We start from the raw sequence: 378,457 nt of genomic DNA on the forward strand, positions 1-378,457 counted from the left end.
ACGTGGCGTTGAAGGTTTTTTAGGCTATTCAAACAGGGACAGTGTTTCTTCCAGCCATGTAATATAACTTTCTTCCCGATTAATGGCACGGCTCAGCACCAGATAATGCCCGAATTGATTAGAACCGGGGGCTTGAAGGTTCTCGTCCAGCCGTTGGAGGGATTTCTTACTTTCGTACAGATACTCCAGCTTCTCTTTACGTTTGGTTATCTGGTCCTCGAACAATCGCTTGTTCTCTTCTTTGGGGATAGCCGCTGAAAAATACAGCATGAGCATAAACTCATCCTTTTCCGTTTCTGGTAACTCTTTGGGACTCAGAAGCCATTCGGTCAGTTCTTGGGTTCCTTTGGGGGTAATGCAGTACAGCTTTTTTTCCAGCTTGGCTCCTGTAATGGAGGTGCGATATTCAATAAGCTCCTCTTCGGTCAGCCTTTTTAACTCGGGATAAATCTGACTGTGTTTGGCGCTCCAAAATTGTCCAATTTCCTGCTTGAATTGACTCGTAATATCGTAGCCGCTCATTTCCTCTTTATGAACCAGGCCTAAAATAGCATATTTTAATGTGCGTTTCAACGTAGCTCTCCTCGTAAAACGGTATTTGACACTAGTATACCACAGTGCTACAATTTATATGTATTTAAAAACATGTTTATATTTACATGTTATAAGTTGATTATTTATTTACTTTGTTCTCTTATTTAATTCATGAAAACTTAAAATTTAGGAAAGAAGGATGCAAGATGGACAAGTTTATCGGTAGCCACATGATCTACACCTATGAGAATGGTTGGGAGTACGAAATTTATATTAAAAATGAAGATACGATTGATTATCGCATTCATAGTGGAATGGTAGGCGGACGCTGGGTACGTGATCAGAAGGTCAATCTGGTGAAGCTGGTGGAAAATGTGTATAAAGTATCGTGGACCGAACCAACAGGCACTGACGTTTCTCTGAACTTTATGCCTGAGGAAAAACGTATGCACGGCATTATTTTCTTCCCTAAATGGGTTCATGAGCATCCGGAAATCACTGTGCGCTATCAAAACGATTTTATTCCACTGATGGAGGAATCACGTGAAAAGTATGAAACGTATCCGAAGTATGTGGTTCCTGAATTTGCAGATATTACATTCATCGAAAATGCGGGTGTGAACAACGAACAATTAATTTCCCAAGCACCTTATGAAGGAATGACAGACGATATTCGTGCAGGTAAACTGCAAGTGTAATTAACTCTGTGCTAAAAGTGTAAAAGCCTGGCCTGTGATAAACAGTCTCAGGCTTTTTTACGTGAACTGGAAAGTAGATTGCTAATGGAGTGGTGGACGATATTTAGAATGAATAGTAGACCAGGCCATGCTCGATGAGATACGAACGACTAATCCGAGGGGGGAGGAGGGTCGCTGATGGGGAGAGAATGTGCAGGTTCGCATGGGTAGTCAGATCGGATAAGGCAGATAGAGCCAGTTCTGTTTTATCAGGTCCCCAGTGATCAGCGTGGTGCTGAATATATTGCTCAGCCTCGGTTAAGGACAGACCTTTGAGCGAGGTAAATACGGAAGCCCAGCGTACGAGGTCAAAGGCGCCTTTAACTTCAGGTAACTCATATTCCGCCAGACCTTGAGCGCCGTTACACAACATAGTAAGCAAGCCACAGCAATGGTGTTGATAGGGTTTCGAGTCAGGAAATTGACGATAGTCGTATTGAATCATTTCCATGGAACCAATGCGTAATTGAGTCGCTTGGGACGTTGTGGGCTGGGCAAGCGTCATGCTCATGCTAGAATGGCCTCCTTCTCGGGTTCACTGTAAATAGGGATGGAAGAATCATACGTCACAGCGGATGTAATGTAAATCACGAATACAAGTGTAAAATGAGGATATGTAGCGGAAAACGAGCTTTAATGCCAATGGAAACGGATACTTGCATCCATATCTTTTATTATCTTGGGGAGCGTCTTTATATCACAAAAAACAACCCCGGATCTCCCCAGGGTCGCCTCTACGAGAAATATAGTTTTGCACTTCACAAAATGCTTGTTTTGCTGGTCACACGGGTGTGACGTCCTGAATCGCGTCTTCTTCTTTCCAGATCACGTTCTCGCGATAGTTTGATCCCCAATCGTACATTGCTCTCAATACCGGAATCAGGCTTTCGCCATGCTCTGTCAGTGAATATTCCACATGCGGAGGGACGACGGGATAGACTTTACGCAGAATGAGTTTATCTTCTTCCAGTTCGCGTAATTGGTTGGTCAGCATTTTTTGCGTAATATGGGGGATCAGCTTCTTCAATTCACCGAACCGCTTGGTGCCTTCCATACCGAGATGCCACAAAATAATCAACTTCCATTTTCCACCGATGACCGCGAGAGTCAATTCCTTATCACAATTAATCAGCTTCAAATCAATCCGGTCTTTTACAGTAGTGATATTCATCGACCTCCTGTCCGTAGTTATTCCAAGTATACTATTTATAGCTACTATACGCAAAAGGATATACATCCATTTTGGAAACTATGCCTACGCTTGGGTACAGATAGACCGGACAGTGAAGCATGATGATTACGCAGGACCGGAAAACAGGACTGTAACATTCCCTAATATGCATAATTCCAGAAAACTGAGGCGCTAAGAAGGAATCACGATCGTATTAAAGGACTCCGGCTCCAGCTCCAAGCGGTGTGTTGTTTCGCCGAGAGACAGATTCAGCACACGCGATTCCTTGAACGGATTGGCGATGACTACCACCCTTTGCCCGTCTGTATTTTGAAAAGCAACCGCATTTCCAGTCCATGAGCCGCGAAGTCCGATGCGTCGGGCACCCGGTAATACAAAATGAGAAAAATGCTTCATGACATAATACTCTGGATTCAGGATAGGTTTTCGATCCGCTGGATCAACGGTAATCATCGAATTTTGCTCCCAGCCCCATGTGCTCTTGCCTTTCGGTTCCAAAACCATATTCCAGTAAATATAAGCATTCACACCATTGGTGAAGTAGTGCTGGTACAGATTATATACATATTTAGCGTAGTCCCATGAGTTTTCTCCGTTACCGCATTCATTTTCGGTTTGCATGTAACGAAGTTCAGGATAGCTGGCTACGGTGCGCTGAATGGCATTTTTGCCTGCCCACTGGTAGCCTACGCCTTTAATATATTTGTAGGCCTCCGGGTCACTTAACACGGTATGGGCATACTCATCAAATCCGGTCGAAGTCTTCTTTATTAATTCCTCCCACGGATCGGGGGCATTAATGGTGCCCAGCCAGATTTCCGTATCCAGTCCGTGTTCTTCAAAAGCAGGGCCCAAATAGTCGCGAATAAATTCACGCAGCTGCTCTCCGGTCCATACACAGGAAGGGAATTTTTGATCGGCAATGACTTCATTTTGGACATGAATCTGATGAATTGTAATACCTGCCTCTCGATAAGCCTGAACAAATTTGACAAAGTAAAATGCATACGCTTTCAAAATATCCTTTTCCCAGCGCAGCGTGCCGTAATTGTAGGCTTTCGGTGATTTCATCCATGTCGGCGGACTCCAAGGTGAAGCGAACAGCTTCAAGTCCGGATTGAGTTTTAACGCTTCCCGAATAAAAGGAATGAGATACTGCTGATCACGTTCGATGGAAAAATGCTTCATCTCCACGTCACCGTCTGTTTCATTGTGGCTGTACCACTCCAGCGCGTAGTCACTCGCTCCAATAGGAAGTCGGCAAATGGAAAATTTGTGCTCGCCCTCCGGGTGAAAGAGAGAATGGAGCACCCGATCTCGTTCGTCCTTGTCCAAATGGTTCAGGGCCACATAACCTAATTCATTAAAACAGCCACCAAAGCCTTCGACAAGCTGATGTATTTCTCCCGTAAGGGTTAGGTTGGCACTCTCTTGGGTATGGGTCAAATGATGAGCTTGGGATTGCCAAGCATTAGCTTTGGAAGTGGAAAACCACTGAATGGTTTGATTACTCATGTATTACCCTCCTGTTCAATCTTTTTGTATCTCTTCTTATTATAGGGTAGGATCATAGGAGATGAGATGGTCTAAGCCAAGACAAATTTGCCCTAATCCAAGGTTGAATTTGTGGATGAAAACTCCTGCTGATAAGAAGTGTCAAGAACACATAAAGTACACATGTCTTTGATATGCTGGTGTCCTAGAATGACCGAAAGAGGGAAGTCGATTGAAGAAAAGGGTTCTTCTCGTCGAGGATGAAATACGTATTCGTGAAGTGATCGCGGATTATTTTAAACAAAATAATTGGGAAGTCTATGAAGCAGGCAATGGGAAAGATGCACTCATCTGGTTTGATTCGGTGCAGCCGGACCTGATTATACTCGATATTATGATGCCGGAGCTGGATGGTTGGGAAGTATGCCGTCAGGTACGTAGCCATTCAGGGGTGCCGATTATTTTGTTGACGGCCAAATCCGGTGATGATGATAAAATATTGGGCTTTGAGCTGGGGGCAGATGACTATGTGACTAAACCTTTCAGCCCCAAGGTACTGATAGCCCGCGCGAACGCGCTGATGAAACGGGTGGAGGGACATGTACAGCCGGAGTCGCATATTTTGCGGTTCGGCAGTGCTATGCTCAACACAATGGCTCATCGGCTTGAAGTAGATCAGGCGGAAGTCGAACTGGCGCCCAAGGAGTATGAGCTGCTGCGGCTGCTTATACATAATAAAGGCATAGTCATTTCACGGGATGCGATACTGAACCGGGTGTGGGGCATCGACTTTGAAGGAGACACACGAGTTGTCGATACGCATATCAAAAAGCTGAGAAATAAGCTGGGTCGTGAATCACGCCATATTCGCACGGTTTTTGGTACAGGCTACAGGTTCGAGGAGGAAGAATGAACAAACGGGGAGTTACCTTTAAGTTGTTCATTATGACAGTTGTGTTTTTTCTGTGTTTTTACGGTATGGTGATTTTAAGTCAATTTCTGTTTTTTGAAAATTTTTATCAGAAACAAAAGATTGGTCGTGTAGAAAGCCGCTTGCAAAGCTTCGGTCAAAGTTATGTCCAGGAGGCTTGGGGATCGGGCAGGGTTTCGCGTGAGGCAGCACGCTTTATGCTTCAGAATAAAAACCAGTTGGCGATTGTAACGCTGGACGGCAAAGTAAAGCTGGATGATGCGTTTCATATCAATCTTAGAGAAACGGATGGTAAAATCGTTAAAATATCGCTGTCTCTATTTATGAACGAGTATGGAGATGAGCTGAGAGCTGCCCGGATTCAGCCCGGTGATCAGGTCACTGTTGAGGGTGAGGTGTTGGGAACAGACGGCATCTCTTCCGCCAATTTAATTTATCCAACCGGTATACAGAAGTTTGGCTTCAAAAGTATAGGATCGACTTCGGAACAAGCAAGCACAGAGGACAGTGTAAGGTTGTCCGGTACGGTGACAGAGATTGTACTGCCGGATCTAAAAACATGGAGTCAGCGACAAGGTCTACTGTATAGTGCGCTGGAGGAATGGTTTCCTTTATCCCAGGATCATCTGGAGAAACTTAAGAATTTCGAAGTGTTGGAGGAAGAGTGGACGGAACCTTGGACAGGGGTACGTAATGCAGTCATAGTCCATCCTGTTCGTCAGAGCACAGGCGAGATCGACCTTCTGTTTACAGTGACATCATTGCAGGAAATCAGTGAGACGAATGAAGCTCTGCGTTGGTTTTATCTGTACCTGGGAATCGGGGGATTTGCACTCATTCTGATTTTGTCCCTGTTCTATTCCCGAATGGTGACGCGTCCGCTCATTGCTTTGAATAATACCGCCAAGCGGATGGCCAAGCTCGATTTTACAGCCCATACACCAATTCGGCAAAATGATGAGCTGGGCAGCCTGTCCTACAGCATGTATACCCTATCTCAGAACCTGGACACGGCTTTGCGCGAGCTTCAGGAGGCCAACCAGCAATTGGTGGAGGACATGGAACAGAAGCAGAGGATGGAGGCTGTGCAACAAGACTTTTTTGCCAACGCTTCTCATGAGCTGAAAACCCCGCTGAGTATCATCAAAGGCTTCGCAGAGGGGCTACAAGATGGAGTTAGCGCAGGGAAGCAGGATCATTATATGAAAGTCATCATAGAGGAAGCGGACAAAATGGAGCGATTGGTCAAGGACATGCTGGACCTCGCCAAATTGGAATCTGGAACCCTCAAGCTTCGCAAGGCGACTTTTATATTGAGTGAGCTGGTCGAGGAGGTTGTGGATAAACTATTCCATTTGTTGAAGGAGAAGAAACTGGAAGTGGTCATTATCCCTGCCAATGAGCTGCCGACTCATGCCGATATAGGATGGATGGAACAGGTGATTATCAACTTTGTTGTCAACGCCATACGGCATGCTGAGGAAGGAAGCTCGATCACGATTCGAATTGAAGGCACCGGAGAGATCAATACGTTTTCCATTGAAAATAAAGGTGAGACCATTCCTGACGATCAGCTGGAGCAGATATGGGATCGCTTTTACCGGGCCGAGCTGTCCCGAAGCCGTCAGACAGGTGGGACAGGGCTCGGGCTGTCGATCGTCAAACGAATTTTAGATTTGCACGAATTCCGCTATAAGGCGGAGAATACCACTGACGGCGTCCGTTTTGTTGTTATATTCGGAGGCTAAGCTACGGCAAAGGAGTTAAGAGTATGAAATGGAATTGGTTGCCCTCACTATGCACGATTGCAAACCTGGGGGCAGGGGTCTTATCCCTGTATTTCACGATTCATGAGCAATACATGACCGCCTTTATTCTCGTGGTGGTGGCTGCTTTATGGGATGTATTAGACGGTTTGCTGGCAAGGCTGATGCATTGCTCCAGTGATTTTGGCAAGCAGCTCGATTCGCTGGCGGATGTGGTCTCGTTTGGTGTTGCTCCTGCTTTCTTGATCTTGTTATACAAGCTGGGAGATACCCATTGGATAGGACCGCTTGTAGCTGTTTTGTTTGTCATATGTGGTGCGGTGAGATTGGCGAGATTCAACCTGCTGGCCTTTAGCAAAGGCTTTGTAGGCATGCCGATCACAGCTGCGGGTGTGATTTTGTCCTTTATGTTTTTATGGAGTGAGCATTTGAAGCCGGGGTTGTTGCTTACGTTAATGGTAGTGCTGTCATTCCTGATGGTTAGCCGTATTCCTTTTCCGTCCTTCAAAAAATAATCGGTCAGGAGGTGGCGCCCCTATGGAATGGGTCATCAGCATGATTACACAATACGGGTATATCGCTATTTTTGCTCTTCTTGCTCTTGGGATTATTGGCCTACCGGTTCCAGATGAAATTATTATGGTGTTTGTCGGCTATTTATCTTCTATTATGGTACTGAATTACTCGGTCTCTATATTAGTCAGCTTCATCGGTGCAATGACAGGGATGATGATCAGCTACACGCTAGGCAAAAAGCTGGGTCAGCCCTTGGTGGATAAGCACGGAAAGTGGGTTGGATTGACACCGAAGCGATTTGCAAAAGTTAAGGGGTGGTTTGCGCGCTTTGGGTTGTGGACCATTTTGTTTGGTTATTTTATCCCAGGAGTCAGACATGCGACAAGCTATTTGTCGGGCATTAGTGCGATGCCTGTCCGAAAATATATGCTGGTGGCAAGCGCAGGTTCTCTGATATGGACGCTTATTTTTATTTCCATTGGTTATATTGCAGGGGCGAATATAAACTTTCATTAAGGTGACTCCAAAAGTAATGTAGCATTTTTCACGTATACCACCGATAATATAAATAAAGATGATAGGGTACAACCAGTGAGGGGATCTGTATTGAATGCATTAATGAAGTATATTGAAAAGTTACCTGGTTTTCTGCAAATGATCTTGAATATCTCGCTATTTCTGGTCGGGCTGATTTTAAGCTTCTTACTTCTAAAAGAAACATGGTCCATTTTTTCTTATGTTTTTTTGTACACAGAGGCCGACAAAAATTACTATGAATTCACGGAAGAGTTGCTTGTATTCTTTTTGTATTTTGAATTCATAGCATTAATAGTTAAGTACTTTAAAACCAATTTTCATTTTCCATTACGTTATTTTATCTATATTGGGATCACGGCTGTCATCAGGCTCATTATTGTAGATCATGATGATGCTAAAAATACATTCTGGTGGTCTATTGCTATCCTAGTCATGGTAGGTTCTCTATTGATCGCTAACAGTAAATTGTTAAAAAGAGAAAGTTGATGCTCAGGAAGATTGCAAAGTTGACAGTCAAGTGGGAGAGAGGGAATAAAGACGAATGGTAAGAAACTGGATGAATCATGCGGGCGTCAGGCGGGTAGCCGTCCTTGCGATAATCGTTTTGCTGTTGTTTATGTTAAGAAGCATGATGAATATTATGTTGTTAACACTGCTGCTTACGATCTTGATTGGTAGTATATATAACGGAGTAAATAAGCTGGTCAAGCGGTTCGTCAATGTGCCGTCAATGATCGTGCTACTACTGGTCTACGGGTTGCTAATTCTGATTATGGTGTGGGGCGTTTACCGAATGGTGCCGCTAATCATTGTACAGGTCAAGCAGGTGTATCTCATGATACAGCAAGCGTATATGTATCCTGATCGTAATCAATGGAACGAAACGATTATCGAATTTATGGACACGCTGAATGTTCAGCGGCTATTTGAGCCTGGCCTGAGTGCAGTGATGAAGGTCAGTCAATTGGGAACACAGCTTCTGGTGTCGATTATTTTGAGCTTGTTCTTCCTGATGGAAAAATCCTATATTACACGTTTTACAGCTACGTTTGTAGATAGCAAGCTGGGTTGGTTTTTTAAGGAAGTGGGTCATTTTGGCCATATGTTTCTGGGTACGTTCGGGAAGGTATTGGAGGCTCAACTGCTGATTTCACTTATTAACTGTATATTGACCACGATTGCGCTCTGGATTATGGGCTTCCCTAATCTGCTCGGTCTTGCACTCATCATTTTCGTACTGGGATTGGTTCCGGTGGCAGGTGTGTTTATCTCACTGGCACCCCTCGGCCTGATCGCTTTTAGCGTCGGGGGAATCAATTATGTGATTTACTTGGTTATTCTGATCGTAGTTATTCATGCGATTGAAGCCTATTTCTTAAATCCGAAGCTGATGTCATCCAAAACGAATTTACCGATCTTCTTTACCTTTGTCGTACTTATTTTCTCTGAGCATCTGATTGGAATTTGGGGCTTGATTGTAGGTATTCCGTTGTTTGTTTTCTTCCTTGATCTGATTGGGATAAAACGCAAGCAAGAGAAGGATACTTGATTCAGCACTACAGATTCCACCCTAGTATAGTGACTATTGATGTATCACAAATGCCTGCGAAGCCGCAGGCATTTTTTTATTGCCCTTTTGTTCATAGGAAGAATCGCTGACGTTCATCATCATGCAGGAGGTGTCCAACGGTACACTTCGCTTTCTTGGGGATAATGAATGCCGTCAGGGTAACTAATCAGCTCGATAATCATTCCCCAGGGTGATCTTCCATATACAAACTGGTTACGTGCTCCTGCTTCAATTCCGGTTAGCGCATGTGGACGCGACAAGAGTGTTCCTCCGGCTTGTTGAAAACGTGCTGCTGCCACTTCCATGTCATCCACGTAGATAGCAAAATGCTGCAGACCATAGTCTGCTAATTGGGTAGCAGGGGCTTGCGGGGTATTTTCCAACTGAAACAGCTCAATACCCGGTCCTTCATGGATGCGAAGCAGACGAATGTGAATGATGCGTGCGTCTCGTTTGAGCCCTAATTGCTGTTCGGCTTGTTTTCCTTCTTGCGGAGGCTGCTGCTTGTTGAGGGCATCGTAGCAGATGTCGGCCCCGAAAGCGTCCTGTAAAAAGGTCGTCGCCTGTTCCACGTCAGGTACCGTGATTCCAATATGGTCGATTCCGCGTGTGGGATGTTGTTTTGGAGTCATGTGTACATCTCCTCCTTCTCGTATCTATTGTTTTTACCCATTATCTAATGAATTTTCACTTACTTTTTTATTCTCTGGTTAGCTATAGTACACTGAATATGCAAGATTAGATCAAGTTAAAAGAAATGAGATGATCGGATGGAACAGAAAATTAAGGTATTGGCTATATCGGGTAGCCTTCGTCAAAAGTCCTCCAATACAGCGCTTATGAAGGCTACTATTGAGCTGGCTTCTGAAAATATGATATTCACAGTTTATGATGGATTGGGGGATCTTCCGCATTTTAACCCTGACTTGGATGTAGATGAGGGGTCAGCTTCCGTAAGAGAGCTACGGGAACAATTGAAACAAGTGGATGGAGTGCTGATCTGTACACCGGAATATGGGAATGGGGTGCCGGGTGCTTTGAAAAATGCCTTGGATTGGCTCGTATCTTCAGGTGAATTTGTAAATAAACCTACAGCGGTCATTAGCGCGTCACCGTCTCCTATGGGCGGCCACCTGGCGCATGCCTCGCTGCTGCTCACATTGCAAATGATCAATGCAGAGATTGTGGAGAATGGAAAGGTCATTATTCCGCATATCACATTGAAGTTAAATCAGGAAGGGAAAATTACAAACGCTGAAACTAGGCAGGAGCTAGAAGCATTACTTCAAGGGCTTGAGCAGGCTTGCACAAGCACAGGAACTCTTTAGACTTTTGAAGTTTAATCAAGGAAAAGCAGCGGCAGTCTAAGATTTCATTATCACCTTCGAAGCTGCCGCTTCCTCTTTTAATTGATTTTAAAGTTTAAATGTTAGACAGTGTCCAATAAGCTCTCGTATACCTTTAATCGGGCATATACCGTTTCGAGTATGGGGTAAACAGTATTACTGGTTGAAGCCAATGCAAGCAGTGAACCATGTAGATGACTGGCTTCAATCGGAAGCTTTTTATGCATATCGCGTTGCATGGATGACATCATCTCAGGTCGTAAGGATTCCATCGTTTTCAGTGTATGAGCTTCCATCTCTGAATCAATCGGCATCCCCGCGTTGCGAGCAAGTGTGACAATCTCATGCAGCAGCTTTTCGTATATAGCTCGTGACTCTGCCGTGGCAAGTATAGTCCCAACCGAGGCATCCATCAATGTTGTAATTGCACTCAAGCTGGCAACGAATATATATTTCTGCCAAACTTCACGCTGGATATCGTGACTTCGTGCCACTGTGAAGCCTGCATGATCAAGATGATTCAGCAGCAGTTGTGTACGCTCTGATTGCACTCCGTTCCATTCACCGAAGACGATACGGTGGAACGGACTTGTCTGAACAATAGAACCATCATGATCCAACGTAGTTTCAATATAACAAAGTCCGCCCAGCACTTTTTCAGAACCGAATTGTTTGCGCAAAAAGTCAAAATGTTCGTAACCATTAAGTAACGGAAGAATCATGGTATGATCACCAACATAAGGCTCAAGATCGAATTGCAATTGGGGAAGATGATATGCTTTGACCGAAATGATAATACAGTCGAACGGATCGGCAGCTTCACCGTTTGTAATAACACGGATTGGCGTCTGGAAATCTCCATGAACACTTCTAACAATCAGACCGTCTTCTGCCAACTGAGATTTTTTTGAAGGGCGTACGAAGAAGGTCACGTCTTCTCCTTTTTGAACAAGAAGTCCCCCAAAATAACCTCCAATCGCCCCTGCACCTACAATCAGAAATCGCATTATAAGGTCCCTGCCTTTACTTTTGCATTCCCGTATAATCCTTCTACTACGTTCTCATCTGCCTTAAAAACATGCTCCTCGCCTGGAAAAGAACGATTCTTCACGTCTTCGACATATTGCCCGATGCTGTTACGAATCAAAGCACCTATATCCGAATAGGTTTTTACGAACTTTTTCTCCCGGTAAGGAGCTGAATATTGTAACATGTCATGATACACCAAAACCTGGCCATCACAGTATCTCCCCGCACCGATGCCAATGACCGGAATAGATATCTCTTGGGTGATGCTCTTCGCCACTTCCTCTGTCACCAGCTCCAGCACGATGGCAAAAGCTCCCGCTTGCTCCAGGGCCCGGGCATCATTTAGAAGGCGCTCAGCGGCCTGTGAGTTTTTACCTTGAATGAAGTATCCGCCGATTTGATGCACAGACTGTGGTGTAAGTCCGATATGCCCCAGCAGGGGAACGCCGGATTGAACAATTCGCTTCACGGTGTCGCAAATTTCCATACCCCCTTCTAGTTTCACGGCATGGGCATGTCCCTCTTGCATGAGCCTGCGCACATTAGTAAGGGCTTCTTCACTACTCCCGTGGTACGTCATAAATGGCATATCCGCGACAATAAAAGTATGTTCCGCACCGCGCACGACAGACCGTGTATGATAGACCATATCATCCATAGTGACGGGCAGTGTGGAGTTATAATTAGATAACACATTACCTACGGAATCACCGACAAGGATGATATCGATCCCGGCTTCCTCAGCCAAACGAGCAGATGGATAGTCATACGCCGTAATCATACTTATGGGTGAACCTTCTTTTTTCATTTTCTTCAATTGCAAAATATGAAGTGCTTTCGAGGTTGCCATGGTTGCATTCAAATCCTTTCCTACCTTTATTTTAGATCACAAAAAAAACCTTTCAGCACATGGCTGAAAAGGTCCGAAAGGCAAAAAAAGAGTCAATTTGCGACCGTTCTTTTGTCTCGGTCCTTGCGGATCAGAGCAAAATCCAACGAGTTCACCTCCATAGGCTCACACATCTACATATTGAATTACACTAACTAGAGTACCGTTCGAATGTATCGATACAGCCTCTCACGGAAGTATACCAAAATATAGGGCTGTTGCATAACATTCTCTACTATATGAACAAAACAAGCTCCTCCAACTTCCTATTCGGAAGTAAAAGGGCTATCAGCTTGGCAGATACACTAAATGAAATATTGCTAAATCATCAGGACGTGTATGAGGTCACGGACGGTGGATAAATTCATATAGAAAGGATTGACCCTCTCGGTAGAATTCTAATTGTAGCATGGGACTATTGTATGTGGAGAGCGTGATATAATAGGGCACAAATCGTTTCATAGATGATGACTCAAGCAGAGGAGAGAAGACAGGTGTATGAACAAATTGTAGTGTATGGTCTGAGCCAAAAAGAAGCTGTTAAGGATTATCCATTCGGAGCTGATCCCCTGGTACTAAAAGTAGGGGGCAAGATGTTTGCACTTCTAACTGAAAAGGATGACATTTGCCACGTATCCTTGAAATGTGATCCAGTCATTGCGGTAAATCTGCGTGAACAAAACAAGGCGATTAAGCCAGGCTATCATTTAAATAAAAAGCATTGGAATACGATTGAGGTTGATGCTACCTTCCCACTGGAGGATTTGTACAGCATGATCGACCATTCGTATGAGCTGGTCTTCAAGAGCTTAACCAAAGCGCAACGCGAAGCGATTACGATGAGAATACGGGCAACGGATTTGTAAAGGGCTGGTGAAGCCCTTAGTTTGTATTCAGAAATACTTACTAACATGATTATAGTTTTACTTGACAGAAATCACGAATAGATATATTCTTAATTTAAAGATAATTCATTTGAAAATAATATCAAGGAGTGGAACTTAACATGAGCGAACTGGTGAATATTATTCAAGAGAGAAGATCGGCTTCTAAATTTATTCCTGATGTTACTATAGATGCAAAAGAACTAGAAGAAATATTTCAGCTGGTGAAGTTTGCTCCATCAGCTTTTAATTTACAGCATGCGCGTTATATCGTAGTACAGGATGCTGATACCAAACAAAGACTGCATGATGAGGCAAGTAAGCAGTATAAAATATTAACGGCTTCGGCGACCATTATAGTGCTGGGGGATACAGAAGCTTATACCAAGGTAGCTGACCTCAACGAAGGATTCCTGAATTTGGGTGTCCTGAGCAAGCAGGAATATGATAGTACAGTGGAATCGGTGACTCAGTTTTATCGCGAGCGGGGACCTGTCTTTCAGAGAGAAGAAGCGATCCGTAATGCCAGCCTGTCGGCTATGCAATTGATGTTGATTGCCAAGGACAAAGGCTGGGATACTTGCCCGATGATCGGTTTTGATCCGGCGAAGGTGCAGGAAGTACTGAATATTCCAGAGCAATTTGTACCCGTGATGATGATTACCTTGGGTAAAGAGGACGAATCGGGTCAGCGGGCACGGGGATATCGCAAGCCGGTTGGACAATTTGTCAGCTACAATGGGTTTTGAAATTTGTAAATCATTTGTGTAAATAAATCAACATGTTAATGAAGGAGTGATAAAGATGTCATTGAAAACCGCTGGAATTCACCATATCACGTCCTTTGCAGGAGACCCGCAGGGCAACGTTGATTTTTACGCAGGCGTACTTGGTTTGCGATTGATTAAAAAGACGATCAACTTTGATGCTCCAGAAGTATACCATTTGTACTTTGGTAATGAAGAGGGCAGCCCGGGAACGATCATTACCTTTTTTCCAGCTCCGGGTACACGCAAGGGTAAGATTGGAGGCGGACAGGTCGGGATTACGACGTATGTCGTGCCGTCCGGTGCTTTGGAATACTGGGAAAACCGTCTGCACAGCTTGAAGGTATCTTTCACAAAGGCTACTCGTTTTGGCGAGTCATTCATCCAGTTCCGAGACAACGAGGGCTTGCATCTGGAGCTGGTGGAGCGGGAAGATGGCCCGGTAAACACGTGGACAGCAGGCGGCGTGCCTACGGATAAAGCTATCAAGGGCTTTGGCGGGGCGGTACTGTACAGTGCGGATTCCAAGCATACGCAAGAGGTGTTGGAGAACGTCTTGGGGATGACTCCCATCGGAGAAGACGCAAATGCAGGCTACATCCGCTATCAGACGACAGGTGATTTGGGCAACCTGATCGACATTCCGGTCAAAGATGTCCCGTGGGGGAATGGCGGCGCCGGTACGGTTCACCATATTGCCTGGCGCGCGCAGGACGATACGGAGCATCAAGCGTGGAACGAATGGGTTCATCAGCATGGTTTTGGGACCAGTGGTATTGTAGATCGCCAATACTTTAATGCCGTATACTTCCGCGAGCGGGGCGGTATTTTATTCGAGATCGCAACCGATCCACCCGGATTTACCGTGGATGAGGAATTGAATGAGTTGGGGCACAAGCTGATGCTGCCTGAATGGTATGAGCCTCAGCGCACCCAGATTGAGTCTAACCTGGTTCCCATTGAACCTAGAGTATTAAAACAGGATTAATCTGCTCGATCCAAACAATCATATTTAGAAGCAAAAAGGTCCAATACGGGAAGATTCCTACCGTGATTGGACCTTTTTTGCGTGTGGAGTTGGCTAGATCATGAGCAGTTCGCGAATCTCCAGCTCGGTCAGTGCCGAAAGGGTTTCTTGCCCCGGCTGGATGACCTGGTCGATCATGTTTTTCTTTTTTTGTTGCAGCTCATACATTTTATCCTCTACCGTGCCTTGGGCGACGAGACGAATAACCTGCACGACTTTTTTCTGGCCCATTCGGTGTGCGCGGTTGGTAGCCTGCTCCTCTACAGCGGGATTCCACCACAGGTCATACAGAATGACTGTATCTGCGCCGGTGAGGTTCAGGCCAGTGCCTCCTGCCTTTAGGGAAATCAGGAACAGCTCGCGTTCTCCTTCGTTGAAGCGACTGCACAGCTCGACTCGTTCCGGAGCGGGAGTCTGCCCGTCCAGGTAAAAGTAAGACACCCCTTCTCGAGCAAGCTCGCGTCCGATCATTTGAAGCATCGTGGTGAACTGTGAAAAAATGAGCATCCGTTTCCCGGAGCTGAGACATTCCGTAATGATCTCCAACAGCTGTTCAAATTTGGCGGAGCTTCCCGTATATCCTTCGATGAACAAGCCCGGATGACAGCAGAGCTGACGAAGCCGTGTTAGACCTGCGAGAATTTTGATCCGATTTTTCTGAAATCCTTCCTCGTTGAGATGCTTCAACGTTTCATGCTGGAGCTTGGCCAGATAGGCCGTATACAGCTTTTTCTGATCTGGCAGAAGCCGGGATACCTGCACAGATTCGATTTTTTCCGGCAGCTCCTTGAGGACATCACTCTTAAGACGGCGCAGCAAAAACGGACGAACCCGCTTGGCAATCACATTTCGAGGGAGGTTGTGAAACGCTCTTTTCCCGCCGGGAAATAACGCAGGAAATACAACGTCAAAGATGGACCACAGCTCTTCCAACGTATTTTCTACTGGCGTTCCTGTCAGGGCAAAACGGTAACGGGCTTTTACATCCTTAACAGCCTGTGCCGTCTGGGTGGCATGATTTTTGAAAGCCTGTGCCTCGTCCAGAATGAGCGTATGAAACGATGGCTTGCTGTACACATCTGCATCGCGTCGTAGCAGCGGGTAGGACGTAATGACGACGTCATAACTGGCGGCATCCCGTATGATCCGGCCGCGTTCTTCCGGGCTGCCATCTGCGATAGTGACGCGGACGTGTGGAGCAAATTTCTCCAGCTCATTCCGCCAGTTGTACACCAGTGATGCAGGGGACACGATCATGGCTGGAAGCTGCTGGCTGCGAATCTCCGGCAATACTGAGACGAGAAAGGCGATACTTTGCAGTGTTTTACCCAGCCCCATATCATCTGCCAAAATGCCCCCAAAACGGTAATGCGCCAATGTTTTAAGCCATTGAAAGCCGTAAACCTGATAATCTCTCAAGATTGGGGCAAGCATGTCTGGAACTGGAAAGTCGAGATGGTCTGGGTTACGTATATTTTCCAGCAGCTGGCGAAAGGTTTTACCCAAAGTCAGGTTTTTCCCATGATCGTGAGGATCAATTAAGTACAGTCCTTGCGTGACGGGAACACGAATTTGCGCTGCATCCAGATCGCTTTTGCGGATACCTGTTTCATTCATGAACCGAATCAATTCCTTGTACTCCTCTGTTTCCAGCGGCAGCAAGGCACCATTCGGCAGACGGTGATATCTCTGTTTTTCCTCTAACGATTTGAGCAGTTTGCGAATTTCCGGTTCCGGTATGCCCTCCATATCAAATTTAAATTCAAGCCAATCCGTACGTTCATCCCACTCCGCGCGTATCCTTGGGGTTGGCAGAGTATTGTTTATTTTTGCTTTGACTGCACCTGTAGCATAGACATCCAGCAGCTTTTCCAGTTGCGGAACCGTATGGTACAAAAAATCATACTCTGCATCTTCATCTTCCATAAAATATCCGCTGTCTGTTCTGGCAAAGGAGCTATGCTCCATCAGCTCCAAAATCCGCTGCTCCTGTTCCCCATCACGTATCAGAATTCGGTCGTTGCCAGGAGTTCGTGCATCTGTTTCCAGCGGGTTGATGATGATATCCCCATATTGGAACTCCAGCCCTGCCAGCAGCTTGTCTCTTACCCGGTCCAGATATAGCTTTGCCTTCAATGGCAGCTGTGTGACCCGATCTGAGACGGACCGAGTCATATGAACACGTCCGAGCTTCATTAACCCGGGTACGACCTTATCCATAAAAGATTCCATCTGCTCTGGCGCAATCTGAACTTTTCGCCTGTGGTGTACCTCTACCATCCGCTTTAGCTCGGACAAACGCCGTAAGGGGTCGGCTTTCTGTTTGACAAGCTTGCCATCGGCAATGACGACACCATAGTCTTCCATGATGGTCAAGTCATCCAATCCTTGTATGCTTAGCTGGTAGCCTTCGGTTTCGGTCCCGGCCTCATCAAATTCAAATTGCAGTGGAAGCATCAGGTTGGACTGGGGAATACCCTCGCTCATGTTTCCGTGAATTTCAAAGTAGACGCCCTGTGCTGTTGTCAGCAAGGGGAGCAGCTTTTCCCAAGCCGCAGGCGGAATGAGGAGCATTCGCTCGCCGCTCATATGACTACCGGAAGATGAATACGTACCTGAAGTTTCCCGAATCATACGCTCATGGTGGCACACCTGGGATAATTGCTGGAGAATAGCGTCATGTTCAGGTCGGAAGCGGTACAACTCAGGCTCGTACGAGAAGCTTTTCGTGAACATGTAGCTATCCCCACGGTCAATACTATCCAGAAACGGACGAATTTTCTGCACGATATATAATCGTTTGGGTCCAGCCTTCATTTCTACACCAAACATATACTTTTGGTAACCGTAGGCAAAAGGCCGGATCACGAACTGAAAATCCAAGACCGCGCGAGTATCCAGCAGGGTTGGTGTGCTGCGAAGCGGTCGCTTGCGGTCAAATAGTTTTAACATACTGTCGGTCAGCTGGAGATCCCCTTGTGTGATGTCAGAGGATCGTGCCGTTCTAGCAGTGTGATCATATGGAGCATCTGTAGATGTGTACATCCCGTCTGAATCCATGCTTCCTGCTGTATCTGGGGCATTACCGGGATGAAGCCTGGAGGCATAGGAGCGCACAGACAGACTTTTTCCACGGCGTATATCATGGGCGTTAAGGAGAACAGCTGCGATATGTTTACAATATCGTCCGGTGTTCTGAAATGTGCTACAGGTGCATTCTGCTCGGATACTTCCATTGGGGCGGATCATCGCCGCAACAGCATAAAAGCTGCTTCCTTTGACCGTAGCTTCGTATACCCCTTCATCATGATCTATTTGTGTAAAGGCCACTCTTTTGGCCCGGTAATAGGCATCCCCGTCGTCATAAGCAGCTTGACTGCATAGTTGTCTGATGGCTCGCCGGGTAAGTTCAAAACTCATGATTCGTAATCCTTTCCTGAGTTATTCCGTTTTCTTACATGATAACAGAACAGACAGGAGGATGGACACTTGGGTGCTTATCTGTGGGTTAGAGAAGTTTTTACAAGCTGCACATAGCAGGATACAATGGAAGTGTTAAAGAAAGGAGACGGATGCTTTTGCAAAATGAAGAGAAAAAGGCCGATTCCAAATCCGGCTCATCCAAATGGTACCTTGGTAGTGCAGCAGCATTGCTTCTTCTGAAAGGTAAGTCGTTACTCGCCCTTTTAAAATTCAGTAAATTTGGCGGTGCGCTGATATCTATGGCGATAACGATTGGCACATATGCGATCATTTACCCGTGGGGATTTGCGGTCGGATTCGTGTTGCTGTTGTTTGTGCATGAGCTGGGACATGTATTGGCCGCCAAGCGCAAGGGGCTTCCCGTGTCAGCACCGTTATTTATTCCTTTTCTCGGTGCGCTGATCACAATGAAACGGCAACCTTTGGATGCGCAGACAGAGGCTTATGTAGCCATGGGCGGCCCGTTACTGGGGACGGTTGGGGCTATGGCGGTATACGCAGGAGCCTATGCAACAGACAGTCCCCTGTTGTATGCGCTCTCGTATGTCGGCTTTTTTCTGAACCTGATCAACCTGCTGCCGATTCATCCGCTCGACGGAGGACGGATTTCCACGGCAGTGACGCGTTGGCTGTGGCTGGTGGGCCTATTGGGTGGAATTGTAGTCGTAGTATATTTAAAATCCTTTTTATTTTTCTTGATATGGGCGTTCTTTGCCTACGATTTGTACAAAAAATATGTTAAGCGCAATAAAGAAGAGGTTAAGATCCAATCCTTTTTGCAAAAGCCGCTGGTGAACGTACAGCATCTGTATGAGCAAGGATATCCACTGCCCGGACCGGAGCACACGCGCAGATTATCCTTTAATACCTACTCGGATTTAGAGGGGCAGCAATATGTGACGGTGTATATGGAAAGTTTGGATGTGGAGCAGACGCTTCTGCTGCCACAGCAGTGTCTTGTCCAGCATGTATGGCTGAACGGTGTGGAACATATACCGACGCCGGATGCGTACCAGCTCAGATTGCTGTGTGGGATTGATTACATTCCGTTTGAAAATGATAAATATTACGAAGTGCCCGCATCATTGCGCTGGAAATTTGGCATCAGTTACTTAGCTTTGGCCGTATTCCTGATGGGGATGATGTATGTGGTGCACCAGCATATAGGGGATATTAGGCTGTGATCTGAATAATGAGTGCTTGGTCAAGATTTTAGATCATTAAGGCAACGGTACAGCTTATAGAAAATAGAGACAAAAGAGCGCGACAACCGCGATATTCGGTGTCACGCTCTTTTTTTGGTTGAATAACACAGTGGAGCTTTTGCTATCCGTTCTTATATCTTAATTCTTTGTTCATCAGTAATCGGTTTTAACGTCTGGCGGTATTTAAGTGGGCTGGTGCCTGTCCAGCGCTTGAACTGTCTGCTGAAATGAGCCAGACTGGAGTATCCCAGCAGGGAAGCTACCTTGTTGAGTGGCAGATTGGGCTGTTGGATCAGCACCTTAGCCTCATGCAGCTTGGTCTCCGATAGATAGTGACGTGGAGAATAGCCGTATACCTTGCGGAACACTTCCTGGGCATAGCCGGGACTGATCCCGAGGGAAGCCGCCACATCTTCAAGACGGAACGTTTGCTCGCCAGATTCATCTTCACGATAAGGCTTAAACCTTGATTGAATGGCTTCCATGATAGCCTTGGCATATTGAACGGATGAAGGTGCAATTCTGGGCTCCAAACCGGTAGATATCATTTGCGAAAATATCCCGAATAGCTCAAATAAGGCAATCTGCATGCGAAAACGGTCTGCTGTCGTATATTCTCCGCTTTCCTGCACCATGCCAATCCAGCTATGGACAACCTTTTGCAGCTTGGCATTCGTTTCAGTACCCGCTGGGAAAAAGAGCTGATTGCTCTTAATCATTTCCTGACGGAACAATGGATCATCGACATTAAAATGAGAGCTAAAATAGTACATGCCGTTTGGGGAAACACACTGACTCACATGCTTAAAACCCGGCGGAATAATTAAAATATCACCTTCCCCAACCGAATATATGTTATTTTCCATGATCGTTTCCTGACGACCTTCTAAAATGAGTGCAATTTCAAAACCGATATGAGACTCCTCTGGCATGCACCAATCTGCTTTGACCCGGTGAATATGGGCGCCAAAAAATTTCACATTCCAGTCAATAATGGGCAGCCATTGGCAATCATGAAATAGAGCTGGATCAACATCAGGATTTAATATCATCAGATCACCTTCGATTAGGGCAAATTTTACACCGCTTAGACAATCTCATTGTATCTAACATTTAACTATAATAAAAGAGCGTTTACAAATGCTATAGTATAAGCTTTTATATAAAAGAAAGCGCTTGCGGTGATGCATATCTGTTTCTATTATCTCTTGCACTTCGGAGCGACTGGAATCGAATTTTGCAAAATCCTGATGAACCTAATTGGAGGACGACTTGATGAAAAAGCTACTATACGGTGTTGCTTATTATGATGAATATATGCCATATGACCGTTTAGACCAAGATATCCAAATGATGAAGGATGCGGGTATCAACGTGGTGCGGATTGCGGAATCCACTTGGAGCACGCATGAACCGCAAAATGGCGTATTTGATTTTACTTCTGTGGATCGGGTGCTGGATGCCATGCATAAGGCTGGTATTGAAGTCATTGTGGGGACGCCCACCTATGCCGTACCTACATGGCTGGTGAAGGAGCATCCTGATGTATTGGCGACAACGCCTCAAGGGCCGGGCCAATATGGTGCTCGTCAGATTATGGACATTACGAACCCGGTCTACCTGTTCCATGCCGAGCGAATCATACGCAAGCTGATTGGGCGGGTGAGACAGCATCCGGCGGTTATTGGCTTTCAGACGGATAACGAGACGAAGCATTACAACACAAGCGGGCCCAATGTGCAATTGCAATTTGTAAAGTATCTGCGGGAGCGGTTCGAATCGCTGGAGGAGCTAAACCGCAAATTTGGACTGGACTACTGGAGTAATCGCATCAATAGCTGGGAGGACTTTCCTTCGGTGGTCGGAACGATTAATGGAAGTTTGGGCGCAGCCTTTTCCCAATTCCAGCGCAAGCTGGTGACGGACTTTCTGGCATGGCAGGTCGCGCTGGTGAAGGAATATAAGCGGGAGGACCAATTTATTACGCAAAACTTTGATTTTGAATGGAGAGGTCATTCCTTTGGTGTTCAGCCAGACGTGGATCACTTTGCGGCATCGCAAGCCTTTGATGTGACTGGGGTGGATATTTACCATCCATCACAGGATGACCTGACTGGTATTGAAATTTCCTTCGGTGGCGATGTGGCACGTTCGACGAAAAATAACAACTATCTAGTGCTAGAAACGGAAGCGCAGGCTTTTACCCACTGGGTTCCCTATCCGGGGCAATTGCGTCTGCAAGCGTTCAGCCATCTGGCTTCTGGGGCCAATATGGTGGCATACTGGCACTGGCATTCCATCCATAATTCCTTCGAAACCTACTGGAAGGGTCTGCTCAGCCATGATTTTGAACCGAATCCTGTGTATGAGGAAGCACAGACCATAGGGAAGGATTTTGCAAGATTGTCTCCGCATTTGGTCAACCTGAAAAAGAAAAATAAAACGGCGATTCTGGTCAGCAACGAAGCATTGACGTCGATTGACTGGTTTAAATTTAATATGAGTAGTCCGTTAAATTACAATGACATCGTACGTCGTTTGTATGACGAGTTGTATAAACTGAATATCGGGACGGACATTGTTCATCCAGGTACAGAATCGTTTGACGACTATGATCTCTTGATCGTCCCGGTCCTCTATTCTGCCCCAGATGCACTACTGGAGAAGCTGAACCGATATGTGGAAAAAGGTGGTCATGTAGTATACACATTCCGAAGCGGATTTACCGACGAGCATGTGCAGGTGAGAACGTCCCGACAGCCGGGTGTAATTAGCGAAGCCTGCGGCATTCATTACAGCTTGTTCGTGGAGCCGAAGAAGGTGACGCTCAAAAATAATCCTTTTGAGGTGGCACCAGAGGACAACCAGGTAGATACGTGGATGGAGCTAATTACCCCGACGACCGCCGAAGTATTAGCCTATTACGATCACCCGCATTGGGGCAAATATGCCGCGATTACGCAAAACTGCTATGGTCAGGGAACAGCGACCTACATCGGCTGTATCGTTAGCCCGGCGGTTATCCGCGAATTATTCAGCTCTGTAGCCAAAAAGGCAGGAGTATGGGGACTGGATCAGGAAGCGTCTTATCCGATCATTGTTAAATCCGGCACGAATGAGCTGGGACGGACAATCCGGTACTATTTTAACTATTCCGAACAAGCAGGCTCGGTGGTATATCCGCATGGAGACGGCAAGGAGCTGATTGGGGAGCATGCGGTTACCCAAGGACAAACGCTTACATTAGAGCCTTGGGGTGTTATAATTATCGAAGAAGCGTAAATGATGAATAGTGAGCCACAACCGACTCACGAATAATATCATATAGGTATTCCCCGGGAGTATCCGGTACATGAAGCGCCCCTGCGAATTGCGGGGCGTTTTCGCATATGGCTGAATAGAGGAGTGCATCGCTATGACAACCCGAGCAGTCCGCTGGTTCCGGGCGCTGACGGCCCCGTATCGACGCAGCATTCAGCTCAAGCTGATCTTGACGATGATTGTTCTATCTGTGCTGCCGGTCATTGCTGTCACGGTGCTGGCTGCGGAAAAAAGTAGAGCTTCCATGGAAGCTGAAGTGGTGGAGACGAACATGTCCAATATGAAATGGACGGGGATCTATATCAGCGACCAGTTAGATCGTCTGAATCATCTGATTTACAGTATTCAGATCAGCCCTGATCTGAGCGATTATTTGAATGAGCGCGAGCCTGACAATCTTTCAAGCCAATTTAATGCCCAGCGAAAAATGCTGAATACGATGGCGAATGTGTATTATTCGGCCGGAAGTCATGTGATCGGCATCCAGCTTTATTTGAAGCAATCGCAAACCTTGTTTACCTTCAATAGTATGCAAAATGAAATTACGACAGTGAGCGGTATTCCCCCACAGTATGCCGAGATGTGGCAAGCGAATAAGGATTATTCGATTCGTCCAAGCTTTGCTGACCCGGAACGCTTTATTTTGACGCGCAGTATTCGGCGTTTTGAAGACCAGAAGCAGATGGGAGCTATTTCATTGGATGTATTGTGGTCGCAATTCGATCAGACGCTGGGCTTGCTGGGACGAGGGGATCAGCATCAGGTGCTTATTACAGATGCAGATGGCGGAGTAATGTATCCAGAACAGGCTCGGCAGTCGCCTCCTCCTGCAAGTGTGCTGTCAGCTCTTCGTGACGTTAAGCCGGGTCTCGGGATGATTCAAACTGCTGAACATTATGTGTTCTATAATGATCTGGATGTAGTTGGGCTGAAGCTGGTCAAAATCGTACCCACTTCCTCCATTAACCACAGCGCTTTTTCAACGATGCTGTATGGTATTATCGTCGGCGTGATTTCAATCTTGGTTTCCATCTGCATTGCCGTTTTCATCGCATGGCGGACTGCACGTCCGATTGTTCATTTGGCGCGTTCCGTACAGGAGTTGGATATGATCAAAGGACCGATTGGACAGCCAAGTACACGCCCGGATGAGATTGGGCTGCTGGAAAGAAGTCTGCATGGGATGGCAGGCCGAATTCGCGAGCATATTCAGGCGGAATACAGTATAAATTTGCAAAAAAAGACGGCTGAATTGAAAGCGCTCCAAGCGCAGATTCATCCACATTTTCTGCAAAATACGCTGCAAATGATCGGAAGTATGGTATTTTCTCAAAAGCCGGAGGACACCTATGAAGTCATTCGGTCGCTGAGTGAGATGTTCCGTTACGTGGTACGGGAACCTCAGGATTTGGCCTCTTTACGCGCAGAGCTCGACCATGTGGGACACTATATGCGCATCCAACAGCGGCGATTTCCACAAAGATTGGTGTTTCAGGTGGAGACGGAAGAACAGGCGATGGATATTCGATTACCTAAGCTATCGCTTCAGCCATTGTTGGAAAACGCGTTTCAGCACGGTCTTGACCGAAAGGCGGGGGCATGGAGAATGGGAATTCGGGTGGAGATTATGAAAGAAGATGTGTGTATTACGGTTTGCGATAATGGAAACGGCATGGCCCCGGACAAGCTGGAAAAAGTACGGGCAAAGCTGGAAAACGCGTCGGAGGAACCGATCTGGGCGCAGGGTAGTCATATCGGATTGAGCAATGTGTCTTCACGCATACGGATGAATTTTGGAGTGCGCTACGGAGTGACGATAGATAGTGAGCAGGGAGTCGGTACAAGTGTCACTATCCGCATTCCATTTACCTCAGCAGAGGAGGGAAAAGTATGATCAGAGTATTAATTGTGGACGATGAGCCGTGGAACCGCGATATTCTAAAGACATTTGGCACATGGGAAAAACTTGGAATGTTGGTAGTGGGTGAGGCTGAAGACGGAGACGAGGCGTTCAGGCTGGTCGGGGAGTTAGCTCCCCATATTGTGATTACTGATATGCACATGCCGGGTGCGGACGGAGTGGAACTGCTGCAAGCGCTAAATAACCATTGTCCTGATGTAAAAATCATTGTCGTGAGCGGATATGATGACTTTGCGTATGCCAAACATGCCATCCGTTACAAGGCCGTCGATTATTTGTTAAAGCCAGTCAATCCTGCAGAGCTGAATGCAGTGTTGCTCAAATGCAAAAACGATCTGGAGGTCAAGGCTGCTGAACAGCAGCAAGAAGCGACGGAGCTGGATTATGAGTTTTTTCACAAGCTGACCCGGTATAAGCAACTGCTGCGTCTTTATTTTAATGAGTTGAACCGTCACGGGGTGAATATAACTTGTAGGCAGGTTATGCAGGAGCTGGAGAGTTATGGAGCACCAAGTCCACATATGCTGGGCAGACTGGTGCAGGAGCTTCTTTCCCTGCTAAAAGAGCTCGCAGCGGATAACGGGCTAGATACTTCTACGGCAAAGGCAGGATTCCCACTGTCGCAGGATGCCGTATCCTCTGTAGAACATGCGCTGGAATTCGTATCGTCGTGCTATGTTCAGGAACTGGATCAGCTCATTCGGCAGCGGAAATACAAAAACAAACTGAATTTAGAAGAGGTACGGCGATATATCGACAGTCACTTTGCTGGGCCGATTACACTGGAGCAGTTGGCAAAAAACTTTTTTGTGAGTAAAGAGTATATGAGTAAGGTATTTAAGCAGGAGTATGGTCAAAATGTAACGGACTACATCGTAGAGCGAAGAATGGAAAAGGCGCGGGAATGGCTGGTCAATAAACAGATTTCAATCAAAGCAGTTGCGGAGATGGCAGGATATGAGGATGTGTCTTATTTCTATCGGGTATTTAAAAAGCATTTTGGCATGGCACCCGGTGAAATGAGGAAGGAAGTTTAAAAAAGTCCAATCCAATAAGCTAAGGGCGTCCAATGGCAGAAGTGATCTCTCATTCTATAATGAAAGCGTATACAAAACGAGCAGTACAAAGGAATTTGACCTTTATGAAGTTCGCACAGAGCTGAATAGAGGTTGAAGACCGGCGGCATAGCTGCTTTGAATAACAACTGATTTGCCGATGGGCAACGGTTATTTTCAAAATAGGGGAGGTCATTTTTCATGAAAATGTGGAAATGTGTATTGAGCACGATGCTGGTTGGCACGTTATTGGCCGGGTGTGGAGCGAATTCTTCAGGCAGTGACAGCAGCGGTTCCGGTGGAGACGGCAAAACGGTGAATCTCAAAATGTTTATTGCTCAGCCCCGTTTGAAGGAGCACTACGATAAATACATTAATGCGTTCGTAGCGAAAGAGAAGAAAGATAAAAATATCGACGTTACGGTTCAACTGGAGATGCCGCCTGCTGACAACGCCGCACAAATTTTGAAGACAAGACTCGCATCCAACGATGCGCCGGACGTATTTGCATTGCACGCGGTGAATGAAATTCCTCCGTTTTATAAAGCGGGCTATTTGGAGGATTTGTCCGGTCAGCCTTTTGTTAACAAATTGATGGATAGTGTGAAGCCTTCGGTGACAACCAAAGACGGCAAGGTCGTAGCGGTTCCTTTGGAGACGATCTCATGGGGCTATTTGTACAATAAAAAGATATTTAAGGATTTGGACTTGCAGCCGCCGGGAACGTTGACCGAAATGAAGGCTGTGGTCGAGAAGCTGAAAGCGAATAATGTGAAACCGTTCCTGTTGTCCTACAAGGAATCTTGGATTCCACAGCTGTTCGTGCCTTTGACAGCGGGTGCGATGATGAACACGCAGAATAAGGATTTTATCGACCGGATGAATCAGGATAAAGGCTCTTTTGCTGAAATGAAGAGTATGTTCGACATTATCGATTTGGTAAACAGCAACGGCACAGACAAGGCGCTGGAAATCGGCGGGGATGATGGATCGGCTGCGTTTGCTTCGGGTAAAGCGGCGATGTGGGTTCAGGGACCGTGGTTTGCGGAAACGATTTTAAAATCTGATCCGAAGATGGACTTTGGGGTAGCCCCGCTGCCGATCAATGACGATCCCAATGCGACACTGATCAATTTGTCTACTTCGACTTCGCTGGCTGTATCCTCTACAAGCAAGAATAAGGAGGTTGCGCTCGATTTTGTTAACTATGTGCTGGATGACAAGGATTCTAGCGCGTTCTATGAAGCATTGAAATTTAACCCGATCTCCAAAGTGCATACGTTTAAAAGCTATCCTTGGGTTAATGACGCTACCGAATATGTGAAAGCAGGCAAGTCGTACCAAGATCCATCTATCCCGCAAGCGGTCAAGGACGAGGCAGGCAAATCGCTACAATCCTATTATGCTGGTCAGCTCTCGCAGGATGATGTCATTAAGGCGCTGGATAAGGCATGGAAATCGTATAACAAAGTGAACAAGTAACGGTAACTTATAGAATTACACCAGGAGGGAGAGACTCCATGCCTTTTAAAATCTATAAAAAATACGTCATGCTACTGGCGTTTACAGCCCCGGCGCTGATCTTTTATGCTATCTTCCTGCTCATTCCAACGATCAGCGGCATGTACTACAGCTTTACAGACTGGAACGGATTGAATCCCAATTACAGCTTTATCGGCTTGGGGAACTTTGTGGAATCGTTGAAGGAAGACCCCGATTTTCTCAATTCCCTTTGGTTTACCCTTAAATACGTATTAGTCATGATTGTACTGCAAAATGCACTGGCACTGGCTCTGGCCGTGTTGATTGAGTCGCGTACACGCACCAAAGGATTTTTCCGGACAATATTTTTTATGCCCAATATGATCAGTACCATTATTAGCGCATTTATGTGGACATTCGTTTTTTCTTCCGTGCTGCCACAGATCGCCGAAAAGACGGCTATCGCCTTTTTGGGCCAATCGTGGCTGGGCGATCCGAAAGTATCTTTCTTCTCTATCATTATTGTGTCGCTCTGGAATGGGGTCGGCTATATGATGATCATCTATCTGGCGGCGCTTCAAGGTGTACCACAAAGCTTGAAGGAGGCTGCTATTATTGACGGGGCGAACGCATTTCAGACATTGCGAAGCGTAACGATGCCGATGATTACTCATGCGATTACGATCTGTTTCTTCCTGACGTTGAATGGTGCCTTCAAGGTGTATGAGGTCGTATACGGACTGACTGGCGGGGGACCGGGGCGCAGTACACAGGTGATTACAATGAACATTTATGAGGAGGCGTTTTCCAACAACTTCCGTTATGGGTATGCGAGCGCCAAATCCGTTATTTTGTTCGCCATTGTGCTAATCTTTACTCTGATCCAGCTACGTGTCATGAAGAAGAGGGAGGTGGAGGCATGAGGCTGAAGAAAGCCAATTCCTTGCTGATTACGCTGATTCTGTGCGTGGGCGCTGTCGTGTCCTTCTTCCCAATCTACATGGCAGTAATTAACTCGTTTAAAACACAGGGTGAGATGTTTGCATCCTTTACGGCGCTGCCGACGAAGCTTCACTTTGAAAATTACAGTCAGGCTTTTCATCAGACTCATTTGCTGAACAGTGCCCTTAATTCCACGATTATTTCTTTTATCGGCATTGGTGGCATTGTGATCTGTTCGGCACTGGCAGGCTACAAGTTGTCTCGAACACAGGGAAAACTGAGCAGTGCGATTTTCTTCCTGTTTGTCGCGTCGATGTTGGTGCCGTTTCACTCTATTATGATACCACTTACACGAATGGCAAAAGATTTGTCCGTTCAAGGCAGTACGTACGGCTTGGCCCTGATCTATATCGGTTTGGGCGTGAACATGGCGATCTTTTTGTATCATGGATTCGTCAAATCCATCCCGCGTGAGCTGGAAGAATCCGCACAAATGGACGGCTGTAATGAGTTCCAAACGTTCTTTCGCATTATATTTCCATTGCTGCTGCCGATCACTGTTACCATCGCGATTTTGGATTTTCTGTGGATTTGGAATGACTTTTTGCTTCCATTGTTGATGCTGACGGATGTGAACCATTACACCCTGATTCTCTCGACCAATATGCTGTTTGGAGAGTACAACAAGGATTGGTCGCTTATTCTGGCCGCACTCGTACTGACCTCCATCCCGGTTATCCTGATCTATGCCTTCTTCCAGAAATTCATCATGGAGGGTATCGCTGAGGGAGCGGTTAAGGGATAAGGTGGAAAGCCTTCCTATCAATAAGGAAGGCTTTTTCTCTGATTCAGCTTTTTTCGCGCCAACGTTTCAATAAAAAGATAGGAAGGGTTACAAACAAAATTGCAAAGGCTACAATGATCCACCACTGAGGGTCAATGATATACAACACGACTCCGATCAGCAGAACTGTTGTTATTATGGAAATTCTCACTTTCAACATTGTTCTCTTACTCACCCTAGCTTCTAATTTTGGCAGCGTTATGAGGGTGATTGCAGTTAACGCAGCAAAAAATATGGAGGTAAATGAATTATAGATAATATCAGCTCCTTGATCTAATTACCCACCCAGGATTGTTCGGAATTAATGTGATAAAACAGAAACCCTCCGCTGAGGAAGGCTTTTGTTTTGGAACGACGCACATCCAACGTTACTTCGAGAAAATACTTACAATAAAAAATAAAAGCGAAATGATGATCAAAGTTAGATATATACTAGAAATCCGTTTTCCGATTGTAGCTCCAAACTCTTTAGGATTTTTATATCCAATGATTAAACTGGGAATAAAAAAAATACTGAATAGAAAAATGGTGTAGTGAAACCTAGTATTATCAACACTGTTAGACCAGGCGGGCAATCCTAAAAAGGAAAGCAACTGGTCTCCCAATACGTAATTGCCAAATTCGAAAGAAACAGCCATGCCAAGAAGAGATAACAGCAGTGAAAACGATCCCCAACCTATTTTCTTTTCGTTTTTTCTCAACAATTCAAAGATAATTAGGGTAATTACAATTGCTTGTATGCTGTAAGTCAACATGATTGAAAACATGAAGTACCTCCTTGAACATCAGAATTAAATGATAAGATGTCAATTTCGGGAATGAGTATACCATTTTATGGAATGTTTTCATATGCCTTTCAATACAGCGATCGTATGATCAAATGGAACGCGAAGCGTCTCTAGCCATACAATATTTCATCTGAATGTAAAAGGAGATGATTATGTTGGCTACCTTCTCGGCCGCGCTTCAAGTGAAAAAGCGGATGGCCAAGCGAGTCTTAAAAATGTCCGGTGTCCACGGCATTGGCGTAGGATACAGGGACCCTGCCCATCCCAAAAGGGGAGCCGCTGTCATTGTGTATACGGACCGTCTAGCGTCGGCCTCTACTGGACTCCTGTCGGCCACCGCATTAGGAAAGAAAACGAACGTTCCAGTCCGAATTGTAAAGACTGGAAAGATCAGAGCCAATGCCACGGACTACAAAGTGCGCATACGCCCGGTCATCGCCGGCTACAGTGTCGGGACGATTGAAGGCTCCGGTTCAACTGGACTCATCGTTGCCCCAACTGGAGCGCCGGCGACGCGTTATCTTTTTAGCAATAACCATGTTCTCAATCCCTCCAATACAGACAATCGGGAGGCTACAATACAGCCAGGCGGAGCCGATGGGGGGACGGTTACTCAGGATCGTATAGGAAGGCTGTATCGTTACGTACGCTTGAATCCCACCGGTACAAACCTGATTGATGCGGCGCTTTCGCTTCCGACCCGTAACAACCTGCTCAATCCGCGTTATGCTACGGTAGGAGCGATTCCAGGTCATGTTACCGCATATCGCATAGGAGAAAGATTGAAGAAGGTTGGGCGTACGACCGGACGAGTCAATGGCACGGTAGAGTCCGTCTATACGGACCTGCAAATCAATTATGGCGGAGAGTTGGGCCTGCTGACCTTTGAAGATCAGACGGTTATTAGAGGTACGACTCCCGTATCACTACCTGGGGATTCTGGCTCTGTATGGCTCAGACAGTCAGATAATTATGCAGCTGCGGTTAACTATGCAGGCACGGCAGATGGTCGCTTATCCATAGCCTTTCCGGTGCAGTGGTTCATGCAGGTATTCAACACACGGGTAGCCCGCCCCAACGGGGCAGGCAGGGTGCTCAGGGTAGATACAGGATCTTCCCCTCGCTCCTATACTAGGCAGCTCACCAGTGAGGAGCTGGTTCGCTTAAGACCAAGAACGACACGCATTAGACGGAGCTAAACGCCCTACAGATGGAAAAGCTGCCGCTGATCGTCCCGGTAAAGCGGTCGCTTTAAAAGCTTTTCGAAGGACTGCTTGCTTCGGAAGCATCATCTCCCCGGATTTCCCCCCTGATTACAGACTTAACTTAAGAAATCCGGTGGTGGAGCTAATATAGCAAGAATCATTCACGATACCAATCATTTACAACGAAAATGATTCACGACGCAAATCATTCACGGTACAAATCATTCATAATCTAAAACGTTAATGGCATGAATGAATGCAATGTATTCTAATCTGCTCCTTCAGCATATGAATGGGCTCCCACATCATGGGCTGTAATGGTGCTGCTTGCCGAGGCCAAGCCCCGGATTTCCTGAGCGGTCAGGGCTCTGTTGTAAATAATCAGTTCATCCACTGCACCGTTCAGGTAGGGATCATCAAACTGGGATTTCCCAATATAGTTCCGGTCTGTCAGTCCAAGGCTGGAAGGCTTCAGCGTCATGTTCGTGTTACGCGTCCCCTCTACACCGTCCACATACATCGTTCCAGTATTGCCCGACAAAGTCACGGCGACATGCTTCCAAACCCCTGTTGCCAGCTCCGGCGCATTCAACTGTTGTTCCTCCCCGTTCCCCGAGACGGTGATAGCAAAGCGCATACCGGTTCCCTCGGCTTTGGGTGTCAAAAACATATACCGATTCGTGCCTGCTCCAAAATCAAACAGGCGTGCCCAGCCGTTATGCGTGTTCACCCGTACCCACGCGGCAATCGTAAAGTCATTTAGGCTGCTAACGATACCACCGGGCAGGCTAGCATAGGCGTCTGTACCGTTAAAGTGCAGGGCATTGCCTTTCCGTCCGGCTCCCCACGCGCCTCCATTTACACTGGCCTGCTGTCCATAACCTGACGAATCGGCTGCGGTAGATCCGGCCGTTTCGTCAAATTCATAACGGGCTACAATGTCTCCGGCGGGAGACGGGTTGTCTGTACTCGACTGGATACGGATATCATAGTTGGCTGCCGTACCGATATTCAGTCTGACCGTGGTCGTAGAGCTGTTAGCAGCCGTGACTGATCCGGTTTTTGTGCCGTCTACGAGCACGTCATACGTACCTGCCGCAAGGCCGGTCAAGCTCATAACGGTGGTATGAGTCGTGCCTGGGGTCATATTTTTCAGTGTCAGGCGGATGCTATTCTTGGACTTGGACACGATGGCCGAGCTATATTGGTCCCGATTCAGCTCCAAACTCAGCTTTTGGGTGATCAGCTGCAGTCGCTGGAATACACCGTCCTTTGGAGTGATCGCGTAGCTGTTACTGCTTTCTGTAACGTCACAGCCATAGCCAAACAAGCCGAATATGGGATCTACAGCAACATCCGAGCTTAGGATTTTAATGGCTCCAAATAGCCCTAGGTCGGCTTCCCCGGACATCCCGCGCCATCCGTTAAAGAGGGGGCCGCCGTCCAGACCGAGTGCGCCATAATTGCCCTTGCCCGCCTGATATGTCCACGATACCGCCCCGATATTGGCAGGATCAGAGCTGATCTGTCCCGAGTTAATCGCCCCGATGTTCGCCAGCTTGGCGGCATAGGACAGACGCTGATCCACTTCGGGCTTGGACGAATGCCGACGTGTCCAGTCATCCATCGCATAGCCGGCCAGTGAAGTGGTGTACTGGAAGTTCCACCAATTCTCTCCGGTGATGGTGACCGGATCGGCGTAATAGTACCAGACAGGCATATGACCGCGTGCAGCACGCGTTTTGGCGTTGATTTTGCTCATCATTGTCGTGTTGTTGTTCATTTTGGCGAGTGTATATACGGCTTCTTCACCTGTATTGTCATAGTTATACTCAGAGCCATAAGGATAGGTGGTGTTTTTGAAATTGTTGTACTTGGTAGCCATTTTGGCAATCAGGTCGTTAGCCTCGGTGGTCAAGCCTTCTTCCTGAAGCGCTTTAATAATATCAGGTGTAGTTAGCTCACCCATGAGTCCCGTGTTCCAGTTATAAGCAACAGGGCCTTCATACAACGCTTTAAAAATACGATAAGCACGTAGCAAATATGTGTTTTTGCTATTGCGATAGCTGATCAGGTTGGGATACAGCTTGGCAAGTTTATACATGCTAAAAAATGTATTATAAATGTGCGGATAGGCATAGCCCCGGTACGTTGGTGTTGTATTAGGCTGCGGCATCAGGAAATCAGGAACCAGATAATCAGTATGATGGCCTTCCATCAAATTCGTCCAGATGGCCACCTCCAAATAATCATCGACTGCCTTGATTTCAGATGCTACGGGTTTCTGAACGTTTTTCTCCGCCAGAAACTGGCCGTGAGTGAGTCCCCAATCATCACCCCAGCCCCAGTAGCCAGCAAAGCTGTTGCGTTTGGCCTTGTATTGCATCATCCAGTCATCAAAGACCTTGTCCCTCAGGTCGCCCGGCACGTTCCATTGGGTGCTGTTGACCATGAAGGTAGAGTGACGCTGAAGTGCAGCTTCGACTGGCTCGATGGCATAGAACTGGAGAACGGTTTTTTCGCCGTTACCATAGTTTACCGTAATATTGTTATGTCCCAGTCTTCCCAGTGTAAGTTCATATATTTTATGGTTTGTAGGGGCTGTTTCCAGATAGCTGATGGTCGTTTCGGACGGATATTGCGCTGTGACAGAGGTAATGGATTTACTGGTATGCAGATCGAATTTTGCCTTGAGATTGGTCGGGAAAATCATACCTGGAACCACGGTCACATCCACATGTCCCTCACTGTACAGCCTGTCCTTTACAGCCTGCTCGTCCGCTACCTTATAAAATTTAAAGGCATACGTTTTGCTTTCACCAGGAGCCAGCGACAGACTGGTGCTTCCGAGATAGCCACGGTTGGTGCTCTTGATGACATTGGAGTGGATATAGAACACATTCAGTCCTTCGGACCAGCCACCTTGCTCCATAGCCCAAGTGCTGCCGGGATGCTCCTCAGTTCTCCAATGGTCCTGATATTCGAGACCCGCACCCGTTGAGGCATCAGGGATTAGCAGTACATACGGTCCGATGCCGCTAGGTCGTCCGGCGGTAATAAAGGAGCTATTATGGCCTACAAAGGAGTGTGAGAGTACTCTGGTTTCATAAATTTGTTCATTATTGCCACCGGACCAGTACTCGTTAAACGGAAGCGGCAGTCCCCAATCTCCGATCTCCAGCGTTTGATTAGAAGTGTTCGTTACTTTCATTTGCCAATGCAAATAATCGTTAACCAACGAATAAGTTTCATGTAAAATGAAATTACGTATTCCCTGATTGTTTGATGAATTCTGATAGGTCACTTGGACACTGTTTCCAGAAGAGGTGATCTGGCGCGCATCAGCAGAATTGCTTGTCCATGCCCGAGTCCACGCTCCGTTGCCGAGACGATAGGTGAACATGAGTTCACCCAGCCACTGATGATCCGACGTATTCTGTTTAGGTGCGTTGGAGCTGTTCATAACATAGTTGGTATTAAAAGTGTCCCCTACCAGTCGCAAGGAAGAGAGATCCCCGTAATCTCCGACAGAGATGGAGAACACTTGATTAGATAGCTGTACTGCCATGTTATCAACCTCCTAACAAAGGTTCGTGAGCATGCTCACAACGTTAATATATGTGTGAGAAATACTTTTGCTACCCTATGTATGAGAATTGATAGAAAATAGATTCATATAGATGTCCTACAGGTCTCTCAATCGTGGAGGTAGAGGTATTATGAAAATTAAAATGGAGTTGCCAAAGATTCCAGCCGACTTGCCCATATTAAACGAAGAAATGTATTCCTTACGATCCAAAGGCGAATATCGTATGGGGTCTGTAGAGGATATGATTTTGGATAATGTGGAAGCGGTTAAGGTTTCATTAGAGAAGATGACTTTTAAAAATGTAACGATCATGGAATCGTCATTGCCAGAAAGTGAATGGACAGACGTCATTTTTGATAAATGCGATCTGTCTAATGTTCATTTTTCCGGTTCCTTTATCCATCGGGTAGAGTTCAGGAACTGCAAATTGCTTGGAACAGACTTTTCCAGAAGCAGGCTCCAAAACGTTCATTTTTCGGATTGCTTAGGGGATTATTCGATGTTCCGTTTTGCTAATTTTAAGCAAGTTGGTTTTGAGGATTGTTCGTTGATAAGTGCCGATCTGTATCATTTAACACTACAAAAAACCTTTTTTAACCGTTGCAATCTGGATCAAGCGATGCTATCCGGGTCCAAGCTCAAAGGGATTGATCTGAGCGATTGCGAATTTGATGGGTTGCAGGTGGATATAGAAGATTTGAATGGCTGCATCATCTCACCGCATCAGGCTTCATCATTTGTAGGGCTGTTGGGGCTAGTGATTAAATAAGGGAACTCCTCACTGATTTTTAATATGGTCCCAAGCCTGGCGCAGACGGTTAAACCCTTCAATAATTTGTTGCTCCGTTAAATGGGCAAAGATAAAGCAGGCAGATGGACGCCCCGGTGTCAGTTGGTAATCGGCGGCATCACGCCATGTGACTCCGTAAAATCGTGCTGTCTGCATCAAATGATGATACTGGTCAGACTCATGCTTCCAGATGGCATAGGCATGTAGTCCACAATCGTTCTGATGCCAGTGAAACAGTTCACTTAACTGCTGTATTTCACGCTGAAACACGTCGTAGCGTGATCTGTATATTCGAGTCATCCGACGCACATGACGAACGTAGTCGCCACGCATCATAAAACGTGCCAGTGCTCGCTGTTCTAATCGGGCAGGCGGCAGGGGATCGTATAGTCGTTTGGCAGCTTTCAGCGCTTGGGCTAATTCAACGGGCAGGATTGCAAACCCGAGTCGAAGGCTGCTGAACATGCTTTTGGAAAAGGAGCCGACATAGATGACACATTCTGTGTGATCCAGTGCTTTTAATGGTTCAATGGGTCGTCCTGCCCAGCGGAATTCACTGTCATAATCGTCCTCAATGATCCACGCTCCCTTGGATGCTGCCCATTGCAAAATGTGTTGACGGCGTGTTAATGGCAACACTGCACCGGTTGGAAACTGACGCCCCGGCGTAACAAATAGGAGCTTGGAATCCCAATCCTGTGGGACAATTCCATATTGATCCATTTCAGCAGCATGTATCTGTCCGCCTGAAGCAGTAACTGCACGGTAGATTCCGGTATAACAGGGATTCTCCAATACAATTCGATCTTGTTCATGAATAAGCAACTGACTTAATAACGTGATCACTTCCATGGAACCACTGCATAATACGACTTGATCCGGCGTGGCCGTAATTCCGCGTGTTCTGCCAACATGATGGCAAATCGCTTCACGCAGCCATTCATCACCGCTCACTGGTGCAGTCGTCGCGTCAGCCGAGGGCTTTTGCATATCTTTTCCAGCGGCAGTCATAGCGCTTTTCCATGCAATCAGTGAATTGCCCTCCAACACCACTTCTCCTGCCTGAAAAGAAATCAAAGGCTGTTGCGCACTGTCTCTATCTGTAGCAGAAGCAGGAGTCGATTGTAAGTTTCGTTCCCTTTCGATCTGCATGATTCGTTGTCCCCATGCTGACAGAGCAGGGGCTTTTTGTTTTGCAACAGGTGAATTTTGGTTCTGCTGGTTGATTAGAGATTTGTCGGGCAGCGTCGCTGTCTGTTGCATAACAAAGGTTCCTCTGCCTACTGCTGAGTCTACATATCCTTCTGCCAACAGCATATCGTATGCCTCTTTAACGCTCCCTCGCGAAATTCTATACATCACAGCCAGATCACGAGTGGAAGGCAGACGCATACCACTGGCCAGGGAACCATTGAGGATTCCCTCACGAAGAGCATGATACAATGCCAAATATTTTAAATGATATTTTTGAAGCGCACGCTGATAAGCAATCGTAATATCCATACTCTTCTCCTTTGATTGGACCACTCATTTTCGTTCATATTGGATCTTTTTATGAATCCATTTTCAACATAATCTGAAATGTATTATTGGTCAATAGATGGAAGGAGAGTTCCCTGTGAGAAGAAAAGAATTTACGGTGGCAGAACAAGAGGAAATAGAGCAGTTTCTGAGCGAGGTCAGTTTCGGATTTTTAGGCTTGAACAGCGAGGATGGTTTTCCGCGTGTGGTTCCCTTGAATTTCGCTTATGGAAACGGAGTTTTTTATATTCATGGCAGCCGTGCTGGAGAAAAGATGGAGCGGATGAAAGAGGATAATCGGGTTACTTTTTCAGCCGCTAAAGAGTATGCGCTCATTCCGTCTTATTTTACGGATGGACATATGGCATGTCCTGCGACATCATTTTTTAAAAGTATTACCGTGCGTGGTCATGCGGAGCATGTAGTGGATTTGGAAGAAAAAGCATCGGCCTTTTCCATTTTTATGAGTAAGCTGCAACCGGAAGGCGGGTATGACACGATTGATGCCAGCGACTCTCGGTATGCTTCACGCTTGAAAGGGGTCGCTCTGATCAAAATTGTACCAGAGGAATGGACTGCCAAGTTTAAATTCGGTCAAAATGTCAAAGATCAGGAACGTCAGCAGATTATCGACGGCTTGCAACAACGGGGGCTGGATGATGATCTGACAACGATTGAGATGATGCGCAAATATTGTCCTCATCACTGAGCGTAATAAATTCCTGCTCGCTCACCGTCAGATTGGTTAATTATACCTTGTAGGGAGATGCCCTTGATTTTCCAAAACTTTCAGTCCTTCTGTATTAGGACTTTTGAAGGACAGGTATATATCATCCTCAAGCCCGTTGTTCTTACTGCAAAGGAACTTTATAATACGATAGATTTGTGGCGTAAGGGGGCAAGACCGTGATGAGAGCAGGAGTCAGAAGTCGGGAAAGTCGAAGGTTGTTACTGGAAGCGGGGGCTGAAGAGTTCGCTCAGACGGGGTTTTATCAGACTAAGGTAAGTTCGATCGCGGCACGTGCAGGATTGACACAGCCGGATTTTTATATTCATTTTGAAAGCAAGGAACAAATGTATGAGGAGCTTGTGGAGAGCTTTCGTACTTTGGTGAATGAAACGGTACAAAGCATGAAGATTGGCCCAGACCTAAGCGAGGCTGAAATTTTGAGACGGGGACAATTGTTTCTGGAAGCTATTTTTCGCGTGTTGTCTAACAATCCGGCGATCACTCGTGTCGGATTTTACCAGGCGGCAGACTCGGTGCGCATTAAGGCGGAAATGGCCGAGCATATCAAAAAGCATCTGCTGGCGGCGCAACGATGGGGCTCCTGCCGTGAGGAACTGGACCCTGAACTGACAGCAGAATGCGTGATCGGCTTGATTGAACGGCTGACGTTAACTAAATTGCTACCTGGACGTGAAAGTCCGTCTGTGCTTGCCAAGCAGGCACGAAATCTCCTGTATCACGGCATGCTCGGTTCCGAAGAATAACAGGACTATACAATCCCAACCTAGATTTGGGCGGCAGGTGCGGCATTTGTCCCTATCATGAATGATGGCATAAGCATAAGATGCTCTTGTAAACCATGAAGGGAGGAATCACCATGTCTGGAGTAGGCGCTGGTTATGGAGCTTTTACATCTACAGGAGCGATTCTGGTACTTTTCATTCTGCTCGTTATTATTTCCAAAGCATTTATCATCTAATTCGTAGCTTAAGAATTTAAATTCGGGCGAATTGCTGTAATCAATAGGGAGGAGGAACTTAAGATGGGTGAAGTAGATAGAGGTTGTGGCGGTTGTAACATGTTTACCTCCACTGGTGTTATTCTGGTTCTCTTCATTTTACTGGTTATCATCACTCGTACTTGTTTCATCTAAAGCTATATTCATGGGCTTGAGCACCGATGCTTCGGGTCTATGACCGTGTAGGTCAAACCAGAAACCGTCTCTAACAGAGGCGGTTTCTTTATATATTAAAGTTAACGTTGACGTTAACGTTATATAGGCGTAGTATTTATATATAATCTTTTTCATAAGGTGGGTGTCATGGTTACGTATAAAATTGATGAGGTCGCCAAACAGAGTGGTCTGACGAAGCGAACCATTCGTTATTATGAGGAAATTGGCTTATTGCCCTCCCCGCAGCGTAGTGAAGGAAATATGCGGCTGTATACGCAGGAGGATGTAGATTTATTAAAAAAAATAGTGAGTGCCAAGGAAGTACTTGGATTCTCCTTGCAAGAGCTTCAGCGTTACATGTCCGCAGCGGAAATGCTCAAAGGTCAGCGGGAGGAATATCGCGAGCGAACAGAGCATTTGCAACCGAACGAACGACGGGCCATGTTGGAGGATATGGAAGGTACACTGAACGAACAGTTGGAATTAATGGAGGGGAAAATCAACAGTATCCGTATGATCCAGACTGAGCTGGAGGGGTTGCGGGTCAGGGTGCGTGAACGCAAGGTTCTTCTGGATGAGGAACTTGATCACGACCCATCATAACAAGAACATTTACATTCAGATGTGGAGGTAACATCATAATATGAGTTCACAACATGTATTACCTGAAGAGTTAAAAGAACGCTCAGGCTTGCTGTCTCAACCTAAAGCCGTATGGGCGGTCGCCTTTGCTTGTGTTATTTCATTTATGGGTCTGGGATTAGTCGATCCGATTCTTCCGGCCATTGCCGATCAGCTTCATGCTACGAAAAGCCAAGTGTCATTGCTGTTTACCAGCTATAATCTGGTGACAGGCGTTGCGATGCTGATTACGGGCGTCGTATCAAGTCGATTGGGTGTCAAATGGACGCTATTAACCGGGATTTTATTTATTATTGTGTTTGCCGGATTGGGCGGCACGGCCAATACAGTTGGCGGAATTGTAGGCTACCGAGCAGGCTGGGGTTTGGGGAACGCTTTGTTTATCGCAACAGCGTTATCTGCGATTGTAGGTCTGTCTACTTCTGGAACAGCTAAAGCAATTATTTTGTATGAAGCGGCCTTGGGCCTCGGGATTTCAGTGGGTCCGCTACTGGGCGGTGAGTTAGGCTCCATTTCCTGGCGTGGTCCGTTTTTCGGTGTAGCCGGACTGATGGTAGTGGGATTTTTGTTCATTACGTTTATGCTGCCTTCGATTCCAAAGCCCAAAAAACGCGGTTCCATTGCCGATCCGTTCAAAGCGCTTAGTTATCCAGCTTTACTCACGCTCGGCATTGTAGCGTTGTTATATAACTTTGGATTTTTTACGTTGATGGCGTATTCTCCATATGTAATGCATCTGGACGAGCATGGTTTAGGTTATGTATTTTTTGGCTGGGGAATTATGCTGGCCTTTACCTCGGTGTTTGTAGCACCAAAGATTCAAGCACGCTTGAGCGTGGTATCTTCCATTAGTATCATGCTGACGCTATTTGCCATTGATTTAGGTGTTATGGCGATTGGGACGGTAGCTGGCTCGCCAACGACTGTCATTGTCGCCGTCATTGTAGCTGGTATTTTTCTGGGGATTAACAATACATTGATTACAACTGCTGTTATGCAGGCTGCTCCAGTGGAGCGCTCGACAGCATCTGCGGCCTACAGCTTCATGCGTTTTTTGGGCGGGGCAATTTCGCCGTGGCTTGCAGGGAAGCTGTCAGAGTGGTACTCAGCAGAAACCCCGTTTTATTTTGGAGCATTGATGGTACTGATTGGTGTAGCTGTGCTGATCGTACGTCGTCGACATATGCAGGATATTCAAGTGGATGCACACTAAGATTGAACTTCTGAGGAGGAAAAGAGTATGAGCGAGTACAAACATATTCTGGTCGCGATTGATGGTTCGGAACACGCTATGAAGGCGCTGGAGACAGCCAAAACGTTGTCTAAACAGCTTCAGGGGAATCCGCATCTGACTGTATTGCATGTAAACCCAGCTCTATCCATGAATGAGCCCCCGATTGGGGTGGATGTGGATGAACGGATCGAAGAGGAGGGGCGTCATATCTTAGAACCTGCATCTGACTATTTAAAGGACGCGGACATCCCTTGCCGTATGCTAGCGGGTCATGGTAATCCAGCGAGTATCATTTGTGAAATTGCAGATCAGGAAAAGGTGGATCTGATCATTATGGGAACACGGGGAAAAGGACTTGTTTCCGAAATGATACTGGGCAGCGTGAGCCATCATGTGATTCAGCATGCACCTTGTCCGGTGTTGACGGTAAAATAGATGGTAAAAGGAACGTTGATATCAAGAGAAGGAGGGAAAAGCATGCAGCAGCATTTATTTATTGGTGGAGCATGGAAAACAGCTTCATCGTACGCGACGTTGAAATCACCGTATTCCGGGGAAATCATTGCTGAGGTGGCAGAGGCCACGTCAGAGGATGCCAAGGCTGCTATTCAAGCGGCCTCTAATGCACGCTCGGAGATGCGGGCCATGCCAGCGCACCAGCGGTCAACCATTTTGGAGAAGCTGGCTGACCTGCTGGAAGAGCGGCGTGAGGATGCAGCGCGCATCATTGCACGTGAAGCCTCAAAACCATGGAAAGCTGCGCTGGCGGAGGTTGACCGGACGGTGCAAACCTACAAGTTCGCAGCTGAAGAAGCCAAACGGATTCACGGGGAAACCATTCCCCTGGATGCCGCACCGGGCGGCGAGGGCCGTATGGCCTACACGCTCAAAGAACCTGTAGGGGTAGTCGGAGCTATTACACCATTTAACTTCCCGATGAACCTGGTCGCTCATAAAGTGGGTCCCGCGCTGGCAGCAGGCAATACGGTCGTATTAAAGCCTGCGGAGCAGACGCCGTTGTCGGCTTACCTGATCGCAGAGCTGCTGGAGCAGGCTGGATTGCCTGCGGGCGCTCTTAACGTGGTCAGCGGCGATGGTAAAACCATTGGCGACGTACTTGTCACTGATCCGCGCGTCAGCTATATCACTTTTACCGGTAGCCCGGCGGTCGGTACAGAAATTCGCTCCAAAGCTGGCTTGAAGCGGGTCACGCTGGAACTGGGTTCCAACGCGGCCGTTATTATCGACCGTGATACGGATGTGGACGCGGTCATCGACCGTTGTGTGAGCGGAGCCTTTGCCAATCAGGGGCAGGTATGTATCTCGGTTCAGCGTATTTACGTTGCTGATGAATTGTATGATACCTTTGTATCCCGATTTATAGAAGCAACTCAACGTTTAAAAGTTGGAGATCCGCTAGAGCCGGACACGGATGTATCCGCGCTTATTTCAGCCAAGGATGTCGAACGTGTCCGTGAGTGGCTGGAAGAAGCGGTTCAAGCAGGTGCGAGGATCGCTCTGGGTGGTCAAGCCAAGGGAGGTATTCTGGAGCCGACGGTTTTGCTTAATGTGGACCCGACTTCCAAGGTGTCCTGTCGTGAAGTGTTTGCCCCGCTTGTGCTGATTCATTCTGTTAGCTCTATAGATGAAGCCGTAAACCATGTGAATAATTCGATTTATGGCCTGCAAGCGGGAATTTACACACATGATATCACGACTGCACTGGATGCAGCGGACAAGCTTGAGGTTGGCGGCGTGGTGATCAATGACATTCCAAGCTTCCGTGTCGACCATATGCCGTATGGCGGTGTGAAGCAAAGCGGCACCGGACGCGAAGGCGTAAAGTACGCCATGGAAGAAATGCTGGAGACAAAGCTGATCGTAATTAAACGATAGTAGTTATATAAAAGCCTATCTGATGAACATAGATAGTACGTTTTGCGTATGTCTGCTCATTAGATGGGCTTTTTTTCACCTTTTGCGCGATTGTCAGATGAAAATAAAGTATTAGACTGAAAATATTTGGATAAAGCGTGATTAACTTGAGTTTTAGACCGTTGGAACTGTTCCACCGTCAATATTATATTCACTTCCTGTAATTGAAGCAGCCCGGTCGGATACTAGAAAAGCAACAAGCTCAGCGACTTCTTCTGGTAGTCCTGGACGACCAATTGGAATTCCTCCCAACGAGTCCATCAGTTGCTTTAATGCACTTTCTCGGTCACCTGTCGTCTCAGCAATCCGATCAATCAAACTTTGTGCTGCCTTCGTTTCGATAAAGCCTGGCGCAACTGTATTAATACGAATGCCTTGAGGTGAAAACTGCTTGGATAGCCCTTTGCTGTAAGTAGTTAAAGCTGCTTTGGCCGCAGCATAAGCCAACGTTGCATCATATAGCGGCAAGCGACGTTGAATGGATGAAATATGAATAATAACACCGGAACCCTTTTCCACCATAGCCGGCAGCAATCCACGGTCTAAACGGACGGCAGCAAACAGATTGGCGTTAAAAGTTTGCTGCCAATGCTCGTCTGTCAAGATAAGAGCTCCCCCGGATGGGGCTGACGAGCCTCCAACATTGTTGACAAGAATATCTACACCGCCTAGGCGCTCAAGAACACTGTTTACTACTTGATCTACACCTTCAGGCGTACTAATATCGGCTGGAATAAACAGGTCTGGATTTTCTAAATTAACTGGAGTCGTTCGAGCCGTAGTTATTACGGTAGCACCTGCAGCCGTAAGTCTCTTAGCAATAGCCTCTCCCATTCCTTTGGTACCGCCTGTGACCAAGGCTCTTTTGCCTTTAAACTCACTTAAAATGCTTTCTAATTGAAAACTCATGCGAATAATTCCTCCTAAATTTTACAATGTGGTTGAGAAATACCTCTAGGTATCTCCACTCCGAGTTCACTTGTCTTGCGAACCTTACAAACTTTCGACAATGACACCCCGGTACCGCCCTCCGCGCAGTCGATGCTTTAGGGCTTTTTGATAGGCTGGACTAAAGTACCAAGCTTGTGCTTCCTCAAAAGTGGGGAATTCCAAGATGGCCAGCCCTTCAATATCGGGTCCTTCGAGGACTTGGTATGCGCCATACATTGCTAGGGGGTTGACGGAATGTCCCGCCAAACCTGCCGGTGCCAACTCAGAATAGAGTTGGAGTTCAGTTTGATCGGTACTCTGTTCACGTATAAAAACAACATAAGCGGGCATATACGTTTTCCCTTTCTTTTTTTAAAATTTCTTTATGGAAGTGTAATAATCAGTTCTTTAATTTTATTGTTGTTTACTAGAAATTGATGTTTAAGTAGGAGTGGGTCAGGAAGATTCGATTTATCAAAGTCTCCGTCTACTTTCGCAATTACGACGATGGTATTATTAATGTCATCCATATCCACGATCTCAAAGGTGACATTCGGCTCCAATATTTCTGCTTCACACCATGATTTTATGGCTTCCATACCTTTGATTTCGCGATGGTTATCCAAGATCAACGCATCTTTATCGAAAGCGGAAGTAAATGCTTCAAGCCGGGATTTGTTCGCTGATGTAAAGTAAGTTTCTACTGCTGGTGGCATGGATCTATGTGGATTCATTGATTCTTAACCTCCTATGGTGAGTATGTTGTGAGCGATAACTTCAAATTCATCATAGCAGTAATAATATGACTACATGGTGTCATATTATAGAGGATCATTTAAATTTCTTTTCATCGTTTCTAAATGAGACAATATTCTTGTACGTACTTGTTCGGGGCTAACCTCTATAAGGAGGGGACCAAAGGATAGCAGATAACTGTCCAGCCAATTGCCTACAGGAAATTGTGCCGTGACGGTATAAGATCCGTCTTCCCTCTGAGTAATTGTTTTCTCAGCAAATTCATCGTATACGCGGTAAGCTCCTTGAGCTGAAATGTGAAGAGTTACTTCAATGGTATGAAGCAAGTCGTTCATCTTTGTATCTGTAGATGCTACGACTGTTCTTGGCTCATAACTAATTTCGGTAACTGCAATCTCTTTCATTCGGCTAATCTTAAATACACGATAACTTTCGGTATTTAAACAGTAACCTTCCACATACCAGGATTTATCTTTAAACAAGAGCTTGGCAGGTTCGACGCTACGATAACTCTGTTCCCCGGCGACGTTATAATAGCGGAACTTTATAACATGGTTTGTGATTATTGCGTTGCGTATAAGAGTGAATAGCTGTCTCTGGCTGTTTTGGCTTCCCCATGGCGAAAAATCTACCTCGATCCAGTTACCCATGTCTTTTTTAAAAAGCCTACTTAATTTGTTCAGCACTTCTTCTACCTGTGGGATGGTAGCTGTAGCCACACTCTGAAGGGCCATTAAGATATCATCTTGTTCCTGCTCGGACAGTAAAGAGGTGTTAAAGACATAACCCTCCATCAATGATATTCCGCCCCCCTTGCCTCTACTGCTGTAGATGGGAATCCCAGCTGCGCTTAAGGCATCTATGTCCCGATAAATCGTTCGTGTGGAAACCTCAAAATACTCTGCCAATTCATTAGCAGTCACTTTTTTCTTATGGAGTAACATATAAACGATTTCAAAATGTCTGCTTAACGGCATACGCTTCACCTCTCTCGGTAGCATACACCTTATAACATGACATTATAAAGTCATATTAAGTGATTATTGACATCACACCTTAATGGACAGCAACTGGGGGACTTTATTTTCTTTGGACAGCGATAATAACACTGCCTTGGATCAGATCTTTTTACAATCTTTTATATAAAGTTGAACCAAAAGCACTTGCAAAATAAAAAGGAATAAACTATACTAAGGCCAGTTAATTAGTGATTGATCAATTACTAATTGATTATCAAGCAACGAGGTAACATTCATGAGCTGAGTAAGATACTGCTTCAAGTTTACTAAACGTATCTTTATTGGAACTATGGATTGATAAAGATTCAGTTAGATGAAGAAGTATGAAGTTAAGTAATTGATCAATCACTCATTTTATTTGTAAATGGAGGAGAAAAAGATGAAACATCTTATTATTTACGCGCATCCATCTGAGGGAAGCTTTAATCATGCAATATTGACCACTGCAGTGGAGGGGCTAAAGCAAAAAGGACATGATGTGGTGGTTCGTGATCTGTATGATATCGGCTTTCAACCTGTAGTCAGCAGTAGCGAGATTATTGGAGGAATCGGAGAAGATATTGTGCGGGAACAGCAGTTTTTGCAATGGGCAGAGGTGATCACCTTTATTTATCCGATTTGGTGGACCGGGATGCCAGCCATTATGAAAGGGTATATAGACCGCGTATTCTCTTACGGATTTGCTTATAAATATGTAAATGGAGTGCAGATGGGATTACTCAAGGGAAAGAAAGCCATTATCCTCAATACACAAGGAAAATCACATGCGGAATATGCCAGCAATGGTATGGATCAAGCCCTTCGCTTGACGTCTGACAAAGGCATATTTGAATATTGTGGACTTGATATCATGTATCATCTATTTTTCGAGTCGGTACCTCAATCTGATGAAGATACGCGTAAGAAGTGGCTTCGCCAGATTGCAGACATGGCCAGCAAAGCCTAATGGAAATATGTTTTAGGGACAGAGGATTAAGCATTAGGGGAATCGAAGTAGCCAGTGGCTAACCCAAAAGGCATCGCGTGCATCTCCAGGCGATGCCTTTTGGGTTGGTCCAATATTAAATGTGTTCCAATCGACACTCGCTCATGGCAAGCATCAATTTGCCATACTAAGGGTTAGGCATTAGTTTTTCCGATTTTTCCGATTGACGCTACGAGATCCACTGGAAGGCCACTGTGACCCACCACCTTGACCACCGCTTTGACCATGAGGAGGCCACCATTGTGAGCCACCACCCTGATGACCGCCGCCTTGATTATGAGGAGGCCAATGCGATCCACCGCCTTGACCACCGCTTTGTCCTGCAATAGATGGCATGCTTGGATAAGGGCCCTGAGCCTGACTGATTTGAGTAACATCTATATAAGACTGTGTGCCATTAGGATATAGCACTAACATAGATTTGTTAGCGGGATCTACGCTTTTTACGAAAGCAACGATCTGTTGACCATTCACAGTAAATATTCCCCATAGATTAACAAAATTACTCACTTCAGTAGTTGGTCGCGAAATGTGGTTGTAACGGCCCCATCGAACGATGAGAAGAATGTTTAGACAAGGTGTGTATCTCTCCTTTAGATTGAATTTTGTGACATCATATGTGCAAACGTACTGATTGGAATGGGCAATATTGCTATAAATCGAGATAAATGCATCTTAGAGAATTTAATTAATCAATTGAAACAATTTGCCATGCGCCATATTTATCTTTTTCAAAGTAAAAGGTATATCGTATATCGGGTGAATATCCTTCTTCATTATTCAGCCGTTCCCCTACAATGGGTATCAATATCCGATTATTTTCTTTCATAGCTTCAGCAATACCAGTAAACTTCACCGGATGATCGAAGAGGTAATCGTGACCTGTTCCAACGTCTGGACCGAGCGCAGCATGGAATTGATCCAAATCTTTTGACACGAAGGCAGCTATTGCTGCTTTGAGTTTTGCTATCATGGCATCCTCAATTAGAGGGTCTTCAACATCATTCCATTTGATCTCGTCCAAGTTTTGCATGGCGACTGGTTGATCTGTTCCTTCTTTTACTACCGTACCTGAGGTTGTTGGTATTGTTCCATTGGTAGATGTATCCGTTGTTTCTTGCTTTCCACAACCAGCAAACACACTTACACTTATGGAAAGTATAAGAATAGAAATAATTTGAGCAGGTTTGTTCATATTAGATTCACCCGTCCTTATTTACAACCATATGTAAAAACAGTTTTACTTTTTTTGGTGATAAATCATAGTTGTAAAATATTTTTTACATTTTTGGGGTTAAAGTGGATTAATTGAAAAATAACATTAGAAGTGTGCGGTGGTTTACTATAGAAAAATGAATAAATAAATGAAATGACCTTCTCTAATTAAAGAAGGTCATTTTTTAATTCAGGAACCATTATTAAATGTAGCATAGCCTTCTGCTTATAGGCGTTCTCGCTTGCAAGTCATGCAGTGGTTCTTTATACCTGGTTTGGAATTTCCGCATGGACGTTTAGGCATTTTGTCGGTTAGCTATGATGCTGCGTATCACGGTTCAAAAGTAGCTGCACATGATGAAATCTCTGGTGTATATCTATGTAGGGTATCAAGCTGTAGTTAGAGCATTTTTTTGAGCTGGGATATACGGGCTTGGGAAACCTCAAGTATTTTGGCATATTCGTGCTGTGCAGCATTGGGGTGTTTTTGCATTAATTCTTTTAGACTTTCGATCATCTGTTGTGTCGATCGCCGTAGACGTTTGGACTCTTTATTAGATCGTTGTGAGTTGGATAAAGCTGATTTGGCTGGTCTTAGGATAGGGCTGAAATTTATCCCCTTCTTTAAACTTTCAATACATTCCCCGCAAATAAAGCTGTCTCTAAAATAAGTTAATTGTTCTGTTGAACCACACATTTTACACGTCACCCCAGTATATTTTCGAAAGGCGAGAATACCAGTTTCCTCATCTGCAAAAATCTCAACAGGATCACCCACATTATAATCCATGGAAATTCGCATTTCTTTGGGAATAACGATGCGGCCTAACGCATCTAGGGGACGTGTCATACCTGTACTTTTCAAATGATAACCTCCTTTTTTTATATCCTTATAATACTAAATAGTTATGATAAAAAAGAATAGGCTTAGAGAAGCAATCGCATATATTTAGTAAACTGTTGAAAAGTATACAAGTAATTGCCAAAATATGTTTTGTTATTGAAAGAAACGTGTTGAGGAGATTATAAAGAATTTCCGATATATATTCATAAAGAATATTCTAGGTGGCAATGAAATTTTTAGTAACACGGGATAAGGAGCTGTGCATTACATTATTACAGGGAACAACCTAATTTTGCACTCTTTACTATGAAAACTTATACTTATCGTTAAAGCTGACTTGAAGAGAAAATAAAAGAACGAGGAGGGGAATAACCATGTACTCCATTAAAGAGGTTCAAATGAAGAGCGGATTGCCCGCATCTACCCTTCGTTATTATGAAAAAGAAGGCATATTACCTGATGTGGGTCGGGATGAAGGTGGAAGAAGGGTATATACTGAAAAACAAATCGATTGGATTAGGTTCCTTATGGCTATGAAAGATACAGGGATGACTATTGAAGAAATTAAGGCATACCTTGAGCTAAATGTAAAAGGAGAAGCCACAATCCAAGAGAGAAGAGATTTCCTTGTAGCCCACAAAAGGAAAGTAGAAGAACATGTGGCACAAACGCAGCACAATTTGGAGAAAATTATTCAAAAGATAGCTTTTTATGATCATGTGGTTATGGGGAAAAGTCTCTCTTAGGTATCGTTTGATCTGTAAATAGTGGTAAAGTCAAATCGAATATATGGAGCCCACGGCATATTTGCAATACGCTGGAGGGCTTTTTTGCATAGATATCTAAAGATGCAGATTCTAGGTCGTAAGTATTGAAAATGGGCGGTTCACAACGCGCTTATAGGGTAAAAGTGTAGTACCAAGGTGGGCAAGTGGGGGTGTTGACTCTCACGCCACGTGAGACTGTAGACTGTCAAGCAAGGGAGGTGAAGCGGAATGGCTTATACGGTGAAGGAAGTGTCTAATCTGTCGGGAATCAGCGTACGAACTTTGCATTATTATGATGAAATCGGATTGCTGAAACCGCATCATATTGGAAATAATGGATATCGCTATTACGAACAGGAACAACTGTTGAGGCTTCAGCAAATCATGGTGTACAGGGAACTGGATTTGCCTTTATCTGAAATTGGAAATGTGCTGGAGCAAACCAAGGAACAAAAAGCCGAGGTTTTGCAAGAGCATCGAGCCAAGGTTGAGGCCAAAGTCTTCCGCTTGCATACTCTCCTACAGACCATCGACGAAACGGTGGCTCATTTGAAAGGGGAACAAGCAATGAAACCAGAGCACTTGTACCAAGGATTTAATCCGGAAAAGCAGGAAATGTATGAACGGGATTTGACAGACCGTTATGGTCAAGAGGCTCAGGAAACAATTCAGGAGAGCAAGACGGCGACGAAGAACTGGAGCAAAGAGGATTATTTGGATTCGCAGGCAGAGGCTGATCAGATTCATCGGCGGCTGGCAGAAGCCATGAATAAAGGATTGAAGCATAACAGTGAAGAAGTACAGGCGCTAATCCGCCGTCATCTTCAATGGGTAAGCCGATTCTATACCCCTACAGCAGAAATTTATAGCGGGCTGGGAGATTTGTATGTGGAGCATGAGGATTTCAATAAGATGTATGAAGGCTATCGCCCCGGACTGGCTGAGTATTTGCGAGACGGGATGAAGGTTCTAGCCGAACGGGAATTAAATTAACAAAGGGTGAACAACAAGCCAATTCCGATGGCTTGTTGTTTACCCTTTTTGTGTGTAAAGCAGCTTACATGCTGCTTTGTGCTGTTCTCATGCCTTGCTGGCTGCTGTTTCCGTAATGTTGCATGCCACTGCTTGCGAAATGCTGTCCAGTCGTTCCCATATGTTGCGGAAAGCTGTGATTCATGTGGCTTCCTGTATTAAAGGAGGTTGGTTGCATACTGCGGGAAGCAAAGCTATCGCCAAATCCGGGCTGAGTCATTTGACTGCTGGAACGGATGGAGTTTTCCAACTGACTACACAGTTGAATCACTTGCTGGTATTGCTGCATAGCCTGCTGGTGATGCTGAATTGCAGTTTGGATCATTTGAGCTGCGCTTCGTTCACGTTGCACCAGGCTTTCAAGACTGGATGCATTTTGTTGTTCTTGTTGCAGCAACTGCTGATACATGGCAGTTCCTTGCTGTGTTTGTTGTACCAATTGTTGCATGATTTGTTCACATTGATGAAGTTGTTGTTGTGGAGCCATGTTGTTGTACATGAATCATCAATCTCCTTCGCCGGATAGTTTTGGGTTTCAGACCCTCCTATATTGTGGCGAAGGAAGACGATATATATGCGCTATTTTTGGTTATAGGCTGGCTACCAGAATAGCCGTAAATTCCTCTAGGAATACGCGATCTTCGTGATCAAAGCGGCCTTTTAGTGGGCTGTCAATGTCCAGCACTCCAATCAGCTCCCCATTCTTGACAAGGGGAATAACGATTTCACTATTGGAAGCAGCGTCACAGGCAATATGTCCTGGAAACGCATGAACATCATCTATAACAAGCGTTCGTTGTTCTGCTGCTGCGGTACCGCATACGCCACGTCCCAATGGAATCCGTATACATGCAGGTAAGCCCTGGAAAGGACCAAGTACAAGCTCTGTGCCATCATAAAGATAGAAGCCGCTCCAATTAATATCTGGAAGGAAATGACCAAGTAATGCTGAAGCATTTGCCAAATTGGCAATGGTATTGGATTCATCATGAATAAGTGCCCGGAGTTGTCCGAGAACCGATTCGAATTGTTCATGACGTGTGCCTTCGTAAGGTATAGCTTGAAACATGTAGAGTTCACGCTCCTAACATTAAATTTTCACATTAAGGGTTGTATATATCGCCAAAAATAGGTAATTATGCAATTGGCTTTTACCATTGGTTAATTAATTTAAGATATAACGATTGTATATATTCAGTCAAGTGGAAAATCACTCTGTAACCTTTCGGTATTCTCCGTACACTAACCTCTGTACAGAATCATTCTAGGAAGGAGAAGGCTATACGTTTTAGCGGGGCAAACAATATAGAAAGTAATTCAGCAAGGGTTGTCCTCATCTGTTTCCAGCTTATCCTCTATGGGTAAAAACAGTGTAACATGGTTGGCCTAGGCCAGGGAGGAGTTACAATTATGCATGCAGATGTTCAGAACTTGTTTATCCGTATACAGATGCTTTCTTATGCACATCAGAACGATCTCACGATAAGAGATATTCAACCTGTGTTGGAAGAGCGCGGTTACCGTGTAGGAGAACGTGAGGTCAAGCAGGAGCTTGAAAACCTGACGCAGGAAAACTTTCTGACACCGCATGATGATATGTTCAGCATTACCGGCGCAGGGATCGATGAATTACAGGAAATTCAGTCGATGCTGGGCATACTGTACAAGGATGTTGTGAAGAAACCGACTCGCACCACGGTTTAATCTCTTATAATATAGAAGATGCCCTTCTAATTCCTAATCCTAGGTGGTCAAGACCCCATTTTATAGACACTGAAAAAAGACCCTAGGCTATAAGCTGCTTCCGATACTCTTTCGGAGGCAGCTTATTTAACTTTCGTTGTGGTCGACATTGGTTGTAAAATCGAATATATTCTTCTATTCTCCTTTGTGCCCCGTCCATATTTCGGATATCATATGGGTAGAGCCCTTCCGTTTTGAGATGCGAGAAGAAGCTCTCCATCGAGGCATTATCATAACAATTGCCTCGGCGAGACATGCTGATCCGGGCGCCAACCTTTGGCAACATGTCATGGTACGCATGGGACGTGTACTGGAATCCCTGGTCGCTGTGAACGATGAGGCCAGTCACGTCTTTTTGCTGTTTAAAGGCTTGTCGAAACGTCTGTAAAACCAGTTCGTTATCATTTCTATGGCTCATCTGGTACGCGATAATTTCGTTATTGAACAAGTCTTTAATCGCAGACAGATATAGCCAGCAATCCCCCACACGATATTGCGTGATATCTGTGACCCATTTTTGATTAGGTTTGTCCGCCTTGAAATCCTGTTTTAGCAGATTTTTCGCCACACGACCTTTCGTAGAGGAAGCATAGTTGCAGCGATGTTTCCGGCGAATTTGTGAGCGGATTCCCAAGACCTGCATGAGCCGGAGTACCTTTTTATGGTTCATCCAGACTCCATGATCGTGCTGCAAAAATAGTTGAATTTGGCGATAGCCGTAGACCCCGTTATACTGCTCATACACTTTCTTCACAAGTGCTTTCGCGTCCCGATCTCGATCTGCTCCTCTACGCTTTAAGAAGGCGTAATATCCACTTCTGGAGACTTTGAAAAGCGTACACAGTTTGCTAATAGGATAGTCTTTCGCAGCTTTCTCAATGGTTATATATTTGTGTGCTTCATCTCCTGTATCCAGATTTCCAAACACTTTTTTAGCATATCATTTTCCCGTCTCAGCTTCTGTACATACCTATCCTGATCGATATACTCCTTACGCCGTCCTCGCTGGTCCATGAGCCCGAATTCACCGAGTTGCTTGTATTTGCGCATCCATTCTTTTAATCGATGTCGATCTGCGATCCCAAACTTCTCCATGAGTCTACGATACGTCCAACCTTCTTCAATATGGAGTCGTATGGCCTCTACCTTGGTTTCAAACGTATACTCGTTAAACTTTGTTCCCTTTTTCGCCGGCATAAAAAATGCACCCCTTAGATTTCATCGGATAAACCAGGGGTTTATTCCAATGTCTATTCTAAGGGGTGCACTTCAAGGAACAGGAGGGCTATTTTTATATATAAGCTTCTCAGCTTTAAATAGGTTGTGTTTGTTGAAGGTGTATGCTTAAATGTAGCGTATATTTATTGTCATTTTAATGCTGGAAGGATGATGGAACATGTGTGCATATGCATGTAAGGGGCATATACCACCGCTGGAAAGTTCGCGTCTTCGGCTGCGAAGGATGGAAAGCGGGGATGCGGCTACGATGTTCGCTTGCTGGTCTGACCCGGAGGTTCACCGTTATATGAACCTTTCTGGTATGTCAGGGCGTGAGGACGCAGAGGATGTGATTGAGCTGTTGAATGAGCTGGCGAAGACGGAGGATGCGTTGCGCTGGGGAATAGAGTTGAAGGAGAGCGGAAAGTTAATTGGAAGCTGTGGTTTTAATTATTGGCAGACAGAGGGAGCTTATAAAGCTGAGATTGGTTATGAGATAGCCAAGCCTTATTGGCGACAGGGTTACATGACCGAGGCGCTACGCTTGGTGCTGTTATTCGGGTATAACACGATTCGGTTGAATCGGATCGAAGCGCTGGTGGACCCGCGCAATACAGGCTCGCAAGCTCTGCTGTCCTCGATGGGCTGGACACAGGAAGGACTGTTGCGGCAGGTACAGCATACATCTACAGGCTTTAAGGATATGCTGATGTATTCTTTACTGCATGAAGAATGGCTCAGACTGGAGGCACAACGAAATGCTGTTTCAGTATAACGGCGGTTCATCACCACTGCACAGGCTAGGGCCGTTAAGTAAGCTAATATGGGTGGGATGCTTTAGCCTCCTGTCGATGGCTTGGGATTCGACGCTGCGGGAAGCAGCTCTCTTGGCTGTACTGATTGCTGTGGCTGGCTTGGGCGCACGTTTGACCTTAGCACGCCAGCTTCGGGCTATGTCATTCCTGATTGGGTTAGGCATCCCGTATTTTTTACTGTCTATCCTAGCGATTCGAGAAGGACATACCGTGGCTTCATGGGGACCCATTGTCATTACAGCAGAGGGACTGGATATCGCAGGGGCGTTAACGTTGCGGATTTTTGTGTTGTTTTTGGCATCTTATATCTATCTCTCGACGACCGATCCCCGAGATTTTGTGCAGGCATTGAATCTGCGCTTGCGTGTTCCTTATCGGTTTGCGTTCGGTATTTCAGTGGCACTGACGTTTCTCCCCTTATTGGAGGAAGAAGGGCGAACAATTATGGCAGCACGGCGTGTTCGTGGACAGGAACCACCACGAGGGTGGAGCAATCGGTTATCATGGTGGAGCGGGTATGCGGCTGCCGTGTTGGTGAATGCTGTAAGGCGGGTTCAGCAGACGGCGTTGGCTATGGAGGGCAAAGGTTTCGGCGCTTATGCAGAACGGACATATCTTCGTACACTGAACAATGGGCGTGTAGGCAACTTATGTGCTATGACTGCTGTAGTAGCTACGGCTGTTTTATGGTGGAGCTTATAAAGTGAAGCCTCTTATTTTCGGCCTTATTGTCAACCTGTAAAATATAATTAGGTTGACAATAAGGCCGCAGATGAATACATTTATACAGTAGCAGCTTGTACAAGGATCAGAGCTGTAATCTTATAGATTAGATAGGGAGAGGAGTCAAGAAATACATATGAAGGAATCTCGTATGTTTGCAAAGTTAACAACGCTGGATATCGTGCTCATGGCGATGCTGGCCACGTTGAACGGCGTCATGACCGTGTATTTGTCGCTCATTAACAAAACATTAAACAGTCTGGGAGGGCCTATCGCAACTTCCGCTATTGTCGGGCTGTACATGATATACGGCTTGTTGGCTTATTATATTATTCGTAAGCCGGGTACGGCGGTTATTGCTTATGCATTTGGCGCGGTGGTGCAATCCTTTATGGGCTCTGCCTATGGAATTGCTTCTATTATCGCGGCGGCTGTCTGCTATATGATTGCGGCTGAGTTGGTATTTGCCTTGTTGCGGTATCGACGCTGGAACGCAGTTTCGCTGATGCTAGTGGGTGGGGCTATGGTTCCGCTGTGGTTTATTGTCGCAGCCAATATGTTTGGCTATATGCATTGGGGGTGGAAGGTGCTGACCATAGCACTGGTCGTTCGAATCCTGAGCGGCATTGTCCTGTGCGGTCTGCTGACGAAAGTGCTGGGCGATGCCTTAAATCGTACGGGACTGTTAAAACGTTTTGAACTGGGACGCGCTTCACGTGCATAGCCGTGGCTATACATGTGGTTATATCTTCAACAATGGGGATCGAGGATATTTCAATTATGAATGAACATAACGATGATAACTCTAGCAGTAAAATAGCTATATCCTTGAAGAATTTTGGCTATCGGTATGATGATCAGGTGGAGCCAGCTTTATATGGTCTGACACTGGACATTGCGGTGGGCGAGCATGTAGCCATTGTTGGAGCTAGTGGGAGTGGAAAGTCTACGCTTTGTCAGCTACTTCATGGCGGGTTGTCCCGTTCCGGTGAAGGCGAACGGACGGGGGAGCTGACCGTGTACGGGATGGACCCCGATACCGCTGATTTGGCTACTGTCGCCACCACTGTCGGCGTCGTGCTTCAGGACCCAGATGCCCAGCTGGTGCAGGGAATCGTCGAAGACGAGATTGCTTTTGGGCCGGAGAACCTGCGCGTGCCTCCGGCAGAAATAGCGCAGCGCATTGCCGCTGCGCTGGAGGCCGTCGGCCTAGCTCCCGAGCGCGACTCCTTCGTGCGGCGCCTCTCGGGAGGCCAGCGCCAACGTACCGCGATTGCTGCGGTACTGGCGTTGGAAGCGCCGCTGGTCGTGTTCGACGACGCAGCTGCGCAGTTGGACCCGCCGGCTGTACGCGACTTCGCCCTGTTATGTCGGCGGCTCCATGCCGAAGGCCGGACGGTGGTCACTGCGTCCGGCCGTATAGACGATGATGCGCGTGCAGCGCAGCGCATCATCGTCCTGAAGGGCGGGACCGTGCAGCTGCAGGGTCCGCCCGAAACGCTGCTGCGCGAACATGGTGCGCAGCTGGCCGCCTTGGGGCTGCTCCCCTCTCCGGCAGGGAGGGGAGACATGCTGCGTGAGCCGGGGGTGAATCCCGGCTCAGCGGCGGACCGCGCTGGACAGCCGTTGCTGGAGGTGAAGGGATTGCCCTTCACCTACCCCGGCAGCCAGCGCCCGGCGCTCAAGGGCGTGAGTCTTGCCCTTGCACCTGGCGAACGAGCCGTGCTGCTGGGTGAGAACGGCTCGGGTAAAACCACGCTCGGTAAGTTGCTCATGGGCCTACTCCCTGCACCGAAGGGGTGCATGTGGTGGGAGGGGCAGGATATGGCGAAGCTGCCCATTCACCAGCTAGCTACCGGAATCGGCTATGTGTTCCAGCAGCCAGAGCATCAGTTTGCAGCTGCAACGGTGTGGGAGGAGTGCTTGTACAGCGTTCGCGCCAAGCTTGGTTTACGGACCGGGGAGCCGGTTCCCGCCGCATATGTGGAACGGGCGCATCGCTTACTGACAGCCGCCAGGCTGGATCACCGACTGGAGGTCTCGCCGTACCTGCTAAGTGGAGGTGAAAAAAGGCTTTTGAGCGTTGCGGCACAGTTCATCCTCCCCAAAAAGCTTTACATCTTGGATGAGCCGACTGCGGGAACGGATTACGAAGGGGCAAACATCCTGCTCCATATGTGCACAGAGCAGTCTGCTGAAGGCGCGGCTTTTCTGTTCATCACCCACGATTTGCAGATAGCTGAACGCTTTGCCAGCCATGTTCTTCGTATGGAAGAGGGGTATCTCTATAAAACGGAAAATAGCTGGAATGATCATACGATTACAGTTGACAAAAATTAACGATATGTAGACAATATTATATATACATCGTACAAAACAGGCGGCCTATATAGGCCGCCTGTTTACGATTATGCAGTGAGGGTTATAATCCATTCAGGAAAGGCTTGCCGCACAGATACAACACAGTTTTTATAAGGAAAGGATTTGTGATTTGCTTGGGAGACGATAAACCTATGAAGCGCGGACTCGTGCTGACAGGTGTTCTATTGGCCACTTTTTTGGCCGCAATTGAAGGAACGGTTATCGGTCCAGCGGGACCGACGATTGTTAGTGAACTGGGCAGCGTGAATTTGCTCAGCTGGATTTTTACGGCATATTTACTGACGATGGCTGTGACCACACCTATTTTCGGAAAGCTTAGCGATTTGTTTGGCCGAAAACCCATTTTTTTAATCGGCTGTTCGTTGTTTGTACTTGGCTCTTTACTTTGTATGATAGCTGGTACTATGGAGCAGCTTATTATCTACCGGGCCATTCAGGGGATTGGTGCGGGTGGTGTCATTCCCGTTACCTTTACCATCATCGGTGATATATACAAAATGGAGGAACGTGGCAAAGTCCAAGGCATGATCAGCTCAGTATGGGGAATTTCTTCCCTGATCGGGCCACTCTTGGGCGGTTATGTGGTCACCTATTTTGGTTGGGAGTGGATTTTCGGTTTTAACGTTCCTTTTGGATTGCTGGCTATGTTCTTCATCGCCCGTTACTTGCGTGAACAGGTAAGCAAGCGTACCGCGCGTATCGACGTACCGGGAGCGGTTACCTTTACCATCGGGATGACGGCTCTCTTGCTCGTATTGGCACTGGGCGGGCAGTATATCGGTTGGGCTTCTCCTGAATTGCTGGCCTTGGCTGCGGTAGCCATTTTGTTCCTGATTCTGTTTTTGGTTATTGAAAAACGCGCTCAGGAACCGATGGTGCCACTAAAGCTATTTCGGATACGGGATATCGCCTTTTCCTGCGCTGCAGCACTGTTAGTCAGCACCCTGCTGATCGGACTGACTAGCTATCTTCCACTATGGATTCAAGGTGTACACGGTGGAGATGCCGCTTCATCGGGTCTCGCGCTGGCTCCAATGTCCGTAGGCTGGCTATTTGGCTCTATGATCGGAGGACGCATTTTGCTGACGCTGGGCTCGCGTCGAACCTCTTTGATCGGGCTGACCCTGATTGTATTGGGTGCCTTCGTCATGACCTTGATGGGCCAAACGGCTCCGATCTGGCTGCTATTCCTGTCTACATTGTTGTATGGACTGGGATTCGGCTTCTCGATAACCGTGTTTACGATTATTGCCCAGTCCTCGGTCGGATTCCAACTGCGTGGCGCGTCTACAGCACTGAATACGTTCCTGCGTACGTTGGGGCAAACGATCGGGGTTGCAGCCTTCGGTTCATTGTTGAATTATCGCATTGCTGCCCAGACAGCAGACGGACAGCTTACACAGCAAGGGGTTACGCAGGAGGATATTAACGGTCTGCTTGCACCTCATGCTTCACAGAGTCTAAGTGACAAGGTTGCCGGATTGCTTCGTTCTGTACTGGAAAACAGTCTGCATTCCCTGTTCGTGATCATGGTCGTTATTGCAGTGATTAGCTGGTTTGTCGTCCTCGGACTGCGGAACCGTCCGCCAGGTACGGAAGAAGAGGCAGATCAGCGCGTAAAGACACCCCAAAGAGAACACGCATAAAAAATAATATAAATCTTTCATGATAAAGAGACAGTCCGGTACACCAATAAGTGGCCGGGCTGTTTCTTTATATCTAAGGTCTCTCCTCCTACGGATTCAGCAAAAAGCCACCTCGTATAGGACCGATAAATTCCCCAATATACAAAAAGTAAATAAAAATCCCCTAGAGATTGCGATATATTCATATGTTATAGGTTACAAAGTGGTAAAAAAGTCTTAAAAAATTGTAACTAAAAATCTGTTTCTGCATTGAACTATAGGGTACTAAGGAACTATTTTTTTGAACCCGCTTACAAATTGGGCTTTGTATGATTTATTTTAGAACGATTTTGCATGTGAATGAAGCAACCAACCTAGTAAAATGGGACACGGAAAAAAATCAAGTAGCAAATTTTTCTGAATGTAATAGGAATGAAAAAATAGGAATTTTCAGAAAATTACTAGGAAAATATGAGGATGAAATTCATAGAGGAACCTGTTTTCTTACCACACATAATAGGGCTTTTCAGTCTATATCAATCGTTTGACATACCATATAAAATGGCCCTACCAACCAAAAAGTTGGATTTCAAATCTAGAAGCATAATTAGATTAAGGGAGATGGAGTACTTGAAGTTTAACAAATGGTTCAGTAAAGCAGCCACTGCAACAGTAGCAACTACCTTGCTGTTAGGAGGCGGCGTTCAGGCTTTTGCCGAGGAAAATGATGCATCTGATCTCAAAACAGACAATGCATTTACGCAAATTACGCGTAATGACATGCTGAATATTTTCAAACAGCAAGGCAAAGAGAAATATGAGGTTCCGTCCTTCGATGCGTCTACAATTAAAAATATTCCTTCTGCTATTGGTCGCGACAGCTCAGGCAAGCTGATTGATTTCGATGTCTGGGACTCTTGGCCGTTACAAAATGCCGATGGCACAGTAGCCAATTACAAGGGGTACAATATCGTTTTTGGACTGGCAGGCGATCCTAAAAGAGGCGAGGATACATTCATATACCTGTTCTATCAAAAAGCGGGCAATACTTCACTGAGCGGCTGGAAAAACGCTGGCAGAGTATTTAAAGACAATGATAAACTGCTTGCCAACGATCCGATTCTAAAAAATCAGTCAGAAGAATGGTCAGGTTCAGCTACCTTAACCGCTGATGGACAAGTACGTTTATTCTATACCAGCAGACAGCCCTATGATCCGAATAACAAATTATACGGCAAGCAAACCTTGAGCACGGCTCAAATTAATGTCTCTCAGCCTGATGATAAGACACTGAAAATAGATGGAGTCGAGGATTTGAAATCGATCTATGACGGTGGAGATGGGAAAACCTATCAAAATGTTCAGCAAAGCGTCGGTGTAGATATGGATAACCATACGTTTAGAGACCCTCACTATGTCGAGGATCAAGGCCACAAATATATTATATTTGAAGCGAACACAGGGACAGAAACAGGCTATCAGGGCGAAGATTCGATTCAAAACCCAGCTTATTATGGCGGCAATAAGAAATTTTTCACGGAAGAGCAACAAAACCTGCTGCAAAGCCCTAAGAAAAAGGGAGCTGAGCTGGCGAACGGCGCACTGGGTATCGTGGAATTGAATGATGATTATACGTTGAAAAATGTAATGCCTCCTTTGATTGCATCCAATCTGGTAACAGATGAAATTGAACGGGCGAATGTGTTCAAAATGAACGGTTTGTGGTATTTATTTACGAGTACAAGAGGTTCCAAGGTGACTGTAGATGCGATCGGTGACGATGATATTTACATGCTGGGTTATGTTTCTACTTCCTTGACAGGGCCTTATAAACCGCTGAATGGAACCGGTCTCGTTCTTCATCAGGATCTGGATCGTGATGATGTTACCTGGACGTATGCCCATTTTGCTATCCCGCAAGGCAAAGGCAATAACGTAGTCGTGTCGAGTTATATGACCAATCGTGGGCTTTTCCCGGATCACAAATCTACTTTCGCGCCAAGCTTCCTGCTGAATATTAAAGGCTCGAAAACGTCTGTTGTGAAAAATGGTATTTTGGAGCAAGGGCAAATCACGGTTGATCCAGCGAATGACAAAAAAGAATCCCCAAATGAGTATGGCAAGAAATAAGTAGGTATATGCAGTATGTCCGAAGACGGCGGCTTGGTAGCTTACCAATCAGTCGTTCCTCGGACGATACATAACGATGCAATGAGAGGTAAGGAGGATCGTCATAATGAGAAAAAAAGCTCCCAAGAGCATTTGGATACGATCCGTTGTAGTCATCACAGGCTTAACTATATTCATAGCTATGGGTTGGAGTATGTACCAACAGGATACAGCCGAACCCCCAAAATCTGCTGCAACTCCAAAAAATCAAGCGAATCAAAGTAAGCATACAACACCGACCTATCGGTCAGCCTATCATTTTACCGTTCCGGATAAGTGGAAGAATGACCCCCAACGGCCCATTTATTTCGATGAAAAATATCATTATTACTATTTATATAATCGTGACTATCCCAAAAAGAACGGTACAGAATGGCGACATGCCACATCAACCGACCTGGTTCATTGGAAAGATGAAGGGGTGGCGATTCCCAAATATACGAACCCGAATGGAGATCCTTGGTCCGGTTCGGTCGTGATCGATAATAATAATACCGCAGGTTTTGGAAAAGGCACGCTGGTAGCCATTGTCACACAGCCCTCAGCAGATGGCGGAAAGCAGGAACAATTTTTGTGGTACAGTAAAGACAAAGGCAAGACGTTTACTTCTTACCGTAACAAGCCTGTGATGTCCAACCCCGGTACAAAGGACTTTAGAGATCCTAAAATCATCCGAGATACTCAACGTAATCAATGGATGATGGTCATGGCAGAGGGAACGAAGATTGGCTTTTATAAGTCTAAAAATTTAAAGGATTGGCAATTTACGAGCGGCTTTCAAACGGAAAATATCGGGCTTGTGGAATGTCCTGACCTTTACCGGATGCGGGCGGATGATGGAACCTATCAATGGATTCTGGGCGCGAGCGCCAATAGCAAACCAACAGGCGGACCCAACACGTATGCCTATTGGACGGGAGATTTTAATGGAGAAGCATTTCTCCCTGATCACAGTGAACCTGAGTGGCTGGATTACGGGTTTGACTGGTATGGTGCAGTTACGTTTGAGGAAGGAAAAGACAAAGATAAATACAGTCACCGTTATGCTCTGGCCTGGATGAACAATTGGGATTATGCCAATAACACGCCTACCCTGAAGGAAGGCTTCAATGGAATGGATTCGATTGTTCGCCAAATTCGACTGAAACATACGGCAGATGGTGGATATCGTTTGGTTTCACAGCCGGTACCCAATTTGGAGCGATTCCAAACATCCAAAGAATCATTAGGAACGATTAAAGTAGAGGGTGCTCACCGGCTTCCGGTAGCAGGCGATGCCTATCAGTTAGAGGCGGATGTATCTTGGTCCACGATTAAAAATGTAGGATTGAGGCTTCGAGAGTCGACGGATGGCAAGCGTCATGTCGATGTGGGTGTCTCAGTGGACGGTCAATACTCCTACGTAAATAGAGCCAACACCGGGCAGCCGGATCAGAGTGGAAAATATGTAGAGAGCAAGGCGCCTTTTGATGCTAATAAGAAAAAGGTCCACCTGAACATTCTCGTCGATAAAACCAGCATTGAAGTGTTTGTAGATGGTGGAGAAGTAGCTTATTCCTCTTTAATATTTCCACGGTTAGAGGATCAGAAAATTACTCTTTTTTCCGATGGCGGTCCGGCTGTGTTTAACAATGTAGTGGTCAAACATTTTAGCCGATAGCAGGTACTTATGCTATTCGTAAGCTTGGGCATATTTCGCTCTATTCTGGTATATAAAAAGTCCACCCATGAATATAAGGGTGGACTTTTCTGTGTAAATCTAAATTTTCGTTTTAGCACAGCTATAAGATTGTTCGTTTATTCACAAACGATTAGTTGCTAAAATTACTATTCATTCTATTTGTGATAAGGTGACAAGTTATCAGCGCTACGGCCCAATTTTTTGAGCAAGCCGATGAGTTGATCTCTTTCGGTTTCACTGATTCCGCTAAAGGCACGTTCAATTTGACGTGTATAATCAGGATAAATTTCGTCCATGACACGTTGTCCTTCGTCCGTCAATTCTGCATATATAATCCGACGATCTTGGTCGCACGGGTGACGGTGCAAATAACCGCGGCTTTCCAGTTTGTCGATAACATAAGTGACATTTCCGCTTTGCAGAAGCAGCTTTGCTCCAATTTGTTGGATTGGCTGCGCGCCCTTGTGATATAAAACTTCCATCACGGCGAAGGCCGTTGGGTTGAAGCCCACCGTTTTGATGCCAGCAACCGCATGTTCGTTTACACTTTTGAATGACTTGGCAAACACGCTATACAAATGCATGGATTGCTGTGTCACCAATGTTCGGTAATCTATCATCTTCATTCCGCCTTTATGTATGGATTTGGGCATCCTTTGACCGCTCGGCTCGGATGACCGGGCAACCATACCCTTGTTACTAGCATAAAGGGATTTACGTAGTGAAAACATGCGATTTGTCACAGTAGCTGCTTTTTTAACTATTTAATTTCAAAGCTTTAAAGTAAATTTTTGAAAAGTAAAGGTTTTGAATGTAAAAATACTGTTCTGGTTGGTTATATTAAAAATAACATACCTAGCTTGATGAACCCCAATTAACCAAATAAGCTACTTCAGAGGAGATGAAACACATGGATACAGGTTCTTTCCGTTTTCAATTTCGTGATCCACAGCAAGCCGCCCAAGCCTGTGAAACATTAAAGGAAATTGGATACTCCGCCAGCACAAATGGTGACACAGGTCTCAGTGTTCATATTGAGAACCAGGATGTGCTGTCTGCATTGGAAATTTGCCAAGCCTATGAAGGAAGCATGATTGAGGTAGGGACTCTTTTCTCTAAACCGGATGAATATCCCGGTTTGCAAGGAAATATAGGTGTACATAATCCAGGTTATAGCCCCGAAGATTGGATTATCCCGGCACACACGATCAACGAAGACTGGAGCGAAGCTTATAAAAATGGCTCCTCTCAAACGTACACTAACACGACGGAGGAGCACAACGTCAGCTCTGATCAACAACCTGAGGACGAAGTGGATGGATTTTCTGGAAGCATCCATATTTGACCCAATTGATGACGCAATGTCGATTAGGTGGTTGTTTCTTAGTTCTAAAAATGTTTTATGAAGTAAGAAGCACCAGTAAACCTTGAGCGGGGTTTGCTGGTGCTTCTTTTTTGATAAAGAAGACTCATTCACATGAAATATATTGGAGAGGGCAATCTAAAGAATGGGGAGAGATCTGTCCCAAAATTCAGGATTAGGGTGATTTTTTAAATGGACAAACCGTCAGATATGCAAAAAGAAAAAAAACTAAAATGGTGGCAACTAAGCTTGTTAGGAGTTGCAGGTACCATCGGTACAGGATATTTCCTCGGGTCTGGCTTAGCGATCTCCATAGGTGGTCCAGCCGTACTGATTGCATACTTTTTTGCAGCAGTGGGAACATATGTAGTGTTCGATGCCCTTTCGCGCATGACGGCAGATCACCCTGAACAGGGTTCTTTCCGTTCCTATGCCCAAAAAGCATTTGGAAGTTGGGCAGGATTCGGCAGTGGATGGGTGTATTGGTTCTCAGAATTGCTTATCAATGGGAGTCAACTAACCGCGCTATCTATATTCTCACGCTTTTGGTTTCCTCAGGTACCGATGTGGATATTTGCAGCAGGCTTCGGAATTTTAGGGCTTGTGATTGTTTTTTTTGGCAATAAGGGTTTTGATCGAGTTGAAAATGTACTGGCCATCATTAAGATGGCAGCTATTGTTATGTTTCTGGTCTTGGCCGTTGCTCTTTTGGCAGGCTGGATCGGAGGAGGAAAATATAATCCAAAGTTCCCCATCAGTTACAAAGAATTTTTTCCGACTGGGGGCATAGGATTGTGGTCATCTTTCATTTTTGCCTTTTATGCATACGGAGGTATTGAAGTGCTCGGAATTATGTCCAATCGGCTTCAAAAACCGGAGGATGCACCTAAAGCAGGCAAGGTAATGCTGATTACACTGGTTGTTGTGTATGTGCTTTCGATTGGTCTGGCTGTGTCTATGGTGCCATTAAGTGCCTTTAACCCGAAAGAAAGTCCTTTTGTGCTTGCGCTTAGCAGCGATCATCTGGTTTTTGTGCCTCATTTATTTAATGGAGTGCTTATTATTGCAGGGTTCTCAACGATGACAGCATCTCTATATGCAGAGACATCTATGATGCTTACGCTTGCACAGGAAGGAGATGCGCCCACATTGTTTTCACGGAAGTGGAAGGGCAAATATCCTCTTTATGCACTTAGTTTGATCTCCGTTGGATTAATCTCAGCCATCGTAATGTCGTTGCTACTACCGGGAAAAGTATATGAATATATCACTACTGCAGCGGGTTTAATGCTGTTGTATAATTGGTGCTTTATTTTGCTGTCTTCAGGTAAGCTACTGGAATCGAGCACATCTAGCAACATTAAACGCTGGGTTGGATTATTGTTGATCGCTATGGCCGTGGTCGGAGCCTTTTTTCATAAACTTAGCCGCCCTGGAGTGTACATCAGCTTACTACTTGTCTTGTTAATTGCAATATGTGACCTCATTGTACAATGGGTTCGCCGAAAGCACGCCAAGGAATCTCGTTAACGTTGTCAGTGAGTTAAGCGTTAGCGTAAAAAAAGTAATTGAAATGCTTGTACGCCAAAATAAAAGCCAAAACCAATAAGAGATAATCCAGACATCCAAGAGATGGTTTTAAGCAAGCCGGTTTTTAGGAACCTCCGGAAAATACTTGAAGCGGCTGCCATGGTCACATCCCAGAGTAACACGCCTAATACAATCGCTCCGCTATAGATCATTAGTTGTTGTACTGGATATGTATTAGCGACGTTTGCGAGTATAGACCCGTAAATGCCAAGCCAAAAAAGGATGGAGAGAGGATTAAATAATGACATTAGAAAACCGGACATAAATGAGTTACTTAATGTATTACCATTTCCCCTGAATTCGGATTCTGAAATCACACCTGCATTTTTGATGCTTTCAATACCTGTATACACAAGTACGAAAAAACCAAATAGCCATAGAAAAGCTTTGACAAACGGAGCATTAAGAAGGTGAATCATTCCCAAATAAACAAGCAGCATATAGATAATGTCTGCGGTTATTGCACCAAGCCCAATAAACCAGGCGTGCCAAAAACCATTCTTGATACCTCGATCCAACTGTGCGGCATTAATCGGTCCAATGGGAGCGGAAAGTGACAGACCTAGAAAAATATAACTGATAAATGTATTAATGGTGTTTTCCTCCTTGATTTTTTATTGGCTGTTATGTATTTGTCTATTTAAGTTTATTCGGACAAACCCATTTGTAAGACCATATTTTTTGTGCGTATATTGTAGGAGGAGCCTCGTTATTGCCAACCACCTATCAATGAATTAAATCTAAAAAAAGGAGCTCTAATTCTGTTCACACAAGGATTAGAGCTTTTTTAATGACAGGTTATAAAAAAAGTTTATTTGATCGAATAATTGGGGTTGACACTTTTATTGAAAGCGCTTATATTTATCTCATGAACAATACGTTATATAACGTTATATAAAAAGGAGAGGTAAAAATGAATGTACAACAGACGGTTCAGACGATTTATGAACAAGCAAGTGGAGAGATTTCCGAGGTGTATTTAGTAGCCTGTGGGGGCTCATTAGTCGATATGTATCCCTCAAAATATTTTCTGGATAGTGAAGCAAAGAAGCTGGTAGCAGGGATGTATACGGCGAATGAGTTTGTGCACGCACTGCCAAAACGATTAGGTAAAAACGCTGTAGTCATCGTTTGTTCCCATGGAGGAAACACGCCGGAATCGGTTGCGGCCGCTAAATCAGCCAAAGAGAAAGGCGCTTACACCATCGGCTTAACCCACAATAGTGAAGCGACACTGCTCAATTATTCTGATTATTCATTCCTCTACGAGTGGGGAGATGAGAGCGATGTCAAAAATAACCCGATGGCTATTATTTTGGAGCTTACTGTTGAGCTGCTTCAAATCGCTGAAGGCTATGTGCATTATCAAGCTTTCCAGAACGGCTTGGGAGCAATCAATGGAATTATTAACCGGGCAAAAATACAAGTTGAACCGCGTGCCAGTGTATTCGCTGACAAATATCGCAATGAAGATCTCTTCTATATCCTGACCAGCGGAGCTTCTTATGGACATGCGTACGGATTTGCTATCTGTTCTCTGATGGAAATGCAATGGCTTCATGCGGCTTCAATCCATTCCGGTGAATTTTTCCACGGACCGTTTGAAGTAACAGATAAAGAAACTCCATTTATTCTGATGATCAACGAAGGACGCACACGGGCATTGGATGAGCGGGCACAGACTTTCCTGAATCAATATGCCGAGAAAGTGGAAGTGATCGATGCGAAGGAGCTTGGAATCGGAACCATTGCCGACGAGGTCGTCGAATTTTTTAACCCGGTTTTATTTTACAGCATTGTATGTGTTTATCGTGAAGCACTCGCAAATGTACGCAATCACCCACTGGAAACTCGTCGTTATATGGGCAAAGTAGCTTACTAAGCGCACTTACCAACAGGAGGAAAACCATCATGAAAGTTCTAGGCATTGGTGATAATGTGGTAGATAAATATGTTCATCTGCGCATGATGTATCCTGGCGGCAATGCGCTTAATTTCAGTGTGTTTGCCAAAAAAGCGGGAGTAGATGCAGCCTTTATAGGAGTATTCGGAGATGATAATGAAGCACAGCATGTAGAACACATTCTCTGTGAGCTGGAAATCGACATTTCACGGTGCAGATATCACAGCGGTGAGAACGGCTGCGCACGTGTAACCCTGGAAGACGGAGACAGAGTATTTCTGGGCAGCAATGAGGGAGGAGTTACACGTCTCTATCCGCTGGAGCTGAGTGAAGATGACAAGGCCTATGTTGGCGGATTCGACCTTATTCACACCGGCTTGTACAGTCATACAGGGCACTTGCTGCCTGAATTGGAGATGCTGGGAATCCCTCTTTCTTTTGACTTTTCGGATGATTTCGTAGATGCACAGGTGGAGAAATATATTGCGTACACCGATTTCGCTTTCTTCTCTTGCAGCCATATGACGGATGAAGAGACACAGAACTATATCCGCTCCAAGCGAAAAAAGGAGGGGCAAATCCTGGTAGCCACACGCGGCGGAGATAGATCTATTGCCTATGATGGTATTAAGTTCTATTTTCAAATGCCTGATTCCGTTGACGCTGTGGATACGATGGGGGCAGGAGACTCTTATATAACCGCCTTTTTACTGAGCTTTTTGAAAAATGGTAACATTCAGGACGCTATGGCAGAGGGATCGAGGGTTGCCGCCCAGAGCTGTCTGGTAGAAGGTTCTTTCGGATACGGCGTCCGTTACTAAAAAATTATGTTCAAATATCTTCACTTGTAAGAATATGTAACATTTGATACTCTAAGTGGGAGTAATATAACGTTATATGACAAGTGAGGGCACATTATGTTGAATTCAGACCAAGCAGAGCCATTATATATTCAGTTACAAAAAGCAGTCAAAACCGCTATTCATAATGGAACATTTACGCAGGGAAGTCGTATACCGACCGAAACTGAGCTAAGCGAGACCTACAATGTAAGTCGAATTACTGTAAGAAAAGCCATTGCCGAATTGGTTCATGAAGGTTATCTGACCAAACGTCAAGGAAAAGGTACCTTTGTCAATGTACCCAAAATTGGGCGGAAGATTGAACATGTTATCAGCTTTACGGCTGCCTGCAAATCCAACGGCCTCTCTTCACACAGTGTGGTCACAGAACGTGGAATCATAGAAGCAGATGAGGAAATTGCACATCAGTTGCAGCTGCCACAAGGAGAAAAAGTGTTATATATTCAGCGCAAAAGATACGCCGGTGATCGACCGCTAATGCTGGAGAATAATTTTTATCCTTATGACCGATTTTCTTTTCTAATGGAAGAGCAGTTGGAGGGCTCTGTATACGAACTGTTGCGTCATAAATACAGCATTGATCCTAACCAACCGGGAGAGACGATATTACAAATCTCTTTGGCGGATGAATACCAGGCAAAGCTGCTGGAGACGGCCATCGGACAGGCGTTGTTCTACATGCACACGATTATTTATGATCAGCATGGAAGCCCCGTTCATGTAGGTAAACAGTACATCATTGGAGATCGTTATCAATTCTCAATATAAATCCGTTTGCCTGTTATGTAATGTTGTTATTCAGGTACGGCGCAGCTTCTGCTTCCACTCCATGAGAGAAGCAGAAGCGACATTATAACGTTATATTACGTTATGTTATGGGGCGAATAAAAAATGAGGGGGTGAAATTGTGCAAGGGAAGAATGACACATTAGCGGACAAAGTTTTACTGTCAAATGCTATTTTTAATGGCTTAGAAAATGAAGCCTCGCCTGGGTTTATTGCACTGCGGGGAGAATGTATTGCAGCAGTGGGGCGTCCCGAGGAGGCACAAACTTGGATAGGAGCGGGAACGGTTGTCTGTGATTTGGGTGATGCTTTTATCATGCCAGGAGTTCATGACAACCATGTATTTTTTACCGGATATATGTCGATGCATCGGGGCGTGGATTTGACTCATGCAGCCTCGATTGAAGAAGCAATGGAATCCATGCTACAAGCGGCAAACAATCTTCCGCCAGGGAAAGATGTAACCGCTTACGGGTGGAGCGAGGAAAGATGGGGCAAGCTGCCTGAGCAAAGCTTGTTGGACGAGCTGTTCCCTGATCGGGCGGTAATTGCCATTAACCTAAATAAAAGCTACTGCTGGATGAACCGACTGGCTCAGGAGAAATATCAATTTTTGCCGGATCAATGCAGTGCTGAGGCACGCGCTTTGCTGCTCCAAGCTATGATGCAGGACTACAGCCTTGTCAAACAAGAATTTATGGAGTTTTGCCGCATACTAGCTGCACGAGGAGTTACTTCCATAAAGGATATTGGCTTTGACCGGCATAGCGAGCTACTGCCGATTCTAGAAGAATTGAAAGAAGCAGGAGAACTGCCACTCCGATTTCATTTTTCGCTTGAACCCGTTGTTGAATCGCTTGATATTGGCACCGGTATGAAGTATAAAGCACTTTATAATGGGGACCTTATTCGTTTTCAAGGATACAAGCTGATGCTTGACGGCGTTGTAGCCGATCATACAGGGGATATGTTGGAGCCTTACGCAGATATGCCTGAAGTCACGAATTTAAGAACGGTTGATTATGAAAAAATTGAAGCCTCAGTTCTGGAAGCGGACAGCCAAGGTATCAAATGCTGCCTAACTGCAGAAGGGGATGCTGCAATTCGCCAAGCGGTATCCATGATTGAAAAATGCCGCGAACAACAAGGTAATAATCTTATCAGACATTCTATCAGTGATCTAGAGTATCCTCATCCAGATGATTTGATCAGAATGGGCAAAAACGAAATTTTTGCCGAAGTCTACGCCCAAATCCTGCTACTGAATCCTTCCTACGAAGATGCTTATATGTCTGCTGTGGTAGGCAAAGGTAATGAAAACCGCTTTTATAATTATAAATCCATGCTGGAAGCTAACGTGCCGGTCACCATAGGTACTGATCTGCCTTTATTTATCACCAGTGTTCCCGATTCGCTATATGCAGCCTCTCACCGATTATTCCCGGATGGCTCGCCTGCAGGAGGCTGGTATCCTGACCAAGGGATGCCGCCATTCGAAGTTTTAAAGGCATGGACCATTAATGGAGCCAAACATTGTTATATGGAAGAGGTTACAGGTACGCTGGAGGCTGGAAAATATGCTGACATCGCCGTTTTTGATCGCGACCTCCTTAACGCATCCGCTGGTGACATCAGGGACGCCCAAGTGATATTGACCATTATGGGAGGGAAGGTTACGTATAACCATTCTTGGAATGAGGGATAAACATGAACATCAAGAATATGAAATGGAAATTATCCTTGCCCCATAGCTATACTTTAATATTTTTGATTATTATTACAGTCGCCGCATTGACATGGATTGTGCCCAGCGGACAATTTGAGCGTCATGAAGTAACAGTAAACGGTGTAACCAAAACGGCGATCGTTTCGGGAACCTATCACACTGTACCCAAAACTGGTGAGAACGGTGATTTAAGACAGGGAATCCCCCAAATCCTTAGCGCTCCGATTGAAGGGATTATCAATGCCGCCGATGTGGTCTCTTTTGTTCTTATCGTGGGCGGCTCCTTCGGGATTATACTGCAGACGGGAGCCATCGATCGTGCTCTGACGGCTCTTGCCAGGCGACTGAAGAATAAGGGGATTTTGCTTATTCCAATTGCCATGGTTATATTCAGTCTCGGCGGCTCTACCTTTGGGATGAGCGAAGAAATTATTCCGCTTTATGCGATTTTTATTCCATTAATGTTTGCCCTAGGATTCGATTCTATGACTGCTATTCTCATTCTATTTCTGGGAACGCAAATTGGCTATGTTGGTTCGACTGTTAATCCATTTTCAGTATTGATCGCCCAGGGGATCGCAGGAGTGGAGGGGAATCCTCAGCTCTGGCTGAGATTTATTGAATGGCTTGTATTTACTATGATTTCTATTGCCTTTACGATGTGGTATGCGCACCGGGTTAAGAGAAATCCGGAGAAATCCATTGTTTTTCAGAGTGATATTATAAATCGCGAGCAGTTTATAAAAGAAAATACAGGTGAGGACGTCGTCTTCACGTTTCGGGACAAATTAATTATAGGTGGATTTATTGTAACGCTTGGAGCAATTGTCTGGGGAATTTTGGCCAAAGGCTGGTATATGACTGAAATCGGCGCCCTTTTCTTCGCACTCGGTCTTTTTGTCGGGATAGTTACCAGGATGAGCCAGAAGGAAATAGCTGAGAATTTTGTAATAGGGTGTGGAGAATTCATCTACGCTGCAGTGATCATAGGTCTCGCCCGCGGAATTCTGATCATCGCCGAGCAGGGTATGATCATCGATACCGTATTGAATGCACTCGCAAGCATTCTGGAAGGATTGCCAAGTTACTTGTTCACTACCATTATGTTGGTTGCACATAATATTATTACTTTCCTGGTTCCATCTTCTTCAGGGGAAGCTGCACTAACAATGCCTGTACTTGCACCGCTTGGCGATCTTGTAGGTATCAATCGTGAAGCAGTAGTCACAGCGTACCAATTCGGTAACGGGTTAACCAACCTAATTTCACCGACAGGTGGAGTGCTACTGGCGGGATTGGCCATTGCCCGGATCAGCTTTGGACAGTGGCTGAGGGTAATCTTCAAGCTATTCCCCATTCTGTGGTTAGTTGCTGCTATTTTTGCTGCGATTTCGGCTGCGGTGGGTATCTAATAAATCAAGTGAGAACCCTTGTCTTTTAGAGACAAGGGTTCTTTTTGTGCATAAGTTTACGTGATTAATGAATAATATGGATAGCATTTTCCTAAGGAGGAAATAAAATTTGATGCATGCTGATAATAGATTACTCATTGCTGCTCTAGGCGGTGTTAATGAAATCGGGAAAAACATGTATTTCATCCAATACGATCAAGATATTGTCGTTATCGATTGTGGCTCCAAGTTTCCTGATGAGAACTTGCCTGGTATTGACCTTATTGTGCCCGATGTCACCTATCTGCTGGAAAATCAGGATAAAGTCAGAGCGCTCATTGTGACACATGGGCATGAGGATCACATCGGAGGTATTCCCTATTTGCTGAAGCAGATTAATATGCCTGTGTATGGGACAAAGCTCACCATCGAATTAATTAAGATTAAGTTAAGGGAGCACAACCTTTTACGTGATGCTGAGCTTCATCTTATAGATGCAGATTCAACCGTTCAAGCGGGAACGATTCAGGCATCCTTTTTCACCACGGTCCACAGTATCCCGGATTGCCTGGGTGTCTTTTTTCAGACACCGGAAGGAAATGTGGTCCATACCGGAGATTTCAAATTCGATATGTCTCCCGTCAGTGGACCTTTTCCCGATCTTCATCGAATGGCTGAAATAGGAAAGAAGGGGGTAAAAGTGCTGCTCTCCGAAAGTACAAATGCGGAAAGGCCAGGATTTACTCCTTCAGAACGTTTGGTTGGCGGACATATTTTGGATGCTTTCGCCAGAGCCAAACAGCAAGTATTTATTTCTACATTTGCATCCAATGTGAACCGTGTCCAACAAGTCATTGACGCGGCTGTGGAAACAGGTCGCAAACTGGTTTTACTCGGACGCAGTATGATAAATGTGGTTTCGGTGGCCAAGGAGCTGGGCTTCTTGCATATGCCTGAGGATTTGTTGATTGAGCCGGGGGAAACAGAGCGGTTTCCCGCAGAAGAAATTGCAGTTTTATGTACCGGTAGCCAGGGAGAGCCAATGGCCGCATTGTCACGTTTAGCCAATTCTCTGCATCCCAAAATCGAAATTTTGCCTGGTGATACGGTCATCATTGCTGCGGGAGCCATACCGGGGAATGAGCGAAACCTTTCCCAGGTCATTGACAACCTGTATGTGCTGGGTGCCCAGGTTATTTATGGATCAGGCAGCTCTACAGGGATGCACGTATCCGGTCATGGTAGCCAGGAAGAACTGAAATTAATGATGACTTTGATGAAACCACAGTATTTGATTCCTATACACGGTGAATTCAGGATGTTGTATCAGCATCGTCAGCTAGCGGAGTCTGTGGGGATTCCGATGGAGAATGTATTTATCGTCCATAACGGTGACACGATTCAAATTGAAGAGGGAAGGGCATCCCTGGGGCCCAAAGTACCAGCCGGTAATAGCTTGGTAGACGGGTTAGTAACTGGTGACGTAGGTAATATTGTACTACGAGACCGTAAAAAGCTTTCTTCAGACGGAATGCTGATTATTGTGATGACGTTGAGCAAAAACGAGAAGCAAATGCTCGCAACGCCAGAGGTCATTTCAAGAGGCTTTGTATATGTTAAGGATTCCGAAGAGCTCATGAGTCAGATCCACGACACGATTATGTCCACAGTGAACGAGTTAACAGAAATCGAAATGAGTCAGTGGGGACTGATTAAGCAGATGTTAAAAGATGATGTTGGCCGGTTTATTTACAGTCAGACGAAGAGAAGACCCATGATTTTACCTATCATTATTGAGGTTTAGGAATAGCGGCAAACGTCAAAACAAGATGGATCTTGTTCAATACGCGATTACTCAAAAAAAGACTTAAATCAGCAATACAACTGATTTAAGTCTTTTTGATTTCCTTCCTACTTTTCCTATAAGAATGCGGATGTAATGGCGGTTGCAGCGCAGCGGAGGATTTGAATCTGGAGAAGCAACAGCGATCGTAAGATCAAAGCCTACGCGCAGCGTCTTAATCGCTTACAGCCGCCTGGGTTCCTGCTGTATGCCCTGTTGTAAACGCCGCTGTAATATTATAACCACCTGTGTAACCGTGAATATCGAGAATCTCACCGCAGAAGAACAATCCAGGCATCAGCTTGGACTCCATTGTTTTCGGATTAATTTCCTTCAAATTCACACCGCCCCCGGTAACAAATGCTTCCTTCAGAGAGAGCGTACCGTTCACACGGATTGGAAACGCCTTAATGCGATGAGCAAGTTCTTGCCATTGCTGCTTGGGAATATGATCATAGGTCAAGTCCTCACGCAGTTCGGCTTGCTGGAGCAACAATGGAATCAAGCGTTCCGGTAAATAAGGTTTAAGCACATTTTTGATCGCTTTTTTAGCATCGACCGATGCCAATTCCAGCGTCTCACGGTAGATTTCATCGGCATGTTTGTGAGGCTGCAAATCGAGAGTCAACAACACCGTGTTTACCTTATCCTTTTTCATTCCCTTGACGACAAACTGACTGCACCGCAAAGCAGTTGGGCCAGATAGACCGAAATGTGTAAAAATCATATCTCCTTCATGGACGACAACTTTCTTTTGCTTCGCATTCCATACGGTCAGACTGATATCACGTAAGGATAGTCCCTGAAGCTCTTTCGTCTGGATGAACGTCTCGCCTGAGGTCAACGGCACCTCTGTTGGATACAGTTCCGTAATTGTATGCCCTGCTTGTTCTGCCCATGCATAGCCGTCACCTTCCGAGCCTGTATGCGGGACGGATTTGCCGCCAACGGCTACAATGACATTACGGCTTTGTAGGATTTCACCGGAACGCAGCCGCACCCCAGCCGTATGACCTTCATTGTAAATAACCTCTTGAACAGGACAGCTTGTCCGAATCTCGACTCCTTGAGAGCGTACCTTGTTGATCAAAGCATCGACAACTGTTTTGGCTTTGTCCGTCACTGGAAACATACGCCCATTATCTTCTTCCTTTAAGGCTATACCCAGCTGTTCAAAAAAGGCAATGATATCCCGATTGCCGAAAGCCGCCAGTGCACTGTGCAGAAAACGGCCATTGCCGGGAATGTGCCGAATGAGTTCGTCCAGCTCTTTGGCATTCGTGACATTGCAACGGCCTCCACCAGAGATCCCCAGCTTTCGCCCGAGCTTATTTCCTTTTTCCAGCAAAAGCACCTTGGCGCCCTCACCGCTGGCAGCGGCAGCAGCCATTAATCCGGCTGAGCCGCCTCCGATCACAATAACGTCGTAAGTCATAAACCTCTTCCTTTTCGTCGACAAATTTTCAAAAAATTCAGAATGGTGTAACCGATTTTTCATCATATCGTAATACCGTCGCTTTAGATAGCCTTAGAGCACAGTAAACACGTATATATTTCAATTTTCAAGAATTTATAACACGTAAAAACGTTCCTCTTATATACATCTGGTATTTAGCAGATTTTGTCGTTCTACACCGGGATTTTAACACATATATTGTAATATATTGTAGCCTGTGCTTTAATTCAACTAACGGCGTCAAGGAAAGATGATGAGGGGGAGAAGTCCTTGTTAATTGCGTTGAAGGAAAGTGTGCTCCAAGTTCTCCTTGCCGTTATATCGGCGGGTTTTTTCTCTATATTAACGGATTATGGGGATAAGAAAAAGGTTTGGGGTGGCAATCTGCTTCCTGGACCCAATCAAGGAATACTGTATCTGTGTTGCTTGCCAGCCATATTGCTATGTACACTCTTTCAATATCAGTCTCCGTATGGTCTACCTTCCAATCTCGGTATTATTCCCCTTGCTGTTGGCATCATGTACGGTAGACGTCGCACTGCCTTCGTGCTCGCCGCTTCCGCACTGATGGGTGTCCTGATTATAGCCCAGTCGACAGAAATGTCCCCGATGTATGTGGGCACGGGTTTTATCCTTTTTCCTTTTATGCTGCTGCATGTTAAGTTTTTTCAAAGAGGAACCTTGTTGGACAAAAAGCTCCTGATCTCCGCATATGTTGTGGCTGATATGCTGTTTAAGGCGATATTTCCGCTACTGTGGGGCAAACAGGATATTGCGGTATACATTCCTGACTTACTTGCAACGTTTTGGAATATTGGTGCAGGGGTGCTGGCAAGTTTTACGGTCGTGAGTCTGATGCATAATGCCTTTGAGAAGCTGGCGCTGCGGCGTGATGTGACTGAGTTTACGAGCAAATACTTGATTGAAGTGGATAAGTTGCGTCAAGTTATGGATTTGATGCCGTTATCTCTTGTTACTCTGGACAGCGAAGAACGAGTTATACATATGAACAAAACGATGCTGGAACTCTACCAGGACTTCGATCCCTACATTACACTGCCTGAGGTAGTAGGCCGTCCATTGACCTCGTTATATGGTTTTAGCGCTTTGCCTGTGGTTAATGAACGAGTTGCAAAAGCGTTGGAAGGAGAGGCGGGTGCTGATTTTATAAATGTTACTCCCAAAGTATTCTTCTCAAGTTTCCTTCCTATTCGGGATAAACATGTAAACCAAACGACAGGCGTCATTATCGCCTTGCAAGATATTACAGAGCTGGAGACGCTGCGCAGTGAGCTAGGCAATTTTGAAAGGCTCAGTCTGGTCGGACAGATGGCAGCGGGCATTACTCATGAAATACGTAATCCGATGGCGGTTGTGCGTGGTTTTTTACAGCTTATGCGTGAGAAAAGTCCAGAATCTCTCAACCATTACTACCGCATTGTGATGGAGGAACTCGATCGGGCGAACGGGATTATTAACGATTTTCTTTCACTGGCTCAGAATCGGATTGTCGAGAAGGAGCAATGTCATCTGCATGATATTATTCGCGAACTGACGCCTTTACTGTGGGCAGATGCGAATCTGAGGGGGCAGACGATTGAGCTAAAGCTGGAGGAACATGTGACGATGCTCCATTTAAACCCTAAGGAAATGAAGCAGTTGCTGCTTAATTTATCACGTAATGCGATGGAAGCTATGGGGGAAAAGGGGGTGCTGACCATTTCGACTCATGAGGAAGGGGATTTCGTGGAACTGGAAGTAAAGGATACAGGTCCGGGAATTCCACAAAAACAGCTTGAAAAGCTGTTCCAACCTTTTTACACCACCAAAACGAAAGGTACAGGTCTGGGGCTGGCCTTATGTCAAAGTATAGTGGAGCGTCATCACGGTACGATTGCCGTAGATTCGGTGGAGGGAATGGGCACGCAGTTTAAAGTCCGATTGCGCAGAACCGTCCCGACTTACCGGGATCATGCTGAGCCTCCTGTCATAAATTCGATACAGAAATAATCGTGCAAATATATAGCCGGATTTTTGCAAATTACGTGAAAAAGATTGTATAATGAACTTTAGATGTCCATGCCTTTACTACGGCAAAGGATGAAATTAGAAACGTAGTATACATGATTTTTGAAAAAGGAGTGAAAGAATATGTCTATGTCTTTCGATCAATATATGAGAGATTCAGTTCAGCCCATGCGCGATGAACTGACGAATCTTGGGATTCAGGAACTGCGTACTTCTGAAGATGTGGAGGCCAAGCTGCCTAATGCTAAAGGGACAGTGTTGGTTGTTGTGAACTCGGTATGTGGTTGTGCCGCAGGTCAATGCCGCCCGGGTGTGGCTGAAGCACTGAAGCATGATATTACGCCAGATCATCTGTATTCGGTTTTTGCCGGACAGGACAAGGAAGCAACAGCAAAGGCTCGCGAATTTTTCGCACCTTACCCACCATCATCTCCTTCTATCGCGCTGTTGAAAGACGGCGAGCTGGTTCACTTCATCGAGCGTCATCAAGTGGAGGATCGTTCGGCAGATCAGATCGCTGCTGATTTGACCAGTGCATTTGATCGTTTTTGTCGGTAAGACTGCTCAAGCTATGCCCCGCATTTTTCGCCTGCGAAACTTGCCGGGGCTTTTGCATGTTGGCTTGTGAAGGAAATTCCTAAAAAAGAGGTGCTTATCTGATGAGTTTGCAGGAACAGATTATTGCTGAATTGGGAGTACAGCCTACGATTAACGTAGAGGCGGAGGTCCGTAAGCGTGTGGATTTCCTCAAGTCGTATGTAACGAAAACGGGAAGCAAAGGGCTGTTGATCGCCATCAGTGGCGGGATTGACAGTGCCGTAGCAGCCGCTTTGTGCAAGCGGGCTACAGATGAATTGACGCAGGAACAAGGAGACGAATACAAAACGCTGGGTGTATTCCAGCCATATGGCCAACAGGAAGATATCGAGCATAGCTACGCGGTAGCCAAAGCCTTCGACCTGAAATATGCTGGGGAAACGAACATTAAGGAAGCCGTGGACAAGGTTGCCGTGGAAGTGGAGCATACGTTAAAGGATATCGGTCTGGAGCGTTCCATTACTCCGCAAGTGAGAGGGAATGTAAAGGCAAGAACACGTATGGTGGTTCAGTACGCACTCGCGAATGAGCTGAATCTGCTTGTCGTTGGCACAGATCACGCTTCAGAAGCCATCACAGGCTTTTATACCAAATGGGGCGATGGTGCAGTCGATATTACGCCACTTAGTACGCTTAACAAACGTCAGGTGCGCTTGCTGGCCAGCTATCTCGGAGTTCCGCAGGCCATTTTGGACAAAGCGCCTACAGCAGGATTGTGGGAAGGCCAGACGGATGAAAAAGAACTGGGGATCTCCTACGAAGCAAACAGCGACTACCTGGAAGGTAAGGAAATTGACCCGGCGGCACGCGAAAAGCTGGAAAGCTTCTTTACACGTACAGCGCATAAGCGGACAAGCATCCCAGGAGTGTAAGCATTAATCATTATGGAATTGTAAAATGCTCAAGTGAGGATTTTGCAAAAATCCAATAAGCGATTTTCAATAAACAATATATAGATCGAAATGGTCTAGTTCGTCTATATATTGCATTTGGAGCGACTGGAATCGAATTTTGCAAAATCCTGAAGTAAATAAATGCGGCGATCCGCCCGGCGGATCGCCGTTTGTATTGAAGGGGCAATCATTTAATTGGCGATCCACTCAATGAAGCGGCGGGTTTCGGTAATCGCTTGATCCAGTGGAAGGCTACCTCCCTGGAATGGATGAACGGTATTAAAGGTATGATTGCCGCCTTGAATTTGTACCCATTCGATGTCGGGACGAACGGATGTGAGCAGGGCAGAGCCTTCCCGTAGACGTTTGGAATCTTCGGTTCCCTGGATCAGTACAGCTGGGAGCTGGCTGTTGGCAAGTCTGTCTACAATGGCAAAACGCTGTCGATTTTGTTCCAGGTCTTCCAGAATGACAGCATCCAGCGGAAGCTGTTGTCCGGTTCTAGCGTTCTCCACATAGCTGCGCCCCTTGGCGCGCATTTCTTCTTTTTGCGGTAAAGTAAACAAATCAAGATCTGTCACGCCATTCCATGAAATGACGCCAGCAATCTCGCCGGGATGATCTAGAGCATATACAAAGCAGCTTCCCGCGCCTCGGCTATGTCCTAACAGAAACAACGGCAATTCTCTGAACTCATGACGTGCTCTCAGATTGGATAGCAATAGTTCCAAATCCTCTTGTTCGCGGCTATAGGTGTTGCGTGCGAACTTTTCCAGTTCGGTAAAATTCTCTAGATCCTCACCTATGCCATTATGTGAAAAGTTGAAGGTCACAACATGGTTATCCATACTCAATGCTTCTGCTATATAGGGGAACATGCCCCAATCCTTAAATCCTTTGTAGCCGTGAGCGATAATGAGCAGGCTTTTGGCTGTATTTTTAGCGGGAAACCAGGAAGCCCGGATCACCGCATCTGTTCCTGCTTCGGTACCTGCTTCAACAATAATGGTTTCTGACATCCTATCCTTCCTTTCTACGGGAATTTTTTTAAATGGGTATATCAGCTGAATTTCAAAACATTCACCTATAGCCTTTCTTATTTTAACATATTTTGGTGCCGCTTTTACGCCTTTGTGACTCGCCAGGGTGTGGACGCACTGTTACAATAGATCCAGTAAAGTAAAAAGGACGGGGAATACCCAAATGATCTACGGAATTGGACATGATGTGCTGGAAATAAGCCGTATAGCTCATATTTTGGCAGGTAAATATGCAGATGCGTTTTTGGATCGGGTGCTGACCCCGGCAGAACGTGAGCTTGCTGTGGAACGCAAGGGTAGACTAACGGAGTTCGTAGCAGGGCGCTTTGCCGCCAAGGAAGCGATAACGAAAGCCTTCGGTTGCGGAATTGGGCAAATCATAGGGTTCGGCGATATGGATATTTTACCGGAACCTGGGGGGAAGCCAGCAGTTTATTTGTCTTCATCCGCGTGGGATAGACTGAGATTGCCGTCTACAGGTGACTCGAATTACAGTATTCACTTGAGTATTACACATCAGCCTAACATTGCCTCTGCTTTTGTGATTGTCGAATATAAGGAGATGTGATGTGATGACTACAAATACATTGGAACAAAAGCGTTATTTCAGCTTTGAACTGTTGAATTGGTATACACGTAACAAGCGCGATTTGCCATGGCGCCGCCATCGGAATCCTTTTTATATCTGGATCTCGGAAATTATGCTTCAGCAGACGCGTGTGGATACGGTCATTCCGTATTTTAATCGCTTTATTGCACGTTTTCCTACAATTGAAGCGTTGGCGGAAGCACCCGAGGAGGATGTGCTTAAGCTGTGGGAAGGGCTGGGTTATTATTCGCGGGCCCGGAATTTGCAAACTGCGGCAAAACAAGTAGTTGAGCTTCACGGCGGGCAGGTGCCGGATGATACACAGGCTGTCGCTGCACTGAAAGGAGTAGGCCCGTATACGACGGGGGCGATTATGAGTATCGCCTTCAATCGACCAGAGCCTGCTGTGGACGGAAATGTGATGCGTGTGCTGTCGCGTTATTTTCTCATTGAAGAGGATATTATGAAGGGCAGCACGCGGGCGCATATGGAAAGTCTGGTACGGGAGCTGATTCCCGAAGGAAGGGCCTCTGATTTTAATCAGGCTCTGATGGAGCTGGGGGCGCTGGTCTGCACGCCGAAGTCGCCTCATTGTCTGACCTGCCCGGTCATGGAGCATTGCTCGGGCAGGTTGGCAGGCCGCGAGGAGACACTGCCAGTCAAGACCAAGGCGAAGCCGCCTCGGCTGGAGCCACGTTCCGTAGCCCTCATCGAGGGCAGCGGCGCGAACGCAGGCTGCCTGCTCGTACGACAGCGGCCAGCCAAGGGCCTGTTGGCCCGCATGTGGGAGCTGCCGCATGAGCTTGCCGGGCCGGAGGGCTACAACGGCCCGGTGCCGGATGAGCCCGCCATGGACCATCTGGCGGCTCATTTGCTGGCAGAGGGCGTACTTGCGCGCCCGGTGCGGTTTGTACGTGAGGCGGAGCACACGTTCAGCCACATTCACTGGAACCTGCGTGTGTTCCAGTGTGAAGAGGTCGCCGCCCCTGCCGGGGAGGCGGGAGGACATCCGCTGGCTGCCGAACAGCGGGCCAGCTATAGCACCGGAGCGAAGCCGGGTGCGTTGATTGCGCTGGCTGAGCAGGCGGAGCACACGCGCAATGCGCTGCCAGCGGGGTACCGCTGGATCAGCGAAGCGGATATGGCCACCTTGGCGTTTCCCAAGGTGTTCCTTGATCTGATCACCGAGTATTATACGAAGCAAAAAGGGAACTGATGTTAATTGAATAGCTGTCAGCCAAAAAATAAAGTATTAGACTGAGCCTAGAAAATGGAAACAGCGACAACCAAGGACGAGAAAATAAAGTCCTAGACTGTCGCTGTTTCCATTGAACTAACGTTTCCCGTTAGCTTAATGAGATTACACTTAACCCTTTTTCTTTTTCTCATGACGGATTGTAATATGAAGTGTAACACCTGCTTGAAAGAAAAAAAGAGCCCTGGCCGGATTCGTGTAAAATGAAGGTTCCTACACCAACAGGGGAAAAGTGTCCGAGTCATCACGAAGGAACGGAAGATATCTATCGACGATCTGCTGTGAACTGAAATGCGCTGATTCATTCCATTCCTATCAGGTAGGCCAAGCCCATATCCCTTGATTCTAAGACTCTAGAAGTCTTGACTAAAACACTTTAAGGATCACTCGGATAGAAATCTGGAAATTTTCTCACAGAGGCGGTCAGGTACTTCCAAAGGAGAAAAATGGCCGGTTTGAGAAATAACATGTAGTTCTGCATGAGGTATACGTGGCAATAATTCACTTGTCATACTTTCTAATCGATCCATGGGATCAGATTCTCCTGCTAGAACTAGTGTGGGTACATTGATGTTTTTCACTTCTGCAGATATGTCCTCTTGCATGGCAGTTTTTGGCCATGCTGCACGAGCTAACGGTGCACTGTTTTGCATATCTTCAAGCACCATTTCGCGAATATGTTCTTCTAAAGGCAGTAACGCAAGATTACTAAGAGCAATCTCTGCCCCCTCACGATTATCATAAAAATGCACCATTGCATTCCTTAGTTCTTGTGGCATATTTTGAGGACTTGGAGGAGATGGTGCAACTAAGATTAAGGCTTCTAAACCAGAAGGATTACGCGAGGCCAATAACTGTGCTGCTTTGCCACCCATGGAATGTCCAACAAGCACATAACGTTTCAAACCAAGCTCTTGAATAAGAGCATGTGCATTATCAGCCAGGTCTTCAATCGTATAAGATGTAGCAGACTTATCAGAGCTCCCCCATCCGCGTTGGTCATAAGCTATACAACGGTGTTCTTCTTTTAAAACGTCAATCATTTTACTCCAGGTTCGTGTTGACCCTCCGTAAAAGTGCAAAAACACAAGCGCGGTATCTCCTTGTCCTTGCTCTTCAACATGAAGATCGAGTCCATTTACATGATAGAACATCAAAATCACTCCTTAAAGTATCAGGTCATCAATTAAATGTCAATTTTCTTGTAACATTTTTAGTTTGATTTGGCTCTTGAAAATCAATACACTAAAATAAGCATGAATAAGAAAGAAGGACCGTGCAAAAATGGGAAATCGAAGCCAACAGTTCTCTGTAGCCGTTCATATCTTATGCTTTCTTGAATTCAATAAAAACGGACGAACCACATCGGAATTACTTGCGATGAGTGTGAACGCGAATTCGGCAGTTATTCGCAGAATTATGAGAAAACTAACTAAAACAGGTCTTATTACATCCACGCTTGAAACCAATGCAGCGATACGGCTTGCAAAAAATGCAAATGACATTACACTATTGGATGTATACCGTGCTACTGTTGAAGATCATCAAGAGTTTTTTATCATTCACCAAAATACAAATCCCACGTGTCCGGTGGGAAGTAAAATGCCTCATTTATTAGATGGAGTATACTCTCAAGTGCAAGCGACCATGGAAAACGAATTGTCAGGCATTACAATAGAACATCTGGTCGAGGATGGAATTATAGAAACGAGGGGAATATCGTCAATAAAGGGGTTAATTCAAGGTGATTCAGTTTGAAATTTTAAAACTGTTGATAAAGAGGTAACCCACTTTGCCCTCCACGCTAGCGACCTAATGTCAGAACGTCTAGCTTGGAGGTGACTTACTCTAAATTTCTAAGAAACAATATGGATGCAAACATGGAGGTAAGTCAACGAACCAAGTTCCGTTTGGAAATGGGGCCAACAAACAGTGACGAAACTACGCTCATATGATCCCCGTCAAAGTTTCTTTCAGTAATAACATCTTCTATTATTGACCTATAGTTCCTCGTTTATAATTGAAGTACTACACTTTATTCCTCGATAAAAATTCTCTTTACTACAGCTCAAATCGTCGTCGGAAAACATTGAACAAAAGCAGCCGATCGACGTGATCGGCTGCTTTCGTGATTTCATTGGGTTATCGTTTCCTAGTTCAATTCCATCAGTATTTGATTTGCGTAAGAATCCCACTCTACAGTGGGAATAGATGACTGTTTCGCAGTGTCACGGAATTTTTCCTGATCCTCTAAGTACTGTAAACACGCTTCCTTTACCGTGGAATGATTTTTTTAGCACATACGATTTCCACGCTTCGCTTCGACTTTCAATAAATCTGGACTCAACTACATCTGCTGACAAAGGTTAAGAGTATACATTTTCATTCAGTCTTACTAGACGTTTTTTCAGCGTGGTGTGTTTGACTATGTAATCTCTTTCCTGCGGAAAATACTGATGTTTTTCCTGCGCTAGATAACCAATCGATAATTACTCCTCGAACCATAAAGTCGCCTCCTCAAAGTATTATCGCCTGCCCGTTAGCAGAACGACGGCAACCGATTCTATGTTGGCTGCCGTCGTTTTATGATAAGTCCAATAGTAGGACCTTCCAGAGGCTTGACCTCAATATATGTGTCCTAACATTAATATTTCCCAAACCCTTTTTCGCAAGTAATATCCGACGTGAGAATGTCATACAGGTTTTGCTTGGATTCATCTAATTTTTGTTGAACGGCTTCAATCTCCGAAATTTTTTTTTGTATCAGCTTTACATGCTCATCCTTCGATATTCCGTTTTTCGAGATCATGGATTGGATATCCCTAATCGAAAAGCCAACTGCCAAACAATGTTTAACAACGTTCAAATGATGAATGATGTCTGAAGTATAAACCCGATAATTATTTTGATCCCTTAATACGTATTCATCCGTGATAATGCCTATTTGCTCATAATAACGGATCGTTGAAATCGGAAGATCAATACTTCTTGCTACTTCACTTATCTTCATAACCATCACCCCGTTTTTAGCGCTTGCTATAAAGTATACTTTATAGTTTACCATCTTGCTAGTAATGATGAGTAACATCATTTCCAAACTCAACCGAAAAAGGAGAGAAAACTGCATGAGTATCCATACAGGAAACTACCACAAAACAAACGACTTCAACAAAATTGTTTTGGAACGTCGTTCCGTTAAAGTCTACGATCCCGAAGTAAAAATCAGTCGGGAGGAAATGAGCGAAATTTTAGCGGAAGCTTCCCGTGCCCCATCTGCCATAAACATGCAACCCTGGCGTTTCCTTGTGATCGACAGCGACGAAGGAAAAGAAAAACTTGCGCCACTAGCCTCCTTCAACCAGACACAAGTTTTGACATCTTCGGCTATCATTGCGGTATTTTATGACGCTAACAATGTTGCATATATGGACGAGATTTTCTATAAAGCAGTAGAACTTGGCTACATGCCGCAGGACATCAAGGACATGCAATTGCAGCAGACCAGGTCGTATTATGCGAGCCTGACTCCATCTGCTTTGCGCGACATAAACATGCTAGACTCTGGTCTTGTTTCGATGCAGCTGATGCTTGTAGCTCGTGCCCACGGCTATGACACCAATCCAATGGCGGGTTACGACAAGGAACGAATCGCGGAGGTTTTTAACATGAACAAAGAGCGCTTCCAGCCGGTCATGCTGCTTTCGATTGGTAAAGCGAGTAAAGAAGGCCATCCATCCTACCGTTTACCAGTAGATACGATTACCAGTTGGGCTTGATCGAATTTTTGAGGGATTGGATGTAGAGCGAAAAACAATATCAGTCTAGAACTTTATTTTTCAGTCTAGAACTTTATTTTCTTTTGACAATAGCGGCAGTATGGACATGAGGTTGCTCCATACTACCGCTATTTTTTGTTTCTGGAATGAATATGCCTAATTTAGTTGCGAACGAAGCGTGTTATTCCTGGGGATTTTTTCGGTATTCGGATGGAGTCACCTTGTTGACCGTTTTGAACATTTTGGAGAATAGGAGTACATCTTTATACCCTACAGACCGCGCAATATCTCCGATTTTAAGGGAAGTATTTCTTAGTAGGGAGCACGATTTTTCAATCCTCAAATGTAATAAAAATTCCTGCGGTGACTTATTTAGTTGCTGTTTAAATAAACGATGCAAATACGAACGGTCAATTGAAATGTACTTGGCAATTTCACTTACGGTAATGAAGTGTGAATAGTTTTGCTGAATGAAGAGAAGCGCTTCTTTAATATACCGCTGCTGTCTTACTTCATGGTTGACTTCCTGATTAGGGTAATGTTCAAACATCAGATACAGAAATTCATACAGCTTGGATGCAAGCAGCAGGTCTTTGTTGGATTTCAGTGTAGAAGAAACGACGATGCTTTCCATACAGCGGGCAAGGCTGCCCTCTGCTTCAAACCAGAAAATGGGATTGTCCCTATTGATACAGGTCCGGCTTAGATATTCTTTTGCTTGCACCCCATTAAAACCAATCCAGATATATTCCCATGGGTCGACTTCATCCGCTTCGTAGTAAATTAAAACCTTCGGTTCAATAAAGAAAGCATCGTTTTTCTCCAAATGATAGATTTTATCGTTGACTTTAAAGATCCCTTTTCCTTTTAAAATAAAATGCACCATATACCCGCTTCGAATGGCTGGACCATAAGAGTGTTTGCTGGTACAGCTCTCTTTGCCACATGTGTATAGATTGAGATCCAGATTGTTATAGGAATGATTGGAAAAATGCGAACTCATTTGGTTTCACCTCTTAATTCATCTCTGCATATTATCACACTGTTTCATATAGAGTCTACATTATTCCATATAATTATTAAAACTATTCAATTATTATTAGACTGTAAACGATAAGCAAACAACATAATTTATAATTTTGGGAAATCGTACTATTAGCGCTATAAGGGGGTTGCTATGGCTATATACATCGATAAAGAGAAGCTTTTATTCCATTTACAAGGCAGCAATACAAGTTATGTCATGCAGGTTATACGAGGTGGTTATTTATCCCATCTGTATTGGGGAAAGAAAATTCAGAACTATCGGGGGAGCAATAAAATCATCTTTATGGATAGAGGATTTTCACCCAATCCCGATGGCGAGGATCGAGCCTTTTCACTGGATAACGTCCCGCAAGAATATCCGTCATTTGGGAATAGTGATTTCAGGATTCCTGCGTATCAGCTTCAATTGGAGAATGGTTCTACCGTGACTGATTTCCGGTATAAAGAACATCGGGTTTTCCAAGGCAAACCAAAATTGAAAGGGCTTCCTTCTACTTATGCGGAGAATGATGGCGAAGTAGAAACACTGGAAATCGTCCTTGAAGATCCATTAATTGATGTAAAGGTCGTACTATCCTATAGCCTATATCAAAAGCGGGATGTCATTACCCGTTCAGTCCGTTTCGAGAATGAAGGTCGGCAACAGCTAAAACTGCTTAGAGCGTTAAGTGCTAGTGTGGATTTTCGTGATGATGAATATGAACTCATTACCTTGTACGGTGCGCATAATAATGAAAAAAATATAGCAAAGCGAAAAATTTTACCTGGAATTCAAATGGTAGATAGCTGCCGTGGAGCCAGCAGCCCTCAACAGGCACCCTTTATGGCACTTGTAAGAGAAGGAACAGATGAAGAACAGGGTGAAGTGTACGCCTTTAATCTGGTGTACAGTGGGAACTTTACGGCCCAGGCTCAGGTAGATTCCTATCGGAACACAAGAGTCACGATGGGGATTAATCCTTTTGATTTTACATGGCTGCTTGAACCTGAGGAATCGTTCCAAACGCCTGAAGTGGTCATGGTATACACCGAAAACGGCTTGGGCGGCATGTCGAGAATTTATCATGAATTATACAGGAATGGATTATGTCGTGGGCCTTATCGTGACAAAGAGCGGCCGATCCTGATTAATAACTGGGAAGCCACTTACTTTAACTTCGATGCCGACAAGATTGAGCAGTTGGCGAAGGAAGCTCAAAGTGTAGGAGTGGAACTGTTTGTATTGGATGATGGGTGGTTTGGAAAACGGGATGATGACAATACTTCATTAGGCGATTGGGTGGTGGATCGTCGCAAACTTCCAGATGGATTGCTGGATCTTGCAAACCGCATACGAAATCTGGGTATGGAGTTTGGTTTGTGGTTTGAACCTGAAATGGTATCCATAGACAGCGATTTATACAGAAAGCATCCCGATTGGTGTATCCATGTCCCCGATCGTCCGTATACGTTGGGAAGAAATCAGCTGATGTTGGATTTATCAAGGAAGGAAGTGTGTGAGTACATTATTAAGTCGGTTTCCGATATTTTATCGGACGTTCCAATTACTTATGTAAAATGGGACATGAATCGTCACATGACGGATGTGGGTTCGGCAGCCTTGCCACCTGAGAGACAGAGGGAGACTGCGCATCGTTATATCCTGGGACTCTATAGTGTTATGGAAGAGCTTACATCAAGATTTCCCCATGTCTTATTTGAGAGCTGTTCTAGTGGAGGAGGCCGTTTTGATGCCGGCATGCTCTATTACATGCCTCAGACCTGGACGAGTGACAATACGGATGCCATTTGCCGACTGAAGATTCAATGGGGAACAAGTCTTGTCTACCCTCCGATTACTATGGGGGCACACGTCTCCACGGTACCCAACCATCAAGTGGGTAGAATAACTCCCTTGGAGACAAGAGGTTATGTCGCCATGGCCGGTAATTTTGGATATGAGCTGGATCTGACGACATTAACCGTTGAGGAAAAAGAAATAGTAAAAAAACAGATAGCTCTATATAAAGAAATTAGATCGCTCATTCAATTTGGGAAGTTTTACAGAATAATTAATCCGTTTGATGAAAATGAAGCCGCATGGAACTTTGTGTCGGAAGATCAAACGGAAATGGCGGCCAGCTATTTCAAGGTTTTATCCCAACCCGCAGCCGCGATTAAAACGTTAAAATTCAAAGGTTTGAATCCAGACTACGTTTATAGAAATGTAGAAACCGGTGAGCTGTTCGGCGGTGATGAATTAATGCATGTCGGCATAACGCTTGCCAGGGTAAAGCAGGACTTTTTAGGCATGTTCTGGAGATTTGTTAAAGAAGACATCTGATTCAGCTAGAGGGGGTTTTACTAGATGGAAGCAAAAGAAAAGCAGTATAAGCAAATTTCTCAAGAAATTTTAAAATATATCGGTGGTGAAGACAACATTATCGGTGTGGCCCATTGTGCCACAAGATTAAGAATTGTACTTGAGGACAATGAAAAAGCGGAATTAAAAAAGATTGAAGATATTGATCTGGTTAAAGGCGTTTTCATAGCGGGGGATCAACTACAGATCATTTTTGGAGCAGGGTTGGTCAATAATATCTATGCCGTATTTTCCAAACTGACCGGAACGGAAGATATGTCATTAAGTGATGTCAAAACGAAGTCCGCACAAAGGCAAAATCCTTTTCAAAAAGCCATTAAATCGCTGTCAGATGTCTTCATTGAGATCATGCCGGGAATTCTTGCCGCCGCATTGTTAATGGGGATAACCGGACTATTAGGTCAGAAGGGGTTATTCGGTCCTAAATCGATTGTGGAGATGTATCCAATTTTTCAAGGGATCAATCGCTTCGTTCAAATCGTTTCTACGGGTATTTTCACCATCCTGCCGCTGCTTGTTGTTTATTCTGCAACCAAGAGATATGGCGGTCGTCCGATTCTGGGGCTTGTGCTGGGTGCAATTATGCTTCATCCAGCCCTGGCGGATGCCTTTGAGGTAGCTAAAGGGAGTCAAAACCCGGAATCGATCAGTCTTTTCGGCCTTCCCGTACAGTTGGTTGGATTTCAGGGTGGTATTATTATTGCTCTAATGATGGGATATGTGGTAGCCAAGTTGGATCAGTTTTTTAACAAAAAGGTTCCGGACATGATTAAACTATTTTTGGCACCGTTGCTGACGGTCTTTGTTTCTTCCCTGCTATTGTTTACCATTATCGGCCCTCTTGGGCGAGAGTTAGCTAGTCTGGTGACTGTTTCGCTGCTTTGGATGACGCAAAACCTAGGAATATTCGGTTTTATGTTTTTTGCAGGCATTCAGCAGATCATTGTTATTACAGGCTTACATCATGTTATGGGTGCGGTAGAAGCGCAGCTGTTAACCGATACAGGCAGAAATTTTATCAACCCGTTGGCATCAGTAGCTTTGATGGCTCAAGGGGGCGCCGTTTTGGGGTATATTCTTTTGAATCGCAAAGACACCAAGGTTAAAGAAATGGGTTACTCTGCATTCGGGTCTGTACTTTTTGGAATCTCGGAACCAGCGATCTTCGGGGTCACTTTAAAGTATAAGTTCCCCTTGGTTGCTGGATGCCTTGGAGGAATGATTGCGGGAGCATATGTATATTTAAGCAAGCTGACAGCCATAGGATTCGGAACCACGGCTCTTCCCGGCTTTGCAATTGCAGCGTCAGAGAACCATGGTCATATGAATTATCTTATCGCTCATCTTATTGCCCTGTTATGTGGAGCATTATTTACATTGGCTTACGGTGCTTTCAAGAGCAAGGGGTCAACAGTCTGAACCAAGAGAATATTGATTAGGTTGAAAAAACTTAATCAGTTACAATCAAGCTTTTATGAAAACGGTTAAAAGAAGAGAATATGCGTGGAATAGACAAGAGAGCATAGATGAAAAAGTAAAAGGGCCGTCCTCAGTCGTTAAAAACGACCGAGGACAGCCTTAAATTTACATGGGTTTGCATGTACATTCGTTAAAGCTAATCGATGCCATCATCGCTTTCAATCAGCCCTTTGCCAATTACATTGGCCGAAACCGGAGGCTTGCCGAGCTCCCGAGACCATATGGACAACTGCCCAATATGGTGGATTTGGTGGGCAATGATATGGCGCATCACCTCGCCCCAGGCATCAATTACAATTCTGCCGTCCGGGAGGTGATCTTCAAACCTTTTCCGTTCCAGACCATCATGCCAGGCGAGCACGAACGGCTCGACATCGAGTCGAAACTTTGCATCCAGCTCACGGACTTTGTCGAGCGTATCATAGAGAGAGAAGTCCTCCTGAAAGTCGGGTTTGCCCTGAATCGTTTGAATCCAGCTCCACTCCACATCAACGATATGAAAGAGTGTCTTTAGAATGCCGCCGACTCCGCCGACGCGTTGTTTCAGTAATTCCTCCTGCGACACCTCTTCACACCAGCGGTACCATTGTTCCCGAATCATCCAGTTGTAACGAAAAAAAGTCTGCATCCATCAACCTCCAGAGCTGTATTTGAGAATCATCTCCACCAGTTTACCATGGAATGCCAAAAGGGCTGTCTCATTCGTAGAAGATCTACTTTTGAGACAGCCCTTTATTATAGGATAGAGATGTTGTTACTGGCTTATTTCTTTGCAGCCGCGTAACGTTTGTTTACTTCATCCCAGTTGATTACATTGTAGAATGCTGCAATGTAATCTGGGCGTTTGTTTTGATATTTCAGGTAGTAAGCATGCTCCCAAACGTCCAGTCCAAGTACCGGAGTCAGACCTTCAGACAGCGGGCTATCCTGGTTTGGAGTGCTAGTGATCGCCAGTTTGCCGTCTTTGCCGACAACCAACCAAGCCCAGCCGCTACCAAAACGTGTTGTAGCTGCTTTAGTGAAGTCTTCTTTAAATTTGTCGTAGCCACCCAGCTCGTTGCTGATTGCTTCAGCAATAGCACCTGTCGGTTGTCCGCCGCCGTTAGGACCGATAACTTCCCAGAACAGGCTGTGGTTATGGTGTCCACCGCCGTTATTGCGAACCGCAGTGCGGATGCTTTCAGGAACGCTGTCCAGATTGGAGATCAGATCCTCCAGGCTTTTGCTTTGCAGTTCAGGAGCGCTCTCCAAAGCTGCGTTTAAGTTCGTTACATATGTGTTATGGTGACGATCATGGTGAATTTCTACTGTCAGTGCATCAATATGCGGTTCCAGTGCGTCTTTTGCGTAAGGAAGTTCTGGTAATTGAAATGCCATAATAAAATCCCTCCTGGTTATATGCTTGGGTAAGTGTTCCTATGTAATAATACCCTCGATAGTTATATTAAACCGCATTCAGCCTATTTTATCAACATTTTTGTTTGTAAAATAGCAAACTGGGCAATACGGCCTGCTAGCTAGCATGTCCAAAAACCCGATTGGAATACACAATACATAGGTAATAAGAGGTAAATTGTGAACTTTAAAATGTAAACGCTTTATATATAGCGCTTACATGAGAAAAAGGGATGTATTCCATCAAAAAGTGTGGTTTAATGGTCAAGGAAGCAGAAATTTCGGCTTTTTTGTCGTCTGCTATAATCTGTCATGTCTATGACATGACGAACTTGAGGGCATACACCCTTTTCCTGTTCTTCATTTCATATATAGCAGATCGTATGCATTTTTATCATAATGCCTTGTGATTAACACCATGATAAGAAATTTAAGGATTTATGTAAAAATGACGGTGCTGTCTCAATTTTTTTATTATGCTTACGAAAAGGGAGATATTACTTATGCACGTTCGTTCCTTTCAATTAAGTGATGTGAACTCAGTAACGGAACTCATGCAAATTGCCTTGTCAGAGGAGTGCTACAAAGAGACGGTGAGTGCGTTTGCCCGTCAGCTTTCGTGGGATTCCGGTTTGATCATCGTTGCAGAAGAAGAGGGTGAGATCGTTGGTGCTTTGATCGGCACGATCGATCAGAATGATGGTTGTTACTATCGTATCGCTATTCACCCGGATCATCGTCGGATGGGAATCGGCAAATCGCTTGTGGAGTCCATGGAGCAGCGTTTTCAGCAACGTAAGGTTAGCCGTATTTGGGTAGCAGGGGACAAGCATAACAGTGCGGCCATGCCTTTGTACGAAGCGATGGGCTATGGAGCAAGCCAGATTTTACAGGCTTTTCAGAAGCTGAGTATTTTGGCGCCTCATTAATCGGGAATCGAAATAAAGAGAATTGAATAACATTAAGTATAATATTTACATTTAGAGCATATCTGAGTAACCGTTGCAATCGGGTACGGGATATGCTTTTCTATTTATAACAGGGTTGAGGAGGTTTAATTATGGACGCTTTGGCTCCTTCGTCAGGCCCGCTTCCCTCGCCGGAAACGTCCAAACAAGCAGGCCGCTCTGGTTACATACGCGATTGGTTAGTCACCCTGCTGATCGGCATGGTCGTATTGCTGCTTCTGAACCTGTTCGTATTTAATTTGTCCACGGTCAGAGGACATTCGATGCAGCCGACGCTAATGGAAAGCCAGCATTTGTTCGTTAACAAGCTGGTTTATAATTTTCATGATCCGGGCAGGGGGGACATTGTGATTTTAAAAGATCCCGATTCCAAACTGTCGAGCCCAAGATTTTTAGTGAAAAGAGTCATAGGTATTCCGGGAGATGTAATCCGAGTTGAACATAATCATTTGTATGTGAACGGTGAACTGCTAAATGAACCTTACACCAACTCGGACGTGGAGGATGGTGATTATGGTCCTTTTACGGTGGAGCCGGAGCACTTTTTTGTCATGGGAGATAATCGCCATACTGCTGCAAGCAAGGATAGCCGCTATTTTGGCAGCATTAAATCTCAAGATTTACTGGGACGTGCAGAATTTATATTTTGGCCGATATCTGAGTGGAAATGGCTATAGAGCAACTATAGTTTGAAATTAATGCGGAACACGTCCGAACCGATCAGGACCATGACGGAGCAGGCGGTTACCGATGAGGAAAGGAAGAGGATGATGAAAGAAGTGATGGTATATACCGACGGTGCTTGTTCGGGAAATCCGGGTCCTGGGGGCTGGGGGATCGTTTTGCTATATGGGGAGCATCGTAAGGAGCTGTCAGGTGCCGAGAAAATGACGACAAACAACCGTATGGAGATCAAGTCCGTGATTGAAGCACTGAAGCTGCTCAAGGAGCCTTGTCATGTGAAAGTACACAGTGACTCTGCCTATGTCGTCAATTGCTTCAAACAGGGCTGGATTAAAAATTGGCTTCGTAATGGCTGGCGTAACAGTAAAAATCAGCCAGTGGAGAACAAGGAACTATGGGAAGAACTGTGGGAACTGATGGGTAAGCATGAGGTTGAATATGTGAAGGTTAAAGGGCACAGTGACAACGAACTGAATAATCGCTGTGATTTTCTGGCAACCAGTGCTGTTAAAAATTTACGGTAGCATCTGCTGCTATTTTCTGTTGAAATTTGAGATATGAGAATTTTGCAATTCCTCATATCCGTAATGATAAAAAGTGGAAGAGAGGTGAGTATCGGATGCAACGTGGATTGACTCAGGCGGCTGCCGGAACCGCTTCGACTTGGGCTGCGCTCAAGCAGGAAATTATTGAGGCAGCTCCAGGGCTGGGTATCGATTCCATCGGGTTCGCATCCGCCGATCCCTTTCTGTCTCTGAAAGCTATATTGGAAGAGCATCGTGCGAAAGGCTATGAATCCGGCTTTGAGGAGCCAGATATTGATAAGCGGATCTACCCGGAGCTGTATGGCTCACAGCCTGCATCTCTAATTGCTATTGCGGTGGCATACCCTTCCAAAATGAAGGACCCGCCGAAGTCGGACAAGGGGAAGTACCGTGGTATTTTGGCACGTTCAGCCTGGGGGAAAGATTATCATCTGGTACTACGCGAAGCGATGGAAAAGCTTGAGGATTTTATAAGTGAGCGGGTGCCTGATGCCATATTGAAAAACATGGTGGATACCGGAGAACTGTCGGATCGAGCCGTTGCGGAACGCGCAGGGATTGGTTTTAGCGGCAAAAATACGATGATGATTTCACCGACGCTGGGATCCTGGATTTATCTAGGTGAGCTGTTGACGAACATTCCTTTCCAGCCAGATGAACCGGTAACGGATGGTTGCGGCGAGTGTACCAAATGTTTGGATGCTTGTCCTACGGGCGCGCTTGTAGGTCCTGGACAGCTGAATGCCCAGCGGTGTGTGTCCTTTTTGACGCAAACGAAGGGCTTTCTGGATGAGGAGTTTATGCGGAAGATAGGGAATCGGCTGTACGGATGTGATACCTGCCAAATGGTATGCCCCAAAAATCGGGGTCTCAACTGGGATCACCATCCCGAGCTTACACCCGATCCCGAAATTGTGAAGCCGTTGCTGCTGCCGTTACTGGATTTGAGCAATCGTGAATTCAAAGACCGATTTGGTCAAAGTGCGGCGGCTTGGCGGGGGAAGAAGCCGATTCAACGCAATGCGGTCATTGGACTCGGCAATTTCAAGGATATCAGCGCGGTGCCCAAATTAACGGAGGTTTTATTGGATGATCCGCGTCCCGAGCTGCGAGGCACGGCGGCGTGGGCTTTGAGTCGAATAGGAGGGGAAAACGCTATGACAGCGATCAAGCAAGCATCAGAGAAGGAACAACATGAGCAAGTACGCGAAATGATCGCGCAAGCGCATTCCAAACTAGGGGAACAAGAGCAGACAGAACAGCAAAAGGATTCTGAATTAATGATCAAGGACTCGCAGGGTCCAACTACGATTTATTATGATGAAATGGAGACACCTGTGGGCACTTTGACGCTGTGCGCTACAGATCGGGGGCTGTGCCGAATAGACTATGGCGTTTTTCATGCGAGGGAAGCACTGCTTCAGCAATGGGCCCGGACATGGATTGGGGAATATGTCTATGTGCAGGAACCTGACAAACTGCGCGAAGCCGCAGATCAACTGCGTGAATATTTTGCGGGAGAACGACGGGAATTTAGTATAGCCTATGATTTGAGAGGGACTCCTTTTCAAGAACAGGTATGGCGTGCACTGCAAAATATTCCGTACGGGCAAAGTGTGTCCTACAAAGATATTGCGGAATCGATCGGCCGAGCCAAGGCGGTACGTGCTGTTGGGGAAGCAAATAATAAAAATCCGTTACCCATCCTGTTTCCATGTCATCGGGTATCGGGTGAAAACGGAAGTTTGGTCGGTTATGCTGGAGGCTTGCCAGTCAAGACGAAGCTGCTGGATTTGGAGAAACAATAAGGACATATGTTTGCAAAAAGTGATTTGCTAGCTGTCCCATGTTTTGCTATGATAGGTTCGTGCAATTCAAGATGTTTCATATAAATATACAGAGGTGACGACTTCGTGGTGTGGAATATTGTCATTCCGATTATTACCCTGATTGCTGGTTTGGTTGGGGGATTTTTCATCGGTGCTTATTATCTTCGTAAACAGCTTGAAAAGATGCAAAACGACCCTGAAACGCTGCAAAAAATGGCCAAACAGATGGGTTACAACCTGAATGGGAAACAAATGCAAAAAGCCCAGCAGATGATGAAGAACCAACAGTTCTCCAAAAATCAGCCTGGTCCGCGTAAAAATCAGGGCCGTCGGAAATAATGAGCAACGTGAGCACGGATGCCGCATGAGGTTGCTGCATAGAGGAGGATTACTGTGGCTGGCGTAAAAGATTATATTAACCGCAAAGCTGCGGATAACCGGGATAAAATCGAATACCATGTGGAGCAGATTTTACAACTGATCGGTGAGGACCCCAAGCGTGAAGGGTTATTGGAAACACCGGCACGCGTAGCGCGCATGTATGAGGAAATATTTGCGGGTTATGAGGTTGATCCCCGGGATGCGTTGGGTGTGACATTTGACGAGAATCACGAGGAGCTTGTGATCGTGAAGGACATCGTTTATTACAGCCAGTGTGAGCACCATATGGCTCCTTTCTTCGGAAAAGTGCATATCGGCTATGTACCCAGCGGCAAAATTGTAGGATTGAGCAAGCTTGCACGTCTGGTAGAGGCAGTGACTCGCCGATTGCAGGTACAGGAGCGTATTACATCACAGATCGCTGATATTTTAAATGAAGCAGTCTCCGCTCACGGGGTTATGGTGGTCGTGGAAGGCGAGCACCTGTGCATGTGTGCAAGAGGTGTCAAAAAGCCTGGTAGCAAAACAGTAACGTCTGCGGTACGCGGTACGTTTCGTGATGATGCAGCGCAGCGCGCAGAATTTCTGTCGCTGCTCAAGGATTGATCGAACATCGCAAGACGTTTATGTGATGAACAAAAAAAGGGTGGTTTACGCATAGGCGTAGCCACCTTTTTTTGTTAACATCAGAAATAGAGACGACGGGATAGCCGCCTTAAAATAATTAGCCTATGGATAACAGTTATTTTTACAGATAGGGGATAACGTATGGAGAATGTACATAGATCAACAGAAAAAACAACAGCTTTGCCTGAGTTGCAGTGGTTTGAAGCGCCACTCGCGGCCACTCAGGAGGACGTTTTGTCTCCGCTGGCTTGGGAGGAGCTGGCCTGTCGGCAAGTAGGGAAAGGAGCTACACCCATTTTGCATCTATGGCGGCATCCGTCAGCGCTTGTGATCGGTCACCGGGACCGCAGGCTTCCCTACGCCCCACAGGCGATGGAGCGAGTGCGCAGCACGGGAACCTCGGTATGCGTACGCCCCTCGGGTGGAGCAGCTGTCATGCTGGACAGGGGGGTGCTGAACCTGTCCTTGATCCTGCCGAATCCACAGCGGGCCATCAGCCTGCATGAGGATTTCCGGCTCATGGCAGCGCTAATTGCCGATGCGCTGGTTCCGTGGTCTGGCGAGGCGCAGACCGGAGAAATCCCCGGGTCCTTCTGTCCCGGGGATTACGATGTCAGCGTCCGGGGCCGTAAGTTTTGCGGCATTGCACAGCGGCGCCAAGCCAAGGCGTATATCATCACAGCCTTCGTGATGATTGAGGGCAGCGGTGCAGAGCGTGCACAGGCGGTGCAGCAGTTCTATAGGGAGGCAGCCGGAGATACGTCGGCAGGCGTGCAGCAGCAGGATTACCCCCGGGTGGATCCGGCAACGATGGGTAGCCTGGCAGAGCTGGCTGGAGTGCCGTCTGTTGAGGCTTACACGGCATCTTTGCGCCGTGTCGTCGAGAGCCGGGCAGCCATTTTACCTGCCGACGGCTGGCTGGTACAACCGGAAGGATGGACCGAACAAATGGTAGCGCTCAGAGAGCGATATGATTTGCAGGTGTAAAGTTTGTCTTTAGAAGCTTAGAAGGGTTGCCATCTCAGTTTGGAGGCTTGAGCGTAGCGTGCTTCTACCTCTGGCCAGTTAACGACATGCCACCAATCTTCAATGTATTTGTTGCGCTCGTTTTGATGCTTTAAGTAATATGCATGTTCCCATACATCTATCGCCAGCAGCGGAATGGACTCCCATTGAGTCAGATTCTGGTGCTTTTCGGCCTGCAAAATTTCAAGCCGTCCCGCGCGCGGACTCCATACCAGGATCGCCCAGCCGCCACCCTCGACCTTTTCGGCTGCCGAACTGAATTGTTTTTTGAATGCATCGTAGCTGCCAAAATCTTTTTTAATCTGTTCAGCCAGCGGTCCGCTTGGGTTTCCACCACCTTGAGGACTCATGATCGTCCAAAAAAGAGTATGCAGGTAATGGCCTGCGCCGTTGAATGCCAGTTCCCGTTCCCAATGTTTTACGAGGTCAAAATCACCTGTTTTTCGGGCTTCCTCCAGCTTCTTTTCCGCTTTATTCAGGTCATTCACATAGCTTAAATGATGCTTGTCATGGTGAATACGCATCGTTTTTTCATCAATGTACGGTTCAAGTGCATTATAAGGGTAAGGAAGCGGCGGTAACCGATGTCCCCCAATAGGAACAGGCCGGCCGATTGAGGTTTTTTCCGTTGCTGAAGGTTGCGCCTGGCTGGACTTGACGCCTTTAGTCGTCCATGCGCCTTCTCCCCGTATGCCTGCCTGCCGTTCTCGAAACGCTTCCTCTGGGTAATTCTCACCCTCTGCCGCTACATGATACAACCTAGCAGCCCTTGCGATGGAGCCAGGTTCTTGAAAGGGGGTTGTCGAGATCAGGAAATATTGGCTTTCATGTGCCGCGTGTAATACAACTCCGGCGGCTTTTGGCTGCTGACGCAATGCATGACTGTGCTCGCTTAGCAGACCGAGCTGCCGTACATACTCCTGTGACTGACGGTTTGCGGTTTGCAGCAAATCGTCCAGTCGACGATTTAATTCTTGTGAGTCAGGCTGAGCGTTTAATGCTGACTCTGACAACGGCATCTTTACAGATGATGATGCGTCTAATCCCCTTGACTGTTTTGAATGTTCAGTGAATTCGTGTGTATGTGCTTGTGGAGCAGCCGACATCTGTTTCCATTCCTGATGCCACGCCTGATCTGCCGGATCGAGTGCGCTCCGTTGCTCTTCAAGCAGCTCTATGGCGGTGCGTTCCGTCTGTTCGAATACAGTCCGCCAATCATCCAGCAGCCGTACATAAGTAGGCTCCAGTCCCTCGGTAGCGGATTTAATCACTTCCACATGCCAACTTTCCTGCTGCTTCCAATGCCGAATTTCCTCCAGCACACGTAAGGGCAGGAAAGACCCATAAGTACTCAGCATCGTTTTTTACCTCCCGTATCCCGCTATGGCTATCCGGCCGATCTGGCAGATCGGCCCTGGATGCATACGTACCCAGTATATTCGCTGTCTCATCAGGAATATGTCTATGAACTCCCTTAATCCGGTCACATCTGTTACGTAAAACAATGAATACCCATGGAAAACGAAAAAGAAGCCCAGCTACGGCACGGGTTAAGTGTCCATAGACAGGCTTCTTCAAGGGAAAGAATAGAATACAGTTCTTCGAAAAATAATTTTTTACTTCGTAGTCGTTTGTTTGTGGGCATCAGCGACGGTTTTCTTATCCTCTAGCTCCTGTACACTGCTTAGAAACGTCGATACCCGTCGCAGATATTCACGAGGGTGCTCTCTGAAAATAAGCTCATGTATCCCGTTTTTAACAATCCATACACTGGAAAGCGGGTTGGTTTGATTGGCAGCGAGCTTTTCCGCAATAGGATAAGGAGCTTTTTCATCCTGTGTACCATGCACAAACATGATCGGGAACGGGTAATTTTCCTTTTTAACCTCCTGATATGGAATCTGATGCAAGCTGGTGCCGTTCAAAACTGGAAACAGCAACTCCAGAATTTCCAAAGACGGATGTCTTGGCAGATTAATTTGATTGTGAATGTTATGGTACAGCGTATCCGGTTCCAGCAGAAAGGTGCTATCCAAAATCATTGCGTCCACATCCTTGGTTTGCAAGCCCGCCTGAAGAGCGGTTCCTGCCCCCATGGAGAAGCCCCATACGATAATCTCCGACGAGCCGCGTTGCTTCGCAAGCTGAATTGCTCCGAGGAGCTGTTGGGATTCTGCTTTGCCTCCGGTTGCGACTGCTTTGCTGTTTTGTGACGCAAATCCATAATCGAACATGACTACATTAAAGTTCAAACTGTGGGCATAATGCGCCAGATCATACATGGGAATCCAGCTTTCTTCGCGGTTAGCCCCATAACCATGGCTGAAAATAATCGTTTTCCGCGATTGATCCGCCGGGATATACCAGCCTTGTACCATGCGGCTACCATCCTTGGCAGGGAAGCTGACTTCCTCATAAGGCATGCTTTTGGCCTGCATCGGATTAGAGTACAGCGGTGCAACGGTGGGATTCGTAAGTACCCAAGCGATGTAAGCATGCAAGGCAATAAAACAAAACAACAGAAAAAAGACGACCGACAGCAGCAGAGCAATCACAACGTGCTTGAACCGCAGCAGACGGGGATTAAAGAGTGGGGTGGACGGCTCCTGAACAGCGGTCTGTAGCTGAGCGTTGCGCTGGGATGTCGAAATCATGTAAGAGCCTCCTTATATAAAATTGATCTTCGTTTCATAGAATTTAGGTATAATTCCACTTGAAAATAGTAGTGTAGATCCGTATAGATACCTATTATCGTATGATGGGGATTATCCAAAGTCAACGCCTGAACCGGAAAAGTAAAAATGATGCAAAGAATTGTCGATGTTTGTTCTCGTTCTGTAATATGGTTGTCACAAAAACATCGGTTTACAGTAGCCGCGACTATTCTATATAATTTATGTAACCATGTTTCATAGTGTGAAACGAATATGGATACAAGAGGAGCGGTTCACGATGGAAGACCGTAAATTAACCGTTCGCGCTGTAGAGCGTGCACTTGATATACTGCTGTGTTTTACTGCAAATTCGGATCTTGGCCTGACGGAGATTGCCTCCAAAATTGGTCTACATAAAAGCACGGTTCATCGGCTGCTGACTACGTTGGAGGATCGGGGCTTTGTCGTTCGGAATGCCGAAACGGAAAAATATCGACTTGGCTTCCGCATTTGGGAGCTATCCACGCATTTGTCCCAAAGTGACGAGCCGGCAGTGCTGTTGCAGCCTGCAATGGAAGGACTACGTGACCGTTTGGGCGAGACGGTCAGCTTGTACTTACGGGACGGTAGCATGCGTATTCGCATACAAGCCGTGCAGAGCAATCAGGCGATCCGCAGGGTCGCGCCTGTAGGTGCGCGTATGCCGCTGGCTGTAGGGGCCTCCAGCAAGGTGCTGGCGGCCTTTATGCCGCCGCAGGAGCTGGAAGCCCTGCTAAGCGGGGATGAATGGCCGCTCTCGGTAGACCCGGAGGTCTATAAAGCCCAGCTACAGGACATTCGCGAGAAGGGCTATGCGACCAGCTATGAAGAACGGGAGCCAGGGGCTGCTGCTGTAGCAGCGCCAATTGTGAACCGGAAGGGACAGGTCACTGCGGCTTTATCTGTATCTGGCCCGGTTAGTCGACTTGCACCCGAGACGCTACATGACTTTGCTCCGATTTTGATCGAAGCGGCGAAGGAAATGGGGCTTATGCTTCCGTAACAAGAATGAACACAGTTGAAGCAAGCAGAGTGATTTGATGGGGAACGTCTCCTTGGTAAAGGGAACCTAAAAGGGTTGCCAAAGCCATAAATTTAAAGTAGTCTGGTAAGGAAGGCGGGATGTCTGTTATATCCGCCTCATGTGAATAGAAGTATCACAGTTACTGGGGGAGCCTGTAATGCCGGGCTGAGATGGAATCGTGCAAGATTCCGGACCCTTTGCACCTGATCTGGATCATACCAGCGTAGGGAAGTAATCGGCCATTGAAATGTATACGCGGCTGCTGTCTACGGTGACGCATTGGAATAGGATTATTCCATATGCGCATTGTCTGGATAGCTGCCTCGTTAGATTAGCCGGTTCCCTGGGGAACCGGCTTTTTTGCATAGATCAGCGCCACCCTGGGAATGGTTCCGGATCGGTGTGTCATTTCATCGAAACGGGAGGAATGGACAATGAAGCCGACAGAAGCAGAAGGAACAAAAGAAGTTGAGGTAGAGAAGACAAACGGGGAGCAAGCCAGTGGGGTAAAACCCTTTCCGGGAAGCCGTAAGGTATATATTCAAGGCTCGCGGCCGGACATTGCCGTGCCAGAGCGCGAAATTGCTCTTCATCCTACACATACGCCGCAGGGCACGGAGCATCATGAGCCATTGCGTGTATATGATACGAGCGGTCCCATGACCGACGAATCCTATCAGGTCGATATCCGTCAGGGCCTGCCTCCATTACGGCGAGCTTGGGCACTGGAACGGGGCGATGTGGAGGCTTACGAGGGACGCGCCGTCCAGCCGGAGGATAATGGACTGAAACCTGGCTCGAAACGGGAGACAGTGGAATTTCCCGGCGTGACCAACCGTCCGCTTCGTGCTTCGCAAGGTCGTACAGTGACACAAATGCATTATGCGCGGCAAGGGATCATTACGCCCGAAATGGAATTTGCGGCGATCCGCGAAGGGGTGGAGCCTGAGTTTGTACGGCAGGAGTTGGCGGCTGGACGAGCCATTTTGCCTTCGAATATCAATCACCCGGAAAGTGAGCCAATGGTCATTGGGCGTCATTTTCACGTGAAGATCAATGCGAACATTGGTAATTCTGCGGTTACCTCCTCCATCGAGGAGGAAGTGGAGAAAATGACTTGGGCTGTGCGTTGGGGCTCGGATACGGTTATGGACCTGTCTACAGGCCGTAATATCCATACCACACGTGAATGGATCATTCGGAATTCTCCTGTACCGATTGGGACTGTGCCGCTGTATCAAGCACTTGAAAAGGTGAACGGTGAAGCAGAAGCGCTGACGTGGGAGTTGTATCGCGATACGCTGATTGAGCAGGCGGAGCAGGGAGTGGACTATTTTACAATTCATGCGGGTGTATTGCTGCGGTATATACCGATGACGGCGAATAGAATGACGGGAATTGTGTCCCGTGGCGGGTCGATCATGGCAGCCTGGTGCCTTGCGCACCATCAGGAGAATTTTTTGTATACACATTTTGAAGAAATCTGCGAAATTATGAAAGCCTATGATGTGGCCTTTTCTCTCGGGGATGGTCTACGTCCAGGTAGTATCTATGATGCGAATGATGAAGCACAGTTTGCAGAGCTGGAAACGTTGGGCGAGCTAACGCAAATCGCATGGAATCATGATGTTCAGGTCATGATTGAAGGGCCAGGACATGTCCCTATGCATAAAATCAAAGAGAATGTGGATTTACAAATGGAGATTTGTAAGGAAGCTCCTTTCTATACCTTGGGACCGCTCACGACGGATATTGCCCCCGGATATGATCATATTACCTCAGCCATCGGGGCGGCGATGATCGGTTGGTTCGGGACGTCCATGCTGTGCTATGTTACGCCTAAGGAGCATTTGGGTCTGCCGAATAAGGATGATGTCCGTGAGGGTGTCATTACCTACAAAATTGCGGCACATGCTGCTGATCTGGCGAAAGGTCATCCACGGGCGCAGCAGCGGGATGATGCTTTGTCCAAGGCACGCTTTGAGTTCCGCTGGCGGGATCAGTTCAATCTGTCGCTTGATCCCGAGCGGGCCTTGTCCTACCATGATGAAACGCTACCGGCAGAGGGCGCCAAGGAAGCACATTTTTGCTCGATGTGTGGTCCCAAATTTTGTAGTATGCGTATCACGCAGGACATTCGCGCCTATGCAGCGGATAAGGGTCTGAACACTCAAGAAGCAGTAGCTGCCGGGATGCGTGAGAAGGCAGAGCAGTATCGGGATGGAGGTCAGTAAAACGAACGTGTGAGTTTAGGAACAAATGAATTAAAAAAAGCCGTGGTTCTCTACAGTCGGTGTAGGAAACCACGGCTTTTTAACTTATGTAAAGCGGATCATGCAAACCGGATAAACAGCGCCTTATTTTTTACCCATTTTTTCATTCAAAATGTCCTGAAAGCTGAGCTTCTTCTCCGAGCTATCTTCTTTCTTCTGCATACTCACCGCGTTGGCACGTTGGTATTGGTGGTGAAAGGGCATCAGGGTGTGGACGGTTAAGTTCATTGTATTCATGTGGTTCATTCCTCCAATTCCATATTGTCAAATTCAGATTGAGTTGCTTAGGACGTCTATATAGGACTATTCGTATGTACTTGATGTCGTAATACCGTGTAGGTTGCTTGGTAATGTTTCAATCATTATACCCACATTTTTTCAAAGTAAAACGCTTTTGACATAAAACAGGAAGATGGTCATATGTGTCCAAAATGCCGATTAGGAGGATGGTCGTTTTAGAGGAAAATGTGCCTAGGTCTAAAACAAGGGCTAGAGGCCCGTTTTCTTAGTTTAGTAGTCGGGATTGTATTTTTTTTGTCGAATAACCTTGTAAAAGGAGAATTTTGCGAAATCCAAGTCAGGATTGAGGCAGTCTGGTGGCGAATTAAAGTGTCAAAGTTGTATTGACTTTATGTTTGGTAGTAGATACCATGAACTGGTTGTCAGCGTATTTTGACAACAAGAGTCAGCCAATCCATCTGGCGATTCATCCTTTGAAATGTTAGAGAAAGGATTAGAGTATATATGAAAAAAAGTATTGCAGATATCGCATTTATTATTCTGGGTGCGTTTTTTTTCGCGCTAGCTGTTAATCTGTTTGTGATTCCGAATGAGTTTGGCGAGGGGGGTGTTACAGGGGTCACGATTATCCTGTACTACCTGTTTCAGTGGTCTCCCTCGATCGTCAATCTGGTGATTAATGGCTTGCTGCTAATTGTCGGATATAAATTTTTGGACAAGAGAACGACCCTGTACACTATAATTGCGGTCGCTTTTAACTCGCTGTTTTTACATTTAACGGTCAACTGGCGGATCGATTCGCATGAGCCGACGATTAATGCTGTATTTGCCGGAGTTTTGGTGGGGGTCGGCATTGGCTTAATCGTACGGGTAGGTGGCACTACGGCGGGAACGGTTATTTTAGCCCGGATCGCCAACAAGTATCTGGATTGGAATATCAGCTATGGCCTGCTGTTTTTTGATTTGATTGTCGCGTTCTCTTCCTATTTTATTATTGGCCCTGAAAAATTGATGCTAACTATCGTTATTTTGTACGTTGGTACGAAGGTGATGGACTTCATGATCGAAGGACTGAACCCGAAAAAAGCAGTCATGATCATTTCGGAGCACCAAGATAAAATTGCCGAGATGGTTATTACGAAAATGGATCGTGGAGTTACTGTCCTGTCAGGCCACGGCTATTACACTAAAAATCCAAAAGAAGTGCTGTATATCGTCATTAGTAAACAAGAGGTGTCAGCGCTTAAAAAGATAGTGAAAGCCATCGACACAGCAGCATTTATCACCATTCATGACGTGCGGGATGTGTTCGGGGAAGGCTTTTTGGATATTTCGAAGTAGCTGGTGGTGCGAAGGTCAGGTTATAAGAGAACATAGTTGGAAGTCGGTCCTGAGGGATCGACTTTTTGTTTTTGTGATGTTTTTTCCATTTTTGGTATTGGAAAATATGCATAATAAAGAGGAGTCACTCAATTTCTGTTATATGGAGGGTTTGGCGGGATGGAGAATAAGGGTAATTATGATGTAAAAGAAGAATTCAAGAAGCCGTGGACGCATGTGTCTATTTTTTTTATCATGTTGCATGTTATGAATTTTGCTTTATTTTCCTCCTCACTTCATTCCACTAAGGATCGTATAGCATTGTTATATTTTCCATTAGTTACTATGATTATTACATTAGCAATCGTAGTATTGAATCCAAGGTATTCTAAGCATAGAGAATCCTTTTCTGAGCATATGTTGGCTTCCTATCGTAAGATTTGTGCAAGTGTATTTATTGTACTTGATTTGATTTTCCTTGCACTCATGTTCAAATATTCGGGCGAATTTCTGTTCAGCACGCTAAAATTAGCTTTATTTTTATCGGCAATTTTGCATTTAGCGGTGGGAATATCTTTTGCTACAATAACACCTAACCGTCTAATTGGTTTGAAGTTCCCTTGGCTACTTTCGAATGAAATGGCATGGAAGAAGACGCATCGTATCTCTGCTTATATTTGGATAGCCTTTGGCTTATTCGGGATCGCTATAGGATTAGGACAAGAAGTTAATGTGTATATGGTGCTCGCTTCTTATTTACCGACGATGATTAGTTTTGTTACTTCTCTCTTTCTAAGCCATAAGTATAAAAATATAGACTGCTGATATCTGTATAATGCGAATCGATTTAGCTTATTAGGAGGATTTCCATGAGAAGTAAATTAAATTTTCCTAATGTATTGTCTTTTCTTATTTCTGTTTTGCCTTTCATTATCTACCTTTTCATGTATCCGAGAATGCCTAGGAATGTAGCAATCCACTACAATTTCAATGATGTGGCTGACCGTTTTGTTGACAAATCCTCCCCTGAGGTATGGTTGTTGTGTGGAATTAGCCTCATCTCTTTTATGATTATGCTTATGCTCCAACCCTATTTCAGTCGTCAGTTCAAGAGCGAAGAAGGCTCTGCAATCATGGAAAGCCTGCCTGGTCTCTTCACACTTCTTATAACCCTCGTATTTGCAATCCTGAGTATATGTTTTCTTTTAAAGGCTTGAAGCATGTAAAAAATCCCCTCTCAATGTGCAGTTTCCACTGCATTTGGAGGGGATTTTGTTATTTATACGCTCTTTACTCTTGAATCATTTGACGCAATACGGTTTGCAGAATACCACCGTTGTGGTAGTAGTCGATATCGACGGTGCTGTCTAGACGGGCAATTACCGGGAATTCGAACTTTGTGCCATCCTCGCGTTTAGCCACCACTGTAAGCTCTTGACCAGGCTTCACGTCATTGTCGATGCCAAGAATGTCAAACGTTTCACGACCGTTCAGACCCAGGCTGGACCAGCCATAGCCCTCCTGGAATTGCAGAGGCAGTACACCCATGCCGACCAGATTACTGCGGTGAATCCGCTCGAAGCTTTCGGCAATGACAGCCTTAACGCCCAACAAAAGCGTACCTTTGGCCGCCCAGTCACGAGAGCTGCCTGTGCCGTACTCCTTACCAGCAATAACGATCAGGTTCTGATCGGCTGCCTGATATTTCATGGATGCATCATAGATGGACATTTCCTCATCCGTTGGCAAGTATTTGGTCACGCCGCCTTCAGTACCTGGAGCCACATTGTTGCGGATACGGATGTTGGCGAATGTACCGCGCATCATGACCTCGTGGTTACCGCGACGAGAGCCGTAGGAGTTGAAGTCCTTGCGTTCCACGCCATGCTCCTTCAAGTACAGTCCTGCCGGGCTGGAAGGAGCAATGTTGCCTGCTGGTGAGATATGGTCCGTTGTGACCGAATCATTCAACAGGGCAAGCACACGGGCATTACGGATTTCCTTGATATCCTGCACGCCATCCTGAAGTTTTTCAAAGAATGGTGGATTTTGAATATAAGTTGATTTTTCATCCCATTCATATAGTTCGCCTTCAGGAACCGGAATGGAGTTCCATTTTTCGTTGGCAGTAAATACATTCTCATATTTACGACGGAACATATCCGGGCTGAGAGACAGGCTGATGGCTTCCTTGATCTCCTCGGAGGTTGGCCAGATATCTTTCAGGTAGACAGGCTGATTGTCCTGATCGTAACCAAGAGGATCATTCACCAAATCAATGTTCACTGTGCCTGCCAGCGCATAAGCGACAACCAGTGGCGGTGAGCCGAGATAATTGGCTTTGACCTGCGCATGCACACGACCTTCAAAGTTCCGGTTGCCGGAAATGACTGCTCCAACCGTCAAATCATGGTCTGTGATGGCTTGACTCACTTCGTCAGGAAGTGGCCCGGAGTTACCGATACAGGTCGCGCAGCCGTAACCTGCCACATGGAAGCCGAGGGCTTCGAGCGGTCCGATCAGTCCGGCTTTTTGCAGGTACTCCGTCACGACGAGGGAACCCGGTGTCAAGCTGGTTTTAACATAGCCCGGCTTTTTGAGCCCGCGCTGCACTGCTTTTTTGGCCAGCAAGCCCGCACCGAGCATAACGCTTGGATTTGAGGTATTCGTGCAGCTTGTGATAGCTGCAATAACGACTGCTCCTGTACCCAACTCGCTGGTGGAGCCGTCCGGATGGGTCAGCGGAATCTTCTGTGCGATTTTTTCATCGCTCAGTCCATAGCCGCCCTTGTCCACTGGGGTACGGATAATGCCTTCAAACGTTTCTTTCATGCGGCTAAGCTCAACACGGTCCTGCGGACGTTTGGGTCCGGCGAGACTCGGTACAACCGAAGCCAGATCCAGCTCAATCGTATCGCTGAACACAGGGTCCGGCGTATCGGATGTGCGGAACATGCCTTGGGCTTTGTAATATTCCTCTACGAGGCTTACTTGCTCATCAGAACGTCCGGTGCTGCGCAGGTAGGCCAGCGTTTCCGCATCGACCGGGAAGAAGCCAATCGTTGCGCCGTATTCCGGTGCCATGTTGGCAACCGTCGCCCGATCAGCCAAGCTGATGTTAGCCAGACCAGGCCCGTAAAATTCTACGAATTTGCCGACTACGCCTTTTTTACGCAGCATTTGCGTTACAGTGAGCGCGAGATCGGTGGCGGTAGAGCCTTCCGTCAGACTGCCTGTCAGCTTGAAGCCAATCACATCGGGAGTGACAAAATACAGCGGTTGCCCCAGCATACCCGCCTCTGCCTCAATCCCGCCGACACCCCAGCCAACAACACCAAGGCCGTTAATCATTGTAGTATGGGAGTCTGTTCCCACGAGGGAATCCGGGAAGACGACCGTTTCGCCGTCAATGGTTTTGGTGGCGGCCACGGAGGCGAGATACTCCAGATTGACCTGATGGACGATACCGGTGGATGGCGGAACGGCGCGGAAGTTGTTGAATGCCGTTTGCGCCCAACGCAGAAAACGGTACCGCTCCTCGTTGCGTTCAAACTCCACATTAATATTGTAATCCAGCGCATCACTGGTACCGAAAGCATCGACCATGACCGAATGGTCGATAACGAGATCGACAGGAACGAGTGGATTGATTTGTTTCGGATCACCGCCCGCTTTTTTCACCGTATCACGCATGGCAGCCAAATCGACAACCACCGGGACGCCGGTAAAATCCTGAAGCACGATGCGTGCAGGAATGAATGGAATCTCCTTGTTGGTGTCCCGATCCTCAGCCCAGCCTGTCAGCTGCTGTACATGTTCTTCAGTGATGGCGCGTCCGTCAAATTGGCGAACCGCAGCTTCCAGCAAGACTTTAATGGAGAAAGGCAGCTTGGCAATACCGCTCTTTCCTTGTTCCTCCAGTGCCTTAAGACTATAGTAGCGATAAGGCTTACCGTTAACTTCGAGACTACGGGCAATGGAGAATTGATCTTTTCCTGACATAAGTATTACCTCCTTGAAGTGGATGCTTGGGGGAAAATAGGGATGTCGTTTTTTCGACGTCTTGAACAGTTGGTTTAAATTGGTTGCGTTCTCAATTACAGCTTCAGTGGTTCATTACGTGTTAGAGGTTGCGATCAATGTAATTTGTTTCATTAGATGAAACATGATTTCAAAATGATTGCTTTTGGATTAAGTATACCGTTTTCAGGCAGTTCCGTAAAGTTTTTTTGGCCTAAAAGATGCATTGCAGATTGGAAAATAAAACGTTCCGCTCCCTCGCGTTTCGATGTTCATACCAAGCTTTAGAGATTCATACTTATAGTATAGAGAGCATATCAGACCAGAGAGGGAAGAAAGGAAGTTATACATCATTCCGGTTATCCCGGGAAAAGGATAGCGGGACGAATATGGAGGGATTGGGATGGGGGAGCGGGAATGGAAACAGGCCCTTTTTGCTTACGTGAATCAATACAATCGCAGTGAAGTGAATGGTGTACCGCATCCGGATGAGTATCTGGAGGTGGGTCAGCGGATGGAACGAGCAGTACGTGCGGCCAGATTGGAGCAGTGGTACAACGAACGGGATGCTGTTCCCCTACGCAGCGAGACACGCGCCAAGCCGCTACGAATGGTGCAGGATACCCCGGATGAGGCTGTGGTAGATGTACAACTGCATGTCCGACTCTTTTATGAGAAGGGTGGAATGACTCACCGGGAGGATCGGATTGAACGGGAGCGTCTGACGTTCACACGCGAGGGTGAAGCCTGGCAGGTAGCGAGAATTGAGCGCGATCCGGCAGAAAGGAAGCCAGCGGGGGGAGAGGTTCCTTTTGAACAGGCCTCGTTTAATCAAGGAGGAAATCTGCCGCTGTTGAATCGCGGTGTGCTGGGCTTTGGTTCATCAGCACGTCCCAGCCGATATCGCCGCGAAGAAGCAGCGGCCTATGCAGATCAGTGGTGGGATAGCTTCAATCCAGAGTTTGAAGGTTTTGATGTGGATTGCACCAATTATATCTCGCAATGCCTCTTTGCAGGGGGAGCACCGATCCACTATACTGGTAAAAGAGAATCGGGCTGGTGGTATAAAGGACGGGTCGCCGGACGTGAGCTGTGGAGCTACAGTTGGGCAGTTTCCAACAGTCTGGAGCGGTATTTGGGCTCCAGTTCATGGGGGTTGACTGCTGAGCAGGTGAGTCGCCCAGAGCAGCTCATGCTGGGGGACGTCATTTTTTACGATTGGGATGGTGACGGAACCTTTCAGCACAGCACGGTGGTAACGGCCTTTGATGCGGGTGGCATGCCGCTAGTCAATGCACATACGGTAAGCTCCAGACATCGTTATTGGGACTATAAAAATTCGTATGCGTGGACCGACAACACGGTATATCGCTTTTATCACATCGCCGACTATTTTTGAATGAGATGATGGATAACAGGTACAGTGATGCAAATCAGTCACAATGACGAAAGCAAGAAAGCGGAGGATAGGCATGGCAAATCAAAAATTGACCGTAGGGCTGGTGTACGGTGGCAAATCGGGCGAACATGAGGTTTCGCTGCAAACGGCGTATGCGGTAATGAACGCTTTTAACTATGAGAAATACGAGATTATTCCTTTTTATATTACGAAGGCTGGCGATTGGCGTAGAGGGGCGCTATTAAGCGCTCCTCTGGCTTCTGTAGAGCAATTGAAGCTGGAACGCGCAGAGGGCGGCACCAAGGCGGCATTAGATACGTTGTTCGGCAAGCTATACGGAGAGCAGACGCTGGATGTGCTGTTTCCGTTGCTGCACGGCACCTTTGGCGAGGACGGAACGATTCAGGGTCTGTTCGAAATGGCAGATATGCCTTATGTCGGTGCAGGAGTGCTTGCTTCGGCAGCGGGTATGGATAAAGGCGTCATGAAGAAGCTGTTTGAGCATGCAGGATTGCCGCAAGTGAAATACTGTTATTTTAATAGTACACAGTGGGCCCAAACCAGTCATGATCTGGTGCGTAACATGGAAACCGAGCTAGGTTACCCTTGCTTTGTCAAACCGGCCAATCTGGGATCAAGTGTCGGTATTTCCAAAGCCAGCAACCGAGAAGAGCTGGAAAAGGCTGTAGATCTGGCTTTGCAATTTGACCTGAAGGTGATTGTCGAGGAGTACGTCGATGCCCGTGAGATTGAGGTCAGCGTACTTGGCAATGACGAGCCGATTGCATCGGTACCGGGTGAAATTGTATCTTCGAGTGATTATTACGATTATGCTGCCAAATATACGGATGGCCAATCGGAAATGCTCATTCCGGCACCGTTGGATGAGGAAGTGGCAGATCGTATTCGTGAAGCCGCATTGCAAGCATTCCGCGCTCTGGAAGGCTGCGGGATTTCCCGTGCCGATTTCTTCGTCAGACGCTCGGACGGACATATCCTTATTAATGAAGTGAATACGATGCCTGGTTTTACACCGTTCAGTATGTATCCATTACTGTGGAGAGAAACAGGCGTATCCTATGCAAGTCTGCTGGACCGCATGATTGCTCTTGCACTGGAGCGTTATGAGCGCAGATCCGCACTGCACTACGAGAACTCATAAACGAAACAAAGGGGAGCTGATCACTCTCCTTTTTGTTCATATATATGGCACATACTTGAGCATTTCACTAAACCCTTAATGATGAAAGGTGGCGGCTACACATGGGATTTCAAACTGAATTTAACTCCGTGTGCAAATTCAAGAGCGAGCAAGAACTTTACGAACTCCTGGAATACGGACGTGGCAAAATGGTTAAATCCGGGCTGCGCGTGTTTCCGACAGGCCAGAAGGTCATCGCTTACAACGTGGACAACGTGGCAGTAGCCATCGTGCAAATTGTGGGCTGTATCGCCGAAATTAATTTCCAAGGCGATGAAGTGACCGAAGTTGAAATGATCCTCATTCGTAAGCTGAATGATGAGGAATCAAGAATTCAGACCGCGTTGGCGGATGAAATGTTTTTTGGAGCACAACAGCAATCCTAGCTGTTTCCTTCTTGCAATTTGTGCGATAACACCGAATCAGCAGGTGCTTTTCCGGGTATGATCAGTAGAAAAGGGTTTTAGGTCACAGAACGAAAGCGGCCTTATCCTCTACTGGACTGCTGAAAGGAAGACTCCCTATGATCGTAAGGTTTGGTTATGTAGCCATGTCGGTTACCGTGCAAAATGCATCCCCCTCTAAAACCATGACGATGGCCAGCTTTAACAAGATTGGAGACCGAGAAGCTGCGATCCGCAAGCTAGAACGGATAGCAGCCGAAAATCTCCATAATACATTGAGACTGCTGCGCCATAATCGCGCGAGTGATATCCAGGTCTATCGTTTCTCATCCAAGCTGATTCCGCTCGCGACCCATCAGGATCTGCGGGATTGGGACCCTTTTCAGGCGCTTGCTGCTGACTTTGCAGAGGTTGGGAACTATGTCAAGGCGAATAGGATGAGGGTATCGTTTCACCCCGATCATTTTACAGTGTTAAGCACTCCCCGTCCTGAGGTGTTAGAGAGCTCCATTAATGATCTGAAGTACCACAAAGCGATGCTGGAGGCCATGGGGCTCGGTGCCGAAGCCAAGAACAACATTCATATTGGTGGTGCATACGGAGATAAGGTGACCTCAGGCCAGCGTTTTGTAGAGCAGGTTAGTGCTCTGGATCTTTCGTTAAGAGAACGGTTAACGCTGGAAAATGATGATAAAACATTCAATGCGGTGGAAACGCTGGAGGCTTGCAAGTTGACGGGATTGCCGATGGTTCTCGATATTCATCATCAATGGGTGAATAATGAGGGGGAAAAGCCGTGGGAGCTATGGCCGGATATTTTGGATACCTGGAAAGGGGAATTGGCCCAAGCCGGATCTTCTGTGGATCATCCATTGCCGCCCAAAATCCATGCGTCCAGCCCCAAAAGTGAAAAAGATCCTCGGGGCCATGCTGACGGTGTTCTAGTGGAGCCGTTGCTTACCTTTTTGCGCAATATTGCCGGATATACGGATCGGATTGATGTCATGCTTGAAGCCAAACTTAAGGATGAAGCGTTATTCGGATTGATGAATGAACTGCGCCTTCAGGAAGATAATGGGGTTAAGGTGCTGGATGGGGCTTCCATAGAAATTATGCCTTAGAAAGTAGCATTTCGCGGATAAAGCTCCCATTTAGAGAAACTTTATGCAGTTTATTGTGTATACTAGAATGTGTAAACTAGCAAACTTGTACTGAAACAGAGATGGTTAAGAGACTGTGTTGTAGAGCAGCTTCGTAAACCACGTAACAATGATATAGAAAGTAGAGTGAACACGTTGAACGAACATGAAAACGAAAAGGTTCCCTATATCGTATCAGGAAAAAGCTATACTGCCGTGGCTATTAATGCGGCATCCAAAGCCGGGGAATGGATTAAGAGCAGACTGGGAACTGTTGAACATTTGAATACCAAACAGTCTCCTACGGATCTAGTGACCGAGGTAGATAAAGGTGCAGAGCAGATGATTCGCAGACTGATTCTGACCCATTTTCCCGATCATGCCATTTTGGGTGAAGAGAGTGTAGAGCCGGGAGCCGAAGCTTCGGCCCGTGCATTAGAGGCTGCCCGTGAAGAGGAATATTTATGGATCATTGACCCGGTAGATGGGACTACCAATTTTGTGCACAGTCTGCCGTATTACAGTGTGTCTATTGCCTTGGCCCATCGTGGAGAGTTGATTGTCGGGGTCATTTATGATCCGTCCCGTGATGAAATGTTTGTAGCGGAAAAAGGAAAAGGCGCATATGTACATGGCAATCGCATGCAAGCATCGAGAGAAGAAACACTGGGAGATAGTCTGGTCTGCATCGGTTTCCCACCGGACCGTACGTATGCACAACCGCTAAATATGAAAATTACGCAGGTTCTTACACCTCAAGTACGTGGCATTCGGGCGCTGGGCTCGGCAGCATTGCATCTGGCTTATGTAGCGTCAGGACGGCTGTCGGCTTATTGCGAAATTGGTTTGAATGCGTGGGATGTAGCAGCGGGCGCTTTGTTGGTACAGGAATCAGGCGGCACCATCACCGATACATTGGGTAGACCTTATGACCTGAGTGTACGGCATATTGCAGCTACGAATACAGCTATTCATTCTCAACTTATTCAAGTGCTGAAAGAAGCAGACGCAACCGGGTTATAATTCTACGTAGACCATCATCCTGAAGGAGGAAATCGCGATGAGCCAATCCGAAGAATTGGAACGCCAGCTCAGTGAACTGCTGACGGAAGGCGAAATTCGTGAGAATGAGGCCAAAAAGCGGGAACGGCTCAGCCCTAAATATGAGGTGCGGGTTCAGACTCATATCGATCCCATTGTTGAGGAGACGCGTAAATACCGGAGTATGGCACGTGAACTTGATGACCGATACGACGAATATATGAGCAAGGCGGACAAATCGAAACCAACCGATCAACGCTAAGCAAATACAAATACCTCTTGCCGAATGACCAAGGCATGGGGTATTTTGTATGTTATAAAGGAGGCGACATTCACTGATTACCTACTTTAAAAGCGCTTACAAAAATGCTGGAATCCATCATAAAATGGTACTACTGATTACGGTACTTATGCTGGTTAATTTTGCAGTAGTTGCAGTCATACTTAAGTACGTATTTCATATCTATGATAATCAAATGTACAAAAAAACATCCGAAGTACTCAATATTTCTTCAATCGGCATAGAAAATGAGCTGAAGGATGTGGAAAAAGTTACTTTCAAGGTAACAACGGACGAGCAGCTTCAACGTTATTTGCTGCAATTGGAAAAGGAAACGTCACCTTATGCCAAAATGGTGCTGCGTAAAAAAATAACGAATAGGCTTGTCGCCTTTGCTGGCTCTGAAACCTATGTCTATTCTATGATGGTCATCGACAAAGAGGGACAGGTCATGAGTGCGGGCAACCGCGAAGGTATTCCCCAAGAGCTTCGATCCACCCTGTCGGAGCTGGCAGACGAACATGACGGTTCCAATGCATGGTATGCGGCAGGTCATTCCTCCTTGCTGGCAGCTCGGCAGTTCAAATCCTTTACCGATTCCAATTTTACACTGAATGGGCTCGGAACGCTTGCGATTCGTGTGCGAATTGACCGGATTGTAGCGGATCGTGTGCAGACCTCCGGCCGTGACGGACAACTGATGATTACAGATGGAAGACGGATGATTTATCCCGAAACACCACTTTTGAGTGAGAGTGATATCCAGGCGGAGCTTGGCCGAAAACAGCCTTACGGGATTGCGACCTACTCAGGAGGAACCTTTTTCGCTGCTCAAATCAAATCCTCTTATACGGGGTGGACGTATTTGCATATGACCCCCTTCGATGATATGTTTCGCAGTATTACGATCATTAAAGAAGTTGTAAGCGCTATTTTTGTAATTATGCTTCTTATCGCATTGGCACTGGGGGCTAGGTTGTCAGGGAGCATTACGAAACCGATTGTTCAATTAATCCAGAACATGCGTAAAATAGAAAAAGGCGATCTCGACCGTTTGGAAGAAGAAGCACTTGGCGCGGTCCCCCTTTCCACACAGGATGAGGTAGGCTTGTTACATCGGACATATAAGAAAATGATTCGCCGCATTCGTGAGCTCATTAATGAGAATGTTGCCAAGCAGCTATTACTGCGGGAAACAGAGCTAAAGGCACTACAGGCACAGATTAATCCACATTTTTTATACAACACGCTGGAATCCGTGAACTGGCTCGCCAAAGTCAATAAGCAGGATCGGATTTCAGAGATGGTAGAAGCACTTGCTTTTCTATTGCGTAGTGCGGTCAGTTTTGAAGAGCAGCTGATTCCGCTTCGAAAAGAACTGGATATTGTAAGGAGCTATGTAACGATCCAAAAAACACGTTTTGATGAACGTCTGGTTTTCCATCTGGATATCCCGGAAGAACTGATGGATGCACAAATTCCGAAGCTAACGCTTCAGCCCTTGGTGGAGAATGCCATTCATTATGCGCTGGAGCCGCGAATTGAACCCTGTCAGATTGCTATTATTGCGAGAGAAAGCGAGGGGGCTCTATTTCTGCGAGTTGAAGATGACGGACCGGGAATGACGCCGGATTTCTTGGAAAAGCTGCGAAGCGGGCAGGTTACGACTCGTGGGCAGGGCATTGGACTTACGAATATTCAGGAACGGATTAACCTGACATTTGGTACACCTTGGGGGATAGAGCTGCATAGCGAGTCAGGAACAGGAACGTCGATTCATGTCTGTATTCCATATGTGAAAGGGGATCAGGGTCGTGTACAAGGTGCTACTGGTTGATGATGAGCGTATGATTTTGGAAGGCATATCACAGGTGGTTGATTGGGGGAAAGCGGGCACGAGATTGGTTGGTACGGCACGTAACGGGATTGAGGCTTATGATCAGATTCAGGCCAGCCCACCTGATTTTGTGATTAGCGACATCTCTATGCCAGGACTAGACGGTATCGGACTGGTTGCCAAAACGACGGAGCATTTTCCAGACGTCCGTTTCATTCTGTTGTCTGGTTACAAAGATTTCGACTATGCCTGTCGGGCCATGCAATACGGGGTGAAGCACTACTTGTTGAAGCCCTGCAATGAGCGGCAAATTCATGAGGCTCTGACCGAGTTGGGGCAGGAGCGGGAGGAGCAGGAAGAACGCAAGCAGTTTGTAAACCGGATGAAGCTAGATTTTCAGCGTATGCTGCCTCATGTGAAGGAACACTTTTTGAAGGAGTTTATTTCCTATAAAACTTACGGTAGCCGCGATATCGCATTTTATGAGCGGTTATTTGGAATTGAATTGCAAGATAAGCAGGTTCGAATGTTGCTGCTGCGGGTGGAGGAATCCCATGAGCCGGAGCATTTGTTTGCATTGCAAAATATAGCGGCAGATTTGATGGATGATGTCTTGCTCAGTACGACCATGCAGGGGCAATTGCTCATCGTGCTGGAAAGTGAGGATGACACGTCACGATTTATGAAACAGATTGAAGCGGTACGTGCGACATTTCATCGCTTTTACAAGCTGGAGGTAACGGTCGCAGTTAGTGAGTCGGATAGTATGCAGCATTCACGGGGGATGTACCGGGAGACACTGCATTGTATGAATCACCGTTTTTACACCGGGGAGGGTAGTCTGATTACGAAGGAGGACTTAGCGGCTGAGGATACCCGGGAGATGGCAGATTTGGAGCTGGACGAGGAGAAGTTCGGTCTGCTAATCAAGGCTGGAAATACGGTGGAGGTTGCACAGGAAGTGGATCGGTTATTCGGTATTTTGTCTCGGATGAAGCTGGAAATCTCCGTGACCCGCTCCTATGTGCTTCAGCTCTATGCCGCTATGATCCGTATATGCCCTGAAGAAGAGCGTGCGGCGTTTACGAGCCGAATGGTGGTGCTGGCAGAGCAAAAAACGCTGGCATGTCTCAAATCTTTTGTACAGGAAGCTGCCGAACGAATGACCGCAATCTATTATAAAAGTAATGTGTATCGCCAATCTTCTACCGTTGATAAAATGATCACTATTATTGAGCAAAACTACAGAAAATCCGATTTGTCGCTGAACGGAGTGGCAGGCCAAATGCTGTATATGAATTCCGACTATTTAGGGAAGATTTTCAAAAAGGTGACTGGGGAAAACTTCTCACACTACGTCAATCGTTATCGGATCGAACGTGCGGCTGAGCATATTCGAGAGACAGGAGATGTAAAGGTGTTTGAGCTGGCCGAATGGTTCGGCTTCGGCGGGAACGCGCAATATTTTAGCCAGGTGTTCAAAAAATGGGCGGGTATGACGCCTTCCGAGTACATTAAATCACATGAACGGGGATGAGCGGGCAAGTCTAGTTCTAACTTCCTTCCTAAAAAAGAAAAAAGGAGCTCACGGCTCCCTTAAACTTTCAGGTATACATCATATTAACGTTAAAGTTTACACGTGGGACAATTTATATGCAGCTTGTTCATTAGTTGATTCTTCAAACCCAGGTTTGAAGCCCAAAGCAAGTACTACTTTCATTATAGTCTCCATAGAGGATACAGACGTTGAAGTTCCTAGTCTCGTCGCTTGGGCTCGAGTGATATTAGCTTTCTAAGCTACATCACGTTGTGTAAGTGCAAGTTTTTTAAGTATGCGGACGATATCAAATAACAAGTGGATATTCAGATTTTATACCGTGAATTTTTGCGTTCTTGCAATACCTTCTCCCTTTGTTCTTTTGTTTTTTTTAGTAGCTCTGATTTTTCTACAAATGCTTCGTTAATACATTGTTCTAAACTATATAGCCATTTGTTTCTATAAATTAATGCTGCAAATATAAGTACCAAAGGTGCTATTATTTTAGATATTTCTTCAAGGTGTGCATCTTGTAATTTACTTAATTCAGCATTGTAATTTGTTTTCTCTTTCTTCAACTCATCAATCAAATATTGTTCTTTCGCCTCAATACTATTCATATTTTGTAGCTTTTCTTTATGCAATATAACTATGTACTCATGGGTCCAATCTATTGTTTTAGAGAACTGTTGTAGATAAAAAGTTATTGGGGATAATGCAAATGTTAATATAAAGGAAGTAATGGCTAGAATCAAGGTAAGTTGTTGAGAAAACTTTACTTGTGATGCAATACCCGCTCTCAAGTCCCTTATTTCTTCTATAGTAGCTTCATTAACCAGTTTTTTTCTAACCTTACGAAAGGTTTCAAGAGAGATGCTTCCCAGAGCCATAAAATGTCCGTTTGCACCGTACTCTAATCTGATATGTCTTCCAGCAGAACCAGCTTTGAATTTCATGTAATTCATCCTCCTTATTATTATATATCGGTAGATTGTTAAGGAAGACAAAATGCCTAAAGCATAATATACCCATTTCCACTAATGGTTCAGAATAACGGGGGCTTATAAACGGAGTAGGTGGAATGGTGCTGTACAAGCGAAGCGGTCGCTTTTGTCCCCGGATTTCTACCTTGATCATATGCTTAATTCCAGAAATCCGGGGGCGGTGGCGATGGGAAGCACTATCCAACTGCGTAGTGGCACGATAAGAAACTTTTAAGTTCGGCTTATATAGGTACAAGCAAGCCCCTCTGTTTTTTAAACCCAGGAAACCTGATTTGTGTATTCCAATGTTTCTCTGCTTTTGGGAAAATAACAACAGGAGCTAATGTAAACGCTATCAAAACTGCGTAAATACGTTGTCACTTGTAATTTGGCTCCTTTCTAGAACAGCGAAAAGGGGAGAGATAGGTGGGCAAAAAGGGATGGTTTCTGATCATAGCTATGCTGCTCGTTTTGACGACGGCATGTAGCGGAGCGGACGGCGGCAGCAATTCGGGCACAAGTGCAGACGGGAAAGTAAAGTTACGTATCGCTTGGTGGGGATCGGATACGCGTCATGAATACACGCAGAAGGTCGTTGATTTGTATAAGCAGAAAAATCCTAATGTAACGATTGATGTGGAATATGCCTCTTTTGATGACTATTGGAAAAAGCTCGCCCCGCAGGCTGCGGCTAATCAGCTGCCGGATATCGTGCAAATGGACATTTCGTACATTAGCCAATATGCGAAAAATGGTCAACTGGAGGATCTCGCGCCTTACTTGAATCAGAAAATTCAGGTTGCAGATGTGAACGAAAATGTACTCAGTACCGGTGTAATAGCAGGAAAGCAATATGGTATTCCAACAGGTGTCAATGTTCTGGGTTTCCAGTATGATCCGGCGCTGCTCAAAAAAGCAGGTATAGACAAAATTCCTGACAACTGGACATGGGATCAATACAAAGCACTGGCTTTAAAGGCTGGTTCCAATAAAGTATACTTTGACAGCTCGATGGCTGCCGATATTTTCTTCCACTACTATTTGCGTACGCAAGGAAAGACTCTCTACAATGCGGAAGGAACAGGACTGGGGTATGACGATGATAAGCTGTTTGTTGACTTCTTCAGCGGATTGGCTGATCTGATTAAAAAGGGAGCGACCCCGCCTCCTGAAATCATGAACCAGACTAAGGGGATTCTTGAGGAATCTGATATCGTAAAAGGAACAGGCATCGGCATTTGGCAGTGGTCCAATCAGTATGTGGGCTTACAGCAGGTTGTTAACCGCCCAATGGCACTGGCTCCAATGTTTGGGCCGAATATGGAAAAAGGCGTATACATGCAGCCTACGATGTACTGGACGGTTGCTTCCCGTTCACAGGTGAAGGATGAGGCCGCAAAGTTTATTGATTTCTGGATGAATGATGTAGAAGCGAATAAATTGATTAAAGGCGAACGTGGCGTGCCGATTTCCTCCAAAATCAAGGAGGCTGTTGCACCAGAGTTAAGCGAGCCTACGAAGCAGGTGTTTGAATTTGTAGCTTCTATGGAGCCGAAGGCTTCTCCAATGAGCCCGCCGCCACCAGTCGGATCGCCAGAAGTGATTGCGACTCTTACCGATTATATTGAGCAGGTCAATTTCGGACAGATGACGGCTGAAGACGCAGCGGCCAAATTCCGGGCTGATGCGAATACTATCCTTGCGAATAACAAGCAATAATGAGCGCAATGAGACCTTTAGGATATCTGACATCGTTTTAGCATAAGAACGACAAGATCGAAGGAACGTTTCGTTAAGTTAACCGTGCGTAGTCCAAAGCATGATTGCGCACGGTTGATTCGACGAACCAACTGCATAAGCACCCTTTGCAGACATCATAATAATATTCGTATAACAACGAATTATTAACACTTTAATGTTTTGCTAATTCTTTAAATGCAACAGAAGGGAGGCTTGATGAGCTTGCGAAATCATCAGAGCTTGAAAGCCAATATGACCGGATATGCGTTTATCAGCCCGTTTATTGTGGGCTTTCTGGCATTTACGTTAATTCCAATGTTTATTTCGCTGTATCTGTCCTTTACCACCTACAACCTGTTCACCCCGCCCAAATGGATTGGTCTGGGTAACTTCGAAAAGATGTTCACAGGCGACCCGAAATACTGGAATTCGATCAGGGTCACGTTTACGTACGTATTGGTCGGTGTACCGTTGCGACTGATTTTCGCGCTGTTTGTGGCTATGATTTTGAATACCAAATCGCGCATGGTCGGCACCTATCGGACGATGTACTATCTACCGTCCATTATCGGAGGTAGCGTTGCGGTATCCATTATGTGGCGGAACATTTTCAGTAATAACGGCATAGTGAACAGCCTGCTTTCGACCCTAGGGGCGACTCCGGTGAAATGGTTTGGTGATCCGGATGCTTCGCTTACGATGCTGATCACCCTGTCCGTATGGCAATTTGGCTCCTCCATGCTGATTTTTCTGGCAGGTTTGAAGAACATTCCTGTTGAATTGTACGAGGCGTCCAGTGTAGATGGCGCTAAGCCAGTACGAAAATTTTTCAGTATTACGCTACCGTTGCTTAGCCCCATTATTCTATTTAATCTGATTATGCAGACGATCAGTGCCTTTATGACCTTCGTCCCGGCTTATGTTATTTCTAAGGGCGAAGGAGGCCCGATGGATGGAACGATGCTGCATTCACTGTATCTGTTCCGGCAGGCGTTTATGTTCAGCAACATGGGATATGCGGCAGCCATGGCTTGGGTCATGCTCATTATGATTGGGATACTGACAGCGATTTTATTTATAACCTCCAGATACTGGGTATTTTATGAAACGGAAAAGGGGCGCTGATACCGATGGCATGGAAAACGGTCAAATGGCCAATTTATCACATACTGGTTGCTGCACTGGCGCTCCTGATGCTGTATCCCGTGTTTTGGATGCTGTTCAGCTCGTTTAAAGAAAGTCGGACGATATTCGTCACGGCATCCTCGCTTTTCCCTACAGAATGGATCTGGCAAAACTATGTAACAGGCTGGAAAGGGACGACTGGTTACAACTTTGGCACGTACATTCTGAACTCGCTCACGATCGTGGTGATTTCAACGATTGGAGCCGTGCTTTCCTCCTCATTGATCGCATTTGGCTTCGCACGCTTGAAATTCAAAGGGCGTAACTTGTGGTTTGCTTTGATGATGGTGACGCTTATGCTACCAGGGGATGTGGTACTGGTACCGCAATATATTATTTTCACCAAGCTCGGTTGGATCAATACGATCTTACCGTTGGTGGTACCCTCCTTTTTCGGGATGCCGTTCTTCATCTTCCTGATGGTGCAGTTTATACGAACGATTCCAGGAGAGTTGGATGAAGCGGCGACGATTGACGGATGCGGCAAGTTCCGGCTGTATTTCAGAATTATTTTACCCTTACTCAAATCGTCGTTGGCTACAGCGGCAATCTTCTCTTTCTACTGGAAGTGGGAGGATTTACTTGGTCCGGTACTGTATCTGAATTCGCCGGAGAAATATACCGTATCTATTGCACTCAAGATGTTCCTCGACAGCGAGTCGGCTTCCAACTGGGGAGGAATGTTCGCGATGTCTATCCTAAGCTTGCTTCCAGTTATCGCTGTATTCTTCGCATTCCAGAAGCAAATTGTAGAAGGAATGAGTACGAGTGGCTTGAAGGGGTAAGATCCAAAATCCATAGCGTGAGGATATGAAGCTTACGGGTGGAAATGGAAGGCATCCGGGTTTGTACGATTAAATGGACGGGATTTGAGGGCGATGGCTGAGAGGTGAGGAAATTGTGGAAGTTTGATTTTGGTCCGGGGGAGCCTGCGGATGGCTACAAAGGAGTGCCACCGGATTGCTTATATACAACTGAACAGGGCTATGGCTTCGAGACTACGGAGCATGTGTACGGTCGAAAAAGGCAGAGTGCAGCCAAGGATGCACGCACGCGGCTGCGAAGCAGCTTTTGTATTCCACTGAACGCTGCATTTGTTGCAGAGGTGCCGGACGGGATGTATCTCGTCACTATACTGGTTGGCGATTCGCAGGCGGAAACGCTCACGCGATTCAAGGCTGGTGAAGGCAAGCACATGCTTCCCCCAGTACACACGCTGCCGGGTCAGTTCACCGAAGCCCTGTTTGCGGTGCCTGTCCGGGGTGGCAAACTACGCCTCACCGTGTCAGGCACCGCGCCACGGCTCAATGCGCTGGAGATTGCGCCAGCGCCACAGACCCTCCGGCTATTCCTAGCCGGAGATTCCACGGTTACGGATCAGGACGCATCCGGCTATCCGTATACTGGCTGGGGCCAGGCTTTGCCCGCCCTGTTCAAGCATGATGTCTGCGTGGATAATCATGCCGTATCGGGACGAAGCTCCAAAAGCTTCGTGGACGAAGGGCGGCTGGATGCCATTTTGGGCGAAATAAAGGCAGGAGATTTCCTGTTCATCCAGTTCGGTCATAATGATCAGAAGCCTGATCCGGAGCGGGCTACAGAGCCTTTTACAACCTACAAGGAGCATCTTCGCCTCTACATCGACGGCGCAAGAAGCCATGGGGCAACCCCGGTACTGGTCACGCCCGTACATCGTCGCTATTTTAACGAGGATGGTACGCTATCTGACACACATGGTGACTATGTAACAGCGGTTCGTGAGCTGGCGGAAGAAGCAAATGCACCACTGATTGATTTGTCTGCCCGCACGCAGGAGTTATATGAGCAGTTGGGTCCCGAAGAGAGTAAAGAGCTTTTTATGTGGCTGCTGCCTGGTGAATACATGAACTTTTCCGGCGGCTTAGAGGATAACACACATTTTCATGAGAATGGTGCGGTTCGTATTGCAGACATGGTGGTGGATGCTGTGAGGGAATTGGATTTGCAACCGCTGCGCATGTATTTACGTTGAAAGACGACCTTTTTATGTACGGGCGTTAAGGGGGTAACTCACGTGAAGCTTACCAAAGGAGGAGACGTGGAAATGCCTGCATTGATTTTTGATGAAGAACAAGTTAAGCAGGTGATCGACCGGGTCGTAGAACGCACATTTCAAATGCACTACAGCTGGGATTGGCCGGGTGGAGTCGCCTTTTACGGAGTATGCGAAGCGTATGAAGCGACAGGGAACGAAAGGTATTTGACCAAGCTGAAAGAATGGGTTGACGAAAATATCGAGGATGGACTTCCATCTCTCTCGGTGAATGGCGTTTCTGTTGGGCACTGTTTGTTGACGCTTTATCAGGCCACAGGTGAGCAAAAATACCTTGATATTGCCATCGAGATGGCAGAATTTTTGGCCAAAAAAGCGGAGCGGTTTGCCGACGGCATTTTCCAGCATACGGTGAACTCACTTCATGATGTATTTCCGCAGCAAGCATGGGTGGATACGATGTTTATGGCCGGTTATTACTTGCTGCGCATCGGTCATCTGTTAGGCAACAAGGAGTATTGGGAGGATGGGGTTCGTCAATATCACGGGCATGAAGAATTTTTGCAGGACCCGGATACGAATCTGTATTATCACGGATGGGATCATGCGAATCAAAGCCGGATGTCAGGAATATATTGGGCGCGCGGCAATTCATGGGCAGCTCTCACGATGGCAAAAGCGCTGAAATTTGTGGAGGTGCAGCATCCATCTTATATGATCATCGACGGCTCGCTGCGTGACCAGCTCAATGCGCTGGTGCGGCTGCAATCCCCGGAAGGGCTGTGGCATACGGTGCTGAACGATGATACCTCTTATCTGGAAACCTCGGGCTCGGCAGGAATTGCGACTGCCTTGCTTATGCAAGGAAGATTGTTTAACAAATACACCCAAAAGGCGATCGACGGTATTCTTTCCCGCATTAAGGACGACGGCACAGTAACGGGGGTATCCGCTGGAACTGCTGTAATGAACGATATTGACGGCTATCGAAACGTTCCATACAAACGCATTCAGGGCTGGGGTCAGGGATTGGCGCTTGCTTTTCTGGCTCAACTGTTGCGTACCAAGGAGAATCCGTACGGCTAGAAGAAGTGGTATAAGCGCCAAAAAGTATTATGGGTAAAGGAGGCTAATAGTATGGGAAATGCTGAACGTTCTCAGGAAAAGGTGGCTAATCAGCCGCGAGGCAGCCTATTCTGGGTCATCCCCGATGGGTATATTCCACCGGAAAGCCGGGGAGAGCTGCTCAGTCATGAGAGTATATGCGTGCTGAATTGTGGGAGCCGTGTGGCAAATCTAAGTATAGACATCTATTTTGAAGACCGCGAGCCATTGGAGGGATTGATCGAGGTGGTGGAAGGAAGACGAACCCGTCATATCCGAACAGCCTCGTTGGAGAAATCCGGCGAACGGATTCCGACAGGCATTCCTTACGCAATTACGGTCACTAGCGATGTGCCCATCATCGTACAATATAGCAGATTGGACACGACACAGCCGGAATTGGCGTTAATGAGTGTCATGGCGTATCCGGTCTAGTCCGACGAGGACTAAGAAGTGAAAAAAGAAATCTCCAGGCTGGAATTGCGCAGCTGGGAGATTTCTTTTTTTGCAGGCAAATGAATGTCTATTTTTAGCCCATTTTTTATGATTTTGCCGAAGTTGTTTTGATCGGCGTGAAGTTTTTTTGCCCTCCGAAATTGGTACCCAGCACGCCGATAATGATCATCACAGCCCCAACAATGTGATAGTAAGCGAGCTGCTCCTTCAAAATGTAAGCACCAGCAATCATGGAAATGAGGGTGGATAAATTGCCGATCACACTCATTTTGGAGGCTTCGATCCACTTCAAGGCAAAGCTCGATAACAGCGAGGTGACGAGGGTAGACAGAATGCCCAGATAAATCAGTGCCATCCAATAATCAGGCTTCACCAGTGGAGCGGTATAGGCGCTCATGGAACCGTCTATGGCATGATATCCCAGTGCCACCACGTTAAAAACGATACATCCCAAAATAGAGGTAACGTAGGTCAATTCCATGGGGTTGTACTTTTGTGTTAATGGTCGTGCCAGCACATTATAGCCGGATAGGCATATTGCAGAAAGCACGAGCAGAAGAATACCGCCATAGCTATTGGATGCTAGCGGTGCTCCGCTTTTCATCACAAATATAAAAACCACGCCAAAGACAGAGAGCAGTAAGGAAATTTTTTGGACTACCGTTGTACGCTCTTTAATAAAATAGGAAGCTAACAGCAGCGTAAAAATAGGAACGGTTGCTTGAATAATTCCACCTTCCGATGAAGAAGTGCTCATCAGCCCGAAGGCTTGCAGTGGAAAATACACTAATGGCGAGAGCAGCGCCAGTGGTAAAATGCGCAAAATGTCACGTAACTTGATGTTGATCTTGATCCAACCGAGCAACACGGGAATGGTCAAAGCGATAAATGACAGCGCAAAGCGGTGGGCGATCACATCCAGCGGGCTCGCCTCTGTGACTGTCAATTTTACAAATAAAAATGAAAATCCAAGTATAGCTGCATAGCTGAGAGCTGCCAGATAGGCGGCTCCATTTCTGGAACGACTGTTCATAATAAACCTCCGTAATAATGACCTTAACCTGTGGTTCTCTCAATATACCCGGATGGCATAACCTGATACAATCCACAAAACCTGCAACTGTACGGGTACAGTTGTGAAATAAAAAAAAGCCGGAACGAAGTCCCAGAGTCGAATACCCTCCCCTAAGACTACTTCCAGCTCTTATCCTATTCATATTCTAGTCAAATTCTATCACTTACTGCTAGGTTTACTTACCTTGTGACATCGCCCGGAACGAATCGTCCGCCGCTTCCAGCGTAGCATCCACATCTTCGTCCGTATGCGCTGTTGTGAGGAACCAGGCTTCGTACTTGGATGGTGCCAGATGAATACCGCGATCCAGCATGTGACGGAAGAAGGATGCGAATGCTTCGCTATCCGTATCCTGCGCCTGTGCGTAATTCGTGATCGGATGATCACAGAAATGCGTCGAGAACGCTCCACGAATACGGTTGATCGTCAATGGTACGCCGTAGCGTTCAGCAGAGGACTGAATACCGTCCGTCAGTCTCACGGCCAGACGTTCCATCTCTTCGTACACGCCTTCCCCTTGAAGGACTTCAAGGCAGGCGATGCCTGACGAGATGGAAGCCGGGTTGCCGGCCATCGTACCCGCCTGATAAGCCGGGCCGAGTGGGGCAACCTGCTCCATGATCTGCTTGCTGCCACCGTAGGCACCAATTGGCAGACCACCACCCATGATTTTGCCCAGCGCGGTCAAATCTGGCTGAATTGCATCATGGTTGTCCAAACCTGCATACGTTTGGGTGGAACCGAAGTGGAATCGGAATGCGGTAATGACCTCGTCATAAATGACGAGTGAGCCGTTCGCACGCGCCATGGAGCACAAACCTTCCAAATAACCGGGCTGCGGCATGACCATGCCGAAATTACCGACAATGGGCTCGACCATGACTGCCGCCACATCGTCGCTCCAACGCTCCAAGGCTTGGCGCAACGCATCGAGATCATTGAATGGCACGGTAATAACCTCACTCGCAATGTTGGTCGTAATGCCTGCACTGTCCGGTATGCCCAGTGTGGAAGGGCCGGAGCCTGCGGCTACAAGTACCAGATCCGAGTGACCGTGGTAGCAGCCGGCAAATTTGATGATCTTGTTCCGCCCAGTATAAGCCCGTGCCACACGAATCGTTGTCATGACTGCTTCTGTGCCGGAATTCACAAACCGGACCTTGTCCATAGAAGGAATAGCTTCCTTCAGCATCTTGGCCAGTTTGATTTCCAATACCGTTGAGGTTCCGTATAATACGCCGTTTGCGGCCGCTTCGCTGATGGCCTTAGTAATATGGGGATGGGCATGTCCGGTAATAATAGGGCCATAAGCCGCCAAATAGTCGATATACCGATTATCATCCTCATCCCAGAAATGAGCACCTTTAGCGCGTTTCATGAATACTGGAGCGCCGCCGCCCACAGCTTTAAAGGAGCGTGAAGGGCTGTTAACGCCCCCGACAATATGCTCCAGGGCTTCTTTATATAGTGCTTCGGAGTTTTCCCGTTTCATCATCAAAAACTTCCTTTCCGTTCATTAAAATAGGGTATACACACGCCAAAGGGCAGCGTTCACGGCTGCCCCTGCATACATCATTATAGCTCTTTTTGACCTGTCTTTGTTGTTGATTGTGTAGAGGCATCCTCATTACTGGTTTTACTGCCCCCTGTAAAAGAAGCTTTATCCGTCTTGGTAGACGATGCACTGTCTGGCTGTTTCGTTTCGTTCTGATCCTTATTTTGTTCCTGTGTTTGTGTGGGTGGATTATTAAAAATATCCTGCACATACGTTTTCAGTTCTTCCGGATCGCGGACAGTAAGAACTGCCGCGCCGCCCACATTCTCTTCTCCGAGCATCTTCATCGGTGGAACCTGTTCGCTGCCTGCAAAGTTGCTTTGGTACCCCACATTCGCCAGCTTCCACATATCGTTAACACTGAGATTCGTGTCGATGTATGGGTTAACCTGCTCTAAAATGTTCGGCAGGTTGGCGATGGAAGTCGTGGTCTGCATTTTCTGGGCTACGGCCTCCAAAAATGCGCGTTGCCGTCCTGATCGGGAGAAGTCGGACATTGCATCGTGGCGGAACCGCACATATTGAAGCGCCGTGTTGCCATCCAGATGCTGCATGCCCTTTTTCAAATCAATATCGTACTGATGTTTATCCGCATTACTTGTATAATGCATATCCTTTTCCACTTCAAAATCAATCCCGCCTACGGCATCCACCAGTTTGATAAAGCCCTGGAAATCCGTGTACACATAATATTGCACTGGGATGCCTAACAGATCGCCAGCCGTCTTCATGGCCGTGTTGGGTCCGTGAGTAATGGCAGTGTTAATTCGATTTTTTCCGTAGCCGGGAATATCCACGTACGTATCACGCAAAATAGAGAACAGGTGGATTTTTTTCTTAACGGGGTCCAGTGATACAACCATCATGCTGTCTGATCGGGGAACTTCCCCTTTCTGGATACCGCGCCCATCGACACCCATCAGTAAAATGTTAACCATATCGGTACCTTCCCACTTGGGCGGTTCTGGTGTACGAACCTGATCGACCTGCTTTACATTTTTGAAGGGGGAGTTAGCACCCTCTTTATGCAGATTATCCAGCTGATTATAAATGGATGTAAAATAGTACACGGCAAAGCCGACAATCGCGACGATTACCACGGCTAGAACCGACCATATCGTCCTTTTGGTTCTGCTTGTCATGGATGCTCTCCCTTTCGCTTTTCAGTTCATTACATTATAATTTCTTTTTGGAGCACAATCAATTTAACTATGGATTTTACAAATCCTGATTGAGAGGTATAACATGCTGGCAATTGATGTGCAGGATCTGCGCAAAACATTTAAGGTTCAAAAAAATCGCGAGGGCCTAAAAGGTGCCTTCCTTGATTTATTCGCCCGCGAATACAACGAGGTGGCCGCGGTCAAAGATATCTCCTTCCGTATTCCGCAAGGAGAAATATGCGGTTATATCGGTGAGAACGGCGCTGGAAAGTCCACCACGATTAAGATGCTGACAGGTATTCTCGTGCCGACATCGGGACATCTCAAGGTGGGCGGTTATGTCCCCTATGAGGAGCGCGAGAAATTTGTAGGCAACATTGGTGTTGTTTTCGGTCAACGTAGCCAGCTTTGGTGGGACATCGGTGTGATCGAGTCTTTTCAACTACTGCGGAAAGTATATCAGGTTCCGGCTACGGACTTCAAACGTAGGCTGGATGAGCTGGTAGAGAGACTGCAATTGCAGGATCTGCTAAGCCGCCCGGTACGCAAGCTTAGTCTGGGGCAACGGATGCGCTGTGAGTTAGTAGCAGCCTTGCTGCACAATCCGTCCATTGTTTTTCTGGACGAGCCGACCATTGGGCTCGATATTATGGTAAAGTCCGAAATCCGTGAGTTTCTAAAGGACATGAACCGGGATTACGGTACGACTATTTTGCTGACGACCCATGATTTGCAGGATATTGAAGCGCTGTGCTCGCGCGTCATTATGCTGGATGATGGGAATATCATTTATGATGGTGGTCTTGAGGATCTGAAGGCGCGTTGGGGTACAGGTCGAGAAGTAAGGTTTCAGTTCGGCACATCGACCCAATTGGAGCAATTACAGGCATGGACTGCTGATATGCCATTGGCTTGGACGATGGATAATGATTTGGCTGCCAAAGTATGGATTCCTCTTCATATTAATGTATCGGATGTGCTCGCAAGCGTAGTCGGTCGCACGGACATTACGGATATCAAAATCATTGAAACCAACACGGATGATATCGTCCGCAGTATCTATCAGTCTGGCTCGGCGGAACGCCAGGGCAATCCGGTAGTGGAGGCCAAAGTTCATGCTTAGCGTATACACCGATTTTATTCGTATCCGATTTCTCACGATGCTGGCTTATCGTGTGAACTATTATTCAGGAATCCTTATTTATTGCATGAATATTGGCGTGTATTATTTCACATACAAAGCGATATATGGCGATGCGGGTAGCATTGGAGGTTTTACCGCTGCTCAGATGACGACGTATGTAGCAGTATCGTGGATGGCGAGGGCCTTTTATTTTAACAATCTGGATCGTGAGATCTCGACGGATATACGTGATGGAAGCATTGCAATTCAGATGATCCGACCTTATAACTATGTACTTGTTAAATTTATGCAAGGACTCGGCGAAGGAATGTTCCGTTTTCTGTTGTTTATGATTCCAGGCATGGCGATTGCGATGCTGCTATTTCCGGTGAAGCTTCCCACGGATCCGGTAGCCTGGGTTGGTTTTCTGGTCATGCTGTTTTTTAGCTTTATGATCAACACTCAGATTAATATTATTACGGGATTAACGGCCTTTTTTATCGAAAATAATGAGGGCATGATGCGTATGAAGCGCGTAGTTGTAGATCTGTTTTCTGGGTTGATTTTGCCAATCAGTTTGTTTCCAGGCTGGCTGGCGACGATCGCCCAATGGATGCCGTTTCAGGCGATTACCTATTTGCCGGGTTCTGTATTTACGGGACGTGTAAAAGGCGTTGGCATCTGGAATGTACTGGGTATCCAAATCATTTGGCTGGTCGTTCTGCTCGTGCCGATGATCATCATTTGGCGACTGGCGCGCAGACGTCTGTTCGTGCAGGGAGGGTAAGCCGATGATGTACTATTTGGGTCTCATTAGCGAATATTTGAAAAATTACATGAAATCACGGCTCACCTATCGGGCCGACTTTTGGGTAGAAGTGATTTCAGATCTGCTGTTTCAGGCCACGAATCTTATTTTTATCCTGGTTATTTTTATGCATACAGACAGTTTGGGTGGCTGGAGTGAAAATGAAGTCGTGTTCGTTTATGGATTTTTCATGGTTCCTTACGGACTATTCAGCTGTTTCGTCAACCTTTGGAACTTTAGCGAGCGTTATATTGTAAAAGGTGAACTCGACCGGGTAATGACTCGTCCTGCGTATAATCTGTTCCAGATTTTCCTTGAAAATGTGGACCCGCCCGCACTGGTCGGCTCAGTGATCGGTCTGATTATTATGGGGATCAGCGGGGCACAGATGGACTTGGCTATGGAGTGGTGGTTCATACCGGCGCTGATCATTTTGAGCCTAAGTGCCGTAGCCATTTATACGGGTATTTACACCATATTGACTTCCATTTCGTTCTTTTCGGATGCGCCCACAGGAATTATCCCGCTCATGTACAATATTCAGGGCTACGGACGTTATCCAGTGACGATCTATAACCGAGCCATTCAGGTTGTGCTGACTTGGATACTACCTTTTGCTTTTGTTGGTGTATATCCAGCCTCCCTATTCCTCCACCGAGAGGACATGCGCCATATGGCTCTCTTAACTCCTGTGATGGGGATTGTCTTTCTGACCTTGGGCTTACTGGCATGGAACTGGGGAATTCGCCGTTACAGAGGGGCTGGCTCATAGGTCAGGTTATATAAGAATCCCCACAAGATAGGAGATGATGAGATGTCCGCGGCATTTACCGTTATTGGGCAAGCAGCACCAGATTTTGAATTGCCTGGCAGTGAGGGAAAGCATGTTAAGCTGTCAGATTATCGAGGCAGTAGGGTGTTGCTGTATTTCTATCCCAAGGATTTAACCTCTAGCTGCTCGACACAGGCTTGTGATTTTCGGGATAAACATACGGAGTTTGAAGGTTTGAACACGGTGATTCTGGGAATAAGCCCAGATCCACTCAAACAGCATGACAAGTTTATTGCCAAGTACGGACTCCCTTTTCAGTTGTTATCTGATGAAGAGCATCAGGTCGCTGAGACGTATAGGGTATGGCAGCAAAAACAGATGTACGGCAAGCAGTACATGGGCATTGTTCGGTCTACGTTCCTTATTGATGAAAATGGTATCTTAGTTCATGAATGGCGTGGTTTAAGAGTAAAAGGACATATTGATGCTGCGCTGGCATACATTCAGGATATGGCGTAAGTGAAGAACCAAAGAAAACCTTTTGAAACCGGATCGTGCTTACAGCGTATCGGTTTCAAAAGGTTTTTGTTAATTTTTGGATACGTTCTGTCGATGCTTCCATTTTTGCTTGCAGAGATAAACACCCCATAAAACAAGCGGAATGATCAAGCCGTTTGTATAATGCCAGGTAGACATGGGATAAACAAGAGTTCTTACATAATAGAAGACATTTGGCGATATCAAAATGGTCATGCCAAACACAAGCGCTCCTGCGGGGATGACAAAGGGGCGGATATTAGAAATTCGGAATAGCTGGGTTGTTCCGAAAGTAAACGCGTAAAAGAAAAGAACACCTTTGAAATAGGCAGCCAGTGCCCAGGTTAAAGCAACAAGCGATTCAACGCGTGTAATATAATTCAATTCATTAATTTTTGTCGTGAGTACAGAAGAAATGTATGGACTGTAATTGGTCACAAAGGGCCCAATCACAAGAAGGGAGAGCAGCAGAAACAGGCTAATCACGATTCCGCCTATAAGGGAAGCAAGCAACATGTCCTTTTTAAAATGGGCTTTTTTGTTTACATAAGGAAAAACCATGAGCATAATAGACATTCCGGCAAAAGGCATTGCCGTGCCTGGAACCATTCCTTTAGCAACAGGAGCTAACCCGTTTTCCAAAACAGGCCGTACATTAGAAAGCTGGATTTGTGGCAGGAGTCCAAGGGTCAGACCAGAGAAGATTAATATATATGCTGGTAATAGCATCTCGCTAACACGACCGAAAGCTTCAATTCCCATTAGCGCAGTAAGCACCATTAGGGATATTCCCATAGCGAGCAGGACACGCAGAGGGGTTTGTACAAATAACTGATTATTCAGGAAATCGCCTACCTCTCTAGCAATAAGAGCGGTGTTCATTAAAAAATAAAACAAATACCAGCAGGAGACAATGGTTCCGAATACGGGCCCGAAAATTTTACGGATCGCTTCAATAAGTGTAAGGCCCGGGTAGAGTTCATGAACACGAATGAGCACGTAAATAATAATTAAACCTAACGGTATGGACAGTATAGAGCTGATCCAGGCATCCTGATGAGCAATATGTGTAATCATAGTCGGATAAATTAAGAGCATATCCCCGATTAAACACATAAACATAAGGACAGTCACTTGCCGAACACTGATACGTTCTTTTTTTGACATTTGTGGCTGCCTCCCTTCTAAAAGCCAAATACATGTGACACAAAAGCGTTAACAGGGTTATAGATGATTTCAATCAGAACCAGCGGGCTTGGCGTAACCTCTGATTTGGCCGCAAGGATACTAAGCCATGTGCCTAATCCGAGCATAATGATGTACACGAACATATCCTTAAAGCGATGCTTTCGGTACAAGCCTGGCAAATCTTTGGCAGCAATGGCTAGAGCGATACAGATAATAATAGTGGTAATTAGCATGTTAAGGCTCCTTTCGTTAAGAGTGAGGGTCAACCAGGTCCCAGGCCGTGACGGCCTTTCAATCTTAACTTGTATACGACAAGCAGCAGCAAAGGCAGGACAACGGAATCAGTCAAATCCCAATAAATCCAGGCGTGAACGATCGTATCCAGATAATAAGTAATGTTGGGTGCCGACAGGATAATTAGACCAAATAGGATCATAAAGCTAGGGCCCAGAAAGGTCCGCACATTGTCTAATCGCAGTAGCTGAGCCATTCCTAAGGTAAAGGCATAGAAGTGTAGAATGGTTTTAACAAAGGTAGTGATAATCCAGGCTGTGCTCATCAGGGATTCAACCCTCTGTAAGAAATTACCTATGTTGATTTTTTTAGATAGCGTATAAGAGGTATACACGCTATGTTCGGTCACAAAAGGGCCTAGAACCATGAGAGAAACCAGAAGTAGTACGCTTAACAAAACACTGGCACCAAGTCCAGATAGTAAAACCGATTTTTTTAGACCCGGTTTTTTGCTCACATAGGGAAAAATCATGAGTAAAAAAGCTAATTCTCCGAATGGGTAGGAGAGCGCAAATATGCTGCCTTCCATAATCTTAGGAATACCTTGCTCCATCATAGGCTTAAGCTGCTGACTTTCACATTGGGGAAGCAAGCACAGGATTAAAAACAAAGTGAAAGTCAAGCACAATGGAAATAAAATTTGAGCCGTACGCGCAATAGGCTCCAATCCCATATACATCCCCCACATAAGCACAAGGATTAAAAGTAAATTGATAACGGGAAGGGGCGTCATCACATAGGTCTGGTTGTTCATAAAATCTCCGACTTCTCTTAAATAAATCGCGGAATTCATTAATAAATGGAATAAATACCATACTGAGATAAGGGCGCCTAGCCACGGACCCAAAATCCGCTGGCAGAGTTGAATAAATGTGAGATCAGGATATAGCTGATGTACCCGCAGGAGTAGCAGTAATACAGCCAATCCTGCTGGGATGCTTAGGAATGAGCTGATCCAGGCATCCTGCTTGGATATACTAGTAATGAGGGAGGGATACACCAATACGCAGTCTCCGATAATACTCAAAAATACGAGTACGGCTATATTTGTAATGCTGATACGCCCTTTCTCCTCCACCCAGCTCACTCCTTCATTTCTTTTTGAAACGATTCAAACAAAGAGCCAATTTTTTTGACTGTAGTTTTTGCCTTATATTCAATCTGTAAGTCCATAAATGGATTTTCTGTTTCTTCTTTTAATTTTTTCCAAAGTTCAGGTTTGGACTGGTGGATCAGCTGACCAAAGCCGAAAATGTCTGACTTAAACTCATGCCGAACGGTCTCTACGGAATGTTTCATAATTTCAACGATTTTTTCATTGCTTGCAGCCTCAATTTCTTTAATATCAGCCATACTGCTTAACTTCATATGCTTACAATTGACCTCTCGTACAGTGCTGTCGTTGGTAACGGATATGGAGATAACAGGCTCTCCATCACGAATGATTACTTTTTTTTGAGTGTCGCTACTTAAGGTTAATAGGGCAATATTACCCCCACCCTGACAATCGGTGTGTCCCGTTGTAGACTCCACTTTATCTCTGATGTAACTGAACCCTTTGCTGTCTTGATCATTGATCCATCCCAGCAATCGGTCTTTTTTGAATACACCAATACCGGAAAACCTCAATATGGTTCCAGGCGATATGCTTTTGGTGGCATCCATACCTTTTTCATTGGACGATTCTATATCTCCCACAGCTTCCAAAGCGGGCAGAGTGGACTGGATGTCGGGATTAACCAGATTGCTAAGTAGTTGATCCATGGTTACTTTGTTGGCAGGAGCCCAGGTTTTGGTTAAGGTGTCTAACGAAGCAAATAATTTATTGGCCGGCAACTTTTCCAGTGGAGTTGGTATCTTTAACATCGTAGAAGCCTTGTTATTCTTGGCTATCGCAATATAAAAGTCACTTCTGGTAAAAGGCTCTCGCATCATGGCTTCAATCGCATCAGCAATTCCTTTTCTCGCATACTCCTCACCTAAAATTAGCATACGAATATGAGATAAATAAATGGAGCGCGGACTTGTAGCTGTCATTTTTTGAATGGCCTCTTGAATCGTGGGCGCTGTGGCCTCATAAGTAACCACTGGAGAGCCTGCACTTGGTGAAGATTTTGAAGCCACTGCAGAAGGAATGACCACCTGAGCGGTTACCTGATACTGGTCTCCTTCCATATCTATCCCGATCCCAATAGCGATGCCCAGCTCATTTAATTCTTTGCGATCCCAGCAACCACCCAATAGTAATGCGATCAGTCCCCAGACGAAGAACAAATGTATGGTCTGCTTCATGGTTGATCCCTTCTGGTTTTCGATTTATTGCCGATCCGTCTTTTTTTCGTTTTTTGGCGGATCGTATTTTGGATAGAGATGGATTGAGGACGTTTCGTCATATGAGGCCAGGGTAAGCGAAACAGCGTATCTTTCATATCGCTTTCCACATAGGGGCCAAACGGACTCATGTAAGATACTCCAAACGATCTCAGACTGGTCAAGTGCAGCAAAACTACGATTAACCCCATCAATATTCCAAGAAGTCCAAAGGCTGCGGCTAGCATCATTAAGGCGAAGCGTATAATACGAACCGCTATCGACAGGCCGTTTTCTGGAATAACATAGCTGGAGATGGCGGTGATTGATACGATAATGACCATAGCCGCCGAGACAACCCCCGCATCCACTGCTGCTTGCCCAATGACCAGTGTGCCTACAATAGATACAGCCTGTCCGACTGTCCTCGGAATTCGGACTCCTGCTTCACGCAAAATTTCATAAGTAATTTCCATGAGCATCGCCTCGACAAAGGCTGGAAACGGTACGCCTTCCCTTTGTGCAGCGAGACTGACCAATAAGTTTGTAGGAATCATCTCTTGATGAAAGGTAGTTACCGCGATATAAACTGCTGGTGCAAGCAAAGCGATAAAAAAGGAAAAGAAACGCAGCAAACGCAGCAAAGTACTGATGTCAGCACGCTGGTAATAGTCCTCCGCCGACTGGAAAAATTGCACGAATAGCGCAGGAATCAACAGAACAAAGGGGGTCCCGTCCACCAAGATAGCGATTCGGCCCTCCAGTAGGCTGGCAGCGACCGAATCCGGACGCTCGCTGTTATAAATGGTGGGAAATGGGGTAAAGGATTCATCCTGAATTTCCTCTTCGATGTAACCCCCTTCCAAAATTCCGTCAATATCAATTCGGTCCAAACGTTCTCTCAGTTCCTGAATAACTCCTTCGTCAGCAATTCCTTTGATATACATCACGGACACATTGGTATGAGTGACTTGACCGATCTGTCTTGTTTCCATCCACAGGCGCGGATCGCGGATTCGCCTACGAATTAGAGCGGTATTGGTACGTAAATTTTCGGTAAAAGCCTCCATTGAACCCCGTACGACACTTTGGGATTGGGGTTCGCTGACACTGCGATCCTCCCAACCGACCGCATCAATCCATATGCCCTTGGCGTATCCGTCCAGCAAAATGATAATACCGCCAGATAGCATCTGGTTGAATAAGGCATCCATTTCGTCCACACTACCTGAGTTACCTGCAATCAAAACTTGATCCTTTAAATAGTCGAACGGTTCCGCACCCTCCGGTACATGATGTTCGTTTACCCGCATTAATGAACGCAGAACGGAATCATGGAGCAATTGAGTGTTAATCAGACCATCGATATAAAACAAAGCTGCTGGCCATTTTTGCATCCATAATAGCTCTTTAATGATTACATCTCCGCTGTTTCCAAAGGAGTTTTCAATATGGTTTACATTATCCCTCAAGTTCGAGGACACATGAGTAAGTGGACAACTTTTATTTTGATTTGGCATACGTAAAATCCTCCGATATTGGAGTTTGTTGGCTTAGTATGCTCTGAATATATGAATTTATGCCTTGACGATTATAGAAACGAATACAGTCTGACATTCGCGATTTGCTCCGGTGAAGGGAGGACTGGTATGTCTTTTGTTGCTGGGGATTTTACTTATGGATTAAGCGGTAGTTGGCTGGCGGGATAGGGGACATTTGTCTGGATACATTATTAATGCGGGAGACCCCATTGTATTTACAGGGTCCATTGTTGGGCATGCTGACGGCGTGGAGCCAAGGTATCATCGGACTGTCTATGTTTGGAGCAGGGGCGGCGATTGAAATGATGGAGCCGCGTATGTTGGGTTTGGCTGGAGGTGCGGGGGTTGACTACTTCATGTCATCCTTGTTGCTGGTTTTCACCGATTTTTCGGATTTGCGTAGCGAGCTAAACAGGAAGTTTCTCCACCGGTAAATAATATACAGCAGGATCATGAACCCAACGACTCCCGCAATTCGCAGTGCATACAGCTCTACCAAATGGAAAATGGCATCCCATTGGGGACCAAACAGCTTGCCGATGCTTAGAAAGAGGATGACCCAGAATAAAGCGCCGCTGTAAGCATACAAGACAAATTTACGGAAAGAAAGAGCAATAATCCCGGCAAAATAACCGGTAAAATGCCTGACACCGGGGATGAAATATCCAAGGAAGATAAGCCAGTATCCATATCGTTGGAACCATTTTTGTGTTTTCTGAAGCTTGTCCGGCGATAACAAAATCCATTTACCGTATTTCTGAATAAAGGGGAGCCCAGCCCATCTTCCAATAAAGTAGGTAATAGTCATACCGAGGGTTGTGCCCAAGAAAGCTAGCAGCACCAGTTTACCGAAATCCAGGGTACCGGCATAGGAGAGATATCCCGCATAAGCCATTGTGGTTTCCCCGGGAAATGGTAAAGCAATAAACTCAAGCAGCAAGCCGAAAAAAAGGACGCCGTAGCCGTATTCTTCGAACAATTGCGCGATCCACTTCAGCACATCCATCGTTTACACTCCTACGAACAGATTGAGTATTTTAGAATCAATTCATTTTAACAATCTTTTCATGCCCACTCAACTCCGGTTGATTTCTTGACGTCTTGTTTTATCGTTGCGTATAATGAAACGAACAATTGAGGGAGGCACGGTAATGAATAAGCCTAATGAAATCGTTGTAGTTCTCGATTTTGGAGGACAATACAACCAGTTAATCGCAAGAAGAATTCGGGATCTCGGTGTATATAGCGAGCTCCTTCCATACAATACGCCTGCGGAGAAGCTGAGAGAGCTGGCGCCAAAAGGGATTGTTTTCTCAGGCGGACCTTCCAGCGTATATACAGACAATGCTCCTCAGGTGGATCGGGCAATTTATGATCTTGGCATCCCTATCTTTGGTATTTGTTATGGCATGCAGCTGATGGCTCACCAACTGGATGGTAAGGTAGAACGTGCGGGCAAGCGTGAGTATGGCAAAGCAGATGTGCAATTCAATCAGGATGCCCGCTTGGCTAAAGGATTGGATTCTCGTCAAACCGTATGGATGAGCCATGGGGATCACGTTACAGATCTGCCAACCGGCTTTGCACTGGATGCAGGAACAGAGAGTGCGCCGATTGCCGCGATGAGTAACCTGGAGCGGAATCTGTATGCGGTGCAATTTCATCCGGAGGTACGTCATTCCGTTCAAGGTAACGAGATGATCAGCAACTTCCTTTATGAAGTGTGCGGTTGTGAAGGCAACTGGACCATGGAATCGTTTATCGAAGATCAGATTCGTGAGATTCGTCAACAGGTAGGCGACAAGAAAGTATTGTGTGCCTTAAGCGGTGGCGTTGATTCTTCCGTTGTAGCGATGCTCATTCACAAAGCGATCGGTGACCAACTGACGTGTATGTTCATTGACCATGGATTGCTGCGCAAAGGTGAAGCCGAAAGTGTAATGGAGACGTTCGTTGGTAAATTTGATATGAAAGTTGTCAAAATTGACGCACGTGAGCGCTTCTTGTCCAAGCTGGCAGGAGTCGATGATCCAGAACAAAAACGTAAAATCATCGGTAACGAGTTTATCTATGTGTTCGAGGAAGAATCTTCTCAATTTGACGATTTTACTTTCCTGGCACAAGGTACGCTGTATACGGATATTGTAGAGAGCGGAACAGCAACGGCACAGACCATTAAATCCCATCATAATGTGGGTGGTTTGCCAGAGAACATGAAGTTCAAGCTGATCGAGCCGTTGAATGCCCTGTTCAAGGACGAAGTGCGTAAAGTCGGCGAAGAATGTGGATTGCCAGCTGAGATTGTATGGCGTCAACCATTCCCAGGTCCGGGTCTTGCCATTCGTGTGCTGGGCGAAGTGACAGAGGACAAGCTAACGATTGTTCGTGAGTCGGATTACATTTTGCGCGAGGAGATTGCTAAAGCCGGTCTGGATCGGGAAATCTGGCAATACTTCACCGCTTTGCCGAATATGAAGAGTGTTGGCGTTATGGGCGATGCTCGTACGTATTCTTACACTGTAGGTATTCGTGCAGTAACCTCCATCGACGGTATGACCGCCGACTGGGCACGTATCCCTTGGGATGTGCTGGAGAAAATTTCGGTACGTATCGTAAACGAAGTGGATAACGTGAATCGCATCGTGTACGATATCACCTCCAAACCACCAGCAACGATCGAGTGGGAATAAACGCGGAGACTCCCGCGCCGTAACCATCAATCCTTTAAGATTTACCAATACAGCATCAGGACTCCTCCGTATCGGCGAAATATCGCTATGCGGTTGGAGTCTTTTTTTTCAGGGGCAAGGTCGAACCTTTGCTCGGGAAAGTTTACTGTACGGCAACCTCAATCGACGGGGGTTAGCTGAAGGCGAACAGCATTGCCTCATGCGGCGGAGATATGAAGTCATTTATTGTTGCAAAACGGAATATGAAGCTGAAAAAAGGAGATATTATTCAATGTTAATGTCTCCTTTTTTTATATGGTTTTATTAGATTCAAGCTATAAATAGCTTAAATCAAGTATGAAATTAAACGTTCACTTCTTTTTCATGTCATGCTCTAATGGTGTCATGTTTTGATACTAATATATTTTATAATGTACCTAGATTAAAGTGTTGCATATCTCGTTTTATTAAACGCTGTTCTAAGGAGAATAAAGAGGTGAAAAAATTATTTTTGTCGTCCTCATTTAAGGATGTTGCACCATGGTTAATCCATTTCGCCGGTGAAAACTTGGAAGGAAAAAAAGTCACCTTCATCCCAACCGCAAGTATTCCAGAGAAAGTTAAGTTTTATGTGGAATCAGGAAAAAAAGCATTAGAGAATTTAGGATTGGTCGTGGATGAAATCGAAATAAGCACAGCAACCTGGGATGAAATAGCGAGTAAAATTAGAGGGAATGACTATATTTATATTACCGGAGGCAACACATTTTATTTACTTCAAGAGTTAAGAAGAACCGGGGCTGACAAAATCATTGCTGATGAAGTTAATGCAGGGAAGTTATATATAGGCGAATCGGCAGGTTCGATGATTTTATCACCGAATATCGAATATGCCCGACTTATGGACAATGTGGAGGAGGCGCCAGCTTTGGATTCCTTTGCTGCGCTAGGGGTCATTGAATTCTATCCAGTCCCCCATCATACGAACATCCCGTTTAAAAAAGCGGTGGAGAACATCATTGAGGAATATGGCAGCCGATTAAATTTATATCCAATCAGCAACGCGGAAGTTATTCTGGTTGAAAGTGACAGTATAAAGGTCGAGAATGCATGATTTTAAAAGATCAAGAACCTTTAACTCCACATCTATCGTGGTGTTAAAGGTTCTTTTTTTATAATTCTACCTTACCATACGATCTTTTTCCCAGTTGCAGCCGATTCCTCAATGCGGTCCAGTAGCTGATGCAGCTTTAAGGCATGGTTGAAATCAGGAGCGAGACGGGTATGTGTCAAAATATCCTCGGCAAAAACATAATGAGCCTTGGCTACATTCAGGGTTACCCCTTCTTTTGGGAAATCCATTTCTATATTAGGCTCTCTAGTTATACTTATTTGTTCAAAAGCGCCATTAGGACCATGACTCTGCGTACTGCTTGGATCGTACACAAGTTTTTCGAGCGTTAGATTCCCGAATTGAACATGCCCAAGCGAAGGATTCTGTGACAAACGCAAAAGGCCCTTTTTCCCTTGAATCTCTATCTCAAACTTAGAACTCACTCCACCTTGAATGTGAACGGATACCGGTGCTCCTTTTTCTAATAGTCCGTGAATCAGAATCTGATCGGCTGTATCCTTGGAAATGACTTCACCCGTTTCCTGAATAGTGGCTTGGTTATAGCGGGATGATGTGATGGCCGATAGCTCGCGGAATTCGCCAACGATGTATTGCAGCGCATCCAGGGAATGACCGCCATTAATCGTGAGCAGATTAGCCCCATTGGCTCTATTCAGCAAATAAGCAGTATCCTGATTTACTTGTCCTCCTTTGCCGGGAGTAGCTACTTGCATATGACAGGATATAATTTCACCAATCTCTCCGCCCTCCACGAGCTTTTTCATCGTTTGCACTTCAAGATCCTGCCGTGCCTGCAAGCCGACGGTATGATGAATGCCTGCCAGTTCCGCCGCCTTGGCCATTTCAGCAGCTTCCGCAGTGTTTGCCCCCAAGGGCCATTCACAAAAAATATGTTTTCCCTCTTGAATTGCCGCCATCACCGCCTCGTAATGATGGGGAACTTTTATGCTCACCACAACCATGTCCACATCCTCGGAAGCTGCGAGCTTTTTGGCATCATCAAAAGCCAGTGCCGCACCTACTTCTTCTGCGCTTTGTCGCGCACTCTCCATACGAGAAGTACCGACGGCAGTGATATCCAGGTTGGAGTGCTTGAGCAAAGCCGGAATATGCGTTTGACTGGCCCATTTATTATTCATCGAACCTCCTACGATACCTACACGAATCTTCTTTTTGATCATGTTGCCATACCTCCTGCTTTTTAAAATGAGGGTGGAAAATAGCATCCAAGGCCAATATAATACACTTAACTCATAAATAATAATGCTTGTTTATGATATAGGTATCATTTTATTTGATGGGAAGTGAAGGGATGGATATTGAAAATATGCAGGCATTTGTTTCGGTGGCAGAGCTGAGAAGCCTGACAGAAGCAGCACAAAAGTTGAATCACCTGCAATCGAATATGACGGCCAAAATAAAGAAGCTGGAGGCCCATTACGGCACAGCGTTATTTTATCGAAAACCCCGTGGTATGGAGCTGACACCCGCAGGAGAAACCTTGTATGCTCAGTTCAAGCAAATGTTGTTGCTATGGCAAGACACGGAGATGAAAATGAGACCGCAGGAGGAAAAGCTGCGCATCGGTACCATGCAGTCCATCGTGGCGGGCGAAACAACGAGGGCGCTCACGAAGGTATATGAGCTGTATCCGCAGGCTTCGGTTACATTAAAAACCGGAACCACGACGGAAATGGAGCGGTTGATCCTTGACGGCGAACTCGATATTGCTTTTGTTACAGGGTATCCCGCCAACCCGTATATTCATTATCAAAAAATATGCCGTGAAGAGCTGGTGCTGGTGGGGAAAGGCATACATGAAGGCTCAGATCTCAAACAGGTACTCCAAGGAGCGTCTATTATCATATTGTCGGATGGCTGCCTGTACCTAACGCATTTAAAGAAGATGTATCAGGACATGCAATTGACCCATGGCGAGGTTGTGGAGGTCGGTGTGTTTGATACGATGGTGGAATTTGCCTTGATGGGAATGGGAATCACCCTTATGTCTAAAAGGCTTGCGCGGCAATTCAAAGTAACATCCTATTTGCCCGCTCCCCCAACCTTTGGCTACATGGATACATATTTAATAACCCGGCCAAATCACGAAATGTCAGCGATTGAACATAAATTTATCGAAATCAACAATACGATCTAATAGATAGGAGAGACATCGAATGACAATCAATCAAGGCAAATACCAAGGCAGCCATGCTGTATTTCTGGGTGATAGCATTACGTTTGGATATGAATTGCGTGATGGAGAAAAGCCTTACCCCCACCTTGTGAGCGACGCACTGGGATTCCTAACCTTTGAGAATCACGGCATATCCGGCAGCAGTGTAGCCAGCGGCGGTTTTGAACCGATGTGTGAGCGTTATGAGAAAATGAACCCTCATGCGGACGTGATCTTTTTTATGGGGGGAAGAAACGATTTTTCGATGGGAGAAATACCGTTCGGTAGCTTAGATACGCCATCGACAGAAACGAGTACGTTTTATGGTGCGCTCAAGCATATTGCCGAAGGACTAATTAACCGTTACCCGGACAAGCTGATCGTCTTTTTGACTCCGCCTCACGGATCAAGTGATACGGTTCCTGAGCATCTGCCTAATGCCATTACTGGTCAAGTCTATAGCGCGTATGCACAGGCCGTGAGAGAAGTGGCCTCACTTTATTCTTTCCCGTGCTGTGATCTGTGGAATATCGCCGGAATTCAACCACTATTGCCTGTACATAAACAGATGTACTTTACAGGGGAAAATGGTGTTCCTGACGGCCTGCACCCGAATCAGGCAGGCCACGAGCGGATGGCGGCCCGTATTATGGGATTTATGAATACACTGTAATTTGGACCATTTCATCGTTTTATCGAATGACCCTACTAACTACAAATTCTAGAATGCTCAGGCTATTCGTTTAGCTTGAGCATTTTTTTCTGATTGTAGGATTTGTATATATAGACTTGTCTCAGGGCTTGTTTATTTTTAGTGAGGGTGTATAATACTTGATATATCAATTGATAAGTCAAGCATTGGGAAGAGGGTTTGTCATCGAACGTTGCTCTGAAAGAAGCCAGTTGTTTTATCGCATGCATCTTTTGTGTAAAGAAATGAATAACGCTTTTGAAGCACAGTTAAAAACCAGTTTTACCAAGGTCGAAATTTTGTATCATATTGATCATCGTCAGGAACTAAGTCAGCTGGAGCTCCAACATCTGCTCGTTCTGGATGGTGCAGCAGTGACCCGACATCTGAGAAGGCTGGAAGAGGAAGGTCTGATTTTACGTAGTAAAAAAGAGCAGGATAAGCGTGTGACCTATATACGTTTGACCGAATTAGGGGTTCAAGAGCTGCAAGTTTTGTCAGAGCAAAGACAAGCCTTTCAGGAAAAGCTGCTATGTAAGTTTACAGATGAGGAAATTGTGGCTTTGACAGATGTGCTACAGCGTATGTCTAGCAATGTAAAGAATATGTAAATGTGCGAGGAGGAAATGAATATGAAAGCCATCGTTATAGATCAGTATGGAAGCAAGGATGAATTGAAAGAAAGAGAAGTGGCTACTCCTACACCACAGGCTCATCAGGTTGTAGTCAAAGTGGCGGCTACCTCCATCAATCCAATTGACTGGAAGCTGCGTGAAGGTTACTTAAAACAAATGATGGATTGGGAGTTCCCGATTATTTTAGGCTGGGATGTCGCCGGCACTATTTCCGAAGTAGGCAGCGAGGTTACCGATTGGAAAGTGGGAGATGAAGTGTTTGCACGCCCGGACACCACACGGTTCGGTACTTATGCCGAGTATACCTTGGTGGATGATCATCTGCTGGCACGTAAACCCGCCTCAATTTCTTGGGAGGAAGCCGCTTCTGTACCTTTGGCGGGGTTGACTGCTTGGCAGGCGCTCTTTACACATGGTCAACTGACCAAAGGAGAAAAAGTATTAATCCACGCAGGTGCAGGTGGCGTAGGTATGTTTGCTATCCAGTTTGCCAAACAAGCCGGAGCCTATGTCATTACTACAGCCAGTGAGCGTAATCATGAATTGCTTGCTTCATTGGGTGCCGACCAAATCATTGACTATCGTACAACTCGTTTTGAGGAAGTTTTATCTGATGTGGACGTGGTGTTCGATACGATGGGTGGGGATGTTCAGAAGAACAGCTTTAAGGTAATGAAAAGGGATACCGGACGGATCATATCCATTGTTAGCAATTTTGACGAAGAGCTGGTGAAGGAGTACAACGTAACGGCCAAAAATATATGGCTGGAGCCCAACGGACAGCAACTACAGGAAATTGCCGATCTGTTGGAGCAAAAGAAAGTAAGATCGGTAGTAGGAGCTACGTTTCCTTTTTCACAAAAAGGTTTGTATGACGCACACGCTTTAAGCGAAACCCACCACGCTGTCGGTAAAATTGCAATAATCTTCTCATAAGGACACATACACATATACAGCACGAAAGGAATTGCACACGATGAAGATTTTAGAAGATTATTTTCACTACTATGATCTATCGTTTATCTGGAAAATATACCGGACACAGCGAATGCCTTTGATAAGTACAAAAATATCTGATTCCTCTAAATGATAACCCGTCAGCTGCATAATAGCTTGCGGTTTTTTTTGTTTTCCGAACAATGCATATGTGTTCAATTTGTAACATTCGCTTTTTCTGTTGACAAGCAGTAGGTGAGAGCCTAAAATAACGAATGTAATAATATAGCGCATATGAATGCGAATATTACTTCAAACGAACGACAACAATACGAGTATGCTTTGCGTAGGAGGAATTACGACTCATGGAGCGTTTCTTTAAATTAAAGGAACATGGCACGAACGTCCGCACAGAGATTATTGCGGGGATTACTACTTTTATGACCATGGCTTATATTCTGGTGGTCAACAATACCTTTTTAGGTCCGACTGGAGCAGGTATGCCCAGTGAAGCTGTCTTTTTTGCCACGGCGGTAGGTGCAGGTTTGGTTACTATACTGATGGGGTTATTCGTTAATGTGCCGATCGGCATGGCGCCGGGTATGGGCCTGAATGCATATTTTATGACTGTAGTCCTGAGTTCCAATGGCATGATTACTTGGCAAGCGGCACTTGGCGCTGTATTTATATCCGGTATCGTCTTTCTGATTTTAACCGTGACACGAGTAAGACAGATGCTGCTTGTTGCGGTTCCGGAAAATTTAAAGACAGCCATTACAGTGGGTATCGGCTTGTTTATTACGATTGTCGGCTTCAAGCTTTGTAATCTGGTTATGGTGAGCATCGTTCCAGGGACAGATGTCGGTCAACCGGTTCCGGGTCATTCTTTTAATTTGATTCTGGGAAGTCTGGTACATCAAAAGGATGCACTGCTGGCGCTAATCGGATTGCTTATTATCGCAGCACTGATGGTCGTTCGGGTCAAAGGTGCATTGCTGATTGGGATCGTAGCTACTACATTAATCGGTATTCCGATGGGAGTAACAAATCTGAGTAGCTTGACAACAGGCAACTGGATTCCTGATTTCAGTAATTTGGCTGTAGGTCAGTTAGACTTGAAAGCAGCTTTGCATATTGGTCTGTTTGATATCATTTTCATTTTCACATTTGTAGAGTTGTTTGATACGTTTGGTACCTTGGTAGGTACAGCTACACGCGCGGGTATAATGAAAGATAAGAAAAAAGGCGAGAAAATTATCGGTAAAGCGATGCTGGTGGATGCTGTTGGTGTAAGTACCGGCGCAGTATTGGGTACAAGTACGATTACAGCATTCGTAGAAAGCTCCGCAGGGGTAGAAGAAGGCGGACGTACCGGACTGACTGCTGTAACGACAGGTGTTCTGTTCTTGTTGGCCCTGTTTATTGCACCATTAGCTCTGGTTGTGCCTTCTGCCGCTACTGCTCCAGCTCTGATTATCGTTGGGGTCCTAATGATGAGTCAGGTTCGCAACATCGACTGGGATAACTTCCTATTGGCGTTTCCTGCATTTTTGACCATCGTGCTAATGCCTTTCACAGGTGGAATCGCGAATGGTATCTCTGCTGGTATTCTGTCTTACGTTGTGCTGGCTGTGTTCAGTAATCTGTTTACCAGCAATAAAGTTAAAATTCACTGGCTCATGTGGGTGCTTGCTATTATTGTAGTGATCCGCTTTGCCTTTATGGGCTCTGAATAATCAGTAGATATAGAACACAGAACCTCTTTCCTGTTGCTTAAGGGAAGAGGTTCTTTTTTTTGTAGTTAGACGCAGATAGATACAAAGGAGCTATTATATAGAAGGAAAACGAATAATAAATAAAGCATTGTGAAATCTTATCTAATAAATGCTTGCAATAGGGATATGCATATGGTATATTCTAATTCCGGCCAAGAAATACAATGTTGCGAGCGAGTGTTACAAAAAAAGATTCTAAAAAAAGTGCTTGCAAAGTTGGTTCGGACATGATATGATATAAGAGTTGATGAGGCGAAAAGTTGAATCAACAAAATGCAGGTTTGATCTTTGAAAACTGAACAACGAGTGAGTAAAACGATTTTGTTCGCAAAATCAAACAAGAGATATTTTTATCTCGTCAGTTTCAACATGAGCTTATCGCTCTTTCTATAAACCAACTTCGGTTGGTCTTTAATGGAGAGTTTGATCCTGGCTCAGGACGAACGCTGGCGGCGTGCCTAATACATGCAAGTCGAGCGGGGTTATTTAGAAGCTTGCTTCTAAATAACCTAGCGGCGGACGGGTGAGTAACACGTAGGCAACCTGCCCACAAGACAGGGATAACTACCGGAAACGGTAGCTAATACCCGATACATCCTTTTCCTGCATGGGAGAAGGAGGAAAGACGGAGCAATCTGTCGCTTGTGGATGGGCCTGCGGCGCATTAGCTAGTTGGTGGGGTAAAGGCCTACCAAGGCGACGATGCGTAGCCGACCTGAGAGGGTGATCGGCCACACTGGGACTGAGACACGGCCCAGACTCCTACGGGAGGCAGCAGTAGGGAATCTTCCGCAATGGGCGAAAGCCTGACGGAGCAACGCCGCGTGAGTGATGAAGGTTTTCGGATCGTAAAGCTCTGTTGCCAGGGAAGAACGTCTTGTAGAGTAACTGCTACAAGAGTGACGGTACCTGAGAAGAAAGCCCCGGCTAACTACGTGCCAGCAGCCGCGGTAATACGTAGGGGGCAAGCGTTGTCCGGAATTATTGGGCGTAAAGCGCGCGCAGGCGGCTCTTTAAGTCTGGTGTTTAATCCCGAGGCTCAACTTCGGGTCGCACTGGAAACTGGGGAGCTTGAGTGCAGAAGAGGAGAGTGGAATTCCACGTGTAGCGGTGAAATGCGTAGAGATGTGGAGGAACACCAGTGGCGAAGGCGACTCTCTGGGCTGTAACTGACGCTGAGGCGCGAAAGCGTGGGGAGCAAACAGGATTAGATACCCTGGTAGTCCACGCCGTAAACGATGAATGCTAGGTGTTAGGGGTTTCGATACCCTTGGTGCCGAAGTTAACACATTAAGCATTCCGCCTGGGGAGTACGGTCGCAAGACTGAAACTCAAAGGAATTGACGGGGACCCGCACAAGCAGTGGAGTATGTGGTTTAATTCGAAGCAACGCGAAGAACCTTACCAGGTCTTGACATCCCTCTGACCGGTCTAGAGATAGACCTTTCCTTCGGGACAGAGGAGACAGGTGGTGCATGGTTGTCGTCAGCTCGTGTCGTGAGATGTTGGGTTAAGTCCCGCAACGAGCGCAACCCTTATGCTTAGTTGCCAGCAGGTCAAGCTGGGCACTCTAAGCAGACTGCCGGTGACAAACCGGAGGAAGGTGGGGATGACGTCAAATCATCATGCCCCTTATGACCTGGGCTACACACGTACTACAATGGCCGGTACAACGGGAAGCGAAATCGCGAGGTGGAGCCAATCCTAGAAAAGCCGGTCTCAGTTCGGATTGTAGGCTGCAACTCGCCTACATGAAGTCGGAATTGCTAGTAATCGCGGATCAGCATGCCGCGGTGAATACGTTCCCGGGTCTTGTACACACCGCCCGTCACACCACGAGAGTTTACAACACCCGAAGTCGGTGGGGTAACCCGCAAGGGAGCCAGCCGCCGAAGGTGGGGTAGATGATTGGGGTGAAGTCGTAACAAGGTAGCCGTATCGGAAGGTGCGGCTGGATCACCTCCTTTCTATGGAGAATCGTTTCCTGCAACGGAAACATTCAAATATGAAGCGTATGCTTCAAAAACTACTCACTCGTTGCTCAGTTTTGAGAGCTCAAACTCTCAAAAAAGTTGGTTGTTTACAGCTTTGCACCTTGAAAACTGGATACCGAAACGAAATTGCGTTTTAGAATATTCCTTTAAGCTGATCTTGTGTAAACAAGTGAAATAAAGGTAGCTGCCTTGAATTTCATTCACACATTCGTGTTGAACCGAAAATCAAAGCAAATCGTATTTACGATGTAAATACTAGGTTAAGCTACAAAGAGCACACGGAGGATGCCTAGGCGCCAGGAGCCGACGAAGGACGTGGCGAACAACGATAAGGCCTCGGGGAGCTGTAAGCAAGCTTTGATCCGGGGATGTCCGAATGGGGAAACCCGGCTGTCTTCATCGACAGTCACTTTCTGCTGAATACATAGGCAGAATAGAGGCAGACCAGGGGAACTGAAACATCTAAGTACCCTGAGGAAGAGAAAACAATAGTGATTCCGTCAGTAGCGGCGAGCGAACGCGGATTAGCCCAAACCAAGGAGCTTGCTCCTTGGGGTTGTGGGACGTCTCACATGGAGTTACAAAGGAACCGGTTAGATGAAGAGGTCTGGAAAGGCCCGCCAGAGAAGGTAAAAGCCCTGTAGTTCAAAACTTGTTCCCTCCGAGACGGATCCCGAGTAGTGCGGGGCACGTGAAACCCCGTATGAATCCGGCAGGACCATCTGCCAAGGCTAAATACTCCCTGGCGACCGATAGTGAAGCAGTACCGTGAGGGAAAGGTGAAAAGCACCCCGGAAGGGGAGTGAAATAGATCCTGAAACCGTGTGCTTACAAGAAGTCAGAGCCCGATCTATGGGTGATGGCGTGCCTTTTGTAGAATGAACCGGCGAGTTACGTTCCCGTGCAAGGTTAAGGTGAAGAGCTGAAGCCGCAGCGAAAGCGAGTCTGAATAGGGCGAATGAGTACGTGGACGTAGACCCGAAACCGGGTGATCTACCCCTGTCCAGGGTGAAGGTGCGGTAACACGCACTGGAGGCCCGAACCCACGCATGTTGAAAAATGCGGGGATGAGGTGGGGGTAGCGGAGAAATTCCAATCGAACCCGGAGATAGCTGGTTCTCCCCGAAATAGCTTTAGGGCTAGCCTCGGAAAAAAGAATCGTGGAGGTAGAGCACTGATTGGGTGCGGGGCCCGCAAGGGTTACCAAGCTCAGTCAAACTCCGAATGCCATAGATTTAGTTCCGGGAGTCAGACAGTGAGTGCTAAGATCCATTGTCGAAAGGGAAACAGCCCAGACCATCAGCTAAGGTCCCCAAGTGTGTGTTAAGTGGGAAAGGATGTGGAGTTGCACAGACAACCAGGATGTTGGCTTAGAAGCAGCCACCATTGAAAGAGTGCGTAATAGCTCACTGGTCGAGTGACTCTGCGCCGAAAATGTAACGGGGCTAAACACACCACCGAAGCTATGGCTTGATGCTTGCATCAGGGGTAGGGGAGCGTTGAATGCGGGTTGAAGGTGTACCGTAAGGAGCGCTGGACTGCATTCAAGTGAGAATGCCGGTATGAGTAACGAAAAGATCTGTGAGAATCAGATCCGCCGAAAGCCTAAGGGTTCCTGAGGAAGGTTCGTCCGCTCAGGGTAAGTCGGGACCTAAGGCGAGGCCGATAGGCGTAGTCGAAGGACAACAGGTCGAAATTCCTGTACCACCGTAATCCGTTATGAGCAATGGGGTGACGCAGTAGGGTAGTGACGCGGACTGATGGATGTCCGTCTAAGCAGTGAGGCTGGTGTGTAGGCAAATCCGCACATCGTAAGGCTGGGCTGTGATGGGGAGCGAAAATTATAGTAGCGAAGGTCATGATCTCAGACTGCCAAGAAAAGCCTCTAGCCAGGAGAAGGTGCCCGTACCGCAAACCGACACAGGTAGGCGAGAAGAGAATTCTAAGGCGCGCGGAAGAACTCTCGTTAAGGAACTCGGCAAAATGACCCCGTAACTTCGGGAGAAGGGGTGCCTCGGTAGGGTGAATAGCCCGAGGGGGCCGCAGTGAAAAGGCCCAAGCGACTGTTTAGCAAAAACACAGGTCTGTGCGAAGCCGCAAGGCGAAGTATACGGGCTGACGCCTGCCCGGTGCTGGAAGGTTAAGGGGAGTGGTAAGCCTTCGGGCGAAGCTATGAACCGAAGCCCCAGTAAACGGCGGCCGTAACTATAACGGTCCTAAGGTAGCGAAATTCCTTGTCAGGTAAATTCTGACCCGCACGAATGGCGTAACGACTTGGGCGCTGTCTCAACGAGAGATCCGGTGAAATTTTAATACCTGTGAAGATGCAGGTTACCCGCGACAAGACGGAAAGACCCCATGGAGCTTTACTGCAGCTTGATATTGAATTTGGGTACGATCTGTACAGGATAGGTGGGAGCCGTTGAATCTTGAGCGCCAGCTTGAGAGGAGGCATCCTTGGGATACCACCCTGATCGTATCTAGGTTCTAACTTGGTACCGTAATCCGGTACGAGGACAGTGTCAGGTGGGCAGTTTGACTGGGGCGGTCGCCTCCTAAAGAGTAACGGAGGCGCCCCAAGGTTCCCTCAGAATGGTTGGAAATCATTCGAAGAGTGCAAAGGCAGAAGGGAGCTTGACTGCGAGACCTACAAGTCGAGCAGGGACGAAAGTCGGGCTTAGTGATCCGGTGGTACCGCATGGAAGGGCCATCGCTCAACGGATAAAAGCTACCCTGGGGATAACAGGCTTATCTCCCCCAAGAGTCCACATCGACGGGGAGGTTTGGCACCTCGATGTCGGCTCATCGCATCCTGGGGCTGAAGTAGGTCCCAAGGGTTGGGCTGTTCGCCCATTAAAGCGGTACGCGAGCTGGGTTCAGAACGTCGTGAGACAGTTCGGTCCCTATCTGTCGTGGGCGTAGGAAATTTGAGAGGAGCTGTCCTTAGTACGAGAGGACCGGGATGGACGTACCGCTGGTGTACCAGTTGTTCCGCCAGGAGCACCGCTGGGTAGCTATGTACGGAAGGGATAAGCGCTGAAAGCATCTAAGCGTGAAGCCCCCCTCAAGATGAGATTTCCCAGTATGTAAGACCCCTTGAAGACGACGAGGTAGATAGGTTGGGGGTGGAAGTGCAGTAATGCATGGAGCTGACCAATACTAATCGGTCGAGGGCTTATCCTAAAATAAAACGTAAATGAGTTTCGGATCCAGTTTTCAGGGTGTAACCTTGAAGGTATGTACAAGTGACATACAACAAGCGCATGGCTATTCATTCACACGATAAGTGATGAACCGAATAACCGTACGGAAGAATTTGCATAGCAAATTCATGTTTGGTGGCGATAGCGGAGGGGTTCCACACGTACCCATCCCGAACACGACCGTTAAGCCCTCCAGCGCCGATGGTACTTGGACCGCAGGGTCCTGGGAGAGTAGGACGTCGCCAAGCAACAAGTAAAAAAGACCATGATCTTTTGAAGATCATGGTCTTTTTTTGCGTTAAAAGGCAGTGGGATTTTATTTAAATTGAGCTTGTTATAAGTTCAACTGGATAAGTGGATATTAACTAGTAAATAAGAAGACGTTTTTAAAATAATTTAGTACCAGGTATTAGTATCTGGTGTTATAATGTGAATAAGGATTACAAATAAAGGAGAGTGATCAGATTGTTGAATTCAAAAGCTAAGCTTACGGCCTTTGGTACTTATGTACCTGAACGGATTTTGACGAACGCTGACTTGGAGAAGCTTGTGGACACGAGTAACGAGTGGATTGTACAGAGAACGGGTATGCATGAAAGACGCATTGCGGCTGAAGATCAATATGTATCTGATTTATGTATACAAGCTATTACACGTATGATTAACCTGTATGACGTAAATATAAACGATGTTGACATGATCATTGTAGCGACGAGTACACCTGATTACTACTTTCCAAGTACGGCTTCACGTATTCAGGCTTATTTTGATATTCCAAACACGGGGTCAATGGATGTTAGTGCAGCATGTGCAGGTTTTTCCTATGGACTTCATTTGGCAAATGGCCTTATTACAAGTGGTCTGCATCGTAAGGTGCTAGTAGTGGGAGCCGAAACGTTGTCCAAAATTACAGATTATACGGATCGGACGACGTGTATACTTTTTGGAGATGGTGCAGGAGTTGCACTTGTTGAATATGACGAGGATGAAGGATCATTTTTAACTTCAGATATAGGTACTTATGGGCATGGAGGAGCACATCTTTACCGTGTGGGATTATCTGATCATTTGGATGGAGAGAAGCTGCAAGACCATGGTTTTATTGCGCAGAATGGGCGTGAGGTTTATAAATGGGCTGTTCGCTCTGTTCCAACGGGAATCGAACGATTATTGGATAAGGCAAATATGAAGAAGGAGGATCTTGACTGGTTTGTACCTCATAGTGCTAATTTGAGAATGATCGAGTCCATATGTGAAAGAAGTACAGTACCTTTGGAAAAAACGCTGACCAGCGTAGAATTGTACGGGAATACATCGGCGGCATCCATCCCGTTGGCTTTGCAGTGTGGTTTGGATGATGGACGTTTACGGTATGGACAACATGTGTTGTTATATGGATTTGGGGGAGGCCTCACCTATGCGGGCCTGCTATTAAAATGGAGTGTGCCTGATTTGTAAGTTATCCTAACCCATGTAGAAGCAATAGCACTAGTATGTATGATCATGTTAATAAGAGCCGTTGGCATTAGAATTTATCGTAAGATGGCAGGATGGTATAATTAACACTATGAGAGAAAGGAGCGTAACATGAAGGTATTGGTATTGGCAGAAAAACCGTCCGTGGCCCGAGAGATTGCACGTGTGATGGGTAGCCGCGAGAAGCATAAAAGTTATATAGAAGGGCCCCAGTACGTGGTGACGTGGGCACTGGGACATTTGGTCGGCTTAGCAGAGCCTGAGGATTACGATTCTAAGTATACGACCTGGAATTTGGAGGACCTGCCTATTCTTCCGAAGAGTTCAAAGTTAAAGGTGCTGCGCGAAAGTAATCATCAGTTCAAAGCTGTGCAGCAGCTCATGAAGCGGCAGGACATTGGAGAGCTTATCGTGGCAACAGATGCTGCTCGCGAAGGAGAATTGTTGGCACGCTGGATCATCCAAATGGCAAACTGGAAAAAGCCCTTCCGGCGCTTATGGATCTCTTCGCAGACGGACAAGGCGATTAAAGCAGGTTTCGCAAAGCTGTTGCCTGGTCAGCAGTTTGATCGTTTATATGAATCGGCTCGCTGTAGAGCTGAAGCAGACTGGATGATTGGTCTCAATGTAACTCGCGCGTTGACTTGTCGTTATAACGCCCAACTTTCGGCTGGAAGAGTGCAAACACCAACGCTGGGGATGATTATGGAGCGTGAGAAAGAAATTACCGAATTCCGTTCTCAGGAATATGATACTTTGACGGCGGATTTTGGCGATTTTCAGGCAAATTGGCGGCCAGAAAGCGGGGATTCACGCATGTTTGACCGCACTCAAGCAGAGGCTTCGCGCCGTAGACTTGAGGGAGCCAAAGGCACAGTTGCCAGTGTTAAAAAGAGCGAAAAGAACGAGCCTCACCCGCTAGCGTATGATTTAACGGAACTACAAAGAGATGCTAATCAGCGCTATGGCTTTTCGGCTAAACAGACGTCTAATCTGCTTCAGCGTCTGTATGAGCAGCATAAGCTGGTGACCTATCCACGTACAGACAGCCGTTATCTGACATCCGATATGGTGGACACACTTAAGGAAAGGCTCAGTAGTGTAGCAGTAGGTCCGTATGCTTCCTTGGCACGGCCGTTATTGCGTAACAACCTACCAATCACAAAGCGAATTGTGGATGACAGTAAAGTCACGGATCATCATGCGATTATTCCTACTGAGCAGACATTATTGCTTAATCAGTTGAGCCCAGAGGAACGTAAGCTGTATGATCTGATTGCACGACGGTTTATCAGTCTATTCTATCCACCTGCACGTTATGATGCTGTAGCCGTATCAGTTACGGTGGAGCAGGAGACGTTTCAGGTAAAAGGCACAACAGTAAAAGATAGCGGATGGCGTGCTGTATATGACGCGAACCATTATGATATGGATGATGAAGAAGCAGAGGATCGGGAAAACAATGGACGGGGCGTTATTTTACCTGAGCTGCAAAAAGGAGATTCCGTCCGGTTACAGCGTTGTCTTGTACGAGCTGGGCGAACGATGCCGCCGAAGCGGTATACAGAAGCAGCCCTGCTCGCTCAGATGGAAAAACATGGACTGGGTACTCCTGCTACCCGTGCCGATCTGATTGAGAAGCTTGTCAGCTCGGATACGATTGAGCGTCAGGGGAACGTGATGCATCCAACCGGGAAAGGTAAACAATTGATTGAACTGGCAGCTCCACAGCTTCGAACGCCCGAATTGACGGCACGTTGGGAAGCGGAGCTGGAACGGATTGCTCGTGGTCAAGGACAACCGGAACCGTTTTTGAATTCTATTCGTGCTATGGCAAAAGAGCTGGTTTCCACTGTGAAAAATAGCAGTGCGGAGTACAAGCCCCATAATGTGACGAATAGTCATTGCCCAGATTGTGGTACAAAGCTGTTGGAGAAGAAGGGCAAGAAAGGCAAGTTCCTTGTATGTCCAAGTGCGGATTGCGGATACCGTCGTTCAGGAGAAAAACGTTTGTCTAATCGACGTTGCCCGCAGTGTCATAAGAAAATGGAAATGAAAGAAGGCAAAGCAGGATTGTATGTAAGATGCCTGCCCTGCGGCATTACCGAGACGTTGGATAAGGACAAGCAACGGGTAAACAAACGGGAACAGCAAAAGCTAGTAAGACAATTTGAAAAGCAGGAATCTTTTGGCTCCAGTTTGGGTGATTTGTTAAAAGCAGCGATGGAACAAAAGCAGGGCAAATAACGGATGACCAAAAGTGCTGCAGTCAACATAATCAGCAGGTATACGTCGGTATAAAAACGATCACTCCTTGGCATGGTAAGCCGAGGAGGTGAGTATTTATGCCCAAACATAAACCGCTTAAAATCAATAATCAGCAAAATAAATCAAGCATACTGGAGGAGGAAATTGCTGCTCATCCAGAGAAGCAAGCGAAATATCCTCCAAGCTTGAATGGGATTCCCAAACAGCAGTCTTGATGCTGCGTGGGAGGGACAACGAATTACTGTATAGAACCAAGACGATTGGATATCAGATGAAGTAGTTACTAATGCTAGACCTGTCTCGCAAAAAAGAAGCAGCAGTTACGGTGGTCAACCGTCACTGCTGCTTCTTTTTCATAATAAGGATGATGTATTTATTTGATTTGGGATGACTACTTTTAGTATTCATTAAAGAAGGATTGAATTTGGTTTACATCGTGCGTTTGGGTCAAAGCAAGCATGAGCAAAATTCTTGCTTTTTGTGGATTAAGCGAATCGGTTGATACAAAGTTTGAAGCTGCGTCTTTTGTTGACGGGGACACTACTCCACTTCCCACTCGGCTGGAGCGGGCAATGATCACTCCTTTTTTACCTGCGGCCTCTGCGCCTTCTGAGGAGGTCTTGGACAAGGAACCATTACCGGAACCAGCTACGACAATACCCTTGGCACCAGCTGCTACGGCTGCATCATACAGATAGCGACCATTGTTTTGATATTCGTATAAAATATCTACTTGTGGCAGTTGAGTCAGGTTAGAGATGTCGAATACAGAAGAAGTCGTATGCTTGTGTGTGGATTTGTTGTAGTAGTACACTTGATCGCCCACAACAGCTCCAAGGTATCCCTGCTCCACAGACTTGAACGTATCGACTGCTGTTGTGTTCGTTTTGGTGATGTATCTTGCTGCACCGATACGGTCGTTCAGCAGGACGAGTACGCCCTGACCTTTAGAGGCGGAAGCCCCGGCGACTTTCACTGCATTATAAAGGTTGAAGGGACCATCGGCACTGATGGCAGTAGCTGGGCGCATAGAGCCAACGACAACCACAGGCTTATCGCTTTTGATAACAAGATTGAGGAAATAAGCTGTTTCTTCTAATGTATCTGTACCATGTGTAATGACAATGCCATCTACATCGTCTTTGGCAAGCAGTTCATTGGTGCGTTTGGCAAGTTTTAAGAGGATCTCATTATTAACGTCGGGGCTACCTACATTAACAACTTGCTCACCACTGACATTTGCAATACTTTTCATCTCAGGAACGGCATTGATCAAGGTTTCCACACCCAACGCGCCTGCTTTGTAGCCGGTTGTATCCGTGTTGACGGCAGATGATCCTGCAATGGTCCCTCCAGTGGCAAGTATTTTAATATTGGGTAAATGATTGGTTTGAGGATTTTCGGATTTGTCCGACATTGTAGTGGTAGAAGTAGGGGCAGTTGTACTGGTTGTAGCTGCTGCCGCAGCGTTGGTGGTAAATCCACCACTCCATAAGGTACTTCCGAGAATAAAGCTAGCCAACAGGGGAATCATCGTCATTTTTTTCATGTTAGTCATATAAAGCTCCTCTCCAATCTTAAACCTAATATTAATGATAGATTAACTGACAAATATTTTGTCGAATTACGTTAATATCACGAATTATAGGGTGTAAAATTGTTTTTAGTCAACACTTATGTTAGGAAATATGACTTTAGAACTTATTTATTATAAATGTAATCGATTTCAAAAAAATATTTGCAAAACAACAAGCAGATTTCTCATAAGGAGTCTGCTTGCTGTTATTGTGGAAGCTAAACAACAGAGTTTACCCTGTAATCAATTCACATAAAAGGCTGCAAGGTTAAGTTGATACTTTACGTTAATAACGCAGCTATACAGCTTAATGCAGATTCCTTGATCAAGGATTTTTGGAATGCTGTTTTGTCGGCAAGCTGGCGCTGGGAGTTCCTTTTCCCCGTTTACGGTTGCGTTCTGCCTTTTTTGCATTTTCTCGCAGCTTTTCAACGTATTCATGGGTGCTTTCCATCGCAGTCCCTCCTTTAAACAAAATAGATGCACTCAGGGATTGCCTTCATGCCACCTTACTATTTCCGCAAAAGTGCTATCCAAGTCAGAGTAGGCGTTGTTTCTGTAAAAGGGGTGGGGTTATAATGAGGGAGAGAGCGCTATATAAGGCCTAATGCCTGAACTTGATACGGTGTGCAAAAGGAGGAGAGACATTGCAGACAGGCTTGTTGGTGTGGCTGCTGTTTATCAATGCAGTAGGCTATCTGGTAATGTCGGAAGATAAAAAGAGAGCACGTAAACACCGTGATCGTGTACCTGAACGGACATTGTTCTTGCTGGCCCTGATCGGGGGAGCGTTGGGTGTGCTCATTGCGATGTATCGCAAACGCCATAAAACACGGCATATGAGCTTCAGACTAGGTATTCCTGCGTTGCTATTCATCAACGCATTGCTGTTTGGTTATTTTTTACGGTAAGGCTGGGGGTTTAGGTTCTCATAGGGAAGTTTAATGATGAGTGAAAAGACTATTTCAGCCATCCGGTGACATGGAATGAACAACCACAGGAATACATATTTCAGGCTTTGAATCAATAAACTGAATTAGGAAGAGGTGCATATTATGATATTTTCAAAAGTATTGCTTGCTTATGACGGTTCGGATGCATCCAACAAGGCTTTGTTAAAGGCTGCTGAATTGGTCAAGGCATCACCGTCCTCGAAGCTTGAGGTGGTAACGGCATTCGATTTTCCTCGGATCTTTATGGGCGAAGGTTTGGCTCCAATTCCGGCTTCAATAAATAAAGAATATTACGATTTGGCCGAACAAACTACGGATGAAGTTAAAAAACGACTTGCTGAGCAGGGTGTAGATGCCAAGGTGGAACTGATTCAAGGTTCTCCAGCCGAAGTCATTTTGGATTATGCCAATGAGAATGGCTTCGATGCGATTGTGATCGGCAGCCGCGGCTTGGGCGGTATTCGTGAATTTGTATTAGGTAGTGTGAGTCACAATGTGGTGCAGCATGCGCGCATTCCTGTGCTGGTCGTAAAATAACTGAATAAAAAAGTAAAAGTCGGTTTACTGCCTGTATAGGGAGTGCCGACTTTTATTTTTTTTCAGTGGGATGCGTTGCGCTCGCTGTTATCAGGGGAGGGGAGCGTTAGCTAAATATAATACAATAGTCCTGACCTGTGGGTATATAAGGGTACTGATTTCACTAAACACGAACATTCTATTGTATGATTATTCTAATGTTCGTTTTCAAGTTGACATAAGGTGTAGGGAATTGTTAAACTAGGAAGTGTATTGTCGATAAAAAATGAACTTAAGGTGCAATTTAATAAGGTACACGTGTTTGAGCCGAAACAAACCACGATCATACTTGTAAAGAATATCGATTGGGATGGAATAGGCACAATGCTAACTCGTATAATGCCGGGGATATGGCCCGGAAGTTTCTACCTGGAAACCTTAAATTTCCGGACTACGGGAGACATACGGCTAAAGCCGCATTGGATGCGGTGGAAGAGGCTTGCTTTTGGCATGCCTTTAAGAGGCTCTGTCGTTTGTTTTTTCGTAGTCCGGTGTCTTGAAAATAACGTTATTTTCGAGTGCCGGATTTTTGGCGCTTATTGATAAACAGGGAGTGAAGGACATGTCAGTGCAGGTCGCTGTCATTATGGGCAGCACATCAGACTGGGACACCATGCAGCATGCATGTGCTGTGCTGGACGAGCTTGAAATCGGATATGAGAAAAAAGTAGTTTCAGCCCATCGTACACCGGATTTAATGTTTCGTTTTGCCGAAGAGGCCGCTGGGCGTGGACTAAAGGTCATTATTGCTGGAGCGGGTGGGGCTGCGCATCTGCCAGGAATGGTGGCTGCGAAGACAGCATTGCCGGTCATTGGTGTGCCTGTTCAGTCGAAGGCTCTGAACGGTCTGGACTCCCTGCTCTCCATTGTGCAGATGCCGGGTGGTATTCCGGTTGCCACTGTGGCAATTGGTAAGGCAGGCGCTACAAATGCAGGGCTGCTGGCAGCACAAATATTAGGCGCTTTTGACGAAAAGATAAGCCAACGGGTTTTGGCAAGACGCGACCGTATTCGTGATGAGGTGCTGGAAGGCAGTGACTCGCTATGAATGGGGCAAGTGAACCCGCAGGCCGTATCCGACCTCCTGGTACAACGATTGGACTTTTAGGAGGCGGGCAATTAGGAAGAATGCTTGTGCTGGCCGGAACCAATCTAGGATATCGCTTTGTGACACTGGACCCTGTACCGGATAGCCCCTGTGGACAGGTATCTGAACAAATCCGCGCTGCCTATGATGATGAGCATGCGGCCAGAGAGCTGGCTGAGCGGTGCGATGTGATCACGTATGAGTTTGAAAATGTGGACGCAGGTGTGGCTGCACTTTTGGAACAGGAATCCAGTGTGCCGCAAGGCAGCAGTCTTTTGTACACAACACAGCACCGTCTGAGAGAAAAGCGTTCTATTGAAGCTGCGGGTGTTCCTGTCGCTCCGTATCGTGAAATCAGTAGTCTTGCTGATATGGTTCAAGCGGTAGCTGAACTGGGTGTACCGTGTGTGCTCAAGACAGCAGTCGGTGGTTATGATGGCAAGGGACAAGTGGTCATTCGCCAACCGGAGCAAGCCACGGCTGCTTACGAACAACTGGCAGGAGGCGGTGCGGAACTGGTATTGGAACAGTTCATTCGTTTTCGCTGCGAAATCTCGGTGATTGTAGCTCGCAGCACGAACGGTGAAGCCGAAGCCTTTCCACCTGCGGAAAACATTCACGTGAACAATATTTTGCACACGTCGATTGTGCCTGCGCGTGTGCCAGAACCAGTCCAGGAGGAAGCACGCAAGTTGGCGCTGGCTGTGGCAGAGTCGCTGGGTGCGGTGGGACTGCTCGCTGTGGAGATGTTTGTCACCGAAGACGGACAATTGTACGTTAATGAGTTAGCACCACGACCGCATAACTCCGGTCATTACACGATGGAGGGATGCGCGACTTCGCAATTCGAGCAGCACATACGTGCGATTTGCGGTTTACCCTTGGGCAGCACGAAGCTGCTGACTTCCGTCGTGATGGTTAATGTGCTAGGTGAGCATTTGGAGGACGTGGTTCGGCGGTTTGCGCAATCGGATGTTGAAGCTGAAAGATTGGATGTTGTACCCAAGCTGCATTTGTATGGAAAAAGTGAAGCCAAGCCAGGCCGAAAGATGGGACATATTAATCTATTGTGCCAGGATGCGGAACAAGCGCTGGAATGGATTGAACAAACCAATATTTGGGGGAATAAATAGTCATGATCGAACGCTATAGCAGACCGGAAATGAGAGCGATTTGGACGGAAGAAAATAAATTTAAAGCGTGGCTGGAAGTAGAACTGTGTGCCTGTGAAGCTTGGGCGGAATTAGGGGTTATTCCAAAAGAGGATACCGTGGCTCTACGTAAGAATGCAAGTTTTGATATTGAACGGATCTATGAAATTGAGCAGGAGACAAGACATGATGTCATTGCTTTTACCCGCACGGTGTCCGAAAGTCTTGGAGACGAGCGCAAATGGGTACATTATGGTTTGACCTCCACAGACGTAGTTGATACGGCACTGGGCTACCTGTTAAAACAGGCGAATGAAATCCTGGAACGTGATATTTTGAATTTTATTGAAATTTTGAAGGAAAAGGCATTGGCTTACAAGCATACACCGATGATGGGACGTACACATGGAGTGCATGCCGAGCCGACCACATTCGGACTGAAGATGGGATTGTGGTACGAGGAAATGAAGCGCAATCTGGAACGCTTTCGTTTTGCGGCTGATCAAGTCCAATACGGTAAAATGTCCGGTGCAGTTGGGACATATGCCAACATTGACCCGGCTGTAGAAGAATTTGTATGCCGCAAGCTGGGCACCAAGCCTGCACCGATTTCTACACAGACGCTTCAGCGCGACCGTCATGCCGAATACATGGCAACATTAGCATTGATCGCCACATCGTTGGACAAATTTGCTACAGAAGTCCGTGCTCTGCAAAAGAGTGAATTCCGTGAGGTGGAGGAAGCCTTTGCCAAGGGTCAAAAAGGATCTTCCGCGATGCCGCATAAACGCAATCCGATCGGAAGTGAAAACATCTCCGGTCTGGCACGCGTGATTCGTGGGCATATGGTATCGGCGTATGAGAACGTAACTCTGTGGCATGAACGCGATATCTCACATTCTTCTGTAGAACGTATTATCCTGCCGGATGCAACAATGCTGTTGAACTACATGCTGAACCGTTTTGGCAATATCGTAAAAAATCTGACGGTCTTCCCTGAAAATATGAAGCGTAATATGGCCCGTACGTACGGTGTACCGTTCTCCGGTCGTATTATGACGAAGCTGATCGACAAAGGCTTTAGTCGTGAAAAAGCTTACGATACTGTGCAGCCGCGTGCTATGCAGGCGTGGGAAGAGCAACGCCAATTCCGCGAAATCGTCGAGGCGACCCCGGAAATTACTGCCGTGCTCAGCGCAGACGAAATCGAGGATGCGTTTAACCCAGCCTGGCATCTGAAGAACGTGGATACGATCTTCAAAAAGCTGGGATTAGGGGAGTAGGAGGGAAGGTTGCTGCGTGGTGAGGCCGCTGCGCGAACGGATCATTCTTCCGATTGCTGTTGCCCCTGGATTCCTGGATGGAATAAACCCGTAGAGGTTGGAATCCAGAGGCAAAGGCAAGCGCTAACGCTTCTCCAGAAAGATTCCGTCCGCTCCGCTGCTTCCAGCACCACCCTTCATGTGGGAGCAGGAAAAGGGGAGGTGCGGCACATAAGATGCCGCCCTCCCCAAGGGCGATGGAAAAGCGTGTTCCACTGCTTTTCTATCGCAGGCCACGTTCTCGTGAGGGCTGCCGAATTGCGTAGCAAACAGCCCGCTGCCCTCCCGAGAACGCGCAGGCTCAAGAAGCGAAGCCTTGAACCACCGTATCCGTGCGCAGCGTAACACATGCGCACAACTGGGCGAAGCCCAATGCTCGCTGCACGGCATGCCGTGCTACGGCCACGGGCCGAATGGTATTGCGGCGACATGCACGTAAAAACGTTATTTTGTACCGGCGTAAAAGCGTTGCTGGATGAAAGGTTGTGCGAACAAGCCTTCATCCAGCGAAACGCGCTCACACCTCTCTAGCCATAATAAACGCCCTCATCCCGCTCACCAGCCAACCCTTGCGGGAGTCCCGAGGGCAGCAGCCCTGGGGGTCCTCCCTGAGGGGAGGATTTAGGAGGGGCAAAGGTTGATTTAGGAGGGGCAAACTTCTTTGAAAGAGGTGTAATGAAATGTCATTGTCTACTGCCGAAGGTCTGATCCATGCGCCGCTCTTGTACAAAGGCAAGGTGCGTGAACTGTATGATCTCGGAGAGCATTTTCTGATTGTCGTGACGGACCGAATTTCGGCTTTTGATTATGTGTTAGAGCCGCCCGTGCCCGAAAAGGGGAATGTGCTGAATAAGCTCAGCGCTTTCTGGTTTGAGCAGACAAAAGACTTATTGGAAAACCATGTCGTGCATACCGATGTGAACAAGCTCGGGCATGTGATCGACGAACAGAATAAAGAGTTGCTGAAAGACCGGATCATGGTCACGCTGAAGGCTGAACGCATCGACATTGAGTGTGTGGTGCGCGGATATATTACCGGAGGCGGCTGGCGTCAGTATGAGCAGAACGGTGAGGTGAACGGCATTCCATTGCCAGAGGGGCTGCGTAAAAATGAGCGCTTTCCCAAGCCTTTATTTACACCGGCTGCAAAAAATGATGTTGGACACGACGAGGACATTTCCCTTCACCAAATGAAAGAACTGGTCGGGGTTGAACTAACAGGTGAGCTTGAGGAAAAGAGCTTGGCGTTGTACGAATTTGCACGTGCTTTTTGCGAGAAGCGGGGGATTATTTTAGCCGATTGCAAGTTTGAGTTTGGTCTTGTTAACGGTAAGGTGATTCTGATTGACGAGATTTTCACGCCAGATTCATCCCGTTTTTGGGCCCAGGAAAAGTATGAGCTGGATGTTGAGATTGACAGCATGGACAAGGAGCCGGTACGAAGCTATTTGGCATCATCTGGTTGGGACAAGAATAGCAAGCCCGATCCATTGCCTGCTGAGGTCGTAGAAGAAACAACTGCAAGATATACGGATATTTGGCGGCGTCTGACGGCACAGTAAATAGTAATCATAATTCAACCAATAGGATTCACTCATTCGGAGGAGGAACTGAAGGAACATGATGAAAGCAACAGTCTATGTCACGATTAAGCAAAGCGTTTTGGACCCGCAGGGGGTTGCGGTGCAAGGCGCACTGCATTCTATGGGTTTCGGAGAAGTGGACAGCGTCAGAATTGGTAAGTATATGGAATTGAATCTGGATACAACAGACCGCGAGAGTGCTGAAAAGCGCATCATTGAGATGTGCGAAAAGCTGTTGGCCAACACGGTCATTGAAGACTACCGCTACGAACTGGAGGGCTGATTCCATGAAATTTGCAGTTCTGGTTTTTCCGGGCTCCAACTGTGATATTGACTGCTATAAGGCGGTAGAGGACACGGTCGGTGAACCTGTCGATTATGTTTGGCATACTGCGACGGATCTGTCGTCTTATGATTGTATTCTTGTTCCAGGAGGCTTCTCCTACGGGGATTACCTGCGTTGCGGCGCGATTTCCCGGTTTGCTCCCGTGATGAAGGAAGTTGCCAAAGCGGCTGCCGAGGGCAAATATATTTTAGGGATTTGCAACGGATTTCAAATTCTGACTGAAGCCGGGTTGTTGCCAGGGGCTTTACGCCGTAATCTGTCGATGAAATTCCTATGCCGGGATACGGTGTTGCAGGTTGCGAATAACCAAACACCTTTTACAAGAGATTATGCTGCTGGTGAAGAGATCATTATTCCGATCGCCCACGGTGAAGGCAACTATTACTGTGATGATGAGACGCTGGCTCGTTTGCAGGCGAACAATCAGATTGTATTTAAGTATAAAGATAATCCTAATGGTTCCATGACGGATATTGCAGGGATTTGTAATGAGCAAGGTAATGTGCTGGGCATGATGCCCCACCCGGAACGCGCGGTGGACGCATTGCTTGGGACAGATGACGGCAAACGTATGTTTACATCTATTTTGAACGCTTGGAGGGATCGACATGGCGCAGCAAGTGTCCGCTAAGGAACCGACGGCAGAGCAGGTTGCCGAACATAAACTGTATCAGCAGATGGGTGTATCGGACAGTGAATATGCGTTGATCTGTGAATTCATGGGACGTCAGCCAAATTATACGGAGATTGGCGTATTCAGTGTCATGTGGTCAGAGCATTGTGCTTACAAAAACTCCAAGCCGTTGCTGCGTCGTTTTCCAACGAGCGGTCCGCGAGTTCTGATGGGACCCGGTGAGGGCGCAGGCATTGTAGATATTGGTGACAACCAAGCGGTTGTATTTAAAATCGAAAGCCATAACCATCCGTCAGCTGTGGAGCCTTTTCAAGGGGCAGCGACTGGGGTAGGCGGTATCATCCGTGATATTTTCTCCATGGGTGCAAGACCTGTCGCGGTGTTGAACTCTCTGCGTTTTGGCAAGCTGGAGAGTGACCGTGTGAAATATTTGTTTGAGCATGTGGTATCTGGTATTGCGGGATACGGAAACTGTATCGGTATTCCGACTGTAGGTGGCGAGGTTGTATTTGATGAAAGCTACGAAGGTAATCCGCTCGTCAATGCAATGTGTGTCGGACTGATTGACCATGATAAAATCCAGCGTGGTGTTGCTAAAGGGGTCGGTAACCCGGTGTTCTATGTGGGCCCGCCGACAGGTCGTGATGGGATTCATGGAGCGACATTCGCATCGGTTGAGCTGACAGAGGAATCTGAAGCGAACCGGACTGCGGTTCAAGTAGGCGATCCTTTTATGGAGAAGCTGGTTATGGAATCCTGTCTGGAATTGATCGACAGCGGTATTGTGCTGGGTATTCAGGATATGGGTGCCGCGGGACTTACCTGCTCCAGCGCGGAGATGGCGAGTAAGGCTGGCAACGGTCTGGAGCTGTATCTGGATCAGGTACCGCAGCGTGAAGAGGGCATGACACCTTATGAAATGATGCTGTCCGAATCACAGGAACGGATGCTGTTCGTAGTAGAGCCTAAGGATGAAGCACAGGCACTGGAAATTTTCGAGCGTTGGGGTGTCATTTGTGCCAAGGTTGGTAAAGTGACGGATGACGGTCGCTTGCGTTTGTTCCATCACAATGAAGTGGTCGGGGATATGCCAGTGACGGCGCTGGTCGACGAGTGTCCGATTTATGACAAGCCTTCCGAAGTCCCTGCTTATTATGAGCAAAATGCTGCTATTGACACACTTCGTTATGCAGAAGTGACGGATTTGAACGGTGCGCTGAAAAAGGTGCTGTCATCACCAAGTGTAGCCAGTAAGAAATGGGTATACGAGCAGTATGACTACATGGTTCGCACGAGTACAGCCGTTCGTCCGGGATCGGATGCAGCTGTAGTGACCGTACACGGAACTCGTAAGGGACTCGCCATGACGACTGATTGTAACGGACGTTATGTATACCTTGATCCAGAGGTAGGCGGACGGATTGCAGTCAGCGAAGCAGCGCGTAACATTGTATGCTCCGGCGGCGAGCCGTTGGCAATTACGGATAACCTGAACTTCGGTAACCCTGAAAAGCCGGATATTTTCTGGCAAATGGAAAAAGCCGTGGATGGTATGGCAGAAGCTTGCCGTATACTGGATACACCTGTCATCGGGGGCAATGTCAGCTTGTACAATGAAAATGCTAAAGGCTCCATCTATCCGACGCCTGTTGTCGGTATGGTAGGTTTGGTACATGATACAGATCATATTACGACACAAGGCTTCAAAGCCGAAGGCGATGTAATTTTCCTAGTGGGGGAAACAAAGGCCGAGCTGGGAGGCAGTGAGTTCCAAGCTGTCGTACACGGTGTATCCGAGGGACGCCCGCCTGAGCTGGATTTGAACGTAGAGAAAAAACTGCTGACTGCGGTACTGGGAGCGATTCAGGGCGGATTGGTACAATCTGCGCATGATTTGGCAGAGGGCGGATTGGCTGTAGCGCTTGCGGAATCCGGGATTAGCGGCGGATTGGGAGCACAGGTCAACGTAGAAACGAGTTTGCGTCCTGACCATGCTTTGTTTAGCGAAAGCCAATCCCGTATTTTGTTATCTGCATCGCCGGATAAAGCGTCTGCTCTGGAAGCACATCTGCGTGGTTTGGAAGTGCCAGTTACTGTATTAGGAAAAGTTGAAGGATCACAATTGACAGTTGAGGTGAACGGACAACCCGCTTTGAACGAGGCAGTCGCTAGTTTGAAGCAAATCTGGGAGGATGTCATTCCATGTCTGATGAAATAACAGCACGGACGTTGTGGACTGGAGATTATTATAATGAAGGCTCTGGTAAAGAGGGGCTGTTTGATAAATTAAAAGAGGAATGCGGCGTATTCGGTGTGTATAGACACTCCGATGCCGCTTCCCTAGCCTATTACGGATTGCATGCACTCCAGCATCGCGGGGAGGAAAGTGCAGGCATCTGTGTGAGCAGTGGCGACGAGTTCCATTATCATCGTGGAATGGGGCTTGTAAAAGAAGTATTCAATAAAGATTTGATGGCTTCGCTGACAGGCGATATTGCCATAGGACATGTGCGCTACTCGACAAGTGGAGACAGTAAGCTAACGAATGCACAGCCTTTAGTGTTCAAGTATCGTGATGGCGATCTAGCGGTAGCTACGAACGGGAATATTGTAAATGCTTTGCAAATTCGGCATGAGCTGGAGCAAGGCGGGTCTATTTTTCAAACGACCAGCGATACCGAAGTAGTTGCGCATTTGATCGCAAGGTCGTCCAAGGATTTGGTGGAGGCCGCGAAAGATGCATTGAAGCGTATTGTCGGTGGATTTGCTTTTCTCATTATGACCAACGATAAACTGCTGGTTGCTTCTGATCCCAACGGCTTGCGCCCGTTGACGATGGGCAGATTAGGTGATGCATACTTGTTTGCATCCGAGTCCTGTGCTTTGGAAACGATTGGCGCAGAGCTGCTGCGCGATATCGAGCCGGGTGAGCTGTTGGTGTTGGACAAAAATGGACTGCATGAAGATCGTTACACGGAAGAAAAGCACCGTAAAGCGCTATGTGCAATGGAATATATTTATTTTGCCCGGCCTGACAGTGACTTGAATGGTTCTAATCTTCATGCTGCACGCAAAAGAATGGGCAGCCAGATGGCGCTGGAAGCTTTTGTTGATGCAGATTTGGTTACCGGTGTACCGGACTCCAGTATTTCGGCTGCGATTGGTTATGCAGAGCAGACAGGTATTCCTTATGAGCTGGGTATGATTAAAAATAAATACACTGGACGTACCTTCATTCAGCCGAGTCAGGAGCTACGCGAGCAGGGTGTGAAAATGAAGCTGAGCGCTGTACGACGTGTTGTTGAAGGTAAACGAGTCATTATGATCGACGATTCTATCGTCCGGGGCACTACTTCCCGCCGAATCGTGAATATGCTGCGTGATGCGGGCGCGTTGGAGGTACATGTACGTATTACCTCGCCGCCTTTCAAAAACCCGTGCTTCTATGGTATTGATACGCCGGATCGCCGGGAGCTGATCGCTTCGTCCAAAACCGTCGAGGAAATACGTGAGGAAATTAACGCCGATTCGCTCTACTTTATGAGCGCCGAGGGTTTGATTGCCGCTGTAGGCGGATATAACGAACAAGATTACAAAGGCGGCTTGTGCCTAGCCTGTTTCGATAATGATTACCCAACTCAGGTAGATTTCAAAGGTGAAGAAAAGTCCGGATGTAGTTGTTGAGAAAAGGGAACAAAAGAGGCACAGTGGTGCATGGCAGGAATGGGGATGGCGTTTCTGAGGGGACCACTCCGCGTGTGGAAGGTTCTTCCGATCGCTGTTGCCGCGGGATTCCTGGATTGAAATAAAACCCCTTACAGGGTTGGAATCCAGCGGTAAAGGCGAACGCTTTCGCTTCTCCAGAATCCTTCCACCTGCTGCGTTTCTCAGGTGTGCATCATTTTCAGCAGTGCCTGTACCTCTTTGGTTCCCACCGGGAAGAGGATAGGTAAGGTCGTTAAAAACTCATGGCATAACTATTTTATGCCATGAGTTTTTAACGGAGCGGTGATTCATAAAAAGTCACCCTGCTCTTATAAGGTTGAGCAAGCGAAGCGAAGCTCAAAAGCAGGCAAGGCGAAGCTGCCTGCTTCAAAGGGCAAAGAAGTGAGCCGCTCGTAAGCGCCGCTCACTTCTTTGCCCGGCACGTCCCCGCCTTTGCGAAGCAAACAGCCCGGGACGTGCCCGCCGCCGTGAAGGCGGCAACGCACCAAAGCGTGTCCTTGTCATTTGCGGGAATGGCCCGCAAAAATGACAATGGAAAACACGCGACTCACAGCACGAACCACCACCAAGCAGCACCCAACCTTACACATCTGACCGACTCTTGAGGGGTCCAGGGGGAGCAGCCCCATGGAATCCTCCCTGTTAGGGAGGACTTAGGAGGGTCAATCATTTGAAGGAGTGTTCATGAATGTCCGAAGCATACAAAAACGCAGGGGTAGATATCGCTGCCGGTAATGAAGCAGTAGAACGGATGAAAAAGCACGTTAAACGTACCTTCCGTCCCGAAGTGCTGACGGACTTGGGCGGATTCGGTGCGTTGTTTGGCCTGAATAAGGATAAGTACGAGGAGCCTGTACTCGTTTCCGGTACCGATGGTGTCGGCACGAAGCTGAAGCTTGCTTTCGCAATGGATCGTCATGACACCATTGGTATTGACGCGGTTGCGATGTGTGTAAACGACATTATCGTCGGGGGCGCGGAGCCACTCTTTTTTCTGGATTACCTCGCTTGTGACAAGGTTGTACCCGAGAAAATTGAAGCTATAGTCGCTGGAATCGCAGAGGGTTGCCATCAATCGGGCTGTGCGCTGGTCGGCGGTGAAACCGCAGAAATGCCAGGGATGTACAGCGAGGGTGAATATGATATTGCCGGATTCACGGTAGGGATTGTAGATAAAAGCAAAATCATCAACGGTAGCTCCATTGCTCCCGGAGATACAGTGATCGGACTGGCCTCCAGCGGAGTTCACAGTAATGGCTTCTCACTGGTGCGCAAGCTGTTATTGGAACAGCAGGGCTATGATTTGCATGAAGAAATCGAAGGCTTGAACGGCAAACTGGGCGATGTACTGCTGGAGCCGACGAAAATTTACGTGAAATCCGTTTTGGCATTGCTGGACAAGGTAAAAGTAAAAGGTATGGCGCATATCACAGGTGGCGGTTTTATTGAAAATATCCCTAGAGTGTTACCGGATCACGTCAATGTGGATATAGAATACGGCACTTGGCCGATTTTGCCAATCTTCCAGCTCATGCAGGAAAAAGGCGCAATCTCCAACAAAGACATGTTCACAACCTTTAATATGGGAATTGGGATGGTAATCGTTGTAGGCGAAGAGCATGCACAGACTGCACTGGAAGTTCTGAAGGAACAGGGCGAAGCCGCATATGTGATCGGAAAAGTAACGGAAGGCAGTTCTATCGTGACCTTTACGGGAGCCGAGGTGTAATGAACGAGTACCGAATTGCTGTTTTTGCATCAGGCGAAGGGACGAATTTTCAGTCATTGGTGGATGCGGCTGCGCGTGGAGAACTGGGCGGCGCCTCGGTAGAACTGCTCATCTGTGACAAGCCTGCAGCTCCTGCCGTAGCTAGAGCACAGAAAGCCGGAATTGCGTGCCATACTTTTCGACCCAAGGAATATCCTTCTCGAGAAGACTATGAGCGTGAACTGGTGACTTTACTGGAGCAGAAATCGATTGATCTCATCGTGTTAGCTGGCTACATGCGTTTGCTATCCAGCGTCATGGTCGATGCCTACGCAGGAAAAATCATTAATATTCATCCGTCACTACTTCCGGCATTTCCAGGGAAAGATGCTGTTGGACAGGCATTGACCTATGGGGTCAAGGTAAGTGGCGTCACCGTTCATTTTGTGGACGGGGGCATGGATACGGGGGCCATTATTGCCCAGCGTGTCGTGCAAGTTGATGACCATGATACAGCGGAATCCTTATCCGCAGCCATTCAATCCGTGGAACGTCAGCTATATCCAGAGGTAGTTGGCAAATTGGCCCAGGGTAAAATCCAATTAAATGGTCGCAAAGTGATTTCACTTCTCTAAGAATGATTGTAATTTGTCATATCATTGTCATATCAAGGATGCTGTACAGGCATTTTCCGATATTTCTCGGGAAATAAAATGATAAAAGAGAATTTTGCAAAATTCTGAAAGAGCTAAAGGAGGAGACAGGGTGAGTATTAAAAGAGCGCTCGTCAGCGTATCGGATAAGCGGGGGATCGTGGAATTTTGCCGCGAGTTGTCCAAATTGGGTGTGGAGATCGTTTCGACAGGGGGAACGAGCAGCTTGTTGTCGAAGGAGGGCATTCCCGTCATCGGCATTTCAGAGGTAACGGGTTTTCCTGAAATTATGGATGGACGTGTTAAAACACTCCACCCTGCGGTACACAGCGGCTTGCTGGCTGTTCGGGATAATGAAGAGCATCAGCGTCAGATGAAAGAACTTGGATTGGGTTATATTGATCTGGTCGTTGTGAATCTGTATCCTTTTGCGGAAACGATTGCCAAACCCGGTGTAACTTATGAGGACGCGATTGAAAATATCGACATCGGCGGTCCAACGATGCTTCGTTCTGCGGCAAAAAATCATGCTTTTGTCAGTGTGGTAGTCGATGCTGATGACTATAGCACAGTGTTGGAGGAAATCCGTAAGGATGGCGATACGGAGCTGAATACCCGTAAGCGTTTGGCCGCAAAAGTTTTCCGTCATACGGCGTCATACGACGCTTTGATATCCGATTATTTGTCGAATGTGACAGGCGAGCCGTTGCCTGAGCGATACACTGTAACCTATGAAAAAATTCAGGATTTGCGTTATGGCGAAAATCCGCATCAGCAGGCGGCATTTTACCGTGAGCCATTGGCGGCAAAGGGTACACTGACAACAGCGAAACAACTTCACGGCAAAGAGCTGTCTTACAATAACATCAATGATGCTAATGCCGCTTTGCAAATTGTCAAAGAATTCAGCGAACCTACCGTAGTAGCAGTTAAGCATATGAATCCTTGCGGTGTGGGAATTGGCGGAAGTATTTATGAAGCGTACAGCAAGGCGTATGCAGCTGATCCAACCTCGATTTTCGGTGGCATCGTAGCGGCTAACCGGATTATTGATGGTGATACAGCGAATAAGCTGAGTGAGATCTTTTTGGAAATTGTACTGGCACCGGGATTTACGAAAGAAGCATTGGAGATTTTAACGAAAAAGAAAAATATTCGTTTGCTTGATCTGGGTGAGCTTTCCCGGTCTGAACAGGCAGAGAGCCGTTTCGTCGTGACTTCCATTGAAGGTGGTATGGTCGTTCAGCAAAATGACATTCACGCTGTAGACTCGGATGCACTAACAGTTGTAACGGAGCGGGCACCATCCGAGGAAGAACTGAAACAGCTTTTGTTTAGCTGGAAAGTGGTTAAGCATGTGAAATCCAACGCCATCGTACTGGCGGCAGATAATATGACCATTGGCGTAGGCGCAGGACAAATGAACCGTGTCGGTGCGGCCAAGATTGCTATCGAGCAGGCCGGTGACAAAGCAAAAGGTGCCGTACTGGCATCCGATGCATTTTTCCCGATGGGTGATACGTTGGAGTTGGCAGCTAAAGCAGGCATCACAGCAGTTATTCAGCCGGGCGGCTCCATCAAAGACGAAGAGTCCATCAAAGTTGCTAACGAATACGGCATTGCCATGGTCTTTACAGGCGTACGTCATTTCAAGCACTAACTTGTATGAGTTGAGGATGCAGCAGCATTTTCACCTGAACAATCTTAATGGGAGCGGGAGGAATCACCTGAATGGATATTTTGGTTATCGGAGGGGGCGGCCGCGAACATGCAATTGTATGGGCGCTGAAGAAAAGCCCCAAGGCCGGACAAATCTATTGCGCACCAGGCAATGCTGGTATCGGACAGTTAGCGGAGTGTGTGCCGATTCCGGTGAGTGACTTTGACGCGCTGACAGAGCTGGCGGAATCCAAAAAGGTAGGACTTGTTGTGGTTGGCCCCGATGATCCGCTGGCAGATGGTATTGTGGATGCATTTGAAGCGAAAGGCATTCCAGTATTCGGACCGCGTAAAAATGCAGCGGAAATTGAAGGTAGCAAAATCTTCATGAAGGATTTGCTGCACAAATATCATATTCCGACAGCAACCTATCGCAAGTTTTATACTTACGAGGAAGCACATGCTTACTTGAAGGACCAACCGATCCCGGTCGTCATCAAGGCAGACGGATTGGCGGCAGGCAAAGGCGTAACGGTGGCTTACTCGATGGAGGAAGCGGAAAAGGCTCTCTCTGACATTATGGTGACCAAGGTGTTTGGTGAAGCCGGGGCACAAGTCGTGATCGAGGAGTTTCTGGCTGGTCAGGAAATGTCGATTCTCTCCTTTGTCGACGGTGAAACGGTTCGTCCGATGGCTGCGGCGCAAGACCACAAGCCCATTTTTGATGGTGATAAAGGGCCGAATACAGGTGGCATGGGTACGTATTCTCCGTTGCCTCACATAGCCAATTCCATTATTGAGGAAGCTATTGAGACGATTATTAAGCCGACGGCCAAGGCCATGGTTGCTGAAGGGCGCCCGTTCCGAGGTGTATTATTTGCTGGATTGATGATTTCGCCGGACGGCAAGCCAAAGACCATTGAGTTTAATGCACGTTTCGGTGATCCGGAAACTCAAGTGGTTCTGCCTCGTTTAAAATCCGATCTGCTCGATATTTTTCTTGCTGCTGTAAATGGCACGCTGGATCAGGTGGAGATCGAGTGGAAGGATGAAGCGGCGGTATGTGTGGTGCTGGCATCTGGAGGTTATCCTGGAGCTTACGCCAAAGGTGTACCTATCCACGGATTGGAACAGGTAGACGAAGCTATCGTGTTCCATGCTGGAACGGGCATCAATGAACAGGGTGAGTGGGTAACGAACGGCGGACGTGTATTAGGTGTGGTCGGCTTGGGACGTGATATTGCCGGGGCACGGAACAAAGCTTACGAACAGGCGGATCGTATTACCTTTGAAGGTAAACAAAACCGTACGGACATTGCGGCAAAAGCATTGCTGTAGCAGCGATATAAAGATAAAGAGAACCTCTGTGGAGGTTCTCTTTTTGTTCAAAGAAAATAAAGTTGTATACTGAGAAAATAAAGCGTTTTCTTAGTGCTATTACAGCAACAAGGAATTCACCCAAAAAAGGTTGTTTTAGTTCATTCAAATGATTAAACTAACGGTTAATAGTAGGTTCAAGTAATCGATGAGACGAAGAGGGGGAAACCGAAATGAAGACGATCAAGTGCATGATGGACCACCTGTACTGGGCGGACGGACGCATCTTGGACGCGCTCGAGGAGAGTGAGACGAAGAACAAGGACCTTTTGAAGCTGGTTCGGCACGTCGCGGTCGCGGAACGAGTCTGGCTGTCCCGATTGCAGGGCAAGGGTAGCGCGCAATATTCATTGTGGGAGGAAGCAGAAGACCTGACGGCGATCCGGACGATGTTCGAAGAAAACGCCGAACAATATCGCGTCTATATCGAAGGGCTTGAGGAATCCGAGTTGGACGAGATGATCGACTATGCGAACCAGAGCGGGGTTCCGTTCCGAACGTCCGTCCGGGACATCCTGTCGCAGGTCCTCTTACATGGGCAATATCACCGGGGACAGATCAACCGGGCGCTTCGGATCGAATCGGCAGAGCCTGTCCAAGTCGATTACATCACGTTCGCGAGGCTCTAACAGGGCCTAATAATCACCATTACTCGGGGTGGGATTGGCATTGAACGACGGGTACGATAGCTCAACAAATTGCTTTTACCATATAAGAACAATATGCTAATGTATATTAGCAGACGATGATATTTTATAAGTGATAAGAACCTACACTGCCTTATTTAGGATCAAAGAGAGCCCATACCCTTATAAATTGGAAAATTAATTTGCTTCCAAATACGGTTATGGGCTTATTTACTTTTCATAAGCACTACATTAGACTGCCGGTACTTGTTTAAGCTAACGGGCAGGGGAGTTACAATATGTAGAATTGTAGGATAACCAACTCGATGGAAATATGTCATTCAAAAAGAGCATAACGATTCTTTACTGATCGTTCTCAATATGTTATATTAATTGAGGGAGGGAGATTGGAATGGCGAGAAGCAAGGAGTTTGAAGAGAAAGAAGTCTTGGATAAGGCGATGCGGCTCTTTTGGGAGCAGGGATACGAGAAAACGTCCATGACCGAGTTGGTTGAGCATATGGGTATTCATCGAAGAAGCTTGTATGATACTTTTGGAGATAAGCATAATCTGTTCCTGAAAGCGATGGATCGGTTTGACGACAAAATCAGCGCCGTGCTTGCAGGAGGGGTTAAAGGATCCAAGACCGCATCGGAGGCATTACAGTTTACTTTTGGTTTCATGATCGACGGGGATGAGGACTCGCCAGCCGGCTGCTTAATGGTGAATTCGGCCGTAGAATTGGCGGCGCGTGACGTCGAGGTGGACAACAAGTCCACGAAAGCATTCACGACAGCAGAGCAATTGCTCAGGGAGATTATTCTTTGGGGACAACGTGACGGTGAATTCACCTCCACATACAATGCTGAGGAATTGGCGGAATACCTGCATAATGTATGGATTGGGTTAAGGGTAATGGCAAGAACCTCGGCTTCCAGAGAAAAGCTTCACCGTATTACTCATATTTCGATGAAGCTCCTGGAATAATAAGGGTAATTGTGGTAGTCAGTTCAGATGTGAAGTGTCCCTTCTGCTAATCCATGCTCTTTGCGATCGAGTTATCTTACGCCTAATTTAGAATGAACATTCTAAAAACGCCGAAAGAAGCTCTAAAGCATAGTTTACAATGAAGTTTATCAGCGCAGTTAAAACAACAAACAACACAACACATAAAAACAACAGAGTAAGGCACTCAGCATTTTTTTTAACGATTTTGAGAGTGACCGTTCTCATTAGAAAACAAGTATCGAGTAAAACTCGCTTACCGTAATTACTACGTATCAAAACGCAGACCAAATAGCTTCAAGAAAACAATTTCATAAACAAAATACAATAAAAGGAGCACATGAAAATGAATATTTCTCAACAAGTTGCATTTGTCACTGGCGCGAACCGAGGTTTTGGTCGCCATCTTGCCCTTGAACTTCTATCCAGAGGGGCTAAGGTGTATGCCGGAGCAAGAAATCCGCAGTCCATTGACATTCCCGGTGCAATTCCTGTAAAGCTTGATATTACGAACCCTCAAGAGGTAGCGGCAGCTGCTATGGCCGCTCAAGATGTTACGCTTCTGATCAATAATGCAGGCTCGGCTACAGGAGCTACTTTGCTTGACGGTGATCTCGATCAAATACAGTTGGAATTTAATACGCACTTCTTTGGCACATTATCCATGATTCGCAATTTCGCACCTATTCTTATTAATAATGGTGGGGGATCCATACTGAATATCCTTTCCGCATTATCATGGTTCAGTAGTGGCGGGAGTGAAGGCGCTTATTCGGCTGCAAAGGCGGCTGCGTGGGCAATGACGAACGAGTTGCGCTTAAATCTGTATCCTCAAAATGTGAGAGTAGCTGGCTTGCATGTGGGCTTTATGGATACAGACATGACGTCAGGCGTTGAAGCTCCGAAGTCCAACCCTGCTGATATTGCAAAAATTGCAATTGATGGAATAGAGTCCGATAGCTTTGAAATTCTTGCTGATGAACCGAGCCGTCAACTCCAGCGTGCTCTCGCTGGCGGTGTAGCTGCTATTTACCCACAGCTTAAATGATGAGCAAAACTGTACTAATTACCGGAGCGTCGGGCGGAATTGGAAAAGAGCTGGCGAATCGTTTCGCCAAAGACGGATACGATTTGGTGCTGGTCGCACGCAGCGAGGACAAGCTCGTGGATCTCGCGAGGGAATATCGGAAAAAGTACCGTGTCCAAACGACATACATCGCCAAAGATGTTGCATTACCTGGCGTGGCAGAGGAAATCTACAGGGAGCTTAAAGAAAAAGGGATCACCGTCGACTTTCTTGTTAATAATGCGGGCTTCGGCTTGTACGGGGAATTCTTGGAGACACAGTTGGAGCAAGAGATGAATATGATCGACATTAATATCAAGGCTCTGACTGTAATGACTAAGGTGTTCTTACCGGATATGGTCAAAAGGCAGCAAGGGGGCGTGCTGAATGTGGCTTCGTTGGTGGCTTTTTTTCCTGGACCACTGATGGCAGTTTACTATGCGACAAAAGCGTACGTACTATCGTTCACTGAGGCTTTGGAGAATGAGCTGCGCGGCACAGGCGTGACTGTGTCCGCACTCTGTCCGGGAGCGACAGCGACTGGCTTTGTCGATCGTGCTGGGCTAGCCACCTCAAAGCTGTTTAGAAGCGGCGTCATGGAGGTTGGGCAGGTGGCTGACATAGGATATCGCGAATTCTTGCGGGGCAAGACTTTAATCATAACAGGGGGGCGCAACAAGTTCATGGCGTTCTTGCCGCGGTTGCTGCCTCGCAAGCTCATGACAAATGCGGTCAGATCCGCACAGGCTAAAGTGGAGCGATAATCGAAAGACATTGGAGTTAATAAACTCAATTCAAAGAGGGGGTTTTAAAATGGAAAAACTGTGGAGCAAAACGAAAATTGGCAACCTGGAATTACCCCATCGGTTAGCGATGGCACCAATGACACGTAGTAGAGCGCAAGAGGATGGTACGCCGGGAGAGCTAACTTCCCATTATTATGCTCAAAGAGCATCGATGGGTTTAATTATTACTGAAGGCACACAACCTTCTGATGATGGTCAAGGTTACTTAAGGTCACCGGGCATCTATACGGAAAAGCATATTGAAGGTTGGAAAAAGGTTACGGATGCGGTACATGAAGAAGGTGGATTTATATTTATCCAATTAATGCATGTCGGTCGTGTTTCGCACCCCGACAATACACCACATCATCGTCAACCCGTTGCACCATCTGCGATCGCACCCGGTGTAGAAATGTTTACGGCTAAAGGGATGCAGGAAATACCCGTTCCAAGAGAGTTAAGTGAAGAAAATATCCAGACGACAATTGCAGACTTCCGGAAAGCAGCAGCGGCAGCTATTAAAGCAGGAGCCGACGGCGTTGAAATTCATGGAGCAAATGGTTATCTGATTAATCAATTTATTGGGGAGAATTCTAATATACGATCGGATAAATACGGTGGATCGATAGAGAACCGTGCTCGCTTTGCAATTGAAGTAACGAAAGCAATCGTTGAAGAAATTGGAGCAGAACGAACAGGCTTCCGTATTTCGCCGGGAACACCTCTTAACGGAATTGATGAGGGCGAACACGGTCTTGAAGTTTATCTTCACCTTGTAAAAGAATTAGCTCAATATAATTTAGCTTACCTCCATGTTATGCATTTAGGGAACGAAACACTGCTCCGTGAAATTCGCAACATCTGGCCAAATCCATTATTAGTCAATAGAGCTGGACGGGCTCTAGAAGATCTTAGTGTAGATATTGATAATGGCCTTGCTGATATGGCGCCAGTCGGGGTATGGTCATTAGCTAATCCGGACTTAGTTGAACGTCTTAAAGAAGGCTTTCCTTTGAATGAAGCAGATCGTAAAACATTGTACTCTGGTAACGGAAGCGAGGGTTACACAGATTATCCTACGATGAAAGAACTTCAATCTCAACATCAGTAAAGAATAACATGGATATTGCTTTATGATGGCGTACAAGTTAAAGTACGCCATCAATTTTTCCAATAAACAAATGTGGAATTAAGATAAATGAGAAAAGGAGAAGATGAAGAATTGAAAGCTGCGCAAATGCAAAAATATTCAAAACAAATCCAATTAGAAATAAACAATATAAAAATACCGGAAATCAATAACCATGAGGTTCTTATCAAAGTAAAAGCTGCAGGTGTAAATCCCTTAGTATTTTAAATGGTAGTATTCGCATGATTGCCGATTATGACTTCCCTTTAACTTTAGGAAACGAACTATCCGGCGTTATTGAGGCTGTTGGAAAAGATGTTGTGAAATTCAAGGTTGGAGATCCCGTTTATACGAGGCTGCCAATAAATAAAATCGGAGCTTTTGCTGAGTATGCGGCAGTCCATGAGGATGCGATTTCCGTTATGCCTAAAAATCTTTCTTTTATTGAGGCCGCCGCGGTACCCCTCACGGCTTTGACTGCATATCAAGCCTTGCATGATGTACTTCATGTTCAACCCGATAAAAAACTATTTATTTCTGGAGGAACCGGCGGCTTTGGTACGATGGCTATCCCGATTGCCAAATCGATGGGGTTATATGTGATTACGAGCGGCAGTGAAAGAGGGAGATCACGAACACTGTCCATCGGCGCTGATCAATTCATTAACTATAAAGAGGAAAATTATTTTGATTTGCTATCTAATATCGATTATGTTATCGATACATTGGGGGCAAAAGAAATTAAAACGGAACTTGCTATTCTCAAACCCCAAGGGAAATTGGTATCATTGAAGGCTTTACCCAATTACCGCTTTGCTGCTGAAAATAACTTTCCAATATGGAAAAAGCTATTGTTTGGTTTAGTAGGTGCTCGTTTAGATCGATTAGCAGTTAAACAGAATAAAGAATATCGCTTCTTATTCGTGCCCGCTAATGGCAGGCAATTACAAAAACTGACGAAACTAGTTGAGGATGAAGATATTAAGCCCGCTATAGATTCAGTTTATAATTTTGATGACATTAACATGGCTTTAAATAAAGTTTCTACTGGCCACTCCGAAGGAAAAGTGATAGTAACCTTCTAAGGAGAGGATATATGAATTTTGGAAATACGCTCGAAAGGTGCCTTGGCATAACACCACATTCACGCTTCGTAGCATTTGGCTGATTACGCTAAAGGAGAACGTTAGTTTAATAAAACAGCGGTAGTCTAAGACTGCCGCTGTCTTTTTTGTTGTCGCCAGTCTAATACTTATTTTATGGGATCTGTCGGTTTTTAAAATTTAAAAGCCGCTTGGAGCAGCAAAACTTTATTTTCTTCTGACACTTTTTTCTTTGACAAAAGTATACTTATCCTATAGGATTAAAAATACAAAACTGACTGACTGATCAATCGGGAGGAGGAAACCCATTGCAGCCACGAAAGGCGAAGCAGTCCGAGACCGTCTCAAATGACCAACCTGCTGAGCATGCGGGGGAAGAAACAGACCGCAGAACACAGCTTCTTCACATTGCATTGAAGCGGTTCGCCGAGCAGGGTTACCATCAAACGAAGATTTCAGATATCGTGGTAGAGGCGGGAGTAGCCCAAGGCACGTTTTATTGGCATTTTAAAAGTAAAGAGGCACTGGCGCTGGAGATTATCGCTACCGGTCGTGAACAACTGCTGTCAGCGATTGGACAGGGATATCGCCGTGATGCGGGAACGCTGGCTGATATGGTTAAGGCATCGGAGGTGCTGTTTGTTCGGTTATTTGATTTTGCATTAGAGAACCGCTATCTGATGGGTTTGCTGCTGATCGGCAGCGGTGTCGATGAACCGGTGCGCCAGAGTATCCGAGAGACAAGGGCCGCGATGGAGCTGGCATTCCGGCGCAATATGGAAAGAGCGATCGAGCTGCACATGTTGCCTGCTGAATTGGATGTCGAGTTAAGGGCGGCACTACTCATGAGTATGATCGAAGGTGTCATTACACGCTGGCTATTCGGTTCAGAGGGAACACATGACCACATCACGCAGATAACTGCTAAAAGATTGGCAGCAGAGGCGGCTAATTTTGAGTTTTATGGACTATTAGGTCAAAGCTAGAGGGTCAACATCGCATGAATGGGTAGTTGGCAACAAATAATATAGCCAAATCACATATATGAACTCAATCATTTACATCCAGACAGGAGAGAAGGATACATGAAAACACGTAAAAAAGGGTTCTTGGTAACTACACTCATGGCTCTGGCATTGTTCAGCCTTGTGCTGAGCGCTTGCGGTACTAAGCCAGAAGCTTCTAATACTAGCAATGGAGCGGGTAGCAGTAATGTGGCAGCGAGTAACCAGCTCGAAGCAATCAAGAAGGCTGGTGTAATCAAGGTAGGCATGATGGGCACCTATCCGCCGTACAATTTCTTGAACGATAACAAGGAATTGGACGGATTTGATGTGGATATCGCCAAAGAATTGGCGAAGCGGATTGGAGTGAAGCCGGAGTTCACGGCACAAGAATTCTCGGGACTGGTTCCAAGTTTGCAAAAGAAAAAATTCGATGCAGTGATTAGTCAGGTGACGATTACAGAGGATCGTAAGAAGGCTATTGACTTCACAGAGCCTTATATCACAAACAATGTAAACATTATCGTAAACAGCAAAACAAATGATATTACCAAGCTGGAAGACTTTAAAGGCAAAACCATTGGTGTCGGCTTGGGAACGAATGATGAATCTTATCTGCGGAATGAAGTACTGCCGAAGGTAGGCGATTTTGAGATTAAAACGTATGATGATGTCATTACTTCCTTAAAGGATCTAAACTCTGGTCGTATTGACGCAACAATCAACAATCTGTATGCTCTCAAGCCCATTATCGATAAAAACGGGTTCCAAATTAAAGCCGTAGGCGAGCCGATTAAATCGGATCAAGCGGGTGTAGCCATTAACCAGAAAACTCCTGAGCTCAAAGAAGCCTTGAACAAGGCTTTGAAGGAAATGAAGGAAGACGGCACTTACAAAACAATTTTCAAAAAATGGTTTGGCGAGGAGCCAAAAGAATAACGTAAGCCTGTTAGAGGCGTCTGGCTCCAGTCTTGGCTTTTATGCTGACATGGGGCCACTCGTCTGAAAGAAGGGAATATAACCGATGCTTGAATTAATGTGGGAGAACGTCCCTTTTTTATTAAAGGGTGCTTATTATACGCTATATATTACGATTGTCTCTATGTTTTTTGGCCTAATTATTGGTTTGGTTGTTGCTGTGGCCCGGTTGAAGGGGAATCGACCCGTGCGATGGCTGGCGCGCATGTATGTATCGATCATTCGGGGGACGCCGGTTTTGGTGCAGATTGCGGTCATTTATTATGGACTGGATGATTATGGAATATCATTCGGATCGCTGACAGCTGCTTGTCTGGCACTCAGTATTAATACAGGGGCGTACTTATCGGAGACGTTCCGTGGAGCTATTTTGGCCGTACCCCAGGGACAGACCGAGGCAGCTTATGCAACGGGAATGTCGGCCGGTCAAACGATGTGGCGTATTATTCTTCCTCAGGCGGTACGGATCGCAATTGCACCGATGGGGAATACATTTGTAGGTATGCTTAAAGAAACGTCGCTGGTGTCGGTGATCGGGGTCAGTGAATTGATGCGGCAGGCACAGCTTTTACAGGCGCAGTATTTGCTCTACATGCCTTTTCTGCTCGAAATTGGCCTGATGTACTGGATCATGAGCATTGGATTCTCCGCTATACTGGAGCGGGTGGAAAAGCGTCTGGCTCGAGCTTATTAAGGTGGAGATGATAGATGATGATAACAACAAACGGATTAGGTAAACGATTCGGACAGGTAGAGGTTCTGAAAAGCATTGATTTTCAGGTTGCCGCTCGTGAAATCGTCGTATTACTCGGCCCGAGCGGTTCAGGTAAAAGTACCTTGCTGCGGTGCCTGAACGGTCTGGAAGAGCTGTCTACCGGCAAGTTTGAGGTGAATGGGATTGAGGTCGATGCTGCGGCTCCCGTTCGTGTCCGCCAAGCAGCCATTCGTGATATTCGCAAACAGACAGGGATGGTGTTCCAGCAATTCAATCTGTATCCGCACAAAACCGCAATCGGCAATGTCATTGAAGGACTGCTGACAGTAAAAAAAATGCCGCGCGACAAGGCTATGTCCATCGGACAACGGTTGTTGGAGCGGGTGGGATTATCGGACAAGCAGGATGTACATCCTTCACGTCTGTCCGGTGGACAACAGCAACGAGTAGCCATTGCGCGTGCGCTGGCGATGGACCCGGCGATTATGCTGTTTGACGAGCCGACATCGGCGCTCGATCCCGAGCTGGTAGGGGAAGTACTGGGTGTTATGCGAGAGTTGGCTCAAGACGGAATGACGATGGTCGTCGTTACTCATGAGATGAAATTTGCTCGCGAGGTGGCGGACAAAGTCGTATTTATGGCAGATGGTATCATTTTGGAGGAGGCAGCGCCACAGGCGTTTTTTGACACTCCCCAGCATGAGAGAACACAGAAATTTTTACGCCAAATCAGTGAATTTTAAAGTAAAATCGAGGATGAATCATAGATTATTAAGATGGAAAGAAGGCCTTTGAACATGAAAGTATCTACAACTTGGCACGGCAAACGCGCGTTTACTTCGGAGGGACCATCCGGTTATTCTGTAGGGATGGATGCTACGGCGGCTTATGGCGGTGATGGTAAAGGGATGACACCCATGGAACTGCTGTTGGCGGGTCTGGCGGGATGTATGGGCATTGATATTACGATGATTTTGGATCGTTTCTTGTCGGACATCACTCGCATTGATATTGACGCAGAAGGTACGCGCAAGGAAGAAATGCCGACAGGCTTTACAGCGATTGATCTGACATTCCACGTAGATGGCGATATTCCTGATTACCGCGTATGGAAAGCGATTCAGATGGGTAAGGAAAAATATTGTGCGGTATCCGACTCCTTAAAAGCGGAAATTCGGATGCACCTCATATTGAATGGAACCGAAGTACCCTATCCAGCATAAGTGTCGAGGGATAGTGAAAGAGAGTCAGCCTGTGTTATATACAGGAGGCTCTCTTTTTTATGTTATTTGAAAATATGACACGTAATGAAACTTTTTGTACTGTGTTTTCGTTTAAAATAGAAATTGAAATATAAAAATGGGAAAATAAACCTGTGTGTGAAGTGCATACGGAGGGAGGTAATAGTGAAACGAAAGTGCCTTATCATAGTAGCAACTATTGTGGCTATAGTGCTCATCGTTATGGGTGTGGTAATAGGATTACTATCTTTCATTCAGGATCAAGTGGCTAATTCCCCGAATACCGTAAGGCCCACAACTGCGATTGCAGCTGACGTTAAGGAAGAAACGAAGGAACAGGATGCTGCTCGGCGTTTACTTCATTTTGTAGAGGAGAATGCAGAAAAAGTTTCGACTACGATTCTGAGAGATGGAAAAAAGCTGGCAGGCCAAGAGGAAAACCGGATGATGCCTTTGGCAAGCACCGTCAAAACAATTATTGCGATCGAATATGCCAAGCAAGCGGCGGTGGATAAGATTAACCCGGACGCAAGAGTGAAGCTGATTTCGCTGGAAAGGTTTTATTTACCGGGTTTGGATGGTGGTGCTCATACGGCGTGGCTACAGAATATGGAGGCTAAAGGGCGAATACAGAATGAAACTGTATCTGTACGTGACGTTGCCAAGGGAATGATTCAATTCAGTTCCAACGCCAATGCGGAGTATTTAATGGACAAATTAGGGTTGGAAGCGATCAATCGGACGAGAGCCAAAATGGGGCTGCAAAATCATGATCCCATTTATCCGTTTGTATCCTCCATTTTGATTCCCTACGAATGGATGAAGGAGAGACAAGGTGAGAATTGGAATAATACAAAGAATAATATTTCTGCCAAAGAAGCCATCCAGGCGATGTCTGATACGGAATTTCGCCGATATGCCCGCGTGATTCATAACAAGCTGCGCCGTGATGTGAGTGGTTCTTACAAGAGAAACGCAGATATTAAGACTTGGTATGATCAGGATTATGATCGTATCAATACGGATCGCTTTATAGCTTCAACGACAGCCGATTATGCCTCTTTAATGAGTAAGCTGAATCGTCGTCAAGGGGTCACAAAAGCTGAGCAAAAGTTATTGTCCGAGGTCTTGGAGGAACCATTTATGGTTCTTCCTGAAAACCAGCAATCCCTGAAACATACTGGGCAAAAAGGTGGCTCCACGGCTTATGTTTTGACACTGGCCATGTATGCGACAGATAAGGAAGGGCATACGACAGAGCTAGCTGTCTTTTTTAACGATTTGGACCCAAGCACAAATGCCAGCTTTCCCGAAATGATAAATGATTTTAAAAAGAGGCTACTGCATGATGAATCGTTTAGAAAAGAAGTTAATCGTCGTATCGGTGTACAGGTGGAGAGGTAGAGCAGCTAAACGCTAGGGTATAGTGCAACGCTTAGCTGCTCTGCGCAACTCCTTATTCTAATCCTATCCGCTGCCTTTTTGTTTGCGTTCCCGCAGCAATAGATATAAAAAATATGGCGCGCCAATGACGGCTGTCACGATACCAGCGGGAATTTCGAGCGGCGGTTTCAGACCCCGTCCGAGCGCGTCGGCGAGGACGAGAATCAGGGCGCCGATCATCGCCGAACCGGGCAATAGATAGCGGTGGCGATTGCCAAATAACCGCCGTGCCAGATGCGGTGCCAGCAGTCCGATAAAGCCGATGGAGCCGATGGCAGCGACACAGGAGGCAGCCAAGGCGACTGACACGGCTAGCAGTCCTGTACGCACACGCTTCACGCTAAGACCCAGCCCAGCAGAGCTTTCCTCATCTAGGCTCATAATATCCAGCTTGCGCTGTAGGGCATAGGCGAGAGGCAGCAACACGATTAACCACGGCAGTAGCCCATACACTTCGTCCCAGCCTTTGCCCCACAGACTTCCAGCTAGCCAAGTGAGCGTGTCGCTGGCTTCGAGTGGATACTTGACCAGTATAAAATCGGTCGCAGCCTGAAAAATAGCGCCCACCGCCAGTCCGGTCAAGGCTAGCATATTGGGACGCATGCCTCCCTTCATCGAAAGCTGTACGAGCAACAGTGCAGCTAGTCCCGCTCCGACAAAGGCGGCTACAGGCAGCAGCGCCACTGGGGATGAGGGCAGCAGCACGATGACGAGAACCGCTGCAAAGCCGGCCCCTTTGGATACACCTACCACATCTGGCGAGGCTAGCGGGTTGCGGATCATGCCTTGCAGCAGAACACCGGCTACTGCCAGCCCAGCTCCGGCCATGATGGCCAGCAGACCGCGTGGCAGCCGATAGTGATGCACGATGAACCAGGAAGAGGCATTCCGGTCCGTCAGAGCCTTGATCAGCTCAGAGGGCGTAATGTAGGTGCTGCCCACGCCTATAGCTATAAAAGCTAAACCCAGCATGAGCGCGAGTAAAATCCACAGTTTTTTCATCGTGAAGCCCTCCCGTTCTTATGCGCCAGATATAAAAAGAAGGGCGCACCCACCAGCGCGGTTACAATGCCAACGGGCGATTCATAAGGAAATGCAATGAATCGTCCAAGCACATCTGCATATGTCAGCAGCAGAGCTCCGCAGATTGCAGACAGGGGAATGACCCGTTTGTAATTGTCGCCTGTAAACATCTTGATGATATTCGGTACCATTAGGCCCACAAAGCCGATGGACCCGGCTACCGCTATGGCAGAGCCTGCCAGCATAATCACTGAGGTCGAGGCCAGTAGACGGACAAGACGTACGTTTTGTCCCAATCCCTGTGCGACCTCCGTCCCGAGGCTCAGTACAGATAGCGAGGGGGCCAACGCCAGCGCAAGGATCATACCCACGGCGAACCATGGCAGCACCAGACGCGTGTCGGCCCAAGTCGACCCGTCGATGGCTCCGGCGAGCCAATACAGCACATCAGATATTTGCTCGTTGAACACGAGCAGTCCTTGGGTGACGGAGGCCAGCAACAGATGCACGGCCATCCCGGCAAGGGCCAGCTTGACCGGCGTCATGCCCGCCGTTCCGGCCAGCGCGTATACGAAGGAGCCGCCTGCGATGGCCCCGGCAAAAGCAAAATAAATGCTGCCGGACGATCCGATATTCGGCAGCAGCACGACGGACAGCACGACAGCCAGCGAAGCGCCTGAGCTGACCCCGAATACCTGCGGCGAAGCCAGCGGGTTGCGCGTGATGGCCTGCATCAGGGCTCCAGCCACGGCAAGCCCGGCCCCGACGATTAGGCCAATAACGGCACGCGGTAGGCGTACCGTCAAGACAATGAGCTGATCCTTAGACGAATGCTCGGTGAACAGCGCAGTCAGCATGGTGGGGATGTCCATCCTGACTGGGCCAATCGCCACGCTGAGCAGAAATCCAGCCAGCAACGCAGCGATAAGTGCAAAGAAGACCGGCTTATTCAGCCGGTCGCGTGAGGCTTGTCCGATCAACGGGAGCCGTCTCCTTTACTTTGCGCGGGATACAGAAGCGAAATGGCTTGCTCCAGTATTTTTTCGGCTGAGCCGAGTCCACGGTACCGGGTCCACAGTGCCCGGTTCACTTCGTAAACTTCCCCTTTTTTGACGGCTGTAATGTTTTGCCAAAGCGGGTTTTGCTTCCATTCCGCAATCAGCTTCTCATCGGCTTCCACCAAAAAGATCACATCAGGATCCGCTTGTGAAATCTGTTCCAGTGTCAGCTTAACGGTAGGCTCGCTTGTATTTTGAAGGGCATTGTGGATACCCGCTTGCTCCAGTAGTTGTCCATCAAAGGATGAAGCGCCGTGAGCCGATAGTGAATCAGAACGAAATACCCCTAGCAATACGCTGCGTGGCTCACCAGCTTTGATGCCTTCTTTCAACTTTTCCATTGTAGCTTTATGCGTAGCGAGAATTTGCTCGCCTTTTTCCTTCTCACCCAACGCATCGGCGATGACACCGAAGGATGCCAAGTTTTGTTCATAGGAGGAATTTCGGCTCTTTAGAACAATGGTCGGAGCAATCTCACTTAGTTCTTTGTATATGCTTTTATGACGATTCAGATCGGCAATAATCAAATCCGGCTTCAAGGAGCTGATCGTTTCCAGGTTTGGCTGTTTGCGCGTGCCTACTGGTGTGAAGTTGATTTTCTTACCGAGCAGCCCATCAATATCATCGTCATTTTCCTGAGCTATGCCGACAGGAGTAACGCCCAGTTGGGTTGTGGCATCGACAAAAGAGAATTCCAGGGTTACGATTCTTTTGGGTGTGCCTGTAACTTTGGTTTCTCCCATCTCATGTTTAATCATTCGAGTGTCGCCTGTTGCTTGAGGTGCTGCTGTGCTGTTATCTTGTGACTGGCTTCCACATCCCGCCATAATGACCGTAAGTAGTGCCAGGATCGCTGCAAGCAGCATGCCTGTGCGCAGTGGTTGTTTCGGTGTTGCCATATGTTATCCCCCGTTCCAGTATGCTATCAGAGAAACTGATAATCATTATCAATTAACTAACTGTTGATCATTCTAGCAATCGGGAAGGAGGACGTAAATAATGTGGTCATTTAAACCGTTTTGATCGATTATGTGAATTAAATTCAATAAAATTATGAATAGGAGGAGGGGAAAGTACCAGGACATCAGAGTTGGGTGGTTTATGCATCCCTCCGCTGTCGGCGATAGATACGCTCCGGTCTGCCGACGGTTCCGTACACCTGATCGTGGTGCGCGTCGCCACTTTCCACTAAATACTCCAGATACCTTCTGGCTGTAGAACGGCTCATACCCAGCTCAATTCCCACTGTACCTGTAGTCACCTCACCCCGTCGATTCAGGAGATCTAGCACTTTGTCGCAAGTTACTTTATCGATGCCTTTGGCCCATAGTTCTCCGACTCCGCTCCCCGCCATCCGACCGGTGCCCGCGCTTTGAAGCAAACTGTCAATTTCAGATTGCTCCACTGTGGATTGTTCCTCTTGCCATGTTGTGATTTGTCGCCGAAACCGGGCATATTCCTCCAAGGTCGCACGCAATCTCTCGAATATAAGCGGCTTTACGATAAAATCAAACACGCCTGCTCGAACGGCTTGTACCACTGTTTCAGCTTCTTTGGCGGCAGTCAGCATAATAACATCTGTACCCGGATAGTGTTGCTTGATGAACGATAGCAGGGTTAGACCATCCGTATCAGGAAAATAAACATCCAGCACGACTAGAGGAGGACGGAGCACGTCCAGTTGAAGTTTTGCCTCAAATTCGTTCGTCGCGATTGCACATACGGTGAACCCGTCCACCTTTTCAATAAATCGGCGGTTAATCTCCGCAATTCGCGGATCGTCTTCAATAATAAGAACCTCAATGTCCGATAAAACCCGCTCATTCATGGGCATAACCTCCTTTTGCATCATTACTCGTATCTGTTCTATGCAAAGGAATGTATACCTCAAAAATACTTCCTCCACCAGAACGTTCGTGCACTTCTATAGAGCCGCCCATTCGTTCAGTGTACTCCAGCACGAGAGCAAGGCCATATCCATGTCCTGCTTCTGCTTTGGTCGAAGCTCCTCTGACAAACAACTTTTCTTGGATATCGTCCGAAATTCCCGATCCGTTATCCGCAACTTCGACGATGATGGCTTCAGTCGTTTCTTCAAGCCGGAACCAGACCTGTCCGTCAGAGATGGAGGACATCGCAACAGCTTCCATGGCATTGTCCAGCAGGTTTCCGGCTATGGAAGCGAGAAAGGACCACTCCAACGTAGGAGACTGGGTTGAGAATGCTCCTTTAATATCAGAATGGAGTAAAACCCCTTTTTCCAGCGCCTGTTTCTTCTTACCGATCAGTAGGCTGGCGATGATTGAATCGGGCAGGAGAGCTGTGGCAATCGGCCTGTGTACACGATATTCCTCTGATTCCTGGGTGATAAAGTCCACCGCTTCGTCATAACACTCCAACTGAATCAGGCCGGATATGAGATACAGCCGATTGGCGTATTCGTGTGTTTGTGATCGCAGTACTTCCGCGTAATCTTTGACCTCTGTCAACTGTTGTGTCATGTGGAGCAGTTCGGTCTTGTCACGCAGACTGGCAACCGTGCCCATGATGCGACCGGAACGATCCTGGATCGGTACACGGCTGACGACTACAATTCGCTGCTGGACCTCAATTTCCTCATTCCATACGAGCTGTCCCTGATCTAGCCCCATCGTTGCATGCTCCACTGTATAATCGGCAACAAGCATATCAACCAGTACACCCGGGACACCCGTCAAGTGACGAAGGTCGCATCCGTATATAGAGGTTTCCGGGGGGAGTCCGATCAAACGAGCCGCTTGTGGATTGGCAAGTGTGATTTGTCCGTGACTATTAACCGCGATAATCCCTTCGCCGATGGACTCAATAATGGCTTGCTTTTCCTGGTACAGCCGTCCGATCTCCACTGGTTCCAGTCCATGCAGTGCGCGTCGAACCCGTTGTGCTATAACCAGGCTTCCCAATATGCCGATCATCAGCGCGCCCACCATAAACCAGAGCCACGCATATGTGTATGTACGAATATTTTGCTGCACATCTGTCATTAAAAAACCTACAGAGACGAGCCCGATGGCCTTACCTTGCTGATCATAAACGGCAGTTTTGGCGCGTAGTGAGGGTCCAAGAGAGCCCGTCGATTCAGTGATGAAGGACTGCCCTTGCAGTACCTTATCATTCATGGGGTCTATCATAGGCGTGCCGATGCGTTCCGGGTTTACATGCCACTGCCGGATGAGATGACGATCAGCAATAGTAATAAAATCAGCGCCGCTGCTGGCTTGGACGGGCTTTATGGCCTCGTTGATACGCGAACGCAATTGCGTCGTCTCGGTCTGCTCCAGAGCGTCTCTGACCTGCGCATCTACGGCGAGGGTATTGGCGACGGTTAGTGCCCTTTTTCCGATTTCATCATATAGAGCGGAGGTGATCATATATCGAAAGGATAATCCCAACAGCCCGGTAACTACCAGTACTAAAAGGGATATAAATACCATTAGTTTTGTCTGAAAACGCACATGCCTTCACCGCCGTTAAACAAAATATAGGAGGAACGGATCAGCCGATCTTCTCCCCCATACGATCCATTTTACTGTATTACAGAAACGCCTGCACTTTTATTCTGTCGAAAGAATGGTCTATAATAGAAATAGTTACATAATACGAGGAGGAACATAATATGATTATTATTCATGCCGATATGAAAGTTTTACCTGAAAAAAGAGAGACTTTTCTGCAACAAACCCAAGGGCTGATCAGCGCATCCCAAGCTGAAGAAGGCAATGTACGTTACACGTTAATGCAGGATCTGAATGATCCCAACGCATTTACGATGGTTGAAGAGTGGAAAGATGCTGCTGCTGTAGATTTCCATAATAATTCTGCCCATTTCCAAGCATTTGTTGCTGCGGCTAAAGAATTGTTGGCTGCTCCGCTTCAAGTGAATGCTTTTCAGGATGCAACTAAACTGTAATCATCCCGTTGGATAATTCATAATCAGGAACAGGAGGAATAGACATGGGGAACATTGCGGATACAACTGTACTGAATAACGGAGTTCAGATGCCTTGGCTTGGTTTCGGCACTTACAAGGCGGAAGGCAATGAGGTCTACGAAGCGGTCAAAACAGCTATTGAGGTCGGTTACCGTCACATTGATACAGCGGCGATCTACGGCAACGAGGAACTGGTTGGACAAGCCATTCGTGATAGTGGGGCGGCTAGAGAAAACCTGTTTGTAACTACCAAGCTATGGAATCAGGATCAAGGCTACGATTCAACACTGCGTGCCTTTGAGGAAAGCCGTAAGCGGCTGGGTCTGGATATCATTGATCTGTATCTCATTCATTGGCCTGGCAAGGATAAGTACAAGGAAACCTGGAAGGCATTCGAACGACTGTATGAAGAAGGAAGCGTACGCGCTATCGGAGTTAGTAACTTCCAAGTTCACCATCTCGAAGACCTCCTCAAAGACAGCAACATGGTTCCTGTCATCAACCAAGTGGAGCTTCACCCTCGTCTGACTCAACAAGAGCTGCATCAATACTGCCGGGAGCACCAGATTCAGCTTGAATCGTGGAGTCCGCTGATGAAGGGGAAATTAACCGAGCAAGCGGACATCGTTGAGATTGCTGCCAAATACGGTAAAACCTCTTCGCAGGTTATTTTGCGTTGGCATCTGGATCGGGGGATTGTGACGATTCCCAAATCTGTAACCGCGCATCGTATTCGCGAAAATGCTGATTTATTCGACTTTGAATTGACGACTGAGGATATTGAACGAATCAATGGTCTTCATCTTGATGAGCGTGTAGGCACGCATCCCGATAAGCTGTTGTTCTAATATTAAAGATTAAATGTACAAAGAACCTCCTATTCTACGTTTATCGTGGATTGGGAGGTTCCTTTTTTAGGTTCAGGATTGGCTTTGTCTGCTTACTGGTTTAGCTTACGATACAACAAGAGAGAATAGAGTATGGGAGAGATGACGGATATGGTCAGCACGGATAGAAAAATGACCGTTCCCGCCACTCCATCGACCCATGCCGCCACCAAACCCGAAGCACCACCGAGCATCATCATAGGTCCACCGAAACGGTGCGTTTTACGCCATACCTCCGGGTTGGACAGAGTCCACGGCGTGCGGATACCGAAAGTATAGTTCGGCTGCACCTGAGTCATATAATTACCCATCACCAGCAGCAGCAGGCCTATTACCCCCAAAATTATAGTATTCATTTGCAGTCGTATGTTCAGGTTATACAGCAGCATCCCCCATCCAGCTACAGCGAGAACCAAAGAAATACCTGCACGCGTAACTTCATAGGCTTTTGAAAATTTCTCATAATTAGCTCTGTTGGGGTCCATGTAGCGTGCCAATCGAATGACCAGCGGTACTAGACCCAACAGCACGAGCATGATAATAGAACCACTTTTGCCCATATACCCGTCTGCTGTATTGTCAAAGCCAAAATGCGAGGCTAGAACATTGGGAAGTCGGTCGTACAGCAGTATAGCGCCTATAGCGGGTGATAAGGCAATCAAAGTCGTCAAAACATCCGTAAAGCCCCAAGGTGTTCGCAATTTCATTCAGATCCCTCCGTATCCTTGATATGATTCACATTTTTCTGGGCAGGGGTATCGGAGTGGGCGATGCTGAACATCCAACCGATGACATCCGCCACAACCGTTGTATGCAGGGTGTAGATAATGTTTTGCCCCTGTCGTTCATCCAGCACCAGCCCAGCCTGCTTCAGGATATTGAGATGGTGGGAGATGCTGGGCTTACTAATTTGAAAATGTTCAGCCACTTCACCTGCGCTCATACTTTTCTCCTTTAAAAGCTGTAAGATTGTACGCCGGGTCGGATCAGCCAAAGCTTTGAAGGCATCGTTCAAAATACATTTCCTCCTTTAGATATTTAGATCATATTCTAAATATCTAACACCATAGTAAAGTAGAGCTATACTACATGTCAATGGAACAAGGCATCATTTTAGAAAAAAGATGTAGATCAGGCTAATTAGGTTTGTAAAAGGCAGCGAAGTTGGCTATAATTAATTTATACCAAAAATAAGAATCTTAATTTAAAGAAAAAATGAGGAGGAAATATAAATGAAACACGTATTTCGTAAAGGAAATCATCCGCAAGCCCCGGTTATTTTGCTGTTGCATGGTACAGGCGGGAACGAACAAGACCTGATACCTTTGGCTGAGATGGTAGCACCGGGAGCTTCTGTGTTAGGCGTGAGAGGAAACGTGCTGGAAAACGGGATGCCGCGTTTCTTTCGCCGTTTGGCAGAAGGAGTGTTCGACATCGAGGATCTCGTATTTCGCACCAAAGAACTGAGCGAATTTGTGGACACGGCAGCAGAGCAATACGATTTTGACCGTAATAACGTGGTGGCTCTTGGCTATTCCAATGGTGCAAACATAGCCGCCAGCATGCTCTTTCACGATGCAAAAGCGTTACGTGGAGCTATTTTACACCATGCGATGGTGCCGCTGCGTGGGCTGAATTTGCCTGATTTAAACGGTATCCCTGTATTTCTGTCTTCCGGTGAAAATGACCCGATCGTTCCGGTCACGGAATCCCGTGAGCTGCACGCTTTACTGGAAGGAGCCGGAGCTCAGGTGAAAGCATATTGGGAACGCAATGGTCATCAATTGACTCGTACAGAAGCCGAAGCCGCAGGGAAATGGTTTGGGGAGCATTTTAACCTGAGTGGAGAGCAGGTATAAGCACTAAATATAAAAATGTGGGGAATAGGGCGAGTGACCTGGCTAAGGTTTCTCTACAGAGAGCCGATTGCTTTCAAGCAGTCGGCTTTTTCACTCGCACATAGAAGGTCGGATCTATTGACCCGGATACTTTTGCCCGCCATGCCTCCTATTGGGCTTACACTTACCCCAGTAACATTCCTCCCGCTGCGCCCGCAAGAACAACCACCCAAGGCGGAAGCTTCCAAAAAACCAGCATCACAAACAAAATGACCGCCAGAGCAAAGTCTATTGGCTTCAGGATGGCGGTAGTCCAAAGCGGATCATACAGCGCAGCCAGCAAAATACCAACCACAGCCGCATTCACTCCTACCAAAGCCCTTTGGATTTTCGGACTGTTTCTTAATTTATTCCAGAACGGAAGTACACCGACAACAAGAAGAAATGCTGGCAAAAAAATGGCGAGAGTAGCAATCATCGCTCCTGGTAACCCCCAGGCCATAGCTCCAAGGTAACCTGCAAAGGTGAATAACGGCCCTGGAACGGCTTGCGTAGCTCCGTAACCAGCCAAGAAATTCTCTCGGCTAACCCATCCAGTTGGAACAACTTCCCTCTCCAAAAGCGGCAATACCACGTGTCCCCCACCAAATACCAAAGAGCCTGAACGAAAAAAGCTATCGAACAGCGTTAACCATCCCACTTCCTCTGAGGATCTAAGAAGCGGAAGTGCCACAAGCATTGCAACAAATACAATCAAGGAGCAGACCGCAAAAGTTCGGCTAATCGCAATTTGAAGATTGGACGTAATCTCCGCCTCTTGCTTTCGAAAAAGCCATAACCCGATAACACCAGCAGCAACAATGATTAGAATTTGACTGTAAGCTGTATGCCAGGACAACGTAATCACGGCGGAAATCACGGCAATTGTCGCCCTATCCCGATCAGGCGTCAGCTTCTGTCCCATACCTAGAATAGCATGGGCCACAATCGCAACAGCTACGATCTTTAATCCGTGAATCCACCCCGCACTCGCTATATCGTATCCTTGAAGCAAGAAAGCAAACGCAACTAACACAAGAAACGACGGCAGTGTGAAACCAATCCAGGCAGCAAGTCCTCCAAGTAATCCTGCTCTTACAACTCCAATTCCAATGCCAACCTGACTGCTGGAGGGACCAGGGAGAAACTGGCAGAGGGCTACAAGATCGGCGTAACTTGCTTCATCCATCCACTTTCGGCGACGTATGTATTCATCATGGAAGTATCCTATATGTGCAATCGGTCCTCCAAAGGAAGTGAGTCCTAATTTTGCGGACACCCCCAGCACTTGAAGAAGAGTGGCTAATTGTCCCCTTAGCGGCTCTTGCTTATTCGTTTCCATAAACGGGGCTCCTTTTCTCATTTCTTCTAACTTTAATATAACTGAATAATGTAATCTAAATTACTCCATTTTATTAATTTGGCTCAGGAATGCATAAAATGATCCGATAGCGATCAAGCTACGGATTAGCGCTCTACTGAGCGACCCCATGATGAGGAGGCGACAAACGAATGGCAAAACCAGATAATCGAGCCGACAATGTTGAACATTTGCAACAAAGTATTCAGAACACACAGCAGAACCTGCATGAAGCTGAAGGATATCTGAACGAATTTTCCTCTGAAATCAGCAACGAGGAGCGTAAGCAGATCGAAGAAAAAAATAATCGTCGTAAAGAAAGTATTAGATCATTTCGGGAAGAAGTGAAGGACGAAGCAGCTCATTCCCAAGAATAGTTAAAAGAACGAGGCCCAACTTCGAGTTTCAATTCGAGTGGGGCCTCTTTTTTATGCAAAAATCATCATAACCGCATTCAATTCATTTGCCCCCTATAATGCAATGGAGACGCTAATCGGCGTTGAAAAAAATATTTTATAAATAATATTGTTGTAAACTAATTTGTATTGATGTTAAATAATAAAAGAAAGCGCAATCATTTACGAATTAGGATTTCATCATGCGAAGGGGGAAGGATATGCTGCTGCGAAGAAAAAGCATGGCTTTGATGCTTATGGCGGTAGTTTTGATGGCTGGACTGCTGCAAGGCTGTTCTTTCAAGACCGATGAAAAGGATGGGCCGGGAACTGAACTTGTATTATGGACGTTCAATGAACTGCATGAGAAGTTTTTTCTGCAAATGGCTGACCAATGGAACCAACAGCACCCTGATGAATTGATTAATTTGAAAGCGAATACATTTCCTTATGATAACCATCACAGCAAGCTGTCGATTGCGCTGCAATCGGGGGTGGGAGCGCCGGATATCGCGGATATCGAGGTGAACAAGATCGGTAATTTCCTCAAAGGGATACCGCAGCTGGTCCCGCTCAATCCGGTGATTGACCCCGAGATCAATAACATTGTGCCTTCCAGAGTACAGATTTACGGCAAAGACGGTAAGTATTACGGCATTGACTTCCACGTTGGGGCCGAAGTGATGTATTACAATAAAGAGATTATGGATCAGGCGGGGGTAAACCCGGATTCCATCGTCACCTGGGCAGACTATGCTGCTGCAGGCAAGCAAGTACTGGCGAAAACAGGCAAGCCAATGGCGACCTTAGAAACGAATGACCTATGGAGCTATTGGCCGATGATCTCCCAGCAAAATTCAGATTTTCTGGATGATAAGGGCGAGTTGACGTTGGATAACGAAACCAATATTAAAACACTCGAGTTTCTTCAACAGATGATAAAAGACAAAATTGCTATTCCCGCACCGGGCGGCGGGCATCACATGGAGGAATACTACGGGTTTATGAACAAAGGTGGGGCCGCTTCGGTATGGATGCCGATGTGGTACATGGGGCGTTTTACGGATTACATGCCTGACCTGAAAGGTAAAATTATCATCAGACCCATGCCAGCGTGGGAAAAAGGCGGTTTTCGCTCAGCGGGTATGGGCGGAACCGGAACAGTAGTCACGAACCAATCAGAGCACCAGGATCTGGCGATGCGCTTTCTAGCCTTTGCCAAGCTATCCAAGCAAGGGAATGTGGAGATCTGGAAGCAGCTTGGTTTTGATCCCATCCGCAGTGAAGTGTGGACCATGCCGGAAGCCAAAGCCAAGAATAAATTTACGGAGTATTTCGGAACGAATATTTTTGACACGCTCATCGAAGTCAAAGATGAAATCAATGCGGTGCATATCGGACCGAAAACACCTGATATTGCCAGTGCTGTGCGCAATAAAATACTTTATCGGACACTACAGAATGGCGAAGATCCAGCCACGGTGCTACATGAGCTGGCAGATGAACTGAGATAGACCCCAACAGGAAAGGGAGTGAGATTCATGGCAAAGCCCGTTCATACGAACGCTAATGTACCGACAGGTCAGCCGCCACAACCTCAGCGTCCGACCAGAAGCCGATGGAGTCGCTTTATTCATTCCAGTCGTACGGCACCGTATGTGTTTGTCCTTCCATTTTTACTGTCCTTTGCGCTATTTTTTGCCTATCCGGTCATCTCGACGGTCATTATGAGCTTTCAGGAAGTCCTGCCAGGGATAACAACTTATGTTGGACTGGAAAATTATAAGGACTTAATCAATCCTACGTTTGGAAAAGCGATATTGAACAGCGTACTGTATACGCTGCTTACACTGGTCGTGCTGATTCCTCTGCCACTGGTACTGGCGGTATTGCTGAATTCGCCTAAAATGCCGGGCAGAGGGTTGTTTCGCTCCGTGATGTTTATACCTGCACTAACCTCGGTGGTGGTAGCAGGAACGATCTTCCGACTCATGTTCGGTGAATTGGATGGTTCGCTGATGAACTCCCTGTTGGGGGTATTCGGTCTGGAGCCTTACAAATGGCTAATGAACGCGAACACCGGCTTTTTAGCGTTGATCGTGCTGGCCTTGTGGAGATGGTTGGGCGTAAATATGCTGTACTACATGTCGGGACTCCAGAACATTCCTCCCGAGTTGTATGAAGCTGCGCAGATTGATGGAGCCAGTCGTTTCGATTCATTTTGGCGGATTACGATTCCTATGCTGAAACCAGTAACGATCTACGTATTTACGATTAGCATTTATGCGGGGTTGTCCATGTTCACGGAGAGCTACATGTTGTGGAACGGAAATAACTCCCCGAACGATATTGGTTTAACGATTGTTGGCTATCTCTATCGCCAAGGTCTGGAGCAGAACAGTATGGGCTTCGGAGCTGCAGTGGGCATTGTTTTGCTCGTATTTACACTCGTGCTGAACCTGATCCAGCTCAAATTTTTCGGCATGTTCCGGAAGGAGGATTAAGCGATGGCTCAGAAACAAAAAGGCTCGTTATCCGCATTGCTCGTTGTCCTGTTCATTCTGTTTGCCGGGTTTGCCCTATTTCCGCTATTTGCCGTGACGCTTGCCTCGTTCAAGCCATCGACGGAGCTGTTGCGCTACGGATTGAATCTTAAACTGGAGTGGGACATCATGTCCCTGAAAAACTATGCGTTCATCTTTCAGGGGACGACGGATTATTTTCAATGGTACTGGAACAGTATTGTCATTACCGTTTTGTTTACGGTGTTATGTCTGATATTGTCCGCGATGGTAGGCTACGGTCTGGAGATGTACCGTTTTAGATTGAAAAATGTGATTTTCACACTGGTGCTGGTTGTGATGATGATCCCGGTAGAAATTATCATGCTGCCGCTCTACAAGCTAATGATTGGCATGAAGCTGATTAATACAGTATGGGGTGTAATTCTACCCTTCGTCGTCGCGCCGATCCCGATCTTTTTCTTCCGTCAATATTTGAGTGGTGTTCCTAAGGACTTCATGGATGCTGCGCGGGTTGACGGTTGTTCAGAATATGGCATTTTCGTACGGATTATGATGCCTCTGATGGCACCTGCATTTGCGGCAATGGCTATTTTGCAGGCGATGAACAGTTGGAATAACTTCCTGTGGCCGATGATTGTACTGCGTACCAACGACATGCTGACACTGCCAATTGGACTGTCCAGTCTGCTGACGCCATATGGCAACAATTATGATGTGCTGATCGCGGGTTCCGTTTTGGCTATTTTACCGATTCTCGTTGTGTTCCTGTTCTTCCAGCGTTACTTTATTGAAGGGATGACGGCAGGCGGTGTAAAAGGATAATCGCAAAGGTATTTAATAGAGCAATGGAGTACAAGAAATGTGCAACGTCAGAAAAGGCTGATCGGGCATTGTCCCGGTCTGCCTTTTTTAGTGTTCGATTGATTTTCATTCTCATTTTCATGACTATCATCTGCACAAGCTATGGGTAAACGTGGTATGATATTTGAAAGATTTCAAATACAGCACTTTGCATCATTCGATTCCTAACGCTCAAAAGTACAATGTATAGACGAACTAAACCGTTTCGATCTATATATTGCTAATTTGAAATCGCTTTTGGGATTTATGCAAATTGCTCAATACAGAAATATTCAGGCGGAGCGTGGAGAACCTATGGAACCAACAGAAACCCAGAAAACCGACCCGGCCATGGCGTCAACCGTTGGCATGGAGGATATTGTACGGGCGCATCATATGCTGCGTGAGGTGATTGTACGTACACCTTTACAGAGGGATGCTGTCCTATCGGCCAAATATAACTGTAATGTGTATCTGAAAAGAGAGGATCTCCAAGTCGTGCGGTCCTTTAAAATCCGTGGAGCTTACAACATGATCCGTAGCTTGACCCCTGAGCAAATGGAAAAAGGCATCGTGTGTGCGAGTGCAGGGAATCATGCGCAAGGTGTGGCTTTTTCATGTAATGCACTTGGTATCCACGGTAAAATATTTATGCCGAGTACAACGCCCAATCAGAAGGTCAAGCAGGTTCGTCGCTTTGGCGGTAACAGTGTAGAGGTCATTCTGACCGGAGACACGTTTGACGATGCCTATGACGAGGCCATGAAGGTGTGCAGCGAGCAGGCAATGACCTTCATCCATCCGTTCGATCAGCCGAAAATTATTGCGGGCAATGGTACGATTGCGATGGAAGTGATGGAGAGCCTAGATACACCTATGGACTATGTGTTCGTGACAATTGGCGGCGGCGGTTTGGCGGCAGGCGTAGGTACGTATGTTAAAACCGTGAGTCCATCCACCAAGGTAATTGGTGTGGAACCCCTTGGCGCGGCGTCGATGACGGAAGCGATGCGTTTGCACAAGGTCGTTACACTGGATCAAATAGACAAGTTTGTTGACGGAGCTGCAGTGAAGCGTGTGGGTCAGCTGACATACGATATTTGTAAACATACCTTGGACGATATTGTGAAGGTACCGGAAGGCAAAGCATGTACCGCGATTCTGGAGTTGTATAATGAAAATGCGATTGTTGTGGAGCCTGCGGGTTCACTGCCTGTGGCAGCACTTGATCTGTATCGCGAGCAGATTCAAGGCAAAACGGTTGTCTGTATTGTCAGCGGTGGTAACAATGATATAGATCGAATGCAGGAGATTAAGGAACGGTCCCTAATTTACGAAGGACTGAAGCATTATTTTATGGTGAATTTCCCGCAAAGAGCTGGGGCGCTGCGTGAGTTTCTACAGGATGTGCTTGGACCGGACGACGATATTACTAGGTTTGAATATACGAAAAAGAATGATAAGGAAAATGGACCAGCTCTGGTCGGTATTGAGCTGTTTCATAAGGAAGACTATCTTCCTTTAATTGAACGAATGAACCGCAAGGGACTTAAATATACGGAACTGAACAAAAACGAAAATCTATTTAATATGCTAATTTGAAGAGGAGCCTACAGGCTCCTTTTTTGTATCAAAATTTTGCAAAATCCTCATATGTATAGCGGTATGCGTAGTTTATGAATTTCTTTTTATTTGAAATAAAGCGTTTACAAAACTGAATGTAATAGGTTAACATATGGGTAACTTCATAAGTATAAACACTAATGTAATAGGTGTGACACTTGAATTTCATTATAAGATACTCATTCGGAGGTGCGAAGGAATGTTGAAAGCATGGAAAAAATCAGTACAGAGTAAATTGATCAGAACGGCATTTGCTGCCGTAACCTCGGCTGCTTTAATGCTGTCAGTGATGCCATCTGCATCCGCAGAGCACTGGGCGTTAACTGGCGATGTGGCAGTGCATGATCCGTCTATTACGAAGGAAGGCAACGCATGGTATATTTTTTCCACAGGGCAGGGGATACAGGTTCAAAGATCGGATGACGGACGTAATTTTTACAGATTGCCGCAAATATTCCTGTCGCCACCATCATGGTGGAAATCGTATGTACCTAAGCAAAAGACTAACGATGTATGGGCACCGGATGCCCAAAAGTACAATGGACGTGTGTGGGTTTACTATTCCATTTCTACTTTTGGGTCACGCACTTCGGCCATTGGATTGACTTCAGCAACAAGCATTGGCGCGGGAAGCTGGAGAGATGATGGACTAGTGCTGCGTACGACGGATGCTAACGATTATAATGCGATTGACCCGAATCTCGTCATTGACGCTTCCGGTAACCCGTGGCTTTCCTTTGGTTCATGGAATTCAGGCTTGAAAGTGACTCGATTGGACAAGAATACGATGAAGCCTACGGGGCAGATCTATTCTATCGCCAAGCGTACGGCTGGTGGTTTGGAAGCGCCACATGTTACATACCGCAACGGCTATTATTATCTGTTTGCTTCCATTGATAACTGCTGCAAAGGCGTAGACAGTAATTATAAGATTATTTACGGTCGTTCTACTAGTATTACCGGACCGTATGTGGACAAGAGCGGTAAAAGCCTGATGGACGGCGGTGGAACGATACTGGATGCGGGGAATGACCGTTGGAAGGGACCGGGTGGACAATCTGTCTATAACAACAGTGTGATTGCACGTCATGCCTATGATGCCACTGATGGTGGAAATCCAAAGCTTCTGATTAGTGATTTGAAATGGGATTCGGCAGGCTGGCCTACGTACTAAAGAGAGGACCGTTTGGAGTCACCTGTGTAGTAAAATTATATAGTTATATTCAAAAACTGTTCCTCCTAAGGGGAACAGTTTTTGGCTTGCAATGTCATAGAAACATGCTATTATGTATCAAGTTGATAATAATTATCATTATCGTATGAGAGACGTGATGATTTTCAGGTACGGAGGGAGTGACCTCACCAAATGCAGTCTAAAGACAGCATGGACAAACATACAGCTCTGACAGAGAGGGCAGTTCCTGAAGTAGTCATAACAGCACGCCCAGTGCTTCGAGCGGGTAGGATTCGGCAGGCGTTGTTGTTCACAGCTTCGGCTGTATTGTTGGCTTTGGCCATATTCGCCGCCATTTCTCTCGGAGCCAAGGACCTGACCGTAAAGACCGTGTGGTCGGCAGTATTTCATTATGATCGTTCGCTGATGACACATCAGATCATTCACGAGCTGAGATTACCGCGTGTACTGGGTGCAGCTGTTATTGGAGCTGCGCTGGCGGTGGCAGGCTCTCTGATTCAGGGTATTACACGCAACCCGCTGGGAGATACAGGTGTGCTGGGCATTAACGCAGGAGCGATGTTTGTAGTTGCTGTGAGTTTTGCCTTTTTCCCCAATCTACCTTATGGGACGTTAATTGTATTGTCGTTCCTGGGGGCGCTGATGAGTACCTTACTAGTATTTGGTCTGGGAGCATCTGCACCGGGAGGATTGACACCTATGAGATTGACGGTGTCTGGAGCTGTGACGGCTGCCTTGTTAGGTTCCATGACTTCGGGGATTGCGATTTATTTTGATCTAAGTCAGGATTTAGCCTTCTGGTATGCGGGTGGTGTAGCCGGGATTAAATGGTCGCAGCTTGAGATCCTTGCACCGATTTTACTTACTGTGATCGCCTGGTCTATGGGGCTGGCACGTTCCATTTCGCTGATTTCGATGGGCGATGAGGTGGCATTAAACCTTGGGTTGAATCTCAGGCGTATCCGGCTTTTGGGTCTGCTGACTGTAGTGGTACTGGCCGGACTCTCTGTATCGGCTGCCGGAGCCATCAGCTTTGTAGGTTTGGTTATCCCACATATCGCTCGCAAGCTAATCGGTGTGGATTATCGCCAGATCGTGCCGCTGTCTGCGTTATTGGGAGCCGTGTTACTGGTGCTGGCAGATTTGGGAGCGAGAATGGCAAATCCGCCAGAGGAGCTAGCTATCGGAATTATGGTGTCTTTTATCGGAGTACCCTTTTTCCTCTTTCTCGCCCGTAAGGAAAGGAGGGACTTATAGTGAGACGCTCTTTAGGGACCGGGGATACAAGGACGACAAGGGCTTGGCTCGTTTGTTTGGTATTGGCGGGGATCAGCTTTGTCGTCCTTGTTTTGGGTTTGAATACCGGAACGATTCGTATTCCACCGCTACGTGTGCTGGATACGTTGTTTGGTGGTGGCAGTGGACGTGATCATATCGTTCTGTTCGAGTATCGTCTGCCTCGTATTGCTGTAACGGTGCTGGCTGGAGCGGGTCTGGGCGCAGCCGGAGCGGTCATGCAAGGTTTGTCACGAAACGCGCTCGCTGACCCTGGAGTTCTGGGGCTTCACGCAGGGGCTGCGTTGGGACTGGTGATGTTCGTTAGCTTTTTTCGCGACTTGGACGGATCGGCAGCTGTGCTAATCCCCTTGTTTACCTTTGCAGGAGGTGTCATTGCGGCGGTGCTGATTGTTTTGTTGTCCTATAGTCGCAGCAGAGGAATCGTGCCCGTGCGTCTGATTTTGTCCGGCATCGGTGTAGCATCGGGCCTTAGCGCCATAACGCTGTATTGGTCGTTGCGGCTGGATGAAGATACGTACGCATTTACTGCACGTTGGTTGGCTGGCAGTGTTTGGGGCCGGGACTGGATACATGCAGCGTCTTTGCTGCCTTGGATAGTCATTGTTTTACCCTTCGTTCTGTCGCAGACGCGTAGTCTGAACAATCTGTCGTTGGGCGACGAGACCGCAGCTGGAATCGGCACAAGTGTGAAGCGCCAGCGCCTATTACTGCTGGGCGCAGCCGTGGCTCTATCCAGTGCCAGCGTATCCATGGCCGGAGGCATCGGTTTTATTGGGCTGATTGCACCTCATCTGGCTCGCCGTCTGGTTGGGCCGATGTACCAGCATTTGCTGCCAGTAGCCTGTTTGGTCGGGGTCGTCATTCTGGTCACCGCCGACACGATTGGGCGTTCGGTGTTTCAGCCGAATGCGATTCCCGCAGGTGTGGTGGTTGCTGTGGTAGGAGCTCCGTATTTTTTATTCCTGCTGTCCCGAACAAAATGACAGAAGGAATAGGTACATATGAAATCATATGATGCAAATGATACAAGCCGCTGAATTTAATAACTAAGCAGAAGCCTTCTATATTGATCATTATAATGTAGAGTTTCTGTAGCATAGGAGAGAGTAATCATGAGAAAGCACAAATTTGAGGGTTCAGGTTTTAAACGTTCATGGGTAGTCACAACTCTTGTTGTATGCATGATCATGCTGTCCGCTTGCGGACAAGCAGCCGACAAACAGGCTACCGATACGAAAGCGGCTGGCAGTGCGCAGACAACCATTAGTGCGGATTCGCGTATTGCTTCGATGTCTATTCATTTGACGAACAACCTGCTGGCATTGGGCATTACTCCGGCTGGTTCGGTCATTGGTGGAGATGTGAAGGATTTTCTTCCCCATGTAAAAGATCGTCTTCAAAGTACCCGTAAGCTAGGTGTTGTCACAGACCCGGATATGGAAGCGGTATTGGAACTTCAACCTGATCATATTTTCTTGGACAAAAAATATTCGGGAACCGATGTGGCCAAGTTTGAAAAAATTGCGCCGATCGAAGTTTTTGATCTGGATGAAGGCACATGGAAGGATCAATTGAAAAAAATAGCCGTTATGGTCAAACATGAAGCACAGGCAGACGCATTTCTAAAAGATTATGATACACAGAAGGAACGAGTCAAAAAGCTGATTCATTCAAAAATTGGGGACGGAACGGTTATGGCTGTACGTGTGACGGCGAAAGAGGTTCGTGTTATGGGGATGAAGCGTCCCGTAGGACCGCTGTTGTATCAGGACTTGGGTTTAAAGCCAGCCAAGGGTGTAGAAAAGATCAATAAGGCTTATCAGGTTGTTTCCCAAGAGGTTTTACCGGATTATGATGCCGATGCGATCCTTGTTATCATCAGTAAAGGCGCGGATGCCCAAAAGGTATACAAACAGCTGGAAGGAAATACAGTATGGCAAGGTCTCAAAGCGGTGAAGCAAGGGCATGTCTACATGTTGGACGGACAGCCTTGGCTGGACTATTCCGCGATGGGACATAAAATTGCTCTGGATAATGCAGAACAACTATTTTCCAAATAAGTTCTAAAGTATATCAAGCCGTATTCCCCCTTGCAGCTTCTTGCAGGCCAGGAATACGGCTTTTTGGCGCACACCCAAGCTGTAAGTCGGTTGCCTGATCGAAATGAAAAGGAGCTGCTATGATCCAAAATGAGGCAGCTCCATATAATGAGAATTGCGGGCTATGAACGTTTTTTACGCAGAAAAATCGGTTTGAGTCCAATAAAGCCGATGGCGGCGAGAATTAAATTTACCCAAGGGGAGATCCTGAATACCGGCAGTACACTGCGCAGCGCTAGTCCGGCGACAAGAATCACGACAACTAGCACAACATACATCAAGATGGATTTAAGATTCATCTGGGGCTTTACAGGGGCATGGTCTGGCTGTTGTGTCTCCTCGCCTTCTTCGGGACGGTCCATAAAATTCATCAGGGCTTCAACGAGTAGAATGGCTCCTGCGGCGATGATGATAAGGGTGGATAGGCTGATTTTTTCAAAGGGTCTGATATCCCCGCCTGTAAAGGTGACAAACCATCCGATAATTGCCTGTGTCAAAAAAAACATAGACAAGGCAATCCATGCAATAAGCGTATAATTTTTTGCTTTATTCATTTCTTCCTCCTGCTTTATGAGCGTATCCCGGGCTGATGGAACCGCCATTTCGTAACAAAGACAGTATACGTGAGGAAGCGTCGGATGGCAAAAGACTTTATCTATAAAATGTATATTACCGCTGCATTCTCCTCAAACTGGATACAGGGTGAGCACATAGAGCAACCTGAATATAAACGTTAAGAGGGTGTGGCATCATGAAACTGGAGAACCAGGCAGATTATTCAGTCCAAAAACGACTGGCAAACGCTTCGAACGGGAATAGCGGGGTGGCCTCGTCTACAAATGTGAGTCACCGGAGCGTTCAGAGATCATCTCCAACGTACCGTATACTGGACGATATCGAAGTGGCTGAGGATACAGAATTTGCGGGTGAACTGGGTGCACAGAACTACCGCAGCCTGTGGCATGAGGATGAACACAACGGTGCCTCTTGTAAGCTGGAGTGGGAGGGACGAACGGAGACCCACCAAATGTTTAGGAACAGCTACGAATAACGAATGTCTACTTTAATGTAGTGGATTCACTCTAATAAGTGTAGTATAGCGTTCTCCGGAATCGCATCGGGGAGCGCTATTTGTTTACTTTTTTAACGATGTGAACTGACAGGTTGACAAGGAAGCAGGGCAATGATAGACTGACTTTACTATAATACTTATTAAACTTATCGGAATTAAAGTGAATGAATGTCCTGGATGGATATTCCACGTTACTATATGAGTTTGATTTCATAAATGTGTAGTGAAGCTTGAAACAGGGGGAATCAGGATGGAACGGCAAATTGGAATTCGCTTTGAACATGAAGAACTGGCCGCAACAATTCATTATCCAAACCGTACAAATGAGGGAGATCGTCAGAGAAGGGTTCCTCTCGTTGTTATATGTCACGGTTTTGTAGGCAATCGTATCGGCGTAGATCGATTATTCGTCAAGACTGCGCGTGAACTGGCCGAAGGGGGATACTTTGTCCTGCGCTTTGATTTTGCCGGTTGTGGGGAGAGCACAGGTGAATACGGCAAGCAGGGGCTTGAGTCCATGATTAATCAGACACGTACCGTGTTGGATTACGCCGTCAATTGCGCGGACATTGACCCGACCAAGGTGACGCTGATCGGTCACAGTCTGGGGGGCGCAGTTGCCCTTCTCACAGCCGTACGGGACAAGAGAGTACAAAATCTGGTTCTTTGGTCAGCAGTGGGCTATCCGTTCAACGACATCGTCAAAATTACGGAGCGAAGCGTGTACGATGAGTCTGTTAAAACCGGTCATGCCGACTATTTGGGCTATAAGTTTACGCCTGCTTATTTTGAGTCGTTAGCTCAATTTCAGCCGTTCCAGGAGGCCGTTAAATTTAACGGAGATGTGCTCGTTGTTCATGGCACCTCGGATGATATTATTCCTGTGGATTATGCATTTCTGTTTCAAAAGATATTCTGGATGCGTCCAGAGGGACGCTGTGATAAAGAGATTATTTTCCAGGGAGATCACACTTTCTCGTCAGGTAAAGAGCGGCAACGGCTGATTGATCGAACACTTGAATGGCTGGATGAACAGGAAAATATTCAACGGGATTGGCAGCACTGGATGATCTGATTTCAGTGTGTAACGGATTGTATTGGAAATTGCGCCTCCGCCGGAGTAAAATGGAAGAGTAACACTATACTGGCGTGTGGAGGTTGGCAGCGATGACATTACCCTCAATTTTTGTTGCGCATGGTTCACCGACACTGGCTGTAGAAAATAACGCATATACCAGCTTTCTTGCAAAGCTGGGCGCGAGCCTGCCCCGACCCAAAGGAATTGTCATTTTTTCCGCACATTGGGATAGCCCCGATCAATGTATTGGCGCGGATGATCAGCATGCAGCGTTGCACGATTTCTATGGCTTTCCCGAAGAAATGTACTCAATCGATTACCCTGCACCAGGCGATCCAAAGCTGTATGAGGAGATAGAGCATCTGTTCAGTCAGCATAACTTGTTCCACCAGCCGGTTCGGAACCGAGGACTGGATCATGGAGCATGGGTGGTTTTGCGGCATATATATCCTGATGCGGACATACCGGTCGTACCCTTATCCATTGATTCTCGGCGCGCTCCCCAGGAGCAATACGAGATTGGACGGATGTTGGCGCCGTTGCGAGAACAAGGGATTTTGATTATCGGTAGCGGTGGATTGGTCCACAACTTGCGGACACTCAAGCAGACGAGTGAGCCAGCTGATTGGGCCGTTCAATATGATGACTGGATTGCACAGCAGCTTCAAGACTGGAATTTGCGTCACCTATTCCAATATGACAAGAAGGCTCCATATGCCAAACAGGCGGTACCTTCTTATGGAATAGAGCATTTTTCACCTTTGTTTTATGCGATGGGGGCTGCGGATCATGAGCGCTCCGCGCGTAAGCTTTTTCAATCGTATGTCCTTGGCTCGTTAAGTCTCAATTGTTGGGCTTTTGGTCAAGAAAGTGATACGTAAATGTAAAAAAAGAACTTCCGAATCCACATGGTGTGGGAATGGAAGTTCTTTTGTGTATTTTGCGTCTTCAATTAATTAGAAGGCACGTTCTTTTTAGCCAGTTTAAGCTATTTTTCGACTAGGGTCCGCTGGAAAGGTATCTTTATTTTTACCAAACAGTCCACGCAGGAGGGGCAGTACCCAACGGTCAAAGCCAATTCTTCCGGCATTTGCACCAGCAACTACAAGGAAGATTTCAAACAGCAGGTAGATTGCATTGGTACTTACTGTACCCGAGAACAGGAACGAGAAGTTCATAACCATGGCCATCAAAGCAGCCAGTGTAGTCAATGTACCGAGAAGCAGGCCAACCCCGACCAAGAACTCACCCAATGGGATCAGGACGTTGAACAAACCTACATTTGGCAGGGCAAAGGCTTCCAGGAACGATCCCCACCAGCCTTGTACAGCGGGATGGTCTCCACCTGTTTTAGCAATGGCCCCCGAGATAAATCCGCCTGCATCGAATCCACCTGTCAGCTTTTCAAGTCCGTGGGTCATCCATTCATACCCTAGATAAACCCGTACTACAGTCAGCAACCACATTGCGACTTTGTTTTCACGTAACCAGCTGTTAAACATTCAAACCACTCCTCTTTCTTAATCTATAATGTTGGTTGTATTTCATTTTGTTGGGGATGATCATCTTTGCTACACCTTTATTGTAGTAGGTTCAGTTACAGTTATTTGTGATAAAAATCACAAAGTCTAAATATTTTTTAAATTTTAATGTCTTCAGATAAGTATTCTATAGAGTGGTCATGCTTCAATCAAGACAAAAACAGGAAATAAAGCTTATAATGAGAAAAATAACTAAGTGGAGGGATGAACTTGTCCGGGCCCATTTCCCAACGAAATCATTGGTTTCGTGTGATGGCCTCAGCTCTGTTATGCATGACGCTGATGTCTTGTTCTGCTATGTCCAATACGGGTGAATCTGAATCCGTTCCCCAACTGACCAAGCAAGAAACAGAGAAGGAGGCACTTGAACCGCCGAAGGAGCAGTCTATTCCGGCATTTACAGCTCCGCTCACCGGTCTTCCGGTGGAGCAGCCAGTTTTGGAGCGACCGCTCGCTGTCATGATCAATAATGCTCCGGCTGCACGTCCACAGGCAGGACTTAGCCAAGCAGACATGGTATATGAAGTTCTTGCAGAAGGCGGGATTACACGTCTGGTCGCTTTTTTCCAAAGTCATGGCGGAGATGTAAAGATCGGACCGGTCCGTAGCATTCGGCCGTATTTGATTGAGCTGGGCGAAACCTATGGTGCGTTGCCGATACACGCAGGGGGAAGCACAGATGCCTATGCGATTTTACAGCAGCAGCGGAAGGAACATCTGGATGAGATTTCAAATGGAGGGGCTTACTTCTGGCGAAGCAAAGATCGTCGTCCTCCACATAATTTATACACAGACGTGAACAGAGTGCGCAAAGGAAGCGATAGTAAAGGGTATGCCAAGCAGACGGACGTTCCAGTATATTCTTACCTTAAATCCGGTGAAACCCCAGTTATGGTGGACGAGACAGCAGCATCTTTACAAATCCGGTTTTTGCTTAAAAGCTATCGGGTATCTTATACCTATGATCCAGCAAATCAACAATATAAGCGTTTTGTGAACGAAAAGTCACATGTGGATCAAAATAATAACCAACAGCTCTCAGCAGCCAATGTTATTGTAATGAGCGCTAGACATCGAACGCTGGATGATGTAGGCAGATTAAGTGTTGAGCTGGACGGTAGCGGAGAGGCCATGGTGTTTCAACAAGGACAGTTAATACAGGCTGAGTGGCAGCATACACCAGGCGATGCGATTCGTTTTATGAAAAATGGGGTTGAAATCCCGTTAACGCCAGGTACATCCTATATACATGTGGTACCTGCAGATACTTCACTAAAGGAACATGTAACCATAGAAGCAAATTAGAAAACGAAATACACCTTTTTAGGAAAAAATTGTCGGATAATGACCTTCCATGTCGGGCACTGTATACGTATGTCATGAAATTTGCTTTTACAAACATTACAAAAACATTGATGAGTGTGATAAGATAGCAAAGGTTGTCTATTGCAGTCGAAACAGGTTGCGGATATTTTCGTAAAGGGGTAATCGTTATGAGATTGAAGAAAAAGGATATATTCTTCGAGACGTTGGAAAATATGGCAGATACGATCGTGCAAGCAGCCGATTATTTTGCCCAACATACTTCAAATCTTCAAGATGTGACTTTGTTTACAAATGAAATGAAGAAGTATGAAAATAAGTGTGATGATTACACACACACGATTATTACTGAGCTGAACAAGACCTTCATTACGCCGTTGGAACGCGACGACATCATGGAACTGACAACAACCATGGATGATGTGTTGGACGGTCTTGAAGCGACGGCTTCCCGTTTTTATATGTACAACATTACGGAGCCGGACGAGTATATTGTGCAGTTCGCTGATATTCTGCGTCAATCAGCTTACGAAATTCAGAAAGCTGTACATTTGCTTTCACAGAAAAAATTGCTGGCCATACGTGAATACACTATTCGCCTGAATGATTTGGAAAATCAGGGGGATGAATTGTTGCGTATTTGCATCAAAAACCTGTTTGCAACTGTAACTGACCCTATTGAACTGATTAAACGCAAAGAATTGTACGAACGCCTTGAAACGACAACGGATTCATGCGAGGATGTTGCAAATATGCTGGAATCCATCATTATGCGTAACTCGTAAGGGAGTCCTTTTACATGGATACAAGTTTACTGGTATTGGGTATTGTTATTTTTCTTGCTCTGGCATTTGATTTTATTAATGGTTTTCATGATACGGCGAACGCGATTGCAACTTCGGTATCGACCCGTGCATTGACCCCGCGACGTGCGATTATTATGGCTGCGGTCATGAACTTTCTCGGGGCAATATTGTTTACAGGCGTTGCGAAGACCATTGGTGGAAGTGTCGCTGATCCAACCAAGCTTACGAATGGAATTGATATCGTCATTGCGACGCTGATCGCTGCGATTATCTGGAACCTCTTAACCTGGTGGTTCGGTATTCCTTCATCCTCTTCTCATGCACTAATTGGTGCATTGGCTGGAGCGGTGTATGTAGGTGCGGGATCGGATAAATTAAACTGGAGCGGCTTCATCGGGATTGTCGAAGGACTTATTTTCTCCCCGTTGATTGCTTTTGTTGTCGGTTACATCGTGATGATAATTTTAAAATACATCTTCGCTCGTCGTAGTCCGCATACGGTAAACAAAGGGTTTCGTACAATGCAGGTCATTACGGCAGCGCTTCAGTCGTTCACGCATGGTACGAATGATGCTCAAAAGGCGATGGGGATCATTACATTCGCACTCGTTTCGGCGGGGTATCAGGACCATTTGGAAGTACCCATGTGGGTAAAAATTTCAGCCGCAACAGCCATGGCGCTGGGTACATCTATCGGGGGCTGGAAAATCATCAAGACGATGGGAACCAAGATTTTTAAAATCGAGCCAATTAACGGATTCGCAGCCGACATTTCGGGAGCCTCTGTTATTTTCACAGCTACATTGCTTCATTTGCCCGTAAGTACCACTCATGCCATTACTTCGGCTATTTTGGGTGTGGGTTCTGCGAAGCGTTTTTCCGCTGTGCGTTGGTCGCTGGCCGGTCGAATTATTATTACTTGGGTGATAACGATACCGATTGCGGCGCTGTTATCTGGATTGATTTTCAAAATTCTTTTCTAGTTCATTATTATTTCTTGAAAAATAGGTACACACTATAGAATACACAATAAGCTTCCGTCCGCTTTTTGCGGCAGGGGCTTATTGGCATTCTGGGGCAAAACGGCTTCTTCAAAGTTTACACCTCCAGATAGTTCCATGAAACGTTTTTCAAAAATACCTGACATCAAAGTAGTCAATTTTTAATAACTCCTGTAGAATAAACAGAAAACTTTGAACCGTTCAACTGACTGGAGGAAATTATGCAAAAATCTAGAAAACTAATAGCACTCATGATTTGTTTGTTTTTTGTGGTTGCCCTGGCCGGTAATTTCGGAGTAGTGGCACATGCAGAAAATAAAACAAAGTATGATATCGGCACGGATACAACGTTCGCGCCTTTTGAGTTTGAAGATGTAGATGGTAAATTTGTCGGAATCGACATGGATTTGCTGGCAGCTATTGCCAAGGATCAGAATTTTGAATATACCATTAAGCCTCTTGGCTTTAATGCGGCAGTGCAGGCCCTTGAAACGAATCAAGTGGATGGTGTCATTGCCGGGATGAGTATTACCGATGAACGTAAGCGGAAATTTGATTTTTCCGAGCCTTATTTTGATTCAGGCGTCGTCATGGCGGTCCGCAAGGATAATGATACGGTTAAACGCTATGAGGACTTGAAAGGGCAGCGTGTCGCTGTCAAAACAGGAACGGAAGGTTACACATTCGCAGAATCGATTAAGGCCAAATACGGCTTTACTACAGTTCCGTTCGATGATTCTTCTCAAATGTATGATGAAGTTAAAACAGGTAATTCGGTTGCCTGCTTTGATGACTATCCGGTACTGGCATATGGTGTAAACCAGAATAACGGCCTTAAGCTGGTAACAGATAAGGAAAAAGGTGCTTCTTACGGGTTTGCTGTTAACCAAGGCAAGAACCAGGAGTTGCTGGAAAAATTTAATGCAGGGCTTGTTAATCTGCGCAATAGCGGGGAATACGATAAAATTTTGGCTAAATACCTTGGCGAATCGGGCAAAGGTGTGGCGCCTGTAGAGACCAGCCGCTGGGGACTGATTTCCGCGTCGCTGCCTTCGCTGATTAAGGGCATGGGAAATACGTTGCTGTACACACTTGTATCTTTACTCGTAGCCTTTATCTTAGGGTTGGTGTTTGGCTTTATGAAAGTAAGCCATAACAAGGTGTTTCGTGGTATTGCAACTGTTTTCGTCGATATATTCCGCGGTATTCCGCTGATCGTGCTTGCTTTCTTTATTTACTTTGGTATTCCACAGGCACTGGATTTCAAAATGCCGCTTTTTGTTGCGGCTGTACTGACGTTATCCCTGAATGCGGGTGCGTATGTAACTGAGATTATCCGTGGTGGTATTCAGTCCATTGATCCGGGACAAATGGAAGCAGCTCGTTCGCTTGGTCTACCCTATCGGACGGCTATGCTTAAAATCATTTTGCCACAAGCTGTGAAAATCATGATCCCGTCGTTTATCAATCAGTTGGTTATTACGTTGAAGGATACGTCCATTTTGTCTGTTATCGGTCTGGTCGAGTTGACCCAATCGGGTAAGATCATTATTGCGCGGACATTCCAATCCTTTGATATTTGGCTGGTAGTAGCGGTGATGTATCTTATCGTCATTACAGTCCTGACCAAAATTTCCAACCGTCTTGAAGGGAGAGTTCGCCGTGGGTAAAATTATCGTTAAAAACCTGAAAAAAAGCTATGGTAGTAATCAAGTGCTAAAGGGCATCGACATGCAAGTACGTGAAGGCGAGGTTGTGTGTGTCATTGGCCCCTCTGGTTCGGGAAAAAGTACGTTTTTGCGTTGTATGAACATGCTTGAAGAAATTACCGCAGGTGAGGTCATTGTCGATGACTACAACTTGAGTGACAAAAACGTGGATATTAACAAAGTCCGTGAAAATATAGGTATGGTATTTCAACACTTTAATCTGTTTCCGCATATGACCGTGCTCAAGAACATTATGTTCGCGCCGACTGAACTGGGTAAACAGTCCAAGGCAGAGGCCCGAGAAACGGCTATGAAGCTGCTGGATCGTGTAGGTTTGGCCGATAAGGCAGATGCACTGCCAGGACAGCTTTCCGGCGGTCAGAAGCAGCGTGTGGCGATTGCACGTGCGCTGGCAATGAATCCGGACATTATGCTGTTCGACGAGCCGACCTCGGCGCTTGATCCTGAAATGGTTGGAGAAGTGCTGGGTGTAATGAATGATCTGGCTCGCGAAGGCATGACGATGATGATCGTAACGCATGAGATGGGTTTTGCACGCGAAGTAAGCGACCGTGTTGTGTTTATGGACGGTGGTTACATCGTAGAAGAAGGAACGCCACAAGAGGTATTTGGTAATCCGAAAAACGAGCGGACCATTAGTTTCTTGGAAAAAGTATTGTAAGTGGGCAAGGTTTGCCGTGAGTGCAGGTGAGGACGTCGTGTGAGACCGCTCCGCGTTCCATTTGATCTTTCGATCGCTGTTGCCCTTGAATTTTTTCGATTATAAAAGACCTTATAAGGTGAAAATTCAGGGGCAAAGGCGAACGCTCCGCTTCTCCAGATTCAAATGGAGCGCTCCGCTACTACTTGCTGAGCGCTCCTTTCTTCGCAAAAGCCTGCCCCATTTTAAATGGGTGGGTATAGGCAGAAGGAATTGGCGCAGCGCTTTGCTTGCTGCGCCGAGGGGGATATAGCGAGGTAAGCATCCGACCGCTTAGTGGCTTTTCGTGTGCATCTTTAATGAACGTGAGTGATTTTTCTTTTATGATGCTTATTTTCGTAAGTGGAAGGCTTGCTTTGAAGATAAGAACTGCTCTGCACGAGGATAAAGGATATCTTGGGAGGCATGTTGGCCCGGAGATATCCTTTTCTTTATTAAAAGGAATACAGGACTTGAGATTTGTATAATGCTGATTGGCTTATATAAAATATAAATAACATATCAGACGGAAGTGTAAGCGAGGGGGACGTACGGTGATACGTACTTTGGCTATAGGCCATGATCATCAGGTAACAGTGGGAAAACCATTGGATCAGATCGTCATGGAGGATTACATATGGATGTGGGTAGATTTTAGCGAGCCTACAGATCGCGAGACGGAGCTGCTGACGAGTTATTTTCATTTTCACCCATTGGCTGTGGAGGATTGTATGCATGTTCTGCAACGTCCCAAATTGGATTATTACGAGGATGTGCAGTTTCTGGTCGTGCATGCGCTTGATGTAGATACGTTAGCTGCGGAAGAAGTGGATATGTTTATTAGCAGTCGTTTTTTGGTTACATATCACCATCATGAGTTAGAGGAGCTGGATCAAGCCTGGGAGCGGATTGTCCAGCATGCGAATGAACGCAAAATATGGTCGCGAGGACCGCTGTCTGCAGCCTACACGGTGATGGACAAGCTGGTAGATAACTATTTTCCGAGCCTTTTTATGATTGAGGATGAATTGGCCGAGCTGGAGGGCTTGGGCGGTCGCGAATCCGTAGAGGAATTAATGAAGCAGGTGTTTGACCTGCGTGGCAGGCTGCTCAAGCTACGCCGTACCATCGTACCCATGCGTGATCTGATGTACCGAGTTTTGAATTCGCAGCATGTGCAGGGCCAAGGAGATCATATGGCTTATTTTACCGATATATATGATCATTTATTGAAGCTGACAGACATGCTGGAGGCCGACCGCGAGATGACAGCCGACCTGAGGGACAGTTATATATCGCTCAATTCCAATCGCATGAATTCAATTATGAAGACGCTGACCGTGATTACGACCGTTTTTATGCCCTTGACGCTGATTGCAGGAATCTATGGTATGAATTTTTCGTATATGCCCGAGTTGGGCTGGAAATATGGATATTTTGGCGTACTGTTCTTCATGTTTTTGTTGAGTGTTGCAATGGTGGTCTGGTTTATGCGCCGAGGCTGGTTCAAATAGTATAGTCTACTTTCTTGTGCGTTTGCGCGGACGTCTGCGCGGGGTAGTGGTACTTTTGCGCTGTGTCTTTTTTCGGCGTCGGCGTGGTGGTGTATATTCATCCAGTTCCTCAGTAATTTGTGTTGTAGATTTTTTGCTTGCGTTTTTGTTGAATGCTGGGAGCGAGCCCATAATCAGTTTTGCCATCGGAGCAAATTGCTGCACGCTAGACATGATCTTTTGTACCTTGCCGACCGTAGCAACAATCCCGTCAATACCGCCCATACGGTCAATAATACCTTTAATATCGTTGAGATTACCAAGATTGCCAAGGCCGCCAAGCAGTCCTCCTTTGGCAGGGGCGGGGTCTGGTGTAACCACGGCAGAGTCTGTTATACTCGCTGGCGCCTCGTAAGGAACCAGTGCGGAGGAATCGACTTGTGGAACCTCGCTGTATGGATCGAGTCCAGGATAGGGAGTTGAACTATACGGATCGGAAATGGAACGCGTTTGCGTTCTCCGATGATAGTAATGTCCAGGCATGAGATCACATTCCTTTGCAGGTTGATACTCTACTGTATGTTACAAACGCACAGTGGGTTTAGGCGCGTGTCCCGAAATCAGGTATAAAAGCGGATTTGGGCATTCGTACGGTACGTTTCTATGGTCATAATGTTGTTCTGTAATGCGTGAAACCGTTAATGCTTGAAAAACCGACTATTCCTCGGGTACAATGAGGAGAGATCGTAACCTTGGGAGATGATAATCCATGCAGCTTAAAAAGCTTAATGATAAAAGTATTGATCAATTGTTCGAAGCTATTTTAACTCTTAAAAATTTGGAAGAGTGCTATGTATTTTTTGATGATCTGTGCACGATTAATGAAATTCAATCCCTCTCCCAACGTCTAGAGGTTGCCCGTATGCTAGGCAAAGGCAGCACATATAATCAGATTGAAGCAGAGACAGGGGCCAGTACAGCTACCATTTCACGTGTTAAACGTTGTCTGAACTATGGTAATGACGGGTATAAAATGACTCTGGAACGTCTGGGACGCTAATGCGGAGCCCTGGGATACTGGTAATCAGCCATGGCTCTAGGGAGCCATATTGGGTGGAACAGGTGGATCAGGCAGTTGCAAAGCTTCAATTGCCGGAGGAAATACCGGTAGAGGTTTCATTTTTGGAAACGGTTAAAGAAAGATTGATTCAAGATGGTATTGACCGTTTGGAAGCCTTGGGTGTAACAGATATATTGGTTATACCTTTGTTTGTGTCATCAGGCAGTACGCATGTAGATGAGATTAGCTATGCGCTGGGTGTCAAAGATGCGCCGGACAAAGAAACAGATTTGGAGCCGTTTCAACTGAAGGCGCAAGTGCATTTTGGCAGCCCGCTGGATGACGGAGAAGATGTTGCCCGCATGGTGTGGGACAAGGTTCGCCCGCTATCAGCCGACCCTGCGAGAGAGGTTATTTTACTCGTAGGTCACGGCAGTGTACACAACGGCTTTTTTCAGCGCTGGGAGCAGGGGATTTCTTCGCTCGCCCGTACGGTGCAAAGCGTGAGCGGTATCATCACGGACCACGCTTTGCTAAATCCCGAGAGTGTGTACGACAAGGCAGCGTATTGGAATCAGGAGCGGGGTCATGATGTTATTGTGGCACCGCTATTTTTGAGTTCGGGATATTTTACAAGTCGTATGATTCCTAAACGCTTGCAGGGACTCGAATACCGTTATTCAGGAGACCCCTTATTACCGCATCCTTTACTCACAAGCTGGATGGATAGACAAATTCGTGAATTATTGCAAAGTGTGCAGAAGCAAGCAAGGTCAAGTCATAGGTAGTCTGGTTCGGCTATAGCGTCATCTTAGCCTTAAATTTCCTTATTTGGGCAAAGTCTGGCTTCTTTTATTGTAAAAGAGGTCTTTTTCCAGTATGATGATATTTTGTACAGACTGAATGTGATGAACTGCGATGTGAATATAAATATCATTAAATATACGGGTGGCGTAACGGAATGAAAAGAGCTAGATTAATCTATAATCCGACCTCTGGGCGTGAGGAAATGAAGCGTCGTCTTGCGGATGTTTTGCAGCGCCTGGATGAAGGGGGTATTGAAGCCTCTTGCCATGCAACTACGGGTGAAGGGGACGCAACACGTGCCGCAATAGAGGCCATTGAGCGTGGGTATGACATGATTATCGCCGCTGGTGGCGACGGTACATTGTATGAGGTCATTAACGGGATGGCTGAAAGAGAAAACCGCCCGCCCCTAGGTGTGTTTCCTCTGGGGACGACGAATGATTTCGCCAGAGCACTGGGCATCCCCAAGCACTGGGAGGATTATTGCGACCTCGTTATTCGTCAAAATCCGAAGCCACTGGATATCGGAAAAGCGAACGACCGCTACTTTATCAACATTGCAGGCGGGGGGACTTTAACCGAGCTTACGTATGAAGTTCCGAGCAAGCTAAAAACGATGATTGGCCAGTTGGCGTATTATTTTAAAGGTATGGAGAAGATGGTCAGCCTTGCTCCACAGGAGCTGATCATCAAGGCATCGGGTCAGGAAGTGATTCACGACGAGTTTATGCTCTTCCTGATTGCGAATACGAATTCGGTGGGCGGGTTTGAAAAGCTTGCTCCCGGGGCGACAATAGATGATGGACTGCTCGACGTCATCGCTGTACGGAAATGTAATCTGGCGGAAATGATCCGATTGGTAACACTTGCGCTGCGTGGTGAGCATTTGCAGGACAAAAAGATTGTTTATTTTAAAACAGATTACATGGAAGTGACCTCACCGGGCTACGTCCAGCTTAATCTGGATGGCGAACTGGGGGGCACCTTGCCAGCGACGTTCCGGAATCTGCCGCATCATTTGAATGTTTTCCGGTGAGGAATGATGAGGAAATACTTCTGCTTCCGGGCGGCAACGCAATATAGTATATGGAGTGAAGAGTAGGTAGTTGTTTTTGTGAACATATTGGTTCTTGCCGTTCTCCGTAGGGAGTAACGGCATTTTCGAGTTGATGTTTGTATGTTTAGATGACGTTAGTATTGTATGTACCGTATGAAAAGAAGATCAGAAAGAAGTGACGATCATGACGAATAATCGTAGCGGACGTGGAAAAAGCCGCCGGAATGCAGCAACAGCAACTCCATCCAATCGTATTCGATCCAGTGTAGAGCGTAGCGATCTGCCTGTACAAAAGAACGATGAGGCCGTGATAGACATCATCGGTATGAACCACGATGGCGAGGGTGTAGGACGTGTCGAGGGTTTTACGCTGTTCGTTCCAGGTGCGTTACCGGGTGAAAAGGTTCGAGTAAAGGTGTTGAAAACGAAAAAGCAGTATGGCTATGCCAAGCTGCTGGATATCGTGCAGGCTAGCCCTGACCGGATCGCAGCTCCATGCGCCATCTACGATCAATGCGGCGGTTGTCAGATCCAGCATATGAGCTACGAAGCGCAGCTCAGCTGGAAACGCCAGCATGTCGTGGATGTGCTGGAGCGTATCGGGAAGCTGAGTGTGGCTACAGAGCCCAGTGAGCATACTGCACAGGTTTTGGCTGCTTCTGCGGATACAGATGGTAAGGCCGATACAGTCACGACTGCTGATTCGGCCATGAATGCGGATGGAAATGCCGACAGCATGTCGCGTGTACATGGCGTAGTCGTGCATCCTACACTCGGTATGAGTGAGCCTTGGCGATACCGCAACAAAGCCCAGGTGCCGATTGGTGTCACCGAGGGTGGGCTTGTCGGCGGTTTCTACGCACGTGGCAGCCATCGAATTGTGGATATGAACACCTGTCTCATTCAGGATGAGCGTAATGACGAAGTTGTCGCACATGTGAAAGAGATTGGCCGAATGCTGGGCATCAGCGCATATAATGAAGAAACTGGACGCGGGCTGCTGCGCCATGTCGTTGTAAAGACTGCTTTTCGCACGGGTGAAATGATGCTGGTGCTCGTGACGAATGGGCGAGATATTCCGCATGCAGATGCGTGGATCGGTAGTATCCGTGAGCATATCCCACACGTGGCAAGCATATGCCAGAACGTGAACACCAAGCGAACGAATGTTATTTTTGGTGACGAAACTCGCGTACTGTGGGGGCGTGACGTGATCTACGACTACATTGGAAACGTACAGTTTGCGATTTCCGCGAGATCCTTTTATCAGGTAAATCCCGTACAAACGGAAGTGCTGTATAGCAAAACCGTCGAATACGCCGGGCTCACGGGTAAAGAAACGGTTATTGATGCGTATTGCGGCATCGGCACAATTTCTTTGTTCCTCGCTCAGCATGCGGACCAAGTGTATGGGGTCGAGATCGTGAAAGAAGCCATCGACGATGCACGGAGTAATGCGCTGTTGAACGAAATGTGCAATGTGAAATTTGAGGTAGGCGCGTCCGAGGACGTCATTCCTGCATGGAAAGAGCAAGGCATCACCGCTGACATTATCGTCGTTGATCCGCCTCGCAAGGGCTGCGATCCACGCCTGCTCGACACCATTCTGGAAATGAAGCCAGAGCGTGTGGTGTATGTATCCTGTAATCCAAGCACACTGGCGCGGGATTTAAGGATATTGGAGGATGGCGGGTATAGTACTGTGGAAGTGCAGCCCGTAGATATGTTTCCGCATACGGTGCATGTGGAGTGCTGTTCACTATTGGTCAGGAAAGACTAATAATTAAGGTGTATTGGCGTTTGAAAAAGGTAAAAATCAAAACAAACTTACTGATAAAAACATCAATAAGATTATCGAAACGTACCGAAATCGTGTAGATGTTGATAAATATGCTCACGTGGCATCACTTGAAGAAATCAAAGAAAACGAGTTTAACTTAAATATTCCTCGCTATGTGGATACGTTTGAAGAAGAGCAAGTCATTGACCTTGCCGAAGTAAATAAGCTATTAGAGCAAGATAAACAAGAAATCGCAGAACTTGAAGCCAAAATCAATGAACATCTGAAAATTTTGGGTATTCATGTGTAGAAATTGACGAAAAGGGTCAAGGATATTATTCCTCGGCTCTTTTTTTAAGCCATTCGCATGGGAACGGCGTAAGCTGGGGGAAGTTATGCCGTGCAGTATTTCTATGAACTGCGGCGCAGTAGGTTATAGAAAATGGCAAGGAGGGGCGGCGCTCTTCCTTTTTTGCGAGTCTTTTGGGGAGTATGCTCCTCTATTGAGTATGATATACTCATTTAGATGTCTATGCTTAACATATACTGCCGTTTGAACTACGTTGCTTAAGCATGTTATATGTGAAGAAGAAGCAAGGACATGAACAGGTTAGCCTTACCATTTTGGGACCAAATATTTGTCCTGGTATTTATAGAGGAGTTTTTGATATGACGAATAATTTTTGGCGTGATTTGCCACGACCTTTTTTTATACTGGCACCGATGGAAGATGTGACGGATGTTGTGTTTCGCCATGTCGTAAGTGAAGCAGCCAGACCGGATGTGTTTTTTACGGAGTTTGCGAATACAGAGAGTTATTGTCACCCGGAGGGGAACAAAAGTGTACGCGGGCGTTTGACTTTTACAGAGGATGAACAGCCCATGGTGGCCCATATCTGGGGAGATAAGCCGGAATATTTCCGTGAAATGAGCATCGGTATGGCGAAAGAAGGCTTCAAAGGCATCGATATTAATATGGGTTGTCCCGTAGCGAATGTAGCCGAGAATGGGAAGGGAAGCGGCCTGATCTGCCGTCCCGAAATCGCAGCGGATATCATTCAGGCCACCAAAGCCGGGGGACTGCCCGTCAGTGTAAAAACAAGGCTCGGTTTCACTACCGTAGACGAATGGCGCGACTGGTTGACCCATATTTTGAAACAAGACATTGTGAATTTGTCCATTCATCTGCGGACAAGAGAGGAAATGAGCAAAGTAGACGCTCACTGGGAACTGATTCCGGAGATTAAGAAACTTCGTGATGAGGTGGCACCAGATACACTGCTGACCATTAACGGAGATATTCCGGACCGTCAGACCGGCTTGAAGCTCGCTGAGCAATATGGAGTGGATGGCATTATGATTGGGCGTGGTATTTTCCAGAATCCATTTGCGTTTGAGAAGGAGCCGAAGGAACACAGCAGTGAAGAATTGCTTGAACTGCTGCGGCTTCATCTAGATCTCCATGATCATTATTCAGCGCAGGAGCCACGTTCATTCAGCCCTCTCGCCCGCTTCTTCAAAATATATGTCCGTGGATTCCGAGGGGCAAGTGAACTCAGAAACAGCTTAATGAACGCCAAATCAACAAGTGAAGTGCGTACATTGCTTGATGAGTTTGGAAGCAAGGAGCATGATGAGGTAGAGGAACGTGGAAATTAAATTGCCAAGTTGGGGGACGGGCTGTTAGTAGGCATTGAAAACATAGGAGGATATATGTCCTGGAGTAAATTGAAGCAACAACTGGAGAGCTTCCGCTGTCCTGCGTTAGACGGAAGGGTCGAATACCGAGCGACCAGTTACCGTTATTTACCTGATAAATCTGGAATTTGTTATATAACTGTAGACAAGAAGAACATACTCAATATGAATGATATCACTAGTCCAATCAAATGGTATCAGACGGAGTTGGAAATCAAGAATGATCCAGATATCCAAGTTCCTATCAGCAATGAAGAAATTGAAGCGATCAGAAAAGATACTAATGGGAATGTTCCGGAGAATCGTCTACAAGTAATTGCAAGAGGTAGAAAAATATCAGAGCATGCAAAGGAGCTTTTGTCAGCGCAGGCCTCATTAAGCAAGTCTAATTTTAATGTTGTAGCTAATAAATTTTTAACTACTTCTATAGAGGACAGCTTAGAGAGTAATGATATCTTATTGAATATTCTAGCTTTAGTGGACAGACGAGTAGGAAAAAAGCGAATATTAAACATGACCGAGAAGATGAAGTTAAAGCATCCAATTGTGCAGTATTTTTATGAACTACGGCGTAGTACATTATGAAAATAAATAACTTTCATTGATGGGGGCACGTCGTATCAGGGCTTGTGATAAACTGTGCTGAAGACATGAATAAGACTTGAAAAAAATCGGGGAAAAGGTTGAATGGAGAACGGGGCAACCCGCTTCCGTCATGTCTTTTCCTTGTTTTTTATATTCGGCTATACAATGGAATTATCACCTATGGTAGCTGTCAAGGTTTCTGTTGTCTTGCTCGGGTTTGACAAACCTAAACCACCGAACTACACTAAAAGTGAATGATTTATTCATTTTTGATTGAGGGTGTTTATTATACAGGCAAAAAAAGATGAAGTGAAAAAAGAAATTGAATCCGCCGCTTTAAAGGTATTTTTTCGAAAAGGCTTTGTAGATGCCAAAATGAGCGATATTGCGGATGAAATCCAAATTTCTGTCGGAAATATTTATACTTATTTTAAAAATAAAAAGGAGTTATTTTATTCGGTTGTTCCGCCGTCTTTAGTGGATTATTTGAAGAATGTGTTAGTAGAAAGCATTCATATCGATAACCAGACTTTTTTTGAAGAAACCAATAACGAAAAAAAATCGGTCATTGTTCAGGAGCAAATCAACCTATTAACTCAATATAGCATGCAGATCGTCATTATTTTCGAAAAAAATAAAGGGACGATTTACAGCAATGCAAAAAACGAACTGGTCGATTTGATGATTGAAACCAAGAAGCCTTATTTGAGAAACACTTATAAAAGGTATGAAATCGGAACTGATGAGAATATGATTTTGCTGAACATCATTGCCAATAATGTCATCCATATGACTTTGGATTTATTGAAGAGGGATATGAGCGCCGATAGCCGGAAACGGATTTTTGAGGCACTTAGTCTATACAGGCTGCATGGACTAAAAAGCTTGAATGAATAATGTCGACAAGTAGGGATGATTACTTGCGGGACGGTCTATCATTTTTTTGACGGGTGAAGAAAAATGCACTGACGGCACTGCATTCCGGTGTAACCACGATGCGCAGCGTCGGTGAATTTTTTTATACTGATGTACAGCTCCGAGATGAAATTAATGCAAACCGGTTTGTTGGCCCCAATCTTTTGGTGTCTGGGTATTTCCTGAGCGTAACAGGTGGTCATGGGGCACCCTATTTGACTTTGATCGGCGATTCGCCATGGGAAGCGAGAAAAAATGTAAGAATTAATGTGAAAAGCGGAGTAGATCTAATCAAAATATGCGTGACTGGCGGGGTTACCGATGCCAACATGGTCGGCGAAGCAGGCCGCTTGCAAATTACGGAGGAAGAGGTAGCCGCCATCTGCGAGGAAGCCCATAAAATCGGTATGCGTGTAGCGGCCCATGTGGAAAGTACCGAAGGCGTAAGAATCGCTCTAAAGGGCGGGGTGGATAGCATTGAACACGGTGCGGAGATGGATGAGGAGATCATAAGTCTGTACAAAAACAATCCTAGGGCATTAAAGGGCTATACCGCCTTGATTCCTACGATGCAGGCTGCGTATCCCACTGCAAAATTGGACACGGGCCTAAAGAAGGTGAATGAGACTGTTAAGGGAAATTCCCGGCTTGTGTACGACTCCATGCTGAAGGGACTGCGACAGGCTGTGGAACATAATATCAAAATTGGGGTTGGAACGGATGCCGCAATGTCCTACGTCACCCACTATGATATTTGGCGGGAAGTGGACGAGCTGCTTGATTCCGTTTGGTAAAATTAAACCCACCCCGTAAACTCCAGTATAGACGCTTTCGCAGATTGCGCTTCGGATTGTGCCCCTTTACGCCATTCTTTTGGCGGCTTTCCCATAAGCCTGGAGAAGCAACGGTTGAAGCTGGAAATGGAGTGAAAACCGACTTGTTCAGAGATCGAAAGAATAGAATCCTCCGTGCTTTTTAACTGCTTGCAAGCCTCTTCGATTCGGGTGCTGTTTAGAAAATCAAGAGGCGACGTCCCCATAATTTCATGGAATTTTCTTCGAAAATGAGTTGTACTTAAATGGCACAGGTCGGCCAAAAAATCCATCGTAATGGGGTTCATATAGTTTTTCGTGATGTACTCCAGAACTGGAGAAATGACAAAATCGCTTTTCAGGCTATGCTCTGTTTCTTGATCTGCCAACAGTTCATTTCTGGAATGAATTCTAAGGAGTTCTATATATAGGGATAGCAATAAGCCGTAGGCACTTTCCTGATAGTAAGGATTCTGCTGTTTTAATTCCTCTACGATTGAAGTCGCAAGTGTATAAACCTTGGGATGTTGCTCCTTATTCAATATACAGTTCACGCCTTTTACCACCCACAAATTCGGCTCGAAGTTACTGTAAGCGCTTTTAAATGAATGTTGAAAAAGGTCCTCTGGCGAAAAAAAGATATAAGACCAAAGACTGGCTGTATTTGGTGAACTGTACGTGGTATGAGGAAGATACCTGGGGATGAAGGTGACGTCTCCGGCTTTGAAGGGAATAGATTCTCCTTTGATCTCCATGATGCCACTATCTGAATAGCATATACCAATCTCCAAATGGTTATGGAAATGGAGATGTTCACTTTTAATATCTGAAATCTTCCAACGCTCACCGCTTAATAGCAAGACAGGGAAATTTATGGGCAAGCTGTAGTGCCGATATTCTATGACGGGCTTCTTTTTTCTGGGCATAATCAATACCCCCATGACTTTGGTTTTAACCAGCAGATATACATCAGGATTTTGCAAAATTCGATTCCAATGGCTCATAGGTGCAATATATAGACGAACTAGACCATTTCGATCTATATATTGTTTATTGGAAGTCGCTTATTGGATTTTTGCAAAATCCTCACATAAATGATTGGAATTGCGCAGTTTTGTTGCGAATATGCTTAGATGGAGACTATTTTACTGCGTACAATGGAGTAAGTAAAGCGTTTTCAAAACGGCGACAAACAGCTCTCAAGCGCCTTTGGGGGCGTGTGCGCTAGGAGAGGGGAATAAAGATGCTTCAATTGATTTGTGACAAGGAAGAGATAGTAAAAGTTATCGACAAAGTCGTCAGAAAAACAATGGCGATGGATTTGACGTGGGACTGGCCTTGCGGTGTGGCTTATTATGGTGTATCCACGGCCTATACCAAAACAGGAAATAAAGAGTATTTGAATATGCTTGTGCAGTGGGCGGATGAATATATCGAGCTGGGCCTGCCGCACTGGACGGTAAACACATGTGCTATGGGCCATATGCTGATCACATTGTATGAAGAAACAGGGGACCAGAAATATTGGGATATTGTGATGAGCAAGGTGGATTATATTCGGAACCATGCTCTCAGGTTCGGAGACAATGTTCTGCAGCATACCGTATCCGTTGCTAATGATTTTCCAGAACAGGCATGGGCGGATACGTTGTTTATGGCGGCATTTTTTCTGCTGCGTGTAGGAACCAAATTAAAGGATGAGGAAATGATCCAGGACGCCTTAAACCAATATTACTGGCATATCAAATACCTGCAAGACCCTAGTAGCGGTTTCTGGTACCATGGCTACAATAATGTCAAGCAGGATCACATGTCCGGATTTTTCTGGGGGAGAGCAAATGCTTGGGGAGCCTATACCATGTCGCAAGTTAAAATTCATTTGAAAGACTGGTATTTATATCCGCAGTGCATGGACGTGGAGTGTTCGCTTCGGGATCAACTAGCGGCACTGAAGGGGGTTCAAACGGAGAACGGCCTGTGGCGGACGGTACTGGATGACGAGGAGTCCTACGAAGAAGTGTCTGCATCTTGCGGTATCGCGGCGGCCATGATCAATAATGGCAATCCGCTGCATACCAAATACGTGCAAAAGGCATTGGAGGGCATCTTGAACCATATTAGCGAGGACGGACGGGTACTAGGTGTGTCGGGCGGCACAGCGGTTATGAAAGATCGGGATGGGTATCGGAATATTCCAAAAGACTGGATTCAGGGCTGGGGTCAAGGCCTGGCATTGGCCTTTCTGTCTGATATGTTGAATTAGGAGGGAACCAAGTTGTCCAAACAAACTACGGGGGCCTTTACACTACCGGGAGAATCCGGTTATGAGGCGCTGACCCTGAAATTAGCTGAACGGTGGGGTGCCGATGTCATCCGTGATAGTGACGGCACGCAATTGTCCGATGAGATTATTAACGCTGGGTACGGCATATATTCGACAATCTGTATCATCAGAGATCATAATGAGTGGGCGTCCCACCATCTGGATAAGCTACAGCAGTGTTTTTTAATTACTAATCCGAAGGTAGCTGTACAAGATTATGTATCCATCTATCTGATGGAGGATTTTTTTGCTGAACAATTCAAAGTGAATGATTCCAAAGAGGCGTTTAACTATTGGCAAGTTTTTGACAGAACGACTGGAGAGGAAGTTCCAAGAGAACAGTGGAATTATGAAAGGGAATCCGGAAATGTGGTCATTACCGGAATTGTTCCTTGGCATAAATACACGGTAAGCTTCATGGCCTACCGGATCTGGGAAGAGATTTCCATGTACAATCACACAACGAATCATTGGGACAAAGAGCATTTGATGCAGATTGATCCTATCTATGCAGAAACGCAACAATATCTGCTGGATTGGATGGAAGATTGGTGTCTCCATCATCAGGAAACCACGGTTGTTCGGTTTACCTCCTTATTTTATAATTTCGCCTGGATCTGGGGCAGCGATGAGCGCAATCGCCATCTGTTCTCTGACTGGGGTTCATATGATTTTACGGTAAGTTCAAGAGCGCTTGATCTGTTTGCCAAGAAATACGGGTATTCGATGACTGCCGAGGATTTTGTGAATGGCGGGAAATACCGCGTCAGTCATATCCCGGCTAAGCAGCGCAAGCTGGATTGGATGGCATTTATCAATGATTTTGTAATCGAATTTGGCAAGAAATTAATTGACATTGTGCATAGGCACGACAAGCTGGCCTATGTTTTCTATGATGACAGTTGGGTTGGCATGGAGCCTTACAATGACCGTTTTCAAGAGTTTGGTTTTGACGGGTTGATTAAATGTGTGTTCTCCGGTTACGAGGCGAGGCTCTGTTCAGGTGTAAAAGTGAATACGCATGAGATTCGACTGCATCCATATTTATTTCCGGTTGGTTTAGGAGGGCTTCCTACCTTTATGGAAGGGGGAAACCCCACGCTGGATGCCAAAAAGTATTGGATTAATATCCGGCGCGCCTTGCTGCGGGAGCCTATTGACCGGATTGGATTGGGCGGATATTTGCACCTTGTAGAGCCTTACCCGGATTTTTGCGATTACATCGAAAAGATTGCCAATGAATTCAGAGAAATTAAGGAACTGCACCATGAAGGCAAGCCCTATCACATGAAGACGAAGGTAGCTATTCTGCATAGCTGGGGAAAATTGAGATCGTGGACATTGTCCGGACATTTCCATGAAACGTATATGCATGATTTGATTCATGTCAATGAGGCTTTATCCGGATTGCCGATTGAAGTGAAATTCATTGATTTTGAAGATATCCGTCAGGGAATTCTACAGGATTGTGATGTAGTGATCAATGCCGGCTCTGCTGGTTCAGCATGGAGTGGTGGGGAGTACTGGAATGACAACAAGTGCGTGGACTTACTGACCAAATGGGTTTATGAGGGTGGTACCTTTATTGGCATCAACCAGCCTTCTGCGGTCGAAGGCCACGACAGCTTTTTCAGAATGGCACATGTTCTTGGACTGGATGAGGATACAGGCTCCAGAGTAGGTCATGGAAGATGGGCATACCAGGTTAGGGATGAGCATGGTTTGGTGCCTGAAGGAGCCAGTATAACGCCAAAGAATAGCATTTATCTTACCGATGGGTCAGCTGGGGTAGTGGATGAAACGAGTGGTATGATAACACTGTCTACTCATGCCTTCGGTAAAGGAAAGGGGATCTACCTTCCTTCTTTCGAATTCAGCTGGGAAAACACAAGGTTGCTGCTGAATATGATTCGGTTTGCGGGCAATGAGTTACATGAAACGAAGTACATTACGGATAACCTATATACAGAGTGTGCTTATTATCCAGAAAGTAAAATATTGGTTGTTATTAACAATAGTGATCAACTTCAAAGAACCACGATTGAAACGGAATATGGCAAACAAACCATGGAATTAGATCCGTATGACACCATGATCACCCATATCGGCTTAACAAAATCGGTATAGGAACGGAAAATTTGAGAAGTAGCGGTATCAAGCCCTCCTTTATTTTAAGGAAGGGCTTTTTGTTTCAGCACCTCCAGAAAATCAAGCCAATTTACCGGGGATTTTGTCCATTCAAAAGTATCTACTCCATCATTAACTATAAGTAAAACAATTAAGGAGATGATTTCTTTGAGAAAGGCAACCTTAATGAAAATTAAAAAGACAGAAGCAAAGTTGGGAAAAAAACTGAAAAAAAATAGTCACGTGATTATGAATCTTAAAAAAGCCATTCGTGTAACTCAACTTGGAGATGGATTCGCACGATTCACTTTCGCACCGATCACTATTTCTCCTAATAGCTTTAGAAGCACTACGATTAACGGTAACGCCTACAATCTGATTAGCGGTGCATGGACTTTCTCTGGTAATGAACAAGGGTTTCTTCTCAATAATTATTCCGCGGCTGAAGACAGATGGGTATTTACTGCATGGAATCCATCTGGATTCACAAGAACGGTATCCTATGCTGTTATCGCCAAACGGAAGCCATAATTCAAATGTCATAGCTAGTAAAGAAAAGGAGCTTGAAGGTTCCTTTTCTTTACAAGAATGTAGAGAAAATTTTGAACAAACCTTCGATGATCTTATAATTTTTGATAGTGATATAAGAGATTCTTTACTTTATCTTGGATCATTTGTCTTAATGATTCAGGCCTCACTGATATTACATAATGACCATATCTCATAAAATATTGAGCGATAAACTCCTCTTCTCCAGGATTATAAAATCCCTTAATTACTGTCTTATCACCATTTTCTATTTTCATAGAAGGATAATGTTCTTTATAAAAAATATCCTTGGCTTGTTCTAAAATCTCTACTTCAAAGTCAATGCTCTTCTCGGATTGATACATTTCTAATGAACGACTAAGGAGTTCATCTATAGAAAAGCGAGAATTGCTCGCCTCTTCTTCTATAGAGGTGATTCGATCACATCTGAAAACTCTATATTTATTCGTATGTAACTCTATTCCAGTAGCATACCATTGACCAAACTTAGCGGAAATTTTGAAAAATTGAACATAGTAACTTTTTTTCTGATTATTTTTAACATATTTAACTTTACAGATACTCTCATTAAGAATGCTTGTTAGAATTTTATCTAAATAACGACTAACATGATTATGCTGATATATTTCAAATTGTAGAACCTTTTTCATTTTATGAATCTGGTTTATTTGTATTTTAGAAAGACAGTGTTCAAACTTTTCATTGAGTTGATTAACACTTAAATGAAAGGGGGTAGATTGATAAGCTTCTAACGTCAACATTGCAAAGTACAGAGCATATACCTCATCCATTGTGAAAATAATGGGGGATAACAATCTATTTTTTAAGATACCATATCGTCCATGTCGGCCATGTTCCGAAAAAATAGGCATACCTAATTGTTCTAATGAATGAATATCACGTAGAGCTGTGCTTTTTGAAATATGGTATTTATCCATTAGGTCATTTAAATTAAAGAATTCTCGACTGTTTAAGTATCTGATCATATCATTTAATCTTTCCGATTTCTTCATTTAAATCTCCTTATAAAGGTGTCATATTTTGATACCTTTATATATGATAATAAGTTCAAGGGAATATATCAAATTCATAAAATTCTACACATATAAAAGGAGATTGATACCATGAGTACAACACTGGAAGTAGCTATTTTCTTATCTATGAACGGAAAGGCAAAAGAAGCTATACATTTTTACAAAAAACACTTCAACGCAAAGGAATTGTTTCTGGTTACCTATCAAGACATGGCCGAACGTGACAGCTCCATACAGCTTACTGATGAAAATAAAAATTATGTTTCTCATTCAGTCTTATCCATCGGAAAAACAAAAGTAATGATAGCAGAAGATACAATGAATCCCAGCGAAAAATATACAGTGGGTAATAACACTTCATTATGTATTCAAAGTGCGGACCTAGAAGAAATTAAACATTTTTATAATAGCTTAATTACAGATGATCACGTGAAAATTATTGTTCCTTTATCTAACAATGTGTTTAGCGAAGCCTACGGTATTATTGAAGATCCATTCGGTATTCAAATACAATTAATGTTTGATAATCGATTATAATAAAAAAGAATGTTCCATGTTTCATAATTGGATAATAAATGGGCAGAAGTAAAAACTAAAATGGAAAAACCTAAGATACCGCAGCAGAAAAGGAGACACTATGACGGAGAAAAAAGAAATAGCAGATCAAATAGGGTGGAACTTCGACAACAGTTATTCTCGTTTGCCGGAATCATTGTTTACAAAGCTTAAACTGACTCCTGTCCGCTCACCCAAGCTGATTATACTTAATCATCCGTTGGCAGCATCACTGGGGTTGAACGGTACAGCGCTGCAAAGGAATGATGGCGTAGCGGAGCTGGCTGGAAACCAGGTTCCAGAAGGAGCCGTACCTCTTGCTCAAGCTTACGCAGGGCATCAATTCGGGCATTTTAACATGTTAGGAGACGGGCGTGCTCTGCTGCTTGGCGAACAGATCACTCCCTTGGGTGAACGGGTTGATATTCAGCTCAAGGGCTCAGGCAGAACGCCATACTCCCGTGGTGGTGACGGCCGTGCGGCACTTGGTCCGATGCTTCGCGAATACATCATCAGTGAGGCGATGCATGCGCTAGGTATTGCTACCACCCGCAGCTTGGCGGTGGTATCCACGGGTGAGTCGATCATCCGGGAAACCGAGCAGCCCGGAGCCATTCTGACCCGTGTGGCTGCCAGTCATCTTCGCGTCGGAACCTTTCAATACGTCTCAGCATGGGGCACGTCCCAAGATCTCCGTGCTCTGGCTGATTATACCTTGGAAAGACACTACCCGGAAGTTGCCAATGACGAAAACCGTTACCTTTCACTGCTTCAGGAAGTGATTAAGCGACAGGCCGAACTGATTGCCAAATGGCAGTTGGTTGGTTTTATTCATGGGGTGATGAATACTGACAATATGACCCTTAGCGGAGAAACCATTGATTATGGTCCTTGCGCCTTCATGGATACCTATAATCCCGAGACGGTGTTCAGTTCCATCGATAGGCAGGGCCGCTATGCTTATGCCAATCAGCCGCATATTGCTGCGTGGAATCTCGCGAGATTCGCTGAGACGCTCTTGCCACTGCTGCATGACAACAGGGAGCAGGCTGTCACACTGGCCGAGGATGCAATTTCAGATTTTGTAAAAATGTTTCACCATCATTGGCTTGCAGGAATGCGGGCGAAGCTGGGGATCTTTAACGAAGAGCAGGAGGATGAATCTCTTATTGAGGATCTTCTGAGTATTATGCAGAAGCATCGTGCCGACTACACCAATACCTTCCGTGCCCTAACTTTGAACAAGTTGGAGGATACGGTTCTGTTCAGCACAGCGGAATTCACCCAGTGGCACGAGCAATGGCAGGCGAGACTGGGCAGACAGCAGGAATCACAAGCCTCCTCGTATCAGCTGATGCGCAGCAGCAATCCTGCAATCATTCCACGCAACCACCGGGTAGAAGAAGCACTGGAAGCTGCGGTGGAACGAGAAGACTACCGTGTGATGGAGCAGCTTCTTGAAGTTCTTTCGAACCCTTATGCCTACTCTACCGAACAGGAAATGTACTCTACATTGCCTGAGGAATCCACCTGTCCTTACCGAACCTTTTGTGGTACCTGATGTGGAGCGAACTATTTGAAGATAACCTATATCATGCGTTGGTGGAGAAGATAGCCAGTCTCTCACCAACGCATTTTGTTTTTATAGGGGTAGGTTGCACCTGATTAATCCAGTTCCTGACCGTCATTTTCGATCTGTATGTGCCCGCAATAAAGACATTGATGCGTACAGTTCTGCGTAAGAGCAGGCCGGCCCTCGATGCGCATGTCGCTTTTTCCGTTCAGCCAAGGCATCGTAAGGACAGGAATACACGGGGCCTTTTTCACCCCATAAATATCGACCATCTCACTGGCTTGCACAGCCGGATTCAGCGGACTGGAGCAATTTCCAAAAGATTTTATGTTCACTCCAGGTACATAATCTCCAATATTCATCTGTGCTTTATTTTTAACATACACCCCATGGCTAAAAGGTCGCTTCAAACGCGTAGGCTGTGTACCGTAACTACAGCTTAAAATCGCACCTGCCACGACATAGCTTTTTTTCGCACCTGTTCCAGGCTGCACACTTGCTTCTTCCATACGGATTATTCCTCCTTTGTGGCCATCTCCACTTTTTGCACACGAACACCTGTAAATGGACGACGCAGCAGACTTTCCGCTACCGCGAGATTGATATAGACATGTGCTTCCAACATGCCGGCAATCCGAAATATAGGCGATTCGATTTTCCCGTGTTTAAGTACCAATTGCTTTAAGGTGTGGTCGGGATACCACTCGGTTTGTGAGGAAAGACAATCCACCACAGGTGGACGCAGTATCCAGTACACATCCTGCCTGGCTTTCTGAAAATCGGTAAGTATAGCGGCCTTCCATTCCAGCTCCGGCATATATTTTTCCAACAGGGCTTTCATGGAGTCTGAAACCAGCGGCAAAGGGAACTCCAGAAAATCCGGATATACGGTTCGTGAATCTGTATGTACAGCTAAAAACAGGGGAGTGTCCTCCGTCTGGATTCTGTGATCCGCAAGGAGTTCTTCCACCTGCAAGGGAGACAGGGAAGCAGGCTCCACCCGATACTTGACGCGCTCGTCCACCATGAGTCGAAAATATCTCATTTACCCCCACTCTCCTTTACTCACTGTATCTGTTACCTGTGTAACCAGGGGTGCTTCTACAGCAGCAAGGCCAATAGCTTCGCTTAGTTGGATATCTGTAAAGATTGCCCGGTGTAGTTTTGCTCCTGTAAAATTAGCGTTTACTAAACATGCACCTATAAACGAAGCGCCAGTAACATCGGTTCCTACAAAGCAGGCACCTGTTAGATCCGCGCCGTTAAATAAAGCTCTTTGCAGCGCGGCATCTTGGAAAGTAGCTCCTTGAAGCTGTGCATGTTGAAAACTAGCTCCCTGTAAATTAGCTCTTGTAAAATTCACTCCATCCAATCCTAACGGTTCCCAATCCAGCCAAGCATCCGATCCATATTCGCTATTGCTTATAACTTCGTCCAGTACAGCCTCTTGCAGGGAACAGCCACTGAAATCGGCTCCGTGAAGCAGGCTGTGCGAAAAGTCGATTCCATCTAGCTGAGCTTCTTGCCATACCGTGCCTACGAGGATACACTGATGCAATCGACTTTGTTGCATCTCGATCTGGCGAAAGACTGTATAGCGAAAATCCAAGGAACTGTAATCTCCATCCGACAGTTGAACTTGAGACAGTGCTTGGTAGCTGTAGGCCGATTCTTCTTTTTCCTCCAGCCAAGACTTTATGATGTTTGCATCCATGGGTCTTCGATCTTCCCGATACACAGAGACACTATGATCCATATACTCTCCGACGCGAATCTCAAAAGCTTCTTCACGATCCAACGCTTCAAACTCTGGTAGGTCGACTGCTTGCTTCATAGCCTGACGAACCAGACTAACGATCATCGTATGAAGATATCCCGCTGCTTCCAGCATGATCTGTTCCAATTCAAGTACGGAAAGGGAGACTTGCTGCTTCAAAGTTTCAGCCCCAAGTTGTTCACGTAATTGAGTCCAATAGGGAAAAATCCAACTTGCATCGTACTCCAACTGAACGGGCTCAGCATCAAGCATCCATAAGGCATCCGTAGCTTCAACAAGATAAACGGGCTTCTCTTCAAGCCATGTGGTGCGCAGCATGGAGTAGGTGATGTAACCGATATGACCTTTACGATCTGTGAGTTGCTTTTGCCGAATCAGCTCACAAAAGGCCCGAAAATGTTCTACTATATGCTGTAATCGTTGTGTTTGTGTTGATTTACATTTCAACGCCCATTCTTTGCGAATAAGAGACCAAGCCTGTTGAAGAGCCGCTTGTTGCTGATCTAACACATCTGTTTGCTTTTCCATTTCTAATCATCCTTAATTCGACTTCACTTCGCTGCCTTTCATATCCGCCGATCCGCTTAATTCAATATGACTGCCATTACAATCCATACGGAGCTGACTACCTGCGGACAGACTCATCGTCTTCCCCGCAGACAGGCTGAGATTGCCTCCCGCCGTAATATTCACCTGTTTGCTGCTCGCAATATGAATGCCTTCTTTATCGTCCAGTTTGATATAAATAGCGCCGTCCTTCCCTGTAACGACCAGTTCATCCGGTCCCAGTCGAATTTCCTTGCCATGCGGGGTACGCCATATTTTCATTTGTGGATTGGAAAAATGGTTATGCGTACTCTTGCGATCTGCCCGTCTCACGGCACTACCTGCCACGCCATCTTCTTCCCGACTACCGGGGAAATAGAGGGAAACTGAATCGCCTTTCTCTGGCATGACGTACCAGCCGGTATGGCCACCGCCACTGTACACGGTAGAATAGTTGAACCAGTGTGCTTGGTTTGTGTCCTGTTGTTCATCACAATCCAGATGAATGCGCACCTGATCCTGACGTACGTCCAGCACAATACCGCTTAATGAGGCTCCTGCCAGCTTATCCTGGTAGTAGCTTTTTTGCCGAAATCCCTGGTAAGAACCCAGCACATACTGATGCCGCAGCAGTCCTTGACTCATGGCGGTGTAGGCTTCCATCACATACAGATTATGCCCCTGAAAATTCAACTGAGCGCCCAAGTCGAGTACCTCATCCGTTTCTACCTCATAAAAAATAAAATCGTGTTCACTCAGCTTGGTTTGCTCATTCTCCTGAAAATAACGAAAAGGTAGCAACTGCTTACGTACGGTATAACGGGTATGATCCAGTATCGCCTGTGCAGGGCTGTCCTCAATACCAAAATAAAATTTGGGACTGTCAAAACGGGCTACAGGCATCAGACTCGTATGATAACGGGAGGCTATGCGTCTTAAAAATGCCCAGTCTGTCTCCTGATACTGAATGGCAAGCCGCCCGATGGCTTCTCCGCCAGTAGCCCCGTCGATCACATCCAGTCCTTCATAGTCCTTACCTATGTGCTCCAGCATTTGAGGAATCGTCATTTTCGTATACTGAAAAGAACGAGTACGCTGCTTCATGTCCATCCGGTAAGTATGGGAAATAGCTTCCACCTCCAGATAGTACACACCTCGCACGACTTTTACCTCGACCGAAAGGGCAATCCCACTAAATAGCGGCTTGCTTGCTCCAGATTCATCTTGTTGACTGACTTCAATGATGGTATTTTTTTCTGTCGTTTCCACGTAACTGTCTTGCAAGTCATCGGGGATAATACCTGTAAAATAAAGCCGAGTATGCTCGTTAATTTTTTTCGTTAAGGTAAGCTCCTCCAGATCAATTTGTTCATAAGGGTGAATTTGAATTTGATCGTATCCCAGACTCATGGTGTAGTCATTCCTTTCTCATTTGTAGAATAGATGGAGGGTGGAAGGACAGTAAGGGATTGAACCCAGTATTCTGCTACAGGTAACCAGACTTCGAGATCTGCCTCCAGACAGCTAAAGGAGCCTATGACAACTCGTCCATTGTGGATGAAGAGCAGCATTTCGTTGTATAGATTACCGTCGATCCCCGCCGCCACAAAACGAATCTGTCCAACTGAAAGTCCGGAACAGTTGGTGACCATTTCCGTACCTAACCAGTTGCGAATCGGTTGTACAGACCGTAGAATATCCGCCATTTGCTCTACAAAATCGGGCAGTTCTTCCGCTTCCAGAGCGGAATCTGTAGGATTAAAAGTGATATTGATGGTCTCCTCAGATGAGGTATAAATGACCTTTGGTCGATGCTCTGAAGGATATTTGATTATAGCTTGCTCCATTGGCATAGGAGTAAAGGACTTGGGGATGTAGAAACCAATCTCTCCGTGTAGTATTGTAATGGGCTCCAACGTGAGATAATCATTTTCAACATGAAGTAGCTTTGTTTCTTCAAACATGGAACCGTCCTGTTCCGATTTCTGAGTTTGAGCTGGGATGGATTTCACATTATCGTTATTAGCTGTCTTCTGATCCACCATTTTAGCTTTGAGGCTAAGTATATGCTCGTCTAGATAGTTCATAGAAAGCCCCCTTTTAGGAAAAATACGCGTTTGTACTTGAATATGTAAAGATGAGAGGAGATATTTAAGTACAGAACCAACATATGTATTTATCGGTTAAAAGAGAGATTTAGTTTACAAAATGAACCATTCGTTGAAGGAGCATTGTTCGATATTAGATTCTATTTCATTCCATAACGCCTTTTTGCCGTAATAATTCGGTTGTAGTACTCCAAAGTAGGCGTTGCATCTTGATATCCCCACCAGGATATGTCGGCACAATCGGCTTACCAGTACCAACATTAAAATATCCGCCTGTCACTTCTTGATATTGGGATTCTGTTGCTAAACGAATAATGATGTCCGCTCCTCTCCGTGGGTCTCCGATATGCAAAGCGTTCAATATCTTTGCAAGTATCGAAGAAAATCCTAACTCGCGACCAAGGCCGGTAACGTTAAAGCCTGGATTAAGTGCGTTAACTACGATTCCAGTTCCATCCAGTTGGCGTCCAAGTTCTTCTGTAAACATGATATTAAGAAGCTTGGTCTTTCCGTATATCTTAGATGAACCTCTTGCGGTAAATGCAGATGTATCTGTTAAATCCTCCGGTAATTTTAATTCACCATGGTTGCGTGATGCTTCAGAAGCCACATTGACGATCCTAGCATTTGTGGATTCCATTAGTGAATTGAGTAGTGTATGCGTTAACAGCCACGGGGCAAGATAGTTTACGGCTATCATTTCTGCCAAACCCTCTGAGGTTATTCGCTGTTCAAATCCATGTAATCCAGCATTGTTCACTAATACATCAATCTTTGGATAATTAGCTTTAATTTCATCCCCAATACGTTTGACATCTTTCATAAGAGACAGGTCCCCGAAAAAAAAGTCTACCTTTGTACTTGGCGCCAGATCTTTTAAAATATTTTTAGTCGTTTCAGCACGTTTTTCATTTCTGGCTGTTAAGACTAGATGTGCCCCGCGTCGGGCTAATTCAATTGCTACCCATTGTCCAAGACCGTTAGTAGCACCAGTGATTACAATAATCGGGTATGTCGACATATAGATCATCCTCCAAATTCTTGATCCAATTACATCCATATTCATTTCTACGCTTTACGGTTGTGGATGCTTTATACTGTAGATATTCTGCTTGACACTTACTTAAAGCTGAAAATATGATTGACATATATCAAGTATATGTATTTTGATTGATATATGTCAAATATATTCGAACTCATTCAAATAAGGTGGAGACATATGGATAATAAAACTCAACATCCAAATTCTACAAGAGAGCAATTAGAACTGAATCTTGGTGAACAACTTAATGCACTTATAAGTGCGTCACATGCACTCAATGTAAGAACTGCAGCACTTTTCGATCCATCATTACAACCTGCGGCTTTTCTGATCGTACGCTGTCTTCTTTCGTACGGCCCGGCAAGCGCTACATTTTTGGCGGAATCCACCGCTATGGATCGAAGCTCTGTCAGCCGGCTTGTTACTCAGCTTAAACACTTGAATTATGTAAAAAGTGAAACTCATCCTGAGGATCGTCGGGGGGTGTTGATATCCCTGACAGCTAATGGTTGTGAAAAAGCTCTGGAGGCTTTAAAAGAAAAAGAAACTGAGTTTTATCAACGCATTTCAACATGGGAGGATTCCAAACTTGAAGCGTTTATCGAGATGCTGAAGTGTTTTAATGGGTATGATTGCGAGGATTAATGATTCAACATAAAGCATCGTATGATGAAAAAAGGAGGCATTTCAAAAGTGAAAGAAAAAAATGTTAGGGAAATTAGAGTATCTGATTATCATGATATTTATTTGTTGAACCAAGATTTTAACCCCAATCTATATTTATTTCCTGAAGAAAAAGTAAAAGAGAAGATTGAAATGATTATAAAGAAATCAAAAGATGTGATCTTTGTTTATGAAGGAAATAACGAGGTGTTAGGATATATTCATGGAAGTCCATATGAGTTACTTTTTTCTGAATCTTTGGTAAATGTACTAGGATTTGTTGTTAAAGAAAAGTATAGAAATCAAGGTGTAGGTAGCATGTTGATTGAGCGTCTTGAACAGTGGGGGAAGTCCCATGGATTTTCCGGAATCAAACTGTTATCTCATCCAAGTCGGATACAGGCTCACAGGTTCTACGAAAGACGTGGCTATATGTTTACCAAGGATCAAAAAAATTTTATAAAAAGTCTCAAATAAATACATAGGCTTAATATCGTGACATTTATCATTGAAAAAATATGTATGTTTATCACTCTAATGCATTGCATTAAATTGACCATTGTTCAGAAAATATGAATAGCCTTCCTTTCCATTTCATGCATAAAAATGTCTGCTAATTAGCAGTTGTATTTAGGCGTTTTTTGTCATACAATGCATCTAATGCTACGGACTCGGTCTTAGGAAACAGTAAGGTTTGGACGGTAAATAGGACGTGGTTTTCTTGTATATTTACGAATCGTGGAACTACTTTGTAGTCGTTCACTCACGACCACGTCAGTCTGAAAAGTTAATAATGTTTGGGGACAGTTTTCCGGATCATTAGCGTTTGATGATGAACATATACGAAGGGGAGCGTTCTTTTGGAATCGAAACAATTAACGAGAGGGCTAAAGCCACGGCACGTTGAGTTGATTGCGCTTGGAGGTACGATTGGCGTCGGTTTGTTTATGGGATCGGCAAGTACGATAAAATGGGCAGGTCCCTCAGTGCTGCTGGCTTATCTCTTAGCTGGGATTATTATGTTTTTTGTCATGCGGATCATGGGGGAAATGCTGATTCTTGAACCGGTGACAGGCTCATTCGCTACATTTGCTCATAAATATATCAGCCCTTTAGCCGGTTTCTTGACCGCCTGGAGCTATTGGTTTTTGTGGGTTACCGTAGGGATGGCGGAAGTCACTGCGATTGGGGTATATGTGGGCTACTGGTTCCCAGATATCCCGCAATGGTTGCCGGCTTTGGCAGGTGTAATTATTATTGCATTGGCCAATTTGGCGGCTGTGAAATTTTATGGGGAATTTGAGTTTTGGTTTGCGATGATTAAGATTGTCGCCATTATCTTCATGTTAGTAGTTGGTACGGGGATGATCTTCTTTGGACTCGGTAACGGTGGACAACCGATAGGTCTATCCAATCTGTACAGCCATGGCGGCTTCTTTGCAGGTGGTTTGAAAGGGTTTCTATTTGCACTCTGCATTGTAACAGCGGCTTACCAAGGGATAGAGATGGTGGGTATTACGGCAGGTGAAGCTGAAAATCCAAAAACGACACTGCGAAAAGCCATTAAAAACATCATCTGGCGTATTCTGATTTTCTACGTGGGTGCAATCTTTGTCATTGTTACGATTTATCCTTGGAACCAAATAGGCGAGATCGGTAGTCCATTTGTTCTGACTTTTGCCAAGGTAGGAATTGTGGCCGCTGCGGGTATCATTAACTTTGTTGTTCTTACAGCAGCGATGTCCGGCTGCAACAGTGGTATTTACAGCGCGGGAAGAATGTTATACACGTTGGCTAAGAACGGACAAGCTCCCAAGTTTTTCGGGAAAGTTTCTCCAAGCGGCGTCCCTAGAAATAGTATAATAACGACCATTTCCTTGCTGCTGGTAGGGGTGTTATTTAACTATTTAATGCCTGATTCCAAACTGTTTCTGTATATTTACAGCGCCAGTGTTCTTCCAGGCATGGTACCGTGGTTTGCATTAGCCATCAGTCAATTTAAATTCAGAAAAAAGTGGAAGGACGAAATGAAGGATCACACCTTTAAGTCTCGTTTTTTTCCGATCAGTAATTACATCACCATTATCTTTTTGTTGCTGGTGATCGTTGGAATGTGGTTTAATCCAGACACACGCTTGTCGTTGATTGTTGGGGCAACATTCATGGCGATCGTCATTATTGGATATTTTGTCTTTGGCATAGGAAAGCGGCAGAGAATTGAAGAATTAGAGGAAAACTAAAAGATTGCTAAATACGTAACATTTGCCGAGCGCAATTCAGATGACCTGAGTTCGCTCGGCTTTTCTTTTACATGACGAGGGAGGGGCTATGGAAGGTTTGTTACTGAGGTATAGAACCGTGTGGTTATCCTGTTCGCACTACAAGTGTAAATATAGATACAAAAAAAGTGAGAACGAAAATTGAGAAGTTGATTATTGCTATACTCTTACGGTTAGCCTTAAACTCTGTAATTCCAGAAAATAAAAATATAAACCCTAGAAAAAATTGCGCGATTTTGTATGAGTCCCTATAGGTGTCTGGGTATGCGAGTGATAAAGAGGAAGAGATCATAACAACTAATGCAAATACTAAAGTGAGGATTTTGTAAATATCCATTTTCTTGAACATAGACAAGTTCTCCCTTCCTATATATACCTATTGTATTCTAAGGGAGGAATCTTTGGATTACAAATAAATACAAAAAAGAGGAAATGGACAATAGGATGGTAGACAGAATAAAGTGAAGGTGTCCCAAGTTAATACTTTGGGGACACCTTCAAAATTAAAATTACTTGTACAACTTATGATTTACATAGCTTACATTGTGCTAATGTCAATCACGAATCTATACTTCACATCAGAAGCTAACACTCGTTTGTAGGCTTCGTCAATCTGGTCGGCCGATATCACTTCAATTTTAGGAACAATATTGTGTTTTGCACAGAAATCCAACATTTCCTGTGTCTCACGGATGCCTCCTATCATTGAACCAGCAAATGAACGGCGGTGTCCGATAAGGGACATCACATTTAGTGACAACGGCTCTCCAGGGGCACCGACATTCACCAAAGTTCCATCTAGATTGAGTAGTGCAAAATAAGCATCCATATCGATGGCAGCACTTACCGTGTTAATAATCAAATCAAAGTGCCCAGCAAGTTTTTCAAATGTTTCTGGTTCGCTTGTAGCATAATAGTGGTCCGCACCAAATTGCAAGCCATCCTCCTTTTTCTTTAATGTTTGTGATAGAACAGTTACCTCAGCACCCATAGCATGTGCAATCTTGACAGCCATATGGCCAAGGCCTCCCATGCCCACAACGGCTACCTTCTTATCTGGACCAGCACCCCAGCGGTTCAACGGTGAATAAGTCGTAATACCTGCACAAAGTAATGGAGCAGCCACATCAAGCTCAATGTTATCTGGAATTTTTACTACAAAATCCTCAGTTACGACAATGTGGGTAGAATATCCGCCTTGTGTAGGCTCGCCGTATTTGTCAACACCAGCATAGGTAGGGACATTTCCTTTAAGGCAGTATTGTTCCTCTCCTTTACGACAGTTCTCACATTCGCCACAGGAATCAACCATGCAGCCAACCCCTACCCGGTCACCAACGCTGTACTTTGTAACCTCTGATCCTACCTCCGTGACAATCCCTGCAATTTCATGTCCCGGTACGAGAGGGTAGTTTACTGGCCCCCATTCGCCGTGAGCAGTGTGGATGTCAGAATGGCATATGCCGGCATATTTAATTTCAATCAGAACATCGTGTGAATCAAGATCCCGTCGTTTAATTTCAGCCGATCGAAACGGTTTGTCTGGGCCATCGACAGCTCGTGCTTTAGCAGTTATCATAAACAGCCTCCTATTATTTGTATTTTTCAAGAGAATGAAGTTATATCGGTATAAATTGAAAACTAGCTGAAGTCGGTTGAAGTTCCCCTTCATTCATTTCCATTTATACTTTTTCTCTTGCAAATCAATGTTATTCCTTATAGTTAACTCTAAGTCAAGCGCAGGTTTATATTTCTTTTGAAAGTTTCTGCTAGGGGACTTTGACATTCAACAAGTAACTTGATAGAATCCCCCTTATATACTAGAGTTAACTCGAAGTCTATGTCATTAAGAATAGGAGATACATGATGAAGACATATTCTATCAGCGAAGTTGCAAAAGAATTGAATCTTACAGCATATACCTTACGTTACTACGATAAGGAAGGACTTATGCCTTTTGTAGAACGGACATCTAGTGGAACAAGATTATTTAAAGAATCCGATATCGACGCTTTAAAAATAATTGAATGTCTAAAATCCACCGGGATGCCGATCAAAGAAATTAAAAATTTTATTGATTGGTGTTCTGGTGGGGATTCCACACTACAACAAAGATATGACATGTTTATGGAACGAAAAGCTACTGTAGAAGCACAAATGGAAGAGCTTAAAAAAACAATGGAAGTTATTGAACATAAATGCTCATATTACAAAACTGCATTGAAAGCCGGAACGGAAAATATTCATAAAAACAATAAAATAGGGAGTCTCATTACTCACTAATAGAAAAGCATCTGTAATTCATCCATTTCTATATGAATTACAGGTGCTTTCGTTTGTAATATTCGATTACTACAACCTACTGATTTAAAACAGCACGATCGGTTTTAGAAAACTAGGAACCAAATATGATGTAACTTGAACAGGCAGGAGTAGTACCGAGGATCAAGTATTCTGAAAGTCAACGGGCAATTTGCCCATTATATAGCAGCAACCGATCAGCAGAATACAGTCAAATAGTTTAAATCATCTTTTGCAATAATGCCCATACGTACCCCATCCGAGAGAGAAAGCTCAAATTATCTTGAGAACAGGCTAATATGGAAAGGACATAATTTATCCATACTTTCTTCTAATATTTAACTGTTGATAGATTTATTGAAAAGCTATAATGCTAATGATGATTTGAGTGTACTTGGAGAAAAGAGGGTGAGGGTATGAAGTTGAAAAAATGGCCGTTAGTATTCATGATAGGTATTCTCATGCTGTTATCCGTAGGCTGGAACAGTGGAGTATCTTATGCGAAATATTATTACGAATACACTTGGGATCAGTACAAGGGGACTGAAGTCAAGACCTACAGGCTGACACCAGTAGCTGGAAGAGCTGGATTTATGGATCAGGAAAAGGCCTTAGCTGCTATTGGCATAACCCCGAATGTGTATGGAAAGTTCAGTGGCTATCGAACAGAGAAAACAACTGAATTTGCAACCAAGAGTGTAACGGATGAGGTTTATCAATATGCAGTTGTTGATTTTATTAGCGATAGGGAGCCAGAAACTGTAGAATACGTTAATCCAAAAGGCGGAATTCCTCATACATGGAACGGAACCGATGAGATTCGAATTTTTATGAGAGGATCTGAGGCAGCTTCTTTGGCAGAGCTGTTTTATGAGGGAACTCCAAGTGAAGGACGATATCATTTTAATGCTGACGATGTCTACTTAGTTACATTCTGGTCCAACACAGTAAAATCAATTACTGGAATGTCTGCTGAAGCGCTAGTTGAGGAAGGCCCCCCTGCGTTTATAAATCGAGAGTTGGTTGGTCAAATAAAAGGCAAGGATCCTGCTGCCTATCCACAAAATGGAGCTTTAAACGGCTACTTTTATGTTTATAAGGGTTCTGAGTTTAAAGAGAATTAAAAGAACAGACAGGATTTAATAAGTATATATGTACACGAGAACGAGGTAACATTTTGTATTCTCCAAGCGAATGCGGATACAGATGTTATCTCTTTTTTTATTTGTATACGGGATCAACATAGTAGCCCAAAAAGGTGATAAATATTAAATTACCAATGAAAACCATTGTTTAGTGATAGGGAATTACGGCTTAAGAAAACATGGTGAATAAACAGGACAGTAGATTGCCAAAACCACTTTTTTTGATGGCTTTATTCAATCCTAGGGAGATTATTCCGATATTCAAGTATATACAGTTTGGTGTTAACAGTAATGAAAAACCATTTGAAAACAAGAGAGATTAATTTTCAAAGTTGATATGAAGGTACAGGCGAAAGTGGCTCAGTGCTATCGCGTAAAGGAGGTGTAATGATTTCGAATAATGAACTGTGAAAAAAAGTTAAAACAAATTAGGCATTACATGGTTGGTTTACTGGCTGTCTGGTTGTTCTGTATACATAGTGCGCCTGTTTTTGCGGACAGAGCCTTTAACGATATCGAACATTCCTATGCAGCTGATGCGATTGAGGCCATGGCTGCTCAAGGTTATGTTACGGGTTATCAGGATGGGAGCTTTCGACCTTTACATTTTATCTCGCGACAGGAATGGGCAAGCATTTTCGCTAAAACCTTAAAGCGAACATCGAATAACAGAGGCATAACTTCTTTTCGTGATGTGTCACCATGGGCTCTACCTTATGTACAGGCCTTACAGGAAGAGAGCATTACGAAAGGAATTAGTGATCAATTATTCGGTGCCAAGCACAATATGACTCGTCAGGATATGGCCGTTTGGTATGCCCGCTATTTTGGTGTTACTGAAGATACCCGATCTGCTGGTATATCCAGTTTTGTGGATCAATCTGATATATCGGATTATGCACAAACGAGCGTTTGGCTGATGGAACGGCTGGAACTGATCGAGGGAGATACGAATCACTATTTCCATCCTAAAGAGTCGGTGAGACGCCAGGATGCCACGCTGGTTGCTTATCGAATATGGTTAGGCGGTGACGGTCTGAGAGAACGTGCCAAGCGTTTGCTAGGGTCATTAGGAGATGGAACTGCAACGATGCCTCAGACGACCAGCCAACAAGAATCGAAGAAGATCGAGAACGATGTGACACCGGAAATTAGTCAACAACCTGTGAATTCGGAAGTCGAGGAGCCTAAAAGGCATCGCCCAAGCCCTGATTCATCGGAGTCGCCGGTGACACCATCGGAGCCAAAGCCGAAACCGCCAGTTACACCATCGGGACCTAACCCCAAACCACCAGTAATTCCGGCAGATCCACCAGTGCTTCCACCGGATCATTCTTCGGATTTTCTGGTAGATGAGGTCGTAATCAAGGCACAGGAGCTGGTAAATCAACCGGAAACGTACCCTGCATATCAGTTATCCTTTCAGCTCTATAATAAAGGGCGACCCGTAAGCATTCCTGCTGCCAGCGTCACAAGTGTTACATACACATTTAGTGATGGGTTAGGTATTTTTGATGAACAAGGGAAAATCGCACATTCCGAAAATATTCCGGCTACGGACAGCTTCATTCCTGTAGAAATGAAGGTCACTATTGCCAAACCTTATCAGGTTCTTACAGCTCAGACCAAGCTGATCGTGAAAGGGAAGACTCCGCCGGCAGAGCCACCGAACGTAATCAGGTCTGTATACTTGGCCACGTATACTATTTCAGAGGCTGCTACTTTAGATCCTGCTGCTTGGAATATGTCCTACGTATTTCATAATGCTAAAGGAGAGGTTATAGCTCCTGAATTGCTGCCGTCAGACTTGATACTTCGGGTAGAGGATTCCAGAGGAATATTTGACGAGGATGGAAAGATTGCCAACCTGCATTTGATTCCGGTAGTAAATTCGGTCATTCCATTAAAGATCACGGTTGAGTCACCATCGCAAGGGATTCTCTTCACATCCGATGCGGAATTAACAGTAGTACCGGGAGAACGCAAAAAGCAATACTTTGCTGTCTCCATCATGCTGCAAGGAAGCGCGACTACGGTAGATCAAATCAAGCAATCTCGTCAATTGCTGATGGACCACTTTGGTCCCAATATCAAAGTGACGTGGGCCATGCAAAACGGTTTTGTTTTTTTAGAAACGAATCGACCGCAGCTTAAACAGGTTCTGGAATTCGTCGATCAGTATGGAGATGAAGTCGGAATTCTGGCGGGGTACCCGAACCAGACCGAGCCCGGGCTTCCAGTTTGGGAAGCAAAGATGGATGAGTGGCTATACATGTATCGTTACAATGCATTCAATGAGCTACATCAATCCGGTACAATGGGATCACCATCTGTGTTTGAAAGCATGGATACAGACCAATATCGGAAGTATCTGCCGAAATCATTGACCAGCTTTACGGTGAATCCCGAACAGACTCAATGGCTAGAAGATCACTATCGGATTACATCCGCGATGGGATGGTCGGCTACACAATATAATGTCAACGGTATGTATGGTGAGGGCTCTCCATTGATGCCTTACTGGTCCCATAAGGACAATCCGATTGTTCCCGCACAGGGACTTGCAGATAATAGCGGTACCGTATTCATGAACTCGGTTACGATTGATCCGATTGGATCACGCTATACGAAAGATTCCTCACGCTGGACTCTTCATCCGCTTGACCCATATGTGACTGAGACAGATGCAGCACCACAACTGTATATAGTACAGCAATATTTGGATAACCCTTATCAACGTATAAATACGGTAAACTACTTGTCCATTATTTTGGACATCAACGCACTTGCTAACACACATAACATGGCTCCAATATGGGAGAATTTTGTGAACCACTTCCCTGTTGATCGCAAGGTTGAGATTGTAGGCGTGGACGGGCTGAAACAGATTTATGAATCGGTAGCGGGATCCAATAATGATCATACGGAGTTTACGCTCATGTTTAGAGGCTCAGGTATTAAGACGGCTATGGATTCCAATAATTCACCAGCGAATCTGCGCTATTTGTGGACCGAAAATGCCTCACAGCGGATTATTTTATCCAAAGAGGATGGAGATGCGGCATGGTCCATTATTGACTTTACCGATTATACCCGAAAACCGGTTCCGAAGATGGACTACAACTCGGATGGTCACACGGACGTAAGCTATGTCACCGGAAGGAACTTCAAGCTATGTCCAATGGCTCCTTTAACAGCGGATGAAATTCAGCGTGTGAAAACCCGTTTGAAGGAAATCTATTTCTTGGAAGAAGTGAACTATCAGTAGGCGTTATGAAGTGACAACACTTTTAGGAACTGAGTTTTATGTAAAGAGGGCGCCCCTAGCCATGGAAATGGCTTGGAGCGCCCTTTGCTTTAAAGAAGGATATTCCGCGTTTTACACCCATTCAATAACCTGATCTACAGATCGCCGGGTTTTGCCACGCGGCTCGTTCAGGCGGTATCCAAATGCCACCATACAGGAAATACCGAAATGCTCGGCATCCATAATGCCTTCTTCGGAGAGGATGCGTTCGATTTCCTGTTTATTAAAACCTTCGATAGGACAGGAATCAATGCCGATTTGAGCTGCGGCAGTCATCATGTTGCCCAGTGCGATGTAGGTTTGCCGGCAACCCCATTCGAACAAGGCTCTTTTATTTTCCTCCAGCGCAAAATCTGATTTTAGGAAGGTGTCATATACTTTCTCTTTGCCTTGCATCACTTCAGCAGGTAATTGCTGCACGTTCTCCATCATACTCTTGATATAATCGGAGGAGGCTACCATATCTTCAGGAAGTCTAGAGAGGATGAGTACAAAATGGCTGGCTGTTGGCAGTTGTTTTTGTGCCCCCCAAGAGTAAGGCAGCAGCTTCTCACGCATAGCTTTACTCTGAACGACAACAAATTTCCAGGGTTCAAAGCCAAACGAGCTTGGAGATAAACGACCGGTTTCAAGAATAAAATCAAAATCGGAATCGCTAATTTTCTTATGACTATCAAATTCCTTCGTTGCATGTCTGAACTCGTATGCAGATAAGATTTGATCTTTAGTAGTAGCTAAGGTTTCCATCGTTATTCCACTCCTTATGGATGTAATTAAAATTGACGCTTACCAAGTGACATGCTTAATATTAGAATATACATGACCGTTTTTGAAGTACGCACATTAATGTGCTGTAGTATATAAAATGATACTAAGGAGGAGAAAAGCCTATGCGTAATCGGAAAGGCGGCTTTGGGGAATGTACCGCTGGAAATGATCAGGCGTGTCCAGTTGAGTTCACGCTGGACGTGATTGGGGGCAAATGGAAAGGGATTATTTTATATCATCTCATGTATGGGACTAAGCGATTTAGTGATTTTCGGCGGATCTGTCCGGGAATTACTCAGCGTATGCTGACACTCCAATTGCGTGAGCTGGAAGAGGACGGAGTCGTTCACCGTGAAGTCTACCAACAGGTTCCTCCTAAGGTCGAATACTCTCTCACCGAATTCGGAAAAACGCTCATCCCGATTATTAACTTGATGAAGGATTGGGGAGAAGAATATAAAACAAAACAGCGATCACCAGAAAGCAGCCTTCAGCAACCTAGCCCCAATGTGTAGGTTTTTGAAGACGGCTCCACGAAAAAGACCTGACCATCATTTTGGCAGGTCTTTTGATTTATTAAGGAGGAATGTACAAAGTTCGTTTTTCAGTTGACAGCAAGGACGACGCTTGATATATTTCTTACGATATTGATAATCATTATCATGTGTATCGGGAAGATCATCTTCACAATATATAGGGGGCTAATCAGTTGAAAAGAAAATCGTATTTTATGATGACAGCTATGTTACTTGTATTGTCTGTATTCATCAGCGCTTGCGGCGGAAATAATAATGGAAGTAATCCGGCTTCATCTTCAGGAGATAAGCAAGAGTCGGCTACTACTGGAGAGACTAAGAGCTTTAAAACGGTTAAGGGGGATATTCAAATTCCTGCTAAGCCCCAGCGTATTGTAACGGATTTTTACGGCGGAGAACTGCTGTCCGTAGGTGCTAACGTGGTGGGTGTGGAGCCGACTGCGTTTCAAAATCCTTTTCTGACCGATCTGCTGAAGGAAAAAGGAACCAAAGAGGTGGGGGATCCGACCAATTTAGAAAAGACGCTGGAACTCAAACCCGATCTGATCGTGGTTATGAAGGATACGAATTATGAGGCTTTGTCTAAAATTGCACCTACCCTGTATATTCCGTACGGCACGACGACTAATATTTATGATACGGTCAAGCTGTTCGGCGATATCACCGGGGAAAAGGAGAAGGCTGAGCAATTTATTGCTGCATTTGATAAAAAGGCCGCTGAAGGTCGCGCACGTCTTAAAGGTGTGATTGACGAAAAGGCAACTTTTGGTCTGTATGAGCTGACGGACAAGCACGCACTTTGGATCTTTGGCGACAATGCGGGTCGCGGCGGACAAGCTGTCTACAATGCCCTTAAACTGAACATGCCAAAGAAAACAGTGAACTCCAAGGAACAAACGGTGCAGCTTTCGATGGAGGTATTGCCACAGTATGACGCAGATTATATGTTCCTGACTACGTATGACCCCGAGAAAAAGGGTGACGCGCTCAAGCAACTAAAGTCGTCCGCTGTGTGGGGGAATCTTCCTGCGGTGAAGAACAATAGAGTGTTCTTTAACGATTTTGATACGTATTATCGCTATGATCCAATCGCTATTACAGGACAGATTGATATGATCGTAGATATGCTGGTCGAAAGAGAAAAAGAGAATAAAGCTAAACAATAGGTGTGAGATTCACATGGATAAGCATTTCACTACACGGACAGCTGACCGGGGTGAGGTGCTTTTTTGTTGAATTACTGAATAACTGAATAACAAATAAATGACAATATGAAGTAAAATAGACTAATATGTGATTCTATCTTATTCAAGTGAGTAATCATGCGCAGATTAGCAAGGAGTGAGTCTAGTGGAAACATCCTCGACAAATGAAATCATTCAGGCTGACCTAATGGAAGCATTTCATCGATTTTTCGGTTTAAATATAATTGAATCTGTTCCCATCCAACGAGGGTGGTTAAATCTAAAATGGAAAATCACCACGAACAATGGGACTTATTTATTGAAACAATATAATAAACAAAGATATAAGGATTATAATTTTGATGATCTTTTGAGAGCGTTTTATCAACAAGAAAGATTGCATGGGCTTGGTCTGGCGTGTCCACGGTTATTTAATCATGAGGGGCAAGTCTTTATGGAATCTGATCGTAGAGAACGCTTCCTAGTGATGGAATTTTGCCCAGGGACGTTGGTCTCACCAGGAGAAGCTAATGTTTACCAATTATATGAACTAGGCAAGGCAACCGGAAAAATGCATCGCTGGTTAAACGACGGGACGCTCAGGAGCAAAAGTACAACGAAACTTGTGCTTTCCAGCCGTGAGGAACGTTTAGCCCATTGGGATTCAGTATGGAAACAAGCGGAGGAAGCCGATAAAAAAGAGCTTTTGGCTGATATCGAAACCCAGCGCAAAGCAACAGAAATGATACATATCGAGATGATGGATGCACCTCCACCCGGTTGGGCCCATCGTGACCTTTGGGCGGACAATGTTCTATTCAATGATGATAAGCTCAGTGCAATTCTGGATTTTGACCGACTAGATTATGACTATCCACATTTGGATATTGCCCGAGCAGTCATGTCTTTTGCCTGGGATAAGCAGTTAAAACTTCCCCTTGTTTCAGCATTTATGGCGGGGTACAGGGAAGAGCATACGATGGTAGGGGGGTGTTTAACAAGATCATTACAATGGCTGTGGTATATGGAAAGTGTTTGGTGGATCAACGCCAACATAGATGAACATTCTGTGCCTATCCGATTTGCTAAAGAAATGAACTGGCTTGCTAGAAATTATAAAGTTCTGCCTGACTTATTAGCAGATATGTAGGGGTTATCTATAAAAAACCAGTCCAACATGAATCATGTTTGGACTGGTTTTTATTTACTATTTCGTCGTAATTTCAATAGTATCTTCTTTTTGTATCCAATCTACCTTGGCCCCCAGCATTTCGCTGAGTAGTCTTAGTGGAAGATAACCAATTCCATTCACCATGAAGGGCGGATTGGTGAGTTTTACGGCTTTACCGTTCACTTTTGTTTGGCTGGTTTTGAAATTTACTTCTAGAGAGACAGGATGATCTTCTGTCTTAGACTGATTCATTTTCGCTATTTTGCTGTTGAAATCATAAGCGATCTCAGCCCCCAGTTTGTCAAAAACAGAACGAAGGGGAATAAACGCTTGCCCGTTGCGGGTAATGACACCATTACTCAGAGAGACAGGCGAACCATTGAGACGGACAAGAATCGGTTTTTGTACAGGAACTGGTGAACTATACAGAAACTCATAGTCTCCTATACCGAGCTGCGCGTGTTTGTTGACACCCCAGCCCCATAGGGCCCCATCTGCTTTTTGCATGATTACGTGCCGTGGACCTGCTTTGATGCTTTGAATATTTTTAGCAAGTAATGTAAAGGGGGCATTGGATGGTAACTTTTCACCATCTAGAGACGCAACATATACATTCCCAGCTGTGGTGAGGGCGAGTATGGAGCGTTCGGCGAAAAAGGCGTCTTTAACATCCTTTACTCCTGATAATAGTACAGGGGTATTTTCATTGTGATAGGTTGTATTATCTGAGTAACCTGTAACTGTAGCACCCCAGAACCATAGCCGACCTTGCTGATCAATCGCGAGATTGGAATACCTATTGGCCTTGATTGTCTCGATATCCGATAAGGCTTGAATTTGCGATACGGATAGAGTTTCGGACTTAGTTGCATTTTTATCAAATTCTTTGGGCCACGTCCACACGGTGCCATCTTTTTTTAAGGCTATGTTTTTAGCGATTGCCGTAATATCCTTTAATGATGAAATAGGTTCGAAGCCCTGCAAGGCTTTTGTATTTTTCCATACACTGCCGTCTTTCTTTAGAAATATCCAGCGTTCCTCATAATCCGGTCTTTCCTCATAGTAACTATCTATATTGGCAACCTCGTCGATGCCAGATAGGGTTTGAAAAGGACTAGAGATGTTTCCATTGTCGAGCCGTTCAGCGGAAGATATGCTGCCTTCGCTGCTCAGAGCGAGCACATGATCATTCAAATTACTTACAGCTGCGAGGTTCTGTAATCCTTCCAGAGGAACGAATTTCACGGATTCAGCAATATTATTTCTAGGCACATACCAAGCAGAGTGGTCTTGTAAGGTAAATACTAGATCGCCCTCGTTGATGATATTAGAAAATGTTTTTTCAACGTCCGGCTTACCCTCTACACGAGTCGGTACGGACTGATTATAACCCCACACCACAAGCTTCCATCGGATTGAATCAGACTCCCGGAATCATAGGAGCGAATATGGGATGTGGAGTTATCTCCGGCCGCCCATACACTTGTACTGAGCAGTAATAACGTGATTATACTGAGTAATAGAGCCCGTCTTTTCATACGATTTTCCTCATTTCTTGATCAATGTGTATAAAATAAAAAATGATAGTTTGGAGAATATCCCCCTATCCATAGACGTAGATCATATAGAAAAGTTTTCCAGAATGTATGAATTTCAATAAAATAACCTCCAAACCCACGATTAGAGATGGATTTGGAGGCTATTTCTTTTAACGAGTAAGCAGAATATGTTGGTTCGAACAGGTTAAACACGGTTATGAGCAGACTAATTCGCTATTCGACTGCGCACCATCAACAAGGTTTGTTCTTTGATTTGTCCGATTTCACGGATGAGTGCGGCTGTCTTGGTCTCATAGGAGTATTTGACATCCAAGTCTTTCAGTGAAGCAAGGTTAATGTCGACGGTAAGCAGGGCAGATTGAGCTGCTGCTTCGAACAGGATCGCGCCGATGCCAAGATCCGAAATCACATTTTTATTGGACATTTCCACAATGTTGTAGGCTTGCGACAATCCGTCCCGGCATACTTCCAGCAGGCGCATGGGTACCTCAATGGCAGCGATCACCGCTGTCTGTAAGGAATGGGTACGATAGCGCTTTTCTTCGTCTGTTTCCTTGGGCAAGCGCAGTGCGGTCATGTACTGTTCAAAGGATTGGATGTCTGCGACCATTAGTTCCTCACAATGTGTAGACAATCTTTCCATGCTACTAATGACATCCGTGATTTGTTCATGGATGTGCACATATTTTTCTCCTTGTGAAAGGTTGGCGGTCATGGAGGTCATAGCCGCGCCTAGTGCCGCAGCCAGTGCGGATACACTTCCTCCGCCGGGGGTAGGCGCTGCACTTGCAGCCTCTTTCAGAAAATGCCCGATGGAATTGTTCCACGACAGTTCACTCATGAGTAGACCACCTCTCTGGAGTAGTGTTGCAGATGTATTGCTTTGAGCAGATTTTTGTACAAAATCGCAGTCGTCAAGGTGCCAACGCCGCCGGGAACCGGAGAAATGGCATGGACCTTTTCCCCAACGTCTAAAGCGGCATCCCCCACTATTTTTCCCTCTAGCGTCTCATTAATTCCCGCATCTACCAAAATCAGACCGGGATGAACCATATCCTGTGTAATCACATCAGGGCATCCGACTGCGACGAAGGCAATGTCTGCATGGCTCAGATGCTCTGCAATATCGCGTGTACCTGCATGACAGGCGGTAACGGTGGCATTTTCTCTTTGCAACATGTGGAAAAGGGGAAGTCCCACTGTTTGTCCGATGCCCACGAGAGTAACATTTTTGCCTGCCAATGTGTGACCGTAATGCTTGAGCAGCTCGATACAGGCTTGAGGTGTTGCGGGATATAGTCCGGTGTCACCTGTTACGGTAGCCAGTTTGTTATCAGGTGTAATCCCATCAATATCCTTGTAGGGGGCGATGGATTGTTTAATAACGGAGGCAGAAAGATGTTGGGGAAGCGGCAGTTCCAGCATAATGCCATGTACATGGGATGCATCGTTCAGACTGCCGATCAGGTGCAGTAGCTCGGCTTCACTAACATGACGATCAAAAGTATGGAGATGAAATGAGATGCCCAGCTTCTCCGCTATTTTTTGCTTGGTCCGGGCATAGTAGGCAGATGCCGGATCACCTTCTACCAATAGGGTCGCCAGATGGGGACGGTGTCCTTGCTGCTTCATTTCTTCTACCTGTGAACGGATCGTTGCATATACTTGCTCAGCTGCTTCTTTGGATTTCATGATAATAGCCATAGTCCGAGCCTCCTCTGAATTTATCGCATGATTTATCAACAGGGTGTCATGGTCTTGTAAAAACGAAAAAAAGTATTTGCACAAGGCCGTCAAGACAGACGAATCCTCTGCAAATACTTCTCCCAGGCGAACGGTACGCTTTTTTTGTATGCTCCCTCGTGGTTCATTCCACTGACTTCGCCAGTCACATACAGCGTTATTATAGCTTATATTTTAACAAATAATCATCAGAAAAGAAACCCGCGAACATTTGGAAAACGGGTTGTGTTACTTGTCTATATGACAAATGTCATATACCCGAGCTGACGTTTATGACTACAGCGCCTAGAGGCTTTACCTTATACTGAGATTAGATCAACATGTACGCCTAACAGGATCAAGGTATAGGCGTCATTTTAAAGGAGGATCATAATGAGTATGACACAACTCCCATTAGCCCAATTGAAAAAAAATATGGCTCCCTATGAGAAAATAAACACAAAATCCAGCGTTCTGCAACTCATCAATACCTTGGGGCCACTGATCCTATTGTGGTATGCTGCTTATCTTAGTCTGTCGGTTTCGTACTGGCTGACGCTTCCCATTGCCATTGTTGCATCGGGGTTTGTGGTACGGACGTTTATTATTTTTCATGATTGTGGTCATCAATCCTTCTTCAAAAGCCGCAAGCTGAATGACATTGTGGGAACGATTACAGGTATTATTACGCTCTGTCCTTATCATCAATGGAAAAATAGTCACGCGATCCACCATGCAACCAGCAGTAATCTGGATAAAAGAGGCACAGGTGACATGTGGGTGCTTACGGTAGAAGAGTACACAGAGGCTTCCACATGGACACGGTTGGCCTATCGCATATATCGAAATCCTTGGGTTATGTTCGGACTAGGTCCGATCTATACTTTTTTGATTTCCTATCGCTTTAATATCAAGACAGCCAAACGCAAGGAAAAAATGAACACTCATGTGACGAATATATCCATCGTTGCATTGTATGCACTGTTGTGCTGGGCTATTGGATGGCAGGCCTTCCTTCTCGTACAGGCACCTATCTTTTTTGTATCCGGTATGTTGGGAATCTGGTTGTTCTATGTACAACATCAATTTGAGGATTCGTATTTTGAGCACGATGAAGAGTGGAGTTATATTAATGCAGCCGTAGAAGGCAGTTCTTACTACAAGCTTCCTAAAGTATTGCAATGGATTACGGGCAATATCGGATTTCATCACGTTCATCACCTGAGTCCCAAAGTGCCAAATTATAATTTGGAGAAAGCGCATGAAGCGACACCGTTACTTCAAAAGGCGACCACGATCACAGTGAGTAGCAGTCTGCAATCGTTGAAGTTCCGACTTTGGGATGAAAATACGAAAACCTTTTTGACCTTTAAACAAGTGAAGCCGCTCCTCAGCAAACGTGTTGCAGTTACGAAACCCATCCCTACACCTGTTGTAAGCACAGAAAGAAAATAACGTTGTACAAAACTTGGTATGATAAGATAAGGGATATAAGTCATGTGAAGTAGAAGAGGGTGGGCAGGATGCAAAAATGGTATCAGATTTTCCAAAGAAATACCGGGCTTAGCCCTTATGTGTGGGTCGTCTTTTATATCCTGCCCTTTTACTACTTTAGCTCTTCATCTACAAGTCATATTATTCTGGGTACTGCTATTATTTTGGTGTTTTTTGCATGTTATGTACTGGCTTTTGTCTCAAAAGGCTGGCTCATATACTTTTGGACCAGTGTACAGATTGCCATATCGATTACCATGACACTGCTGTTTAGCTATATGTATTTTTCCATATTTATCGCCTATTTGATCGGTAATATTAAAAGTAAGGCTGCATTTACGACGCTGTATATCATTTTAATGGTTATTACGATTGGATTGATCAATTACGGTTTTGTATCTCAGAATCCCGTTTTTATTAAACAGATTCCTTTTATCCTGCTCAATCTGATCGGTGTGATTCTCCTTCCGATTACGAATTTTAATCGCAACAAAAGCGATCGGCTCCAAGTCCAATTAGAGGATGCCAATAAGAAAATATCGGAATTGATTAAGCTGGAGGAACGGCAAAGAATTGCGCGCGACCTGCACGATACCTTAGGTCAGAAGCTGTCACTCATTGGGCTGAAGAGCGATTTGGCGGGCAAACTGATGGATCAGTACCCGGAGCGTGCTCATGTCGAAATTAACGATGTTCGTCTCACAGCGAGAAGCGCGTTAAAAGAGGTGCGGGAAATGGTTACTCAAATGCGCGGTATGCGACTAGAGGATGAACTGCTACGTATTCGGCAGATTTTAAAGGCTGCTCACATTGAATTGACTCTAGAGGGCGACCCGAAGCTGGAACATACGTCATTAATGAATGAAAATGTACTTAGTATGTGTATGAAGGAAGCAGTGACAAATGTGGTTAAGCACAGTAGAGCCACCGCTTGTTCCATCACCATTGAGCCGTCTCGTAAGGAATTAACCCTTCGGATTCAGGATAATGGAGTCGGCGCTACGGGGGAAAATGGGGCCTTTCGGGGAAATGGCCTGCAAGGCATGAAGGAAAGGCTCGAATTCGTGAACGGGTGTATGGAGCTGCGTTCAGATCAGGGAACGACCTTGGTCATTAAAGTGCCCAATATCACTGAAAAGCCGAATGAGGAGGTGGGGCCATGATTCGAATTGTTATCGCGGAGGACCAGCGTATGCTACTGGGTGCTCTAGCCTCCCTGCTGGACTTGGAAGAGGACATGAAAGTAGTCGGAAAAGCTAGCAACGGGGAAGAAGCTTTAGAGCTGGTGAAGCTGCATCAGCCCGATATATGCATTATGGACATCGAAATGCCGATCAAGAGCGGATTGGATGCGGCTGAGGAACTCAAAGGTTTGAACTGCAAGGTGCTGATTTTAACTACGTTTGCTCGCCCCGGGTATTTTGAACGAGCGATCAAGGCGGGGACACACGGTTATCTGCTCAAGGACAGTCCCAGTGAAGAGCTGGCTTCATCCATTCGAAGTATTATGGCAGGTCGGCGTATCTATGCTCCGGAACTGGTCGATGATGCTTATGCCGAAGTCAACCCGCTAACAGAGCGTGAAAAAACCGTTTTGGCGCTCATTGCTGACGGAAAGAACACAAAAGAGATTGCTGGTGAACTGTATTTAACGACAGGGACGGTGCGCAATTATATTTCAGTCATTCTCGATAAGTTGGGTGTCAGTAACCGGATCGAGGCAATTACCCGTTTTAATGAAAAAGGTTGGTTTAAATGAGAAACAGAGACGCTATGAAGCAAAATATAGCGCTCTGTTTTTTTTGTTTTATCCATAGATTTGGTATGCCTTTAGCGTACTACCTTGTGATACAATAGGATAGTTGTCCACAGGATGGACTGGAGTACAAGGAGGAGCAGAACCCCATGAAACAAGCCCCATTTATAGCCGTTGAAGGGCCAATCGGAGCAGGTAAAACGACGTTAGCTTCGATGCTTTCAACCGAGCTACATTTGCCGATAATCAAAGAGATTGTCGAGGAGAACCCATTTCTCGATAAATTTTATCAAAATATAGATGAGTGGAGTTTTCAGCTGGAAATGTTCTTTCTCTGCAATCGGTACAAGCAACTGGAGGATACTGGTCTGCAATATATCGAGAAAGCTCAGCCCGTTATTTCTGATTACCATATCTACAAGAATTTGATTTTTGCTGAACGTACGCTTAAGGGTGTGAAGCTCGAAAAATATCGTCAAATCTATCATTTGCTCACAGATGATATGCCTAAGCCGGACATTATCATTTATATTAGAGCAGATTTGGATACCTTGCTGGGGAGAATTCGCAAGCGTGCACGCTCTTTTGAACAGGAGATGGACCCCGCCTATCTGGAGCAATTGATCATAGATTATGATAAAGGCATGCAGTTTCTCGCTGAACAGCCCCCTTCCCCTCGTATATTGACCGTGAATGGGAATGAAATTGATTTTGTAGAAAACCAGGCACAATTTAAACAAATTGTTTCCGATGTAAAGGAGCTTATATAGTGAATAATTACAACATTCCTGCGAATGCCCTGATTACGGTAGCGGGCACAGTGGGTGTAGGTAAATCCACGCTGACTGGTGCTTTGGCCGGACGCCTTGGTTTTAAAACCTCTTTGGAGCAGGTCGATCATAATCCCTATCTGGAGAAATTTTATCACGATTTCGAAAGATGGAGCTTTCATTTGCAAATTTATTTTCTCGCGGAACGCTTCAAGGAACAAAAGAATATTTTCCTGTCCGGTGGAGGCTTTGTGCAGGATCGTTCTATTTATGAGGACACAGGCATTTTTGCGAAAATGCATGCCGATCAGGGAACGATGAATCCTACCGATTATGAAACGTATACTAGCCTGTTTGAGGCGATGGTGATGACACCGTTTTTCCCTCACCCTGATGTGCTGATTTATCTGGAAGGCAGTTTGCCCTCCATTCTGAGTCGGATTGAGGAGCGCGGTCGCGAGATGGAGATCCAGACCGAGCGTTCTTATTGGGAGCAAATGCATCGCAGATATTCCAATTGGATCAACGAATTTGATGCCTGTCCTGTACTGCGTCTGAACATTGATGAGTATGATGTACATGACCCTGCTTCCATGGATGCTATTTTGGAAGAAGTAGGAAAAGTAATATCAAAAAAGTAGAGTTATAACCCCAAATAAATAATAAGGACTGTGGTACAATCAGTATAAATTAAGCTGATAGACCGCAGTCTTTTTTTGTCGAATGAACATGTTGAGGCACGAGATATGACTAACGGTATAGTGGACAAGATTAGGCTGGAATGCGAGAATAGGTACATATGAATTGTAATGACTCACGGGAAGGATGGGATACTGTGATGCGTTTTGGTATTGTTGGAACCAACTGGATAACTGAAAGGTTTATTCAAGCTGCGATGGAGACGGACGAATTTTCCCTGACGGCGGTATACTCACGCACAGAGGATAAGGGCAAAGCTTTTGCTGACAAATATAACAGCCAGCCGGAGGTTTTTACAGACCTGGCGCAAATGGCCGCAAGTGATCAGGTCGATGCCGTATATATTGCCAGCCCCAATTCCTTACATGCGGAGCAGGCGATCTTATGTATGAATCACGGAAAGCACGTGTTGTGTGAGAAACCCTTTGCGTCTAATGCAGCAGAGGTGAAGAGCATGATCGAAGCCGCGCGCAACAACGATGTTCTGCTGATGGAGGCCGTTAAATCCACACTTATGCCTAACTTTAAAATAATAAAGGATCATATGTATAAAATAGGCCGGGTTCGGCGTTATTTTGCAAGCTATTGTCAATACTCCTCACGTTTTGATGCTTTTAAGCAAGGTAAGGTATTGAATGCGTTTAATCCGGCCTTTTCCAATGGTTCCTTGATGGACCTTGGAGTGTATTGTTTGTATCCTATGGTGACTTTGTTCGGCAAACCTGAGGAGGTTCGGGCGGTTGGTGTACTTTTATCCTCTGGTGTCGATGGCGAGGGCAGTATCGTGATGAAGTACCCTGATATGGATGCTATCGTCATGTATTCCAAAATTACAGATTCCTATCTGCCTGCTGAAATTCAGGGTGAGAATGGAACGATGGTGATCGACAAAATCAGTCAGCCCTATGAGGTGAAAATTCATTATCGGGACGGCACGATTGAGGATCTGACCAAAGCTCAGACGCGCGAGCCAATGTATTACGAAATTCAGGAATTTATTGATTTGATCAAGAGTGGTGAACGCAACAGTTCCATTAACTCCTTGGAGTGTTCACTTACAGTCGCTGAAGTGATGGAGGAGGCAAGACAACAATTCGGCCTTCGTTATGAAGCAGATTTGAAAAATACTTCTGCACATTAGTCAGTGGAATGATCGAGATTACAATGCACAAAGGGCTGCCGGTTTGCAAATATACGGTTAGCCTTATTTGGCTTTGTAGCCCTAAAAGTGTAAGCAATTGTGATGACAGGAGTCAGAAAGCTATATTCATTTTTTATTGACAGATTCTCCTTCTTGTCTTAAGGTGTTAACAATGCAATATACAGTTAAATAATCCCACCTTCGTTCAAACGAAGATTAGGGAATTTTTTTAGGGTATAAATCCGATTAAATCCACCGGATTACTAAAATGGGATGGAGGAATACATACATTGTAGACGTAAGGAGGAAGCAGTTTGATAAAGTTTGAACAAGTTAGCAAAATATTTACCTTACCCAATCGTAAGGTAAATGCACTCGAAGAGGTTTCGTTATCGGTTGAAAAAGGAGAAATTTTCGGCGTGATTGGCTTTAGCGGTGCAGGTAAAAGTACGCTGCTCCGGCTTGTCAATTTACTAGAACGCCCCTCAGAGGGACGAATTGTCGTTAATGATCAGGATGTTACTCAGATACGACCCAAGGAACTAAGAAATTTAAGAAGACGGATCGGGATGGTATTCCAAACCTTTAATTTGTTTAACTCTCGTACTGTATATGGGAATCTGGCTTATCCTCTAAAACTGGCTAAACTGCCCAAGGCACAGATAGATGCTCGTGTTAAGGAGCTACTGCAATTTGTTGGATTGGAGGATAAAGCGGATTCCTATCCGGAGCAGTTATCTGGCGGGCAAAAGCAACGGGTCGGCATTGCCAGAGCACTGGCGAATTCGCCCGATATTCTCATCTGTGATGAAGCGACCTCGGCCCTCGATCCGGAAACGACAGAAGACATATTGAGGCTGCTGAAAAAAGTAAATGAAGAGTACCAGATTACGATCTTGCTCATTACCCATGAAATGAATGTGATTCGCAGTATTTGTGACCGTGTGGCGGTGATGGAGAATGGTAGGGTGATTGAGCAGGGCAGTGTGTTCGATGTATTTGCCAATCCACAGACGAAGACGACGAAAAATTTTATTCGCTCTGTACTAAATGATCAGCTTTCACCCAAACTGCTGAGCAAGATTCGGGAGCATCACGCTGGCCGATTGTACAGACTTGTTTTTCGGGGTGGGGCGACCAGTGAACCGGTGCTTTCTAGAGCGACAAGGAAGCATAATCTGGATTATAACATTGTATATGGAAGTATTAATGAGCTACAGGGAGCGCTGTTCGGAAGCTTAATTGTCGAGTTAATCGGCGCAGACGATGAAGTTAACAAGGTCGTGGAGGAACTACGAACGACGGTGGAAGTCAGGGAGGTCGTCGATCATGAGAGTTAATTGGGATACATTTTGGCTCAAGGTAGTGGAGGCTACAGGGGAAACGCTTTTGATGGTTGTTGTCACGCTGATTTTTGCCAGTATTCTGGGGCTTATGATTGGTTTAGTACTATATGTGACACGTAAAGGGAGCTTGTTTGAAAACAAATTTGTGTTTATGTTTCTGAATTTGCTGATTAATATCATTCGCCCGATTCCGTTTATCATTTTTTTAGTGGCGATTAGCCCGTTTACGCGTTTAATCATGGGAACCACGATTGGAACCTCGGCGGCTATTTTCCCAATGACTATTGTAGCGGCCTTTGCTGTAGCGAGAATTGTGGAAAATAATCTGGTCTCCATAGATCCGGGCATGATAGAAGCTGCCAAGGCACTGGGTGCGACTCCATTTCAAATCATCACGGGTGTGTTGATTCGGGAAGCACTGGGACCTTTGATTCTAGGATTGACGTTTATTACCGTGGCCTTGATTGATTTCTCTGCCATGGCTGGTACGGTGGGCGGAGGTGGTCTGGGGAATCTGGCAATGACCTATGGTTATCAACGATTCGATACTTCGGTCATGATTGTCACGATTGTTTTGCTGATCCTTTTTGTACAGGTCGCCCAATATGCGGGGAACTACTTGTCTCGTAAATTTCTACGGCGCTAATGGGAACAGAGTATTATACATAACGATTAAAGGGGAAATGAAAATGAAAAAAATATTTCGCTTGGGTTTACTGGCTATTCTTAGTGTAGCGGTTCTATCTGCTTGCTCAGCTAACGGTTCGGGCTCAAATGCAAATGAAAAAGTACATGTTAAAATCGGGGTTTCAGGATCTGAAGACACGTATTGGGATGTGCTCAAGAAGAAAGCAGAGGCCAAAAATATTGAAATTGAGCTGATCAGTTTCTCGGATTATACATTACCCAATAAGGCGCTCGCCAATAAAGAGGTAGATTTGAATTCCTTTCAACATTTGGCCTTTCTCAGTCAGTTTAATGTAGAAAATGATGTGAATATCGTCCCTATTGGTGCAACGATTATCGCTCCGATGGCGCTGTACTCTGAAAAATTCAAAAACGTATCGGATATTCCTGACGGCTCCAAAATTGCTATACCGGATGATCCCTCCAATCAGGGACGGGCTTTAAAACTGCTCCAGTCTGCAGGGCTGATTAAGTTGAAGCAGGATGCGGGCCTGTATCCAACCACGGATGAAATAGAAGGTAATCCTAAAAAGCTGGAGATTGTCCCAGTTGTTGCCCAGCAGACGCCGCGCGTCTTGTCTGATGTAGCCGCCTCAGCTGTGAACAGCGGTGTTGCTACGGATGCTGGGCTCAAGCTGGACGGAGCCATCTACAAGGATGATGCAAGCAGCGAAGAAGCAAAGCCATATGTGAACGTGTTTGCTGCCCGTGCGGATGATAAGGATAATGCGACTTACAAAACGATCGTGGATTTGTACCATGATGCTGATGTAGCCGAGGCGGTAAAACAGGATTCCAAAGGAGCTAACGTCGTGGTAGACCAGTCTGCCGAAGAGCTACAGGCCACATTGGATAAGCTGGTAGCAGATGTTAAAGCGCAAAAGAAATAAGAATGTTGAACAGAAGTAGGGTTGGAAGCATACTAATCTATTTTCGAAACGAGGAGAGATTGCGATGAGTACAACGAATACGGTCGATACACATAGACAGCGGATTATTGAGGAAATTGAGGAGTCTCGTCAGCTTTACACGGAAACGAGCCGGTTTATTCATGCTAATCCCGAAATCGGCAATCAAGAATTTCAAGCTTCCCAGGCACTGACGGGTATTTTGGAGCAAGCGGGGTTTGAGGTAACTCGTAATGTAGCGGGACACGAAACCGGATTTGTTGCCCGTAAGGCTTCTGCTAGACCAGGTCCGAAAATCGGATACTTGGCTGAATATGATGCATTGCCCGGTCTGGGCCATGCTTGTGGCCACAATATTATCGGAACCGCAAGCACGGCAGCAGCCATCGCCTTGGCGCAGGTGATCGACGAAACGGGAGGTGAGGTGTATGTGTTCGGTACACCAGCGGAAGAAGGCGGTCCTAATGGCAGTGCAAAAGGCAGCTTCGTGAAGCATGGGCTGTTCGAAGGGATTGATGCTGCACTGATGGTTCATCCATCCGGTGTGACCCGGCTGACCTCACCAAGTCTGGCAGTTGACCCGCTAGATTTTCATTTTTACGGCAAAGCGGCTCATGCCGCAGGATCACCAGAACAGGGAATAAATGCGCTCGATGCGGTACTGCAGTTGTTCAGCGGTATCAATGCTTTGCGTCAGCAACTGCCGACCGATGTGCGTATTCATGGCATCATTACGCATGGAGGGGACGCGCCCAATATCATTCCGGACTATGCGTCGGCACGCTTTTTCATTCGGGCAAGTACTTGGCAGCGCACAGAGGAGGTTTCCACGAAAGTTCGCCATATCGCAGATGCTGCTGCTTTGGCAACAGGAGCCACTGTGAAAATCGAACGTTTTCAAAATGAAGTGCGTGATTTCATTCTGAACGATACCCTGGATGAGGTAGTAGGTCGTGAACTGGAAGCGCTGGGAGAACAGCTGGATCATGGCCCTCGTGCCGGACTGGGTTCGACGGATGCGGGAAATGTGAGTCATGTTATCCCGACTGCACATGCTTACATTAAGATCGGTCCGGATGATCTCATCGCTCATACGGTGGAATTCAGAGAAGCGGCTGGCTCTGAGAAGGGTGAGGAAGCCTTAGTGACTGGAGCCAAAGCGTTAGCCTTGTCAGGCTTGGAGCTACTGGTGAATGAAACACTACTGGTTGCGGTGAAGGAAGATTTTAAGCGTACGCATTCAGCGGCACAATAAGCCAAGTCCACACATGGCATAGCAGAGCCACCTAATATGAATGTTATAGTTCAAGAGGATATCCTACAGTCTGTTTGGCTGCATGGATATCCTTTTTCATTTTCTTATAAGCTGCTATCCTTGCTCCTCAATCGCTAGGTCCCTCATAACCTCATTTTTACAAAGTACTATATTTCCAAAACAACGTACTAACATTTGATTGTTATGATTATAGTTATAACTTTTACATATTAACTGCAAAGAGGAGTGTACACATGTTTAAGAAGTTTCAAAAATGGTCAGTAACATCTATGTCTATTGCTCTTATGCTAGGTTTGATTACTGGTCCGTCTGCTTTGCCTGTCTATGCTGAATCATCAGGGAACACAGATGGCATTAGTAAAGTTACAGCTACATTTTATGGAGACACTAAAGGCTCCAAAGGGTTTACCTGGTATACTTCAAAACTTCTCACGAACAGCACTGTTCAAGTAATAAAGAAAACGGATTCAGAAGCTGATTTTACGAGTGCTCTTACATTTGAAGGCACTTCCTCTCCATCGACCAATTCTGCAGAAGAGCTTGTCCATAAAGCCGTAGCTACAGGTTTTCAAGCGGACACAGCTTATTATTATCGTGTGGGTGATGCAGCGCGCGGGATATGGAGCGAAACAGGTACGTTTCAAACGGCTCCTAAGAGCGGTGAATTTACCTTCATTGATCTAGCTGATACACAAGCAAAGAGCGAAGATGAAGCCATATTGTCTTCACAGACGCTCGAAAAAGCACTTCAAACTGTAGGTAATGCTCGGTTTGTAGTCCACAACGGAGATATCGTAGACACGGGTACCAAAGAAGAACAGTGGGACTGGTTGTTGGGGCATTCACAAAAAAGTCTTTTGAATACAACTATTGTTCCTTCAGCAGGTAATCACGAGGATGAGAACTACGCTTTTTATGATCACTTTAATATTAATCAACCACCTGGTTCTGCTACTAAAACAGGAGCGTACTACTCCTTTGATTACAGCAGTGCTCACTTTATCGTACTGAACTCCAATGAGGACTCAGAGAAATATGCCAATTTTTCTGAAGATCAAGTCGAATGGTTAAAGAAAGATGCTGCGGCAGCCAAAAAGGCAGGTGCAAAGTGGATCATTGTTAACATTCATAAGGGTCCTTACACTACCTCTAATCATGCAACAGATTCTGACATCATGGATAAGAATGGAGTTCGTAACCAAATCGCTCCACTAATGGCCAAACTTGATATCGACTTTGTCGTGCAGGGGCACGATCATATTTACGCTCGTACGAAACCAATCAACCAAGAGGGTAAAGCAACAACGCCAACAAAATTAAAAGATACATTAAATGATAAGACGATTGAATATAGTGTGAATCCAGATGGAAGTACCTATGTCATCCCAGCAACCGCTGGCCCCAAAGTCTAATACAAGAACCCGAGTGAAAAACTTGGAGATAAGTACTATAATCTCTTTGAACTAGCTGAAGAGAATCATGCGGCAGTATATGGCCCAGATCCGAGTGACAATCGTAGACCTACACGAGGCCAGGTACAGAATTTTGTTGGCATCACCGTAGACGAAAATAAACTTACAGCCGTAACGTATGAAATTGATCAAAACAAAAATGATGCCAAACCTTTTATTGTGGATCAATTCGGAATCACCAAAAAATATTAGTATAATTGATTTAATGGTTTCTAATTGATCATAAAAAGATATCCTACAGTCTGGTTGGCTGCATGGATATCCTTTTTCATTTTCTTAGGGGATATCTACTATTGTACTTGTAATACTTACGCCCTGTTCGGAAGCTGGTAAAACGTACATAATGCTATTAAGAGACCCAAAGTTTAAAAGTAGTCAATTTTACATATAGAAATTTTCTTGCAAAATATGGAGGGATAAAACGATGGCTTATCAAGAAATCAATGGAGTACGAGTATGGGGAGCGCCTGATCCAGGAGCATTATCTCAAGCCCGTACATGTGCCGAAAACGGTAATGTGATTCAAGCGCTGCTGATGGCAGATCATCATAAAGGCTACAGTCAGCCGATTGGCGGTGTGATGGTGTATGATGGGCAAATTTCGCCTTCCGGTGTCGGGTATGATATCGGCTGCGGGAATAAGGCGGTAAGAACGAAGCTGTTTGCAGCAGATATTATGCCGCGTATTTCAGCCGTGATGGATGAGATTGCACGTCATATTTCGTTTGGTGTAGGTCGTGTGAATGCGGTCCAGGTAGACCATGAGCTGTTCGATGACCCGGATTGGGCAGTATATGCGGCGATTGGGAAACAAGAACATGACAAACTGAAGTCCTTGGCGAGGGAACAGCTGGGTACAGTAGGGAGTGGTAATCATTTTGTTGATGTATTCGTGGAGGAAGCGACAGGGCAGGTCTGGATTGCCAATCATTTCGGCAGTCGGGGCTTTGGACACAAAACAGCAAGTGGGTTTCTAAACTTGGCCGCTGGACGAGAGTTTCTCGGAAAGGCGCCGGGAGAACATATGGATCAGCCGCCTGTGCTGCTAGATATAGACAGTGAGTTGGGGGATATGTACTACCGTGCGATGCGCCTTGCCGGACGCTATGCGTATGCGGGACGTGACTATGTGATAGAACAAGTGCTTGGTATTATGGGGACCGAAGCGGATTTTACGGTGCATAACCACCATAATTACGCATGGAAGGAACAGCATGATGGGCGTGACACCATTGTGGTCCGTAAAGGCGCCACTCCCTCGGCCCCTGGTCAAATGGGCTTTATTGGAGGAAGCATGGGCGATATCTCGTTGATTGTACGTGGAAAAGATTCGGTAGAAAATCGGGATTCCTACTATAGTACAGTCCATGGCGCAGGTCGTATTATGAGTCGTACCCAGGCAGCCGGTAAAATGAATTGGAAAACCCGCACACGGAGTGGTGGACAAATCACGGACGTACAGATGAAGGAGGCCGTTCGGAACTATGGTGTCGAGCTGCGCGGAGCCGGTACAGATGAAAGCCCGTTCGTCTATCGTCAACTGCACGAGGTACTGGACGCTCATTCGGAGACTGTGGAAGTTTTGCATGAGCTGAAACCTATTGGGGTGTGCATGGCTGGGGCCAATGAGTTTGACCCTTACAAGGACTAATGAGATGATTTAATAATAAAAAGAGACTATACCCGACAGGAATGATCATTCGTCGGGCATAGTCCTTCTGAGTATGAATAGAAGTATTTCATTGGATCATACGTGCGCTATATAAGTTGAACTAAAAAAGTCACATGGGAAACATCATCCGCCTGCGTAGTGGCGCATCATGTACATTTCCAGTTCAAGTTACGTAGTGCCTCTAAATCTTACAGCTTATCAGCAAAAAGCTGTTCTTTAATGTAAGCGACTGGCATCTCTTGGCCTGTCCACAGTTCGAAGGCCAGTGCGCCCTGCCACAGCATCATGCCCAGACCATTAATGGCGGTTGCACCTACGGATTCGGCTTGTTCCATCAGCTTGGATTTAGCTGGGCTGTACACTACATCGGTTACGATCAGGTCGGAACGAAGCATGGACACATCTTCAATCACACTTTTGCCTTCCAGTGGTTTCATACCAACACCTGTACCGTTAGCGAGAATGTGACTTGTGCGGATCTCTTCACGTAGCTGTTCTTGATTTTCCAATGGATAGATGTTCGCCTTAACTTGGGTGTGTTTCATATCTTCATTAATAATACGGACATTCTCTTCTGCACGAGCAAAGAACTGATCGTTACGGGCAAAGATTGAAATTTCAGCCAGACCAGCTTGAGCCGCTTCAATAGCAATCGGTGTAGCTGCGCCGCCAGAGCCGACAAGTGTCATTTTCTTACCTTTTAGGTCAATGCCGTGTTCACGCAAGTTACGAACATAACCAGATCCATCTGTACTGTAGCCTTTCAGTTTACCATCTGTGTTTACGACGGTGTTGACGGCACCTGTAAATTTAGCACTGTCGTCCAGTTCGTCAAGGTACTGCAATATAGCTGTTTTGTTAGGCATGGACACGTTATAACCGCGTATGTTCAGAGCGCGCATCCCCCGTACCACTTCTTCAAGCTGTTCATTTCCTACTTCAAAGGCCATATACACGTTATTTAGCCCCAGTTTCTCAAACGCAAGATTATGCATAGCCGGGGACAAAGAGTGTCCGATTGGTGTAGCAAGCAGTCCGATTAGTTGTGTTCTTCCGTCAATACGTCCAGCATTTTTCATGATATAAGCCTCCAAGTAATCTGTGTATTTTAATGAAATACTTTTTTATATCGATAAGCAACAAACACGGCCAGCAAAATACTGACTACAGCAATCGCAATATCTAGAATGAATACTGAGGTAATTCCCAAACTTTTGGACATGCCCCCGGTAGCCAAAGGCATCAGGATGAACGATAGACTGGCTGCTATGTTCACGAGAGAAGTCGTAGTGCCTTTGTTCTTGCGGAAAAACTCCGTCATAACCGTGAGGGCAATTTGGAATATGCCTGCGGTAGACAAGCCGATCAGGAATGAACTGATCAAAGTAGCGACAGGATTGTGCCATGTAATTAAAGCTAGCAAAGAAAGTAGAGCAATAAACGGATATACAATCATGACAGTAATCGGTTTAATGAATCTACCAAGTACCACAGCTAACAAAATAACGGAAACCAATGAACCTATACTATAGTAGCTCAGTAGTTTAATGGCACTGGCTTTGTCCATGCCCAGGGCCTCTTGTCCAAAGGTAGGAAGCCATAGCTGCACGATCATGAACAATACAGTAGAAGTAAAACCGATAATAATTAGAGATAAACCTTCTTGCCAAAACTTAGGCTCGCTGCGGAAAGTATCGGTGGATTGGGCAGCCTCGTTTGAAGCCTTTTGTTCCTCAGCTTTGTGGTTGGGGAAAGCTGTCATCGACAAGAAGATACCGTTCAGCAGATAAATCCCTGCTGGAATAAAGAAGGAGTATCCATAGAACATGTCGTGATTAATAAAGAATGCAATCATGAACGGAATCACAATGGCACCGATTGAGATGGATGCTTTGACCAGTACCGTTGCAGACCCGGCTTTTTTTCCGAAACCTTCAATTAGTGCAGGATACGTTCCCGCATCCATCATAGAGTTGCAAAGCCCTGCGATAATGGCAAACACGAATGCCAACGTATAGCTGGGGGCAAGTGGAATGCCGATCAGAAAGATTAAATAAGCAAATGATGCAATAACAATGAGTGGTTTTCTTCCGTATTTGTCTGACATTTTTCCGGCTACCCCGAGAGCGAGCAGCTTACCGATCCCAATCGCGGACACCAGATAGCCGATGGCTGCTTTATCCGTGTTCAATTGAACGGTCAGGAAGCTCATATTCGACGATAGAATAACATTGATCATACCCAGAAGAAAATAGTTGATGTAAAGCCCTGCTGCCATTCTGATATAAGGATTTTTCATAAGTGTAACTCCCAACTTAAATTTTAGATCAATGGCCTAGGTAGGCATCGTCCAGCGGTATTACATTACGCCTACAGATAAGTGAAATTATTCACATTCTTTCTATGTCATTATTATATAAGGAGTGTTATTATAAATCCAATGCATATTTCTATCGTTTTTCATAGTTTGTGTCTATAATTTAAAATATGAATTAAAGAAGGAGAGTACATAATTATGAACCTGAAGCACTTACAATATTTTCGTGTACTTGCAGAGATGGAGCATTTTACCCAGGCAGCTGTGCGGCTATGTATTACTCAACCCAGTTTAAGTCATGCCATTTCAGAATTAGAAAAAGATTTGGGAGTTCATCTGTTTGAGAAGCAGGGGAGAAATATTCGGTTAAACAAATACGGACGATTTTTCCTGAAGTATGTGGAGCACGCGATGGATGAATTAGAAAAGGGAGAACACAATTTACGGGAGCTGGTGAGTCCAAGCCATGGAAATATAGATTTGGCATTCATTTACACTTTAGGCTCACACTTCATTCCAGCGATCATTCAAGCCTTTTCAGCTCTAGATGCCCGTAAAGATATCTCCTTTTCGTTTCACCAAGGGAATACGAACGATATTATCCAGGGGCTGAAGCAGGAACATTATGATGTGGCGTTCTGCTCTCACATGGAAAATGAACCGGATGTGGAGTTTATTCCGTTGGCTCAGCAGGAACTGGTTGTCATTGTTTCGCCTGATCATCCACTGGCGTCTCTAAACCAAATTGATCTCAAGGATACAGCCGATTATCCGGTGATCTTCTTCAACAAAAAGAGTGGGGTCCGGCCCATTATTGAAAATTTGTTCGCCAAAGCGGGTGTTACGCCACAGATTATTTGCGAGATTGAAGAGGATACAGCAATGGCAGGACTGGTGTCTGTCAATTACGGAATTGGGGTTATGCCTCGCATTTCATCGTTAGATTATTTTAACGTCAAAACATTACCTATTGTAAATCCAGAATACGAGCGTTTTATCTACCTGGCCAGCATCAAAAATAGATATTTATCCCCGGCAGTAGTGGACTTTCGGAACTTTGCACTAAGCTACGGTAAGGAGTTTTATCTGAAAACGCATCAGCGCGTCTAGGCTGGGGTCCCGCAATATTTAAACTTGATAAATCTTAAAATGTGTTCTATACTTCATCATCGACACAGGTAATGTGAAATGATTCACATTTTTAATACTACAAGACTTACTTACAAAAGCAGGTGAATTCATGATGAAACGTTCTTCTTTTCCAGTGGCGACAGGGCTTTATGTAAACTATCTTTTGTTCGGCATGTTTAATATTATGCTGGCGTCCCACATGTCCTTTTTAACAGAGCATTTGCATACAGATCAGGCGGGCATCAGTCTCTTGGTTTCTGCGATGGGATTTGGCAGGCTGTTTACCCTGTACATATCCGGGGTGCTCTCCGACCGTTATGGTCGTAAGCCGTTTATTGTGGTAGCAGGGCTACTGATGGCTGTATTCTTGGTCGGTATACCGCTGAGTCCCAGCTTTGAGATGGCGATCGTACTGGCTGTGCTGGCAGGTGTAGCGAATTCTTTTCTTGATTCAGGTACTTATCCAGCGCTGATCGAAGCTTTTCCCCAATCCTCTGGTTCGGCTACAGTTTTGGTAAGAGGTTTTATATCCATCGGGGCGGCATTTTTACCGTTAATGATTATCTTTTTTATGAATCACGACATTTTCTACGGATTCTCTTTCTTTTTACCAGCCCTCATATTTACTTTGAATGCAATCTACTTGTTCAGAATGAAGTTTCCAGACATGCGGGTTCAGTCACCCAAGGAGCCAGTTGGTGATACTTCTGTATCAAGCGTTGAGCAAGCGGGAAAATTGGAGGCAAATGATCGGAGTAAGCCGCGGTTTTGGCAGGAAGGGGTATGCCTAATCTTGCTCGGATTTACCGGACCGACTTTGCTTTATATTGTGCAATTATGGTTGCCTACTTTTGGACAACAGTTTATCGGTATGACCGAATCAGAGTCTCTCAGATTATTAGTTTATTACAATGTCGGTTCGCTGATTTCCGTGTTTGTATTGGTAATTGTGTTAAGAAAATGGGTTAAACCTGTTCACATTATTCTTATTTATCCATGTATTTCTCTCTTGGCTTTTGGAGCACTTCTCCTTTTCAAGTCAGGGGCGGCGGCCATTATTTGTGCGAGTGTCATCGGGTTTTCGATATCAGGTGTACTTCAGCTGACATTAACCGTAATGAGTGAATTTTTTAGTCAACGAAAAGGACAGATTACCGGGTTTGTGTATACAGCAACCTCGCTGTCATACACGGTCATTCCCGTGTTTACAGGCTTTCTTTTGAAACATTCTCAGATATCGAGTGTTTTTATGCTAGCTATTATTGTGAATGTGCTAGGGATCGTACTAGCGGTGTTTGTTAATTTTCGGTACAGTTTAGTTTTTCCAGCAAGTCGCAAATTGTCCCCTAAAATCGTACTTGAACCCAAATAAATGACGACTGGACCTAATCATCTGCATGCTTATTCAGAATGCGTTATACTATGAATTATTGTACATGTTCGACTTGAAACTGTAATTTGGGAGTGAGATAGAGATGGCTAAAATCGTAAAGGTGAAAGATGTTCTGATCGGTGAAGGAGCGCCAAAAATTTGTGTGCCAATGGTGGGAGAAACGTTGGAGCAGTTGAAGGAAGAGGCCACTTATTTACGTACGCTCGACCTGGATATCGTGGAGTGGAGAGTCGATTTTTTCGAGCATGTGGAGGATCTGGAAAAGGTTAAAGCTGCCTTACATGAAATTCGGTCTATTTTAGCAAATGTTCCGCTCGTATTTACGTTCCGTAGCGCTCGGGAAGGCGGAGAAAAGGAAATCAGTGCAGCGAGTTATGTGGAATTGAACCGTACAGTAGCCGAAACGGGGCAAGTCGAACTTATTGATGTAGAGCTTTTTAATGAGGAAGCTGATGTGAAGACGCTGGTAGAAGCAGCACATAAGCATAACGTATATGTGATTATATCTAATCATGATTTTCATAAGACGCCGTCGAAGGAGGAGATTGTGTCCCGGTTACGTAAGGCGCAGGAATTGGGAGGCGATCTGCCTAAGATAGCAGTGATGCCAACCAATACAGCCGATGTACTCACTTTGCTGGATGCCACTCGTACCATGGCAGAAGAGCATGCAGATCGGCCGATTATTACGATGTCGATGGCAGGGAAAGGTGTCGTGAGCCGCCTGACCGGAGAACTGTTTGGTTCCGCTCTGACCTTTGGTGCTGCTAAGAAAGCTTCCGCTCCGGGGCAGATTCCTGTCACTGAACTGAGAGAGATATTGACGGTGCTGCATAGCCATTCTTAAAAGATGGATGGTATTACTCGCTAGTCAGTAATATATCCGCAGTGAACCAAAAAGGAAGGCCCCCATGCGGTAAGCATGCTGGAGCCCTCCTTTTTGTGTAACTCTTAATTCAATCCCCGAGTAGGTTCATACAACTCCCAACCTAGATTCAGCGTTTGAATAATATAGTCTGCGACTTCTTCCGCATCCAACTGATCCGTATCGATCTTGGAGTGATTCACCGCGTAAATGTCCTGTCTGGAACGGAAGAGATCCTCAATTTCCCCTAAAGTCTTGTTTTGTAGATTGGGACGGGTGTCAATCAGCATCTTGAGCCGATCTTTCCAGGAATCCCAATTTAAATCCAAGAAGAAAACAATCGATGAAGCCAAACAAGCTTGCTTCACCTCTTCCTGTAAAAATGCACCACCGCCAACGGAAATGATTTTAAGGCGTGTGTTGCTGCACAGCTTCAAAATATGCTCTTTTTCAATCTCACGGAAACGCTTCTCTCCATAAGTTTTGAAAATCTCTGTTGTTGGCATGTTGTATTCTCGTTCAATCTCCTGGTCAATATCCACGAAATCGCGATACAGCTTGCGCGCTAGATGGGAACCGATCGTTGTTTTGCCTACACCCATAAAGCCGATGAGCACAATATTTTGTTCTTTTAATGGAATCTCACTATTGTTTTGCACCATAACCACTCTTTTCTCACCAGTAATGTTGAGATGTGACGCTTCAAAGCACTAAATACATTATACGTTCATCAAACGTGTCATTCAATAGTATAGATTACATCAAAAATGAGGTATAGAACGAAATAAGGTTCTGATTACCATTGTAGTGACATAGAGCACGCATTCGAGACTAGATACTCAGAGATTTGATGCGTAAATTGTCAAAAAATAAACTTGTACAAGTATAAAAGAGGCAATATTGTGTACTTAATTGAAAAAAAGGACATATTTTGGCGGAAAATATATTGAAATTACTGGAAGTATGATTATAATAGAGTTATGCAAATTGTAAATGTAATCGCTCTATTTACAATTTGTGCTTTATATTAATTAGGAGACAAAATTGCTTTGAACCAAAAACCAAGTATACATATGTAAATAGTTGAATAATGCTTTATAGACATGTATCGGTCAATGGTTTCATTGTGAGAAGGTGGTGATACGGTCTACGCGTTCTAGTCAACGAAGAATTGGAACAATAAAAAAATATCTACGAGAGGGATGAATTGAAATGAAAACAAACACAGCTAAAGTATTGAAAAAGGGAATCAGTATCGCTTTATCAGGAATGTTGGTCGCTTTATTTGTCGGCAATTATTCTGCTCATGCAGCTCCAGAAGTCGTTCATAAGACCATACTTGTTAAAGCCGGAGAAGTATACGATGGTAAGGGCAAGACTGTAGTAGCTGATCCCGATACCTTGGGAGACGGAAGCCAGAAAGAGGCTCAAAAGCCTATTTTCAAGCTTGAAAATAATGCAACTTTGAAAAATGTGATCATCGCTGCCCCTGCTGCGGATGGTGTGCATGTATATGGCAACGGCACAATTTCCAACGTAACATGGGAGGATGTAGGTGAAGATGCCTTGACGCTTAAAGAACCAGGCACGGTAAACATTACGGGCGGTGGAGCGTTCCATGCGTACGATAAAGTATTCCAAATTAATGCCGAAGGCACAATTAACATTAAAAACTTTAGAGCCGATGATATCGGAAAATTGGTTCGCCAACTTGGGGGCTCTACATTCAGAGTGAATATGACTTTGGATAACTCGGATATTTCCAATGTAAAGGACTCGATCCTGAGATCGGATGGTCCTAACAGCAAAGCTAAAATTACGAACACTCGTTACCACAATGTGAAACAATTGTTCAAAGGTTTTAAATCCAGTAATACAAGTGAATCCGGTAATACTAAATATTAATCGGAGAGTAGGATAGGAGTACGGATATGAAAAGGGGCTGTCCAACAGATCGTGTGGATCTGATTGGACAAGCCCCTTTTTTGGTACGTCGAGTTACCCAAAGATGATCTGGGCTTCGTTCGAAACGAGGACTGTGATATGATCGTGCTATTACATTTTATACAAAAAAGTTGGGTGGCTATGAATCCTTTTCATCAATATGTGAATGTTGACGGCACCTTGAATGATACGCTGGTGCGGAATCGTGAAATTTTATATACAGGTACGAATGGTCGGCATGTGGAACGTTTTTACGTGTCTTCCTCTGAAAGTTATATATTCAAACCGCTAACCAACGATGATCAGGAGGGGCGGGAGAGATGGGTGTATGAGCATGTGCTTCCTGCGTTATCACCGATCTATCCCCGATTGCTAGCCTGGTCTGATGCAGGTGCGGATGGCGGAGGAGAATGGATGGTTTTTGAGGACCTTGGTCCGTTACATCATCTACACGCAGACGAAACTCTATTACGAGCTGTTGGACTTGTTGCATGGTGGCATGCTTTGCCGACGGATCGTTTTGCTGGGATGCCGCTGCGAGGACCAAAGCCACTCATTCAGGAGATGGTTTCCGAGCTATACACGCGCAAGCCGGATGTGTTAAAGCTTTGCAGCTCACTGGGATTATCTAAGCAACAGATGCAGCGTATGTATGTACAGCTGGAGCATTTATCTTTTTCACAGCAGCTTGTACTGTCTCATGGTGATCTTCATCCGGGGAACTATGCGCTGAGCGGGGAACGGCTTATGGTACTGGATTGGGAGCATGCTCATCTGAACACACCGCTGTGGGATGTATATCACCTGATCGACATGTCCCATCCGTTGTTTCCCCGACGCATGACGTCCGAATTGCGTATTCGTATGCTGGACACATACGTGGAGCAGCTGGAGCTGTTGGGGATAAGAGTGGATCGAACGGCATTTATGCTGGAATATAGCATGTTTGCGGTGGTATTTTCGCTCTGGATGCTGTTGTTAATCACAAGTGATTTGCAAAGGATTGGAACGAACCTGCATAGAAACGGCGATAAATGGTCAAAAGAGCAATTAGAGTCCCAGTTGGATGAAACGTTAGCCTGTTTGAACCAATGTGCAGCGATGATGGATTGGGGACAAGCCCAACAATGTAGATAGTAGCTTAAGACATAGACTGTATTTAGTTAGCAAAAGAAGGTGGGAAATAAATCCATGAAAAAAGTCGGTTTAGTCATGAGAAAAATACAATTTGCTGAAGCGCAGGGTCCACGTATTTTTGCAGAGCGTCTGAAGCAGATCGGGTTGGAATTGGGGGTGGACATCGTATTTGTATCACCGGAGCGCCATGTGAGCAGCCATGACTGGCTTCCGGGCTATGAGCACGAAAAGGGCGACCTGGTCAACTATGACGTCGTACTGGACCAACTCCATGAGCAGCAGATTGAGCACGTTATTTATACGGTATCTGGCTTTACCTATTTGAACATGTTTTTTAAAAACAGCGTACTTTTTCCGCATAGTTTTCCTGATCCGGCACTTACAGGCTATGAGATGATGAAGCCTTTTTATCAGATCGTGGACAAGGCTATCGTACAGACGGCCTTTCTCAAGCAGGAGATGGCTTCGAAGTTTGGCGTAACCGATGTGACAGTCATCCCGATCGGATTTAATGAGCGGCTGGTGGAAAAGCATTTTGATCCCTCGCAAGTGGTAGAGAACCGGGTGATGTGGATTGGTAGAGATGAGGAGAACCGACGTCCGGATTTGGTGCTGGAGTATGCGAGGCATAATCCTGACAAGGATGTATATATGGTATTTGGCGGTGAACGCTACAAGGAAAGTATGAAGAAGTACGATATCCCGGACAATGTTAAACTTCAATTTGCGTTGACGCAAGATGAGGTGTTTGCACTGATGAACACGGCAAAGGTGTATTGGAGCTGCTCCAAATTCGATACGTTCGCGATGCCACTGACCGAAGCGCTGGCTATGGGTAAAATCGTCGTGAAACCAGAGCATCCTTGCTATGGACATATCAGCTCTACGCATTCTTTTTCAGGGAATGAGAAAAACTGGTTCGAGCTGGTCAATATGGCTGCCGCCTCACCGCGCCGGGTTTCTACAGAAAATCAGGCATACGCTATGGAACAGTTTTCAAGTCAGGTGATGAAGCAGGGCTATCGGGACTTTTTTGATCATTGGTTAAGCTGAACGGCGAGGCAAAATACTGTGGTTGCAATAAGCGTCTGAATGTCCAGAGTGAAATAAAAATAACCCGCAAGGGGGTCACTTTTTTTCAAAATGTCCATCTTGCGGGTTACGGTTCTTCGACTTATCTTTTGGACTTTACTGGAACTGGGGTTCCTTTTTTAAAGCGAACCGGTCTTCTCGGAATTCTGCGAATGCTGGATTCTGCGGATTTGGAAGGTAACGCCGTACGAGTTTTCTTTGATGCCGGTTTGCTTTTACTTGTACTGGTGATGAACTCGAGGGTGAAATTGACTATAGAATCGTCAATGGGTAGTCTACGCATCCCCACTCGTCTGGATGATCCGCTGCTATAGTTCCAACACCAATGAAAATCATGGTCAGTACTTCTCGGAAGCCGTGTGCGGTACGTACCACGCCACCTATTGGAGTGATCTTCAGCATAATAGTAGAATGTGGTTCCCCCTACAGAACCGCTCCATACTTCCCTCGTACTACCAGGCTCTATCCGATACCAGCCCATTTTAGAATAATTCATGGGATGACAGTCGGAATCAGGATAAGCATAGGCAGCATAGATCGTGTTACTCGTGCTGTTAGTAAAATAAAGGCTCATCATACACACTTCTTTCCTCATAAATTGGTATTTCAATGCCATACTATGAGGAATGTAGAAGGAGAGACTGGACAATATCTCTCAATCTATGAAAAATGAACCATTCGTTTACGTCCAACTTGCTAAACGATTCTATGACTGTATCTCCGCTATCGCTTCAGGATGAGCCGTCTTGCGATCCACAATGTAGCTAACTAACATGAGTAGCAGACCGCCGACAGTAATTAGCGATGCAACCCATGGAATAGCGGCTAGCCCCATTTGATTAATAACGACTCCCCCGATAAAAGCGCCGCCTGCGTTACCCAGATTTAATGCGGAATGGCTGGAGGTAGAGGCAAGCAAAGGAGCCTCATAGGCCAGATTCATGATGCGAACCTGAATACCCGGCATGATGCCGAACGCAGCAATGCCCCAGATAAAGACTGTGATGACGGCCAATACCTTGCTTTGAAGCGTAAATGTCAGAATGGCCAAAATAATAGCCAGTACAGCATAGTTTGCGATCAGGGATGGAAGCAGTTTCCAATCTGCGAGCTTGCCGCCAACGATGTTGCCGATCGTTACCCCTAAGCCAAAGAGGACGAGAATCCAGGTAATGCTATGCTCGGCAAAGCCGCTAATGTCCGTAAGCAAAGGCGTAATGTACGTAAAGACAGTGAACAGACTGCCACAACCGACTGCACCTGTGAGCAGCATCAGCAGCACTTTTGGATTAAACAGGCTTTTGACTTCTTGTTTGAGACTGGAAGGCTTGTCCTGATGAATCACCGGAATGTAACGAATGATACCAAACAAAGAAATCAAGCCGATGACCACAATGGCTCCAAAGGAAGCACGCCAGCCGAGTTGTTGTCCGATAAAAGTACCAAAGGGCACCCCAATAATGTTCGCCACGGTCAAACCGGTCAGCACCATAGAAATGGCACCCGCGCGCTTGTCAGGACGAACCAGTCGGGCAGCGATCAGGGAACCAGCTCCCAAAAAGGTTCCGTGCGATAATGCAGTAGCCATACGGGCCGCAATCAGAAGTTCGTAATTGGGAGCAATAACGGAAAAAAGATTACCTAAAATGAATATAGTCATTAGGAGGCATAGCAGCTTTTTCTGCGGAACCTTATGGGTTAATACAGTAAGCACAGGCGCACCAATGGCTACACCAAGCGCGTAACTGGTGATTAACTGCCCGGCTTGCGGAATCGTAACATGAAGATCATGGGCTACATTGGGCAGAAGTCCCATAATGACGAATTCGGTCATGCCGATGGCGAAGGCACCAAGGGTCAACCATAGCAAGGAGGGGGGGAAGCGATTTGCTGTCATATTTTCTTGATTACTCATAAGTGTCTTGTATCCTCCTGAAAAAATAGTAATGCGAGTATATCATTATAGGTGATATCTGGCGACCCATTTTGCAAGAATTTTACATACTAAGTTGATAAGTTTTATGTAATTTACAAAAGCGACAGGTAGGAAGGAGCCAAGTATGTTATTTTGGTAATATGATATGAAGATCGTAAATAACGCTGTAAGAAACAATCTAAGGAGGATACAACGATGACACCTAAAGTGGTACATAGTATTACAGATTTAATAGGAGATACACCTTGTGTAAGACTCCAACGGCTCACAGGGCCGCAGGATGCGGAAGTGTATGTGAAGCTGGAGTATTTTAATCCAAGCGGCAGTGTTAAAGATCGAGCGGCGGGCAACCTGATTGCCGAGGCGGAAAAGGCAGGACATCTAAAGCCGGGAGGCACCATTATTGAGCCGACGAGTGGCAACACGGGAATTGGTCTTGCGATGAATGCGGCAGCCCGAGGTTACCGTGCAATTTTGGTGATGCCTTCGAATATGACGAAGGAACGGATCAATATTTTAAAAGCCTACGGGGCAGAGGTCGTACTGACACCAGCGGAAGAACGGATGCCAGGAGCGATTCGCAAGGCACTCGAACTGGGGGCAGAAATTGAAGGGAGCTTTATCCCGCATCAATTTGAAAATGAGGCAAATCCCGATATCCACCGTACGACGACGGCACTGGAAATTTTGGAACAGACGGAAGGGAAGCTGGATGTGTTCGTCGCTTCTTCGGGAACGGGCGGTACCATTACGGGAACAGGTGAAGTGCTGCGTCAGCATTTGCCGGATCTGCGGATTGTTGTAGTTGAGCCGAAGGGCTCGCCAGTGCTATCTGGAGGAAAACCCGGTCCACATAAGCTGGTTGGCACCAGTCCAGGCTTTGTTCCCACCGTACTGAATACGGAAGTGTATGACGAAATCGTGCAGGTTTCCGATGAGGATGCGATTGCAATGACACGGGCGATTGCTGCCCAGGAAGGGATTCTGGTTGGCCCCTCTAGCGGAGCTACGATATGGACGGCGATTCAGGAAGCTCGGCGTTTGGGAGCAGGCAAACGGGTACTTTGCATTGCCCCGGATACCGGAGAGCGTTATCTGAGCATGGGGATATTCGGATAAAAAGACGCGGAATGAGGGCAAAGAGATTCGACTCATTTATATGTAAGATCCAGCCTCATTAAGCGAAGTAACAAAAGTGATTGGCGATATGGCAATCAAGAATACACAAGTATAACAGGATGACTCCTGAAGCGCCTACTTCTTCACTAGCCTATTATAGCTCGACCTTGAAATATTATCTTTGAAAGAATAAAGGATGATGGGAGCGATATAGTAGATTCTTTTTCAATGGAGGAACATAGACATTGAATACATCCTTGTCATAATTTATAGGTTAATTTCACTCCTGACAATTAATAAGCCACAATCCATAAGGTTGTGGCTTATTAATTGTCGATTATAGCTTATATTCGTGAGAATTTAAAAAGTCTTACGGTTCATATTCCGTTCTTCGATCTTATTTGTCTCTTCAGCCTGACGATCATTTATATGATGTTGAAGACCCATAAGCCTTACATTGGAGGCGGGTCAGAGGGATATTACTGCGCAACAGTAGAGGCGGTAACCGAAGAAATGAAAAACTATATTGTCAATCAATTCACAGAGGAAAAGAACGAAAGTTTCAGAATTGAGAACGAGTTTTAGTCGGAGTTCCAGTACGATTGTGCATATAGAGTTTCAAAAGAACTTGAATCTTACGTTACGACTTTAGTCGTCGACATTTTGTCTAAATCTACATGCTTTGAGCAGGTGCCTTTTATCAATGACTGCAATTTAGGAGGTTTGGAATACCTTTCAGGAATAAAGTATAAAAAACGGGAGAATTAGATATATTCTTTATTCATCGACAGCAAGATATGACATACGGTCACTCACAATAAACGTGATTTAGGGGTACCATTGAAATCATGTTTATTAGAATTTAATTCAGAGAGGAAGAGGAAAATGAAAGTAGATCAAATGTTTGACCTTGATTTAAGAAAGAGCTATGAGGCCAGTGAGCTTAGCCCACAAGCTTCAATCATCAAGACAACCATTAAGGTATCCAAAGCAGTATGTAAAACTCTTACCTGTATCTGTACCGGTTCTTGTTCCAATTGTAAATAATTCATAAGCGATTCGTAAGTCAGGGGTAGTGAAATGGGCTACCCCTACTTACATTATGGAGATTGCATGATAAAACCTAATATATACAATTGGCATGTAGCCCGGCTGACCGATCATTTTAGTTGTGGTGCAACTGTTGGTCAGCCGCTTACTATCCTGTTTATTGATACAGGCGTCGATAAATCCCACTCAGAGATCCAAGGTAATTTAGTTGAGGCAGAATGCAAGTCATTTGTACCTTATGAGCCTTGTCTAAGCGATTACGTCGGGCATGGTACACAAATGGTTAGCTCTGTTACCGGCAAATATATATTGAAGGGGATATGCCCTTTCGCTCGGGTTGTTGTCTACAAAATTACGGACAAAAAAGGAATAAGCAAGCTTGAATGGTTGTATAGAGCACTGGAAGAGGGTATTGCTAAAGGATATCCGATTATCAACATCAGCTATCGTACAGAATATGAGGTCGACTTATTCGAGTTCAATCGGTTTCAGGCTTTGGTTGACTGCGCCAATGCGCAAGGCATCTGGGTAGTCTGTTCCGCAGGAAACGATGGACGCGATATTACGCAGGAGTACAGAGTGCCTGCGAATTTAAAGGGAGTATACCCAATTGGATCAACTAATAAGAACGGGGATATCTCCGGGTTCAGCAATACGCTCAGCGGCCAATTTTTTGCGCCGAGTGGTGATGAGTATGAAATCAATTACAACAATGATTGGGTAATGATTGCCAAATCAAGCTTCGACACAGAGGATTATTTATACGAAGTGCTGGGATTTGACAAAGCATACACAGTAGGTATCGGTACGAGTATTGCCAGCGCCTTATTCAGCGGAGTTGTTGCCTCTCTTAGCGGAGAGCTTATCGCGCAGGGGATGAATGCCGGGCGCACAGAAATGGAGTGTCTGCTCCGTCAAGGCGCGAGACTGATTGATGTTCAGCGGAATTATTATGAAGTAAGCCTTGCCGGTTCAATTCGTGCTTTAAGACAGATGAGAGGTTGATTGCATGTTGGAAAACTTTGAAATCTCGGAAAATTACATGTACCGGAAGACGTTGCTTGGCATGGAGTATTATACGCGGATATTTGATCATGAACAACTAGATGATGATGAATATCTTGACAGACTTGTACGGTTCGTTCAGCAGCAGGGGTTGATGGATTCCATTTATGTCTCCAGCCCCTCGACCTACGCTGCACTGCAAAGCCTGGAACAAGGCAGAACATTGAAGTCCAAAAAAAAGCGGAATCTTATCCTCAGTCTAAGCAAGTTCATTTCGCGGGCAATTTGTAGACCAACACCGTTTGGACTGTTCGCGGGAGTAGGCATTTCCCGATTTGGAAACACGGGAGGCGCTGGAGAACATGTCGTCTGGGCAACTCCGGATTATAGCCTAATTTACCGCTTAATAGGGCTTTTCCATGGGGATGCGGATGTCCGCAATGAATTGAGACTGAGTGTAAATAACACCTCTTACATTGACCATCACAGGCTCGTCATCTCTTATCAGACTCTGTTTGCAGCAGATCAGGAGGAACGAAGCACTGAAAATATATCTATTCTCAAAACCCCGGTCATAGATTTCATCATGAAGATCCTTGATAAAGAGCAGCAGACTTTTCTGCAGCTTATGCAAGCTATAAAAGATGCCTTCGGCGTGGATGACACGATCAGCACAGATTTTTTGCAGCAATTGATAGAACAAGGCTTTTTGGTGAGTGAGATGATTCCCAATCCTCGGGATAGCGCTCCTCTGGAGCATCTGATCCGTACACTAAAGCTGCTTGCTGCTCCCAAGGCAGCATATTACGCAGATATTTTGGAGAGAGTTGGACATGCCATTCAGGACATCACAGTTGCTGAGGTCAAACGCGAAGGCATTGAGGCTGTCCGAAAACTAGTCCAGCTTATCCTTCCCGATTATCAGGGCGACTTGGTCAAAATAGACGTAAGGCTGAATCAGGCAAATGAAATTCACTTGTCGGACAGCGATAGGCAAGCGTTGGCCCAAGTAGCTTCAATATTGAGCATGCTTTCTACGTACAGGAAAGAGGATACACTTTCCGACTATCGTCAGCAATTTACTGAGAAGTACGGAGTATATGAAGAAGTTCCCTTATTGCAGTTGTTCAGTAAGACGTTGGGGCTCGGCAAACCTGAAGAGTACAAGAGCCACTACCAGAACGGAGATAAGTACAGGCATAAGGATGAAGGCAGGTTCCGACAGCTCAAGGCGCTAATTGCGGAGTGGCAGACTGAAGCGCTTGCCAATCATTCGGATATCGTGCTTGACGAGGCCAAAATCCAACAGCTGTCTGAATTGAGTCTGGAGAATGTCTATGTCTCGTTCGATTTGTATTATTCCTGCATGGAGAATGAGCAAGGTGAAGTTACGTTTTATTTAAACAACAGAGCCGGATCATTGGAAGCGTGTCAGAGCTTCGGAAGATTTGCCTACATGTTTGACAAGGATAGCCGTGATGAAATCTTCCGTTTTGTCAGGAACCCGAAGGATCAGAAAGCAGGGAAGAGCGCCGCTGAAATCTCATTTTATCCATTCAGCCCCAAAATAACTAATATTATGACGGCAGGCCCAACACCGGATCAATCCATGGATATGGCCACGTTCCCCAAGAATCGGAATTTGGACATTTCCCAACTACTGGTAGGGGTGGAGGATTCGGGATACTTTTATCTGAAGCACAGGGAAACAGGCGAACTGGTATTTCCCAAACTAAGCAGCATGTACAATACAGAGCTGGCGCCTTATCTGATCCGGTTTCTGAATGATATTAATCTACAGTATCAGACCGGATGGTCCCATCTGGAGGAGTATCTCTATGATTCTTCTTTTACACCGAGAGTAACCTATAAAAATATCATCATCTGCCCTAAAAAATGGACATTATATGCGGATAAACGGCTCCAGAGCGAAGAACAGTTTTTGGCCTTTCTGGAGGATTGGATCATAAAGTATAACATTCCGCGATATGTATATTTGGTGGAGCTGGACAATAAGCTGTTGCTGGATTTGGATCGCCATCATCATCGAAAGCTTTTGCACAAAGAATATACCCGGAATCCGGAAGGCAAGGCGGCTGTTATTATGGAGACGGAGAAAGAACTGTTCGCTTCCGTTAACCGGTATATGGAGGAGTGCGTATTTTTTTGCAAAAGCCCGATGTTTCAGTACTTGCCGATAGACAGATTGTCTGCACAGGCTACCGATAAAAGCTTAAATAAAGTGCTGAGTTCTTCGGTGAATGCCGTTTATTATCCAGGTTCGGATTGGATATCCCTGCAGGTGTATTACAATCAGGAACTGCTAACCGATTTGCTGGGCAGTGCATTTAAGACATTCATGGACAATAGCGCCGAGTACTTCATTGACCAGGTATTTTTTGTCCAGTATGCAGATAAGGAGCCGCATATCAGGCTAAGGTGCAAAATGTCGGGAAGCGTACAGCATCAGCGTTTCACGGCCTTGAACTATGTTTTTGATTTCCTGAATACTGTAACCTCGTCCGGATTGGTTAGTTCCTATTCGGTTGTTCCTTACCGGCCTGAAATTTTGCGGTATGGCGGCGCAGCCTTCATTGAACAAGCGGAGAGGTTATTTGCTATCGATTCTTATCTAGTTTCAGGCTATTATGCAGGCAAGAGGTCAATTAATGCAACCGATCAGATGTTATTTTGCTGCACCGGACTTTTTGAGGTTGTGAACTGCGCGTATCCGCTGGCAGAAGATCAATTGAAGGCTATGGCTGCGATTATTGATCCGAAGAAATTCAGGCAGGAGTATCGGGAACACAAAGAAGCGCTATTCCAAAGGATTCAACAGACCCGTTCCATATCCTTGCCAGCAAGCGATAAAGACGACAGGTTGCGGCAATACGCTGCATATTTCACCGCTATCCGGGAAGCTGACGACAGAACCAATTACTACGATGATATTATGTTCAGCATCATGCACATGTTCTGCAACAGAGTGTTCGGCCTGGACCGGGAAAAAGAAGAGCTTGCCCTACACCTGTGCTACTACAGTTTGGAAGATTATTTACAGGTAAGCAAATATCATGTTGCCTATTGAGGAGGAGTTTATGGCGGTCAAACAAGTCCCGGGAAATTTATCTGAAATAGTCAGGCAAAGCGCAGAAATTTACAAAGATATAGATACTGTAACCCTGCTAATCAAGAAGCACGCCATGCATGATTACCCTGAAATGGAGCTGATATCGCTGGCTTCAGGATACCCCGGAATCAGCCTTCTTCTGGATAAACTAGATGAAGTTTACCCGGGGGAAGGGTGGGCTGCGCTTGCTTTCAAGTACAATCAGGAGATTGTGCGTTTAATCGGTAATATACCGTTCCATTCATTGTCACTGTATACCGGATTAGCAGGCGTTATTTATCTGTTCAACGAGTGTTCAAGAGGTTCAACAAGATATACGAATGTGCTCTCGCAGACGCTGGATATGTTTCTTAGCAGCTACGGGGAATTCTATGAGGAGACAAGGGGGAAATTGGAAGACTCTTTGATTGAGGATAGCGACTTGGATTTGATTTCAGGCTGGACGGGGATTGCAGCTGCATTAATGGAGGTTAAGGAACGCCAGGACAGATACGCTGGGAAGCTGGATGCAGTGCTCCTTAAGATCCTTCAACTGATTACGGATGCTGTAGGCAAGCTGAGACATTTCGGGGAACTTCCCGAACAGACCATTTATTATAATCTTGGCATGGCGCACGGAATTACAGGAGCCATTAATCTGCTGGCCGTTGCACATCTCCGCCGCTACTCGTTAAACGGATTGAGAGAAGTACTGGAAGTTGCCAAGACTTTTCTGCTCGGAAGTATCAGGGAGTGGAACGGCACCCTTGTCATACCTAATATGTTCACACCGAATGAATCCGCAGAGACTAGTCGGAATCCAGGTTATCACAGAGATGCATGGTGTTACGGCACACCGGGAGCTTCTGTGGCTATGTTCCGGCTGGGATTGGCCCTGAAGGACAAAGCGCTGCAGCAGCAGGCTCTGCAATTGTTCAATACCGTCTACTCCAGACCAGATTCGCTAAGAAAGGTAATTTCACCGACGATCTGTCACGGCTATGCAGGCTTGGTCCTGATTCAGCACCATTTCAGCCGTGCGGCAGCCATGCCGTTTAAGGATGAATTTTTGCATCGTTTGTTATCATATCGAAATACTGGTGAGGAAGTACCTTTTATAGACCTTGAGGGAAGCGTCGATGATCCGTTATCTCTCGATAAAGTAGGGCTACTCGATGGATGTGCAGGTGTATTGCTGACACTGCTGACCTGTGATAATGAGAACTTGAGTACATGGAAGCAGATGCTGGTATTTAGCTAACAGGAGGAGACGGTAATGTTCATTTTATTAAAAGAAATTATTACAGTCATGGTGGGACTGATTACCGACTTTCTCTCTTTTCAACTGGATGCATATTTTTATATTTGGTTTCTGGTCCTGTTTATTTCAAGCTTGGCAGCGACCCTGGTTCAACGAAGCGAAGGGACTATTACCTACAGCACAGCCGAATGTGTCGGAATCAATGTGCTAGTTGTCGTATTATACCTAGTAATCGGTACAATTTTGGCCAGATACTTTGCAAGTTTTGAGGATCAGCAGATTGTTGCTGAAGATAAGATTATGCTGTATAAAATTTCTTTTATGCTTACATCCGCTGTAATTATTGTGGATATTATACTTGATAGGTTGAAGAGAGGGCGGAAATTCTCCTACTCTTTGGAGTTTCTTGCCGGAAGCGCCGTGTGCTTCTTACTGTTCCAGTTAAGCAATCAAACGGACTGGATAGGAACCAAGCTGTCGCTCTCCTATATTGTCATGGTAGCGATAGCCGCAGGTGTCTATACAATGGCAATGAAGTTTTTGCTAGAATACGAAAATCACAAAGAGAAATAGGTGATTAAGCCATAATGGAATTGAATATGGAGAGCACGGCATATAAAAAGATCGGTGAAGAACAACAAACGGCCCATTCCTTGCTGGAGTTAATCAAAATTGCGAGATGGCCCAAGCTTGCGCTTGCTTGGAGCATCATATTTACACTGATTTCCGCCGCTTTTTCATTAGTATTGCCGATCATTACAGGTAAGCTTGTCGATAAGATCTCAGCTATGGAGCTGACGATCCAGACCGCAGCTGTGCTTATTTTGCTGTTTCTGGCCGGAGGGATTTTAAACGCCGTGTCTTCTCTGCTCCTCAGATATGTGGGGAGCAAGTTTTTTCAGGAGCTGCGACTGAAAATTTGGGAAAAAATTATCCATTTGCCGGTTAATTATTTTGATAACAACGAGAACGGCAAAATCATCAGCAGAATGACGAACGACCTTGCTATTGTAAGTAATTTTCTGGCTATCACTCTGCCTTCTATTCTGGCTGATGTCCTGATGGTCACTGGTTGCATCATCATGTTATTTGTGTTGGATTGGAGATTAATGAGTGTACTCATTGCTCTGATTCCTATAACGGCGCTACTGATCTATCCCATTGGAAGAAGGATGAATAGGGTAGCGGTTGAGGCACAGGATGCAGCCGCAGATTTTTCCGGTGAGTTAGCCAAAATTCTCTATAACATCAGATTCATTAAAGCGACGACGTCGGAACAGCTTGAAATGAAATATACTCGAGAGATACTTGGACGTATCTTTCGCTTGAACATCAAAGAGGGAATATTGTCAGCTGTCATTGAGCCGATTGTCACAATTGTCATCATGCTAGCTTTGGTAGGAATGTTTTGGTATGGAAGCGCCGGCATTGCTGCTGGGCATATCACTACAGGTACTCTGGTATCCATGATCTTTTATTTGTTTACAATGGTTTCGCCTCTGACCCAGCTCAGCAGTTTTTTCTCGCAGTATCAGAAGGCCAAGGGAGCAAGCAAGGAAATTCATACCATATATAACCAGCAGGATGAGAAGCAAGAAGAATTAGGCAATGTGCCGGACATGAAAAGTCATGATCAGAATTCGGATATCCTGCATTTTGCCAATGTTTCTTTCTCGTACAACCAGGGCCAACCGGTATTATCCAACGTGGAGTTAGCCTTCAGAGGCTGTACCACTACAGCGATCGTAGGGCCTTCCGGCTCGGGAAAAACAACAATATTTTCTTTAATAGAGAAATTTTACTCAGAATATAATGGAGAAATCTATTACAATAATGTATATTTGGATAAGATTAGGACGGAAGAATGGCGTCGCAAAATATCCTATGTTATGCAGGATAGTGACTTACTGGTAGGATCAGTGAGAGACAATCTGGTATATGGCCTAAACAGAGACGCGGATGACCATGAGATTTATGCGGCTCTTGATACAGTAGGCTTGAAGGAGGTAATTCATCAATTACCGGGTGGTTTGGATACCTTTGTTGGAGAAAGGGGAGTCAAATTATCGGGGGGACAGAAGCAGCGAATCCAGATTGCCAGATGCTTGCTTTCAGACCATGAGATTCTGCTGTTTGACGAAGCTACCGCCAACCTGGATAGCGAGTCAGAGCAGCTTGTCCATGATGTAATCAAGCTTCTCTCCAAGAATAAAATGACCATTGTTATCGCTCATCGTTTGTCAACCATCTACAAAGCCGACCAGATTATCTTTTTGGATAAAGGAGAAGTAACGGGGGTAGGCACGCATCACGAATTAATGAGCTGGCATGATAAATATCGTGATTATGTTCAATTCCAGCTTCCCGCACAATTAAGTTAGGGAGGGGCGGTGGCGTTGTATCATCAATTGTCAACGTGGATCGTTGATAAATACTTTCAAGACGAAGAATTGGAAGCGGAGAAGCGTGCTTATGTGCTTTATTATCTGGAGAACATACTAGCTGGTACAGAAAAAATACTTCTTGTATTGGTCAGTGCCTGTTTGCTCAGTGTATTAGCCGAAACGGCTGCGATTCTGCTTTCCTATACAGTGGTCCGGCGAAAGTCTTTTGGCTGGCATGCTCGAAAGTCGCATCATTGCACCTGGGTCAGTCTACTGACCTTTGTGTTTGTTCCCTGGCTCTTAAAGGAAGTAGAATGGAACCGCATTTTTTTGGCGACGCTCTGTCTGCTTTCTGTCATTCTGATTGCCAGATACGCTCCGGCCGATACGGAGTGCAATCCATTGGTGGATCCGAAGTTCAGAAGAGCATGCAGATTACAAGCTATCTTTTTAAGTATAGTGTTTGTTTTCGTGGCCATCGCACTAGATTTTTATCCTTGGTTAATATTCGGGTTGTTTCTTGAAGCAGTTGTCATCACACCAGTATTCTATTCCATAATGAGAAGGAGTTATGCCAATTATGAACAATATCAAGAATATTAAAGAACACAGAAACAACCATACCCAGAGACTCAAGGCTAAGCTACTGGAGCATATGAGTAAAAGAGGTGAAGGAGGAGGGATTTGTTTCGGGTTGTTCTATGAACCAGTCAATCCAAAAGTTCGGAAATTGATCAAAAAATGATTACATCCGGCATTTATTTTTTGCAATACACCAGCTATCTTGTAATATATCATATGGTCAGCGGCAATGGTCTAAGCGTTTTCCGTATGAATTATAAGCTGCTGCTGTTTTTGGTCATGTATTATTTTATCGGAATAACAGCTCTGGATAACTTCGGACTGATTGTTTACCTATTTCTATTTGTGCTACTGGCATTATACGGGTGGTTGACCGACAAATATGAATCCTTGTGGGTCATAGGCTTCTACGCCATCCTTACCATCTTTATTACGACACTGCTGGGTTATTTCATAACGGTGATCAGCTATGCGGTTCCTTATGAATATAAAAACAAATGGACGGCGCCCTTCCTAACCGCTTGTTCACCTCCGCTGATCTACTTGGCGCTCCGAAAGCTTGTGTCTTATTTGTTTCCTACTCCGGCGGTCAGGCTTTTGAAGCTATATCGGATTAAGCTTATCGTCGGAGCTTCTTTAATCTTGGTCTTGGGGATCATCGGACTCGGACTCATTATCTATTCGGAGTGTGAAAGCAACAATCCGTATCCAAGCAGATTAAAGATTGTGTTGATGCTGATCGGCTTGACCTCCATCTTCCTGATGACGATCAATTGGCTGTATCGCTTCCTGCGTGAACGTGAGCTAGAGAAGAACAAGACGGAACAATACCTGCAGCTGGAGGCTTATATTATGGAGATTGAAAAAATGTACGAAGACATCCGCGGCTTCAGACATGACTATACCAATATCCTGTTAATGCTGGACGAGGGGATCAGAACTGGGGATTTGGCAATGATCAGGCGGATATATGAGAGTTCTATCCAACCTACTGCCTCACAGTTGAACGGATATTCCTATAGTCTGGATAACCTGATTAATCTGGACGTAAGTGAGCTCAAGAGTATTATTACATCCAAGATGCTGGTGGCAAAGAAGCGTGGAGTTGACGTAAAACTTGAAATTGAGAGCGGTATCAGTGAAATGTATATGGATATTATAGACCTTTGCAGAGTAATCTCTTGTTTCCTGGACAATGCAATCGATGCGGCACTAGAGACCTGCAATCCGTCCATAACTATTGTGCTGATCCATGAAGACGATATTCAGACGGTGACGATACGAAACTCTTATAATCAGTCTGCACTTGACGGGATTAAGGTGAATGATCTCTACAAACGAAACTTTTCAACGAAAGCGGACAATCGGGGTCTTGGCTTGTACAATATAGCAAAGGTGCTGCGCAGCAACAAGTATGTCACTTTGGATACCAAAAAGGAACCGGATTTTTTCACGCAAACATTAATTATAAAGAGAGCGACATCATGAATATTTTTATCCTGGAAGATCAGTTTATCCAGCAGCGCATAATGGAAAAGATGGTCCGTAAAAGCTGCGAGGAACTTGGCATCTGCTGCAGCAATCTCATTGTCACCAGTAAGCCGGATCTCCTGCTTTTTGAATCAAAAGCTTGTGCGAATAACTTGTATTTCCTTGATATTGAAATCTCGGGTTGCCAGATGAAGGGACTGGAAGTTGCCCAGGAAATCAGAAAATATGATATGTATGGGCATATTGTCTTTGTTACTACCCACGGTCATCTGTCTCCGCTTACCTTCCAATACAAGGTAGCAGCTCTTGATTTCATTATCAAGGATGCTACTCAGGATGAAATGGAAAAAAAGGTCAGAGAAGTTCTTGCTGTTGCCCATCAAAGAAAGTCTGTGTTGGATGTCAACGATTGGTTTATACTCGACAATAAATTTACGAAATTTCAAATTTCCTTCTCCAGCATTTATTACTTTGAAACAACCGGTGTTCCCCACAAAATCCGTCTGGTTTCCGAAAACAGAACTCTTGAGTTTTACGGCGACCTGAAAGATATTGAGGCTAAGGACCCAAGGTTGTTCCGGTGTCATCGGGCATTTATCGTAAACCTGATGAAGGTGGAATCTATAGATAAGAGCAAGAAGGAGATCATTTTTCAACCCAATCAGAATTCCGGAGAAGCAAGGCGCATTATTCCCGTTTCCCGCCAATTGTTGAAGCACCTCCTAGATAAGATGGGAGACCGGAGCCTCCTGAACAGACCTGTTTACGAATAGAATAGATACGGAGGGCATAGTCCTTCGGGAAGAAAAGGGGAGGAATATGGAACAAAGGTTATCCGTTCAAGCAGAGGTGAAAGGCATTGATGCCACCAGTTTAAAATTAATTGCAATATTGGCAATGCTAATTGATCATATTGGAGGGCTATTTTTTGCCGATTTTTTGGGCTTTCAGGTGGTAGGCAGAATTACATTGCCTATCATGGCTTTTTTTGTAGCCGAAGGATATATCCATACCAGAAGCTTCAAAAAATATACAATGCGCCTTGCTGTAACCGGGCTGGCCAGTGTGGTGCCTTATGGATTGGTATTTAAAGATTGGTATAGTTCGGGAAACATCATGCTAACGTTGTTGATGGGCCTACTGGCAATATGGTTCTATGACAACACGACCAATCCTGTACTTAAATACTTGGCGATTTCGGCTCTTTGCGTAGTCTCTTTTTTGGGAGACTGGAGTGTAGTTGGAGTGTTCCTGGTTCTGGCTTTCTATGTGGCTCGCAAACAACAGAAGATTTACAATGGGTGGATTATTGCAATAATTGCGCTTATGTTCATTTTCGGAGTCATCATTATATGGGCTGTTCCCGATTCGCTCAGCATCCTGGGCATCAACGCCAGCACAATGAACGAATATCTTTATCCGTTTGCGATCGGCGGGGCCTGTATTTTTGCCCTCCCTCTGCTATCCCGATATAACGGAGAGAGGGGAAAAGGCTCACGAACCTTCTTCTATTTGTTTTATCCGCTGCATTTGCTCGCGCTCTATCTGCTGAAGTTGGCTATTGATTATTACATATAAGAAGGGCTGTCTAATAAGTAACTAAAATAAAAAAATGGACGGGAAACGACATGTTTTCCGTCTAATTTTTGCGGTTTCACAAACTATTCGAATGCTGATGAAGCAAGGAATACTTTGAGGGTTAAAGGAGGAGCAGCATGAAGATTATGCCTTTACAGAAACGTGGAATCTCCGATAGTCGGCTGGCGCTCGGGTGCATGCCTTTTGGTGGAGAATGGAGCCATGCACCGTTTACGCAGGAGCATGTCGTTGAAGCGGAAAGAGCTGTAGAAGCTGCACAATCCATTGGGATTACGATGTTCGATCATGCGGATATCTATCGTATGGGGAAAGCGGAAGAGATTTTCGGCCGGATTTTAAAGGGACAGCCGGGTTTGCGCGAACAAATCGTAATTCAGTCCAAATGCGGCATTTTTCTGCCGGATGGTACGCTTCCTGGCCGTTTTGATTTCTCATATGCTCATATTATGGAGTCTGTGGACGGGATTCTGAAGCGTCTGGGTACGGAATATTTGGACATCCTGCTGCTGCATCGTCCCGATCCGCTGGTAGAGCCGGAAGAAGTAGCGAAGGCGTTCAGCGAGCTTAAGACATCTGGAAAAGTAAGGAATTTTGGCGTTTCCAATATGAATGTAAGCCAAATTCGGTTTCTGGAACGGAGCCTAACGGAGCCGCTGATCGCTAATCAGCTGGAAATGAGCCTGGCCCATCTGCATTTTGTAGATCAGACAGTACATGTGAACCAGCAGGCAGGGACAAATGTACATTTTGGCGAAGGTTTGCTGGAATATTGCCAAACCGAGAATATTCAGCTCCAAGCCTGGGGACCGCTGGCGCAGGGACGTTTTAGCGGAGGTCCTTTGGAAGGGCAACCTGAGCATGTCGTTAAGACGGCAGAACTGGTGCAGAAGCTAGCTTCTGAAAAGGAAACGACACGTGAAGCGATCGTCCTTGGCTGGCTTATGAAACATCCGGCACGGATTCAGCCAGTCCTTGGCAGCGCCAATCCTGAACGAATCAAGGCATGTCAGGATGCGGAACGCCAGAGCGAGCTGATGACCCGTGAGGAATGGTATGAATTGTATGTCAGTGCGCGCGGACAAGCCTTGCCGTAACTCGTACTGCGAACCTGTTTGTTACAGCAGGCGTATGTGGATGTAAGTGTATGACCTTGTTTATACGAACTGTAGTTTAATAAGGCCCTCCCTTCGTCTCATTAACAGACGGAGGAAGGGCCTATTTACATGAATGCATCTCATATTGCCTCAGCAGCTATTCCTCTTCGTATCGTGCGAGGGCCTTGGCGGTTGTTTCTTTCATTCGTGAGATCAGCCGTGAGCCTTGGACGACCTTGACACGTTTGCCCAGGAAACGGATTTTGGATAGCACATATTCACATTCGTCTGCCTGGAAGGTGAGTGTAATACGATAGGTATCTGCTTCCTGAACATATTCGACCTCTTTTTCAAAGCAGGAAAAAGCATATAAAATACGAGACATTTCACCGTTGTATATGGGAATAATTTCGATGATGCCCTGCTCTTTGCGCGACTCCAGTATACCGAGTATACGTTGGGTGAATTTTTCGGCCTCTTCGGGTAGAAGCTCATCTTCCGTGATGTTCACGATATTAGACAGCTTGGTAGACATGAGCGCGCGGTGTCTGCGGTTATACCACAGCAGGCTCCATTCTTTTTTGACCATGGAGAACTCCAGCTTATATGGAAAACCGGACATTCGCTCATGCATGCGTCCGTTGCGCAGTTTGTAGGTTATACAGATGCCTGAACGGGATCGCAGAATAGGACGCAATTCACGCAAGAGTGGATGATAAACCGAAGCAGCAGGAACCCCTGCCTTTTCGCGTAGGCTGCCATCGGCCTCCAGAGGCTCGTCGTCTGCAAGTAATTGCCGAAGCTTATCAAGTGTAGCCGGGGTAAAAGCCTCTGTCGCTGCCGAATCCGCCAGCATAGATTGGAGCCAGACTCTTTCCTGCGATGTGGTAGCAAAGGCGCCCGATTCATCCAGCCGAGAGACGATCTGGTAGTTAAATATTTTCTCGAACAGGCTCATAATAGGCTTGCAGCTCCTTCCATTCCTGTCTGAATTCCTTCCGTAGCCGCTGAGGCTCCAATACCTCACAGCTTGATCCGAAGCTGCGAATCCACGGTTTAATCTCGGTGATTCCATTCACTGTGATTTCATAGATAAAGGATTCACTTTCTTCCTCCGCGATCGTACCCCATTGTCCCTGTGATAACACACGTTCCCGAATAAAGTTGCGCTTCGCACCCTCAGGATTAAAAAAACGTACACGTACCTTCACGGGACGACCGGTATCAACAAGCCAGCTGTACCGCATTTTTTCTTCCAATACCGCTAACAGGTCGGCATGAAACTGCTCGGGGACAGGCTTACCCTCCACCAATTGAGTCATCCCCTCCATACGAAACTTCATGATTCCTTTACCACCTACATGACCCAGAACATACCAACGTCCATATTGATGGTCATAGATGACTTGCAGGGGCAGAATGGTATGTTCACGGCCTTCCGTCTCTTTTTCAAACAGTGGGTTTGTGTTCTGTGACCCGTACATGCTTCGTTTGGACGCCGAAAAATATAAAAAAGTTACACAGCGACGTTGCCGAATGGCGTGTAGAAGCGGATGAATATGGGCTTCGTCCAGAATACGTGAATAATAATGGTATTTATATAAAAAAGGCTCGGCCATCTCCCGATCTCCGAGCTGACGGCGCATGGCTTTTTTAAGATGATCTCGTAACAGATATCCCTGTACAGAGGGGAGCTGGGTGTTGGCCATAATGTCCACAAAATCATATAGGTCCAGTAATTCCTCGTCCGTCAGTTCTGTCACCAGATCGTTGCGGACAGCATAGCGGTAAGGTCTGCCGCCGGACTCTTTACGAACCACGCCGACTTCGACCAGATATTTCAGATCGGAACGAATCGTTTTCTCATCCGGCAGTGAACTGTCGGAAGGCAGCCCGTTGCAGCAAGCATCCAATAGTTCCATGGTGGTCATAGGCTGTGACTGTAGCGCTGTCAGCAGAAGGGATAAGCGGACGCTTTCCGATTCCTTGAGCGATTTGGCCCGAAACAGAAATAACAATAATGGATCAGCTGATTCGTAATAATTAAAGCGCAGCATCTCATTAAAATCATGTCCCTGTTCCGCAGGCAACTGCTGTTGTACGGATTGGACGATTTCCTTGAGACGCCGGATTGTTTTATCAAAGGTATGCACTGAAATGCCCAGTCTGTCTGCAAATTGCTGCCGATTATAAGCGCCGCTGGTCAGTGTGAGCATGCGCAGGAATTGAATTTCTTTATCAAAACTCTCTCTCGCCATGATGCATTCCCCGTTTCTGTTGCCGTTCTCCGAAAGCAAGTATCCCTTTATTCTAACAGGGAAGGGATGCAGGAAAAAGGGAAATTATTCATCTTTGTAATACTTTCACCATGTTCACGACTTCCAAAATAAAGCATCATAGGAGTATAAGATAGCACGATGAAATAAGAAGCAATACATAACAGAAGGGTGATGCAACATGTTTGGACGACGCAAAAATGAAATGTTATATCCATGGGTAGGCAAGCTTTCGATTTATGAAACGATTATACAGGGAATGGATACTCAGGGCAGGCTTACTGATGATCATTTACCGGATGATGAAGAATACTGGGCAGGGCACACGATGCGTTGGGTGGCAGGAGGATTGGATGGAGCATTTGGGCATCATGGCGCTGGCGGAGATGGAGAGACTGACAAAATTAAGGATCTGGCGCAGTTGTTGTCCAGACAATGCCGCAAGCCAGGGATGAAGACAAGACGTGAGACGTATGTACGCTTAATGGAGGAAAATGCACTCAGCCTGATTGATCCGCTGCTAGATGCGGTGCGCGAGCATCCAGCAATTCAGCCTGATCGATTGTATGAGGAAGCGCGTTGGCTGGCTGAACACGGAGCACATCGCAATGTGGTGAAGGTCGGTATTGCGCTGCTCGGATTGCTGGAGACAGAGCAGCATCACGAGCTTATTTTAACGCTAGCCAAGCATGATGAATTCACGCTATATGCGGCTGTGGCAATCCGTAATATTTCGGAGCAAGCCAATGAGCAGTTGTATAGGTTAGCCTCACAGGTACATGGTTGGGGACGTATTCACGTCGTAGAACGGCTGGAGCCTGCACAGCAGGAAATACGTGACTGGTTATTACGGGAAGGATTCCGCAACAATGTCATGTATGAGTATCTTGCTTATGAGTGCGCTCATAAAGGCGAGCTGCATACAGCCATGGCTGTACCGCAGATTGATCAGGAGTTGTTTGACGGAGCAGGCGAAATTCTGTCGGCTTTATTAGCAGCAGGCGGACCTGCGGAAAGTATAGACGATTATGAGCATGCCGCTATGGTCATAGGCAACTACCTTCGTCATGCTAAGGCTATGTGTACGACTGTGAAGCATTTTACGATCATCATGGATATTGCAGATTTTCTGGGTGAAGAGGACGATTCATGGGAGGCACGTTATGAGTATGAATGGACGCCGGAATTACGTAAACGTTATGCGTCGATTTGCCAGCAGATGATGAACGATCCGCAGTGGGTGAAGCTGGTAGAGCAGGAACTGCAGCATGCAGATTCACCGCATCTCCACTGTGCCATTCGCGTAGCTAGAATGCTAGCACTAGATGTATGGCCTGTGCTATTTGATCAATTAAGCAAATACCCAGTCAAGCCTAATCTGTACTTTGAACTCATCAAGACAGAGGATGAACAGCGGGCTCGTAAGCTGATGGCTTTTGCAGAAAAGCACTTGCCTCTGGGAGAGATTGCTTCCGGTCCTGCTGATGTGCCGGGCTTTGGACCGGAGTATGAAGCGCATCAATGTCTGGGTATGCTGTTGCAACTATTGGCTTCTTACGAAGGAATGGGACAAGAGCTAGTTGCTGCCGGACTTTGGAGTCCGTTGACCTCCAATCGCCGTGCAGCGCTTCATGTACTCAAGGTATGGCCTTCTGAGATGTGGGGAGAGAAAACGACAGAGCGCCTTCGCCGCTTATCGGTAGCCGAAACGGAGGAGTCGATTAGAGAACAGATTCGGGAAATACTTTAATGATAAGGGAGGGAACAACATGACAGATGTGAAGCATGGGCAGGGTTTGATTCAACCGGAAATGCGCGAAACGATTTTGCGTGAGCTGCGCGCCTTGGAGCAGGAGGAGCAGGTGCGCATTGTATACGCCTGTGAATCAGGCAGTCGGGCATGGGGGTTTCCTTCACAGGACAGTGACTATGATGTACGATTTATTTATGTAAGACCCATAGAATGGTATTTATCTATTTTTGATAAGCGGGATGTAATTGAGCGGCCAATCAGCGATTTGCTGGATATAAACGGCTGGGATTTGAAAAAGGCGCTCCATTTGTTTCGCAAGTCTAATCCGCCTTTGCTGGAATGGCTGCAATCTCCGATTCCCTATTTGGAGCAGTATTCAGTAGCTGACCAGATTCGTGCGATATCGCCGTTAACCTTCTCTCCGAAGTCCTGTATGTACCATTATCTGAATATGGCGCGTGGAAACTATCGGGATTATTTGCAAGGTGAACAGGTGAAAATTAAAAAGTATTTTTACGTGCTGCGCCCACTGCTGGCCTGTGGCTGGATTGAACGTTACAACAGCATGCCTCCGATGGAATTCGTAGACTTGCTAGAGGAATTAATTCCGGCCGATACAGAACTTTATCAGGTGATCGGGCATTTGCTGCAACGTAAAAAAGCGGGTGAGGAACTGGATATGGAGCCACGGCTTTCGGTGGTGAATGATTTTATACAGCAGCAAATTGCTTATTTTGAACAGAAGGCGCCCTTGCTTCAGCATATGGAGAGTGGACGTGATCAGCAGTTGGATGATTTGTTCCGCGCTACGGTGAATGAAGTATGGAAAGCATAAGACTGGGAAGGAGAAGTGGAGTATGCACATCACGCTAAAAGCAACCGGAACCCATGCAGGGATGATTTCGCATTTGCTTGCTAAGAATCCTTACAATACGTATGATCGCACAGAAAAAGGCGCACGTGTACGCATGGTGTACACCGTTTTTACCGAGGAAGAGGCTGAGATCGTCATTCAGGCTTCGCCAGATTCGATTGATTTGGTCAAAAACAGTCCAGACAGCTATGACATTACACAATATATTAATGACCGGGAGTTTGTAACCAGCAGCTTATTTTGCACCTATATTCGTGGCTCGCTTGGCACGGCCCTGAACGGTAAACCCAAGGAAGACTATGCAGGATGGGTGACGCACCCTTTTGCGCTGGAGTTATCGTTTGGGCCCGTTGCTTCGGATTTGCCGGATTCTGTGGTGGAGGGACTATTTGCTCCGCTGGGCTATCAAGTGGCTATAGAACGAGGGGAAGCGGACTATTCTTTTCAGCTGAAAAATCGAAGCACCGTCAGATATGTCACGTTAAGTGGTCATCAGACGGTGCAGTATGCGTTGCGTCAGTTATTACTGTTGATTCCGGTGCTGGATAATTATAAGCACTACTACATCAGTGAAGAAGAGTTTGACAAGCTGAGACGTTACGGTGAAGGCTGGCTGCCAGAGCATCCACTTCGCGAGCTTATCATTCGACGCACGCTTCGTTTTACCAATCTGATTGAGCAATTTGAGCAATCTGATTCTGCTAAAACAACAGGCACAAAAAAACATATTGAAAAGGATACTGTCCAAGCTCAAAAGGATAAGCACGAACAGATTCAACAGCCAGAACAGCCACAGGAAGAAGGGAAGCAACAGCCTACAGTACGGCTAAATGAGCTGCGATATCAAGCCATTATGGACGTAATTCGCAAGTTGCCTCACAGACAGAAAATCGTAGATTTTGGTTCAGGGGAAGGGAAGCTTTCGGCTCGGCTGGCTCGAATGACGGGCGTTGAAGAGATTTGGGCGGTGGAGCCGTCTGCGTATGCACAGGTGAGAGCCATGGAGCGTTTTGCCAAGCTGGAAAGGCATGCCGACGCGATCAGTCCTACACCCATGATGGGCTCTCTCTTTTATTATGATGAACAATTGCGGGGCAAAGATGTGATGATTCTATGTGAGGTCATTGAGCACGTGGATGAGCATCGTCTGAACCAGGTGATGAAGACGATTGTGACGGAGTATCAGCCGGGCGTGCTGATCGTGACGACTCCCAATCGTGAATATAATGAAGTGTATCGTATGAATCAGCAAGAGCTGCGGCATGGCGATCACCGTTTTGAATGGAGTAGAAGCGAGTTTCAGGAACGATGTGAGCAGTGGATTGCGGAAGCTCCTTATTCGGTAGCGCAAAAGGGGATCGGAGAAGAGGTCGAAGGCTTTGGACAACCGACCCAAATGGCTATATTTACGCGCAGAAAGGAGCAGAAGGAAGCATGAGCAATTCATCTAAACGTACGATTCATTTACCGCATGCTGGACTGGTTGTGTTGGTGGGGGCCTCCAACAGTGGCAAAACCACATTATTGGACAGGCTGGTGAGCGAAGGGGTTCTACTGGAGACAGAAGTGGTATCCTCAGATCATTTTCGCAAGCTGGTCGGAGATACGGAATTTATAGACTGGACTGGACTTCCAAGGCTGGAATCGGACGTACTGTTCTATGAGTATCAGCAGATGTCAGCCAAGGCATTTGAGGCGATGGATACGATTTTGGCTATGCGCTGTCGCTTGAATAAACTGACGGTTGTGGATGCCACCCATTTGTATACTGAGGACCGTCAAAAATATGTACAGCTGGCAGCCAAGGCGCATGTTCCTGTGATGGCTTTGGTACTGGATGTACCCGAGGCTGTGCTGCTGGAACGGGATTTAGGCAGGGAGCATCCGCGTGGCCGCCAACGGGTCAAGCAGCAGGCACAGCTGTTAAAGCGGAACCTGCGTGGTATCCGTGAGGAAGGCTTTAACGCTTGCTACATCCTTAAGAATGTAGAAGAAATGAACTTTGTTCGCCGTGCGCAGCCACTGTTTCATGAGATTGGCTCAGGTATTGACATCATTGGTGATATCCATGGGTGCTACCGTGAGATGCTGGAAGTGATAGAGCGGCTAGGATATACGGAAGATACGGAAGGGCTATACTATCATCCAGATGGCAGAAGACTGGTATCTGTCGGGGATGTGATGAGCCGTGGCCCAGAATCGTTACAAGCGGTGCAGTTCTGGAAAAAGCACGTGGATGCCGGACTAGCGTATATGATTGACAGCAATCATGGATGGAAAATCGGCCGTTACCTCGATGGGAGAAAGGTGACTCTCAGTCATGGGGATGAACAATTTGCAGAGGAACTGGCCCAATATGAACAAAAAGCGGGCAAGGCAGCAGCGGAACAGCTTAAAAGCGAGTTAAGGGATTTTCTGTTACATGCACCCTCTCATTTAATTTTTGGCAGAAATGGATTGCGACACGTGGTTGTGGCTCATGCCGGGATTAAGGATCATTTTATTGGCAAACAGTCGGCACGTATTTCTGATTATTGCCGCTATGGAGATACGGAAGGACAGGATGCGAACGGAAAACCGATCCGTAAGGATTGGTTCGTAGACCATGAATCGGGAGAAATAGTAGTATGGGGACATGATCCGAGACCGCAGCCTACCCTTGTGAACCAGACGGTGAATATTGATCAAGGCGTGGTATTTGGCGGTATGCTGACCGCTTATCGTTATCCGGAAAAGGAATTTGTCAGCGTTCTGGCACATGAGAATTATGCGAATGATCCCGATAGCCCACTTGTCCGGTGGCAGAGAAAACGGTTTTCCCCGCCGAATTTACGCAAGCTCATCGCCGGTTATAGTGTGTTGACGGAATCGTATGGCGAAGTGCGCGTGCAAGGAGAATGGATCAAATCCGCTATAGATACCGTGTCACATGTGACTGTACCCATGGAGGAGCTGGTGTATATTCCACCAACCATGAGTCCTGCTCCAACGGTGTCTGCAGAGGCAGGATATCTGGAGCATCCACGTGAGGCACTGGCTTATTATCGCGGGCAAGGAGTACAAACGATGGTGGCCGAGAAAAAACATATGGGTAGCCGGGCTATTCTACTATTATTCAAAAACGAACAGGCCGCTGTCGAGTATGTCGGCTACCCGACATTGGGCACGATCTACACCCGAAGCGGACGACCTTTCTTTGAGTTAGGCTTTGGGAAGCAGGTGCTGGAGAAACTGAATGCGGATCTAGTGGATGCCGGATATTTTGAACGGAACCAGACGGATTTTGTGTTGCTGGATGCGGAAATTGTACCGTGGAATCTCAAGGCTCGGGAACTGATTGCTGCACAGTATGCGCATGTGGGTGAAGCAGCTCTGCTGGATCGCAGTAAGCTGGTAGACAAGCTGAAGCAGGCGAAGGTTGCAGGCCGAGAGGTTGGAGACTGGTTGGGGGAAATGGAACAGAAGTACGCGAATGCCGTAACGTTTCAAGAGGCTTTTCAAAAATATTGCTGGGATGTGGACGGTCTGGATGAAATTCGTATCGCACCGTTCCATACGCTGGCACACAGTGGAAAGACTTTTTTCGACCATTCTCATATTTGGCATATGGAGCAAAACCGGGAGCTGGCTGGGCTGTCTTCCCTGTTTATGGAGACAGAGTATCGCGTGATCACGGACGAAGCAAGCGAGGAAGAGGTCATTCGCTGGTGGAACGAGATGACAGAGGATGGTCATGAGGGGATTGTGATCAAGCCAGAATGCTTTTTGATGAAAAATCGGGACAAGATGATTCAGCCTGCAATCAAGGTGAGAGGCCGGAAGTATTTGCACATCATTTACGGTATGGATTATCTTGCCCCTGAGAATTTAAAGCGTCTGAAGCAGCGTCGAACGAACAAAAAGGAACGTCATGCCCTGATGGAAGGAGCGCTAGGTATGGAAGGCGTGGAACGTTTTGTCCGCAAGGATACGGTAGATCGTATTCATGAATGCGTCCTTGCCGCGCTATCGCTGGAATCGGAGCCGATTGATCCGAGATTGTAGTTAGCGAAGGAGGGATTGAGATGGAAAGGGGTACACCGTTAATTGATATTGGTGTGAACTTGATGCACCGTTCGTTTCATGCAGATCGGGAACAGGTGGTAGAGAGAGCCGCGGCTGTAGGGATTTCACCGCTGATTATTACCGGGACCAGTGTCCGCAGCAGTCGGGAGGCTTCTCAGTATGCAGCACGTTATCCGGGCAAGCTGTATGCGACAGCTGGCGTGCATCCCCATGATGCCAAAGACTGCAGCGCAGACACGATTCAGCAGCTCCGCCAGTTGGCGGGTCAGCCGCAGGTCGTATCCATAGGGGAATGCGGATTGGACTATAACCGTGATTTTTCGCCACGTGATGTGCAGCGCCGATGGTTTGGCGAGCAAATCCAACTGGTGGGTGAGCTGAATATGCCGTTATTTCTGCATGAACGAGATGCGCATGAGGATTTTGTCGCTATGCTGCGGGAGCATCAAGGGCTTGTCGATAAAGCGGTAGTGCATTGTTTTACCGGCACGGAACAGGAATTGCATACGTATGTAGAAATGGGACTGTACATCGGGATCACCGGCTGGATTTGCGACGAACGGCGTGGCAAACATCTGCGTGAACTAGTCAGAGATATTCCCTTGGACCGTCTGATGATTGAAACGGATGCTCCATTTTTGCCCCCGCGTAATCTACCCGTGAAGCCCAAAGAGGGGCGTAATGAGCCGATGTATCTCGCTCATATTGCTGCTACGGTAGCCGAATGTGCAGGCCGAAGTATGATGGAGATTGAAATCGCGACGACGGAGACGGCCAGACGTTTCTTCGGATTATAGGATTGTCAAAGCCATAGATGTGGTATATATTATAGTGAATTAAAAAGCATTGTCGGGAGCTTGAGAAAGTCAGGCTGAGAGGGTGGCCCTTGCCACTGACCGTGAAATCTGATCTGGGTAATGCCAGCGTAGAGAAACCAAGAACACTATACAGGAATGCCGCTTGTTTTGCGGTTGTCGATAGATTAAATGTATGTCCTAGCATTTTGCTTTGACCTTGGCTTTGGCTTGGTATCAGTGTAATAGCTTAGACTACTGGTTATATAAGGCATATCGACGAATGACGTTTTGTATGGTGCTTCACCTTTTACTGCGCATAAAGCTTGCCTGGAGATTCAGCTCCAGACAAGCTTTTTTTTATGGCCAAGAGGCCAATTATAGGAAAAAGGGGAGCACGCAATAATGAATACTACTGTAAGAGCGTCCAAAGGGTTGAAGCTGACTGATATTTTGGTCACGATTGTGATCGCTGTTGTGTTCGGTTTGGTCTATAAAATATGGGGGCCTGCCTATGATTTGATGAAACCATTGGGTCTGCACGCCGAGCAACTGATGTATGGCATGTGGTTTATGGCAGGCACGTTTGCTTATCTCATCATTCGCAAGCCGGGTGTTGCGATTTTGGCAGAGGTGGCAGCGGCAACGGTCAGCGCTTTTTTGGGAAGCGAATGGGGGATGTCCACCTTGTACTATGGCCTGCTGCAAGGCTTGGGAGCGGAGCTGTTTTTTGCGGCTTTTCTGTATCGGAACGCAAACCTGGGGGTTGCTTCGCTAGCTGCGGCCGGGGCGGCTGTCACTTCTCTGATTTTAGACTTCAGCTACGGGTATATTGATCAGCTATCGACCTGGAACTATGTTTTGTATATTGGATTTCGGATGATTGGCAGTATTGTGATTGCCGGGGTATTCGCGTTCTATCTGGCTAAGGCATTGGAGGTAACCGGAGTTACACGAAGTTTGAGACCTGCAACGGAACAAGATTATAAGGGGCTGGATTGATGAGCCGGGCAACCGAAGATGTGGTGGCTTCGATCACCCGTCTACGGTTGAAATTCCCCGGTGAGCAAGAGCTGCTTTTTCACAATATGTCTTTGTCTGTCCACAAGGGGGAAAAGCTGCTGCTACTGGGACCGAGTGGATGCGGTAAATCAACGCTGCTCCAAGTGTTAAGCGGTCTGATTCCACGCACGATAGAAGTGCCCATGAAATACGATGCTGCTGTAATTCCAAGTGTCTCAGGTATTGTATTTCAAGATCCTGATACGCAGTTCTGTATGTCATATGCAGACGAGGAACTGGCTTTTGTGTTGGAAAATAATCAGGTTCCCCGGGAGCAGATGCAATCCCGTATTCGCGAGCTGCTGATACAGGTTGGTCTATCGACGGATGATATACACATGCCCATTGGCAACATGTCACAGGGAATGAAGCAGCGGCTGGCGATTGCGTCTGTGCTGGCTATGGAGCCAGAAGTGCTTTTTCTGGATGAGCCCACGGCTTTGTTGGACGAGGAAGGCACTACACAGGTATGGGATACCATTCGCAACATTTCGGTAGAGCAGACACTGGTGATCGTAGAGCATAAAATTAATGAAATTGTCCATGATGTGGACCGGATTGTGGTGCTTTCTGCTCAAGGGGAGATCATTGTGGATGGAAGGGCGGAAGAAGTATTTCATATGCATCGGCAGGCATTGTCCGAGTACGGCGTGTGGTACCCGGGAGTATGGAATGAATCGTCTTCGCCACGTTGGAGTGAATCAGTGACGCAACAGAATGGTGCGGGGACTGATTTGCTGGAGCTGGAACATTTTAGCGGCCTCCGCAGTTTAAGTTCAGTGATTTATGTGGAGCATGCGCAGGTGAAGCCTGGCGACTGGATTGGCGTGGTCGGTGAAAACGGAGCTGGCAAAAGCTCGCTGCTGCTCTCCATGATGCGCTTACTTCGCACACAGGGACGTTATAGCGTGTGCGGAATTGAGGCAGGCAGTACGGAACAACTGGCAGAGCGTATCGGGTTCGCGTTTCAAAATCCCGAGCTGCAATTCGTAGCACACACCGTACGAAAGGAACTAGAGTATTCGTTACCTAAGAGCTTGTTTAGTGCTGAACAGTGCCGGGAGCGGGTGGATCGGATGCTCGTACAGTTCGGATTAGAGCGGCTGGACGAGCGTCATCCGTATCAGCTTTCGTTAGGCCAAAAAAGGCGGTTGAGTATTGCTACGGCTATGATCCGTAAGCCGGAAGTGTTGCTACTGGATGAACCGACTTTTGGGCAGGATGCGCAAAATACCTTTGTCATGCTGGATATGTTGGAGCAGCTGAGAGCGGCAGGCACGGCCATTGTGATGGTCACGCATGACCCGGAAATTATCCGTCGATATTGTACCGATATATGGCGGATTCAGAAAGGGGAACTACAGTATGAACCTGTCCTTTCCCCATCATAAAACATGGCTGCATCGCGTGAATCCGGGCTTAAAGCTCGTTATGTTTTCCATACTGTTTGTGGTCGTTATAGTCATTCATGATCCGAATGTCATGTTTAATGTTGCGTGTGCTATGCTGCTGCTGCTTGTCTGGTCAGGCCATCCATGGAAGCGGCTGCTGCTGTACGGATCTCCCTTTATATTGGTGTTTATTTCAACCTCAACGGGCATGATGATGTTCGGCAAAGGGGTGACGACCTGGTGGACATGGGGCCTGATCCATATTACACAGGAAAGCTTTTATCGGGGCATGCATTTGGGCTTTCGTGCGCTGAGTATGGCTGCGGTAGGGTTGCTGTTTGGCTTAACGACTCGTCCGGTGGACCTTTTTTATTCACTGATGCAGCAATGGAGGCTCCCTCCGAAGTATGCGTATAGCTTTTTGGCAGCCATGCGGCTGATGCCCATGATGGTGGAGGAATTCCAGGCATTGAGACAAGCCCACCGTATTCGAGGTTTACATCAGCATGTGTCCAAATGGAATATGTATGCCACGCTTCGCAGGTATGCGATTCCGCTGCTCGCTCAAAGTATCCGGCGTGCACAGCGAATTGCTATTGCCATGGAAGCCAAGGGTTTTGCTAATGAAGCCAAGCGAACGTATTATTATGCGATCGGCTATTCGGCTGTAGATATTGTATTCATATTCTATTTTGTTGTCATGCTTACGCTGGCTTGGGGACTCGGTATCTGCTTTCCTTATGTGGGGGTGTGGGATGTACGTTAATTGTTGTCAAAAGGCTTTGCCCGTTTTCTGCTCTGTGGTATATTAATGCAATGGGAATTGACGGCTCGTACAGACCCGCCTGGGCTGGCGGGCTTATTACATTTTCCCTGAGAAATGGATCATCAGGAGGCCAGGTTTCATGATTACGCTGCATCAGGTAAGCAAGCATTATACCACCTCAAGCGGCCAATTTCATGCGGTTCAATCCGTGTCCCTTCAAGTGGAGGAGGGGGAAATTCACGGTATCATAGGTGCCAGCGGTGCCGGTAAGTCTACGTTGCTCCGGTTGATGAATGTATTGGAAAGGCCGGATGAGGGAAACGTGGTTGTGAACGGGGAAGATCTGACTCGCATGCCGGAAAAACGTCTCCGTGAAGCGCGGCGATCCATAGGGATGATTTTTCAGCATTATCATCTTGTTCACAATCGGACGGTCAGTGGAAATGTGGCAATGCCGTTGGAACTGGCAGGTGTCGCGAAAAAAGAGAGAGCGGAACGTGTGCGTGAATGCCTGCAATTCGTCGGTTTAGCTGATAAAGCAGAACAGTATCCGGCACAACTGAGCGGAGGCCAAAAGCAACGTGTAGCGATCGCCAGAGCGCTGGCGAATCGACCTGCAGTGCTGCTGTGTGATGAGCCAACCTCGGCGCTTGATCCGCAGACGACCGCGGATATTCTGGGCGTGTTACGGGAGATCAACCGTGAACTGGGAGTTACCATTGTAATCGTAACGCACGATATGGACGTGGTACGCAATATTTGTACCCGTGTATCAGAAATGCGGGATGGGCAGCTGCTTTCAACGCAACGTGTAGCTGACACTGCGGTAGGTTCAACAGCGGGAGCAGGTGAAGCTGATGAATGAAATGCTGAGCATCATTGCGCAATATCAGTCTGAGATATGGAAAGCCATCGGAGAGACATTTATCATGGTGGGGATTTCCATCGCAGCAGCTGTACTGTTAGGGCTTCCGGCAGGAACGATTTTGTATTTGTGCGGCAAAGGGCAAAAATATGAAAATCGACTGCTGTTCACCCTATTGAACAGTGTGGTCAATGTCATCCGCTCGTTCCCGTTTTTGCTGCTCGTCGTGTTTATGATTCCATTTACACGTCTGGTCGTAGGGACGGCGCTGGGCACGATGGCTGCAACGGTTCCCTTGTCAGTAGTGGCCATCGCCTATTATTCGAGGCTGGTGGAGCAATCATTGCTTGAGGTGCCCAAGGGTGTAATTGAAGCTGCTACTTCTATGGGGGCATCCACCCTCCAGCTTATTTTTAAATTTCTGTACGTGGAAGCTCGTTCCGGGCTTGCACTGGGTTTGACCACGTCCACCATTAGCTTCATCTCCTACTCCACGGTGATGGGCATTGTGGGCGGCGGCGGGGTAGGCGATTTTGCCATCCGCTACGGTTACCAGCGTTTTGAAACAGGCTTGATGGCATTCACCATCGTCGTCATGATTATTTTCGTACAAACGATCCAGTTCACCGGAAGCACCATATCCCGCCGGATCGATAAGCGATAAGGCAGAAATGTAACTATTCGCTACACTTGCAACACACACCATGGGAAATAAAAATGACTTTACAGTATCTCAAAAGCGGAGCGGGCAGAATTGTTCTGTAGAAGCGTCAGCGTTCGCCTTTGAAATGGGATTCTAACCTATAAATTGTGTTATAAATCAGAGAGAATCCCATTTCAACAGCGATCGGAAGAACAATCTGCACGCGAAGCGGCTGTATTGTAACTCATTTTTATCTTCCCGATCACAACTAATTTTGGAGGTTCCACATCGAATGAGTCGGAAAAACAACATGAAAACGAACTTGAAATTACTTACACTATTTGCTGTCGTTATGCTACTGGTTGCTGGATGCGGTGGTCAAAAGCAGGCTGCTCAAGAAACACAGTCTAAAGAAGCAACTTCCCAAAAAGAAGTGACCTTGAAAGTAGCGACGCTAATCCCGCCGATGACAGATGTGCTGGATATCGTGAAGCCGCTGCTCAAACAGGACGGAGTCAATCTGGAAATCGTCGTGCTTTCAGACAATATCCAACCGAACAACGCATTGGCAAGCCATGAAGTGGATGCTAACTTCTTTCAGCATGCTCCTTTTATGCAACAATATAATGAAAGCAACAAGTCTGATTTGGTAGCGATAAAACCAATTTATAACGCCATTTACGGCGCGTACTCCAAAAAATACAAGAACGTTAAAGACCTGCCCGAAGGTGCGACTATTGCCATTGCCAATGACCCGGCCAATACTGGACGTTCTTTAGTAATGATGGAGCAAAACGGTTTGATCAAGCTTAAAGAAGGCGTAGGCTATAATGCTACACAGGCTGATATTATTGAAAATAAGAAAAAGTTTGTGTTTAAAGAGGTGGATTTGTTGATGCTGGCGCGCTCACTGGATGATGTGGACATGGCTGCCATGTATCCCGCATATGCCAAGCCGCTCGGTCTGACACCGAAGAAGGACGCGCTGATTACCGAAAAAGACGATACACACTTTGCCATTAATCTGGTAGCGCGTAAGGATAATGCAGATTCCGATGCTATTCAAAAGCTGGCGAAGCGAATGACTGGACCGGAAGTACGTAAATTTTTTGAGGACAATTACAAGGACAGCGTTGTTCCAGCATTTTAAATAAATAAGTATGTTGAAACATCGTTTTATGATGAAATACGACCTGTATAATGGAAGGAAGTCTGTGAAGAGCAGATAGTCTCCCTTGTGCAGGTCTTTTTCTTTTCCATCCTTAATATGGATAAAATTTATCGAAAACAGGGTAAAAAGTCTTATTTTTTAAGAATTCAGGGTGTTACACCGCTGCGAATTTTGGTCATAAAGGGCGATGGAGTAATGATAAAGAACATATTAAAATAAATATACGAACAAACATTCGTTTTCGATTTCGTTAACGGTGTTTTTATATGGGTCAAAAAATTCAGCTGACAACGGGCCAAAAGCGTGAATAAAAAGGAAGGGGAATGACATGAAGCTGTTTGTAACTGTAAAAAGTCTGGGAAAGCGCAAGCCCGCACTCGCACGACAGGAATTAGAGCTGAGTCCTGCTCCAGGAACATTACGAGATTTGATCACTGCAACGGTTGCTCTGAATGTTCAAAAGCTACGGGAAAAGCAGGAAAGTGTCGCGCTGATTCCGTTCCTCACGGGAGAAGAAGTTCAGGCACAAGGCGAGATAGGCAAAGTAGGATTCGGTTCCATATATAATGAGGGTGTCCCGGATATTAAGGATACCGTGAACACGGCGATGCAGGCTTTTGAAGATGGTTTATACAGGGTTTTTGTGTGTGACGAGGAAACTATTGAACTGGATGCTCCTTTGTCACTTAAGGATGGGAATGAGATTGTATTTATACGCTTCACAATGCTGGCTGGAGGCCTATGGTAGAGGGGGAAACGAAATATGCATCAAGAGAACAATGAGCAAGAATATTTCACCACACTGAAGGAGCGCGCGGCGCAACTGGATGGACAACAACAGGAATTGGCTCAGTATGTTGTGGAACTGGGTAAGCTTCATTACATACAGGAGAACGAGGAGCCATTTAACGAATGTCAGCGAATATTAAAAGAACGGGCGACGGAAAGCGGAGAACCGCTGTTTAAGCCACTGACAGAGGTATTACGTGCTCTAATTGGACAAACAGCGGGCGACGTATTCGCACATCTAACAGAGCATGTGACTGAATATCCATACAGCACAGGGTATGCGCGAAAACCGTTTCGCACTTCGGATATTACGGCCCATGCTTCCCGGATTTATAAAAGAATGGTGCAGTTGATTCGAATGGACTGTATCGGGTTCTCCGTAATGGATTATTTAACAAAAAAGGATTATGAACCAGGCAGGGATTACCGGATTCAGGAAACGATTGGTGACTGGATTGCTTATGAGCTGGATAACGGTAATTCGCAGGTGCTTGAGGCGTTAAAAGCTATTATTTATGGGGATAATCAGGCGGCGTTACTTACGCGCAATATGATTAAAGGCATGCTCCTGAGTCATCAGGAGGAGAATTATCGCATGATCGGCGAGCTCTTGGCAGCCGCCAAACTCCAGGAGGGATTGCGCCAAAGTATCGTGGAACAAATGGATGAAGGCACTCCAGAGGCACTTGTCTATCTGTTGAAGGTGATTATTGAGCAAGGCTTCATTCGTTACAGCTCGGTAGTGCGGGCGCTTGCAGTATGGACGGGAATGGGTTTGGAATCCGCCAATCAGCGGGTCGTTCGCCAACTGATCGAGCAGGCATATGAAGCATTGACTCGAAGTGAACTACGCCAGGAATGGCTGACCAGCTCAAATGCTAATGAAGTATATATGAGTCTGTGGGCTACCGCAGTACATGAGGAACGTGATCTGTATGGACAGGTTCGGAAACTCATGGAGCAGGGAGCACCTTACCAGAAGATCGTAGCACTGTATGTACTGTCTAACAGTGACAACAAGGATGTGCGCCTCGGAATTGCGAGAGAATATCTGGATGAAAGGGACCCGGAGCTTCAATATTGGATACTGACGAACTATACAAGCAATTATTTTTATGAATGGATAGAAGGCGGGACGGTCGCGGATCGGATCGTTAAAGTGGTGCGCACTCCTTTGCTGGAGAGCAAAGAGGAGCGGCGTAAAGATTTTGAACGACTTCATAACCTGTTTGTACATATGAAAAAGGGTGAGTCCACCGAGCCCTCCAAGGTGCTGGATTTTGTAAATCTGTATCACCGCTCAGATGCACCTATTCAAAAAATGCTGTATCTCGCTGGTTATGATATGGACGCTTCCTGGATTGGGGAAATCATAGCCTTAAAGGAACAGATTAGCCCTAATCTGCGTGGCGAACTGTTGAACCATTTTGTGCAAAGCCCTGAGGATACGGTACAACGTGATTTTATTTTTTCCAGTTTGTCTGACAAAAGTATGAGTATCCGTGAGTTCGCTGTGGCCAAGGCGCGTAAGCTGACGCTGTCGGAACCAGAAATGCAACAAATGGAAGCCTTATTAAAGCTCAAGACGGGATCATTGCGACAAAGTGTCATTGGTGTGTTGCTCTCACAATCGGAAGGGCCGCTGGCTGGCTCATTGGAACGCTTGCTTCGTGCTAAAGCGGAGCTACAACGATTGGGTGGACTGGAAGTATTGACGAAGATATATGCAGACCCGGATCGTGCCGAACAGTATGAAAGCCTGCGGGTTTTGGCGGATATCATTCAGCAACCCACAGCCAAAGAGGAGCAACTGCTGTCCAAGCTGGGACAGGAGGATGCTTATACAGGGGCTAACGGTTTTGGCCTGTACGATCCGAATGTCAAGGAAACTTGGTTGGAAGAGAAAGTTGATCTGGGTGATTTTCGATTGTCCGATGTTTTTGTTAGTCCATTGGAGAAGCTCAAGCAGTTCTTGAGCGGACTGGATGAGCTTGTTCATCATCATCGTGATGTGGAATATACTGCGGAGTATTATTCGGGCTACAAAGATACATTGCTTATTGGGACGAACCTTCGTCCTCTACGGCTGGTTCAGGTCGATGAAGAAGTAGATTCCAGACTGTCTTTATATCCTCTATATGAGGAGTGGGACCGTTATTTGCAGGAAAGCGGCATGGAAGCGCGTGAACTGCTGGAGCTTGTTTTTTATGACCGATTGGAGCCTATGGACCGAACGTTGGATCGCTATTATCGATACTTTTCTTTTAACATGGACTATTCAGAACAAAGCAAGCACAAGCTGCTGGAAGGATGGCGTAAAGATTTCGCTGAGCAAATGTATCCTTTGGATCGCATTAACGAGGTACAGAAGTGGATGGCAGAACTGACCTATTCCGATCAGGTAAGCACATTAGTTAATGCTTATTTTATGGACACAGCCGGTGACCAAACATTTGACGTAATTGACCTTGCTTTAAATTCACTAATGCAAGGCATGCCTAAGGACAGACCTGAAGAGGATATGGGAATGCTCCATCTATTGTCTGGCCCGTGGGTGGCCCTGGAGAAGGGGCAGGTCCATGATGATGAGTCCTTTAAGCGCTTTTTCCATACCTTTGTGAACTACGCAGAACTGCCAGGAGCGGAAAATCGTTTTTATTCTCCGCTGGATCTGGAGGATTATTTCAAAGCATATGAAAAAGGGTTGATCGGTGTAGGGGAAGTGTATCGGGAACTACTCGCCGGTAGTGAAAGCAGAAGACATATGAGTACCTTAACCAATGCTCGCAATGCATGGATTTCCAGCAAACTGGAATTTTTGGAAATACGTCGCACGGTTATTGATCGACTGTTAGAGGTTGAATTGGTTCGAGGCGATTTGCCTACCGAGGCTACGTCAAAGGTTATGGGCTTGAGCCAGATTGAAGGTATGGATTATTTCATCCGTATTCTGGAGGGACTCGACAAGGAAACGTTCGTGCGTGGTTATGTGTACGGCTACGGTGATCGTATTACCAAAAAAGAATCGTTCAGCCACTTGCTCAAAGCATGTTATCCGAGTGATGGCGAGAATGCCACGTTGCTCAAGGAAAAGCTGAAAAACACTAAAATTACGGATAAACGTCTGCTGGAGGCTGCTATGTATGCTCCACAGTGGATTGAGATTGTAGCAGAATATCTCGGTTGGGAAGGGCTTCGCAGTGCGGCATGGTATTTCCATGCACATATCAATGAAGGTTTTTCGGCCGAGAAGGAAACGATTGTAGCTCATTACTCGCCGATTGCTCCGCAAGATTTTAATGATGGTGCCTTCGATATTCACTGGTTTCATGAGGCCTATGAGACGTTGGGCGAGGAACGATTTGATCTGCTGTACGATTGTGCCAAGTATATTTCGGCTGGAGCCAATCATCGTCGATCCCAGTTGTTTGCGGATGCGACGCTGGGTAAGCTCAAACGGAGTGAAATGGAAAGATCAGTGGAGGACAAGCGAAACAAAGACCATTTGCTGACCTACAGTCTGATTCCACTTGCTCAGCCGCCTGAACCAGATGTACGCGAACGTTATGATTTTATCCAGAGGTTTCTGGAACAAAGCAAAAAATTCGGGGCACAGCGTAAGGCCAGTGAGGCACTCGTTTCACGGATTGCGCTCGGAAATTTGGCACGTAACGCAGGTTATGATGATGTAACCCGTCTCGTCTGGGACATGGAAGCTCGTAAGCTGGATGATCTTCGGTCTTATTTTGAGCCACATGCTTTGGACGAGGCTACAACGGTGCAGCTCGTCATTGATACTGAAGGAGCGGCAGATATTGAAATTGTCAGCAAAGGCAAGACGCTGAAATCCATTCCGGCTCGTTTCAAGAAGGATGAGTATGTTACGTCGCTGAAGGAGCTTAAAGGAGATCTAGTGGATCAGTACCGCAGAGCTCGCAAAGAATTGGAACGCTCTATGGAGTCTGGTACGACCTTTATGGTGAAGGAATTGAAAGGACTGCTGGGTAATCCTGTGCTTGCTCCGTTGGTGCGAACACTGGTTTTCAAGGCTAATGATCACCTCGGATATTTTAATGAGGAAACGTTGGTATTGACGGCTCCTTTTGCTGAACAGCATACTATAGGAGAAGAGGACAAGCTGATTATCGCTCATCCCCTTCATTTGTTCGAAAGTGGTCGTTGGAGCGACTTCCAGAAGGACTTATTCGACCGCCAGATACGCCAGCCATTTAAGCAGGTGTTCCGTGAGCTGTACTTGCTGAATGCTGATGAACGTGCAAACGCGACAGTTTCCCGTCGATATGCGGGACACCAGGTACAGCCGAATAAAACGGTATCCCTATTGAAAGGTCGCCAATGGACAGTCAGCTATGAGGACGGACTCCAGAAGGTGTACTATGCCGAGAATCTGATTGCGAACCTGTATGCCATGGCAGACTGGTTCTCACCAGCGGATACCGAGGCTCCTACGCTGGAGACAGTACAGTTCTTTGATCGGACAACGTATAAGAGCGTACCGTTGGACGAAGTTCCTCCTGTTCTGTTCTCCGAAGTTATGCGGGACGTGGATCTGGTCGTCAGTGTTGCCCATGTAGGCGGCGTTGATCCAGAGGCCAGTCTAACGACCATTGAAATGCGTAGGGTGATTGTGCAGGAATCACTTCGCTTGCTGAAAATTAGCAATGTACGCTTGGATGGGAATTATGCACGTGTAGATGGGACTCTTGGCGAATATGCTGTGCATCTGGGAAGCGGGGGTGTCTATAAGCAAGCGAAGGGAGCACTGCATATTATCCCGGTGCATTCGCAGCATCGTGGACGCATCTTCCTGCCGTTTCTGGACGAGGACCCAAGAACAGCTGAGATTCTATCCAAAATTGTGTTGTTGGCCGAGGATCAGAAGATCAAGGACCCGCAAATTCTTACACAGCTTCAAGCGTAGAATAGAATTCTGATATATATAGATTTATAATGAACTCAACGTTCGCACCTGGACAATGGTTTCAAACCCTCTACTGTGTAGGTGGAAACTTAGTTTAGTTGCGGAGGTTGAGTTATTTAATATTGAGCGTCTATCAAGCGCCAATAAGGAGATATGGGTAATATTTTAGGTTCTGTGGTTTGATGGGAATCTAACAGTATAACAATTGACGATAATAGGAGAACACAACGATGTTTAATAGTAACTTTCTAAAAGAGTACTCAACCGAGTATCAATCACAAGTTGTCGATTTAATTTTACATATTCAAAAAGATGAATATAATATTGCCATAACCAAAGAAGATCAGCCTGATTTGCTTGATATTGAAAACTTTTATCAGCGTGGTAACGGCAACTTCTGGGTGGCTCTTAGTGAAGGAACCGTAGTAGGGACTATAGCTTTGTTAGATATTGGGAACCGTAAGACAGCACTCAGAAAAATGTTTGTAAAACAAAATTATAGAGGTAAAACATTCAATGTTTCGAATCAATTATTGCATCATGCCATAGGATGGGCCAGGGAAAGGTCTATTGAAGAAATCTATCTTGGAACAACACCACAATTCGTAGCAGCTCATCGTTTCTATGAGAAGAACGGCTTTGTTAGTATAGCTCCAGGAGAATTGCCGATTGGTTTTCCAGTCATGAAAGTAGATAAAAAGTTTTACAGATACGTCATTCAATAATGGGTATAAATGAAGATGCTGCTGGGTCACAAAAGAAACCGTCGTCTAGAAAATGTTTGTTTTGTTTAGGACAGGCGTTTGCTAGAATAAAAGGGTATGTTGTAAGTCAACGTTAACCAAATTGCTGGGAGGGACACAAGTATGAGCAAAAAGATTAAATGGGGAATTGTCGGTACAGGCTGGATCTCAGATCAATTTGTAGCGGATTTGGCGCATGTTACGAATGGAGAAGGGTATGCCGTTGGATCACGCACTATTGAAAGCGCTACCGAATTTGCAGCTAAGCATCAAATATCACGGGCTTACGGGAGCTATGAGGAATTAGCACAAGATCCCGAGGTAGATGCTATTTACATAGGGACTCCTCATCCTTTTCATAAAGAAAATGTTCTGACGGCTCTTCGGGCGGGCAAAGCAGTCTTGTGTGAGAAACCCTTCACCGTCAATAGCAAAGAATTGGAGGAACTGATCGGCTTTGCACGTGAGCGTAAGCTATTCCTGATGGAAGCAATGTGGACACGTTTTTTGCCTCCGATTCGCCAAGTGCGGAAGTGGATACATGCGGGACACATTGGCGAGGTAAAGCTGGTTAAGGCGGAATTTGGTTTTCGAGTAGATTGGAACCCGGAGGGGCGGCTTTTGAACCCTGAGCTGGGCGGAGGTGCTCTATTAGATGCAGGAATTTATCCGGTTTCTTTTGCTTCAATGGTCTTCGGTCCTGAACCTGAGCATGTATGGAGCACTGCTCATATCGGGGAGACAGGCGTTGACGAGACATTTTCGATCTTGCTGGATTATGGAAAAGGACGCACGGCTATGCTTAACGGGGCAGTCCGTCTCGGATTGACGAATGAGGCATACATCCATGGAACAAAGGGCTATATCCACATTCCGTCATTCCTGAACAGCACATCGGCTACTTTAGTTGTGGACGGTGAAGAGGCGCAAAACTTTCAGGATGACCGATCCTCTACAGGCTATGCCTTTGAAGCAGAAGAAGTCGGGCGTTGCTTGATCGAAGGCTTGCTCGAAAGTTCTACTATTTCTTTGGATGAATCATTAGGAATTATGAAACTGATGGATCAGATTCGTTCACAGTGGGGGCTTCGGTATCCGTTTGAATAATCGCATTAATTCCAGGGACCTTTCAGGTTCTCTGGGATTTTTTTTGTTTGTGAGCGTTATTTTTTATACTAGGATTTTGAAAAATCCTCATACATAAGTATTTCCAATTCCCAAATAGCGACTTTGGTCGCACGCTAGGTAACGCCATATGAGTAAGTCAAGAGTGGGACATATGAATCATTTTTTGTGATTTAAATTAGTTAAAAAACCGTCATTAAAAAGTTACAAAAGTGTAATTTTATTATCAGTTAACTGAATTGTTAGCGCTCTCTTTTTATGGAGAAGAATGAAGGTCCTAGTGCTGTACTTCCAAAAACTTTCAATGAAATTTTTGAAAATGTACGGTAGGGTGGTAAACGTGTCACTTGAGCCATTGCGGCTTTTGCTGACTTGCTTGCTTATCCCGTGGCTCTGGATTCTTGTCGGAGCTCGCAGGATCGAGAGCCTTTGCAAGCCTGTGAGAGTTGAATAGGCATTCACCTCATGACCTAACATCAAGGAGGAATTACAAACGTGAAAGTGAAATCAACATGGTTGTTCCGTATGGTGATGATGACAGTTATCGCGGCTGTTGTGATCGGACCTATGAATATTGCAGGAGCGGCAGGAAGCCAGACAGATCGGCCTTGGATGAACACGGCTCTGTCGGCTGCGAAACGGACAGCATTGCTGCTGCAAGAAATGACGCTGGAAGAAAAAATAGATTTGGTGACTGGTAAGGTCAACAATTACTATGGATTTTATAATAATTCGATGGAGCGGTTGGGTATTCCGGCGCTGACGATGGCAGATGGACCTGCGGGTGTGCGCATCGCCAATCCAGATGTGCAGGACAAGCAATCTACTGCGTTGCCTGCTCCAATTGCGTTGGCTGCAACGTGGGATACCCAAGCTGCCAAACAGTATGGTGATTTGATCGGAGACGAGGCTTTTAATACAACTCATAATGTTGCGCTTGGACCGGGGATGGATATTGCCCGTATTCCATGGGGATCGCGAAACTTTGAATCTATGGGTGAGGACCCGCTACTGCAATCGCAAATGGCGACCGCTTATGTCAAAGGTATACAAAGCCACCCTGTTTTGGCGACTGCGAAACATTATCTTATGAATAATCAGGAAACAGAGCGCTTCACGACGAATGTCAAAGTCAGTGACCGTGCGTTGCATGAGATTTACATACGCCCGTTCCAAGAAGTCATCGCCAAGGCAGATTTGGGAGGGGCCATGTGCTCCTTTAACAAGGTCAACGGCGAGTCTGCTTGTGAGAACAAAACTCTTTTGACGGACCTCTTGAAGAAGGAACTGCAATTCAAGGGCTTCGTGATGAGTGATTACGGTGCGAACCTGAGTACAGTCGAATCAGCAAATAGCGGATTGGACCTGGAAACACCGGGTACACCATTTGGTAAATGGGGAGATCAGCTGCTGGCGGCTGTTAAGAATGGCAAGGTAAGTGAAAAAACGATTGATAATAAGGCTGGACGCATTCTGGTGCAAATGTTCAGCAAAGGTTTATTCGATCACCCGGCTCAAAATAATCAAATTGATGCCCGTGACCATGGCAAAACAGCCCGTCAATTGGCTGAGGAAAGTATGGTACTGCTTCAAAATAAAAACAATGCATTACCGTTGTCTAAAGATAAACTCAAGTCCATTGCTGTGATTGGCCCCGATGCAGATAACGGCACTGTGGCAGGCGGAGGCAGTTCGTTGGTGAACCCGACGTATACCGTGAGTCCGTTAGAGGGCATCCGCAATCGTGTCGGCAAAGGAGTTACCGTCCAATATGCACCGGGCACAGACCCGATCTCTGCAGGAGACATTATGCCAGGGCCATCTGCTGTTCCGTCTTCACTGTTGACTACATCCGATCAGAAAGAGGATATCAGTGTTGGATATGCGACTTATGGAGATGGCGAACAGGGGCTTCGAGGCGAATACTGGAAGAATAACAAGATGGAAGGCAATCCGATTCTTGTACGCAATGATGACCAAGTCAATATGAACCTTGGATTTTATAATTATCAGGGCTTCAATGCGAAGTCCCCTAAAGTTCCAAATACACCAACGACACTGAACGGTTTGATATCTGCACGCTGGACAGGAGCAATTGCAGCTCCCAAAGATGGTGACTATGCATTGTCATTAACCAGTTTGGGATCAAGCAAGCTGTATCTCGACGATAAGCTATTCGTGGATAATCAAGGTGAAAAGCTGGGCACTACGAAGAAAAACATCTCCCTTAAAGCGGGTGAAAAGCACAAAATACGTATTGAATACCGCGCCGATTATCCGACAAATGGTCGTGATTCCGGTGGTATGGTTCGTCTGGGCTGGGAACCTCCAGCAGATACGTCAGATAAGTTGATTGACAACGCTGTGAAATTGGCGAAAAAATCGGATGTTGCGATTGTTGTAACGCGTACGTATGAGAGCGAAGGATATGTTGAGCGTTCCGATATGGAACTGCCGAACAATCAGGATCGGCTGATCCGTGCGGTTGCGGCTGCAAATCCGAAAACCATTGTTGTACAAATGAGTGGCAGAGCCGTGCAAATGGATACATGGCAGGACAAAGTCCCTTCCATCGTACAAGCATGGTTTGCTGGACAAGAGCAAGGGAATGCTATAGCGCGCGTTTTATTCGGGGATGTGAATCCTTCTGGTAAATTGCCGGTAACCTTCCCGGTTAACGAGCAGTCTACACCTGTATCCTCACCAGAGAAGTTTCCAGGTGTGAACGGTATAGGTGACTATTCAGATGGTATTTTTGTAGGCTATCGTGGGTATGAGAAATCGGGTATTCAACCGGCGTTCTCCTTTGGACACGGTTTATCCTATACAACATTCGGATATAGCGATCTGAAAACAAAACAGCATGCGAGTGGAAAAAAATCCGATCGTACGAGTTCCGTCGAAGTTTCGCTAAAATTGAAGAACACGGGCAAAACAGCCGGAGCTGAGGTTGTACAGGTGTACAGCGGTAAGCTTCCGACAAACGTAGAGACTCCATCCCGTCAACTGGCAGGCTGGTCCAAGGTAGAGTTAAAGCCGGGTCAAGAGAAGAAGGTACGCATTGAGCTCGACCCGAAAGCTTTCTCTTATTGGGATGAAAAGTCCAAAGCATGGGTTATGCCAGCGGGTGAAGTGTCCATTTATGTGGGCAGCTCCTCACAGGATTTACGACTGACAGGAAGTGTTACGATTCCGGCAACCTCTACAGAAAAAGCAAAAAAGTAATCCCGTTACATTTGTTTTAAAATGGTTATATTCAAGAGAGCACGGGCACAAGCACCGGCTCTCTTTTTGCCATATGTATGCAAAGGGAAACCCAAGTGAAAGCTGAAATAGTAGGGAGGATGAGGACAGGCTAATGATGGGGAGAGGAGGATATTAGATGGAAAAACTCCAAAAGCAACGACGTACTGACATCTGGCTGCTTATAGCAGTGGCCATTTTGATCTGTGCGGTCCTGGCCAGTATGGCTATACGGAATGTTCCGGGGCCGAAAGCAGAAAATAACGTCAACATGTGGCTAACAACACCCGATCCGGCGAATCGCCTAACCCAACAAACCCCGATCCGTTGGGATAAGGATAACAGTAAAGAAAATGCAGCGAATGAGGATACACTGACGATTGAGATTAAGCCAGATATTCATTATCAGACAATGGAGGGATTTGGCGCAGCGGTGTCCGGTTCGTCCGCATACCTGATGAATCATGGCATGTCTGCCAATCAGCGTGATCAGTTGCTAAATGATTTGTTTACAGCCAGTGGCATTCAACTAAGTTATATTCGCCATACCATTGGAGCCTCAGATTATTCCGTAGATGAACAGGGACAGCCTGGCAGCTATACCTATGACGATGTGGCAACAGGCAAGGACTATGAGCTGAATCATTTCTCCATCGCCAAGGATCGGGATGTGATCGATGTGCTGAAGCAAATCCTGAGAAGAAACCAGGATTTAAAGATTATGGGAACCCCATGGACAGCTCCGCCCTGGATGAAATATGGGGAGCAGATTTATAATGGCTGGTATTTGGACTATACCGATCCGCGCGTCTACCAGGCGTATGCTGACTATTTTGTTCGTTATCTACAGGCTTATGCGAACGAGGGGATTCCAATTCAGGCGATTTCCATTCAAAATGAGCCAGAATTCACGACGTCCAAGTATCCCAGCATGAGTATGGGAGCAGCAGAACAGGCGAATTTTATTAAACAATATCTGGGTCCCACCCTAAATCGAAACCATTTCTCTACTCACATTATTGCCTTTGACCATAACTGGGATACAGGGAGCGAATATGCCAAGACTGTGTTGGGAGATGAAGAGGCTCGTAACTATACGCATGGAACGGCCTTTCATTGCTACAAAGGAGGTCCCACAGCGATGACAGATGTGCATCATGCTTTCCCTGATAAGCCTGTATATATGACAGAATGTAGTGGGGGAGCGTGGAGTCCGGGCTTTGGAGATGATTTGAGCTGGGACATGTCCAAGCTGATCATTGGTGCACCCCGAAACTGGTCGCAAAATGTCCTCTTTTGGAATATCGCACTTGACCCATCGGGGGGGCCGACCAATGGGGGGTGCGCCAACTGTAGAGGTGTAGTGACCATCGATCCGTTAAGCGGTGCAGTTACGAAGAATGTGGAATACTATGCGATTGGACACGCCAGCAAATTCGTCCGTCCAGGTGCGGTACGTATTGATTCTACACATTATAGTGGAAGTATTGAAACGGTCGCCTATCGCAACCCCGACGGTACGCTTGTCCTGATTGCCGCCAATACGGGAGAGAACACAAAGACATTTAAGGTTCGGCAGGGAAATAAGGTTTTCAAATCTACCCTTCCATCCAAGTCCGCGGCAACCTTTCAATGGAATCCTACGGCTTCCTGACACGGCCTGTACATCAACGTTTTATAGAAGTTTTAGAGCGCTTAGCCCATCTGGCTGAGCGTTCTTTTTTCATTTGCTACAAAATCCAGACTGCGAAAAAAATTTTTATTATTGTTCAGAATTGGTTCAGAGACAAATGATAAGATCTTTTCACTAATAACAAGAATGAACCGTTTGGCAGCCCTTCTGGTGAATGTGTTCCAATCGGGTGAACGGACGGGTATCCTTTCTCGTATCGACGGGTCGCATCGTGCTGCAATTGTTTTACAATCGAGAATGTGACTTCTCTCACAAGATAGAAGGATATGAGCTGGAGGTTCACCAATTCATGAAAAACACGAACCGTATGAACGTATCCAGCATAGCGCTATATCCGGTTAATCCAGTAATACCGTATCTGATCATAAATAGCTCCTTTTACGATTTCATGGATGTCACGAATGTTGCCTATTTTAATCAGGAGGATCATTTCTATAATCCAAATGAATTTAATACGGTCGCATATGTACTCAAATATCATGAAACTGTGGTAGATGTGCTTGGAGAGCCTCATTCGCAGGATCAATTGTTTCCTCAAGGCGGGACATTTGTTCGTAAACAAGGTATATCGTGCGGCTCGCCCATTTTTAATCAGCAGGATGAGTGGATTGCATACCCGAAAGGTACTTATCAATTTGTAGGCAGGCATACACCTTAATCGGTGTGTTTGTCTGAGCTCACTGTCTTTTGAAGACAGGTCATGAATTCTTATAAAGGTGTAACCCATCAACTATCGTGGGTTACACCTTTTTGTATACTGAGCATTTTGTATTCATCCAAGCCTTTACTGTACAAGGATGTTTTCAACATGAAACCAGGGGCATGGGGAGTTCTTCCGCAGCAGTATCAATATGCTTGAACAATGTACTCAACTGAATTACAATACAATTGATAATGATTTTTAATATCAATTAGGATGAAAAGGGGGAGTTGGACTACATGTTTGGATTGACCAAAAAGCTACATATTTATATAGCACTTATTCTGATGATATCGGTGCTGGCTGGCTGTGCCTCTGGTGGAACTACAGGGACAACAGACTCTTCAAGTAAGTCTGCAAGTGGTAATGAGAGCAATGCAGCAGGCAGTGGTGCGGACGAGCAGACCAGAGTTATCAAACATGCCATGGGTGAAACGACAGTTAAGGGAACTCCGAAGAGGATTGTAACCTTGTTCCAGGGTGCCAATGATGTTGTTGTTGCACTTGGTGTTAAGCCAACGGGTGTTGTGGAGTCCTGGGTTCAGCAACCCGTATATAAATATTTGAGAGATGATCTGGATGGTGTGACGCAAGTAGGTCAGGAATCACAGCCGAACCTGGAAGAGATCAACAAATTGAAGCCGGATCTAATCATTGCCACCAAAACAAGACATGAGGATATCTATGATCAACTGTCCCAGATTGCTCCAACAGTAGTTACCGAGACGTTGTTTGACTGGAAAGAGACGGTAAAGACGGCTGGTGAAGCGATGAATATGAAGGAACAGTCGGACAAGTTGCTTGCCGATTGGGATGCAAGGGTAGCGGATTTCAAAGACAAAATGGGTGACCGTCTTCCCATTGAAGCGACTATTACGAATTTTAGAGCCGATCAGGTTCGCATTTTCTATATGGGATACGCCGGGAAAATTTTGAAAGAGCTTGGATTTACCAGACCGCCTGGACATGATGAAGACACCTGGGGGGTGGAGCTGACTTCGAAAGAGAACATCCCGGATATGAACGCAGATATGATCTTCAACTTCAATTCAGGTACGGAAACAGAAGCTATTGAGAAAAATTATAAGGATTGGACCAGCAGTCCGCTCTGGAAAAATCTCGATGCGGTGAAGAATAACCAGCTGGTACAGGTTGATGAAGTGGCCTGGAACATGGGGGGCGGATACACATCGGCCAACATGATGCTGGACGACCTATACAAGCAGTTCAATCTGAACTAATGGGAGCAAGACCTGCCATGCACCAAGACATTCGTATACGAAGCGTATGGGCAGGCAGGTCTTTTTGCATTTCACGGATGAAAGAGTGAGAATATGTTTCCCCTTTTTACGAAGGCAAGTACGAAGATTTATGGACTATCCGGCTTATTCATTTTGCTATTACTCGCCTGTGTAGCCAGCATGATACTGGGACGCACACACATAACATTTCAAATAGCAGTGGATGCACTACAACACTATGACGAAAGCTCAGTGGAGCACGTCGTACTTCTGACGGAACGTTTGCCACGCACAATTATTGCCGCTGTTGTTGGTGCAAGTTTGGCGGTGGCGGGAGGACTCATGCAAGCGCTAACTCGTAATCCGCTCGCTTCACCAAGTGTGTTTGGGATCAATGCGGGCGCCATCTTTTTTATCGTTATTGCCATCGTGGTGCTGTCGGTGTCCTCGCTCAGTACGATGATGTGGTTTGGTTTTGCCGGGGCAACCATTGCAACAGTGATTGTGTACGCGCTTGGGTCCATCGGTCGTGATGGTCTGACTCCCATCAAGATTGTGCTTGCGGGTACCGCTATCTCTGCACTTTTTGCTTCGTTCACACAGGCAATCCTGGTGCTGGATGGAACGGGATTACAGGACGTGTTGTTCTGGCTTGCAGGTTCAGTAAGCGGTCGGACACTCGACATGCTGTATCCTGTACTGCCATATATGACGGTTGCCGCTGTGATATCCCTGTTTATGGGCCGGGCGATCAATCTGCTCTTGACCGGTGATGATATCGCCAAAGGCATGGGACAGAACGTGCTACTGGTTAAGGTGCTTATGGGAGTCGTTACGGTATTGCTGGCCGGTGGTTCTGTTGCGGTGGCTGGTTCGATTGGTCTGGTAGGATTAGTCGTACCGCATATCATGCGGGCGTTTGTTGGCAACGACTACCGCTGGCTTGTTCCCTACTGCATTCTGGGTGGCGCCATTTTGTTATTGGCGGCGGATGTTGTTGCACGGCTGATCATCATGCCGCAGGAGGTTCCGCTTGGCGTTATGACAGCGCTCATTGGTGGTCCCTTCTTCGTCTATATTGCCCGCAAGGGGGGGACGAAGATATGAGGAAGATGATTACTTTTCGCAATAAAAAAGATACGTTATCCTTGCAAATGGAGCGCAAATCGCTGTTCATCATCGGAATCTGTATGGTTTTGGTATTGATTGCATCCATTCTAGGAACCAGTGTGGGTAATGATTTCATATCTCCGCTGAATGTGCTGCAGACGATTTTCGGTCTGGGCGCAGGCGATCATGACTTTGTCGTGTTGACGCTAAGGCTGCCGCGTGTGCTGTTATCGTTGCTCGTTGGTGCAGCACTAGGCATGTCCGGTGCCCTCTTGCAGGGGATTATCCGTAATCCGCTCGCTTCACCAGATGTGATCGGGATAACGGGAGGAGCTGCCGTTGCCGCTGTAGGTTTTGTCACCCTGCTGGGTGGAACCATCAGTATCAAGCTGTTGCCGTTGTTTGCCATTGTGGGGGCGATGATCACCGCAATCATCATCTATCTTCTTGCCTGGAAAAAAGGAGTTAGCCCGATTCGACTGGTGTTGATCGGAATCGGAGTGTCAGCCATTACGGGGGCCGGGACGACGTTCATGCTGATCCTTAGTCCATTCTATACGGCTGGTCAGGCGTATATCTGGCTGACGGGGAGTGTGTATGGCGCATCGTGGGCCGATGTTAGAACGATCATCCCGGTGATTGTAATCGTGCTTCCGTTGGCGATCTGGTTTGCCCGCAGTCTGAACGCACAGGAATTCGGGGATGATCTGGCCACCGGGCTGGGGGTCACTGTACAGCGTCATCGTTCGGTACTGCTACTGTGCAGTGTATTGCTGGCAGGGGGAGCTGTTGCTGTCGCAGGGACGATTGGTTTTGTCGGTCTGATTGCGCCGCATATTGCCCGGAAGCTGGTAGGGCGCATGTTTGGCAGTATGCTCATTGTTTCGGGACTGGTCGGTGCCCTGCTTGTATTTGCTGCTGATCTGATTGCCCGTACGGTATTTCTGCCGCTCGATGTTCCGGCAGGGGTATTTACCGCCGGGGTAGGAGCACCGTTTTTCCTGTATCTGTTGTTCAAGAATCGAAATCAGTTTTGAGGAGGAGAATGCTGTGAGTATTCTGGAAGCCAAGGACCTTACGATCGCCTATGGCGCAGAGCCTATTATTGAGAATTTAAACCTGACTATTCCCAAGGGGAAAACTACTGTCCTGATTGGCAGCAACGGTTGCGGGAAGTCCACCTTGCTGCGAACGATGGCGCGACTGCTGAAGTCCAGTTCAGGCTCGGTGCTGCTGGATGGCGAGGAGATTGCGAAGTTGCCTACCAAGGAAATTTCAAGACGTATGTCCATTCTGCCGCAAGGCCCTTCTGCTCCAGAGGGACTGACAGTGAACCAATTGGTTCGGCAAGGACGGTACCCACACCAGACATGGCTGAAACAGTGGTCCTGTGAGGACGAACGCATGGTCAGGCTCGCGCTGGAATCCACACATCTGACTGCTCTGGCTGATCGGCCCGTGGACGCATTATCAGGCGGACAACGCCAGCGCGCCTGGATTGCGATGACACTCGCACAGGGAACAGAAACCCTGCTGCTAGATGAACCAACGACTTATCTGGATATGACCCATCAGATTGATATTCTGGATCTGCTGTTCGATTTGAATGAACAGGAGGGACGCACGATAGTGATGGTTCTTCATGATCTGAATCTTGCGTGTCGCTATGCTCACCATATTGTGGCTGTCCACAACAAGTCCATCTACGCGGAAGGAAAACCGGAAGACATTGTTACGCAGGACATGGTCCGCGCGGTCTTCCAGATGGAGTGCGACATTGCGGTTGATCCGCTGTTTGGCACACCAATGTGCATTCCACACGGGAAGGGAAGGAAGTTAAATGAAACCACACGCTACAGCCACTTGGCTTGATGATCAAGAGATGCAGGCCTTGGCTGCCGAATACCGTCTGACCTGGGAGCCTTCGACAGATCGCACATTTTCGATGCCATTTACGGACTTGCTGGACCCGTCCAAAAGCCTAAACTATTTGCAAGGGGTGAGAGGCATCTTTGAGACGGACTCCGAAACGGCTACTGTATCGCTCTTTGCTAAACGGTATGCTTACTTGATCACAGCTTCGGGTCTCTATGCCATGTCACGCTTCAACAAAGGCCTGAATTATGAGATTGCCAACGGCACGATTGAATCCAGTTATCTGGGAGAGGCATGGCTTCCCAAGGCTCGGCTGACTGATTGGCAGACGACCTCACCAGGGGCGGATCAGCGTGACGTATGGAGAGATCAGGTGATTGAACAGATGTTCGCCGGCAATCTGTCCAAGGTATGGCAATCGCTGTCCAAGGCAACCCGGATTTCCCGTTCAGTCCTGTGGGAGAACACGGCCATTTACGTATACTGGCTCTATGAGAACAAGTTTGCCGAAGGAGCCACGCCTGAAGAAAAGCAGCGTGTCGAAGAGGACTTCCATTATCTAATTCGTGATGCACCTGCGCATCTCTTTGGTGAATCCCGTAACCCGCTCAAGCAGTTTAACACGCCCAAGCGGGCAACAGCTGTCTCAGATACACCTATTCGTGTACGCAGAACCTGTTGTTTCTATTATCTCGCCGCAGATGATCCAGAAGATTACTGCCCCACCTGCCCCAAATTAAAGCATTAATACCGATGATTATCATCCACATCCCCAGCCTATACTTCATTGCATCTCATACAGCGAATAGCACAGGCAAGCTTATGACATAACGAAATTCAGAGCTTGCCTTATTTGTTGTGTCCATTGTTCCATGAACTTTCCTTCATTTAGGGATTCTCTCCCTGCAAAAAAACATCTTATTTTTCCTAAAAAGCTTATTATTGACAAGGTGACTGAAATTGCCATAAAATAGATTTTGTTTGAAACTGATAATCATTATCAATATTATTTCCATCAAATCAATCCGATGAAAGCACAACCAGGAGCGAACGCCTTCATTCGGTCGGGGAGGATTTTCATTGTTTCCGAAAGGAATTCATAATCTGCAAAACCGACTCATCATAAGCAAAGCAAGAGAAATGGGAATGACCTGCGAGCCACTTCTCGCAGAATGTGAAGATTTTCTGGAATTGTCCTATGGAGACAAGCGCAGAGTCATTAATAAAACCAGATCGCATCGTCTACCCTTGATCGCTGGACTGCTCGCTAAGAACAAGCAGGTATGTAATATGCTACTGCATAAGCGGGGAATGCCTGTGCCACCGTTTATCGTTATCGAGGCAATGGGTGACAAGGCAGCGCAGTTTCTGAAACTGCATCATTCCATTGTAGTGAAGCCGCTGGACGCAAGCGGCAGTGCAGGTGTGACACTGGACGTTCGAACAAACGAGGAACTGGAAGCGGCTATTGCCCGGGCGGGTACCCATAGTAACAGCATCATGCTACAGCAATTCATAACGGGTTTGGATTATAGGGTACTGATCATTAACGGGGAAGTGGCAGCAGTAAATGAGTATCGGCCTGTCTTTGTAGAAGGGGACGGCACCTCAACCATCCGGGCGTTGATTCGAATGTTGAATCAGCAGCGAATCCAGCAGACCAGTATAGGGAAGTTCGAGGCCTTTCCCAAGATTGATGAAGACGCAGAGCCTTTGCGAAAGGTTCTGCTTGGACAGGGAATCACGCTGGAGGAGGTACCTGCGGCAGGAAGAGAGATCGAGCTATATGATCTTCGCAACTCGGCCGCCGGAAACATCAGTGAGTTTTATGTGGACTGTACGGAAGCGATGTTTCCTGATAATGCACAAATGGCAATTAAAGCCGCAGGAGCTCTCCAAATTGATGTGGCTGGCATTGATATCCGTTGTGAGGATATCCGCCAGCCGCTGACAGCAGATCAGGGAGGCATTCTGGAAGTCAACGCATTGCCAGACCTGACGCACCATGTCTTCCCCTTTGGGGGGACCACACGTGATGTCGTCCGATTGTACCTGGAGTATCTTTTTCAGATGGAACATCATTTCGAAAAGTCGATTGCAGAATAAGGGCAATTCATGTTGTGGCTCAATGTCCCGCTTACTTTGTTCTCTCTCCTATGGTGTGGTCGGTATATTCGAATGTGCGTGCCCACTCGCCGCAAGCAGTGGCATCCATCCAGCATTCTGCTGCTGGTCAGCAGTGTAGGTCTCTGGATGATGGGTCTGCTAATGACTTGCCGGGATCGGAACACCAGCCAATATGGCCAGATGGGCGGCACTGAAAGAGATTAGTAGGCTCTCGGCTGTGCCATCCTGTGACCTTGTCCCTCGTTTTATTTATAACCCGAAAGAAGGTTGGCAACATTGTTCGAGATGGAAAACAGGCTCAGGTCTGAAGCAGAGCAGCAGGCGAATATACACTCTTGCAAGCTGCTGCTCAATTGTTATATCCGGGAGCTTGCGGTGGAGAAGGAGGGCGACATTCGGATTAATCCGGATGCGATGACGTACGCAGTCGCTTTTCAGACCAGCGGGGTGAGAATAACCGGACAATTAGCTTATTACTCGGCTATGGGTGAGCATGAGTACCGAAGCATACAACAGCGCGGGCAAGCGGTGCATTATCAGGACCTGGTTCGCTGGATCACCCGGGAGCTGAGTGAAGACACGGCGTATGGAAACAGTCGGCATGAGCAAGGCAGGTTGACCCGTGCGGTTGCTGTGCGTGATTTTGCGGAAAAGGTAGATAACAGCGTGAATAATCTTGCGCTGTATATCGAGCAGGCTGCTGGACTTGGCATATATGATTACTGTACTTCCGAACAGTCTCTGGTATATGGGCATCCCTTTCACCCGTTTCCAAAAAACTCCAAAGGTTTCACTGAACACGACGTACGGATGTACAGCCCGGAACTGCGTACCTCGTTCCAACTCTGTTACGTTGCTGTGAGGAAGGATGTGTATATGCAGGAATGGGTGGATGATCACACTAGGATCAATCTGCATGCCAGCCTGCACGGGCATATGGAACAAGCTTGGGAAGCAGAGTGCGGTGAGCATGGGGATGAGTATGAACTACTGCCTATCCATCCCTGGCAGTATGCGTACGTGTTGGGCTTGTCCGAGGTCCAGCAGTATATTCTGGACAAGAAACTCATTCCGATGGGCAGCGGCGGGCCGAAGGCCTACCCGACCTCCTCGGTACGCACCGTCTATATTCCAGAGCTAAATTGCAATATCAAGCTGTCGCTGAACATACAGATTACCAACATGATTCGCACCAATAGTGTGGAGCAGATGCGAAGGACGCTGGATGCCTCCAGGTACGTCAGGCAGCAGAATTGCTTCGGTGTAGATCAGCATACACAGATTGCCTATGAGACAGGTGTAGCCACTTGTGATTTTCAGGAGGGGGAATTAACGAGTCTGTTTACCGTCGCATACAGACCGATTGAGTTTGACCCGGAATGTACATATGTCCTGTCGAGTCTGGTAGAAGCCCCCTTGCCGGGAATGCGATCACGACTCATGACGATGCTGGGTGGCGTACGTGCTGAAGCCGAGCGCTGGTTTTCACGTTATCTGACCTTGTCTTTGCTGCCCATTGTACGAGCGGCCGGAGAGCGAGGTATTCACTTTGAAGCTCATTTGCAAAATACTCTCGTGACGCTAAGAGACGGAATGCCTGAGGCATTTATCGTGCGTGACTTGGAAGGAGTCAGTGTCGATGCGGAGCTGATCCATGAGGAGGATACCGATCCCTCCAGATTGCTGTTTTATCCACGGGACAAGGCTTGGGCGAGGACATCCTATTACTTTATCATCAATCATCTGGGTTCCCTCATTCATGCGATGGCAAGGGATGTGAACGTACCGGAGGAGCATTTCTGGGCAAAGGTCCGCGAAGTGCTGGTGAAGGAACTAGATCGAACTGGAAACGTGTATGTGCAGCATTTGCTGACCGCGGACAGTTTTCTGGCGAAACAAAATCTGGTGAGCTGTCTCAGGGGGATCAGTCAGACCCCGGCGTATGTGCCGGTGAGCAATATAATGAACCGAATAGGGAGTGAAGTGGCGTGGGGTTCATAGGGTATAGGGCTGAGAAAGGTCACAAGACGGCAGTATACACGGATGTACAGGAACGGATCATGCGGCAAACGCTGGAAGCCATGTGGTTCGAGGGTATCCTTGACTGTAAGGTGGATGGGAACGAATGGTGCGCTGTGGGGCGGAATACGTCAGGGCAGGCTGTGACATACAGCTGTGAGGCGGAGCAGAAATTTTCATTTGGCCGAGTGAAGGTGGCGAAGGGCTCGATTCGAAGAGAGGGCGTGCCCTGCACCGATCTGGATCTGTTTCTGGAGGAAATGGTACTGAACCTTCTGGAGGGTGTGAATGTGACGGCCTTCATTCAGGAATTGCTGGAGACGATGGCGAAGGACAGCCAGTGCCGGGCTTTGCTGCCTGAGAAGATTCCGGATAAAGACCGGCACTATGATGCCCTCGAAAGCCATATGAGCGATGGTCATCTTTACCATCCAAGCTACAAGTCGAGGCTTGGCTTCACCCTAAAAGACAATCTTGCCTATGGTCCAGAGTTTAACTCGGATGTGACCGTATTCTGGATTGCCGTGAAAGAAGGTCTTGTGCAAATGGCTCTCTCCACAGGCTACACGTCAGAACAGTTGGTGAGACAACATCTCACAGAGGCGGATATCAGCCGGTTTAATCGGATTCTTCAGTCGGAAGACACGGAGGGGAATCGCTATATATTCATTCCTGTTCATCCATGGCAATGGGAACACCAGCTGGAATCGGTGTTTGCCCGGCAACGAATGGACAGAGATATCGTTTTTCTCGGCCCTTCGGCATCAGCTTATCGCGCTCAGCAGTCCATTCGTTCCCTGTCGAACCGAATGAATCCAGAAGCGCCTTATCTCAAGCTGGCACTGAGTATTACCAATACGTCCAGTACACGTATTCTCGCACAACACACAACCCAGAACGCACCGCTGATCAGCGACTGGCTGGAAGCACTCATTCGGGAGGATGAGTTGCTGCAACGGGAACAGTTTGCCATTCTGAAAGAAATCATGGGACTCACGCTCCGGTACGAGAACTTGCCTGCAATCCAGTATGGACGAGCGTATGGCACAATCGGGGCGATCTGGCGTGAAAATGTATCTGTTCATCTGCAAGAAGGCGAGACAGCTTGGCCCTTAAATGCACTTATGCTAGTACAGTCGAACGGGATACCGTTTATCCAGAGTGCAGTTGAGCGTCATGGCATTCAGAAGTGGAGTGAAGCCCTCATTCGAACGGTATCGCTGCCCATTATTCATCTGCTCTATGCACACGGCATTGCGCTGGAATCGCATGCCCAGAATATCATTCTGGTGCTGGAAAATGATCTGCCGAAACGGATCATCATCAAGGATCTTCACGATGGTGTCCGCTATGTACCCGAGAAGTTGCTGAACCCAGAAAGAGCCCCGAAGCTGCACCCCGAACCGGAGACCCATCGCAAGTTCAATCGGTATTCCTTTATCTACGCAAGTGATGTGTCGGAAGTCCGGGACTATACGTATGATGCGTTCTTTTTTATCTGCATGACGGATATTGCGCTGACGCTGGAGAAGTTCGGTCTGACGGAAGAAGCGTTCTGGCAACTGTGCGCGGCTACGATTATGGACTACCAGCGGGAGCATCCGGAGTATGAGGAGCGGTTCGACTGGTTTGATCTTTTTGCCGAGGATGCGCTGATTGAAGAGATGACCAAGCGCCGCCTGTATGGGGACGGGGAGCTGTATTTCCGTAAGGTCAGCAATCCGCTGAAGTTGGCGAAGGACGTTTCCGGATGAGAACCAACACGCTGAAGGAGAAAATTGAACGTAAACAGCCAGTGTTCGGCCTTTTTGTCTCTATCCCGCATCCAGTCATCATCGAGATGATTGGACATGCGGAGTATGATTTTGTAATTATCGACCTGGAACATGCCGCAACGAATATGGAATCGGTGGAAGAGCTGGTTCGTGCTGCGGAACTGGCAGGGATGACCCCGCTGGTACGCATCTCGAAGGTAGAGCGAGCAGAGATTCTAAAGGTATTGGACTGCGGCGCACAAGGCATCGTCATACCTCATGTGGAACAGCGGGAGCAGGTGGAGGAAGCGGTTCGTCATGCGTATTATCATCCGCTTGGCATGCGGAGTCTGAACAGTGGGCGATCGGGGGTATTCGGCAAGTATCCACTCACCGGGTATATTCAGGAAGCGAATGAACAGGTGATGGTTGTACCGATGATTGAAAGTGTGGAGGGCGTCCGGCAAAGTGCGAGCATTCTATCTCATCCCCAGGTGAGCTGGGTATTAGAGGGGGCGGCAGACCTGTCGCAATCACTTGGCGTACCGTGGCAGACGGAACATCCAGACGTGCAACGTTCGCTAGGTGCATTACATGAAGCCGCGAAGCAGTGCCAGGTACCGTATGCAACGGTGGCCAGAAGCAAGGAAGGCATGGCGCTGTGGGCGGAACGGGGGGTATACATATACGTGTTGGGCGATGACCGGAATACGGCTTTTCGGGCATACGAACAGAAACGGAATGACTATGGAAATGCGGGTGGACTAATATGAAATCAAGCGTATGGAATATGATCCATGAACTGCAAAGAGATAGTGAAGACCCGGTGTGTGCTTATGTCTACGATCTGGCTGGTATTCAGGAGCAGGTCCGTCACATGCTGCACACGCTGCCTGGAGGCATACGGTTGTTCTATGCCATAAAGGCCAATCCGGATTCTCGAATTATTGAGGCTTTACTGCCCTGGGTTCACGGGTTCGAGGTAGCTTCCATTGGCGAGTTGCTCAAGGTGAGGAGCGTAAGTAGCGAGGTTCCAATCCTGTTTGGCGGTCCGGGGAAAAAAGAAAATGAGTTGAAGCAGGCTATCGAGCATCAGGTGCGTTTTATTCATGTGGAGAGCCTGCTGGAACTGCGGCGTGTCATCGCCATTGCTACAAGGAGAGGAGAGGAAGTTCGCATTCTGCTGCGGATCAATCTGAGAAGTAGCACATTGCCACGGACCCGGATTGTAATGGGCGGTGGTCCGAGTCCATTCGGTATGGATGAGGAGAGCGTGGAGGAAGCAGTCCGGGTCATTCGTGAGGAAGGTGCGGGTTCGGTGCGTTTATGCGGATTTCATTTTCACTCGTTATCAAACAATGTGGACGCAAGACTGCATGCCGAGATGATCGAGCTGTATTTGCAAAAGGCGGAGATGTGGCAGCAGACATATGACCTGCATCTTGAAGTAATTAACGCTGGAGGCGGGTTTGGTGTCACATATGATGGTAGCCCCGGGTTCGACTGGTCCCTGTTCACATCCCTGATTGAGCGAAGTGAAGCTAGAGGGCGCCTTGCTTCACGCGGCATACAGTTGTATTTCGAGCCGGGTCGCATGCTTGTCGCTGACCACGGTTATTATGTGGCAGAGGTTACGGATATCAAAACATCGCATGGTCAGCATTTTGCCGTGTTGAGAGGAGGTACACATCATAATCGTTTGCCCGCATCATGGGGACACAACCATCCGTTTCACATTATGTCTACGGACCGTTGGGGGCATTCGTTTGCAAGACCAGAGGTACGGGACAACAAAGTTCACGTGGTCGGAGAACTGTGCACACCCAAGGATCGTATGCATTCAGATGCGGAAGTAGAGCGGCTACGTGTAGGCGATATTGTTGTGTTCGAGAAGTCGGGAGCCTATTGCTGGACCATCTCGCATCATGATTTTCTGGGTCATCCGCACCCTGTATTCTATTATTTGACGGAGGACAACAACTATGTCAACAGTGATGAAGCGTGCCAGTCTGCAAGACGCTGAGCGCCGGATTATGGAGGATCTGATCAATGCATTTCTGGCCGAGCAATTGCTTCCGCTGGAAGGGCATCCGTTCATTGAACTCTCTACTTCCCCAGAACCGTTCCGCCGAATGTTTCTGGGGGATGGTAATGGAACAGGTAGGCATAGTGGACAGCTTATGCTGCATCTGAAAGGGATTTTGTTTCTGGTGGAAGCAGGCAAAAGGCAGGGATATCAATGGGTACAAGGTTCACCTTTCTATGGAGAGACACCGGATGGAGGCTGGAAGCTTCTTGAATCTCCAGCAGTCGTAGGACAGGCTGTGCTTCGGATGGCGCTTTCCGATGAAGCATACGCGCATCCCGGGGTTGCGGAATTCTTGGCAGGCGTGGAAATAGCCACCGAGCAATTGGCACTGGGACTCCAGCAGGTGCAAGGACTGGGAGAACAAGTTCCGTTCAATGCATACGATTGGTTTATCAAGGGAGAGCAGGTGGCAGCGCTGCGAGATCGTCCATTTCACCCCACCTCCAAGGCCAAGGTGGGATTCACGGAAGCGGATGTGACCCGGTATGCAGCGGAATTCAGGAAGGAGATCCCGCTGCGATGGGTGGCGGTGCGTTGGGATGCCGTACAACAGGGATGTGAGGAAGGGCTGTCCACACTGGATGTACTGGATGAAGAACAGCGGAGCAGGCTGGAAGCAGAATTGGCCCGGAAAGACCTGAATTTGCAAGAATATATGCCCATGCCAGTACATCCGTGGCAGATGGAGCATATCATCTTGCCGCGTTTTACCGGAGAGATCGCGGACGGCACCATCATTGTACTGGATATCGAATTGGGAGAGGTTCAGGCGACATCGTCCCTGCGCTCGATGGCTCCGATGGAGGAATCCACACAGATGCTCAAGCTTCCGGTCAGTGTGTTGTCTCTCGGGGCCGCCCGCTATCTCCCGGTGGTGAAGTTGCTGAATGGTCTGGCTGGGGAGAAGATGTTACGACAGGCGGTGGCCTGTGATGAATCACTCACTGGTAAAGTGTGGCTCTGTGAGGAACGGAACTGGTGGGGATACATGCCGGAATCCATGGGATTGTTCGATGATCATCCTCGCCATCTGGCCGCCCAGATTCGCATTTATCCGCCAAAGTTACTGGAAGAAGGTGTGCAGGTCATTCCCATGGCTGCGCTTGGGGTGACGCTGGAAGGTCGCCATATGTTATCTGACCTGCTGGGCAGAGAGTTAACCAGTGAAGAGGTTATAGGATTCTACACCGATCTGACGGCGTTATTCTATGATGTGGTGATGCGGCTGTTCAAGGTAGGCGTTGTACCCGAAATTCATGGTCAGAACTGCTGTGTGGTCCTGCGGGACGGACAGGTGAACGGCCTGTTATTCCGTGACCACGACTCCGTACGTTTGCATCAGCCGTATCTGGACAAACACGGCATTGCGGACCCGGGTTATCATATCCGGCCAGGATACTCGAACAGCTTGTATAATGAGACGATCCGCAAGCTGATCTTCTACGTGCAGTCGCTGGGCACGCAGGTGAATTTGGCTGCGATTATGGAAGCGCTAAGCGAGGTGTATTCTATCCCGGAAGCGAAGTTATGGGATATCACCGAGCAGGCATGGAAGGAAGCGCTACGGGTGGTGCCGCTTCCCGAAGCTGACCGGGCCGAGCTGTTCCAAGCGGTATTCGAGAGTAGGGAGTGGCCAGTGAAGCTCATAATCCGTCCGCTGCTTGAAGCGGACGGGGTGCCTGGGGCGATGCCATCGGGCAAAGGCACAGGTCATAATCCTTTTTACAAAGGATAGAAGTTGTGACAAGAATGTTGGTTTAGATAAGATGAGCGATGACGGAGGTGACCCGGTGTAATCGGGTTGCCTTTTTTAGGTAAGAGTTCATTGATAGCAGTGAGTGCAGTCACATAGACACATACAAAAACATGACTATAATGAACACATAGTTAAAATTTAGTCTTTATGGAGCTGACGGCTCCAAACATCTCATTTATAAAGGAGAGAATTCATCTCATGAGCATACATTTAGAATTGGATTCCTTGTCCGTTGAAAGGCTAGAAATGGCCCTTTCAGGACGACCGGGAATGTTCAAGTTGTTTTATGACACCGAGGATTGCGGATGCAATGGCGTACTTGTCATCTTGGTTGTCACTACGCCGAATGCAACTGATAAAGTAGTTCAGTCTGAGCCTTATTCTTTTTGGGTAGATCGCCAGCAGGAGCAACAGTTCGATAGCAGAATGCGGCTTGAGGCAGACCCTAGTTACCCGTCATTCAAGCTAAGCAGTGATGCCGGTATATTTAGTAGCAACATTAGAATTAAAGATGTACGCATAAAGTCGTCTGAGGAGTGATATCACCGGGGACGAGCATTTTGCTTATCGCAACGGCGCAGATACTACGTCCAGCCAGTATGTCGTTTTAACGAAAATACAAGCGAGGATTATGCTCAGAATAGGTAATAGCGATTCATTAAGCACCAAGAAAGCAGTTCTGAATGAACGCCAAACTCCAAAAGACGAACCTAATCCAGCCCCATTGGAAGAGGTTTGTCTTTTGCGTTATATTCAATTCGTTCCTCCAAAAAATGAAGTGTTTAGTGGCCAGCTCTGAAGTGGTACAATAACCTTTATGATAATCGGAGAAGGACGTTGAGAAAATGAAAAACTTGCTCGTTTCGGGCTATCGTGCCCATGAGCTGAATATTTTCAGTCAGAAGCACGAAGGCATTCCATATATTAAAAAGGCGATTGCAGGCAGGCTTATTCCCCTGATCGAAGAAGGGCTGGAATGGGTGATTACCCCCGGTCAATACGGGGTGGACTTGTGGGCCTGTGAGGTCGTTACTGCACTAAAACAGCAATATCCCCACCTAAGATGCTCTATTATGATGGCTTATCAAAATATGGAGGAAAAATGGAAAGAGGACAAAAAGGAATATTTTCAGCAGATTTGTGCGGAAGTTGACTATGTGGGAGTAATCAGCCGTCAGCCCTATCAGGGAATATGGCAACTCAAGGCACGGGATGAACTCCTTTTCCGCAAAACAGACGGTTTATTGCTTGTTTACGATGAGGATGCCGGAGAGGGCAGCCCACGTTTTATGAAGGAACTTGCATTGAAAAAACAACAGGCAGAGGGCTATCAGTATATTAGCATCAGTTCGGAGGATATCCAAAGTATAGCTGACGAAGAACGATTATTCATGGACCTCTGATTTTTAAAGCATTAGCCCGGATTTTTGAACAAAAAGGACGTATTCGTCCCTTTACATTTTTGTAAGCGCTATCATAAAATTTAAACAACAATAACTTATCAGTCACATAAAATAAATTTATTGAAAATACAAACCATGAAAGGAGCTAATGATTCAGATGAACAAAAGGTTTCGGTATGCTGCGTTGCTCTGTCTCGGTGCCATGTTGAGTGGAGTGGTCCCCCCGATGGATAGCCAGGTCTCTGCTGCCTCTACGAGGCAAATGGAAAAGCTGAACCGTGGAGCCGTCGCTGTTAAGGTGCCTGAGGGTGTGCTGGTGAGCTGGCGCTTGCTCGGCACGGAAGCGGATTCGGTCGGCTTTAATTTGTACAGAGGGACAAGCAAGGTAAACGATGCGCCGATTACATCGAGAACCAACTTTTTGGACAAGGCAGGTACGACCTCATCTTCGTACACCGTTCGTGCCGTGGTCAATGGAGCAGAGCAGGCCGCTTCCCCTGCGGTGAAGGTATGGAACAACAACTATCTGGATGTTCCGATCCAGCAGCCCGCAGGAGGCACAACTCCGGATAATGTGAACTACACGTACCATGCCAATGATGCCAGCGTAGGGGATCTCGATGGTGATGGCGAGTATGAGATTGTGTTAAAATGGGACCCTTCCAATGCCAAGGATAATTCGCAATCTGGTTATACGGGAAATGTATTTTTGGATGGCTACGAGCTGGATGGAACACGCAAATGGCGGATCGACCTGGGACGTAACATACGGGCTGGAGCCCACTACACACAATTTCTCGTCTACGATTTTGATGGAGATGGTAAAGCAGAGATCGTATGTAAAACAGCAGACGGCACGGTAGATGGTACAGGAGTAAAGATTGGCGACGCTTCGGTTGATCATCGAAACGCGAGCGGATATATTTTGAAAGGTCCCGAGTTTCTAACTGTGTTCTCAGGTAATACAGGCAAGGCTCTTAGTACGATTGACTATGTGCCGCCGCGCGGAACGGTATCGAGCTGGGGAGATAATTATGGTAACCGTGTGGATCGTTTTCTCGCCGGGGTTGCTTATCTGGATGGCGTGAGACCGAGCATTGTGATGGCACGTGGTTATTACACCCGCACCGTTCTGGTCGCATATGATTGGCGGAACGGCAACCTGAGCCGACGCTGGACCTTTGATAGCAACAGCTCCACCAATGCTGGAACGGCTGGACAAGGAAACCACAGCTTGAGCGTGGCAGATGTGGATGGAGATGATAAGGATGAGATCGTGTATGGCTCGCTGGTTGTAGACGATAACGGAGCGAAGCTGGCTAACACGGGGATGGGACATGGAGATGCACTTCATGTTGGCGATCTGGACCCCGACCGTTCAGGCTATGAAGTGTTCAAGGTGAACGAGGACAAAAGTGCCACCTACGGAGCTGCCATGTACGACCCGCGTAATGGTAATATTTTATGGGGCGTAAATACAGGTAAGGATACTGGAAGAGGCATGTCAGCAGACATTGACCCGCGGACCAAAGGGAACGAGCAGTGGGCACCGGGTATTGGGTTACGTTCAGCCAAGGGGCAGCTCATCACCAACACGCTACCGTCTCCCATTAATTTTGGCATCTGGTGGGATGGGGATCTCCTCCGTGAACTGCTGGATCATACCTCATCAAGCGCTGGAAAGATAGACAAGTGGAACTATACGAACTCGACTACTTCCAACTTGCTTACGGCAACAGGAACGAGTTCCAATAACGGAACCAAAGGAACGCCGTCCTTGCAGGCCGATCTGTTCGGTGACTGGCGTGAGGAAGTCATTTGGCGTAAAAGTGATAATTCAGCGCTGCGTATCTACACAACACCATACGAGTCAGAACATCGATTTTACACGCTAATGCATGATCCAGTGTATCGCCTGAGTATTGCCTGGCAGAACGTAGCTTATAATCAGCCGCCGCACACCGGGTTTTATCTGGGAGAAGGGATGCCCAAGCCCCAGCAGCCGAATATATATACTCCTTGATATGTCGTTCGGTAGTGGTTTGAAAGCAAATAGAATGAACAAAAACAGAGAGGGCTCCAAGCTAATTGGAGCTCTCTCTGTCATGAGAGCCCAAGAGATAACGTATGCTTTCTATAAAAACGGGAACATTAGTTCTTATCGATGGAATATATGTATGAAAAAGGAGGCGGATTCTGTGAGTTCTTTAACGACTGAAGGCATGATCGAGCTCGTAACTAATGTCGGATTCCCTGCTGCATTAAGTCTGATTCTGTTAAAATACATCCTCGTCACTTTGAGTCGCAGATTGGAGGAGCTGGACCGATCTGTTAAGCAACTGTCGCTATCCTTGGAAGAGATGGAGGCAAAGCAGTTGAAACAGTCAGAACAACCATCCCCGGCAAATACGGACAAACTTCGTGCAGAATGAATAAAAAAAGGCAAATAGAAACAATTTAGCAACCCAATCGAGAAGCGAAATTCTTATAATAGAAACGTGTGCAGTTTATGCAGACATATGATTATGGAGGTGTATATAAGTATGAAAATAAATACGAAGCTATCCGCACTGTGCATTGCGGCCACACTTATGAGCGTGGCACAGGCCGCTGCAGCCGCGCCTGCTGTGACCGCTCCAGCGGAAGCGACGCAGCCGAGCGTTGCCAATCCGGCCGCATCCAATCCGGCCGCATCCGCTCCGACCCAGGTGCCAGCACCAGCAGCGTCTGCGTCGGCTACGACCCCAGCCCCGGCGCAAGCGCCGTCGGTTCCAGCAGCCTCGACCCCGGCTGCAGCCGCAGGTTCTGCCAAAGCCGCTTCACCAGTAGCTCCGTCTGCACCAGCACAGCGTCCATCTACATCAGTAGCACCCGCGGCTGCTCCGACCGTACCGTCGACTGCGAAGCCGTCTAAGCCGCAGCAGCCGTCCACTTCGGCGCCAGCCGCCGCGGCTACCAGCGTGAAACCGACGCAGCTGGACAAGCTGAACCACGAGAGTGCGGTTCCGCTTGTGCTGGAGGCGCAATCTCGTTATCAATATGCGATCAGTGGTGGCAGCTCGGTGGGTGAGTCGTTCCAGTTGAACGGCAAAAGCTATCGCTATCTGTCCGAGGACATCGGCACGAAGACCAAGCTGATCAGCTATCTAACGCAGGCCTACACAAAGCAAGCGAGTGAGCAATTTGTCGGTAAATTTTTCGTTGAAGTTAATGGTAGATTAGCTCAGTTGAACGCAGATGGTGGCAATTTGCTTGAGTTCGGTCGGGCTACGGCGAAAATGGTAACCATGACTCCGGTGAAGCGCAGCTACTTGCTGACCGTGCCTTATCCGGCACAAACCAAGAAGGCGAATGAAAAAATCACCGTGAATTTTGAAAAGGTCGGTAGCTACTGGAAAATCAGCTCCGCGCCGCATGTCATTTTCTAAATTAAGATTTTGCAACAGGCTTCATATGGGGTAAAGTGATGTTAAGGCTTGTTTCGTAAGCCCCAATTCAATGCAGGGGAGTGCTGTGCAATGATGACACCCATCAAGGTAAAAGACGTTAAGGATATTGAAAAAATCAATCAAATCGTTTCTAATTATACCTATGACATCTGGATTCATAGCAAAAGCGGCATGGCAGATGCCAAATCCATTTTAGGCATGTATGTGCTGAAGCTGGATGAGCCGCTAACTCTGGTTGTACCTGACAACGTCAATCCCAAGAAGCTGTTCAAGGAGTTGGAGGAATTTATTCATTTTCCTGCTCAAGCCGAATAAACGGCAAGGAATCACCTGTGAACACTGCATACTCTATTATGAAAATAACGCAAAGAAGCCGTGGAACCTAAGTCCCACGGCTTCTTTTTTTAGTGTTCTTCCTCGTCCAAAAACGGGAGATTCACCGAATAGTACATAACCCCCATAAGCAGCACGCCGCCAACCAGATTTCCGAGTGTCACCGGAACGAGATTATGGATCACCCCAGCGACAGAAACCGTACCCGGATGGTCCAACACGAGCGCAATGGCGAAAGTACACATATTAGCCACACTATGCTCATATCCCGAAATGAAAAAGCAGAACACAAACAGCATCATGGCAAACATCTTTGCGCCATTTTCCTTCATAAACATGGGAACGAAAAAGGCAAGACAGACGAGCCAATTACACAAAATAGCTCGGAAGAATAGCTGCATTGCAGGCGCTTCCATTTTATGCTCAACCACGTTCAGTAGAAAGCTGTTCACGCTGGAGGAGTCAAACAGCCCGGTCAAGTAAATAAGGAGTGCAAATACCCCCGCACCCAGTAAATTACCGCCATAGCTGGCAGCCCATAATCGAAGCACCTGCCCCCAGCGCAGCTTTTTACGGAGCGCAGCATAAGTGTAATAGAAGGTGTTACCTGTAAACAAATCCCCGCCGCCGTAAGCGATCAGAATGATGGCAGCTCCGAACGTAAGTGCCGCCATGGGATAAGTGAATGGAGAATGCTCCATGTAAAAAAAGTTGCCCGTCTTGAAGGCTACAATAACGCCGAACCCGATGAACATACTCGCCAGCATGGAACGTGCCAAATACCGGAGTAGGCTCTGCTTGTAAATTTTGTACTTCTTCATAGCTAGCTGTTCGACATTGCGTAAGCCTTCCGTCTCCATATTTAAGGACAACCTCCTATTTTCTCATATGTAAGTCTTTAAACAGACTTTATTTTTCCCGAAACATGTCCAGTCTGTCAGCAATCCTGTTAGCTTAACAAACCAAGCTTTTGCAGTCCGTACAAAATACCGTCTTCATCTGCGCGTTTTGTGACCATTTTAGCTGCGGCTTTGGCTTCATCACAGCCGTTGCCCATCGCCACGCTGTTATGTATAGCTGTTAGCATCTCCACATCATTTAAGCCATCGCCAAAGGCGTATTGATTTTCATCGGCAATGCCCAGTCTGGACGTAATTTCGCGGATGCCCTTCGCTTTGGAGCCAGCATGAGGAACAACGTCCACAGAACTCGGATGCCAGCGTACAAAGTCAAACGCCTTGAATACCGCTTCATAGAAAGGCTCTTCTTCTGCTGTACACATCAACAGCGTCTGATAAATATCTCTTCCCTGGAAATAGAGCGGATCGTATCCAACTGAAATCTTGGCCTTAAGCGTTTGGACCGATTTCTCCACAAGCTCATCGTTAGGAATATTGGCCTTCATGTCCATATGATCCATATATACGAGAGCATGATTATGTGTGAGGGCCAGATCGGTCATCGCTTGCAAGGCTTCTCTGTTCAACGGATTGGTAGCGACCACTTCCCCGCGAAGCACGACATATTGCCCATTAAAGCTGACGTAGGAGTCAATTTCCAACTGCTCGCGGATATCTTTGAACATAAAAGGCGCACGGCCGGTTGCGATGGCCACCTCATGTCCCAGCTCTTTCAAAGCAAAGACGGCCTTTTCTGCCGTTAACGGCATTTTCTTGTCATCGTCCAGTAACGTACCGTCGATATCAAAAAAGATAATTTTTTTGTCTGACATGTCCATACACCTGACTTTCAATAATGTATTGTCGAAATGAACTCATATGGATTCATTATATCAAAGGAACTGCTTCTGAATACACAAATACGTATAAATCCTCATGAATGTCCGACCTCTATAGCTTACAATATGAAATAAGGATTACTGTAAAATATAATTTCTATCTCCTATTTTCTTAGATGGGATGTGATCACCATGACAAAAATCCAAGTCACACCGGAGCAGCTGGACAGCGTGGCCTCCCAATTTGCCAATGCCCACGGCACACTGTATAACCAGTTAAACGGCCTGGATAGCACAATGAACCGCCTTCACAGCCAGTGGGATGGTATGGAGAGGAACCGTTTTTATAATGACTATCGTACGGCTAAATATACACTTTCTTCTGTATTAAATAAGGTTCAATCCATTGAAATTGAGCTGAAAAGCATCGCTTCGAAGTTTAGAAATGCGGATGGTGAAAGCACACGTGGCTTCTGGACTGCCCTGGCAGCGGCAATGAACGCTAGTGCAGCGCTGGCGGGCAGTGGAGAGGCTAGAGATGCTGGTGGAGAAATTGCCAAGCAGCCCAAAAACATAGACGAATGGGATCAGGCAGACGCGGATAAATATCATCAATATGAGGAACTACTAAAAAACGCCGAGGCCATCGGCGACAAGCAGGTTATGCAGAAAATTCACGATCAGATGAATGTCCTGCGGCTGCAATATGAAGACTCAGTTACCCGTACAGATTACAATACAGGAGAGACCTCCAAGATCACATCCGATTCCCTTGTCGCCGTCACCGAACTGACAGGTAAAGACGGAAGCAAGACGGATATATCTATAGATAAAAAAGGGAATGTTGTGAGTTATGAGCAAAATACGGATAAATACGATTACTGGGTCCAAAAGCATACCCAATCCTCCGGAGAGCACGCTCTAGGTAAAACGGCCCAGACCGTCACCGGATATGGAATAGGTCTTATTTTGTCGCGCGGGGCTGGAGTTAGTGGGGCAGGTTCGGGCATCGGTTCTGGCGCAGCCTCCGGGTGGGGGGAACACGTCGTCGGCATTGGCGGCGGCATGCTCAGTGACAAAGTACTCTTCTCTGTACCCGATGAGGACGAAACCCGTACCATGATCTACCGAACGAATAAAGAAACCGGACATATCGAGAACATGATCATCGTCACCAAAGGTGAGAATGAAATGGAGTATCGCTATTGGGAGGATTATAACTAAGTCTTGAGCCGTGAACGATAGCAACGTGAATAGGAGTATCTATAAAATCTACAGTCTTTTTTTCTGGAACAGGTGAGCGGCAGGTGGAAACCGTAAACTCGCTAGCTGAAGAAGTCTGTAGATTTTTTTGTTTACCAATTTTTTCTGAATTCCGATATATTAAATAGATAGAATACATATTCAAGTTATTTTAAATGAATATTCGAAAAAGATTAAAGTACTAGTTTTAGAGGGAGAAATAGTAAATGAAAAAAAGAGCCAGCATAGGGAGAGGAGTTACTATATGCAACAATCAGAGACATTACTGTACAAGTACAGGCTAACATTGAAAGATATCATGTTATTTAATTTTTGTTTGAAGTATCAGAAGTCTACTGGGCTTAAGTTGATGGCATCAATCCAGTTTCTGTTGGTCATTATGGCTACATACAAGCTTATAGTAGATAATGAAGTAGATCCTAATACGATAGCGATGTTCTTCTTTCCATTCTTAGTTTTTGTAATTATTCCTTTCTTTACTATTAAAGAAGTGAAAGCTAACTACCTAAATCACCCACAATGGCCTATTGAAAAAGATTATGAGTTTTCAAAGGAGGGGCTTCATTTTACGTACTCTGCGGGTTACAACTGGGATGAAGTAAAGGGGGGCATTAATACGCTGACTGCCTTTTATATATTGTTGCCTGATCATAAGTTTATATTGATTCCCAAACGGGTTTTTTCTAGTAGACTGGAGGGCCGACAATTCAAAGAAATGTTGAAAACCCAGATCGGATCAGAGAGATGGGATTATAAATTTATAGACAAGATGAGCAAATTAAATAGAAAATGATTGTATTTCTAGTAAATTTAATTGATGCCTAATACGGTTGTTAAAAGGAGGAACTCATATGTATCTTCTATTTTGTAGCGATCCTCTGAATTCTAAAAATGTGGATATGGATTACCGTGAAGAGTGCGAGGTTGCACGGAGTCTTGGTTTTGATACAGGGTTGGTCAATTTCGATAATCTGATTGAGGATGAACGGGGAGAATCAGGGTCTAACCCATATATTGTTTCTAAGAATATGCGAGAGTATGTTGCTAAACAGGGAAACGAGTACGTGAACGCGCTATACCGAGGATGGATGTTAAGGCCCAAAGTGTATGATGCTTGGACTGCAGCCTTGGAGGCCGATCGAATCAGGATGCTGACAAGTGCTGAGAGTTATAGGAATTGTCATTATTTTCCTGATTCATACTCGTTAATTCAAAACTTTACGCCTCGAAGTGTATGGCTGGAGCGGGACCAATTGGATGCGGAGTATATTCGAAAGGCGGTCATGCCTTTTGGAAAGACAGCAATAATGGTCAAGGATTTCGTTAAATCACGGAAACATGATTGGCTGGACGCTTGTTATATCCCAGATGCGTCTGATCAGGTGCATGTGGAACGTGTGATTCGTCGTTTTGTTGAACTTCAGGGAAAGGAATTGAATGGAGGAATTGTGTTAAGGGAGTTCGTACCTTTAGAATTTCTTACCCTTCATCCCAAAAGTGGTATGCCCTTGTCTAAAGAATATCGTCTTTTCTTTATGTTCGGAGAGCCTGTTTTTACGGTTAATTACTGGGATGAGGCGGCATATGAAACAGTTCCTACAGATCTGAATGAATTTATTCAGATTGCACGTCAAATCCAAAGTCCGTTTTTCACAATGGATATTGCTCGTACACAAGCAGGGCAATGGATTATTATAGAATTAGGAGATGGACAAGTTTCGGGACTGCCTGAGCACACGGATCTTGAAGCGTTCTATACCAATTTAAAAAAAGCGGTGGTGAACCGTGGATTATGGTAAAGGCACAGTGCTTCTGTTGAATTGGAAGGCTGTGCCTTTCTATGAACTCTACCATTTCACAGACTTGCAATTGGGGTACCAAATGATGGATGATAGAAGAGGGCCTTTTATGTAGAAAATAGGGCTAAAGATAGAGAGGATACCAATAATAAATAGATCGTATTTACCGTATTTTTGTATATTATTGTAGAAAAAGATCGTAATTCAGGTTATAGTAAAGGAAGAAATTAACTAGGATGCATTTTACTCAAATACGTAATTGTGGAGGTAACCATGAGTACATTTAAAAATTGGTTGAATACAACTAAAAAAGGACTTGGAGACCAAGTTAAGAAGTTTAAGAATAAAGATTTTATGGAAGCTGTTGTTGCAGGCTGTGCATTAGTAGCATTTGCTGACGGTACGATTAGTCCGGAAGAGAAAACAAAAATGGCCGGATACATAAATATCAGTGAAGAATTGAAAGTGTTTGATATGGGTGAGGTCATCAACCGTTTCAATCACTATGTAGCGAACTTTGAATTTTCACCTCAAATCGGTAAACAGGAAGCACTGAAGGCGATTGGTAAATTGAATGGCAAGCCTGAAGTAGGCCGACTCGTTGTTGGCGTATGTAGTGCCATTGGTGCAGCTGACGGTGACTTTGATGCCAATGAACAGCGAATTGTGGCTGAAATTTGTGGCGCGCTTGGTTTGAATCCGTCTGAATTTAGTCTGTAAATTTTACGGAAGGGAGGTGTGTTAATCAGTGGCTGTAATTAATCTGGTCAAGGGCCAGAAAATTGATTTGACCAAAGGCAACACAGGACTAACCAAGGTTATAGCTGGATTGGGATGGGACCCAGTGCAGTCCAAAGGATTTTTTGGCATCAAGAAGCAACCGAACATTGATTGTGATGCTTCTGCCATTTTGCTGGACGCAAACGGGAAACTGACTCAGTCAGATAACGTAGTGTGTTTCCATAATAAAAAAAGCCCATGCGGCTCAGTCGTTCATTCCGGTGATAATCTGACCGGACAAGGCAACGGTGATGATGAACAAATTGCGATTGACCTGGCACGTATTCCTGCCAATGTCGACAAAGTGCTTGTTGTTGTGAATATATATGATTGCGTAAACCGGAAACAGGATTTCGGCATGATCGAGAAGGCGTATATCCGCATTCTGGACGGTGCTAATTCCAAGGAGCTGGTTACGTTTAATTTATCTGATAATTATGAAGGGCTGACCGCACTGGTATGTGGAGAACTCTATCGTCATAACAACGAATGGAAGTTTGCTGCAATTGGTGAAGGAACCCATGCCGTACATATTGATGTGCTGGCTCAGCGTTATATGTAATTTTAGTTACTCATACAAAACTTAATGTGAAAAGGGGTTCTTACTCATGGCAATTAACTTATCCAAAGGTCAAAAAATTGATTTGACGAAAACAAATCCAGGTTTGTCCAAAATTATGGTTGGTCTCGGTTGGGACACAAACAAATACGATGGCGGTAAAGATTTTGACCTGGACGTATCCGTATTTTTGGCTAATGCGGAAGGTAAAGTAGAATCCGATAAGAACTTTGTCTTTTTTAATAACCCACAAAATGAGAACGGTTCTGTCGTTCATACAGGGGATAACCGCACAGGTGACGGCGACGGAGATGACGAGCAAATTAAAATTGATCTGGGCAGCGTGCCAGCTAACGTTGAAAAGATCGCTTTTACGATTACAATCTATGAAGCACAAGAACGCAGCCAAAACTTTGGACAAGTGTCCCGTGCTTATGCTCGTATCGTAAACGAAGCAAACAATGAAGAATTGGTCCGCTTTGATCTGGGAGAAGATTTCTCGATCGAAACAGGCGTTGTTGTAGGCGAACTGTATCGTCATAGCGGTGAGTGGAAGTTCAATGCCATTGGTAGCGGCTACCAAGATGGTCTTGCAGGATTGACGCGCGATTACGGTTTGGCATAAAAAAATCTATACAACGAAAGCGGGTATGCGGAATGACCATTAGCCTTTCCAAAGGACAACGTATTGATCTGACCAAAACGAATCCTGGCTTGACTCGTGTCGTTGTAGGTCTTGGATGGGATACGAATAAATATAGTGGTGGCGCGGACTTTGACCTGGATGCTTCGGCTTTCCTACTTTATGAAGACGGTAAAGCCAAAGCAGCGGATGATTTTGTATTTTACAACAACCCGACAGGCGGAGCAGGATCGGTTACTCATACGGGCGATAACCGCACAGGTGAGGGCGATGGGGATGACGAGCAAATCATCGTTGATTTCTCGAAGATTCCTGCGAACATCCACCGTATCGGGATCACGGTTACCATTTATGATTACGAGGCACGCGCGCAAAACTTTGGGCAAGTATCCAATGCTTTTGTACGTGTGGTAGATGCGGCAACAGATCGTGAAGTGCTACGCTACGATTTGGGAGAAGATTTCTCCACCGAAACGGCCGTCGTATTCTGTGAATTTTACCGTCAGAATGCGGACTGGAAATTCCAGGCTATCGGTAGTGGCTTTGCTGGTGGATTGGGTGCGCTCGCTAAAAACTATGGCTTGGACGCTCAATAATATCCACTTGGGGTGGTGTCCATAGGGCGCTACCCTTTCTTTTTAAGCTATTACATTAGCGTACGCTGACACATGACAAACGGACAGAAAGGTGACACAATCATGGCTGTTATCGTAGTAAAGGGACAGAAGGCGGATTTGACGAAAACAAATCCGGGCCTGACCCATGTCAACGTAGGGATTGGCTGGGAGTCCCCAGCGTCTCTGGAGCTGGATACTTCGGCATTTTTGCTGGGTCCTGGAGGAAAAGTATCGGGCGATGAGGACTTAATTTTTTATAACAATCCGACCACGCCCTTTATCACCTATTCAGACGGACAACAGTCCGATGACAAAAAGCAATTTGCCCTTGATCTGACACGAATTCCTGCAAACATCGAGAAGATTGCGTTTACGCTGACGATTTATGATGCGGATCAGAAACGGCAAAATTTTGGACAGGTTCAAGGTGGGTTCATTCGTTTTGCTCATCCGGTTAGCGGAGAGGTTTTGCGGTTTAACTTGGACAGTGGATTTACAGTGGAAACGGCGATTGTCATTGGTGAACTGTACCGCCATAACGGGGAATGGAAATTCAATGCGATTGGCGCAGGCTTTTCCGGTGGATTGGATGCGTTGTGCGTTAATTTTGGGATTGAAGTGGAAAATAATCCGGCTCCTCCCACGCCAGTGCCTACACCACCACCAGCGCCTCGACCAGCACCAACACCACCACCAGTACCACCTGCTCCGAAGCCAGAGCCATCTGCAACACCGGTGAATCTGAATCTGCGGAAAATTGAGCTGAAGAAGAAGGGCGACACTATCAACCTGAAAAAAGGCTCAGGCGGATTGGGTGAAATCCTGATCAATCTAAACTGGAATCAGGTGCAGCAAAGCAAGGGCTTTTTCAATCGCGGTTCCAAGGGTGTCGATCTGGATCTGGGCTGCTTGTATGAGATGAAGAACGGAGATAAAGGCGTTGTGCAGGCGCTCGGGGAAGTTTTCGGTTCTCTAAATCGCTTCCCGTACATTGCTCTGGATGGCGACGATCGTACGGGCTCTGTGAAAACAGGAGAAAATCTTCGCATTAATGGTGCTAAAATTTCTGAAATTAAACGAATTTTGGTGTTCACCTTCATCTATGAAGGAGTCACGAACTGGTCACAAGCGGACGGGGTAGTTACGCTGTACCAGAAGGATGGGCCTGACATTATCGTTCACATGAATGAACATGACAATCGCAAAGGGATGTGTGCGATTGCTATGATCCAAAATGTAAACGATGAAACGTTCAGCATTGAAAGACTCGTGCAGTTCTATGGCGGTCATCGTGAGTTGGATCGGGCCTATAACTGGGGCATGCGCTGGTCGCAGGGTAGCAAATAAATTGAATTATCGGAGGCACTCTTTTCATGTTGAATGATTTGTTTAAAAATATCAGCGAAAACTACGGCCATTTCTTTTCATGGAGTGATGTTGTAGCTACGCTTACTGATCCAGTGAGTTGGGGGATTATAGGAACTCTCATTTTGCTGGAAGGACTTTTATCGGCGGATAACGCCTTGGTTCTCGCAGTTATGGTTAAACACTTACCTAAGGAACAACAGAAGAGAGCCTTATTTTACGGGATTTTGGGTGCGTATATATTCAGGTTTCTGGCTATCGGCTTGGGTACATTCCTGATTAAGTTCACCCTGATTAAGGTACTGGGTGCGGCTTATCTGCTCTATATCGCTTATAAGGGCTTATTCAAGTCCGAAGGTGATGGAGAAGTGAAAAACAAACCTACTTCTTTTTGGAAAACCGTATTAATGGTCGAACTGATGGATATTGCCTTCAGTATTGACAGCGTCATTGCCGCTTTCGGTGTGAGCGAGAAAGTGTGGGTTCTATTCCTGGGTGGTATTCTCGGCGTTCTGATGATGCGTGGTGTTGCTCAAGTGTTCCTCAAGCTCATTGATAAATTTCCGGAACTGGAACAGACAGCCTTTATTATGATCGCCATTATCGGGGGTAAAATGCTGGCTGCTGCTTTTGGCTTTCATATGTCGCAGGTTTTATTCTTCGGCATTTTGATTGCTGTCTTTGTAGGCACAATGGTTATCAGCTCGGCGAAAAGAAAGAAAAAGGCCGACAAAGAGGCTTAATGTACAAAGTATAGCGAAATCCCTCCTGAAACTAAGGGGGGATTTCTTTTATACCCGAAGCACAGGGCTTCAGTCAGGCAAGAAAGAGTAAGAGGAGGGGAAGAGCCCTGAAATATTTTAATGATTTAACCTCTGAGGAAGTAGAAGCGATCTTTTATACTCCACCATCGGAGTTTCATAACCGTTCTCCCAAAAGTATATTGGCTTATGCGATAGGAGCGGCTTTGTATATGCCAGCGACCCGCTCGGAAGTAGCGGAAGAGATCAAAAATGGAAAACATGAAGGGCTAACAACGGTCATTTTAGATTTGGAGGATGCTATAGGGGATCAGCAGGTCGGGCAGGCGGAACAATCGCTGGCGCAGCAGCTGTTTCAACTATTGTCCTATGTACGGACGGGGATGATGAGTGAACAGCAATTACCTTTGTTATTTGTGCGTGTGCGCTCTGTGGAGCAGTTGGAACGACTACTGAACGGTTTGGGTGAATCTTTGTCGCTGCTCACGGGCTTTGTCTTACCCAAGTTCTCTTCTGATAATGGACGAGCGTATTTTGCACTCATTGCAGAATATAACCGGAGTATGCATACAGGGGCAGGAAACGAAAACAACATGCCTGTGCTGTACGGGTTACCGATTCTTGAAAGCTCCAAAATCATTTATCGGGAATCCCGCTGGAAAGAGCTACTGTCGATTAAAGAAATTTTAGACGAGTACCAGGAATATGTGCTCAATGTACGAATTGGGGCAACTGATTTCTCAAGCCTATATGGACTGAGACGCAGCCCGGATATTACGATTTATGAAATTGCCGTCATTCGGGATTGCATCGCAGATATTATTAACTTGTTTGGACGCGTGGGCTCAAATTATGTCATTTCCGGTCCTGTATGGGAATATTTCTCTCACCGAGAACGTGTCTTTAAACCTCAATTAAGAGTGTCTCCTTTCGAAGATACACTTGGAAAGCCGGGACGACACTTGCGGATGGACTTCATCTCAGATGCCGTAGATGGACTGATTCGAGAAGTCATGATGGACAAAGAGAATGGGATTATTGGCAAAACAATTATTCATCCCTCCCATATTAAACCGGTACAAGCCATGTATGCGGTGACACATGAAGAGTATATGGATGCACTTGAAATTGTTGAGCGTAACGACGGTAGTCTGGGTGTATTCAAAAGTACCTATGCCAACAAAATGAATGAAATTAAGCCGCATTTGAATTGGGCTTATCGTATTATCAATAGATCAAAAGTATACGGGGTGTTACATGAACAACAACATTTTGTCAGTCTCTTACCCAACCACGAAAACACATCTGCTGCCAATCCTGGAGCAGTTCAGCGTTAAAATTACGGAGACACATAATCCATTCCGCCTTCCTGTGGACAAGCTGTTTGCGATGGCGGCACGGGTCAATAAAAAGCGTTCGTTTTTATTTGTCAGTAAAGTGCTGGGCAAGCATATTCCGGTAAACCCATACACTTCTCTACTCAGTGGTGCGGCGCTGGCGATTCTACTATATAAGGAGCTTGTCCCACAAGCGGGACAACAGATGGACGAACTGATAGGAGAGGCCGTGAGAGGACTTCTTGACCCGGACTATGCGAAAGAGGCCTACCGAAAGCTGATGGATGAACGTTTAGCTTTTGCATTTACGGAGCCGATCAAGTTTGTTGGTTTTGCCGAGACGGCTACAGCACTGGGACACAGCATGTATCGGCTGTTTGACGACGGAGCCTCGTATATTCATACGACGCGCGAGGATATTCCGGGCCTTCGGCCGATTATTCGGTTTGAAGAAGAGCATTCGCACGCTGTTGATCATCGTTGCTATGCACTGGATGAAGGTGCTTTTGCGGGTGATGGCCCGATTGTGCTGGTAGATGATGAAATTACGACGGGGAAAACAACGCTTAATATCATACGGGATATTCAGGAGCATTTTCCGCGTAAACAGTATGTGATTGCTTCGTTATTAGATTGGCGAACAGACAGCGATGAGCAGGCTTTCACTGATCTGGAGGCAGAGCTAGGCATTACGATTACGCCTTTAAGCTTGCTCAAAGGAAAGATTGAGGTACAGGGAGTACCGATCCTGGATCACGCAGAATATGCCGGACAGGCTGGGCACTCAGAACATGCAGCCACTAGCATGGCAGAGGTTAATAAAGACGCTTCTGGAGTAATTGACCACCGTTTTGAAAAGGATACTTCCGGCTTTGAACGGGTAGTGCACAGCTCCATGTCAACAGACGGGTACGCCAATACAGCTCCTTATCTGAAATATACAGGCCGTTTTGGTCTACAATCCGCTGACAATTCAGCCTTGGATGCAGAAATCACGCGTACAGCTGAACGACTGAACCAACTTCGTTCTGGGCAACGCACGCTGGTTATGGGCACGGGAGAATTCATGTACATTCCAATGCGGATTGCAGCAGAGTTAGGCCCGGATGTGTATTTTCAATCGACGACACGCAGCCCGGTGTATCCCCACCGAGAAGAAGGGTATGGCGTCGCTTGTGGCGTGACATATCCTTCGCCTGAGGACAGTACGGTACGCAATTTTATTTATAATGTAGACCCCGGTCAGTATGACGAAATATTCGTTTTGATGGAAAGGGAGTCGGACCCAGAGCGGATGAACCCCATGCTGGAGGCTTTGACCCGTCTGGGCTGCGATAAAGTGCATGTCGTTTATTTTAACGGTTTAACTAGACAGGAGAGTAAAGGAGCGCGGATATGAAGCAAGCACTCATGGAGCAAATACAGCAGAAGAACATTCATCCGCCCGAACCGCTGGGCAGTTATCCTGCCTCGGATGTCACTTTTTTATTGAAGGATTTGAGCCGGGTTACGTTGGAAAAAGGGACGGAGGATCGTGAAGAGGCGATTCAGTCGGGAGTCCATTATTCAGAAATGCTGCCAGTAGAATACGAGCCTACAGCAGAGTATATTGCATTGTTTCACGAAACGCTTGCCCAATCTGCCAAAAAGGTTGCATTAGCGGCAGCTTCTGTGGCTGAGATGATTGTGAGAAAAAGAGGCCTGAACACGGCGATTGTTTCTCTTGCCAGAGCAGGAACGCCCATTGGTATCCTGATCAAGCGTTATATTGACTGGAAGTATGGCGTATCCTTGCCGCATTACAGCATTTCTATTATTCGTGGCAAAGGCATTGACCGGAATGCGATTTTATACATTTTACAGCAGCATGGCCTGGGAATTGAACTTCAGTTTGTCGATGGCTGGACGGGGAAAGGGGCGATTCGCCAGGTGTTGATCGAGGCCTGCCGTGAGATGAACGCGGATTACGGGTTGCGTCTAAATGATGATCTGGCGGTGCTGGCCGATCCGGGCAGATGTTCAGAAACCTTTGGTACACGAGAAGATTATTTGATCCCAAGTGCTTGTCTGAATTCGACAGTATCAGGTTTGATGAGTCGGACGGTATTGCGCGACGATCTTATAGGCCCTGACGATTTCCATGGGGCCAAATTTTATGAATCCTGGCGGTCAGTGGATCAGTCCAATACGTTTGTGGATACGGTATCCGGGTACTTTCAAGACGTGGCTGAAACGGCTGTTGCATATGCTGAACAAATGACATTGAATCCGCCTGCGGTGACATGGCAGGGCTTACGGGATATTGAGGCGATTCAGCAGGCATTTGGTATTCGGGATATCAATCTGGTCAAGCCCGGAGTGGGGGAGACGACTCGTGTACTGCTGCGTAGAGTGCCGTGGAAAATTCTGATTGACCGCGAAGATAATCCGAATCTTCAGCATATTATGCTGTTGGCAAAGGATCGAGGAGTGCCTGTAGAGGTATTTGAAGGATTGACTTATTCCTGCTGTGGAATTATCAAGCCGCTCAAGGGGGGACAAGAATGATCTACGCAAGTGATCTAGATCAGACACTGATTTACTCCATGCGTTCGCTTGGCGTACCGCTGGAGTCCCCTGGTCTGTTGCCTGCGGAACAGATAGACGGGGCGACGTCGGCTTTTATTTCTGAACAAGCCCTGCAATTGCTAAAGACACTGCCTGAAGATGTGATGTTTATGCCCGTGACGACTCGGACGATAGAACAGTATAGACGAATCACCGTGTTTCAGACGGAGTTGGTTCCCGCATATGCCGTGACGAGTAATGGTGGAAACATCATCGTCGGAGGTGAGGTGGATCGAGAGTGGAATCGGCGTATTCATGAACAAGTACGCCGTGATGGTGCTCATGCGGAAGAAGCACGTCAGGTGTTCGGACAGGTGCTGCATGAAGACTGGGTGGTAAACGAACGCTTTTGCGACGAGTTATTCTATGCTTTCATGATTGAACGGGATCGTATGCCGCTGGAACAGGTGCTGGAGAAGGCGCGAATCATGCGTGAAATGGGCTGGGAGGTATCCATTCAAGGTCGTAAGGTGTATCTGGTACCTGCGGCGGTGAATAAACAGGCAGCCGTGGAGCACATCCGTAATCTCACGAATGGAGGGGCTGTGGTTGCGTCCGGTGACTCTTTGCTGGACCGTTGTCTGCTGGACTATGCCGATTATGCGATTGCTCCGCGTCATGGTGAATTGTATCGGGAACAGCTGCGGGATAAGCTGGAGGTCAATTACCGTTTTACAGAAGTGTCGGGAGTTTATGCAGCGGACGAAATCATGGCGTATGTTCATGAGATACACCGGAGTGTGTTCGCAGCTCAAACTTCATTTTCAGAATAGATAGGGGACGTGGCTCTGTGAAGAAGGTCAAAGTGTATTTTAACCGTTGGTTTTCAGTGGCGTATCATTATATGAATGCTATTCGAAACAATGAGGACGGTATTCCGTTCGAGATCTATGCGACGCACTCTGATCCGCAGCATATGGCGTTACAGGCCAGTGATGTAGCTGAAGTAGAGCCTCGCACCAGTGGTGTGGAGTACGCACGGTTTTGCGCTGATTTTTGCAGGCGGCACGGAATTGATGTCTTTATCCCACGGTGGAATATGCTCGATATTAGCAAGCATCTTTATTTGTTCGACGATATTGGGACAAAAGTAATGGTATGCCAAGATACCGAACTGCTGGAGCAACTGATGGAAAAGGATCTGTTTTATGAATCCATTCGTCAAAAGAATATTGTCACGATTCCCGATTATGCCATTGCCAGCAATGCCGAGCAGTTTAAACAGGCTTATGAGTCGTTAATAGCACTTGGACATAAGGTATGCTTCAAGCCATGTAATGCAGAAGGCGGAATGGGCTTTCGTATCATCGACAATGAACGTAATCCGCTGGAGGAACTGTTCGGCCATGCGCTGAATCATATTTCGTTCGAGGAAGCACACCGCGTATTGTCATCCACAGAATCATTTCCCAATCTGATGGTGATGGAGCTGCTGGAGGGATACGAATACAGTATTGACTGTCTGGCCGATCGGAACGGAAAGCTGCTAGCGGCAGTTCCGCGTAGGAAGGCAGGAGGACGATTACGGCTGCTGGAGCAGCATTCCGAGCTGTTGGAGGTGGCACAGAAGGTCGCTGAGGCGTATCACATTCCGTACAATTATAACATTCAGATAAAATATAACGGCGAGCATGCCAAGTTGTTAGAGATCAATCCGCGGATGTCCGGAGGACTTCATGTATCATGTTTGTCCGGTATCAATTTTCCTTATCTAGCGGTGAAATCGGCTTTGGGTCATGAGATCGGTTCACTTCATCCGCAATACGACATTTTAGCCAGTCATATCGAGCAGCCAATCACCATACGTAAATCCGTACATTGACACACACAAATATTGTTTTCTACAATATGGTAAGGGTTTACGTCAGGAGGTACAAGCTATGACGTCAAAAATGTGGGGTGCCACGATTGCTGTGGTTAGCTACCTGATTGCGCTTTTACTAAGTTTTTGGTTGCCATTGTTTGTGTGTTTGGCGATTCCGATCATTGGTTTGGGAGGATACAGCGCCCTCATGGCTGTTCGCCATCCTCGCCCCAATCTGACCGGTTCCGTGATTCCGGTGGTGCAGGAGCAGGTCGGTGAGACACAGCAGCATGAAAAGGAAGCTGCCGTTCGACCCGAGTCTATGACAGGACAAGTACGTCAACCAGATCAGGTGAGCAGTGAATTTGCTCAGGTGATGGAGTATTTGGAGGTACTGGAGGATATGGTGATCTCCGAGGGACAGAAGGATGCGCTTGATAACGAGATTGTCGAGAAGGCGCTGGCTCTATTTGCACGATTGCAGCGGGTCATTCCACTTCTGCATGAACTGAACAACAGCGAAGTGAATCATACGGTTCGGAGATTGATTTTGAAGGATTTGAACGGACTGATTAATCCGTTTCTTCGGCTCAGCGGCGATGCAAAGCGAACCAACCGGAGGACGTTATTAAACGGATTACGGGATGTGGACAGCAAAATATCAGTAATTGTGTCCACGATGGAGCATAAGGATCTGCTGGAATTACAGAGCAAAGCGGAGCTTATTCACCAGCGATATAGCAGTTCCGAATTGTAGGCGATTTTTTGAGAAAATAAAAAAACAGCTGAATAGCTGCTCTGAATAACAACGATTAGACTTGGGTGACAGTTGTTTTCAGAATAGGAGGTAGCGTATGGCGACCCCATGGGCTGAATTGAAAAAAGAAGATGAACAAAAGGTGACTGAGGAGGCTTCACAGCTGATTCAGAAGGTATCACAAAGCGATGTCATGAGCTTGGATACCTTAATGGATGATATCGGTAAGCTGGGGGTTAAAACGCAGGAACGTGCGGGGCAGACCCTTAAAATGCTGGATCGTCCGGTAAACGACCTCATGTCCGGCGATCGGGCTGAGGTATCCAATATGATCTTAAAGCTGCGTGATGAATGCGAAACGCTCCAGCAGAGCAAAAATGTGAGTTTTTTTGGCAAGCTTCTGCGTAAAAGCCCGTTAAAAAACTACATTTACAAGTATCAGTCGGTGAAGACGAACATCGAGAAAATCATTACTGCCTTGAGAGATGGTAAGGATAATCTGGAAGAAAACATCGTCAGCATGAGACAGTTGAAGAAGGCTTCCATTGAAGAAATCTACAATTTACAGACGAAGATTGCCTTTGGTAATCGCTTGAAAGAACTGTTTGAGACCGAGATTGCCAAGCCGGAAAATGAAAACCGCAAGCCTCATCTGGAGCGGGGATTGCGCAAGGTGGTTACTCGTACGCAGTCGATGACTGAAATGATTTTGTTATATAATCAGGCGATTGCAGCAACCGATATTATTAATGATAACAATGATAAACTGATTGATTCTGTAAATAATGCGATTGATAAAACATCGAATCTGATCACTGTATCGGCTATGATCGCAATGGCGCTGGCGGATCAGGATAAAATTATTTCAGCCGTCGATGCGACCAACCGTACGATTGAAGATCAATTCAAGGAAAATGCGAAGCTTCTCAAAACGACGACCGAGAGAACGACAGATCTGCTTAGCAAGCCTTCTATGTCACTGGAGGCTGTGAATCAGGCGATTGGGGATTTGGTATCTGCTTTGGATCTGTCTGAAAAATCAAACCGTCGGATTATTGAAAGCTGCCATGATTATACAAGTAAAATGACAGCAATCAATGCCAACCTGAGCCAACGTTTGGGGATTGAAGGGAAAGAACCATCCAAACCGCTGAAGGATAGCAATTCTTCTGAGGGTCTAAGCTCGTTTTTGAACTGATAACAATGTAGAATAATAGACCCAATCTATGAAAAAGACGCCGGAGTGACTCCAAAAGGCGTCTTTTTTTGGTTTGGCAGCAGCCAATAAAGGACATGATGAACATACATAGCATTCTCGTGCATAAACTCTTAAAAAGCGAATGACAAAAGGAGAGAGCGAGCGTATGATGTCCTTTATTTTAGGGTGTGTGATTGTCTATTTACTCGTGGCTGCCAGTAGCGAAAAAGCAGATTCAATTTTGGAGTTAAATGATTCTGTGAAATAAAATTTTTTATTGAAAATCATGCATTTTCTGATAGGATAGAGTTAAATATTGGAATCCCAAAGGAGAATGCATGCTGGAATTTTCATTTGAAATCATCGACGAATCGAAAATTAACATTGTATATCAGTATGGAAGCAGCAGCTTCAATTTTAATTTATTTTTTAACTACGGTGTGTGGACGCTGCATCCTTTTGACGGGATTCTGCTGCAGAACAAGGAAATGTGCCGTCTGATCGTTACGGATCTGTTTAAGAACAAAGATTTTCATGTCATGCTGGCACGCGAAAATATTTTATTATCAACCTTGCGTACCTCTATTGATCTCAATCCCGAAACTCGGGGAGGACGATACCAGGAACAGGAATTTGATGAGCTGTCTGATTTTGCTGAGACACACAGCTTTGAAGAGGTACTGCAAATCGAGCAGGATTCCGTCCGCGAACGTATGGATTTCTTCCAAAACATTATTCAAAAGATGTATATGGAAGGATTCGGCCCGGAAGACAATGATTTTAACAAAGTGCAAGCTATCCTCCGTATTTATAAGGCTGCACATGACCAACTCGGAGAATTGAGCGACTTTCCCCTGAGAGGCGACGAACGACGCAGATGGTAGATTTATTGAATAAAAAAAGATAGAGTCCCGTGAATAAACTCCACGGAACTCTACCTTTTTTGTGTACCTGAGTTACAAAGCAAGGAAGGCCAAGTGATTTACTCTGGTCTGCTTCACCCCTACACCTACTCTAAAACGTATAGAAGCTCTACGGCGATTGCCAGCGGAGCGGACAGAATTGTTCTGAAGAAGCGAAGCGATCGGAAGAACAATCTGCACGCGTAGCGCCCACCAACCGCAAGAAAGCTTTCATACGCCCTAACTAACTTATCCCCATTAATATCATCGAGCAAAGGATAAGCCCCGCCCCGCACCCCGAAGTATATACCTTGAGGTGGCGGAACATGGATGTTTTCCAGGCTGACAGAGATTCATCGGAACGCAAACGTTCATTTTCCTCCTGCAATGCCTTGGATTGACGAATGAACAACTGTCTGATGTCGGCAAATCCCCGCAGGAAGAGGGTTAGAAAACCGCTTTGCAGAACGTGGAAGATTGCACCGATCACCAAGCCCAGCAACCCCAACAGGAATAGCAGATTTGCAGTAGCCATGTTTTCACGACCATACAAGAGATGGGGGATGGCGTACAGAAATCCTAAAGTACCGACAATCAGGGCAGTGAGCCCGAAACGTAAAATCATTATTTTTCGACCCGTTTCGCAAAGCGCAGGTCTGGGTTCGAACGAGCATCAAATACGATACCTTGAATCTTAGGGCTGATTAATGCGGTGTCCGCAGAGAACTGGATCGGAATAATTGGCAGATCTTCCATCAATACGTCTTCCGCCTGATGGAGCTGTTCAAAGCGTTTAGCCGGATCAAGCTCAAAGGTTGAGGATTCGATCAGTTTGTCATACTCCGGGTTGCTCCAGTTGGTAAAGTTGTTCGAATTTTTGGAAGTATAATGCCCCAATACGCCGAGTGGATCCAGGAAGTTTCCTTCCCAGCCCATACGAGCGATCTGGAAGTTCTTTTGTTTAAAGGTATCAATGTACGTTTTCCATTCCTGATTCTCCAGCGTCACTGCAACGCCCAAGTTCGTTTTCAGCATTTCCTGAATCGCTTCAGCTACTTTTTTATGCTTGTCAGAAGTGTTGTATTTAAAGGTGATCGGTGGCAGCTGTGTCAAACCTTCTTCTTTCAGACCTTCGGCCAGCAATTGTTTCGCTTTCGCAGCGTCAAACTCATAGTATTTTTTCGGTGCTTCGTCACGGAAGTCCTTGCCGAATGGCGTTGTTGTTCCGTATGGAACATAACCGTAAGCGGGAGTTTCGCCACCTTTGGTTACGCTGGTAGCCAGTGCTTCGCGGTCAATCGCGTAGGCGATGGCCTGTCTGATTTTTTTATTGTCAAACGGCTTTTGTTTTACGTTAAAAGAATAGGTATACACACTGAAAGATGGATGCGACAGGAATTCCTTGTTGCTCTTTTCCTGATCCAGGGTATCTACGGGAAGGCTCAAAATCAGATCCAGATCGCCCGTTTTGTACATTTGATAATAAGTTGTGGAGTCTTGGACCATTTTAAAATTAATCGTTGCCATTGTAATGGCATCTTTGTTCCAAAATTGATCGTTTTTCGCCAGCGTAATTTGTTCGTTATGTTTCCATTCCTTGGCTACATACGCACCGTTGCCGACAATTGTGCCCGCTTCTGCTGCCCATTTGTCATTTTTCTCAACAACCGATTGGTTTACTGGCAGATAAGCATGACCCACTGCGATCGTTGGGAAGAAGCTTAGCGGTGATTTCAGCTCAACTACAAGAGTTTTATCATCTTTAGCTGTAACACCCACGTCTTCAATTTTACCTTTGCCTGTGTTGTACGCTTCGGCACCTTTGATGTAGTAGAGGGCAGAAGGATCGTAGGCAGCTGTTTTCGGATTCAGTACCCGTTTCCAGGAGTATTCAAAATCCTTAGCTGTCAGCGTGTCACCATTCGACCATTTTGCACCGTCACGGATAGTAAAGGTGTAGGTTTTTCCGTCAGGAGATACATCTACTTTGCTGGCAGCGCCTTCTACGATTTTACCGGCCTTATCGTATGTATACAGCCCTTCGTACAAGTTATCAATCACAAAGTAGGACGTTGTATCTGATGCGAAAGCAGGGTCCAGCGTATAAGGCTCTCCACCTGCCAGATTGGCAGTAATTTCTTGCGGGATATCCGCTTGAGGCGCAGCGGACGGGTCGTTGCTTGCTGTTTTGTCCGTAGTACCAGAGCATCCAGCCAAAGCCGTTACGGCCAAAAGTAGGATGATCGTCATCCAATGCATTTTTTTCATCGTGGTTTTCCTCCATTACTGTGATTAGTTATGCCAAAAATAAGGTACACCGTACCGGGATTTATTCATCCTCCTTTCCCGCAGGTATGCCGCGTGTGCGCACTTCGATAAAGGAACAGCCGTTTTTCCTGTGGTTAGGCGAGAAGCTGCGGATCATGGTGACACCCCTCCTTGTCCAATTTGGATCTCTCTGTTGTTAATGTTGTGAGCGCGGGTCAAGTGCATCCTGAAGCCCGTCTCCAAGTGTATTGAACGCCAGCATGGTGAGCGATATCATCAGCCCGGGGAAGAATAGGCGCCACCATTGACCGCTTAAAATAACGCCAAGTGAATCGTTAGCCATCGTCCCCCAGCTGGCCGAAGGAGACTGAATCCCCAGACCGAGAAAGCTCAGGAACGATTCGGCAAAAATAGCTGACGGAATAGTGAACGTCAAATTCACGATAATGATTGCCGCTGCGTTTGGTAGCAAATGTCTGAAGATAATACGCGAATGAGATGTCCCCAAGCTACGGGCTGCTAACACATATTCTTGCTGCTTCAGCTGTAAGATTTGCCCACGTACTACACGGGCCATACCGACCCAGCCAGTAATAGATAATGCAATAATCATCGTGAGCAGGCCTGGCTTCATAATGACGAGCAGCAAAATGATGACCAGTAGATAAGGAATGCTATACAAAATCTCAATAATACGCATGAGAATGCTATCGATCCTGTCGCCCATTTTGCCGTGCCCAGCACAATAGCCAGCAATGCAGCCGACGAGAATACCAAGTACCAAATCAATGGCGGCAGCGGCAAAGCCGATCATGAGTGAGATTCTAGCTCCAGCCCATGTCCGTGCCCATACGTCTCTTCCCAGATCATCCGTACCAAACCAATGCTCTTTCGAAGGAGAGAGATTCGTTTTCAAAAGGGATTGATCACTGGGTGCATAGGGAACCATGGAAGGTCCAACAATCGCCAGCACAATAATAATGATGAGTAGGGAAAGCCCCAACAGAGCAAGCTTGTTGTTAAAAAGTCTGCGTAGCCGATCCCGCCAGGGTGATTCTTTGGGTCTGGTCAACGTGGGGGTGGGGATCTGGCTACGATCTACAAGACTGAACAGGCTGTCTTTTTCGACAGTAGGTGCTGCTTTCATGTTAATCTCCTTTGCTGACTAATTTGATTCGTGGATCGACAAGGCGATAGGAAATATCAATTAAAAATAAAGTAACGACCAGAATGGCACTGTAGAAAATGGTCGTACCCATAATGACTGGATAATCCCGGTTAAAGATACTGTCTACGAAGTATTTACCGATGCCGGGAATGGCGAATATTTTTTCTGCGACAAAGGTACCTGTAATGACGGAAGCGAATAGCGGCCCGATAAAGGAAAGCACCGGAATCAACGCATTGCGTAATCCGTGACGAAGGACTACCGCCCAAGAGGACAACCCTTTCGCTTTGGCGGTGCGTATGTACTCCTCATGCATGACTTCCAGCATACTCGTCCGCATAAAGCGGGCGATAACGGCAAGCGGTGAAACCGCGAGAGCCAACGACGGAAGTACCGTATGCTGCCAGGTTCCCCATGATGCGACCGGAAGCAGGTGCCATTGGACGGCAACATACTTGATTAGCAGCGGTGCCAATATGAAGCTGGGTACGGAAATACCAACAATGGCGATAAACATCGAGATATAATCCAGTGGTCGATTATGGTGTAGAGCAGCCAGCGTTCCGAGCGAAATGCCGGCAATAATCGCGACCACGATGGATTGAATACCCAGCAATGCAGAAGGTGGAAAACCTCGGGCGATGAGCATATTGACGTCCGTCGTTTTCGATTGAATAGACGGGCCCATATCCAGCACTAGCAGATTTTTTAGATACAGCACATACTGCACAGCGAGTGGCTTGTCCAGATTGTACCTGGCACGCATGTTCTGTAATACCGCTTCTGGAATCGTTTTGGAATCATTCGAGAACGGATCACCTGGGATGATGTGCATGATGATAAACGTTAAAGTGACGATAATCCACAACGTAATGAACATCGTAAAAAGACGCTTTAAAATGTACATGGGGCGTTATTTCTCCTGTCTATCAAGCTGATTTACATACTATGGCTGCTGAAATTTTAAAATAAATAAAAGTATATAAGAATACTAGGAAATAATAAGACGGTTTAGGTGACATGTCAAGGTAAGGTTTTACATTATAGAACACAGGTCAAATTTTCGTCACAGGTTTTCCATTTATATAAGGCTAAGATTCCGCTCATTCCTCTCGACGAGTATCCTGCGGTGTGTTATGATGATACTCTGATAACGTGTTAACGAACTAAAGTGTTTGCCACCTGTTCTTGGATACGGGGGTCACCATTGTTGGAGGGGAATAAGATGAGAAAAGCAGCCATGTTTACGATGTTAATTGGATTGATGATGATCGTGTTGGCCGGATGTTCCGGCGGTAAGGATGACAGTAAATTGATTATTGGAATTGATGATAAATTCGCCCCGATGGGCTTTAGAGATGAAAATAACGAGCTGACCGGCTTTGATATTGATTATGCGAAAGCGGCCGGGGAACAAATGGGCAAACAGGTGGAATTCCAGCCAATTGACTGGTCTGCTAAAGAATCCGAGCTGAACAGCGGACGTATTGATCTCATTTGGAATGGATACACCATTACGGATGAGCGTAAAGAAAAAGTGCTGTTCACGAAGCCATATCTGAAAAACAGTCAGGTGATTGTCGTTCCAGCTACTTCTAGTCTTTCCAAACTGACTGATCTGGCGGGCAAAACCGTGGGTCTCCAAACGCTGTCCTCAGCAGCCGATGCATTGGATGCAAATCCGATCAAAGGTAAATTAAAGCAAGTGTCCGAGTTCCCGGATAATGTTCTTGCTTTGACGGATCTGAAAACTGGACGTCTGGATGCGGTTGTCATTGATGAGGTCGTTGCCAAATACTATATGTCGAAGGAACAAGGGACGTATAAGCTGCTTGATGAAGCACTGGCCCCTGAGGAATACGGCATCGGTGTGAAAAAAGGAAATGAAGAGCTGTTGACGCAGCTGCAATCCGCTTTGGATGAGCTGCACAAGAACGGAAAAGCTGCTGAAATTTCGAAAAAGTGGTTCGGTGAAGATAAAGTATTAAATTAACACGTAGTGTATTGAACTAAGGGTTTAGGAGTCGAAGGTCATGAGTATGGAGTATATTTTACGAATTATGAAGCCGATGCTTGAAGGGGCACAGATGACGGTTATTTTATTTTTCATCACGCTCATCTTGTCTATTCCACTGGGTTTTATCGTTACGTTACTGGCAAAAAGCCGGATTAAGCCTATCGCCTGGCTAATGCATACGTACATTTATGTTATACGCGGCACGCCGCTTTTGCTGCAATTATTGTTCTTTTGTTTTGGTCTGCCGATGTTGCCTGTCATTGGGGAGTATCTGGTAATGGATCGGACAACGGCTGCGGTGCTGGCATTTGTACTGAATTATGCGGCTTATTTTGCAGAAATTTTTAGAGGCGGGATGTTGTCGATTGATAAAGGGCAATACGAGGCTTCGCAAGTGCTGGGCTTGAGCAAGTCGCAGACGTTGATTAGAGTCATTGTGCCACAAATGGTACGGATTGCTCTGCCCGCGGTAACCAATGAGGCGACAACACTGGTGAAAGATACGGCACTGCTGTATGCAGTAGCGGTACCGGAACTGCTGCATTTTTCCAATACGGCTGTGAACCGTGACTTTACGATCGTACCTTATGTTGTAGCAGCGGTTATTTATTTGTTGTTAGCTTTGGTGCTGACGTTGTTCTTCAGAGCGCTGGAAAAACGTTTTAAATTCGAGTAAAAGGAATGTCGGGATATGAATATTAATGCAATAGAAGTTATCGATTTGAAAAAATCGTTCGGCAAGCTCGACGTTCTGAAAAGAGTGAGCTTTAACGTTAAAGCAGGCGAGGTTGTAGCCGTCATCGGTCCTTCAGGTTCAGGAAAAAGTACCATGCTCCGTAGTTTGGTACACCTGGAAGATGTGACGGGCGGGACGATCCGCATTCATGATAAAGCACTGGTGGAAAACGGTCAGTACGCTCCGGCAGGTGACATTAAAGGCATTACCACCGGTATGGGCATGGTGTTTCAGCATTTTAATCTGTTCCCTCACTTGACGGTGCAGGATAACCTGGAGCTGGCTCCGAAGCTGGTGAAAAAGGTGAGCAAGGCTGAGCTACGTCGCCAAAGCGCTGAGTTACTGGCTAAAGTCGGATTGGCAGATAAAGCAGATGCGTATCCATCCCGACTATCGGGAGGACAGAAGCAACGTGTGGCGATTGCCCGGGCAATGATGATGAACCCTGATATTTTACTGTTTGACGAACCGACCTCAGCCCTAGATCCCGAGCTGACGGGCGAGGTGCTGCGAGTTATCAAAAAGCTGGCTGAGGAACATATGACGATGGTCATCGTGACCCACGAGATGAACTTTGCGAGAGATGTGGCGGATCGTGTCATTTTTATGGATAATGGAGAAATTGCAGAATCCGGTACACCAGAGCAGATTTTTGGCAATCCGCAGCTGGAGCGGACGAAGGTGTTTTTGAATCGGGTAGAGGCTTAAAAATATAGTTGTTCTCAGGGAAGGCGCTGCGCGTACAGATTGTTCTTCCGATCGCTCAAGCTTCTTCAGAACAATTCTGCCCGCTTCGCTCACCGACCACTTGTGCAAGAAATATGTTTTTAAGCAGGAAGTATGGGGAAGAATAAAAGCAAGGGAGATGGCAAGTGCCATCTCCCTTTTTGTAGTTGTGGGGTATGCGAAACATGTAGCAACATGAGGAAATATAGACAGAATGTAAGCTCTGAAAAAGCTGACTTAACAAGGGGTAGAAAGCCTTAAAGATTACATATGGTAACAATGCAATGAATGATAGGAACAGCTATGAGGATAGAGATTATTTAATCTTTACATACCTACCGAAGGTATGTAAAATAAAAGATACCTACCGAAGGTAGGTTTTGAACGATGAGAGGATGAATCGACCATGAATAAATCTCGCAACGAAATCATCTTTACGTTAATCATCAATATTTTACTGCCTTATCTGGCTTACCGTTTGTTAATTCCGCACACAAGCAGTCTGATCGCTCTGTCCATCGCTGCCCTCGTACCGCTATGCGACTCGCTCTACAGCCTTATACGGACGTGCAAGGCGGATGCGTTCTCCGGTTTCATCTTTCTCGGCCTGATTCTTGGCGTCGTGGCCGTTCTCTTGGGCGGCGATGAACGCTTCATTTTGCTGCGTGAGTCTTATGTAACTGGTATTATGGGAATGGTGTTTCTAGGCTCGCTGTTTTTTGGCCGACCATTGATTTATTATTTTGCCGAGAGATTTACAGGCCATGATCCTCAGATGAACGATAAATGGGAGGGACTTCCGCGATACCGCTTTAACTTCCGCCTGATAACGGCGGTGTGGGGGTTCAGCCTGCTGCTGGAAGCCTTCATCAAAGTAGTGCTGGTATATTCGATGTCGATACCGACCTTTCTGGTCGTATCGCCATTCTTCACCTATGGGCTTATTGGATTGACGATTTGGTGGAATATGAGCTTCATTAGACGAATAAAAAGACAGACAAACGGGAGGTAAAAGATTATGCAAGACAAAGCGATGAACGACAGTCTAAAAAAGCTGCTTGAGATTGCCGAAAAGATGATTATGGAGAAAGGCTGTCGGGCGACGACACTACAGGATATTGCGGATCGCAGCGGACTGACTAAAGGAGCCATTTACCATTATGTCAAAAGCAAAGATGAATTGTTCGGTATGATTCTGGAGGCGGGAATGGAGAAAACCAATCAGCGTTTTTTTGAATCTGTTGCCCGGACTCCCGCAGGACCAGAAGGAATCAAGTCCCCACTTAACACCTTAACTGAACGGCTTCGTAACATCGGTAGTGGGGACAGCGCTGCCAGCCTGATTTTTATCTATCTACTCAGCCAACAGGATAAGCCCGCCGTGGCTGGCATTCTGAAACGTTATCATGAAGCATCTATCCTCACTGCCAAAACGTGGATCGAAGTCGGACAGCAGAATGGAGCTATCCCTGTTTCAATCGATGCGGACAGGACAGCTCGGATGTTCACCGTGTTCAAGAACGGACTGCAAGTTCAGCATAACATAGTGACAGATGGCGATAAAATCAACGAACTGGAAATTTACGAGTTCTTGATGAATGCGCTGGGCGCAGGCAGAGGCTAGGGAGCCCCTCCATTCGTTTTGTTATTCCTGGATTTTACCTTTAATTTTATATTTACTGAGGGAAAATCTAGGGATAACAGCGATCGGAAGAACAATCTGCATGCGTAACGGACTCACCACCATAACTTCTCCATCATCTATCTATTACGATCAACAATTTCTTTGTCCTCGCTAAATACTTCAATGACTTCAATTGAATCAAACTCGACTGCTGATAATTTGCTTTTCAACAACTTCATGAGATCACTAATTTTTTGTTTCACTTTTTGAGACTCAGGGTCGCTTGAATTTATCTGTTCACTAGGACGCCATTTCCCATAATACATATCCTCCAAAATCATTTTCATCATGCCTCCCTATGAAAAGTTAAGTGTTTATCCTTGTTTTTTAGTTATAAGCTAGAAAATGTACATGAAGCGACACTGCGGGGCGGATGGTGCTCCCCATCGCTGTAATACTGGAATTATTCTATAAGATTCAAAGAAAGCTAAACATAATAGAGTTAAAGCTTTAATTTGCTAGGTTTATATGCAAACGCTATTATTCTATAATTTACACAGAAAGGAGGTAAAAGTAAAAAACGGGATATGGCACGTATAAGAGATGTGCTGTAAAGAGAATCAACTAACAAGCAGGTATATGGAACAAACACAAAAATTTTAGGAGGTAGAGTATGTTTAAGTTTAGTAAGAAAATGATGACGGTAGTTCTTGCAGCTTCCATGAGTTTTGGGTTATTTGCTACAACCTCAAGTGCAGCGACAGACTATTGGCAAAATTGGACCGATGGCGGTGGGACGGTCAATGCTGTTAATGGATCAGGCGGTAATTACAGCGTAACATGGAAGGATACCGGGAATTTTGTTGTCGGCAAAGGCTGGACTACTGGATCGCCAAACAGAACGATTAACTACAATGCCGGTGTCTGGGCGCCGTCCGGTAATGGATATTTGGCTCTCTACGGGTGGACGAGAAACTCACTCATCGAATATTACGTCGTTGATAGCTGGGGGACTTATCGACCTACCGGAACGTATAAAGGTACGGTGACCAGTGATGGGGGCACATATGACATCTACACAACAATGCGATACGACGCACCTTCCATTGAAGGCCAAAAAACGACGTTTATTCAGTACTGGAGTGTTCGACAGTCGAAGAGACCGACCGGGGGCAACTCCACGATCACTTTCAGCAACCACGTGAAAGCATGGGCGAGCAAAGGAATGAATCTGGGAAGTAACTGGTCTTACCAGGTGTTGGCGACAGAGGGGTATCAGAGTAGCGGGAGCTCTAACGTAACGGTGTGGTAACCACTGGAGAAAAAACTACGGAAACAAGAGGAATACAATCATTTAAGGAGTTGGCAGAAAAGTCGTCAATGATGTTCTCCAGTCGTCGCCAGACTATTACCAATTATAGTGTAATAAATGACAAAGTAGAGATTGGAATCGATTATGAAGGTATTCTTGCTGTGGGTTTTCCCAACGGAGTAAAAATTGGGAATAAGTTCAATTAAAAAGAAGGTCGAATTTCGAGATTAAGGAAGGAAAAATCTCATTGATTGAAGATCACAGTTGAGTAATCCACACGTACATGTTTCTAAGCTAACGGAGAACGATAGTATTTCGTCCTATTGAAAGTCGCATATTATGCGGCTTTTTTTGATGTATGAGATCAAGTTCTTGACATTGAGCGGTGATTTTGACTCCGACTTGCTATTTCACTTTGTCGCCTTATCATACTCATGTTACATCTTCTTTAAAGTGTCGACAAAGAAATTTTAAATTATGCTTCTCAAGTCTCAAGACCTATTCACCAAATAAATTTAAAATTGAGTAGATTATTTCACAATCAACATTGATATGCGGCGAAGAGGGAATTTAATCGACCAGAAGAGGTCAGTTGTTCTCTCTCTTATTCAGACATCTTTACAAAAGAAAAGCATGTTAAATTACTCAGTCGGAGGAATCACTATTTTGAGAAAGCTATCATTCTTTATTGCCATTATCATGTTAGGTGCAATGTTGTCCGCTTGTTCTGCCATTACATCCACCGTGGATCAAGCGCCTGCAGGCGTTACGTCCAGCGAGAGCAAAGAAATCGAAAAATACAATGCGTATGTGAGGCTGAATAACTTGATGACAGGCAGAATCAATGAGGTTCTGGTTCATTATTTCGAGAAGTTCGGAGTTGATACACAGCCTGTAATTGAGAAGAACTTCAGCTTCATCATGCTCGGCGTTGCTGAAACTGAGCGGGAAGTTGTTGATAAAGCGAACGGCTATACCGCAAGCCAACCTGCTTTTGCGAACGCAGACCCCGTAGTGATCAAACTGACACCGGTCATCAATGATCTGTTGTCCGTCCTGGACGAGATGAAAGCCTACTATGATACAAAAGGCTACGTGGATGATGATTTCGCAAAAGGAAAACAGCTGCATACCAAGCTGGTAAGTGCCAATCTCGCTTACGAGACTGTCTCCAAACAATACTTCACGGCTATGCAAAAATTGGGTAACGAGCAGCGTCTGGCTGAACTGCAAAAACTCAAGGATTCAGATCAGCAGATCAGGTATAATGCCTTGAAGTTCATGATAGATGCCGAGGCTACGGCCATTGAGATGGATGAGCAGGGTATCACCGCCGACAATGTGCTGCAGCTTGATATGACGAAGTTTAAAGCCAAATACGACATTATGACCGCAGATCTGAGTGCGCTCATGACAATCTCAAAAGACAAGAATCGAGTTCAAAAAGAAGGGATTAACAGCTTCAGTATCAAGAACTATATTGATTCAGCCACTGAGGCAAAAGCGGCCGCTTCGAAAATCATTGAACGCATCAATAAGAAGGAACCTGTATCTGATTCTGACCTGAACGGCCAGTTCCTGAACACTACGGATGGCACACCTGAGAATTTCAATTATAAGCTAAGCAAGGCAGTCGAACGATATAATGAAATAAATTAAGCGTATCTAATGATAGGGGCTGCGAAAACAAATACGGAGTTCTGGTGACGAACAAGCCATTATCCGCGAATGGAACGCGGATAATGCTGTAGCAACGATTCTAGGGAAAGAAAAACAATGGTGGAGAGTCGAAGAGTATTTGAACAAGAATCTCTAAGCATAATTGGTCTTTACGCTAACGAGAAACGATAGCTTAATAGAAACAAGAAGGGCAGCCGGTCTTTGTGATCGGCTGCTTTGTTCAACTCGATTAATGAATATCTAGAGGATGCCGTGATAAGTGGCATCCTTTTGTTCGCTAAAGGACAGTTAGGACATAGCTAGTGCTACATTCTGCATGAGAGAAATTTCTCAAATAAGTAAAAGCATCTTTTGGAAGGATATTTCAATAGATAGATTAACTTAATTACTAAGGCTTGAACGGACAGAATCCTAAGAAAGGGCGATATAATAGTCAGTCAGAATACTGACAAATTAAAAAATGCGTGGAAGCAGCATCCACTCCTTGACTTTCCCCTGCACGGGAAACTGTATACTCACATTATGTTATGGATTGGAGATGATATTTTGTTCAAAATCAGTGCATTTTCCAGGCTAAGCAAGGTCTCCCTAAAAACACTGCGTTATTACGACCAGATTGGCATACTTAAGCCGAGAAAAGTAGATCAAGATACGGGCTACCGGTACTATTCCGCAGATCAGCTTCTTGAGCTCAACCGAATTTTAATTTATAAGGAATTGGGCTTTACATTGCCCCAAATTACACAGCTGCTCCAGGAAGATATTACATTGGAGAATATTCAAGGTATGTTTAAGCTGAAACGAAGCGAAATCCAGCAAATTATCGATACGGAACAAGCCAAACTTGTCAGGATTGAGGAGCGTATGCAGCTTATAGAAAGAGAGGGGCAATTCGAAACGGGCCAAGAGATCAGAATCAAAGCAGGAGGTGCTCAAACATTTCTTTTTCAAAAAGCATACGGAAGAGAAGAAGGCATTCCAGAGTTATTTCGTCAATTGGATTTGTTATTAACAACGGAAATTCGCCAGCTGATCCAAGGCCCTCAGGTTGTTTTGTGGAAAGACATCGACGGAAAAGAGGATGAGTTTGAGTTTGAAGTCGGTTATTTTTTAACCTGTGAGCTGCAATCATCTCCAGAGCCATTTCAGCTACGGATTCTTCCTCCTGAACCGATGATGGCCACAATGGCTTTTCATTCAAATTCAAAATTTGATGGTGCGGCCTGTATTCATTTAGCGAAATGGATTGAGAAAAATAACTATCAGATCAAAGAAAACGAATCGGGTAGGGAACTGTATTTACCGTTATCTCCAGAACGAGATGCACAATTCATCGAAATACAAATTCCAATACTAAATAGATAACTGAAGAAGGTAGAGTGGAGTGAATTGAAAAATAAAGGGATCATCTACGTCTTGGCACTGGCAGTTTTTTTGATCGGAACCATTGAATATATTATTACAGGAGTCATTGAAATGATCGCTTTGGACTTGGGGGTATCTACTTCCGAAGCTGGGTTACTAGTGACGGTGTTTGCTCTCGCTGCGGCCATTGCCTCTCCGATTTTGATCACACTTACGATCAATGCAGATCGCAAGAAGCTACTTATGACCACCCTTGGTGTGTTTATTGTCAGCAACGGTATAATGTTTGCAGATCTTGCTTATGAAACATTGCTATGGCTACGAGTAATCCAGGGAGCTAGTGGAGGAATGGCTACCGTTGTATCCATGGCCGTAGCGACGCGACTGGTTGAGAAAGAAAAAAGGGGCAATGCCATCGGTATCATTTTGATGGGGCTTAGCAGTTCGCTAGTGCTCGGTGTTCCCATAGGCACATTTTTTAGTGAGGTGTTTGGCTGGAGAGTTCTATTTATTTTAATCGGTATATTAAGTGTTCTTCCATTACTTATCATCTATAAAAAGGTTCCGGCAATCAAAGAAGAAGAAAAGGTTACCCTCAGCATGCAACTCTCCATTCTGAAAAATCCAACCATTCTGATAGCCTTGGTTATTACGTTATTTTATGTCGGGGGCTATGCTACACTGTTTACTTATATTACACCTTTCTTGCAAGAGACATCCTCTCTTTCCATGACCGAAATTAGCGGTGTTCTGTTCCTGGCAGGCATTTGTAGCTTTGTGGGGTCAAGAGTGGGCGGACAATTGGCAGATGCAAAGGGTTCGAAATTTACCATTCTTCTCGGGCTTCTGTTACAGGGGGTGACGCTTCTTTTATTCGCACTAGCCGGTGTCCATCTCTTGGTATTAATTTTGATTTTAATGATTTTTATGTTAGCAACGTGGAGTATCTCCCCGGCCCAGCAACTATATCTGGTTACTCTGGCGCCTCGAAATCCGGACATTGCTTTTAGCGTAAATACGTCTTTCATTCAATTTGGTTTTGCACTGGGATCTGGATTAGGCGGGCTTGTCATCCGTCGTACATCTGTCCTGTACTTAAATTGGCTGGGTTTTGCCGCTGTATGCATAGCTTTACTTCTTGCCATCTTACTATTTAAAAAAATGAGTAGTAGGACTAAAACTCCTATGGTTACTAAATAAGAAATGGACTGGATACCCACATCCAGTGCGATTTCAATGATGATATTATATCGTCTTAAAAGACAGAAGCTAAATATTATTTTTTTGTCCTTGGCTGTCGCTGTCCAATTTAAAGAGCCAGTCTAATACTTTATTTCTGCTGACAAAGAGAGGGATTTAGAGGCAAAAAAATATTTTGGGCTGTTGAGTAGAAGATGGTCCAAGCTATGTCTCCGCCATGTTTGTTCATCACTTTTCGCATAATCCCAGCAGTTCTCGTTCTCTATACACAAGATGACGAGGCATTAATTAAGCTAACGGGCAGTTATTCAAACGTGAATATCTTTTTTAATATGGACTGCTTGTTCAGTCATGATTAAAATGGTAATCAAGAAAATATTACCATATTGGGGAGGGTAACAAGGTGGAACTTTGAAATGCATACTCACTACATGACAAGGGTATTCACCGAGTGGAAAAGCTTTGAGGTCCTTTGGCCAGAGCCGCCTTCAATTGAACGTTTAGAAAAAATTGCAGCGAGTACGTTATTTATACAAGGAACAATAGAATGGCCGGATATGTACAATATCGCCGAGCACTTCAAACGTGTACCTGCAATTAGGTTTGCCGAGATCGAAGGGGCCGATCATATGCTTGTCCTTACTCATGCGGAGGAACTAGCTAATAGCATCCGACAGTTTGTCACAGGTGAGAACCATACGTGAATAGATTGGGTATCCCTTGAATCAAAGTATTATAATGGGGTGTTAAGAAGTTTTCACTTCTGAAACTGGATTCTTTGCTCGAATCATTTTAAAGAAAGAAAACGCAACACCAGATGAATTGGAACGCAACCCTCATCCAAGGGGATCTCAAGGAAGAAGTTTTGAACCTTAAAGAGCAACCCGGAAGAAACATCTTGGTGCACGTTACCTCAATAAAACAGCGGCAGGCTCAGACTGATAAAAACAAAGTCCGAGCCTGCCGCTGTTTTATATTGGAGCCAGCCTTATAATTATTATCCGGAGCCTGACGGTAAACTATACCCAGCTACCCTACATCCCACAGACGGTTCTTGCGAGCAGTTATTCTGAAAATAAAGCATCCGTTGCAACCGGCTGAAGGATAGGCAGTGGCTGAAGGGCGGTGGTCCGGTCGAGATGAACAAACGCATCATAGCGATCCGCCATGCTGGAAGGCACGTAATTGCCGAACCGCTCATGAGCAGGCTCATATACCACACCGATGGCACGGTGGCCAATGACCGTATGCAGCATGGAAGATGCATCGGAGAGTATTACCATGCCATTCCGGCCGTCTCCCGCCCGGTGCATGCAATACTCCCAGCTTCCTGGCTGTCCGGGCGGCACGGTCATTTTCTCAACCGGAGCTCCCCAAGCTCTTCCAGCTAGTACCTCGCCATGATAGGTCCCGAAACCAACGGCAAACACACGATGTTCCGGATCCTCCCGCAGCAGCTGCCCCACATTGACCATGCCATCAGCCATC

General features: G+C 46.0%; 348 protein-coding genes, 3 rRNA genes, 3 pseudogenes and 4 riboswitches (1 of these 358 cut by a window edge). Of the genes and pseudogenes, 263 read left to right on the forward strand and 91 right to left on the reverse strand.

Translation table 11 applies throughout. From position 1 onward, the window contains the following. Positions 1-24 precede the first annotated feature (24 nt). Positions 25-573 carry a PadR family transcriptional regulator gene (locus tag T3H97_RS03140; protein ID WP_328801664.1) on the reverse strand — a complete coding sequence of 183 codons (549 nt, stop codon included), beginning with the start codon at positions 571-573 and terminating at the stop codon, positions 25-27. A 167-nt stretch (positions 574-740) separates the two neighbouring features. Here T3H97_RS03140 and T3H97_RS03145 point away from each other — a divergent pair, with 167 nt between their 5' ends. Next, positions 741-1,232: a phenolic acid decarboxylase gene (locus T3H97_RS03145; RefSeq protein WP_104497281.1), complete on the forward strand. Its 492-nt coding sequence runs from the start codon at positions 741-743 to the stop codon at positions 1,230-1,232. A 103-nt stretch (positions 1,233-1,335) separates the two neighbouring features. On the opposite strand, the gene T3H97_RS03150 is transcribed toward T3H97_RS03145, so the two are convergent. The 3 genes from T3H97_RS03150 to T3H97_RS03160 all read right to left on the reverse strand — a co-directional run bounded on the left by T3H97_RS03150 (position 1,336) and on the right by T3H97_RS03160 (position 3,978). Beyond that, positions 1,336-1,782: a hypothetical protein gene (locus T3H97_RS03150; protein ID WP_328801665.1), complete on the reverse strand. Its 447-nt coding sequence runs from the start codon at positions 1,780-1,782 to the stop codon at positions 1,336-1,338. A 270-nt stretch (positions 1,783-2,052) separates the two neighbouring features. Beyond that, positions 2,053-2,442, reverse strand: a complete 390-nt coding sequence (locus T3H97_RS03155; protein WP_328801666.1) for a winged helix-turn-helix transcriptional regulator — start codon at positions 2,440-2,442, stop codon at positions 2,053-2,055. A 192-nt stretch (positions 2,443-2,634) separates the two neighbouring features. Next, a complete protein-coding gene (locus T3H97_RS03160; RefSeq protein ID WP_328801667.1) occupies positions 2,635-3,978 on the reverse strand; it encodes a glycoside hydrolase family 30 protein in 1,344 nt (447 codons plus the stop codon). Positions 3,979-4,189: 211 nt separating this feature from the next. On the opposite strand from T3H97_RS03160, the gene T3H97_RS03165 reads away from it, so the two are divergent. The 6 genes from T3H97_RS03165 (at position 4,190) to T3H97_RS03190 (ending at position 9,256) form a co-directional block, all read left to right on the forward strand. After that, positions 4,190-4,870 carry a response regulator transcription factor gene (locus T3H97_RS03165; RefSeq protein WP_328801668.1) on the forward strand — a complete coding sequence of 227 codons (681 nt, stop codon included), beginning with the start codon at positions 4,190-4,192 and terminating at the stop codon, positions 4,868-4,870. Beyond that, on the forward strand, positions 4,867-6,636 hold the full coding sequence (locus tag T3H97_RS03170; protein ID WP_328801669.1) for a sensor histidine kinase: 1,770 nt from the start codon (positions 4,867-4,869) through the stop codon (positions 6,634-6,636). Before T3H97_RS03165 ends, T3H97_RS03170 begins: the two co-directional genes overlap by 4 nt. 23 nt (positions 6,637-6,659) lie before the next feature. Then, a complete protein-coding gene (pssA, locus tag T3H97_RS03175; protein WP_328801670.1) occupies positions 6,660-7,169 on the forward strand; it encodes a CDP-diacylglycerol--serine O-phosphatidyltransferase in 510 nt (169 codons plus the stop codon). 22 nt (positions 7,170-7,191) lie between these two features. Continuing rightward, positions 7,192-7,686, forward strand: coding sequence for a DedA family protein (locus tag T3H97_RS03180; protein ID WP_250243084.1), 495 nt, complete (start codon positions 7,192-7,194; stop codon positions 7,684-7,686). 90 nt (positions 7,687-7,776) lie between these two features. After that, a complete protein-coding gene (gene psiE, locus T3H97_RS03185; protein ID WP_029515864.1) occupies positions 7,777-8,193 on the forward strand; it encodes a phosphate-starvation-inducible protein PsiE in 417 nt (138 codons plus the stop codon). 55 nt (positions 8,194-8,248) lie between these two features. Then, on the forward strand, positions 8,249-9,256 hold the full coding sequence (locus T3H97_RS03190; RefSeq protein ID WP_328801671.1) for an AI-2E family transporter: 1,008 nt from the start codon (positions 8,249-8,251) through the stop codon (positions 9,254-9,256). A gap of 119 nt (positions 9,257-9,375) precedes the next feature. On the opposite strand, the gene T3H97_RS03195 is transcribed toward T3H97_RS03190, so the two are convergent. After that, positions 9,376-9,909 carry a VOC family protein gene (locus tag T3H97_RS03195; RefSeq protein ID WP_272639825.1) on the reverse strand — a complete coding sequence of 178 codons (534 nt, stop codon included), beginning with the start codon at positions 9,907-9,909 and terminating at the stop codon, positions 9,376-9,378. A gap of 138 nt (positions 9,910-10,047) precedes the next feature. Here T3H97_RS03195 and T3H97_RS03200 point away from each other — a divergent pair, with 138 nt between their 5' ends. Next, positions 10,048-10,605 carry an NADPH-dependent FMN reductase gene (locus T3H97_RS03200; RefSeq protein ID WP_328801672.1) on the forward strand — a complete coding sequence of 186 codons (558 nt, stop codon included), beginning with the start codon at positions 10,048-10,050 and terminating at the stop codon, positions 10,603-10,605. A 101-nt stretch (positions 10,606-10,706) separates the two neighbouring features. Here T3H97_RS03200 and T3H97_RS03205 read toward each other — a convergent pair whose 3' ends face one another. Next, positions 10,707-11,630: a ketopantoate reductase family protein gene (locus tag T3H97_RS03205; protein WP_328801673.1), complete on the reverse strand. Its 924-nt coding sequence runs from the start codon at positions 11,628-11,630 to the stop codon at positions 10,707-10,709. Then, positions 11,630-12,502: a 3-methyl-2-oxobutanoate hydroxymethyltransferase gene (gene panB / locus T3H97_RS03210; RefSeq protein WP_328802770.1), complete on the reverse strand. Its 873-nt coding sequence runs from the start codon at positions 12,500-12,502 to the stop codon at positions 11,630-11,632. The genes T3H97_RS03205 and panB overlap by 1 nt, the downstream gene beginning before the upstream one ends. Positions 12,503-13,035: 533 nt before the next feature. Between panB and T3H97_RS03215 the strand changes: the two genes are divergently transcribed. The 3 genes from T3H97_RS03215 (at position 13,036) to T3H97_RS03225 (ending at position 15,180) form a co-directional block, all read left to right on the forward strand. Continuing rightward, on the forward strand, positions 13,036-13,407 hold the full coding sequence (locus T3H97_RS03215; protein ID WP_328801674.1) for an MmcQ/YjbR family DNA-binding protein: 372 nt from the start codon (positions 13,036-13,038) through the stop codon (positions 13,405-13,407). A 140-nt stretch (positions 13,408-13,547) separates the two neighbouring features. Continuing rightward, positions 13,548-14,174 carry a nitroreductase family protein gene (locus T3H97_RS03220; protein ID WP_220026938.1) on the forward strand — a complete coding sequence of 209 codons (627 nt, stop codon included), beginning with the start codon at positions 13,548-13,550 and terminating at the stop codon, positions 14,172-14,174. A 55-nt stretch (positions 14,175-14,229) separates the two neighbouring features. Continuing rightward, the gene (locus T3H97_RS03225; RefSeq protein ID WP_025723925.1) at positions 14,230-15,180 is read left to right on the forward strand and encodes a ring-cleaving dioxygenase; all 951 of its coding nucleotides are present in this window, start codon (positions 14,230-14,232) and stop codon (positions 15,178-15,180) included. A 93-nt stretch (positions 15,181-15,273) separates the two neighbouring features. Here the strand turns inward: T3H97_RS03225 and T3H97_RS03230 are convergent, their stop codons facing one another. Next, positions 15,274-18,639 carry a DEAD/DEAH box helicase gene (locus T3H97_RS03230; RefSeq protein ID WP_328801675.1) on the reverse strand — a complete coding sequence of 1,122 codons (3,366 nt, stop codon included), beginning with the start codon at positions 18,637-18,639 and terminating at the stop codon, positions 15,274-15,276. Positions 18,640-18,797: 158 nt separating this feature from the next. On the opposite strand from T3H97_RS03230, the gene T3H97_RS03235 reads away from it, so the two are divergent. Continuing rightward, positions 18,798-19,886 (forward strand): site-2 protease family protein, encoded by a 1,089-nt coding sequence (locus tag T3H97_RS03235; protein ID WP_328801676.1) that lies wholly within the window; start codon positions 18,798-18,800, stop codon positions 19,884-19,886. Between the two features lie 152 nt (positions 19,887-20,038). On the opposite strand, the gene T3H97_RS03240 is transcribed toward T3H97_RS03235, so the two are convergent. Then, positions 20,039-20,959, reverse strand: coding sequence for an AraC family transcriptional regulator (locus T3H97_RS03240; protein WP_328801677.1), 921 nt, complete (start codon positions 20,957-20,959; stop codon positions 20,039-20,041). 223 nt (positions 20,960-21,182) lie between these two features. Between T3H97_RS03240 and T3H97_RS03245 the strand changes: the two genes are divergently transcribed. The 6 genes from T3H97_RS03245 to T3H97_RS03270 all read left to right on the forward strand — a co-directional run bounded on the left by T3H97_RS03245 (position 21,183) and on the right by T3H97_RS03270 (position 29,433). Continuing rightward, on the forward strand, positions 21,183-23,189 hold the full coding sequence (locus T3H97_RS03245; RefSeq protein ID WP_328801678.1) for a beta-galactosidase: 2,007 nt from the start codon (positions 21,183-21,185) through the stop codon (positions 23,187-23,189). 133 nt (positions 23,190-23,322) lie between these two features. Then, complete coding sequence (locus T3H97_RS03250) at positions 23,323-25,122, forward strand: sensor histidine kinase (protein ID WP_328801679.1); 1,800 nt, start codon at positions 23,323-23,325, stop codon at positions 25,120-25,122. Then, positions 25,119-26,186: a response regulator transcription factor gene (locus T3H97_RS03255; protein ID WP_328801680.1), complete on the forward strand. Its 1,068-nt coding sequence runs from the start codon at positions 25,119-25,121 to the stop codon at positions 26,184-26,186. The genes T3H97_RS03250 and T3H97_RS03255 overlap by 4 nt, the downstream gene beginning before the upstream one ends. Before the next feature lie 219 nt (positions 26,187-26,405). Further along, complete coding sequence (locus tag T3H97_RS03260; RefSeq protein ID WP_328801681.1) at positions 26,406-27,686, forward strand: ABC transporter substrate-binding protein; 1,281 nt, start codon at positions 26,406-26,408, stop codon at positions 27,684-27,686. Between the two features lie 38 nt (positions 27,687-27,724). Next, positions 27,725-28,609 (forward strand): carbohydrate ABC transporter permease, encoded by an 885-nt coding sequence (locus T3H97_RS03265; protein ID WP_328801682.1) that lies wholly within the window; start codon positions 27,725-27,727, stop codon positions 28,607-28,609. Continuing rightward, positions 28,606-29,433 (forward strand): carbohydrate ABC transporter permease, encoded by an 828-nt coding sequence (locus tag T3H97_RS03270; protein WP_013308681.1) that lies wholly within the window; start codon positions 28,606-28,608, stop codon positions 29,431-29,433. The genes T3H97_RS03265 and T3H97_RS03270 overlap by 4 nt, the downstream gene beginning before the upstream one ends. Before the next feature lie 407 nt (positions 29,434-29,840). On the opposite strand, the gene T3H97_RS03275 is transcribed toward T3H97_RS03270, so the two are convergent. Then, positions 29,841-30,239 (reverse strand): hypothetical protein, encoded by a 399-nt coding sequence (locus tag T3H97_RS03275; RefSeq protein ID WP_328801683.1) that lies wholly within the window; start codon positions 30,237-30,239, stop codon positions 29,841-29,843. A gap of 173 nt (positions 30,240-30,412) precedes the next feature. Between T3H97_RS03275 and T3H97_RS03280 the strand changes: the two genes are divergently transcribed. Further along, entirely contained in the window at positions 30,413-31,459 is a 1,047-nt protein-coding gene (locus T3H97_RS03280; RefSeq protein WP_328801684.1) for a hypothetical protein, read from the forward strand. A gap of 274 nt (positions 31,460-31,733) precedes the next feature. Here the strand turns inward: T3H97_RS03280 and T3H97_RS03285 are convergent, their stop codons facing one another. After that, on the reverse strand, positions 31,734-35,033 hold the full coding sequence (locus T3H97_RS03285) for a DUF5695 domain-containing protein (RefSeq protein ID WP_328801685.1): 3,300 nt from the start codon (positions 35,031-35,033) through the stop codon (positions 31,734-31,736). Between the two features lie 151 nt (positions 35,034-35,184). On the opposite strand from T3H97_RS03285, the gene T3H97_RS03290 reads away from it, so the two are divergent. After that, a complete protein-coding gene (locus T3H97_RS03290; protein WP_328801686.1) occupies positions 35,185-35,823 on the forward strand; it encodes a pentapeptide repeat-containing protein in 639 nt (212 codons plus the stop codon). Between the two features lie 9 nt (positions 35,824-35,832). On the opposite strand, the gene pdxR is transcribed toward T3H97_RS03290, so the two are convergent. Further along, positions 35,833-37,347, reverse strand: a complete 1,515-nt coding sequence (gene pdxR, locus T3H97_RS03295) for a MocR-like pyridoxine biosynthesis transcription factor PdxR (RefSeq protein ID WP_328801687.1) — start codon at positions 37,345-37,347, stop codon at positions 35,833-35,835. Between the two features lie 115 nt (positions 37,348-37,462). Between pdxR and T3H97_RS03300 the strand changes: the two genes are divergently transcribed. From T3H97_RS03300 to T3H97_RS03330, 7 genes are all read left to right on the forward strand, one after another. Then, positions 37,463-38,074, forward strand: coding sequence for a pyridoxamine 5'-phosphate oxidase family protein (locus T3H97_RS03300; RefSeq protein WP_328801688.1), 612 nt, complete (start codon positions 37,463-37,465; stop codon positions 38,072-38,074). 200 nt (positions 38,075-38,274) lie between these two features. Continuing rightward, complete coding sequence (locus T3H97_RS03305) at positions 38,275-38,859, forward strand: TetR/AcrR family transcriptional regulator (RefSeq protein WP_103046947.1); 585 nt, start codon at positions 38,275-38,277, stop codon at positions 38,857-38,859. 113 nt (positions 38,860-38,972) lie between these two features. After that, complete coding sequence (locus T3H97_RS03310) at positions 38,973-39,074, forward strand: hypothetical protein (protein ID WP_023986941.1); 102 nt, start codon at positions 38,973-38,975, stop codon at positions 39,072-39,074. A gap of 342 nt (positions 39,075-39,416) precedes the next feature. Then, positions 39,417-39,872, forward strand: a complete 456-nt coding sequence (locus T3H97_RS03315) for a MerR family transcriptional regulator (protein ID WP_103046948.1) — start codon at positions 39,417-39,419, stop codon at positions 39,870-39,872. Between the two features lie 40 nt (positions 39,873-39,912). Then, positions 39,913-41,124 (forward strand): MFS transporter, encoded by a 1,212-nt coding sequence (locus T3H97_RS03320; RefSeq protein ID WP_328801689.1) that lies wholly within the window; start codon positions 39,913-39,915, stop codon positions 41,122-41,124. Positions 41,125-41,151: 27 nt separating this feature from the next. After that, a complete protein-coding gene (locus T3H97_RS03325; protein ID WP_103046949.1) occupies positions 41,152-41,580 on the forward strand; it encodes a universal stress protein in 429 nt (142 codons plus the stop codon). A gap of 42 nt (positions 41,581-41,622) precedes the next feature. Continuing rightward, a complete protein-coding gene (locus T3H97_RS03330; RefSeq protein ID WP_328801690.1) occupies positions 41,623-43,041 on the forward strand; it encodes an aldehyde dehydrogenase family protein in 1,419 nt (472 codons plus the stop codon). Positions 43,042-43,194: 153 nt separating this feature from the next. On the opposite strand, the gene T3H97_RS03335 is transcribed toward T3H97_RS03330, so the two are convergent. From T3H97_RS03335 to T3H97_RS03350, 4 genes are all read right to left on the reverse strand, one after another. Continuing rightward, a complete protein-coding gene (locus T3H97_RS03335; RefSeq protein WP_023986947.1) occupies positions 43,195-43,989 on the reverse strand; it encodes an SDR family oxidoreductase in 795 nt (264 codons plus the stop codon). An 84-nt stretch (positions 43,990-44,073) separates the two neighbouring features. Continuing rightward, positions 44,074-44,361, reverse strand: a complete 288-nt coding sequence (locus T3H97_RS03340; protein WP_025722293.1) for a DUF1330 domain-containing protein — start codon at positions 44,359-44,361, stop codon at positions 44,074-44,076. Between the two features lie 32 nt (positions 44,362-44,393). Further along, positions 44,394-44,744, reverse strand: coding sequence for a nuclear transport factor 2 family protein (locus T3H97_RS03345; RefSeq protein ID WP_328801691.1), 351 nt, complete (start codon positions 44,742-44,744; stop codon positions 44,394-44,396). Positions 44,745-44,831: 87 nt separating this feature from the next. Beyond that, complete coding sequence (locus T3H97_RS03350; RefSeq protein ID WP_328801692.1) at positions 44,832-45,743, reverse strand: helix-turn-helix transcriptional regulator; 912 nt, start codon at positions 45,741-45,743, stop codon at positions 44,832-44,834. A gap of 421 nt (positions 45,744-46,164) precedes the next feature. Between T3H97_RS03350 and T3H97_RS03355 the strand changes: the two genes are divergently transcribed. Continuing rightward, positions 46,165-46,731 (forward strand): NAD(P)H-dependent oxidoreductase, encoded by a 567-nt coding sequence (locus T3H97_RS03355; RefSeq protein ID WP_328801693.1) that lies wholly within the window; start codon positions 46,165-46,167, stop codon positions 46,729-46,731. A 180-nt stretch (positions 46,732-46,911) separates the two neighbouring features. On the opposite strand, the gene T3H97_RS03360 is transcribed toward T3H97_RS03355, so the two are convergent. The 3 genes from T3H97_RS03360 to T3H97_RS03370 form a co-directional block, all read right to left on the reverse strand. Next, the gene (locus T3H97_RS03360; protein ID WP_328801694.1) at positions 46,912-47,244 is read right to left on the reverse strand and encodes a hypothetical protein; all 333 of its coding nucleotides are present in this window, start codon (positions 47,242-47,244) and stop codon (positions 46,912-46,914) included. A 214-nt stretch (positions 47,245-47,458) separates the two neighbouring features. Then, on the reverse strand, positions 47,459-47,965 hold the full coding sequence (locus tag T3H97_RS03365; RefSeq protein ID WP_328801695.1) for a hypothetical protein: 507 nt from the start codon (positions 47,963-47,965) through the stop codon (positions 47,459-47,461). Between the two features lie 420 nt (positions 47,966-48,385). Beyond that, entirely contained in the window at positions 48,386-48,850 is a 465-nt protein-coding gene (locus tag T3H97_RS03370; RefSeq protein WP_061831296.1) for an AbrB/MazE/SpoVT family DNA-binding domain-containing protein, read from the reverse strand. A gap of 353 nt (positions 48,851-49,203) precedes the next feature. On the opposite strand from T3H97_RS03370, the gene T3H97_RS03375 reads away from it, so the two are divergent. Together T3H97_RS03375 and T3H97_RS03380 are read left to right on the forward strand one after the other, a co-directional pair. Continuing rightward, positions 49,204-49,575: a MerR family transcriptional regulator gene (locus T3H97_RS03375; RefSeq protein WP_025719263.1), complete on the forward strand. Its 372-nt coding sequence runs from the start codon at positions 49,204-49,206 to the stop codon at positions 49,573-49,575. Positions 49,576-49,824: 249 nt separating this feature from the next. Next, positions 49,825-50,589 carry a MerR family transcriptional regulator gene (locus T3H97_RS03380; RefSeq protein ID WP_025719265.1) on the forward strand — a complete coding sequence of 255 codons (765 nt, stop codon included), beginning with the start codon at positions 49,825-49,827 and terminating at the stop codon, positions 50,587-50,589. Between the two features lie 64 nt (positions 50,590-50,653). On the opposite strand, the gene T3H97_RS03385 is transcribed toward T3H97_RS03380, so the two are convergent. Both T3H97_RS03385 and T3H97_RS03390 read right to left on the reverse strand, forming a co-directional pair. Then, positions 50,654-51,127, reverse strand: a complete 474-nt coding sequence (locus T3H97_RS03385) for a hypothetical protein (RefSeq protein ID WP_025719268.1) — start codon at positions 51,125-51,127, stop codon at positions 50,654-50,656. 90 nt (positions 51,128-51,217) lie between these two features. Beyond that, complete coding sequence (locus T3H97_RS03390) at positions 51,218-51,697, reverse strand: GAF domain-containing protein (RefSeq protein WP_025719270.1); 480 nt, start codon at positions 51,695-51,697, stop codon at positions 51,218-51,220. 341 nt (positions 51,698-52,038) lie between these two features. Here T3H97_RS03390 and T3H97_RS03395 point away from each other — a divergent pair, with 341 nt between their 5' ends. Beyond that, positions 52,039-52,332 carry a hypothetical protein gene (locus tag T3H97_RS03395; protein WP_328801696.1) on the forward strand — a complete coding sequence of 98 codons (294 nt, stop codon included), beginning with the start codon at positions 52,039-52,041 and terminating at the stop codon, positions 52,330-52,332. An 82-nt stretch (positions 52,333-52,414) separates the two neighbouring features. On the opposite strand, the gene T3H97_RS03400 is transcribed toward T3H97_RS03395, so the two are convergent. Beyond that, positions 52,415-53,299, reverse strand: coding sequence for an IS3 family transposase (locus tag T3H97_RS03400; protein WP_134902449.1), 885 nt, complete (start codon positions 53,297-53,299; stop codon positions 52,415-52,417). Then, positions 53,254-53,568 (reverse strand): helix-turn-helix domain-containing protein, encoded by a 315-nt coding sequence (locus T3H97_RS03405; protein ID WP_025722639.1) that lies wholly within the window; start codon positions 53,566-53,568, stop codon positions 53,254-53,256. The genes T3H97_RS03400 and T3H97_RS03405 overlap by 46 nt, the downstream gene beginning before the upstream one ends. Positions 53,569-53,767: 199 nt before the next feature. Between T3H97_RS03405 and T3H97_RS03410 the strand changes: the two genes are divergently transcribed. From T3H97_RS03410 to T3H97_RS03440, 7 genes are all read left to right on the forward strand, one after another. After that, positions 53,768-54,364: a GNAT family N-acetyltransferase gene (locus T3H97_RS03410; protein WP_328801697.1), complete on the forward strand. Its 597-nt coding sequence runs from the start codon at positions 53,768-53,770 to the stop codon at positions 54,362-54,364. Next, positions 54,348-55,106 (forward strand): energy-coupling factor transporter transmembrane component T family protein, encoded by a 759-nt coding sequence (locus T3H97_RS03415; RefSeq protein WP_328801698.1) that lies wholly within the window; start codon positions 54,348-54,350, stop codon positions 55,104-55,106. The genes T3H97_RS03410 and T3H97_RS03415 overlap by 17 nt, the downstream gene beginning before the upstream one ends. A gap of 157 nt (positions 55,107-55,263) precedes the next feature. Then, complete coding sequence (locus tag T3H97_RS03420) at positions 55,264-55,851, forward strand: ECF transporter S component (protein ID WP_328801699.1); 588 nt, start codon at positions 55,264-55,266, stop codon at positions 55,849-55,851. 56 nt (positions 55,852-55,907) lie between these two features. Further along, a complete protein-coding gene (locus tag T3H97_RS03425) occupies positions 55,908-57,467 on the forward strand; it encodes an ABC transporter ATP-binding protein (RefSeq protein ID WP_328801700.1) in 1,560 nt (519 codons plus the stop codon). Between the two features lie 173 nt (positions 57,468-57,640). After that, entirely contained in the window at positions 57,641-59,155 is a 1,515-nt protein-coding gene (locus T3H97_RS03430) for an MDR family MFS transporter (protein ID WP_025722893.1), read from the forward strand. A gap of 609 nt (positions 59,156-59,764) precedes the next feature. Continuing rightward, the gene (locus tag T3H97_RS03435) at positions 59,765-61,264 is read left to right on the forward strand and encodes a glycoside hydrolase family 68 protein (protein ID WP_328801701.1); all 1,500 of its coding nucleotides are present in this window, start codon (positions 59,765-59,767) and stop codon (positions 61,262-61,264) included. A gap of 106 nt (positions 61,265-61,370) precedes the next feature. Beyond that, on the forward strand, positions 61,371-62,963 hold the full coding sequence (locus tag T3H97_RS03440) for a glycoside hydrolase family 32 protein (protein ID WP_328801702.1): 1,593 nt from the start codon (positions 61,371-61,373) through the stop codon (positions 62,961-62,963). 176 nt (positions 62,964-63,139) lie between these two features. Here the strand turns inward: T3H97_RS03440 and T3H97_RS03445 are convergent, their stop codons facing one another. Beyond that, entirely contained in the window at positions 63,140-63,604 is a 465-nt protein-coding gene (locus T3H97_RS03445; protein WP_013369372.1) for a MarR family winged helix-turn-helix transcriptional regulator, read from the reverse strand. A 290-nt stretch (positions 63,605-63,894) separates the two neighbouring features. On the opposite strand from T3H97_RS03445, the gene T3H97_RS03450 reads away from it, so the two are divergent. Both T3H97_RS03450 and T3H97_RS03455 read left to right on the forward strand, forming a co-directional pair. After that, complete coding sequence (locus tag T3H97_RS03450; RefSeq protein WP_250243141.1) at positions 63,895-64,329, forward strand: hypothetical protein; 435 nt, start codon at positions 63,895-63,897, stop codon at positions 64,327-64,329. A gap of 210 nt (positions 64,330-64,539) precedes the next feature. Continuing rightward, positions 64,540-65,877 (forward strand): amino acid permease, encoded by a 1,338-nt coding sequence (locus T3H97_RS03455; RefSeq protein ID WP_328801703.1) that lies wholly within the window; start codon positions 64,540-64,542, stop codon positions 65,875-65,877. A gap of 20 nt (positions 65,878-65,897) precedes the next feature. Here the strand turns inward: T3H97_RS03455 and T3H97_RS03460 are convergent, their stop codons facing one another. Next, entirely contained in the window at positions 65,898-66,530 is a 633-nt protein-coding gene (locus T3H97_RS03460; RefSeq protein WP_328802771.1) for a LysE family transporter, read from the reverse strand. Positions 66,531-66,850: 320 nt separating this feature from the next. Between T3H97_RS03460 and T3H97_RS03465 the strand changes: the two genes are divergently transcribed. From T3H97_RS03465 to T3H97_RS03490, 6 genes are all read left to right on the forward strand, one after another. After that, on the forward strand, positions 66,851-67,819 hold the full coding sequence (locus T3H97_RS03465; RefSeq protein WP_069291084.1) for an SIS domain-containing protein: 969 nt from the start codon (positions 66,851-66,853) through the stop codon (positions 67,817-67,819). Positions 67,820-67,848: 29 nt separating this feature from the next. Further along, positions 67,849-68,661: a fructoselysine 6-kinase gene (locus tag T3H97_RS03470; RefSeq protein WP_328801704.1), complete on the forward strand. Its 813-nt coding sequence runs from the start codon at positions 67,849-67,851 to the stop codon at positions 68,659-68,661. A gap of 96 nt (positions 68,662-68,757) precedes the next feature. Further along, complete coding sequence (locus T3H97_RS03475) at positions 68,758-69,471, forward strand: GntR family transcriptional regulator (protein ID WP_250243149.1); 714 nt, start codon at positions 68,758-68,760, stop codon at positions 69,469-69,471. A 139-nt stretch (positions 69,472-69,610) separates the two neighbouring features. Further along, a complete protein-coding gene (locus T3H97_RS03480) occupies positions 69,611-71,194 on the forward strand; it encodes an amidohydrolase (protein ID WP_328801705.1) in 1,584 nt (527 codons plus the stop codon). Between the two features lie 2 nt (positions 71,195-71,196). Further along, entirely contained in the window at positions 71,197-72,627 is a 1,431-nt protein-coding gene (locus tag T3H97_RS03485) for a YfcC family protein (RefSeq protein ID WP_328801706.1), read from the forward strand. 112 nt (positions 72,628-72,739) lie between these two features. Continuing rightward, positions 72,740-74,410: a ribonuclease J gene (locus T3H97_RS03490; RefSeq protein WP_250245154.1), complete on the forward strand. Its 1,671-nt coding sequence runs from the start codon at positions 72,740-72,742 to the stop codon at positions 74,408-74,410. A gap of 214 nt (positions 74,411-74,624) precedes the next feature. On the opposite strand, the gene T3H97_RS03495 is transcribed toward T3H97_RS03490, so the two are convergent. Then, positions 74,625-75,884, reverse strand: coding sequence for a BaiN/RdsA family NAD(P)/FAD-dependent oxidoreductase (locus T3H97_RS03495; RefSeq protein WP_328801707.1), 1,260 nt, complete (start codon positions 75,882-75,884; stop codon positions 74,625-74,627). Between the two features lie 291 nt (positions 75,885-76,175). On the opposite strand from T3H97_RS03495, the gene T3H97_RS03500 reads away from it, so the two are divergent. The 3 genes from T3H97_RS03500 (at position 76,176) to nadE (ending at position 79,402) form a co-directional block, all read left to right on the forward strand. Continuing rightward, the gene (locus T3H97_RS03500) at positions 76,176-77,915 is read left to right on the forward strand and encodes a two-component system sensor histidine kinase NtrB (RefSeq protein WP_328801708.1); all 1,740 of its coding nucleotides are present in this window, start codon (positions 76,176-76,178) and stop codon (positions 77,913-77,915) included. Between the two features lie 141 nt (positions 77,916-78,056). Then, positions 78,057-78,491, forward strand: a complete 435-nt coding sequence (locus T3H97_RS03505; protein WP_013308727.1) for a BrxA/BrxB family bacilliredoxin — start codon at positions 78,057-78,059, stop codon at positions 78,489-78,491. Positions 78,492-78,592: 101 nt separating this feature from the next. Then, a complete protein-coding gene (nadE, locus tag T3H97_RS03510) occupies positions 78,593-79,402 on the forward strand; it encodes an NAD(+) synthase (RefSeq protein ID WP_025722646.1) in 810 nt (269 codons plus the stop codon). A 212-nt stretch (positions 79,403-79,614) separates the two neighbouring features. On the opposite strand, the gene T3H97_RS03515 is transcribed toward nadE, so the two are convergent. Then, the gene (locus tag T3H97_RS03515; protein WP_025722645.1) at positions 79,615-80,442 is read right to left on the reverse strand and encodes an alpha/beta hydrolase family protein; all 828 of its coding nucleotides are present in this window, start codon (positions 80,440-80,442) and stop codon (positions 79,615-79,617) included. A 184-nt stretch (positions 80,443-80,626) separates the two neighbouring features. Between T3H97_RS03515 and acpS the strand changes: the two genes are divergently transcribed. After that, positions 80,627-81,031: a holo-ACP synthase gene (gene acpS / locus T3H97_RS03520; RefSeq protein ID WP_025722644.1), complete on the forward strand. Its 405-nt coding sequence runs from the start codon at positions 80,627-80,629 to the stop codon at positions 81,029-81,031. Positions 81,032-81,035: 4 nt separating this feature from the next. Then, a complete protein-coding gene (gene mutY, locus T3H97_RS03525; RefSeq protein WP_328801709.1) occupies positions 81,036-82,268 on the forward strand; it encodes an A/G-specific adenine glycosylase in 1,233 nt (410 codons plus the stop codon). Positions 82,269-82,690: 422 nt separating this feature from the next. Here the strand turns inward: mutY and T3H97_RS03530 are convergent, their stop codons facing one another. Next, positions 82,691-83,461: an alpha/beta fold hydrolase gene (locus T3H97_RS03530; RefSeq protein WP_328801710.1), complete on the reverse strand. Its 771-nt coding sequence runs from the start codon at positions 83,459-83,461 to the stop codon at positions 82,691-82,693. 130 nt (positions 83,462-83,591) lie between these two features. Between T3H97_RS03530 and T3H97_RS03535 the strand changes: the two genes are divergently transcribed. Beyond that, positions 83,592-84,065: an Rrf2 family transcriptional regulator gene (locus tag T3H97_RS03535; RefSeq protein WP_328801711.1), complete on the forward strand. Its 474-nt coding sequence runs from the start codon at positions 83,592-83,594 to the stop codon at positions 84,063-84,065. Positions 84,066-84,951: 886 nt separating this feature from the next. Here the strand turns inward: T3H97_RS03535 and T3H97_RS03540 are convergent. Beyond that, complete coding sequence (locus T3H97_RS03540) at positions 84,952-85,317, reverse strand: MerR family transcriptional regulator (RefSeq protein ID WP_025722641.1); 366 nt, start codon at positions 85,315-85,317, stop codon at positions 84,952-84,954. Positions 85,318-85,432: 115 nt separating this feature from the next. Between T3H97_RS03540 and T3H97_RS03545 the strand changes: the two genes are divergently transcribed. Next, entirely contained in the window at positions 85,433-86,083 is a 651-nt protein-coding gene (locus T3H97_RS03545; protein WP_025722640.1) for a nitroreductase family protein, read from the forward strand. 181 nt (positions 86,084-86,264) lie between these two features. Here the strand turns inward: T3H97_RS03545 and T3H97_RS03550 are convergent, their stop codons facing one another. Next, a complete protein-coding gene (locus T3H97_RS03550; protein ID WP_328801712.1) occupies positions 86,265-87,086 on the reverse strand; it encodes an AraC family transcriptional regulator in 822 nt (273 codons plus the stop codon). 174 nt (positions 87,087-87,260) lie between these two features. Between T3H97_RS03550 and T3H97_RS03555 the strand changes: the two genes are divergently transcribed. Both T3H97_RS03555 and T3H97_RS03560 read left to right on the forward strand, forming a co-directional pair. Beyond that, positions 87,261-89,453 carry an alpha-galactosidase gene (locus tag T3H97_RS03555; RefSeq protein ID WP_328801713.1) on the forward strand — a complete coding sequence of 731 codons (2,193 nt, stop codon included), beginning with the start codon at positions 87,261-87,263 and terminating at the stop codon, positions 89,451-89,453. A gap of 24 nt (positions 89,454-89,477) precedes the next feature. Then, entirely contained in the window at positions 89,478-90,911 is a 1,434-nt protein-coding gene (locus T3H97_RS03560; protein ID WP_103046994.1) for a PTS transporter subunit EIIC, read from the forward strand. Between the two features lie 196 nt (positions 90,912-91,107). Here the strand turns inward: T3H97_RS03560 and T3H97_RS03565 are convergent, their stop codons facing one another. Beyond that, positions 91,108-91,599 carry a DinB family protein gene (locus T3H97_RS03565; RefSeq protein ID WP_328801714.1) on the reverse strand — a complete coding sequence of 164 codons (492 nt, stop codon included), beginning with the start codon at positions 91,597-91,599 and terminating at the stop codon, positions 91,108-91,110. Between the two features lie 134 nt (positions 91,600-91,733). Further along, positions 91,734-92,348 (reverse strand): superoxide dismutase, encoded by a 615-nt coding sequence (locus tag T3H97_RS03570; RefSeq protein ID WP_023986992.1) that lies wholly within the window; start codon positions 92,346-92,348, stop codon positions 91,734-91,736. A 521-nt stretch (positions 92,349-92,869) separates the two neighbouring features. On the opposite strand from T3H97_RS03570, the gene T3H97_RS03575 reads away from it, so the two are divergent. From T3H97_RS03575 to T3H97_RS03605, 7 genes are all read left to right on the forward strand, one after another. Continuing rightward, the gene (locus T3H97_RS03575; RefSeq protein ID WP_272639863.1) at positions 92,870-93,295 is read left to right on the forward strand and encodes a GNAT family N-acetyltransferase; all 426 of its coding nucleotides are present in this window, start codon (positions 92,870-92,872) and stop codon (positions 93,293-93,295) included. Positions 93,296-93,426: 131 nt separating this feature from the next. Continuing rightward, positions 93,427-94,011, forward strand: a complete 585-nt coding sequence (gene lepB, locus T3H97_RS03580; protein WP_328801715.1) for a signal peptidase I — start codon at positions 93,427-93,429, stop codon at positions 94,009-94,011. Between the two features lie 93 nt (positions 94,012-94,104). Continuing rightward, a complete protein-coding gene (gene rnhA / locus T3H97_RS03585; protein WP_023986996.1) occupies positions 94,105-94,542 on the forward strand; it encodes a ribonuclease HI in 438 nt (145 codons plus the stop codon). Between the two features lie 95 nt (positions 94,543-94,637). Further along, complete coding sequence (gene queG / locus T3H97_RS03590; RefSeq protein ID WP_328801716.1) at positions 94,638-96,371, forward strand: tRNA epoxyqueuosine(34) reductase QueG; 1,734 nt, start codon at positions 94,638-94,640, stop codon at positions 96,369-96,371. A gap of 105 nt (positions 96,372-96,476) precedes the next feature. Then, complete coding sequence (locus tag T3H97_RS03595; protein WP_013308742.1) at positions 96,477-96,731, forward strand: YneF family protein; 255 nt, start codon at positions 96,477-96,479, stop codon at positions 96,729-96,731. Between the two features lie 54 nt (positions 96,732-96,785). Beyond that, positions 96,786-97,379, forward strand: a complete 594-nt coding sequence (gene folE / locus T3H97_RS03600; protein ID WP_013308743.1) for a GTP cyclohydrolase I FolE — start codon at positions 96,786-96,788, stop codon at positions 97,377-97,379. 162 nt (positions 97,380-97,541) lie between these two features. Beyond that, entirely contained in the window at positions 97,542-98,387 is an 846-nt protein-coding gene (locus T3H97_RS03605; RefSeq protein WP_328801717.1) for a lipoate--protein ligase family protein, read from the forward strand. A gap of 17 nt (positions 98,388-98,404) precedes the next feature. Here the strand turns inward: T3H97_RS03605 and T3H97_RS03610 are convergent, their stop codons facing one another. Both T3H97_RS03610 and T3H97_RS03615 read right to left on the reverse strand, forming a co-directional pair. After that, positions 98,405-99,784 carry a Fe-Mn family superoxide dismutase gene (locus tag T3H97_RS03610; protein ID WP_190298610.1) on the reverse strand — a complete coding sequence of 460 codons (1,380 nt, stop codon included), beginning with the start codon at positions 99,782-99,784 and terminating at the stop codon, positions 98,405-98,407. Positions 99,785-100,042: 258 nt separating this feature from the next. After that, positions 100,043-101,080, reverse strand: coding sequence for an alpha/beta hydrolase (locus tag T3H97_RS03615; protein ID WP_250259430.1), 1,038 nt, complete (start codon positions 101,078-101,080; stop codon positions 100,043-100,045). A 298-nt stretch (positions 101,081-101,378) separates the two neighbouring features. On the opposite strand from T3H97_RS03615, the gene T3H97_RS03620 reads away from it, so the two are divergent. Further along, entirely contained in the window at positions 101,379-102,122 is a 744-nt protein-coding gene (locus T3H97_RS03620; protein ID WP_025721640.1) for an IclR family transcriptional regulator, read from the forward strand. Positions 102,123-102,277: 155 nt separating this feature from the next. Then, positions 102,278-102,390: riboswitch (TPP riboswitch) on the forward strand. A gap of 187 nt (positions 102,391-102,577) precedes the next feature. Continuing rightward, positions 102,578-104,377 (forward strand): phosphomethylpyrimidine synthase ThiC, encoded by a 1,800-nt coding sequence (gene thiC, locus T3H97_RS03625; protein WP_328801718.1) that lies wholly within the window; start codon positions 102,578-102,580, stop codon positions 104,375-104,377. A 123-nt stretch (positions 104,378-104,500) separates the two neighbouring features. On the opposite strand, the gene T3H97_RS03630 is transcribed toward thiC, so the two are convergent. Beyond that, a complete protein-coding gene (locus T3H97_RS03630) occupies positions 104,501-104,653 on the reverse strand; it encodes a hypothetical protein (protein WP_010348453.1) in 153 nt (50 codons plus the stop codon). 507 nt (positions 104,654-105,160) lie between these two features. Here T3H97_RS03630 and T3H97_RS03635 point away from each other — a divergent pair. The 3 genes from T3H97_RS03635 (at position 105,161) to T3H97_RS03645 (ending at position 107,193) form a co-directional block, all read left to right on the forward strand. Continuing rightward, on the forward strand, positions 105,161-105,997 hold the full coding sequence (locus tag T3H97_RS03635; RefSeq protein ID WP_023987004.1) for a YitT family protein: 837 nt from the start codon (positions 105,161-105,163) through the stop codon (positions 105,995-105,997). 159 nt (positions 105,998-106,156) lie between these two features. Continuing rightward, on the forward strand, positions 106,157-106,801 hold the full coding sequence (locus T3H97_RS03640; protein WP_328801719.1) for an SdpI family protein: 645 nt from the start codon (positions 106,157-106,159) through the stop codon (positions 106,799-106,801). Positions 106,802-106,845: 44 nt separating this feature from the next. Then, on the forward strand, positions 106,846-107,193 hold the full coding sequence (locus T3H97_RS03645; RefSeq protein ID WP_328801720.1) for a DUF1648 domain-containing protein: 348 nt from the start codon (positions 106,846-106,848) through the stop codon (positions 107,191-107,193). A gap of 73 nt (positions 107,194-107,266) precedes the next feature. Here T3H97_RS03645 and acnA read toward each other — a convergent pair whose 3' ends face one another. Further along, positions 107,267-109,978 carry an aconitate hydratase AcnA gene (gene acnA / locus T3H97_RS03650; protein ID WP_103047004.1) on the reverse strand — a complete coding sequence of 904 codons (2,712 nt, stop codon included), beginning with the start codon at positions 109,976-109,978 and terminating at the stop codon, positions 107,267-107,269. Between the two features lie 421 nt (positions 109,979-110,399). On the opposite strand from acnA, the gene T3H97_RS03655 reads away from it, so the two are divergent. The 8 genes from T3H97_RS03655 (at position 110,400) to T3H97_RS03690 (ending at position 118,834) form a co-directional block, all read left to right on the forward strand. After that, entirely contained in the window at positions 110,400-111,395 is a 996-nt protein-coding gene (locus T3H97_RS03655) for an amidase domain-containing protein (protein ID WP_328801721.1), read from the forward strand. A 73-nt stretch (positions 111,396-111,468) separates the two neighbouring features. After that, positions 111,469-112,557 (forward strand): D-alanine--D-alanine ligase, encoded by a 1,089-nt coding sequence (locus T3H97_RS03660; RefSeq protein WP_039270664.1) that lies wholly within the window; start codon positions 111,469-111,471, stop codon positions 112,555-112,557. A 101-nt stretch (positions 112,558-112,658) separates the two neighbouring features. Next, entirely contained in the window at positions 112,659-112,982 is a 324-nt protein-coding gene (locus tag T3H97_RS03665) for a hypothetical protein (protein WP_328801722.1), read from the forward strand. A gap of 137 nt (positions 112,983-113,119) precedes the next feature. Further along, positions 113,120-114,121, forward strand: coding sequence for a UV DNA damage repair endonuclease UvsE (uvsE, locus tag T3H97_RS03670; protein ID WP_328801723.1), 1,002 nt, complete (start codon positions 113,120-113,122; stop codon positions 114,119-114,121). Positions 114,122-114,295: 174 nt separating this feature from the next. Further along, a complete protein-coding gene (locus T3H97_RS03675; RefSeq protein WP_103047007.1) occupies positions 114,296-115,162 on the forward strand; it encodes an inositol monophosphatase family protein in 867 nt (288 codons plus the stop codon). Positions 115,163-115,199: 37 nt separating this feature from the next. Next, positions 115,200-115,442, forward strand: coding sequence for a hypothetical protein (locus T3H97_RS03680; protein ID WP_076293115.1), 243 nt, complete (start codon positions 115,200-115,202; stop codon positions 115,440-115,442). Between the two features lie 124 nt (positions 115,443-115,566). Next, entirely contained in the window at positions 115,567-117,297 is a 1,731-nt protein-coding gene (locus T3H97_RS03685) for a sensor histidine kinase (RefSeq protein ID WP_328801724.1), read from the forward strand. Continuing rightward, positions 117,275-118,834: a response regulator transcription factor gene (locus T3H97_RS03690; protein ID WP_029515766.1), complete on the forward strand. Its 1,560-nt coding sequence runs from the start codon at positions 117,275-117,277 to the stop codon at positions 118,832-118,834. Before T3H97_RS03685 ends, T3H97_RS03690 begins: the two co-directional genes overlap by 23 nt. A 326-nt stretch (positions 118,835-119,160) precedes the next feature. Here T3H97_RS03690 and T3H97_RS03695 read toward each other — a convergent pair whose 3' ends face one another. Continuing rightward, positions 119,161-119,790: a hypothetical protein gene (locus T3H97_RS03695; RefSeq protein ID WP_328801725.1), complete on the reverse strand. Its 630-nt coding sequence runs from the start codon at positions 119,788-119,790 to the stop codon at positions 119,161-119,163. A 453-nt stretch (positions 119,791-120,243) separates the two neighbouring features. On the opposite strand from T3H97_RS03695, the gene T3H97_RS03700 reads away from it, so the two are divergent. From T3H97_RS03700 to T3H97_RS03725, 6 genes are all read left to right on the forward strand, one after another. Further along, positions 120,244-121,536 (forward strand): ABC transporter substrate-binding protein, encoded by a 1,293-nt coding sequence (locus tag T3H97_RS03700; RefSeq protein ID WP_328801726.1) that lies wholly within the window; start codon positions 120,244-120,246, stop codon positions 121,534-121,536. Between the two features lie 237 nt (positions 121,537-121,773). Then, a complete protein-coding gene (locus T3H97_RS03705; RefSeq protein WP_023987015.1) occupies positions 121,774-122,682 on the forward strand; it encodes a carbohydrate ABC transporter permease in 909 nt (302 codons plus the stop codon). A 5-nt stretch (positions 122,683-122,687) separates the two neighbouring features. Beyond that, positions 122,688-123,527, forward strand: a complete 840-nt coding sequence (locus T3H97_RS03710) for a carbohydrate ABC transporter permease (RefSeq protein WP_013308762.1) — start codon at positions 122,688-122,690, stop codon at positions 123,525-123,527. Between the two features lie 113 nt (positions 123,528-123,640). Beyond that, entirely contained in the window at positions 123,641-124,753 is a 1,113-nt protein-coding gene (locus tag T3H97_RS03715) for a rhamnogalacturonan acetylesterase (RefSeq protein WP_328801727.1), read from the forward strand. A gap of 72 nt (positions 124,754-124,825) precedes the next feature. Next, the gene (locus T3H97_RS03720) at positions 124,826-125,860 is read left to right on the forward strand and encodes a glycoside hydrolase family 88/105 protein (RefSeq protein ID WP_328802772.1); all 1,035 of its coding nucleotides are present in this window, start codon (positions 124,826-124,828) and stop codon (positions 125,858-125,860) included. A gap of 51 nt (positions 125,861-125,911) precedes the next feature. After that, complete coding sequence (locus T3H97_RS03725) at positions 125,912-126,313, forward strand: sensory rhodopsin transducer (protein WP_134904014.1); 402 nt, start codon at positions 125,912-125,914, stop codon at positions 126,311-126,313. A 106-nt stretch (positions 126,314-126,419) separates the two neighbouring features. On the opposite strand, the gene T3H97_RS03730 is transcribed toward T3H97_RS03725, so the two are convergent. The 3 genes from T3H97_RS03730 to T3H97_RS03740 all read right to left on the reverse strand — a co-directional run bounded on the left by T3H97_RS03730 (position 126,420) and on the right by T3H97_RS03740 (position 130,106). Continuing rightward, complete coding sequence (locus T3H97_RS03730) at positions 126,420-127,367, reverse strand: DMT family transporter (protein ID WP_328801728.1); 948 nt, start codon at positions 127,365-127,367, stop codon at positions 126,420-126,422. Between the two features lie 217 nt (positions 127,368-127,584). Then, entirely contained in the window at positions 127,585-128,901 is a 1,317-nt protein-coding gene (locus T3H97_RS03735; protein WP_025722139.1) for a glutamate-1-semialdehyde 2,1-aminomutase, read from the reverse strand. A gap of 83 nt (positions 128,902-128,984) precedes the next feature. Next, positions 128,985-130,106, reverse strand: a complete 1,122-nt coding sequence (locus T3H97_RS03740; RefSeq protein WP_103047012.1) for an LCP family protein — start codon at positions 130,104-130,106, stop codon at positions 128,985-128,987. Between the two features lie 103 nt (positions 130,107-130,209). Here T3H97_RS03740 and T3H97_RS03745 point away from each other — a divergent pair, with 103 nt between their 5' ends. Genes T3H97_RS03745 through bcp form a run of 4 tightly spaced genes read left to right on the forward strand, consistent with a single transcriptional unit; the run spans position 130,210 to position 133,349 of the window. Next, on the forward strand, positions 130,210-131,250 hold the full coding sequence (locus tag T3H97_RS03745) for an ABC transporter ATP-binding protein (protein ID WP_190298615.1): 1,041 nt from the start codon (positions 130,210-130,212) through the stop codon (positions 131,248-131,250). After that, positions 131,243-132,037, forward strand: a complete 795-nt coding sequence (locus T3H97_RS03750; protein WP_053324641.1) for an ABC transporter permease — start codon at positions 131,243-131,245, stop codon at positions 132,035-132,037. Before T3H97_RS03745 ends, T3H97_RS03750 begins: the two co-directional genes overlap by 8 nt. A gap of 4 nt (positions 132,038-132,041) precedes the next feature. Then, entirely contained in the window at positions 132,042-132,830 is a 789-nt protein-coding gene (locus T3H97_RS03755; protein ID WP_328801729.1) for an ABC transporter permease, read from the forward strand. A 42-nt stretch (positions 132,831-132,872) separates the two neighbouring features. Beyond that, complete coding sequence (bcp, locus tag T3H97_RS03760) at positions 132,873-133,349, forward strand: thioredoxin-dependent thiol peroxidase (protein WP_328801730.1); 477 nt, start codon at positions 132,873-132,875, stop codon at positions 133,347-133,349. Positions 133,350-133,418: 69 nt separating this feature from the next. On the opposite strand, the gene T3H97_RS03765 is transcribed toward bcp, so the two are convergent. From T3H97_RS03765 to T3H97_RS03790, 6 genes are all read right to left on the reverse strand, one after another. Further along, the gene (locus T3H97_RS03765) at positions 133,419-134,534 is read right to left on the reverse strand and encodes a GerAB/ArcD/ProY family transporter (protein WP_328801731.1); all 1,116 of its coding nucleotides are present in this window, start codon (positions 134,532-134,534) and stop codon (positions 133,419-133,421) included. A 17-nt stretch (positions 134,535-134,551) separates the two neighbouring features. Next, a complete protein-coding gene (locus T3H97_RS03770) occupies positions 134,552-134,788 on the reverse strand; it encodes a hypothetical protein (protein ID WP_250273067.1) in 237 nt (78 codons plus the stop codon). 29 nt (positions 134,789-134,817) lie between these two features. After that, entirely contained in the window at positions 134,818-135,927 is a 1,110-nt protein-coding gene (locus T3H97_RS03775) for a GerAB/ArcD/ProY family transporter (RefSeq protein WP_328801732.1), read from the reverse strand. A gap of 5 nt (positions 135,928-135,932) precedes the next feature. Beyond that, positions 135,933-137,141: a Ger(x)C family spore germination protein gene (locus T3H97_RS03780; RefSeq protein WP_328801733.1), complete on the reverse strand. Its 1,209-nt coding sequence runs from the start codon at positions 137,139-137,141 to the stop codon at positions 135,933-135,935. Continuing rightward, complete coding sequence (locus tag T3H97_RS03785) at positions 137,138-138,679, reverse strand: spore germination protein (protein ID WP_328801734.1); 1,542 nt, start codon at positions 138,677-138,679, stop codon at positions 137,138-137,140. The genes T3H97_RS03780 and T3H97_RS03785 overlap by 4 nt, the downstream gene beginning before the upstream one ends. A 370-nt stretch (positions 138,680-139,049) precedes the next feature. Next, a complete protein-coding gene (locus T3H97_RS03790) occupies positions 139,050-139,706 on the reverse strand; it encodes a DedA family protein (RefSeq protein WP_328801735.1) in 657 nt (218 codons plus the stop codon). 145 nt (positions 139,707-139,851) lie between these two features. On the opposite strand from T3H97_RS03790, the gene guaA reads away from it, so the two are divergent. Together guaA and T3H97_RS03800 are read left to right on the forward strand one after the other, a co-directional pair. After that, positions 139,852-141,390: a glutamine-hydrolyzing GMP synthase gene (guaA, locus tag T3H97_RS03795; protein ID WP_328801736.1), complete on the forward strand. Its 1,539-nt coding sequence runs from the start codon at positions 139,852-139,854 to the stop codon at positions 141,388-141,390. A 475-nt stretch (positions 141,391-141,865) separates the two neighbouring features. Beyond that, positions 141,866-142,483 carry a Type 1 glutamine amidotransferase-like domain-containing protein gene (locus T3H97_RS03800; RefSeq protein ID WP_328801737.1) on the forward strand — a complete coding sequence of 206 codons (618 nt, stop codon included), beginning with the start codon at positions 141,866-141,868 and terminating at the stop codon, positions 142,481-142,483. Between the two features lie 71 nt (positions 142,484-142,554). On the opposite strand, the gene T3H97_RS03805 is transcribed toward T3H97_RS03800, so the two are convergent. After that, positions 142,555-143,685 carry a Gfo/Idh/MocA family protein gene (locus tag T3H97_RS03805; RefSeq protein ID WP_328801738.1) on the reverse strand — a complete coding sequence of 377 codons (1,131 nt, stop codon included), beginning with the start codon at positions 143,683-143,685 and terminating at the stop codon, positions 142,555-142,557. A gap of 131 nt (positions 143,686-143,816) precedes the next feature. Between T3H97_RS03805 and T3H97_RS03810 the strand changes: the two genes are divergently transcribed. The 11 genes from T3H97_RS03810 (at position 143,817) to T3H97_RS03860 (ending at position 157,873) form a co-directional block, all read left to right on the forward strand. Continuing rightward, positions 143,817-144,662 carry a LysR family transcriptional regulator gene (locus tag T3H97_RS03810; RefSeq protein ID WP_328801739.1) on the forward strand — a complete coding sequence of 282 codons (846 nt, stop codon included), beginning with the start codon at positions 143,817-143,819 and terminating at the stop codon, positions 144,660-144,662. Positions 144,663-144,681: 19 nt separating this feature from the next. Next, a complete protein-coding gene (locus T3H97_RS03815; RefSeq protein WP_134902574.1) occupies positions 144,682-145,353 on the forward strand; it encodes an SGNH/GDSL hydrolase family protein in 672 nt (223 codons plus the stop codon). Between the two features lie 158 nt (positions 145,354-145,511). Further along, a complete protein-coding gene (locus T3H97_RS03820) occupies positions 145,512-145,982 on the forward strand; it encodes a MarR family winged helix-turn-helix transcriptional regulator (protein WP_328801740.1) in 471 nt (156 codons plus the stop codon). Between the two features lie 21 nt (positions 145,983-146,003). Next, positions 146,004-146,942 (forward strand): NADP-dependent oxidoreductase, encoded by a 939-nt coding sequence (locus T3H97_RS03825; RefSeq protein WP_190298624.1) that lies wholly within the window; start codon positions 146,004-146,006, stop codon positions 146,940-146,942. A gap of 365 nt (positions 146,943-147,307) precedes the next feature. Further along, the gene (locus T3H97_RS03830) at positions 147,308-148,678 is read left to right on the forward strand and encodes an NCS2 family permease (protein ID WP_328801741.1); all 1,371 of its coding nucleotides are present in this window, start codon (positions 147,308-147,310) and stop codon (positions 148,676-148,678) included. Positions 148,679-149,128: 450 nt separating this feature from the next. After that, positions 149,129-150,684 (forward strand): 16S ribosomal RNA (locus T3H97_RS03835). A gap of 285 nt (positions 150,685-150,969) precedes the next feature. Further along, positions 150,970-153,894: ribosomal RNA gene (locus T3H97_RS03840) — 23S ribosomal RNA — on the forward strand. 151 nt (positions 153,895-154,045) lie between these two features. After that, positions 154,046-154,162: ribosomal RNA gene (rrf, locus tag T3H97_RS03845) — 5S ribosomal RNA — on the forward strand. The 16S, 23S and 5S rRNA genes sit together here, the layout of an rRNA operon. Before the next feature lie 217 nt (positions 154,163-154,379). Continuing rightward, on the forward strand, positions 154,380-155,372 hold the full coding sequence (locus tag T3H97_RS03850) for a ketoacyl-ACP synthase III (protein WP_328801742.1): 993 nt from the start codon (positions 154,380-154,382) through the stop codon (positions 155,370-155,372). A 129-nt stretch (positions 155,373-155,501) separates the two neighbouring features. Next, the gene (locus T3H97_RS03855; RefSeq protein WP_328801743.1) at positions 155,502-157,637 is read left to right on the forward strand and encodes a DNA topoisomerase III; all 2,136 of its coding nucleotides are present in this window, start codon (positions 155,502-155,504) and stop codon (positions 157,635-157,637) included. Between the two features lie 98 nt (positions 157,638-157,735). Then, on the forward strand, positions 157,736-157,873 hold the full coding sequence (locus T3H97_RS03860; RefSeq protein ID WP_016819760.1) for a hypothetical protein: 138 nt from the start codon (positions 157,736-157,738) through the stop codon (positions 157,871-157,873). Positions 157,874-158,055: 182 nt separating this feature from the next. On the opposite strand, the gene T3H97_RS03865 is transcribed toward T3H97_RS03860, so the two are convergent. Then, positions 158,056-159,216, reverse strand: a complete 1,161-nt coding sequence (locus tag T3H97_RS03865; protein WP_328801744.1) for a type II asparaginase — start codon at positions 159,214-159,216, stop codon at positions 158,056-158,058. Between the two features lie 343 nt (positions 159,217-159,559). After that, positions 159,560-159,688: a DUF4023 family protein gene (locus T3H97_RS03870; protein WP_013308788.1), complete on the reverse strand. Its 129-nt coding sequence runs from the start codon at positions 159,686-159,688 to the stop codon at positions 159,560-159,562. Positions 159,689-159,881: 193 nt separating this feature from the next. On the opposite strand from T3H97_RS03870, the gene T3H97_RS03875 reads away from it, so the two are divergent. The 10 genes from T3H97_RS03875 (at position 159,882) to purF (ending at position 170,570) form a co-directional block, all read left to right on the forward strand. Next, positions 159,882-160,145: a DUF1294 domain-containing protein gene (locus tag T3H97_RS03875; protein WP_013308789.1), complete on the forward strand. Its 264-nt coding sequence runs from the start codon at positions 159,882-159,884 to the stop codon at positions 160,143-160,145. A gap of 144 nt (positions 160,146-160,289) precedes the next feature. Further along, entirely contained in the window at positions 160,290-160,724 is a 435-nt protein-coding gene (locus tag T3H97_RS03880) for a universal stress protein (RefSeq protein WP_061832065.1), read from the forward strand. Between the two features lie 351 nt (positions 160,725-161,075). Beyond that, positions 161,076-161,177: riboswitch (purine riboswitch) on the forward strand. A 148-nt stretch (positions 161,178-161,325) separates the two neighbouring features. Next, entirely contained in the window at positions 161,326-161,811 is a 486-nt protein-coding gene (gene purE, locus T3H97_RS03885; protein ID WP_013308792.1) for a 5-(carboxyamino)imidazole ribonucleotide mutase, read from the forward strand. Then, positions 161,808-162,983 carry a 5-(carboxyamino)imidazole ribonucleotide synthase gene (gene purK, locus T3H97_RS03890; protein WP_328801745.1) on the forward strand — a complete coding sequence of 392 codons (1,176 nt, stop codon included), beginning with the start codon at positions 161,808-161,810 and terminating at the stop codon, positions 162,981-162,983. The genes purE and purK overlap by 4 nt, the downstream gene beginning before the upstream one ends. Before the next feature lie 2 nt (positions 162,984-162,985). Continuing rightward, on the forward strand, positions 162,986-164,284 hold the full coding sequence (purB, locus tag T3H97_RS03895) for an adenylosuccinate lyase (RefSeq protein WP_013308794.1): 1,299 nt from the start codon (positions 162,986-162,988) through the stop codon (positions 164,282-164,284). A gap of 719 nt (positions 164,285-165,003) precedes the next feature. Next, entirely contained in the window at positions 165,004-165,885 is an 882-nt protein-coding gene (locus T3H97_RS03900) for a phosphoribosylaminoimidazolesuccinocarboxamide synthase (protein ID WP_025719826.1), read from the forward strand. A gap of 58 nt (positions 165,886-165,943) precedes the next feature. Then, a complete protein-coding gene (gene purS, locus T3H97_RS03905; protein WP_013308797.1) occupies positions 165,944-166,189 on the forward strand; it encodes a phosphoribosylformylglycinamidine synthase subunit PurS in 246 nt (81 codons plus the stop codon). A gap of 4 nt (positions 166,190-166,193) precedes the next feature. Further along, positions 166,194-166,883 carry a phosphoribosylformylglycinamidine synthase subunit PurQ gene (purQ, locus tag T3H97_RS03910; protein WP_250243204.1) on the forward strand — a complete coding sequence of 230 codons (690 nt, stop codon included), beginning with the start codon at positions 166,194-166,196 and terminating at the stop codon, positions 166,881-166,883. Continuing rightward, entirely contained in the window at positions 166,861-169,104 is a 2,244-nt protein-coding gene (purL, locus tag T3H97_RS03915) for a phosphoribosylformylglycinamidine synthase subunit PurL (RefSeq protein WP_328801746.1), read from the forward strand. The genes purQ and purL overlap by 23 nt, the downstream gene beginning before the upstream one ends. Continuing rightward, complete coding sequence (gene purF, locus T3H97_RS03920) at positions 169,089-170,570, forward strand: amidophosphoribosyltransferase (RefSeq protein WP_103049928.1); 1,482 nt, start codon at positions 169,089-169,091, stop codon at positions 170,568-170,570. Before purL ends, purF begins: the two co-directional genes overlap by 16 nt. Before the next feature lie 350 nt (positions 170,571-170,920). Here purF and T3H97_RS03925 read toward each other — a convergent pair whose 3' ends face one another. Next, a complete protein-coding gene (locus T3H97_RS03925; protein ID WP_328801747.1) occupies positions 170,921-171,097 on the reverse strand; it encodes a hypothetical protein in 177 nt (58 codons plus the stop codon). Positions 171,098-171,300: 203 nt separating this feature from the next. Here T3H97_RS03925 and purM point away from each other — a divergent pair, with 203 nt between their 5' ends. The 16 genes and pseudogenes from purM (at position 171,301) to T3H97_RS04005 (ending at position 187,066) form a co-directional block, all read left to right on the forward strand. Further along, positions 171,301-172,341, forward strand: coding sequence for a phosphoribosylformylglycinamidine cyclo-ligase (gene purM, locus T3H97_RS03930; protein ID WP_272639891.1), 1,041 nt, complete (start codon positions 171,301-171,303; stop codon positions 172,339-172,341). Continuing rightward, the gene (gene purN / locus T3H97_RS03935) at positions 172,341-172,955 is read left to right on the forward strand and encodes a phosphoribosylglycinamide formyltransferase (protein ID WP_190298628.1); all 615 of its coding nucleotides are present in this window, start codon (positions 172,341-172,343) and stop codon (positions 172,953-172,955) included. The genes purM and purN overlap by 1 nt, the downstream gene beginning before the upstream one ends. Positions 172,956-173,085: 130 nt before the next feature. Beyond that, positions 173,086-174,633 carry a bifunctional phosphoribosylaminoimidazolecarboxamide formyltransferase/IMP cyclohydrolase gene (gene purH, locus T3H97_RS03940; RefSeq protein ID WP_013308804.1) on the forward strand — a complete coding sequence of 516 codons (1,548 nt, stop codon included), beginning with the start codon at positions 173,086-173,088 and terminating at the stop codon, positions 174,631-174,633. Positions 174,634-174,704: 71 nt separating this feature from the next. Next, positions 174,705-175,970, forward strand: a complete 1,266-nt coding sequence (purD, locus tag T3H97_RS03945; RefSeq protein WP_328801748.1) for a phosphoribosylamine--glycine ligase — start codon at positions 174,705-174,707, stop codon at positions 175,968-175,970. Positions 175,971-176,182: 212 nt separating this feature from the next. Continuing rightward, positions 176,183-176,638 carry a DinB family protein gene (locus tag T3H97_RS03950; RefSeq protein ID WP_218230387.1) on the forward strand — a complete coding sequence of 152 codons (456 nt, stop codon included), beginning with the start codon at positions 176,183-176,185 and terminating at the stop codon, positions 176,636-176,638. 409 nt (positions 176,639-177,047) lie between these two features. Then, positions 177,048-177,623 (forward strand): TetR/AcrR family transcriptional regulator, encoded by a 576-nt coding sequence (locus tag T3H97_RS03955; protein ID WP_272639894.1) that lies wholly within the window; start codon positions 177,048-177,050, stop codon positions 177,621-177,623. Positions 177,624-177,987: 364 nt separating this feature from the next. Beyond that, positions 177,988-178,689: an SDR family oxidoreductase gene (locus T3H97_RS03960; protein ID WP_025723270.1), complete on the forward strand. Its 702-nt coding sequence runs from the start codon at positions 177,988-177,990 to the stop codon at positions 178,687-178,689. Next, positions 178,686-179,471 (forward strand): SDR family NAD(P)-dependent oxidoreductase, encoded by a 786-nt coding sequence (locus T3H97_RS03965; RefSeq protein ID WP_272639895.1) that lies wholly within the window; start codon positions 178,686-178,688, stop codon positions 179,469-179,471. Before T3H97_RS03960 ends, T3H97_RS03965 begins: the two co-directional genes overlap by 4 nt. Positions 179,472-179,520: 49 nt before the next feature. Next, positions 179,521-180,603, forward strand: coding sequence for an alkene reductase (locus tag T3H97_RS03970; protein ID WP_025723272.1), 1,083 nt, complete (start codon positions 179,521-179,523; stop codon positions 180,601-180,603). Positions 180,604-180,690: 87 nt separating this feature from the next. Continuing rightward, positions 180,691-181,706: pseudogene (locus tag T3H97_RS03975) on the forward strand (NADP-dependent oxidoreductase). Positions 181,707-182,032: 326 nt separating this feature from the next. Further along, complete coding sequence (locus tag T3H97_RS03980) at positions 182,033-182,710, forward strand: TetR/AcrR family transcriptional regulator (RefSeq protein WP_328801749.1); 678 nt, start codon at positions 182,033-182,035, stop codon at positions 182,708-182,710. Between the two features lie 99 nt (positions 182,711-182,809). After that, a complete protein-coding gene (locus T3H97_RS03985) occupies positions 182,810-183,667 on the forward strand; it encodes a substrate-binding periplasmic protein (RefSeq protein ID WP_025723274.1) in 858 nt (285 codons plus the stop codon). Between the two features lie 85 nt (positions 183,668-183,752). Continuing rightward, positions 183,753-184,400, forward strand: a complete 648-nt coding sequence (locus tag T3H97_RS03990) for an amino acid ABC transporter permease (RefSeq protein WP_328801750.1) — start codon at positions 183,753-183,755, stop codon at positions 184,398-184,400. Between the two features lie 14 nt (positions 184,401-184,414). Further along, a complete protein-coding gene (locus T3H97_RS03995) occupies positions 184,415-185,164 on the forward strand; it encodes an amino acid ABC transporter ATP-binding protein (protein WP_080683047.1) in 750 nt (249 codons plus the stop codon). A gap of 54 nt (positions 185,165-185,218) precedes the next feature. Continuing rightward, a complete protein-coding gene (locus T3H97_RS04000; protein WP_023987060.1) occupies positions 185,219-185,644 on the forward strand; it encodes an OsmC family protein in 426 nt (141 codons plus the stop codon). 183 nt (positions 185,645-185,827) lie between these two features. Beyond that, on the forward strand, positions 185,828-187,066 hold the full coding sequence (locus T3H97_RS04005; RefSeq protein ID WP_328801751.1) for a serine hydrolase: 1,239 nt from the start codon (positions 185,828-185,830) through the stop codon (positions 187,064-187,066). A gap of 63 nt (positions 187,067-187,129) precedes the next feature. Here the strand turns inward: T3H97_RS04005 and T3H97_RS04010 are convergent, their stop codons facing one another. From T3H97_RS04010 to T3H97_RS04030, 5 genes are all read right to left on the reverse strand, one after another. Beyond that, positions 187,130-188,107 (reverse strand): FecCD family ABC transporter permease, encoded by a 978-nt coding sequence (locus T3H97_RS04010; protein ID WP_328801752.1) that lies wholly within the window; start codon positions 188,105-188,107, stop codon positions 187,130-187,132. Further along, the gene (locus T3H97_RS04015; RefSeq protein WP_328801753.1) at positions 188,104-189,108 is read right to left on the reverse strand and encodes a FecCD family ABC transporter permease; all 1,005 of its coding nucleotides are present in this window, start codon (positions 189,106-189,108) and stop codon (positions 188,104-188,106) included. The genes T3H97_RS04010 and T3H97_RS04015 overlap by 4 nt, the downstream gene beginning before the upstream one ends. After that, positions 189,105-190,085: an ABC transporter substrate-binding protein gene (locus tag T3H97_RS04020; RefSeq protein ID WP_328801754.1), complete on the reverse strand. Its 981-nt coding sequence runs from the start codon at positions 190,083-190,085 to the stop codon at positions 189,105-189,107. The genes T3H97_RS04015 and T3H97_RS04020 overlap by 4 nt, the downstream gene beginning before the upstream one ends. Positions 190,086-190,285: 200 nt before the next feature. Continuing rightward, positions 190,286-191,014 (reverse strand): response regulator, encoded by a 729-nt coding sequence (locus tag T3H97_RS04025; RefSeq protein WP_134903429.1) that lies wholly within the window; start codon positions 191,012-191,014, stop codon positions 190,286-190,288. Further along, complete coding sequence (locus T3H97_RS04030; protein WP_328801755.1) at positions 191,007-192,680, reverse strand: sensor histidine kinase; 1,674 nt, start codon at positions 192,678-192,680, stop codon at positions 191,007-191,009. The genes T3H97_RS04025 and T3H97_RS04030 overlap by 8 nt, the downstream gene beginning before the upstream one ends. Before the next feature lie 161 nt (positions 192,681-192,841). Between T3H97_RS04030 and T3H97_RS04035 the strand changes: the two genes are divergently transcribed. Together T3H97_RS04035 and T3H97_RS04040 are read left to right on the forward strand one after the other, a co-directional pair. Then, the gene (locus T3H97_RS04035) at positions 192,842-193,135 is read left to right on the forward strand and encodes a putative quinol monooxygenase (protein WP_013308817.1); all 294 of its coding nucleotides are present in this window, start codon (positions 192,842-192,844) and stop codon (positions 193,133-193,135) included. A gap of 44 nt (positions 193,136-193,179) precedes the next feature. Further along, entirely contained in the window at positions 193,180-194,004 is an 825-nt protein-coding gene (locus tag T3H97_RS04040) for an aldo/keto reductase (protein ID WP_025721170.1), read from the forward strand. Positions 194,005-194,096: 92 nt separating this feature from the next. On the opposite strand, the gene T3H97_RS04045 is transcribed toward T3H97_RS04040, so the two are convergent. After that, positions 194,097-194,750 carry an SdpI family protein gene (locus T3H97_RS04045; RefSeq protein ID WP_328801756.1) on the reverse strand — a complete coding sequence of 218 codons (654 nt, stop codon included), beginning with the start codon at positions 194,748-194,750 and terminating at the stop codon, positions 194,097-194,099. After that, the gene (locus T3H97_RS04050; RefSeq protein WP_013308820.1) at positions 194,747-195,058 is read right to left on the reverse strand and encodes an autorepressor SdpR family transcription factor; all 312 of its coding nucleotides are present in this window, start codon (positions 195,056-195,058) and stop codon (positions 194,747-194,749) included. The genes T3H97_RS04045 and T3H97_RS04050 overlap by 4 nt, the downstream gene beginning before the upstream one ends. A gap of 217 nt (positions 195,059-195,275) precedes the next feature. Here T3H97_RS04050 and T3H97_RS04055 point away from each other — a divergent pair, with 217 nt between their 5' ends. Continuing rightward, the gene (locus tag T3H97_RS04055) at positions 195,276-195,902 is read left to right on the forward strand and encodes an alpha/beta hydrolase (RefSeq protein WP_328801757.1); all 627 of its coding nucleotides are present in this window, start codon (positions 195,276-195,278) and stop codon (positions 195,900-195,902) included. Between the two features lie 163 nt (positions 195,903-196,065). Here T3H97_RS04055 and T3H97_RS04060 read toward each other — a convergent pair whose 3' ends face one another. After that, positions 196,066-197,262, reverse strand: coding sequence for a chromate transporter (locus tag T3H97_RS04060; protein ID WP_328801758.1), 1,197 nt, complete (start codon positions 197,260-197,262; stop codon positions 196,066-196,068). Between the two features lie 170 nt (positions 197,263-197,432). Between T3H97_RS04060 and tlp the strand changes: the two genes are divergently transcribed. From tlp to T3H97_RS04105, 9 genes are all read left to right on the forward strand, one after another. Next, on the forward strand, positions 197,433-197,657 hold the full coding sequence (gene tlp, locus T3H97_RS04065) for a small acid-soluble spore protein Tlp (RefSeq protein ID WP_013308822.1): 225 nt from the start codon (positions 197,433-197,435) through the stop codon (positions 197,655-197,657). A gap of 239 nt (positions 197,658-197,896) precedes the next feature. Further along, the gene (locus T3H97_RS04070) at positions 197,897-199,189 is read left to right on the forward strand and encodes an ABC transporter substrate-binding protein (RefSeq protein ID WP_254327213.1); all 1,293 of its coding nucleotides are present in this window, start codon (positions 197,897-197,899) and stop codon (positions 199,187-199,189) included. Between the two features lie 27 nt (positions 199,190-199,216). Next, complete coding sequence (locus tag T3H97_RS04075) at positions 199,217-200,179, forward strand: carbohydrate ABC transporter permease (protein WP_328801759.1); 963 nt, start codon at positions 199,217-199,219, stop codon at positions 200,177-200,179. Between the two features lie 3 nt (positions 200,180-200,182). Further along, complete coding sequence (locus T3H97_RS04080; protein WP_029517136.1) at positions 200,183-201,022, forward strand: carbohydrate ABC transporter permease; 840 nt, start codon at positions 200,183-200,185, stop codon at positions 201,020-201,022. A gap of 333 nt (positions 201,023-201,355) precedes the next feature. Beyond that, positions 201,356-202,642 (forward strand): threonine ammonia-lyase IlvA, encoded by a 1,287-nt coding sequence (gene ilvA / locus T3H97_RS04085; RefSeq protein WP_328801760.1) that lies wholly within the window; start codon positions 201,356-201,358, stop codon positions 202,640-202,642. A 220-nt stretch (positions 202,643-202,862) separates the two neighbouring features. Beyond that, positions 202,863-203,837 carry an arabinan endo-1,5-alpha-L-arabinosidase AbnA gene (locus T3H97_RS04090; RefSeq protein WP_134903368.1) on the forward strand — a complete coding sequence of 325 codons (975 nt, stop codon included), beginning with the start codon at positions 202,863-202,865 and terminating at the stop codon, positions 203,835-203,837. 258 nt (positions 203,838-204,095) lie between these two features. Beyond that, positions 204,096-205,115: a FecCD family ABC transporter permease gene (locus T3H97_RS04095; RefSeq protein ID WP_411722735.1), complete on the forward strand. Its 1,020-nt coding sequence runs from the start codon at positions 204,096-204,098 to the stop codon at positions 205,113-205,115. Further along, positions 205,115-206,140, forward strand: coding sequence for a FecCD family ABC transporter permease (locus T3H97_RS04100; RefSeq protein WP_328801761.1), 1,026 nt, complete (start codon positions 205,115-205,117; stop codon positions 206,138-206,140). The genes T3H97_RS04095 and T3H97_RS04100 overlap by 1 nt, the downstream gene beginning before the upstream one ends. A 129-nt stretch (positions 206,141-206,269) precedes the next feature. After that, positions 206,270-207,217: an ABC transporter substrate-binding protein gene (locus T3H97_RS04105; RefSeq protein ID WP_328801762.1), complete on the forward strand. Its 948-nt coding sequence runs from the start codon at positions 206,270-206,272 to the stop codon at positions 207,215-207,217. 161 nt (positions 207,218-207,378) lie between these two features. On the opposite strand, the gene T3H97_RS04110 is transcribed toward T3H97_RS04105, so the two are convergent. Further along, positions 207,379-207,810 (reverse strand): hypothetical protein, encoded by a 432-nt coding sequence (locus tag T3H97_RS04110; RefSeq protein ID WP_025721189.1) that lies wholly within the window; start codon positions 207,808-207,810, stop codon positions 207,379-207,381. 197 nt (positions 207,811-208,007) lie between these two features. Here T3H97_RS04110 and T3H97_RS04115 point away from each other — a divergent pair, with 197 nt between their 5' ends. The 3 genes from T3H97_RS04115 (at position 208,008) to T3H97_RS04125 (ending at position 210,287) form a co-directional block, all read left to right on the forward strand. Continuing rightward, positions 208,008-208,307 (forward strand): hypothetical protein, encoded by a 300-nt coding sequence (locus tag T3H97_RS04115; protein WP_103049904.1) that lies wholly within the window; start codon positions 208,008-208,010, stop codon positions 208,305-208,307. A gap of 271 nt (positions 208,308-208,578) precedes the next feature. Further along, complete coding sequence (locus T3H97_RS04120) at positions 208,579-209,403, forward strand: alpha/beta hydrolase (RefSeq protein WP_068938549.1); 825 nt, start codon at positions 208,579-208,581, stop codon at positions 209,401-209,403. 92 nt (positions 209,404-209,495) lie between these two features. Beyond that, the gene (locus T3H97_RS04125; protein WP_250243234.1) at positions 209,496-210,287 is read left to right on the forward strand and encodes a dioxygenase family protein; all 792 of its coding nucleotides are present in this window, start codon (positions 209,496-209,498) and stop codon (positions 210,285-210,287) included. Between the two features lie 102 nt (positions 210,288-210,389). Here the strand turns inward: T3H97_RS04125 and T3H97_RS04130 are convergent, their stop codons facing one another. After that, positions 210,390-210,908, reverse strand: a complete 519-nt coding sequence (locus tag T3H97_RS04130; protein WP_250243235.1) for a DoxX family membrane protein — start codon at positions 210,906-210,908, stop codon at positions 210,390-210,392. A gap of 249 nt (positions 210,909-211,157) precedes the next feature. Here T3H97_RS04130 and T3H97_RS04135 point away from each other — a divergent pair, with 249 nt between their 5' ends. The 3 genes from T3H97_RS04135 (at position 211,158) to T3H97_RS04145 (ending at position 214,059) form a co-directional block, all read left to right on the forward strand. Further along, positions 211,158-212,252, forward strand: coding sequence for a DUF3048 domain-containing protein (locus T3H97_RS04135; protein ID WP_328801763.1), 1,095 nt, complete (start codon positions 211,158-211,160; stop codon positions 212,250-212,252). Between the two features lie 188 nt (positions 212,253-212,440). Further along, a complete protein-coding gene (locus T3H97_RS04140) occupies positions 212,441-213,055 on the forward strand; it encodes a DUF47 domain-containing protein (RefSeq protein ID WP_007428879.1) in 615 nt (204 codons plus the stop codon). A 14-nt stretch (positions 213,056-213,069) separates the two neighbouring features. After that, positions 213,070-214,059: an inorganic phosphate transporter gene (locus T3H97_RS04145; RefSeq protein WP_039272398.1), complete on the forward strand. Its 990-nt coding sequence runs from the start codon at positions 213,070-213,072 to the stop codon at positions 214,057-214,059. Positions 214,060-214,091: 32 nt separating this feature from the next. Here the strand turns inward: T3H97_RS04145 and T3H97_RS04150 are convergent, their stop codons facing one another. Continuing rightward, on the reverse strand, positions 214,092-214,235 hold the full coding sequence (locus tag T3H97_RS04150) for a hypothetical protein (RefSeq protein WP_167686464.1): 144 nt from the start codon (positions 214,233-214,235) through the stop codon (positions 214,092-214,094). 63 nt (positions 214,236-214,298) lie between these two features. Between T3H97_RS04150 and T3H97_RS04155 the strand changes: the two genes are divergently transcribed. The 3 genes from T3H97_RS04155 to corA all read left to right on the forward strand — a co-directional run bounded on the left by T3H97_RS04155 (position 214,299) and on the right by corA (position 218,000). Further along, entirely contained in the window at positions 214,299-215,747 is a 1,449-nt protein-coding gene (locus T3H97_RS04155; RefSeq protein WP_023987086.1) for an amino acid ABC transporter substrate-binding protein/permease, read from the forward strand. Further along, positions 215,740-216,468 (forward strand): amino acid ABC transporter ATP-binding protein, encoded by a 729-nt coding sequence (locus T3H97_RS04160; RefSeq protein ID WP_029517121.1) that lies wholly within the window; start codon positions 215,740-215,742, stop codon positions 216,466-216,468. Before T3H97_RS04155 ends, T3H97_RS04160 begins: the two co-directional genes overlap by 8 nt. Before the next feature lie 572 nt (positions 216,469-217,040). Further along, positions 217,041-218,000 carry a magnesium/cobalt transporter CorA gene (corA, locus tag T3H97_RS04165; RefSeq protein WP_328801764.1) on the forward strand — a complete coding sequence of 320 codons (960 nt, stop codon included), beginning with the start codon at positions 217,041-217,043 and terminating at the stop codon, positions 217,998-218,000. 6 nt (positions 218,001-218,006) lie between these two features. Here the strand turns inward: corA and T3H97_RS04170 are convergent, their stop codons facing one another. After that, complete coding sequence (locus T3H97_RS04170) at positions 218,007-218,522, reverse strand: hypothetical protein (protein WP_029517119.1); 516 nt, start codon at positions 218,520-218,522, stop codon at positions 218,007-218,009. A gap of 226 nt (positions 218,523-218,748) precedes the next feature. On the opposite strand from T3H97_RS04170, the gene T3H97_RS04175 reads away from it, so the two are divergent. The 9 genes from T3H97_RS04175 to T3H97_RS04215 all read left to right on the forward strand — a co-directional run bounded on the left by T3H97_RS04175 (position 218,749) and on the right by T3H97_RS04215 (position 226,675). Then, complete coding sequence (locus tag T3H97_RS04175; RefSeq protein WP_007428885.1) at positions 218,749-219,039, forward strand: YerC/YecD family TrpR-related protein; 291 nt, start codon at positions 218,749-218,751, stop codon at positions 219,037-219,039. Continuing rightward, positions 219,039-219,827: a sirohydrochlorin chelatase gene (locus T3H97_RS04180; protein ID WP_328801765.1), complete on the forward strand. Its 789-nt coding sequence runs from the start codon at positions 219,039-219,041 to the stop codon at positions 219,825-219,827. The genes T3H97_RS04175 and T3H97_RS04180 overlap by 1 nt, the downstream gene beginning before the upstream one ends. A gap of 173 nt (positions 219,828-220,000) precedes the next feature. Further along, a complete protein-coding gene (locus tag T3H97_RS04185) occupies positions 220,001-220,882 on the forward strand; it encodes a diacylglycerol kinase (RefSeq protein WP_013308843.1) in 882 nt (293 codons plus the stop codon). A 205-nt stretch (positions 220,883-221,087) separates the two neighbouring features. After that, positions 221,088-222,683 (forward strand): 23S rRNA (uracil(1939)-C(5))-methyltransferase RlmD, encoded by a 1,596-nt coding sequence (rlmD, locus tag T3H97_RS04190; protein WP_328801766.1) that lies wholly within the window; start codon positions 221,088-221,090, stop codon positions 222,681-222,683. A 13-nt stretch (positions 222,684-222,696) separates the two neighbouring features. Next, positions 222,697-222,993: an N-6 DNA methylase gene (locus T3H97_RS04195; protein WP_442955631.1), complete on the forward strand. Its 297-nt coding sequence runs from the start codon at positions 222,697-222,699 to the stop codon at positions 222,991-222,993. Positions 222,994-223,352: 359 nt separating this feature from the next. Continuing rightward, entirely contained in the window at positions 223,353-224,342 is a 990-nt protein-coding gene (locus tag T3H97_RS04200; RefSeq protein ID WP_328801767.1) for a tRNA dihydrouridine synthase, read from the forward strand. Between the two features lie 54 nt (positions 224,343-224,396). Further along, a complete protein-coding gene (locus T3H97_RS04205; protein WP_328801768.1) occupies positions 224,397-224,966 on the forward strand; it encodes an SF0329 family protein in 570 nt (189 codons plus the stop codon). Positions 224,967-225,275: 309 nt separating this feature from the next. After that, on the forward strand, positions 225,276-225,863 hold the full coding sequence (locus tag T3H97_RS04210; protein WP_328801769.1) for a TetR/AcrR family transcriptional regulator: 588 nt from the start codon (positions 225,276-225,278) through the stop codon (positions 225,861-225,863). Between the two features lie 98 nt (positions 225,864-225,961). Beyond that, positions 225,962-226,675 carry an amidohydrolase family protein gene (locus tag T3H97_RS04215; protein WP_442955632.1) on the forward strand — a complete coding sequence of 238 codons (714 nt, stop codon included), beginning with the start codon at positions 225,962-225,964 and terminating at the stop codon, positions 226,673-226,675. Between the two features lie 2 nt (positions 226,676-226,677). Here T3H97_RS04215 and T3H97_RS04220 read toward each other — a convergent pair whose 3' ends face one another. Beyond that, positions 226,678-227,697: an AraC family transcriptional regulator gene (locus tag T3H97_RS04220; RefSeq protein WP_328801771.1), complete on the reverse strand. Its 1,020-nt coding sequence runs from the start codon at positions 227,695-227,697 to the stop codon at positions 226,678-226,680. A 239-nt stretch (positions 227,698-227,936) separates the two neighbouring features. Between T3H97_RS04220 and T3H97_RS04225 the strand changes: the two genes are divergently transcribed. From T3H97_RS04225 to T3H97_RS04235, 3 genes are all read left to right on the forward strand, one after another. Continuing rightward, on the forward strand, positions 227,937-228,956 hold the full coding sequence (locus T3H97_RS04225) for a glycoside hydrolase family 88/105 protein (RefSeq protein ID WP_328801772.1): 1,020 nt from the start codon (positions 227,937-227,939) through the stop codon (positions 228,954-228,956). A gap of 12 nt (positions 228,957-228,968) precedes the next feature. Further along, positions 228,969-231,143 carry a 1,3-beta-galactosyl-N-acetylhexosamine phosphorylase gene (gene gnpA / locus T3H97_RS04230; protein WP_328801773.1) on the forward strand — a complete coding sequence of 725 codons (2,175 nt, stop codon included), beginning with the start codon at positions 228,969-228,971 and terminating at the stop codon, positions 231,141-231,143. A gap of 159 nt (positions 231,144-231,302) precedes the next feature. Further along, on the forward strand, positions 231,303-231,674 hold the full coding sequence (locus T3H97_RS04235; RefSeq protein WP_233901821.1) for a hypothetical protein: 372 nt from the start codon (positions 231,303-231,305) through the stop codon (positions 231,672-231,674). A 92-nt stretch (positions 231,675-231,766) separates the two neighbouring features. On the opposite strand, the gene T3H97_RS04240 is transcribed toward T3H97_RS04235, so the two are convergent. Beyond that, a complete protein-coding gene (locus T3H97_RS04240; RefSeq protein WP_328801774.1) occupies positions 231,767-232,705 on the reverse strand; it encodes a helix-turn-helix transcriptional regulator in 939 nt (312 codons plus the stop codon). A gap of 111 nt (positions 232,706-232,816) precedes the next feature. On the opposite strand from T3H97_RS04240, the gene T3H97_RS04245 reads away from it, so the two are divergent. Together T3H97_RS04245 and T3H97_RS04250 are read left to right on the forward strand one after the other, a co-directional pair. Continuing rightward, complete coding sequence (locus T3H97_RS04245; RefSeq protein WP_328801775.1) at positions 232,817-233,263, forward strand: VOC family protein; 447 nt, start codon at positions 232,817-232,819, stop codon at positions 233,261-233,263. 100 nt (positions 233,264-233,363) lie between these two features. Beyond that, positions 233,364-234,842, forward strand: coding sequence for a protein adenylyltransferase SelO (locus tag T3H97_RS04250; protein WP_328801776.1), 1,479 nt, complete (start codon positions 233,364-233,366; stop codon positions 234,840-234,842). Between the two features lie 104 nt (positions 234,843-234,946). Here T3H97_RS04250 and T3H97_RS04255 read toward each other — a convergent pair whose 3' ends face one another. The 6 genes from T3H97_RS04255 to T3H97_RS04280 form a co-directional block, all read right to left on the reverse strand. Beyond that, on the reverse strand, positions 234,947-235,363 hold the full coding sequence (locus tag T3H97_RS04255; protein ID WP_328801777.1) for a DUF4280 domain-containing protein: 417 nt from the start codon (positions 235,361-235,363) through the stop codon (positions 234,947-234,949). Positions 235,364-235,368: 5 nt separating this feature from the next. After that, positions 235,369-235,899, reverse strand: coding sequence for a hypothetical protein (locus T3H97_RS04260; RefSeq protein ID WP_328801778.1), 531 nt, complete (start codon positions 235,897-235,899; stop codon positions 235,369-235,371). Beyond that, positions 235,900-237,159 (reverse strand): pentapeptide repeat-containing protein, encoded by a 1,260-nt coding sequence (locus T3H97_RS04265; protein ID WP_328801779.1) that lies wholly within the window; start codon positions 237,157-237,159, stop codon positions 235,900-235,902. It abuts the gene before it with no gap. 12 nt (positions 237,160-237,171) lie between these two features. Then, positions 237,172-238,587, reverse strand: a complete 1,416-nt coding sequence (locus T3H97_RS04270) for a phage baseplate assembly protein V (protein ID WP_075153772.1) — start codon at positions 238,585-238,587, stop codon at positions 237,172-237,174. After that, positions 238,584-239,264 (reverse strand): hypothetical protein, encoded by a 681-nt coding sequence (locus tag T3H97_RS04275; protein WP_328801780.1) that lies wholly within the window; start codon positions 239,262-239,264, stop codon positions 238,584-238,586. Before T3H97_RS04275 ends, T3H97_RS04270 begins: the two co-directional genes overlap by 4 nt. A gap of 166 nt (positions 239,265-239,430) precedes the next feature. Next, positions 239,431-240,306, reverse strand: a complete 876-nt coding sequence (locus T3H97_RS04280; protein WP_328801781.1) for an SDR family NAD(P)-dependent oxidoreductase — start codon at positions 240,304-240,306, stop codon at positions 239,431-239,433. Between the two features lie 198 nt (positions 240,307-240,504). Here T3H97_RS04280 and T3H97_RS04285 point away from each other — a divergent pair, with 198 nt between their 5' ends. From T3H97_RS04285 to T3H97_RS04295, 3 genes are all read left to right on the forward strand, one after another. After that, on the forward strand, positions 240,505-240,972 hold the full coding sequence (locus T3H97_RS04285) for a MarR family winged helix-turn-helix transcriptional regulator (RefSeq protein ID WP_328801782.1): 468 nt from the start codon (positions 240,505-240,507) through the stop codon (positions 240,970-240,972). A gap of 48 nt (positions 240,973-241,020) precedes the next feature. Next, the gene (locus T3H97_RS04290) at positions 241,021-241,467 is read left to right on the forward strand and encodes a GNAT family N-acetyltransferase (RefSeq protein WP_328801783.1); all 447 of its coding nucleotides are present in this window, start codon (positions 241,021-241,023) and stop codon (positions 241,465-241,467) included. A gap of 383 nt (positions 241,468-241,850) precedes the next feature. Then, positions 241,851-243,230 (forward strand): amino acid permease, encoded by a 1,380-nt coding sequence (locus T3H97_RS04295; RefSeq protein ID WP_023987114.1) that lies wholly within the window; start codon positions 241,851-241,853, stop codon positions 243,228-243,230. 577 nt (positions 243,231-243,807) lie between these two features. On the opposite strand, the gene T3H97_RS04300 is transcribed toward T3H97_RS04295, so the two are convergent. Beyond that, positions 243,808-244,848 (reverse strand): NAD(P)-dependent alcohol dehydrogenase, encoded by a 1,041-nt coding sequence (locus T3H97_RS04300; RefSeq protein ID WP_328801784.1) that lies wholly within the window; start codon positions 244,846-244,848, stop codon positions 243,808-243,810. Between the two features lie 287 nt (positions 244,849-245,135). Between T3H97_RS04300 and T3H97_RS04305 the strand changes: the two genes are divergently transcribed. The 3 genes from T3H97_RS04305 (at position 245,136) to T3H97_RS04315 (ending at position 249,983) form a co-directional block, all read left to right on the forward strand. Continuing rightward, positions 245,136-245,552, forward strand: a complete 417-nt coding sequence (locus T3H97_RS04305; RefSeq protein WP_328802773.1) for a MerR family transcriptional regulator — start codon at positions 245,136-245,138, stop codon at positions 245,550-245,552. 434 nt (positions 245,553-245,986) lie between these two features. Further along, on the forward strand, positions 245,987-246,694 hold the full coding sequence (locus T3H97_RS04310; protein ID WP_328801785.1) for a hypothetical protein: 708 nt from the start codon (positions 245,987-245,989) through the stop codon (positions 246,692-246,694). 421 nt (positions 246,695-247,115) lie between these two features. Beyond that, positions 247,116-249,983, forward strand: a complete 2,868-nt coding sequence (locus T3H97_RS04315; RefSeq protein ID WP_328801786.1) for a DUF3863 domain-containing protein — start codon at positions 247,116-247,118, stop codon at positions 249,981-249,983. Positions 249,984-250,094: 111 nt separating this feature from the next. Here the strand turns inward: T3H97_RS04315 and T3H97_RS04320 are convergent, their stop codons facing one another. Further along, positions 250,095-250,769 carry an NAD(P)H-dependent oxidoreductase gene (locus T3H97_RS04320; RefSeq protein ID WP_103049816.1) on the reverse strand — a complete coding sequence of 225 codons (675 nt, stop codon included), beginning with the start codon at positions 250,767-250,769 and terminating at the stop codon, positions 250,095-250,097. A gap of 143 nt (positions 250,770-250,912) precedes the next feature. Here T3H97_RS04320 and T3H97_RS04325 point away from each other — a divergent pair, with 143 nt between their 5' ends. The 3 genes from T3H97_RS04325 (at position 250,913) to T3H97_RS04335 (ending at position 253,660) form a co-directional block, all read left to right on the forward strand. After that, positions 250,913-251,305: a winged helix-turn-helix transcriptional regulator gene (locus T3H97_RS04325; protein ID WP_068938572.1), complete on the forward strand. Its 393-nt coding sequence runs from the start codon at positions 250,913-250,915 to the stop codon at positions 251,303-251,305. Positions 251,306-251,499: 194 nt separating this feature from the next. Continuing rightward, complete coding sequence (locus T3H97_RS04330; protein WP_328801787.1) at positions 251,500-252,492, forward strand: ABC transporter substrate-binding protein; 993 nt, start codon at positions 251,500-251,502, stop codon at positions 252,490-252,492. Positions 252,493-252,676: 184 nt separating this feature from the next. Beyond that, entirely contained in the window at positions 252,677-253,660 is a 984-nt protein-coding gene (locus tag T3H97_RS04335; protein WP_328801788.1) for a phosphotransferase, read from the forward strand. A gap of 57 nt (positions 253,661-253,717) precedes the next feature. Here T3H97_RS04335 and T3H97_RS04340 read toward each other — a convergent pair whose 3' ends face one another. The 4 genes from T3H97_RS04340 to T3H97_RS04355 form a co-directional block, all read right to left on the reverse strand. Continuing rightward, the gene (locus T3H97_RS04340; RefSeq protein ID WP_328801789.1) at positions 253,718-255,079 is read right to left on the reverse strand and encodes a stalk domain-containing protein; all 1,362 of its coding nucleotides are present in this window, start codon (positions 255,077-255,079) and stop codon (positions 253,718-253,720) included. Continuing rightward, positions 255,043-255,219 (reverse strand): hypothetical protein, encoded by a 177-nt coding sequence (locus T3H97_RS04345; RefSeq protein WP_328801790.1) that lies wholly within the window; start codon positions 255,217-255,219, stop codon positions 255,043-255,045. Before T3H97_RS04345 ends, T3H97_RS04340 begins: the two co-directional genes overlap by 37 nt. A gap of 226 nt (positions 255,220-255,445) precedes the next feature. After that, positions 255,446-256,081, reverse strand: a complete 636-nt coding sequence (locus T3H97_RS04350) for a cyclodeaminase/cyclohydrolase family protein (RefSeq protein ID WP_103049812.1) — start codon at positions 256,079-256,081, stop codon at positions 255,446-255,448. After that, complete coding sequence (locus T3H97_RS04355; protein ID WP_328801791.1) at positions 256,078-256,944, reverse strand: bifunctional 5,10-methylenetetrahydrofolate dehydrogenase/5,10-methenyltetrahydrofolate cyclohydrolase; 867 nt, start codon at positions 256,942-256,944, stop codon at positions 256,078-256,080. Before T3H97_RS04355 ends, T3H97_RS04350 begins: the two co-directional genes overlap by 4 nt. A 113-nt stretch (positions 256,945-257,057) precedes the next feature. Continuing rightward, positions 257,058-257,142, reverse strand: a riboswitch (ZMP/ZTP riboswitch). A 213-nt stretch (positions 257,143-257,355) separates the two neighbouring features. Here T3H97_RS04355 and T3H97_RS04360 point away from each other — a divergent pair. The 12 genes and pseudogenes from T3H97_RS04360 to T3H97_RS04415 all read left to right on the forward strand — a co-directional run bounded on the left by T3H97_RS04360 (position 257,356) and on the right by T3H97_RS04415 (position 270,162). After that, positions 257,356-258,417, forward strand: a complete 1,062-nt coding sequence (locus tag T3H97_RS04360) for a Delta(5) desaturase DesA (RefSeq protein WP_013308916.1) — start codon at positions 257,356-257,358, stop codon at positions 258,415-258,417. A gap of 68 nt (positions 258,418-258,485) precedes the next feature. Next, positions 258,486-259,619 (forward strand): sensor histidine kinase, encoded by a 1,134-nt coding sequence (locus T3H97_RS04365; protein WP_103049810.1) that lies wholly within the window; start codon positions 258,486-258,488, stop codon positions 259,617-259,619. Further along, a complete protein-coding gene (locus T3H97_RS04370; RefSeq protein WP_025683815.1) occupies positions 259,616-260,215 on the forward strand; it encodes a response regulator transcription factor in 600 nt (199 codons plus the stop codon). Before T3H97_RS04365 ends, T3H97_RS04370 begins: the two co-directional genes overlap by 4 nt. 146 nt (positions 260,216-260,361) lie before the next feature. Further along, complete coding sequence (locus T3H97_RS04375) at positions 260,362-260,982, forward strand: deoxynucleoside kinase (RefSeq protein ID WP_328801792.1); 621 nt, start codon at positions 260,362-260,364, stop codon at positions 260,980-260,982. Further along, positions 260,982-261,623, forward strand: a complete 642-nt coding sequence (locus tag T3H97_RS04380; protein WP_013308920.1) for a deoxynucleoside kinase — start codon at positions 260,982-260,984, stop codon at positions 261,621-261,623. Before T3H97_RS04375 ends, T3H97_RS04380 begins: the two co-directional genes overlap by 1 nt. 197 nt (positions 261,624-261,820) lie before the next feature. Beyond that, entirely contained in the window at positions 261,821-262,822 is a 1,002-nt protein-coding gene (locus tag T3H97_RS04385; protein ID WP_103049808.1) for a Gfo/Idh/MocA family protein, read from the forward strand. A 314-nt stretch (positions 262,823-263,136) separates the two neighbouring features. Beyond that, positions 263,137-264,162 (forward strand): methionine ABC transporter ATP-binding protein, encoded by a 1,026-nt coding sequence (locus T3H97_RS04390; RefSeq protein WP_025721288.1) that lies wholly within the window; start codon positions 263,137-263,139, stop codon positions 264,160-264,162. Continuing rightward, the gene (locus T3H97_RS04395) at positions 264,152-264,814 is read left to right on the forward strand and encodes a methionine ABC transporter permease (protein ID WP_023987133.1); all 663 of its coding nucleotides are present in this window, start codon (positions 264,152-264,154) and stop codon (positions 264,812-264,814) included. Before T3H97_RS04390 ends, T3H97_RS04395 begins: the two co-directional genes overlap by 11 nt. Before the next feature lie 43 nt (positions 264,815-264,857). Then, entirely contained in the window at positions 264,858-265,745 is an 888-nt protein-coding gene (locus tag T3H97_RS04400) for a MetQ/NlpA family ABC transporter substrate-binding protein (protein ID WP_103049806.1), read from the forward strand. Between the two features lie 64 nt (positions 265,746-265,809). After that, the gene (locus T3H97_RS04405) at positions 265,810-267,018 is read left to right on the forward strand and encodes a M20 family metallopeptidase (protein WP_328801793.1); all 1,209 of its coding nucleotides are present in this window, start codon (positions 265,810-265,812) and stop codon (positions 267,016-267,018) included. Positions 267,019-267,272: 254 nt separating this feature from the next. Next, positions 267,273-268,703 (forward strand): annotated as a pseudogene (locus T3H97_RS04410) (metallophosphoesterase). Positions 268,704-268,935: 232 nt separating this feature from the next. Next, complete coding sequence (locus T3H97_RS04415; RefSeq protein ID WP_328801795.1) at positions 268,936-270,162, forward strand: RtcB family protein; 1,227 nt, start codon at positions 268,936-268,938, stop codon at positions 270,160-270,162. Between the two features lie 209 nt (positions 270,163-270,371). On the opposite strand, the gene T3H97_RS04420 is transcribed toward T3H97_RS04415, so the two are convergent. Together T3H97_RS04420 and T3H97_RS04425 are read right to left on the reverse strand one after the other, a co-directional pair. After that, positions 270,372-271,262 carry a shikimate dehydrogenase gene (locus T3H97_RS04420; RefSeq protein ID WP_071559256.1) on the reverse strand — a complete coding sequence of 297 codons (891 nt, stop codon included), beginning with the start codon at positions 271,260-271,262 and terminating at the stop codon, positions 270,372-270,374. A 29-nt stretch (positions 271,263-271,291) separates the two neighbouring features. After that, positions 271,292-272,482, reverse strand: a complete 1,191-nt coding sequence (locus tag T3H97_RS04425; RefSeq protein ID WP_328801796.1) for an MFS transporter — start codon at positions 272,480-272,482, stop codon at positions 271,292-271,294. A gap of 216 nt (positions 272,483-272,698) precedes the next feature. Here T3H97_RS04425 and T3H97_RS04430 point away from each other — a divergent pair, with 216 nt between their 5' ends. From T3H97_RS04430 to aroD, 3 genes are all read left to right on the forward strand, one after another. Then, complete coding sequence (locus tag T3H97_RS04430) at positions 272,699-273,610, forward strand: LysR family transcriptional regulator (protein ID WP_103049802.1); 912 nt, start codon at positions 272,699-272,701, stop codon at positions 273,608-273,610. A gap of 130 nt (positions 273,611-273,740) precedes the next feature. Next, positions 273,741-275,003 carry an MFS transporter gene (locus T3H97_RS04435; RefSeq protein WP_328801797.1) on the forward strand — a complete coding sequence of 421 codons (1,263 nt, stop codon included), beginning with the start codon at positions 273,741-273,743 and terminating at the stop codon, positions 275,001-275,003. A gap of 103 nt (positions 275,004-275,106) precedes the next feature. Further along, positions 275,107-275,871 carry a type I 3-dehydroquinate dehydratase gene (aroD, locus tag T3H97_RS04440; RefSeq protein WP_028542038.1) on the forward strand — a complete coding sequence of 255 codons (765 nt, stop codon included), beginning with the start codon at positions 275,107-275,109 and terminating at the stop codon, positions 275,869-275,871. Positions 275,872-275,975: 104 nt separating this feature from the next. On the opposite strand, the gene T3H97_RS04445 is transcribed toward aroD, so the two are convergent. Continuing rightward, the gene (locus T3H97_RS04445; RefSeq protein ID WP_023987143.1) at positions 275,976-276,548 is read right to left on the reverse strand and encodes a shikimate kinase; all 573 of its coding nucleotides are present in this window, start codon (positions 276,546-276,548) and stop codon (positions 275,976-275,978) included. Between the two features lie 553 nt (positions 276,549-277,101). On the opposite strand from T3H97_RS04445, the gene T3H97_RS04450 reads away from it, so the two are divergent. The 4 genes from T3H97_RS04450 (at position 277,102) to T3H97_RS04465 (ending at position 280,376) form a co-directional block, all read left to right on the forward strand. Continuing rightward, positions 277,102-277,794 carry a pectate lyase gene (locus tag T3H97_RS04450; protein WP_328801798.1) on the forward strand — a complete coding sequence of 231 codons (693 nt, stop codon included), beginning with the start codon at positions 277,102-277,104 and terminating at the stop codon, positions 277,792-277,794. Positions 277,795-277,932: 138 nt separating this feature from the next. Continuing rightward, positions 277,933-278,970 carry an aminoglycoside phosphotransferase family protein gene (locus T3H97_RS04455; protein ID WP_328801799.1) on the forward strand — a complete coding sequence of 346 codons (1,038 nt, stop codon included), beginning with the start codon at positions 277,933-277,935 and terminating at the stop codon, positions 278,968-278,970. 54 nt (positions 278,971-279,024) lie between these two features. Beyond that, positions 279,025-280,023 carry a glycosyltransferase gene (locus T3H97_RS04460; protein ID WP_025721310.1) on the forward strand — a complete coding sequence of 333 codons (999 nt, stop codon included), beginning with the start codon at positions 279,025-279,027 and terminating at the stop codon, positions 280,021-280,023. After that, positions 280,011-280,376: a hypothetical protein gene (locus T3H97_RS04465; RefSeq protein ID WP_328801800.1), complete on the forward strand. Its 366-nt coding sequence runs from the start codon at positions 280,011-280,013 to the stop codon at positions 280,374-280,376. Before T3H97_RS04460 ends, T3H97_RS04465 begins: the two co-directional genes overlap by 13 nt. Before the next feature lie 62 nt (positions 280,377-280,438). Here T3H97_RS04465 and T3H97_RS26380 read toward each other — a convergent pair. Together T3H97_RS26380 and T3H97_RS04470 are read right to left on the reverse strand one after the other, a co-directional pair. After that, a pseudogene (locus T3H97_RS26380) lies at positions 280,439-280,678 on the reverse strand (DUF1036 domain-containing protein); the annotation flags it as partial. A gap of 90 nt (positions 280,679-280,768) precedes the next feature. Beyond that, complete coding sequence (locus T3H97_RS04470; RefSeq protein ID WP_328801801.1) at positions 280,769-281,977, reverse strand: MFS transporter; 1,209 nt, start codon at positions 281,975-281,977, stop codon at positions 280,769-280,771. A 216-nt stretch (positions 281,978-282,193) separates the two neighbouring features. On the opposite strand from T3H97_RS04470, the gene cysK reads away from it, so the two are divergent. The 13 genes from cysK (at position 282,194) to T3H97_RS04535 (ending at position 296,692) form a co-directional block, all read left to right on the forward strand. Continuing rightward, positions 282,194-283,117 (forward strand): cysteine synthase A, encoded by a 924-nt coding sequence (cysK, locus tag T3H97_RS04475; RefSeq protein ID WP_328801802.1) that lies wholly within the window; start codon positions 282,194-282,196, stop codon positions 283,115-283,117. 330 nt (positions 283,118-283,447) lie between these two features. Next, entirely contained in the window at positions 283,448-283,702 is a 255-nt protein-coding gene (locus T3H97_RS04480; RefSeq protein ID WP_328801803.1) for a hypothetical protein, read from the forward strand. 300 nt (positions 283,703-284,002) lie between these two features. After that, the gene (locus T3H97_RS04485; RefSeq protein ID WP_080561132.1) at positions 284,003-284,164 is read left to right on the forward strand and encodes an epilancin family lantibiotic; all 162 of its coding nucleotides are present in this window, start codon (positions 284,003-284,005) and stop codon (positions 284,162-284,164) included. Between the two features lie 66 nt (positions 284,165-284,230). Further along, the gene (locus T3H97_RS04490) at positions 284,231-285,172 is read left to right on the forward strand and encodes a S8 family peptidase (protein ID WP_328801804.1); all 942 of its coding nucleotides are present in this window, start codon (positions 284,231-284,233) and stop codon (positions 285,170-285,172) included. A gap of 4 nt (positions 285,173-285,176) precedes the next feature. Then, a complete protein-coding gene (locus T3H97_RS04495; RefSeq protein ID WP_328801806.1) occupies positions 285,177-288,260 on the forward strand; it encodes a lantibiotic dehydratase in 3,084 nt (1,027 codons plus the stop codon). A 10-nt stretch (positions 288,261-288,270) separates the two neighbouring features. Further along, positions 288,271-289,542: a lanthionine synthetase C family protein gene (locus T3H97_RS04500; RefSeq protein WP_328801807.1), complete on the forward strand. Its 1,272-nt coding sequence runs from the start codon at positions 288,271-288,273 to the stop codon at positions 289,540-289,542. A 15-nt stretch (positions 289,543-289,557) separates the two neighbouring features. After that, positions 289,558-290,115, forward strand: a complete 558-nt coding sequence (locus T3H97_RS04505; RefSeq protein ID WP_017426263.1) for a DUF5823 family protein — start codon at positions 289,558-289,560, stop codon at positions 290,113-290,115. A 14-nt stretch (positions 290,116-290,129) separates the two neighbouring features. Then, on the forward strand, positions 290,130-291,923 hold the full coding sequence (locus T3H97_RS04510) for an ABC transporter ATP-binding protein (protein ID WP_328801808.1): 1,794 nt from the start codon (positions 290,130-290,132) through the stop codon (positions 291,921-291,923). A 9-nt stretch (positions 291,924-291,932) separates the two neighbouring features. Then, positions 291,933-292,529 (forward strand): accessory gene regulator AgrB, encoded by a 597-nt coding sequence (locus T3H97_RS04515; protein WP_328801809.1) that lies wholly within the window; start codon positions 291,933-291,935, stop codon positions 292,527-292,529. Positions 292,530-292,757: 228 nt separating this feature from the next. Next, a complete protein-coding gene (locus tag T3H97_RS04520) occupies positions 292,758-293,996 on the forward strand; it encodes a sensor histidine kinase (protein WP_328801810.1) in 1,239 nt (412 codons plus the stop codon). Further along, positions 293,993-294,772 (forward strand): LytR/AlgR family response regulator transcription factor, encoded by a 780-nt coding sequence (locus tag T3H97_RS04525; RefSeq protein ID WP_328801811.1) that lies wholly within the window; start codon positions 293,993-293,995, stop codon positions 294,770-294,772. The genes T3H97_RS04520 and T3H97_RS04525 overlap by 4 nt, the downstream gene beginning before the upstream one ends. Before the next feature lie 46 nt (positions 294,773-294,818). Beyond that, entirely contained in the window at positions 294,819-295,577 is a 759-nt protein-coding gene (locus tag T3H97_RS04530) for a TraX family protein (protein WP_328801812.1), read from the forward strand. A 137-nt stretch (positions 295,578-295,714) separates the two neighbouring features. After that, positions 295,715-296,692, forward strand: a complete 978-nt coding sequence (locus tag T3H97_RS04535; protein ID WP_328801813.1) for an aldo/keto reductase — start codon at positions 295,715-295,717, stop codon at positions 296,690-296,692. A 157-nt stretch (positions 296,693-296,849) separates the two neighbouring features. On the opposite strand, the gene T3H97_RS04540 is transcribed toward T3H97_RS04535, so the two are convergent. Beyond that, complete coding sequence (locus T3H97_RS04540; protein ID WP_328801814.1) at positions 296,850-297,650, reverse strand: WYL domain-containing protein; 801 nt, start codon at positions 297,648-297,650, stop codon at positions 296,850-296,852. Next, positions 297,625-298,950 (reverse strand): helix-turn-helix transcriptional regulator, encoded by a 1,326-nt coding sequence (locus T3H97_RS04545; RefSeq protein WP_328801815.1) that lies wholly within the window; start codon positions 298,948-298,950, stop codon positions 297,625-297,627. The genes T3H97_RS04540 and T3H97_RS04545 overlap by 26 nt, the downstream gene beginning before the upstream one ends. Positions 298,951-299,149: 199 nt before the next feature. Here T3H97_RS04545 and T3H97_RS04550 point away from each other — a divergent pair, with 199 nt between their 5' ends. From T3H97_RS04550 to T3H97_RS04725, 36 genes are all read left to right on the forward strand, one after another. Further along, positions 299,150-300,718: a limonene hydroxylase gene (locus T3H97_RS04550; RefSeq protein ID WP_328801816.1), complete on the forward strand. Its 1,569-nt coding sequence runs from the start codon at positions 299,150-299,152 to the stop codon at positions 300,716-300,718. Positions 300,719-300,737: 19 nt separating this feature from the next. Next, positions 300,738-301,556 carry a nucleotidyltransferase domain-containing protein gene (locus tag T3H97_RS04555; RefSeq protein ID WP_328801817.1) on the forward strand — a complete coding sequence of 273 codons (819 nt, stop codon included), beginning with the start codon at positions 300,738-300,740 and terminating at the stop codon, positions 301,554-301,556. A gap of 22 nt (positions 301,557-301,578) precedes the next feature. Further along, positions 301,579-303,033, forward strand: coding sequence for a 3' terminal RNA ribose 2'-O-methyltransferase Hen1 (locus T3H97_RS04560; protein WP_328801818.1), 1,455 nt, complete (start codon positions 301,579-301,581; stop codon positions 303,031-303,033). Beyond that, positions 303,030-305,639 carry a polynucleotide kinase-phosphatase gene (locus T3H97_RS04565; RefSeq protein WP_328801819.1) on the forward strand — a complete coding sequence of 870 codons (2,610 nt, stop codon included), beginning with the start codon at positions 303,030-303,032 and terminating at the stop codon, positions 305,637-305,639. Before T3H97_RS04560 ends, T3H97_RS04565 begins: the two co-directional genes overlap by 4 nt. 20 nt (positions 305,640-305,659) lie before the next feature. Further along, a complete protein-coding gene (locus T3H97_RS04570; RefSeq protein WP_328801820.1) occupies positions 305,660-306,457 on the forward strand; it encodes a TatD family hydrolase in 798 nt (265 codons plus the stop codon). 43 nt (positions 306,458-306,500) lie between these two features. After that, positions 306,501-306,610: riboswitch (TPP riboswitch) on the forward strand. 249 nt (positions 306,611-306,859) lie between these two features. Next, positions 306,860-307,456, forward strand: a complete 597-nt coding sequence (locus tag T3H97_RS04575) for an ECF transporter S component (RefSeq protein WP_328801821.1) — start codon at positions 306,860-306,862, stop codon at positions 307,454-307,456. Beyond that, complete coding sequence (locus tag T3H97_RS04580) at positions 307,456-308,907, forward strand: ABC transporter ATP-binding protein (RefSeq protein WP_328801822.1); 1,452 nt, start codon at positions 307,456-307,458, stop codon at positions 308,905-308,907. Before T3H97_RS04575 ends, T3H97_RS04580 begins: the two co-directional genes overlap by 1 nt. Continuing rightward, the gene (locus T3H97_RS04585) at positions 308,882-309,673 is read left to right on the forward strand and encodes an energy-coupling factor transporter transmembrane component T family protein (RefSeq protein ID WP_250243338.1); all 792 of its coding nucleotides are present in this window, start codon (positions 308,882-308,884) and stop codon (positions 309,671-309,673) included. The genes T3H97_RS04580 and T3H97_RS04585 overlap by 26 nt, the downstream gene beginning before the upstream one ends. A 139-nt stretch (positions 309,674-309,812) precedes the next feature. After that, on the forward strand, positions 309,813-310,538 hold the full coding sequence (locus tag T3H97_RS04590) for a methionine ABC transporter ATP-binding protein (protein WP_013308946.1): 726 nt from the start codon (positions 309,813-309,815) through the stop codon (positions 310,536-310,538). Next, complete coding sequence (locus T3H97_RS04595; RefSeq protein ID WP_328801823.1) at positions 310,531-311,202, forward strand: methionine ABC transporter permease; 672 nt, start codon at positions 310,531-310,533, stop codon at positions 311,200-311,202. Before T3H97_RS04590 ends, T3H97_RS04595 begins: the two co-directional genes overlap by 8 nt. Before the next feature lie 271 nt (positions 311,203-311,473). Further along, entirely contained in the window at positions 311,474-312,331 is an 858-nt protein-coding gene (locus tag T3H97_RS04600) for a MetQ/NlpA family ABC transporter substrate-binding protein (protein WP_071639698.1), read from the forward strand. A 349-nt stretch (positions 312,332-312,680) separates the two neighbouring features. Continuing rightward, complete coding sequence (locus T3H97_RS04605; protein WP_328801824.1) at positions 312,681-313,100, forward strand: hypothetical protein; 420 nt, start codon at positions 312,681-312,683, stop codon at positions 313,098-313,100. Between the two features lie 15 nt (positions 313,101-313,115). Next, positions 313,116-318,083, forward strand: coding sequence for a DUF4132 domain-containing protein (locus T3H97_RS04610; RefSeq protein WP_328801825.1), 4,968 nt, complete (start codon positions 313,116-313,118; stop codon positions 318,081-318,083). 230 nt (positions 318,084-318,313) lie between these two features. After that, complete coding sequence (locus T3H97_RS04615; RefSeq protein ID WP_328801826.1) at positions 318,314-318,808, forward strand: GNAT family N-acetyltransferase; 495 nt, start codon at positions 318,314-318,316, stop codon at positions 318,806-318,808. A 141-nt stretch (positions 318,809-318,949) separates the two neighbouring features. Next, positions 318,950-319,933, forward strand: coding sequence for a Gfo/Idh/MocA family protein (locus tag T3H97_RS04620; RefSeq protein WP_328801827.1), 984 nt, complete (start codon positions 318,950-318,952; stop codon positions 319,931-319,933). A 513-nt stretch (positions 319,934-320,446) separates the two neighbouring features. Further along, entirely contained in the window at positions 320,447-323,176 is a 2,730-nt protein-coding gene (locus tag T3H97_RS04625) for a glycoside hydrolase family 3 C-terminal domain-containing protein (RefSeq protein WP_328801828.1), read from the forward strand. Positions 323,177-323,333: 157 nt separating this feature from the next. Continuing rightward, positions 323,334-324,848 carry a glycoside hydrolase family 30 protein gene (locus T3H97_RS04630; RefSeq protein WP_328801829.1) on the forward strand — a complete coding sequence of 505 codons (1,515 nt, stop codon included), beginning with the start codon at positions 323,334-323,336 and terminating at the stop codon, positions 324,846-324,848. A gap of 193 nt (positions 324,849-325,041) precedes the next feature. Continuing rightward, positions 325,042-325,545: an RTX toxin gene (locus T3H97_RS04635; protein ID WP_328801830.1), complete on the forward strand. Its 504-nt coding sequence runs from the start codon at positions 325,042-325,044 to the stop codon at positions 325,543-325,545. Positions 325,546-325,826: 281 nt separating this feature from the next. After that, positions 325,827-326,828 (forward strand): ABC transporter substrate-binding protein, encoded by a 1,002-nt coding sequence (locus T3H97_RS04640; protein ID WP_328801831.1) that lies wholly within the window; start codon positions 325,827-325,829, stop codon positions 326,826-326,828. Positions 326,829-326,921: 93 nt separating this feature from the next. After that, positions 326,922-327,935: a FecCD family ABC transporter permease gene (locus tag T3H97_RS04645; protein WP_250243362.1), complete on the forward strand. Its 1,014-nt coding sequence runs from the start codon at positions 326,922-326,924 to the stop codon at positions 327,933-327,935. Next, positions 327,932-328,975 carry a FecCD family ABC transporter permease gene (locus tag T3H97_RS04650; protein WP_328801832.1) on the forward strand — a complete coding sequence of 348 codons (1,044 nt, stop codon included), beginning with the start codon at positions 327,932-327,934 and terminating at the stop codon, positions 328,973-328,975. The genes T3H97_RS04645 and T3H97_RS04650 overlap by 4 nt, the downstream gene beginning before the upstream one ends. 13 nt (positions 328,976-328,988) lie before the next feature. Then, positions 328,989-329,810, forward strand: a complete 822-nt coding sequence (locus T3H97_RS04655) for an ABC transporter ATP-binding protein (protein ID WP_025722914.1) — start codon at positions 328,989-328,991, stop codon at positions 329,808-329,810. Continuing rightward, entirely contained in the window at positions 329,779-330,561 is a 783-nt protein-coding gene (locus T3H97_RS04660; protein ID WP_328801833.1) for an IucA/IucC family C-terminal-domain containing protein, read from the forward strand. The genes T3H97_RS04655 and T3H97_RS04660 overlap by 32 nt, the downstream gene beginning before the upstream one ends. A 332-nt stretch (positions 330,562-330,893) precedes the next feature. Continuing rightward, a complete protein-coding gene (locus T3H97_RS04665) occupies positions 330,894-331,919 on the forward strand; it encodes an ATP-grasp domain-containing protein (RefSeq protein WP_328801834.1) in 1,026 nt (341 codons plus the stop codon). Between the two features lie 9 nt (positions 331,920-331,928). Continuing rightward, on the forward strand, positions 331,929-332,144 hold the full coding sequence (locus T3H97_RS04670; RefSeq protein WP_328801835.1) for a hypothetical protein: 216 nt from the start codon (positions 331,929-331,931) through the stop codon (positions 332,142-332,144). Positions 332,145-332,225: 81 nt separating this feature from the next. Beyond that, on the forward strand, positions 332,226-333,941 hold the full coding sequence (locus tag T3H97_RS04675) for an IucA/IucC family protein (RefSeq protein WP_328802774.1): 1,716 nt from the start codon (positions 332,226-332,228) through the stop codon (positions 333,939-333,941). Beyond that, entirely contained in the window at positions 333,929-335,713 is a 1,785-nt protein-coding gene (locus tag T3H97_RS04680) for an IucA/IucC family protein (RefSeq protein ID WP_328801836.1), read from the forward strand. Before T3H97_RS04675 ends, T3H97_RS04680 begins: the two co-directional genes overlap by 13 nt. Next, a complete protein-coding gene (locus T3H97_RS04685) occupies positions 335,710-336,486 on the forward strand; it encodes an HpcH/HpaI aldolase family protein (protein ID WP_328801837.1) in 777 nt (258 codons plus the stop codon). The genes T3H97_RS04680 and T3H97_RS04685 overlap by 4 nt, the downstream gene beginning before the upstream one ends. Next, positions 336,483-337,736, forward strand: coding sequence for a type III PLP-dependent enzyme (locus tag T3H97_RS04690; RefSeq protein ID WP_328801838.1), 1,254 nt, complete (start codon positions 336,483-336,485; stop codon positions 337,734-337,736). The genes T3H97_RS04685 and T3H97_RS04690 overlap by 4 nt, the downstream gene beginning before the upstream one ends. Further along, positions 337,696-339,537, forward strand: a complete 1,842-nt coding sequence (locus T3H97_RS04695; RefSeq protein WP_328801839.1) for an IucA/IucC family protein — start codon at positions 337,696-337,698, stop codon at positions 339,535-339,537. The genes T3H97_RS04690 and T3H97_RS04695 overlap by 41 nt, the downstream gene beginning before the upstream one ends. A gap of 219 nt (positions 339,538-339,756) precedes the next feature. Next, positions 339,757-340,098 (forward strand): iron-sulfur cluster biosynthesis family protein, encoded by a 342-nt coding sequence (locus T3H97_RS04700; RefSeq protein WP_069291208.1) that lies wholly within the window; start codon positions 339,757-339,759, stop codon positions 340,096-340,098. A gap of 305 nt (positions 340,099-340,403) precedes the next feature. After that, positions 340,404-340,961 (forward strand): SLOG family protein, encoded by a 558-nt coding sequence (locus T3H97_RS04705; RefSeq protein WP_328801840.1) that lies wholly within the window; start codon positions 340,404-340,406, stop codon positions 340,959-340,961. A 157-nt stretch (positions 340,962-341,118) separates the two neighbouring features. Continuing rightward, on the forward strand, positions 341,119-342,984 hold the full coding sequence (locus T3H97_RS04710; RefSeq protein WP_442955633.1) for a rhamnogalacturonan lyase: 1,866 nt from the start codon (positions 341,119-341,121) through the stop codon (positions 342,982-342,984). A 175-nt stretch (positions 342,985-343,159) separates the two neighbouring features. Next, entirely contained in the window at positions 343,160-343,393 is a 234-nt protein-coding gene (locus tag T3H97_RS04715) for a hypothetical protein (RefSeq protein ID WP_023987187.1), read from the forward strand. Between the two features lie 111 nt (positions 343,394-343,504). Further along, a complete protein-coding gene (locus T3H97_RS04720; RefSeq protein ID WP_328801841.1) occupies positions 343,505-344,389 on the forward strand; it encodes a DL-endopeptidase inhibitor IseA family protein in 885 nt (294 codons plus the stop codon). 90 nt (positions 344,390-344,479) lie between these two features. After that, entirely contained in the window at positions 344,480-344,725 is a 246-nt protein-coding gene (locus T3H97_RS04725) for an HPr family phosphocarrier protein (RefSeq protein WP_328801842.1), read from the forward strand. Between the two features lie 89 nt (positions 344,726-344,814). On the opposite strand, the gene T3H97_RS04730 is transcribed toward T3H97_RS04725, so the two are convergent. Next, positions 344,815-345,603: a formate/nitrite transporter family protein gene (locus T3H97_RS04730; protein ID WP_013308962.1), complete on the reverse strand. Its 789-nt coding sequence runs from the start codon at positions 345,601-345,603 to the stop codon at positions 344,815-344,817. Positions 345,604-345,692: 89 nt separating this feature from the next. After that, the gene (locus tag T3H97_RS04735) at positions 345,693-346,475 is read right to left on the reverse strand and encodes a Cof-type HAD-IIB family hydrolase (RefSeq protein ID WP_103049758.1); all 783 of its coding nucleotides are present in this window, start codon (positions 346,473-346,475) and stop codon (positions 345,693-345,695) included. Between the two features lie 198 nt (positions 346,476-346,673). Between T3H97_RS04735 and T3H97_RS04740 the strand changes: the two genes are divergently transcribed. The 17 genes from T3H97_RS04740 (at position 346,674) to T3H97_RS04820 (ending at position 362,855) form a co-directional block, all read left to right on the forward strand. Beyond that, positions 346,674-347,705: a WXG100 family type VII secretion target gene (locus tag T3H97_RS04740; RefSeq protein WP_328801843.1), complete on the forward strand. Its 1,032-nt coding sequence runs from the start codon at positions 346,674-346,676 to the stop codon at positions 347,703-347,705. 283 nt (positions 347,706-347,988) lie between these two features. Then, positions 347,989-348,537 carry a YcxB family protein gene (locus T3H97_RS04745; RefSeq protein WP_328801844.1) on the forward strand — a complete coding sequence of 183 codons (549 nt, stop codon included), beginning with the start codon at positions 347,989-347,991 and terminating at the stop codon, positions 348,535-348,537. Positions 348,538-348,595: 58 nt separating this feature from the next. After that, the gene (locus T3H97_RS04750) at positions 348,596-349,543 is read left to right on the forward strand and encodes an ATP-grasp domain-containing protein (RefSeq protein WP_328801845.1); all 948 of its coding nucleotides are present in this window, start codon (positions 348,596-348,598) and stop codon (positions 349,541-349,543) included. A gap of 273 nt (positions 349,544-349,816) precedes the next feature. Beyond that, entirely contained in the window at positions 349,817-350,263 is a 447-nt protein-coding gene (locus T3H97_RS04755) for a tellurite resistance TerB family protein (RefSeq protein ID WP_013308968.1), read from the forward strand. Positions 350,264-350,291: 28 nt separating this feature from the next. Continuing rightward, positions 350,292-350,885: a TerD family protein gene (locus T3H97_RS04760; protein ID WP_272639979.1), complete on the forward strand. Its 594-nt coding sequence runs from the start codon at positions 350,292-350,294 to the stop codon at positions 350,883-350,885. A 46-nt stretch (positions 350,886-350,931) separates the two neighbouring features. After that, positions 350,932-351,507 (forward strand): TerD family protein, encoded by a 576-nt coding sequence (locus T3H97_RS04765; protein WP_025720839.1) that lies wholly within the window; start codon positions 350,932-350,934, stop codon positions 351,505-351,507. 32 nt (positions 351,508-351,539) lie between these two features. Then, entirely contained in the window at positions 351,540-352,121 is a 582-nt protein-coding gene (locus T3H97_RS04770; protein ID WP_023987194.1) for a TerD family protein, read from the forward strand. Positions 352,122-352,223: 102 nt separating this feature from the next. After that, the gene (locus T3H97_RS04775; RefSeq protein WP_328801846.1) at positions 352,224-353,489 is read left to right on the forward strand and encodes a TerD family protein; all 1,266 of its coding nucleotides are present in this window, start codon (positions 352,224-352,226) and stop codon (positions 353,487-353,489) included. A 26-nt stretch (positions 353,490-353,515) separates the two neighbouring features. Next, a complete protein-coding gene (locus tag T3H97_RS04780; protein WP_023987196.1) occupies positions 353,516-354,250 on the forward strand; it encodes a TerC family protein in 735 nt (244 codons plus the stop codon). 197 nt (positions 354,251-354,447) lie between these two features. Beyond that, positions 354,448-355,605 (forward strand): HpcH/HpaI aldolase/citrate lyase family protein, encoded by a 1,158-nt coding sequence (locus T3H97_RS04785; RefSeq protein WP_258012602.1) that lies wholly within the window; start codon positions 354,448-354,450, stop codon positions 355,603-355,605. Positions 355,606-355,657: 52 nt separating this feature from the next. Then, entirely contained in the window at positions 355,658-357,004 is a 1,347-nt protein-coding gene (locus T3H97_RS04790) for a phosphoribosyltransferase family protein (RefSeq protein ID WP_328802776.1), read from the forward strand. Further along, positions 357,001-358,152: a cysteine protease StiP family protein gene (locus tag T3H97_RS04795; RefSeq protein ID WP_328801847.1), complete on the forward strand. Its 1,152-nt coding sequence runs from the start codon at positions 357,001-357,003 to the stop codon at positions 358,150-358,152. The genes T3H97_RS04790 and T3H97_RS04795 overlap by 4 nt, the downstream gene beginning before the upstream one ends. Then, complete coding sequence (locus T3H97_RS04800; RefSeq protein WP_103049748.1) at positions 358,149-358,985, forward strand: HAD family hydrolase; 837 nt, start codon at positions 358,149-358,151, stop codon at positions 358,983-358,985. The genes T3H97_RS04795 and T3H97_RS04800 overlap by 4 nt, the downstream gene beginning before the upstream one ends. 17 nt (positions 358,986-359,002) lie before the next feature. Further along, a complete protein-coding gene (locus tag T3H97_RS04805) occupies positions 359,003-360,034 on the forward strand; it encodes an ATP-grasp domain-containing protein (protein ID WP_328801848.1) in 1,032 nt (343 codons plus the stop codon). 58 nt (positions 360,035-360,092) lie between these two features. Further along, positions 360,093-360,773, forward strand: coding sequence for a hypothetical protein (locus T3H97_RS04810; RefSeq protein WP_328801849.1), 681 nt, complete (start codon positions 360,093-360,095; stop codon positions 360,771-360,773). 97 nt (positions 360,774-360,870) lie between these two features. Beyond that, positions 360,871-361,971 (forward strand): toxic anion resistance protein, encoded by a 1,101-nt coding sequence (locus T3H97_RS04815; protein WP_039272510.1) that lies wholly within the window; start codon positions 360,871-360,873, stop codon positions 361,969-361,971. 338 nt (positions 361,972-362,309) lie between these two features. Beyond that, a complete protein-coding gene (locus tag T3H97_RS04820) occupies positions 362,310-362,855 on the forward strand; it encodes a hypothetical protein (protein WP_274484256.1) in 546 nt (181 codons plus the stop codon). Positions 362,856-363,117: 262 nt separating this feature from the next. On the opposite strand, the gene T3H97_RS04825 is transcribed toward T3H97_RS04820, so the two are convergent. From T3H97_RS04825 to T3H97_RS04840, 4 genes are all read right to left on the reverse strand, one after another. Further along, positions 363,118-363,498, reverse strand: coding sequence for a DUF3899 domain-containing protein (locus T3H97_RS04825; protein WP_134903217.1), 381 nt, complete (start codon positions 363,496-363,498; stop codon positions 363,118-363,120). Continuing rightward, positions 363,498-365,141 (reverse strand): peptide ABC transporter substrate-binding protein, encoded by a 1,644-nt coding sequence (locus tag T3H97_RS04830; RefSeq protein WP_328801850.1) that lies wholly within the window; start codon positions 365,139-365,141, stop codon positions 363,498-363,500. Before T3H97_RS04830 ends, T3H97_RS04825 begins: the two co-directional genes overlap by 1 nt. A 196-nt stretch (positions 365,142-365,337) precedes the next feature. Then, positions 365,338-366,288: an ABC transporter permease gene (locus T3H97_RS04835; RefSeq protein ID WP_328801851.1), complete on the reverse strand. Its 951-nt coding sequence runs from the start codon at positions 366,286-366,288 to the stop codon at positions 365,338-365,340. A 1-nt stretch (position 366,289) separates the two neighbouring features. Then, positions 366,290-367,216, reverse strand: coding sequence for an ABC transporter permease (locus T3H97_RS04840; RefSeq protein WP_328801852.1), 927 nt, complete (start codon positions 367,214-367,216; stop codon positions 366,290-366,292). Between the two features lie 318 nt (positions 367,217-367,534). Here T3H97_RS04840 and T3H97_RS04845 point away from each other — a divergent pair, with 318 nt between their 5' ends. The 5 genes from T3H97_RS04845 (at position 367,535) to T3H97_RS04865 (ending at position 371,412) form a co-directional block, all read left to right on the forward strand. Further along, positions 367,535-368,302: an amino acid ABC transporter substrate-binding protein gene (locus T3H97_RS04845; protein ID WP_328801853.1), complete on the forward strand. Its 768-nt coding sequence runs from the start codon at positions 367,535-367,537 to the stop codon at positions 368,300-368,302. Positions 368,303-368,342: 40 nt separating this feature from the next. Next, entirely contained in the window at positions 368,343-369,002 is a 660-nt protein-coding gene (locus T3H97_RS04850; RefSeq protein ID WP_328801854.1) for an amino acid ABC transporter permease, read from the forward strand. Positions 369,003-369,017: 15 nt separating this feature from the next. Further along, positions 369,018-369,770: an amino acid ABC transporter ATP-binding protein gene (locus tag T3H97_RS04855; RefSeq protein WP_328801855.1), complete on the forward strand. Its 753-nt coding sequence runs from the start codon at positions 369,018-369,020 to the stop codon at positions 369,768-369,770. A gap of 424 nt (positions 369,771-370,194) precedes the next feature. Then, a complete protein-coding gene (locus T3H97_RS04860) occupies positions 370,195-370,800 on the forward strand; it encodes a VC0807 family protein (RefSeq protein WP_328801856.1) in 606 nt (201 codons plus the stop codon). A 6-nt stretch (positions 370,801-370,806) separates the two neighbouring features. Further along, positions 370,807-371,412 carry a TetR/AcrR family transcriptional regulator gene (locus T3H97_RS04865; RefSeq protein ID WP_069291221.1) on the forward strand — a complete coding sequence of 202 codons (606 nt, stop codon included), beginning with the start codon at positions 370,807-370,809 and terminating at the stop codon, positions 371,410-371,412. Positions 371,413-371,549: 137 nt separating this feature from the next. Here the strand turns inward: T3H97_RS04865 and T3H97_RS04870 are convergent, their stop codons facing one another. Next, complete coding sequence (locus tag T3H97_RS04870; RefSeq protein ID WP_328801857.1) at positions 371,550-371,753, reverse strand: DUF6809 family protein; 204 nt, start codon at positions 371,751-371,753, stop codon at positions 371,550-371,552. A gap of 332 nt (positions 371,754-372,085) precedes the next feature. On the opposite strand from T3H97_RS04870, the gene T3H97_RS04875 reads away from it, so the two are divergent. From T3H97_RS04875 to T3H97_RS04895, 5 genes are all read left to right on the forward strand, one after another. Further along, on the forward strand, positions 372,086-372,724 hold the full coding sequence (locus tag T3H97_RS04875) for a glycoside hydrolase family 11 protein (protein WP_025720875.1): 639 nt from the start codon (positions 372,086-372,088) through the stop codon (positions 372,722-372,724). 666 nt (positions 372,725-373,390) lie between these two features. Further along, positions 373,391-374,383 (forward strand): YiiG family protein, encoded by a 993-nt coding sequence (locus T3H97_RS04880; protein ID WP_328801858.1) that lies wholly within the window; start codon positions 373,391-373,393, stop codon positions 374,381-374,383. Between the two features lie 567 nt (positions 374,384-374,950). After that, on the forward strand, positions 374,951-375,769 hold the full coding sequence (locus T3H97_RS04885; RefSeq protein ID WP_328801859.1) for a MerR family transcriptional regulator: 819 nt from the start codon (positions 374,951-374,953) through the stop codon (positions 375,767-375,769). A 24-nt stretch (positions 375,770-375,793) separates the two neighbouring features. Next, on the forward strand, positions 375,794-376,969 hold the full coding sequence (locus T3H97_RS04890) for an MFS transporter (protein WP_328801860.1): 1,176 nt from the start codon (positions 375,794-375,796) through the stop codon (positions 376,967-376,969). A gap of 416 nt (positions 376,970-377,385) precedes the next feature. Beyond that, complete coding sequence (locus T3H97_RS04895; protein WP_328801861.1) at positions 377,386-377,673, forward strand: alpha/beta fold hydrolase; 288 nt, start codon at positions 377,386-377,388, stop codon at positions 377,671-377,673. Positions 377,674-378,033: 360 nt separating this feature from the next. Here T3H97_RS04895 and T3H97_RS04900 read toward each other — a convergent pair whose 3' ends face one another. Continuing rightward, a protein-coding gene (locus T3H97_RS04900) for an erythromycin esterase family protein (protein WP_328801862.1) crosses the window boundary here: on the reverse strand, positions 378,034-378,457 show its 3' end. Its footprint extends 893 nt past the window's final position; the window shows 424 of its 1,317 coding nt (coding positions 894-1,317); its start codon lies off the right edge, out of view — the gene reads right to left on this strand; it ends in the stop codon at positions 378,034-378,036.

This window comes from Paenibacillus sp. LX16, from assembly GCF_036252815.1.
Taxonomy (GTDB): Bacteria; Bacillota; Bacilli; order Paenibacillales; family Paenibacillaceae; genus Paenibacillus; species Paenibacillus polymyxa_B.

Excerpts from the sequence above, each read along its gene's own strand:
- T3H97_RS03145 (WP_104497281.1), top strand. The coding sequence starts at position 741 with ATGGACAAGTTTATCGGTAGCCACATGATCTACACCTATGAGAATGGT.
- T3H97_RS03150 (WP_328801665.1), bottom strand. The coding sequence starts at position 1,782 with ATGAGCATGACGCTTGCCCAGCCCACAACGTCCCAAGCGACTCAATTA.
- T3H97_RS03155 (WP_328801666.1), bottom strand. The coding sequence starts at position 2,442 with ATGAATATCACTACTGTAAAAGACCGGATTGATTTGAAGCTGATTAAT.
- T3H97_RS03160 (WP_328801667.1), bottom strand. The coding sequence starts at position 3,978 with ATGAGTAATCAAACCATTCAGTGGTTTTCCACTTCCAAAGCTAATGCT.
- T3H97_RS03170 (WP_328801669.1), top strand. The coding sequence starts at position 4,867 with ATGAACAAACGGGGAGTTACCTTTAAGTTGTTCATTATGACAGTTGTG.
- pssA (WP_328801670.1), top strand. The coding sequence starts at position 6,660 with ATGAAATGGAATTGGTTGCCCTCACTATGCACGATTGCAAACCTGGGG.
- T3H97_RS03180 (WP_250243084.1), top strand. The coding sequence starts at position 7,192 with ATGGAATGGGTCATCAGCATGATTACACAATACGGGTATATCGCTATT.
- T3H97_RS03190 (WP_328801671.1), top strand. The coding sequence starts at position 8,249 with ATGGTAAGAAACTGGATGAATCATGCGGGCGTCAGGCGGGTAGCCGTC.
- T3H97_RS03195 (WP_272639825.1), bottom strand. The coding sequence starts at position 9,909 with ATGACTCCAAAACAACATCCCACACGCGGAATCGACCATATTGGAATC.
- T3H97_RS03200 (WP_328801672.1), top strand. The coding sequence starts at position 10,048 with ATGGAACAGAAAATTAAGGTATTGGCTATATCGGGTAGCCTTCGTCAA.
- T3H97_RS03205 (WP_328801673.1), bottom strand. The coding sequence starts at position 11,630 with ATGCGATTTCTGATTGTAGGTGCAGGGGCGATTGGAGGTTATTTTGGG.
- panB (WP_328802770.1), bottom strand. The coding sequence starts at position 12,502 with ATGGCAACCTCGAAAGCACTTCATATTTTGCAATTGAAGAAAATGAAA.
- T3H97_RS03220 (WP_220026938.1), top strand. The coding sequence starts at position 13,548 with ATGAGCGAACTGGTGAATATTATTCAAGAGAGAAGATCGGCTTCTAAA.
- T3H97_RS03225 (WP_025723925.1), top strand. The coding sequence starts at position 14,230 with ATGTCATTGAAAACCGCTGGAATTCACCATATCACGTCCTTTGCAGGA.
- T3H97_RS03230 (WP_328801675.1), bottom strand. The coding sequence starts at position 18,639 with ATGAGTTTTGAACTTACCCGGCGAGCCATCAGACAACTATGCAGTCAA.
- T3H97_RS03240 (WP_328801677.1), bottom strand. The coding sequence starts at position 20,959 with ATGATATTAAATCCTGATGTTGATCCAGCTCTATTTCATGATTGCCAA.
- T3H97_RS03245 (WP_328801678.1), top strand. The coding sequence starts at position 21,183 with ATGAAAAAGCTACTATACGGTGTTGCTTATTATGATGAATATATGCCA.
- T3H97_RS03250 (WP_328801679.1), top strand. The coding sequence starts at position 23,323 with ATGACAACCCGAGCAGTCCGCTGGTTCCGGGCGCTGACGGCCCCGTAT.
- T3H97_RS03255 (WP_328801680.1), top strand. The coding sequence starts at position 25,119 with ATGATCAGAGTATTAATTGTGGACGATGAGCCGTGGAACCGCGATATT.
- T3H97_RS03260 (WP_328801681.1), top strand. The coding sequence starts at position 26,406 with ATGAAAATGTGGAAATGTGTATTGAGCACGATGCTGGTTGGCACGTTA.
- T3H97_RS03265 (WP_328801682.1), top strand. The coding sequence starts at position 27,725 with ATGCCTTTTAAAATCTATAAAAAATACGTCATGCTACTGGCGTTTACA.
- T3H97_RS03270 (WP_013308681.1), top strand. The coding sequence starts at position 28,606 with ATGAGGCTGAAGAAAGCCAATTCCTTGCTGATTACGCTGATTCTGTGC.
- T3H97_RS03275 (WP_328801683.1), bottom strand. The coding sequence starts at position 30,239 with ATGTTTTCAATCATGTTGACTTACAGCATACAAGCAATTGTAATTACC.
- T3H97_RS03280 (WP_328801684.1), top strand. The coding sequence starts at position 30,413 with ATGTTGGCTACCTTCTCGGCCGCGCTTCAAGTGAAAAAGCGGATGGCC.
- T3H97_RS03285 (WP_328801685.1), bottom strand. The coding sequence starts at position 35,033 with ATGGCAGTACAGCTATCTAATCAAGTGTTCTCCATCTCTGTCGGAGAT.
- T3H97_RS03290 (WP_328801686.1), top strand. The coding sequence starts at position 35,185 with ATGAAAATTAAAATGGAGTTGCCAAAGATTCCAGCCGACTTGCCCATA.
- pdxR (WP_328801687.1), bottom strand. The coding sequence starts at position 37,347 with ATGGATATTACGATTGCTTATCAGCGTGCGCTTCAAAAATATCATTTA.
- T3H97_RS03305 (WP_103046947.1), top strand. The coding sequence starts at position 38,275 with ATGAGAGCAGGAGTCAGAAGTCGGGAAAGTCGAAGGTTGTTACTGGAA.
- T3H97_RS03310 (WP_023986941.1), top strand. The coding sequence starts at position 38,973 with ATGTCTGGAGTAGGCGCTGGTTATGGAGCTTTTACATCTACAGGAGCG.
- T3H97_RS03315 (WP_103046948.1), top strand. The coding sequence starts at position 39,417 with ATGGTTACGTATAAAATTGATGAGGTCGCCAAACAGAGTGGTCTGACG.
- T3H97_RS03320 (WP_328801689.1), top strand. The coding sequence starts at position 39,913 with ATGAGTTCACAACATGTATTACCTGAAGAGTTAAAAGAACGCTCAGGC.
- T3H97_RS03325 (WP_103046949.1), top strand. The coding sequence starts at position 41,152 with ATGAGCGAGTACAAACATATTCTGGTCGCGATTGATGGTTCGGAACAC.
- T3H97_RS03330 (WP_328801690.1), top strand. The coding sequence starts at position 41,623 with ATGCAGCAGCATTTATTTATTGGTGGAGCATGGAAAACAGCTTCATCG.
- T3H97_RS03335 (WP_023986947.1), bottom strand. The coding sequence starts at position 43,989 with ATGAGTTTTCAATTAGAAAGCATTTTAAGTGAGTTTAAAGGCAAAAGA.
- T3H97_RS03340 (WP_025722293.1), bottom strand. The coding sequence starts at position 44,361 with ATGCCCGCTTATGTTGTTTTTATACGTGAACAGAGTACCGATCAAACT.
- T3H97_RS03345 (WP_328801691.1), bottom strand. The coding sequence starts at position 44,744 with ATGAATCCACATAGATCCATGCCACCAGCAGTAGAAACTTACTTTACA.
- T3H97_RS03350 (WP_328801692.1), bottom strand. The coding sequence starts at position 45,743 with ATGCCGTTAAGCAGACATTTTGAAATCGTTTATATGTTACTCCATAAG.
- T3H97_RS03355 (WP_328801693.1), top strand. The coding sequence starts at position 46,165 with ATGAAACATCTTATTATTTACGCGCATCCATCTGAGGGAAGCTTTAAT.
- T3H97_RS03365 (WP_328801695.1), bottom strand. The coding sequence starts at position 47,965 with ATGAACAAACCTGCTCAAATTATTTCTATTCTTATACTTTCCATAAGT.
- T3H97_RS03375 (WP_025719263.1), top strand. The coding sequence starts at position 49,204 with ATGTACTCCATTAAAGAGGTTCAAATGAAGAGCGGATTGCCCGCATCT.
- T3H97_RS03380 (WP_025719265.1), top strand. The coding sequence starts at position 49,825 with ATGGCTTATACGGTGAAGGAAGTGTCTAATCTGTCGGGAATCAGCGTA.
- T3H97_RS03385 (WP_025719268.1), bottom strand. The coding sequence starts at position 51,127 with ATGTACAACAACATGGCTCCACAACAACAACTTCATCAATGTGAACAA.
- T3H97_RS03390 (WP_025719270.1), bottom strand. The coding sequence starts at position 51,697 with ATGTTTCAAGCTATACCTTACGAAGGCACACGTCATGAACAATTCGAA.
- T3H97_RS03395 (WP_328801696.1), top strand. The coding sequence starts at position 52,039 with ATGCATGCAGATGTTCAGAACTTGTTTATCCGTATACAGATGCTTTCT.
- T3H97_RS03405 (WP_025722639.1), bottom strand. The coding sequence starts at position 53,568 with ATGCCGGCGAAAAAGGGAACAAAGTTTAACGAGTATACGTTTGAAACC.
- T3H97_RS03410 (WP_328801697.1), top strand. The coding sequence starts at position 53,768 with ATGTGTGCATATGCATGTAAGGGGCATATACCACCGCTGGAAAGTTCG.
- T3H97_RS03415 (WP_328801698.1), top strand. The coding sequence starts at position 54,348 with ATGCTGTTTCAGTATAACGGCGGTTCATCACCACTGCACAGGCTAGGG.
- T3H97_RS03420 (WP_328801699.1), top strand. The coding sequence starts at position 55,264 with ATGAAGGAATCTCGTATGTTTGCAAAGTTAACAACGCTGGATATCGTG.
- T3H97_RS03425 (WP_328801700.1), top strand. The coding sequence starts at position 55,908 with ATGAATGAACATAACGATGATAACTCTAGCAGTAAAATAGCTATATCC.
- T3H97_RS03430 (WP_025722893.1), top strand. The coding sequence starts at position 57,641 with ATGAAGCGCGGACTCGTGCTGACAGGTGTTCTATTGGCCACTTTTTTG.
- T3H97_RS03440 (WP_328801702.1), top strand. The coding sequence starts at position 61,371 with ATGAGAAAAAAAGCTCCCAAGAGCATTTGGATACGATCCGTTGTAGTC.
- T3H97_RS03445 (WP_013369372.1), bottom strand. The coding sequence starts at position 63,604 with ATGATAGATTACCGAACATTGGTGACACAGCAATCCATGCATTTGTAT.
- T3H97_RS03450 (WP_250243141.1), top strand. The coding sequence starts at position 63,895 with ATGGATACAGGTTCTTTCCGTTTTCAATTTCGTGATCCACAGCAAGCC.
- T3H97_RS03455 (WP_328801703.1), top strand. The coding sequence starts at position 64,540 with ATGGACAAACCGTCAGATATGCAAAAAGAAAAAAAACTAAAATGGTGG.
- T3H97_RS03465 (WP_069291084.1), top strand. The coding sequence starts at position 66,851 with ATGAATGTACAACAGACGGTTCAGACGATTTATGAACAAGCAAGTGGA.
- T3H97_RS03470 (WP_328801704.1), top strand. The coding sequence starts at position 67,849 with ATGAAAGTTCTAGGCATTGGTGATAATGTGGTAGATAAATATGTTCAT.
- T3H97_RS03475 (WP_250243149.1), top strand. The coding sequence starts at position 68,758 with ATGTTGAATTCAGACCAAGCAGAGCCATTATATATTCAGTTACAAAAA.
- T3H97_RS03485 (WP_328801706.1), top strand. The coding sequence starts at position 71,197 with ATGAACATCAAGAATATGAAATGGAAATTATCCTTGCCCCATAGCTAT.
- T3H97_RS03490 (WP_250245154.1), top strand. The coding sequence starts at position 72,740 with ATGCATGCTGATAATAGATTACTCATTGCTGCTCTAGGCGGTGTTAAT.
- T3H97_RS03495 (WP_328801707.1), bottom strand. The coding sequence starts at position 75,884 with ATGACTTACGACGTTATTGTGATCGGAGGCGGCTCAGCCGGATTAATG.
- T3H97_RS03505 (WP_013308727.1), top strand. The coding sequence starts at position 78,057 with ATGTCTATGTCTTTCGATCAATATATGAGAGATTCAGTTCAGCCCATG.
- nadE (WP_025722646.1), top strand. The coding sequence starts at position 78,593 with ATGAGTTTGCAGGAACAGATTATTGCTGAATTGGGAGTACAGCCTACG.
- T3H97_RS03515 (WP_025722645.1), bottom strand. The coding sequence starts at position 80,442 with ATGTCAGAAACCATTATTGTTGAAGCAGGTACCGAAGCAGGAACAGAT.
- acpS (WP_025722644.1), top strand. The coding sequence starts at position 80,627 with ATGATCTACGGAATTGGACATGATGTGCTGGAAATAAGCCGTATAGCT.
- mutY (WP_328801709.1), top strand. The coding sequence starts at position 81,036 with ATGACTACAAATACATTGGAACAAAAGCGTTATTTCAGCTTTGAACTG.
- T3H97_RS03530 (WP_328801710.1), bottom strand. The coding sequence starts at position 83,461 with ATGTTCTATCATGTAAATGGACTCGATCTTCATGTTGAAGAGCAAGGA.
- T3H97_RS03535 (WP_328801711.1), top strand. The coding sequence starts at position 83,592 with ATGGGAAATCGAAGCCAACAGTTCTCTGTAGCCGTTCATATCTTATGC.
- T3H97_RS03540 (WP_025722641.1), bottom strand. The coding sequence starts at position 85,317 with ATGAAGATAAGTGAAGTAGCAAGAAGTATTGATCTTCCGATTTCAACG.
- T3H97_RS03545 (WP_025722640.1), top strand. The coding sequence starts at position 85,433 with ATGAGTATCCATACAGGAAACTACCACAAAACAAACGACTTCAACAAA.
- T3H97_RS03550 (WP_328801712.1), bottom strand. The coding sequence starts at position 87,086 with ATGAGTTCGCATTTTTCCAATCATTCCTATAACAATCTGGATCTCAAT.
- T3H97_RS03555 (WP_328801713.1), top strand. The coding sequence starts at position 87,261 with ATGGCTATATACATCGATAAAGAGAAGCTTTTATTCCATTTACAAGGC.
- T3H97_RS03560 (WP_103046994.1), top strand. The coding sequence starts at position 89,478 with ATGGAAGCAAAAGAAAAGCAGTATAAGCAAATTTCTCAAGAAATTTTA.
- T3H97_RS03565 (WP_328801714.1), bottom strand. The coding sequence starts at position 91,599 with ATGCAGACTTTTTTTCGTTACAACTGGATGATTCGGGAACAATGGTAC.
- T3H97_RS03570 (WP_023986992.1), bottom strand. The coding sequence starts at position 92,348 with ATGGCATTTCAATTACCAGAACTTCCTTACGCAAAAGACGCACTGGAA.
- T3H97_RS03575 (WP_272639863.1), top strand. The coding sequence starts at position 92,870 with ATGCACGTTCGTTCCTTTCAATTAAGTGATGTGAACTCAGTAACGGAA.
- lepB (WP_328801715.1), top strand. The coding sequence starts at position 93,427 with ATGGACGCTTTGGCTCCTTCGTCAGGCCCGCTTCCCTCGCCGGAAACG.
- rnhA (WP_023986996.1), top strand. The coding sequence starts at position 94,105 with ATGAAAGAAGTGATGGTATATACCGACGGTGCTTGTTCGGGAAATCCG.
- queG (WP_328801716.1), top strand. The coding sequence starts at position 94,638 with ATGCAACGTGGATTGACTCAGGCGGCTGCCGGAACCGCTTCGACTTGG.
- T3H97_RS03605 (WP_328801717.1), top strand. The coding sequence starts at position 97,542 with ATGGAGAATGTACATAGATCAACAGAAAAAACAACAGCTTTGCCTGAG.
- T3H97_RS03610 (WP_190298610.1), bottom strand. The coding sequence starts at position 99,784 with ATGCTGAGTACTTATGGGTCTTTCCTGCCCTTACGTGTGCTGGAGGAA.
- T3H97_RS03615 (WP_250259430.1), bottom strand. The coding sequence starts at position 101,080 with ATGATTTCGACATCCCAGCGCAACGCTCAGCTACAGACCGCTGTTCAG.
- T3H97_RS03620 (WP_025721640.1), top strand. The coding sequence starts at position 101,379 with ATGGAAGACCGTAAATTAACCGTTCGCGCTGTAGAGCGTGCACTTGAT.
- thiC (WP_328801718.1), top strand. The coding sequence starts at position 102,578 with ATGAAGCCGACAGAAGCAGAAGGAACAAAAGAAGTTGAGGTAGAGAAG.
- T3H97_RS03630 (WP_010348453.1), bottom strand. The coding sequence starts at position 104,653 with ATGAATACAATGAACTTAACCGTCCACACCCTGATGCCCTTTCACCAC.
- T3H97_RS03635 (WP_023987004.1), top strand. The coding sequence starts at position 105,161 with ATGAAAAAAAGTATTGCAGATATCGCATTTATTATTCTGGGTGCGTTT.
- T3H97_RS03640 (WP_328801719.1), top strand. The coding sequence starts at position 106,157 with ATGGAGAATAAGGGTAATTATGATGTAAAAGAAGAATTCAAGAAGCCG.
- T3H97_RS03645 (WP_328801720.1), top strand. The coding sequence starts at position 106,846 with ATGAGAAGTAAATTAAATTTTCCTAATGTATTGTCTTTTCTTATTTCT.
- acnA (WP_103047004.1), bottom strand. The coding sequence starts at position 109,978 with ATGTCAGGAAAAGATCAATTCTCCATTGCCCGTAGTCTCGAAGTTAAC.
- T3H97_RS03655 (WP_328801721.1), top strand. The coding sequence starts at position 110,400 with ATGGGGGAGCGGGAATGGAAACAGGCCCTTTTTGCTTACGTGAATCAA.
- T3H97_RS03660 (WP_039270664.1), top strand. The coding sequence starts at position 111,469 with ATGGCAAATCAAAAATTGACCGTAGGGCTGGTGTACGGTGGCAAATCG.
- T3H97_RS03665 (WP_328801722.1), top strand. The coding sequence starts at position 112,659 with ATGGGATTTCAAACTGAATTTAACTCCGTGTGCAAATTCAAGAGCGAG.
- uvsE (WP_328801723.1), top strand. The coding sequence starts at position 113,120 with ATGATCGTAAGGTTTGGTTATGTAGCCATGTCGGTTACCGTGCAAAAT.
- T3H97_RS03680 (WP_076293115.1), top strand. The coding sequence starts at position 115,200 with ATGAGCCAATCCGAAGAATTGGAACGCCAGCTCAGTGAACTGCTGACG.
- T3H97_RS03685 (WP_328801724.1), top strand. The coding sequence starts at position 115,567 with ATGGTACTACTGATTACGGTACTTATGCTGGTTAATTTTGCAGTAGTT.
- T3H97_RS03695 (WP_328801725.1), bottom strand. The coding sequence starts at position 119,790 with ATGAAATTCAAAGCTGGTTCTGCTGGAAGACATATCAGATTAGAGTAC.
- T3H97_RS03705 (WP_023987015.1), top strand. The coding sequence starts at position 121,774 with ATGAGCTTGCGAAATCATCAGAGCTTGAAAGCCAATATGACCGGATAT.
- T3H97_RS03710 (WP_013308762.1), top strand. The coding sequence starts at position 122,688 with ATGGCATGGAAAACGGTCAAATGGCCAATTTATCACATACTGGTTGCT.
- T3H97_RS03720 (WP_328802772.1), top strand. The coding sequence starts at position 124,826 with ATGCCTGCATTGATTTTTGATGAAGAACAAGTTAAGCAGGTGATCGAC.
- T3H97_RS03725 (WP_134904014.1), top strand. The coding sequence starts at position 125,912 with ATGGGAAATGCTGAACGTTCTCAGGAAAAGGTGGCTAATCAGCCGCGA.
- T3H97_RS03730 (WP_328801728.1), bottom strand. The coding sequence starts at position 127,367 with ATGAACAGTCGTTCCAGAAATGGAGCCGCCTATCTGGCAGCTCTCAGC.
- T3H97_RS03735 (WP_025722139.1), bottom strand. The coding sequence starts at position 128,901 with ATGAAACGGGAAAACTCCGAAGCACTATATAAAGAAGCCCTGGAGCAT.
- T3H97_RS03740 (WP_103047012.1), bottom strand. The coding sequence starts at position 130,106 with ATGACAAGCAGAACCAAAAGGACGATATGGTCGGTTCTAGCCGTGGTA.
- T3H97_RS03745 (WP_190298615.1), top strand. The coding sequence starts at position 130,210 with ATGCTGGCAATTGATGTGCAGGATCTGCGCAAAACATTTAAGGTTCAA.
- T3H97_RS03750 (WP_053324641.1), top strand. The coding sequence starts at position 131,243 with ATGCTTAGCGTATACACCGATTTTATTCGTATCCGATTTCTCACGATG.
- T3H97_RS03755 (WP_328801729.1), top strand. The coding sequence starts at position 132,042 with ATGATGTACTATTTGGGTCTCATTAGCGAATATTTGAAAAATTACATG.
- bcp (WP_328801730.1), top strand. The coding sequence starts at position 132,873 with ATGTCCGCGGCATTTACCGTTATTGGGCAAGCAGCACCAGATTTTGAA.
- T3H97_RS03765 (WP_328801731.1), bottom strand. The coding sequence starts at position 134,534 with ATGTCAAAAAAAGAACGTATCAGTGTTCGGCAAGTGACTGTCCTTATG.
- T3H97_RS03770 (WP_250273067.1), bottom strand. The coding sequence starts at position 134,788 with ATGCTAATTACCACTATTATTATCTGTATCGCTCTAGCCATTGCTGCC.
- T3H97_RS03780 (WP_328801733.1), bottom strand. The coding sequence starts at position 137,141 with ATGAAGCAGACCATACATTTGTTCTTCGTCTGGGGACTGATCGCATTA.
- T3H97_RS03785 (WP_328801734.1), bottom strand. The coding sequence starts at position 138,679 with ATGCCAAATCAAAATAAAAGTTGTCCACTTACTCATGTGTCCTCGAAC.
- T3H97_RS03790 (WP_328801735.1), bottom strand. The coding sequence starts at position 139,706 with ATGGATGTGCTGAAGTGGATCGCGCAATTGTTCGAAGAATACGGCTAC.
- guaA (WP_328801736.1), top strand. The coding sequence starts at position 139,852 with ATGAATAAGCCTAATGAAATCGTTGTAGTTCTCGATTTTGGAGGACAA.
- T3H97_RS03805 (WP_328801738.1), bottom strand. The coding sequence starts at position 143,685 with ATGATCAAAAAGAAGATTCGTGTAGGTATCGTAGGAGGTTCGATGAAT.
- T3H97_RS03810 (WP_328801739.1), top strand. The coding sequence starts at position 143,817 with ATGGATATTGAAAATATGCAGGCATTTGTTTCGGTGGCAGAGCTGAGA.
- T3H97_RS03815 (WP_134902574.1), top strand. The coding sequence starts at position 144,682 with ATGACAATCAATCAAGGCAAATACCAAGGCAGCCATGCTGTATTTCTG.
- T3H97_RS03825 (WP_190298624.1), top strand. The coding sequence starts at position 146,004 with ATGAAAGCCATCGTTATAGATCAGTATGGAAGCAAGGATGAATTGAAA.
- T3H97_RS03830 (WP_328801741.1), top strand. The coding sequence starts at position 147,308 with ATGGAGCGTTTCTTTAAATTAAAGGAACATGGCACGAACGTCCGCACA.
- T3H97_RS03855 (WP_328801743.1), top strand. The coding sequence starts at position 155,502 with ATGAAGGTATTGGTATTGGCAGAAAAACCGTCCGTGGCCCGAGAGATT.
- T3H97_RS03860 (WP_016819760.1), top strand. The coding sequence starts at position 157,736 with ATGCCCAAACATAAACCGCTTAAAATCAATAATCAGCAAAATAAATCA.
- T3H97_RS03865 (WP_328801744.1), bottom strand. The coding sequence starts at position 159,216 with ATGACTAACATGAAAAAAATGACGATGATTCCCCTGTTGGCTAGCTTT.
- T3H97_RS03870 (WP_013308788.1), bottom strand. The coding sequence starts at position 159,688 with ATGGAAAGCACCCATGAATACGTTGAAAAGCTGCGAGAAAATGCAAAA.
- T3H97_RS03880 (WP_061832065.1), top strand. The coding sequence starts at position 160,290 with ATGATATTTTCAAAAGTATTGCTTGCTTATGACGGTTCGGATGCATCC.
- purE (WP_013308792.1), top strand. The coding sequence starts at position 161,326 with ATGTCAGTGCAGGTCGCTGTCATTATGGGCAGCACATCAGACTGGGAC.
- purK (WP_328801745.1), top strand. The coding sequence starts at position 161,808 with ATGAATGGGGCAAGTGAACCCGCAGGCCGTATCCGACCTCCTGGTACA.
- purB (WP_013308794.1), top strand. The coding sequence starts at position 162,986 with ATGATCGAACGCTATAGCAGACCGGAAATGAGAGCGATTTGGACGGAA.
- T3H97_RS03900 (WP_025719826.1), top strand. The coding sequence starts at position 165,004 with ATGTCATTGTCTACTGCCGAAGGTCTGATCCATGCGCCGCTCTTGTAC.
- purS (WP_013308797.1), top strand. The coding sequence starts at position 165,944 with ATGATGAAAGCAACAGTCTATGTCACGATTAAGCAAAGCGTTTTGGAC.
- purQ (WP_250243204.1), top strand. The coding sequence starts at position 166,194 with ATGAAATTTGCAGTTCTGGTTTTTCCGGGCTCCAACTGTGATATTGAC.
- purL (WP_328801746.1), top strand. The coding sequence starts at position 166,861 with ATGGCGCAGCAAGTGTCCGCTAAGGAACCGACGGCAGAGCAGGTTGCC.
- purF (WP_103049928.1), top strand. The coding sequence starts at position 169,089 with ATGTCTGATGAAATAACAGCACGGACGTTGTGGACTGGAGATTATTAT.
- purM (WP_272639891.1), top strand. The coding sequence starts at position 171,301 with ATGTCCGAAGCATACAAAAACGCAGGGGTAGATATCGCTGCCGGTAAT.
- purN (WP_190298628.1), top strand. The coding sequence starts at position 172,341 with ATGAACGAGTACCGAATTGCTGTTTTTGCATCAGGCGAAGGGACGAAT.
- purD (WP_328801748.1), top strand. The coding sequence starts at position 174,705 with ATGGATATTTTGGTTATCGGAGGGGGCGGCCGCGAACATGCAATTGTA.
- T3H97_RS03950 (WP_218230387.1), top strand. The coding sequence starts at position 176,183 with ATGAAGACGATCAAGTGCATGATGGACCACCTGTACTGGGCGGACGGA.
- T3H97_RS03955 (WP_272639894.1), top strand. The coding sequence starts at position 177,048 with ATGGCGAGAAGCAAGGAGTTTGAAGAGAAAGAAGTCTTGGATAAGGCG.
- T3H97_RS03960 (WP_025723270.1), top strand. The coding sequence starts at position 177,988 with ATGAATATTTCTCAACAAGTTGCATTTGTCACTGGCGCGAACCGAGGT.
- T3H97_RS03965 (WP_272639895.1), top strand. The coding sequence starts at position 178,686 with ATGATGAGCAAAACTGTACTAATTACCGGAGCGTCGGGCGGAATTGGA.
- T3H97_RS03970 (WP_025723272.1), top strand. The coding sequence starts at position 179,521 with ATGGAAAAACTGTGGAGCAAAACGAAAATTGGCAACCTGGAATTACCC.
- T3H97_RS03985 (WP_025723274.1), top strand. The coding sequence starts at position 182,810 with ATGAAAACACGTAAAAAAGGGTTCTTGGTAACTACACTCATGGCTCTG.
- T3H97_RS03990 (WP_328801750.1), top strand. The coding sequence starts at position 183,753 with ATGCTTGAATTAATGTGGGAGAACGTCCCTTTTTTATTAAAGGGTGCT.
- T3H97_RS03995 (WP_080683047.1), top strand. The coding sequence starts at position 184,415 with ATGATGATAACAACAAACGGATTAGGTAAACGATTCGGACAGGTAGAG.
- T3H97_RS04000 (WP_023987060.1), top strand. The coding sequence starts at position 185,219 with ATGAAAGTATCTACAACTTGGCACGGCAAACGCGCGTTTACTTCGGAG.
- T3H97_RS04010 (WP_328801752.1), bottom strand. The coding sequence starts at position 188,107 with ATGAAAAAACTGTGGATTTTACTCGCGCTCATGCTGGGTTTAGCTTTT.
- T3H97_RS04020 (WP_328801754.1), bottom strand. The coding sequence starts at position 190,085 with ATGGCAACACCGAAACAACCACTGCGCACAGGCATGCTGCTTGCAGCG.
- T3H97_RS04025 (WP_134903429.1), bottom strand. The coding sequence starts at position 191,014 with ATGAATGAGCGGGTTTTATCGGACATTGAGGTTCTTATTATTGAAGAC.
- T3H97_RS04035 (WP_013308817.1), top strand. The coding sequence starts at position 192,842 with ATGATTATTATTCATGCCGATATGAAAGTTTTACCTGAAAAAAGAGAG.
- T3H97_RS04040 (WP_025721170.1), top strand. The coding sequence starts at position 193,180 with ATGGGGAACATTGCGGATACAACTGTACTGAATAACGGAGTTCAGATG.
- T3H97_RS04045 (WP_328801756.1), bottom strand. The coding sequence starts at position 194,750 with ATGAAATTGCGAACACCTTGGGGCTTTACGGATGTTTTGACGACTTTG.
- T3H97_RS04055 (WP_328801757.1), top strand. The coding sequence starts at position 195,276 with ATGAAACACGTATTTCGTAAAGGAAATCATCCGCAAGCCCCGGTTATT.
- T3H97_RS04060 (WP_328801758.1), bottom strand. The coding sequence starts at position 197,262 with ATGGAAACGAATAAGCAAGAGCCGCTAAGGGGACAATTAGCCACTCTT.
- tlp (WP_013308822.1), top strand. The coding sequence starts at position 197,433 with ATGGCAAAACCAGATAATCGAGCCGACAATGTTGAACATTTGCAACAA.
- T3H97_RS04070 (WP_254327213.1), top strand. The coding sequence starts at position 197,897 with ATGCTGCTGCGAAGAAAAAGCATGGCTTTGATGCTTATGGCGGTAGTT.
- T3H97_RS04075 (WP_328801759.1), top strand. The coding sequence starts at position 199,217 with ATGGCAAAGCCCGTTCATACGAACGCTAATGTACCGACAGGTCAGCCG.
- T3H97_RS04080 (WP_029517136.1), top strand. The coding sequence starts at position 200,183 with ATGGCTCAGAAACAAAAAGGCTCGTTATCCGCATTGCTCGTTGTCCTG.
- ilvA (WP_328801760.1), top strand. The coding sequence starts at position 201,356 with ATGGAACCAACAGAAACCCAGAAAACCGACCCGGCCATGGCGTCAACC.
- T3H97_RS04090 (WP_134903368.1), top strand. The coding sequence starts at position 202,863 with ATGTTGAAAGCATGGAAAAAATCAGTACAGAGTAAATTGATCAGAACG.
- T3H97_RS04105 (WP_328801762.1), top strand. The coding sequence starts at position 206,270 with ATGAGAAAGCACAAATTTGAGGGTTCAGGTTTTAAACGTTCATGGGTA.
- T3H97_RS04110 (WP_025721189.1), bottom strand. The coding sequence starts at position 207,810 with ATGAATAAAGCAAAAAATTATACGCTTATTGCATGGATTGCCTTGTCT.
- T3H97_RS04115 (WP_103049904.1), top strand. The coding sequence starts at position 208,008 with ATGAAACTGGAGAACCAGGCAGATTATTCAGTCCAAAAACGACTGGCA.
- T3H97_RS04120 (WP_068938549.1), top strand. The coding sequence starts at position 208,579 with ATGGAACGGCAAATTGGAATTCGCTTTGAACATGAAGAACTGGCCGCA.
- T3H97_RS04125 (WP_250243234.1), top strand. The coding sequence starts at position 209,496 with ATGACATTACCCTCAATTTTTGTTGCGCATGGTTCACCGACACTGGCT.
- T3H97_RS04130 (WP_250243235.1), bottom strand. The coding sequence starts at position 210,908 with ATGTTTAACAGCTGGTTACGTGAAAACAAAGTCGCAATGTGGTTGCTG.
- T3H97_RS04140 (WP_007428879.1), top strand. The coding sequence starts at position 212,441 with ATGAGATTGAAGAAAAAGGATATATTCTTCGAGACGTTGGAAAATATG.
- T3H97_RS04145 (WP_039272398.1), top strand. The coding sequence starts at position 213,070 with ATGGATACAAGTTTACTGGTATTGGGTATTGTTATTTTTCTTGCTCTG.
- T3H97_RS04155 (WP_023987086.1), top strand. The coding sequence starts at position 214,299 with ATGCAAAAATCTAGAAAACTAATAGCACTCATGATTTGTTTGTTTTTT.
- T3H97_RS04170 (WP_029517119.1), bottom strand. The coding sequence starts at position 218,522 with ATGCCTGGACATTACTATCATCGGAGAACGCAAACGCGTTCCATTTCC.
- T3H97_RS04175 (WP_007428885.1), top strand. The coding sequence starts at position 218,749 with ATGCAGCTTAAAAAGCTTAATGATAAAAGTATTGATCAATTGTTCGAA.
- T3H97_RS04180 (WP_328801765.1), top strand. The coding sequence starts at position 219,039 with ATGCGGAGCCCTGGGATACTGGTAATCAGCCATGGCTCTAGGGAGCCA.
- T3H97_RS04185 (WP_013308843.1), top strand. The coding sequence starts at position 220,001 with ATGAAAAGAGCTAGATTAATCTATAATCCGACCTCTGGGCGTGAGGAA.
- rlmD (WP_328801766.1), top strand. The coding sequence starts at position 221,088 with ATGACGAATAATCGTAGCGGACGTGGAAAAAGCCGCCGGAATGCAGCA.
- T3H97_RS04200 (WP_328801767.1), top strand. The coding sequence starts at position 223,353 with ATGACGAATAATTTTTGGCGTGATTTGCCACGACCTTTTTTTATACTG.
- T3H97_RS04205 (WP_328801768.1), top strand. The coding sequence starts at position 224,397 with ATGTCCTGGAGTAAATTGAAGCAACAACTGGAGAGCTTCCGCTGTCCT.
- T3H97_RS04215 (WP_442955632.1), top strand. The coding sequence starts at position 225,962 with ATGCGCAGCGTCGGTGAATTTTTTTATACTGATGTACAGCTCCGAGAT.
- T3H97_RS04220 (WP_328801771.1), bottom strand. The coding sequence starts at position 227,697 with ATGAGCCATTGGAATCGAATTTTGCAAAATCCTGATGTATATCTGCTG.
- T3H97_RS04225 (WP_328801772.1), top strand. The coding sequence starts at position 227,937 with ATGCTTCAATTGATTTGTGACAAGGAAGAGATAGTAAAAGTTATCGAC.
- T3H97_RS04235 (WP_233901821.1), top strand. The coding sequence starts at position 231,303 with ATGATTTCTTTGAGAAAGGCAACCTTAATGAAAATTAAAAAGACAGAA.
- T3H97_RS04240 (WP_328801774.1), bottom strand. The coding sequence starts at position 232,705 with ATGAAGAAATCGGAAAGATTAAATGATATGATCAGATACTTAAACAGT.
- T3H97_RS04245 (WP_328801775.1), top strand. The coding sequence starts at position 232,817 with ATGAGTACAACACTGGAAGTAGCTATTTTCTTATCTATGAACGGAAAG.
- T3H97_RS04250 (WP_328801776.1), top strand. The coding sequence starts at position 233,364 with ATGACGGAGAAAAAAGAAATAGCAGATCAAATAGGGTGGAACTTCGAC.
- T3H97_RS04255 (WP_328801777.1), bottom strand. The coding sequence starts at position 235,363 with ATGGAAGAAGCAAGTGTGCAGCCTGGAACAGGTGCGAAAAAAAGCTAT.
- T3H97_RS04260 (WP_328801778.1), bottom strand. The coding sequence starts at position 235,899 with ATGAGATATTTTCGACTCATGGTGGACGAGCGCGTCAAGTATCGGGTG.
- T3H97_RS04265 (WP_328801779.1), bottom strand. The coding sequence starts at position 237,159 with ATGGAAAAGCAAACAGATGTGTTAGATCAGCAACAAGCGGCTCTTCAA.
- T3H97_RS04270 (WP_075153772.1), bottom strand. The coding sequence starts at position 238,587 with ATGAGTCTGGGATACGATCAAATTCAAATTCACCCTTATGAACAAATT.
- T3H97_RS04275 (WP_328801780.1), bottom strand. The coding sequence starts at position 239,264 with ATGAACTATCTAGACGAGCATATACTTAGCCTCAAAGCTAAAATGGTG.
- T3H97_RS04280 (WP_328801781.1), bottom strand. The coding sequence starts at position 240,306 with ATGTCGACATACCCGATTATTGTAATCACTGGTGCTACTAACGGTCTT.
- T3H97_RS04285 (WP_328801782.1), top strand. The coding sequence starts at position 240,505 with ATGGATAATAAAACTCAACATCCAAATTCTACAAGAGAGCAATTAGAA.
- T3H97_RS04300 (WP_328801784.1), bottom strand. The coding sequence starts at position 244,848 with ATGATAACTGCTAAAGCACGAGCTGTCGATGGCCCAGACAAACCGTTT.
- T3H97_RS04305 (WP_328802773.1), top strand. The coding sequence starts at position 245,136 with ATGAAGACATATTCTATCAGCGAAGTTGCAAAAGAATTGAATCTTACA.
- T3H97_RS04310 (WP_328801785.1), top strand. The coding sequence starts at position 245,987 with ATGAAGTTGAAAAAATGGCCGTTAGTATTCATGATAGGTATTCTCATG.
- T3H97_RS04315 (WP_328801786.1), top strand. The coding sequence starts at position 247,116 with ATGAACTGTGAAAAAAAGTTAAAACAAATTAGGCATTACATGGTTGGT.
- T3H97_RS04320 (WP_103049816.1), bottom strand. The coding sequence starts at position 250,769 with ATGGAAACCTTAGCTACTACTAAAGATCAAATCTTATCTGCATACGAG.
- T3H97_RS04325 (WP_068938572.1), top strand. The coding sequence starts at position 250,913 with ATGCGTAATCGGAAAGGCGGCTTTGGGGAATGTACCGCTGGAAATGAT.
- T3H97_RS04345 (WP_328801790.1), bottom strand. The coding sequence starts at position 255,219 with ATGAAAAGACGGGCTCTATTACTCAGTATAATCACGTTATTACTGCTC.
- T3H97_RS04350 (WP_103049812.1), bottom strand. The coding sequence starts at position 256,081 with ATGAGTGAACTGTCGTGGAACAATTCCATCGGGCATTTTCTGAAAGAG.
- T3H97_RS04355 (WP_328801791.1), bottom strand. The coding sequence starts at position 256,944 with ATGGCTATTATCATGAAATCCAAAGAAGCAGCTGAGCAAGTATATGCA.
- T3H97_RS04360 (WP_013308916.1), top strand. The coding sequence starts at position 257,356 with ATGAGTATGACACAACTCCCATTAGCCCAATTGAAAAAAAATATGGCT.
- T3H97_RS04365 (WP_103049810.1), top strand. The coding sequence starts at position 258,486 with ATGCAAAAATGGTATCAGATTTTCCAAAGAAATACCGGGCTTAGCCCT.
- T3H97_RS04370 (WP_025683815.1), top strand. The coding sequence starts at position 259,616 with ATGATTCGAATTGTTATCGCGGAGGACCAGCGTATGCTACTGGGTGCT.
- T3H97_RS04375 (WP_328801792.1), top strand. The coding sequence starts at position 260,362 with ATGAAACAAGCCCCATTTATAGCCGTTGAAGGGCCAATCGGAGCAGGT.
- T3H97_RS04385 (WP_103049808.1), top strand. The coding sequence starts at position 261,821 with ATGCGTTTTGGTATTGTTGGAACCAACTGGATAACTGAAAGGTTTATT.
- T3H97_RS04395 (WP_023987133.1), top strand. The coding sequence starts at position 264,152 with ATGAGAGTTAATTGGGATACATTTTGGCTCAAGGTAGTGGAGGCTACA.
- T3H97_RS04400 (WP_103049806.1), top strand. The coding sequence starts at position 264,858 with ATGAAAAAAATATTTCGCTTGGGTTTACTGGCTATTCTTAGTGTAGCG.
- T3H97_RS04405 (WP_328801793.1), top strand. The coding sequence starts at position 265,810 with ATGAGTACAACGAATACGGTCGATACACATAGACAGCGGATTATTGAG.
- T3H97_RS04415 (WP_328801795.1), top strand. The coding sequence starts at position 268,936 with ATGGCTTATCAAGAAATCAATGGAGTACGAGTATGGGGAGCGCCTGAT.
- T3H97_RS04420 (WP_071559256.1), bottom strand. The coding sequence starts at position 271,262 with ATGAAAAATGCTGGACGTATTGACGGAAGAACACAACTAATCGGACTG.
- T3H97_RS04425 (WP_328801796.1), bottom strand. The coding sequence starts at position 272,482 with ATGAAAAATCCTTATATCAGAATGGCAGCAGGGCTTTACATCAACTAT.
- T3H97_RS04430 (WP_103049802.1), top strand. The coding sequence starts at position 272,699 with ATGAACCTGAAGCACTTACAATATTTTCGTGTACTTGCAGAGATGGAG.
- T3H97_RS04435 (WP_328801797.1), top strand. The coding sequence starts at position 273,741 with ATGATGAAACGTTCTTCTTTTCCAGTGGCGACAGGGCTTTATGTAAAC.
- aroD (WP_028542038.1), top strand. The coding sequence starts at position 275,107 with ATGGCTAAAATCGTAAAGGTGAAAGATGTTCTGATCGGTGAAGGAGCG.
- T3H97_RS04450 (WP_328801798.1), top strand. The coding sequence starts at position 277,102 with ATGAAAACAAACACAGCTAAAGTATTGAAAAAGGGAATCAGTATCGCT.
- T3H97_RS04455 (WP_328801799.1), top strand. The coding sequence starts at position 277,933 with ATGATCGTGCTATTACATTTTATACAAAAAAGTTGGGTGGCTATGAAT.
- T3H97_RS04460 (WP_025721310.1), top strand. The coding sequence starts at position 279,025 with ATGAAAAAAGTCGGTTTAGTCATGAGAAAAATACAATTTGCTGAAGCG.
- T3H97_RS04470 (WP_328801801.1), bottom strand. The coding sequence starts at position 281,977 with ATGAGTAATCAAGAAAATATGACAGCAAATCGCTTCCCCCCCTCCTTG.
- cysK (WP_328801802.1), top strand. The coding sequence starts at position 282,194 with ATGACACCTAAAGTGGTACATAGTATTACAGATTTAATAGGAGATACA.
- T3H97_RS04485 (WP_080561132.1), top strand. The coding sequence starts at position 284,003 with ATGAAAGTAGATCAAATGTTTGACCTTGATTTAAGAAAGAGCTATGAG.
- T3H97_RS04490 (WP_328801804.1), top strand. The coding sequence starts at position 284,231 with ATGATAAAACCTAATATATACAATTGGCATGTAGCCCGGCTGACCGAT.
- T3H97_RS04495 (WP_328801806.1), top strand. The coding sequence starts at position 285,177 with ATGTTGGAAAACTTTGAAATCTCGGAAAATTACATGTACCGGAAGACG.
- T3H97_RS04500 (WP_328801807.1), top strand. The coding sequence starts at position 288,271 with ATGGCGGTCAAACAAGTCCCGGGAAATTTATCTGAAATAGTCAGGCAA.
- T3H97_RS04505 (WP_017426263.1), top strand. The coding sequence starts at position 289,558 with ATGTTCATTTTATTAAAAGAAATTATTACAGTCATGGTGGGACTGATT.
- T3H97_RS04510 (WP_328801808.1), top strand. The coding sequence starts at position 290,130 with ATGGAATTGAATATGGAGAGCACGGCATATAAAAAGATCGGTGAAGAA.
- T3H97_RS04520 (WP_328801810.1), top strand. The coding sequence starts at position 292,758 with ATGAATTATAAGCTGCTGCTGTTTTTGGTCATGTATTATTTTATCGGA.
- T3H97_RS04525 (WP_328801811.1), top strand. The coding sequence starts at position 293,993 with ATGAATATTTTTATCCTGGAAGATCAGTTTATCCAGCAGCGCATAATG.
- T3H97_RS04530 (WP_328801812.1), top strand. The coding sequence starts at position 294,819 with ATGGAACAAAGGTTATCCGTTCAAGCAGAGGTGAAAGGCATTGATGCC.
- T3H97_RS04535 (WP_328801813.1), top strand. The coding sequence starts at position 295,715 with ATGAAGATTATGCCTTTACAGAAACGTGGAATCTCCGATAGTCGGCTG.
- T3H97_RS04540 (WP_328801814.1), bottom strand. The coding sequence starts at position 297,650 with ATGAGCCTGTTCGAGAAAATATTTAACTACCAGATCGTCTCTCGGCTG.
- T3H97_RS04545 (WP_328801815.1), bottom strand. The coding sequence starts at position 298,950 with ATGGCGAGAGAGAGTTTTGATAAAGAAATTCAATTCCTGCGCATGCTC.
- T3H97_RS04550 (WP_328801816.1), top strand. The coding sequence starts at position 299,150 with ATGTTTGGACGACGCAAAAATGAAATGTTATATCCATGGGTAGGCAAG.
- T3H97_RS04555 (WP_328801817.1), top strand. The coding sequence starts at position 300,738 with ATGACAGATGTGAAGCATGGGCAGGGTTTGATTCAACCGGAAATGCGC.
- T3H97_RS04560 (WP_328801818.1), top strand. The coding sequence starts at position 301,579 with ATGCACATCACGCTAAAAGCAACCGGAACCCATGCAGGGATGATTTCG.
- T3H97_RS04565 (WP_328801819.1), top strand. The coding sequence starts at position 303,030 with ATGAGCAATTCATCTAAACGTACGATTCATTTACCGCATGCTGGACTG.
- T3H97_RS04570 (WP_328801820.1), top strand. The coding sequence starts at position 305,660 with ATGGAAAGGGGTACACCGTTAATTGATATTGGTGTGAACTTGATGCAC.
- T3H97_RS04575 (WP_328801821.1), top strand. The coding sequence starts at position 306,860 with ATGAATACTACTGTAAGAGCGTCCAAAGGGTTGAAGCTGACTGATATT.
- T3H97_RS04580 (WP_328801822.1), top strand. The coding sequence starts at position 307,456 with ATGAGCCGGGCAACCGAAGATGTGGTGGCTTCGATCACCCGTCTACGG.
- T3H97_RS04585 (WP_250243338.1), top strand. The coding sequence starts at position 308,882 with ATGAACCTGTCCTTTCCCCATCATAAAACATGGCTGCATCGCGTGAAT.
- T3H97_RS04590 (WP_013308946.1), top strand. The coding sequence starts at position 309,813 with ATGATTACGCTGCATCAGGTAAGCAAGCATTATACCACCTCAAGCGGC.
- T3H97_RS04595 (WP_328801823.1), top strand. The coding sequence starts at position 310,531 with ATGAATGAAATGCTGAGCATCATTGCGCAATATCAGTCTGAGATATGG.
- T3H97_RS04600 (WP_071639698.1), top strand. The coding sequence starts at position 311,474 with ATGAGTCGGAAAAACAACATGAAAACGAACTTGAAATTACTTACACTA.
- T3H97_RS04605 (WP_328801824.1), top strand. The coding sequence starts at position 312,681 with ATGAAGCTGTTTGTAACTGTAAAAAGTCTGGGAAAGCGCAAGCCCGCA.
- T3H97_RS04610 (WP_328801825.1), top strand. The coding sequence starts at position 313,116 with ATGCATCAAGAGAACAATGAGCAAGAATATTTCACCACACTGAAGGAG.
- T3H97_RS04615 (WP_328801826.1), top strand. The coding sequence starts at position 318,314 with ATGTTTAATAGTAACTTTCTAAAAGAGTACTCAACCGAGTATCAATCA.
- T3H97_RS04620 (WP_328801827.1), top strand. The coding sequence starts at position 318,950 with ATGAGCAAAAAGATTAAATGGGGAATTGTCGGTACAGGCTGGATCTCA.
- T3H97_RS04630 (WP_328801829.1), top strand. The coding sequence starts at position 323,334 with ATGGAAAAACTCCAAAAGCAACGACGTACTGACATCTGGCTGCTTATA.
- T3H97_RS04635 (WP_328801830.1), top strand. The coding sequence starts at position 325,042 with ATGTGTTCCAATCGGGTGAACGGACGGGTATCCTTTCTCGTATCGACG.
- T3H97_RS04640 (WP_328801831.1), top strand. The coding sequence starts at position 325,827 with ATGTTTGGATTGACCAAAAAGCTACATATTTATATAGCACTTATTCTG.
- T3H97_RS04645 (WP_250243362.1), top strand. The coding sequence starts at position 326,922 with ATGTTTCCCCTTTTTACGAAGGCAAGTACGAAGATTTATGGACTATCC.
- T3H97_RS04650 (WP_328801832.1), top strand. The coding sequence starts at position 327,932 with ATGAGGAAGATGATTACTTTTCGCAATAAAAAAGATACGTTATCCTTG.
- T3H97_RS04660 (WP_328801833.1), top strand. The coding sequence starts at position 329,779 with ATGAAACCACACGCTACAGCCACTTGGCTTGATGATCAAGAGATGCAG.
- T3H97_RS04670 (WP_328801835.1), top strand. The coding sequence starts at position 331,929 with ATGTTGTGGCTCAATGTCCCGCTTACTTTGTTCTCTCTCCTATGGTGT.
- T3H97_RS04675 (WP_328802774.1), top strand. The coding sequence starts at position 332,226 with ATGGAAAACAGGCTCAGGTCTGAAGCAGAGCAGCAGGCGAATATACAC.
- T3H97_RS04685 (WP_328801837.1), top strand. The coding sequence starts at position 335,710 with ATGAGAACCAACACGCTGAAGGAGAAAATTGAACGTAAACAGCCAGTG.
- T3H97_RS04690 (WP_328801838.1), top strand. The coding sequence starts at position 336,483 with ATGAAATCAAGCGTATGGAATATGATCCATGAACTGCAAAGAGATAGT.
- T3H97_RS04695 (WP_328801839.1), top strand. The coding sequence starts at position 337,696 with ATGTCAACAGTGATGAAGCGTGCCAGTCTGCAAGACGCTGAGCGCCGG.
- T3H97_RS04700 (WP_069291208.1), top strand. The coding sequence starts at position 339,757 with ATGAGCATACATTTAGAATTGGATTCCTTGTCCGTTGAAAGGCTAGAA.
- T3H97_RS04705 (WP_328801840.1), top strand. The coding sequence starts at position 340,404 with ATGAAAAACTTGCTCGTTTCGGGCTATCGTGCCCATGAGCTGAATATT.
- T3H97_RS04710 (WP_442955633.1), top strand. The coding sequence starts at position 341,119 with ATGAACAAAAGGTTTCGGTATGCTGCGTTGCTCTGTCTCGGTGCCATG.
- T3H97_RS04720 (WP_328801841.1), top strand. The coding sequence starts at position 343,505 with ATGAAAATAAATACGAAGCTATCCGCACTGTGCATTGCGGCCACACTT.
- T3H97_RS04725 (WP_328801842.1), top strand. The coding sequence starts at position 344,480 with ATGATGACACCCATCAAGGTAAAAGACGTTAAGGATATTGAAAAAATC.
- T3H97_RS04730 (WP_013308962.1), bottom strand. The coding sequence starts at position 345,603 with ATGGAGACGGAAGGCTTACGCAATGTCGAACAGCTAGCTATGAAGAAG.
- T3H97_RS04735 (WP_103049758.1), bottom strand. The coding sequence starts at position 346,475 with ATGTCAGACAAAAAAATTATCTTTTTTGATATCGACGGTACGTTACTG.
- T3H97_RS04740 (WP_328801843.1), top strand. The coding sequence starts at position 346,674 with ATGACAAAAATCCAAGTCACACCGGAGCAGCTGGACAGCGTGGCCTCC.
- T3H97_RS04745 (WP_328801844.1), top strand. The coding sequence starts at position 347,989 with ATGCAACAATCAGAGACATTACTGTACAAGTACAGGCTAACATTGAAA.
- T3H97_RS04750 (WP_328801845.1), top strand. The coding sequence starts at position 348,596 with ATGTATCTTCTATTTTGTAGCGATCCTCTGAATTCTAAAAATGTGGAT.
- T3H97_RS04755 (WP_013308968.1), top strand. The coding sequence starts at position 349,817 with ATGAGTACATTTAAAAATTGGTTGAATACAACTAAAAAAGGACTTGGA.
- T3H97_RS04765 (WP_025720839.1), top strand. The coding sequence starts at position 350,932 with ATGGCAATTAACTTATCCAAAGGTCAAAAAATTGATTTGACGAAAACA.
- T3H97_RS04770 (WP_023987194.1), top strand. The coding sequence starts at position 351,540 with ATGACCATTAGCCTTTCCAAAGGACAACGTATTGATCTGACCAAAACG.
- T3H97_RS04775 (WP_328801846.1), top strand. The coding sequence starts at position 352,224 with ATGGCTGTTATCGTAGTAAAGGGACAGAAGGCGGATTTGACGAAAACA.
- T3H97_RS04780 (WP_023987196.1), top strand. The coding sequence starts at position 353,516 with ATGTTGAATGATTTGTTTAAAAATATCAGCGAAAACTACGGCCATTTC.
- T3H97_RS04790 (WP_328802776.1), top strand. The coding sequence starts at position 355,658 with ATGGCGGCACGGGTCAATAAAAAGCGTTCGTTTTTATTTGTCAGTAAA.
- T3H97_RS04795 (WP_328801847.1), top strand. The coding sequence starts at position 357,001 with ATGAAGCAAGCACTCATGGAGCAAATACAGCAGAAGAACATTCATCCG.
- T3H97_RS04800 (WP_103049748.1), top strand. The coding sequence starts at position 358,149 with ATGATCTACGCAAGTGATCTAGATCAGACACTGATTTACTCCATGCGT.
- T3H97_RS04810 (WP_328801849.1), top strand. The coding sequence starts at position 360,093 with ATGACGTCAAAAATGTGGGGTGCCACGATTGCTGTGGTTAGCTACCTG.
- T3H97_RS04815 (WP_039272510.1), top strand. The coding sequence starts at position 360,871 with ATGGCGACCCCATGGGCTGAATTGAAAAAAGAAGATGAACAAAAGGTG.
- T3H97_RS04820 (WP_274484256.1), top strand. The coding sequence starts at position 362,310 with ATGCTGGAATTTTCATTTGAAATCATCGACGAATCGAAAATTAACATT.
- T3H97_RS04825 (WP_134903217.1), bottom strand. The coding sequence starts at position 363,498 with ATGATTTTACGTTTCGGGCTCACTGCCCTGATTGTCGGTACTTTAGGA.
- T3H97_RS04830 (WP_328801850.1), bottom strand. The coding sequence starts at position 365,141 with ATGAAAAAAATGCATTGGATGACGATCATCCTACTTTTGGCCGTAACG.
- T3H97_RS04835 (WP_328801851.1), bottom strand. The coding sequence starts at position 366,288 with ATGAAAGCAGCACCTACTGTCGAAAAAGACAGCCTGTTCAGTCTTGTA.
- T3H97_RS04840 (WP_328801852.1), bottom strand. The coding sequence starts at position 367,216 with ATGTACATTTTAAAGCGTCTTTTTACGATGTTCATTACGTTGTGGATT.
- T3H97_RS04845 (WP_328801853.1), top strand. The coding sequence starts at position 367,535 with ATGAGAAAAGCAGCCATGTTTACGATGTTAATTGGATTGATGATGATC.
- T3H97_RS04850 (WP_328801854.1), top strand. The coding sequence starts at position 368,343 with ATGAGTATGGAGTATATTTTACGAATTATGAAGCCGATGCTTGAAGGG.
- T3H97_RS04855 (WP_328801855.1), top strand. The coding sequence starts at position 369,018 with ATGAATATTAATGCAATAGAAGTTATCGATTTGAAAAAATCGTTCGGC.
- T3H97_RS04860 (WP_328801856.1), top strand. The coding sequence starts at position 370,195 with ATGAATAAATCTCGCAACGAAATCATCTTTACGTTAATCATCAATATT.
- T3H97_RS04865 (WP_069291221.1), top strand. The coding sequence starts at position 370,807 with ATGCAAGACAAAGCGATGAACGACAGTCTAAAAAAGCTGCTTGAGATT.
- T3H97_RS04870 (WP_328801857.1), bottom strand. The coding sequence starts at position 371,753 with ATGATTTTGGAGGATATGTATTATGGGAAATGGCGTCCTAGTGAACAG.
- T3H97_RS04875 (WP_025720875.1), top strand. The coding sequence starts at position 372,086 with ATGTTTAAGTTTAGTAAGAAAATGATGACGGTAGTTCTTGCAGCTTCC.
- T3H97_RS04895 (WP_328801861.1), top strand. The coding sequence starts at position 377,386 with ATGCATACTCACTACATGACAAGGGTATTCACCGAGTGGAAAAGCTTT.